This window comes from Capnocytophaga sp. oral taxon 878, from assembly GCF_002999135.1.
Taxonomy (GTDB): domain Bacteria; phylum Bacteroidota; class Bacteroidia; order Flavobacteriales; family Flavobacteriaceae; genus Capnocytophaga.
Genome location: NZ_CP027229.1, coordinates 2,438,186 through 2,899,558, shown reverse-complemented (window position 1 = coordinate 2,899,558; position 461,373 = coordinate 2,438,186). Strand labels below are relative to the sequence as shown.

Annotated in this window: 410 protein-coding genes, 9 tRNA genes, 1 other RNA gene and 12 pseudogenes (2 of these 432 only partly in view); 192 read left to right on the top strand and 240 right to left on the bottom strand. The window is 39.7% G+C overall.

Features of this window, described 5'->3' with window-relative positions; genetic code table 11:
* The 11 genes from C4H12_RS13265 to C4H12_RS13215 all read right to left on the bottom strand — a co-directional run.
* Nucleotide 1: a 1-nt sliver of a GatB/YqeY domain-containing protein gene (locus tag C4H12_RS13265; protein WP_106099333.1), read on the bottom strand. The gene continues 449 nt to the left of window position 1, outside the view; only 1 of the gene's 450 nt is visible here; its start codon straddles the left edge of the window (only 1 of its three bases is visible, at nucleotide 1); the stop codon falls past the left edge of the window.
* Nucleotides 2-70: 69 nt separating this feature from the next.
* Nucleotides 71-634, bottom strand: a complete 564-nt coding sequence (gene gldD / locus C4H12_RS13260) for a gliding motility lipoprotein GldD (protein ID WP_106099332.1) — start codon at nucleotides 632-634, stop codon at nucleotides 71-73.
* A 130-nt stretch (nucleotides 635-764) separates the two neighbouring features.
* Nucleotides 765-1,076 carry a hypothetical protein gene (locus C4H12_RS13255; RefSeq protein WP_106099331.1) on the bottom strand — a complete coding sequence of 104 codons (312 nt, stop codon included), beginning with the start codon at nucleotides 1,074-1,076 and terminating at the stop codon, nucleotides 765-767.
* Between the two features lie 35 nt (nucleotides 1,077-1,111).
* Nucleotides 1,112-1,801, bottom strand: a complete 690-nt coding sequence (locus C4H12_RS13250; RefSeq protein WP_254424780.1) for a ComF family protein — start codon at nucleotides 1,799-1,801, stop codon at nucleotides 1,112-1,114.
* Between the two features lie 98 nt (nucleotides 1,802-1,899).
* Nucleotides 1,900-2,589 (bottom strand): cytochrome c3 family protein, encoded by a 690-nt coding sequence (locus C4H12_RS13245; protein WP_106099330.1) that lies wholly within the window; start codon nucleotides 2,587-2,589, stop codon nucleotides 1,900-1,902.
* Between the two features lie 463 nt (nucleotides 2,590-3,052).
* On the bottom strand, nucleotides 3,053-3,667 hold the full coding sequence (locus C4H12_RS13240) for a porin family protein (protein ID WP_106099329.1): 615 nt from the start codon (nucleotides 3,665-3,667) through the stop codon (nucleotides 3,053-3,055).
* A 216-nt stretch (nucleotides 3,668-3,883) separates the two neighbouring features.
* Nucleotides 3,884-4,210 (bottom strand): DUF3467 domain-containing protein, encoded by a 327-nt coding sequence (locus C4H12_RS13235; protein ID WP_106099328.1) that lies wholly within the window; start codon nucleotides 4,208-4,210, stop codon nucleotides 3,884-3,886.
* Nucleotides 4,211-8,500, bottom strand: a complete 4,290-nt coding sequence (rpoC, locus tag C4H12_RS13230; protein WP_106099501.1) for a DNA-directed RNA polymerase subunit beta' — start codon at nucleotides 8,498-8,500, stop codon at nucleotides 4,211-4,213. It lies immediately after the preceding gene.
* 295 nt (nucleotides 8,501-8,795) lie between these two features.
* Nucleotides 8,796-9,719 carry a DUF3829 domain-containing protein gene (locus tag C4H12_RS13225; protein WP_106099327.1) on the bottom strand — a complete coding sequence of 308 codons (924 nt, stop codon included), beginning with the start codon at nucleotides 9,717-9,719 and terminating at the stop codon, nucleotides 8,796-8,798.
* Nucleotides 9,720-9,820: 101 nt separating this feature from the next.
* Nucleotides 9,821-10,837, bottom strand: coding sequence for a hypothetical protein (locus C4H12_RS13220; RefSeq protein ID WP_106099326.1), 1,017 nt, complete (start codon nucleotides 10,835-10,837; stop codon nucleotides 9,821-9,823).
* 4 nt (nucleotides 10,838-10,841) lie between these two features.
* On the bottom strand, nucleotides 10,842-11,780 hold the full coding sequence (locus tag C4H12_RS13215) for a glycosyltransferase (RefSeq protein ID WP_106099325.1): 939 nt from the start codon (nucleotides 11,778-11,780) through the stop codon (nucleotides 10,842-10,844).
* 491 nt (nucleotides 11,781-12,271) lie between these two features.
* Between C4H12_RS13215 and C4H12_RS13210 the strand changes: the two genes are divergently transcribed.
* Nucleotides 12,272-12,736, top strand: a complete 465-nt coding sequence (locus C4H12_RS13210) for a macro domain-containing protein (protein WP_106099324.1) — start codon at nucleotides 12,272-12,274, stop codon at nucleotides 12,734-12,736.
* A gap of 81 nt (nucleotides 12,737-12,817) precedes the next feature.
* Here the strand turns inward: C4H12_RS13210 and C4H12_RS13205 are convergent, their stop codons facing one another.
* The 16 genes from C4H12_RS13205 to C4H12_RS13130 form a co-directional block, all read right to left on the bottom strand.
* Nucleotides 12,818-13,555, bottom strand: coding sequence for a hypothetical protein (locus C4H12_RS13205; RefSeq protein WP_106099323.1), 738 nt, complete (start codon nucleotides 13,553-13,555; stop codon nucleotides 12,818-12,820).
* 6 nt (nucleotides 13,556-13,561) lie between these two features.
* Nucleotides 13,562-14,113: a cytochrome c gene (locus tag C4H12_RS13200; protein ID WP_106099322.1), complete on the bottom strand. Its 552-nt coding sequence runs from the start codon at nucleotides 14,111-14,113 to the stop codon at nucleotides 13,562-13,564.
* Nucleotides 14,103-15,890, bottom strand: a complete 1,788-nt coding sequence (locus C4H12_RS13195; RefSeq protein ID WP_106099321.1) for a quinol:electron acceptor oxidoreductase subunit ActD — start codon at nucleotides 15,888-15,890, stop codon at nucleotides 14,103-14,105. The genes C4H12_RS13200 and C4H12_RS13195 overlap by 11 nt, the downstream gene beginning before the upstream one ends.
* Entirely contained in the window at nucleotides 15,880-17,820 is a 1,941-nt protein-coding gene (locus C4H12_RS13190; protein WP_106099320.1) for a family 20 glycosylhydrolase, read from the bottom strand. Before C4H12_RS13190 ends, C4H12_RS13195 begins: the two co-directional genes overlap by 11 nt.
* A complete protein-coding gene (locus tag C4H12_RS13185; RefSeq protein WP_106099319.1) occupies nucleotides 17,817-20,579 on the bottom strand; it encodes a 4Fe-4S dicluster domain-containing protein in 2,763 nt (920 codons plus the stop codon). The genes C4H12_RS13190 and C4H12_RS13185 overlap by 4 nt, the downstream gene beginning before the upstream one ends.
* A 763-nt stretch (nucleotides 20,580-21,342) precedes the next feature.
* Nucleotides 21,343-21,745, bottom strand: a transfer-messenger RNA (tmRNA) gene (gene ssrA, locus C4H12_RS13180).
* A 137-nt stretch (nucleotides 21,746-21,882) separates the two neighbouring features.
* Nucleotides 21,883-22,461, bottom strand: a complete 579-nt coding sequence (locus C4H12_RS13175) for a LemA family protein (protein ID WP_106099318.1) — start codon at nucleotides 22,459-22,461, stop codon at nucleotides 21,883-21,885.
* 124 nt (nucleotides 22,462-22,585) lie between these two features.
* Entirely contained in the window at nucleotides 22,586-23,728 is a 1,143-nt protein-coding gene (locus C4H12_RS13170; protein WP_106099317.1) for a YgcG family protein, read from the bottom strand.
* Between the two features lie 705 nt (nucleotides 23,729-24,433).
* Nucleotides 24,434-26,485: a peptide MFS transporter gene (locus tag C4H12_RS13165; RefSeq protein WP_106099316.1), complete on the bottom strand. Its 2,052-nt coding sequence runs from the start codon at nucleotides 26,483-26,485 to the stop codon at nucleotides 24,434-24,436.
* Nucleotides 26,486-26,513: 28 nt separating this feature from the next.
* Entirely contained in the window at nucleotides 26,514-28,496 is a 1,983-nt protein-coding gene (locus C4H12_RS13160; RefSeq protein ID WP_106099315.1) for a putative porin, read from the bottom strand.
* A gap of 621 nt (nucleotides 28,497-29,117) precedes the next feature.
* Nucleotides 29,118-30,692, bottom strand: a complete 1,575-nt coding sequence (locus C4H12_RS13155) for a SusD/RagB family nutrient-binding outer membrane lipoprotein (RefSeq protein ID WP_106099314.1) — start codon at nucleotides 30,690-30,692, stop codon at nucleotides 29,118-29,120.
* 116 nt (nucleotides 30,693-30,808) lie between these two features.
* Complete coding sequence (locus C4H12_RS13150; RefSeq protein ID WP_106099313.1) at nucleotides 30,809-31,648, bottom strand: prephenate dehydrogenase; 840 nt, start codon at nucleotides 31,646-31,648, stop codon at nucleotides 30,809-30,811.
* Nucleotides 31,645-34,026 (bottom strand): hypothetical protein, encoded by a 2,382-nt coding sequence (locus C4H12_RS13145; protein WP_254424779.1) that lies wholly within the window; start codon nucleotides 34,024-34,026, stop codon nucleotides 31,645-31,647. Before C4H12_RS13145 ends, C4H12_RS13150 begins: the two co-directional genes overlap by 4 nt.
* Complete coding sequence (locus C4H12_RS13140; RefSeq protein ID WP_106099312.1) at nucleotides 34,027-34,476, bottom strand: 6-carboxytetrahydropterin synthase; 450 nt, start codon at nucleotides 34,474-34,476, stop codon at nucleotides 34,027-34,029. It abuts the gene before it with no gap.
* Nucleotides 34,457-35,638 carry a class I SAM-dependent RNA methyltransferase gene (locus tag C4H12_RS13135; protein WP_106099311.1) on the bottom strand — a complete coding sequence of 394 codons (1,182 nt, stop codon included), beginning with the start codon at nucleotides 35,636-35,638 and terminating at the stop codon, nucleotides 34,457-34,459. The genes C4H12_RS13140 and C4H12_RS13135 overlap by 20 nt, the downstream gene beginning before the upstream one ends.
* Before the next feature lie 18 nt (nucleotides 35,639-35,656).
* Nucleotides 35,657-36,928: an O-acetylhomoserine aminocarboxypropyltransferase/cysteine synthase family protein gene (locus C4H12_RS13130; RefSeq protein ID WP_106099310.1), complete on the bottom strand. Its 1,272-nt coding sequence runs from the start codon at nucleotides 36,926-36,928 to the stop codon at nucleotides 35,657-35,659.
* 131 nt (nucleotides 36,929-37,059) lie between these two features.
* Between C4H12_RS13130 and C4H12_RS13125 the strand changes: the two genes are divergently transcribed.
* Nucleotides 37,060-38,325: an MFS transporter gene (locus tag C4H12_RS13125; RefSeq protein WP_106099309.1), complete on the top strand. Its 1,266-nt coding sequence runs from the start codon at nucleotides 37,060-37,062 to the stop codon at nucleotides 38,323-38,325.
* Here C4H12_RS13125 and coaE read toward each other — a convergent pair.
* Both coaE and C4H12_RS13115 read right to left on the bottom strand, forming a co-directional pair.
* Nucleotides 38,300-38,893 (bottom strand): dephospho-CoA kinase, encoded by a 594-nt coding sequence (gene coaE, locus C4H12_RS13120; protein ID WP_106099308.1) that lies wholly within the window; start codon nucleotides 38,891-38,893, stop codon nucleotides 38,300-38,302. The genes C4H12_RS13125 and coaE overlap by 26 nt on opposite strands.
* A complete protein-coding gene (locus C4H12_RS13115) occupies nucleotides 38,890-39,822 on the bottom strand; it encodes a YbbR-like domain-containing protein (RefSeq protein WP_106099307.1) in 933 nt (310 codons plus the stop codon). Before C4H12_RS13115 ends, coaE begins: the two co-directional genes overlap by 4 nt.
* Nucleotides 39,823-40,348: 526 nt before the next feature.
* On the opposite strand from C4H12_RS13115, the gene C4H12_RS13745 reads away from it, so the two are divergent.
* The 8 genes from C4H12_RS13745 to C4H12_RS13075 all read left to right on the top strand — a co-directional run bounded on the left by C4H12_RS13745 (nucleotide 40,349) and on the right by C4H12_RS13075 (nucleotide 47,447).
* Complete coding sequence (locus tag C4H12_RS13745; RefSeq protein ID WP_164997604.1) at nucleotides 40,349-40,525, top strand: CAL67264 family membrane protein; 177 nt, start codon at nucleotides 40,349-40,351, stop codon at nucleotides 40,523-40,525.
* A gap of 58 nt (nucleotides 40,526-40,583) precedes the next feature.
* Complete coding sequence (locus tag C4H12_RS13105; RefSeq protein WP_106099305.1) at nucleotides 40,584-42,158, top strand: NADP-dependent glyceraldehyde-3-phosphate dehydrogenase; 1,575 nt, start codon at nucleotides 40,584-40,586, stop codon at nucleotides 42,156-42,158.
* A gap of 165 nt (nucleotides 42,159-42,323) precedes the next feature.
* The gene (gene sufC / locus C4H12_RS13100; protein ID WP_106099304.1) at nucleotides 42,324-43,064 is read left to right on the top strand and encodes a Fe-S cluster assembly ATPase SufC; all 741 of its coding nucleotides are present in this window, start codon (nucleotides 42,324-42,326) and stop codon (nucleotides 43,062-43,064) included.
* 29 nt (nucleotides 43,065-43,093) lie between these two features.
* Nucleotides 43,094-43,954: a hypothetical protein gene (locus tag C4H12_RS13095; protein ID WP_106099303.1), complete on the top strand. Its 861-nt coding sequence runs from the start codon at nucleotides 43,094-43,096 to the stop codon at nucleotides 43,952-43,954.
* Between the two features lie 9 nt (nucleotides 43,955-43,963).
* The gene (locus C4H12_RS13090) at nucleotides 43,964-45,133 is read left to right on the top strand and encodes an immunity 26/phosphotriesterase HocA family protein (RefSeq protein WP_106099302.1); all 1,170 of its coding nucleotides are present in this window, start codon (nucleotides 43,964-43,966) and stop codon (nucleotides 45,131-45,133) included.
* 4 nt (nucleotides 45,134-45,137) lie between these two features.
* Entirely contained in the window at nucleotides 45,138-46,439 is a 1,302-nt protein-coding gene (sufD, locus tag C4H12_RS13085; protein ID WP_106099301.1) for a Fe-S cluster assembly protein SufD, read from the top strand.
* Nucleotide 46,440: 1 nt separating this feature from the next.
* A complete protein-coding gene (locus C4H12_RS13080; protein WP_106099300.1) occupies nucleotides 46,441-46,971 on the top strand; it encodes a hypothetical protein in 531 nt (176 codons plus the stop codon).
* On the top strand, nucleotides 46,968-47,447 hold the full coding sequence (locus C4H12_RS13075) for a hypothetical protein (protein ID WP_106099299.1): 480 nt from the start codon (nucleotides 46,968-46,970) through the stop codon (nucleotides 47,445-47,447). Before C4H12_RS13080 ends, C4H12_RS13075 begins: the two co-directional genes overlap by 4 nt.
* A gap of 24 nt (nucleotides 47,448-47,471) precedes the next feature.
* Here C4H12_RS13075 and C4H12_RS13070 read toward each other — a convergent pair whose 3' ends face one another.
* The 15 genes from C4H12_RS13070 to C4H12_RS13000 all read right to left on the bottom strand — a co-directional run bounded on the left by C4H12_RS13070 (nucleotide 47,472) and on the right by C4H12_RS13000 (nucleotide 60,229).
* Nucleotides 47,472-48,488: an SMI1/KNR4 family protein gene (locus C4H12_RS13070; RefSeq protein ID WP_106099298.1), complete on the bottom strand. Its 1,017-nt coding sequence runs from the start codon at nucleotides 48,486-48,488 to the stop codon at nucleotides 47,472-47,474.
* The gene (locus C4H12_RS13065; protein WP_106099297.1) at nucleotides 48,481-49,473 is read right to left on the bottom strand and encodes an SMI1/KNR4 family protein; all 993 of its coding nucleotides are present in this window, start codon (nucleotides 49,471-49,473) and stop codon (nucleotides 48,481-48,483) included. Before C4H12_RS13065 ends, C4H12_RS13070 begins: the two co-directional genes overlap by 8 nt.
* Before the next feature lie 380 nt (nucleotides 49,474-49,853).
* Nucleotides 49,854-50,411 (bottom strand): RNA 2'-phosphotransferase, encoded by a 558-nt coding sequence (locus C4H12_RS13060; protein WP_217352117.1) that lies wholly within the window; start codon nucleotides 50,409-50,411, stop codon nucleotides 49,854-49,856.
* A 108-nt stretch (nucleotides 50,412-50,519) separates the two neighbouring features.
* The gene (locus tag C4H12_RS13055; protein ID WP_106099295.1) at nucleotides 50,520-51,224 is read right to left on the bottom strand and encodes a hypothetical protein; all 705 of its coding nucleotides are present in this window, start codon (nucleotides 51,222-51,224) and stop codon (nucleotides 50,520-50,522) included.
* A gap of 320 nt (nucleotides 51,225-51,544) precedes the next feature.
* The gene (locus tag C4H12_RS13050; protein ID WP_106099294.1) at nucleotides 51,545-51,865 is read right to left on the bottom strand and encodes a hypothetical protein; all 321 of its coding nucleotides are present in this window, start codon (nucleotides 51,863-51,865) and stop codon (nucleotides 51,545-51,547) included.
* Nucleotides 51,866-51,981: 116 nt separating this feature from the next.
* Nucleotides 51,982-52,794: an RNA methyltransferase gene (locus tag C4H12_RS13045; protein ID WP_106099293.1), complete on the bottom strand. Its 813-nt coding sequence runs from the start codon at nucleotides 52,792-52,794 to the stop codon at nucleotides 51,982-51,984.
* Nucleotides 52,795-52,809: 15 nt separating this feature from the next.
* Entirely contained in the window at nucleotides 52,810-53,754 is a 945-nt protein-coding gene (locus C4H12_RS13040; RefSeq protein ID WP_106099292.1) for an SIMPL domain-containing protein, read from the bottom strand.
* Between the two features lie 85 nt (nucleotides 53,755-53,839).
* Nucleotides 53,840-54,037, bottom strand: a complete 198-nt coding sequence (locus C4H12_RS13035; RefSeq protein ID WP_106099291.1) for a hypothetical protein — start codon at nucleotides 54,035-54,037, stop codon at nucleotides 53,840-53,842.
* Nucleotides 54,038-54,135: 98 nt separating this feature from the next.
* Nucleotides 54,136-55,908: a signal peptide peptidase SppA gene (sppA, locus tag C4H12_RS13030; RefSeq protein WP_106099290.1), complete on the bottom strand. Its 1,773-nt coding sequence runs from the start codon at nucleotides 55,906-55,908 to the stop codon at nucleotides 54,136-54,138.
* A 39-nt stretch (nucleotides 55,909-55,947) separates the two neighbouring features.
* Entirely contained in the window at nucleotides 55,948-56,568 is a 621-nt protein-coding gene (locus tag C4H12_RS13025; protein ID WP_106099289.1) for a hypothetical protein, read from the bottom strand.
* A gap of 53 nt (nucleotides 56,569-56,621) precedes the next feature.
* Nucleotides 56,622-57,326, bottom strand: coding sequence for a phosphoadenylyl-sulfate reductase (locus C4H12_RS13020; protein WP_106099288.1), 705 nt, complete (start codon nucleotides 57,324-57,326; stop codon nucleotides 56,622-56,624).
* Between the two features lie 11 nt (nucleotides 57,327-57,337).
* Nucleotides 57,338-58,117, bottom strand: coding sequence for a DUF3298 and DUF4163 domain-containing protein (locus C4H12_RS13015; protein ID WP_106099287.1), 780 nt, complete (start codon nucleotides 58,115-58,117; stop codon nucleotides 57,338-57,340).
* A gap of 3 nt (nucleotides 58,118-58,120) precedes the next feature.
* Nucleotides 58,121-58,771, bottom strand: a complete 651-nt coding sequence (locus tag C4H12_RS13010; RefSeq protein ID WP_106099286.1) for a metal-dependent transcriptional regulator — start codon at nucleotides 58,769-58,771, stop codon at nucleotides 58,121-58,123.
* An 81-nt stretch (nucleotides 58,772-58,852) separates the two neighbouring features.
* On the bottom strand, nucleotides 58,853-60,133 hold the full coding sequence (locus C4H12_RS13005; protein WP_106099285.1) for an SPOR domain-containing protein: 1,281 nt from the start codon (nucleotides 60,131-60,133) through the stop codon (nucleotides 58,853-58,855).
* A gap of 24 nt (nucleotides 60,134-60,157) precedes the next feature.
* Nucleotides 60,158-60,229 (bottom strand) — tRNA-Arg (locus C4H12_RS13000).
* A gap of 653 nt (nucleotides 60,230-60,882) precedes the next feature.
* Here C4H12_RS13000 and C4H12_RS12995 point away from each other — a divergent pair.
* From C4H12_RS12995 to C4H12_RS12945, 11 genes are all read left to right on the top strand, one after another.
* Nucleotides 60,883-61,317: a polymer-forming cytoskeletal protein gene (locus C4H12_RS12995; protein WP_106099284.1), complete on the top strand. Its 435-nt coding sequence runs from the start codon at nucleotides 60,883-60,885 to the stop codon at nucleotides 61,315-61,317.
* Nucleotides 61,318-61,348: 31 nt separating this feature from the next.
* Entirely contained in the window at nucleotides 61,349-61,513 is a 165-nt protein-coding gene (locus C4H12_RS12990; RefSeq protein ID WP_371514466.1) for an AtpZ/AtpI family protein, read from the top strand.
* Nucleotides 61,503-61,904 carry a hypothetical protein gene (locus C4H12_RS12985; protein ID WP_106099282.1) on the top strand — a complete coding sequence of 134 codons (402 nt, stop codon included), beginning with the start codon at nucleotides 61,503-61,505 and terminating at the stop codon, nucleotides 61,902-61,904. The genes C4H12_RS12990 and C4H12_RS12985 overlap by 11 nt, the downstream gene beginning before the upstream one ends.
* A 13-nt stretch (nucleotides 61,905-61,917) precedes the next feature.
* Nucleotides 61,918-62,256 (top strand): TM2 domain-containing protein, encoded by a 339-nt coding sequence (locus C4H12_RS12980; protein WP_106099281.1) that lies wholly within the window; start codon nucleotides 61,918-61,920, stop codon nucleotides 62,254-62,256.
* On the top strand, nucleotides 62,257-62,664 hold the full coding sequence (locus C4H12_RS12975; protein WP_106099280.1) for a DUF2752 domain-containing protein: 408 nt from the start codon (nucleotides 62,257-62,259) through the stop codon (nucleotides 62,662-62,664).
* A complete protein-coding gene (locus C4H12_RS12970) occupies nucleotides 62,661-63,092 on the top strand; it encodes a hypothetical protein (RefSeq protein WP_106099279.1) in 432 nt (143 codons plus the stop codon). The genes C4H12_RS12975 and C4H12_RS12970 overlap by 4 nt, the downstream gene beginning before the upstream one ends.
* Complete coding sequence (locus C4H12_RS12965) at nucleotides 63,089-63,883, top strand: M48 family metallopeptidase (RefSeq protein ID WP_106099278.1); 795 nt, start codon at nucleotides 63,089-63,091, stop codon at nucleotides 63,881-63,883. The genes C4H12_RS12970 and C4H12_RS12965 overlap by 4 nt, the downstream gene beginning before the upstream one ends.
* An 8-nt stretch (nucleotides 63,884-63,891) precedes the next feature.
* A complete protein-coding gene (locus tag C4H12_RS12960) occupies nucleotides 63,892-64,371 on the top strand; it encodes a hypothetical protein (protein WP_129588238.1) in 480 nt (159 codons plus the stop codon).
* 180 nt (nucleotides 64,372-64,551) lie between these two features.
* A complete protein-coding gene (ruvX, locus tag C4H12_RS12955; protein WP_106099276.1) occupies nucleotides 64,552-64,962 on the top strand; it encodes a Holliday junction resolvase RuvX in 411 nt (136 codons plus the stop codon).
* 39 nt (nucleotides 64,963-65,001) lie between these two features.
* Entirely contained in the window at nucleotides 65,002-67,107 is a 2,106-nt protein-coding gene (locus tag C4H12_RS12950) for a glycoside hydrolase family 97 protein (protein WP_106099275.1), read from the top strand.
* Between the two features lie 10 nt (nucleotides 67,108-67,117).
* The gene (locus C4H12_RS12945) at nucleotides 67,118-69,157 is read left to right on the top strand and encodes a S9 family peptidase (RefSeq protein ID WP_106099274.1); all 2,040 of its coding nucleotides are present in this window, start codon (nucleotides 67,118-67,120) and stop codon (nucleotides 69,155-69,157) included.
* Here the strand turns inward: C4H12_RS12945 and C4H12_RS12940 are convergent.
* The 7 genes from C4H12_RS12940 to C4H12_RS12910 all read right to left on the bottom strand — a co-directional run bounded on the left by C4H12_RS12940 (nucleotide 69,154) and on the right by C4H12_RS12910 (nucleotide 77,660).
* Complete coding sequence (locus C4H12_RS12940; protein ID WP_106099273.1) at nucleotides 69,154-70,374, bottom strand: exonuclease SbcCD subunit D C-terminal domain-containing protein; 1,221 nt, start codon at nucleotides 70,372-70,374, stop codon at nucleotides 69,154-69,156. The two genes, C4H12_RS12945 and C4H12_RS12940, sit on opposite strands and share 4 nt — an antisense overlap.
* 289 nt (nucleotides 70,375-70,663) lie before the next feature.
* Nucleotides 70,664-73,390, bottom strand: coding sequence for a calcium-translocating P-type ATPase, PMCA-type (locus C4H12_RS12935; RefSeq protein WP_106099272.1), 2,727 nt, complete (start codon nucleotides 73,388-73,390; stop codon nucleotides 70,664-70,666).
* A gap of 12 nt (nucleotides 73,391-73,402) precedes the next feature.
* Complete coding sequence (locus C4H12_RS12930; RefSeq protein ID WP_106099271.1) at nucleotides 73,403-74,617, bottom strand: FtsW/RodA/SpoVE family cell cycle protein; 1,215 nt, start codon at nucleotides 74,615-74,617, stop codon at nucleotides 73,403-73,405.
* 2 nt (nucleotides 74,618-74,619) lie between these two features.
* Nucleotides 74,620-75,963 carry a UDP-N-acetylmuramoyl-L-alanine--D-glutamate ligase gene (gene murD / locus C4H12_RS12925; protein ID WP_106099270.1) on the bottom strand — a complete coding sequence of 448 codons (1,344 nt, stop codon included), beginning with the start codon at nucleotides 75,961-75,963 and terminating at the stop codon, nucleotides 74,620-74,622.
* Between the two features lie 116 nt (nucleotides 75,964-76,079).
* On the bottom strand, nucleotides 76,080-76,544 hold the full coding sequence (locus C4H12_RS12920; protein ID WP_106099269.1) for a DUF302 domain-containing protein: 465 nt from the start codon (nucleotides 76,542-76,544) through the stop codon (nucleotides 76,080-76,082).
* 12 nt (nucleotides 76,545-76,556) lie between these two features.
* Complete coding sequence (locus C4H12_RS12915; protein WP_106099268.1) at nucleotides 76,557-77,042, bottom strand: SMI1/KNR4 family protein; 486 nt, start codon at nucleotides 77,040-77,042, stop codon at nucleotides 76,557-76,559.
* Nucleotides 77,043-77,168: 126 nt separating this feature from the next.
* Nucleotides 77,169-77,660, bottom strand: a complete 492-nt coding sequence (locus tag C4H12_RS12910; RefSeq protein ID WP_106099499.1) for a 3'-5' exonuclease — start codon at nucleotides 77,658-77,660, stop codon at nucleotides 77,169-77,171.
* 581 nt (nucleotides 77,661-78,241) lie between these two features.
* Between C4H12_RS12910 and miaB the strand changes: the two genes are divergently transcribed.
* Nucleotides 78,242-79,687 carry a tRNA (N6-isopentenyl adenosine(37)-C2)-methylthiotransferase MiaB gene (miaB, locus tag C4H12_RS12905; protein WP_106099267.1) on the top strand — a complete coding sequence of 482 codons (1,446 nt, stop codon included), beginning with the start codon at nucleotides 78,242-78,244 and terminating at the stop codon, nucleotides 79,685-79,687.
* 75 nt (nucleotides 79,688-79,762) lie between these two features.
* On the opposite strand, the gene C4H12_RS12900 is transcribed toward miaB, so the two are convergent.
* Nucleotides 79,763-80,737, bottom strand: a complete 975-nt coding sequence (locus C4H12_RS12900) for a glycosyltransferase family 2 protein (protein ID WP_106099266.1) — start codon at nucleotides 80,735-80,737, stop codon at nucleotides 79,763-79,765.
* Nucleotides 80,734-81,189 carry a type I restriction enzyme HsdR N-terminal domain-containing protein gene (locus C4H12_RS12895; protein WP_106099265.1) on the bottom strand — a complete coding sequence of 152 codons (456 nt, stop codon included), beginning with the start codon at nucleotides 81,187-81,189 and terminating at the stop codon, nucleotides 80,734-80,736. Before C4H12_RS12895 ends, C4H12_RS12900 begins: the two co-directional genes overlap by 4 nt.
* A gap of 36 nt (nucleotides 81,190-81,225) precedes the next feature.
* On the opposite strand from C4H12_RS12895, the gene holA reads away from it, so the two are divergent.
* Nucleotides 81,226-82,236, top strand: a complete 1,011-nt coding sequence (gene holA / locus C4H12_RS12890; protein WP_106099264.1) for a DNA polymerase III subunit delta — start codon at nucleotides 81,226-81,228, stop codon at nucleotides 82,234-82,236.
* An 83-nt stretch (nucleotides 82,237-82,319) separates the two neighbouring features.
* Here holA and C4H12_RS12885 read toward each other — a convergent pair whose 3' ends face one another.
* Genes C4H12_RS12885 through C4H12_RS12875 form a run of 3 tightly spaced genes read right to left on the bottom strand, consistent with a single transcriptional unit; the run spans nucleotide 82,320 to nucleotide 86,295 of the window.
* The gene (locus C4H12_RS12885; RefSeq protein ID WP_106099263.1) at nucleotides 82,320-83,135 is read right to left on the bottom strand and encodes a 2,3,4,5-tetrahydropyridine-2,6-dicarboxylate N-succinyltransferase; all 816 of its coding nucleotides are present in this window, start codon (nucleotides 83,133-83,135) and stop codon (nucleotides 82,320-82,322) included.
* 5 nt (nucleotides 83,136-83,140) lie between these two features.
* Entirely contained in the window at nucleotides 83,141-85,780 is a 2,640-nt protein-coding gene (locus tag C4H12_RS12880) for a valine--tRNA ligase (protein WP_106099262.1), read from the bottom strand.
* Between the two features lie 44 nt (nucleotides 85,781-85,824).
* Nucleotides 85,825-86,295, bottom strand: a complete 471-nt coding sequence (locus tag C4H12_RS12875; RefSeq protein WP_106099498.1) for a CYTH domain-containing protein — start codon at nucleotides 86,293-86,295, stop codon at nucleotides 85,825-85,827.
* Nucleotides 86,296-86,760: 465 nt separating this feature from the next.
* Here C4H12_RS12875 and ric point away from each other — a divergent pair, with 465 nt between their 5' ends.
* A complete protein-coding gene (ric, locus tag C4H12_RS12870; protein ID WP_106099261.1) occupies nucleotides 86,761-87,486 on the top strand; it encodes an iron-sulfur cluster repair di-iron protein in 726 nt (241 codons plus the stop codon).
* Between the two features lie 67 nt (nucleotides 87,487-87,553).
* Here ric and C4H12_RS12865 read toward each other — a convergent pair whose 3' ends face one another.
* The 5 genes from C4H12_RS12865 to C4H12_RS12845 all read right to left on the bottom strand — a co-directional run bounded on the left by C4H12_RS12865 (nucleotide 87,554) and on the right by C4H12_RS12845 (nucleotide 104,245).
* Nucleotides 87,554-88,057, bottom strand: a complete 504-nt coding sequence (locus C4H12_RS12865) for a hypothetical protein (RefSeq protein WP_106099260.1) — start codon at nucleotides 88,055-88,057, stop codon at nucleotides 87,554-87,556.
* Nucleotides 88,058-88,082: 25 nt separating this feature from the next.
* Nucleotides 88,083-89,120 carry a phosphatase PAP2 family protein gene (locus C4H12_RS12860; protein WP_106099259.1) on the bottom strand — a complete coding sequence of 346 codons (1,038 nt, stop codon included), beginning with the start codon at nucleotides 89,118-89,120 and terminating at the stop codon, nucleotides 88,083-88,085.
* Nucleotides 89,121-89,205: 85 nt separating this feature from the next.
* Nucleotides 89,206-89,808, bottom strand: a complete 603-nt coding sequence (locus C4H12_RS12855; RefSeq protein WP_106099258.1) for a PAS domain-containing protein — start codon at nucleotides 89,806-89,808, stop codon at nucleotides 89,206-89,208.
* A gap of 3 nt (nucleotides 89,809-89,811) precedes the next feature.
* Nucleotides 89,812-91,362, bottom strand: coding sequence for a glycine--tRNA ligase (locus C4H12_RS12850; RefSeq protein ID WP_106099257.1), 1,551 nt, complete (start codon nucleotides 91,360-91,362; stop codon nucleotides 89,812-89,814).
* Between the two features lie 577 nt (nucleotides 91,363-91,939).
* Nucleotides 91,940-104,245: a T9SS type B sorting domain-containing protein gene (locus C4H12_RS12845; protein ID WP_106099256.1), complete on the bottom strand. Its 12,306-nt coding sequence runs from the start codon at nucleotides 104,243-104,245 to the stop codon at nucleotides 91,940-91,942.
* 865 nt (nucleotides 104,246-105,110) lie between these two features.
* Here C4H12_RS12845 and C4H12_RS12835 point away from each other — a divergent pair.
* The 7 genes from C4H12_RS12835 (at nucleotide 105,111) to C4H12_RS12805 (ending at nucleotide 112,475) form a co-directional block, all read left to right on the top strand.
* Entirely contained in the window at nucleotides 105,111-105,893 is a 783-nt protein-coding gene (locus tag C4H12_RS12835) for a TerC family protein (protein WP_106099254.1), read from the top strand.
* 19 nt (nucleotides 105,894-105,912) lie between these two features.
* A complete protein-coding gene (locus C4H12_RS12830; protein WP_106099253.1) occupies nucleotides 105,913-106,158 on the top strand; it encodes a hypothetical protein in 246 nt (81 codons plus the stop codon).
* A 185-nt stretch (nucleotides 106,159-106,343) separates the two neighbouring features.
* On the top strand, nucleotides 106,344-107,462 hold the full coding sequence (locus tag C4H12_RS12825) for a DNA polymerase III subunit delta' (protein WP_106099252.1): 1,119 nt from the start codon (nucleotides 106,344-106,346) through the stop codon (nucleotides 107,460-107,462).
* 40 nt (nucleotides 107,463-107,502) lie between these two features.
* Nucleotides 107,503-108,834: an adenylosuccinate lyase gene (purB, locus tag C4H12_RS12820; RefSeq protein WP_106099251.1), complete on the top strand. Its 1,332-nt coding sequence runs from the start codon at nucleotides 107,503-107,505 to the stop codon at nucleotides 108,832-108,834.
* Between the two features lie 310 nt (nucleotides 108,835-109,144).
* Nucleotides 109,145-110,170, top strand: coding sequence for a ferrochelatase (gene hemH / locus C4H12_RS12815; protein ID WP_106099250.1), 1,026 nt, complete (start codon nucleotides 109,145-109,147; stop codon nucleotides 110,168-110,170).
* A gap of 25 nt (nucleotides 110,171-110,195) precedes the next feature.
* Nucleotides 110,196-110,735, top strand: a complete 540-nt coding sequence (locus C4H12_RS12810; protein ID WP_106099249.1) for a CopD family protein — start codon at nucleotides 110,196-110,198, stop codon at nucleotides 110,733-110,735.
* A gap of 39 nt (nucleotides 110,736-110,774) precedes the next feature.
* Nucleotides 110,775-112,475, top strand: coding sequence for a 1-deoxy-D-xylulose-5-phosphate synthase (locus C4H12_RS12805; protein WP_371514464.1), 1,701 nt, complete (start codon nucleotides 110,775-110,777; stop codon nucleotides 112,473-112,475).
* On the opposite strand, the gene C4H12_RS12800 is transcribed toward C4H12_RS12805, so the two are convergent.
* The 5 genes from C4H12_RS12800 to C4H12_RS12780 form a co-directional block, all read right to left on the bottom strand.
* Nucleotides 112,435-113,139 carry a LytTR family DNA-binding domain-containing protein gene (locus C4H12_RS12800; protein WP_106099248.1) on the bottom strand — a complete coding sequence of 235 codons (705 nt, stop codon included), beginning with the start codon at nucleotides 113,137-113,139 and terminating at the stop codon, nucleotides 112,435-112,437. The two genes, C4H12_RS12805 and C4H12_RS12800, sit on opposite strands and share 41 nt — an antisense overlap.
* The gene (locus C4H12_RS12795; protein WP_106099247.1) at nucleotides 113,136-113,726 is read right to left on the bottom strand and encodes a thymidine kinase; all 591 of its coding nucleotides are present in this window, start codon (nucleotides 113,724-113,726) and stop codon (nucleotides 113,136-113,138) included. Before C4H12_RS12795 ends, C4H12_RS12800 begins: the two co-directional genes overlap by 4 nt.
* Nucleotides 113,727-113,731: 5 nt before the next feature.
* Nucleotides 113,732-114,718: a DUF3078 domain-containing protein gene (locus tag C4H12_RS12790; protein ID WP_106099246.1), complete on the bottom strand. Its 987-nt coding sequence runs from the start codon at nucleotides 114,716-114,718 to the stop codon at nucleotides 113,732-113,734.
* A 156-nt stretch (nucleotides 114,719-114,874) separates the two neighbouring features.
* A complete protein-coding gene (locus C4H12_RS12785) occupies nucleotides 114,875-115,399 on the bottom strand; it encodes a hypothetical protein (protein WP_106099245.1) in 525 nt (174 codons plus the stop codon).
* Between the two features lie 42 nt (nucleotides 115,400-115,441).
* Nucleotides 115,442-115,966, bottom strand: coding sequence for a hypothetical protein (locus C4H12_RS12780; RefSeq protein WP_106099244.1), 525 nt, complete (start codon nucleotides 115,964-115,966; stop codon nucleotides 115,442-115,444).
* A gap of 143 nt (nucleotides 115,967-116,109) precedes the next feature.
* Here C4H12_RS12780 and C4H12_RS12775 point away from each other — a divergent pair, with 143 nt between their 5' ends.
* From C4H12_RS12775 to C4H12_RS12765, 3 genes are read left to right on the top strand one after another with little or no spacing between them, the layout of a single operon-like run.
* Entirely contained in the window at nucleotides 116,110-116,466 is a 357-nt protein-coding gene (locus C4H12_RS12775; RefSeq protein ID WP_106099243.1) for a hypothetical protein, read from the top strand.
* Nucleotides 116,467-116,494: 28 nt separating this feature from the next.
* A complete protein-coding gene (locus tag C4H12_RS12770) occupies nucleotides 116,495-117,079 on the top strand; it encodes a DUF4303 domain-containing protein (protein ID WP_106099242.1) in 585 nt (194 codons plus the stop codon).
* Between the two features lie 23 nt (nucleotides 117,080-117,102).
* On the top strand, nucleotides 117,103-117,558 hold the full coding sequence (locus C4H12_RS12765; RefSeq protein ID WP_106099241.1) for an isoprenylcysteine carboxylmethyltransferase family protein: 456 nt from the start codon (nucleotides 117,103-117,105) through the stop codon (nucleotides 117,556-117,558).
* 2 nt (nucleotides 117,559-117,560) lie between these two features.
* Here the strand turns inward: C4H12_RS12765 and C4H12_RS13740 are convergent, their stop codons facing one another.
* The 11 genes and pseudogenes from C4H12_RS13740 to C4H12_RS12710 all read right to left on the bottom strand — a co-directional run bounded on the left by C4H12_RS13740 (nucleotide 117,561) and on the right by C4H12_RS12710 (nucleotide 124,262).
* Entirely contained in the window at nucleotides 117,561-118,037 is a 477-nt protein-coding gene (locus tag C4H12_RS13740) for a DUF6678 family protein (RefSeq protein WP_106099240.1), read from the bottom strand.
* A gap of 25 nt (nucleotides 118,038-118,062) precedes the next feature.
* A complete protein-coding gene (locus C4H12_RS12755) occupies nucleotides 118,063-118,650 on the bottom strand; it encodes an SUKH-4 family immunity protein (RefSeq protein WP_106099239.1) in 588 nt (195 codons plus the stop codon).
* The gene (locus C4H12_RS12750; RefSeq protein ID WP_106099238.1) at nucleotides 118,643-119,305 is read right to left on the bottom strand and encodes a hypothetical protein; all 663 of its coding nucleotides are present in this window, start codon (nucleotides 119,303-119,305) and stop codon (nucleotides 118,643-118,645) included. Before C4H12_RS12750 ends, C4H12_RS12755 begins: the two co-directional genes overlap by 8 nt.
* 41 nt (nucleotides 119,306-119,346) lie before the next feature.
* Nucleotides 119,347-119,847 carry a hypothetical protein gene (locus tag C4H12_RS12745; RefSeq protein WP_106099237.1) on the bottom strand — a complete coding sequence of 167 codons (501 nt, stop codon included), beginning with the start codon at nucleotides 119,845-119,847 and terminating at the stop codon, nucleotides 119,347-119,349.
* A gap of 65 nt (nucleotides 119,848-119,912) precedes the next feature.
* Nucleotides 119,913-120,686 carry an SMI1/KNR4 family protein gene (locus C4H12_RS12740; protein ID WP_106099236.1) on the bottom strand — a complete coding sequence of 258 codons (774 nt, stop codon included), beginning with the start codon at nucleotides 120,684-120,686 and terminating at the stop codon, nucleotides 119,913-119,915.
* Between the two features lies 1 nt (nucleotide 120,687).
* Entirely contained in the window at nucleotides 120,688-120,939 is a 252-nt protein-coding gene (locus tag C4H12_RS12735; protein WP_106099235.1) for a hypothetical protein, read from the bottom strand.
* 44 nt (nucleotides 120,940-120,983) lie between these two features.
* Nucleotides 120,984-121,175, bottom strand: a complete 192-nt coding sequence (locus C4H12_RS12730; RefSeq protein ID WP_106099234.1) for a hypothetical protein — start codon at nucleotides 121,173-121,175, stop codon at nucleotides 120,984-120,986.
* Nucleotides 121,150-121,311, bottom strand: a pseudogene (locus tag C4H12_RS12725) (PAAR-like protein); the annotation flags it as partial. The gene C4H12_RS12730 and the pseudogene C4H12_RS12725, both read right to left, overlap by 26 nt.
* A gap of 20 nt (nucleotides 121,312-121,331) precedes the next feature.
* Complete coding sequence (locus tag C4H12_RS12720) at nucleotides 121,332-122,216, bottom strand: hypothetical protein (RefSeq protein WP_106099232.1); 885 nt, start codon at nucleotides 122,214-122,216, stop codon at nucleotides 121,332-121,334.
* A gap of 19 nt (nucleotides 122,217-122,235) precedes the next feature.
* Nucleotides 122,236-123,186, bottom strand: coding sequence for a hypothetical protein (locus C4H12_RS12715; protein ID WP_106099231.1), 951 nt, complete (start codon nucleotides 123,184-123,186; stop codon nucleotides 122,236-122,238).
* 248 nt (nucleotides 123,187-123,434) lie between these two features.
* Nucleotides 123,435-124,262: a universal stress protein gene (locus C4H12_RS12710; protein WP_106099230.1), complete on the bottom strand. Its 828-nt coding sequence runs from the start codon at nucleotides 124,260-124,262 to the stop codon at nucleotides 123,435-123,437.
* Between the two features lie 633 nt (nucleotides 124,263-124,895).
* Here C4H12_RS12710 and rimP point away from each other — a divergent pair.
* The 9 genes from rimP (at nucleotide 124,896) to C4H12_RS12655 (ending at nucleotide 136,250) form a co-directional block, all read left to right on the top strand.
* Nucleotides 124,896-125,363 carry a ribosome assembly cofactor RimP gene (gene rimP, locus C4H12_RS12705; protein ID WP_106099229.1) on the top strand — a complete coding sequence of 156 codons (468 nt, stop codon included), beginning with the start codon at nucleotides 124,896-124,898 and terminating at the stop codon, nucleotides 125,361-125,363.
* A gap of 10 nt (nucleotides 125,364-125,373) precedes the next feature.
* On the top strand, nucleotides 125,374-126,606 hold the full coding sequence (gene nusA, locus C4H12_RS12700) for a transcription termination factor NusA (RefSeq protein ID WP_106099228.1): 1,233 nt from the start codon (nucleotides 125,374-125,376) through the stop codon (nucleotides 126,604-126,606).
* A 178-nt stretch (nucleotides 126,607-126,784) separates the two neighbouring features.
* On the top strand, nucleotides 126,785-129,661 hold the full coding sequence (gene infB / locus C4H12_RS12695; RefSeq protein ID WP_106099227.1) for a translation initiation factor IF-2: 2,877 nt from the start codon (nucleotides 126,785-126,787) through the stop codon (nucleotides 129,659-129,661).
* Nucleotides 129,662-129,767: 106 nt separating this feature from the next.
* Complete coding sequence (locus C4H12_RS12690) at nucleotides 129,768-130,211, top strand: hypothetical protein (RefSeq protein ID WP_106099226.1); 444 nt, start codon at nucleotides 129,768-129,770, stop codon at nucleotides 130,209-130,211.
* Nucleotides 130,208-131,446 (top strand): helix-turn-helix domain-containing protein, encoded by a 1,239-nt coding sequence (locus tag C4H12_RS12685; protein WP_106099225.1) that lies wholly within the window; start codon nucleotides 130,208-130,210, stop codon nucleotides 131,444-131,446. The genes C4H12_RS12690 and C4H12_RS12685 overlap by 4 nt, the downstream gene beginning before the upstream one ends.
* Nucleotides 131,447-131,575: 129 nt before the next feature.
* Nucleotides 131,576-131,776: a helix-turn-helix transcriptional regulator gene (locus C4H12_RS12680; protein WP_174688427.1), complete on the top strand. Its 201-nt coding sequence runs from the start codon at nucleotides 131,576-131,578 to the stop codon at nucleotides 131,774-131,776.
* Between the two features lie 367 nt (nucleotides 131,777-132,143).
* A complete protein-coding gene (locus C4H12_RS12665; protein ID WP_106099224.1) occupies nucleotides 132,144-134,483 on the top strand; it encodes a TonB-dependent receptor in 2,340 nt (779 codons plus the stop codon).
* Between the two features lie 174 nt (nucleotides 134,484-134,657).
* Nucleotides 134,658-135,458 (top strand): CPBP family intramembrane glutamic endopeptidase, encoded by an 801-nt coding sequence (locus C4H12_RS12660; protein WP_106099223.1) that lies wholly within the window; start codon nucleotides 134,658-134,660, stop codon nucleotides 135,456-135,458.
* Nucleotides 135,459-135,779: 321 nt separating this feature from the next.
* A complete protein-coding gene (locus tag C4H12_RS12655; RefSeq protein WP_106099222.1) occupies nucleotides 135,780-136,250 on the top strand; it encodes a hypothetical protein in 471 nt (156 codons plus the stop codon).
* Between the two features lie 56 nt (nucleotides 136,251-136,306).
* Here C4H12_RS12655 and C4H12_RS12650 read toward each other — a convergent pair whose 3' ends face one another.
* Nucleotides 136,307-136,564 carry a hypothetical protein gene (locus C4H12_RS12650; protein ID WP_106099221.1) on the bottom strand — a complete coding sequence of 86 codons (258 nt, stop codon included), beginning with the start codon at nucleotides 136,562-136,564 and terminating at the stop codon, nucleotides 136,307-136,309.
* A 133-nt stretch (nucleotides 136,565-136,697) separates the two neighbouring features.
* Here C4H12_RS12650 and C4H12_RS12645 point away from each other — a divergent pair, with 133 nt between their 5' ends.
* From C4H12_RS12645 to C4H12_RS12580, 14 genes are all read left to right on the top strand, one after another.
* The gene (locus tag C4H12_RS12645) at nucleotides 136,698-137,315 is read left to right on the top strand and encodes a hypothetical protein (RefSeq protein ID WP_106099220.1); all 618 of its coding nucleotides are present in this window, start codon (nucleotides 136,698-136,700) and stop codon (nucleotides 137,313-137,315) included.
* An 87-nt stretch (nucleotides 137,316-137,402) separates the two neighbouring features.
* The gene (locus tag C4H12_RS12640; protein WP_106099219.1) at nucleotides 137,403-137,711 is read left to right on the top strand and encodes a hypothetical protein; all 309 of its coding nucleotides are present in this window, start codon (nucleotides 137,403-137,405) and stop codon (nucleotides 137,709-137,711) included.
* A gap of 80 nt (nucleotides 137,712-137,791) precedes the next feature.
* Nucleotides 137,792-138,406 carry a CDP-alcohol phosphatidyltransferase family protein gene (locus C4H12_RS12635; RefSeq protein WP_106099218.1) on the top strand — a complete coding sequence of 205 codons (615 nt, stop codon included), beginning with the start codon at nucleotides 137,792-137,794 and terminating at the stop codon, nucleotides 138,404-138,406.
* A 3-nt stretch (nucleotides 138,407-138,409) separates the two neighbouring features.
* The gene (locus C4H12_RS12630; RefSeq protein ID WP_106099217.1) at nucleotides 138,410-139,738 is read left to right on the top strand and encodes an NAD(P)H-binding protein; all 1,329 of its coding nucleotides are present in this window, start codon (nucleotides 138,410-138,412) and stop codon (nucleotides 139,736-139,738) included.
* Between the two features lie 4 nt (nucleotides 139,739-139,742).
* The gene (locus C4H12_RS12625; RefSeq protein WP_106099216.1) at nucleotides 139,743-140,618 is read left to right on the top strand and encodes an SDR family oxidoreductase; all 876 of its coding nucleotides are present in this window, start codon (nucleotides 139,743-139,745) and stop codon (nucleotides 140,616-140,618) included.
* 412 nt (nucleotides 140,619-141,030) lie between these two features.
* Nucleotides 141,031-142,899: a M1 family metallopeptidase gene (locus C4H12_RS12620; RefSeq protein ID WP_106099215.1), complete on the top strand. Its 1,869-nt coding sequence runs from the start codon at nucleotides 141,031-141,033 to the stop codon at nucleotides 142,897-142,899.
* A 206-nt stretch (nucleotides 142,900-143,105) separates the two neighbouring features.
* A complete protein-coding gene (locus C4H12_RS12615; RefSeq protein ID WP_106099214.1) occupies nucleotides 143,106-144,260 on the top strand; it encodes a leucine-rich repeat domain-containing protein in 1,155 nt (384 codons plus the stop codon).
* Nucleotides 144,261-144,278: 18 nt separating this feature from the next.
* Nucleotides 144,279-145,481, top strand: a complete 1,203-nt coding sequence (locus C4H12_RS12610) for a leucine-rich repeat domain-containing protein (protein ID WP_106099213.1) — start codon at nucleotides 144,279-144,281, stop codon at nucleotides 145,479-145,481.
* 7 nt (nucleotides 145,482-145,488) lie between these two features.
* Nucleotides 145,489-146,340 carry a lipocalin family protein gene (locus C4H12_RS12605; RefSeq protein WP_106099212.1) on the top strand — a complete coding sequence of 284 codons (852 nt, stop codon included), beginning with the start codon at nucleotides 145,489-145,491 and terminating at the stop codon, nucleotides 146,338-146,340.
* Nucleotides 146,337-148,448 carry a TonB-dependent siderophore receptor gene (locus tag C4H12_RS12600; RefSeq protein ID WP_106099211.1) on the top strand — a complete coding sequence of 704 codons (2,112 nt, stop codon included), beginning with the start codon at nucleotides 146,337-146,339 and terminating at the stop codon, nucleotides 148,446-148,448. Before C4H12_RS12605 ends, C4H12_RS12600 begins: the two co-directional genes overlap by 4 nt.
* A gap of 143 nt (nucleotides 148,449-148,591) precedes the next feature.
* The gene (locus tag C4H12_RS12595) at nucleotides 148,592-149,773 is read left to right on the top strand and encodes an HmuY family protein (RefSeq protein WP_106099210.1); all 1,182 of its coding nucleotides are present in this window, start codon (nucleotides 148,592-148,594) and stop codon (nucleotides 149,771-149,773) included.
* A 77-nt stretch (nucleotides 149,774-149,850) separates the two neighbouring features.
* Nucleotides 149,851-152,922, top strand: coding sequence for a thrombospondin type 3 repeat-containing protein (locus C4H12_RS12590; protein WP_106099209.1), 3,072 nt, complete (start codon nucleotides 149,851-149,853; stop codon nucleotides 152,920-152,922).
* Nucleotides 152,923-152,928: 6 nt separating this feature from the next.
* A complete protein-coding gene (locus tag C4H12_RS12585; RefSeq protein WP_106099208.1) occupies nucleotides 152,929-153,816 on the top strand; it encodes a PorP/SprF family type IX secretion system membrane protein in 888 nt (295 codons plus the stop codon).
* On the top strand, nucleotides 153,816-154,865 hold the full coding sequence (locus C4H12_RS12580) for a leucine-rich repeat domain-containing protein (RefSeq protein ID WP_106099207.1): 1,050 nt from the start codon (nucleotides 153,816-153,818) through the stop codon (nucleotides 154,863-154,865). Before C4H12_RS12585 ends, C4H12_RS12580 begins: the two co-directional genes overlap by 1 nt.
* Nucleotides 154,866-155,164: 299 nt before the next feature.
* On the opposite strand, the gene C4H12_RS12575 is transcribed toward C4H12_RS12580, so the two are convergent.
* From C4H12_RS12575 to C4H12_RS12540, 8 genes are all read right to left on the bottom strand, one after another.
* Nucleotides 155,165-156,622, bottom strand: coding sequence for a PAS domain-containing sensor histidine kinase (locus C4H12_RS12575; protein ID WP_106099206.1), 1,458 nt, complete (start codon nucleotides 156,620-156,622; stop codon nucleotides 155,165-155,167).
* Between the two features lie 20 nt (nucleotides 156,623-156,642).
* Nucleotides 156,643-156,996: an SPOR domain-containing protein gene (locus tag C4H12_RS12570; RefSeq protein WP_106099205.1), complete on the bottom strand. Its 354-nt coding sequence runs from the start codon at nucleotides 156,994-156,996 to the stop codon at nucleotides 156,643-156,645.
* Between the two features lie 24 nt (nucleotides 156,997-157,020).
* Nucleotides 157,021-157,701: a hypothetical protein gene (locus C4H12_RS12565; protein WP_106099204.1), complete on the bottom strand. Its 681-nt coding sequence runs from the start codon at nucleotides 157,699-157,701 to the stop codon at nucleotides 157,021-157,023.
* 21 nt (nucleotides 157,702-157,722) lie between these two features.
* Entirely contained in the window at nucleotides 157,723-158,268 is a 546-nt protein-coding gene (gene pyrR, locus C4H12_RS12560) for a bifunctional pyr operon transcriptional regulator/uracil phosphoribosyltransferase PyrR (RefSeq protein ID WP_106099203.1), read from the bottom strand.
* A gap of 3 nt (nucleotides 158,269-158,271) precedes the next feature.
* Nucleotides 158,272-160,776, bottom strand: coding sequence for an O-antigen ligase family protein (locus C4H12_RS12555; protein WP_254424777.1), 2,505 nt, complete (start codon nucleotides 160,774-160,776; stop codon nucleotides 158,272-158,274).
* Between the two features lie 25 nt (nucleotides 160,777-160,801).
* Nucleotides 160,802-161,881, bottom strand: a complete 1,080-nt coding sequence (locus C4H12_RS12550; protein WP_106099202.1) for a DNA replication/repair protein RecF — start codon at nucleotides 161,879-161,881, stop codon at nucleotides 160,802-160,804.
* Nucleotides 161,882-162,101: 220 nt separating this feature from the next.
* On the bottom strand, nucleotides 162,102-163,499 hold the full coding sequence (locus C4H12_RS12545; RefSeq protein WP_106099201.1) for a NupC/NupG family nucleoside CNT transporter: 1,398 nt from the start codon (nucleotides 163,497-163,499) through the stop codon (nucleotides 162,102-162,104).
* 11 nt (nucleotides 163,500-163,510) lie between these two features.
* Nucleotides 163,511-164,125 (bottom strand): bifunctional nuclease family protein, encoded by a 615-nt coding sequence (locus C4H12_RS12540; RefSeq protein WP_106099494.1) that lies wholly within the window; start codon nucleotides 164,123-164,125, stop codon nucleotides 163,511-163,513.
* Between the two features lie 937 nt (nucleotides 164,126-165,062).
* Here C4H12_RS12540 and C4H12_RS12535 point away from each other — a divergent pair.
* Nucleotides 165,063-165,284 (top strand): hypothetical protein, encoded by a 222-nt coding sequence (locus tag C4H12_RS12535; protein ID WP_106099200.1) that lies wholly within the window; start codon nucleotides 165,063-165,065, stop codon nucleotides 165,282-165,284.
* Between the two features lie 65 nt (nucleotides 165,285-165,349).
* On the opposite strand, the gene rplQ is transcribed toward C4H12_RS12535, so the two are convergent.
* The 39 genes from rplQ to C4H12_RS12340 form a co-directional block, all read right to left on the bottom strand.
* Complete coding sequence (rplQ, locus tag C4H12_RS12530) at nucleotides 165,350-165,832, bottom strand: 50S ribosomal protein L17 (RefSeq protein WP_106099199.1); 483 nt, start codon at nucleotides 165,830-165,832, stop codon at nucleotides 165,350-165,352.
* 32 nt (nucleotides 165,833-165,864) lie between these two features.
* Nucleotides 165,865-166,857, bottom strand: coding sequence for a DNA-directed RNA polymerase subunit alpha (locus C4H12_RS12525; RefSeq protein ID WP_106099198.1), 993 nt, complete (start codon nucleotides 166,855-166,857; stop codon nucleotides 165,865-165,867).
* 24 nt (nucleotides 166,858-166,881) lie between these two features.
* Nucleotides 166,882-167,487 (bottom strand): 30S ribosomal protein S4, encoded by a 606-nt coding sequence (rpsD, locus tag C4H12_RS12520; protein ID WP_106099197.1) that lies wholly within the window; start codon nucleotides 167,485-167,487, stop codon nucleotides 166,882-166,884.
* Between the two features lie 80 nt (nucleotides 167,488-167,567).
* The gene (gene rpsK / locus C4H12_RS12515) at nucleotides 167,568-167,972 is read right to left on the bottom strand and encodes a 30S ribosomal protein S11 (RefSeq protein ID WP_106099196.1); all 405 of its coding nucleotides are present in this window, start codon (nucleotides 167,970-167,972) and stop codon (nucleotides 167,568-167,570) included.
* Between the two features lie 13 nt (nucleotides 167,973-167,985).
* Nucleotides 167,986-168,360, bottom strand: a complete 375-nt coding sequence (rpsM, locus tag C4H12_RS12510; protein ID WP_106099195.1) for a 30S ribosomal protein S13 — start codon at nucleotides 168,358-168,360, stop codon at nucleotides 167,986-167,988.
* 2 nt (nucleotides 168,361-168,362) lie between these two features.
* Complete coding sequence (gene ykgO / locus C4H12_RS12505; RefSeq protein WP_002676536.1) at nucleotides 168,363-168,479, bottom strand: type B 50S ribosomal protein L36; 117 nt, start codon at nucleotides 168,477-168,479, stop codon at nucleotides 168,363-168,365.
* A 282-nt stretch (nucleotides 168,480-168,761) separates the two neighbouring features.
* Nucleotides 168,762-168,977 (bottom strand): translation initiation factor IF-1, encoded by a 216-nt coding sequence (gene infA, locus C4H12_RS12500; RefSeq protein WP_106099194.1) that lies wholly within the window; start codon nucleotides 168,975-168,977, stop codon nucleotides 168,762-168,764.
* 7 nt (nucleotides 168,978-168,984) lie between these two features.
* The gene (gene secY, locus C4H12_RS12495; RefSeq protein WP_106099193.1) at nucleotides 168,985-170,334 is read right to left on the bottom strand and encodes a preprotein translocase subunit SecY; all 1,350 of its coding nucleotides are present in this window, start codon (nucleotides 170,332-170,334) and stop codon (nucleotides 168,985-168,987) included.
* Nucleotides 170,335-170,345: 11 nt separating this feature from the next.
* Entirely contained in the window at nucleotides 170,346-170,798 is a 453-nt protein-coding gene (rplO, locus tag C4H12_RS12490; RefSeq protein WP_106099192.1) for a 50S ribosomal protein L15, read from the bottom strand.
* Nucleotides 170,799-170,815: 17 nt separating this feature from the next.
* Nucleotides 170,816-170,998 carry a 50S ribosomal protein L30 gene (gene rpmD / locus C4H12_RS12485; RefSeq protein ID WP_106099191.1) on the bottom strand — a complete coding sequence of 61 codons (183 nt, stop codon included), beginning with the start codon at nucleotides 170,996-170,998 and terminating at the stop codon, nucleotides 170,816-170,818.
* 11 nt (nucleotides 170,999-171,009) lie between these two features.
* Nucleotides 171,010-171,534, bottom strand: coding sequence for a 30S ribosomal protein S5 (gene rpsE / locus C4H12_RS12480; protein ID WP_106099190.1), 525 nt, complete (start codon nucleotides 171,532-171,534; stop codon nucleotides 171,010-171,012).
* A gap of 5 nt (nucleotides 171,535-171,539) precedes the next feature.
* Complete coding sequence (gene rplR / locus C4H12_RS12475) at nucleotides 171,540-171,896, bottom strand: 50S ribosomal protein L18 (protein ID WP_106099189.1); 357 nt, start codon at nucleotides 171,894-171,896, stop codon at nucleotides 171,540-171,542.
* A gap of 11 nt (nucleotides 171,897-171,907) precedes the next feature.
* Entirely contained in the window at nucleotides 171,908-172,450 is a 543-nt protein-coding gene (gene rplF, locus C4H12_RS12470; RefSeq protein ID WP_106099188.1) for a 50S ribosomal protein L6, read from the bottom strand.
* 22 nt (nucleotides 172,451-172,472) lie between these two features.
* A complete protein-coding gene (rpsH, locus tag C4H12_RS12465) occupies nucleotides 172,473-172,871 on the bottom strand; it encodes a 30S ribosomal protein S8 (RefSeq protein WP_106099187.1) in 399 nt (132 codons plus the stop codon).
* 19 nt (nucleotides 172,872-172,890) lie between these two features.
* Nucleotides 172,891-173,160: a 30S ribosomal protein S14 gene (rpsN, locus tag C4H12_RS12460; protein WP_002675050.1), complete on the bottom strand. Its 270-nt coding sequence runs from the start codon at nucleotides 173,158-173,160 to the stop codon at nucleotides 172,891-172,893.
* 4 nt (nucleotides 173,161-173,164) lie between these two features.
* Entirely contained in the window at nucleotides 173,165-173,716 is a 552-nt protein-coding gene (gene rplE / locus C4H12_RS12455) for a 50S ribosomal protein L5 (RefSeq protein ID WP_106099186.1), read from the bottom strand.
* A 2-nt stretch (nucleotides 173,717-173,718) separates the two neighbouring features.
* Nucleotides 173,719-174,030, bottom strand: coding sequence for a 50S ribosomal protein L24 (gene rplX, locus C4H12_RS12450; RefSeq protein ID WP_106099185.1), 312 nt, complete (start codon nucleotides 174,028-174,030; stop codon nucleotides 173,719-173,721).
* A 19-nt stretch (nucleotides 174,031-174,049) separates the two neighbouring features.
* Nucleotides 174,050-174,418 carry a 50S ribosomal protein L14 gene (gene rplN, locus C4H12_RS12445; RefSeq protein ID WP_009391654.1) on the bottom strand — a complete coding sequence of 123 codons (369 nt, stop codon included), beginning with the start codon at nucleotides 174,416-174,418 and terminating at the stop codon, nucleotides 174,050-174,052.
* 2 nt (nucleotides 174,419-174,420) lie between these two features.
* Complete coding sequence (rpsQ, locus tag C4H12_RS12440; protein WP_002675041.1) at nucleotides 174,421-174,678, bottom strand: 30S ribosomal protein S17; 258 nt, start codon at nucleotides 174,676-174,678, stop codon at nucleotides 174,421-174,423.
* Nucleotides 174,679-174,692: 14 nt separating this feature from the next.
* On the bottom strand, nucleotides 174,693-174,884 hold the full coding sequence (gene rpmC, locus C4H12_RS12435; protein WP_106099184.1) for a 50S ribosomal protein L29: 192 nt from the start codon (nucleotides 174,882-174,884) through the stop codon (nucleotides 174,693-174,695).
* Nucleotides 174,885-174,894: 10 nt separating this feature from the next.
* Nucleotides 174,895-175,314, bottom strand: coding sequence for a 50S ribosomal protein L16 (gene rplP / locus C4H12_RS12430; RefSeq protein WP_106099183.1), 420 nt, complete (start codon nucleotides 175,312-175,314; stop codon nucleotides 174,895-174,897).
* A 20-nt stretch (nucleotides 175,315-175,334) separates the two neighbouring features.
* Nucleotides 175,335-176,081 carry a 30S ribosomal protein S3 gene (gene rpsC, locus C4H12_RS12425; RefSeq protein WP_106099182.1) on the bottom strand — a complete coding sequence of 249 codons (747 nt, stop codon included), beginning with the start codon at nucleotides 176,079-176,081 and terminating at the stop codon, nucleotides 175,335-175,337.
* 8 nt (nucleotides 176,082-176,089) lie between these two features.
* Entirely contained in the window at nucleotides 176,090-176,500 is a 411-nt protein-coding gene (rplV, locus tag C4H12_RS12420) for a 50S ribosomal protein L22 (RefSeq protein ID WP_106099181.1), read from the bottom strand.
* 8 nt (nucleotides 176,501-176,508) lie between these two features.
* Complete coding sequence (gene rpsS, locus C4H12_RS12415) at nucleotides 176,509-176,787, bottom strand: 30S ribosomal protein S19 (protein WP_002675018.1); 279 nt, start codon at nucleotides 176,785-176,787, stop codon at nucleotides 176,509-176,511.
* A gap of 11 nt (nucleotides 176,788-176,798) precedes the next feature.
* On the bottom strand, nucleotides 176,799-177,626 hold the full coding sequence (rplB, locus tag C4H12_RS12410; protein WP_106099180.1) for a 50S ribosomal protein L2: 828 nt from the start codon (nucleotides 177,624-177,626) through the stop codon (nucleotides 176,799-176,801).
* 19 nt (nucleotides 177,627-177,645) lie between these two features.
* Nucleotides 177,646-177,933 carry a 50S ribosomal protein L23 gene (gene rplW, locus C4H12_RS12405; protein ID WP_106099179.1) on the bottom strand — a complete coding sequence of 96 codons (288 nt, stop codon included), beginning with the start codon at nucleotides 177,931-177,933 and terminating at the stop codon, nucleotides 177,646-177,648.
* Between the two features lie 7 nt (nucleotides 177,934-177,940).
* Nucleotides 177,941-178,570, bottom strand: coding sequence for a 50S ribosomal protein L4 (gene rplD / locus C4H12_RS12400; RefSeq protein ID WP_106099178.1), 630 nt, complete (start codon nucleotides 178,568-178,570; stop codon nucleotides 177,941-177,943).
* Nucleotides 178,570-179,187: a 50S ribosomal protein L3 gene (gene rplC, locus C4H12_RS12395; RefSeq protein WP_106099177.1), complete on the bottom strand. Its 618-nt coding sequence runs from the start codon at nucleotides 179,185-179,187 to the stop codon at nucleotides 178,570-178,572. The genes rplD and rplC overlap by 1 nt, the downstream gene beginning before the upstream one ends.
* A 175-nt stretch (nucleotides 179,188-179,362) precedes the next feature.
* A complete protein-coding gene (rpsJ, locus tag C4H12_RS12390) occupies nucleotides 179,363-179,674 on the bottom strand; it encodes a 30S ribosomal protein S10 (RefSeq protein WP_002679460.1) in 312 nt (103 codons plus the stop codon).
* 12 nt (nucleotides 179,675-179,686) lie between these two features.
* Nucleotides 179,687-181,807, bottom strand: a complete 2,121-nt coding sequence (gene fusA / locus C4H12_RS12385) for an elongation factor G (protein WP_106099176.1) — start codon at nucleotides 181,805-181,807, stop codon at nucleotides 179,687-179,689.
* Between the two features lie 8 nt (nucleotides 181,808-181,815).
* On the bottom strand, nucleotides 181,816-182,292 hold the full coding sequence (gene rpsG, locus C4H12_RS12380) for a 30S ribosomal protein S7 (RefSeq protein WP_106099175.1): 477 nt from the start codon (nucleotides 182,290-182,292) through the stop codon (nucleotides 181,816-181,818).
* A gap of 32 nt (nucleotides 182,293-182,324) precedes the next feature.
* Entirely contained in the window at nucleotides 182,325-182,738 is a 414-nt protein-coding gene (rpsL, locus tag C4H12_RS12375; RefSeq protein WP_002679283.1) for a 30S ribosomal protein S12, read from the bottom strand.
* Between the two features lie 507 nt (nucleotides 182,739-183,245).
* Nucleotides 183,246-185,678 carry a phenylalanine--tRNA ligase subunit beta gene (pheT, locus tag C4H12_RS12370; protein WP_106099174.1) on the bottom strand — a complete coding sequence of 811 codons (2,433 nt, stop codon included), beginning with the start codon at nucleotides 185,676-185,678 and terminating at the stop codon, nucleotides 183,246-183,248.
* Nucleotides 185,679-185,810: 132 nt separating this feature from the next.
* Entirely contained in the window at nucleotides 185,811-186,728 is a 918-nt protein-coding gene (locus C4H12_RS12365) for an SPFH domain-containing protein (RefSeq protein ID WP_106099173.1), read from the bottom strand.
* A gap of 30 nt (nucleotides 186,729-186,758) precedes the next feature.
* The gene (locus tag C4H12_RS12360; RefSeq protein ID WP_106099172.1) at nucleotides 186,759-187,070 is read right to left on the bottom strand and encodes a HigA family addiction module antitoxin; all 312 of its coding nucleotides are present in this window, start codon (nucleotides 187,068-187,070) and stop codon (nucleotides 186,759-186,761) included.
* A 77-nt stretch (nucleotides 187,071-187,147) separates the two neighbouring features.
* Complete coding sequence (locus tag C4H12_RS12355; protein ID WP_106099171.1) at nucleotides 187,148-187,807, bottom strand: carbonic anhydrase; 660 nt, start codon at nucleotides 187,805-187,807, stop codon at nucleotides 187,148-187,150.
* A 26-nt stretch (nucleotides 187,808-187,833) separates the two neighbouring features.
* Nucleotides 187,834-188,769 carry a cation diffusion facilitator family transporter gene (locus C4H12_RS12350; protein WP_106099170.1) on the bottom strand — a complete coding sequence of 312 codons (936 nt, stop codon included), beginning with the start codon at nucleotides 188,767-188,769 and terminating at the stop codon, nucleotides 187,834-187,836.
* Between the two features lie 136 nt (nucleotides 188,770-188,905).
* Nucleotides 188,906-189,892, bottom strand: coding sequence for a glycoside hydrolase family 73 protein (locus tag C4H12_RS13990; protein WP_106099169.1), 987 nt, complete (start codon nucleotides 189,890-189,892; stop codon nucleotides 188,906-188,908).
* Nucleotides 189,892-190,161, bottom strand: a complete 270-nt coding sequence (locus C4H12_RS12340) for a cell wall anchor protein (RefSeq protein WP_106099168.1) — start codon at nucleotides 190,159-190,161, stop codon at nucleotides 189,892-189,894. Before C4H12_RS12340 ends, C4H12_RS13990 begins: the two co-directional genes overlap by 1 nt.
* Nucleotides 190,162-190,975: 814 nt before the next feature.
* On the opposite strand from C4H12_RS12340, the gene C4H12_RS12330 reads away from it, so the two are divergent.
* The 10 genes from C4H12_RS12330 (at nucleotide 190,976) to C4H12_RS12285 (ending at nucleotide 202,051) form a co-directional block, all read left to right on the top strand.
* A complete protein-coding gene (locus C4H12_RS12330; RefSeq protein ID WP_106099166.1) occupies nucleotides 190,976-191,290 on the top strand; it encodes a hypothetical protein in 315 nt (104 codons plus the stop codon).
* A complete protein-coding gene (locus C4H12_RS12325; RefSeq protein WP_106099165.1) occupies nucleotides 191,281-192,192 on the top strand; it encodes a ribonuclease Z in 912 nt (303 codons plus the stop codon). The genes C4H12_RS12330 and C4H12_RS12325 overlap by 10 nt, the downstream gene beginning before the upstream one ends.
* Before the next feature lie 137 nt (nucleotides 192,193-192,329).
* Nucleotides 192,330-193,538, top strand: a complete 1,209-nt coding sequence (locus C4H12_RS12320) for a Gfo/Idh/MocA family protein (protein WP_106099164.1) — start codon at nucleotides 192,330-192,332, stop codon at nucleotides 193,536-193,538.
* Nucleotides 193,539-193,590: 52 nt separating this feature from the next.
* Entirely contained in the window at nucleotides 193,591-196,998 is a 3,408-nt protein-coding gene (gene ileS, locus C4H12_RS12315; protein WP_106099163.1) for an isoleucine--tRNA ligase, read from the top strand.
* Nucleotides 196,999-197,080: 82 nt separating this feature from the next.
* Complete coding sequence (locus C4H12_RS12310) at nucleotides 197,081-197,860, top strand: hypothetical protein (protein WP_106099162.1); 780 nt, start codon at nucleotides 197,081-197,083, stop codon at nucleotides 197,858-197,860.
* A gap of 90 nt (nucleotides 197,861-197,950) precedes the next feature.
* Entirely contained in the window at nucleotides 197,951-198,730 is a 780-nt protein-coding gene (locus C4H12_RS12305; protein WP_106099161.1) for a hypothetical protein, read from the top strand.
* A gap of 91 nt (nucleotides 198,731-198,821) precedes the next feature.
* Complete coding sequence (locus C4H12_RS12300; RefSeq protein WP_106099160.1) at nucleotides 198,822-199,601, top strand: hypothetical protein; 780 nt, start codon at nucleotides 198,822-198,824, stop codon at nucleotides 199,599-199,601.
* A 224-nt stretch (nucleotides 199,602-199,825) separates the two neighbouring features.
* The gene (locus C4H12_RS12295; protein WP_106099159.1) at nucleotides 199,826-200,185 is read left to right on the top strand and encodes a transporter; all 360 of its coding nucleotides are present in this window, start codon (nucleotides 199,826-199,828) and stop codon (nucleotides 200,183-200,185) included.
* 205 nt (nucleotides 200,186-200,390) lie between these two features.
* Nucleotides 200,391-201,038, top strand: coding sequence for a hypothetical protein (locus tag C4H12_RS12290; protein ID WP_106099158.1), 648 nt, complete (start codon nucleotides 200,391-200,393; stop codon nucleotides 201,036-201,038).
* Between the two features lie 29 nt (nucleotides 201,039-201,067).
* The gene (locus tag C4H12_RS12285; RefSeq protein WP_106099157.1) at nucleotides 201,068-202,051 is read left to right on the top strand and encodes a hypothetical protein; all 984 of its coding nucleotides are present in this window, start codon (nucleotides 201,068-201,070) and stop codon (nucleotides 202,049-202,051) included.
* 66 nt (nucleotides 202,052-202,117) lie between these two features.
* Here the strand turns inward: C4H12_RS12285 and C4H12_RS12280 are convergent, their stop codons facing one another.
* From C4H12_RS12280 to C4H12_RS12270, 3 genes are all read right to left on the bottom strand, one after another.
* Complete coding sequence (locus C4H12_RS12280) at nucleotides 202,118-202,744, bottom strand: ATP-binding cassette domain-containing protein (protein ID WP_106099156.1); 627 nt, start codon at nucleotides 202,742-202,744, stop codon at nucleotides 202,118-202,120.
* Nucleotides 202,725-203,633, bottom strand: coding sequence for an ABC transporter permease (locus tag C4H12_RS12275; protein ID WP_106099155.1), 909 nt, complete (start codon nucleotides 203,631-203,633; stop codon nucleotides 202,725-202,727). Before C4H12_RS12275 ends, C4H12_RS12280 begins: the two co-directional genes overlap by 20 nt.
* Nucleotides 203,634-203,695: 62 nt before the next feature.
* Complete coding sequence (locus C4H12_RS12270) at nucleotides 203,696-204,526, bottom strand: carboxypeptidase-like regulatory domain-containing protein (protein WP_106099154.1); 831 nt, start codon at nucleotides 204,524-204,526, stop codon at nucleotides 203,696-203,698.
* An 877-nt stretch (nucleotides 204,527-205,403) separates the two neighbouring features.
* Between C4H12_RS12270 and C4H12_RS12260 the strand changes: the two genes are divergently transcribed.
* Nucleotides 205,404-205,781, top strand: coding sequence for a hypothetical protein (locus C4H12_RS12260; RefSeq protein WP_106099152.1), 378 nt, complete (start codon nucleotides 205,404-205,406; stop codon nucleotides 205,779-205,781).
* Between the two features lie 306 nt (nucleotides 205,782-206,087).
* On the top strand, nucleotides 206,088-207,053 hold the full coding sequence (locus tag C4H12_RS12255) for a CfxA family broad-spectrum class A beta-lactamase (RefSeq protein WP_004339683.1): 966 nt from the start codon (nucleotides 206,088-206,090) through the stop codon (nucleotides 207,051-207,053).
* A 92-nt stretch (nucleotides 207,054-207,145) separates the two neighbouring features.
* On the opposite strand, the pseudogene C4H12_RS12250 reads toward C4H12_RS12255, so the two are convergent.
* A pseudogene (locus tag C4H12_RS12250) lies at nucleotides 207,146-207,409 on the bottom strand (mobilization protein); the annotation flags it as partial.
* 24 nt (nucleotides 207,410-207,433) lie between these two features.
* Here C4H12_RS12250 and C4H12_RS13925 point away from each other — a divergent pair.
* The 10 genes and pseudogenes from C4H12_RS13925 to C4H12_RS12200 form a co-directional block, all read left to right on the top strand.
* Nucleotides 207,434-207,685 (top strand): annotated as a pseudogene (locus C4H12_RS13925) (hypothetical protein); the annotation flags it as partial.
* Nucleotides 207,686-207,916: 231 nt separating this feature from the next.
* The gene (locus C4H12_RS12240) at nucleotides 207,917-208,522 is read left to right on the top strand and encodes a superoxide dismutase (protein WP_106098554.1); all 606 of its coding nucleotides are present in this window, start codon (nucleotides 207,917-207,919) and stop codon (nucleotides 208,520-208,522) included.
* Entirely contained in the window at nucleotides 208,515-209,000 is a 486-nt protein-coding gene (locus C4H12_RS12235) for a tetratricopeptide repeat protein (protein WP_095900502.1), read from the top strand. Before C4H12_RS12240 ends, C4H12_RS12235 begins: the two co-directional genes overlap by 8 nt.
* Nucleotides 208,984-209,598, top strand: a complete 615-nt coding sequence (locus C4H12_RS12230; protein WP_106098553.1) for a peroxiredoxin — start codon at nucleotides 208,984-208,986, stop codon at nucleotides 209,596-209,598. Before C4H12_RS12235 ends, C4H12_RS12230 begins: the two co-directional genes overlap by 17 nt.
* Nucleotides 209,599-209,603: 5 nt before the next feature.
* Nucleotides 209,604-211,046 (top strand): M17 family metallopeptidase, encoded by a 1,443-nt coding sequence (locus C4H12_RS12225; RefSeq protein WP_095900504.1) that lies wholly within the window; start codon nucleotides 209,604-209,606, stop codon nucleotides 211,044-211,046.
* A complete protein-coding gene (locus tag C4H12_RS12220; RefSeq protein WP_254424738.1) occupies nucleotides 211,046-211,645 on the top strand; it encodes a YceI family protein in 600 nt (199 codons plus the stop codon). The genes C4H12_RS12225 and C4H12_RS12220 overlap by 1 nt, the downstream gene beginning before the upstream one ends.
* The gene (locus C4H12_RS12215) at nucleotides 211,642-212,616 is read left to right on the top strand and encodes a ribonucleoside-diphosphate reductase small subunit (protein WP_106098551.1); all 975 of its coding nucleotides are present in this window, start codon (nucleotides 211,642-211,644) and stop codon (nucleotides 212,614-212,616) included. The genes C4H12_RS12220 and C4H12_RS12215 overlap by 4 nt, the downstream gene beginning before the upstream one ends.
* 54 nt (nucleotides 212,617-212,670) lie before the next feature.
* A complete protein-coding gene (def, locus tag C4H12_RS12210; protein ID WP_106098550.1) occupies nucleotides 212,671-213,252 on the top strand; it encodes a peptide deformylase in 582 nt (193 codons plus the stop codon).
* An 8-nt stretch (nucleotides 213,253-213,260) separates the two neighbouring features.
* Nucleotides 213,261-215,594, top strand: a complete 2,334-nt coding sequence (locus tag C4H12_RS12205) for a ribonucleoside-diphosphate reductase subunit alpha (protein WP_106098549.1) — start codon at nucleotides 213,261-213,263, stop codon at nucleotides 215,592-215,594.
* A 35-nt stretch (nucleotides 215,595-215,629) separates the two neighbouring features.
* Nucleotides 215,630-215,977 (top strand): hypothetical protein, encoded by a 348-nt coding sequence (locus C4H12_RS12200; RefSeq protein ID WP_232748778.1) that lies wholly within the window; start codon nucleotides 215,630-215,632, stop codon nucleotides 215,975-215,977.
* A 385-nt stretch (nucleotides 215,978-216,362) separates the two neighbouring features.
* Here C4H12_RS12200 and C4H12_RS12195 read toward each other — a convergent pair whose 3' ends face one another.
* The 3 genes from C4H12_RS12195 to C4H12_RS12180 form a co-directional block, all read right to left on the bottom strand.
* On the bottom strand, nucleotides 216,363-216,578 hold the full coding sequence (locus tag C4H12_RS12195) for a hypothetical protein (RefSeq protein ID WP_095900566.1): 216 nt from the start codon (nucleotides 216,576-216,578) through the stop codon (nucleotides 216,363-216,365).
* 30 nt (nucleotides 216,579-216,608) lie between these two features.
* Nucleotides 216,609-217,058: a conjugal transfer protein MobA gene (mobA, locus tag C4H12_RS12190; RefSeq protein ID WP_095900567.1), complete on the bottom strand. Its 450-nt coding sequence runs from the start codon at nucleotides 217,056-217,058 to the stop codon at nucleotides 216,609-216,611.
* Between the two features lie 871 nt (nucleotides 217,059-217,929).
* Nucleotides 217,930-219,165, bottom strand: a complete 1,236-nt coding sequence (locus tag C4H12_RS12180; protein WP_106098548.1) for a site-specific integrase — start codon at nucleotides 219,163-219,165, stop codon at nucleotides 217,930-217,932.
* Between the two features lie 207 nt (nucleotides 219,166-219,372).
* On the opposite strand from C4H12_RS12180, the gene C4H12_RS12175 reads away from it, so the two are divergent.
* The 3 genes from C4H12_RS12175 (at nucleotide 219,373) to C4H12_RS12165 (ending at nucleotide 223,070) form a co-directional block, all read left to right on the top strand.
* Complete coding sequence (locus C4H12_RS12175; RefSeq protein ID WP_129588236.1) at nucleotides 219,373-220,068, top strand: hypothetical protein; 696 nt, start codon at nucleotides 219,373-219,375, stop codon at nucleotides 220,066-220,068.
* A 119-nt stretch (nucleotides 220,069-220,187) separates the two neighbouring features.
* Nucleotides 220,188-221,132 (top strand): mevalonate kinase, encoded by a 945-nt coding sequence (locus C4H12_RS12170; protein ID WP_106099150.1) that lies wholly within the window; start codon nucleotides 220,188-220,190, stop codon nucleotides 221,130-221,132.
* A gap of 51 nt (nucleotides 221,133-221,183) precedes the next feature.
* On the top strand, nucleotides 221,184-223,070 hold the full coding sequence (locus C4H12_RS12165; RefSeq protein WP_106099149.1) for an amidophosphoribosyltransferase: 1,887 nt from the start codon (nucleotides 221,184-221,186) through the stop codon (nucleotides 223,068-223,070).
* Between the two features lie 31 nt (nucleotides 223,071-223,101).
* On the opposite strand, the gene C4H12_RS12160 is transcribed toward C4H12_RS12165, so the two are convergent.
* The 12 genes from C4H12_RS12160 to C4H12_RS12105 all read right to left on the bottom strand — a co-directional run bounded on the left by C4H12_RS12160 (nucleotide 223,102) and on the right by C4H12_RS12105 (nucleotide 237,965).
* Nucleotides 223,102-224,415, bottom strand: coding sequence for a hydroxymethylglutaryl-CoA reductase, degradative (locus tag C4H12_RS12160; RefSeq protein WP_106099148.1), 1,314 nt, complete (start codon nucleotides 224,413-224,415; stop codon nucleotides 223,102-223,104).
* Between the two features lie 127 nt (nucleotides 224,416-224,542).
* Entirely contained in the window at nucleotides 224,543-225,091 is a 549-nt protein-coding gene (locus C4H12_RS12155) for an AAA family ATPase (RefSeq protein WP_106099147.1), read from the bottom strand.
* Nucleotides 225,046-225,723, bottom strand: coding sequence for a nicotinamide riboside transporter PnuC (gene pnuC / locus C4H12_RS12150; protein WP_106099146.1), 678 nt, complete (start codon nucleotides 225,721-225,723; stop codon nucleotides 225,046-225,048). Before pnuC ends, C4H12_RS12155 begins: the two co-directional genes overlap by 46 nt.
* A gap of 13 nt (nucleotides 225,724-225,736) precedes the next feature.
* The gene (locus C4H12_RS12145; RefSeq protein WP_106099145.1) at nucleotides 225,737-225,997 is read right to left on the bottom strand and encodes a thiamine-binding protein; all 261 of its coding nucleotides are present in this window, start codon (nucleotides 225,995-225,997) and stop codon (nucleotides 225,737-225,739) included.
* Between the two features lie 112 nt (nucleotides 225,998-226,109).
* Nucleotides 226,110-226,191 (bottom strand) — tRNA-Leu (locus C4H12_RS12140).
* A gap of 143 nt (nucleotides 226,192-226,334) precedes the next feature.
* Nucleotides 226,335-226,916, bottom strand: coding sequence for a DUF502 domain-containing protein (locus C4H12_RS12135; protein ID WP_106099144.1), 582 nt, complete (start codon nucleotides 226,914-226,916; stop codon nucleotides 226,335-226,337).
* A 490-nt stretch (nucleotides 226,917-227,406) separates the two neighbouring features.
* Complete coding sequence (locus tag C4H12_RS12130) at nucleotides 227,407-228,816, bottom strand: alpha-amylase (RefSeq protein WP_106099143.1); 1,410 nt, start codon at nucleotides 228,814-228,816, stop codon at nucleotides 227,407-227,409.
* A 70-nt stretch (nucleotides 228,817-228,886) separates the two neighbouring features.
* The gene (locus C4H12_RS12125) at nucleotides 228,887-229,912 is read right to left on the bottom strand and encodes a SusE domain-containing protein (RefSeq protein WP_106099493.1); all 1,026 of its coding nucleotides are present in this window, start codon (nucleotides 229,910-229,912) and stop codon (nucleotides 228,887-228,889) included.
* A 12-nt stretch (nucleotides 229,913-229,924) separates the two neighbouring features.
* A complete protein-coding gene (locus tag C4H12_RS12120) occupies nucleotides 229,925-231,550 on the bottom strand; it encodes a RagB/SusD family nutrient uptake outer membrane protein (RefSeq protein ID WP_106099142.1) in 1,626 nt (541 codons plus the stop codon).
* 12 nt (nucleotides 231,551-231,562) lie between these two features.
* Nucleotides 231,563-234,505 (bottom strand): TonB-dependent receptor, encoded by a 2,943-nt coding sequence (locus C4H12_RS12115; RefSeq protein WP_106099141.1) that lies wholly within the window; start codon nucleotides 234,503-234,505, stop codon nucleotides 231,563-231,565.
* 69 nt (nucleotides 234,506-234,574) lie between these two features.
* Nucleotides 234,575-236,704: a glycoside hydrolase family 97 protein gene (locus tag C4H12_RS12110; RefSeq protein ID WP_106099140.1), complete on the bottom strand. Its 2,130-nt coding sequence runs from the start codon at nucleotides 236,702-236,704 to the stop codon at nucleotides 234,575-234,577.
* A gap of 145 nt (nucleotides 236,705-236,849) precedes the next feature.
* The gene (locus tag C4H12_RS12105) at nucleotides 236,850-237,965 is read right to left on the bottom strand and encodes a glycosyltransferase family 1 protein (RefSeq protein ID WP_106099139.1); all 1,116 of its coding nucleotides are present in this window, start codon (nucleotides 237,963-237,965) and stop codon (nucleotides 236,850-236,852) included.
* Between the two features lie 505 nt (nucleotides 237,966-238,470).
* Here C4H12_RS12105 and C4H12_RS12100 point away from each other — a divergent pair.
* Nucleotides 238,471-239,292: a leucine-rich repeat domain-containing protein gene (locus tag C4H12_RS12100; protein ID WP_106099138.1), complete on the top strand. Its 822-nt coding sequence runs from the start codon at nucleotides 238,471-238,473 to the stop codon at nucleotides 239,290-239,292.
* A gap of 93 nt (nucleotides 239,293-239,385) precedes the next feature.
* Here C4H12_RS12100 and C4H12_RS12095 read toward each other — a convergent pair whose 3' ends face one another.
* From C4H12_RS12095 to C4H12_RS12010, 17 genes and pseudogenes are all read right to left on the bottom strand, one after another.
* The gene (locus tag C4H12_RS12095) at nucleotides 239,386-240,693 is read right to left on the bottom strand and encodes a Na+/H+ antiporter NhaC family protein (RefSeq protein WP_106099137.1); all 1,308 of its coding nucleotides are present in this window, start codon (nucleotides 240,691-240,693) and stop codon (nucleotides 239,386-239,388) included.
* A gap of 107 nt (nucleotides 240,694-240,800) precedes the next feature.
* Complete coding sequence (locus tag C4H12_RS12090) at nucleotides 240,801-243,281, bottom strand: DUF4982 domain-containing protein (RefSeq protein WP_106099136.1); 2,481 nt, start codon at nucleotides 243,279-243,281, stop codon at nucleotides 240,801-240,803.
* A 29-nt stretch (nucleotides 243,282-243,310) separates the two neighbouring features.
* On the bottom strand, nucleotides 243,311-243,754 hold the full coding sequence (locus tag C4H12_RS12085; protein WP_106099135.1) for a hypothetical protein: 444 nt from the start codon (nucleotides 243,752-243,754) through the stop codon (nucleotides 243,311-243,313).
* Nucleotides 243,755-243,801: 47 nt separating this feature from the next.
* Entirely contained in the window at nucleotides 243,802-244,800 is a 999-nt protein-coding gene (locus C4H12_RS12080) for a BtrH N-terminal domain-containing protein (RefSeq protein ID WP_106099134.1), read from the bottom strand.
* Nucleotides 244,801-244,804: 4 nt separating this feature from the next.
* On the bottom strand, nucleotides 244,805-246,457 hold the full coding sequence (locus tag C4H12_RS12075) for an Ig-like domain-containing protein (protein ID WP_106099133.1): 1,653 nt from the start codon (nucleotides 246,455-246,457) through the stop codon (nucleotides 244,805-244,807).
* Nucleotides 246,458-246,656: 199 nt separating this feature from the next.
* The gene (locus tag C4H12_RS12065) at nucleotides 246,657-247,649 is read right to left on the bottom strand and encodes a DUF2268 domain-containing putative Zn-dependent protease (RefSeq protein WP_106099131.1); all 993 of its coding nucleotides are present in this window, start codon (nucleotides 247,647-247,649) and stop codon (nucleotides 246,657-246,659) included.
* A gap of 20 nt (nucleotides 247,650-247,669) precedes the next feature.
* On the bottom strand, nucleotides 247,670-249,247 hold the full coding sequence (locus C4H12_RS12060; RefSeq protein WP_106099130.1) for a Na+/H+ antiporter: 1,578 nt from the start codon (nucleotides 249,245-249,247) through the stop codon (nucleotides 247,670-247,672).
* A 63-nt stretch (nucleotides 249,248-249,310) separates the two neighbouring features.
* The gene (locus C4H12_RS12055) at nucleotides 249,311-250,432 is read right to left on the bottom strand and encodes a BF3164 family lipoprotein (protein WP_106099129.1); all 1,122 of its coding nucleotides are present in this window, start codon (nucleotides 250,430-250,432) and stop codon (nucleotides 249,311-249,313) included.
* Nucleotides 250,433-250,553: 121 nt separating this feature from the next.
* A pseudogene (locus C4H12_RS12050) lies at nucleotides 250,554-250,781 on the bottom strand (IS1595 family transposase); the annotation flags it as partial.
* 115 nt (nucleotides 250,782-250,896) lie between these two features.
* On the bottom strand, nucleotides 250,897-251,436 hold the full coding sequence (locus tag C4H12_RS12045; protein WP_106099128.1) for a hypothetical protein: 540 nt from the start codon (nucleotides 251,434-251,436) through the stop codon (nucleotides 250,897-250,899).
* A gap of 4 nt (nucleotides 251,437-251,440) precedes the next feature.
* Nucleotides 251,441-251,929 (bottom strand): hypothetical protein, encoded by a 489-nt coding sequence (locus C4H12_RS12040; RefSeq protein ID WP_106099127.1) that lies wholly within the window; start codon nucleotides 251,927-251,929, stop codon nucleotides 251,441-251,443.
* 88 nt (nucleotides 251,930-252,017) lie between these two features.
* Complete coding sequence (locus C4H12_RS12035) at nucleotides 252,018-253,058, bottom strand: IS630 family transposase (RefSeq protein ID WP_106097921.1); 1,041 nt, start codon at nucleotides 253,056-253,058, stop codon at nucleotides 252,018-252,020.
* Between the two features lie 111 nt (nucleotides 253,059-253,169).
* Nucleotides 253,170-253,796, bottom strand: coding sequence for a Type 1 glutamine amidotransferase-like domain-containing protein (locus C4H12_RS12030; protein ID WP_106098660.1), 627 nt, complete (start codon nucleotides 253,794-253,796; stop codon nucleotides 253,170-253,172).
* Entirely contained in the window at nucleotides 253,793-253,969 is a 177-nt protein-coding gene (locus tag C4H12_RS12025; protein ID WP_254424848.1) for a winged helix-turn-helix domain-containing protein, read from the bottom strand. The genes C4H12_RS12030 and C4H12_RS12025 overlap by 4 nt, the downstream gene beginning before the upstream one ends.
* A gap of 99 nt (nucleotides 253,970-254,068) precedes the next feature.
* Nucleotides 254,069-254,296 (bottom strand): annotated as a pseudogene (locus C4H12_RS12020) (IS1595 family transposase); the annotation flags it as partial.
* A gap of 118 nt (nucleotides 254,297-254,414) precedes the next feature.
* Nucleotides 254,415-254,945 (bottom strand): hypothetical protein, encoded by a 531-nt coding sequence (locus tag C4H12_RS12015; RefSeq protein WP_106099126.1) that lies wholly within the window; start codon nucleotides 254,943-254,945, stop codon nucleotides 254,415-254,417.
* Between the two features lie 23 nt (nucleotides 254,946-254,968).
* Nucleotides 254,969-255,196: pseudogene (locus tag C4H12_RS12010) on the bottom strand (IS1595 family transposase); the annotation flags it as partial.
* Between the two features lie 393 nt (nucleotides 255,197-255,589).
* On the opposite strand from C4H12_RS12010, the gene C4H12_RS12005 reads away from it, so the two are divergent.
* The 26 genes from C4H12_RS12005 to serS all read left to right on the top strand — a co-directional run bounded on the left by C4H12_RS12005 (nucleotide 255,590) and on the right by serS (nucleotide 275,756).
* Nucleotides 255,590-257,089: an NAD(P)H-hydrate dehydratase gene (locus C4H12_RS12005; protein WP_106099125.1), complete on the top strand. Its 1,500-nt coding sequence runs from the start codon at nucleotides 255,590-255,592 to the stop codon at nucleotides 257,087-257,089.
* A gap of 160 nt (nucleotides 257,090-257,249) precedes the next feature.
* Nucleotides 257,250-257,729: an S-ribosylhomocysteine lyase gene (locus tag C4H12_RS12000; RefSeq protein ID WP_106099124.1), complete on the top strand. Its 480-nt coding sequence runs from the start codon at nucleotides 257,250-257,252 to the stop codon at nucleotides 257,727-257,729.
* A 58-nt stretch (nucleotides 257,730-257,787) separates the two neighbouring features.
* A complete protein-coding gene (locus C4H12_RS11995) occupies nucleotides 257,788-258,915 on the top strand; it encodes an Mrp/NBP35 family ATP-binding protein (RefSeq protein ID WP_106099123.1) in 1,128 nt (375 codons plus the stop codon).
* A 26-nt stretch (nucleotides 258,916-258,941) separates the two neighbouring features.
* Entirely contained in the window at nucleotides 258,942-259,178 is a 237-nt protein-coding gene (locus C4H12_RS11990) for a NifU family protein (protein WP_106099122.1), read from the top strand.
* Nucleotides 259,179-259,200: 22 nt separating this feature from the next.
* A complete protein-coding gene (locus tag C4H12_RS11985; protein WP_106099121.1) occupies nucleotides 259,201-259,698 on the top strand; it encodes a peptidase M23 in 498 nt (165 codons plus the stop codon).
* A gap of 20 nt (nucleotides 259,699-259,718) precedes the next feature.
* Entirely contained in the window at nucleotides 259,719-260,435 is a 717-nt protein-coding gene (locus C4H12_RS11980; protein WP_106099120.1) for a pyridoxine 5'-phosphate synthase, read from the top strand.
* A gap of 172 nt (nucleotides 260,436-260,607) precedes the next feature.
* Nucleotides 260,608-261,633 carry a class 1 fructose-bisphosphatase gene (gene fbp, locus C4H12_RS11975; RefSeq protein WP_106099119.1) on the top strand — a complete coding sequence of 342 codons (1,026 nt, stop codon included), beginning with the start codon at nucleotides 260,608-260,610 and terminating at the stop codon, nucleotides 261,631-261,633.
* A gap of 102 nt (nucleotides 261,634-261,735) precedes the next feature.
* Nucleotides 261,736-261,808 (top strand) — tRNA-Phe (locus C4H12_RS11970).
* A 469-nt stretch (nucleotides 261,809-262,277) separates the two neighbouring features.
* The gene (locus tag C4H12_RS11965) at nucleotides 262,278-262,490 is read left to right on the top strand and encodes a deoxynucleoside kinase (RefSeq protein WP_106099118.1); all 213 of its coding nucleotides are present in this window, start codon (nucleotides 262,278-262,280) and stop codon (nucleotides 262,488-262,490) included.
* 18 nt (nucleotides 262,491-262,508) lie between these two features.
* Nucleotides 262,509-263,351, top strand: coding sequence for a dTDP-4-dehydrorhamnose reductase (gene rfbD / locus C4H12_RS11960; RefSeq protein WP_106099117.1), 843 nt, complete (start codon nucleotides 262,509-262,511; stop codon nucleotides 263,349-263,351).
* Nucleotides 263,352-263,622: 271 nt separating this feature from the next.
* Nucleotides 263,623-264,555, top strand: coding sequence for a DUF3829 domain-containing protein (locus C4H12_RS11955; protein ID WP_106099116.1), 933 nt, complete (start codon nucleotides 263,623-263,625; stop codon nucleotides 264,553-264,555).
* A 1-nt stretch (nucleotide 264,556) separates the two neighbouring features.
* On the top strand, nucleotides 264,557-265,486 hold the full coding sequence (locus C4H12_RS11950) for a DUF3829 domain-containing protein (protein ID WP_106099115.1): 930 nt from the start codon (nucleotides 264,557-264,559) through the stop codon (nucleotides 265,484-265,486).
* A 178-nt stretch (nucleotides 265,487-265,664) separates the two neighbouring features.
* Nucleotides 265,665-265,738: transfer RNA gene (locus C4H12_RS11945), tRNA-Thr, on the top strand.
* 42 nt (nucleotides 265,739-265,780) lie between these two features.
* Nucleotides 265,781-265,862: transfer RNA gene (locus C4H12_RS11940), tRNA-Tyr, on the top strand.
* Between the two features lie 17 nt (nucleotides 265,863-265,879).
* A tRNA-Gly gene (locus tag C4H12_RS11935) sits at nucleotides 265,880-265,952 on the top strand.
* Nucleotides 265,953-265,985: 33 nt separating this feature from the next.
* Nucleotides 265,986-266,057, top strand: a tRNA-Thr gene (locus tag C4H12_RS11930).
* Between the two features lie 63 nt (nucleotides 266,058-266,120).
* On the top strand, nucleotides 266,121-267,308 hold the full coding sequence (gene tuf / locus C4H12_RS11925) for an elongation factor Tu (protein WP_106099114.1): 1,188 nt from the start codon (nucleotides 266,121-266,123) through the stop codon (nucleotides 267,306-267,308).
* Nucleotides 267,309-267,387: 79 nt separating this feature from the next.
* A tRNA-Trp gene (locus C4H12_RS11920) sits at nucleotides 267,388-267,458 on the top strand.
* A gap of 121 nt (nucleotides 267,459-267,579) precedes the next feature.
* The gene (locus C4H12_RS11915) at nucleotides 267,580-269,349 is read left to right on the top strand and encodes an aminopeptidase P family protein (protein WP_106099113.1); all 1,770 of its coding nucleotides are present in this window, start codon (nucleotides 267,580-267,582) and stop codon (nucleotides 269,347-269,349) included.
* A gap of 148 nt (nucleotides 269,350-269,497) precedes the next feature.
* Nucleotides 269,498-270,424, top strand: coding sequence for a hypothetical protein (locus tag C4H12_RS11910; RefSeq protein ID WP_106099112.1), 927 nt, complete (start codon nucleotides 269,498-269,500; stop codon nucleotides 270,422-270,424).
* Nucleotides 270,425-271,188: 764 nt separating this feature from the next.
* Entirely contained in the window at nucleotides 271,189-271,953 is a 765-nt protein-coding gene (rlmB, locus tag C4H12_RS11905) for a 23S rRNA (guanosine(2251)-2'-O)-methyltransferase RlmB (protein ID WP_106099111.1), read from the top strand.
* Nucleotides 271,954-272,092: 139 nt separating this feature from the next.
* Complete coding sequence (locus C4H12_RS11900) at nucleotides 272,093-273,238, top strand: acyl-CoA dehydrogenase family protein (RefSeq protein ID WP_106099110.1); 1,146 nt, start codon at nucleotides 272,093-272,095, stop codon at nucleotides 273,236-273,238.
* A 28-nt stretch (nucleotides 273,239-273,266) separates the two neighbouring features.
* The gene (locus C4H12_RS11895) at nucleotides 273,267-273,710 is read left to right on the top strand and encodes an Rrf2 family transcriptional regulator (protein ID WP_106099109.1); all 444 of its coding nucleotides are present in this window, start codon (nucleotides 273,267-273,269) and stop codon (nucleotides 273,708-273,710) included.
* A 42-nt stretch (nucleotides 273,711-273,752) separates the two neighbouring features.
* Nucleotides 273,753-274,016: a SemiSWEET family transporter gene (locus tag C4H12_RS11890; protein ID WP_106099108.1), complete on the top strand. Its 264-nt coding sequence runs from the start codon at nucleotides 273,753-273,755 to the stop codon at nucleotides 274,014-274,016.
* Nucleotides 274,017-274,056: 40 nt separating this feature from the next.
* On the top strand, nucleotides 274,057-274,398 hold the full coding sequence (locus C4H12_RS11885) for a hypothetical protein (RefSeq protein ID WP_106099107.1): 342 nt from the start codon (nucleotides 274,057-274,059) through the stop codon (nucleotides 274,396-274,398).
* Nucleotides 274,399-274,484: 86 nt separating this feature from the next.
* Nucleotides 274,485-275,756: a serine--tRNA ligase gene (serS, locus tag C4H12_RS11880; protein WP_106099106.1), complete on the top strand. Its 1,272-nt coding sequence runs from the start codon at nucleotides 274,485-274,487 to the stop codon at nucleotides 275,754-275,756.
* A 128-nt stretch (nucleotides 275,757-275,884) separates the two neighbouring features.
* Here serS and C4H12_RS11875 read toward each other — a convergent pair whose 3' ends face one another.
* The 9 genes from C4H12_RS11875 to C4H12_RS11835 all read right to left on the bottom strand — a co-directional run bounded on the left by C4H12_RS11875 (nucleotide 275,885) and on the right by C4H12_RS11835 (nucleotide 284,443).
* A complete protein-coding gene (locus C4H12_RS11875; RefSeq protein ID WP_106099105.1) occupies nucleotides 275,885-276,406 on the bottom strand; it encodes a methyltransferase in 522 nt (173 codons plus the stop codon).
* Nucleotides 276,407-276,418: 12 nt separating this feature from the next.
* Nucleotides 276,419-279,208 carry a DNA polymerase I gene (gene polA, locus C4H12_RS11870; protein ID WP_106099104.1) on the bottom strand — a complete coding sequence of 930 codons (2,790 nt, stop codon included), beginning with the start codon at nucleotides 279,206-279,208 and terminating at the stop codon, nucleotides 276,419-276,421.
* A 9-nt stretch (nucleotides 279,209-279,217) separates the two neighbouring features.
* Nucleotides 279,218-280,504, bottom strand: coding sequence for a gliding motility-associated protein GldE (gldE, locus tag C4H12_RS11865; protein WP_106099103.1), 1,287 nt, complete (start codon nucleotides 280,502-280,504; stop codon nucleotides 279,218-279,220).
* 51 nt (nucleotides 280,505-280,555) lie between these two features.
* Entirely contained in the window at nucleotides 280,556-280,963 is a 408-nt protein-coding gene (locus C4H12_RS11860; RefSeq protein WP_106099102.1) for a single-stranded DNA-binding protein, read from the bottom strand.
* A 49-nt stretch (nucleotides 280,964-281,012) separates the two neighbouring features.
* Nucleotides 281,013-282,050, bottom strand: a complete 1,038-nt coding sequence (gene mutY / locus C4H12_RS11855; protein ID WP_106099101.1) for an A/G-specific adenine glycosylase — start codon at nucleotides 282,048-282,050, stop codon at nucleotides 281,013-281,015.
* Nucleotides 282,051-282,092: 42 nt separating this feature from the next.
* Nucleotides 282,093-282,410, bottom strand: coding sequence for a YbjQ family protein (locus C4H12_RS11850; protein ID WP_106099100.1), 318 nt, complete (start codon nucleotides 282,408-282,410; stop codon nucleotides 282,093-282,095).
* A 25-nt stretch (nucleotides 282,411-282,435) separates the two neighbouring features.
* Entirely contained in the window at nucleotides 282,436-282,630 is a 195-nt protein-coding gene (locus C4H12_RS11845) for a twin-arginine translocase TatA/TatE family subunit (RefSeq protein WP_106099099.1), read from the bottom strand.
* Nucleotides 282,631-282,696: 66 nt separating this feature from the next.
* On the bottom strand, nucleotides 282,697-283,419 hold the full coding sequence (locus tag C4H12_RS11840) for a hypothetical protein (protein WP_129588235.1): 723 nt from the start codon (nucleotides 283,417-283,419) through the stop codon (nucleotides 282,697-282,699).
* 40 nt (nucleotides 283,420-283,459) lie between these two features.
* On the bottom strand, nucleotides 283,460-284,443 hold the full coding sequence (locus C4H12_RS11835) for a DUF4837 family protein (protein WP_106099492.1): 984 nt from the start codon (nucleotides 284,441-284,443) through the stop codon (nucleotides 283,460-283,462).
* Nucleotides 284,444-285,329: 886 nt separating this feature from the next.
* Between C4H12_RS11835 and C4H12_RS11830 the strand changes: the two genes are divergently transcribed.
* The gene (locus C4H12_RS11830) at nucleotides 285,330-286,493 is read left to right on the top strand and encodes a dicarboxylate/amino acid:cation symporter (protein ID WP_106099097.1); all 1,164 of its coding nucleotides are present in this window, start codon (nucleotides 285,330-285,332) and stop codon (nucleotides 286,491-286,493) included.
* A gap of 398 nt (nucleotides 286,494-286,891) precedes the next feature.
* On the opposite strand, the gene C4H12_RS11825 is transcribed toward C4H12_RS11830, so the two are convergent.
* From C4H12_RS11825 to C4H12_RS11810, 4 genes are all read right to left on the bottom strand, one after another.
* Complete coding sequence (locus C4H12_RS11825) at nucleotides 286,892-295,948, bottom strand: gliding motility-associated C-terminal domain-containing protein (RefSeq protein ID WP_106099096.1); 9,057 nt, start codon at nucleotides 295,946-295,948, stop codon at nucleotides 286,892-286,894.
* A gap of 279 nt (nucleotides 295,949-296,227) precedes the next feature.
* Nucleotides 296,228-300,220: a glycoside hydrolase family 2 TIM barrel-domain containing protein gene (locus C4H12_RS11820; protein ID WP_106099095.1), complete on the bottom strand. Its 3,993-nt coding sequence runs from the start codon at nucleotides 300,218-300,220 to the stop codon at nucleotides 296,228-296,230.
* A 224-nt stretch (nucleotides 300,221-300,444) separates the two neighbouring features.
* Nucleotides 300,445-301,017 (bottom strand): threonine/serine exporter family protein, encoded by a 573-nt coding sequence (locus C4H12_RS11815; RefSeq protein ID WP_106099094.1) that lies wholly within the window; start codon nucleotides 301,015-301,017, stop codon nucleotides 300,445-300,447.
* Nucleotides 301,004-301,774 (bottom strand): threonine/serine exporter ThrE family protein, encoded by a 771-nt coding sequence (locus C4H12_RS11810; protein ID WP_106099093.1) that lies wholly within the window; start codon nucleotides 301,772-301,774, stop codon nucleotides 301,004-301,006. Before C4H12_RS11810 ends, C4H12_RS11815 begins: the two co-directional genes overlap by 14 nt.
* Before the next feature lie 584 nt (nucleotides 301,775-302,358).
* Between C4H12_RS11810 and hutH the strand changes: the two genes are divergently transcribed.
* From hutH to C4H12_RS11785, 5 genes are all read left to right on the top strand, one after another.
* The gene (gene hutH, locus C4H12_RS11805; protein ID WP_371514463.1) at nucleotides 302,359-303,858 is read left to right on the top strand and encodes a histidine ammonia-lyase; all 1,500 of its coding nucleotides are present in this window, start codon (nucleotides 302,359-302,361) and stop codon (nucleotides 303,856-303,858) included.
* A gap of 141 nt (nucleotides 303,859-303,999) precedes the next feature.
* The gene (locus C4H12_RS11800) at nucleotides 304,000-304,824 is read left to right on the top strand and encodes a hypothetical protein (protein WP_254424776.1); all 825 of its coding nucleotides are present in this window, start codon (nucleotides 304,000-304,002) and stop codon (nucleotides 304,822-304,824) included.
* A 45-nt stretch (nucleotides 304,825-304,869) separates the two neighbouring features.
* A complete protein-coding gene (locus C4H12_RS11795; protein ID WP_254424775.1) occupies nucleotides 304,870-305,250 on the top strand; it encodes a hypothetical protein in 381 nt (126 codons plus the stop codon).
* On the top strand, nucleotides 305,247-305,714 hold the full coding sequence (locus C4H12_RS11790) for a hypothetical protein (RefSeq protein ID WP_106099091.1): 468 nt from the start codon (nucleotides 305,247-305,249) through the stop codon (nucleotides 305,712-305,714). The genes C4H12_RS11795 and C4H12_RS11790 overlap by 4 nt, the downstream gene beginning before the upstream one ends.
* Before the next feature lie 36 nt (nucleotides 305,715-305,750).
* On the top strand, nucleotides 305,751-306,170 hold the full coding sequence (locus C4H12_RS11785) for a hypothetical protein (protein ID WP_164997578.1): 420 nt from the start codon (nucleotides 305,751-305,753) through the stop codon (nucleotides 306,168-306,170).
* Between the two features lie 55 nt (nucleotides 306,171-306,225).
* Here the strand turns inward: C4H12_RS11785 and C4H12_RS13965 are convergent, their stop codons facing one another.
* Complete coding sequence (locus C4H12_RS13965) at nucleotides 306,226-306,360, bottom strand: hypothetical protein (protein ID WP_256387541.1); 135 nt, start codon at nucleotides 306,358-306,360, stop codon at nucleotides 306,226-306,228.
* Between the two features lie 33 nt (nucleotides 306,361-306,393).
* On the opposite strand from C4H12_RS13965, the gene C4H12_RS11780 reads away from it, so the two are divergent.
* From C4H12_RS11780 to C4H12_RS11715, 14 genes and pseudogenes are all read left to right on the top strand, one after another.
* Complete coding sequence (locus C4H12_RS11780; protein ID WP_254424774.1) at nucleotides 306,394-307,314, top strand: hypothetical protein; 921 nt, start codon at nucleotides 306,394-306,396, stop codon at nucleotides 307,312-307,314.
* 73 nt (nucleotides 307,315-307,387) lie between these two features.
* On the top strand, nucleotides 307,388-308,248 hold the full coding sequence (locus tag C4H12_RS11775; RefSeq protein WP_106099089.1) for a hypothetical protein: 861 nt from the start codon (nucleotides 307,388-307,390) through the stop codon (nucleotides 308,246-308,248).
* A gap of 17 nt (nucleotides 308,249-308,265) precedes the next feature.
* Nucleotides 308,266-308,568, top strand: a pseudogene (locus C4H12_RS11770) (transposase); the annotation flags it as partial.
* A gap of 114 nt (nucleotides 308,569-308,682) precedes the next feature.
* Nucleotides 308,683-309,264 (top strand): hypothetical protein, encoded by a 582-nt coding sequence (locus C4H12_RS11765; RefSeq protein WP_129588234.1) that lies wholly within the window; start codon nucleotides 308,683-308,685, stop codon nucleotides 309,262-309,264.
* 96 nt (nucleotides 309,265-309,360) lie between these two features.
* Nucleotides 309,361-309,615: pseudogene (locus C4H12_RS11760) on the top strand (IS1595 family transposase); the annotation flags it as partial.
* A 110-nt stretch (nucleotides 309,616-309,725) separates the two neighbouring features.
* Nucleotides 309,726-310,181: a hypothetical protein gene (locus C4H12_RS11755; RefSeq protein ID WP_129588233.1), complete on the top strand. Its 456-nt coding sequence runs from the start codon at nucleotides 309,726-309,728 to the stop codon at nucleotides 310,179-310,181.
* An 82-nt stretch (nucleotides 310,182-310,263) separates the two neighbouring features.
* Nucleotides 310,264-310,398, top strand: a complete 135-nt coding sequence (locus C4H12_RS13960) for a hypothetical protein (protein WP_256387540.1) — start codon at nucleotides 310,264-310,266, stop codon at nucleotides 310,396-310,398.
* A gap of 170 nt (nucleotides 310,399-310,568) precedes the next feature.
* Nucleotides 310,569-311,303, top strand: coding sequence for a 3-oxoacyl-ACP reductase FabG (fabG, locus tag C4H12_RS11745; RefSeq protein ID WP_106099086.1), 735 nt, complete (start codon nucleotides 310,569-310,571; stop codon nucleotides 311,301-311,303).
* A 309-nt stretch (nucleotides 311,304-311,612) separates the two neighbouring features.
* Nucleotides 311,613-313,577 carry an alpha-amylase family glycosyl hydrolase gene (locus C4H12_RS11740; protein WP_106099085.1) on the top strand — a complete coding sequence of 655 codons (1,965 nt, stop codon included), beginning with the start codon at nucleotides 311,613-311,615 and terminating at the stop codon, nucleotides 313,575-313,577.
* Nucleotides 313,578-313,611: 34 nt separating this feature from the next.
* Nucleotides 313,612-314,124: a hypothetical protein gene (locus C4H12_RS11735; RefSeq protein WP_106099084.1), complete on the top strand. Its 513-nt coding sequence runs from the start codon at nucleotides 313,612-313,614 to the stop codon at nucleotides 314,122-314,124.
* Nucleotides 314,125-314,189: 65 nt separating this feature from the next.
* Nucleotides 314,190-316,136, top strand: a complete 1,947-nt coding sequence (locus C4H12_RS11730) for a glycogen debranching enzyme N-terminal domain-containing protein (RefSeq protein WP_106099083.1) — start codon at nucleotides 314,190-314,192, stop codon at nucleotides 316,134-316,136.
* Between the two features lie 60 nt (nucleotides 316,137-316,196).
* On the top strand, nucleotides 316,197-317,489 hold the full coding sequence (locus C4H12_RS11725) for a glycosyltransferase family 4 protein (protein WP_106099082.1): 1,293 nt from the start codon (nucleotides 316,197-316,199) through the stop codon (nucleotides 317,487-317,489).
* Between the two features lie 9 nt (nucleotides 317,490-317,498).
* The gene (locus tag C4H12_RS11720; RefSeq protein ID WP_106099081.1) at nucleotides 317,499-318,686 is read left to right on the top strand and encodes a glycoside hydrolase family 57 protein; all 1,188 of its coding nucleotides are present in this window, start codon (nucleotides 317,499-317,501) and stop codon (nucleotides 318,684-318,686) included.
* A 64-nt stretch (nucleotides 318,687-318,750) separates the two neighbouring features.
* Nucleotides 318,751-318,987, top strand: a complete 237-nt coding sequence (locus C4H12_RS11715) for a hypothetical protein (protein ID WP_106099080.1) — start codon at nucleotides 318,751-318,753, stop codon at nucleotides 318,985-318,987.
* Nucleotides 318,988-319,075: 88 nt separating this feature from the next.
* On the opposite strand, the gene C4H12_RS11710 is transcribed toward C4H12_RS11715, so the two are convergent.
* On the bottom strand, nucleotides 319,076-319,789 hold the full coding sequence (locus C4H12_RS11710) for a hypothetical protein (protein WP_106099079.1): 714 nt from the start codon (nucleotides 319,787-319,789) through the stop codon (nucleotides 319,076-319,078).
* 17 nt (nucleotides 319,790-319,806) lie between these two features.
* A complete protein-coding gene (gene ilvA / locus C4H12_RS11705) occupies nucleotides 319,807-320,988 on the bottom strand; it encodes a threonine ammonia-lyase (protein WP_106099078.1) in 1,182 nt (393 codons plus the stop codon).
* A gap of 635 nt (nucleotides 320,989-321,623) precedes the next feature.
* Here ilvA and C4H12_RS11700 point away from each other — a divergent pair.
* From C4H12_RS11700 to C4H12_RS11650, 11 genes are all read left to right on the top strand, one after another.
* Nucleotides 321,624-321,881 carry a phosphopantetheine-binding protein gene (locus C4H12_RS11700; RefSeq protein ID WP_106099077.1) on the top strand — a complete coding sequence of 86 codons (258 nt, stop codon included), beginning with the start codon at nucleotides 321,624-321,626 and terminating at the stop codon, nucleotides 321,879-321,881.
* Nucleotides 321,881-323,083: a beta-ketoacyl synthase gene (locus C4H12_RS11695; RefSeq protein WP_106099076.1), complete on the top strand. Its 1,203-nt coding sequence runs from the start codon at nucleotides 321,881-321,883 to the stop codon at nucleotides 323,081-323,083. Before C4H12_RS11700 ends, C4H12_RS11695 begins: the two co-directional genes overlap by 1 nt.
* Before the next feature lie 85 nt (nucleotides 323,084-323,168).
* Nucleotides 323,169-323,915: a hypothetical protein gene (locus C4H12_RS11690; protein ID WP_106099075.1), complete on the top strand. Its 747-nt coding sequence runs from the start codon at nucleotides 323,169-323,171 to the stop codon at nucleotides 323,913-323,915.
* A gap of 21 nt (nucleotides 323,916-323,936) precedes the next feature.
* Nucleotides 323,937-324,533: a ribonuclease HII gene (locus C4H12_RS11685; RefSeq protein ID WP_106099074.1), complete on the top strand. Its 597-nt coding sequence runs from the start codon at nucleotides 323,937-323,939 to the stop codon at nucleotides 324,531-324,533.
* Nucleotides 324,534-324,552: 19 nt separating this feature from the next.
* Nucleotides 324,553-325,317, top strand: coding sequence for a hypothetical protein (locus C4H12_RS11680; protein ID WP_106099073.1), 765 nt, complete (start codon nucleotides 324,553-324,555; stop codon nucleotides 325,315-325,317).
* A gap of 213 nt (nucleotides 325,318-325,530) precedes the next feature.
* Nucleotides 325,531-326,490 (top strand): type IX secretion system membrane protein PorP/SprF, encoded by a 960-nt coding sequence (locus tag C4H12_RS11675; RefSeq protein WP_106099072.1) that lies wholly within the window; start codon nucleotides 325,531-325,533, stop codon nucleotides 326,488-326,490.
* Nucleotides 326,491-326,498: 8 nt separating this feature from the next.
* Entirely contained in the window at nucleotides 326,499-326,858 is a 360-nt protein-coding gene (folB, locus tag C4H12_RS11670; RefSeq protein WP_106099071.1) for a dihydroneopterin aldolase, read from the top strand.
* 44 nt (nucleotides 326,859-326,902) lie between these two features.
* Nucleotides 326,903-326,973, top strand: a tRNA-Cys gene (locus tag C4H12_RS11665).
* A gap of 45 nt (nucleotides 326,974-327,018) precedes the next feature.
* The gene (locus tag C4H12_RS11660; protein WP_106099070.1) at nucleotides 327,019-327,399 is read left to right on the top strand and encodes a hypothetical protein; all 381 of its coding nucleotides are present in this window, start codon (nucleotides 327,019-327,021) and stop codon (nucleotides 327,397-327,399) included.
* An 88-nt stretch (nucleotides 327,400-327,487) separates the two neighbouring features.
* Nucleotides 327,488-327,970 (top strand): regulatory protein RecX, encoded by a 483-nt coding sequence (locus C4H12_RS11655; RefSeq protein ID WP_106099069.1) that lies wholly within the window; start codon nucleotides 327,488-327,490, stop codon nucleotides 327,968-327,970.
* Nucleotides 327,960-329,621: a hypothetical protein gene (locus tag C4H12_RS11650; RefSeq protein WP_106099068.1), complete on the top strand. Its 1,662-nt coding sequence runs from the start codon at nucleotides 327,960-327,962 to the stop codon at nucleotides 329,619-329,621. The genes C4H12_RS11655 and C4H12_RS11650 overlap by 11 nt, the downstream gene beginning before the upstream one ends.
* Nucleotides 329,622-330,123: 502 nt before the next feature.
* Here C4H12_RS11650 and galE read toward each other — a convergent pair.
* From galE to C4H12_RS11600, 10 genes are all read right to left on the bottom strand, one after another.
* A complete protein-coding gene (galE, locus tag C4H12_RS11645; RefSeq protein WP_106099067.1) occupies nucleotides 330,124-331,146 on the bottom strand; it encodes a UDP-glucose 4-epimerase GalE in 1,023 nt (340 codons plus the stop codon).
* Complete coding sequence (locus C4H12_RS11640; protein ID WP_106099066.1) at nucleotides 331,143-331,859, bottom strand: DUF4328 domain-containing protein; 717 nt, start codon at nucleotides 331,857-331,859, stop codon at nucleotides 331,143-331,145. Before C4H12_RS11640 ends, galE begins: the two co-directional genes overlap by 4 nt.
* Nucleotides 331,859-333,244, bottom strand: a complete 1,386-nt coding sequence (aspA, locus tag C4H12_RS11635) for an aspartate ammonia-lyase (RefSeq protein ID WP_106099065.1) — start codon at nucleotides 333,242-333,244, stop codon at nucleotides 331,859-331,861. The genes C4H12_RS11640 and aspA overlap by 1 nt, the downstream gene beginning before the upstream one ends.
* A gap of 67 nt (nucleotides 333,245-333,311) precedes the next feature.
* Nucleotides 333,312-334,715 (bottom strand): peptide MFS transporter, encoded by a 1,404-nt coding sequence (locus C4H12_RS11630; RefSeq protein ID WP_106099064.1) that lies wholly within the window; start codon nucleotides 334,713-334,715, stop codon nucleotides 333,312-333,314.
* Between the two features lie 31 nt (nucleotides 334,716-334,746).
* Nucleotides 334,747-336,903, bottom strand: coding sequence for a S9 family peptidase (locus C4H12_RS11625; protein WP_106099063.1), 2,157 nt, complete (start codon nucleotides 336,901-336,903; stop codon nucleotides 334,747-334,749).
* Nucleotides 336,904-337,521: 618 nt separating this feature from the next.
* Nucleotides 337,522-338,067 carry a 3-oxoacyl-ACP synthase gene (locus tag C4H12_RS11620; protein ID WP_106099062.1) on the bottom strand — a complete coding sequence of 182 codons (546 nt, stop codon included), beginning with the start codon at nucleotides 338,065-338,067 and terminating at the stop codon, nucleotides 337,522-337,524.
* Complete coding sequence (locus C4H12_RS11615; protein ID WP_106099061.1) at nucleotides 338,057-339,172, bottom strand: beta-ketoacyl synthase; 1,116 nt, start codon at nucleotides 339,170-339,172, stop codon at nucleotides 338,057-338,059. The genes C4H12_RS11620 and C4H12_RS11615 overlap by 11 nt, the downstream gene beginning before the upstream one ends.
* 248 nt (nucleotides 339,173-339,420) lie before the next feature.
* Nucleotides 339,421-340,722, bottom strand: coding sequence for a BT_3987 domain-containing protein (locus C4H12_RS11610; protein WP_106099060.1), 1,302 nt, complete (start codon nucleotides 340,720-340,722; stop codon nucleotides 339,421-339,423).
* Between the two features lie 21 nt (nucleotides 340,723-340,743).
* Nucleotides 340,744-342,699, bottom strand: a complete 1,956-nt coding sequence (locus C4H12_RS11605) for a RagB/SusD family nutrient uptake outer membrane protein (protein WP_106099059.1) — start codon at nucleotides 342,697-342,699, stop codon at nucleotides 340,744-340,746.
* A 19-nt stretch (nucleotides 342,700-342,718) separates the two neighbouring features.
* Entirely contained in the window at nucleotides 342,719-345,778 is a 3,060-nt protein-coding gene (locus C4H12_RS11600; RefSeq protein ID WP_106099058.1) for a TonB-dependent receptor, read from the bottom strand.
* Between the two features lie 695 nt (nucleotides 345,779-346,473).
* Here C4H12_RS11600 and C4H12_RS11595 point away from each other — a divergent pair.
* Nucleotides 346,474-348,024 (top strand): thiol-activated cytolysin family protein, encoded by a 1,551-nt coding sequence (locus C4H12_RS11595; RefSeq protein WP_106099057.1) that lies wholly within the window; start codon nucleotides 346,474-346,476, stop codon nucleotides 348,022-348,024.
* An 85-nt stretch (nucleotides 348,025-348,109) separates the two neighbouring features.
* Here the strand turns inward: C4H12_RS11595 and C4H12_RS11590 are convergent, their stop codons facing one another.
* Nucleotides 348,110-358,375, bottom strand: coding sequence for a gliding motility-associated C-terminal domain-containing protein (locus tag C4H12_RS11590; RefSeq protein WP_106099056.1), 10,266 nt, complete (start codon nucleotides 358,373-358,375; stop codon nucleotides 348,110-348,112).
* Nucleotides 358,376-359,211: 836 nt separating this feature from the next.
* On the opposite strand from C4H12_RS11590, the gene C4H12_RS11585 reads away from it, so the two are divergent.
* The 7 genes from C4H12_RS11585 to C4H12_RS11555 all read left to right on the top strand — a co-directional run bounded on the left by C4H12_RS11585 (nucleotide 359,212) and on the right by C4H12_RS11555 (nucleotide 366,074).
* Complete coding sequence (locus C4H12_RS11585; protein WP_106099055.1) at nucleotides 359,212-360,042, top strand: 1,4-dihydroxy-2-naphthoyl-CoA synthase; 831 nt, start codon at nucleotides 359,212-359,214, stop codon at nucleotides 360,040-360,042.
* Nucleotides 360,043-360,126: 84 nt separating this feature from the next.
* Nucleotides 360,127-360,486, top strand: a complete 360-nt coding sequence (locus C4H12_RS11580) for a hypothetical protein (protein ID WP_106099054.1) — start codon at nucleotides 360,127-360,129, stop codon at nucleotides 360,484-360,486.
* An 86-nt stretch (nucleotides 360,487-360,572) separates the two neighbouring features.
* Nucleotides 360,573-361,349, top strand: a complete 777-nt coding sequence (locus tag C4H12_RS11575) for a (Fe-S)-binding protein (RefSeq protein WP_106099053.1) — start codon at nucleotides 360,573-360,575, stop codon at nucleotides 361,347-361,349.
* Between the two features lie 36 nt (nucleotides 361,350-361,385).
* On the top strand, nucleotides 361,386-363,857 hold the full coding sequence (locus tag C4H12_RS11570; protein ID WP_106099052.1) for a zinc-dependent metalloprotease: 2,472 nt from the start codon (nucleotides 361,386-361,388) through the stop codon (nucleotides 363,855-363,857).
* 155 nt (nucleotides 363,858-364,012) lie between these two features.
* Nucleotides 364,013-364,738: a GDSL-type esterase/lipase family protein gene (locus tag C4H12_RS11565; protein WP_106099051.1), complete on the top strand. Its 726-nt coding sequence runs from the start codon at nucleotides 364,013-364,015 to the stop codon at nucleotides 364,736-364,738.
* Between the two features lie 143 nt (nucleotides 364,739-364,881).
* Nucleotides 364,882-365,361 (top strand): DUF4878 domain-containing protein, encoded by a 480-nt coding sequence (locus C4H12_RS11560; RefSeq protein WP_106099050.1) that lies wholly within the window; start codon nucleotides 364,882-364,884, stop codon nucleotides 365,359-365,361.
* A gap of 32 nt (nucleotides 365,362-365,393) precedes the next feature.
* Nucleotides 365,394-366,074, top strand: a complete 681-nt coding sequence (locus C4H12_RS11555; protein ID WP_106099489.1) for a YiiX/YebB-like N1pC/P60 family cysteine hydrolase — start codon at nucleotides 365,394-365,396, stop codon at nucleotides 366,072-366,074.
* A 9-nt stretch (nucleotides 366,075-366,083) separates the two neighbouring features.
* On the opposite strand, the gene C4H12_RS11550 is transcribed toward C4H12_RS11555, so the two are convergent.
* From C4H12_RS11550 to C4H12_RS11485, 15 genes are all read right to left on the bottom strand, one after another.
* Entirely contained in the window at nucleotides 366,084-368,246 is a 2,163-nt protein-coding gene (locus C4H12_RS11550) for a family 65 glycosyl hydrolase domain-containing protein (protein WP_106099049.1), read from the bottom strand.
* Between the two features lie 145 nt (nucleotides 368,247-368,391).
* Nucleotides 368,392-368,736: a 50S ribosomal protein L20 gene (rplT, locus tag C4H12_RS11545; RefSeq protein ID WP_106099048.1), complete on the bottom strand. Its 345-nt coding sequence runs from the start codon at nucleotides 368,734-368,736 to the stop codon at nucleotides 368,392-368,394.
* A 98-nt stretch (nucleotides 368,737-368,834) separates the two neighbouring features.
* Complete coding sequence (gene rpmI, locus C4H12_RS11540) at nucleotides 368,835-369,032, bottom strand: 50S ribosomal protein L35 (protein WP_009389967.1); 198 nt, start codon at nucleotides 369,030-369,032, stop codon at nucleotides 368,835-368,837.
* A 122-nt stretch (nucleotides 369,033-369,154) separates the two neighbouring features.
* Nucleotides 369,155-369,634 (bottom strand): translation initiation factor IF-3, encoded by a 480-nt coding sequence (infC, locus tag C4H12_RS11535; RefSeq protein WP_254424773.1) that lies wholly within the window; start codon nucleotides 369,632-369,634, stop codon nucleotides 369,155-369,157.
* 90 nt (nucleotides 369,635-369,724) lie between these two features.
* Nucleotides 369,725-371,665 (bottom strand): threonine--tRNA ligase, encoded by a 1,941-nt coding sequence (gene thrS, locus C4H12_RS11530; protein WP_106099046.1) that lies wholly within the window; start codon nucleotides 371,663-371,665, stop codon nucleotides 369,725-369,727.
* A gap of 874 nt (nucleotides 371,666-372,539) precedes the next feature.
* Nucleotides 372,540-373,820, bottom strand: a complete 1,281-nt coding sequence (locus tag C4H12_RS11525; RefSeq protein WP_106099045.1) for a histidine-type phosphatase — start codon at nucleotides 373,818-373,820, stop codon at nucleotides 372,540-372,542.
* Nucleotides 373,821-373,844: 24 nt separating this feature from the next.
* Entirely contained in the window at nucleotides 373,845-374,864 is a 1,020-nt protein-coding gene (locus C4H12_RS11520) for a porin (RefSeq protein WP_254424772.1), read from the bottom strand.
* Nucleotides 374,770-375,051, bottom strand: a complete 282-nt coding sequence (locus tag C4H12_RS13920; RefSeq protein ID WP_254424771.1) for a hypothetical protein — start codon at nucleotides 375,049-375,051, stop codon at nucleotides 374,770-374,772. The genes C4H12_RS11520 and C4H12_RS13920 overlap by 95 nt, the downstream gene beginning before the upstream one ends.
* An 11-nt stretch (nucleotides 375,052-375,062) precedes the next feature.
* On the bottom strand, nucleotides 375,063-375,839 hold the full coding sequence (locus C4H12_RS11515) for a phosphatase PAP2 family protein (RefSeq protein ID WP_106099044.1): 777 nt from the start codon (nucleotides 375,837-375,839) through the stop codon (nucleotides 375,063-375,065).
* A 295-nt stretch (nucleotides 375,840-376,134) separates the two neighbouring features.
* On the bottom strand, nucleotides 376,135-377,100 hold the full coding sequence (gene ribD / locus C4H12_RS11510) for a bifunctional diaminohydroxyphosphoribosylaminopyrimidine deaminase/5-amino-6-(5-phosphoribosylamino)uracil reductase RibD (protein ID WP_106099043.1): 966 nt from the start codon (nucleotides 377,098-377,100) through the stop codon (nucleotides 376,135-376,137).
* A gap of 24 nt (nucleotides 377,101-377,124) precedes the next feature.
* Nucleotides 377,125-377,502, bottom strand: coding sequence for a hypothetical protein (locus C4H12_RS11505; RefSeq protein ID WP_106099042.1), 378 nt, complete (start codon nucleotides 377,500-377,502; stop codon nucleotides 377,125-377,127).
* Nucleotides 377,503-377,533: 31 nt separating this feature from the next.
* On the bottom strand, nucleotides 377,534-377,914 hold the full coding sequence (locus C4H12_RS11500) for a hypothetical protein (protein WP_106099041.1): 381 nt from the start codon (nucleotides 377,912-377,914) through the stop codon (nucleotides 377,534-377,536).
* A gap of 27 nt (nucleotides 377,915-377,941) precedes the next feature.
* The gene (locus C4H12_RS11495; protein ID WP_106099040.1) at nucleotides 377,942-378,901 is read right to left on the bottom strand and encodes a ribonucleotide-diphosphate reductase subunit beta; all 960 of its coding nucleotides are present in this window, start codon (nucleotides 378,899-378,901) and stop codon (nucleotides 377,942-377,944) included.
* Nucleotides 378,902-379,216: 315 nt separating this feature from the next.
* The gene (locus C4H12_RS11490) at nucleotides 379,217-380,272 is read right to left on the bottom strand and encodes an FAD-binding oxidoreductase (RefSeq protein ID WP_106099039.1); all 1,056 of its coding nucleotides are present in this window, start codon (nucleotides 380,270-380,272) and stop codon (nucleotides 379,217-379,219) included.
* Between the two features lie 149 nt (nucleotides 380,273-380,421).
* On the bottom strand, nucleotides 380,422-381,285 hold the full coding sequence (locus C4H12_RS11485) for a hypothetical protein (protein ID WP_106099038.1): 864 nt from the start codon (nucleotides 381,283-381,285) through the stop codon (nucleotides 380,422-380,424).
* 723 nt (nucleotides 381,286-382,008) lie between these two features.
* Here C4H12_RS11485 and C4H12_RS11480 point away from each other — a divergent pair.
* The 4 genes from C4H12_RS11480 to C4H12_RS11465 all read left to right on the top strand — a co-directional run bounded on the left by C4H12_RS11480 (nucleotide 382,009) and on the right by C4H12_RS11465 (nucleotide 387,735).
* Entirely contained in the window at nucleotides 382,009-385,296 is a 3,288-nt protein-coding gene (locus tag C4H12_RS11480; RefSeq protein WP_106099037.1) for a DUF2723 domain-containing protein, read from the top strand.
* Nucleotides 385,296-385,922, top strand: coding sequence for a hypothetical protein (locus C4H12_RS11475; RefSeq protein WP_106099036.1), 627 nt, complete (start codon nucleotides 385,296-385,298; stop codon nucleotides 385,920-385,922). The genes C4H12_RS11480 and C4H12_RS11475 overlap by 1 nt, the downstream gene beginning before the upstream one ends.
* A gap of 78 nt (nucleotides 385,923-386,000) precedes the next feature.
* Nucleotides 386,001-386,765 carry a glycosyltransferase family 2 protein gene (locus tag C4H12_RS11470; protein ID WP_106099035.1) on the top strand — a complete coding sequence of 255 codons (765 nt, stop codon included), beginning with the start codon at nucleotides 386,001-386,003 and terminating at the stop codon, nucleotides 386,763-386,765.
* Complete coding sequence (locus tag C4H12_RS11465) at nucleotides 386,725-387,735, top strand: hypothetical protein (protein WP_106099034.1); 1,011 nt, start codon at nucleotides 386,725-386,727, stop codon at nucleotides 387,733-387,735. The genes C4H12_RS11470 and C4H12_RS11465 overlap by 41 nt, the downstream gene beginning before the upstream one ends.
* On the opposite strand, the gene C4H12_RS11460 is transcribed toward C4H12_RS11465, so the two are convergent.
* From C4H12_RS11460 to C4H12_RS11450, 3 genes are read right to left on the bottom strand one after another with little or no spacing between them, the layout of a single operon-like run.
* Nucleotides 387,709-389,070, bottom strand: a complete 1,362-nt coding sequence (locus tag C4H12_RS11460; RefSeq protein WP_106099033.1) for an O-antigen ligase — start codon at nucleotides 389,068-389,070, stop codon at nucleotides 387,709-387,711. The genes C4H12_RS11465 and C4H12_RS11460 overlap by 27 nt on opposite strands.
* Nucleotides 389,067-390,236 (bottom strand): glycosyltransferase family 4 protein, encoded by a 1,170-nt coding sequence (locus C4H12_RS11455; RefSeq protein WP_106099032.1) that lies wholly within the window; start codon nucleotides 390,234-390,236, stop codon nucleotides 389,067-389,069. Before C4H12_RS11455 ends, C4H12_RS11460 begins: the two co-directional genes overlap by 4 nt.
* Entirely contained in the window at nucleotides 390,233-391,159 is a 927-nt protein-coding gene (locus tag C4H12_RS11450) for a beta-1,6-N-acetylglucosaminyltransferase (protein ID WP_106099488.1), read from the bottom strand. The genes C4H12_RS11455 and C4H12_RS11450 overlap by 4 nt, the downstream gene beginning before the upstream one ends.
* Before the next feature lie 293 nt (nucleotides 391,160-391,452).
* On the opposite strand from C4H12_RS11450, the gene C4H12_RS11445 reads away from it, so the two are divergent.
* The 4 genes from C4H12_RS11445 (at nucleotide 391,453) to C4H12_RS11430 (ending at nucleotide 395,421) form a co-directional block, all read left to right on the top strand.
* Nucleotides 391,453-391,863 (top strand): SufE family protein, encoded by a 411-nt coding sequence (locus C4H12_RS11445; protein ID WP_106099031.1) that lies wholly within the window; start codon nucleotides 391,453-391,455, stop codon nucleotides 391,861-391,863.
* Nucleotides 391,844-392,164 (top strand): iron-sulfur cluster assembly protein, encoded by a 321-nt coding sequence (locus C4H12_RS11440; protein ID WP_106099030.1) that lies wholly within the window; start codon nucleotides 391,844-391,846, stop codon nucleotides 392,162-392,164. The genes C4H12_RS11445 and C4H12_RS11440 overlap by 20 nt, the downstream gene beginning before the upstream one ends.
* 22 nt (nucleotides 392,165-392,186) lie before the next feature.
* Nucleotides 392,187-393,080, top strand: coding sequence for a DUF3078 domain-containing protein (locus C4H12_RS11435; protein WP_106099029.1), 894 nt, complete (start codon nucleotides 392,187-392,189; stop codon nucleotides 393,078-393,080).
* 145 nt (nucleotides 393,081-393,225) lie between these two features.
* Nucleotides 393,226-395,421, top strand: a complete 2,196-nt coding sequence (locus tag C4H12_RS11430) for a GH92 family glycosyl hydrolase (protein WP_106099028.1) — start codon at nucleotides 393,226-393,228, stop codon at nucleotides 395,419-395,421.
* 88 nt (nucleotides 395,422-395,509) lie between these two features.
* Here the strand turns inward: C4H12_RS11430 and C4H12_RS11425 are convergent, their stop codons facing one another.
* The 3 genes from C4H12_RS11425 to C4H12_RS11415 form a co-directional block, all read right to left on the bottom strand.
* Nucleotides 395,510-395,746: a F0F1 ATP synthase subunit epsilon gene (locus tag C4H12_RS11425; RefSeq protein WP_106099027.1), complete on the bottom strand. Its 237-nt coding sequence runs from the start codon at nucleotides 395,744-395,746 to the stop codon at nucleotides 395,510-395,512.
* Nucleotides 395,747-395,748: 2 nt separating this feature from the next.
* Nucleotides 395,749-397,257 carry a F0F1 ATP synthase subunit beta gene (gene atpD, locus C4H12_RS11420; protein ID WP_106099026.1) on the bottom strand — a complete coding sequence of 503 codons (1,509 nt, stop codon included), beginning with the start codon at nucleotides 397,255-397,257 and terminating at the stop codon, nucleotides 395,749-395,751.
* 267 nt (nucleotides 397,258-397,524) lie between these two features.
* Nucleotides 397,525-399,072, bottom strand: coding sequence for a DUF4301 family protein (locus C4H12_RS11415; RefSeq protein ID WP_106099025.1), 1,548 nt, complete (start codon nucleotides 399,070-399,072; stop codon nucleotides 397,525-397,527).
* Nucleotides 399,073-399,448: 376 nt separating this feature from the next.
* On the opposite strand from C4H12_RS11415, the gene C4H12_RS11410 reads away from it, so the two are divergent.
* From C4H12_RS11410 to C4H12_RS11395, 4 genes and pseudogenes are all read left to right on the top strand, one after another.
* Entirely contained in the window at nucleotides 399,449-402,451 is a 3,003-nt protein-coding gene (locus C4H12_RS11410; RefSeq protein WP_106099024.1) for a tetratricopeptide repeat protein, read from the top strand.
* A gap of 7 nt (nucleotides 402,452-402,458) precedes the next feature.
* Nucleotides 402,459-404,201, top strand: a complete 1,743-nt coding sequence (locus C4H12_RS11405) for a TonB-dependent receptor (protein ID WP_106099023.1) — start codon at nucleotides 402,459-402,461, stop codon at nucleotides 404,199-404,201.
* A 362-nt stretch (nucleotides 404,202-404,563) separates the two neighbouring features.
* Nucleotides 404,564-405,199, top strand: a pseudogene (locus C4H12_RS11400) (peptidoglycan-binding protein LysM); the annotation flags it as partial.
* Nucleotides 405,200-405,314: 115 nt separating this feature from the next.
* A complete protein-coding gene (locus C4H12_RS11395; protein WP_106099022.1) occupies nucleotides 405,315-405,647 on the top strand; it encodes a MerR family transcriptional regulator in 333 nt (110 codons plus the stop codon).
* Between the two features lie 64 nt (nucleotides 405,648-405,711).
* Here C4H12_RS11395 and C4H12_RS11390 read toward each other — a convergent pair whose 3' ends face one another.
* The 6 genes and pseudogenes from C4H12_RS11390 to C4H12_RS11365 all read right to left on the bottom strand — a co-directional run bounded on the left by C4H12_RS11390 (nucleotide 405,712) and on the right by C4H12_RS11365 (nucleotide 410,324).
* Nucleotides 405,712-406,626 carry a glutaminase gene (locus C4H12_RS11390; protein ID WP_106099021.1) on the bottom strand — a complete coding sequence of 305 codons (915 nt, stop codon included), beginning with the start codon at nucleotides 406,624-406,626 and terminating at the stop codon, nucleotides 405,712-405,714.
* A gap of 54 nt (nucleotides 406,627-406,680) precedes the next feature.
* A pseudogene (locus C4H12_RS11385) lies at nucleotides 406,681-406,809 on the bottom strand (ribonuclease E inhibitor RraB); the annotation flags it as partial.
* 25 nt (nucleotides 406,810-406,834) lie between these two features.
* Nucleotides 406,835-407,704, bottom strand: coding sequence for a hypothetical protein (locus C4H12_RS11380; protein WP_106099020.1), 870 nt, complete (start codon nucleotides 407,702-407,704; stop codon nucleotides 406,835-406,837).
* Nucleotides 407,705-407,718: 14 nt separating this feature from the next.
* A complete protein-coding gene (locus C4H12_RS11375; RefSeq protein WP_106099019.1) occupies nucleotides 407,719-408,810 on the bottom strand; it encodes a hypothetical protein in 1,092 nt (363 codons plus the stop codon).
* A 4-nt stretch (nucleotides 408,811-408,814) separates the two neighbouring features.
* Nucleotides 408,815-410,041 (bottom strand): YhcG family protein, encoded by a 1,227-nt coding sequence (locus C4H12_RS11370; RefSeq protein WP_106099018.1) that lies wholly within the window; start codon nucleotides 410,039-410,041, stop codon nucleotides 408,815-408,817.
* A 46-nt stretch (nucleotides 410,042-410,087) separates the two neighbouring features.
* Nucleotides 410,088-410,324 (bottom strand): twin-arginine translocase TatA/TatE family subunit, encoded by a 237-nt coding sequence (locus C4H12_RS11365; protein WP_106099017.1) that lies wholly within the window; start codon nucleotides 410,322-410,324, stop codon nucleotides 410,088-410,090.
* A 395-nt stretch (nucleotides 410,325-410,719) separates the two neighbouring features.
* Between C4H12_RS11365 and C4H12_RS11360 the strand changes: the two genes are divergently transcribed.
* Entirely contained in the window at nucleotides 410,720-411,694 is a 975-nt protein-coding gene (locus C4H12_RS11360; RefSeq protein WP_106099016.1) for a M23 family metallopeptidase, read from the top strand.
* Nucleotides 411,695-411,787: 93 nt separating this feature from the next.
* Here C4H12_RS11360 and C4H12_RS11355 read toward each other — a convergent pair whose 3' ends face one another.
* From C4H12_RS11355 to accD, 7 genes are read right to left on the bottom strand one after another with little or no spacing between them, the layout of a single operon-like run.
* On the bottom strand, nucleotides 411,788-412,723 hold the full coding sequence (locus C4H12_RS11355; protein WP_106099015.1) for an acyl transferase: 936 nt from the start codon (nucleotides 412,721-412,723) through the stop codon (nucleotides 411,788-411,790).
* A gap of 10 nt (nucleotides 412,724-412,733) precedes the next feature.
* On the bottom strand, nucleotides 412,734-413,210 hold the full coding sequence (locus tag C4H12_RS11350) for a J domain-containing protein (protein ID WP_106099014.1): 477 nt from the start codon (nucleotides 413,208-413,210) through the stop codon (nucleotides 412,734-412,736).
* The gene (locus C4H12_RS11345; RefSeq protein WP_106099013.1) at nucleotides 413,210-413,623 is read right to left on the bottom strand and encodes a hypothetical protein; all 414 of its coding nucleotides are present in this window, start codon (nucleotides 413,621-413,623) and stop codon (nucleotides 413,210-413,212) included. Before C4H12_RS11345 ends, C4H12_RS11350 begins: the two co-directional genes overlap by 1 nt.
* A gap of 52 nt (nucleotides 413,624-413,675) precedes the next feature.
* Entirely contained in the window at nucleotides 413,676-414,707 is a 1,032-nt protein-coding gene (locus tag C4H12_RS11340; protein WP_106099012.1) for a diphosphomevalonate/mevalonate 3,5-bisphosphate decarboxylase family protein, read from the bottom strand.
* Between the two features lie 4 nt (nucleotides 414,708-414,711).
* A complete protein-coding gene (locus C4H12_RS11335; protein WP_106099011.1) occupies nucleotides 414,712-414,900 on the bottom strand; it encodes a hypothetical protein in 189 nt (62 codons plus the stop codon).
* Nucleotides 414,901-414,903: 3 nt separating this feature from the next.
* A complete protein-coding gene (locus C4H12_RS11330; RefSeq protein WP_106099010.1) occupies nucleotides 414,904-415,347 on the bottom strand; it encodes a hypothetical protein in 444 nt (147 codons plus the stop codon).
* A gap of 26 nt (nucleotides 415,348-415,373) precedes the next feature.
* Nucleotides 415,374-416,228: an acetyl-CoA carboxylase, carboxyltransferase subunit beta gene (gene accD, locus C4H12_RS11325; protein ID WP_106099009.1), complete on the bottom strand. Its 855-nt coding sequence runs from the start codon at nucleotides 416,226-416,228 to the stop codon at nucleotides 415,374-415,376.
* 277 nt (nucleotides 416,229-416,505) lie between these two features.
* Between accD and C4H12_RS13735 the strand changes: the two genes are divergently transcribed.
* The 6 genes from C4H12_RS13735 to C4H12_RS11300 are packed head-to-tail and all read left to right on the top strand — an operon-like array spanning nucleotide 416,506 to nucleotide 420,085.
* The gene (locus C4H12_RS13735; RefSeq protein ID WP_164997603.1) at nucleotides 416,506-416,682 is read left to right on the top strand and encodes a hypothetical protein; all 177 of its coding nucleotides are present in this window, start codon (nucleotides 416,506-416,508) and stop codon (nucleotides 416,680-416,682) included.
* On the top strand, nucleotides 416,683-417,162 hold the full coding sequence (locus C4H12_RS11320; protein ID WP_106099008.1) for a hypothetical protein: 480 nt from the start codon (nucleotides 416,683-416,685) through the stop codon (nucleotides 417,160-417,162).
* 21 nt (nucleotides 417,163-417,183) lie between these two features.
* The gene (locus C4H12_RS11315) at nucleotides 417,184-417,858 is read left to right on the top strand and encodes a tetratricopeptide repeat protein (protein WP_106099007.1); all 675 of its coding nucleotides are present in this window, start codon (nucleotides 417,184-417,186) and stop codon (nucleotides 417,856-417,858) included.
* A 21-nt stretch (nucleotides 417,859-417,879) separates the two neighbouring features.
* Nucleotides 417,880-418,941 carry a hypothetical protein gene (locus tag C4H12_RS11310; RefSeq protein ID WP_106099006.1) on the top strand — a complete coding sequence of 354 codons (1,062 nt, stop codon included), beginning with the start codon at nucleotides 417,880-417,882 and terminating at the stop codon, nucleotides 418,939-418,941.
* A gap of 18 nt (nucleotides 418,942-418,959) precedes the next feature.
* Entirely contained in the window at nucleotides 418,960-419,535 is a 576-nt protein-coding gene (locus C4H12_RS11305) for a DUF4303 domain-containing protein (protein WP_106099005.1), read from the top strand.
* Nucleotides 419,536-419,548: 13 nt separating this feature from the next.
* Nucleotides 419,549-420,085, top strand: coding sequence for a DUF4303 domain-containing protein (locus C4H12_RS11300; RefSeq protein WP_106099004.1), 537 nt, complete (start codon nucleotides 419,549-419,551; stop codon nucleotides 420,083-420,085).
* Nucleotides 420,086-420,189: 104 nt separating this feature from the next.
* Here the strand turns inward: C4H12_RS11300 and C4H12_RS11295 are convergent, their stop codons facing one another.
* The 5 genes from C4H12_RS11295 to C4H12_RS11275 form a co-directional block, all read right to left on the bottom strand.
* The gene (locus C4H12_RS11295) at nucleotides 420,190-420,894 is read right to left on the bottom strand and encodes a LytTR family DNA-binding domain-containing protein (RefSeq protein WP_106099003.1); all 705 of its coding nucleotides are present in this window, start codon (nucleotides 420,892-420,894) and stop codon (nucleotides 420,190-420,192) included.
* Nucleotides 420,891-421,970, bottom strand: a complete 1,080-nt coding sequence (locus tag C4H12_RS11290; RefSeq protein ID WP_106099002.1) for a sensor histidine kinase — start codon at nucleotides 421,968-421,970, stop codon at nucleotides 420,891-420,893. Before C4H12_RS11290 ends, C4H12_RS11295 begins: the two co-directional genes overlap by 4 nt.
* Before the next feature lie 20 nt (nucleotides 421,971-421,990).
* Complete coding sequence (locus C4H12_RS11285) at nucleotides 421,991-422,578, bottom strand: outer membrane beta-barrel protein (RefSeq protein WP_106099001.1); 588 nt, start codon at nucleotides 422,576-422,578, stop codon at nucleotides 421,991-421,993.
* Between the two features lie 82 nt (nucleotides 422,579-422,660).
* The gene (locus C4H12_RS11280) at nucleotides 422,661-423,251 is read right to left on the bottom strand and encodes a porin family protein (RefSeq protein ID WP_106099000.1); all 591 of its coding nucleotides are present in this window, start codon (nucleotides 423,249-423,251) and stop codon (nucleotides 422,661-422,663) included.
* 96 nt (nucleotides 423,252-423,347) lie between these two features.
* Nucleotides 423,348-424,283 carry a DUF6268 family outer membrane beta-barrel protein gene (locus C4H12_RS11275; RefSeq protein ID WP_106098999.1) on the bottom strand — a complete coding sequence of 312 codons (936 nt, stop codon included), beginning with the start codon at nucleotides 424,281-424,283 and terminating at the stop codon, nucleotides 423,348-423,350.
* A gap of 193 nt (nucleotides 424,284-424,476) precedes the next feature.
* Here C4H12_RS11275 and C4H12_RS11270 point away from each other — a divergent pair, with 193 nt between their 5' ends.
* From C4H12_RS11270 to C4H12_RS11260, 3 genes are all read left to right on the top strand, one after another.
* Nucleotides 424,477-426,267 carry a chloride channel protein gene (locus tag C4H12_RS11270; RefSeq protein WP_106098998.1) on the top strand — a complete coding sequence of 597 codons (1,791 nt, stop codon included), beginning with the start codon at nucleotides 424,477-424,479 and terminating at the stop codon, nucleotides 426,265-426,267.
* 132 nt (nucleotides 426,268-426,399) lie between these two features.
* Complete coding sequence (radC, locus tag C4H12_RS11265) at nucleotides 426,400-427,068, top strand: DNA repair protein RadC (protein WP_106098997.1); 669 nt, start codon at nucleotides 426,400-426,402, stop codon at nucleotides 427,066-427,068.
* A gap of 924 nt (nucleotides 427,069-427,992) precedes the next feature.
* Nucleotides 427,993-428,958, top strand: a complete 966-nt coding sequence (locus C4H12_RS11260) for a CfxA family broad-spectrum class A beta-lactamase (RefSeq protein WP_004339683.1) — start codon at nucleotides 427,993-427,995, stop codon at nucleotides 428,956-428,958.
* Nucleotides 428,959-429,050: 92 nt separating this feature from the next.
* Here the strand turns inward: C4H12_RS11260 and C4H12_RS11255 are convergent.
* A pseudogene (locus C4H12_RS11255) lies at nucleotides 429,051-429,314 on the bottom strand (mobilization protein); the annotation flags it as partial.
* A gap of 24 nt (nucleotides 429,315-429,338) precedes the next feature.
* On the opposite strand from C4H12_RS11255, the pseudogene C4H12_RS13915 reads away from it, so the two are divergent.
* The 10 genes and pseudogenes from C4H12_RS13915 to C4H12_RS11205 form a co-directional block, all read left to right on the top strand.
* Nucleotides 429,339-429,590 (top strand): annotated as a pseudogene (locus C4H12_RS13915) (hypothetical protein); the annotation flags it as partial.
* 231 nt (nucleotides 429,591-429,821) lie between these two features.
* Nucleotides 429,822-430,427 carry a superoxide dismutase gene (locus tag C4H12_RS11245; protein ID WP_106098554.1) on the top strand — a complete coding sequence of 202 codons (606 nt, stop codon included), beginning with the start codon at nucleotides 429,822-429,824 and terminating at the stop codon, nucleotides 430,425-430,427.
* Nucleotides 430,420-430,905 (top strand): tetratricopeptide repeat protein, encoded by a 486-nt coding sequence (locus C4H12_RS11240; RefSeq protein WP_095900502.1) that lies wholly within the window; start codon nucleotides 430,420-430,422, stop codon nucleotides 430,903-430,905. The genes C4H12_RS11245 and C4H12_RS11240 overlap by 8 nt, the downstream gene beginning before the upstream one ends.
* Complete coding sequence (locus tag C4H12_RS11235) at nucleotides 430,889-431,503, top strand: peroxiredoxin (protein ID WP_106098553.1); 615 nt, start codon at nucleotides 430,889-430,891, stop codon at nucleotides 431,501-431,503. The genes C4H12_RS11240 and C4H12_RS11235 overlap by 17 nt, the downstream gene beginning before the upstream one ends.
* 5 nt (nucleotides 431,504-431,508) lie before the next feature.
* Nucleotides 431,509-432,951, top strand: a complete 1,443-nt coding sequence (locus C4H12_RS11230) for a M17 family metallopeptidase (protein WP_095900504.1) — start codon at nucleotides 431,509-431,511, stop codon at nucleotides 432,949-432,951.
* Nucleotides 432,951-433,550, top strand: coding sequence for a YceI family protein (locus C4H12_RS11225; RefSeq protein WP_254424738.1), 600 nt, complete (start codon nucleotides 432,951-432,953; stop codon nucleotides 433,548-433,550). Before C4H12_RS11230 ends, C4H12_RS11225 begins: the two co-directional genes overlap by 1 nt.
* Nucleotides 433,547-434,521: a ribonucleoside-diphosphate reductase small subunit gene (locus C4H12_RS11220; RefSeq protein WP_106098551.1), complete on the top strand. Its 975-nt coding sequence runs from the start codon at nucleotides 433,547-433,549 to the stop codon at nucleotides 434,519-434,521. Before C4H12_RS11225 ends, C4H12_RS11220 begins: the two co-directional genes overlap by 4 nt.
* Before the next feature lie 54 nt (nucleotides 434,522-434,575).
* A complete protein-coding gene (gene def, locus C4H12_RS11215) occupies nucleotides 434,576-435,157 on the top strand; it encodes a peptide deformylase (protein WP_106098550.1) in 582 nt (193 codons plus the stop codon).
* Nucleotides 435,158-435,165: 8 nt separating this feature from the next.
* Nucleotides 435,166-437,499: a ribonucleoside-diphosphate reductase subunit alpha gene (locus C4H12_RS11210; protein WP_106098549.1), complete on the top strand. Its 2,334-nt coding sequence runs from the start codon at nucleotides 435,166-435,168 to the stop codon at nucleotides 437,497-437,499.
* Between the two features lie 35 nt (nucleotides 437,500-437,534).
* Nucleotides 437,535-437,882: a hypothetical protein gene (locus C4H12_RS11205; protein ID WP_232748778.1), complete on the top strand. Its 348-nt coding sequence runs from the start codon at nucleotides 437,535-437,537 to the stop codon at nucleotides 437,880-437,882.
* A gap of 385 nt (nucleotides 437,883-438,267) precedes the next feature.
* On the opposite strand, the gene C4H12_RS11200 is transcribed toward C4H12_RS11205, so the two are convergent.
* The 3 genes from C4H12_RS11200 to C4H12_RS11185 form a co-directional block, all read right to left on the bottom strand.
* Complete coding sequence (locus tag C4H12_RS11200) at nucleotides 438,268-438,483, bottom strand: hypothetical protein (protein ID WP_095900566.1); 216 nt, start codon at nucleotides 438,481-438,483, stop codon at nucleotides 438,268-438,270.
* Between the two features lie 30 nt (nucleotides 438,484-438,513).
* Nucleotides 438,514-438,963, bottom strand: coding sequence for a conjugal transfer protein MobA (mobA, locus tag C4H12_RS11195; protein ID WP_095900567.1), 450 nt, complete (start codon nucleotides 438,961-438,963; stop codon nucleotides 438,514-438,516).
* Nucleotides 438,964-439,834: 871 nt separating this feature from the next.
* Nucleotides 439,835-441,070, bottom strand: a complete 1,236-nt coding sequence (locus C4H12_RS11185; RefSeq protein WP_106098548.1) for a site-specific integrase — start codon at nucleotides 441,068-441,070, stop codon at nucleotides 439,835-439,837.
* A gap of 284 nt (nucleotides 441,071-441,354) precedes the next feature.
* Between C4H12_RS11185 and nadE the strand changes: the two genes are divergently transcribed.
* From nadE to purD, 3 genes are read left to right on the top strand one after another with little or no spacing between them, the layout of a single operon-like run.
* Nucleotides 441,355-442,125 carry an NAD(+) synthase gene (nadE, locus tag C4H12_RS11180; RefSeq protein WP_106098996.1) on the top strand — a complete coding sequence of 257 codons (771 nt, stop codon included), beginning with the start codon at nucleotides 441,355-441,357 and terminating at the stop codon, nucleotides 442,123-442,125.
* 3 nt (nucleotides 442,126-442,128) lie between these two features.
* Nucleotides 442,129-443,373, top strand: coding sequence for a WG repeat-containing protein (locus tag C4H12_RS11175; protein ID WP_106098995.1), 1,245 nt, complete (start codon nucleotides 442,129-442,131; stop codon nucleotides 443,371-443,373).
* Between the two features lie 21 nt (nucleotides 443,374-443,394).
* Nucleotides 443,395-444,666, top strand: a complete 1,272-nt coding sequence (gene purD, locus C4H12_RS11170) for a phosphoribosylamine--glycine ligase (RefSeq protein WP_106098994.1) — start codon at nucleotides 443,395-443,397, stop codon at nucleotides 444,664-444,666.
* 83 nt (nucleotides 444,667-444,749) lie between these two features.
* Here the strand turns inward: purD and C4H12_RS11165 are convergent, their stop codons facing one another.
* From C4H12_RS11165 to C4H12_RS11135, 7 genes are all read right to left on the bottom strand, one after another.
* Nucleotides 444,750-445,961, bottom strand: a complete 1,212-nt coding sequence (locus C4H12_RS11165; RefSeq protein WP_106098993.1) for a beta-ketoacyl synthase — start codon at nucleotides 445,959-445,961, stop codon at nucleotides 444,750-444,752.
* A 19-nt stretch (nucleotides 445,962-445,980) separates the two neighbouring features.
* Nucleotides 445,981-447,240, bottom strand: coding sequence for a murein hydrolase activator EnvC (locus tag C4H12_RS11160; RefSeq protein WP_106098992.1), 1,260 nt, complete (start codon nucleotides 447,238-447,240; stop codon nucleotides 445,981-445,983).
* On the bottom strand, nucleotides 447,237-448,019 hold the full coding sequence (locus C4H12_RS11155; protein WP_106098991.1) for a DUF4292 domain-containing protein: 783 nt from the start codon (nucleotides 448,017-448,019) through the stop codon (nucleotides 447,237-447,239). The genes C4H12_RS11160 and C4H12_RS11155 overlap by 4 nt, the downstream gene beginning before the upstream one ends.
* A 5-nt stretch (nucleotides 448,020-448,024) precedes the next feature.
* Nucleotides 448,025-448,735 carry a hypothetical protein gene (locus tag C4H12_RS11150; protein WP_254424769.1) on the bottom strand — a complete coding sequence of 237 codons (711 nt, stop codon included), beginning with the start codon at nucleotides 448,733-448,735 and terminating at the stop codon, nucleotides 448,025-448,027.
* Complete coding sequence (dut, locus tag C4H12_RS11145) at nucleotides 448,653-449,087, bottom strand: dUTP diphosphatase (RefSeq protein ID WP_106098989.1); 435 nt, start codon at nucleotides 449,085-449,087, stop codon at nucleotides 448,653-448,655. Before dut ends, C4H12_RS11150 begins: the two co-directional genes overlap by 83 nt.
* A complete protein-coding gene (locus tag C4H12_RS11140; protein WP_106098988.1) occupies nucleotides 449,071-450,168 on the bottom strand; it encodes a WG repeat-containing protein in 1,098 nt (365 codons plus the stop codon). The genes dut and C4H12_RS11140 overlap by 17 nt, the downstream gene beginning before the upstream one ends.
* A gap of 504 nt (nucleotides 450,169-450,672) precedes the next feature.
* Nucleotides 450,673-451,635: a bile acid:sodium symporter family protein gene (locus C4H12_RS11135; RefSeq protein ID WP_106098987.1), complete on the bottom strand. Its 963-nt coding sequence runs from the start codon at nucleotides 451,633-451,635 to the stop codon at nucleotides 450,673-450,675.
* Between the two features lie 690 nt (nucleotides 451,636-452,325).
* On the opposite strand from C4H12_RS11135, the gene msrB reads away from it, so the two are divergent.
* From msrB to C4H12_RS11090, 8 genes are all read left to right on the top strand, one after another.
* Complete coding sequence (gene msrB, locus C4H12_RS11130; RefSeq protein ID WP_106098986.1) at nucleotides 452,326-453,420, top strand: peptide-methionine (R)-S-oxide reductase MsrB; 1,095 nt, start codon at nucleotides 452,326-452,328, stop codon at nucleotides 453,418-453,420.
* A gap of 285 nt (nucleotides 453,421-453,705) precedes the next feature.
* On the top strand, nucleotides 453,706-453,939 hold the full coding sequence (locus C4H12_RS11125) for a Fic family protein (protein WP_106098985.1): 234 nt from the start codon (nucleotides 453,706-453,708) through the stop codon (nucleotides 453,937-453,939).
* Nucleotides 453,940-453,960: 21 nt separating this feature from the next.
* Complete coding sequence (locus C4H12_RS11120) at nucleotides 453,961-454,689, top strand: YggS family pyridoxal phosphate-dependent enzyme (protein WP_106098984.1); 729 nt, start codon at nucleotides 453,961-453,963, stop codon at nucleotides 454,687-454,689.
* Between the two features lie 64 nt (nucleotides 454,690-454,753).
* Nucleotides 454,754-455,176, top strand: a complete 423-nt coding sequence (locus tag C4H12_RS13910; protein WP_254424768.1) for a hypothetical protein — start codon at nucleotides 454,754-454,756, stop codon at nucleotides 455,174-455,176.
* The gene (locus C4H12_RS11110) at nucleotides 455,173-456,135 is read left to right on the top strand and encodes a WG repeat-containing protein (RefSeq protein WP_106098983.1); all 963 of its coding nucleotides are present in this window, start codon (nucleotides 455,173-455,175) and stop codon (nucleotides 456,133-456,135) included. The genes C4H12_RS13910 and C4H12_RS11110 overlap by 4 nt, the downstream gene beginning before the upstream one ends.
* 4 nt (nucleotides 456,136-456,139) lie before the next feature.
* A complete protein-coding gene (locus C4H12_RS11105) occupies nucleotides 456,140-457,042 on the top strand; it encodes a histone deacetylase (protein ID WP_106098982.1) in 903 nt (300 codons plus the stop codon).
* A 645-nt stretch (nucleotides 457,043-457,687) separates the two neighbouring features.
* A complete protein-coding gene (locus tag C4H12_RS11095; protein ID WP_106098980.1) occupies nucleotides 457,688-458,980 on the top strand; it encodes a PDZ domain-containing protein in 1,293 nt (430 codons plus the stop codon).
* A 128-nt stretch (nucleotides 458,981-459,108) separates the two neighbouring features.
* The gene (locus C4H12_RS11090) at nucleotides 459,109-460,404 is read left to right on the top strand and encodes an MFS transporter (RefSeq protein WP_106098979.1); all 1,296 of its coding nucleotides are present in this window, start codon (nucleotides 459,109-459,111) and stop codon (nucleotides 460,402-460,404) included.
* An 83-nt stretch (nucleotides 460,405-460,487) separates the two neighbouring features.
* On the opposite strand, the gene C4H12_RS11085 is transcribed toward C4H12_RS11090, so the two are convergent.
* Nucleotides 460,488-461,195 (bottom strand): tRNA1(Val) (adenine(37)-N6)-methyltransferase, encoded by a 708-nt coding sequence (locus C4H12_RS11085; RefSeq protein ID WP_106098978.1) that lies wholly within the window; start codon nucleotides 461,193-461,195, stop codon nucleotides 460,488-460,490.
* Nucleotides 461,195-461,373: the 3' portion of a hypothetical protein gene (locus tag C4H12_RS11080; RefSeq protein ID WP_106098977.1), read on the bottom strand. 2,044 nt of this gene lie beyond the right edge of the window; only the last 179 of its 2,223 coding nucleotides appear in the window; its start codon lies off the right edge, out of view; the stop codon is at nucleotides 461,195-461,197. Before C4H12_RS11080 ends, C4H12_RS11085 begins: the two co-directional genes overlap by 1 nt.

Sequence of the window (461,373 nt, the reverse complement as noted above, 5' to 3'; positions counted from 1 at the left end):
TAATTCTTGGTTTTTATAATTGCAAAATTACAACAATATTTTAAAATAGCAATATTCCACCCTACTTTTTTTACTTCCAACGCAGACTCTCCATTAGTTTTTGTACATCTTTTTCAATATAACTACTTGCAGGTTGAATTGAGTCATAATTGGGTACTGCCCTAAAATAAACTGACCCAGATACAAAATGCCGCACACTATCGGTAACATAAAACTGAGATTGCGATGCGGCATCACCATAAACTTGGTAAAACATTCCGTACACACGAGTAGTATCATTGGCAAATACTGTAGAGGCAATATTATCAGCTTTGATTGTATGCTCATAAGTGAATTTTTGAGCGTCTTTTAAAAGTTTTGTAATATTTCCATCTATTTTTTTATACGTAAGATAAATAGTAGCCCGCATAGCTGGATATTCTATATTGATATCACATTTATTAGGCTCTTGTTGTAAGTGCGACAATTTATTTACCTCAAAAGTAAAGGGACAGTTAGCTTCAGTAGTAATTTTCTCATACTCTGCAGGCGCATAATCCAGTCGCAAGCCTCCTTTAGGCTTAGGTAGTGTTTCATCACTACAAGCCGTTAAGATTCCTACTATTGCAAAAAATATATAAAAATGTTTTTTCATTCCTAAAATGGGTATGAGTTCTTACTCCTTGAATTTTGCTACTTTATTTCATAGCAAAAAACCTCAGCAGCCAATGCTAAGGTCTTTTCCTCTGTTATCTACAGTTTTAAAAAGATGTATGAAAGAAAAATTATTCTGCTTTTTGTGAGGTTTCTTTTTTGTCTCCTCCTTTTTTGCAGCAAGATTTTTTATCTTTATTGCATTCTTTTTTGTCTTTGCTACAAGATTTTTTATCCTTACTGCATTCTTTTTTGTCTTTGCTGCATTCTTTTTTATCACCGTCTTTATCGCAGCTCTTTTTCACTTTTACGCCCCCATTACCATCTTGGTCAACAGAAACACACTTAGTTACGCCAGCTACACTTAAAGTAGCCGCACTTACATTACCAGCAAAAGCAAATAGTACAAATGCTACTGCCATCATTTTCAAAGCTTTCTTCATATATTTATTTTTTTATTATTTACTATCCTTATTTTTTAACTTATTATAGCACAAGCTATAGAAGCAACACTTACTTTCACATCTTCTGCATCCATTAATGCTTGATAACAACGTTCAATTGTTGATCCTGTAGTAATTACATCATCTACCAATAAAATGTGCTTAGTAGCTAATTTTTGAGGGTTTTGTATTGCAAAAATATGATCATTCTCATCATATCGCTTCCATACAAATTTGTGAGTTTGGGTAGTGCTCGCTGTCTTTTTCACCAATAAGTTATCATCAAAAACAACACCCATAGTCTCTGCAATGGCTTTACCAAGCTTAGTTACCTGATTATAACCACGTTTGTGCAGCTTTTTTGGGTGCAGAGGCACAGGTACTACCATTTCAACACCTTCAAATTGGCGACTTTGAGCAAGACGCCTGCCTAACCACAAGCCCAGCCAACGTCCTACTTGTTCCTGCCCTTCGTACTTTAACTTATGTATCAAAAGCTGTGCCAATTTATTCTTTTCAAAGAAGAATAAAGATGTAGCTGCATTTAACTCACACCTGTGTGAAAGAAGCTGCTCCAATGGGTTATGTGGCACTTGCTCAAATCCCGTTTCACAAAGCCGTTCTCTACACCCCAAGCACAGAACCTGTTCTTGCTTCTGCAATATTCTACCGCAGCCCAAACAGTATTTTACTAATAATATAGAGGTTAAATCATTCAGCATCATTTATATTCTCTTTCACTTCACCAACAACATTTACATTTAACTCAAACAACATTTTTAAGCCAATTCTATAACTCTTTTTGCAAGATACAGCCAAAAGCTTAATAATGACATTTTGCACACTCCAATCCTCCCAAATGCTCCACCGTAAGCGAATCAAGCTGCATTGTTTTGGCCAACTGGCGGTGCACCTGCTCATAGTTGGCATAATAAGGATGTTCCATATTCACCTTGCTTGTACGATGGCACTCCACACACCAACCCATTGTAAGTGGTGCTTCCTGGCGTACTACCTCCATTTTATCAACTGCCCCATGGCAAGCATCACATTTAAGTCCTGCTACTGTCACATGCTGGGAATGATTAAAATAAGTAAAATCAGGCAACTTATGAATACGTATCCATTCTACCGCCTGCTCTTTACCTGTGTACTTAAACTGCTGTTCATCCCAACCAACAGCCGTATATAACTTTTTAATTTCAGCCGTATAAAAATCTTTAGTATAGCCGTTAGCAAGATCTTCCTCACCCTCATATTCCGAAATCGTATTATGGCAACCCATACACACATTCAGCGAAGGCACCCCCGCCACAGCCGAGCTTCTTGCTGCCGAATGACAGTATTTACAATCTATTTGATTATCACCCGCATGTATTTTATGCGAAAAATGAATAGGCTGCACAGGCTCATACCCCTCATCTACACCTATTTGCATCAAATAAGAGTATAGCAGATATGTAGTAGCTAAAAAGCCAAAAACAATTATTATAGTAAGAATGATTTTCTTCAAAAGAGCTTATTTTTTCGGCAAATGTACAAAACAATTATCAATTAGCCAAGAATAATAAATAATTAACCCCTACTGCCCAATCCATCCTAAAATACTTTTTAAAGTTACCCTTCAATAGCACCAATTCCAAACTAACTTGTCCAACACTATCCAACTACCCCACCTAAAACAGACTGCCAAAATCCCCCCAACAAAAAAATAACCATTCAATCAGATGAACGAACGAATAACGAAGGATAAACGAACTATAAACGAAGGATAACTAAAATCCCCCAACATCTACCAAGCTACCAAAAAGCAATAAATCTTTTCTCCCAAAACCCAAGAAAAGTACTCCCACACCACTTCACCTTTTATCCACCAAAAAATCTTACACCCAATCCCATAAAAAAAAGGCTGTCCAAAAACTTTGTTTTCAGACAGCCTCCTTGTAAAGAGCTGTAAATAATTAGCAAGCTACTAATTAAAATTTATAACCTACACCTATTTGTACCACACGGTTTTTAAAACCTTTATTAGCCCCTTTACTAGTTATTTCAGTAAAGCCGTGAGTATACGCTGCCTCTACAAATAAGCCCATAGGGAAGTTATATTCAGCACCAAGCGCAGCACCAAAATCAAATGTTTTGTCTAAATCAATAGTAGTGCTATTGCTTCCTACTGTACCTTTAGCATTAGCAGCAAAACCTAAGTTAACACCTACTTTAGGGCGGAATCCTGCAATGTCATATTTCAGCCAGATAGGCACATTTAGCTGGTTTATAGTTGTAGATGTATCACTAACATCTGTTTTTACACTAATCCCTCCCAAAGTTGTTTCAACAGATTTTGTTTTAGCTCCTTGTGAAGAATAAGCTATACCTACTTCTGCCCAAAGTTGTTCGTTAAAGCCATATTCAATAAAAGCTCCAAAATAATAACTAGGTTTAAAACCAAAACTAGTTTTAACTACACCAGTACTAATATCACCAAAAGTAGCAAGGTTCAAGCCTCCTTTAGCACCTACTTTAAACTCTTGAGCGTTAGCCACGCCCATCATTGCTATCACCATAGCAAAAGTTGCAATAATTTTCTTCATTTTCTAATTTGAATTAAACGTTATTTTTAAGTCATCCCTACTCGTAAGCTTTTCGGGTTCCGCTGTTTCCGGTACAAAGATAAACATAATTTGCTAAATATCAATATTTTCATAAAAAAACTTTGCCAAAGACCTTTTATAGTCCTTGGCAAAGTTATATTATTCACTGCCTTTTGGCTTAAATTTTAATAGCCTAATAAGCAATTATTAATCCCACTATGCTTCCCCAGTCATTCCAAATAACGGAATCGCATGGCGGTTGTTGTTATCAACAATTTTACCATAAGCATTCTCAAATTTTTGAATGTTATCGGCAAGAGCGTTAAGTAAGCGCTTGGCATGGTCAGGAGTTAGCACTATACGGCTACGCACCTTTCCTTTAGGCATACCTGGCATAACACTTACAAAGTCAACTACAAACTCAGTCGCCGAGTGGTTAATAACAGCCAAATTAGAGTAAATGCCTTCAGCTACTTTATCGTCCAACTCAAGACTTAGTCCTTCGTTTTCACGCCCTTCGTGTATTTCTTGTAAATCTTCCATTTATCGTGATTTTTTCTTTTCAACAACTGGTGGTTCTATATCAGCCTTAGAGCCTACTATCAGCTTCTCATAACGTTTCAGACCTGTACCAGCAGGTATACGATGTCCCACAATAACATTCTCCTTCAAGCCATCAAGGAAATCAACCTTACCACTTACCGCCGCTTCATTCAATACCTTAGTAGTTTCTTGGAAAGAAGCTGCCGAGATGAATGATTTTGTTTGTAACGAAGCCCTTGTAATACCTTGCAGTACTGGCATAGCTGTAGCAGGAATAATATCACGAGCTATCACCAAATTCTTATCAGCACGTTTCAGTAATGAGTTCTCATCGCGTAGTTCACGCAAGCTCACTATCTGTCCTGCTTTTAAGTTTTCAGAGTCCCCTGCATCTTCCACTACTTTCTTACCAAATAAGCGGTCGTTTTCTTCAATAAAGTCATCTTTATGTACTAATTGTCCTTCTAAGTAAAGAGTATCTCCTGGGTCTTGAATTTCAACTTTACGCATCATCTGGCGTACAATCACCTCAAAGTGCTTATCATTAATTTTCACCCCTTGTAAGCGGTATACCTCTTGTACCTCGTTCACCAAGTACTGTTGTACTGCCGACGGACCTTTAATACGCAGAATATCATCTGGCGTTACAGAACCATCCGACAGAGGTTTACCTGCACGTACATAGTCATTTTCTTGCACCAATATTTGGCTTGATAGTTTTACTAAGTACTTGCGCTCTTCACCCAAACGAGAGGTTACAATAACTTCTTTATTACCACGTTTAATCTTACCGAATGATACCACACCATCAATTTCAGATACAATAGCAGGGTTAGAAGGGTTACGTGCTTCAAATAACTCAGTTACACGAGGCAGACCTCCAGTAATATCCCCTGCCTTAGCAGAGCTACGCGGTATTTTCACCAATACTTTACCCTCTTCTATCTTACTGTTGTTATCCACCATTATGTGAGCGCCCACAGGCAAGTTGTAAGAACGAAGTGTTTCCCCATTCTTATCTACAATTAGTAGGGTTGGTATCAGCTTCTTATTACGTGATTCTACAATTACTTTTTCTTGGAAACCTGTTTGCTCATCTATTTCTACTTGGTAAGTAACACCTTGTTCAATATCTTCATAAGCTATTTTACCTGAGAATTCCGAAATAATTACAGCGTTATAAGGATCCCATTGGAATAATAAAGCTCCTTTTTTCACCTCATCTTTATCCTTCACAAAGATATGAGCACCATAAGGAATATCGTGTGTTTGTAACACCATACGAGTAGTAGGATCTAGCACTTTTAACTCAGAAGAACGGATTACTACATCTACAGCATTACCCTCATTATCCTTGCTATTTACCACACGCAAGTCTTCTATTTCAAGAATACCATTAAAGCGAGCTTCTGTCTTATTCTCTTCTGATACGTTACCAGCAACCCCTCCCGCGTGGAAAGTACGTAGTGTAAGCTGGGTTCCTGGCTCACCAATTGATTGGGCTGCCACTACCCCTACTGCTTCACCAAGCTGTACCATGCGTCCAGTTGATAGATTACGTCCATAACATTTAGCACAGATACCATGTTTAGCTTCACAAGTAAGTGCCGAACGTACTTCTACCATATCAATAGGCGCAGCGTCTATCTTATCTACTATTTTCTCAGTAATTTCTTCACCAGCAGCTACTAACAGTTCTTCTGTAAGCGGATTGTACACATCGTGTAATGATACACGTCCTAAGATACGTTCTCCAAGGCTTTCTACCACCTCTTCATTTTTCTTAAGAGCGCGTACTTCTACTCCACGCAAGGTTCCACAATCTTCAGTATTAATAATCACATCTTGTGACACATCCACCAAACGGCGAGTAAGATAACCCGCGTCAGCAGTTTTCAAAGCCGTATCTGCCAAACCTTTACGAGCACCGTGGGTCGAGATAAAGTACTCAAGGATTGATAGCCCTTCCTTAAAGTTTGAAAGGATCGGGTTTTCAATAATCTCACCACCACCAGCATTTGATTTTTTAGGCTTAGCCATCAAACCTCGCATACCAGTAAGCTGACGTATCTGCTCTTTTGATCCACGAGCTCCAGAGTCCAACATCATATACACTGAGTTAAACCCTTGTTGGTCAGCACTAATACGTTTCATTGCCAATTCAGTAAGCTGTGCATTGGTCGATGTCCACACATCAATTACTTGGTTATAACGCTCATTATTGGTAATAAGCCCCATATTATAGTTCATCATAATACCATCAACCAAGCCATTAGCTTCAGCAATCATATCAGTCTTTTCTTGCGGAATAATAATATCTCCTAAGCTGAATGACAAACCTCCTTTAAAGGCAAAGCGGTAACCCATATTCTTAATCTTATCCAAGAAATCACCAGTTACAGGTATACTAGTAGCTTTCAAAATTCTACCAATAATATCACGTAATGATTTTTTGGTAAGTACCTCATTCACATAACCTACTTCTAATGGCACCAATTCATTAAATAGAATACGCCCTGTTGTAGTTTCTACTACGTGATAGTATACTTCTCCATTTTCATCTACATCACGCACACGTACTTTAATAAAGGCATTTAAGCTTAATTTACCTTCATTGTAAGCAATATTCACCTCTTCAGGAGAGTAAAATATAAGTCCTTCTCCTTTTATAGGATATTCAGGAGTCGATTTACGTCCTTTAGTGATATAGTAAAGCCCCAAAACCATATCCTGTGAAGGTACAGTAATAGGCGAACCATTAGCAGGGTTCAAAATATTATGTGATGCCAACATCAAAAGCTGTGCTTCCAATATAGCTTCAGGCCCCAATGGCAAGTGTACCGCCATCTGGTCACCGTCAAAGTCAGCATTGAACGCCGTACATACTAACGGGTGCAATTGGATAGCTTTCCCCTCAATAAGTTTAGGTTGGAAAGCCTGAATACCCAAACGGTGCAATGTGGGGGCACGGTTCAGTAGCACAGGGTGACCTTTAATCACATTTTCCAAAATATCCCATACTACTGGCTCTTTTTTATCAATAATCTTCTTAGCCGATTTTACAGTTTTTACTATACCGCGCTCAATAAGCTTACGGATAATAAACGGCTTATATAGTTCGGCTGCCATATTCTTAGGCAAACCACATTCGTACATCTTTAATTCAGGACCTACCACAATTACCGAACGGGCAGAGTAGTCTACACGTTTACCTAGTAAGTTCTGACGGAAACGCCCTTGCTTACCTTTCAATGAATCTGAAAGTGATTTTAACGGACGGTTAGACTCTGTTTTTACTGCCGATGATTTACGAGTATTGTCAAACAATGAATCTACCGACTCTTGTAGCATACGTTTCTCATTACGCAAAATCACATCTGGCGCTTTAATCTCCATCAAGCGTTTCAAACGGTTATTACGAATAATCACACGCCGGTAAAGGTCATTAAGGTCTGATGTAGCAAAACGTCCTCCATCCAAAGGCACTAACGGACGCAATTCAGGCGGAATAACCGGAATCACTTTCATAATCATCCACTCTGGTTTATTCTCACGATTCCTTTGCGATTCACGAAAAGCCTCCACCACTTGCAAGCGTTTTAAAGCTTCTGTCTTGCGTTGTTTTGAGCTCTCATTATTAGCTTTATGCCTTAGTTCGTACGACAAAGCATCAAGATCCAAGCGTTCCAAAAGTTCAAGCAAACACTCAGCTCCCATCTTAGCTACAAACTTATTAGGGTCCGAATCCTCTAAATACTGGTTATCAGCAGGTAGTGATTCCATAATGGCAAGATATTCCTCTTCTGCAAGGAAATCCAAATACTGTAACTCTTCACCATCAGGCCCCTTCGCTATACCCGGTTGGATAACTACATAACGCTCGTAGTAAATAATCATATCCAACTTCTTGGAAGGAAGTCCCAACAAATAGCCTATCTTGTTAGGCAATGAACGGAAATACCAAATATGGGCAATAGGTACCACCAGGTTGATATGACCAACCCTCTCACGGCGTACTTTTTTCTCGGTAACTTCCACCCCGCAACGGTCGCACACTATACCCTTGTAGCGGATACGCTTGTACTTTCCGCAGGCACATTCATAGTCCTTTACGGGCCCGAAAATACGCTCACAAAATAGCCCGTCGCGTTCAGGCTTGTGAGTACGATAGTTGATAGTTTCTGGTTTAGTTACCTCACCGCGTGAAACCGCTAAAATCGATTCAGGCGATGCCAAACCTATTGAAATCTTATCAAATTTTGGAACAGCTGTATTTTTTTCTTTTGCCATATTGTTATGGTGAGTATAAATAAGTTTATTCAGGCGCATATTAGGAGCCCTCCCAATAACGCCCAATTACAAAATATCGTGCAAAAGTACAACTATTTTTTTAATTAACAACAATTTTTTTAGAAGAATTTTTTACTGTTTTTCTTACATCCTTGAATATTAATACTTTATAACACCCAGTATCCTCCCCTAATACAACCCCAACCCCGTCCTTCCCCTCTCATAACCAACAAAAAAGCTGCCGAACTTTCGCCCAGCAGCTCCTTTGTTAATAACAATTAAAAACAGTTTGTTTCTAATTCACAAAACTATTATAAGCACTTACTAATGATTGATAAGCGCGATCTACTTGGTTGAAGCCATTCTCTTCAAATTTTTTCTTTTCTTTAGTGTCACGGATAAATTTGCGCAAAGCCCCTAAATACTCATCTGCTTCTTTATTAAGATTTTCGTAGCTAGATTTAGCTGAAGCATCTTTTACTTCTATCTTTTGGTTATTAGCCAATTGCGCTTCTATTGTTTTGTAAGTAGCTTCCAATTTATCAGCATCTACCTTATTAGCTTCCGATTGCGCCACTACTTCATCAATAAAATCACCAGCTACGGCCAATAATTTCTTAGATGACAAAATATTCTCTTTCAATGGGTGATCTTCAAGAATGATACCCTCTGCATTCTCTACAATACCTTCCATTTCATCAAAAAGCTTAGTACGTGCTTGTCTAAAAGCCTCTATTTCAACAAATGCTTTTTGTTTTAACTCAGCAAATTTAGCGCCTTTATCATCTTTAAAGTCTTCACTGTCCAAGTGTGATTTCACTTCTTGCAAAAGCTTCCTCACTTCCTGAGCATGAGTTTTAAGCTCACTGAAGTCTTTAGCTATCGCTTCCTTCTTATCGCCAAAAGCATCTGTAGGAGTCGCCTTTGATTTATCACCAAAGTCATGATACGTGTCTACTAAAATTGGTTTGTTAGCCCAATCCTTTTTCAATGCTTTTTGCACATACTCATCAGCATCCTCAAGGTAGTCTTCCCCTCGTGATATAATACCACCATTGTAGTTTTTTGATGCTTCTAACGCATCGTTATAAAAACCAATAATTTCATTAGCTTGGTCTTTGCTGCCTACTTCGCCAGCTCCACCTGCTTTTGATCCGTTTGAATTACAGCCGGTAAGGAATGCCCCTACTACAGCCAAGGCAAGAATAATTTTTCTCATTTGTATTTAAGTTAATTTGTTAAATATGCCGCAAAATTACGCTTTAATTAGTTTATTCGCAAATTTTTCAAGCATTTATTTTCAATATTCTCAAAAAAACATTACTTATCCACCCTAAAAAAACGACAGTAACTAAACTCCTTAAGCCTTTCCTCCGCCTCTATTATTCCGTTATAAAAATCATTATCTTCCAAGGTTTCCCCTCTACCTAGCTCATCTAATACCGACGGAAAATAGTTCTCCACTTTCCATAGCCAAAGATCTACATACTGAAAAGCTTCTCTGTTCAAATATGCCTCATTATCCTCATCTATGCTCACTATAGTGTTATTATAATACTCGTTAAAATCATCATAAGCATTTTTCACTGCCATAATATCCCTTTCCTTGGGGTTTACTTGTTGTTTCAATACTTCTACAAAAGCACAAGCCTTCTCTATATACGTCTTGTATACCGAGTACACTGGGTTTATAGGCAATTTATTCTCCAAAACCAACAATGCTTCGTCTGTTTTAGGACTAAGTTTCTCTAATAATTGCGCTTTGCTGTCCTTATAATTGTTATAATTTTCTATAAGCTGAGGCAATACTTCCTCCAGCGCTTCTATTTTTTGGGCGTTAGTATACTTCCCATAAACCCCTACATATTCTCCCACATACCTGCTTATAGTTGCTTTCACTACCAAAAGTTGCTTCGCACTTTCTCCCATTAAGTTACTCAACTCCTTTATAGCACCTTGTTCATCGCCAAATACATCTGGCGGTGCAAGCGCTGCTTTATCTTGTTCTAATCCGTACACAGTCGCATCCATAGCCACCTTCACCAGCTGCTTATCTTCTTCCTTCTCAGCCTCTTTAAGGTACTTTATAGCCTCCTTCACCTGTTCTATCTCCTCAGGGGTATGTGCTATGAACTTATATTCAAATTCCTTGCTAATAGTATCACACATAAGGTAATACCTCACAATTTCCAAAGCCGTTTCTTTTTCCGAATCTGGCAGCAATTCTTCAGCCACCATTTCTATACCTGTTTGCCCCTTTACTCCTTTCCAGTAAGTATTTATTAGGTACACTCCCAAAGTAATGATAGCGGCTATAATAATATGTTTTAATTTCATAAGCCTATTTTGTTAAACTAAAATATTTCTCAAGCACCAATAAGTTGCATAACTCCTCTGCCTCTTCCTTCCAAAACTGCGCTACATACCTATGCGCATTCTCCAAAATCTCCATACATTCCTTAGGCCGAGCTATATAATAGCGCAATTGTTCCTCCAAGTCGCTATAGTCCGCAGCTATTTCTATGTAATGCACGCCTCCTTTCAAAGTCCCTTCCATAAACCACGTCTCTATCGTTGGCTTCGGCATCACAGCTACCGAATTTGAGCTCATCACCCACTTCAAGTTCGATGCCACATCATTCCCCTGCAAACTCAGGATAAACTTGTAATCCAAATGCTCCTTCATACTGGTCTTCTCAGTAAGCCACTCGGGTTTACTAAGCCCATTCTTATCCACACTCCCCAAATTACATAGCGGGTTACCAAAATGTTTATTGTAAAAATCAAACCTATGGTCTTGGTATATCGCCCCTCGCCCTATCATCATATCTTTTTTTTGGTCGAAAGGCTTATCCCCCTCTATCCTAATAAAATGACGCGGCTTATCCAGCTTCAGCAATACCGAATTCTCATTATCATCACTTATCGGTCTACTTTTCACTACCGACGGAGTTTCTGGCACGTGTATCACATCCCCAAAAACAAAATCTATAGCCTGTTCAGGGTTCCAAAACCTCGCATACTCGTATGTCTCAAAATAATACGTCTTTGGCGATTTTGGCGTCTTCAAATCCCCCACCCGTGTATTACCTGTAACCAATTTTTCAGCCCTCAGCTTGCAGTAATAATCCACTCGTTTTTGTAGTTCCTCCAGCTCACCAGCCGAGATTTTCGCCTTCAGCCTTTCTATTTCTCGCTCATAACCTCCCCTTTTGCCCAAAGCAATAAGAGCATAATTATAAAGGTAGAACCACAATTTATTTTGTTTGATAACTCTCATCTTTCTGTAATTTGCTGCAAATGTAACAATAATTCTCCAAACAGAAAAATTCTCTGCTCAAGTCTTTCTCCTCCCTCCCCTCCCACTCTTACCTCTTATCTCTTATCTTTTACCTAAAATGCATCTATTTCTCATTTTCATTGCCAATCTTTCAACAATATCTCTCCTCACTCTATTCCCTATCTCCTAACTCCTTTCCCCTAATAATCAACCTATTACACCCCCACCCTCTTACCTCTTATCTCTTATCTTTTACCTACTTTAAACGAACCTATAACGAACTATAAACGAACTATAAACGAAGGATAAACACTACACTACTGATTTACAGCCCTTTCAACCCCAACCCCCTACCTTTGCATAATCCGCAACAAAATCCCCAAAACATTGCATTTTTCTCATTCCCCCTACCCCCTATCTCCTACACCCTATCTCCTATTTATTAAAAATTTACTACCTTTGCCAAAAATAATAACTAATTATTCAAAACAATGATACACTACATAAAAGCAGATGCAACCCTACCTCAAGCCCAAGGTAATATCATTATCACTCACATTTGCAATGATATAGGAGCGTGGGGCAAAGGCTTCGTATTGGCAATCTCCAAACGCTGGAAAGACCCCGAAAAACAATACAAACAATGGTACAAACAAGGTGATAATTTCTCCCTCGGAGCCGTACAATTCGTTCAGGTCGAAGAAAACCTATGGGTCGCCAATATCATTGGCCAACACCGCATATATAAGGACGAAAACGGCAATCCCCCTATCCGCTATGATGCTGTCGAAAAAGCACTACTACAAATAGCCCAGTTCGCTCTCAGCACAAACGCCAAAGTACAAATGCCCCGCATAGGCTGCGGATTGGCAGGAGGCTCTTGGGATAAAATAGAAAGCATTATAGAGCGTACCCTCCTAAATAACAATATCGAAGTATTTGTCTGCGATTTGTAATACCCCCTCCCCTTACTTCAAAAAAAATAGCCAATGCACCCTCAAGTGCATTGGCTCTTCTTATAATGTTTTATTGTTACACTAACTAAAAGGTACTATCATCAAATAAAAATTCAAATACTGCCCCAGCAAGATAAATATTGCCGCCCCAAAAAGTACCAACTTATTGCGCTTTCCTCCCGATGATAGCAGCATAAAAAACGGCAACACAAAGCTCAATACCAACATCGTAATTACTACACTCCCATCTACTCTTGCCAACAGAAATTCGTAATACAACTTCTCTTCAGGAATATTAGCATACCATATCAGCATATATTGCGAAAACCATAAGTACGCCCAAAAAATAGAAAACCCAAAAAGGTATTTACCCAAATCGTGATAGTGTTGCCGCTTGCTAAAAAGCGTCACCAGTGCCACCCCCGATAGCAAGAAGCTACCAAGCACCTGCCACCCAAAAAGGGTGCTTTGCCAATCGTTAATACTCGGGAACCAATCCCACGCCATAGGGGTTTCTGTCAAAAAGAAAAGCACCAAAAAAAGCACATTATATTTAAACGACGAATAGCGGTACAAGCACCACACCGCCATATACCCTACCGACTGCAAGCCCAAATAAAGATTTGTATTCAAGGCATAAAAACAACATAACCCCAAAAGCACCACCCACAAAGGGGCTGTAATGCGCTGCATAGTAGGGTACAAATCGTTCACCCATTCAGCCTTAGTCACTTTGTTAATAGCGTAGAACACTAGCACCCCTACCAGCGTAAGGGCTACAAATAATACTACCGAATATATAATACTTAGTTCCTCCATTGCCTCCTACTTCCTATTTATTAGCTCCTTCACATACATTACCACCTCCCAGCGCTCTTTATCGCTCAACTGGTTCGCAAAAGAGCCCATTGTATTCCTACCGTAGTACAGCACGTGGTAAATACTACCTTCTGTAAGCTCTCTGCTTGCGTAATTAGGCACCCCCAGTATTTTCTCCCTTTGTACCAATATCCCTTTACCATCTCCTTTCTCCCCGTGGCACAAAGCGCAATACACATCATAGAGTTCCTTACCTTTGGCTATATACTGGGCTTGCTGTAAGCTATCCGTTACCAAGGGGTTATGTAACCCCATTTTAGCCTGCTCATACCCCTCTTGTGTGTTTTTATATTTATAAGGCAAAGCGCCACGCTTCACAGTGTTTTCTGGGGGGGTAAGTGGTGCCACCTCGTAGGTTCTATATGCCGCACTCTCATACATATCAGGGGCAAATACCACATTGCGCTCTTGCTTGTTACGGCAAGAGGTCAAAAGCAACAGTACACATACGGCCAAAAGCCTTAGCTTATTTTTTATATGAATATTCTTAACGCTCATTCTTCATCTCTATTACAAACTTATCATCACTACTGCTCTTCACAGGGTTCGAAGCCTTTTTAAAAGGATACAACCTACTGCGGAAGAAGAAAGTCAGCACCAACAAATGCGCTGCAAAATACACTACTAATTCAAATATCACAGGCACAAACGAGGGCAAATTATCCCAAAATGTAGCATTCGGTTTCCCTCCAAAGTTCTGAGGCCAGTCCTTAATCATTGTAAAGTAAGTAAGCCAGCAGCCAAAAGCAAAACCTATAAGCCCATATACAAAAGTAGCCCTGCCCAGTCTTGTGCGTTTCAGTCCCAATGCCTCATCTAATCCGTGTACCGCAAAGGGGGTATACACCTCCGCAATCGTTCTGTTCTCTGCTCTCAGTTCTTTTATTTTTTGCAGAAGAGCCTCAGCCGAGTTCACTACAATAGTGTCATTCTTTGCGCTGTTATCTATTACTTCGGGCGTATCATTAGCCGCTACTACCTGCCCTTTTACTTCTGCTTGTGCTATCATCGGGATACTCCTTGCGTATAACAAAAACAACACAAAAAAGAAGCCCAAAGTACCTACAAATATGCCTATATCTACCCACGTGGGGCTAAACATACTCCACGACGAGGCCAAGTAATCTCTATGTAACGAAGTAACTATAATCACAAACCGCTCAAACCACATCCCCACACACACCACCAAGGCTATAAATACCGAAAAGGATATACTCCGCCTTAGCTTCTTTATCCATAACAGTTGCGGGAACAGCACATTGCAAGCCATCATTATCCAAAATGCCCAAGCATAAGGCCCTGTAGCTCTATTTATAAAAACATATTTTTCATATTCCGAATGGGAGCGAAAAGCCATCACTATCTCTGTCAGATAAGCCACAGCCACTATACTACCCGCCACCAGCATTACCGTATTCATCAGGTCAATATGTTTCAGGGTAATATAGTCTTCCAGCCTACATACTTTACGCATAATAATCAGCAGTAAGCTCACCATAGCAAACCCCGAGAAGATAGCCCCAGCCACAAAATAAGGCGGGAAAATAGTGGTATGCCACCCAGCAATAACCGAAGTCGCAAAGTCAAATGAAACTATCGTATGCACCGATACTACCAAAGGAGTCGCTATACCTGCCAATAGGAGCATTGTCTCTTCCATACGTTGCCAGTCCTTAGCCTTACCACTCCAGCCAAAACTAAGTAATCCGTATATTTTCTTCTGAAAAGGCTTTATGGCTCGGTCTCTAAGCATTGCTAAGTCGGGCAGCAGTCCTACCCACCAAAACACCAGCGATACCGAAAAGTAGGTTGCTATAGCAAATACATCCCATAATAACGCCGAATTGAAGTTATCCCATAACGAGCCATATTGGTTAGGTATAGGTAGCGTAAAATGCAGTAGCCACGGTCTCCCCATATGAAGAATAGGAAAAAGCCCCGCCTGAATTACAGCAAAAATAGTCATTGCCTCAGCCGAGCGGTTAATAGCCACCCGCCACTGCTGCCTAAAAAGCAATAACACCGCCGATATAAGAGTGCCTGCGTGCCCTATACCTATCCACCACACAAAGTTGGTAATATCCCACGCCCAGCCTACTGTTTTATTTAATCCCCACGCTCCTATACCGTCACGCAAGGTTACCCATATAGCCCATCCGCCCCATAAGGCAGCAAGTAGGGCTACCGCAAAGGCTATCCACCACGCCTTATTAGCCCTTCCTTCTATAGGGCGTGCTATATCGTCACTAATAGTATGATAGTTCTTATTTACCATTTTTCTTCTTTTCAGCCGAAATGCTATACTTTATTCCTTTGGGGGTATCATTGCCCTCAGGGGTTACTACTACACAGGTAAACTGCCACTTCACCAAGCGTATTTCAGGGATGTTAAAAGCTCCTACAGGTAGCTTTAGCAGTAATTTATTCCAGCCCTTATTTAAGGTGATAGGCAAAGGTTTCCTAACTTCAAAATTCTCATTAGTAAGTGGTATCTCGTTAGATAGTTCTGTGTGTTGTGATTCCCATTGTGGGGGTGCAAGTTCCTGCCCATTCAGCCATAGCTTGCTTTCTTTATAGTCCCATTTGCCTTGTCTGGGTGGCAAGTCCCTCTCCGATCTACTATAGTTCTGAAAACTCACCCATAAGCCTGCCTTCTGTTTCTTCCTCGAGTATACGTAAGTATAAGCATAAGCCGTATGATTAGGCTCCGGATTGGTATAAAAGGCGGGCACTAGTTTACCCCACGTATGGCGTAAGTAAATGCCAGCTCCTATAGCTTTGCGTGTGCTATAGGTTTTCCCTTCATAGGTATATTCTTCTTTAAGTGCTTCTTCTGGCGGAAATACTTTCGCCAAATTGCCGTTATTAGGAAAAGCATCAGTAATATTCCACTCTACTGCAGTTTGGGGTACGTAAGCAAAAGGTTCACCTACAAAGTTATGTTCTTTATGCCAACACATACGGCGTTCAAAATCTGCAAAGTCTTTAAACACGGGGTCATTAGTATCTATAGGGAGCATTGTTCCTTTCCCATCAAAATATTCTGTACCTCCTCCCATCCAAGAGCGTTCTGCCAAAGCAAGCATAGCAGGATAGAAGTTATTCTGCAATATATTTTCTCTTTCATTGGGTATATAGCGGTCATTCCAAAGCGCCACAATAGCCCCCGCGTGGTCAGTATCTCCTTGGGCTACATTCAGTATCCTACTGTTGTAAAGGGCTACCAAGTCTGCAAAAGTATCAAAGTGGTTTATATAGTGGTAACGACTGTCTATAGCCGGAATGCCCTTTTGCGCTTTGCCTCTATAACTCCACAGTTGGGTCATATCTATCTCTCCTTCTTTGTAGTGCCAGCCTGGGTTCCATGAAATCACCTTTTTACCCTTAGCTCGTATATAGGCTACCATTTCAGGTACAAAAGCTGGGTTGGTAAATGCCACTTCATCTGTACCTATATGAATATAAGGCACTTCAAAAGTTTCCACTACCTCATCCAATATCTCTTTAAGTATCTTTATTCCTTGCGGGCTCTGCATATCAGTACCAAAAGCCTTTTCAAAAGCCCTACTGTGTCCTGGCATATCTATTTCAGGTATCAGCAGCATATTATGTGCTTTGCAATAAGCTACTAACTCTTTTGCTTCTTCCAAAGTATAGTACTTCTCTGGTAATCGCTCATAAGTATTACCGCTATTTAGCTGCGGGAAGCGTATGCTCTGCAATCGCCAACCTTGGTTTTCTGTAAGGTGCCAATGAAAAACATTTATTTTATACTGTGATAGCAGGGCTATTTCTTTCTTCAGTTCTTCTACCGAAATATAGCTACGTCCTGTATCGTGCATAAAGCCTCTTATCCTAAAAGCAGGATAATCTATAATAGTACACCCCTCATAATAGCTTTTCTTCCCTTTAGTTACTACCAGCTGTTTGAGAGTTTGTTTTGCCCAATAAACGCCTTTTTCAGTAGTTGCCTTAATAGAAACTCCTTTTTTGGTAACTTCCAGCGTATAGGCTTCCTCTTTATTGATAGGCACTTGTGGCAAGTCATCTACTATTTTTATACTCACCGATAAAGCTGCCTCATCCTGTGGTACTTCATAACGTTCACCATTAGGTTTTACTTGTTGGGGTTTAGGTAGCAAATCGCCTATACCAGCGTAAACACTAGTGGTTACAAAGCTTAAAAGGAATAATAGCTGTTTCATAATTCTTCTGTTTTATTCACTACTTTCGCCTGATACACCACATTAGGTTGCGTGCCCAACTGTTCCAAAAGGTGGTACATACGCTCACTTGCTGTAAGTTGCTCTATTTCACTGTTCTCCTCATTAGCATCTCCAAACCTAATAGCTCCTGTACTACACGCTGCTGCACAAGCCGTCACATTATTAAACTCTCCTGGTGCTACTGCCCGCCCTTCTTTCTTAGCTTTCAGTATCACTGCTTGGGTGTTTTGTATGCAGAGGGAACATTTCTCCATCACTCCTCGTGAGCGCACAGTAATATCAGGATTTAACACCATCCGGCCTAAATCATTATTCATATTGTAATTAAAAGCCTCGTTTTCACTATACTGAAACCAATTAAAACGCCGTACTTTATATGGGCAGTTATTGGCACAATACCTGGTACCTACACAGCGGTTGTAAGCCATCTGGTTCTGCCCCTGCGCTCCATGTACGGTAGCTCCTACAGGGCATACTGTCTCACAAGGGGCTTCCTCACAATGCTGACACATTACAGGCTGAAAGTTAGCCGTATTGCGCTTTGTTTCATAGCGATCTATCCTAATCCAATGCATATCACGCTGCCTGCGTACTTCTTCTTTCCCTACCACTGGCACATTGTTCTCCGCATGGCAAGCTATCACACAAGCAGCACAACCTATACATGCATTCAGGTCTATTGATAGTTTAAAGTGATGTAATCGTTTTGTATCTTTAGCTTTTATCACAGAAGGGGCAAGTTGCATATATTCACTCACCGAAAGCTCTTTAAGCACATTATCACGCCCTGCCAAGTTGTTTTGCAGCTGCACACACGCAAAGCTATGGTTGCCCGCAGCTTTTTCTATCGTTACTTCTTGTTCTTTTTCAAAATCGATATATAGTGGGTAAGCATTCACCCCTGTTTGCATCTCTACTTGTATACCTGCTTTTCTCCCATACCCTAAGGCTAGTGCCACACTGCCTTGTGCTTGCTGGGGCAGTATATATACAGGCACTATAAGCTCTTTATCTGCTACTTTTATTTTAGCCAAATCTCCCTCAAGTGCTCCTGCTGCTGTATGTTTGTTTTTAATACCCAAAGCCTCTGCATCTGCAGGGTGCATACACAGGTAGTTATCCCAAGTGGCTCGGGTCAGTGGGTCTGGCAGTTCTTGCAGCCAAGGGTTATTTGCCTGTTGCCCATCTCCCAAAGCTGTACTGGTATACAAAGTCAATTCAAAAGCAACTGATTTCATTTCCAAAAGATACGCCACCGATATTTCCACATCCTCTCTCTTACCCTCTCTATCCACAAACGGAGTTTTTTCTCTCACCAATGTTCCATCGTGCAAGGCTTGCTCCCAAGGGGTCTCTCCTAAAATATGCTGCTCCCAATGCGCCCTGATAAAATCATAGTAACTCTCACTACGTCCCAACCATTGCAAAAAGCAGTCCTGCCATTGCCGTGTGTTAAATAACGCTCGTATACAAGGTTGCATCAGCCCGTAATGCCCCCACCTGAACTCTACATCACCCCAAGCCTCCAAGTAATGGGGCTGAGGCGCCAAGTAAGTTACCTCTCCCGATGTCTCATCTGCTCTCATCGCAAACGATACCGAAAATGGCACTTTCTTAAGCCCTTCAGCAAAAACCCTTGCATTTGGCAAACTGTAAATAGGATTCAGATTATTGATAAAAAGCACCCCTACCCTACCCTCATTCATAGCAGCAAGCAACTGTAAGAAGTCTTTCACATTCCCTCTACGTGTCAATACAGGTGTTTCAGGATGAAAAGCAGCACTTTTAAGATATTCATTAAGGTCGAAAGCAATATATTGTGCTTCTTTTTTATCTATACCCGTTACTATCACGGTTTCACTACCTGCTTTCCGCACTTCTGCGGCTATTTTCTGTAGCTTTTCTGTCAATGTAACAGGTAATTTCTCTGTATTATCAGGCGTTTTCCCCTTCACATAGCTATAAAAATAAGCAAAAGCTACTTTTAGCTGTACAGGTGTAAGGGCTATGCGCTCATCAGCATTGGCTCCCGTAATACTTAAGTTGGCTTCTAGCTGTATATGCCTTGCCATTCCTGTTTCTTTACTCGGAATACGTCCTTTGGCATACCCTGCCTCATAGCCTCCTCCGTTCCAGTCTCCCAAAAAGTCCGCCCCAAATGATACTATAAGCCTTGCTCTACCAAAATCGTAATCAGGCATCCCCCACTTGCCATAACGCAATGAAAATGCTTCCAAAATCGCCCCTTCCGATACCGTATCGTATTCCACCAACCTAAAAGTAGGATACCGCTGTTTCAGCAGCTCCACCAATGCATACGCCGAGGGGCTTGCCAATGTCTGACTTAGCAACACTATCTCCTTCCCCTCTGCCGAAGCCTTTTCAAGGGCTGCTATTGTTTGTGTATCAATCGTATTCCAATCTGCTTCTTTAGCTCTATTATTGTCATAAAGACTCAGTACCGAAGCCAAAACCCTTGCATTTACCGCCGCTCCTGCTTGGGCTTCTGGGTTGCGTAATACCCCTATGGGCCTTCCCTCACGCGTCTTAACCAGCACACTAGCAAAGTCAAACCCATCTGCTATACAAGTAGCATAATAGTTCGCCTCACCTGGTACCACCTCTTCAGGCTGTACAAGGTACGGAATTGCCTTATGCACTGGCGCCTCACAACCTGCCAAGGCTGCCGCAGCAGTACTAAAACCTACATATTTTAAAAAATCACGCCTCGATACCATTTCACTTATTCTTATTATGTCCGAAAAATCTCACCCCAAATATCCTCCCATAACCCTACATCATCCCTCTTTTCTCAACAATTATATTGCCGGCAAAGATACAAATAATTTACCAATTAGCCAATTTGTCAAATAACTTCCCCTCCCTCCCCACACCCTCTTCTCCCTTCCTTCTTTTTTCTGTACTTTCTCCTCCTCCCCTCTTTTCCCTACTCTATCCCCTATCTCCTAACCCCTCCCCCCTTCATTGCGAATAATGCAAAAACCACCCACCCCCACACTATCCCCTATCTCCTAACTCCTCCCCCCTAATAATCAGCTCACTACCCCCCCACTCTCTTACCTCCTATCTCTTATCTTTTACCTACTTTAAACGAACGAATAACGAACTATAAACGAACTATAAACGAAGTATAAGCCTTACCTCATTGATTCTCAAGTATTTCAACCCCCAACCCTCCCTTTGCCAAATTCACAACAAAATCCCCAAAACCTCACATTATTCTCACCCTTTTCCCCTTTCCTCCCCATTTTTATCAATCACCAATTCTCAATCCCATCCCCTCTCTCTTACCTCTTATCTCCTTCACCTAATCTCCATTTTTCAGCTTAAACACCAAACCATCAGCCTCATAAGCACCACTCAGCCCACCCCAATAAGTAAGCAAATTACATTCCCAAATAAAAAAACAGGGACCAAAAATAGGAATCCCTATTTTTAGTCCCTGTTATAATAAAAAACACTGAAAAAAAACAATGCTATTTGTGGAGTCGGAGAGAATCGAACTCTCGTCCAAATAAGCCATTAAAAAGCTTTCTACATACTTAGTTCCTGTTTAGTTTTCATCATAAAGCTGACCAAGAACCGCCCACTTTATGCCTATCCTCTTAAAACTACGAGCTTTTAGCAGAGGCAAACCGCCAGCTCAATGTTGACTTTTATGGTGCCTCTTTACGAACCGCCGTCAACAAGGGCTTTTCAGAGACATCTCGCTTCCTTACCCTGTAAGGACTTAGCCAGAGTCGTACTAAAACTTCAGACTAGGCAGCAAGAGCGTAGTTATTCTCGCCATTTAAAATTTTGAAATAGATTTTAACGAGCATTCATTTCACAGCTCGGTATGCTTACTTCTCAATGCTACTTACTGTCAAAACCAGTCGACCCCAAATAGTATTTCTTTCAAAATTGCGGCAAAAATACAAATAATTTGTTATTTAACAACTAATTGCCAACAAATTTAACACTTTCACCTATTTTTATCAACTTTGCCAAAGCCTAAACTTTGGCAAAGCCAATTTTATTCTAAAACTCAAAGTCAGGAGCCTTTTGCGCACCAGCATCAGCTTGGTAATACGCTACCTCGGTAAATCCAAACGCCCCTGCAAATAAATTCTTCGGGAACGATAAGATACTAGCATTATAATCCTTAGCCGTATCATTATAGCGTTTGCGTTCTACCGCTATCCTGTTCTCACACCCCGAAATCTCTGTTTGTAACATCATAAAGTTCTCATTAGCCTTCAGGTCAGGATAAGCCTCAGTAATCATCATCAGTCTACCAAGGGCTTGTGATAGTTCTCCTTGTGCCTGTGCCATTTTAGCCATCGATTCCGCATCAAGTTTATTCGGGTCTACCGTAATTTGAGTAGCCTTAGCCCTTGCAGCCACTACCTTTTCCAAAGTTTCACTCTCGTGTTTAGCATACCCTTTTACAGTTTTCACAAGTGATAAGATAAGGTCTGTACGGCGTTGTAATTGCACTTCTATCTGCGACCATTTAGCCTTCACTTCTTGTTTTTGTTTTACCAAACCGTTGTACATCGTTACAAGGTAGAACCCAATAACCACAGCTATTCCAATGTAAATCCAACTCTTTTTCATAGTCCAATACTATATTCTAATTTATTAATAATTCTTTTATTTGTTCACAATTTGCTTATTTGTTTATTTGCTTATTTGCAATTCAGCAGTTCATTTATTTCACTCATCCAGTAATCTGCCTATCTTAAAACCTACTCGACGAGCCTCCTCCGCCGCTACTTCCGCCGCCCCATGAACCTCCTGAGATACCTCCACCCCATGAACTCCGTGAGCCCGAGAACAGAGCGCCCCCTATAGCACCTCCTCCATTGTTATAAGTTGTTTTTTCAGTCTCTTTATGCTCATGGCCACAGTTCTTACACTTAAAAAAGTAAGTAGTAAGCAAGTAATTCTTCTTAGTTTCTTTTTCTTCGCGTACTAATGTAGTAGTATTTACTGCACCACAATGTTCACAATTAATATCCTCCTCTATTTGCTTGCGCAAGCGCTTGCTTTGCTTTGCCCAACCTATAAACATTGGGGTAAAAAATATTGCTATAGGAGCAAATAGTACCATTAGGAGTAAGCATCCTGGCTTAAAACCAGCCTTATCTATCTCTACAAATTTAGCATAGCCATTTTTGCTACTATTAGTACGAATACGCTCTAAGCTCGCCCGCCATTGCTTTCCTCCCCACACATTCACAAATCCTGCAAATCCCAATAGCCCCAAAAATACCATCCAGCCCAATTGCTCACTCTCCTTTTGCTCTTGCTCGTATAAAGCTTTCACTTCCGAGCTATCGTTCATCACCCTTTGTATCTCCTCTACACCAGCAATAAGCCCCCCACCATAATCGCCCGTTTTCATTAGCGGAATCATAACTCGGGTTTGTATCATCTTACAAAGCCCATCAGGCAAACTCCCCTCTAAACCATACCCTACTTCAAAAGTAATCTCCCTTTGTCTCTTTTCAGTAATCAGTAATACCAATAGCCCATTATCCTTCCCTTTCTCACCCAATCCCCAATAGTTAAATAATTCGTGGGCAAACTCACGTGCATCTACATAATCATTAGTAATAAGAGGCAAAACCACCACAGCAAGCTCCACTCCAGTATCCGAGCGTATCCCTGCAGCAATAGCATTAAGCCGTGCCTTTGCCTCCCCCGATAGCACCCCTTCTGGGTCGGTAGTATAAGCTGTACCATCCTCTAACTGCACATTAGGCACAGTTTTAACAGTATAAGCAGTAGGCTGAAATAGCTCACCTTCATACTGTCCATAAGCTTGCAACCAGGTAAAACATAAAAATAGTAGTGTTGTTATAAAGTTTTTTATTGTCATAATAGCCTACTCCAATCATAATTTCGGGACAAAAATACAAAACAATTTTAAAATAGCAACTACCACCAAAGTTTTTTCGCCTCACCACCCCCGACAATTAAAAATTGATAACCAACACCTAAAAATCAGAAAGCCCCAACCCCAAAAAAACTATCTCAAAAACTCAGCCTATCTTGAACGAACGAATAACGAAGGATAAACGAACTATAAACGAAGGATAGTTACCCCTCCCCTCTCCCAATCCTACTCCTTACTTTTGCTTTTAACACAAAAAAAAGAGATCACCAAAATCCCTTCGGCAATCTCTCTGAATTTAATAATAAAAAAGAAAACTTAAAAATAAAAATTATGAAAAAAACTTTTTGTTTACGCTTTTGCTTTTTTACCCACAATTTATGGTTAGGTGGTCTATGAAAAAGTCGCTATCTTCTTTCTCTTTTTGACGCTGCAAAGGTACGTTAAAATTTTTAACTACCAAATTTTTTTTAAAAAATATGCAAAAAAATTATTGATATTCCTAAAAAATATGCTTTTTCTTATTGAAAATAATATATTTATCCGCTAATTATATCAATTTTTTATATTGAAAAAACCCGATTTTAATACATAAAATCTAAACAAAATGTTAAAATACAAATAAAACAAAAAAGTGTGTTAAAATTATTTTTAACCACACTTTTTTATCTCTGTTTCTTAAATTTTCTATTATTTTACTCCATGCATCAGCTTTCTCACAAACGGATTGATCAGAATAATCAGCACTCCTGCCACTCCTGGCACTACAGTAAATATCAAAAAGAAAGTCGTTAAGCTGTATTCTTTAGTAATATTTTCTATCTGTCCACCTACTACTGCAGCCAGCTTATGCCCTATGGCCACAGCCAAATACCACACCCCAAACATAAAGGCTATCATCCTACCTGGCACCAATTTCGATACGTATGAAAGCCCCACCGGCGACAAGCATAATTCTCCCATAGTGTTAAACATATAAGCAAAAACAAGCCATAACATACTTACTTTCACCCCTTCAACAGCTCCGTATGAGCCTAAAGCTAGCAAACCAAATCCTACCGATAACATCAGCAATCCTATACCATACTTAGCTGCAGCCGGCGGATTGTATTTACTATCCCACCACCTAGAAAACAAACTAGCCAATGCAATAATAAAAAACGAATTAAGTATCGAAAACCATGACACTGTTGCTTCTACCCAGTTAGCTCTCACTTCTTTCACTTGGGCAGGTATCAGCCCATTATCAGTTTGTAGTTCCTTACCTCGTGCTATTGCCCATTGCTCCTTTTCAGCATTAACATAACCAAAAGAGGTATGTTGTTTGTTTTTGCTCAACAGCTTAATAGCAGCACCTTCTTTTAAAGGCATATCCACTACTCCTATAATTGTAGTTTGAGGCACCACCTTTACCCCTTCAGGTAATTGTTGAGTTTCAGTAATAGGCACATATTCCACTTTGCCATTAGCATTAGTTACTTCATAAGCTTGATACGTTACCTCATAAGCTATAGTTTTAAAGTCTCTGTTTAACATCCAAAGAGCAATACCCCACACCAAGCTAAAACAAGTAAGTAACATCACTATAGCAGGCAATATTTTCTTATAAGTCCTCTTCACAAGAAGGAACAATACATAACTAATTAACAATAGCGGAATAATAGTAAGCAGCGCATTGAAGATATTATAAGCCACTGCCCAGCTTCCGTGCAGCTCACGGGTCACATTATCACGTGCAAATATAATAAGTGACGAAGCTCCTTGCTCAAATGAAAGCCAGAAGAATATCACAAAAAAAGCAAAAATAGCCACCGTTAGCATCCTATCACGTACCACACGAGTATAGCGCATAATTCGAGAACCTATAAGGTAGAAAAAAGCCAACAAACCTACTATCACAACCACATATTGTCCTTTTAGCATAGGTACAGAAGCCCACGCAAAAAGATCTATACCCCATATTTTAGAAAGAGGGTCATTCAGCGCATAGCCTATACCTATCACCGCCGATAGGGCTACAAGCACCTTATCTACCACAGTAAACGGATTTAGCTTCTCCTCTTCATTAGCAGCCTTTACTTCTTGCTTGCTTATCTCTACTTGTTTTTGTGGTCTAAGCCCAATATTCCCAAAAAGAGATTTAGCAAACCAGAACTGTATAGTCCCCAGCAGCATAAAAATACCTGCCAAACCAAAGCCCCAGCTCCAGCCAATACGTTCTGCCAAATAACCACAAAGCATCATACCAAAAAAAGCCCCCGAGTTCACTCCCATATAAAAAATAGTATAGGCAGCATCTTTCTTCTGTGGCAAATCCTTGTACATCTCAGATACAAACGACACCATATTAGGCTTGAAAAACCCCGTACCTATCACCAATAGCGCCAATCCTAAATACAATGAAAACTCCGTCTCAAATGCCATCGATACGTGCCCCAAAGTAATAATAACAGCTCCTATAATTACTGCCCAGCGGTAACCAGTATATTTATCAGCTATCATCCCTCCCAAAATAGGAGTTAGATATAATAACATCACATAAGTACCAAATAGGGCTGTAGCATTCTCTGCACTCCATTGCCATCCAGGGTTATACCCTATCAAGGTCATTGTTAAAAAGTTTATGAGCAGTACTCGCATCCCATAGAAAGAGAAGCGCTCCCACATCTCAGTAAAAAAGAGTACAAATAGTCCTGCTGGGTGCCCCAATACCTGAGCATTAAAAATAGATTTGTTTTCCATCAGTGTCTGTTATTAGTGTTTTAGATTATTAATTAAAGAGGTTCCAGCTTATCCCCAACCTAATGATAAAATCACGATATGGTTGTCGTGGCGCCGAATAATAATGATAAGGATTAGGCAGTGGCATCCATGAAATACCACTTAATGGCACATGCCATTGCTCCAATGAAAAGAAAATACGCATTGTCCTCACTTTCGCATTCAAAAAGAAATCAATAGTAGGAAAGTTCCCTATCTTTTCACTGTTCTGCACTGCAAACTCTCCCAACAAAGGATTATAGCTATTAGCATAATAGTTCGTGAAATAATTCACCCCTATACCCGTTTGCAGTATCATCGCTTTTTCAAACAACGGACTCTTAAAATAAAAACTATTTCGGGTGATAAAAGCCGGCACATTCAGTATATTATCTTGCTGTACTACCTGTTGGTACATCAGCGTATTATCTAGCCCCCACTTACCAAAGGTAAACTCTTTTTGCACTTTCAGCTGCAAATACTGTATATTACCACCATACTGCTCAGGGGTAGCTTTTCCTAAGGTTTGTTCCCGAAAATAGGTATAGTTATTCAAGTTGCTCACAGCCAAATAAGCATTACCCCATTGGGTTTGTAAGTCCGCATAAAGCGTCTGAGTATTCTCTTTGTCAAAAGCAGTGTAATTATCCCAATTAAACAGCAAGTAATCACTCTGGTATAGCAAATAGTTGAAGTTAGGCATTTGTGAGTATAAGGCAGCCCCCGCTGTAAGCCTATTGCGCTCATCCAAAGCATATTGCAGTTTCCCTTTTAGCTTAGTTCCTGTCATATTACCTATAAGTGTCTGCTCCCCTTCAGCCGTAATGGTAAGCCCTCCTATCTTTTTATGCCATTCTGCTCCTATACTAAAATCAGTGTTTTTAATCTGATGCCGCTGTAACACCCCCGATATGTAATAAGCATTCCTAAAATAATAATTGTAGAAATAAGCATTACCAAACAAAAAAGTACGCCCCAAGTAAGGCAATTCCAGCTCAGCACCTACCCTATTGGTCATCGTATGCAACCGCATTTTATCACTTATATTAGTACTCACATAAGGCCGTCCAAAATAAGATTCATTTGCAGTAGCTTGCGAAAATGAATACTGCTCACTTTCATACATAAATAAGTGCCTAAAACGTATCTGTTTGTAAGAAGCAAGTGAATCACGGTTACGCAAGAAAGCATAATCATGTTGCAAAAAATAACGCTTACTCTCACGCTTATTTTCAGCATCCAATAGCTGCATATCTACCAAAGCCCTATTTTTAAACTCACTCGCTCCACTTTCAAATTGCGCAGGGGTAACCATACCCCCATTCTCATCACTATCAATATCATGATTAGCAAAATGCGAAAATACAGTGTATTTCTTATTAGCCGACACGTATGAAAAACCCGCCCTAAAATTACCATTACTCACCAAAGCACGCTGGTACTTCCCCAACGAGCGCAACCCGCGGTAAGCTATAAATATATTCAAATTAGGCTGCAAGTTAGCCGAAAATAACACATCCAAATTCTGCCCCTGCTCCACCCCCGTTTTATATGTAAACTGAGTGATAGGAGTAGGCAAATAGTAATACTTCACCTCCTCAGCACTAAGGTACAACTGCCTCTTGGCCATAGCCCCCATCTGCGGCAAATAACTGCGCTGCGTAAAATCATAAGCCAACGAGTTATAAGGTTGCCCCATATTAGCAAAAGGCATCTTCCCAAACATATCCTTAAACCACTCATTATTGCGGTAATATTTCGCCATCGAAATAGTAGTGTCAATAGCCGTAGTATCCCGCATATAACTAATAATCTTATAATCATTAGCCGTAAAAGTAATCGAGTCCTTCTTCTTTTTAGGGCGAACAGATTTAAAAGAAACCCCCTCATTGTCTGTTTTACCTTCTTTACCGCTCGATGAATCATCAACTTGTCCCAACAAAGCAACAGGACATAACATCACCGCAATATATATAATGTGTCTGATTATCATTTTAATCTTTAAAAAGTATTCTGGGCGCAAAAGTATGAAATAATTAGCAAATTAGCAAACAAACCTACTCCCCCACACAGCACCCTCCTTCAATGTTCTCACCCCCTTTTACCCTCTCACCACTTCCCTCACCCACACCACCCAATATTTACCAAAAATTCATCTATTTTCCATTTTCATTGCAAATAATTCAAATACACCCTCCCCCACCCTATTCCCTATCTCCTAACTCCTTTCCCCTAATAATCACCCCATTACACCCCACCCTCTCACCTCTTATCTCTTATCTATCACCTACTTTAAACGAACCTATAACGAAGGATAAACGAACTATAAACGAAGGATAACCATTATCCCCCTGATTACCAGCCCTTCCTTCCCACACACCTCTCTTTGCACAATCCGCAACAAAATCCCCAAAACACTACATTTTTCTCATTCCCTCTTATTTCTTACCTATTATCTCTTACCCCTATAACAATAAAAAAAACTGCTTTCTTAACACCCAAACAGTGTCTCGAAAGCAGTTTCCTATTTTTAAAATCACACAGCCTAATAAGCAAATTAGCCAATGAACAAAGCGTCCATTGGCTAATCTACTCATCTATAAATAGTAATTTATTAATTTTGTTTTACCCACCAAAGGTCAGTAGCACCAGTATCAGCACCACCCAGCATTCTTACTGCAGCAGCTTTGTTATCGCCGTTATTGGTAGTCTCTTTTGATGAGAAAGGCAATCTGCGCATACCAGCTTTATCCTTTCCATTTTGCTGATTCACAGTAGTAATTACACCACCACTATTATTAACCATTGTAGGCAATAAGTTAGGATAACCAGTACGACGCCATTCAGCCCAAGCCTCGTGTGCATTATAAGGATACATTGATAGCCATTTTTGGGTAATAATCTTAGCCAACTTCTGCTCATTAGTATCAGTACTTGCCCATTTCACAGTAATATCCGATGTGAAAGTAGCACTATAAGCCGACTGATGAGGGTCTACAAAGTTACCACGTGTAGCAGTTACATTAAGGTAAGCATCAGCACCACCCACACCATGTTGGTCAAATGACAATTTCACACCTTGTTTGTAAAGGTCTTCAGCTGTTTCAGTTATAAAACTCCATCCTTTAAGCGCCATTTCAGCTTTAATAAAAGCTACTTCAGCAGCAGTAATCCAATAAATACCATCAGTTTTACTTACATTAGGACGAGAGTAAAGCAACCATTTACCATCATTTTTAAGTCCCGATTTCACACTTTCAATACGCCCTGCTCTAAGCCCTATATACTCTTGTGTTTGGCTAACGGTAGTAGCCACTTTAGTAAAGTATTTTTCACGACGAGGGTCAGAGAAAGCATTCATATACTCCACTATATCAGCACTAGTACATGAGTCACCCCAGTCAGCCATTTTGCGTACAGGGTTATCGTTATTAGCATATACAGGGTTGTCCGAATTAGCAGTAATAACACCACTATTAATTGCAAACTGAGCGTAAGTTTTAGCATCAGCCTCATCTACATCACTCATACGGATTGAAAGGCGTAACAATAGCGAACTAGCGTATTTAGCCCATTTTTGCAAATCACCTTTGTACACCGCATCAAATTCTTTATATTGGCGGTCATCAGCAGGAGCATTTTTCAAAGTAGTAATAGCCTGTTTTAGCTCCTCACACATTTTCAGGTACAAATCCTTTTGGCTATCATAAGCCACTTTAGTATTACCCACTTGCATTTGCGAGTAAGGTAGCGGTCCATAAGTATCAGTAAGCCAGTGAGTGATAGCCACACGCAATACACTACCCAAAGCAAAGTAAGTCTTGCTCATATCCCCATTTGCATAATTTTTAAGAGCAAAGTAAGGAGTATAAATCTTAGGATAAGTATCGTCAAACAAATAATCCATCCACCCTGTCGAAGCATTGTACATAGGGTATTTGTTATCAAAATTATCTTGAGTCGCAGCATATCCTGCATACGGAGTCGCAGCCAAGTCAAAACACATTTGGTATGAGTTCTCTTGTTGGGGCAATACTAAGTTTTGTAGTTGGAGTAACTCATTACCTCCAATAGGCGACCTTTGGTACTCCTCTTGGTTCACCCCATAAGGGTTAGTGTTGTACTCCTCAAAATTCTTTGTACAAGCTACACTTAGTAGCGCAAGTACCGGAATAATATATCTTTTCATTTCTGCCGAGTATACAACATAAAAAAACTGCTCCCTCAATACCTAAACAGTATCTCGGAAACAGTTTGTTTTATACTCCCCTTAAAAATAAAATATTTTACAAACTCAATAGTTTTTTACTTCAATATTTTTCTAATATAGTTAGCCTCGTGTATATTTTGAGTAAGAGCTTCAGCATCATTATTTTCAATAAGAGTCCGGAAAGCCTCAAGATTTTTGATATACTCATTAAGAGCCTTCAGTACATTATCTCTATTTTCTAAGAAGATAGGACACCACATTTGGGCATCACTCTTAGCCAAACGTACCGTCGATGCAAACCCCGTACTCGCCAAATCAAATATATGTGCCTCATCTTTCTCTATCTCAAGCACCGTTTTGCCCAGCATAAATGAACTCACGTGTGATAAGTGCGATACGTATGCCGTATGAAGGTCATGATCCGTAGGCGTCATCATTTTCACACGCATATTTAAGGCTTTTACAATACTAAAAGCACGGTCCAGCAGTTGCCAATTACTATCATCCACTTCGCACAAAGCCATTACCTTCCCATCAAAAAGGTCATATAGGGCAGCCTCTGGTCCCGAATGCTCTGTACCCGCCATAGGATGCGCAGCTACAAACAGTTCACGGCGCGGGTGCTTTGCTACCGACCTACATATATGCCCCTTTACCGAGCCAGCATCCATTACAAGAGTATTATCACCCGCTTTATCCAACACCTTTAATAATACCTCAACAATATGATTTACCGGCACAGCTATAAGCACTACTTCGGCATCAGTAAGGTGGTTATAATCCGTTTCTTCATCAATAATGCCCAATTCTAAAGCCTTTTGCACATTGGCAGCACTTACATCAATACCGGCAATATAATAACCCAAACGTTTCTTTAATTCCAAAGCCATCGAGCCTCCAATAAGCCCCAAGCCTATAATCACTGCTTTTTTCATTCCTGAGTTCTAATTCCTAATTCCTTTACCGTATATACGATAAGTTCATTGTTATTCTTTTCAGTAGCTATCCATATACTACCATCACTATCAGTACTTATAGCCACTGCCGATATACTTTCCACCGGAAAGTCTTTCACGAGCACCCCCTTATTATTATACAAATAAGTTCTTTGGGTAGCCATATCATTCACACTAAGGTAATTATTATTGCGTATGCGCCACAACTGCGGACGTGCGTAATTCCCCTCAAGCAGCTCAATAGGTTTAGCTCCAAAGGTAAGCACATTAGCCGAAAGCGCATACAAGGCATACCTACTACCTCCCCAATAAAAAGGAGTTATCAAGTGTTTCTTCTCACGTTTCATTCCCCCCTTCTCATCAATACTCACAGCATAACCATCGGTAGTGGTGAAGGTAAAGAGGTCATTCCACAGCACTATAGGGTTTTCCGAAAACTCAAATTTGCCATTTATTTTAATACGAGGTTCGCCATTACGATGAAGTATATTAATACTACCATTACCCGAAGGGTATATAAGATAATCCCGATCGGCAATGCGGTAATGTTTAGGTGTAGCCAGTGGCCTACCATTAGCACGAGTGTTAAAACCTTTCACCTGCTGCCCTTTGCGGTCAAGCAAATGTATTGTTTGGTCTTCGGTAGTTATAAAGCGATATTCTCGGTTGCTATCATAATCAAAAACCTCTAAAGGAGTGATGTTATTTTTATATTTTATAGGGAAGGGTTCCACCACATTACCATTTCTATCCAGCACCCATATAGCCCTCTCGGTAGAGAAGGCCATTTGCAGAAAGCCATTCTTAAACAAATCTACTTGGTAAATAGGGCTTTGTATTTTTCCATCCAAAGGTTTCTTCCATAACAAAGCGCCATTATTAGCTATTAGATGGAGGTTATTAGCAGCATCTTGCACAGCTACTTCCAGCCGCTTGGTACGGTGATTTGTAAGTAAGGTAGGTGGGGTAATTATAGTTTCATCAAAAGCAAAGCGGAAGTGCTCAGTCATCTCATCTTGAGCCGTATTATCGTTTTGGTATTCACACACAAAGTTCAATACATAGTAGTCGTTCTGTGGTGTTTGTTGGAATAATGCCCAGCGGTAGCGTTCGGCTATGGCAGTATTGGCAAAGTTAGGTTGCTGGTAAAGGTTTGCTACCCGCGCCACACTCACATTGGAGGCACTATTTTGTGCCAATAGCTGGTAGGCTTTATTGGCTTTCAGCACATTACCCCGTTGCATATCATTCACTACCGAGGTAAGGAGTTCTTTGGCTGGGGCAAATACCAATAACTTTTCATATACCCCTACATAGCGGGGCTTCATATTACTGCCAAACAGCCCCAAGAACTGTAAAGGGACCTCTGTATTCAAATCGTACAGAGGGAAGTTATACTGAAAATCTTCTGAAAGTACAGGTAGTTGTTGTAGTGCCTCATCTACATCATAGGCAGTAGCTACAGCAAAAGCCCCCTCTACTACCTCGGCAAAAGCAATCCCATTAACAGTGTTTAAGAAAGTATTTTGTACAGCAACACTATCGGGCTGGGTGAGCTTATCGGCATCATCAAAACTATAAGCCTTAAGTGCTAATACCCTTGCAGGCAGATACTCCAGCAGATTGTTTTGGTACGGCTGCGTAAGGCGCATAGGATCGGTAGAGGCAGCTTGCCCCATTAGGCTTATCCCGCTAAGGCGCACACTATTGGTTTCCAAAAACAAATCAAAAGCAGTCCAGTTATTAGTAGAGGGTAATACCCCTGCGCCAAAAAAGTAACTGAAATACTTATTGGCGTTATGCTCTGTTAAAAACAAACTCGCACTACACTCGGAGCTAGATAGCTGTTGTAGCACTTCTAAATCTTGTTGTTTAGCCGTTTTGGCTTTGGTAGGAGGTATTTTATAACTTTCTATTTTATCATTATCGCCTATAATGAGATAATCATTCCACTGGGTATAGTACCATTCTTTACCAAACTGAGCTTGTTTTTGGAGTGTTTCATTAGCATTTTTCCAAACACTTAAGGTATCGCGCTGGCTTATAACAGTCATATTACCTTCGGTAGAGAAAGCTACCCAAACATCAGTTTCAGCAGTAAGGCTATTGAGAAGTTTAACCTCATGCAGTTTTAGAGGCTGCGGGTTATGTGCTTTCCAGAGGGTGTTATTAGCAACCGACCCCAAGAAGTTACTCTTGTTATTAATGTGATAAATAACTTGGGTATTATCGGGAAATACAATAGGCGATACTGCTGCTTTCTTTTCGGCAAAATTACAAGCAACTAACAGCAGCGAAACGATATATACTATATTTTTCAGCAATGTTCTTATTTCAAAATCAAGTTTTCTTTCCACTTATTCATTATCATCGGCACACCACTCGGCATAGGAGCTTTCGGTTTCATGTAGGCGAACAGAATACAGACTTACCTCGGGAGGCAGTTGCTGCTTAATGCGCTTGGCAAAATCAGCTACAAGGTTCTCACTGGTAGGCTGATAGGGCAAGGCTATCACGTTATGCCCTTGCGCTTTGAGCTCCTCCAGAAGCTGAATGTGAGGAGTGTTACTATTGAGCATCATAGCGTGATCAAATTGTTGTATGATCTGTTCATTTACGATGCGCTTCAAATCGCCAAAATCTATTACCATACCCTGCTTTACGTGAGTAGGAGTAGTAATGGGTGAGCCTATAACTGTTACTACGAGCTTATAGCTGTGACCGTGCAAGTTTTTGCACTTACCATCATAGCCATAGAGTGCATGCCCAGCTTCGAAATCAAATTTTTTAGTTATCCTTATCTTCATTATTTTCTAATTTGTGAATCTTCTTGGTTCCTTCGTACATTTTGTACTGTACTAAGCGACTTTCCAGCTTACCATTGAAGAGTTTTATTTTACGAGTAGGGCGCAAGCCTACGTGTTTGAGTCCTTCTAAATTGGAGGTGATGAACCACGCCTCGGTATTGGGGTATTTGTGCTTAAGGGTAGAGCCTATTGCACTGTAGAGCTGCTCGGTATCTACCTGCAAACGCTCATTATAAGGCGGGTTAAAGACTATGTGTAGAGGTTCTTGCTTATTGTCTTTCTCGGTAGTGAAGAAGTCTTTTTGCGATACCTGTATATAGTCGGACAATTCGGCTTTTTTAAGGTTTTCTTTAGCCTTAGCCACTGCCGAGGGCGCCTTATCGTAACCTGTAATTTGGTAATTAAACTCGCGTATTTTCTTAATGCAACTACTAAAGATAACATTAAAGAGGTTGGCATCAAAATCATTCCAACGCTCAAAAGCGAACTCTTTGCGGTGTACATTGGCAGGGATATTACAAGCTATCATAGCAGCCTCGATAAGGAAAGTACCGCTACCACACATAGGATCGAGGAAGTTACATTGCCCTTGCCAACCGCTCATAAGCAAAATACCAGCTGCAAGCACCTCATTAATAGGAGCTATATTAGTAGCAAGGCGGTAGCCGCGCTGATGCAGAGACTCGCCTGAACTATCCAAGGATACTATAACCTCATTGCGCTGTATGTGTATATGGAAAGCAACATCGGGGTGGAGTACATCTACATTGGGGCGGTTACCCGTAGCGTTCCTAAAAGCATCGGCTATTGCGTCTTTGGCTTTTAGGGCTACATACTGAGAGTGGCTAAAAAGCTCGGTTTGGAGGGTGGCAGTAATGGCAAAGGTTTGGTTTGCCGATAAGTAGTCTTGCCAATTGAACTCATAGAGCTTTTGGTAGTAGTCCTTTTCACTACGCACATAAAAAGAGTGAATAGGTTTGAGTATTTTTAAGGCAGTACGCAAGCAAAGATTGGCTTTGTACATAAAGCCTTTATCACCTTCAAACTGTACGCTACGTACCCCTTTACTAATGCGCATAGCCCCGAGATTACGTAATTCATCGGCTAAAACATCTTCAAAGCCGAAGAATGTTTTAGCAATCATTTTATAATTTTTTTCCATATACGTTGTGTTAATTTGCTAATTTAAAAACGCTTGTTTGAGGTCGTTTTTCAAATCGTTGATATCTTCTATTCCTACTGAAAGGCGGATAAGATCGGGGGTAACGCCGGTAAGCCTTTGAGCCTCGTCACTAAGCTGCTGGTGTGTAGTACTTGCTGGGTGAATGATTAAAGACTTGGTATCGCCTATGTTTGCCAGTAGTGCAAATATTTTGACGTGATTCACGGTGTGCTTAGCCGCCTCATAGCCTCCTTTAAGACCGAAGGTTACCATACCGCTTTTGCCATTGGGCAGATAAGTATCGGCAAGGGCTTTGTACTTACTACTTTCAAGCCCAGGGTAATTAACCCAAGCTACTTCGGGCTGCTGCTGCAACCACTGAGCTAAAGCAAGGGCATTTTCACTATGCTTTTGCATACGTACAGAAAGAGTTTCTAAGCCTTGTAGTATTTGGAAAGCATTATAAGGGCTCATAGCGGTACCCAAATCACGTAGGCCTTCGGTGCGCATTTTGGCTATAAAAGCCATATTGCCAAAAGCCTGATGCAATACAAGACCGTGGTATCCTGCTGAAGGCTCGGTAAACTCGGGGAACTTACCGCTGCTCCAGTTAAAGTTGCCCCCATCAATAACAGCGCCACCCAGTGAGGTGCCATTGCCGCCAATATACTTGGTGAGTGAATGTACTACAATATTAGCCCCGTGTGCTATAGGGTTGAGTAAGGCAGGGCTTGCTACGGTATTATCTACAATGAGAGGAATGCGATGTTTTTGAGCTATTTGGGCTATAGCGGCAATATCAAGTACATCTAACTTAGGATTACCTAAGGACTCGATAAAAATAGCTTTGGTGTTATCCTGTACTGCTTTATCAAAGTTGGTTACATCGGTAGGATCGACAAAGGTAGTGGTGATGCCCAAGCGGGGTAGAGTTACTGCAAAGAGGTTATAAGTGCCCCCGTATAGGCTATTGGAAGATACGATATGCTCACCGGTGCGCAATAGGGTAAGGAAAGTAGTGGTAATGGCTGCTGCTCCTGAAGCGGTAACTACAGCGCCTACGCCCCCTTCGACAGCTGCCAAACGCTGTTCAAGCACATCGTTGGTAGGGTTATTAAGGCGGGTATAGATATACCCTGGGCGTGATAAACTAAAACGTTGGGCTGCATCATCGGCATTTTCAAACACATAAGAACTGGTTTGATAGATAGGAATAGCTTGTGCTCCTTGATGTGCAAGCGGCTCATAGCCAGCATGTAAAGCCTTTGTTGATGAATGTAATGTACTCATAACTCTTTTTTAACAGTTAATTTCAGCGGACAAAAGTACTAAATATTTATTAATTATCTATTGTTAATTGATATTATTTTTATACTTTTGCCTGATTTTTAAATAAATAACACTTTTTAATAACAACCATTATGAAGAAAAGAAACCCTATTACTTGGGTACCTACGGCTTATTTTGCTATGGGGCTGCCTATGATTATGCTTAGCTTGGTAGCTTCGGTTTTTTTTGAGGATTTGGGGATACCTAAAACGAAACATGCTTTTTGGACGAGTTTAATTACCTTACCTTGGTCGTTAAAACCAATTATTAGTATTATAATGGAGCTTTTGGGCACCAAGCGGCAGTATATTATTATTACTGAACTACTATCGGCGGCGGCTTTTGGAGCTATTGTATTCTCATTGCCTTTGCCAGATTTTTTCACTTTGGCGTTGGTATTTATGGGTATTATTGCTTTTAGTGGTTCGACACACGATATTGCTTTGGATGGTATGTATATGGAGAAACTGGATGTACCTACTCAAAGTGCCTACTCGGGGTGGCAAGGGGCTTTTTACAACATAGCTAAAGTGCTTGCTAATGGAGGTTTCATTTTCTTGGCTGGATGGCTGGTAAGAGAGCAAGGTTTTAGCCAAACGGCAGCGTGGCAAGTGGTAATGAGCTTTTGTGCTATTATTTTGGGAGTGGTGGGTATTTACCATTTTTATGCATTGCCGCGAGATATTAAGCCTGAAGTTACAGGTAGCTTTAAGGATAAAATGAAGGAGCTGTGGGGTATTATAGTTGATTTCTTCAATAAAAAACACATATTATACTACATTATTTTCATCTTTTCATACCGATTTGCGGAAGGGCTTGTAATGAGAATTTTCCCTTTATTTTTAAAAGCGAAAACTGTGGAAGGAGGTTTAGGCCTTAGCAATGAGGATATAGGCTTTATATACGGTACTGCTGGAGTGCTTGCTTTTATTACTGGTTCGATTTTGGCAGGACATTACGTATCAAAGATAGGGATTAAGAAGGCTTTGTTTAGGCTGGTTTGTGCTTATAACATTCAGTTTATAGTGTATTTGTTATTGGCGTATTTCTTACCTAACAGCCTTATTACGATAGCCATTGGGGTGATAGGTGAGAACTTGGGGTATGGTTTTGGGGCTGTAGGGCTTACGCTATTTATTATGCAGCAGGTAGCCCCTGGCAAAAACCAGATGACGCACAATGCTTTTGGGAATAGCTTTGCGATGCTTTCGCTAGTGCTATCGGGGATGATAAGTGGTTATTTAAGTGATGTATTAGGTTACCTATTATTTTTTGTATTGGCTGTTATACTGATGATTCCTTCGATACTGCTGGCTTGGCGTGTGCCTTTTACTAATGAGGAGCAAAAAGCTGGATAAGGTATTGGTGTAGGGCTTGCACTTGCTTTTGAGTGTCGGCTAAATCGGTATTGTGAATTACAGCCTGAGAGAGTGCTATACGGCGCGCATCGGTCCATTGGTGACTGATGCGCGCTTTTATTTGCTGGAGGGTGCTGCCATCGCGGCTCATAGCGCGGGCGATGCGCAGCTGCTGTGGGGCTGTAACGGTTATAATATAATCACAATCTTTATAGCTACCGCTTTCGAAAAGAATGGCAGCTTCTTTAAGCACATATACCCCCTGCTGCTGTAGTACCCACTGATGGAAGTGTTGTGCCAGTGCAGGGTGCACTATGGCATTGAGCTGGGCTAACTTATCGGGGTTATGGAATACGATTTGGGCTATATAGGAGCGGTTATAGCCATCGGAGGTATAGGATTGGGCGCCGAAGGTGGCGATGATTTGCTGTTTTACTTGCTTATTGGTAGCGATGAGGTTTTTGGCTTGCTCGTCGGAGTTAAAAACGGCTACGCCTAACTGTGCGAACATAGCGGCTACGGTGGTTTTGCCGCTGCCTATGCCCCCTGTAAGTCCTACAATTTTCATTTTTTACGTATTAAGAAATCGACGGTATTTTCTTGGAAGAAGGTTACCTTGATGCGCTTGCGGTGGGTGCTGAGCTGCAAGGGTATGACCCCTTGTTCTGCTTTGGCAAAATCGGCAATAAGGCTAATATCATTGGGGGTGAGGGTTTTGAGTATGGTTAAATCGCCCGTACAGAGGATATTGACCTCATCGGGGAATACTTTTATTTGGCTATCGGTAGGGGTGCCTACTACTTGTACTGGGACTTTGAGGAGCTGCTCACTTACCTTATCGACAAAGGCTTGCATAGTAATTTTATGGGTGTTGTAATGTATATTATTGGTGTTTTTGAGGGTATAGGTTTGGCTAAAATTATTACTTACTGCCTTTGTTTGGGTGTAATGGAAGACTACTTGTGAGAGGGTATCGATGTACTGAGCGCTACCGGAGACGGTTACCGAATCGGGAGAGATGAGCAGTTGTGTGAGCTGGTACTCTTTGGGATACTCGACATTGAGGCGTACTACTACGGGTATTTTTTTGGTTATCTGGGGGGCTAATAACAGGGAGAGGGTATCGGAGAGGACGGAGCGTATTTTTATATTGGAGAGGTAGGTATTGCTGAGCTTATCGCGGCTGTTTTTGTTGAGGCTATAGCGGTTTTCGCCTACTGGATGGAGGTCGGCAAAATCGAGGGTGAGGGTGGGGTTTTGGGTGTATGATTTGAGCAATGAGAAGCCGTTGGCTTCGACATAGAGGCGGAGGTAGTTATCGGCTTGTTGAACAATAACTTTATTGGCTGGGGGATTGGTAATGGTTACTGGGACGGATATTTCGCGCAGGAAGTTGCGGGAGAGTTTCATTGGTGTCCATAAAAAGATGGCTACCAAGAGGCAGACGATGAAGGTAAGGGTTCGGCTATCTTTAAAGAATGTGAGGATAGGTTTCAAAGCTATTGTTTTTAATAAGTGTAGTGCAAAAGTACGATTTTTTTTGGAATGGGCAAAATTAGGGGAGAGGAGTTAGGGGGGAGGAGATAGGAGATAGGAGGTAGATGGGTGGTGGGAAAAATAGGGAGAAATGGAAAAAAGAGTGAGAAAAATGTGAGGTTTGGGGGATTTTATTAAGAATTTGGCAAAAAGAGGGCTGGGAGGGAGAGGGATTGAGAATGAGGGGAGTAAGGTTTATCCTTCGTTTATAGTTCGTTTATCCTTCGTTATAGGTTCGTTTAAAGTAGGTAAAAGACAAGAGATAGGGGGTAAGAGGGTGGGGATGGAATGGGTTGATTATCAGGAGAGAGGGGTTAGGAGATAGGGGATAGTGTGGGGGGAGGTGATTTTTGCATTATTCGCAATTTAGGGGATAGGAGATAGGAGTTAGGGAGGAGGGGGTGGAAGGAGAAGACTGAAGGCTAATATTTGCTTATTGATAATTATTTTGTACTTTTGCATTTGTAATATGAAACTTTGAAAAGAAATGAACAAAAATAGTGTATTGGGCTGGGCTGCCCTTATTATGATTATTATTGGACTGGCACTAGTGGGTCTTGCTGCTTTTAAATACAACGAAGTAGCAGGCTGGGGCTTTGGTACTGTGGGTATTGGCTTCTTTGCGATAGCGTGGGTATTCAACGCATTAAAGGGAAGGGTGTAATGATAAATAATAGGCGACAGACAGATAAAAATTAACAAATAAATTAATTAAAAAAGATATGACGATACCAAAAGAATTTCAGATAAAGCCTTTTAGACAAGAGACTTACTTAATTGACGGTGAACTAAAAGAATGGAAAGGTGAGTATACGAATATTTACTCGACTATATCATCGACAGAGGTGTATGAGCGTACTTTGCTGGGAAGTGTTCCGGACTTGGGAGAAGCTGATGCGCTGGAGGCTCTTGACTCGGCTGTGAGTGCCTATAACAAAGGGAAAGGGTTATGGCCTACTATGAAAGTGAAAGACCGTATTGCGGCGATGCTTAAATTCGTGAAACAAATGGAGAAGCAGCGCGATGAGGTGGTGAAACTGATGATGTGGGAGATAGGCAAAAACCTTGAGGACTCACGTAAGGAGTTTGACCGTACAGTAGAATACATATACGATACTATTAACGCTTATAAGGAGCTGGATAACCAATCGTCTAAATTTGTACAACGCGATGGGGTGTATGCCTTGATAAGACGTGGGCCGCTGGGAGTAGTATTGTGCTTAGGGCCTTATAACTACCCTCTGAATGAAACCTTTGCGCTTATTATACCTGCGCTAATAATGGGAAACACGGTGGTATTTAAGCCGGCTAAACATGGCGTGCTGCTATTCACACCGCTATTGGAGGCGTTCCAAAACTCGTTCCCAAGAGGGGTAATTAACATTTTGTACGGACGCGGGAGAACAGTAGCCCCTCCTATTATGAAGAGCGGGAAGGTAGATGTGCTTGCCCTTATAGGAGGTAGTAAGACCGCCATTGCCTTACAAGACCAACACCCTAATAAGAACCGCTTGCGCTTAGTATTCGGCTTAGAAGCTAAGAACCCAGGTGTTATATTGCCTGATGCGAACCTTGACTTGGCAGTGAATGAGTGTGTGAAAGGCACCTTGTCATTTAATGGACAACGTTGTACAGCACTGAAAATACTGTATGTACACGCTAAGATAAAAGACGAGTTTATAAGGCGTTTTGCAGAGAAGGTAGATGCCTTGAAATTTGGCAATCCGTGGGAGGATAAGGTAACACTTACACCCCTGCCAGAGGTAGAAAAGCCAGCGTTTTTGGAAGAGCTTATTAATGATGCGCTTAGCAAAGGGGCTAGCATACAGAATAAGAAAGGAGGCGTAAGGACAGAGAACTTTATAACGCCTGCAATATTGTACCCTGTTACTAAAGAGATGCGAGTGTACAATGAGGAACAATTTGGGCCGCTGATTCCGATAAAGCCTTTTTCAAATATCAATGAGATTATAGACGAGATTTCGGATTCAAAATACGGACAACAGATAAGCTTATTTGGTGAAGACCCACACGAGCTATCGCCGCTGATAGATATGCTTGTAAATATGCTTTGTAGGGTGAACTTGAACAGCTTATGCCAGCGAGGTCCGGATGTATTTCCATTTACAGGAAGGAAAGACTCGGCAGTGGGGACGCTAAGTGTACACGATGCATTGCGTTCCTTCTCGATACGTACTTTTGTGTCATTCCAAAACAATGAGTACAACGATAAGATAGTAGAGAATTTATTACGTACAGGTGCTTCTAACTTTATAAATACAGATTTTATTTTATAATTTATTTAGAGGTTGGTAAAAAGTATTAGGTGTTAGGTAGGGTTTGACTGCTGCCTAACACCTAATGTGTATAGAAATAATTTATAATGTAATTTTGGTTAATTCAAAATAAAGTTGGAACTTTGCAGCCTTAAACTAAACGCTAAACGCTAAACACAATAAAAGATGTTAATAATAAAAAATCTCCACGCAGGTGTGGATGGGAAGGAAATCCTTAAGGGGATTAACTTAGAAATAAAAGCAGGTGAAGTACACGCCATAATGGGGCCTAATGGAGCTGGGAAATCGACTCTATCTTCAGTAATTGCAGGTAACGAAAACTTTGAGGTAACGGAAGGAGATATCCTGTTAGAAGGCGAGAGCTTATTGGAAGATGCGCCAGAGGAGCGTGCTCACAAAGGTATCTTTATGTCTTTCCAATACCCAGTGGAAATCCCTGGTATTTCGGTTACTAACTTTATTAAGACAGCGATAAATGAAAGCAGGAAAGCACAAGGATTGGCAGAAATGCCTGCTGCGGAGCTTTTGAAGAAGATACGAGAAAAAGCTGCTTTGCTGGAAATAAACCCTGACTTCTTATCACGTTCACTTAACCAAGGATTCTCTGGCGGTGAGAAGAAACGCAACGAAATCTTCCAAATGGCAATGCTCGAGCCCAAAGTCGCTATCCTCGACGAAACCGACTCTGGTCTCGATATCGATGCCCTCCGCATTGTTGCTAATGGGGTGAACAAACTCAAAAACGAAAACAATGCCGTGCTCGTTATCACCCACTATCAACGCCTCTTAGACTACATCGTCCCCGATTATGTACACGTGCTTTCCGATGGTAAAATCGTAAAAACAGGCGACAAAAACCTCGCCTTAGAATTGGAAGCTAAAGGTTATGATTGGCTGAAAGGATAATGGTTAATTATTAATGATTAATTACGGTTATGCTCATTGAAAAATACACAGAAACCTTAACAAACCCTTTGTTACCTGAGGCGTTTCAGTTCTTAAAAAGAAAAGACATCTTTGCTATCAACTATGAACATCAGCAAATAGGCGTATGCAATGAGTCAGAAGGATTTTCGCTCTACACTTTTGAAAAAGAACTGCTTTGGAAAATAAACAAACCTATTGTGGGGGCTTTATTAGCGATAGAACGCCAGCAAATTTGGCTTGCCCAGCGCCACGATGCCCAGCACATCACCGTATGGGTGTATGACCTGCAAGGGAAGGCTTTGGCGTCTATACCTATGGACGACGAAATCTACGATGCTAATATAGAGCTGAAAACATTGCCTAATAACAAAGTGGTTATCACTTTCTATGGCGGACAAGATGGTTGTATGAGCTATCTGCTATCTTTTGAAAACGAAAAACTAAAAGTAGCCAAACAATTGCCTAATGATGTAGATTTCTGCTGTATGCTCAGTGAAAAAGAAGCTGTATTCACCAATTTCTACGAGGCAGAGCTTTATGTAATGAGTTATCCATCGCTAAAAACACTCAAAAAACACCATTTCTCCAAGGATTGGGGAGCCATAGCACAACCTTTCAAAGGTGACAAAATACTGGTTACTGATATGTATTGCAATCGGCATTACATTTTTGATATCAGTACCCTCACAGTGGAAGACGAAATCATTTTCAAAGGTTTTGAACCTTATCAAGATGAAGTAGAAGAGTTTTTAGTAAGTGATATCGACGAACTCCACTATCACAACGGTCAGCTGATAGGAGGATATACCGAAGTAGATAGCGAGCGCAACGCCATATACCATTGGCTCATTGGCAAATCGACAAATTGACAAATCGGTATGTTTGAACTCAACAACGAACAACGCAAATACGTAGGCTTAGACCCTATATTACCTCATTGGGATAGGGTTTTATTGGCAGGCGACAAACACCGCCCTGAGAGCATATTGTATTTTGACGGCGATATCATCAAAAGGCAAATCATCTCCACAAAGGAAAATTATATTGAAAAACAGTACGAGGAAGCAACACGCAACCGCAAAACATTGTTACCTAAAACCTCAAAAGGTAAAGAAGTGCCTTTGCAAGCCAATCATTTTGAAAAACGCACCCCTATTGGCGTGTGGGTAGAAATCAAAAATGACCGGTTGGCAATAACGAGCTACACTTCCGAAATCACTTTTTACGACACTCTTTGGGAAAAGCCTTCCGATAGAAAGCAAACCTCTATCCCACAGCAAATAGCTGATTTTATCGCTCAATCACCAGCAAATCATTTAGAGGAAATAACCGAATTTAAACAACAGAAACGCAAGCACGTAAAATTCAAAAAAGGCGATATTTTCTGTTTTAAACTCAATCGCACCCAATACGGATTTGGCAGAGTGGTTTTAGATATCTATAAAATTCAAAAAGAAAATATGATTCCTAAAAACCATTTTTGGAGATTTCTTTTTGGTCGAGCTGTGATGATACAGTTCTTTGTATATGCTTCCGATACTAAAAATGTAGCTATAGAAGTATTGCAACAGCAGAAAACAATGCCCTCTAACGTGATGATGGACAACAATTTGTTCTATGGCGAATACGAAATTATAGGCAACATTCCTATCCCCGATGAAGAATACGACTTCCCTATCAACTTTGAAGACGATGGATTTATGTTATACGGCGGTCCTAAATATTTTTTGCAATGGGGATTGATACAATTAGGAATGAGTGAAGCCGCCTTTGATGAAAGAGCCGAAAAACTCAAAACCCTCACCGATAATTTGGATTATAACAATAGAGGAAATGGTATTTCACCACAGATGTATAGAAAACATCGTTTAGCGCAAATGCTCAGTGGCGAGGACTTATGCTGGTGTGATAGAGATTTGCGCGCTCCTTTCAACAAAGCTATCAAAGATGAAATCCTTACAATTTTCGATCTTGACCCTACAGCAAGCTATGCCGCAAATTGCAAGAAGTTATACACAATACCCTTACCAAGTGAATTAAAAAATTAAAAAGATGAATTTAAAAGAAAAATGGGTTACTGCCTTCGAGGCATTCCCTCATAAAGACGATATATTAAATGACATTCGCAAAGAAGCCCTTAGTTTCTTTGCCGAAAAAGGTTTCCCACATAAAAAAGTAGAAGCGTGGAAATACACCTCACTCTCTGACCTCCAAGCTACTGATTACAGTTTGTGGCAACCTATTCACAATAAAACAACCCTCTCACCCGAAGTATTACACAAGTACGCTATCGCGGATTGTTATCAGCTTGTGTTTGTAAACGGCTATTACTGCCCCGAAATGTCGAGCAAAGAGATTGCAGGCGCTACTATTAGCCCTCTATTAGAGGCGTTGCATAAGGGAGGAGAAGCCTTTATCAAAAAATACTTCAATACCAATACCGAAAAAGGTGATATATTCACAGCCCTCAACACAGCTTTTACCTCAGAAGGGCTCTATATAGAAGTACCTAAAGGGAAAGTAGTAGATAAACCTATACAATTGTTATATTTCAACGACAGAAAAGAAACCACTTGCTATCAGCCTCGCAATATTATTGCCGTGGGAGAGAATGCACAGCTCAAAGTCATTGAAGTACACCAAAACCTATCGGATACAGCTACAGCAATCCTTACCAATGCAGTAACCGAGGCATTTGTAGCCAAAGAAGCTTTCCTCGACTATTACAAATTGCAAAACGATAGTCTTACCGCTTCCCTTATTGATAACACCTATATTTCGCAAGAAGCAAATAGCCACGCCAGCGTGCATACCTTCTCATTTGGGGGCACACTCACTCGCAACAACCTCAATTTCTATCACCAAGGCGAGCATTTAGAATCTACCCTCAAAGGGTTGAGCATCCTCAAAGGCTCACAACACACCGATCATTATACGCTAGTAAACCACGCTTTTCCTAATTGCGAGAGTCATCAGGATTATAAGAGTATCGTAAGCGATGAAGCTACCAATGTGTTCAATGGTAAGATAATGGTAGAACAAATCGCCCAGAAAACGAATGCTTATCAGCAGAATGACAATATCCTCCTCTCCGATAAGGCAACAGTATACACTAAGCCCCAACTCGAAATCTTCGCCGATGATGTGAAGTGTTCCCACGGTTGTACCGTAGGCTCTCTCAGTGCAGACTCCTTATTCTATTTACAAACGCGAGGCATAGGCAAAAAAGAAGCCTCTGCCCTACTCACTTATGCTTTTGCTAATACTGTATTAGAAAGCGTGAAAATCCCTTCTCTTTCAGAGCATATCAACGGTATTATTGCTAAAAAATTAGGGGTAACCGTAGATTTTTAATATGTATAAAGAACTCTTAACTATAAAAGAAGGCTCACTTACAACAATAAAAAAGGAGGTAACTCACATCTGTAATGAATGGGAGTTACCTCCTTCGTATTTGGAGTTCACTACTGAATTAGGTTTTGGCAGACTCCTAGGGCTTTTCCTTACCTATATTCCTATGGGAGAACAAAGCCCTTACTGTGATGCTTTAGAGCATCAAAACACCTATTGGAAGGGCATTTTTAAGCAATATCTCCAGACACCTCTTTCTATTCTTAAAAAACAAGAAACACAAGAATTGGTAGCCAATGCCGAGCCCTTTCTGTACAGTGAAAATGGCGAAATAGTATTCTGGGATGTACGCAACCCTAAAAATGGTGAATTCCCTATTTATCTTGCTAATTTTCCCGTAGGAATATACTTCGCAGGCAATAACTTCCAAGAGTTTATTACCAATCTCACTTCTAAAGAAACTTTTAAAAGCATCCTCAAGTTCTATGAAGATCCGTTACCCGCTACCTTTGAGCCTTTAACTTTAAATATATGAACAGAATCAAACACTATGAAAAAATAGCCTCTGACAACTATCTTTTCAACCTATGTGAACTCTATTTTAAAGAACTGTTCCGAGAAGATGACAATCAACCTTTAAAAGCGTATGAATGCGAAATTTGGATGATAGGGTCAGAGCTCTTAGAAATATTTAAAGGATTAAAGAAAACCGCTTTTACCAATGAATTACTACAAGAGTTATTAAAGATTATCAATACCCAAAAGTTCGGACGAGGGCGCGAGAGCTTTGTAATGTTATTACATTACTTTAAGAACCAACAAGAAGTAGAAATTTGCCTAAGCTCTCTACTAAATGACCCTTTGCTTTACGCTTTCGCTATTAGCGAAATGACCCGTTTAAAGGTATTCAATTACACTGATAAAGTTGAAGAATTACTTGCTAATGAAACTATCGGATGGAGACGACAAACAGCAAAGAAATACTTAGAAAAAGCAAAGCTGCCTCAATAAAGAGACAGCTTTTTTTACACTCTCTCACAGTTGCTCCAAAAATGACTGAAAACTATCTGCTACCTTATCCAGTTCCCATTCTCCTGCACCGTGAGGCGCTTTATAGATGGGCGCTTCATTACCATCACTTTTTGAAAGATCAAGTATATAAGGGTCTGCATCTTCATCCCCTATTACTACCCAATCGGCATTCCACTCAGCAAAAAACTCTTCATCAGGACTATCAAAGGCATAACCACATTGGCGCTCTATAAGCACATTCGCACCATACAGATTGATGCCCTTAAGAAAAGTCTCTCTAGCAGGCGAGTAACATTCTAAAAAAGTTAAGTAAACAGCAGGTAACCTCCAGCGTTCTTTAATCTTCTCAATAACTTGCTTCTGGGGCACTTGTAGGACAGCATTGTTGTACTGATACGAATTTACCTTCCAAAACTCCCTTTCTTTCGCCAATACCTGCTCTATTTTTGCCATCACCTTCTCCAAGTCTGTCTGCGGATTGGTTATCAAAAACGGAAACTCATTTTGTGGTTCCTTCCTCCTATAGCCTTGCGCCTGCCATTCAAGCACTTTTTCCATAGGCAGCACTTGCCAATAAGCAGGGTCCGATGGGAGATTATCATTAAAAGCCTCTCCACTGTGTTCAGACAAGGCTATGATAGCACTACCTTTATTTTCTTTACTATCATCCCCATTTTGCAAATAATCTACCAAAAAAGCATAACACTTTTCCCCTTCTACTTTCAGCAGACCGCCAAAAGACCAATAAGCCAACCCTTGGGCTATCATTTCATAGAAAAAAGGCGCTATTTCAGCATCATCTTCATTCACAAGTTCCGAGATACGTGCTATCACAAAGCTACGGGCGTGCCTTACTTCGCTTTCTTTTACAGCTTGTATCAGTGTAAGCAAGGTCTCCTTACGCTTTTTCTCACCGTACTTCTTCACTATTTTTCTTACCAATTCGTGGTATTCACTCCCATCAGTAGTACTTATGAGCTTCGCCGAAAGCTCCTCAAAATCTCTCTCTTCTCTATTCATTACTTACTTCTTCAAAAGTTACTGTCACATTGGGGAATTTCTTCAGCGCCTCAATACGCTCCTTAAAAGCTCCTAAAATATACTCTTCCCACGGGATACCATATTGGTCATTGTAGTACAATTGCATCTTCTTGCTATACTCCAAGCCTTCGGTAACAGCTTTATTCTGCCTCCAATTCAAAGCTTTCAGCGCCTCATACACCCTATCATTTTTGGCAGGAATAGGGTTCACCCGTACATAAAGCGTCCCATCTATATAGCGCGGGGGCGTGCTTTCTATCTCTGTTTCTTGAGTGTACACAAAGCTTTTCTCTCCCTCCACCGGAATGTATTTTTGCAGAAGTTCCGCCAATTCCTCATCACTCAATAACCCTTGATAGGTTTGCGTAAAACGCGGCAACTCACGTGCAAACTCTCTCAGCTTTCTGCCGTAAATCTCTTCTATAATTTTGCGTTGCTCTTCTTTGGCAATATAAGGCAGATGTGTCCCAAGCAAGCTGGCTATATTCTCCCCAAAGTCCCCTTCAGTAACCACCAATGCCTCCTCGTATATATCGTTCACCGAGGTAAGCAATTCATAAAAAAAGAAATCTTCAAGGCTATTGGCTAGCACTTCTGCCTCGTCCGAGTCGTGTTGCAACAAAACTACCGGCACCTCTGCCCTTGGGCTGTTTTTATCGTACCAAAAACAATAATAATCCCCTCCCCCAGTTTGCCCAAACGGAATAAAAAGATAATCCGGACTGATGCCCAACCAGCTATCCTCTCCATTTAGCTCCTCAATTGTTTCTCCTATATTTTCGGGCGATATCAACTCAAATTCACCACTGTACAAAAATAACGGCGGACGCTCCTTCAAGTGCGGATACACCTCTTCCACCCATAACGAATTTACTTCCCCCATATCAAGCATACCATCAGCATAAAGCCTATGGTAAAGTGATGGGTAAGTAAAACCATATTGCTTCTCTAAAGTCTTTAACATAGTATAATAATTTGTAATTTAGTCATTGTTTAATTTTCAACCAAAACTCATTTTTATTGCCAATCTTTCAATTTTTCCTCATCATCTTCTCTCACTTCTCACCCCTTATCTCTTACCTGATAATCAGCCCTTTCCTCCTCAGGCATCTCCCAGCTATCTCCCAGATTCAATGAAGGATAAACGAACCAATAACGAACTATAAACGAACTATAAACGAAGGATAAGCATTATTTTGCTGATAATCAACTACTTTTCTCCTATCTCTTCCTTTTGCCAAATTCGCAACAAAACTCCCCAAACATTGCATTTTCTTCATCTCTTCCACTCCCATCTCCTAACTCCTATTCCCTAACTCCTCCCTATCTCCTATCTCCTCCCCCCTATCCCCTATCCTCTCCTACCACCTCCAAGAACTTCGGCGGCACTTTATCCGTAAGCCACACCCCATTAGCCGACAGGTAAAAGGTATACCCCTGCTCGTGCATTCTTGCCGTATCTACCTTTAAAATTACAGGCTTACCATGCCGGCTCCCCACTTTAATAGCCGTTTCTATAGCCGCACTAAGGTGTACATACTGGCGCGTTTGCTTCAGTATCCCCGTTTTAAGAATACTCTCTACAAACCTGTTAGCCGTCCCGTGATACAAACATTCAGGAGGCGTTTGAGGTAATAATTCCAATTCCACAGCAAGTGAATGCCCTTGGTTGGCGCGTATCTTTGCTCCATCCTCACCAAAAGCATACCGCTGTTTGCCATCAGTAGCCACTATTTCTTCCAACATTTTAAGGCTGAATACAGGAAATTTGCGCTTCATATTCTTAATAAGCGTACCCACCTCAGCCCAACCGTGCTTGTCGAGGGTAATACCTATAGCCTCAGGGTGGTGTCGCAACACCAAACTCAGGAACTTACTCTCTTTTTTATATTTCTCAATCATATTTATACGCCGTAAAAGTATTTTTTTTGATATATCATTTTCCTTACCTCAGCCAAAAAGCAGATGAGCCGTTCCTTTTCAGCCGATTTTTCTTGCAAAACACAATACCTACTTACAAAACAAGTTCCTCGCCGCCTTCTCACCACATTTTTGGTATTTAGCATAAGCCTTAGCCGCACGCGCACGTATTTGCTCAGCACTCTCCCCATTCACATAGCTCGTAAGCGCATCGTGAAGGGTATAAGCCTCTGCAGCCATTAGCCCCGAAGTCCAAACTAACGGATTCACCTTTGCGTGTTCCAAATAAGGCTCAAAAAAATGCTTGCTATAGCACGCCAATATAATCACATCACGCGTCTTGTCATCAGTGTTTTTATAAGCCGTATCAAGCCGAAAATCCATCAGCCCATCGTGTCCTACATAAGCCACCAAATCAGCATCACCAGCAGCAGCATTTTTCAAGAAGTTCTCTGTACAAGTCCTGATGTATTTGCCATCATAAGCATCAGCTATAAGCGTATAGTTCTTAGTAGCGTGCTTAAAAGTTATCCGCTCCAAAATAATATCACTATAAGGTTTTTCCGATTTTACAAACTTCCACTCCCCACTGCGTTTAAAGTAAGTCCGCACCCCATAACCACAACCCCAATAAAGGTTGCTATCAGCATCCTGTCCATTGCCTATCCCCTTAGGCACAGGCACTATGCCTTGATATTTATTATCGCAAAGGGCTACCAATACGTGTATGGTTTTCGTCTCCTGCGCCCATATAGGGGCTGTAACCAACCCCAGAAGTAATAAAAACTGTTTCATTTTGCTATTTATCTTGAATGTTTTTCAATCATTTTACACAATTTGCACATTATTCTTCAATATTTGCAGACTAAAAAAATACAAGTCCCACACATCAAATATTACTTTTTACATACAAAAAAAGGACAGATTTAGTAACTTTTCATCTTAAAAGTAAAAAGTTTAACTAAATATCTATCCCTATAGTATCAAGCCGCAAAGTTACAGAAAATTCTTTACAATAACCAATTTAATACAAATAAAACCAGTCTCCAACCAAGCAGCCCAAGAAATCAAACCCACACTATTAGTAAAAAAAAACACAGAAGTTTATAAAGTAGTTATTTCAGAAGTAAATATACCAAATAAATATTTATAGCAGTTATTACCACTATACTTATTTTAGGATTTTTATCCATCACCAAAAGAGTTAATAATGCAATTATAAATAAAGGAACAAGAACTATATTTACCAAAATACCCAATGCATTATGGCTGGCCAAAACATTAATTATTACTATCAGTATAACACATAGTAACATATTTACAAAAGCAATATTCTTTAATCTGCTATTCATAAATTCTATATGCCTATCATTAGCCCTATTATTCTTATACCCCGAACCTAACAGTAGTTTTATGCCTTTTAGAAAGTCTTTCATTAATAACTATATCACACCAAGCCAATCCCCTTTGCATTACATACTCTTTAAAATGTGCTTGTATATTACTAATTTGCCCAACTCATTTAGTAGCCTTTTTCATAGCAGAAGCATTATTAAATACACTTAGCCATTAATCTCATTCTTTTTGCCTCAAAAATAATTACAGCTGCCGCTACCGATACGTTCATTGAGTCAATTACACCCTCCATAGGGATAATAATATTCTGGGTACTATGGCGCAACCACTGCTCCGTTAGCCCTTCATCTTCCGTACCTACTACTATGGCGCTTGGCTGGTGAAAAGGCACCTCATAATAAGGTTTTGATGCCGTAAGAGCCGCACAATAAATATTAATATTTCTTTCTTTCAGAAACGACAACACCTCATCAGTAGTACCTGTAGCAATAGGCACCGTGAACACACACCCCACACTGGAGCGCACTATATTCGGATTATAGAGGTCTGTTTTTGGGTTGGCAATAATTACAGCATCAATATGGGCTGCATCAGCAGTACGAAGAAGAGCGCCTATATTACCTGGTTTCTCAGGAGCTTCAGCCACTAACACCAACGGACACTCATTTGCAAATGTAAGATCTTGCAGCGTGTGCGTTTTGGTTTGAACAAGAGCTATTACCCCTTCAGTTGAAGTCCGATAAGTCAGCTTCTCATACACTTCCTTTGATAGTGCTATTACTTCAGGAGTCTGATGTGTGTAGTTCAGAAGTTCTTTAAGTTGTTTCTCTGTAAATATATCAGGATAATATAACAGAGTTGTTACAGTATACCCCCCTTGTAGGGCAATGCGTATTTCACGTGCTCCTTCCACTACACCAAGAGATTGTTTTTTGCGTTCACGTGATTTTTCAGTAAGAAGAGCAATTTTTTTAATAAGAGGATTTTGTGTACTAGTAATTTCTTTCATTTATTAGCGGTAGCATTAGGGGGTAGGAAGATTAATTTTTTTAATATCACCCGAAGGGCTAAGCAGTAAGTACTCTTTATTTTTATTGGTATTATTAGTGCGATTAATGCTCATTTTAATTTCATAAACCACTTGTATTACAGGCTCTATAATAACAGGATGTAACACTACATCAAAATCTTTATCAGCTATAGGGCTAAAATACTGTGTAGTCGATTTGTTAGCTTGTATTACATTACCAGAGCGCTTGCCTTGCAACTGGCTGCTACTATAAGCTTCATAAGTAAGGTACTGATCCGCAGGAGCAGTTATTGTGAAACCATCAGCAAGTTTCTTTTCAGCAGAAGCAAAACTCTCAGCAAGAGTAGTCTCATAAAGTTTAACCTTTTCAGAAAAAGCAGCTCTCACTTTCTCTTTTAGTTCTTTCTTCACAGCCTCAAGGTTACTAGCATAGTAATCCATTCGCACAAGGTCGTAAATCTCATTATTGGATAGTAGCAGCACAATCTCATTAAGCTCTGATGCCTCTTTAATTTTGATATGCAAGTTCTGCTTTAGCTCAAAGCCTATGGGCAACTCATTATAAGTACGCTTGCTAAATAGCTTCTTTTCAGCCTCATATTCGTACATAGGCACAAAAGATATCATATCAGTAAAGGTTTCAAAGTTTTTAGCCTTAAGTGCTGCTATAGCTGGAGTAATCCGCTGATTCATTAACTGGGTAGCTTCTTCCGCAGTTTTACCTACTTGCACTATACTGAATATTGCCACAAAAGCATCAGCTTTTATATTAGCAAGCCCTTTAGCTCCTATAAGCATCTCATAGTTAATAGGAAAATCAACCGAACTATTGGTTAGGCCTTTCATAAGTTTTTTATCTTGATAATTAACATTCCCCGAAACTTGAGCAAAAGAGAACGTAGTTATAGCAAAAATAACAATTAAAAAGTTTTTTTTCATTTTGATATATAATTTGAAATTAGTTACTATTTAAAATAAAAAAACAAAAAAGGCCGCCTATGGTAATAGTAGGCGGCCTTGTTTCTTATTTATCCATAAGCACCAAACACTGGTTAAGTTCGGGCTTATTTTTGGTATAGGCATCAAGCCAAACTTTTAATTCTTCTACTTCGTAAGGCAAAAGGCGGTTAATACCTTTCTTTAGCTCTTTACAAAACAAGTTTGGGTCAAAGCTTACCTTTGATAAAATCATCTTAGTGTATTCAAACATTGCTCGTTTCATAATAAAATAGGTTTATGTTATTCTTTACGACACAAATGTACGTATTCAAAACAATATAAGCAAATATTTGGATGTTAATATTGTGTTAAAGTTCGTAGCTACTTGATTTTCAAATCGTATTCCAAACGAGCTTGCACACCACGTTGTTGGGCTATGTGTTGTATCTTTTGATAAAGACCATAAGCCTCTGTCCCTATCTGCTGGCGGAAAGCTTTTTGCTGCAAGTTCATACCAAATCGCTGAAATATCTCTTTAAAATCCATTTCAAACACAGGGTATGACACAGTACGATAATCGCTTAAACCGTTATCTTTGGCAGCATAAGCTATAGCATCATTAAGAGAGCCTAATTCATCCACCAAGCCAATGGCAAGAGCTTGTTTACCACTCCAAACCCTACCTTGCGCTACCGAATCAATTTGCGCTGGGGTTTTGCCGCGCCCTTCAGCTACTCGGTCTAAAAATACTTTATACACTTGCTCTACCGATTCGGTTACCTCTTTTTTAAACTGGTCAGTAGGTTTTTGGTATATGCTATACCATTGTGCTTTAGGGTGAGTACTTACTGTTTCTGCAGTAATTCCCCAGTTATTGGCAAGTGTGCTTACATTGGGCACTACACCAAATACACCTATAGAACCTGTAATAGTCCCTGCTTGTGCAAAAATACGGTCAGCATTGCAAGCCATATAATAACCTCCAGAAGCAGCATAGTTACCCATCGATACATACACTTTTTTCTTCCTTTTGGTTACCTCAATTTCACGGTGCATTAGTTCAGAAGCAAGAGCATCTCCTCCTGGTGAGTTTACCCTAAGAACAATAGCTTTTACATCATCATTATCTGCAGCTTTGCGCAAGGCTCTTATAATAGTTTCATTACCTATTACTTCTGCTCTACCTTCGCCTTGTACAATATCTCCTTCAGCATAGATAACTGCTATCTTATTTTTAGATTGCTTGCTGGTATATTTTTTCAATACTGCCTCAGCATAGTCTTCTATATTAATAAAATCAACCTCATCAACTGTACCTACACCTACCTTATCACAAATAATTTGTTCAAACTCATCACGGAATAGGATATCATCTATCAAGCCATTTTCCTTAGCTAGCTCAGCAGTACGTCCATTTAGGTTAGTAACAATTTCATTGAATTTATCAAGAGGTATATTACGACTTTGAGATATATCAGTCGCAATAATACTCCACATACTATTTAGCAGTTCCGTAGTTTGAAGGCGGTTGCTATCACTCATTTTATTGTCTAAGAAAGGCTCTACAGCGCTTTTGTATTTGCCGTGCCTAATAACCTCCATTTGCACACCTGTTTTTTCTTGTAAGCCTTTAAAGAAAAGTACTTCAGAAGACAGCCCTCGCAAGCTAAGGCTTCCAAGCGGACTCATATACACCTTGTCAGCTACACTTTGTAAGTAATAGTCTAACTGAGAAATATCGTCATTATAGGCTAAGACAAATTTACCCGAGGTCTTAAAATCATCTAAAGCATTACGAAGCTCTTGAGCAAAAGCCAAGCCTCCTATATTACCTGTACTTTTCAGGTAAATACCTTTTATATGGCTGTCAGTTTTAGCTTTTTCAATAGCTTTAAGAGTTGTATTCAAACCATTAAATGATTCTGATGTGTAATCAAAATCTTTAAAATTGATACGCTCACCATAATCAACAAGTGGTTCAGAAAAGGAGAGTTCCAATACCGAATTGTTATTCACCACTATCTCATCTCCTTTAGTCGAGGTCATTAATGAGCTCACCATTACAGAAATAAAGATAAGGAAGATGATGAAACATATCCCCATTGAGATAAAAAATCCAAGAATAGTTGCTAAAAGTGTCTTAGGAAAATTCATGTGTATTAAAATTAAGAGGTTAGCAAGGCAAACAAATGGTTATAATCTTTCCGAAAGAAAATCATTATCAAACCAAATACGAGTAGCTCCAACAGGCATCAGTTTTTCGTATGGATCATCCTTTTGCATCATATAGAACCCGTATTTAAAGTTCTTAATACCTTGAGGTGTTACTTCGCCCGAAAGAAGAGCCAAATTTTTATAAGTAGCTTCACCTATATGTTCCCCATCTACCTCCATAAAAACAGTAAACTTATTACCTGAGCCCGAAATAATAGTACCTTTACCAAGAGCTTTTTCTTGAGCAAAGATATCTTTATTTTCGTAATCAGTTTTTACATTTACACCTTTTTGATCATAAAAACGGTACTGATAACCTGTAATTACATAACCTGGCACATATACAGGATCTGGCACATCAGTAAATTCCAATTCAAAAGGTGCTACCGAATAACTCCCCTCAATATTAGGCGGAGTGGTTCCTAAATTAATTACCATACCACTAGCTTCCAACTTTTTCAGCACATCAAAAGATACAATAGATTTAACCTCATTAGGTAAGTTTTCATACTTAGAAGTATCATCATCAGATTTTGAGCAAGCTGTAAAAGCTAACAGAGCGAATACGCCCATAAGGGCTGTGTAAAGTGTTTTTTTCATGTTATTGTTATTTTAAAGTTTATTTTCTTTGTTATTATTTATCAATAGGCAGCCTATTTATGTTCGTGTAAGCCGCATTCTTTTTTGCTGTTGCTTTCCCACCACCAGCGTCCAGCCCGAAAGTCTTCCCCTTCTTTAATAGCACGGGTACAAGGAGCGCAACCTATACTCACAAAACCTTTATCATGAAGAACATTATAAGGAATGTTATGAGCTTTAATAAAGGCTTGAGTATCTGCAAGCGTCCAATGTAGCAGAGGGTTGTACTTAAATAGTTGGTAGGTATCGTCCCACTCTAGTATAGGAAGGTCTTTACGTGCATTACTTTGGTCTGCTCGCAAGCCTGTTATCCATACTTTTTTACCTTTAAGTGCCCTTGTTAGGGGCTCTACTTTGCGTATATGGCAACACTCCTTGCGCAGTTCTACCGAACGGTAAAAAGACAATGGCCCATTAGTTTCAACATATTTTTCTATACGCTTAGTTTCAGGGTAATAAGGAGTGATAAAGGTGTTATAACGCTCATTAGTACTCTCCCACACCGAGTAGGTTTCATTAAAAAGCCTACCAGTATCCAGTGTGAAAATACTAATAGGAAGTTTATTGTCCAAAATGAGGTGCGTAATAGCTTGGTCTTCTAATCCAAAACTGGTAGAGAACACTATTTCATTAGGAAACTGTTCTGCCAAAAAGGCTAAGCCTTCTACCTCATTTTTATGTATAAGCTCCTTATAAAGAGTATTTAATTGTTCTCTCATTCTAATACTGATTATTTTTTAAATGCCAAATAGGCACTTATTTCGTTCATTGGTATTTTTACCTCAAAAGGAGCATTCATATACGATGCTATCTCAAAAGGCTCGTAAAAGAGGATAAGCCCATCGGCAGCTACCCCTATGTTTTTAGGAAGGCAGAATTGGTTATCTTCAAACCAAAAGCCTTTATCATTAAGGGTCTCAATAGTCGATTGTTTTTGTGCTTCCCTAACGTATTTCTCAGCTATTTCAGCTACCTTTTTCTCGTCAGTAAAAAGGTTTTCATTCGTAATAACCGAACCATCGTTCAGTGCAAAGTGCGTAAATACTTTAGTTATTACAGGTTGTGCACCTCCGGTAAAAGAGTACCGATTAGATACAAGGGTAAGCATCTTCTCGTTTTTCCACATAATGCTATCACTAAGGGTGAGTTCATAAGCAGGAATATCAGGAAAATGCTCGTGTATTGTATTATAGTCAGTCATAAAAGTTTCCAACGCTTTTTCTATACTGATATCATCTACCTGTAAGGTATCTTCATTGCTTAACAAAAAGTTTGCTACTTGGCTTTCAATCTCGGCATTAAAATTTTTAGCAAAGTTACTACCTCCTTTGCAGCGCAAGTAATTTAAGTTAATATTCAAGCAGTTTTCTTCACAGCCTTCGGTAGTGAGTTCTATAGTTTTCTCTTCAAAACGCAACTCATAAAAATAACGGTAAATAAGCCATCCACTTATTACAAGAGAAACTATACCCAAGATAAGGGCTATTTTATTTTTAGTATTCTTTTTCATATTCTAACCATTTATATATATATTCCGGCATACCATAGCCGAGAGGTTCACTTCTTTACCACTAACCAATATTTGCATTGAGTTATCAAAAGGTTCTTTGCTTATAACCTCTATTTCATTGCCCAAGGCTATATGCATTTTATTCAGATACACCAAAAACTCCTTAGAGGTATTCTTTACAGCTGCACATACTCCTTTATCTCCTTCATTAAGATCACTAAGCAGGATCTTAATACTGTTCTCAATAACCCCTTCCTTATTAGGAATCGGATCCCCATGAGGGTCTTTCTCTGGGTAACCCAAAAACTTATCAAGGCGTTCTATAAGCTTGTCCGATTGTATGTGTTCTAATTCCTCCGCTATCTCATGCACTTCATCCCATGAAAAATGAAGCTTTTCTACCAAAAACACTTCCCACAGACGGTGTTTCCGCACTATAGCTATTGCTTTTTGTCTGCCTTTAGGGGTAAGGGTTACTCCTTGGTACTTCCTGTAGTTAATCAGCTTCTTATCAGCCAACTTTTTAAGCATATCAGTAACCGATGAGGCTTTAGTTGCCATAGCCTCAGCTATAGCATTGGTCGATACCTCTTCATTATTTTCATTAAAGAGGTGAAAGATAGCTTTTAAGTAATTTTCTTCCGATAGGGTCATTGTATTTTTAAGGATTTCTTAATATGAAAAACCGCCTTTTACAGCGGTTTATTCGTGGTTTAATGTTAATTTATTATCATATTAGTGTGTCAGTATCCAGCCTCCTTCAAGGTTCTTCTCTTCTTTGGATTCTTTAATCTCTTTCTGCAATAGTTTAGCCTCGTCCATACTGTCATAACCACCGTAACTTACTTGGTATAGTCCTTTGGCATTCGTTCCTAAAACAAAAGCGTTTTTATAACCTAATTTCTGAAGTTCCTGCACTCTTTTTTGTGCGTTTTTCTCTTCACGGAAGGCTCCTGCTATTACCTGATACTTTTTAGCTGCCAAGGCACTATTAGTCATTTTAGTACCAGTAGCCGATGAGGCTCCTGCACTAGCACTTGTAGCAGGCTTGCTGCTAGGCTGTGCTACTGTAGTACTTTGCCCTGTTGTAGCAGCGCTATTGGTAGTAGTTGCAGCAGTGCTATTAGTACTATTGGTAGCCTGATTGTTAGAAGGCTTCGCCCCTGGCTTAGGAGTTACCTTTTCTACAGGCATAGCTACTACCGGCATACTAATAGGCGGAGTAAATACAGCCGCTTCACTAAGCTTTTGGTTTAGCCTATCTTGCACAAGGCTATCAGTAACCGCAAACTGAGCGCCATTAGCATCTTCATTCACTACCTTTTCACTAAAGAAAAGATAAGCCCCATAAGCCAAAATAACCAAACCTACCGCAGCCACTGCCGAGTATTTAATATAAGGCTTCAAGCGTACTACTTTGCTTTCGCCCGATGGCTTTTCACTTTTCTTCTTCTTATTGCCATTAGGTGCCGTAACTGCAGGAGGCGCTATCTGTGTAATAGGACTCTCAATAGTAGTCACCAGCTCCTCTTCAGGCGGCAATACAGGTTCATTAAGGGTTGGTTTAATTTGGTTCTCTGCTATCTTAAGATCAGAACCTGGTACTTCGTGAGGGATAAAGGGTGTCATACCAAATGAATCAGTTAAGTAATTGACATCTTCTTCTGGGGCAAAGGTTATGCGCTTTTCAGGAGTCAGAGTGAAAGTCCCTACCCTTTCAAATGTCAGAGGCCTGTTCTGTTGCAGGATATTCTTCCACCCTTCTACCACAAGGTTTACATAATCTTCAACCAAGTTGTAAGTGATGCCTGTTTGTTCAGATACATATTTTATTAGCAAGCCATCATTTTGATTTAGGCTCGGGTTAAACGTAAGCTCCCGCTTAGGAGGCATAAACGTCTTGTCATCTCTCATTTTGGCTGATTTCCGGTTAGAAATAAATGCTCCAAACTTAGGTATAATAACACAAGGGTGCTTATAGAGCAAGTCTTCTATATAAACATTTAAATCTTTCATAAAATCTTTTCAATTAGTTAAGAGTGGTCCTGCCAAGAATCGAACTTGGATCTAAAGTTTAGGAAACTTCTATTCTATCCGTTGAACTACAAGACCGAAGTAAATTTTTGGCAAAGATACGACTTTTTTTGAAAGTAGCAAAATTTTTTTTAGGTTTTAGAAGCCACATTTTAAGGAACATCTATCAGTCAGCCTATTTCACCCATCGTAAAACAATCCTAAGGCAATACAAAAACCACCCCTCTACCCTCTTCCTCCTTTCAATTTTTCTCATCTTATTTTCCATTTCATTGCGAATAATGCAAAAATCACCTCCCCCCACACTATCCCCTATCTCCTAACCCCTTTCTCCTGATAATCAACCCATTCCATCCCCACCCTCTTACCCCCTATCTCTTATCTTTTACCTACTTCAAACGAACCTATAACGAAGGATAAACGAACTATAAACGAAGTATAAGCCTTAGCTACCTGATAATCAGCTACTAAATACCTAATCTTTCACTTTGCCAAATTCGCAACAAAATCCCCCAATTCTTACATTTTTCTCACTCTTTTCCCATTTTCTGCCTATTTTTCTCAACCCCCTATCTCCTATCCCCTAACTCCTACCCCCTACCCCCCTACTACACTCTGAAAAACAATGAGTTAAGAAATATTTTCCAAAAAAAAGAGCGAAAAACTTGTGGCAACAAAAAAAATATTGTACCTTTGGGGCAACAAAATTGCATTCATACCCCCTAAATTATATGTTTAACAACAAAGAAAGAGATAATAAAAAAACTATGGCAGTAGATAACACTTCAGGAAGTAGCAACCGCATCGTTGCTGAAACCAAATTTAAAGGCGATATTATTTCTAAATCCGATTTCCGTATCGATGGCGAAGTCGAAGGCACTTTCCAAACCACAGGTAAGCTCGTAGTAGGGCGCACCGGCGTAGTAAGCGGTACCATAACTTGTGAAAATGCCGATATCGAAGGTAAAGTAACAGGCACTATCAAAATCAACAGCATCCTTAGCCTGAAATCAACCGCCGTAATCGAAGGAGAGGTTTATGTTGATAAACTTTCTATCGAACCAGGTGCCGTGTTCAATGTTACCTGCTCTATGAAAGGAAACAAAAACTTTTTAAATGAAAAACAGCCTCAAGCACAACCAATCGACGAAAAAGCAATTAAATAATTGGATTTACTTTTCCCAAGCAGGACTGCAAATGGCTGCCACTATTGCCATCTGCACTTACTTGGGCGTATGGCTGGATCAGCAATATCCCAATAAGCACTCACTCTTTACCATAGGGTGTGCCCTTTTCGGGGTATTCGCCGCTTTGTACACTATCATCAGGAAAGCTTTGAAAATGAACAAAGATGAAGCATAACACACGTACTTATATCACCTTTTTGCTGTGGTGTGCTGTTATCGCTATGCTCATTTATATGGGTGCCTACTACTTTTTAGCTATCAAGGGCTTAGTCCTCTATTACAGTGCTACACAAATAGCACTCTATTACGGAAGCACCTCAGCCCTAATGCTCACCCTCATTTATATAGCCAACAGAAAGGCGTATCGCTATACCGCCTTCGCTTTTATGTGGGCTATATTCTTTAGATTCATCACAGTAATTATAGCCATACTCCCTCTAGCCAAAGCAAAAGTAGCCTTACCTTTTTACGAAGCCTTTTTCAATATAATACCCTCATTCTTGTACATCTGCTTAGAAGCTGTATTTGCTATACAATTACTCAAAAATAACAAATTAGAAGATTAATACATTTAATATAATGGACGCACAAAAAGTGGATATGTTTTTGGTAGTAAACGCTAAAAACTTCCGACCCGAATTAGTTCCTCAAATCCGTGAACGACTTCTATCTCTGGACGATAGCCGTTGGAATGCTCTCTTAGCAAGCCCGCTAAAAGACACCCTCACCACACAAGTATTTTCCTTCTTAGGAGGTTCTTTAGGCCTCGATCGCTTTTTCATTGGCGATGTAGGTTTAGGGGTAGCCAAACTCCTCACCTGCGGAGGGTTAGGCATCTGGATAATAATCGATTGGTTCATCATTACCGATGCCGCTCGCGATAAAAACGCCGAACTTTTAGCCCTCTCTATACAGTAGTTGAAAGCCAAACCTTTCTACCGTTTCATTACACTCTTCTGCCTTGCCGCTTGGGGCTGGTTACTAATGGATACCTACACCAATACTCAAGGCAGACAGATAACGGTATGCCCTATCAAAAACGTTACAGGCTACCCCTGCCCCTCCTGTGGCACAACACGCTCTGTAAGCGCCCTTTTAGCTGCCGACTGGCATACGGCTCTCCACACCAACCCCTTAGGGTTACTAGCCTTGGCTCTGCTGGTAGTGGTGCCCCTATGGCTCCTCTCCGATGTAATTTTCCGCAAAAACGGACTTCACAAGGCATACCTGCGCTTTGAAGAGATCTTCAAGCGCCCCTATGTATACATCCCCTTCTTCATCCTAATATTACTAAACTGGATTTGGAATATAGCTAAAGGATTATGATTGAAAATAAACAATTACCTCACCCCCTTACCGAAGGCGATAAGGAACGCGCCTCCAATAGCTACCTTATGTCCGTAGTGGCTATAATGGCTGGAATGCCCATCCCTCTTATCAATCTTCTGGCCACTCTATTCTTTCTCTTTGCCTACCGCAAAGCCTCCTACTTTGTCCGCTGGCACTGCCATCAGGCTTTTATATCCCAACTATTCTTGTTCTTCATTAATACTACCACTTTCTGGTGGACAATATCTATTGGCTTTGGTAGTAATATGCCCTCCAATAATTATTTCGCCTACCTCATAATGGCTATCAGTTTCAATATTATAGAATTTGCAGGCACCATCTATAGCGCTATGGCTACCCGCAAAGGCGTACACTTGTCGTGGTGGTTTTATGGTGATTTAACCGATTTAATAGTAAAAAGATGAGCAAAGTAATTACACGTGGTTTTTTATTAGTCGCCATCCTCTTTGGTAGCTGGTTCTCACTACGCCAAGTCAATTGGATGGAGATTTTAGGGGTCAACGCTCTTATGGATAGTGAGTTCATAAAAGAACTCGAAACCGAATGGGGCGAAATGATGCTCGATAACTTTTTAGCCAAAAACCAGCAGGTTACCGATAGCCTATCTGTAGCAGTAATCGATAGCTTAGCAGCCAAAGTATGCAAAGCCAATGGCATAGATAAAAACTCTTTAAATATCTATATTCTCGAAAATAGTGAAGTAAATGCCTTTGCCTTGCCCAATAGGCAACTCATTATCTACTCTGGCTTAATAGAACAAACCGATAGCCCCGAAGCCCTTTGCGGAGTAATGGCTCATGAGTTAGCTCATATCCAGAAAGGACACGTAATGCAGTCCCTAAAACGCGAAATAGGATTAGGAGTAACATTTAAAGTGCTTGTCGGTGGCTCTAATTTTAAAGTAATAGGCGAACTAGGCAGAATCCTATCATCATCAGCTTTTAGCAGGCAAATGGAACAAGAAGCCGACCTCATAGGGCTCCAATACTTACAAAAAGCTAAAATCGACCCTAAGCCCTTCGCCTCTTTTTTAGGCAATCTCGAAAACTCAACCTCCGAAACATTTAAGTGGATAAGTACCCACCCCTATTCTGAAGACAGAAAAGAATATATCCTAAAAAGCATTAACCAAAAAAGTAATTACGAACAAGTAATTTCAGATAAACTCTGGAAAGAGTTCAAAGAAGATTTCTAATACACCTTATGATGCCAATAAAAAGACTGCTTTTCTTAGTCATTTTGCTATCTCTATTCTCTTGCAAAACTACCAATTGTGTGGTAACAAATGAGCTTTTTATTACATCTTGGGAGGAAGAACCTACCCACAAAAAGAAGATACAACTATACACCATTGATAGCCTAAACCCCAACAGACCCAAGAAGGACAAAGTGCGTAAGGCTGCAGTGTTTAGCCGAGACGCTCATAGCGATCCCAATTCCTTATACATTGTCCTCCGAAAAGGGCTTTGCCCTAACCAAACCTACAAACTGGTAGTAAACAATACGCTGGAGTACTACATTTCAAACATTGAAGTAGAAACCAAAATTTGTTACACTATGCTATCAAAAATAGAACTTTATTTTATTAAAAGTTATGTGGTAAACGGAAAAAAGATAGATTTTGGCAATTCCAGACATTTCAGAATTTACATCGATAAAAGTTTAGACAAGCCTGCCAGATAAGGCATAAGTATAAAGTAAGAAATTTGCAAAACAGCAATATACCGTTCTTGATATGTTTTTAAATATATCAGGAACGTTTTTTATGAGATATTACCCAAGGCAAAAGATAAATATTTTTGGCAAAACATTAGGTAGCCTCAAAAAAATGCCGTAATATTGCACTGTTAAATTTGCTATTTTATGAGAATCATTGCTATCGATTATGGCACCAAGCGCACAGGCATAGCCGTTACCGACCCTCTCCAAATTATTGCATCAGGGCTCTGCACTGTGAACACTCCCGAGCTGCTCCCTTTTCTACAAAAATACACAGCTACCGAGCCCATCGAGGCTTTTGTAATAGGAGAACCCAAACGAATGAACAATGAGGCTTCCGATGTAGAAGTACAGATACAGAAGTTCATTCAAAAGCTCCAAGAAGCATTCCCTACTATTCCCATTCACCGCTATGACGAGCGTTTTACATCCAAACTGGCTTTCAAAGCAATGATTGATAGCGGACTCAAAAAGAAACAACGCCAAAACAAAGCCCTTATTGATGAAATAAGCGCTACTATCATACTACAAGAGTTTTTATCCGGTAGGAAGTAAGAGGCAAACAAGATGATTAGAAGAATAAAAACACAACCAATGAAAAGATTCATTACTACAATTATATCGATGTTATGCTGCGTGTATAGCCTCGCAGCACAAGAGGTTTTATCACCCAATGGCAAGTTGAAATTAGTTTTCAAAACCGATAGCAACGGCATCCCTACCTATGCCCTTACATACAAGGGCAAAACAGTAATAGCCGAAAGTGCTATGGGTTTTACAATTAACCAGAATGACTCATTTGGCAGTAATTTTGAAGTAACCAATGTACAATTTGCCCAAAACAACACAGTTTGGCAACCCGTATTGGGGCAGTATAAAGAAATACGTGACCATCATAACGAAATGCTAATACAACTCACCCAAAAAGGAAGCGGGAGGCAGTTGCATTTGCGCTTTCGGGTCTTTGATGATGGCTTAGGGTTTAGGTATGAATTCCCTCTACAACCCAACTTTAGGCATTTCAGGATTCAGGAAGAACTCACAGCTTTCCAGCTCCCCGCCGATCATAAAGCTTTTTGGATACCAGCCGATTATGATACCAATGAGTTCCCCATAACCACTTCGCCAATTAGTGAGATAGCTGGGCTTATAGATAAAGTACGTGAAGAGCCTTTAGCTGCCAAAGCACCTGCACCTGCCATTGCAGTACAAACACCCCTAATGCTAAAATCAACTGATGGCTTATACATCAATCTGCACGAGGCTGCCTTGGTCAATTTTGCAGCTCTAATGCTAAATGTCGATGGAAAGCAGCATAAGCTTACAGCCCATTTGGTACCCGATAAAAACGGAGTGAAGGGCTACATACAAACCGGTAGCGTAAGCCCTTGGCGCACTGTAGTGGTAAGTGATGATGCCCGTGATATATTGGCGTCTAACCTCATACTAAACCTTAACGAACCTTGCAAAATAGCCGATACTTCATTTATCCACCCTACCAAGTACATAGGCGTATGGTGGGAGTATTTTATCGGGGGCGGTAGTACTTGGGCATATACCGATGAGCGCGATATTACTATTGGCGTTACCGACTATAAAAAGCTGCAACCTAATGGGCACCACGGGGCAAACACCCAGCACGTGAAACATTATATCGATTTTGCCGCAAAACACGGTTTTGATGCCGTATTAGTTGAAGGCTGGAATGAAGGCTGGGAAGATAATTACGCTTATGACAAAGAACGTATTTACAGCTTCACAAAAGCCTACCCCGATTTCGATGTACAGGAACTACATCGGTATGCTGCTGGCAAAGGGATAAAGCTCATTATGCACCACGAAACTACCTCATCGGTAATAGATTATGAGCGACAGCTGTACGAGGCTTTTCGCTTTATGAACGCCAATGGTTATGACGCCGTGAAAACAGGCTATGTAGGGCCTATTATCCCGCGTAGTGAATACCATGATGGGCAATGGATGGTGAACCACTATAACTATGTAGCCAAAACTGCAGCAGACTATCGCATAATGGTAAATGCTCACGAAGCAGTACGCCCCACTGGTATGAGCAGAACCTACCCTAACTGGGTAGCACAAGAAAGTGCACGCGGAACTGAGTTTGAATCTTTCAACGGTAATAAACCCGAACATACTACCATACTCCCTTTCACCCGATTAATGGGAGGCGCTATGGATTACACCCCTGGCATATTTGAAGGCGACCTAAGCAAATACGGGAATAATAAAGCCAAACTAAGCACTACCCTTGTGAAGCAATTAGCTTTGTATGTAACTATGTACAGTCCGTTACAAATGGCTGCCGATTTGCCTGAGAATTATGAGAAGCACTTGGATGCTTTTCAGTTTATAAAAGATGTACCTGCCGACTGGGATGATACATACATTTTAGAAGCTGAACCCGGAGATTATATCAGTATTGCACGCAAAGCCAAAGGCAAGGATGAATGGTATGTAGGGGCTATTACCGATGAGAACGCCCGTGATGCTGTAATAGACTTTAGTTTTCTGCCAAAAGGAGAGACCTTCATAGCAACCCTTTACACCGATGGTAAAAATGCCGACTGGCGTACAAACCCTAAGAGTTACAACATTAAGAAGATAAAAGTAACTCACAATACGAAGCTCAAACAACGCCTTGCTTGTAGCGGAGGGCTAGCAATATCTATTAAAAAGTAAAACAAAAAAAATGAAGAAACCAAAAGCTAAACAAATACCCCATACATTTACTGAATTTGGTAACCAACGCACTGATAATTACTACTGGCTACGGGAGCGCAATAACCCCGAAGTAATAGCCTATCTGGAAGCCGAAAATGCATATTACAAAGCCGAAACTGCACACACTAAGGAATTACAAAACACTCTTTTTACAGAGATGAAAAGCCGTATTAAAGAAGATGATAGCTCGGTGCCTTATTTTTATAACAATTATTGGTATCAAACACGTTATGAAGAGGGTAAGGACTACCCCATCTATATACGTAGAAAAGAAAGAGTAGATGCCACCGAAGAAGTGCTTTTTAACTGTAATGAACTAGCTAAGGGAAAGGCGTACTTCCAGCTGGATAGCTTTGCCATAAGTGATGATAACCAGTGGGCTGTATTTGGAGTAGATACTGTATCGAGGAGGCAATATACACTGCAAATTAAGAACCTTATTACGGGCGAAGTACTTCCTTACAAAATTAAAAACACCAATGGGCAAGCAGTATGGGCTGCCGATAACAAGACTATCTTCTATGTAAAAAACAATGCTCAAACACTGCGCTCTTTTAAAGTATACCGGCATACTTTGGGTACCGACCCTAAAGATGATGTACTGATATTTCATGAAAAAGACACTACTTTTGATGTATTTGTGTATCGTGAAAAATCACGTAAATATATAGTTATAGGCAGTGAGAGCACCCTTACTTCTGAATACCAAATAATAGAAGCTACTACCCCACACGAGGCTTTTAAAGTATTCCAGCCACGCGTAAGAGGGCTAGAATATGATATCGCTCATTATGATACACACTTCTATATACTAACCAATAAAGATGGCGCTACAAACTTTAAGCTAATGCGTACCCCCGAACAAGCTACTACTACCGAGCACTGGGAAGAGGTTATAGCTCACAGAAGTGATGTACGCCTTAATGATATTGAAATATTTAAGGATTACTTGGTAGTAGAAGAAGTGTATAACGGATTGGAGCGCATACAAATACGACAATGGAATAGTGAAGAGGCATATTATCTGCCGTTTGGTAGTGAAACCTATACTGCCTACACTACCCAGAATGTGGCTTTTGACACACATTTATTGCGATATAACTACCAAACCCTAGCTACCCCTGCTTCGGTTATTGAGTTTGATATGCGCACACGCAAGCAACGGGTACTGAAAGAACAAGCTGTATTGGGAGGCAATTTCAACAAAGAAAATTACATAGAAGAACGCCTTTGGGCTACTGCCCCTGATGGGGTACAAGTACCTATCTCATTAGTATATAGGAAGGGGATAGAGAAAAATGGTAATAACCCATTGCTACTATACGGTTATGGCTCTTACGGGGTAACTATCAACCCTTATTTTTCAACTACAAGGCTGAGTTTGCTGGACAGAGGTTTTATCTATGCTATTGCTCATATTCGTGGGGGTGAATACTTAGGAAGGCAATGGTATGAAGATGGCAAACTACTAAAAAAGAAGAATACTTTTACCGACTTTATAGCTTGCTCTAAATATCTTATTGAACAGGGATATACCTCGGCAGCACATTTGTTTGCCGAAGGCGGTTCGGCGGGAGGATTATTAATGGGTGCTGTAGTGAATATGGCTCCTGAATTGTACAAAGGAATAATTGCTTCGGTTCCTTTTGTAGATGTAGTAACAACTATGCTAGATGAGAGTATCCCGCTTACTACTGGAGAATATGATGAATGGGGAAACCCTAATGATGAAGAATACTATGAGTATATGCTATCCTACTCACCTTATGACCAAGTAAAAGCACAGGCGTATCCTGCTATGTATGTGAGTACTGGTCTGCATGATTCACAGGTGCAGTACTGGGAACCTGCTAAATGGGTAGCCAAGTTGCGAGAACTGAAAACCGACAACAATCCGTTGTATTTGGATACTAATATGGAGGCAGGACACGGCGGAGCTTCGGGGAGGTTTGAGGCTTTAAAAGAAACTGCTAAGGAGTATAGTTTTCTTCTTTCACTCAACCATTAAGAATTGATTTTTAACATAGCTTCATTGAAGAGCTCTCGGTAATATTCTGGGAGCTCTTCTTTATATTTATTTTGGTATACCCGCTGTAGTACTTCATAGGGTTGTAAATCGTGCAGGGTAAGCTCTTTTTGGAAAGGGGCTTGCGCTGCACTTTTTTCTTGGCGGTAACGCACATCGATGCGGGCTAAGCGCAAATGCTTGTGAGCAAGGGCTTGTGTTATGCTGTACTTAAGTTCGGGGGTAGGCTCATTTAGCAATACTTTTACTTCGAGAAAGGGAGCTGGCTCAGTAGGATTATCGGGGTGGGAAGTAAGGGCATTTAGCACCTCTTGTGGCGATTGGTGAGTGGCTGGGATGCTTATCAAGGAAGTGTGCTGTGGTAAGGGCACCCCTTGTATGTGATTTATCTGCCCGTTTTCTAACGAAAAAGTAATTACTTGATGCTGGTATTGCTTTTCGGAAAAAGAGAGTGGCAAAGGGCTGCCTGCATAGCGGATGTGAGTGCTGCCTCCTACTGCTTGAGCTTTATGGATATGCCCCAAGGCTATGTATTGCAATTGGGAAGGAAAAGAGTTCATTTTAACGCTTTCTATTCCGCCAATAATAGGGCGTTCGGCGGTATCATCATCACTAATTTCGGCTCCGGAAGCGTGGAGGTGTCCCATTGCAATGAGAGGTTTGTTGGCTGCTATTTTGAGTGCTTCGGCAGTAATTTCGGCATAAAAAGCAGCAATGCCCTCGGTATAATCAAGAGGGAGGTGGGTAGGTTTGGGTGTATCGCCTAAGCGTAGAAATGGTACGGAAAGGCAATAGGCTGCTATTTCATTGTGCTGATAAAGAGGTATGATAAGCTCTTGGTAATCAATCTGTTTGTTGGTATTTCGCTTCACACATCCTATTAGGTGTACGCGGGTATTTTCGAGCAAGGGTTGGGGCATTTCAAGGCGTACAGGAGAGTCGTGATTACCTGCAATGGCTATGATTTGCAGGTGAGGGAACTGCTTGGTGGCTTGGTGTAGGAACTCATAAAACTGACGCACAGACGCCACAGGGGGGTTGGCTGTATCAAAAACATCGCCGCTGATAAGAAGCACATCGGTGTGTTGTGCCTCAAGAATATTGAGGAGATTATTAAGGAAGGCTTGGTGTTCGGCGTATCGGTCATACTGGTAAAAGGTTTGACCTAAGTGCCAATCGGCGGTATGAAGGAAATTCATAATAGGATTAATGTTTTTGACAATTAGCAAATATGGTGCAAAAGTAATAAATAATCGGGAATTAGCAAGTGAGGTGTTGGGTAGGAGGGTATGCTGACTATCCTTCGTTTATAGTTCGTTTATCCTTCGTTATTCGTTCGTTCATCTTAGGGGGTAGTTGGAAGGTGCTTTTAATAAGGGAAAGTTCTGTTTGGAATACAGCAGGATGTTTGTAAGGGGGAGGGTATAAATAAAATAGGCTGCTTATGAAGGGTCATAAGCAGCCTACTGATATAATATAAAATCTTTGTTATTTTTTGCTTTTTAGGATGCGTAAAGCTTCGCCTATCCATAGTACTAGGCTGGTAGCTCCTATAATGATTGTCCAATCGATAAGCTTTAAAGGAGTAACATTGAACATTTGTCCGCCTATACTGGTAATGATTACTTGTCCTATTACAATGACTGCGGCTATCATTAAGAAGCCTTGGCTTTGTTGTATATTACTAAAGGCACTCTTACCGGTGCGATAGGCTTTGGCGTTAAACATATTCCAAAATTGTAAGAATACAAATATTGAAAAGAATATTGACAGTTCATAAGCTGATAGGCTACCCTCGGGGGCAGAGAAGTGGAAGAAATGCTTGCAGTAATCAACTACTGAGAACTGAGTTAGGCTTGTTATATTTTCATTTTTGAAGTACTGTATAAAGCCAAAGAGCAGTAGGACAAAGAACCCGCCTACGCCAAAGATAGCTCTTGCCATTTCTTTGGTAATAATATTAGCCCCACGTGAGCGAGGTTTATCATTCATTACGCTTTTGCTTGGTGGCAATGAAGCTAAAGCTAAAGCTGCAAAGGTATCCATAATGAGGTTCACCCATAGCATTTGGGTAACTGTTAGCGGTGATTCGACACCTAAGAAAGCACCTATAAGGACGATGATACAAGCCGCCACATTAATAGTCATTTGGAAAAGTATAAAGCGCTGGATATTGAGGTAAAGAGAGCGCCCCCACATCACAGCTTTTCCTATGCTGCTAAATGAGTTATCAAGGATGGTTATATCACTTGCTTCTTTGGCTACGGAAGTGCCATCGCCCATTGAAAGCCCTACTTGGGCTGCTTTAAGTGCGGGGGCATCATTAGTACCATCGCCGGTAACTGCTACTACTTCACCTTTTTGTTGGAGTAGATTTACAAGACGAGCCTTATCAAGCGGGCGTGCACGAGAAATCACGCGCAGGTGAGTAATGCGCTCTAAAAGGTCGGTATCATTCATAGCGGCAAATTCCACCCCTGTAATATGATTATAATCGGTACAAGAGTCGTCCCATAGGTGTATTTGTCGTGCTATTTCTTTAGCTGTACCAGGAGTATCGCCTGTTACTATTTTAACCTGAATACCGGCACGCATACACTCTTCTATAGCTTGGGGAACATCGGTACGTACAGGATCACTAATAGCTGTAATACCTATGAATTGGAGTCCGTTAATTACTAACTTACCATTTTCGGAGATGATAGTATTTGTATCGGTAATCTCTTTGTAGGCAAAGCCTATGGTACGCATAGCTTGATTTTGGTATTGTAAGAGTTTCTTCTCAAAATCAGTTTGAGGAATTGTTGAGAGGAATTGCCCATTGTGATAGCAGAAGGTCATTACTATCTCGGGAGCTCCTTTTACATAGAGAATATTCTTTTTAAGTTCTGGCGAATATACCAAAGTAGCCATATACTTACGCTCGGTAGAGAAGGTAAGCTGCTGTAACACTTCACATTGCTCACGTATAGGCAGATAGTTAGTACCTTGTCCATTAAGCCATAACAATAAAGCTCCTTCGGTAGGATTACCTAGTACTGAAGGTTTTTCACCTTGTGTAAAATCTAAATAAGCCGTAGAGTTTACTGCCATTGACTGGGCTATGAGGTGCTTACCTAAAGATTCATCGGTAAAGTTATTGAAGTAAGTTTCATATATAGTCATCTGGTTTTGGGTAAGTGTACCTGTTTTATCAGTACAGATAACTGTTGCAGCACCCATAGTCTCACAAGCGTGCATTTTGCGCACTAAGTTATTAGTAGCCATCATACGGCGCATACTATAAGCCAAACTTAAAGTTACACTCATAGGTAACCCCTCAGGGACAGCTACTACTACTACTGTGATAGCAATCATAGCTGTATTAAGCAGGTAGCCAGCAAATAGTACCCAATCCAAATTAGCTAAAGAATGGACAGGATTAGTGAAGTATAAAATTACCCGCCCTACAATTACCAAGGCCGCAATGGTATAGCTTATTTTAGTAATAAGCCCAGCCAATTTGTGTAGTTGCTCATCTAAAGGAGTTTTTACCGAACTATCAATTTGAACTCCTTCAAACACTTTACCATATTCAGTAGCATCACCTACTTTTTTCACCTCAACAATACCATGTCCATCGGCTACAGCTGTACCACGGCATACGTAATTAGAAGGGTAAGTAGCTTCTGTTTCAAAGTCAGCAGGATTAGTTGTTTTATGTACCAAAGGCTCACCAGTAAGGGTCGATTCATTGATATGTAGTGATACAGCCTCTAATAGTTCTCCATCAGCAGGAACTTCTTCGCCTGTTTCAAGTATAACAATATCACCTACTACTATATCTTTTTTAAGCACTTGGCTCACTCGCTCATTGCGAATAACTTTATAAAAAATATCATCATTTACCTGATTCAGTATTTCAAACTGCTTATTTGCTTTATGTTCAAAATAGAAGGCTACTCCTGTAGCCAAGAATACAGCAAAAAAGATTCCTATAGGCTCTAAGAAAGCATTTAAGCCCTCATTATGCACAAAAAAATCATAAGCCGAGATACCAAATGAAAATACTAAGGCTACCAGCAATATAATAATAATAGGATCAGTAAATTTGGAGAGAAATTGTTTCCAAAGCGGTTCTCCTTGTACCGATGTAAGAGAGTTATCACCATGCTGCCTTCTACTTTCCAGCACTTGAGTATCGGTAAGCCCTTTGTAATGATGTTTGTCTGCCATTTATAAGTGTTGTTATTTCTTTGTTATTTTTATTATATCTTCTGCTAGTTCTTCTTCAACATCAGCTTCAGGCTGGTCGTTTTCCATTTTACCATCTTTGCGCTTCTGAGCACTTACCGATAGGATACAACCTAAGGCTAAGCAGGTAGTTAATATAGAAGTCCCCCCACTACTTATAAGTGGCAAATTCTGTCCTGTTACAGGAATAAGCTCAACCGCAACACCCATATTTATTAAAGCTTGTAGTATAATAGGAAAACCAAGCCCTAATACTAATAACTGTCCAAAAAGGGTTGGGGCTCGTTGTGATATTACTACTATACGTATTAGCAGTAAGATATATAGTAATATAACACCTATAGCTCCTATCAATCCATATTCTTCAGTAATAATAGCATAAATAAAATCCGATGAACTTTGGGGTAAGAAGTTTTTCATTGTACTTTTACCTGCCCCCTGTCCTATAAGTCCTCCTCTAGCTATTGCCATTTTAGAGCGTTCTATCTGGTAACCTTCTTTAGCATCTTCACCTCCCATAAAGCTTTCAACCCTACTTACCCACGTATTGAACCTACTGGGTATTTTATCAGGAAAAGCTTTAATAAAAAGAAAAGAAAGCAAAATCATTACTACTCCAATACCCATTACCGAAAATATATGCCTCATCGGGAAACGCCCTAAAAAGCAAAGCAGTAATACCGACATTACTATGAGTATTGCGGTCGATAGGTTAGAGAACACTACCAAACCAGTAATAACAGTTACAGGCAACCATAAAGGTACTATTGTTTCTTTAAAACTTACTTTTTTACCATAGTTCCTAGCCAAATATGAAGCCACATACACCATCAATACCACCAAGGCTAGGGCAGAAGGCTGGATACTAATACCCATAACTGTTAGCCACCTACTAGCTTCTACTCCCTCAATTGTAGTTCCTTTAAAGAAGACTATTGCCAATAAAAAAATAGCTAAAACTAAACCTATTTTAGATGAAGGTCTAAAGTATTTATACTTCACTCTATGTACTACATACAAGATTGTCCCCCCTATACCTACAAGTATAAAGTGCTTAATAAGATACCCTATTGTCGTACCTCTCCCCACTACATACACCAAGTTAGTACTAGTGCTGTACACCGCCAAGAACGATATAAAGGTAAAAAAGGCAATCAGAGCCCATAAGGCTCTGTCGCCCTTAATATATTTTAATAACCAGCCCAGCATAATTATAAGTTTGCTACGGCTGCTTTAAACTGGTCTCCACGATCTTCATAACTCTTGAAAAGGTCAAAACTAGCACAAGCTGGTGATAGTAATACTGTATCCCCAGCAGTCGCAAAACGCTGAGCCGCTTGCACTGCATCTGTCATAGACCGAGTCTCCACTATATTATCAATTACCGAATAGAATGTCTGTAGTATAGGAGTATTATCTACCCCTAAGCACACAATAGCCTTTACTTTTTCGTGTACATAAGGCAGAAGAGCGCTATAGTCATTACCCTTATCTTGCCCCCCTACTATCCATACTATAGGAGTTTTGATGGTATCTAAAGCGTAGTATACCGAATTAACATTCGTCGCTTTGGAGTCGTTTATATAAGTAACCTCATTTATTACTTTCACCTCTTCCAATCGGTGATCTGCTCCACGAAAGCCTTTCAAGCTTTCGCGTAATGAAGCATTGCGTATATTCACTAAGCGTGCTGCTACAGCAGCTGCCATAGTGTTTTTAACATTGTGCTTGCCTCGCAAGCTTAACTCTTCAACTTCAATTTCGGTAACTTCCGCTATTTGTTGTTCTAACATAATGTATATTTTATTGTCTTTTAAGAAAGCCCCATAAGGAAGCTCTTTTTCTATTGAAAAGGGTATCAAGGTCGATTTCACAGGATGCGATGCCAAGTACTCAGCTATCACAGGGTCATCAGCATCGTAAATAAGGTAATCATCCTCCGTTTGGTTCATTGCTATCCTAAATTTAGAGGCAATATAGTTCTCAAACTGGTAGTTATACCTATCAAGATGATCAGGCGTAATATTTAGCAATACAGCTATATGAGGTGCAAAATCTTTAATACCATCTAGCTGAAAGCTACTTATTTCCAACACGTAGTAAGGCGGATTGGTAGTTGCTACTAGTTCTGCAAAACTATAACCTATATTACCCCCAAGCCCTACTTCCAAGCCTGCTTCTTTAAAGATGTGATGGGTAAGCATCGTAGTAGTAGTCTTGCCGTTACTACCTGTAATCCCTACAATAAGGCTATTGGTATATTGGGCAGCAAACTCTATTTCCGAAATAATAGGAATCCCCAGTGCTGCTGCCTTTTGTACTAGCGCAACTTTATCAGGAATACCCGGACTCTTCATAATCACATCTGCAGAAAGTATTTTCTCCTCTGTATGCTGTCCTTCTTCATATTCTATCCCTTCTTTTTCAAGTACTTCCCGATACGCAGGCTTTAAGGCTCCTCTATCAGATAGGAACACTTCCCATCCCTTTTCTTTGCCCAAAATGGCGGTACCTACACCGCTTTCACCTCCTCCTAATATTACTAAACGTTTCATTATGAATACCTCAATTTTAACCCGAGGTTTATTTAACCGTGCAAAATTACAAAACAATTGCCAATTAGCAACAAACTATACATATTTTTTTATCAACATATAAGCTAACACTCTTATTACCTACTCAGTGCATTACTAATTAACTTTTCCATAGCCTGGTCTATCTTTTGGGCTGTGGCAGCCCCTTCCTTTAGCCTATATTTATCAGCAATAACTTGGACTCTCCTATAATGTACCCTTACCATATCATTTTCCTCATAAACCAATATTTTCAAAGGCAACTCAATGGCAAATAAAAGTCTTTCTTTCATCAGCGGGGTGCCTACTTTCGGATTTCCCACCACCAGCAAGGTTGCAGGAGGCATCGTCTCACCTACTTCTTCAGCTGCTTTCTGGTGGTCTATTGTAGCAAAAACAGTAACACCTGCTCGCTTAAAATAAGCTTCAAGAACGCTTACTGTTTCACTAACGGTCCCGCGTCCATCATATTCCTGATAAGGCTTTACCACCTCCATACTCGTAATAACGGGTTGCGCTACCCCCAAAAAAGGGAATAACATACATAGTAAAAAATATTTCATATAACTCTTTTTTTATTCATAAAGTGTAATTTCCTCATTAAGCCAATCGGCAAATGTCATTAGTTCAGTATCCTCTTCCCAATATTCTGGCGGAATATCAGCATAGAAAGTACCAAAAGCATCCCCCTTAGTAGTTATAAACCCTGCCTGATGCCCTCCATTAGGATAACACACCAACAGCACTTCTGGGAACAAATACTCTCCCGTACCTTCAAATACTTCCTGCGCAAAACCCTCCCACTGGTCTGGATGAAAAAACTGATAAGCAAACCCTCGTTCATCCTCAAAAAGGGTACAAGCTCCCAAACTCATAAGAAAGGTCTTAAAGGTCAAAGGCAGACTGATATGATGCCTTGCCTCAAATGCTTCTAGCTGCTCCGCAGTAACATCTGCCTGCTTAGTAAACCGATACATCTCTTGCCCAAAATGCACATATTCACCCTTACTCTCTGCTATAAGTGCCTTAAGCACATTTATATTTTTTGTAAAAGTATCCATAATTTTTTTCCTGATTATTCTTCTTTGTTTTTAGCTACATCTCCTGCTTTTCTCTCATCAGTATATGCTTCCAATAGGGCGATAAAAGCCTCTTTCAATCTCTACAGCCCTTAGGCTCTGTATAGGTCAAAACACCTCCAATGCAATAGCCGCACAAGCCTCTGCATCAGCAAGGGCATGATGGTGGTGCTCCAAGTCAAAGCCTATATGCCTAGCCACCGTAGCCAGTTTATGGTTTGGCAATCCTGTCAGCACCTTGCGCGCTTGCCTACAAGTACACAAAAACTTTCGCCCATAAGGGGGCAACCCATAATATGCCAATACTGCTCGAAGGCAACCCTCATCAAACGGACTATTATGCGCCACTATAGGCAGTTCCCCTATCTTAGGCAATAGTTCTGCCCAAATGTCAGGAAAAATCCGCGCCCCATCAGTATCCCTACGCGTAAGTCCGTGTATTTGTGTATTTATAGCGTTGTAATAGTTAGGCGCTGGCTTAATAAGCTCGTAATAAGTATCAGTTATTTGTTTATTTATTACAAACACCACCCCCACACTGCACACACTACTTTGGTTATAATTAGCCGTTTCAAAATCCAAGGCAACAAAATTATCCATAGTACATCTATCCAATACTGCAAAAGTAATAATAAAATATGAATTAGCAAGCATTACCCTCCCCAATCTCCCTACCCTCTCACTCCCCTTATCTTTCACCTCTCCCCTAATTGCGAATAATGCAAAAACCACTCCCTCCCACCCTATCCCCTATCTCCTAACTCCTCTTCCCTAATAATCAGACCATTCCATCTCCATCCTTCCCCCAGCCACCCCCCAGTTATCCCTTAGGTTGAACGAACCTATAACGAAGGATAAACGAACTATAAACGAAGGATAAACACTACACTACTGATTCTCAGCCCCTTCATCCCCAACCCCTCCCATTACATAATTCGCAACCAAATCCCCCAATCCTTACATTTTCCTCAATCCTTCTCCGCCTTCCCCCTTATTTTTCACAACTCCCCACCCATCCATCTCCTACCCCCTATCTCCTACCCCCTATCTCCTACCCCCTATCTCCTACCCCCTATCTCCTACCCCCTATCTCCTACCCCCTATCTCCTTTCCCCTAATTTTGCTAATTCCCCAATTATTCGTACCTTTGCCCCCCGAAAATAAGAAACTTAAAAACCTCTATGGCCAAAGAAATCGACGAAAGCAAACAAGGACAAAGTCTTGTACTTGAAAATAACAACCTCAACACTAAAAAACTATACATCGAAAGCTACGGATGCCAAATGAACTTTTCCGATAGTGAAATCGTAGCCTCCATCCTCTCCAAAGCAGGATATAACACCACCGATACCGTCGATGAAGCCGACCTGGTGCTCATCAACACCTGCTCCGTACGAGAAAAAGCCGAACAAACCATACGCAAACGCTTAGAGCAATTCAACGCCTACAAACGCAAAAAACCTGCTATGAAAGTAGGCGTACTCGGCTGTATGGCCGAAAGGGTCAAACACGCCTTCCTCGAAGAAGAAAAAATAGTCGATATGGTAGTAGGCCCCGATGCCTATAAAGACCTCCCCAACCTCCTCGAAGAAGTCGAAGAAGGTCGCGAAGCCGTCAATGTAATCCTCTCCAAAGACGAAACCTATGCCGATATCGCCCCCATACGCCTCAATAGCAATGGCGTAACAGCCTTTGTATCCATCACACGCGGTTGCGATAATATGTGCACCTTCTGCATCGTACCTTTCACACGCGGACGCGAACGAAGCCGAGACCCCTACTCCATTATGAACGAAATAGGCGACCTACAAGAGCGCGGATTTAAAGAAGTTACCCTACTCGGGCAAAACGTCGATAGCTACCTTTGGTATGGAGGCGGACTCAAAAAAGACTTCACCAAAGCTACCGAAATGCAACAAGCTACCGCCATTAACTTCGCCAAACTCCTCGATATGGTAGCCACAGCCTACCCCAAAATGCGCATACGCTTCTCCACCTCCAACCCTCAAGATATGACCTTGGATGTGATCGATACTATGGCACAGCACAACAACATCTGCAAATACATTCACCTACCCGTGCAAAGCGGCAGCAACCGCATCCTTAAAGCTATGAACCGCCTGCACACCCGCGAAGAGTATTTCACCCTAATCGATAACATACGCCAGCGCATCCCCGATTGCGCCATCTCTCAAGATATGATTACAGGCTTCCCTACCGAAACGGAGGAAGACCACCAAGATACTCTTTCCCTAATGGAATACGTTAAGTACGACTTCGGCTTTATGTTCGCATACTCCGAACGCCCCGGCACATTAGCAGCACGCAAAATAACCGACGATGTGCCCGAAGAAGTCAAAAAACGCCGCCTTACCGAAATCATCGACCTCCAACAAAAACACAGCCTATACCGCACCCAAGCTCAAGTAGGCAAAACAGTCGAAGTACTCATCGAAGGCACCTCCAAAAAATCACCCAATGAGTGGATGGGGCGCAATAGCCAAAACACCGTAGTAGTCTTCCCTAAAGAAAATTATAAAATCGGCGATTTTGTAATGGTCGAAGTCAATAACTGCACCTCTACCACCCTTATAGGAAAAGCCATCGGTCTAAGCGAAAATAATTAAAAACAAAAAACCTCTCCAAATCCATCGTCAGATTTGAAGAGGTTTTTTCTTGCCCTATACAAAGCATTAATACATCTACTTATTAGCTACAAAATGTCGCCACACCACCGATTTTGTTTGGTAATAATCAGCAAAAAAAGTAGTAGGGCGTTTCTTCTTAAATTTAAAAAAAGACCCATAAAAGCCAAAGTGCGCCTTCACCACAGCCCATAACAAGCGCGGCTTGCCCTGCAAAAGGAACCTAACCCCCGCCACACCATCTAGCACCATACGCACAAACAGAGTGCTGTACAGGCGCTCATCAGGAAGATTCTTAAGCAGCATAAAAAGGCTATTCCTAAAATTAAGATACGTCTTTCGTGGGTTAGCAGCCGTAAGGGTAGCCCCTCCCACGTGGTACACCTCACTCTCAGGGCAGCATAACACCTGCTTCCCCTTATGATGCACACGCCAGCAAAGGTCTATCTCCTCTTGGTGGGCAAAGAAGTCCTCATCAAAGCCTCCCAGCTCTCGGAACACCTCAGCACGCACAAAAAAACAAGCCCCCGATGCCCAAAAAATAGAACAAGGCGAAGGGCTGTTGTACTGTCCTTTATCTTCCTCAATAGTATCAAATACACGCCCCCTACAATAAGGAAAACCGTATTTATCAATATACCCACCTGCAGCCCCTGCATACTCAAAATAAGCAGGACATTTCTCATCTTTTATTTTAGGCTGTACTACAGCCACCTCAGGATTTTCAAACAGCGGTAGTATAGGTCTCAGCCAGCCCTCAGTAACTCTCACATCCGAGTTCAGTAAGCAATACACATCTGCCGATATATATTGCAAGGCACTGTTATACCCCCCTGCATACCCCAAATTAGCACTGTTTTGTATTACAGATACAGTAGGAAAGTTCTCCACCAAAAAAGCCACCGAATCATCTGTAGAAGCATTATCTACCACATACACCTGCGCCTCAGTAGTATGAGCAACTACCGAGGGCAGAAAATGTTGCAACAATCCCCTACCATTCCAGTTCAATATTACAATAGCACAAGTCATTCAGTAAGGTCGTTGTAATGTGGTAAATCATTAAGGAATAAATATTTCTGGTTACTGTAGTCCATTTGGCAATAATAATGATGTAAGCCATTAGTAACCATTAGGTATTTCGCATTTAGCACAAGGTTATAACGTGCTATCTGGTCAAACGTCTGTTGCGTAATAGTGCGCGTAGGAGCCTTGCACTCCACTGCTACAAGTATAACACCTCGCCTTGAAAATACTACTACATCATAACGCTTAGTAAGTCCGTTCACTACTAAAATCTTCTCTACATTAATAAGAGATTTAGGATAGCCTTTTTCTTCAATCAGAAAATTAATAACATGTTGGCGCACCCATTCTTCGGGTTGTAGCACTACATATTTGCGCCGCACTACATCGTAAATCCAAAGTTTGTTATCTACTTTTTTTATTCTGAAGGGATAATTTTTAAAATTTAGTTCTTTCATAGTGCAAAAGTAGTAATTTTTTCGTACCTTTGCCAAATGAAAGAATCAAAAAATATTATAGTCAACATAAAGAATGGCATCATAGCCCCTATCTACTTCCTGATGGGGCAAGAACCCTATTTCATCGATATAGTATCCAATTACATTGAAAATCATCTACTTAAAGAAGACCAAAAGGGCTTCGACCAAATAGTGTTATACGGGCAAGATGTAACCATCCCCACTGTTATTGATTATGCACGTCGTTTCCCAATGATGAGTGACTATCAGGTAATCATCATCAAGGAAGCGCAGAACCTAAAAAGCACCATCGAGCAGCTTGTACCTTATGCCGAGAACCCTACCCCTACCACCGTACTCGTATTCTGTTACAAATATGAAATACTTGATAAACGCAAGAAATTAGCAAAAGTGCTGGAAAAGAACAAAGCTTGTGTAGTGTTAGAAAGCAAGAAGCTCTATGAAAACGAAGTCCCCGATTGGCTTACCGATATACTGAAAAAGAAGAAGCTCAGCATTCAGGCAAAAGGTATCCAAATGCTAATCGATTTCTTAGGTACCGATCTTAGTCGCATTCAGAACGAAGTGAATAAGCTCGCCCTCATAGTACCCGAAAACACCGACGTAACCCCCGATATTATTGAAAAGAATATAGGCATCAGCAAAGAGTTTAATAACTTCGAGCTTAAGAGTGCCATAGCAGCCAAAGACACTTATAAGGCAACCCGCATTCTAAAACACTTTGCCGATAACCCCAAAGATAATCCTTTAGTAGTTACTCTTACTGTATTATACGGCTTTTTCCAACAGCTTTTAGCCTTTCACGGTCTCCCCGACCAAACCGATAGGAATGTAACTGCTACACTAAAAATATCTCCTTTTTTCATTAAAGATCTTCGCACAGCAGCCCAGCATTACCCTATGAAAAAGGTAAGTGCTATCATTGCAGCCCTTCGCCAAATAGATGTAAAAAGCAAAGGAGTAGGTGCTGCCAGCCTCTCCGAATCCGACCTTCGCAAAGAACTCATCATTGCTATTAACAATTAATAAGTAACAAGTAATAAAACACAAAAAAAGCTGTTTAACATTCCAACTTGTTAAACAGCCTTTTTGTTAATTATCAATTCTAATTATACTGATACTCCATATTCTCTAAGCACATCATTCAGTGATGTCTTCTTATCAGTAGAAGCCTTTCTTTGCCCAATAATAAGGGCGCAAGGCACTTGGTAATCACCCGCTGGGAAGTGTTTAGTATAACTACCTGGTATCACTACCGAGCGTTCAGGCACATAGCCTTTTAGTTCTTTAGGTTCACTACCTGTTACATCTATAATTTTGGTAGAAGCGGTAAGCACCACATTAGCACCTAGTACAGCTTCCTTACCTACGTGTACTCCTTCCACTACTATACAGCGTGAGCCTATAAAAGCACCATCTTCAATAATTACAGGGGCAGCTTGTAGGGGTTCCAACACACCACCTATACCTACACCTCCACTAAGGTGAACATTCTTACCTATTTGGGCACAACTGCCCACAGTAGCCCAAGTATCCACCATAGTACCTTCATCTACATAAGCTCCTATGTTCACATAGCTGGGCATTAATATAGCTCCTTTGGCTATAAAAGCACCCCTACGGGCTACAGCAGGTGGTACTACGCGTACTCCTTTCTCTTCATAATTGTGTTTTAGCGGAATCTTATCATGAAACTCAAAGATACCCACCTCTACAGGCTTCATACTCTGTATAGGGAAGTAAAGCACTACAGCTTTCTTCACCCATTCATTCACTTTCCAGCCGTTAGCGGTAGGCTCGGCTACCCTTAGCTGTCCTAAGTCCAACAAGTGAATTACCTCACGGATAGATTGCTGCACCAATTCTTCTTTGAGCATCGTACGGCTCTCCCAAGCTTGGTCTATTATTTGTTTTAAGTGTTCCATCTTTATTATTTATTAGCTGTTAGTTGTTTAATACTCTTTTCAATAGTAGCTATTTTAGCTAGTGCATCGGCTTCTTTCTTGCGCTCATTATCCACTACCGCTGCAGGTGCCGAATTCACAAACTTCTCATTAGAAAGTTTCTTCCGCACCGACTCCAAAAAGCCTTGTGTATAGGTAAGTTCCTCTTGTAGTTTCTTTAATTCTTCCTCTACATTCACAGCTCCTTCCATTGGTATAAAGTACTCATTAGCTTTTACACGGAAAGACATTGCACCGTCTATAGCAGCACTTACCTCAGTAATAGCCTCAAGTCCGCCCATTTTGGTAATTACCACATCAAAACGTGATGATACCTCTTCCTTATTCAATACCGATAAACTCAAAGGTGTTTTAAAAGGTATATTCTTCTCTTTGCGCACCGTACGGATACCTGCTATTACCTCTGCCGCAAAATCAAATTCAGCTAACAACTTTTCATCATAAGGTTGTACAGTAGGATAAGTAGCTACTATAAGAGCTTGTTCAGGAGTATGAGAGGCTAAGCTCTGCCATATCTCTTCTGTAAGGAAAGGCATAAAGGGGTGCAATAACTTCAATAGATTCTCAAAAGCTGCTACTACACCCTGATAAGTTGCTTTATCCATTGGCTTACCATATTCAGGTTTTACCATCTCCAAAAGCCAAGAGCAGAAATCGTCCCAAGCCAATTTATAAATAGCCATTAGTGCATCCGAAATACGATACTTCTCAAAATGGTCTTCCACCTCTGTAAGCACTGCATTAAATTTAGACTCAAACCATTCTATCGCAAGCTTAGCGGCTGCTGGCTGTGCTACTTCTGCCACTTGCCAGCCTTTTACTAACTGATAGGCATTCCACAGCTTGTTACCAAAGCCTTTCCCTTGCTGGCAAAGAGCCTCATCAAACAGCAAGTCGTTACCTGCCGCCGAAGATAGTAACAAACCTACCCTTACCCCATCAGCTCCATAATCAGCTATAAGTTTTAAAGCATCTGGCGAATTACCCAATGACTTCGACATCTTCCTCCGCTGCTTATCTCTTACCAATCCTGTAAGATACACATTACCAAACGGACGCTCGCCTTTGTATTCATACCCTGCTACTATCATCCTAATTACCCAAAAGAAAAGAATATCAGGACCCGTAACCAAATCATTCGTAGGGTAATAATACTTAATCTCACGATTTTCAGGCTCCAAAACCCCATTGAATACACTCATAGGCCACAACCATGATGAGAACCACGTATCAAGGGCATCCTCATCTTGGCGTAAGTCGGCTTCAGTAAGATTTGCATTACCACTCTTCTCTTTAGCCAATATTAGGGCTTCTACTTTGCTTTCTGCCACCACATATTGGTCTTTACCTTCACCGTAGTAATAAGCAGGTATCTGTTGCCCCCACCATAACTGTCGTGAGATATTCCAATCACGTACGTTTTCTACCCAATGCCTATAAGTATTTTCAAACTTCTTAGGGTATAATTTAATAGTTTCATCTTCCAGCACCGCTTTCATAGCAGGCTTAATAAGCGTATCCATTTTCAGGAACCATTGGTCAGAAAGGCGTGGTTCAATCACTGCCTTAGTACGTTCCGATGTTCCTACCTTATTCGTATAAGTCTCTTTTTTAAGTAATGATCCTATTTGTTCCAATTCAGCTACAATCTCTTTTCTAACCACAAAGCGGTCTTTGCCTTTGTAGTGTAAGCCATTGCTATTTAGAGTAGCATCATCGTTAAAAATATCGATTACTTCCAATTGGTGCTTGTCTCCCAATACCTTGTCATTAGGGTCGTGTGCAGGCGTTACTTTCAGGCAGCCTGTCCCAAATTCGGTATCTACATACTCATCTTCAATAATAGGAATAGCCCTATTACAGATAGGCACAATAGCCTTCTTGCCTTTCAAGTGCTGCCAGCGTTGATCATTAGGATTAATACATACCGCTGTATCACCAAATATAGTCTCTGGGCGTGTAGTAGCTATAACCAAATGATCATCACTACCCTCTATATGGTATTTTATATGATACAAAAAGCCTTGTCTTTCCTCATAAATCACCTCCTCATCCGATAGCGTAGTCTTAGCCTCTGGGTCCCAGTTCACCATACGGTAACCACGGTATATAAGCCCTTTGTTGTACAAATCCACAAATACTTTTATCACCGAAGCCGATAGCTCTTCATCCATAGTGAACTTAGTACGCTCCCAATCACAGGAGCATCCTAATTTTTTAAGCTGCTCCAAGATAACCCCACCGTATTGGTGAGTCCATTCCCAAGCGTGTTCTAAAAACTGCTCACGTGTAAGCTCCGATTTCTGTATCCCTTGTTCCTTCAGCTTAGCCACTACCTTCGCCTCGGTAGCTATCGAAGCGTGGTCAGTACCCGGCACCCAGCAAGCGTTGAAACCTTTTAGGCGCGCCCTGCGTATCAATACATCCTGTATCGTATTGTTCAGCATATGCCCCATATGCAATACCCCCGTAACATTAGGTGGCGGAATCACAATTGTATAAGGCGTACGCTCATCAGGTTCCGAGTGAAAATAATTATGGGTAAGCCAATAAGCATACCACTTCTCTTCTAATTCTGTAGGATTGTATTTTGTAGATTCTGTCATATTAATACCTATATTTCGCCGCAAAAGTACTAAAAAATTATCAATTACCAATTCTTAAACGGTTTTTTAACAAGCATCGCATTGTAATAACGCTCATCTCCCGTTACCTCCTCCCCCAGCCAATCTGGCTTATCAAATTCAGCCTCCTCATCAGGAAGCTCCACCTCCGCTATCACAAGCCCCTCATTATCACCTGCAAACTCATCTACTTCAAAACAATATCCCCCCACCACTACCTCATACCGCTTTTTATCTATCACCCCCTGCTCACAAATAGCAAGCAACTGTAATGCCTCCTCAGCGCCAATAGCCTTCTCCCATTCAAAGCGCGTCGTACCACTATCATTAGCAGCACCTTTCACCGTGATAAAACCCTCATCACCCTTCACCCGCACCCGCACCGTACGTTCAGGTACCGAACTCAAATACCCCTGCGTAATACGCCTCACCCGCACCGCTTGCTCCTTATAAGCATCACTCTTCACCTTAAATTTTCTTTCTATCTCCTGTAGCATAACCAAATATTTTATCCTTAAAACAACAAAATTACAAAAAATACCCCACCCTACCAAATATCCAAAAGCATTCACACCACCCCCCAACCTTCTCCCAGCACCCCCCTACAATGAACGAACGAATAACGAAGGATAAACGAACTATAAACGAAGGATAAAAGTCACTTCACTAAAAATCAAACACATAAACGCTAAAACCATTCTTTGCTTAAATCATAACAAAATTCCCCCTACCCTACATTTTCACCACTCCCCAACACATCACACCCCCTCCCCCTCCTGCCTAAAAAAAGACCTTCTCTTTTATTTTTAGGGCGAAAAACAAAAAGCCCCCCACCCCTCTCACCCCTATTATCTCAGCCCTTAAAAGACACCCCCCAACACCCAAAACATAAAAAAGATAAAAAACACTTTTATTATCCAATACCTTTTCGTACCTTTGCACCCAATTTAACAAAAATCACTATGAGTATAACAACAAACAAAACCATTGGCGAAATCGTAGCCGACGATTTCCGAACTGCCGCTATATTCAAAAAACACGGCATCGACTTCTGCTGCAAAGGCGGTCGTACCATCGATGAAGCCTGCGAAAATAAAGGCGTAGCCAAGGATAACCTTATCCACGAATTAGAAGCCCTCCCAAAAGGCAATACCAACGAAGTAGATGTACGCCACTGGCCTCTCGACCTTTTAACCAACTATATCGTACGCATACACCACCAATACGTAACCGATAAAACACCTACCCTCTTGCAGTTCCTCGACAAACTCTGCCGCGTACATGGCGAGCGCCACCCCGAACTACTTGAAATCAACCGCATCTTCAACGAAAGCGCACTTGATTTACAATCTCACTTCAAAAAAGAAGAAAACATCCTCTTCCCTTTTATTGAAAAATTAGTCAAAGCACAACAAACAGGGCAACCCCTGCCCGAAATACCTTTCGGCAGTGTTGAAAACCCCATAGCTATGATGATGGACGAACACAGCGCAGAAGGCGACCGTTTCGAAGAGATAGTAAAACTCACCAACGGCTACACCCCTCCTGCCGATGCTTGCAACACCTACCGAGTAACCTACCAAATGCTACAAGAGTTTGAAACCGATTTAAACCGCCACATCCACCTCGAAAACAACATCCTTTTCCCCAAAGCCATCGCTTTAGAAAAACAACTAAGAAATAGATAAGAGGTAAGAAATAAAAATAAGAAAGGCTGTCCAACTTTTCAAGGACAGCCTTTTGTGTTATAGAAGCCTAGAGAACTTCAGAATGAGTTTCAAAACGCCTTTTTAAAATATAGGTGTTGCCACAGTTCAAGCAAGTAAATTTATAGGTTTCATCTACAAAATGCTTTTCATTAAAAGCTCTATCTTTTTTGATGAGAGCAAGACAATTAGTTTGTTTACACTTTTCGCAGCGAGTTTCTACTATTAGTTTCTGAAGATATTGTTTAGATAAGTGATTAGTAAAAAAACAATAAGGTACAATTGATAAGAAAAAAGAGACTGTTAATGTAGAAGCCCAATGATCATCATCATAGATAACCATAAGTCCCCAAGTTACAATAATACTAATAGTATAAACAATCACTAAATGAAAATTATCTTTTGGTCTTTTGAAATCAACGTATTTGTTATAAAAAGAACTTTGGCTGTAGTAGATTTTTAAAACATTTTTTTTTGCCTTCCTAAAACCTATGTAACTACTTCCAGCTATAATAATTAGAAAAAATAGAAATTGGTAAACAATATCTTCCATAGTATTATCTCTTATCTCTTACCTCTTATCTAAATCTAATATTTACCCCTACTAACTGATAGCCGTCCCAAGTATTGGAAGTACTCAGTTCCCAATCATACTTTTTAGGGCTAAGCGCATTCACTTCTTCCGTTTTCACTTTAGTAATACGCCTATTAGCAATCGTTTTACCAGTAATATACCCCACAAATAAAGCAATAGGATAATCAGAAGCCCAATGCACCTTGCTTTGCATCATCTCATAGCACATCAAGCCCAAGGCAGTATAACCTACCGGCTTAATCCACTTGTAGTCGGGATAGTTTTCAGTAAGCACCGTAAGTGCCGACATCGCTGTGGTAAGATGCCCCGAGAACATAGCATCATAATAAGGCGTATGCTGCTGATAAGCCTTAAAGCTTGGGGCAAAAGTCCAACGGCTGTGCCAACGCCCTTCATTAGCAGTAATAAAAGGACTCTCACGCCCTGTAAGGCGCTTAAAAGGCTGTACAAATGCCCCCGAAACAATAATACTCTCCAGTAGCTGCATCGAGGTACTTTTAGCCCTATAATCATTCGTAATAAGCCCATAAGCAGCCAGCCCCCCACTAATAAAAATAAAAGTGGTACCATTACCCACAAAATAAAACGCCGAATTCACATCGGCAGGCACTATCTTTAAAAAGCCCAACTTCTTGTAAGTATGCGCCTCATTAAGTCCTAAATTCTCACCCAAGTTTCTACTTTCTCTTATCAGCCAAGGGTCGGCAGGAACAAGTGCCGCAGTAGCACCAATAGCTGCCAATCCGTAAGGATAATTAGGCTTAGAGACCATCTCCACCGTCGATTTACCTATGTTACGAGGTATCTTATTGAAGATATCTACAAAGCGCGGCTTTTGGTATATATAAGTGAGCTTATCATTAATTTTGTATTGCCTGCTCAATAAATCTGCATCAGAGGGGTGTGAGCCTTGTAAAGAGGTGGCAACACTATCCAGTGTAGTTTGCGGAACAGAATCATTCACCTGTGCTATAGCAGGAGAAAGGGTGAAAAGGAAGAGTGAAAGTAAAACGTATTTCATTTATATTCTTTTAGATAAAATTAAATCGCCAGAGGGGTCTGACGATTTAGAACTCATTTGTTTTTCAATATCTTCTGATACTTTTTTATTGAATTAAATCATTCAAAAAGCTATCGGTATCTTCGTTGTTATAGAAAGCTTTAATTTCTTGAGCATTTTCTTTAAGCAGCTGGCGGATGAAAGCATCATAGGTAGTTTTCCTATCTTCCAAGAAACCGTTAAAATAACGCTCACTTACTTCCAACCCATTGGCTTTTTCTATCTTTAAAAGGCGCTCATACAATGGGGCTATATGCTCACTTATAAGTGCTTTGGGCAGTGCCTTGCGATGTGATACAAAGGCTGTAATCTCATCTTGCTCATTGCGTATTATCTGGAAATTGGTAATTACCCAGTAGTATTTTCCGCTTTTTGATAAGTTCTTGATAATAGCGTGGAAGTTATTGCGCCCCTTAAGGTTTTCCCATAGTATTTTGAATACCACTTTGGGCATATCGGGGTGGCGGATAAGGCTATGAGGCTGGTTGTACAACTCAGCCTCGGTATAGCCTGATACTTCCTGAAATGCCTTATTGGTTTCCATTATATGCCCGTACTTATTGGTGCGGCTCATCAGGGTTGTGGTTTTGTTCCACAACACTTCCTCATCAATAGGGTCTGGGCGTTTTATTGTTGGATTTTCAGTCATTTCTTATTTCTTATCTAATTTTTGTAGCCAGTTGCGCATATCTACTTCTTTGGCGATAGCTGCACGCAACTCGGGGATTGCAATGCGTACTTGTTCCATTGTATCGCGATGACGTAGGGTTACGGTGTTATCTTCAAGTGATTGATGATCGACTGTTACGCAGAAAGGTGTACCTACGGCATCTTGACGACGGTAACGACGACCTACGGCATCTTTCTCGTCATAAGCTACATTGAAATCGTATTTTAGTTCATCTACTATTTGCTCGGCTAATTCTGGCAGTCCGTCTTTTTTGAGCAATGGCAATATGGCTACTTTGGTAGGTGCCAATACGAATGGCAAGCGCAATACGGTACGGGTATCTCCGCCTTCTAAGGCTTCTTCTTGCAATGAATTAGAGAATACGGCAAGGAACATACGATCAAGCCCGATAGAGGTTTCGAGTACGTAAGGGGTATAGCTTTTGTTTTCTTCAGGGTCAAAGTATTGCATTTTCTTACCTGAATATTTTTCGTGGTTACCAAGGTCAAAATCGGTACGTGAGTGGATACCTTCGAGCTCTTTAAAGCCGAATGGGAAGCGGAACTCTATATCGCAAGCTGCATCGGCATAGTGTGCGAGCTTTTCGTGTGGGTGGTAACGGTAATTTTCCTCACCCATACCTAATGACAGGTGCCATTGTAGGCGGGTTTGTTTCCAGTATTCATACCAATGCTGCTGGGTGCCTGGCTTGATGAAGAATTGCATTTCCATCTGTTCGAATTCGCGCATACGGAAGATGAACTGGCGTGCTACAATTTCATTACGGAATGCTTTACCTGTTTGGGCGATACCGAAAGGTATTTTCATACGTCCTGATTTTTGTACGTTCAAAAAGTTCACGAATATACCTTGAGCGGTTTCGGGACGTAGGTACAAATCGGTAGTTGCATCGGCAGAGGCGCCTATTTTGGTACCGAACATTAGGTTGAACTGTTTCACATCGGTCCAGTTACGTGAGCCTGTTTCGGGGTCGGCTATTTCGAGTTCTTCGATAAGGGCTTTTACATCGGCGAGGTCTTCTTTTTCAAGAGATTTACCTAAGCGGTGTAGTATTTCTTCGCCGCGCTGTTTGTACTCTAACACGCGGGGGTTGGTGGTTATGAATTGTTCACGATCAAAAGCACCGCCGAAGCGTTTTTGGGCTTTTGCTATTTCTTTTTCAATTTTATCGTCGAGTTTGGCTACGTAGTCTTCAACAAGTACGTCGGCACGGTAGCGTTTTTTAGAGTCTTTATTATCGATAAGTGGGTCGTTGAAAGCATCGACGTGTCCTGAAGCTTTCCAAGTGGTAGGGTGCATAAAGATAGCGGCATCGATGCCTACGATATTTTCATTCATTTGCACCATTGCGCGCCACCAGTACTCACGGATATTTTTTTTGAGTTCTACTCCGTTTTGTCCGTAGTCGTACACGGCTCCAAGTCCGTCATAAATTTCGCTCGATGGAAATATGTATCCGTATTCTTTAGCGTGAGCGATTACTTTCTTAAATTGATCGTCAGTATTTGCCATTTTCTTTTTGTTTTTAAATGATTGAATGGTTCATAGTTATTTGGGGTGCAAAGTTACATTGTTTTTATTGAAAAACAAAATTTATTTGTTGGCGCTCACGGTGGGGGTATTTAAGGCTTCGGTGGGGTTGGTTTTTTGCTTGGTAACGACCCTGAGGCTGTGATGAGGGTTAAGGGAGGGGATGTGCTTGAGGAAAATGTAGGGTTTTGGTGATTTTGTTGTGATTTATGCAAAGAAAGGTTTTAGCGTTTATACGTTTGATTTTCAGTGAAGTGACTTTTATCCTTCGTTTATAGTTCGTTTATCCTTCGTTATAGGTTCGTTCAGCCTAAGGGATAGCTAGTAGGTGCTTGGGGTATGCTGCAGATGTAATATATTGATTATCAGGCAGGAGGTAAGAGGTAAGCGATAAGAGGGTGGGTGGTGGTGATTTTGAAAAATTGGCAATGAAAATGATAAAAGGATGTAGTTTTTTTTATTTTTTTAGGAAAGGAGGTAGGAACTAAAGGTTTTTTGAGGGAAGAAAAAAAGCCAGCTTTCATTGTGAAAGCTGGCTTTTATTAATCAAAATCATTTTCTAACGATAAAGGGTAAAGTTGCCGTGGAAGGTACGTGAGTCGTTCTCATCACCGAGTTCGACAATGTACCAATAGTCTCCTGTTGGCATATCGCGTCCTTCGTATTTACCGTCCCATTCTTCTTTCTGGTTAAGTACTGCTAAGCGGCGTCCGTATCGGTCGAAGATAGTAGCTCGGATGAACGGATACTTCTCTACATTACGAGGTGCCCAAGTATCATAGGTGCCATCGCCGTTAGGGGTAAAGAAGTTAGGTATGAATACGTCGAAATATTCTTCATAGAAAATCTTTTCGAGTACGCAACCATTACCTGGGTTAGGGTTTTCACTAGCGCTATCAAAGACTCTTACTTTTACTATTTTATAGGTTTTTCCACTTACTGGATCGGTATAGTCGGGGTCGGTAAGCTTGAGTTCATAGATATTTTTATCGTCATAATACTCTCCGTTGAACTCATAGCGGTAAGGTTTTCGTCCTCCTACACCTTCTACTTGTAGGGTATTAACTACTGTAGTAGGTGTTTTTACTATATTTGTGATTTGATAAATCTCTTCAATACTTATTGGTTTGGTAAGTACTTGGTTACAAACCTTAAGCATTCCTGTTACAGAGTGTACGCTGGTATACTCTATTTCGAGGGTTTGGGTAGCGATGCTTCTGTCAAAACGAGTTTGGTCTATATAACCAATATTTACTCCGTTATTACGTGAGAAGGTTTGTGCTACACTGCTACCATTGAGCTTATAGGTCATATTATTAAAGTTAACTTCATCTTTAAAGCGTACTTCAATATAAGTAGTGAACTCATTATTATCACAATTATAACGCTGAACGGTTTCGGCATCAAGATCTGGTGATGAGTAAACAGTGAACTCATAAGATGGTGACATTGTACAACCTACACCTGCGCCTTGACCACTATCGGTGATAATTATCTTATAGGTACCTGCTGGATAACCTGCCCCTGTAGGTGGGGTATTAGGTGAATTTATCAGGGTAGTGCTATACACATTGGTTTCATAGTGATAAGTGATATTGGTATACTTATCAACTATTTCGACAGTATAAGGAGGACGGCCTCCTGCCACATGGAAATCAAACGAGCCATCATTACCTCCGTAACATACTAAGAGATTGGAAGTAGTTTCGGAAACTGTAATAGGTTTAGGTTCTACTACTTCAAGCTGTTCAACTTTTACATTACAGCCCCAAGTATCCATAATCTCGAAGGTATAAATACCTGGTAAGAGGTTATCGAAACGACCGTTATCACGTTGTGTTAGGGTATTATAATTGGCATCTATTAATGAATAGTAATAGTTACCAGAACCACCTGTGATAGTGCTTGGTATGGCCTCGATAATACCATCGGAACTACCAAAGCAAGTAGCATGCTGGGTTACAGTAATGGTACCAGTAATAGTATCGGGATGCAACAAGCCTACTTGGGTAGTACCTGAAGCAATTTGGCAACCCCAAGCATCGGTAATGGTTATCGTATAGGTAACCACACCTCCTGGTGTACCTGTTGATACTAAGTTCTTGAACAGAGTGCTATCACCATCGATACTAATATCCTTTTGACCTGTAATAGCACCGCCTTGGATATCGACCCTATAAGGAGCCCAACCACCTGAAACTGTTACAAGAATCTCACCACGGTTATTATCACAAGTTACACTAGCGGTTTCTTGTGCAAATACAGTTATTGGGCGCTCAGCTTCAATAAGCTCAAAGGTGGTGTTGGCGGCACAACCTGTAATAAGTGAGGAAGCCTCAACACGATACTTACCAGCATTAAGAGTTTGCTGTGTTTTACCTGGGGTAAGAGTACCATTGGTTGTACCACTTACTACAGCACTATTAGTAGCTATATCGTAAATTACATAGTTAAAGCCGTTAGCCACTTGGTCGCCATCAGTAAGGCGAGTATCAGTAAGTTCAAGGGTTACCTGACCTGTACCACCCTTACAAGTTACCCTTGTAATATCTTTAGCTTCTAGGAGCAAGGTACTAGGATCAAGAACAGTATAGTTAGTACTTACTTCACAACCTGTTGATAGATTACGAGCTGTAATTACATAGTTACCAGTCTCGGTAAGGGTAACATTATTATAAGTCATACTATTGAGTATCTGATTTGGTATTGCAGGATTTAAATAACCTGCTTTAGTAATGATATACTCAATACGCTCATTATTATATACCGTAGTACTACTAAGAGTTACATTAAATATCTCACCAGTATTCACACAAGTAAGGGCTTGTGTTTGGCTAGCAGTAAGACTGCTCATTGCAAGAGTTGATGAGATTGTTACTGCCCCTGTTGAAGCCTCACAACCATTAGCATCGTACACACGTGCATAGTAGTTGGTATTGGCAGTTAAATAGTTAGGTAGAGTGTAAGTGTATTTATTTACATTATCTTCTACTGTTTGCTGATTAATAACTACATTAGAACCTACTTCACGGAACTCAACACGTGAGTATGGTAAAGTACCACCCGTAACTCCTGAAAGATCTAGTTCAAGCTTTGGATAAGTAGTTTCTCCTGTGAGATAACCACTATCACGTTCACAACGGTAATCTTCCTTAGTTAAGGCGTTAGGATTAATAGTTATTGCATCAGGAGCGATTACTGCTATTTCTGTTGTAACTTCACAACCATAAGCTGATTTTGCCTTAACAATGTATTTAGCACCTCCTAATGAGATAGGTCCTGAAGGCACACCTTCAAAAGTAACGTAATTCAAGTTATCAGTTTTCACTACTGGAGAACCTATTACTGATGAGGTTGTTACTTTATCAACTAGATCAAATACATAAGGCGCATCGGATGCTGGAGTTACTTTCACCCTTACAGTAGCTGTTTGATTAGCACACGAAGGGGTTGTTATTGAAAGTACCTCAATAGTAGGCATCTGAGGTTGTGCAACAGTAAAGTTCATAGTTTGAGCACACTCTGCCGAAGTACCAAAGGTAGCTGCATCATACACATTAATACGGTAGTTACCTGCAGTAATGGTATAAGTAGCTCCATTTGCATTATATGAGTTACCTGTTACATTATCAGCAGTAATAATAGGAACAGAACGCTGTGTATTATCAGGCTGGCTAGACAAACGATATAAGCTTATACGATAAGCACCAGAACCACCAGTGATATTAGTAACATTAATATCGGCAGTACCATTACCACAAGGTACTATTGGAGTGTGAGAAGCTTTGAACTTAATCATTTCATTCACACGGAAAGTAGTACCAGTCTCGCAACCATTGGCATCACGTATTGACAAGGTATATGATGCTACGTTAGGAGCTAAACGGATTGGCAATAAAGCCTCATTATCAGTAGCTGAAGTAGGTACAGTAAAGTTTTGCCAGTTAGTAATACCATCTATTTTGTAAAGATGTTGTCCCACACCTTTAGTAGCGAATATTACACTTATAGGGTAATCAGCATTCTCACTACAAGCATCGTGTACAGCTACAGAGGCTATAGCAGGAGTACTATCCATACCTACAGTTACCTGATAGTTCTTATCACAACCATTAGCATCACGAACATATACACGATAAGTACCTGAAGGCAAATCACGTGAGGCTTGGTGATTATTAATATTAAATGCATTATCTAAGGCATTACCTGTAAGTACTACTGGAGTATAAACCTCATAGTAATACTGATAAGGAGCCGTACCTCCGGCAGCATCTACTACTACCTTACCTAACCCATTATTTGCTGGCTGCTGGCAGTTAGCATTTTTAGTTACTGTTACAGTAGCTGTAAGCAATGAAGAAGATTTACCTATAGTAAACTCTTCTGATCCCATTGTACAAAGAGTTACTGGATCTGTAAATAGTACAAAGTAACGACCTGCTGGTATATTTTGTATAGTAACATTTTCACCTACTGATGATGTCCCCGTAAGAGGCAATGCACCTCCTACAGGTAGATTATTTCCTGCTGCATCTACAGGATTGGTAAGCACAGGGTTAGAAGGTGGATATTTGTACACATTATAATTTATACTACCTGCTGTATTCCAGTTTTTAAGGAATAAATTCAATTTACCATCATTGTTATCAGCACAAGTAGTAGGTTTTGTTCCTGTAATAGTCACCTCTAAATTTGATGTAGTAGGCACCTTAATTTTAGCTTCTTTTGTAAAACTACAGCCAGTGTTAGTGTCGTATACTATGAAAGTATAACGTACTCCAGGAGCTAAGCCTGTAAAGGTATACGTAGAAGCTTGTGCTATAGTACCGTCAGAAAGGGTTGTAGTTGTTACGTCACCCATACGATACCAATTATGACCACCCACTGTATGTATAGGTAGTGTTGCTCCTACAGGCATTGTCATGCCTGCGTGGTACACTGCTATATACTGACCATTAGCTATTGTATTTCCTGAACTTGCAAATACTGATACTGCTACTTCACCATTAGTTCCTCCACAAGCTACAACTGTGGTTGAACGTACATCAAGATTGTCAGATTCTGAAGCTATGACAAAATCATTTATATACTTACAGCCTTTGCTATCTTCAACAAGCACTTGGTATCTACCAATATCTTTATTAGTAAACTGCTCAGCATCATTTGTTTGTACATTAGCACGGATTTCATCAACAAAACCATTCTTACGCAAGGTAATAGTAAACGGAGCTGTACCGCCAGCCGTTACTTGTGCTGTAATTGTTGATAATAAAGTACCTCCACTACTACCTGTACATTTCAAGTTAGTATGGGTTACTGTTGCTACCATAGCAGGTACTTGAGTAATAACTACAGGCATAGGTTCTGAAGTACAATGTTTAGAATCTTCTATTGTAAGAGTATAAGTTCCAGCTGGTAATCCCACTATATCGCCAACACCATATTGTGCTGTAGTAATTCCGTTAAAGAGCAATATAGAATAAGGAGGTATACCACCAGTAATACTACTACTATTAAGTAGTATTTTACCTGTATTAATACCTGCACAATTTACATTTTCAACTGTTGGGGTAGTTGTAAACGCAGGAGCTACTATCTTTACAGTTTGCTTATCCGATAATACTTCACAGTAATCACCATTATCCATACGATAACGTACTTTAAAATAGTAATCTCCTTCTATACTAGTTTTGAAAGTATACTCGTTACCTGATGTACTTAAGCTCATACCTGTAGGTATAGCTACACTAAAGCCCGATGTTGGATTATTACTCCACAAAAACTGACGTGTACCTACACGACCACCAGAGTGAGTTATCTTGAACTCTGCCTGACTATTAGGCGTACAATCTTTAGCTGTATGTAATACAGTTCTGATACGTAATGGGTTTTCAATAGTGTAAGTAGTTTGAGTTGTACAAGAACCACCATCACGTACATATATAGTATAAGAACCTGCAGTTAGGTTTTCAAAAGCAAACGATGTACTACTTGCAGTGGCTGCATTTTCATAAGTAATATTATCTTTACTAAACTGATACTCACCATTACCACTTAACACATTTACTTGAAGTCTACCACTAGTACCTCCTGCAAAGCAAGGTTCTAAATCAACTACTTCTATTTGCAGAGGTTTAACATTAGGAACTACAAAGGTAGCTGAAGCCACACAACCATTGGCATCTACAGCTTCTATACGATAAGTACCTTGTTCCAGATTGAAATCGGCTTCATTATTTACTGCTGCTTTAGAAGCTGGGGCTGTACCACCTCCTATAGGACTATAACGGAAAGTAGTATATGGACGCGCACCTCCTTCCGCAGTAAAGCGTACTGAAGCAAACGTATTTTGGCAATTTACAGGAGCCTGAATAGTAGCTGTAACTGTTAATGGCACTGGTTTCTTAATAGTGTAATTAAAGCTTGTTACACAATTAGCATTACCTGGTTTACGTATATAAATTGTAGCATTATTTATAGCTGATAAACCTGTTATAGTAGCTACCCCTTGGGTAATAGTAGTAGCTGACAGGGTTACTGCTGTCCAGCTATTAGTACCTGAAAGCTGATACTCAACACTATTACCTCCTGGATTATCTACTGTAAGGAAAATAGAACCATCGTTCTGTCCACATTTTTCATCAGCTGCAGTACCACGAGCTGCAAATTTACGATTATTTTCTATATTTACTGATACTCCCTCTGCTCGTACTTCACATACTTTAGTAGGTTGCCATATTTCAATATCATCTACAGCAAAGTCCGAACCTTCTTGAGAGTCATTAGCTATATTTCTAATTTCAAATACTACCGAGTTATAGTTTACTTGTGTAGCAGCAAAGGTTACTTTCTTATTCACCCAAGCACCAGCCTGTTGTAATTCCCCTAATGATTTTTCTACATACTGACTCATATTACCAGGGTTATAAAGTCGTACTACCAAGTTAGGATTTATTGCTCCTATATAGCTAGCAGGTATCAGATTGAATAAGTTTACTGATACACTCAGCTCTTGATTCACTACCACACCATTAATAGTGCGTTTATACACTACTCCACTATCATTAGCAGTAGCACCACCATTAATAGCCAAATAACGACCATCAGTAACACCTGAGGCATCAATAGGAGTTGGACTTACCCAGATAGGTAACGTAGGCACTTGGCGGGTAATCATATATTGATTATTAGTCAGTGCTGTACCATTGGAATTACAAGTTATAAATATAACATCAGAATCACAAGTATCTAAACCTGTGCCAAAATTTTCTTTAAACAATATATTAGGTGTAGTACCTGTCACATTGGCAGGAGTGTAGATAGCATAAATGCTATATACTCCTGGTGAAAGTGTAAACACATTTGAGGTACGTGTTTCATTAAGAGTACCATCAGCATTAGTAATTTGGAATTTATAGTTACCAGTAGGATTGGTAGTAACTGTAAAGGTACCTTTACCTTCACAATCATACTGTACTGCTGTAGTAGTTACAGTAGCTGGCACTATAGGTTTTATTTGGATAGGAATTTCTAATACACACTTATTACTATCACGCACATATACTACTGAAGCAGTAGAACCTACCATAAGCACCGGATTAGTACTATAGTTCACATTATTAGCACTGAACTCATAGCCCTTACCAGTACCTCCAGATACATTATTAATAATTACTTTGTACTGCTTGGTAGGGGTCGCTGTATCACATGAAATATCTTCAGCTACCCCAGCATAAGCACGAATGGTGCTATCCATACTCTTAACTTCAAGATTAGGATTACTATAAGTACAAACAGCACTAGCACTGCTACCCATAGTTACCCTTATTTCAAGCTCATACTTAGCAGCAATAAGGTTATTAAAGAAACCTGTTGTATTCTCATCTACATATACTTTATTGCCTAATGAATCAAAACGATAAAGTATAGACTTCACATTTTGCTGAGTGTTATAGGTAACTGATATTTGTCCAGAGTTAGGCAATGCCCCACAAACTACATCACGAATATTAATTTTATAACCTAAAAAGTCTTCAGGTAAAATATCAATCGCAGGAGTAAGAGCGTATGCATTTTGTGCATCTTTAGCTAAGAATACATAACTACCTGGCTGGGTTATTTGTACATCTCGATCTTGTCCTATAATACCAACAGGGATACCATTAACAATATAATCAGAAGGCTGTACATCACTATAATTGGTATAACCTTTTTGTATCACGCCATCTATACTCCAAATAGCAAAGCTAAAGGTAGGATCACCACCCGATGCTTGGAAATTAATAGTACGTAGATTACAATTTTTCCATGCTTTAGCTGTTGCTTTAGCTGTGAATTTTAGGGTTCTCTTAATTTCTTGAGAATATGTCCACTTACAGCTTTGTGGCAAAGAAGGTGAGGTTACCTCAATTACATAATTACCAGGATTAGTAATTGTGAATGAATGAATAGGCGAGTTTTTAGTGATTGAGAGCTGTCCGTTCTGTGGAATTACAGTACCGCTGTTATCTTTTATCACATATTTATAAGCTATACCCGAGGTAGCCATTTTAATAGAAATGTTACCTGCTCGATAGCTGTCAATATCATTATAATTAGTTACTTCGCCTGAAAGGGCATTGTTAAATACATCAAAATGGAATAGGCTTACACAATCTCCTCCAGCATTAGTCACACGCAAGCGGTAATGTGCTGTAGAGTTTACTGTGAAACTTGGATTTGTAGAAACAGTATGCCAGTCACTATCAGTAGTGTTAGGACAGTTTTGCCCTTTAGGACTTGCACCATTATTTAACTGTTGCCATTCTATTTTTGAGTTACGGAAGTTAACCTTCAACGTTCTAGACGACTCATTACACAAAATAATGTGGCTTACATAAATATCTTCCGAAGCACATTTATCTCCTCCATTAGCTTGTGAGCGGATAGGATCTGTAATATTCTCGCCATCTACTAGCTGTATTTGTTCAGTAGTAGTATAAGTAGTGCCATTGCACTCTTTTATTTTTTCTACACGATAAGTTCCTGTAGCTGTTGCATCAATATAGTTAAGATTCAATGGGTTTGCTTGTTGTAAGCCATCTTTGTACCATATATAACGATCAAAACCAGCAATAGCAGTAAGGCGTGTAGTAATAGCAGGATCACTTACACAATACAACTCCGAACGGTTGCACGAAGCAGTAGAAACTTGTATAGTAGTCGAGCTTGTTTTGGTTTGCTTAGGCACTATACAGTTAGGTCGCCCTCCTTCGTAAGAGAAAGTGTAAGATGCTTGTAGTATATTCATACAAGGCTTACCAAACTCATCACAATCACCGTTAAGCTGTAAAGGGATACGTATTTCACGTTCAGCTTGCCCTGGTCGCAAGGTTTGCGCAGGGATATGAATAGTAAAGGTGTTAGAAGTCTTTTCAGTTACTACAGGGCGGAAAGTCGTCTCAATAGCTCCAGAGAAATCAGGCTCACCTATCTTCACACCTGGGTGATTAGGCAAGGTTATTTGCATAGTAGCCGAAGTAACATTTTCCTGTCCTATGTTTTTATACTTAATGCGGTAGTAGAAACTTTCAGTAGTAGCCAAGTTATGCGTGATTACGCCATTGGTACCATCTACAAAGTCATCTTTCATTTGCATATCAATAGCATTGCTCTTCACCTCTACATTAAAGGTGCAAGTAGCCACATTGCCCGATGTATCTTCAAACACATAAGTAACTGTATGCAAGCCAACGTCAAAATGTTGTCCACTTTGGTGTGTTTGGCTCCAAGCCCCTACCCTACAATTATCAGTAGCAGTTACCACACCCCAACTAGCTACACCATAACACTGCCCTACAAGAGTATTTACAGTAATAGTGCCTGTAGGGCAACCTGTAATTACCGGCGGGGTAGTATCAGGAGTAAACTGAGGCGTTATAGATGCTACTCCCGAAGGGTTCACTACGCACAAACTAGTATCAGCAAGGTTATAGCGTACCAAGTAACGAGTAGCTCTTTTAACTGTATCAGTAATTGTTTGTGTTATACCTAAAGAAGTTTCAGTATTATCAGTCTCTACACGGAACCACTCAATATCAAACAGCTGAGTAGAGCCCCCAAAGGTAAGTTCAACCTCATCACCATTACAAGGGTTGGTAGATTTTGATATATAGGTAATACTAGGAGCAGTATAGTTATTAGAGTTTACAATTATATTATTATCAGGATAACTACCACAGCTATGAATAGTTTCAACTACATAGGTGCCATTAGGTACGTTTTTAAATACGTAACCAGTCTCTCCCGATGCAGCTTGAAACTGAGGACTAGAAGACACCTCTGTGCCATCAGGACGTTTCAGTACAAACTGAAGTGGATAGTTAATATATTCAGGGTTTTTCACACGTACAGCCACCAACCCTGTACCTCCAGCCGATGAGCAAGATGTCCCTACTACATCACGCTGCAAAGCTCCTGTAGGACTAATAGTCAGGTACACACGGCTTACGTGGTTAGTAATTCGGCTCCTGTTGGCAATATCATAAGATAGCTTATCTGCATCTTCTGATGGCACCATACTATAGCCCCCTAATGCAGCAAGAGGGTTGGTAATCATGGTAACCTTTTCAGTTGCCGACCCTGGATTATCAATTTCTTTAATACGAGCATGATAATAATAAGTAGATTCAAACTTATACTCACCATCCGAAAGGTTATTAAAGGTATGTGTTCTGTCACGAGAGCGCTCTACTTGTTGCCAAGTACCTGCATTTGTTTTTTTGAACAGAGTGAAAGCTGTATACTGTATAGTACCTACAGGGGTTGCTTCCAATGCGTATGATATTTTAGACGTACCTTGACAGCCTTGTACTACCTTCAGTTCATCTTTATCATATTGCATAGGTGTATCAAGGTTAATTCTCTTGGTAGCAGCATTGCCACAAGCATCAGTAATGGTAACATCATATTGCCCTGGCGGTATATCACCAAACTCAAAGCGGTATGCATCATTTGAAATATCAGGATTCCATACCTGTTTAACCATTGGGAAGGTATAAGTTACTTTGCGCAATGGTTCAAATGGCAAGGCTGTTTGGAAATCATAAGTACGGGTACCAGTACCTCCGTCATCCACATAGTCCAATTTTACAGTAATAGGATAATTAAAATGGTACCCTGCTACCCATTTGCGCAAGGTTACTGTACCTTTATAGGCACCTCTATCAACTTCAATACCGTTAAAGCGCTCTGCTATTTTGCTATGGGCTGTCTTAACTTCAGCAATACGTACAGGCTCATAACAGTTTGAATACCCTTTGGTTTTAAATTTTACTTTATAATATCCATCAGAACGCCCTGATAAATCAGCATAGAGCGTACCATTGTTATTTATCCAGTTATAATCAGAACCAGGTGTTAATAATTGCCATTTGGTGTTATCATTAATTTCACCACCTGTATATGAACCCGCTTCAAAACCTGGATATTGCTTCGTACCAGTATATTGGTACACCTCATAATAAAAACCGTGAGTACCAACAGAAGGGTTAGATAACCAATCGGCTATTGTAAAGCCTTGCCAATCATAATAACCAAAATTAAATGTATCCGAAGCATTATCAGGATTAGGCAATTTTACTTTCCTAAAATAAGTATTTACCAACAAATACCTTTTAGTATTCGGTGTCGGACAAGGATCAGCAGGGTTTACATTTAAGTCTGATCGGTTCGTAGCCTCAATAGCCGAAGAACCTCCCCTATGCAAAAATATGTAATGACCTTCATTAGCAGGTACATTAGTTTCTGTAGTCCTATTTTTAAGTACATCTACCTTGTTTTCATCAAGTTTGAATTTCTTTACTACAGTAGTTTTACCCAAATTTAACGTCAATTCTACTATATCATTTTCTTCAAACTGTACTACGCCTTTAGTAGAGAATGAATAAGCATTTGCTTCACCTGCTCGCTCTTGGTTCTGGTATTTATTGGTAATATCATAAGTACCTTGTAGCACTCCAGCACTGTTATAACGTCTCAGAACAGCTGTATTGGCACGTGCTTTTATCTGTGATTCTAAGCCATAGATATCTACATTGTCTTTGCGTTTTAGGCGAAACGACATAAAGAACTTGCAGTTCTTATCAACCCTTAATGTACTACGATCGCCTTCTATTTCAAACTCCATACAATCAATCGTAAGCTCAGGCTGATTTACAGAGAAAGCACGGTAGTTGGTATCACCACAAGAAGATACCCCTCCTGCTTTGTCGTGTACAGAAAGAGTATAATCATTACCTGCAGTAATAGGCTGTGCTGCCGTACCTTGTATAGTTACAGCAAAAGGCTGATTTACATTAGGATTAACAAGATTATTATTACTATACACAGTAGTACTTCCTTTCTTAAGTACTACCTCAAAAGGACCTTTAGCCCCTTTCTGAATAGTGAATTCCACTCGCCCGTCATCCCCCGCACCAGCACAAGATGGTGGGTATGACTTAAATACAGTGAAGATAGGTGGCACATAATTAGAAGTAACTGATACCGTACGGGCATTAGATCTTTTATTAGTCTCTACCTCAATAAGAGTAACAGTGTAAGTACCCACTTTCAGCCCTTGAAACTCATACACGTCTTTCCCCGAAACTCCTATTTCCATAGGCTCGGTACGCCCTACAGGGTCGTTAGGTATATCCAATTTCACTTGCACCTTGGTACCGGCACTACCCATCCCCGGAGGAAGAGTAATTTTCAGTTTACTATCGCCCATACACTGCCCTTTAGTAACCTGATGCTGGAAAGCATTGAGGTTCAGAGGCATTTGTGCCAAAGCGGTGAAGATTGTTGTTATTACTAAAAGAATTGTTAGAAAAAACTTTTTCATAATGATTATATGCTATTCTTGAAACAAATACTGTCTGTTATTAGATACTTTAATGCACAAAAGTACACATTTTTATCGAGGTGACAAAATATAAAAAAGTTAAATGTTAATTTTTTAAGGACACAGTAACCGAATATCACACCACAAAACACAACCCAAAATACTGATTTATAAATATATACAAATAAAAATAACCTCCCACCAAACCTCACAATTATTTATTTTTTTAACGTTTTATAGATGAAAATTTAACAGCTATATGCCGTGAAATTAGTCGCCAATAACCGGTAAATCACCCCAAAAAGAGTGTAAAAAGAGGTAAGCCTCAAGCCTACAAGTAACCAGTCCTCCCCCTCCCTTCACCCTCTTTTCCTCTCTCATTTATTATTCTTCATCAAAAATCCATTTTCTTTGCGAATAATGCAAAACCACTCCCTCCCTCCCTATCCCCTATCTCCTAACTCCTTCCCCCTTATAATCAGCCCTTCCCAACCCCACTCTCTCACCTCTTATCTCTTATCTATCACCTACCTTAAACGAACTTATAACGAAGGATAAACGAACTATAAACGAAGGATAAACATTACCTTGCTGATTATCAGTTGTATTCACCCCACACCTTCCATTGCATAATTCGCAACCAAATCGCCAAAACATTGCATTATTTTCATCTCCCCTCCCCTCCTCCCTATTACTGTCAATAGCCAATGCTCCTCCCCGCAACTCTCTTCTTTCCCCTTGTCCAATAGCCTCCCCCAAAAAGAATTAGCCCTCCCAATACAACCTCCACAAAAACTAAGTAAAAAATCTTGCTAATTGATATTTATTTTGTACTTTTGCACTCTAAAAACTAAAGATTTAATAAATGGAATTCCTTTTTTCAGCCGATGCCCTTGTGGCGCTCATTACCCTAACCTTTTTAGAAATAGTTTTAGGGATTGATAATGTGATATTTATATCAATAGTTACCGGTAAGCTGCCCGAGCATCAGCGCAAAGGCGCCACCCGCTTAGGGCTCTTTTTAGCTATGTTTATGCGCATAGGGTTGCTCTTAGGCGTATCCTACCTTATAAAGTTAAAAGACCCCCTCATCAGTTTCGATTGGGGCTGGTTCTCAGCTCATTTTAACGGACAGGCTCTCATATTGCTCGCCGGTGGTATTTTCTTGCTGTACAAATCTACCAAAGAAATCCACGCCAAAGTAAACCATATCGAACACGTTACCCAGTCCGATGAGCCTCAAGCTCGCCAGCACGCCTCATTTGGCGGTACAATTATACAAATACTACTCATCGATATCATCTTCTCAGTCGATAGTATCCTCACCGCCGTAGGTATGACCAATGGAATTAACGGCGCTCTGTACCTAATGATTACAGCAGTCGTGCTTTCAGTAGCCATAATGATGCTCTTTGCCAACCCCGTAGGCAACTTCGTGAACCGCAATCCTTCAATACAAATATTAGCCCTTTCATTCCTGATACTCATCGGCTTTATGCTCATCACCGAGAGTATGCACCTTTCCGAAGCCGTACTCGCTGGGCAAACCGTAGGGGCGGTACCTAAGGGCTACTTGTACTTTGCCATCGCCTTCTCATTAGGAGTTGAGTTCCTCAATATGAGAATGCGAAAAAAAAACAATAACTAATACTTAAAAGTTTAATACAATGGACACAACAACACTTAAAATAATTTTCAACAATGCCGATTTATTGTTGTTCCAACCTTTGTTTGATAGGTTTAAAATAAAAACAACAGTTCTAGAAAACGATGATTTCTACTACAATTTGTCGGCAGAAGATATAGAAAATATAGAGAAATCTAAAGAGCAAAAAAGATTAGGACTTTACAAGCATACTTCAGAAGTTCACAAATTAATACAAGAAAAACATGGAATTATTTTGGACAGATAATGCTATTGATAATCTTGATGAAACACTCACCTATTGGATAAGAAGAAATAAATCAAATGCCTATTCTGAAAAAATAGTTTTGTAATTCACTTTTTAGCAATACTATTCTTGTTAGGGGCAGTACTATTCTCCCTACCATTGCTTTACTAAAAACCTACTAACTCCTAACACCATACACCTTAACAATGGACAATATTTTAGGATACGATACCATAAAAAACTATTTACAAGCAAGTGTTAGCGCTGGCCGAATCCCCCACGCACAGCTGTTTGTAGCTGCCGAAGGGCAAGGCGCCCTCCCTATGGCGATTGCCTATGCTGGGCTTATCCTATCACAAGCCAACCCCAAGGCAGCCGCACAGTGCGCACAACTCGCCCACCCCGACCTCCACTTCGCCTTCCCCACCTCCACCAACGATAAGGTAAAGAAAGACCCCGTAAGCTCATTGTTTATGGACGAGTGGCGCACCTTTGTAAAGGAACAGCCCTACGGCTCCCTCTTCGATTGGTTCACATTCTTAGGAATCGAAAAAAAACAAGCCAATATAGGCGTCAACGAAGCCAAAGAAATCACCAATAAGCTCGCCCTCAAATCCTTTGAAGGTGGCTATAAAGTGATGATTATTTGGATGGCCGAAAAAATGAACCTCGAAGCTGCCAATAAGCTGCTAAAACTACTCGAAGAACCAGCCGAGAAAACAGTTTTCATATTAGTAGTCGAAGATGAAAACGCCCTGCTCGATACCATCAAATCCCGATGCCAAATACTGCGCTTCCCTCCCCTAAGTGAGAACGCCATCCGAGGCGCTCTTATCTCTCGTGGCGTACCCGAAACCGAAGCTACCAAAATAGCCCTACGCGCACAAGGCAACTATAACAAAGCACTCCAACTAATGGACAATAAAGAAGGAGAAGACGCCCTTTTTGAGCGTTGGTTCATAGCTTGGGTACGCAGCGCCTACCGCGCCAAAGGGAACAAAGCCGCCATACAAGGACTACTAGCGTGGAGTGATGAGATTAACACCGTAGGGCGCGAAGCTCAAAAACAGTTTTTGCAGTATTGTGCCGAAGTTTTCAGGCAGGCATTATTGCTAAACTACAAGGCAAGCAATTTGGTATACATCCAGTTCACCGACCCTAGCTTTCAGTTAGAGCGCTTTGCCCCTTTCATTCACGGCAATAACATCGAAGCCATATACCAACTTATTGAAGAAGCACAACTGCACGTCGAGCGTAATGGTAACGGCAAAGTCATCTTTACCGATTTAGCCATCAAGCTCACCCGCTTGCTACACTCCAAATAGGTAACAAAATAATTTGCTAATTTGCTAATTTTCAGAGTTTATGTTAAACGCAATTTCCCCCATCGATGGGCGTTATGCCAGCAAAACGGCTGCCCTTGTGCCTTTCTTTTCAGAAATGGCACTGATTCGTTATCGTGTAAAAGTAGAAGTAGAGTACTTTATAGCCCTCTGCGAACTGCCTTTGCCCCAATTAGCATCTTTCCCCAAAGAAAGATATGCCGAGCTGAGAAAACTATACCAAAACTTTGGTGAAGAAGAGGCCTTACAAGTAAAAGAAATAGAACAAACCACCAACCACGATGTAAAAGCTGTCGAGTACTTCATAAAAGAAGCCTTTGACTATTTACACTTAGAGCCCTTTAAAGAATTCATTCACTTTGGGCTCACCTCACAGGACATCAATAACACAGCCATACCTCTTAGCATAAAAGAAGCCGTGGCACAAGTATATTTACCCGCTACCGAGCAGCTTCTCAATAAGCTATACAGCTTAGTAGCCGAGTGGCAAAACGTTCCGCTACTAGCACGCACCCACGGTCAGCCTGCATCTCCTACTCGCTTGGGTAAGGAGTTTCAGGTGTTTATAACCCGCTTGGAAGAGCAGCTCAAAACCCTATTAGCAGTACCTTATGCCGCTAAGTTTGGAGGGGCTACCGGTAACTATAACGCTCATAAAGTAGCCTACCCTACTACCGACTGGAAAGCCTTTGGCACCCATTTTGTCGAAAGTATATTAGGACTACACCACTCATTCCCCACTACACAGATAGAGCATTATGACCATTTAGCAGCTCTTTTTGATGCCCTTAAGCGCATCAACACAATCCTTATAGATCTCAATCGTGATATATGGACGTACATTTCAATGGATTACTTCAAACAGCAAATAAAAGCAGGCGAAGTAGGTTCTTCAGCTATGCCTCACAAAGTAAACCCTATTGATTTTGAAAACTCCGAAGGTAACTTAGGCATCGCCAATGCTTTATTAGAGCATTTAGCTGCCAAATTGCCCGTATCAAGATTACAACGTGACCTTACCGATAGCACTGTATTACGCAATGTAGGAGTGCCTTTCGGGCATATCCTTATCAGCCTGCAATCTACCCTAAAAGGACTGAATAAGTTACTACTCAATGAGGATAAAATACGGGAAGACCTTCACAACCATTGGGCTGTAGTAGCCGAGGCTATTCAAACTATCTTGCGCCGTGAGGGCTACCCCAATCCGTATGAAGCTCTTAAAGCGCTCACCCGTACCAATACAGCTATCACTGCCGAAACCATTGCCCAATTTATTGATACCCTGAAAGTAAGTGACGCAGTAAAAGCTGAACTTAAAGCTATTACCCCCGAAAACTACACAGGAATTTAAACATATTTAGGCAATATTATTAACTTCTACAAAACTGTTTTCTTGGTGTTCTTTCAGCACCTCGAAAACAGTTTCTTATATAATATCCCCCTTGCCAAGCATTCTTCATTCAGGCTGTAAGGCTCTTTCCTCTATCCTTTGGCGCACATAAATCTTTTAATATAGGATTCAAATTGATAGCCTTATCAAAAAAAGTACAGAATAAAGCTAGGCTTTTTAGGCTTGTTTTTTAGCTATAAGATTTTTCTATATAAGAAACCCTATTTATACAAATTAAATTAGTACCTTTGCCTCGTTTTAACAAATTAGAATGCAAAAGGGAATTTTACTTGTGAATTTAGGGTCGCCTAATTCATTTGCTGTAAAGGATATTAAATCCTATTTAAAAGAATTTTTAATGGATGGGCGCGTTATCGACCTACCTTATTGGCTGCGCTATTTGCTAGTTAATGGCATCATCCTTAACGTGCGTCCGCCTAAAACTAGTAAAGCTTACCAAAAGATATGGTGGGAGGAAGGATCTCCTTTAATAGTCATTAGCCAAAGGCTTACCGATAAGGTACAGGCTGAAGTGTCAGCTCCAGTGGTAATGGCTATGCGATATGGGAATCCAAGTATTGAGAGCGGATTGGAGGCTTTGCACGCTAAAGGCGTTACCGAGGTGCTGCTTGTACCGCTGTACCCCCAATATGCTATGGCTACTACCGAAACTATTGAGGTACTAGCCGAAAAGCTGATAAAAGAACGCTTTACCTCAATGAAACTCCACAAGTTTCCAGCTTTCTTCCATCGCCCCGAATACATTGAGGCTTTAGCAGCTATAGTGAAAGAACACGCTGCTACCGCTCCGTTCGATCATTTGCTATTATCCTATCACGGTGTCCCCGAACGACACCTGCGCAAAACTACTCCTACCCCTGCCCACAAGCATATAAAAGAGGGGGTAAGTTGTTGCGATCCTTACAGTACCGAAGGAGCCCTCTGCTACCGCAGCCATTGCTTTGAAACCACACGCTTATTGGCAGAAAAGCTGGGCTTGGAAGAAGGCAGCTACTCACAGTCATTTCAGTCTCGCTTGGGTATAGATAAATGGCTTACACCTTTCACTACCGATAAGATTGCCGAATTGGCAAAAAAAGGAGTAAAGCGGCTCGCTATAATTACACCTGCCTTTGTTGCCGATTGTGTCGAAACGTTGGAAGAGATAGAGATAGCTGGCAGCGAGGTGTTTTATGAAAATGGAGGAGAAGAGTTTAAGATGATACCTTGTTTGAATGATTCACCTCTTTGGGTACAAGCCCTTTCAAAATGGATTAACACTTCTATTGATAATTAGAAAACAGTAATCAACAATTAATAAAATGGACTATTTTATTGCCAAAAGTATACATATTATTTTCGTCGTAAGCTACTTTGCTGGGATTTTTTATATGGTACGACTTTTTATCTACCACACCGAAGCGTTGGAAAAACCAGAACCCGAGCGTTCTATATTGCACAAGCAACTTAGCTTTATGGAAGAACGCTTATGGAATATCATTACCGTACCAGCCCTTATCCTAATGACCCTTGCAGGGGCATATATGTTGTGGGAACAATGGGGAAGTCTTATCAAGCAGGGTTGGATGCACGTAAAGCTGCTGTTTATTGTTTTTCTTTATGTATATCACTATTATTCTTGGCGAATAATGAAGCGCTTACAAAAAGAAGAAATCACTTTCACTTCAGTACAACTGCGTATGCTTAATGAGGTGGCTACTATCATTCTTTTTGTAGTGGTTTTTGCCGCTATATTAAAGGGATCGTTTATCAGCTTTTGGTACTATGCCTTAGTAGCTTTTGTAGCTATGGGTGCACTGATTATGTTAGTAGTAAAATTAGTAAATAAAGGAAAGAAATAATTAATAAGTTAGCATATTGGCTAATTTGTTAATGAAATTATGATTGAAGCATTAAGACATAAACCTGTAAGCGAACTACCTGCTTTAGCACAAACCTTGCGTAACCGAATTATTGAGGTAATTGCTACTCGGGGCGGACACTTAGGCGCAAGCCTTGGCGTGGTAGAGCTTACCATTGCCTTACATTATGTGTTTAACACCCCCGATGATATACTAGTATGGGATGTGGGGCACCAATGTTATGCTCATAAAATACTTACAGGCCGAAATGCCGAATTTGAACATATAAGACAGCAAGGTGGCATTAGCGGCTTTCCCAAACGGGAAGAAAGCGAGTTTGATGCCTTCGGCACAGGGCATTCTTCTACCTCATTGTCGGCTACATTGGGTATGGCTATGGCTTCAGCTTTAGAAGAGAATAGTAATAGACAACACATAGCTGTCATAGGCGATGCTTCAGTGGTAAGCGGAATGGCTTTTGAGGCCTTAAACCACGCAGGTACTACTAGTGCCAATATGCTTATCATTCTCAATGATAATGGTATGGCTATTGATCCTACTGTAGGGGCTTTCACTAAGGAACTAAAAAGATTACGTGAAACTCAAGCTACTGATAGTGCCTTTTTTAAGGCTTTAAATATAGCTTACAAAGGCGTAGTTAATGGGCATAATCTGGAAGAACTCATTACAGCCCTACAAACCGAAAAAGAAGAGCGTGGGGTGCGTCTACTACATGTAATAACTATGAAAGGCAAAGGCTTTGCCGAGGCCGAAACAAATCCTATATCTTTCCACTCACCAGCTAAGTTTAACAAAATAACAGGCGAACTAACCTCCTCTGCCACCCCTCTTAAATACCAAGATGTAGTAGGGCAAACACTTATTGAACTCTTCAAGCTAAATAATAAAACCATAGCTATCACTCCTGCTATGAGCAGTGGTAGCGGCCTATATGCCCTACAACACACCTTCACCAATCGTGTATTTGATGTAGGCATAGCCGAACAGCATGCTGTTACTTTCGCCGCAGGCTGGGCTGCAAGAGGTTTCATTCCTTTTTGTATTATCTATTCCACCTTTTTACAACGTGCTTATGACCAACTTATCCACGATGTAGCACTGCAAAATCTGCCTGTTGTTTTTTGTATTGATAGAGCTGGCTTAGTAGGTGCCGATGGGGCTACCCATCACGGTGTGTTTGATATGGCTTTTTTGCGTGCTATTCCCAATCTTATTATAGCAGCACCACGTAATGGTGCAGAGCTGCGCAATATGCTATACACAGCACAATTACCCCTCTCCCACCCTATTGTCATTCGTTACCCACGCGGGTACTGCTCTGCCTTTAATACGCAGGAACCTTTTAAAGAGCTTACTATAGGTAAAGGTGAGCTGCTTACAGAGGGTACCGAGGTAGCTATCATATCCATTGGGGCTATAGCTACCGAAGTAGAAAAAAAAATAGCGGCAAGCTCTACGCCTGCACGCTATGCTCATTATGATATGATTTTTCTAAAACCTTTAGATGAAAATCTACTACATCATATTTTTACTACTTATAAAGCTGTTATTACAGTGGAAGAAGGCAGTACTGGCGGCCTAGGAAGTGCAATAGCCGAGTTTTCTGCTGCCCATCAGTATAGTATTCCTCTCAAAACTATTCACCTCCCCGATACTTTCATCTCACAGGATATTAGTTTTAGTGAGGCAACTTCATTCTGTTTAGAAAGTCTTCTTTAACCCCATCGGCAATGGTAATGCGCTGCTTCCCAAATATTATTTGATTGCGCTCCATTATTTCTATCTTATTCAACGCTACTATAAATGACCTATGTACACGCATAAATTGATCTGGGGGCAGTAATTCTTCTATTTTTTTAAGGCTCATTAGTGTTTGAAGAGGCTCTGCAGTACTGGTAAGGTATATTCTAATATAATCCTTAACACTTTCTACATACAAAATATCACTAAAGAGTACTTTTACCTGTTTGTAATCTACTTTTACAAAGATATAATCATCAGTAGCCTGAAGAGGCTTGCTAGCTGATAAACTCTCCAACTGGATAGCTTTTTGTGCTGTTTCTAAAAACTCGGCATAATTAAAGGGCTTAAGTAGGTACCCTATAGCATTCACTTTATAGCCATCAAGGGCGTATTGGTTAAAGGCTGTGGTAAATACAATACGAGTATGAGGAGGCAGTTTTTTTGAAAGCTGTAAGCCTGTGAGTTCAGGCATTTGTATATCCATATAAATAAGCTCAGCATCGCCTCTATTATAAAAATAATCAAGTACATCAATGGCGTTAGAAAACTTACCTACAAGCTGCAAGAAAGGTGTTTTAAGCACATAACTTTCTAATAGTTGTAGTGCCATAGGTTCATCATCAACAATTATACAAATCATTGGTGTTCATTATTTTGTATTGCCTTGATAAAAGCCGCTCTACTAAGTGGCTCATAGCTATCGGCCTCACCCAACATACGCTGCTGTGTATTAGGTACTTTCCTAAAACTGTAGTTAGCCAAATTACCTGTACGTGTACAAACAGCATGTACTTTAGTAACATACTCGGCAGTAGCCATTAAGTAGGGCATAGGCCCAAAAGGATTACCTTTATAGTCCATATCCAAGCCAGCTACTATTACACGCACCCCATTATTGGCAAGTGTATTACACACATTTACTATTTCATCATCAAAAAACTGAGCCTCATCAATACCTACTACATCGCAGCCATCGGCAAGTAAAAGGATACTTGCAGCAGCCTCTACTGGTGTAGAAGGTATTTCATTAGCATTATGTGAGACGATATTAGTATCATCATAACGTGTGTCAAATGATGGTTTAAATATCTCCACTTTTTGCTTAGCGAATTGTGCCCTTCTCAGTCGGCGTATTAACTCTTCTGTCTTGCCTGAAAACATTGAGCCACAAATAACCTCTATCCAACCTGCTTTTTCAGTATTATTAAGAGTATTTTCTAAAAACATTTCTTTTAAAAAGTATACGACATTCCAATACCTAACAACTGCTTGAACTGAGTACGTGCCCCATAATTATGTGTAACGCCAGCACCATCTTTATATGAATAGAACTTCACATCATCATCATATTTGATATGAAACCCTATACGTGCCTGCACGTAATTATTGACTCTAAAATTCAAATTAGTTTCCCAGTCTACATCTATATTACCAAATTTCTTTAAGTAATCACCATAGAAATTGAAATTAGTACTAAGGTGCATATTCTCCATCATCTTTTTACGCCAATTCCCTGATACTGAAAAACCCACTTCGGAATTTGTCTTTTTTCCCTTTTCTACCCCAAAAGCACCTTTATCGGATAGTTTTTTATCCAGTACAGCTGTTGTTTTAAGAGTTACAGGAGATATAAACAAATTAAAATCTATCTTGGAAGGTGCATACTCGGCACCCAAACCAAAAGTAATATAAGCAGGTGCTAAGAACTTTGAAATAGGCTCTTCTGTATTAGGGTAACGATACCCATTATTCATCTGTGAGAGAAACTGGTAACGTGCTGTATAATACCAAAATGATTGTGAGTTACCTCTGTACCCAAATGACGAAATTAACGAGAGTTTATCATCCGTTTTTCGTGGTGCACGCCCACTTTGTGCATTCACCCCATAGTTAATTTCCAGCTCATTATCCCAGAAAAAAGTACGCTCATTATAGCGTCTTCTGAACTTTGCATTCATAATTGCAGAGATAGAATTTTCGCCTCCGGCACTCCAATTGGAGAAGGACATTTCGCTCATATTAAGGTTTACCTGGTTGAATTTATACCACTTTTCTTGCTCTCGTTTTACACGACTAAAAGTGAAGTTCAGCGCATTCTTATCCTCAATAATCTTAGCTGGTGATGATTTGATGGGTGCATAACGCGGTTTTGCTTTCCGTATTTGCCCCCAGCCTACCGCAGCTATCATAATAAATACAATTGTTACTATCTTTTTCATTGCTTAAGAGATGTTATTTTTCGGGTGCAAAGATACAAAATAAAGAACAATTAACAACTATAAACCTACTATGTTCTCATCATAATTTATATTTGCGTGATGCTTTAATGGCTTTTAGAAATTATAGAAATAAAGTATTATAACTGATAAACTCTTTTATCTCCATATTTTCTCCATTACCCCTTCCACAGTAGGTTGGAGATACTTACCATTTTTATACTCTGTGGTATTGAACACAGTAGGGTCGAAGTGTGGACAGTTGATTTTTAAGAACTTATAAAAGTACTGATGTGCGTAGAACATATAAGGCATAAACTCCTCTTGAAAGTCGTTTTCGCACTCAAATTCAATGTCTATGATGATACGCACAAAAGCAGCAATATCTTCACGAGTGAGGTCGTTGTGTTTTACAGGGTCGGGCATTGCCAAATCAAAGGCAAAAGCCTCAATACCATTGCCTTCCCACCATTCCCATAGCCAAGTATCGGAAAGGTCTTTACCCGTGAGTTTACTGAGGTATTGCTCCATCGTCTTGTATTCTTTATCAAATACTTCCTTAGGTGTGTCTTCACTTTGAGCCTCGCAAAAGGCTTTGAAGTCTTCCAAACGTTTTAGTACAAGTGGATACAGCTTTTCTGCTGTCGCAAAATCGGGGCGTAGTTCTTTTCTTAGTGTATTCATTAGTTTATTAATTTTATTTTGTATAGATATGTAAGGGTTAGGCTATTTCCATATTTTTTTCATTACCTCCTCCACAGTAGGCTCGTGATAATTGCCTTTTTTATCCTTGGTGGTATTGAATACAGAAGGGTCGAAATGCGGACAGTTGAGTTCTAAAAACTTATAAAAGTATTGATTTTCGTAGAACATATCCATCATAAACTCCTCCTGAAAATCGTTTTCGCACTCAAATTCACTATCTATGATGATACGCACAAAAGCAGCAATATCTTCACGAGTGAGGTCGTTGTGCTTTATAGGGTCGGGCATTGCCAAATCAAAGGCAAAAGCCTCAATACCATTGCCTTCCCACCATTCCCATAGCCAAGTATCGGAAAGGTCTTTACCCGTGAGTTTACTGAGGTACTGCTTCATTGCCTTGTATTCTTTGTCAAATACTTCCTCAGGAGTGTCTTCACTTTGGGCATCATGAAAGGCTTCGTAGTCTTCCAAACGTTTTAGTACAAGCGGATACAGCTTTTCTGCTGTTGCAAAATCGGGGCGTAGTTCTTTTCTTAGTGTATTCATTAGTTTATTAATTTTATAAGCTGAAAAGTGCAAATCGGGATAACTCACTGATGACACCTTTTCATTTTTTTAGGCTACAAAGATATAGATAATTTGCTAATTACCAAAATATCACTACTTTTGCTCTGTAAAGAAAGAAAATAATGACCCTACAAGATTTTATAAACCTCCTGCCCGATGCCAAAATCCAAACTATCTCTTTTGATTTTGATGCTAAAAATATACAACATTCGCAAGACTTAGTGATAACAGTGAGCAAATTGCAGGAACAAATAGAGCAGTATCAATTGGTTTTTTCCAATACCAGCAGCTTTAATGTAAGAGTAGCAGTAGGAGAACAATCGGTTTATCCTATTAATTATGAGGGAGATAGTATGTATATTGCTTCTGTTTTGTGCAAAGAAAAAGTAAAACAGCACCAGCATTGGCAAATACAACTTATCGGTAAAGTGGGTTGTATAGATATCTTTGCAGACGAATTAAATATTACCAAAATATAATTATCTTTGCCTTTAAAATAATAACGTTATGGATAAACAAAAAATAGAAGAACTCACCAGTACCTTGTGCAATAGTATTGTGAGCGATTTGAACCAAATGAAGGACACTCACAAACAACCTTATGCCTTGGCATTGGTTTGCAATGATGCTATGGAACATTTCTTTTTAGCATTAGCCAATACTGAAGACTTGGAGAGTATACTCTCAGAAAATGAGGTGACACCTACTAATACAGACGATTTTCTATATTTTAAATGGTCGCCTAATGAATGGTTGTGTATGAGTTATGATTTAGAAGATAGTCAGTTGAAAGCCTTTAATAAAAAACTTAGGGAAGAGGCGAGTGCTATCAAAAGCGATTGTGATAACTATAGGAAAACTATGCTTGAAGTGTGTATGGCAGCGCTTGTTAAAGCCAAACCTCAGGTAGAAAGCTTATTAAAACATAGCAACCTACCTATTTTTGTATCATTTACTGATATTTCAAAACTACAAGAAATTGAGAACTACACCGCTTTACAAATCAATTCCAAAGAAGTGTATGAGGCTTTTAGTACTCGTTTTGCCGAATTGGATTGGGGAAAAGACTTGGGGGTGTATGCTCCTTTCTAAAAAAAACATTAGTTGATTTATAAATGAAGAATTTAGAACTTAAAATCCCACCTGCTGCAGTATGGTTTATCTGTGCTTTGATAATGTGGGTGTTTGCTCGTTTATTGCCTTTTGGCGCATTGCCTCACTTGCCTGTAGTGGCTATGGTTGTTGCAGGGATAGGTATAGGAGTTGGATTAGCTAGTCTTTGGAGTTTTAGGAAAGCTCGCACTACTATCAATCCTCTTGAGCCATCGCAGGCTACTCATTTTGTTTCAAAAGGGGTATACCAGTTGAGTCGTAACCCAATGTACGTAGGCTTGGCTTGCTGTTTGCTCGCTTGGGCGATATGGCTCTCTTATCTTTTAACTTGGATAGGGATACCGCTATTCATAGCTTATATGACACGCTTCCAAATCATTCCAGAAGAGCGCGCTCTCAGACTGAAATTTGGCAAAGAATACGAAAACTATTGCTTGAAAGTACGCCGCTGGCTGTAATTTTAATTACCATACCCCAATACCCTCAAACTCTCTTCTGTTTTTAATAACTGAAACTGACCTATGCTATGGAGCAAGGTTTCGATAGTGTTGAGGTCTTGTGTCTCGTAAATAGGAGGGACTAACTTGCCAATATATGCCTTTTGCCAGCGCGCTTTGAACTCTATATATTCAATTTCGCGGTAATAAGTAGGGTATTCACCAGTGGTAATATTTTCCGAAATATAATCTTCTTGAATGTACAAATCGCTGTCATTGCCTACTTTGTGCCAAGCAATTTCGTTCACACAATAGCCAAAGAAATCATATATTTCGCACTGCTTGATAAGATTTTTATGAGCGATGATAGCCGTAAAGAGCTTGCGCCATTTGGCATTGCTCATATACGAAGTGGCAAAAGTGCTTATTTTCTTTTCCAATTGTTCTATATAGCGATGGTAGTCTTCTGTGGATGGAAATAGTTCCTTGTATTTTTCCATAGGAGTATTTTTAATTGACAAATTATTACAGATTTCTTCTTCCTTCTCTGATATAGAATATTTCGTGATAAGCGATGTTAAACCAGCCGTCTTCTATCATATAAATAAATTGACTCCAAAGGCTTCCTTCTTCTAATAATTCAGGATTAAGTTCGCGGAGAGCCTCGGTTACTTGCTGGGCAACTTTATCCAGTACTGCAAAAAGTTTTTCTTGGGTAGATGTATCACTACCTTTGAGCTGAAATACTCCCGCCATCAACAGGCTATAACTTTTGATAAATTCCTCCAGCGAATGATTCACCCATACCGCAGGGGCATCGGTATAATCGTTATTGGTAGAGAGTAAGTATACATTCCTCTTAGCATTCAGTGCAAAATAACCATAACAACATTTTCCAAAACACTGGAAATGTTGCCCTTGCTGTTGCATAGGTATAAGCTCATCGGGAAAGCGAATGAAGTAAAACCCCATTTGTGGATAGTCGTTCAGGAGGGCAAACTTGTTTTGCAGTACCTCGTCAAGGCTCATTAGGTGGGGTTGAGGAGGGTGCAACTCAGCAGTAATGCCGGCTTGGTGTAGGGCTTTTATATCGTCTTTTGTAAAACTAAGCATATTTCTTCTCTATTCTTTTGGCGATGGTTTTTCCTGTGTTTTTGTAATAGGCTTCTGTAAAGGAGAGTGCTTTGAGGTAGGGTATATCACTCTTGTCGCCAAAGGCTTGAAAGCATACAGTAGCACTACACATTAGGACTTCGTCTTTTTTAGACTGTGCAAAGCTGATAATTTGCTTTAAGATAGGCACAAAAGTGTCGTGATGGTCTTTACTAACGTTCTCGCCTTTGAGCTGGTGTGATATATTACAAAGTGAATAGGCATATTTTTGTACAAAATCCTGTTGCTCATCGGTGATTTTAGCAGAAAAATTTTGGGCAATTTCTAAAAAGGCAGGGAGCGCTTCCTCAGTAGGTAACCCTTTCAATACTCCAAAAACGATGCTAAAAAAGTCTTTTGTTTTGTGTATTGATTTTACCAAGCCTTGTACCCCTTCTTCTAAATAAATACAAATGGCATCTACCCACGAGGCGAAAGGCACAATAAGCTCATCGTTCAGTGGTTGCCAATGGTATTGCGCTACCATTTCTCGCAAGGGAGTAATATATTCCTTATTAGGTGTTTTGAGAATTTTTAGGAGGTGTTCTACCTCTAAATTGCCTTTTTTCTCCAACTGATGGAGCTTTTTGATGTGTTTTGCTACTGCTTCGGTCATATTTTTTTAATAATTTAAAATATTTAAAGGGACTTATAAAGCTATTTGGGTGGTAAAGACCACCATCTTTTAAACAGGTATCGGTGGAGTGCCCTGTTGAGGATAATTGTTGCCAAAAATGCAATTATCAGATTTCTATGATCACGCAAATATTCCTCTACTGGAAAAATAGTTTCTTCTTTTTTAGCTAAATAAGCATACTCCTGATTAGGCTTGTACCAAATGTATATATAGTTTTTATCATTTTCCTTTTGAACATAGTTATAAAAAGTACCTTTTTCGATATTCACAATTTCAATAATAGTTTTACCCTTATTCACTTGGTTTGAATAAGCCCTCTGAGGGTAGTGTGAGCCCCTTTTTGTAGTAGAATATATGACAGAATCAAGTGTTACAAACCTTTTGGTATAGGTATCGGGATTAAAGATCATATCACGATGCTGTACAAATGAAATGATCATTAATATCAAACCTCCAATAATCATAGCAAGTAAAGCTGCATAGGAAAAGATATAAATATATGTGAGTATTTTCTTTTTCATAAAAAATAGATTTCTCTAAAACTCTTCAAAATCGTTACCTTCTATCATTGGTAGTGCAAAAATAGCTAACTTAGTGTCCATAAGCCTTTGGCTTTTAGTTCATTTAATTCAGCTTCTGAGACTACTTGAAAATCATCGTCATCATCATCATCGTCGTAGGAAGTGTAATCCCATTGTAAGCCAAAGTTTTCCATAGCATCTAAAAGAGTATCAAATAACTTTTGTTGAGTGCTACCTGTAAAAATAGCAGTGGCTCGGTTTGTGACTTGGTGTATGGCAAGGGTAATGACTATTTGAAAATCGGTATCGGTAAAGGTGCGTTGTCCTTCCCAACTGAGAGAGGTAAGCTCGGTATATTGTTTTTCTATATGGGCAACTGCTTGCTCGGGTACTTCAAAGTTTTCCATACCCCAACCGCCCATTGCATTGGCATTGTAGGGCAAGCCTCCCATCACACCATTGTAAATGGCAAGGTAGAGCCAAAAGTCGGAGAGACTTTGAGTTTCTTGTGTCCAATTGGGGTCGGTTTCGGAGCCGTAATTACCCCAAACGGGCGGATTGGGGTTGGTTAAATCTTCTTTGCGGATAGCCCACATCACTACTCCTTGGTTTTCTTCACAAAAGCATAAGTAATCGCCTGCAAAATACAATTGCTGGGGTGTTGCCAACGAGTTATAGGATTGGTTTACACTTTTGGTTGCCCCTAATTGTAGGTAATACGCTCGGAACTCTTCAGGTAAGGTGATGTGTAAGCGTTTTTCAGCTTTTAATAACTGTGCTTCCGAGAAGCCTTTGCAGTCCTTGGGTGTGAGGTTGTATAGTTTTTTGATGTTTTCCATATCAATATTTCAATAAATAAAAGCCCCATATCATATTGCTAAATTCTCCTGCTACAAAGCTATGTGTATCGCCGTTTATCACTACTTTATAAAGGCAAAAAGACCTTTCGGCGTGATAGAGAGGGTCTGTTACTTTTATATATTCTCCCGTTTCTTGCCACTGGTAGTCAAAGATATTTACGCCAAAGAGTTTTACCTCGCCTTCTACTCCTGAGGTTTCAAACTGCCACGTTTTTTGCTTGAATAATTTCATACTAAAATAATTATTAGTGCTTGACTGTGGGTAATAAATTGTTACTATTGAAAGCTACGCCCTACCAATTTTTTATAATCACTATCAGCTTCTACACATAGTAAAAACTGCTGTTTTTCAAAGAAATGAATGAGCTTCTCGCCTCCTGAGATTACAGTTGTATCTGTTATTCTTTCTTCTTGCAAAGAGAACTTCCATAGATTGTGGTCATTGCTTAAAAGGCAGTATATTGGCATTAGCCTGTTTATCTTCCTCAGTAGCCATAGCTTTGCCCTCAATAGTTACAAAATCTTGACTTGTAACAGTGAGATTACTTGTTGCAGTACCTTGATTGCAACTGAGTTCTGCAGTATTAGTGATGATTTGTGGCATAACTTATACATTTTAAACATTTAACTCAACCACCAACGAACCAGCCAATTTTGTCTTTTAACATACGCAGCCCATTCTTCTCTGTTATAGGCTCTACCATCATATAAACGGTAAGTATCAGGAGGGTAATACCCCTCTTGTTTATAAGGAACTCCTAATTCTTTAGGTTCTTTTGTTTCTTCTATGAAGAGGGAAGTTGAATTATTATTTATATCATCTTTTTTAGGAAAGTCCGTTTTAGATTTAGGTAATAGATCACCTCCTTCTAAAAACAGAAAAGAATTTTCTTCATATAGTACTTTTCCCGTCTTACTGTCTATGTAGATTTCTTTTCTAGCATAGATTTCCCCTACTTGAGGCTTAGGGGTATAGAAATCTACTCTATAACAACTTTTTTTTAAGATTGGCTCATATATTTTTTTAACATCCCACTTAATATATCCATCAGAGATCCTTCTTATATTTACATTATACTCATCTTGAATAAAATCACATAATTCATCAATTGTAAATGCATATTCTTTATCATAATTAGTTTTTTTAATAGCTTTCCCTATCTCATTATATTCTATAACTATACCAATAATACAATTATAGAATGTTTTCTTAGAACTCCATAATAATTTATTTGATGAATAATAAATATTCTTAGTTTTAATAGGAGATTGATAATTACTTTTAACTTCAATAATATTTTCATTAGAAAAGTGTATACTAACCCTTTCATCTCCTTTTTTAAAAAATTTAGCTCCTGTAATGGGATAATAATCAGGGTCTATTTCCCAGTCTTTATATTTGTTTACATCAAAATATTCCATAACTTTATCTTTTTTTAAATTAATATTTAGATCTTGTCCCTGACTATATAAAGTGAATAAAACGAAAAGTATAAGAATTCTTATCATATTATATTTTTATTAAAAATTACAATGCTAAAACTCTTCTTCCTACCAATTTTTTATAATCACTATCAGCTTCTACACATAATAAAAACTGCTGTTTTTCAAAGAAATGAATGAGTTTCTCGCCTCCTGAAATTACAGTTGTATCTGTTATCCTTTCTTCTTGTAAAGAGAACTTCCATAGGTTGTGGTCATTGCTTAAAAAGAGTGATTGCTCATCGCCCGAAAGTTGTATACGTTTTTTAAAAGGTAGCCCCAGAGGATAGTGCTTTTGAGTTACATCTGTTTTCAGTACTCGTATGATGTACAAAGGCTTCTTAATCCCTGTAGTATTGCTCCTTGGCGGAATATACTGCCCCAAATGGAAATACCAATTGCCCTTACTATCTCGGCAAACAGAATGAAAGCTGTCTGTTTTAAAAAGGAGTTCTATTTTGTTAGTTGTGGTATCATAGCGTTGTATTACCCCATTTTGGTAAGAAGCTATGAGGTAAGTATCTGGTTTTTCTCGTGTTATCAAGGCACAGCCTTCTCCTTTGATTCTCTTTTTCCTTGTACTTCCTTCTAAATAGTTGTAAGCGGTAACAGTTATACTGTTGAAATTCATTAGTATAAGGGTGTCTTGGTCATTAGAGGCTACATAATCAGAAAACTTAGGTATGCCTTTTTCGTGTTTTTTGACTACTGCCAAAGTCTCTCTGCTGAGTTGAAATATCTTATTATCAGTAATAGCAAATATATATTGCCCATCTGCACTGAAATACATACAGCGCACACTGTTGCGTATCAACACATTGGCTACTTCTTTACCCGTAGAGAAGGAGAGCTTGTGCAATCGCATTGAGGCATACTTGGAACCCCAACCATCAGCTATATAGAAATGGTCGGGATTAAAAGGGTCGGCAAGTGGAGGGGTAAGACCTCCATAAATACCGTTTTTAAGTGTTGTTTTCCAAATGATTTCTGTTTGCATAGTGTTTTAATTGCTATAAGTAGGCTGTACTTTATAGTTTGAGTTATTGTGGCAGGGATTTTTTTGTTGTTTGGTTATGAGTTACTTTGGTTTTTAAATTTGTGGTATTGTGTATTGGCTACGATATATTTGGGGCTACAAAAATAGTATTTAATTTTTGAATTGCAAGTAAAAAAAGTTAGGTTTTAGGTATTGGCGTAATGCTATACCTAAAACCTAAAAGTAGAATAAGACCTAGGGTTGTGGGTTTATTTTTCTAACTTAATGGTTAGTACAGGAGTATTGGAGTGGTTCACTAAGTCGCTACTGATACTGCCGTTAAAGAAGTGGGCGATACCTTTGCGGCCGTTAGGGAACATACAGATGAGGTCTATTTTATTTTCTTTGACGTAGTTCAAGATACCTGTTTCGACCCTTATGTCGTTATATACATGAGTTTCAAAGCGTTGTTTGGAGTGTTCGGCTTCTTTGAGGAACTCTTGCATACGGTGGTTAATTTCGTGGGTGGTAAGGAACTGATAGGGTGTATTGACGTATACCAAATCGACCTTGGCGCCGAATAGCTTGGCGAGTTTAAGGGCTTTTTCAAAGGGTTTCAAGAAGCGTTTTGAGAAGTCGCAACCGAACATTATGTGTTTGATTTTGAGCTTTTCATTGGGATTTTTAATTACTAATACGGGTACTGTGGCGGAGCGTATTACTTTTTCGGCATTGGAACCGATGAATAGTTCTTTGGCTCCTGAGGCGCCGTTGGATCCCATAAATACGAGGTCGATATTGTGTTTTTTAACGACTTCGTCGACGGCTTCGGGCAGTGGTGCTGTTTCGATAAGCTCGGTAATTTCTACCGAAGTATCTAAATCTTTTTTAAGAGAGGTAAAGCGTTGCTTGGTGAGGTTAAGGAAGTACATTGCCTCGGGTATTGACACTTGGCTTTCGGTAATCATACGGACGGGCAATTCGATGGCGTGCAACAAGAATATTTTGGCTTTGTGTTGCTTGGCGAAACTCAATGCTACGTGTAGAGAAGCGATTGATTTTTCGGAAAAATCGGTGGTTACTAAGATGTTTTTCATAAGAGTAAAATGTTTAATTTTGTTATTGAATTACGGTTTTATTCTTTCACGTGGTAAAGGTACAACTTATTTTTGAAACTGCCAAATTTTTTTTGTTTTATTTTAGGCAAAAGATAAGGGGCAAGGGGGTGGTTGTGAAAAATGCAGTGTTGGGGGAGTTTTGTTGTATTTTTTGCAATGAGGAGATGGGGATAAAAAAGGGCTGATTACCAGCGTAGTAATGTTTATACTTCGTTTACAGTTCGTTTATAGTTCGTTCATCGTTCGTTTAAAGTAGGTAAGAGATAAGGGGTAAGAGGTAAAAGAGTGGGACGGAAAGGGCTGATTATTAGGGAAGAGATAAAAGGGAAGAGGCAGGAGAGAAGGGGGATGAAATTTTGAAAGATTGGCAATGAAAATGGGAAAAGGCTGCGAATTTGTTAATTTGGGGGTGTGAAGGTGTGGGTTGGGAAGAGGAGAAGAGGGGTGTATTATGGTGGTTTTGGTGGTTTTGGGGGTGGGTAAAAAGGGGTTGGGAGGGGGCATAGGCGTGTAAAAAAATATTTTTTTTCTTGCTATTTAAAAAAAAGTTTGTACCTTTGCACCGAAAAAGTAATTCTGAAGGGGACTGCAAGTCCCCTATTTTTATAACAAATGAACTTAAAAGACCAAGTTAAAGCACTTATAGACAAGCACTTAGAGGAGCACTCGAATTTATTTCTGACTGATCTTACAGTATCGGCAGCGAATGCCATTTGTGTTATTATTGATGGCGATGAGGGTGTTACTATAGATGATTGTATTGATTTGAGCCGTGCTATTGAAGGGAATTTGGATGGTGAGGCTATAGATTTTTCACTTGATGTGATGTCGTTCGGGGCTACGGAAGCCTTTGTAAATGAGCGTCAGTATAAGAAAAATGCAGGCAGGACAGTGCAAATTACGACCTTGGATGGGAAAGTGCAAGAAGGACTTTTGAAGGGGCTAAGTGATGGCAAAGTGGTGCTGGAGACTGAGACCCGTGAGCCTAAGCCTGTAGGTAAGGGCAAAATTACTGTTAAAAAGGAGCATCTTTTTGACTTGAATAATATTAAAGAAGCTAGAGTAATCATTAAATTTTAATTTTACGTATATGAATAGTCTTGAATTGATTGAATCATTTTCAGAATTTAAAGATGATAAATTGATTAACCGCGAAACCTTGATGGCTATTTTGGAGGAGGTTTTTCGCAATACCTTGAAAAAGAAGTACGGATCGGACGATAACTTTGATTTTATCATTAATCCTGACAAAGGTGACTTGCAGATATTTAGGAACCGTGTAGTGGTAGAGGATGGTGCTGTTACAGATGACAACCAAGAGATTGCCCTTTCGGTAGCTAGAAGGATAGAGCCTGACTTTGAGGTAGGGGAAGACGTTTCGGAAGAAATTAAAATTAATGATTTGGGTAGGCGTGCTATTTTGGCTCTTCGCCAGAACCTCATCTCGAAGATACACGAGTATGATAGCATGAATATTTACCAACGATTCAAGGACATTATTGGACAGATACACGTGGCTGAGATTCACCATATTCGCCATAAAGCTATTATTTTATTGGACGATGATGGGAATGAAATTATCCTACCGAAAGAGAAACAAATACCTTCGGACTTCTTTAAGAAGGGAGACCATGTACGTGGGGTAATAGAATCGGTAGAGCTGAAAAGCACTAAGCCAACGATTATAATGTCACGGACTTCGCCTTTGTTCTTGGAGCGCTTATTTGAGCAAGAAATACCTGAAATAGCTGATGGGCTTATTACTATTAATAAAGTAGTGCGCATACCTGGTGAAAAGGCTAAAGTAGCAGTGGATTCATTTGATGATAGAATTGATGCTGTGGGAGCTTGTGTAGGTGTACGTGGATCACGTATTCACGGTATAGTACGCGAACTAGGAAATGAAAATATTGATGTAATACCTTACACTAATAATACCCAACTGCTTATTTCACGCGCCTTGGCACCAGCACACGTAAGCTCGGTAACATTACACGAAGAGGAAAAACGTGCTGATGTGTTTTTGGCTAATGAAGAGGTATCAAAAGCGATAGGTAAATCGGGGTATAACATACGCCTAGCAAGCCAGCTATCGGGGTATGAAATAGATGTGTACCGCGAAGGCATAAGCGATGAGGATATAGAACTTACAGAGTTTGACGATGAGATAGAAGGCTGGGTATTGGAAGAGCTGCAAAAAGCAGGCTTGGATACAGCTAAGAGTGTATTAGAACTTAGCCCTGAAGAGCTTATGCAACGCACAGACCTTGAAGAGGAGACTGTAAAGGATGTGCTAAGGATATTGGCTGCTGAATTTGAATAATAGGCATTGCCCATAGGGGTTTGGGTGCTAGGTATAAGATACTGAGTATATACTTTGAAATAAGTATAAAAAATATAATTGGGGTGTATCTTTCATTTAACGAGGATATACTTGTAGAATGCTCCTTCCAAAAGGGGTTGATGTGAGCTTAAATAATAAGGGATTTTAAAAAACATATATGAGCGAGGGAAAAACAATAAGAATAAACAAAGTTTTAAAGGATTTGAATATATCTTTGGCAACTGCTGTGGACGAACTCAAGAAATACAAGAATATTGATATTGAAGCGAGTTTGAATACTAAGATTACCGAAGAGGCTTTTGAGTTCCTTTCAAACAAGTTCAAAGCTGATAAGAACAAGCGTGAAGCATCGAAGGAAATAGTTGCTGATAAGCGCAAAGAGCGCGAAGCGATACGCTTGGAACAAGAGAAAGAAAATCAAGAGAAACGCAAACAGCAAGAGCAAGAGGTGATAAAGGCCAAAGCGCAACTAGCTGGGCTTAAAACTGTGGGCAAAATAGACTTGGACGGAGGTAAAAAAGAAGCTGCTACAGCCCCTACTGCCCCCGCACAAGAAATAGCACCCGCAGCCACCACTACTACTGCCCCTGATGCTCAGAACAAAACAGTGGAACAAACAACCTCAGTGAAAAGTCATAAAGAAGAAGTGAAGAACGCTGCCCAACAGACAAGCAAACCCAACAAGGAGAACAAGGAAAAAGACAAGAAGAAAGACCGCCCTGCAGACGCTCAGCAGAAGAATAAAACGGTTTATCAAAATCCCCTTACACAAACCGCTACCCCTCCTAAGAAAAAGGAACTACAACTTCACAAAAAAGAAGAAGTTACCCCTGAAGCTCCTATTGGTGTGATTGAAACTCAGTACCAGAAACTTACTGGCCCTAAAGTGGTAGGTGAAAAGATTGACCTTAGCCAGTTTGAGAAAAAGAAAAAGAAGAAGAAACGCAACCGCAATAAGGATAAAGAAAAAGACTTGGCAACAGGCAATAGCGCTGCTGCTAATAATAACGACAGCGAAAAACGCAAACGCAAACGCATCAGTAAAAATGAAGCTAATAATGCAGGAGCTGCTAAAGCTGAAAACAATAGCAAGAAAGAGAAAAAAGCTAAGATTATACCTAAAATAGAACCTACTGAAGAGGAAGTACAAAAACAAGTACGCGAGACTTTGGAACGCTTACAAGGTAAAACTACCAAATCAAAAGGTGCTAAGTACCGTAAAGAAAAACGTGAAACACACCGCCAAAAGGCAGAACAAGAACTTGCAGAACAAGAACAACAAGAAAAGGTACTAAAACTTACTGAGTTCGTAACTGTAAATGAACTGGCTACGATGATGGATGTGCCTATTAATAAGGTAATAGGTGCGTGTATGTCATTAGGTATAATGGTTACTATGAACCAACGTCTTGATGCTGAAACCCTATCAATAGTAGCTGATGAGTTTGGTTTTGAAGTAGAATTTGCCACTGCAAATATTGAAGAGGCTATTCATATTGAGGAAGACAAACCTGAAGACTTAGTATCACGTGCGCCTATAGTAACTGTTATGGGACACGTAGACCATGGTAAGACTTCACTTTTGGACTACATCCGTAAAGAGAATGTAATAGCAGGAGAAAGTGGTGGTATTACGCAACACATTGGGGCTTATGGTGTGAAATTGGAGAGTGGAGAACGCATTACTTTCTTGGATACACCAGGACACGAGGCCTTTACAGCGATGCGTGCCCGTGGTACCAAAGTAACTGACATTGCTATTATTGTGGTAGCTGCTGATGATGATGTGATGCCACAAACCAAAGAAGCGATAAGCCACGCACAAGCAGCTGGTGTGCCTATTATTTTTGCAATTAACAAGATAGATAAACCAAATGCTAACCCTGATAAGATTAAAGAACGCCTAGCTGGTATGAACCTATTGGTGGAAGAATGGGGTGGTAAAATACAATCACAAGATATTTCGGCTAAACAAGGTATAGGTGTACAAGAACTACTTGAAAAAGTACTTTTGGAGGCTGAGATATTAGAATTAAAAGCTAACCCTCATAAACCAGCTATAGGTACAGTAGTAGAGGCTGCCTTGGATAAAGGTAGAGGATATGTATCGACAGTGCTAGTAGAAACAGGTACCTTACGCGTGGGTGACTACGTGCTAGCGGGTACTAACTCGGGTAAAATACGTGCTATGCACGATGAACGCGGTAAAAAAGTGAAAGAGGCTGGCCCTTCGACTCCTATTATTATCCTTGGGCTAGATGGTGCACCGCAAGCGGGTGATAAATTCTACGTATTTGAAGACGAGAAAGAAGCTAAACAGATAGTAGCTAAACGTGCACAACTACAACGCGAACAATCGGTACGTACACAACGCCATATTACACTGGATGAGATAGGAAGACGTATAGCCTTAGGCGACTTCAAGCAACTGAACATTATCCTTAAAGGAGATGTGGACGGATCGGTAGAAGCGCTTACTGACTCCTTCCAAAAACTATCAACTGAAGAAATTCAGGTATCAATCATTCACAAAGGAGTGGGTGCTATTACCGAATCGGATGTGTTATTGGCTTCGGCATCGGATGCTATTATTATAGGCTTTAATGTACGACCAATGACTAATGCGCGTGCTTTGGCTGAAAAAGAATCAATAGACATACGTACATACTCAATTATTTACGACGCTATTAACGACCTGAAAGATGCTATGGAAGGCATGCTTTCGCCAGTATTTAAAGAAGAAATAACTGGTACGGTAGAGATACGCGAATTGTTCAAAATATCAAAAGTAGGTACTATTGCAGGCTGTATGGTTACTGATGGTAAGATATTCCGCAACTCAAAAATACGCTTGTTGCGTGACAATGTGGTTATCTACACAGGTGAGCTTTCATCACTTAAACGCTTTAAAGATGACGTTAAAGAGGTGAGCAAAGGTTATGACTGTGGTTTGCAAGTTAAGAACTATAACGACATTCACGAAGGCGATGTACTTGAAGCCTTCCAAGAAGTGGCTGTGAAGAAGAAATTATAATGAATACGCTTTTAGGCTTATTATATGCTTCTTTTTAGCTGAAAAATAATACTAAAACTAAGGGTTGCTTGCGGCTGTAAGCAACCTTTTTTTAATTTTTCATCCTATGAAATTATTAGTACTCTTATTATCATTATTACCATTATGGGCAAAGGCACAGCTAATGGAGCCACTTGATAGATGGGGTGTCCGTACTGCCTACACTCGTACCAATGGGAGCTATAGCTTTGGTTTTGTGGGTGTCTCGCTGAACAGTACCGAGGTAGACCCCAGCGGCTTGGCTGCGGCGGGAGCTAAAGTATATGCTGGTGCACAGATAGGGAAACCTGATAATTGGAAAATAATACCGGAAGTAGGAGCAGATGCTTTTTTTATCTTACCGGCGGGAGTAGGCGTTTCGGTAAACACTGAGGCGATAACGCCCCGCATAGGCATTACACTAATCAATGCTATTGAATTTTATTGGGGGTATTCTTTTGCTTTTAAAGAGGGAAATAGCTTTCAAGGAAGAACATTTTCGGTGATTGTAAATTTGTATAAGGGGTTATGAGTAGTATTTTTGTCATTGGTATTTTTTTATGTTGTTTTCTCTCGGTATTGCTTTTTAGCAAAGCCCCTAAAAGGCTATCGGACAATATATTGGGGGTATGGCTACTATCTATTGCCATTTACCTACTGAACTATTATCTGCACTATTTGGGGTATTGGGAAAAATACCCGCATTTGGTAGGAGCTACACACCCCTTCCCGTTGCTATTTGCTCCTTTTGTGTACTTATATGTAGTGGCTAACCTGCGCCAACCACAGCGGATTTACTGGCGAGATGGGTTGCATTTTCTGCCTTTTGTAATTACTTATATAGCTATGTTCCCTTTCCTTTTTGGCTACTCGGCTGCTGAGAAGGCAATGATAGACCAAGCTGATTACCATAGCCCTTATCAATGGTTATTTACGATTTCGTTTGTAGCTTTTGTGGTGGTATGTGTGGTATATTCAATATTGGCATATCGGAAAATTAACCAATATGAGCGGGTGATAAGTGAACAGTTTGCTTATAATGAAGGAATCAGCTTGCAATGGCTGCGATTATTACTCATAGGGTTTGGTATTATTTTCGGGGTAATGATAGGGGGATATATACTGCAATTTCTGTTAGAAATAGAATTGGGGGTTAATATAGAACTTATTTTCTTAGCGCTATTTGTACTGCTTATAGGGATTATAGGCTTTTGGGGAATACGATACCAAGGTATATTTGAGCCAGTACGGTCTTTATCGGTAAAGAATGAGTTACAAGAGCCTACCGAGGCAGAGGCAGAAGAACTACAAGCCCCTAACAAAGAAAAGGAGATATGGAATGAGGGTGCATCTTTAATGGCTGTACGGGAAGAGGATACCCTTATGGCTAAAATGCCTGAATACCGAAAATCGGGATTGAAAGCTGAAGAAGCTACTGCCCTACACCAACAGCTTTTGACCCTTATGACTACTGAGAAACCTTACCTTGAGCCCAAGTTATCTTTAACCCAATTGGCAGAGAAACTAGGTGTACTACCTAATCATCTTTCGCAGATTATTAACCAATATGAGGAGAAGAATTTTTATGACTTTGTAAATGAGTACAGGGTAGAGGAATTTATTATTTTGGCTAAGAAAGATACTGATAAAAACTTCAACTTATTGGGGCTTGCCTATGAAGCAGGGTTCAACTCTAAATCATCATTTAACCAAGTATTTAAGAAGCTAAAAGGCAAAACCCCGAGCCAGTTTGTGAAAGAGAAATAAGGTATATTCAAGGAAAGTGAGAACTAAAACAACACTCGACAGGGTATACTTCTGCTAAAGAAATACATTTTTATACCCGAAAAGGTATAAACTAATTAGCAAATGTGTTAATTAGTCAGTTTGTTAATTATGAATATCGCTCCTTTTGTAAAGGAAAGGCGCAAACAGCTAAAACTCACACAAACCGAATTGGCAATGCGCGCAGGAGTAGGTTTGCGTTTTGTACGCGAATTAGAGCAAGGAAAAAGTACCTTGCGTTTAGATAAAGTAAATAAAGTATTAGCACTATTTGGTGCTGAAGTAGGGGTAACAACCCTTGTTGAGAAATAAAACAAGCCGTTGTATATTACAAAAATCAGTTGGCAGGACTCCTTACTGAAGACCAGGAGGGGTATCAGTTTGTGTATGATGAGCGTTACGCTACCCTTACAAGCGACACCCTACCACAGCCAAATCCTTACAAATAAACGAAAAAACAGTAGCTGCAACTTACCAGCGATTTGCCAAAACACTTCCTACTTGGCAGCAGTGGATTGAACATAGTTTTCTTTCTGCTGAAATGAAAAAACAATATTCTGATTTAATAATTGCTAAATTAGCACATTGGTAAAAAAAAAAACGTCCAAACCCTCACGCTTGGGCGATGCACCCCTTTTTGCGCTGTACTTTTGCCCCAGAATTTTAAAAGTATTACGCAATGAAAACCTTTTTATATGTTTTCCTATTTTTTGCCTTGCCGCTTATGGCAGAGGGGCAAGATTTTAAACAGACCCTAAGGGGTGCTATTTATGACCAAAGCACACACGAACCCTTAATGGGTGCTGCCGTAGTGGTGCAAAACACTACCCCTGCTATAGGGGCTATTACTGATGAAAATGGTCATTTTACCCTTCAAAATCTTCCTTTAGGAAGGGTAACTTTAGAAATCTCGTACATAGGCTATGAGAGCCGCATTATACCTGAGGTAATGATTACCTCGGGTAAAGAAGTAGTGCTTAGTATCGCCCTTAAAGAAGCTGCCACTGAGCTTGAAGGTGTGGAGATAGTAGCGAGTAGGCGCAAAGAAAAAGTCCTTAACACTATGGCTACAGTGAGTGCGCGTGCCTTTTCGGTAGAGGAGACACAACGCTATGCGGGGGGACTGAGTGACCCTGCACGCTTGGCATCGGCGTTTGCGGGGGTTACTACGGGTAACTTACAAGACAACTCGATCATAGTGCGTGGTAACGCACCGCAAGGGGTACAATGGCGATTGGAAGGGGTAGAGATACCCTCACCTCAGCACTTTTCGGGAGGTAATGTTATTGGAGGTGGATTGGTTACACTTTTTAGCAACCAAGTAATAGCTAATTCGGATTTTCTGACAGGGGCTTTTCCTGCTGAATATGGCAATGCTATGGCAGCTGTATTTGATGTGAAAATGCGTACGGGAAATACTTCACGTTATGAACATACGGCACAGGTGGGAGTATTGGGAGTAGACTTTGCTTCGGAAGGTCCGATTTCGCGCAGCAAAGGTTCTTCTTACCTCTTCAACTATCGCTATTCTACTTTGGGATTACTAAGCGATTTGAAAATCAACAAAACTGGGCAGCGTATTAAGTATCAAGATCTTTCCTTCAAATTAAACTTTCCTACGGAAAAGGCTGGTACGTTTGCATTATGGGGTATAGGAGGCATTGACAACACCCATAAAGAAGCCTTAGGCAATCCTGCTGACTGGAAGACTGATATAGACCGTGTGGACAACAACTGGGATACTTATGTGGGTACTGTGGGATTGCGCCACCAAGTGAATGCTGGTGAAGGTAGCTGGGTAGTATCGGATATTGCACTATCGGGGAGTGACAACCGTATTAGTACGGATTACCTTTGGGATGATGCTTCTAGATTCAGCCCTGATAGTAGGCTAAAAAAGCAAAACGGTACGCTTACTTTGGCGACCTCAGTAACTCATAAATTTTCTCGTTTGGCTACTTTGAAGGTGGGAGTTACCAGCAAACAGCTTTTTTATAAGTATAACCTAAGTGCTGCACAGGATTATGTGCCTTCGACTTATGCGCGTATTGCTAATTCGGCTGGCAATACACATCTTACCGAAGGCTATGCCCAACTGAAATACCAGTTATCGCCTGCCCTTTTGGCTAACGTAGGGTTGCGCACTCACTACTTTGGTTTGAATAAAGAACTCTCTGTTGAAAGCAGAGCAGGATTGGCTTGGAAACTTTCCGATAAACACAGTTTGAGTTTTGGCTATGGCAAACACTCTCAACCCGAAGATTTGAATGTGTATATGATAGAAGTAGGAGGTGTGGCAGTGAATAAGGATTTAAAACTTGGAAAAGCGCATCATTTTGTGTTGGGGTATGACTGGCTGCTTAGCGACAAGCTACGCTTAAAGGCTGAGGGGTATTACCAATACCTTTGGGATATAGCAGGAGAAGAAGGCACCAGCTATTCGCTTATAAACTTGCGACGTGCCTTGTTTCTGAACAAAAAGCTGGTGAGTAACACTAAGGGTAGGAACTATGGTGTTGATGTTACTTTGGAGCGCTTTTTGGGCGATAATTATTACTACCTGATTACTGGTTCGGTATTTAGTTCGGAATATAAGGCGGGGGATAATGTATGGCGCAATACGCGCTATAACAAAGGTTTTGTACTGAATGCCCTTTGGGGTAAAGAGTTCTATTTTGCTAATAACCGCAAGGTGCTGGATGTAAATGCAAAGGTAACTGTAACGGGAGGGGAGCGTTACAGCCCTATTTTGGAAAGCCAATCGGTAGCCCAAAAACGTGTGATATTTGATGAGAGTAGGGCTTATAGCGAACAAATGGGTACCCTTACCTACGCAGACATTACGGTAAATTACCGCATTAACCACAGAAAGAGCAGCAGTGTGCTATCCTTACAGATGAAGAATGTACTTGGCGCTCCTATCTACATTGACCATAATTACAATTACCAAACGGGGCAGATAGAGCTTAGCAAGGCTACTTTGGTGATTCCTAATATCAGTTATAAAATAGAATTTTAGTGCGAAAAGTCCTCACCCCCGTTCCCCCTCTCCCTTGGAGAGGGGGGGAAAGCTGTGAAGGCGATTATTGTGCGAGGCTAAACATTATCTTTATTTTAAAAATGCTCATTTTTGCAGATTGTTGCCTTTGGGGGACGGGGCTTTCTCATAAATTGAGTTTAACTCTTAAATAAAATGAAAAAATATAATCATCCTTTTTTGTTTTTTGGTTTATCCTTGGTGATTCCTTGGGTATTGTGGTTTGTGGTGGCTTATTGGAGTCACCAGCCAAAAGCGCCTAATGCTTTTTGGACAGGTTTATTTGAATTGGCGGGCTTGGTGGTGCCGATGGTAGTGGCGGGATGCCTTTTTGCACGTGATAGAGCCTTATGGGCAGACCTTAAAGGGCGTTTTATAGGGAGGAATCTACTCTACAACCGCTATTTCTGGATTACGCTCTTATTTCCGCCTATTTCGATTGTGATGGCACAGTTGCTTTCGCTGGATTTGGGGCATAGTCTTGACCAGTTTTACATTTCGGGGGATCCGAGTTTTAGTTCGGAGCCTTTGAATGCGTGGGTTGTGCTTTGCTTGGCGCCTGTATTTGAGGAGTTGGCTTGGCATACTTATGGTATTGATGCGTTGCGCAGTAGGTGGAGTTTGTTTGCCTCATCGGTTATTTTTACGGTGTATTGGGGGTTGTGGCATTTGCCTTTATTCTTCGTAAAAGATTATTACCAGAGCAATATACAAGCGGAAGGGTGGATTTATACGGCTAACTTTTTTGTGAGTTTGTTTGCTTTTGTGTTTATCATTAACTGGTTGTATTACAAATCGGGGCGGAATGTGCTGGTGGCGATATTGTTTCATTTGGTAGCGAATGTTTCTAACGAAATCTTTGCTACGCACCCTGATAGCAAGGTGATACAGAGTGGGCTGTTTGCCATACTAATGGGGTATATATTGGTGAGGGAGAGGAAGCTGTTTTTTAGGTAAGAGGTAAGAGGGAAAAGTGAAAAATTTGGTTATTAGTGAATAAATACCTACTTTTGTGGAGCAAAAACCCTCGCTGGCGCGAGTTACATACTCGCTTCAAGTTTGTGCTAAGAAAGTAGAGAGCTTCAAGCTCTGTTACTAATTAGGCAATGAATTAGGGGCAATAGAGACACGAGCGACACGCTCGCGCCAGCGTGGGGCGGGACACATTCATATAGCTAATCCAAAAGAGGATGCATATATTCCAGATTTATTAAAAATAACTATTAGATTATTTGACAGAGAAGAAATTATTGAAGAAATAAAAAAAATGTTAGAAAGATGTTTCACAAAATAAAATATTTATCATTATTCATACTAAACTATTATTGTTATTCACAAAATTGTGATGGTTCAATTACTTTTAAGATTGTAGAAGAAGGAAAGACTATTTTATTTAACAAAGAGCTTAAAGGAGATGTTATTTACGATAAGTCAAAAACTTATACATTAGAAACAATTCCTATTCCTATTCGAGAGATATATTTTACAGGAGACTTTAAAGAGGAAATGGAAAAAATGATAATAGATGGACTTTCTTGTGTATATTCAGAAGAAATAATCATAAGAAATATAAAAACAAATGAGTTAATGCACATTTTTTTTGAAAATGTGCAGTATTTATTGGGAAGTATAGACTTTGAGATTAGTTTTAGAAAAGGTTTTTATTTTATTGATGTTATGAAGTATAATAATGAAATAGAGTCTATAAAAATATTGTGGAAGTACAAAAAAGACAATACAACAAACTAATCATATTGCTTAAAGAGCAAAAAATCATAGTAGTAATTTAAGTTTCGCAAGTTGTTCTAAGCTGCTTCAGATAAGGGATTCAAATTAATCCATTTCATAAGTTGCTTATTTTCAGATATTATTTTTGTTATTAGTTCTTCAAAAGGTATCTCAAGAATCTCTGCTAAATCAAGAACTAATTCTTTGATAATAAGTAATATACATTCATCTAAGGTAGGCGTCTGAGTATCTTTCTGTATATCTTTGAATATTCCTCCAATAGTCTGATATTCAAGCTCTTTTTTATCTAACAAGAGTAAGCTGTATTCTAACATCCCCCGCTGGCGCGAGCTTGCAGCTCGTGCCCTATCATTCCAAGAGCTTGTAGCTCTATTACAAATTTACGATAATCAATTAGATGTATTACTAAAACTTCAATGCCTTATCAAACGGTACAATATAGAAACAATGAAAATATATAAAATAAGAGGTGGAAATAATCCTATTTATGCTAGTATTCACGCTCAAATGGGACAACCTTATGAAAAAGGAGAATATATAAAAGTGACTTGGAATGATTACCATTCTAAAGGGAATGTTATTCCTGATTTTTTATATGGTGGGTATATTGTATGTAAAAGAGAAATAGCAATAGAGCTAAATCAAATATTCAATAAAATAGAAATAGGGGAGCTAGAATGGCATAAAAATCCAAAAGAAATAGTAGCAAAAGATATTCGTAGATTAAAATGGCTACCTAAAGAAGAGGTGGATTTGGTACATATCTATTCTAAAATCAACATTCCTATATTACCTCAAAGTACTGTAATAATGAGTAAGGGAAATGATGGAAAAGATTGGATAAAAGACTATATTGGGGAAGAAACCCTATTTGGGACAAAACATACACCAAGAGAACTTGGAAAGGGTATATTTATTGACAAGAGAGAGCTTGGAGATTTTGATTTTTTTAGAATAGAAAAAAGTACTTTCCTTTTATGTACAGAAAATGTAAAAAAATATATAGAAAAAAGAGGATTTAGTAATGTTTTATTTTTAGAAGTAGGAGATGTTATTGAAAACTAAATTCCCCCCACAGGCGCAAGTCAGTGAGAGAAATCGTTAAGACTTTATGCCTAATATAACACACAGAAACAAAAAACTATTTTCAATATGACTATTATAGATCTTATAAAACTTATCAAGCCTATTCCTGAACTATATATTAGGAAACATAGCATATTTTGTTTTGAAGCCTTTGTTAATGGCTGGCATTATCGTGATACCAAGGAAGATGTAAAAGCTAGTGTCTTATACACAGAATTTTATGAATGGCTAAGAAAGAAATATAAGATTAATAATACTATGGGGTGGGCTAATATCCTTTATTATAAATTTGAAACTGAAGAGAAGGCTTTGGATGAGTTTTTCGTCTTATTCAATACTTTTTATAAAGAAAAATATAAAACAAGTTTATGGTAAAGGGTAATATTTTGGGTATGCTCTTAAAAATGCAATATACTAATACAAAAGATTTCTATTGGCAAAATCGTATTTGAATAATGAAAACACTATTAAAAAAATTACCCTATCTACTGATATTATTTCGGTTTTTATTAGCCCCTACTATTCTGTGGGTGGCGTATAAGGCAGAAGAACCCACCGCAAGGCTATGGATAGTAGTTTTTATCGTTTTAGGACTATTGTCGGATATCTTTGATGGGATTATTGCGCGCTATATGGGGGTCTGCACCGTGGCAATGCGGCGAATGGATAGCCAAACAGATTTGATATTCTGGCTGTGTGTGGGCGTGGCTTGTTATCACCTCAACCCCACCTTGATAGCAGCCTATCGGTATGAAATTATTGCCCTTTTTGTAATGGAAGGACTCTGTTATGGGGTGAGTTTTTGGCGATTTGGCAAAGAAACTTGTACACACGCTTTTCTTTCCAAACTGTGGGGCGTATGCTTATTAGTAGCTTTTATCTCGCTTATAGGCTTTGGTTACGGAGGTTTCCCCTTGCTCTTGGCGGTCTATTGGGGACTTTTCTCGCAATTGGACGTCATTCTTATCATTTTGTTGCTACCTAAATGGCAGAACGATATCCCGAGTAGCTACCACGCTTATCTGCTGAGAAAAGGAAAAGAGATTAAGAAACACAAACTGTTTAATTAACAAATGAAAACAGAAAAGATATTATTAGCAGGAGCGACCGGCTATTTAGGTCAGTTTATATTAGCTGAGCTCCTAAAAAAAGAATACCCTACCCGTATTGTGGTGCGCAATAAGTCAAAAATAGCACCCGCCCTACTCACGCACCCGCTATTGGAAGTCGTAGAAGCCGAAGTAACCCAACCCCAAACCTTACAAGGCGTATGCAAAGGGGTGCATAAGGTGATTTCAACTGTAGGGATTACCCGCCAAAAAGATGGACTTACCTATGAGCAGGTAGACTTCCAAGCCAACAAGAACCTACTTGATGAAGCCTTACGCGAAGGAGTACGTAAGTTCATATATGTATCCGTATTCAAAGGAGAAGCCATGCGACATATAGCCATTGGAGCCGCTAAAGAACGTTTTGTTGATGCTCTTAAGGCTAGTGGATTAGACTATTGTATCATACGCCCCAGCGTTTTCTATAGTTATATGACTCTATTTTTCAAAATGGATAAGAAGGACATAATACACCTATTTGGCAAAGGACAATATGCCACGAATCCCATTCATGGGGAAGACTTGGCTGAGGTCTGTGTCGCCCAATTGGAGCGTTACGAACGGGAAGTCAATGTAGGAGGAGCTGAGATTTTTACACAAACGGAGATGGCTCATTTGGCTTTTGAGGTACTCCATAAACCTGCCAATATAATTTATTTGCCTGACTGGGTACGGCGTTTGATCCTAAAAATGGGCAAATACTTCCTCCCTAAAAGTATCTATGGTGCTATGGAATTTGTCCTTACCATTATGGCCATGGATGTTGTAGCTCCTATGCAAGTAGGCAAACATCGGTTAAAGGCGTTTTTTGAATCTATAAATTCATCAGCTGATAGATATTATCTAAAACTATTAAAACAGAGTGGAGAATTTGAGTATTCTCTAGGGGCTAATGCTGAAGAAATTAAGCATATAGAAGAGGAATTGGGCATATTGCTTCCTGAAGTATATGTAAATTTTCTTTCAGAATGTGGTTCCTGCAACTATGGCGATGTGTATATCAATGGTATTTACAAAGAAAAAGACTCCATATCTTATCCTGTTGTGGAACTAACTAAACAACTAAGAGACGATTTACATCTCTCAGAGGATTTTATCGTACTAGATTACGAGGTGGACGAGTTCCTAACCTTATATAAAGTTTCTAATGGGGTACGCCTGAAAGATGCTGAGGTCTTCGAAGCAGAGGTATTTTGCAATGATAAAGGGGAATTTGAAATAGACAAACCTACGCCTATATTTGATTCCTTTGAGGAATATTTTGAAGACTTTTTAGACTTAGCAGAAGATTAACCCAATGAAAACAGAAAAGATATTATTAGCAGGAGCAACCGGCTATTTAGGTCAGTATATACTGGCTGAGCTCCTAAAAAAAGAATACCCTACCCGTATTGTGGTGCGCAATAAGTCAAAAATAGCACCCTCCCTACTCACGCATCCGCTATTGGAGGTAGTGGAGGCTGAGGTTACAAAAGCTGATACGCTGCAAGGGGTGTGTGAGGGGATAAGCGGAGTAATTTCGGCCGTAGGGATTACCCAACAAAAGGACGGACTTACCTACGAACAAGTGGATTATGGAGCTAACAAAAACCTCCTTGATGAGGCTATGCGCTGTGGGGTACGCAAAATGGTGTACATATCGGTACTGAATGGGGATGCTATACGACATATTGGTATTGGGGCTGCCAAAGAACGGTTTGTAGAGGCGCTTAAAGGCAGTGGAATGAGTTATTGTATAGTGAGACCTTCGGCTTTTTACAGTGATATGGGCAACTTTTTAAAGATGGCTAAAGAGGGTAAAGTACGGCTTTTTGGGAAAGGACAATGGGCTATGAACCCTATTCACGGGGAGGACTTGGCTGAAGTGTGTGTGGCGCAATTAGCAAGTGCTGAAAGAGAAATGAATGTAGGGGGGAGTGAGGTTTTGACACAAACGGAGATTGCGCGCTTGGCTTTTGAGGTATTGGGCAAGCCTGTAAAAATAAGCTACTTGCCGGACTGGGTACGACGTTTTATTTTGAAAATAGGCAAATATGTGATGCCAAGGAGTGCTTATGGGGTTGTGGAGTTTGTGCTGACGATAATGGGAATGGACTCGGTAGCGCCAATGCAGATAGGAAGGCATAGGCTAAAGGCGTTTTTTGAGGAGGTAGCCCAAGGGAAGAGCAGGTAAGAGGAAAAGAGAGATTGAGAAAAATGTGATGTTTTGAGGATTTTGTTGCGATTTTCGCAAAAAGTCCTTTTTGGAAAGAACTTACTGAGAGCCAGTAAAGTAGGGGTGTGTTTGCTTATAGTTCGTTTACAGTTCGTTTATCCTTCGTTATAGGTTCGTTCGTAGTTCGATGTTTTTGGGGTGAGGTTAATAGACAAATGTATTGATTATTAAGGTTTTGTATTTTCTGCCCAAAAGTGAAATAGGAGTTATCTTTTTTGAAAGATTGGCAATGAAAGGGGAAAAAAGATGAATTTTAGGCAAAAGGCAAGGGATAAGAAGGGGGAGAGTGGCGGTGGCTTTTTTTGGTAATTTGGTAATTATTATTACCTTTGCAGTCTGTAAGATAAGATAATTAATTTGCGAATATAGAATGAAAAAAACACTTTTAGCCTTTTGTGGCTTAGTATTGAGTTTGACAGCTATGGGACAAGATAACCCTTGGCAACAACAAGCGAATTACGAGATGGATGTGCAAATGGATGTGAATAACTTCCGGTATAAGGGCACGCAGCAACTCACGTATTTTAACAACTCGCCAGATACGTTACGTACGGTGTTTTACCACTTGTACTTCAACGCTTTTCAGCCCAATAGTGAGATGGACAGCAATCTGCAAACGTTACCAGACCCTGATGGGCGTATGGTGAATAACCTTGGGACGCGCCAAAACCCTATTTACGAGAGTAGGATAGCTAAACTATCGGAGAATGAAATAGGTTATTTGCGGATTACATCGCTTCGGCAAGATGGGAGTAATGTGAGGTATACTCACGAGAGTACTATACTAAAAGTAACGCTGGACAAGCCTTTGCTGCCTAAAGAAAAGACGGTGCTTACAATGACTTTTGAGGGACAAGTGCCTGTAATGATACGCCGCGCAGGGCGAAATAGCAGTGATGGGGTGGCCTTATCGATGGCACAATGGTACCCTAAAATGGTGGCTTATGACCATAAAGGGTGGCATACTACGGAATACTTGGGACGTGAGTTTTACGGTGTATGGGGAGATTTCGACGTAAAAATCACTCTTGATAAAAGGTATGTAGTAGCAGGCTCGGGGGTACTACAAAATGCGAATGAGATGGGCTGCGGTTATGAAGATGCGGGAGTGAAAGTACCTGTATTGCCTAAAAAAGTGAAGACCAAAACATGGCATTTTAAAGCCAATAGAGTACACGACTTTACTTGGGCTGCAGACCCTGAATATACGCACGATAAGCATATATTGGCTGATGGTAAGACTATACATTTCTTCTACAAAAAATATGCTGAGACGTGGAAAAAGATACAGCCTGGTATGCTTAAAGTGTTTGAGTACTTTAATAATCTTATAGGTAAATACCCTTGGGAGCAATACTCATTCATACAAGGAGGCGATGGTGGTATGGAATACGCTATGTGTACGCTGATGGTAGGTGGTGAGCGATATGAAGGACTTATAGGTACAGCTACTCACGAGCTGGCACACGCTTGGTTCCAGCATTTATTGGCTACTGATGAAGCGGCTTACCCTTGGATGGATGAGGGCTTTACTTCATACATAGAATACCTTGCAAGGCAAAAGGTTTTGGGGCTGATAGCGGCAGATAAAGATCCTTTTGAAGGTTCATACTTAGGACTGGAATACTTAGTATCATCGGGAATGAATGAGCCTACTATTACGCATTCGGATAGATATGCTACCAATAGAGCTTACAGTATAACGGCATACTACAAAGGATTGCTTTTCCTTACCCAATTAGATTATATTATGGGTAATGAGGCATTGATGAAGACTTTGAAACGCTATTACAACACCTATGCCTTTAAGAACCCTACTCCTAATGACTTTATACGTATAGCTGAGAAGGTATCGGGGATGCAATTACAATGGTTTTTGAATGAATTTATGGAGACAGACCATACGGCTGATTACGCTATAGAGAAAGTAGAGGCTAAAGGTAATAAAACAAGTGTTACCCTAAAACGCAAAGACCGCCTACCACTGCCTATAGACCTTTTTGTTACTGATGTGACAGGTAAAAAGCAGTATGTTTATATCCCATTACGTATGACTTATGGAGAGAAACCTAATACTTATCAGGCTTATACCCGCACGGTACTTCCTGCTTGGGGCTGGGGTAACACTACTTATACTTTTGAGCTTGATATTCCTTTGGAAAAGATTGAAAGTATTGAGATAGATGCTGAAAATAAGAGCGTGGATATGAATAAAGAGAATAATACATATAGAAAATAACTATTCCTGAATAGAGAAAAGAACTAAAAAATAATTGGCTAACTTGCTGAAAATGTGAGTTGGCCAATTTCTTTTTATGTTAAAAACGATATTTTATTTGGATCGAATATAAAATAGTTGTACTTTTGCGGCCGTAACACTATTTCAACTGAATTTAAATAGTAGGACAAATAAATAATTCTAAATTAAATAATCATCATCGAACAATGAAAAAGTTATTCATAGGGGCAGCAACTTTGCTGACCCTAAGTAGTATGGTATCTTGCCATAAGCAGATTATTGAAGAACGTATTGAAGAACAAAGCGGTAGCGAGATGCTACGAGCCAACCGTCCGCCTGAGGAGAGTGATGGTAAGATAGGCGATTACTACATCAACGCCCTTACAGCAGAGCTTTATGGTCCTAAGACAGAAACAGGCTGGGGTAGCCCAGTACAGTTTGGGAATAAAGGTGCTCAGGAAGCTAAAATATTATCGGGAGCAGGAGCACCAGCCCTAAATGTGGGTAATGAAGGGGATTGGTATATAGATCTTAATACTCGTACCCTTTACGGCCCTAAGACTAAAAACCAATGGGGCAATGGGATAGTATTAGGAGGTAATCCTAATAATGGCTCATCACAAGACCCAGATTCATCTTTACCAGACTACCATATCAATAGCATTGGACAGCCCACACTTCTTCTTTGGGCTAACCCTAAAACCATTGAAATTAATATGAATGCCGATCCTAAACTAAAATTAGTGGAGGTAATAGGCGAGGAAGCATTTGCGCAAAAGCGTTCGCTTGAGAAAATACTAATAGGCGATGAAGTACGTATAATTAGCGCTCAAGCCTTTGAGAATAACTTTGGGTTAAAAGAAGTTATCTTCACTAATGAAAGTAAGTTAGAACGCATAGGAAGGGAGGCTTTTACTAAATGTAACTCATTGAAAACGATAGCTTTTCCTGAAGGACTTGCAGAGATTAACCAAGGGGTATTTCTTAAATGTGAAAACTTAGAAAAGGTAGTGATCCCTGGTAGCTGTGAGCGTATTCTGCAAAATGCATTTCAAGAGTGTAGGCAATTAAAAGACGTAGTGCTGAATGAAGGAGTGCGCCTTGTAGACAATGAGGCTTTTCATAAATGTAGTTCTCTTACCAAAATTACCTTCCCTAAGAGTTTGGTAGGATTGGGTGAGGCACAATTCAATGAAACGAGTCAGAAAATAAGTGTTACCTTTTTAGGCGATGTTCCTACTATTGAGGGAGATCCTTTTGCGGGTGCTACAATAGAACATATTTATGTGCCATCACAATTTGTAGATAAATACAAAGAAAAATTCCCTGAATACACTGATATTATTGAAGCTATAAAATAACCCTTAACACCCTTAATAATGAAGAATATACTAATAGGCTTGTGTGGGTTACTAATAGCTTTAAGCACTTCCTGCACTAAGCAAACTATTGAACGTGTAACTGTTAAACGTGCTAGCATCATTCACCTAAAAGACTATCCTCCTAATATTGATACAGGTGAAATAGGTGATTATTATATCGATAGGAGTGCTGGGCTATTATATGGTCCTAAAACTAATGAACGAGGATGGGGTAACACTCCTATCCGTATTGTATCGGAAAAAGGGCTACACCCTAACACTATACGTATGGGAGAAGGCTATCCTAAAGCTGACATAGGTAATGAAGGTGACTTATACCTTGATAGCAAAGCTTCTAAACTATATGGCCCTAAAAGCGCTGCTGGGTGGGGTAATGGTTTTGCCTTGGGCAATAACAACCCTCTAAATCATACCGACCTGCCTAACTATAAATTATCGGATGATGGAAAGACCCTTCTTTCGTGGCTTAACCCTCAAACCTTGCATATAGATATGCGTACCGATTTGCGGCTTAATAACATTACCACCATCAAAGAGAATGCTTTTAGCTACACTTATGGTAATAGTGGGCACGAAGGGGTTTTCTATACCGATCGTTTTGCTATAAAATCAATTATCTTACCTAATGGTGTTACCAAGATAGGACACCACGCTTTTGAAGGACTTTCATTTTTGGAAAGCATTACCCTGCCTAAAGGCATAACTTCACTACCTAAAGGAGTGTTTGTAGGGTGTATACGCCTTAAAAGTATCAACTTAGAAGAAGGTATTGAAGAAATAGCCGACTTTGCCCTTGCTGGCTCAAAGATTGAAAGCATCACTATTCCACGTTCAGTAAAAAAGATTGGTGGTTATGCCTTTGCTAGTTGCGATGAGCTTAGTGAACTGAAACTTCAAGAAGGACTAAAACAGATAGGAGCTATTGCTTTTGTAGGTTGTACCAAACTTAAAGAACTAGAAATACCTGAAAGTGTAATCAAAATGGGAGACTTCCCCTTTAGTTATGCACCTGTTGAAACCTTAGTATTACACTCACGCACCATACCCGAATGGGCTTACTACAATGTGTCATTTGTAGGCTCTCTCAAAAAAGTATATGTACCTGATGAGAGTGTAAAACTCTACAAAGAGGCTACTTGGTGCCCCGATAGCTTCAAGGCTAAAATTAGACCATTATCTGAACGTCCTAAAAAAGATTAATCTTCTTATGAAACCTCTATATTTAATTATCCTATTTGCAGGCTTATTATTAGGTAGCTGCCAAAAAGGAGGTGATGAACCTACTCCTAAGCCTGCCCCTATTACTCCTACTCCTACCCCTACCCCACAACAACAGTTGGTAGGCAAGTGGCAATTAATTGGTTTGGAAGACCCAAATAATGAACCTTTATCTAACTGTAGCAGAAAAAGTTATATTACTTTTGCTGCTGATGGCACTGCTACTCGCACCCTATACAGATACACACCTTCTACCTCGGCCAATGAAGCAAAAGATGCTTGTAGTTTTACTACTGAGGCTAAAACCTATAGCTTTACTACCCAGCAGTTAGTATTAAATAATATTGGTGGTACTGCTACCGAGGTTTACTCCTATACCCTTGCAAGTAACACCCTTACAATGGTATACAAAGCCAATAATGGGGCTACCCAAACAATTACTTACCAAAAAAACTATGTGTATGACCCTGCTAAAGAAATTCTTGGCACTTGGTACATCAATGCTTTATGGCGGAATGACACTTATAACTATAGTGCCGATTTAGAAAAATTTAATGGATGCCGTGGCCAACAAAAGGTCATTATCACTAAAGATTCTATTATCTTTCACCAATACCGATACACTAAAAATGAATGCCGAGAATCTATCTACAAAGGCACCTATACCCTATCAGAAGGCTTAGGTATTATTGCTGTAAAAAACCGTTTTAAAGGTAAAACAAATATAGGATTACGCGAATTCCGTGTAGGTAATGGAACTTTAGAGTTCTGGGGATTTGTAGACGGACTAGCTGGTGATTACGAAAATGAATATTACAAACACGAACAAAAATATAAATGAAATCCTTACTCTTTTACACATATATATTTTGCTTAACTTTGTTCGTGCCTCTTACTATCTCCGCTCAAAATGAAAAAGAAATAAAACTAGATGAGGTAGTAGTATCTGGACAAATAGCTCCGCAGTCGGCCACAAAAGCAGTGAAAAACGTACAAGTAATAACTAAAGAGCAAATAAAAGCCGCAGGAGCCACTCATTTAGGCGATGTGCTTAATCAGTATGTAAACATCACTGTACTACCCGATGCCGCTACAGGCAAAGAAAAAGTATCTCTATACGGCTTAGGAGCTAACTATTTCAAAATATTTATTGATAACATCCCTTTAGTAAATGAAGATGGCTTAGGCGTCAATACCGATCTTTCTCAAATTAACATTGATGAGGTGGAGCGCATTGAGATTATTGAGGGTGCTATGGGTGTAACTCACGGTGCCAATGCTGTAACAGGCATAATGAATATTATCACCAAAAAATCAGCACGGAACAAGTGGGATATTACATACACTCTTCAAGAAGAATCTCTTACTAAAGAATATAACCTACTCAATAAAGGTAAACACTATCTAAGTTTCCGTGCTGCTACCAACCTCAGCAAGCGTTGGTTTACTTCTTTAGGTATGAACCGCACCAATTTTAACGGGTTTTGGGGTAAATACAAAGGCAAAAATCACGAAAAAATGGATGGACTACGTGGCTTTGAGCGTGCCCCTTACTTCCTATACCAAACCAATTTCCTCACCTATTATCAAACCCCTCAGTACAAACTGATGTACAAGTTTGATTATATGAAAGATCAGTACAATTCCTTTGATCGCACCACCGAAAAAAACTATAGCCCCCTCTATGGCGATTATACTTTTGGTGATGACCGTCGTGACTATTACCTCCGGAACTCTCACATCCTAAACCTCAATGGCAAAAACAACTTCATTAAGTATGATTTTTCTATTGCTTACCAGTACCAAGAGCGCTTTGAAGAAAAATTCCGCTACCTTATCGATTACCGTACCGAACTAAACAACGAAAAACAAAAAAACCAATCAATGGATGTATGGTACTCCACAGGTGCCATAAGCCATGCCTTTGGCGAGAAAAAACACCAAGTTGAAATAGGTTATGAAGCCGCCCATAACCAAGGATATGCCGTACTTAAAGACGAAGGCTCTACACTTAAAATAGTCGATAAAGCCATCGATAATTATGACGGATATATCTCTTCCGAAATCAACATCACCCCCAAGCTATCTATCCGCCCAGGAGTACGCTATTCCATACAAAAACTCTTCAATAACCAATACGCCTATTCTTTAGGCGCTCGCTACACCCTCCCTGCCAACATACAGCTTCGTGCCTCAGCAGGCCAAGCCTACCGCACCCCTTCCTTCCAAGAACTCTACGTCCGAAATATATTCGTCGGCCACGTATTCTTAGGAAATGAAAACCTCACCCCCGAACGAAGTTACTCCGCCGAACTAAACCTCAAAAAACTTACCTCTTGGGGCGATAAAGGGCACAGCCTGCTTAATAACCTTTCATTTAGCATCAACCGCATTAATGATAAGATCGAAAACCTACTATTATCTGTCGAAGGCGGAATGCCTCGCACCCAATATATGAATGTAAGCCGCTTCAAAAACAATAATATCATCAGCACCAATACACTCCACCTCAATAATATTGATTTCACCCTTAGTGGCGCTTTCGTATGGGTATCCCAAACCGATGATATGTCCGTAGTAAAACGTGACAACCGCTACCTACTGAACATCAATGCCGATGCCGGAATTACTTGGCGCATACCCAAAACTCAAAGCATTATCACCGCCAAATACAAGTTCACAGGAAAATCTCAAATGTGGATGGCCGCCAACGATGGCGCTGCTTTAGGCAACCTATCCCCTTACGGACACCTAAACTTCTCCTATCAACAATATTTCTGGAAAAAACGAATAGAATTTATTGCCGGAGCCCGCAACCTCCTCAATATAATCAATGTCAATCTCACCCAAACCTCACTCTCAGGCGTAGTAACAGAACGTGACTTCCCTGTAGGTAACGGGCGCGCATTCTATTTTAAGCTCGCTTATAATCTAAATATCAATTACTAACACACGCTCCCTTAGCACCCACCAACCTACACCTAACCACCCCCTACCCCAAACGAACGATGAACGAACTATAAACGAACTATAAACGAAGGATAGTTACTCACATATCACAAACAATAATAAATTAAATAATCTATTTTACAATGAAAAAAATAATTCTAACATTAAGCATCTTAGCAAGCCTATTTACAGCTTGCCAAAAAGAAGAAAACGGAGGCAAACAGCTCCCCGATAACCCCCAAAATAATCAAACCACCCAAAGTGGTACCACCACCATCCAAGCAGGCAAAGAATACATCATTAGCCCCGAAGTAGGTGGCCCCAACCAGCCCAACCAAGTATACCTCGATTTATCTACCGGAAAAACTACCCTCATTAAGCGCGACAGCTGGGATATCGCCCTCTACTGCGGCGATGAGTTCTACGCAATCCTGAACCCCACCATAGGTATGGCAGTAAGCGCTACCAGCCTAACCTCTATGACCACCAGCATCCCTAAGGACGATTTCCTTCTCCTCAATACCAGTGTCGGACAACAAAATCAAGCCAAGTTCGCCGCATCCCATATCATCGACGACCCTCGTGGGCACCTCGCTCCCACCAAAGCCGAACCCGGCTCAGGCACCGCCATTGCCGAAATCTCAGCCAATCCCGAGGATAACAAAATATACCTAATGAGTATGGGCTTTGAAATCAGCAATGTAACCCCCGTAAAAGGCAGCGTCAATCTACTTGGCAACCATCGCGGTTGGGCTAAAATACGCGTCTTGCGCAACGGCAATGGCTACAAAGTACTATACGCCAAAAACACCACCACACATGAGGCAAGTGTCAAAACCTACACTGTCGATAAAGACCCTCAATACAACTTCATATTCCTAAAACTCGAAACAGGCGACAAAGTACAAGTACAACCTCGCAAACGCGATTGGGATTTGTGCTTCTCTACCTTTACCGGTTGGTTTAGCCAAAAATACAGCGTTCAAAACGCCATAAACTTCTACCCCGATTTCATCATAAATAACCTTTTAGGAGGCACACGCGCTACCTTCTTCACCCCAGCCTCTTCCATTGAAGAACGCGACAATCTATACAACCAATACACTATCGAAAATACCAAAAAACTAAACCTTTCTACCGAAAAATACAACTCCCAAATCATCATAGGCAAAAACTGGCGCGACCTCCAAAACGGACTACTACGCAACGTTTACTTTGTCATTCAAGATGGCGACGGAAACTTCTTTAAACTAAAAATAAAAGCCTACAAAAACGATGCAGGCGAACGTGGTTACCCCACCCTTGAATACCAACTCCTCAAGTAAAAACTACAACACCCTTTGCCCCTTATCCTCCCTTTAAGGGTAGGGGGCAATTAACCATTAAATCATTAACATAAAAGATGTTCAGAAATTATATCCTACTAATAGCCGCCTGCCTAATAACTATTACCTCTCAGGCTCAAAGCTACTGGAAGCAAACCCAATTCACCAATCGCAGCACAACTACCAACACCCCAACCACTACTCACTTCGAGTATAATTTAAACCGAAAAGCCTTTGCCAAAGCACTCCATAACCCCGCAGCACGTCCTACTGCCCAAGGGGTCGAAATACTACTCCCCAATGCCGATGGGCAGCTCGAAACTTTTATAGTGAAACCTCAGCCTGTCCTCTCCCCTGCCCTACAAGCTCGCTACCCTCAAATCCAAACTTATGCAGGGTACTCCACCCAAAACCCCAACAAAGAAGTTTCCTTTACTTGGGGCGAAAACGGACTCTCCGTAATAATCAGCCTTAATAACTCTTACTCCTTTGTACAGCCTTCAAGCAAAAACGGAGTAAAACACATAGCCTACCACCGTGCCAATGCTATCGATAAGATGACCTTTAGCTGCCAAACAGCAGCACGCATAAGCCACTTAAGCCATACAGCACGCCCTACCCAAGCCTCTAATGCTACCCTACGCAACACCTTCGAAACCGAAAACAGCTTGCGTACCCTACGCATCGCTATAGCTACTACTAGTGATTATACCGCTCAGTTCGGTAGCCGTCCCGAAAAAGCTCTGGAACAAGTAGTCTCTACCGTCCAAAGAGCCAACCAAGTATACCGCACCCAAATGTCTATACAGTTCCAGCTCGTTTCTGGCGAAGAAACTATCATCCGCAACCGTAAAGACGACCCCTTCCGCAATAACCTCAATATGAGCTGGACTGGCGAGCCTCTCCAAAAATTCTTAGATGAAAAAGTAGGCAATGATAAATACGATGTAGGACACGTATTCCACCACACCAACCAGCCCAATGGTAACGCAGGCTGTATAGGCTGCGTATGCGATAAAAATGATAAAGGAAGAGCCTTCTCTGCCGGAAACCTCAAAAACACCGAAAAAGACATCTTCGATATCGATTTCTTCTGTCACGAGTTAGGCCACCAAATGGGAGCAAACCACGTACATAACCTCCAAAACGAAAGCTCTGGCGCCCAAGTCGAACCTGGTAGTGGCTCCACCATTATGGGCTACGCAGGTATCTCTGGCTCCAATGATGTACAAGCCCGTACCGACCCTTATTTTAACCACATAAGCGTATGGCAAATAATGAAATACATCAGCAGCACCAGCTGTGCTACCAAAACACCTATTACCAATACACCTCCTGTAATTAATGATTTGCAGGACTACACCATTCCTCAAAGCACCGCCTATCATTTAGTAGGCTCCGCTACCGATGCCGATAATGATCAGCTATACTACACTTGGGAGCAACACAATAGCCCACAACCTGGGCGCCCTACCGTTACTGCCGATGTGTTTGGCGATAACCTTTCCGAAGGGCCTATAGCACGCTCCCTACCTCCCAGCCAATCAACCGAACGTTACATCCCTCGCCTTAGCAGCATTTTAGAAGGGAAGCTAAGTGAGCGCAACCCCAACCGCCGTAGTAATTGGGAAACCGTTACTAGCGTAAAGCGTTCCCTCACTTGGGCTTTCGTAGTTACCGATAAAACCTTAGGCAAACGTGCCGACCGTGAAACCGACCAAAGTACAGGTAACACAAGTTTTAGCACTATCAAAGTCAATGTAGTGAATACTGCTGGCCCCTTTGAAGTCACCTCTCAGCTCCAAAAAAGCTATTGGTTCATAGGCAAAACTCACACCATCACGTGGGCAGTGGCCAATACCGATAAAGAAGAAATTAATGCACAAAAAGTAAATATCCTATTTGCTGCCGATGGCAAAACATTTACCAAAACTCTCGCAGCCAATATCCCTAATAACGGTACTTACACTTTTACCGTAACTACCGATTTTACTACCACCAATGGCCGCTTTATGATTCGCCCTACCAATAACATATTCTTGGCAGTGAATTTAGGTAAAATTATTGTGAAAGACGATGCCGATGTCGATGGCGATGGCATCCCCGATAGTCAAGATAACTGTATCGAAACTGCCAACCCCGACCAAGCCGACCTTGATGGCGATGGCATAGGCGATGTCTGTGACGACGATCGCGATGGCGATGGCGTTCGTAACTCTTATGATAACTGCCCCGATATTAAAAACACCAACCAACGCGATACCGATAAAGACGGCATAGGCGATGCTTGCGACCCCGATGCCGATGGCGATGGCATCCCCAACCAGCAAGATAACTGCCCTTACCACGCCAACCCCGACCAAAAAGATTCTGACAATGATGGCATTGGCGATATATGTAGCGGCGACCGTGATTTGGACAAAGTTCCCGATGAAAAAGACAACTGTCCTGATCTTATTAACCCCGACCAAAAAGACCTCGATAAAGACGGCATAGGCGACGCTTGTGACGACGATCGCGATGGCGATGGCGTGAAAAATAACCTTGATAACTGCCCCGACACCCATAACCCCGACCAAGCCGACACCGATAAAGACGGCATCGGCGATGTCTGTGATGATGATATCGATGGCGATGGCATACCCAATGCACAAGATAATTGCCCTTACATCCCCAATCCTTCACAAACAGACACCGATGGCGATGGCATAGGCGATGCTTGTGATAACGACCTTGATGGCGATGGCAGAGAAAATAGTAAAGATAACTGCCCTTATCACTATAACCCCAACCAAGAAGATACCGACCGCGATGGCATTGGCGATACCTGTGATGATGATGCCGACGGTGATGGCACTCCTAATGATAAGGATAAAGATTTCGACACTGTTCTCATCCCTAATGCTTTTTCTCCTAATGAGGATGGCATTAATGATAGTTTTGTAATCCAGCGCATAAGCCTCTATAAGCAAAACACCCTGCAAATTTACTCACGTACAGGGCTATTAGTCTATGAAGCTCGTGGGTACCACAATCAGTGGAAAGGTATCGGTATCGATGGCAAAAAAGTACCTCAAGGCTATTATTTCTATAAATTCACCATTAAAGACAAAGCTACTCAAGAAGGTTGGCTTTACATTAATTACTAAACCCCAATGAAAAAACTAATTATATCAAGCATTATAGCACTCTGTGCCACCTATGTAGCAGCACAAACGCCTAGCTATATATTCTTTAATAACTTCCAAAACGTTATGAATCCCGCCGCAGTAGGCACTACCGAAAAGCACAACATTACCCTTAACCTGCGTAACCAATGGGGGCAATCATCCCATTCCGATAACCCCCAACAGCAAACACTTAATACTACCCACCGCCTCAGCCCTCGCATAGGGCTGGGGGCTTCGGTAGTAAGTGAAAAAGTGTTTATACAAAGGCAAACAGCCTTCTTTGCCGATTTTTCCTACCAGCTACCTCTTAGCCCAAGCTCTGAACTCTATTTAGGACTAAAAGCTGGCGGAAATCTCTTCAATATCGATAGCAGCAAGCTAAAAACCTATAACCCCTCTTTCGATCCCTACCTACAAGGCGTATCAGGGCGTTTCCAGCCCAATATGGGGGTAGGGGTATATTACGTACGGAATAACTTCTTTGCTGGCTTGGCAGCGCCTAACCTTTTCGCTTCCGATAAAACAAAAATTAGCAATGAAGTAGTAACATCAGTTTCCGAGCGTATCAACTTTTATCTCCAAGCTGGGTACTCTTGGGGCATAACCCCCGATATTACACTGCGTCCTAGCCTCCAAGCTTATATAAATCAGGATAGTAACTACCAAGTAGATGCTACAGCCACAGTCCTATACGCCAACTGTCTCGAAGGTGGTTTAGGCTATCACAGCCAGCAGAATATCAATGCTTATGCACTCTTCAAAATTCCCGATTGGCATTTTGCAATAGGCTATGGCTTTGAAACTACCTTCAATAGCAATATAAGCTCCAGCTTGCGTAATATACACGAAGTTTTAATCAAATTCTATTGGTAATGAAACGAATATTCCTATTAATACCCCTTACCCTCATTGCCTTTGCGCTCAGCTGCAGCAAAGGCAGTGATACCCCTACCCCTACTCCACTACCTACCCCTACCCCACCAGCACCTACCTTCACTTATACCCTTAGTAATAGCGGTCGGGAATTAGTCAAGTTCACAAGTACCAGCACCACTGTGGTTAACTTCACTACCGATTCTCAGCTAAAAAAAGTAGAATCCATTGCCGATGAGGCTTTTAAAGACAATACTACTATCACAAAAATAATATTGCCCAACACTGTTGAAAGTATTGGGCAAGGAGCCTTTAAAGGTTGTACTTCTCTTAGTCACATAACACTACCCGAAAATGCAGCCTTTAAAAAGATTAATGTCAGAACGTTTGAAGAGTGTCGCAGCCTACAAAAAATCAGCATACCCAATTCCGTAGCCGAAATCGATATGTACGCCTTTGCCGATGCAGCTCTTAGCGAAGTAAAACTCCCCGATAACCTTATCTATATCAAAGAGCAAGCTTTTGCTGGCAATAAAAATCTAAAAGAAATAACAATCCCCAAATCAGTAGGACAAATAGGTACAGGAGCTTTTATTGATACAGAGCTTGCCACAGTAAAAGTGCTTGCTACTTATCCTCCGCGTCTTAATATCGTGAACACAGCTCAAGGCAGTGTAGGTCCTTTCCCTATTAAAACTCTCAAAGAAATTACTGTACCCAAAATAGCAACCGATGATTATCGTTATGAAGATGCTTTCTGGAGTCTTTACGGCTATTATATCAACCGAAATGTTCCCTTCAAACCCTTAGTTATTGATAAAACTACTTTCACAATAAAAGTAGGCGAGCAGGAAGCTGCCAGCATATCTGGTAGTAACAAGTACGGATTAAAGCGTGACAAAGCCACCGAAGAAATTGCTTACATAGCCATCACCCCCGATAATAAAATCTTAGGAGTAAGAGGTTTAAAAGCAGGCAGCTTTCAAGCTACTTTTTATGATCGTATTAGTCGAGAAGAAAAAATACTAACAATCACTATCACCCCCTAACCTGCAGCCTCTCTCCCAACAGAAATAGTTCACACCATCACACAATTTTGTGTGTTTCTCACAGGTTAATGATTAGCTTCTTGCAATCATTAACCTTTTTATTTCTGTTTCTCGAATGTTGTTTTCACTTAAAATTTAAGAAGATTTCTATTTTTAAAAGAAGATAAAGCATCGCTTCTGTGAAGTCATTATCAGCTAATTAGTAACACTTTAGTTTACAAGTCCGTTTCATCGCGAAACAGTTATTTGTGCACCTTAGCCAAACATCCGAACTTTGCAGCGTTAAAGTTTTAAAACTCTCAGTTCGTTCTTTGAAATACTGGTATTTGAACCACAAACTCACTTCCTTTCCCTAGTTCCGAAGTAAAGCTAATGTTACCATTATATGATAAGATAATATTCTTCACCATTGCCAAGCCTAAGCCACTACCACTCGTTTTGGTAGTAAATTTAGGTTCAAAAATCTTATGATGGTCTGCTTCTGCAATACCTATACCGTTATCAGTAACTTTCAGGGTAATATATTGTTCATCTTTAGTAAGGGCTACTTCTATTTGTGGTGCAGACTCATTCTCTGTTGCTTGAATAGCATTTTTCACAAGATTAGTAACCACACGCCCCAACTGGTCTTTATCAAAAACAGCTATAATTTCAGGTTGTGAATAGTTAAATTGAATTGTATTATCATTAAAAATATCCAGCGTACGCTTAATAACTGCTACAAAGTTAAGCTCTTCATCATTCTTTGCTGGCATATTAGTAAGAGCTGAAAAAGCGGTCGATATATTGCTAAGAATATCTATTTGCTGTATTAGTGATTCGCAAAATTCATTTGTATCCTCAGTTGTTTGTGCCTCCCTATTAGCTTTACGCTGATAGCTTTGCACCGAAAGGCGCATAGGGGTCAGCGGGTTTTTAATTTCGTGAGCTACTTGTTTAGCCATATCGCGCCAAGCTTGTTCCCTTTCCGATTTTGCAAGAAGAGCTTTACTATTCTCTATCTCATCAATCATCGCATTATAAGCAGTCACAAGCTCCGTAATTTCAGTAGGTGCCGATTTAAGTGTTATCTTCTCATTTCTTGATAGCAAACGCGTTTTCTGTAATCTACTCTCAATAGTTTTAAGTGATTTGGTAATATACTTTGAAATGAAGTAAGCTACTGTTAAAGATATTACCAAAAGAGTGAAGTATACAATACTAAGGCGGTAAAGTGATCCTTCAAGCGCACGCTCATTGAAGGTGTCATTTTCAAAATAAGGAATATTGAGAATAGCAATAGGTTTAAACTGTAAGTCTGTAATATAGGTATATGATGTTTGATAACCTCTCCCTACAAGTTCATGATGTTCCACTATGCGTTTATCAAGAGTAGACGAAAGTTCACTTAGTACACTTTGGGGTATAAAAAAAGCATCTTGGTCAGGCGACAATGATGCTTTAGAGCTTTTAAGCAGTACTCCGTCAAGGTCATACAAGGCGAAGTTTAAGTTTTGAATATTAGCTATAGAATAAATATCCTCACGAAAGATAAGAGGAATATAAATAGTTTCAACAGGAAAAGTAGTTTGAGAAAATACATATTGTATTTGCATTTTAATTTGGTTTTCCTTATCTATAAGGCGTTCATCGTGGTATTCTAAAGCTTGTTTCCTGTACTGCCCCACCATTACAAAGGCTAAGATAGCAAAAGCTACGAGTACAAGCAGAGTCATACTCAAAAAAATCTGGAAGCGTAATGAGTTTTTCTTAAACATAAGATGAGGCAATATAAAGGTTATTTTAAACCAACAACAAAAGCCGCTACATAGTTTTTCTTAATCTCAGCTAAGTTCTTTTCAGCTTCTAAACGAGTGCGAAAACTTCCAACACGTACTTTGTAGTTCGGCGACTCAAAGCTAAGTATTACTGGATATTGTTTGAAAAGATTTTTTGCCTCTAATAAAGTTTTATTAGCTTCAGTAATATTGCCATTATATATCTGCACTTGAAAAGCACTTTCCGATCTAGCAACTTCCTTTTTAACTTCCATAGCTTCAGCAATATTGCTATCGTTATTAAAGGTTACTTGTGCAGAACTAACTGTTACTGCCGAAATGATAAGCCCTGCGGCTATTATTAGTTTTTTCATAGTCTAAATGTTATAAATCAAGGATTATATTCTATTTCTTCTAAATTTCCAATACAATTTACTCAACACAAATCCTACAGTAAATAGGAGTATAAAAAACAAAAAAGTAGTTCCTAAAACTTGTATGTTTAGCGGCTCACTTTGGGGCATATATAGTATTTGGCCATTAGCAGTACTTATAAGCCCTAATAGCGTAATAAGTAGGCTTACCAAAAAATGGAGCTCTAAACGAAGATCTTTCTCTGGTAATAGCTTCTTTATACCCAAAGCTCCTCCTACTATACACAGAAAAATAACTGTACCTACTCCTAAAGCTATATAAGCAAACGAAACTCCTGTAAAATAAAAAATACTCTGGGTAAGTAGGTAAAAAAGTGCAGGAAAAAGCAACAGGTTAGGATACCATTGCAATATTTTATTCCATTTACTTTGAGTGCCTTTAAAAAGAGTGCGTAATGAACTAAAACAAAAAGCGATACACAAAGCAGTTTCAACAGTAAGTAACACCGTGATATTGCTCAATACCGTAGGGTTGTTCAGCATAGCATCTAAAGCCACTTGTGATTGTTCTGAAGCAAAATCAGTAGCTAAGTATACAAATAAAAAAGCTACTCCTCCCCATACAGCTGTATGCCAGAACTTCCAAAAGCTAAGTTTTAGTACTACATTTATAGCTATAAAAGCTGTAAGTATTGCTATTACCATCTCTATATTACTTATTAGCTATTATTTATCAATCACATACACTGCGTCTTCACCATCATTCTCTTTCCAATGTACTACCACACGCTCTTCATTAATCGCATCTACTTGCTTACCGCTATAGTCTGGCTGTATAGGCAAATGACGACTAAATCGACGGTCAATAAGCACTAAAAGTTCAATTTCTGCAGGGCGCCCAAATGATTGTATAGCCGAAAGAGCTGCTCGAATGCTACGCCCCGTATAGAGTACATCATCAATAAATACTACTTTTTTATCCTCTACAATAAAATCAATAGAAGTAGAGTTCGCTGCCAAAGGACGTGAAGTACGCCTAAAATCATCCCGAAAAAAAGTAATATCTAACATCCCATAAGGAATAGAAGGTACTTTATACTCAGTTGTAAGTAGTTGCAATAAGCGATAGGCTAAAAAAGTACCTCGTGGCTGTATGCCTATGAAAACCGTATTACTAAAATCTGTATGATTTTCAATCAGTTCACAAGCCAAGCGGTGTAACATTACTTGAAGTTCTTTTTCACCGAGTATTTGTTTTTTATAGGTGTTCATTGTTTAAAAAGTAAGGGTATTTAGGTTCTTTTTAGCATCAGTATTCCCTTGATTAGCTGCTTGCTGAAAGAACACTTTAGCATTCATGCGGTCACCAAGCATATAGTAACAAGACCCACGATAGTTATTAAGTACTGCATCAATGGGGTTACCTAAAGCTTCCATTGCATTAATATCATTTATCACATTACGATACTGTTGCAAGTTATAATAGCTATAAGCACGCAAACGGTAAGCCTCTATATGAGCAGGCACCTTGCTTAAAAAGTTAGTAAAAGCAGTTACTGCCTCAGTATAACGTCCAGTGTTATACAAATTTACAGCCTCAATATATAAAGGAGAATATTGTTCCACTTGCAATCGTGAAGTAATTTTATTACGATTGCTTATAATATCAGGATTAGTAGGCAAATATACAAAAGCACTATCAAGGGTAGCTTTGGCTTCAGCTATAAGATTATTTTTTTCTTGCAGATATGCCAAAGAATTCCATGCTTGTACCTCATTACGTTTAGCTAATAAGGCATCTCGATCAACATCTACATGAAAACGATTCTTTAAAATAGCCTTCCAATGAGGTATAGTTTTTTGCACTGTATCTTTTTCTAATCCTAAAAACTGTTTTAATAGGAGCATAGACTCTTGCTCTTTCCCCATATTATTAAGTGCAAAAGTTTCTAAGTTCAAACTTCCAAAGAAGTTAGGCTTAATCATACGGGCTTTGCGAGCATATTTATAGATACTATCATTATTTTTCTCTGGTTGCATAAAGTAAGAAACCGCCATAAAATACTCAGGTCGTGCATCATACGGGTGATAATGAATAGATCCCAATATCTTACGTGCATCATCAAATTTTTGTTCATCAATAAGGTAACGTGCTTTTTCCACATCCACAGGCTCAGCTACTGCAGTGAGGTTTGGTATACGTGGATAATTATGAATAAGAAAATCAGATGATGATTTAGGACTACGTGCCCCTTGTTGTTCTTCTTTCACCATACGTTGTATTTTTGATGAATCAAAATACATACGTTCTACCACTACATTCATTACTGCTACAACTACAGCTACCAAACCTATAAAACTCACTATAGTAATAGGTAATTTGCGGTTTTCTTCTTTCTTACTTAAGAAGAGTACTGCCAATCCAACTGCTATTCCTACATAAATAGCAAAAAGAGCTTGTATTTCAGGACGATCTTGAGGAAAGTTAAAAAAGGCATCAAATGAGTAAGCAAATAAACCAAATAGAGGTAAGAAAAACCACTGTTCACGTTCTATATTTTTGCGCTTATAGGTATTCCACAAAAAGTAATAAGCAGCTAAAATAAATATGGCTAAAAATGCCAGTCCCCCTACAATTCCTATCTCAGCAGGTACTTCAAGAAAATCATTATGATTTTTATACATGTAAATGTAGTGAGGACTATATGAGTTTTCATACTGCAAAAATCGTACTTTCCAGTTCCCTATACCTACCCCTAACAAAGGGTCATTAGGTATCATATCAGTAGCTGTAATCACCCAAGCTGTCTTACGTAAATTGTTACTACTATTTTCTTGGTTAGCTACTTCAGCCAACCGTGCTCCAAAGCTAGTGCTTTGACGCACTTGCTGTGGATACATAAAGTTCTGTACAAATGAGAATATTCCAAAAGCTAAGAAAACTAATACTACATGCATTAGCACTTTTTGCCCTGTTTCACGGCGTTTGAGTACGAAAAAATCAAGCAAACCATACACTATAAGTATAAGTGTTGTAAGAATAGTAGCCAAATAGAAAGCACGAGTACTCATAAAGAAGATAGCTAAAGTACCTAACAGAATACCTGCTCCACCAATGATACGCCATACAGCTTTCTTCTGAAAATAAAACAACCAAATAGCAAAAGGTATCTTAATAAACATAGCCGATGCCAAGATATTCTTATTAGAATATGACCCCTTAATGTTATAATCACTACTAAGTCCTCTTACTATGCTCTTCACCCCATCTAAAGTAACTATAAAATCATAGAATAACAATAGTGTCATTGCTACTGATAAGGGCACCAAACTCTTCTTATTATAAATTACCAATGCCGATACCATCCATGCTGCAGTAAAGGCTATAAATACTTTTGAATAATGTAAAATCGCTTCTTCTATATCAATAGCTTTAGTGAATGAAAGTAAAGCAAACACCATCACTATACTATAAGCAATTCCTATTTTATTAGTAAAAAAACCTAAGAGCACCTTAGTTCGCTCTCTAAAATCTTTAACAAGGAATATCAAGGCTACAACTACTAAGTTTAAAATAGCAAAGGTATAGAATTTTGATGCGTTAGAGTCAAACGCCATCCAATTAGGAGTAAGTACAGTTAGATAACCATAGGCAATAAGCAATACTGTACACAAAAAGTTCATTACCACATTGCTTTCAGTTTTAACTGTAGCAAGAGGCTTTGAGGGCGCCTTAGTTTGCGCCTGATTAGTGCTAGGAACTTTCTTTTTTTTGTTCATTAGTATATAGTAAAAAGTAAATATATTAAAATTCTATCAACTGATAAGTTAAACCTGTTTGTTTCACTACTTGTTCAGTACGTTCTGAGTGTGTATCTGTAACAAACAACTGTCCAAAATGATTTTGAGTAACTAACTGTATCAGCTGTGCCACCCTATTATCATCCAACTTATCAAAAATATCATCTAAAAGCACTATAGGTGTTACCCCTAATTGTCGCTTTAGTATCTCAAATTGTGAGAGTTTCAGGGCTATTAAAAATGATTTCTGTTGCCCTTGACTACCATATTTCTTCATTGGGTATCCTTCAATCTCAAATAGCAAATCATCTTTATGAATTCCTACAGTAGTGTATTGTGTCACTCGATCACGTGGAAGATTTTCAACAAGTAGTTCTTCTAACGATTTTTCATGTAATGTACTATCATACTGTAAACCTACTTGCTCTTTCCCGCCCGAAATATAAGCATACTGATAACTAAATATAGGCAGAAAAACTTCCATAAAGTCTTTTCGTTTCTGATAAATAAACTGTCCTAAGGGAGCTAACTGCTCATCATAAACACTTAGAGTTTCTACTGAAAAAGTATTATTCTCAGCCATTTGTTTCAGTAGGGTATTACGCTGCAGTAGGATACGATTATATCGCAACAATAGTTCCAAATACTCTCTATCAGTCTGAGAAATCACACTATCTAAAAACTTTCTGCGAGTTTCACTACCTTCTACAATCAAGTCACGGTCAGAAGGTGAAATAAGCACCATAGGGTATTTCCCTATATGGTCAGCAAGACGTTCGTACGCTTTACCATTATGCTTTATCACTTTTTTCTGCCCTTTTTTTAGGCTGCATACTATCTGCTCTTCTCGTTCTTGGTGTTGAAAAGCTCCATCAATAAGATAAAACTCTTCTCCATGTCGTACATTGTGCAATGCCGAGGGCGTAAAGTAGCTCTTCCCCATTCCCAAATGATATATAGCATCCAGCAAATTAGTTTTCCCTACGCCGTTATTCCCCACAAAACAATTAATCGTTGGACTAAAATTATATGTCTGTGAGGGAATATTCTTATAATTAACTATGGATATTTTTTTTAAAAACATAATTAGTTGCTGCAAAAGTACAAATATTTTTTGAAATAACAACTGTAATGATCATTTGTTCCTTATTTCTTTTACCCTATTTTCACATAAGCAGAGAAAAACAAAATTGCTTTTCATACCATCTAATTCAACTCCCTCTATCCACTCCCCCATATTATCAGAATGTGGTATGTCAGATTACTCCAACATACCACCCGTTTTCTGTATAAGTTCTATATTTTTAACCTATAATTGCTCCCGCTATAGTTGCTGATAACAATGATGCTAATGACCCCCCTAAAACCGCTTTTAAACCAAACTCCGATAAAGTTTTTCGCTGATTAGGCGCCAATGCTCCTATACCCCCTATCTGGATACCTATTGAAGCAAAATTAGCAAAACCACAAAGCATATAAGTAGCAATTATAATCGATTTATTATAAAGCAAATGCGGCGCACTAGCTACATCTTTCAATACTCCCAACTGTCCGTATGCCACAAATTCCGATGAAGCCAACTTAATACCCAATAACTGCCCCATCAGCATCATATCTTCCTTAGCTACCCCTATCAGCCACATCACAGGCGAAAAGATAGTCCCTAATATCATTTCCAGCGAAAGCCCTTTTTTATAAGGCGTATTAGCAGCAATAACATCATTCAAATGTTCAAAATCTCCTGCCCAATGAAAAATATGGTTCACCATAGCTATAAAAGCCACAAATACCAACAGCATTGCACCCACATTCAAAGCCAATTTTAACCCATCAGTAGTACCATTAGCAATAGCATCTAGCATGTTCGAACCTACATTCTCCATCGATACACTCGAGTCATTTGAAAACTCCTCCGTCTGCGGACATAATATCTTTGAAATCACTATAGCCCCCGGCGCAGCCATTACCGATGCCGCAAGCAAGTGCCTTGCAAACATCAAGCGCATCTCAGTGTCATTACCTCCCAAATACTCAATATAAGAAGCCATCACACCACCAGCCACCGTAGCCATACCACCAATCATCACAAGCAATATTTCCGAGCGCGTCATCTTGCCCAAATAAGCCTTAATCATTAGCGGAGCCTCCGTCTGTCCAAGAAATATATTCCCCGTAACCGATAAACTCTCAGCCCCCGATATATTCAACAGCTTAGAAAGCGCCCAAGCCATCCACTTAACCACAACCTGTATAATCCCTAAATAAAACAGTAAAGACGTAAGTGCCGAAAAGAAAATAATAGTAGGTAATACCTGGAAAGCAAAAATATAACCAAAACTCTCCGTATTCAGCAAATTGCCAAGCAAAAACTTACTGCCCGCTTTAGTAAAATCAAGTATCAGTACAAACACACTACCCATAGTATCAAAAGCCTGCTGTACAAAGCCCACTTTCAAAATACCCACAGCAATAGTAAGCTGTATCGCCAAACCAATACCCACCGTCCTCCAGTTAATAGCCTTCCTATTACTACTAAACAAGATAGCAATCAACAAAACAGCCATCATACCAATAGCCCCACGTAATATCCCCTCAAAAGTGATACCCGCACTAGGCACAACCTTTGCCACCTCAGTAGCACTCTGTGCAAAGGCCGAAAATGTAAGGAAGAAAGCCCCTCCCAAAGCAAATGTTTTTTTCATATAATTCCGTTTTAAAAAGTACCGTCACGTTTTAAAATCTCGTCTCTTAGCAGAGCCGCCATTTCATAATCCTCATTTTCAATACATTCATTTAGCATCTTTTTAAGTTCTGAAAGCGAAAATTTTGAGTAAGCGTCACGCATCGCATCTTCTTCTTCACTAACCCCATCCAATGACGGACTCACAGCCTGATGCCGCTCATCCCCTACCAGCGGAATATAAATACCCGCCTTCTCTATTATCTGCTTATAAGTATAAATAGGAGCGTTAAACCTCAAAGCCAACGCAATAGCATCACTCGTCCTAGCATCAATAAGGCGCTCTTCACCATACTGCACACACAACATATTCGAGTAGAAAATCCCCTCCTCCAGCCGGTGAATCACCACCCGTAACACCTGTATATTGAACGCATTAGCCATTATCTTAAAAAGATCATGCGTCAAAGGTCTAGGCGGCACAATATTCTTCTCCAGCTCCAAAGCTATCGACTGAGCCTCAAAAGCACCAATCACAATAGGCAATTTCAAATCCGACTCCAATTCGTGCATAATCAGCACAAAAGCATCATTTTGCGACTGATTATATGAGATTCTTTTAACAAATAAGTGTACTAAATCATCCATTGGTAGGTAGTGGTTATTGATTTTTTTATGAGGGCGTAAAAGTACGACACTTTTTTGAACTACACAAATTTTATTAAAAATATTAATATCCTCACCCCCCATCTACCAATCCTCCACCCCTACCCTACCCCCCAGCCTACTCACCTACCACCCCGTTAGCCCACCAATTCACCAACAAGTCAAATACACCAAAATCCCACCCATACCCCAAACGAATATTTCTCTACTGATAGGCTGAACGAACGATAAACGAAGGATAAACGAACTATAAACGAAGGATAAACATAAAACCCCCAACCCCCTCACAACTACCAAAGCACCTAAAAATAGTACATATTTCTATTTTTCACGTCAAAAACAGAAAAATAAACCAATCAGAAAAACAGCTTTTTTACGTTAAAGCACCCCTTTTAAAACCTTTAAACACTCTATTCTTTTAGCAAGCATAATTACTTTTTTTGAATACACGAAGAAAAAGACCAACACCAAAGTCAGCTTACAAAGACAGTCAGATAAACATGAAAAAATCCACAGCCTATTTCATCCACCTCTCACCCATATTGTATTATGATAAGCCAATCTCAGAAGGCACAAATACACAAAAAACATTACGATTACAAGCACCGCAAGCAATCAATTTCCACACCATTAAGAAAGCAACTTATAGGTGAATATAGACACTCCCACCCTAAATCAATCACCCAAACACCCCAAAAGCCGTAACAGCCTTGAAAAATATTGAAGATTTTCATTCGTTACGTGGTGATATGACGACTATGATAAACAATAGCAAAAAAAATAAAGAAAGTCAATAAAAAAAGCCGCTAAAAAAGAAGAAAATCCAACAAGAAAATCACCAAAGAAGAAAAAGAACATAAGAGCAAAGGCAAAAAAACACAAAAACGCCTGCACAAACCTGTCACACCCCCCTTACTTTATGTACCACACCGATTATAGAGAGGAAACTTTTTATGATGTAGTACGCCGTTTAGAGCCCGAGCCGTTTAAAAGTGTAACAGGACTCACCCAAGAACAGTTTGAGTTACTGGCTAACTTAGGAGTCTTCAACAAAGCACTAATGAACGATGCTGTGTATAAGTTCAAACGTTATGAGGATAGTAGTTTCACTTACACCAAAAAGCAAATAACTACTTCTTAATAAGCCACAAAAAAGAGGCTTGCCCTAATGGGCAAGCCTCAATTATTAGAAACCTTAATTTGTATTTATTCAGCAGCAGTTGTTTCAGTTGCTTGAGCTGTTTCAGTAGCAGCACCTTCAGCAGCAGTTGCTTTTTTTCTACCACGGCGGGTATTTTTCTTTTTAGCTACTTTAGCTGTATTATAAGTAGTGTTGTAATCAACAAACTCAATCATAGCCATTTCAGCGTTATCTCCCAAACGGTTACCAAGCTTAATAATACGAGTATATCCACCTGGGCGATCACCTACTTTAGTAGCTACTTCTTTAAATAGTTCAGTAACAGCTTGTTTACTACGTAACTTACTAAAAGCAATCCTACGATTATGAGTAGTATCCTCTTTTGATTTAGTTACTAAAGGCTCAACAAATTGCTTTAGTACTTTAGCTTTAGCCAAAGTTGTATTGATACGTTTGTGCTCAATCAGAGATGATGCCATATTAGCAAGCATTGAATTTCTGTGAGCAGTCTTTCTTCCTAAATGATTAATTTTATTTCCGTGTCTCATTTTTCCTTAGTTAAAATATCGCAAAGAGCGCGTTAATCCTTATCTAATTTGTACTTTGATATATCCATACCAAACACTAAGCCTCTGTTAGCTACCAATTCATCAAGCTCAATCAATGATTTCTTACCAAAATTTCTGAACTTCATTAAGTCAGCTTTATTGAATGAAACCAAGTCTCCTAATGTTTCCACTTCAGCAGCTTTTAAGCAGTTTAAAGCTCTTACTGATAAGTCCATATCAGCTAACTTAGTTTTTAGTAACTGACGCATATGTAATGATTCTTCATCATAAGCATCTGTTTGAGCTACTTCATCTGCTTCAAGAGTTATTCTTTCGTCAGAGAATAACATAAAGTGATGAATAAGAGTCTTAGCAGCCTCAGTAAGGGCAAATTTAGGATCTATTGACCCATCTGTTTTGATTTCAAAGACTAATTTTTCATAGTCAGTTTTTTGTTCAACTCGATAATTTTCAATAGAATATTTCACGTTTTTAATAGGAGTAAAAATAGCATCTGTAGCTATCACTCCTAAAGCAGCATTAGGTTTTGAATTTTCCTCAGCTGAAACATAACCTCGCCCTTTTTCAATAGTAATTGCTATTGTGAAAGAGGCTGTAGTCTCCATATTACAAATTACCAATTCTGGATTTAGTACTTGGAAACTTGAGAGTGCTTTTTGAAAATCACCGGCAGTCAATTGCTTTTTACCAGAGACGCTAATAGTAGCTGTTTCATCTTCTGCATCTTCAACCTGACGTTTGAAACGCACTTGTTTCAGATTGAGAATAATTTCAGTAACATCTTCTCTTACACCTGGTATAGTAGAAAATTCATGTTCTACTTTATCAAACTTCACAGAAGTAATAGCAAAGCCTTCCAAAGAGGAAAGCATCACCCTGCGTAATGCGTTACCTATAGTTAAACCATACCCTGGTTCCAAAGGGCGAAATTCAAATCGCCCTTCGAAATCAGATGATTCAATCATTATAACTTTATCTGGTTTTTGAAAGTTAAATAATGCCATAATTTGACTGCTGTCTTTTATTTATTATTTAGAGTACAACTCTACGATTAACTGTTCTTTAATATTTTCAGGAATCTGAATACGCTGAGGAATGGCGACAAAAGTACCTTCTAATTTCTCAGGATTCCAAGTTATCCACTCATACACGGCACTACTTGCTGCCAATGAGTTTTCGATAACACTTAAAGATTTTGATTTTTCACGAACACCCACTACATCACCTGGTTTAAGAGTATAAGATGGAATATTGACAATATTTCCATTTACAGTAATATGGCGGTGTGAAACCAATTGACGAGCAGCACTACGAGTAGGTGCAATGCCCATACGATAAACTACATTATCAAGGCGTGATTCGCAAAGTTGAAGAAGTACTTCACCTGTTATGTGTTTGCTCCTTTTTGCTTTTTCATATAGATTATGGAATTGTTTTTCCAAAATACCATATGTATATTTTGCTTTTTGTTTTTCTTGTAATTGAATAGCATATTCTGAGCGTTTTGCTCTACGACGTGCTAAACCATGTTGTCCGGGAGGATAATTTTTTTTCTCAAAAGATTTATCGTCGCCGAAGATAGCTTCACCAAATTTGCGAGCTATTTTAGTTTTTGGACCAGTATATCTTGCCATTTTTTAATGTTTATTTGAAAGGTATTATGAATTAAGGCATTCCTTCGATAATAAAAAACCTTTCGTATGTTAGTATTAAATTAAACTCTACGTCTCTTAGGAGGGCGACATCCATTGTGAGGCAGTGGAGTAACATCAATAATTTCAGTCACTTCAATACCTGCATTATGAATAGTACGGATAGCTGATTCTCTACCATTCCCAGGACCTTTTACGTATACTTTTACTTTCTTAAGCCCTGCATCAAAAGCTACTTTAGCAGCATCTTCTGCTGCTACTTGCGCTGCATAAGGGGTATTCTTTTTTGATCCACGGAAGCCCATTTTACCTGCTGATGACCAAGCGATAACATCTCCTTTTTTATTAGTAAGAGAAATGATCACGTTATTAAAAGTAGCTGAAACGTGAGCTTCACCAACTGACTCAATAACTACTTTTCTCTTTTTAGAGACTTTCGCATTTTGTTTTGCATTTTGTTTTGCCATACTTAACTACTTATTATTTAGTTGCTTTTTTCTTATTAGCAACTGTTTTTCTTTTACCTTTTCTTGTACGAGAATTATTTTTAGTTTTTTGTCCGCGCAAAGGTAGTCCGTTACGATGACGAATACCACGATAGCAACCTATATCCATCAAACGTTTGATGTTGAGTTGCACTTCAGAGCGCAATTCTCCTTCAATTTTGTAAGACGCAACTACTTCACGGATACGACTAATTTCATCATCGTTCCACTCACTTACTTTTGTGTCTTCATTTACTTGAGCCTTAGTTAAAATTTCTTTAGCTCTACTTCTTCCAATACCAAAAATATAGGTTAATCCAATAACCCCTCTTTTATTTTTTGGTAAGTCTATACCTGCAATTCGTGCCATAATTATCCTTGTCGTTGTTTAAATTTAGGATTCTTTTTATTGATTACGTACAAACGTCCTTTTCGGCGCACAATAATGCACTCTGAACTTCTTTTTTTAATGGATGCTCTAACTTTCATTTTATTTTGTTTATTTGAATAGAGTGCGCAAAACTACAATTTTTTTTATTAATAACAATATTTTTAAATCAAAAAAAATAAATTAAGATTTTACACACATATTGTTTTGGGCTCAAACAATTTATCAGAAACAACTGATTATCAATTAGTTTTCGCCTATTTTTTTTAACAAATAAAAATCTATTTTAAAATGATAATAAATTCTCACAGATTGATGTAAATAAACTAAAAATCTGTGAGAAAATACTATCAAATTATTGAAGATTTCTCTTAATTAACCTATCAGTAGCGGTAGGTAATACGTGCTTTTGTAAGATCATAAGGACTCATCTCAAGCTTTACTTTATCGCCTGGCAATAATTTTATATAGTGCATACGCATCTTCCCAGATATATGAGCTATGACTACATGTCCATTATCTAATTCAACACGAAACATTGCATTGGATAAGGCTTCAATTATAGTGCCATCTTGTTCAATTGCTGATTGCTTAGCCATAAATTAATTAAGATACTTTTCTGTTTTTACCTGTTTTCATCAAACCATCGTAATGACGATTAAGCAGATATGAATTTACTTGTTGCATAGTGTCGATAGCTACTCCTACAAGAATAAGTAGTGAGGTACCTCCATAAAATAATGCCCATTGGTCTTGCATACCAATAATTCGCAAAAGTGAAGGAAAAATAGCTACCAAAGCAATACAAATAGAACCTGGCAAAGTAATAAGTGACATTATTTTATCCAAATAGTCACCAGTCTCTTTACCTGGGCGTATCCCTGGTATAAAACCTCCACTACGTTTTAAATCATCAGCCATCTTATTGGTAGGAACTGTAATAGCAGTATAAAAATACGTAAATAGTATAATCATAGCCGCAAAAAGTAAGTTATACCAAAAACCAAAGATGTTAGAAAAAGCATTAGCAACATTTGTAGCAAACTCTGACTGCCATAAACCTGCTACTGCACTAGGAATAAACATCAAGGCCTGAGCAAAGATGATAGGCATTACACCAGCTGCATTCAGTTTTAAAGGTATATATTGGCGTGCACCAAATATATTTTTCTGAACAGCTGCTCCTCCTCCATCAGCGGTACGACGTGCATATTGCACTGGTATTTGGCGTACAGCTTTAATAAGGAAAATACAAAGGAGGATTATTACAAACCAAAGTATTATTTCAATTAAGATAAGCATTAGCCCTCCATTAGAAGCAGTTAATCTTGACGCTAATTCTGAAATAAATGCTTTTGGCAAGCGTGCTATGATACCCACCATAATAAGCAATGAAATACCATTTCCTATTCCTTTATCTGTAATTTTTTCACCTAACCACATTGCAAAAATAGTACCTGTTACTAGGATTGTTACTGCAGGAATTATAAAATCCAATCCTTTCCCGAGCATAAAAGCACTATCAGGCACTCCTAATCGGTTGATACCATACAAATAAACAGGTGCTTGAACAATACATATCGCAATAGTAAGCCATCGAGTGATTTGGTTTATCTTTCTACGTCCGCTTTCTCCTTCTTTTTGTAGTTTTTGAAGATAAGGGATAGCTATCCCCATCAACTGTACTACGATGGATGCTGAGATATAAGGCATTATACCCAAAGCAAATACTGAAGCGTTAGAGAACGCTCCTCCTGTAAATGCATTCAATATATCAAGCAGTCCACCTCCTGAGGTTCGGCTTGCAAGTTCGTGAAGCTGTGTAGGATTAATCCCTGGCAGCACCACATGAGCCCCGAAACGATAAACTAATAAAATACCAAGTGTTAAGATAATACGATTCTTAAGCTCTTCAATTTTCCAAATATTGGTCAGGTTCTCGATAAACTTCTTCATAAATTAGTGTATTACAAGGTTACAGCTTGTCCGCCTACTGCTTCAATAGCAGCTTTAGCTCCTGCGGTAAACTTATGAACAGATATATTTAGTTTGGCTTTTAATTCACCTCCACCTAAGATTTTAACCAAGTCGGTTTTCTTAACAATATGAAGCTGAACTAAGGTTTCAAGATCTACCTTATCTGTAATTTTACCAGCATCTACAAGTTCTTGTAACTTGCCAACATTAATACCGATATATTCTTTACGATTAAAGTTTTTGAAACCGAATTTTGGTACGCGTCTTTGTAAAGGCATCTGTCCTCCTTCAAAGCCAATCTTGTGAGAAAAGCCAGAACGAGATTTAGCACCTTTGTGTCCACGGGTTGAAGTTCCTCCTTTACCAGAACCTTGCCCACGTCCTACGCGCTTCCCTTCTCTGTGAATTGAACCCTCTGCGGGTTGTAAATTACTCAAGTTCATAACTTTGTACAAAAATATTATTTAACTTCTTCTATAGAAATTAAGTGTTTTACCTTATTTATCATACCAAGAATACTTGGTGTAGCATCGTGTTCAACTGTGATACCTATGCGAGTAAGCCCTAAAGCTTCCAAAGTAAGCTTTTGGTCTTTTGGGCGTTTTATGCTACTTTTGATTTGTGTTACTTTAAGTTTTGCCATTGCTACAAATATTAACCTTTAAACAATTTTTCTAAAGAGATACCACGTTGCTGTGCAATTGTTTTTGCACTACGTAGTTGCAACAAAGCATCGAAAGTAGCTTTCACCACATTGTGGGGGTTTGATGACCCTTGTGATTTTGAAAGCACGTTGTGGATACCTACTGATTCTAATACTGCACGAACAGCACCTCCTGCAATCACTCCAGTACCTTCAGTGGCAGGTTGTAAAAACACACGTGCACCACCATATTTACCTTTTTGTTCATGAGGAAGAGTAGTTCCATTAAGAGGAATACGGACAAGATTCTTTTTAGCATCTTCTACTGCTTTAGCAATAGCTTCAGATACTTCTTTTGATTTTCCAAGTCCGTGACCAACTACACCGTTCTCATCACCTACTACTACTATAGCAGAGAAACCGAAAGCACGACCACCTTTAGTTACCTTAGTAACACGTTGTACTCCGACCAAGCGATCTTTTAATTCAAGACCACTTGGTTTCACATATTCTACATTTTTATATTTCTGATACATAGTTATTAGAATTTAAGTCCGACTTCTCTGGCACCGTCTGCTAGTGATTTTACTCGTCCGTGGTAAAGATAACCTCCACGATCGAAGGATACTTTCTCAATACCTTGTTTCAAAGCTTTTTCAGCAATAGCTTTACCTACCAAAGCGGCTTTTTCAATTTTAGTACCTTTTACAGCACTAATTTCTTTATCGCGTGAAGATGCAGCCAACAGGGTTGTACCTTTGGTGTCGTCTATGATTTGCACATAGATTTCATTATTACTTCTAAATACTGATAGACGTGGTTGCTCCGCAGTACCTTTTACAATCTTCCTGATTCTGCTTTTAATACGTTGTCTTCTTTCTATTTTTGATAATGCCATTGTTATAACTATTAAGCTGATTTACCTGCTTTTCTTCTCAGTACCTCACCCACAAATTTAACACCTTTCCCTTTATAAGGCTCAGGTTTGCGGAAACTACGGATTTTAGCTGCTACTTGACCAAGTAACTGCTTATCATGAGAAGTCAATTTAATAATAGGGTTCTTACCTTTTTCATTCACTGTTTCAAGTTTAATTTCTTTTGGCAGTTCTAAAAGGATATTATGTGAGAAACCGAGAGCTAAATCAAGTTTTTGCCCTTGATTTGTAGCACGGTAACCTACCCCTACTAATTCTAATTCTTTAGTGAATCCTTCTGAAACACCAACTACCATATTATGAACTAAAGCACGGTATAAACCATGTTTAGCATTTTGTTCTTTGGTACTATTGGTAGTTTCAAACACTAAATGACCATCTTCTTGCTTTACAGCAATGTCTTTAACCTCTTGGGTTAATTCGCCTAATTTTCCTTTAACAGTTACCACATTATCTTTAATAGTAACGGTAACTCCTGCAGGAATATTGATGGGTGCTTTACCTATTCTTGACATTGTTTATTGTCTTTTTAAATGATTAGTAAACATAACATATTACCTCGCCCCCGATATTGAGTTCTCTGGCTTTTTTGCCTGTCATTACACCTTGAGAAGTTGAAATGATTGCAATACCAAGTCCATTCAATACACGAGGCAGGTTATCAGCTCCAGCATACTTTCTAAGTCCTGGACGGCTAGCGCGTTCAATATGCCTAATAACTGGCTCCTTAGTTTCTTTGTCGTATTTTAAAGCTATTTTGATAGTACCTTGTACAGTAGAATCATCAAATTGATAACTTAAAATAAACCCTTGGTCAAAAAGGATTTTAGTGATTTCCTTTTTAAGTTTAGAAGCGGGAATTTCTACGACTCTGTGCCTTGCATTATTAGCATTTCTAATTCTTGTTAAATAATCTGCGATAGGATCTGTATACATATTTTCGTCCTTTTAATTATTACCAACTTGCTTTTTTTACACCAGGAATTAATCCCTTATTTGCCATTTCGCGGAATAAAACACGTGAAATTCCAAAAGTTCGCATATACCCTTTAGGGCGTCCGGTAAGCTTACAACGATTGTGCAAACGTACTGGTGAAGCGTTTTTAGGGATTAACTGAAGTGCTTCGTAATCACCAGCTTCCTTTAATGCTTTGCGTTTTGCAGCATATTTAGCTACTAACTTTTGTCTTTTCACCTCGCGGGCTTTCATTGATTCTTTAGCCATATACTTAGTTCTTTTTAAAAGGTAATCCTAATTCGCTTAATAATGATTTAGCTTCTTTATCCGTGTGGGCTGAAGTTACAAAGGTAACATCCATACCTGCTATCTTATTGATTTTATCAATATCAATCTCAGGGAAGATAATTTGCTCGGTAATACCTAAATTGTAATTACCTCTACCATCAAAACCATCAGCTTTCACTCCTTGAAAGTCTCTCACTCGAGGTAGAGCTGTAGTAATGAGCCTATCAAGAAACTCATACATTCTTTCACCACGAAGTGTTACTTTAGCACCAATGGGCATACCTTTGCGGAGTTTAAATGATGCAACGTCCTTTTTAGAATAGGTAGCGATTGCTTTTTGCCCTGTAATTTTTGTAAGTTCATCAATAGCATAATCTATTTGTTTTTTATCAGATACTGCTGAACCTACGCCACGGCTCACAACTATTTTTTCAAGTTTAGGAACCTGCATTACATTTTTGTAGCTAAATTCTTCTTTAAGAGCAGCAATAATGCGCTCATTGTATTCCTGTTTTAGTCTAGGTACGTAAGCCATAACTATATTTCTACATTTGATTTTTTAGAAATTCGCACTTTTTTACCATCACGTAATTCATACCCTACACGAGTTACTTTTTTCGTTTTAGGATCAATAAGTGATAGGTTAGAAATGTGAATATAAGCCTCTTTTTCAACGATTCCTCCTTGTGGAGCTTGGGCATTAGGTTTAGTGTGTTTTTTCACTAAATTTACACCCTCTACAATCGCCTTATTCTTTTCGCGATCCACACGTAATACTTTGCCTTCTTCACCTTTGTGCTCACCAGCAATTACTCTTACGGTATCTCCAGTTTTAATTTTTAGTTTCATCAATTTACTTAATTAAAGATTAAAGCACTTCGGGTGCCAATGAAACGATTTTCATAAATTGCTTATCACGAAGTTCTCTTGCTACAGGACCGAATACACGAGTACCTCTCATTTCGCCTGCTGCATTGAGAAGGACACAAGCGTTTTCATCAAAACGAATATAAGAACCATCGGCACGGCGTACTTCTTTTTTAGTTCTTACCACCACCGCAGTAGACACTTGACCTTTTTTAACGTTTCCGTTAGGGGTAGCATCTTTCACGGTAACTACAATCTTATCGCCTACAGAAGCATAGCGGCGTTTTGTACCACCCAACACACGAATGGTTAACACTTCTTTAGCCCCTGTATTATCGGCTACTTTTAATCTTGATTCTTGTTGTACCATAATTACTTAGCTCTTTCAATGATTTCAACTAATCTCCAGCATTTGGTTTTACTAAGTGGGCGTGTTTCCATTATGCGCACTGTATCACCAATATTGCAATCATTCTTTTCGTCATGCGCAACATATTTTTTTGTGCGCAATACGAACTTACCATACATAGGGTGTTTTACACGTTTCACTTCTGAAACGACGATAGATTTATCCATTTTGTTGCTTGTAACAACCCCTATTCTTTCTTTTCTTAAATTTCTTTTTTCCATAAGGCAGGTTCGAATTATTGTAATTCACGTTTAGTTAGCTCACAAGCCAATCTCGCAATAGTTCTTCTTACATTACGTAACTGAATTGGTTTCTCTAATGACGAAATTGCGTGTGCCATTTTCAAATCTGCATACGATTTCTTATACTCACCAAGCTTTTCTTGTAGCTCAGTAATTGTCAATTTGTTAATTTCAGACTGTTTCATTGTTCTTTAATTAATTTTGATAATCTCTCGCTACAACGAATTTAGTTTTTACAGGTAGCTTTTGAGCAGCAAGACGCAAAGCTTCTTTTGCTACTTCCAAAGGCACTCCACCTACTTCAAACATTATTCTTCCTGGTTTCACTACGGCTGCCCAATATTCCACAGCACCTTTACCTTTACCCATACGTACTTCCAAAGGCTTCTTTGTAATTGGCTTATCAGGGAATATCTTTATCCAAAGTTGTCCTTCACGTTTCATATAACGTGTAGCAGCAACACGAGCAGATTCTATTTGGCGGGAAGTAATGAATGCTGAATCCAATGATTTAATCCCGAACATACCATTTGAAAGTAATGCACCACGATGTGATACTCCTTTCATTCTGCCTTTCTGCTGTTTGCGATATTTCGTTCTTTTAGGCTGTAACATTTTTTCTGTTGTTTAAAAAATTACTTTTTACGACGCGCTTTTTTAGGAGCTCCCGAAGGTTTGTCATTTTGTTTTCCTGAAAAACCACTACCTCCAGCAGCAGTTTTCTTAGTCATTCCTACAAGAGGTGATAAATCTCTTTTACCATAGATTTCGCCTTTCATAATCCACACTTTAATACCCATACGACCGTAGGTAGTGTGAGCTTCATCAATAGCGTAATCAATATCGGCGCGGAAAGTAGAAAGAGGGATACGACCTTCTTTAAAGCTTTCAGAGCGTGCCATTTCAGCTCCGTTCAAACGACCAGAAATCATCACTTTAATACCTTCAGCATTCATGCGCATTGCAGAAGCTATTGCCATTTTGATAGCGCGTTTGTACGATACACGTCCTTCAATTTGATGAGCAATACTTGCTGCTACAAGAGCTGCATCTAGCTCAGGGCGTTTAATTTCAAAGATGTTAATTTGAATATCCTTACCTGTGATTTTTTTCAGTTCCTCTTTAAGCTTATCTACTTCCTGTCCACCTTTACCAATAATTACACCTGGGCGAGCAGTAGTAATAGTAACTGTTACAAGCTTAAAAGTACGTTCTATTATCACGTGTGCAACACTAGCTTTTGATAAACGTGTTTGAACATACTTTCTAATTTTGTCGTCCTCAGCAAGTTTATCTCCGTAATCATTGCCACCATACCAGTTAGACTCCCATCCTCTGATAATTCCAAGGCGATTTCCGATTGGATTTGTTTTTTGTCCCATAGTTTATCTTAGCTTTCTGTGTTAAAATTTTTAGCTCCTAAAACCAAAGTTATATGGTTTGAGCGTTTTCTAATTCTGTGTGCTCTACCTTGAGGGGCTGGGCGCAAACGTTTAAGGATAGCTCCTCCGTCAACGCGTATTTCTTTAACAAATAATCCAGCTTCTTCTTCGTTAGCATTTTCATTTTTAGCTCTCCAGTTATGAATAGCTGATAAAAGTAATTTTTCTAAACGAGCAGCTGCCTCTTTTTGGTTGAACTTCAAAATAGCAAGGGCTTTATCTACCTCTACGCCTCGCACTAAGTCGGCTACCAAACGCATTTTACGTGGCGAGGTAGGGCAGTTATTCAACTTCGCAAATGCTAAGCTTTTCTTAGCTTCTTTTATTTCTGTTGCTTTTTCTCTTTTTCTAACTCCCATAGCCTTTATTATTTTTTACCTTTATTCTTTGCACCAGCGTGTCCACGGAATGAACGCGTAGGTGAAAATTCTCCTAATTTATGTCCCACCATATTTTCAGTAATATATACAGGAACAAACTGACGACCATTGTGCACTGCTATAGTCTGACCCACAAAATCTGGAGTAATCATTGAAGCGCGTGACCAAGTTTTGATAACATTCTTCTTACCTGATTGAATATTTTGTTGAATCTTTTTTTCTAAGCTATAGTGAACGTAAGGTCCTTTTTTTAATGAACGTGCCATTTCTTAGTCTCTTATTTTTTTCTGCGTTCTACAATATACTTATTACTTGCTTTGGTTTTAGAACGAGTTCTGTAACCTTTAGCAGGTATACCTTTACGTGAGCGTGGGTGTCCACCAGTAGCACGACCTTCACCACCACCCATTGGGTGATCAACAGGGTTCATTACTACAGCACGTGTACGAGGACGACGACCTAACCAGCGTGAACGTCCTGCTTTTCCTGAAAGCACCAATTGGTGGTCAGAGTTTGATACAGCTCCTATAGTAGCCAAGCAAGTAAGCAAAATCATACGAGTTTCACCTGAAGGCAATTTTACAGTTGCATATCTTCCATCTTTCGCCATTAATTGTGCAAAAGTTCCAGCAGAGCGTGCTATATTAGCTCCTTGTCCTGGACGCAATTCAATACAAGAAATTACAGTACCTAACGGAATTTGAGAAAGCGGCATTGCATTTCCAATTTCAGGAGCTACATTTTCTTGTCCTGAAACTACTACTTGGTCAACTTTTAAACCGGCAGGAGCGATGATATAACGTTTCTCACCGTCGGTATATTGTACCAAAGCAATGAATGCTGTTCTGTTAGGGTCGTATTCAATCGAAACTACTTTAGCTTCAACACCAAACTTGTTACGTTTGAAATCGACAATACGATACTTCTTCTTATGACCACCACCTATATAACGCATGGTCATTTTTCCTTGATTGTTTCTACCACCAGTCTTTTTCAACGGAACGAGTAAACTCTTTTCCGGCTTATCAGTAGTAATGGTGTCAAATTCGTTTACTACTCTAAAACGCTGACCAGGGGTAATCGGTTTTAATTTTCTAACTGACATTTTTGTCTATTTGTTAAACTTATATATTACTATAAAAATCTATAGTCCCGTCAATTACTTGCACTACTGCTTTTTTCACAGCATTGGTTTTACCCAATTGCAAGCCTGTTTTTGTATAACGCACTGTGCGTTTAGGTGCATAGTTAAGAGTACGAACCTCTCCAACTTTAACGCCATAAGTAGCTTCTACTTCATTTTTAATTTGAATTTTGTTAGCGTTTTTAGCTACTTCAAATGTATAGCAGTTTTTAAGCTCACTATTTGCGTTTGCTTTTTCTGTATTTACAGGCTTTATTAATACGCTCATTTTCTTCTTATTTTGTTAAAATTGACTCTAATACAGCCACTGAACTCTCGGTAAGAACTACATTAGTAGCATTTACTACTTGGTAAGTGTTTAGTTCTGAAGCAGTTACTACACTTGAAGTAGGAACATTACGAGACGACAAATATACGTTATTATTTGTATTTGGCAATACAAAAAGTGATTTTTTATTCTCCAAACCTAATGATTTCACTACAGCTGTAAAATCTTTAGTTTTTGGAGCCTCAAAATTCAAATCTTCAACCACTACTAAAGCTTGACCTTGAAGTTTAGCACTAAGAGCAGAGCGGCGTGCCAAACGTTTTACGTTTTTGGTAAGTGTTTGTGTGTAATCTTTAGGACGAGGACCAAATATACGACCACCTCCTACAAACACTGGTGATTTCACACTACCTGCACGAGCTGTACCTGTACCTTTTTGTTTTTTAATTTTACGAGTACTACCAGCTACTTCATTTCTTTCCTTAGACTTGTGAGTTCCTTGACGTTTGTTAGCTAAATAACGTTTTACATCTAAGTAAATCACGTGGTTGTTAGGCTCAATACCGAACACAGCGTCTGAAAGGGTTACCTTTCTACCTGTTTCTTTTCCTTGTATGTTTAATACTGCTACTTCCATTATTTGTGAATAGTTACGTAAGCATTTTTGTGACCTGGAATACAACCTTTTACTACTAAAAGATTTTTCTCAGCAACCACTTTCAATACTTTTAAGTTTTGTACTGTTACCTTTTCTGCGCCCATTCTGCCCGCCATACGCATTCCTTTAAACACGCGTGAAGGGTATGATGAAGCACCTACTGATCCTGGAGCTCTTAGGCGGTTGTGTTGCCCGTGAGTAGTTTGTCCTACACCACCAAATCCGTGGCGACGAACAACCCCTTGGAATCCTTTACCTTTTGAGATACCTGTAACATCTACAAACTCTCCTTCGGTAAAATAATCAACGGTGATAGTATCACCTAATTTGTAAGTGTCTTCAAATCCTTGGAACTCAACGACTCTTTTTTTAGGAGCAGTACCAGCTTTTTTAAAGTGACCAAGCTCTGCTTTGGTAGCTCGTTTTTCTGCTTTGTCATCGAAACCAAGTTGAAGCGCTTCATAGCCATCAACCTCTTTGGTTCTGACTTGGGTAACTACGCAAGGACCTGCTTCTATGATGGTGCAAGGAACATTTTTTCCATTCTCATCGAAAATGCTGGTCATGCCTACTTTTTTTCCAATTAACCCAGACATAAAATTAAATATTTGTTATTAAAGTTATTACTTATTTGAACTAATAATTACCAATTTTTTAATTGTTAATTATTAAAATGTTTCAGGGTCAAAAAATGCTTTGAGCTTTTTAACCCTGAACCATTTTTATCCGTTTTTCCCTAACCCACAGTTTCGGGACATTTTAGCAAAGTTATCACACTTTGATGTCTACATCTACACCACTTGGCAATTCCAATTTCATCAAAGCATCAATAGTTTTTGATGATGAGCTGTAAATATCAAGCAAACGCTTGTGTGAGCTCAGTTGGAACTGTTCACGTGCTTTTTTATTCACGTGAGGTGAGCGTAGAACAGTAAAGATTTTTTTATGTGTAGGTAGTGGAATAGGTCCTACTACTACTGCACCAGCTGCTTTCACTGTTTTAACAATCTTTTCAGCTGATTTATCTACTAAGTTATGGTCGTAAGACTTTAACTTGATTCTTATTTTTTGTTGATTACTCATTTGCTTACTAATTTAGTTGCCTCTGGCGTTTTTAATTACTTCCTCTGCGATATTCGATGGTGTTTCAGCATAGTGTGAAAACTCCATTACCGAAGTAGCTCGTCCTGATGAAAGGGTACGCAATGATGTTACATAACCAAACATTTCTGATAGCGGAACGAATGCTTTAATAACTTTAGCACCGTTACGGTCATCCATATTGTTTACTTGTCCACGACGGCGGTTCAAGTCACCTACTATATCACCCATATTTTCTTCTGGAGTGATAACTTCCAATTTCATAATTGGTTCCATCAATACTGCTTTTGCAGCACGAGCAGCTTCCTTGTAACCTAACTTAGCTGCTAACTCAAATGATAATGAGTCAGAGTCTACAGGGTGGAATGATCCATCAAGAAGAACTATCTTCATTGCATCCATTTCAAATCCTGCCAAAGGTCCGCTCTTCATTGCTTCTTTGAAACCTTTTTCTACTGATGGGATATATTCTTTAGGAATGTTACCACCTTTGATTTCATTCACAAATTCTAAGCCTACTTTACCTTCTTCTGCTGGTTCCATACGGAATACAATGTCAGCAAACTTACCACGTCCACCTGTTTGTTTTTTGTAGACTTCGCGGTGGTCGGCTTTACCAGTAATAGCCTCTTTGTACTCTACTTGTGGTTGACCTTGGTTCACTTCTACCTTGAACTCACGTTTCAAACGGTCTACAATGATATCCAAGTGTAACTCACCCATTCCTGAGATGATAGTTTGTCCAGAAGCTTGGTCTGTCTTCACTTGGAAGGTTGGGTCTTCTTCAGCTAATTTAGCCAATGCCATACCTAATTTATCAACGTCAGCTTTTGTTTTAGGTTCTACTGCAATACCAATCACAGGGTCAGGGAATACCATACTTTCAAGTACGATAGGATATTTCTCATCGCAAAGAGTATCACCTGTTTTGATATCTTTAAATCCTACTGCTGCCCCTATATCACCTGCTTCAATATATTCGATAGGGTTTTGCTTGTTAGCGTGCATTTGGTAGATACGAGAGATACGCTCTTTATTACCAGAACGTGTATTCAACACGTAAGAACCTGCATCTAAGTGACCTGAGTAAGCGCGGAAGAAAGCTAAACGTCCTACATAAGGGTCGGTAGCAATCTTAAATGCCAACGCTGAGAAAGGAGCATCAACTGATGGTTTGCGCAACGCTACTTCACCAGTATCGGGGTTAGTACCCTCAATAGCTTCTTTGTCAAGTGGTGAAGGTAAATAACGGCATACTGCATCAAGCATAAATTGCACCCCTTTATTTTTGAAAGAAGAACCGCATACCATTGGGATAATTGCCATATCCATTACAGCTGCACGTAATGCTTTGTGTATTTCATCCTCTGTAATAGAGTGTTCATCTTCCATAAATTTTTCAAGAAGACCTTCGTCATAACCTGCTACTTCTTCAATAAGTTGTGCGCGGTATTTAGTTACGTCTTCTTTCATTTCTTCAGGTATCTCTACTACGTCAAAAGTAGAACCTGAGTTTTCTTCGTGCCATACGATAGCACGGTTTTTAATCAAATCTACTACACCTTTAAAGTCAGCCTCATCACCGATAGGTAATACGATAGGCACAGCGTTTGATTTAAGCATTTCCTTTACTTGGTTACAAACATTAAGGAAGTTCGCACCTTGGCGGTCCATTTTGTTTACGAAACCAATACGTGGCACTTTGTAGTTATCAGCCAAACGCCAGTTAGTTTCTGACTGAGGCTCTACTCCGTCTACAGCCGAGAAAAGGAATACCAATCCGTCAAGCACGCGTAGAGAGCGGTTTACTTCGACTGTAAAGTCTACGTGACCGGGAGTATCGATAATGTTGAAGTGATACTCTTTAGCATCGGCAGTAGGTTTACCATTTTCGGTAGGGAAATTCCATTTACAAGTAGTAGCAGCTGATTGGATAGTGATACCGCGTTCAGCTTCTTGCTCCATCCAGTCCATTGTTGAAGCTCCATCGTGTACTTCACCAATTTTGTGGGTTTTACCTGTATAGAATAGAATACGTTCAGTAGTGGTGGTTTTGCCCGCATCAATGTGAGCGGCAATACCTATGTTTCTTGTATATTTTAAATCTCTACTCATCGGTTTAATTAAAATCTAAAGTGTGAGAACGCTTTGTTAGCTTCTGCCATACGGTGCGTATCCATTTTCTTTTTCACAGCTGCACCTTCTTCTTTTGAAGCGGCGATAATTTCAGCTGCTAATTTTTGAGCCATAGATTTCTCGTTGCGTTTACGTGCATAACCGATAAGCCATTTCATAGCCATTGACACTTTGCGGTCAGGACGGATTTGCATTGGGATTTGGAAAGTAGCACCTCCTACTCGGCGTGAGCGCACCTCCACGTGAGGCATTACATTAGTAAGAGCATCCTTCCAAACCTCTAACGAAGTCTTCTCGTCATTATTTTTCTTTTGTTCTACGATATCTAACGCATCATAAAACACTTTAAAAGCCACCGATTTTTTACCATCCCACATCAAGTTATTCACGAAACGTGTAACCAACTGGTCATTAAACTTTGGATCTGGTAACAGGGGGCGTTTTTTAGCCTGTCTTTTTCTCATTTCTTTTCAGTTAAAAGATTTTGTGTGTTAAATTACTTTTTCTTACCTTTAGCTGGTGCAGCAGCGGCTTGACCTGGTTTAGGGCGTTTAGCACCGTATTTAGAGCGGCGTTGTGTTCTACCAGCTACTCCGGCAGTATCCAAAGCACCACGCACAATGTGGTATCTAACACCTGGCAAATCTTTCACCCTTCCGCCTCGTACCAATACTATCGAGTGCTCTTGAAGGTTGTGTCCCTCACCTGGTATGTAGGCGTTCACCTCGTTGCCATTTGTTAAACGAACACGCGCTACTTTACGCATTGCTGAGTTCGGTTTTTTAGGCGTTGTGGTATACACACGTGTACATACACCTCGGCGTTGTGGGCACGAATCCAAAGCAACCGATTTACTCTTCTTGGTAATTCTGGTTCTTCCTTTTCGTACTAATTGTGAAATTGTTGGCATAATTTACAATACTATATATTTAATTTAATTTGTTTACTTGTTTAGCTCTCAAGCAGTGGAGTTTAAACGACAGAATTAAGTGCTACTTATTATTTTACACTATTTTCTACTATTAGCTCCAAACGCTTCTCATCTAAATCGGGTGCAAAAGTACAACTTTATTTTGAACTGACAAAGAAAAAAGAAATATTTTTTTATTGTTACTGACTGAAAGTTAGGCAATAATGCAACAATACAGACTGCTTTTATCCCTTGTTCATTTTTATAAAAACCACTGATTATCAGTAAAGTAAAATAAAACGCCTAATTACAATAAGGTTTCTTACTTTTGTTACAAATATAACAAAATAATTATTGAATGTTACATTACTTAATTACAAAGACACCTTCTGCTTGTGGAAAAGACAGTTTATGAATTACACAGATAGTATAAGAGCATTAAAAAAATGGTTAATAAACTGAATGAATGTCAGTCTATTAACCATTTTAGTTATCTGACTACGTTATTTAATCACGTAGTGCTGCTCCTAACTGGCTTTCAAAAGCTGTTTGTAGGCGCTGCATTGTTTTGTCTATTTGTTTATCGGTAAGGGTTTTCTTCTCGTCCTGCAGCACGAAGCTTACGGCATAGCTTTTCTTACCTTGTGGTAATTTATCACCCTGATATACATCAAATAGGTTGATGCTTTTTAGAATATCTTTTTCAGCACTTAGCGCTACTTTATACAAATCGGCAAAAGTTACCTTTTCATCTAACAAAAGAGCTAAATCACGGCGTACTTCGGGATATTTGGCAATCTCTTTATAAATCACCTTATGATCTTGTACCTGGTGTAGTATTACTTCCCAATTAAGATCGGCTACGAGGACTTCTTGCTTTATAGAAAAGTTTTTGAGTACTTTACCTTTAACCACCCCTATAGTACCTATAAGAGTATCGCCTAACTGCCAACGGAACCCTTCGGAAGCTATTGCATCATTCTCTTCAAGAGGTAGGGCTTTAATATCTTTAAGACCTAAACGTTCAAAGAGAGTTTCGACTACTCCTTTTAATTGGAAGAAAGTAGTTTTTTGAGCTGTTGCCCCCCAATGCTCTGACTGAGTATTACCTGTGAGGTAAATAGCTAAGTGCTTACTTTCGGTATATTTACCTTCGGTGAAGTGATAGTTCTTACCAAATTCAAACAACTTTAAATCGGTGCGCTTACGGTTGTTATTATAAGCTATTACTTCCAAACCAGAGAAGAGCAAGTTTTTGCGCATATACCCCAAATCGGCACTTAGAGGGTTAAGTAACTTCACTGCTGTTTCGGGCTGCTGTGTATAGGTAGTGATCTCTTTTTCGGAGACCAAACTATTGGTCATTATCTCGGTAAAGCCCTGCCCTATAAGCTGGGTAGCTACTACATTCTGCACATTATGATCATCATACTTGCTAGAGTGGGACATAGAAGCATTAATTTTTTCGGAAAAACTAATGTTATTATATCCGTAGATACGCAATATTTCCTCAATTACATCAGCCTCACGTTGTACATCGACCCTATAAGAAGGAATGACTAAGCCCAAACCGCGTTCGGTAAGTGAATTCACCTTAATATCAAGTGAGTGCAATATTGACTTAATAGTATCATGAGGTATTTTCTGCCCAATGAGTTTATCTACTTTATCAAAAGCAAGGAACACCTGAAAATCTTCTATCTTTTTAGGATAGAAATCAATCACATCAGAAGAGATGACACCCCCTGCTATATTTTCAATAAGTACTGCAGCATACATTAAGGCATACTTACAGTCTTCGATATTGATACCACGTTCAAAACGGTATGAAGCATCGGTACTGATGCTGTGACGTTTGGCCGTTTTGCGTACTGCTACAGGATCAAAGTAGGCACTTTCTAGAAACACATTGCGAGTAGAGTAGCTCACACCTGAATTTTCTCCGCCTAACACCCCTGCTATGCACAAAGGTTTTTCGGCATCGCAAATCATTATGTCCTCACTACTAAGGATGCGTTGTACCCCATCAAGAGTGGTGAACTTAGCTCCTTCTTCGGCTGTTTTTACTACTATTTTTCGTCCTATTATATGATCGGCATCAAAAGCGTGTAGTGGTTGTCCTAAAGCGTGTAGCACATAATTAGTAGCATCGACTACATTATTTTTGGGAGTGATACCTATAGCTTTCAAGCGGTTTTGCAGCCAAGCTGGAGATTCGGTTACGCGCAGGTTACTAATGGTTACCCCAGTGTAACGTGGAACAAGTTTTTTATCGGTTACTTCGATATCGACTTTACCAGAGCGGTTATCGACATGGAATTTGGTTACTGAAGGGGTGATAAGTTCCAGCTGAGTACCTCTTTGTATTAAGCCAGCACGGAGATCACGAGCTACCCCATAATGGCTCATAGCATCGGCACGGTTGGGGGTAAGACCTATTTCAAACACCTCATCGGTTTCGACCTCAAAGACCTTACAGCAAGGAGTACCCACAGGGTATTTATCATCAAGTACCATAATACCATCGTGACTTTCGCCCAAGCCGAGTTCGTCTTCAGCGCAAATCATACCGTAGCTTTCTTCGCCACGTATTTTTCCTTTTTTAATTTCAAAGGGGTTACCTTCTTTATCATATAGTACTGTGCCGATGGTAGCTACGGGTACTTTTTGTCCTTGTGCTACATTGGGAGCACCGCATACTATTTGCAAAGGTGCCTCGGCACCTACATCCACTTTGGTAATTTTGAGTTTATCGGCGTTGGGGTGTTTTTCACATTCTAACACGTGTCCTACTACTACGCCTTTGAGTCCTCCTTTAACACTTTCATAGGGTTCAATACCCTCTACTTCTAAGCCGAGATCGGTAAGGATAATGCCTGTTTCTTCGGCAGGGAGGTCTAACTTCAAATATTGTTTCAACCAGTTATAGGATATTTTCATAGTTGTTCTTTAGTTTTTTCACTTAATTTCGCGGTGCAAAAGTACAAATAATTTGCCAATTAGCAAATTTGCCAATTAGCAATTTCGCTAATTGGCAAATTCACTCATTGGGGAAATGCCTTCGCCCTTAGGTTATTGTTCGTTAGAATCTTTTATTTTTTCAACAATTTGAGCTGAAGCGGTGAATGAGGTAATCATATTTTTGAGCATATCACTACCTGCTTCGGGTGAGTTGGGGAGTAAAATAAGATTACTGTTAGTTTGTTGGCCTACTGCTTGGAGGGTATCATAGTGCTGAGTAATTACGATAAGGGCAGAAGCCTCTTGAGAGCTTACGCCAACCCTTTGTAATACATCGACACTTTCGACCAAACCGCGAGCTATTTCGCGGCGCTGATCGGCGATACCTTGCCCTTGTAGGCGTTTGCTTTCGGCTTCGGCTTTAGCTTTTTCTACTATTAAGATACGTTGTGCATCTCCTTCGTATTGAGCTGCTACTTTTTCGCGTTCGGCTGCATTGATACGGTTCATAGCGGCTTTTACTTGAGCATCGGGATCTATATCGGTTACTAGGGTTTTGATGATGTCATACCCATAAGTTTCCATAGACTCTTGCACTTCACGTTTTACGGCAATAGCGATATCGTCTTTTTTAACGAATACATCATCCAATTTCATTTTAGGTACTTCGGCACGAACAACGTCGAACACGTAGCTGGTAATTTGGTCGTGAGGGTATTCCAAACGATAGATAGCATCATAAACCTTATCCTTAATTACAACGAATTGCACTGATACTTTAATTTTCACAAATACATCGTCGAGTGTTTTGGTTTCGACAATTACATCGAGCTGTTGGATTTTGAGGCTGATACGAGCTGCTATTTTATCAATCACGGGGATTTTCATTTGCAAGCCTGAATGCCTAATGCTTTGGAATTTACCAAAACGCTCTACAGAAACGGCTGTTTGCTGGCGTACTGTAAAGAAAGTGGATAGCAAGAATACTACTGCTAAAAAAATGACGAAATAAAGAATAAAATCTTCCATTAGTTATAAAATTTTAAATTTGTTTAGTTTTTAGGTATGGGTTACAGTGTTATGTGTTAATTGATATGTTTTGGCTTCTATCTGCCGTGTATCTTCGTAATAGTTTTCTTGCATAGCGAGCCAAAACTGCACTGGAATACCCAATACTTTTTCCAAGCGAAAAGCAAACTCTTCAGTTACTTCATTTTGCCCTTTGAGTATAAGTTCTAAGTAAGCATCGGTAACTTTTAGCTGAGTTGCTAATTCTTTTTCTGTAAGTCCTCTTGCTTCTATTTCATCGGCAAGTATCTCACCAGGATGAGTTGCAACAAAAGGAACTATATTTTCATTTTGATTTTTCACATAATTCTTTTAAAGATTCCTCTTCAAATACGATTTTCATAGTTTAAATTACATTACATCAGTTAGTTTAGAAGGTTTTATTTTGATGGGCGGTACCATTCTTGACCTGTAAGGTCGTAAATATGTTGTATTTTGTGTAAGAGGGCTTTAAAGTCGATATGTAAATCAATAAGTTCGCCTGAATGGATATCAAAGACCCAGCCGTGTACCTCGGGGGTTTGGTATTTTAGGTAGCTTTCTTGCACTACTGCCATTTTGGTTACATTAAAGCACTGTTCAAAGACATTGAGCTCGACCAAGCGGCGGTGGCGGGCTTCTATATCGGGAATGGCATCGAGTTCTTCTTGGTATAGGCGATAGACATCACGAATGGTTCGGAGCCAAGGGTTGAGCAGCCCATAGTCTTTGGCTTGCATAGCGGCTTTGACCCCGCCACAATCATAATGGCCGCATACTATAATATGCTTTACATTGAGATGCTCGACAGCGTATTGTATTACGGCGGCAGAGCTCATATCGAGGGTATTGACTACGTTGGCAATATTGCGATGTACGAATATTTTACCAGGCCCGACGCCCATAAGCTCTTCGGCAGCTACGCGGCTATCGGAACAGCCTATGTAGAGGTAATCGGGGTTTTGGTCTTCGGCAAGTTTTTCAAAGAAATGAGGATCGGAGGCTTTGCGCATCTCGAGCCATTGCCGGTTATTTTCAAATATTTTTTTGTAAGAAGGCAAAACGATTACTAATTAACGATTAACAATTATATTTCGCAGTTTTTTTCTTTGCATTTGGCGGTATCGAGCTCAAGGGTTGCGTGGCTGATATGCTCATCTAAAAGGGTGTGCTTAAGTTCTGCTTTTATTTGTATAAAGGTTTCTAAGCTGACGCACTCTTTGAGGACTATATGAGCGGTAAGAGCATTTTGTGAGCTACTTAGCGCCCAAATATGCAGGTGGTGTACTTCGGCTACCATAGGGTGTGCTTCCATCAGGGTTTTGATGTGTGTGCCATCAATATCATGAGGGACACCATCTAAAATGAGCTTGACACTCTCTTTGAGCAGCCCCCAAGTGGAGAATAGTATGACTATAGCTACTACGAAGCTGCTAATAGGATCGGCAATGTTCCAGCCTGTGAAATAGACGATAGCGCCTGAAACTATTACCCCTACTGACACTAAAGCATCGAGCATTAGGTGGAGGAATGCGCCCTTGATATTGATATCGGTTTGCTGCCCCTTATAGAACAAGAAGGCTGAAACGGCATTGATAATAACCCCTATGAAGGCGGTAATCATAATGGCTGTGCCGACCATTTCGGGTGGATTGGCAAGGCGTTCGACCCCTTCGATAATAATCTTAACAACGATGTACATCAGTAGTACGGCGTTTATAAGAGAGGCTAAGATAGAGGCTTTTTTATAGCCATAGGTATAGAGCTTGGTAGCTGCTTTGTGGGCTAACTTCATACCGATGAGGGAGATTACCAAGCTGGCAACATCACTTAGGTTATGGGTGGCATCGGACATTAGGGCTAAAGAATTGACCTTATACCCTACCCCAAACTCGATTATAGTATATAACAGATTAAGGGCTATACCTATATAAAAAGCGCGGTTTAGGCTGCTAAGGTTGGCTACCTCATGGTGATGGTGGTGATGATGGTGATGGTCGTGGTTATGGTGGTGATCTTCCATAATAGTATTTTTTGACCCTTATCCGCCCGAAGGGTAGGCAAGTATAGGCCTGTGCTACTGCTTTTCGGGCGGATAGAGGGCTATTATTGATGAGGCAAAGGTACAAAATATTTTTAAATATTAGCATACTAGCAGATTATTTTTTTCTAACCAAAGCTACTATTAAGGCTGCGCCAAGTAGCCAGTAGAGCCAGCGAGGGTAGTGGGGAGTCTGTTTTTGAACATACTGCGAGCTGCTGTGCTGCTCTAAGGCACTGCTTTGGAGCTGGTGGTGAGCCTGCTGCTGCTGGAGGGTATCGGTAAGGTGGTGATGGTGGGTGGTGATGGTGTGCAGCTTCATATAGCTATGCCCTAAGGAATCTTTAAAGGTTTCGACCTGGGCAGAGAGCTGTTGTACGGTGGTGTGCAGCAGCCTTTGGGTGCGCCATAGTGCCTGCTGGTGGCTAAGGGTATCGGTAAGGAGGAGCTGCTGATGGTGGTGCTGCTGCACATCTTTTTTGGCACGGCACCCTCCTAACAAAAGTGCAAAGATGAGAAGTGGGGTGAGTGCCTTTATAGGCAGCGGGGTGGGCTTGGAGGCGGGGGTAGCAAGGACTGTTTCGGCCTCTTCTAAGAGAGTGATGAGCTGCTTAAGCTTTTGGGCGTAAAGAGGATCGGTAGCATAGCCAGCGCGGGCTATGGCATCGGCAAAGGCATAGGGGTTGGCTTTGACTTTGAGTGCCTGAGCGTAGCGTGTGTGGCGGAGGAATAGCTGGGCGTGGGCGGTAAAACTCTCGGCAGGAGAGGCGTACTTACAGAACCAGTCCTTCACGACACAGAGGTACTTACCATTGGGCAGGGGCTGTAGGCTGATGAGCTGAGGGAAGGCGCCTGCCTTGGGAGGCGCAGGGAGCACCTCGGTAGTTACTAACAGCTGGCGCTGATGGGCAGGGGTGCTGGGGGTAGCCTTTATGCCGAAGAACATATTGCCAGGGGCGTGGGCACCCCAGCCGCTTTCCAAGGCGGCTTGTGCTAAGATAAAAAGGTGAGAGATACCGGTATGCTGCTCGGTTTGGCGTGCATAGGGGGCGTACGTGGTGTAGAAGTTACGTACATTGGCGGGGATTTTTGTTTTGTTGTTCATTAGTTTACTGTTTTTTTTAAGAGTTTTTCTAAAGAGTTTTCGAGTTCGCGGATGCGTTGGTTAGCCTCATTAAGGTCGGCAATGGCTTTGGCGTATTTGGCGCCGAGATCGTCGATCATTTCGCGGTATATGCGTACTGCTTTATCGACATTATCGAGCTCGCTGCTTTGTAGTTCTAACCTTTGCTTGGGGCGGCCGAAGAGCCAGCCTACAAAGGCTGATAGGAGCATACTGATGAAGGTTACGATGGGTTGTGTAAGTAATTCCATTATGTGTTAGTTTGGGGTATCAGGGTTTAGGTGCGCGCTGCCTAAGGGTGATACTTTGTTATTGCGGTGCAAAGTTAGGGTAGGAATGAGCAGGTGGGCAAGAAGTTGTAACAGGGTGGAACAAGATTGTAAAGTGAGAAAAGGGGTAATAAGCTGGGAGGTAGGGGTTTTAGGGGAAGGAGTTTTAGGGGATAGGAGTTAGGAGAGAGGGGATAGGAGTTTTAGGGGATAGGAGTTAGGAGAGAGGGGGAAGGAGGGAGGGGATAGGAGTTAGGGGTGAATGAGGAAAAAGGGGGATTTGGGGGATTTTGTTGTGGATTTGACAAAAATAGAGGATGGAAATGAAGGGGTTGATAATCAGGGAGGTGGATGTGTTCTTCGTTTATAGTTCGTTTATAGTTCGTTTATAGTTCGTTCATCGTTCGATCAAGTTAGGGGATGGCTGTATGGTAGCTGGGGTGTGAGTGAGGATTGAAATAGGTTGATTATCAATGTGATAGACAAGAGATAAGAGGTAAGGTGTGGGGAATGTGGATTTTTGAGGATTCGGCAATAAAAATGGAAAAAAGATGCGAATTTGATAATTGGAGGTAAGAGGTAATAGACAGGAGACAAGAGATAGGAGACAGGGGATAGAAGGTAATAGGTAATAGGTAAAAGGTAGGAGGTAAGATGAGGGGGTAGGGAGGTAGAAAAATGTTTGGTTTTTGTTATTTCAAAATATATTTGTATTTTTGCGCCAATAAATAGACTATTACAGAAGATATACAGACCTTAAAAGAGAGGTTGGGGATAGCTTGCAAAAGATTTAAAGATGATAGAGCCTACAATAATTACCCTTAGCAAGAGAGAGATAGCAGACTGGATAACAGGGCTTAAGGAGATTCCTTTGCCGGATAACCACATAGTGATAGAGCTGGGAGAAACAGACAAATGGCAAAAGAAAGACCTCAAACCACTGATAAGCCTTGCTAAAGAACACGACAAAGCGCATAAAAAGACGATAGCTGTGGTGAATAAGCCCCTTGCGTTGGAGGCTTTGGAGGTGGAGATGCATATAGCCCCTACGCTGCAAGAGGCTATAGACCTGATTGAATTGGACGAAATAGAACGTGACTTATGGAAATAACAATTCTGGGCTGCCATAGTGCGAGTCCGCGTGCTAACGCCCGTCCTTCGGCGCAGCTGCTGGAGATGCGGGGGCACTTGTTTTTGATAGACTGTGGTGAGGCAACCCAGATAGCATTGCGCAATGCTAATGCTAAGTTTGCGCGTATAAAGCATATTTTTATTTCGCATCTGCACGGAGATCATTTTTATGGTCTTTTTGGGTTGATATCGACTTTCCAGCTGTTGGGACGTGAGGCAGAGATGCACATATATGGGCCTAAGGGGATAAAAGAGGCCGTGCTACTGGTGCTAAAACTTGGGGGTGCTTATACACCTTTTCCGTTGTATTTTCATGAATTAACGGGGAACACTTCTGAACTGCTGTACGAGGATGAGAAGGTGAGTGTGCGCACCATACCACTACAACACCGCGTGTATACAAATGGATTTTTGTTTGAAGAGAAAGTAGGCGAACGCCGGATAAACGCTGATGGTATTGCACAGTATCCGGAGATACAAGTGTGTGACTACCAGAATATTAAAAATGGGAAAGACATAGTACTGGAAGATGGTACCACTGTACCTAATGCAGAGCTTACTTTTGAACCACACCGCCCACAAAGCTATGCTTATTGCAGTGATACGCTGTACTTTGAGGCTTTGGCAGAGAGCATACGGGGCGCAAGAGTGGTGTACCACGAATCGACATTTTTGCAAGTGAATGAGGAGCTGGCAGCTAAGACAATGCACTCGACCGCACAGCAGGCAGGACTTACGGCACGGAATGCAGGGGCTGAAGCGCTTATCTTGGGGCATTACTCATCAAGATATGCTGATATGAATCTGTTTAAAAAAGAGGCTGAAGAGGTATTTAAGAATGTGTTTTTGGCCGAAGATGGTAAGAAATTTGTATTTAATTAGGCTGCTGATTTCATAAGAAAGGGAGGTAGAGAAACTATTTTGGGAGAGGGAAGAGGCTGATTATCTTATCAAGATATTGGAAGTAGAAACTTATACAAAGAAAACTTATTTTAACTACAAACAAAGGAAACTAAATAATGGATGTTTTTAACCTTTCTGTGGCTCCGATACCGCAACTACGTATTGCTTTTATAGGCGTGGGTGTGCGAGGTATTGAAGCTGTGAAACGCTATATACACTTAGATGCAGAGATAATAGCTATTGCTGAAGTAGACCTTGAAGCTATAGCTAAAGCTAAAGATATTACAGAGGGAATAGAACCGACTCCTGCTTTTTATACCAAAGCTGATGACTGGCGCAAATTATGTGAACGTGAGGATATAGACCTACTATACATTTCGACCCCTTGGGAACTACACGCCGAAATGGCTATCTACGGAATGGAATGCGGCAAACACGTAGCTATTGAAGTGCCACTAGCAATGACTGTTACTGATTGCCAGCGTATAGTGCGTACCGCCGAAGCTACTGGTAGGCATTGTATAATGCTTGAGAATGTGTGTTACGACCGCTTTGAACTGATGAGCATTGAGCTGGTAAAACAGGGGAAACTAGGAGAGATAGTACACGCTGAGGGAGCTTACATACACGACTTACGACACCTAAACTTCAGGCAGACAGAACGCGATGCTGAACGGGGTAAATGGCGCATAGCCTACAGCAAGACTTTTGAGGGTAACCCCTACCCTACTCACGGGCTTGCGCCTATATGTAGGGCATTGGATATATTGCGTAGTGACCGATTGGAGCGACTTGTATCGATGTCGTCATTGGCGGTGGGGATGCAGCAGTATGCTGAAAGTCATTTTGGAAAGACCTCGGAAGAGGCACAAGCTCAGTACACTGGTGATATGAATATTACCCTGCTACAAACGGCTAAAGGTAAGACTATCATACTACAACACGATGTAACTAATCCGCGGCCTTACTCACGTATCTTTATGCTTAGTGGGACTAAGGGATTTGTGCAGAAATACCCTACCCCTCAGTTATATTTTGACGATAGAGAGGAAAAACTGCTTACCCCTGAAGAGATTGAAGCCTATTTGGAAGAACACGAACACCCTTACTACCGCGAAACAGCACACTTGCGCAGCCTGTTGCCTGATCAAAAGCCAATGGACATAGTTATGGACTACCGATTGGTGTACTGCCTGAAAAACGGATTGCCTTTGGACTTAAACGTATATGATGGCGCTTTATGGTCGTGCATAGCAGAGCTTACACAACAATCAATAGCAGGGGGGAATTGTGTGGTAAAGGTACCCAACTTTATTACTGATTGAGATTTATTTTATACTTAAAAAACTAAACACGATACTTTTTAGATTAAATTATATGAAATTCAACGAGTACAAACACTTAGACCTTACTAAGATAGCAGAAGAAATATTGGCTTTTTGGAAAGCTGCTAACATCTTTGAGCAGAGTATCACCTCACGTGAGGGCGCTATTCCGTTCGTGTTTTTTGAAGGACCGCCATCCGCTAATGGAGTGCCTGGTATTCACCACGTGATGGCGCGCTCTATTAAGGATATTTTCTGCCGCTATAAAACTCAGAAAGGATTTCAAGTAAAACGCAAAGCAGGTTGGGATACCCACGGCTTGCCCGTAGAATTGGGAGTAGAGAAAGAACTCGGCATTACCAAAGAAGATATAGGCAAAAAAATAAGCGTAGAGGACTATAACAAGGCTTGTAAGGAAGCCGTAATGCGCTATACTGACATCTGGAACGACCTTACCGAGAAAATAGGCTACTGGGTGGATATGGAAGACCCTTATATCACCTATAAACCCAAATATATGGAAAGCGTGTGGTGGCTTTTGAAACAACTATATAACAAGCAGTTACTATACAAAGGATACACCATTCAGCCATACTCACCTAAGGCAGGTACAGGCTTGTCATCACACGAGCTGAACCAACCTGGTTGCTATCGCGATGTGAGCGATACTACGGTTGTGGCGCAGTTTAAAGTAAAAGCATTAGCAGCAGCGGCAAGTAAAGCATTGGGTAACCCTACAGCACCTATCCATATCCTCGCTTGGACAACTACCCCTTGGACGTTGCCTTCTAACACGGCATTGGCAGTAGGTAAAGAAATTGACTACGTACTCGTAAAAACATTCAATCAATATACTTTTGAGCCGATTACTATCATCATTGGCAAACCGCTTTTGGCAAAACAATTCGGCAAAAAGTTTGTAGAGGGCGATGCAGCTGCTTTGGCAGCTTATACGCCTGAAAGCAAGACTATCCCTTATCAAATTATAGGGGAATGCAAAGGCGCAGACCTCGTAGGCACTACTTACGAGCAACTCATTCCTTGGTGCACTCCTACCGAGAATTCCGACCAAGCTTTCCGCGTGATTGCAGGCGACTTTGTTACCACCGATGACGGTACTGGTATCGTGCATATTGCGCCTACTTTTGGTGCGGACGACGCCCGTGTAGCCAAAGAATACGGCGTGCCTCCAATGCTTGTAAAAGATGCGTACGGCAACCTCATTCCGCTGGTAGATTTGCAAGGAAAATTTATCACAGGGCACAATATTCCAGAGGCTTTTGCCGGTAAATACATCAAAAATGAGTATTACGATGCAGGGCAAGCGCCTGAAAAATCGTGGGATGTGAGCTTGGCAATTCTCCTCAAAGAAGAAAACAAAGCCTTTAAAGTAGAAAAATACGTACACAGCTATCCGCACTGCTGGCGTACTGATAAACCAGTGTTGTACTACCCGCTCGACTCGTGGTTTGTACGTGTAACCGATTTCAAAGAGCGTATGTTTGAGCTCAATGAAACTATCAACTGGAAACCTAAGGCTACTGGTGAGGGGCGTTTTGGCAACTGGCTAAAAAATGCTAACGACTGGAACCTTTCGCGTTCGCGCTATTGGGGTATCCCGTTACCTATTTGGCGTACTGACGATAAACAAGAGGAAATCTGCATCGGTTCGGTAGAAGAACTAAAAACCGAAATACAAAAAGCTATTGCAGCGGGCGTAATGACTGCCGATCCTTATAAAGATTTTGTAGTGGGCGACAACTCCGAAAGCAATTACAGCAAGGTAGATTTACACAAAAATATAGTAGATAACATAGTGCTCGTATCGCCATCAGGCAAGCCAATGCACCGCGAAACCGACCTTATCGACGTGTGGTTCGACTCTGGGTCTATGCCGTATGCACAATGGCACTATCCTTTTGAAAACAAGGACTATATAGAAAACCACACTGCCTATCCAGCCGACTTTATTGCTGAAGGGGTAGACCAAACACGCGGTTGGTTCTATACACTTCACGCCATTGCTACTTCGGTATTCAACAGTGTGGCATACAAAAATGTAGTGTCTAACGGACTAGTGCTTGACAAGAACGGACAAAAGATGTCCAAACGCTTGGGCAATGCGGTAGATCCATTCACTACCATAGCCGAGTATGGTGCCGATGCTACTCGCTGGTATATGATTTCCAACGCGAACCCTTGGGATAACCTCAAATTCGATTTGGAAGGGGTAGCCGAAGTGCGCCGTAAATTCTTCGGTACGCTCTACAACACCTATTCATTCTTTGCGCTCTATGCCAATACCGACAGCTTCACTTATGCAGAAGCCGATATACCATTGGCTGAACGCCCAGAAATAGACCGATGGATACTTTCGGAACTCAACACCCTTATCAAAGAAGTAGATGCCCTCTACGCCGATTATGAGCCTACCCGTGCTACGCGTGCTATCTCCGATTTTGTACAAGAAAACCTCAGTAACTGGTACGTACGCCTCTCACGTCGTCGTTTCTGGAAAGGAGAATACGAAGCCGATAAAATAGCCGCTTACCAAACGCTTTACACCTGTCTGGTAACCATCGCTAAACTGATGGCGCCTGTAGCACCTTTCTATGCCGATAGATTGTACAAAGACTTGGTGAGTGTTACCGGTAAAGAAAACAAAGAAAGTGTACACCTCACCGATTTCCCTGTAGCTAATGAAAGCTATATTGATAAATCATTGGAAAGCAAGATGCAGAAAGCGCAGACTATCTCGTCCTTAGTACTATCGTTGCGCAAGAAAGAAAGCATCAAGGTGCGTCTGCCATTGCAAAAGATAATGATACCGATAGCGAACGCCACTGAGCGTGCTGAAATAGAAGCCGTAGCAAACCTCATCAAGCACGAGGTGAATGTGAAGGAAATAGAACTCTTGGAAGATGCATCGGGTATATTGGTAAAACAAATAAAACCGAACTTCAAGACCTTAGGACCTAAGTTTGGCAAGGATATGAAAGCCATTGCCACAGCGGTACAAGAGTTTGGACAAGCAGAAATAGCACAGTTTGAAAAAGCACAAACGTACAGCTTGCAACTGCCCGACAAAACGGTTACTTTGAGTTTGGACGATGTAGAAATCAGCACCCAAGATATAGAAGGCTGGTTGGTAGCAACCGCCGGCAGTCTGTTGGTAGCCTTGGATATTCACATCACCCCTGAACTGCGTCAAGAGGGTATCGCTCGTGAGTTGGTGAACCGCATTCAGAATATCCGTAAGGACAATGATTACGACATTACCGACCGCATACAAATACGCCTCCAAGCGCACCCTGCCCTACAAGAGGCTGTAACTGCGAATGAGGCTTACATCAAGAATGAAACTCTTACTGATAGTATCACTTTTGTAGATAGCCTAACGGAGGGTGAAGAAATAGCCTTCGATGAAGTAACAACAAGAATAGTAGTTGCAAAATCATAAGCTAATGATACACTTTGCCAAAGGTGCAAGCCATATAGGCTGAAACCTTTGGCAAAGTTTTTTTAATATCTTATTATTAAGAATGAAAAAGATATTAGTAATACTTGCTTTTATAGGCTTATCAAGCTGCCAAGAACAGAGAACCCCTGAAAAGAGCGCTGAAGAACAAACAGAACAAACTAAAATTACTGGGGTAGAGAACCCTGAGGAAACAAGGCTGAAAAGGTATCTGACCTTTAAATCGTACTTTAAAAAAGAAATAAAACTTCCTGCAGATTTCACTAAAGAAATTTATGGAAGTAGAGAGGATACTTTGCCTAAAACGCTGTACAACCAAATTATTTTCTCTGACCAAGAAAGAAATAACATTCAAGAATATGCAAAGTTTTATACTCTTGATGGTGAGCTTATAGATAGGGTTAATACCTATGGTATTTTAGATACAACTTTTTTTAATGGAGGGTGTAATACACATAAAGAAAAATTTCAACCCAAACTATATCCTCTTGGGCATATAAATTTATCTGGAGAATATGATGTTTTTGTACTAAAAACAAGTCATATAGATTTGATATTCATTGATATTTTTGTTTTTAATAAAGAAGGAAATATCAAGTCGTTTGTAAGTGTATTTGAGATGGAACCTTCTAGAGATTGTGAAAAAACTTGGGAAGATTTTGTTTACAATTACAAAGTAGATACTTATTTTATACAATCACGAATACAAAAAAATCGGATTATTAAGTGGACTGAAAAAAGATTTGGTATGACTATTAAAGTAGAATGGCAGCTACAAAAAGATGGCTATTTTAAAGAAATCAAATTAAAAAAAGAAGGTAAAAATGAATGGCTTGAAGATTAGTACATTCAAAAAGAATAGTAGCTACAAAATTGTAGGTGTGAGTCGCACTTAGGTGTACCACAATAGAAAGTAAACATCTTATTATTAAGAATGAAAAAGATATTAGTAATACTTGCTTTTATAGGCTTATCAAGCTGCCAAGAACAGAGAACCCCTGAAAAGAGTGTTGAAGAACAAACAGAGCCATCTGAAGTTACTCGGGTAGAGAACCCTGAGGAAGCAAGACTTAAAAGGTATCAGACCTTTAAATCGTACTTTAAAAAAGAAATAAAACTTCCTGCAGATTTTACTAAAGAAATTCTTGGAAATAGAGAGGACACCTTGCCAAGAACATTGTACAATCAAATTATTTTCTCTGACCAAGAAAGAAACAACATTCAAGAATATGCAAAGTTTTACACTCCTGATGGTGAGCTTATAGATAGGGTTAATACCTATGGTATTTTAGATACAACTTTTATTGATGCAGGTTGTAATACACACAAAGAAAAGTTCGATGGAAAGCTATATCCTCTTGGATATATAAAATTATCTGAAGAATATGATACTTTTGTAACAAAGGTATGTGAGGTAGATATTATATATATTGATATTTTTGTTTTTAGTAAGGAAGGAAATATCAAGTCGTTTGTAAGTGTATTTGAGATGGAACCTTCTAGAGATTGTGAAAAAACTTGGGAAGATTTTGTTTACAATTACAAAGTAGATACTTACTTTATACAATCGCGAATACAAAAAAATCATATTATTAAGAGGACTGAAAAAAGATTTGGTATGACTATTAAAACAGAATTGCAGCTACAAAAAGATGGCTATTTTAAAGAAATCAAATTAAAAAAAGAAGGTAAAAATGAATGGCTTGAAGATTAGTACATTCAAAAAGAATAGTAGCTACAAAATTGTAGGTGTGAGTCGCACTTAGGTGTACCACAATAGAAAGTTAAACATCTTATTATTAAGAATGAAAAAGATATTAGTAATACTTGCTTTTATAGGCTTATCAAGCTGCCAAGAACAGAGAACCTCTCAAAAGAGTGTTGAAGAACAAACAGAGCCATCTGAAGTTACTCGGGTAGAGAACCCTGAGGAAGCAAGACTTAAAAGGTATCTGACTTTTAAATCGTACTTTAAAAAAGAAATAAAACTTCCTGCAGATTTTACTAAAGAAATTTATGGTAGTAGAGAGGATACTTTGCCTAAAGCGCTGTACAACCAAATTATTTTCTCTGACCAAGAAAGAAATAACATTCAAGAATATGGGAAGTTCTATAGTTCAGATGGAGATCTTATAGATTGGTCTGATACCTATGGCATTTTGGATACAATGCCTTCTAATGCTGGAAGTTATAGGCATAAAGAAAATTTTCAACCCAAACTATATCCTCTTGGGTATATAAATTTATCTGAAGAATATGATGCTTTTGTACTAAAAACAAGTCATATAGATTTGATATTTATTGATATTTTTGTTTTTAGTAAGGAAGGAAATATCAAATCATTTGTAAGTGTATTTGAGATGGATCCTTTGAGAGATTGTGAAAAAACTTGGGAAGATTTTGTTTACAATTATAAGGTAGATACCTTTTTCTTCCAATCGCGAATACAAAAAAATCAGATTATTAAGAGGACTGAAAAAAGATTTGGTATGACTATCAAGACAGAATGGCAGCTACAAAAAGATGGTTATTTTAAAGTAATAAAATTACAAAAAAAAGGTAAAAATGAATGGCTTGAAGATTAGTACATTCAAAAGTATAAATTTATAAATAAAAAGAATTATTACAAACATTTGAAAGAATGTCTAGAAATAACAACAAGAATAGTAGTTGTAAAATCGTAGGTGTGAACCGCACTGGCGTACTACGATAAAAAGTTAAACACTTTGCCAAATTTTAGCCCGTGCGGCTCGACTTTTGGTAAAGTGTTTTTTACTAGAGAGAAAGGAAATGATATAAAATAGTACTTATGTTTTTAAAATGCAATGATAAAAAAATTGAATTACATCCTACTGTGTGGGAATATCTATATCCCTATCTTTTAAGATTTTCGATAAAACACAATATTGACTGGACTATCTGGAAAGCAAAAGATGTAGTGTATATACCAGAAGATAAGAGAGAAGAGTTAATATTTATGTTAGAATATATTTTTGAAGAACTTATGGTAGAGTGTTATAAAGAACCTACACAAAGACAAAGAACAAAACATTCTACAAGGTTTGAAAATATGGTTTTTAAAGATAAAAAATATATCTTAAACTATGTAACAGATATTATTGGAATCATTGGTTATTGGCTTATATATATGATAAATGCTTTGTCTTAGAATTTAAATACTACAAAACATAAACTTTAAAAGCTAATGTAATGAAAATAAAATATTCTGATTATCAATTACTTTTGTAGTATTTTATGTATAGGCGTTTGGCAAACGCCCACACAAAACAAAACTTTTTCATTACCTTCTTTATATTTTTTCTTCAGTAGTACCTAAACCCCCTTTGTAAAATAACCAAATAAGAAATATTTCTATGAGTTTTGCTAATGATATTAAGAACCTAAACAGTTTTTTAAAAGAGCAAGGTTTTTTGGCTGTACCGATGAATTACAATAACCTTCGTTCGTGGGTAAAGGAATTGGATAGTGAACACTTAGTTTATATGTATGTTTACGTCGGTCAGTACAAACAACATAGCCAAGATGGTTTTCTTATCGTATCGCCTCCACGTGATAACGATGATGTTTGGGAACGTACCTCCTTAGCTTTTGGGATTCCTTTGGATGAAAACTTTGAGTTAGGTTCAGGGTTTTATGACAAATACATCAATAGACTTACCAATCTATTGCCAAGTGCAGTTTGCTTAAAAGAAGCTGTTATCAATGAGATGCACAACCCCAGTGAGATTGCAACAAAAGGTATTCATACTGCTAAAATATTAGCTACTCGTTATATGAGAGTTGTACAAGGGTTTCGCGATTTGCAGAAAGCACCTAATTTTACTGAGCTCTGCCAAATTAGCAAAGAAACGTGGTTAAAAAAGAAGAAAATCTATTGGTTAGAAGAAGATTTAGGCAAGAAATATCTTGACCCCTATGCTGATGATATTATAAAACAATATCCTGATACTTATACCGAAAGACTTAGTATTATTTTGGCTACTTATAGTGTTTTTAGGTAGTACCTTCTAAATTTTTAAAACCTAATGTGATGAAAATAAAATATTTTTTCTGTATTTTACTCTTAATTGTGAGTGTGTATGCTTATGCGCAAGGGGAAGCTACTGGCAATGATTGGACTAAAATGGGTTTAAAAGGTAAGGTAAAATCGGTGAAAACTTCTATTTATTTTGCTGAGGAAAAAGGCAATGATTTTGCCAAAGGGTCTACTCTCTCTCAAGGCATTTACCCTGTTAAAAAAATTAAACAGTACAGCGAAATGGAACGAATGGGGGTAAAAGCTTTCTTCATACAGTTTTTAGTAAACATTATCCCTTCGGTTATTACCTTTGATAAAAATGGTTTTATAACTGAAAAATGGCGCTATGATGATATATTTCCTAAAAAAATAGTATATACTTACGACAAAAAGCATCGCCTTATTGATAAATCGACGTTTGTAGATGAGGTTTTAGAAACAAAGGATACACTTGTCTATAACACCAAAGGACAATTGGAGAAAGAAATACTTGACCTAAAAACAAAAGATGAAACTATCTACACTTATACTTATAATGTTGATGGAGAGCTTATTCAAAGGAATTTAAAAAGAACTGAAGATCTCCCTTTGTTTAAAGAAATATACATTTATAACAATAAAAGACTTGTAAATAAGGAATTTTACCAATTCGACCGACTTATATGGCGAGGACTTTATGAATATGGAGCAGAAGGAGAGCTTATTAAAGCCATTTCGCAGAAAATAGACGACTTTATATGGCACTCTAAATATACTTATGACCAGAACAACCAGCTGAAAGAGGAATATCTTTTGATAAATGAGAGTGAAAATAATGGATTTTTAAACAAATTCGGTTCAGATAGGCGTCTCACCTATCATTTGACGTTTTCTACCGATTATCTTTGTGAGTACAAATATACGGATGACAAGCAGGGTAATTGGATAAAGATGATTACTTATGAAAATGGGGTTCCTATGCTTTATGTAGAGCGAAATATAGAGTATTTTAGGTAGGGGGCAGGAGTTAGGAGATAGGGGGTAGGGTGTTTCATTATAAATAATTTTTAGCCTAAAAAAGTTTTATAAACTTAAAAAATCTTCAATTTTATTGAGATTTGAGGGTAAAAAGATTTGTACATTCCCCTCGTGTAATAAGTATATTTCTTTGCAATCGGATAAGGTTTCTAAAATATGAGATGCGAACAGTACGATATGAGTCTCTGATAGTTTTTTTAGCATTTTTTTGATTTGAAGTACCGAGGTAATATCTAAACCGCTAAAAGGTTCATCAAATATGTAGAGGGTGTAGGGCTTTTGTAATACGGCATTGAAATACACTTTTTTTCGCATTCCTGTGGAAAGCTCTTTGATGAGTAGAGTTTTATTTACTTCAAAAGGCATTGTGTTTTGTGGTTTTATATCCAATAGCAAGCTGTAAAACTTATAAAACTCTTCTACGGTAAGGTGCTCGTATAAATAAGGTTCGGTAGGGAGAAACCCGATTTGTTGAGGCATTAAAGGTTGTTGCTGATAGCTTACTTCTCCTTTGAAAGGTGTTAAACTACACAAACATTTGAAAAAAGTAGTTTTTCCTGCACCATTTTTACCTACTACCCCATAGAGTCCGTTTTGAGGAATAGAAAGCTGTATATTTTTGAGAATTAGTTTATCGGAATAACTTTTTTCTTTAATGAAAATGTTGAGCATATTGCTGTCTTTTTATGGTTTGTAGAGCTAAATGACAAAAATAAGGGATTGCTATCACTGGAATGATATAAATAGCACCTATACTTACGGCTAACAAAGCAAAAGTTTGCCATAAAGAATTGTTCCAAAAGGCGTATTTGGTAAGAACTCCTAAGGTAGGAACACTGATATACAAAGGAAAGACTTCTGTATATTGCCAGTGAAAACAAATGATGTAAGTGATGAAAACAGGTGCAAAAAGAAAGGATATATTCAATATTCCTGCTTTGAGTTGGTGTAATAAATAGTCTTTACCTCGATAGGCTGAAACATTTATATGAGCTTTGAACTCTCTTTCAAAATAGGGAATACAACCTATGAAAGCGACAAGAGCTAAGGCAAAAAGAGCTAAGTTAGGGTTTTGATAAACAGCACCTATAATGATGAGTGCAATAGCTATAGGTAGCCCTAAGATAAGTTTATACTTGCGAAATGCAATATGCCAAAAAGGGTCGGCGAGAGAGAAAGGATATTTTAGGGTGAAGTTTTTCTGAGGTAAATAACCTATGAGCACAAAGGATAATGATATGGCAACCGCTGTTATAAAATCCTTTTTTAAGAGCATAAGAATGAGAAAAGGGAGGTTTTCGATTACATATTCAGTAATGATAATCGCTCTATAATGTGAATGTACTTTTAACAATGATAAATCTTTTCGATTATTATGATACATAAAACTTCCTAAGGGCAAACTCCAAAGTGCATATTGCCAACTTTCATAATGCAGATAAAGTGCATATAAGGCATAGCATAATACTCCTAACAGCAACCCAATGGTTAAGATATCTCCTTTTGGGAAAAGTTTTCGGTAATAGATATAGGTTAGATAGAGCGAAGTGCGTAGCCACATAGTGTTTATAATTTGGCTACAAAAGTAAAACTTTATTTTGAAAAAACAAGAAATAGAAAAGTTTACTCTACAACTTCGTATTCATATCCTTTTATGGCAAAAGAAAGTCCTGCACCCAAAGGAATTTTTTCAAAAGTAGTGTCATAGCGTGCATAGCCTAAAGAACGTGAAGCTGGGAAAACAATGCGAGCTTTTTCCTCTCCTTGTATGTCTATAGGTTGTAATTCTATCCATATTTTTCCTTTTGGGATAGGAACTCTGAATTTCTCCACTACGTCTATTTTACTTTCTGTTTTAGGAATAGTGATATAGATAGGTTTTTCAGTAAGAGGACTCATTTCTTGATTGTTCATCTGAAAAAAGTTTAGGCGAAAGACTGCTTTTTCAGTGTTATTTTTGATACAAGTAATATGAAATTCAGTAGCTACCCAATTGGTTTTAAGATTCACAAAATCACCAATGGTTTGAGGAATCTCCTTTTGCTCTTTCATTTCTTCTGGTGTGAAACATAGTGTAGCTCCTACAAAACGAATTCCTTTTCCCTTTAAAGTTTTTAGTTGCTTTGTTTTTGCTGAAACATCTATAGGTGCAAGCATTATTTCTTTTTCTGTAAGGACGATAGGTTTGTCATTCTGAAAGTCTTTTATACAAATAGCTCTTCTTTCATAACTAATATGTGAAAAGTAAATGCTATCAGTAGGCTTGGGCTGTAATTTTTCTAAGGAGAAATTGCCGTGTGCATCACTAATTGTACCTTTGTGAGTGCCTACAATACCGATGTTTACGTACTCAATAGGTTCTCCATTTTCATTTTTTACATTACATTTTAATGTTTTTTGGCTGTAACTAAAAAAGGAAAAGGAAAAAAATATTATCAAAGCTAATTTTGCCATATTATTACTGTGATTGTTATGTTATATTGAATTTGGTAAGAAAAGAAGGGAGGTAATCCTCCGTTTTTTTAATTAAGACCTCCCCATTGCCAACGGTCACCTTTAGGTCTGCTGTTGTCATAACTAAAAATATTAAAGAAGCTAAATCTAAATCTTCCTTCAATTTCTTGAAGTTTTTTAGCATTCAATTCTTAAAAACCTTTAAAGCTGTCAAGTTTCTTCGCTCCTTGAGCTTCTACTTGTTAGGTTCTTTTTAAATTCATCTTTCTTAAAAATTTAAAATTAAACATTTAGTTATTTGAGTATTTTAAGCTATGCGCACTTACTTTAAAAACTTGGGGCAAAGATATGGCTTTTTTGGTGAAGTTGTTATGGGTGAGACGCATATTATAATTTATTTACAATTTTTAACAATGTGCTTGGTACAAAATGAGGGAATTAGAGAATGAGAGAAGGGAAATGAGAATAATGAGGCGTTGGGGGGATTTTGTTGCGGATTTGGCAATGGGAGGGTGGGGTGTAAATACAGCTGATAATCAGTGGTGTAACGGCTATCCTTCGTTTATAGTTCGTTTATCCTTCGTTATAGGTTCGTTTAAAGTAGGTGAAAGGTAAGAGATAAGAGGTAAGAGGGTGGAAGTGTAATAGGCTGATTATAAGGGTGGAGGAGTTAGGAAATAGGGGGTAGTGTGGGAGGAGGTGATTTTGAGATATTGGCAAGGAAAATGGAAAAAGGATGAGAATTTGATAATTGGAGGGGGTTGGCGATAGGGAGCGAAAGGGATGAGATGGGGGGTGGTGGGGTGTTTTTTAATTTTGGAGTGTAAATTCTTTTTTGTACATTTGCCTTAATTTAATTGCTAATTGGAAAAACATTATGGGAAAAGTAACTAAAATCATTTGCTTATTAGTATGGGGCTGGTGCATAGGTGGTTATGCGCAAGGGGAAGTTATCAGTACTAATTGGGCTGCAATGGGGCTGAAGGGGAAGGTAAAATCGGTAGAGACATTGCTTTACTTTGCCGTAGAAAAAGACGGGGTTATTAGTAAAGGGGATCCTTTTTCAAGAGGGATTTATCCTCCGGAGAAGATAGAAATAAACAATATACTGAAAAAGATAGGGCGTAAGGCTTACTTTATTGATTTTTTGACTAAGATTACGCCATCGGTAGTGATATTTAACGAGAGGGGTTGGGTAATAGAGAAGCGGTTATTTGATACTGTTTTTCATCCAAAATTGAAACTACTTTTATAATCTATTTTAAATAAAGAAGATACAGGAATTACAAGAAGATTAGGTAATGGTTTAGTAATAGTTCTTATTTCATTTGATTATACCTATTTTCTCAATAACTTCTAGGTGCAAAGGTACAACATCTTGACAATATAACCAAAAAAAAAATACCTTTGCAACGCACGTTTGTGTGGGGCTGGTAATATGTCAATGTACTACCTATCTATGTAGTAGAATTACTACAAGAAATAAAAAACTTGCCTAAGCCTTTGTGAGAGTAAAAAAACTTTTGTAATTTTGCCCTATATTTAAATAAATAATATAAACATGGAAAAAAACAGAAAAAAACAAATCGTAGTTTTGAGTATAGCTTTAGTTTGCATTTTCATCTTGGTATTTTCATTGTTCCATAAATCAGCGACAAAAGATAGCGCAAATCCTCCTTTAACAAATGTTTTGACTGATAGCATTTCTCAAATTGTCTCAGCTTGTCCTGGCGAAATTGGTGTGGCGGTTATTGTTAATAACAGAGATACGGTTAAGGTCAATAATAAGAGTGTTTATCCTATGATGAGTGTGTTTAAGGTTCATCAGGCATTAGCTCTTTGTAATGACTTTGACAATAAAGGAATTTCACTTGATACCTTAGTAAATATAAATAGGGATAAACTTGACCCAAAGACTTGGAGTCCTATGCTGAAAGATTATTCAGGGCCAGTCATATCATTGACAGTGAGAGATTTGCTGCGTTATACTCTTACTCAGAGTGACAACAATGCAAGCAACCTTATGTTTAAGGATATGGTTAATGTCGCTCAAACAGATAGTTTTATAGCCACACTCATTCCTCGTTCAAGTTTTCAGATAGCTTATACGGAAGAGGAAATGTCGGCTGACCATAACAAGGCTTACTCTAACTATACATCTCCTCTTGGTGCTGCAATGTTGATGAATCGTTTGTTTACTGAAGGTCTTATCGATGATGAGAAACAAAGTTTCATTAAGAATACGTTAAAAGAATGCAAAACAGGTGTAGATAGGATAGCAGCTCCACTTCTTGATAAAGAAGGGGTTGTTATAGCGCATAAGACAGGTTCAGGTTATGTTAATGAAAATGGTGTTCTTGCAGCTCACAATGATGTTGCCTATATATGTCTGCCTAATAATATCAGTTATACCTTAGCGGTATTTGTTAAGGATTTCAAGGGAAATGAATCACAAGCGTCACAATATGTTGCGCATATATCAGCTGTAGTATATTCTTTATTAATGCAAACTTCAGTAAAATCTTAAACTGCACTTGCTTTGATAATTAATGATAAACAATCTAAAAGCACTCTAATCGTTATCGGAGTGCTTTTAGATTACTAATCAAATTGCTTCTATTATAATTTGAATCCTCTACTTTTTCTTTCTTCCTGTTGCGGCACTCTTGCTCCATATCTAAGCCTGTGCCATTGCTCCCTGAACCAGTCGGCAATCGGCTTCCTGTTTATTGTCAGGTTCAGCCTGCTTTCATCGTCAGGGTCATTTTCCACCCTTAAAATATCATCCTTTATATCAAAGTTCCGCCTGTGTTGCTCGGAATAGATTTTACCGCTACATTTCAGGGCTTCTTTTTTGACTATAAGACTTTCAGTCATTTCTTTAGGCATTTAAGATATATTTTTATTTCGGTATTATTTTCCAAAGAAATCAAAAGTGTAAAAATCGGTAAATTGGTAAAGGATTTTTATATCAAACTCACCGAACTCTATGGGTAATTTCGGGTAGTGGGAGTGAATTACAATCTGATTGTAAAGATTTTGTATCGCAATTTTTCCGAAAAGAAAGCCTCCACCTATCTGTTTAAACTTGAAAAACAAACCGCTCAAATAGTGGCTATCTGTAAAGAAATTATGACTCTTTCGCAAAGATTAGAATAGCATCTCACCGAAAAAAACAAAAAATAAATAACGTGTAAAACATCAAACTTTATTTTATATATTTGATTTACAAATTATTAAAAAACTATATTGAAAAGATAAATAAAAAAATCATCAATTTATTTTTTTAGATAAATCTAAATTATTATTTTTGCAAATCTAAAAATATTAAAAATAATAATATTAAACAATTGAAAATCAATTAAGCTAACTATTTAAACCTGAAAAATAATGAATATTAATCACACACTCCCAGAGCTTCCGTATGACAAAAATGCTCTAAATCCGATTATTACAGAGGAAACTTTTGATTATCACTACGAAAAGCATCACGCTGCCTATGTAAACAACCTTGCGGGATTGGTAAAAGATACCGAATGGGCGGAAAAAGACATCGTGGACATCATCCGAAAAAGCTACAACGAAAACCAAGTAGCCATTTTCAACAATGCAGCTCAACATTGGAATCATTCCTTTTTTTGGAATTGTCTCTCGCCCGATGGCGGAAAAAATCCTACTGGAAAAATCGCTGAACTCATCAACCGCGATTTCGGAAGTTTTAAAAATTTTAAAGAACAATTCTCTGCCACTGCCGTAAAATTATTCGGTGCTGGTTGGGCGTGGCTGGCTCAAAATCAGGAAGGAAAATTAGAAATTCTCCCAATGAAAGATGCTTTCACTCCACTGACTGAAAATAAAACTCCTATCCTTACCCTCGATGTGTGGGAGCACGCCTACTATATCGATTATCGAAATGCAAGACCCAAATTCGTGGAAGGTTTTTGGGAACTTGTAAACTGGAATTTTGCTAACCAAAACTTGAAATATAATGAGTGATACTTGTGTAAACCATATCGAAAATTATTGGAAGATTTTAACCGAAGAAGCCAATGAATCTTTTAACGAAGGAAATTATGAAGTTGCTTTGAGTGGCTATCTAAATGCCTTGTACAGAGCTGAAGTGCTTAATGGTAATTTTCTCGATTGCGTCCGACTGAAAGTTCCTTTTGTACAATTGTACGTTGTTTCGTGTAACAACTTGGCAAATTGCTATCAGGAAATAAAAGATTTGAAAAATGCAGAGGAAATGTTGCAAAAAGTGATATATTTTCTTTTATATCTCTATGAAAAGAATTATAAAAAAGAAGAAATTCAGGGAGAATTGAAAAAATCTGTCATTAGTTACATAAACTTTATTCAAAAAAATAATTTAGATACAATAAGTAAAACTATTTTTTTAACTTACTTGAAAAAACGATTGATAACAAACAATTTAGAAAATATAAAAACATTTGATTATGTGCAATTCAATTAAAAAATTGGTTCAGAAAGAGCAATTACAACTCATCCAAAAAGGAATACTAAGCATTGGAGATAAATTACCAGAATTTGTTAAAAAAGCCGTTATTTCTACAAAGAAAGGCATAGAAATCTCTGAAATCACACACAACTACGCAGCCGAACAAGGAAAGTGGATGGTGCTTTTTTGGTGGCCTAAAGATTTTACTTTCGTCTGTCCAACAGAAATTATAGAATTTAATAAAAATAATAAAAAATTTCTGGAAAGAAACGCTATGTTGATTGGTGCTTCTACCGACACCGAATATGTACATTTAGGGTGGAGAGAAAATCATCCACAATTAGCAGAACTTTCTATTCCAATGCTTGCCGATACTTCCAAATCTTTAGCCGAAGAAATGGGAATTTTAAATTGCGAAGAAAAAGTTGCTTATCGAGCTACTTTTATCATTGACCCACAAGGAATTATACAATGGGTGAGCGTTTATCCTATGAATGTGGGAAGAAATGTAGATGAAGTACTTCGCGTATTAGATGCTCTCCAAACAGAAGAATTAACCGCTTGTGGGTGGAAGGCGGGAGAACAAACACTTTCTCAACAATTAAAAAAATAAATAAAATGATCGATACTTACCTTTATACAGAGCTAAAACGCTATACTGCCGACAAATTATCGTTTGAGAAAGGCACAATAATTCGTTTTATTCGTAGCCAAAAAGATTTGCAAAATATTGATATTCAGGAAAATTTGAAAGAAGAAATTCATCAGTCGTTTGAGGATAAGGAGAATAAACATTGGCATCTTTGGCAAGAAGAAAAAAGTTTGCTGGTAGCCGTTTCCAAATACGAATTAGAGGATTTAAGACAAGTAGGGGCAACCATTGTGCAACAACTACAACCATCTTCTGTTTCATCTTCGGTGGAGGCGGTTCTTGAAAATCTGGAACTTTTCTCCGAAAAAGAAAAATACGCCCTCTTGGAAGGTGTGTTGCTTAGCAGTTATCATTTTGATAAATATCTATCCAAAAAAAAGACGGGTAAAATCACGCTATTTGTTTCGGAAACCGCTCTTTCTGAAAAGCAATACAATGAACTTAACACAGTTCTTGAAGCCATTTCCCTCACCAAAAACGCAGTAAATGAACCTGTTAATTATATGGATGCTCTCAAGTTTTCAGAATGGGTGCAGGAAGCAGGTGAAAAATTCGGTTTTGGAACGGAAATTCTTCATAAAAAACAAATCGAAACCCTAAAAATGGGAGGTTTGCTCGGCGTGAATAAAGGCTCGGAAACACCACCCACTTTTAATATTATGCACTACAAACCGAAAAATGCGGTCAATTCTCAACCTTTGGTTTTGGTAGGCAAAGGTGTAATGTTCGATACGGGCGGTTACTCACTCAAAGTGGGCGGCGTAATGAGTACAATGAAATGCGATATGGCAGGTGGTGCCGCTGTATTGGGTATCATTTCGGTAATTGCGGGGAATCAATTGCCTTACTATGTGATTGGTATTGTACCCGCCACGGATAACAAAATCAATTCCAATGCCTTAGTGGTAGATGATGTGATTACCATAATGGACGGCACTACGGTAGAAGTGCAAAATACCGATGCCGAAGGACGACTTGTTTTGGCAGATGCACTTTGCTATGCGAAAAAATTCAACCCTGAATTAGTGATTGATATGGCTACGCTCACGGGAGCTTCGGCGGCGATTACAGGGAGTTTCGGAATTGCAGGACTTTCCAACCACCAAGAAAGTATCGATGCTCTAAAATCCATTGGCGAGGAAGTCTATGAACGCATTGTGCAGCTCCCTCTTTGGAAAGAATACGGCGAACTCATAAAATCTGATATTGCCGACCTTAAAAACATTGGCGGACCCATCGGCGGAGTGAGTACAGCAGCCAAATTTTTGGAGCATTTTACCGATTACCCTTGGGTACATCTCGATATCGCAGGGGCTGCTTTCCTCAAAGACAAAAAAGGCTATAAACAAAGCGGAGCAACAGCAGTGCCTGTAAGACTGATTTATGAATTTGTAAAAAGTAAATGCTAATGAAAATCAAAAAATTATTCATCGTACTATTAGGTATAGGAGGTACATTGTTGTATTCTTGTAAAAATGAAAAATCATCTTTTGAACCCGTTGAAAATTCAGCAAAAGTAGAATGGACGGCATATAAAACTACCGAGAAATTACCTGTAAAAGGAACTTTTCAATCGGTGGACTTAATCAACCTTTCAGAAGGAAAATCCATTGAAGATTTTTTAAACAATGCTGAGTTTTCTATTCGTGCTTTGGAGTTATCAACAGGAGATCCTTCCAGAGATGAAAAAATTAAAAATTCCTTTTTCGGATTGATGAACGAAGCAGGAAAAATATCAGGAAAATTCATTTTTGAAAACCATCAATGGACTATTAAGCTAAGAATGAATGGAGTTAGTGTGAATAATATTCCAGCAGAAATTCAATTCAAAGATAATTTATTGAGTGTCAAATCTTCTATCGATTTGAAAGATTTTAAAGCTTTGAAAGCCTTAGAAGTACTTAACTCAGTTTGTTTTGATTTGCATAAAGGTGTTGATGGTATAAGTAAAGTATGGGAAAATGTTGATATTCAGGCGTCTGTAAAATTAAAAGAAACTAAAAAATGATTACCGAACCCCTCTTACAAGACAACAAAGACCGCTTTGTCATTTTTCCTATACAGCACAATGATATTTGGCAATTCTACAAAAACGCCGAAGCCAGTTTTTGGACGGCAGAAGAAGTAGATTTGTCGCCCGATCTCCACGATTGGCAAAACAAACTCAACGACAACGAACGATTTTTCATCTCGCGAGTGTTGGCTTTTTTTGCTGCCAGTGATGGCATCGTGAATGAAAATCTTGCCATCAACTTCCTCCAAGAGGTGCAATATCCTGAGGCACGATGTTTCTACGGATTTCAAATTATGATTGAAAATATCCATTCCGAGATGTACTCGCTCCTCATCGATACTTATGTGAAAGACCCTGCCGAGAAGGATTATTTGCTTCGTGCCATCGAAACCATTCCGTGTGTTACCAAAAAAGCAAAATGGGCGTTGCGATGGATTACCAAAGGAAGTTTTGCCGAGCGACTCATCGCCTTTGCTGCGGTGGAGGGCATCTTCTTTTCAGGAAGTTTTTGCTCTATTTTTTGGCTCAAAAAACGCGGCTTGATGCCAGGGCTCACCTTTTCTAACGAACTCATCAGTCGGGACGAAGGCTTGCACTGCGATTTTGCTTGTTTGCTCTATGTCAATCATCTACAAAACAAACTTTCGGAAGAAACCATACGAGAAATCATCGTAGATGCCGTTGTTATCGAAAAGGAATTTGTTACCGATGCACTCCCTGTGAAACTCATCGGAATGAATGCCGAACTGATGTGCCAATACATCGAATTTGTAGCCGATAGATTGCTCGTTGCCTTGGGGTGCAATAAAGTGTGGAACGCTACCAATCCGTTTGATTTTATGGAACTTATTTCTCTGCAAGGAAAAACCAATTTCTTCGAACGGCGTGTAGGCGAATACCAAAAAACAGGCGTAGCACAAACCAACAGCGAACAAAACACCTTTTCACTCGATGAAGATTTTTAAAATAACTATTGGCTATCGGCCATTAGCTATTAGCCAAATAAAACCATTAAAAAAATGAAACTTCCCATATTTGCTTACGGAAATAATGTACTCAAAGTCAAGGCACAAGCCGTAGCCTCTGATTTTCCCAATTTGCACGAACTCATCGCCAATATGTGGGAAACGATGGAAAAGGCCAATGGCTGTGGGTTGGCAGCACCGCAGGTCGGAAAATCGTTGCGGTTGTTCGTTGCCGATTCTCAATTGCTTTACGAGGCGATGGACGAAAGGGATAAAATAGCCTATTTCGAAAAAGGCGACACGGGTATTCGGCGAGTGTTTATCAATCCGCAAATAAAAAATCTCTCCGAAGAACAATGGGAAGAAGTAGAGGGCTGTTTGAGTTTGCCTTTTTTATCAGGAAAAGTAGCCCGTTCGTGGTCGGTAGAATTGAGCTACCAAAACGAGCAATTTGAAACCATTACCGAGACTTTTAGCGGAATGACCGCACGCGTGATTCTCCACGAATACGACCATTTGGAAGGCATTCTCTATATTGACCGCGTGAAACCCTTGACGAAAAAATTGATGCAATCCAAACTTCAAAAATTATTGAAAGGGAAACTACAACCCAATTATTTTATGAAATTCAAATAAAGAAAGAAATGTTTGTAATAAAGAGAAACGGAAAAAAAGAAGCCGTTCATTTTGATAAAATCACGGCTCGTATTTATAAACTCATCTACGGATTATCGATTTCGGAAAAAGATGTCATCGAAATTGCTAAAAAGGTAATTCAAGGGATTTACGACAATGTTACCACTACCGAACTGGACAACCTCACTGCCGAAACCGCCGCTGCACAAACCACCATTCACCCCGATTTTTCGGTCTTGGCGGCACGCATCGCGGTGAGCAATTTGCATAAAAATACCCTCAAATCCTTTTCTAAAACCGCCAAATTGCTTTACGAATACACCGACCCTGTAACCCAAACCCACGCACCGCTCATCTCGGAAGAAATTTATAAAATCATTCGTAAAAACGCAGATGAACTCGACAGCAGTCTCATCTACGACCGTGATTATAATTTTGATTACTTCGGATTCAAAACCTTGGAGCGTTCGTACCTCATTCGCACCAACGGAAAGGTAACCGAACGACCGCAACATCTCTTTATGCGTGTCGCCTTGGGCATTCACAAAGAAGATATTCAGGCAGCGATTGAAACTTACAACCTGATGAGCGAAAAATGGTTTATCCACGCCACACCAACGCTCTTCAACGCAGGTACGCCCAAACCGCAAATGTCGTCTTGCTTCTTGCTGAGTATGACCGAAGACAGTATCGCAGGGATTTTCGATACCCTCAAACGCTGTGCTTTGATTTCGCAATCGGCAGGCGGAATTGGCGTGAGCATTCACAACATTCGTTCCACAGGCAGTTATATCAAAGGGACTGGCGGAATTTCCAACGGCATCATTCCGATGCTTCGCGTGTTCAACGATACGGCTCGTTATGTAGATCAAGGTGGAGGCAAACGCAAAGGTGCCATTGCCGTGTATATCGAACCGTGGCACTCGGATATTTTTGATTTTATTGATATTCGTAAAAATCACGGTAAGGAGGAGATGCGCGCAAGGGATTTATTTCCTGCCCTTTGGATTCCTGACCTCTTTATGCAACGCGTAGAAGCCGACCAAATGTGGTCGCTCTTTGACCCCAACGAAGCACAAGGGCTGTACGAGGTGTATGGCGAAAAATTCAACGAACTTTATACCACTTACGAAAACGAAGGAAAATTCCGCAAGCAAATCAAAGCACGCGAACTCTGGACAGCCATTCTCGAAGCTCAAATAGAAACCGGCACGCCTTATATGTGCTACAAAGATGCCGTGAATGAAAAATCAAACCAAAAGAACATTGGTACGATACGCAGTTCTAACCTCTGCACCGAAATTATGGAATATACCAACGCCGATGAGGTGTCGGTGTGCAATTTGGCTTCCTTGGCATTGCCTCGCTATGTTTCCAGTGGGGGATTTGATTTTCAAAAACTCTACGAAGTAACCAAAATCGTTACGCGAAATCTCAATAAAATCATCGATGGAAATTATTATCCCATTCCTGAGACCAAAACTTCCAACGACCGCCATCGTCCGATAGGCTTAGGCGTGCAGGGCTTGGCAGATGTGTTTTTACTCCTCCGTTTGCCCTTTGAAAGCCCAGAAGCTCGGAGGCTGAACAAGGATATTTTCGAGACGATTTATTTTGCCTCGATGGAAGCCTCGATGGACTTGGCAAAGGAGCAAGGGGCATACAGCTCGTTTGCAGGGTCGCCGCTTTCGGAAGGGAAATTTCAGTTTGATTTGTGGCAAGTTGTCCCTTCTGACCGTTGGGATTGGGAAAAACTTCGCCAAGAGGTGATGACCCACGGCGTACGCAATTCGCTTCTTTTAGCACCGATGCCTACCGCCTCTACTTCGCAGATTTTGGGCAACAATGAGTGCTTTGAACCCTACACCAGCAATATTTATAACCGCCGTGTGCTTTCGGGCGAATTTGTGGTGGTGAATAAATTCTTACTCAAAGACCTCATCGAGTTGGGACTTTGGAACCCTACGATGAAAAACAAACTCATCGCCGAAAATGGTTCGGTGCAAAACATTCCTGAAATCCCTACGGAGCTGAAAGAATTGTACAAAACCGTTTGGGAAATCAAGCAAAAAACCATCATTGATATGGCGGCAGAGCGAGGAGCGTTTATCTGTCAGTCGCAGTCGCTCAACCTCTTTATGGCAGAGCCGAATTTGGCAAAGCTCACCTCGATGCACTTCCACGCGTGGAAAAGCGGACTCAAAACGGGTATGTACTACCTCCGCACCAAAGCCGCCGTAGATGCCATCAAATTTACCGTAGATACGCAGCTGCTTTTAGGACAATCACAAGTAGCCTGCTCGCTAGACAACCCTGAGGAATGTTTGGCGTGTGGAAGTTAACTTTCTATTGAAACTATTCGTTTTTAAATAAAAAGATGGAAAATCAATCAAATAACGATTCTCTAATTTCTTTGGAAGAAAAGAAACTTGCTATTCGAGAAGTTTATTCTCAATTAAATAAAGAAGTAAGTATTGAAAAAAACATTTCTTTTGGAGAACAATTTGAGGTTTTAGTTGCGTATGTAGATTTTTTGATTCAGACGGATTTCAACAAGCTTATCAGCATACTTTATCGGGTAGATGTTTCGGAAGAAAAACTCAAAGTAGCCTTGCAAGAAAATAACAACACGCCCATCAGTAGGGTTATCGCTACGATGCTCCTGAAACGCGAACTTGAAAAACGGAAGTGGAGAACTTTGTATGAACAAAAACGTAAATGTTGATGACTCTGAAAAATTAATATAATAACGGAGATTAAGAACAAAGTAATTTCATTAAAATGGAGAGTAAACGGTGCATATATATTAAGAATTAGGATAAATGTTTTTCGTTTCAATACTCACATTTTGGTTCGATGACACTTGAGATTGTCTTACTATTAACCTTTTGAAAGAGGTAGAAGTTTTTTCGCCGATTTGTAAATAGTTCGTAACTCTGCGACATTGAGTTACGACACAAAACAAGTAAAATCAATGAAATTATTTCCGTTATTAAGTCGTTACCTTATATTATTCTAAATTAAACAAATTGTTTATAATCAATAATTTAAAGAACTGATTTTTTTCATTACATAGAAAATAAATCATATTCAACAAAATCAACTACTTATTACTTATATGATGTTTGGAAATGAGCCAAATTAGAATCGTTTTCGATGTGTTCAAGTTCGTTTTTGATAAGTTTGACAATATCTAACTTCACTTGCTTGTAATTGGTTTGTATTTGTTCTTGCATCTTATCTGTTCCCTCTTCATCTAAAAAGGATAGAATTTGCGGGATTTTCTGATAATTTTTCATCTCGGTATTTACCTTTTGGTTGTCCATACTTCCAAAAGATTACTTCCTCGATGTATTTTAGCGACCATTTTTCTTGTTTTTTTCAGTGATATGCTGTTCTAATTGTTGCGAAAGAGCCATAATTTCTTTACAGATAGCCACCATTTGAGCGGTTTGCTGTTCGAGTTTAAACAGATAGGCAGCGGCTTTCTTTTCGGAAAAATTGCGATACAAAATCTTTACTATCTGATTGTAATTCACGCCCACTGCCCGAAATTGTCCATAGAGTTCGGTGAGTTTGATATAAAAATCCATTACTGATTTATCGATTTTTACACTTTTGATTTCTTTGGAAAATAATACCGAAGTGATAAAATGAGCTTTGACTTTCATTCCTGATTGTTCGAAAAGAGATAAAAATCGAGTATGTTCTACCTGATTGAAACTGATAGTATACCGGTAAATAGCCTTATCTATTTTAGGAACTCTTCCTAATTTTCGTTTTTGAGGTTGTAATTTATTGTCCATATACAATTTCATTAGTAAGTAAAAACCACGACTTTGGAGAGGTTTTCGGCTCCCTGCAAGGGCAAGTGGTTTTGAGTGCCTAAACGCCTAATGCGTGCCTCAAAACACAACTTGCTCTGTTCGGGTGAACAGAAAATTCTCCCTAAAGGTCAAATTTTAATTAACCATAAGAAAAGAAGATAAACACTACAAGCTCATAAAGTGATTTAGGGCATATTAGCAATATATTTAATCAATCACTTACTTACAAAGTTATTTACAATTCTATGTAAAGCTATATGTATATTTGTACATTACTTTGCATTCACGTATCAAAGCAAGCAAGTATGTACGAAAGTAAAAACGTAATTAAGTAGCTACATAGTTTGAAATTTTTTATTCGACAATGGGAGGAAAAGCGGTATTCGTTTTAAAAAACAATCTGTAAGAAGCGGCATTTTTCTCATATTTGACATTTTTTTTATTCGCTTAAAGGTCGGAATGAGCTGGTTTCGTTTCGAGTGCCATAAAAGGTCTGTGTTTAGCTTCTGCAAGGTTTTTCAAAAAAATACTACCCGCAGGACAACGGACAAGGGCTGGAGATTTTTTTGAAAACCCATCGGGCTTGACCTTGCAAGAAGCGTTAATAACACAGAAATACCTTTGCACTCGAACAACGAACCGCCATTACGTGCCTTAAGTGTTTAAAACAGGGAAAATAGGTAAGTCTTAATGACGTATTTCTATTTGTGACAAACGAATATCCTTTTCCTTATTTGTTGAAGTCTTTTTCTCTTCTAATAGCTTTCTGTAAGGCAACAAAAAAATCCATTGACACATCTCTTTTTGAAATGTTATCAATGGATTTTAATTCTAAGAAGAAATTTGTTAGTTAGCCTATCTTTAAATTCTTTAATCGTTCGGCAGCAATTTCCATATCCTTGCTAATTTTCTCATTGGTGATTTTAGCATAAATCTGGGTGGTTTTGATATTCTTATGTCCCATCATCTTGCTAACGCTTTCCAAGGGAACCCCTTCTGTTAAGAACAGAGTACCAAAGGTATGGCGTGCCCAGTGAAAGGAGATAGGTTTTTCACGAATGATGTTACAATCTTTCATCATCTTTTTAATCAGGAGGTTGCAATTAGCATTGGAGGGTGTAGGAAATAGTGCCTCTGTACGAGTCGTACCCTCATATTTTTCAATAATTTTCTCGGCTATATCCAACAGACGAACATTACAAGGCACATCGGATTTCTGACGTCGTTTGATAAGCCATTTGTTGCCGTCAAAGAATGATTGTAAGTGACTTTTTTTGAGCTGCTTAATGTCAATATACGAAAAACCTGTAAAGCAACTAAAAACAAATAGGTCTCGTACTAATTCAGCAGAAGCACTCTTAGGGTGATATTGTAAAAGAGTTTCTACTTCCTCTCTAAGCAAATAGCCTCTGTCTTTCTCCTCCATAGAGCTTATGTAATTCTTAAAGGGATTACGATAGATGATACCCTTGTCTATAGCTATTTCTACCATTTTACAAAGGGGCATCATATAAACCCATATTGTGTTGTGAGTAAGACTTTTATTGACTCTAAGGTAAAAGTCAAAATCATTAATAAAGTCTTCTGTAAGCTCTTTGAAAGAAATATCACTTCTGCGGTATTTGTACTGGATAAACTCGCTCAAATGAGTGTATACATTCTCATATTTGTTAAGAGTGCTGTAACTTCTAACACCTTTTTCTACCATCAAGGCAAAGCCTTCTTTGAAATTCTCATAGACTTTTAGCAAGGAATCTTCCATTACTCCTATGCCTAGAAAAGTAGCTTTTAGCTTCTGAGCAGTAACCACTCCCTCGTACTTCATCAACACCTCATAATGAGTAATGATACGTGAGCGAATCTCTTCCAGCTTGCGATTAAGTTGGGTAGCTTCTTCTGTTTTACCTGTTACCCTTCCGTACTTCAAATCCCATTTCTGTGGAAGGATTTCAAGTTTGGTACTAAACTGAGCTACCTGATTGTCAATGGTAATACGCCCCATAATAGCAACTTTACCGTTCTTTTTTGGGGCGTTCTTTTTAAGGTAGAACAATACCTTAAAAGTTGAGCGTTTTACTTTTTTCATACTCTAATTTTTTAATTTGCGAAAGTACTTTTTATCAAGTTACTGTACAATATGAAAAAAGGTGTAAAACACTGAAATATAACCTATTAATAAAAAATATTTTTCAGTATAGTAGGTAACGATTTAGAAACCTATTTTTGAAAAAACCTATCTAAAATATCTAAGACTCTGTCTTCTCTTATCTTCCTGTCAAAAAATTAATCCTCTTTGTATGAGCTAATTACATTATTTTTTGTAGTTTTGCTTTTTATTCGTAATTTTCATCGAAAAATAGTACATACTTACAATGCGGAAAATAAGTTTAGCGGTGAATTGGTTTATGTGCGTGATTTGTTGGTTATTAAAGACTCGTACAAATACAATAAGAAGGGACAATTGGAGGAAGAGATACTGGGAGAGGAGAAGGAGGCAAGCGAAAGGGCTATCTGTAAGCACCTCTATACGGTAGATGGGCAACCTATAGAAAATATTACTACAAATGGCAATGGGATACCAAAGGCTAAGGAGATATTTACCTACAAAGACAAACGGCTTGTGGGGATAGACTTTTACCGAAGTGGGGAAGTTACCTCAAGAGCCTCGTACCAATACGGAGATGATGGGCAGCTTGTGGGGTGTGTTTTCCAAATGGTTCCTGAGGGGTGGATATGGGATTCTAAATTTACTTATGATGAGAAAGGACACCTGAAAGAAGAGTACTTGATTATAAACGACAATAAGAATAATGGATATTTTAACAAATTTGCGCCTGATGGGCGTATGCTGGAGCATTTGACTCTTTCGTTAAACTATCTGTGCAAATATGAATATACGGATGACAAACAGGGTAATTGGGTGAAAATGATTACCTACGAGCAAGGCGTACCGGTGCTGTATGTGGAGCGAAAAATAGAGTACTTTTAATTTTTCGGGAGAAAAGTATTTGAGATTAACGAAAAATATGTATTTTTGCAGCGGCAAAATAAGGGGTGCATTTGTATGTTGCAGACTGAAGAATCCCTGAAGATAACTAACACCTAAAAATGAAACTTTTCTATTCTAAGATACTCCTATTTGGTGAGTATGGTATTATTAAGAACTCAAAGGGGTTGGCGATTCCGTACAACTTTTATAAGGGAACGCTGAAGACTCTTGCTGAGGTGGAAGCTGGCAGGGAAGAGGCGGCAAGGCAATCGAATGAGGCTTTGCGGGCTTTTGCTGGGCATTTACAGGCACTTACGGAAGAAGAGGGAAGCAGTATTAAATTTGACCTTGAGAGATTACATACTGATATTGCTGGTGGTATGTACTTTGATAGTAGTATCCCGCAGGGTTATGGTGTGGGTAGTAGTGGTGCCTTGGTGGCGGCTATTTACAGTGAATATGCTATTAACCCTATTAGCGCAATGGAAGACCTTACGCGTGAGAAACTACTACAGCTGAAGGCTATTTTTGGGAAGATGGAATCATTTTTTCACGGGACATCATCGGGGTTAGACCCTCTGAATAGTTATCTTAGCTTGCCAATACTTATTAACTCACAAGATAATATAGAGCCGACGGGTATCCCTACACAGGCGCCTAATGGGAAGGGGGCTGTATTTTTGCTAGATAGTGGTATTATAGGAGAAACGGCTCCTATGGTGCGTATTTTTATGGAACAAATGAAAAACGAGGCGTTCCAGAAGATGCTGAAAGAGGAATTTATTAAATACACTGATGCTTGTATTGATGATTTTTTGAAGGGACGCTTTAAATCGTTATTTGGGAATATTAAGAACCTATCGGGGATAGTGTTGAACCACTTTAAGCCGATGATACCGAAGGAATTTCACGCTTTGTGGAAAGAGGGTATTGATACAGGGGATTATTTTCTTAAGCTATGTGGCTCGGGCGGTGGTGGTTATATTTTGGGTTTCACTGAGGACTTGGAGAAAGCCAAGCGCAGCCTGCATAACCATAAATTAGAAGTAGTATATCAATTTTAAAACCTATATAAAGGCGTTGCGAAAGTTACGCCTTTTGTTTGTTTAAGTACAATGAGTGACAGTATTAAACACGAGTGTGGGATTGCGTTAATCCGCTTGCTCAAACCTTTGGAGTATTACAAAGAGAAATATGGTTCTGGTTTTTATGGAATCAATAAGATGTATTTGATGCTGGAGAAGCAGCATAACCGTGGACAAGATGGAGCTGGAGTAGCGAGCATTAAACTGGATATGCAACCCGGTGAGCGCTACATCAGTAGGATACGCTCCAACGAGGCACAACCGGTACAAGATATTTTTACACGTATTAACGCTCGTATTAATGAGGGATTTAAAGCAAACCCTGCACTAAAAGACGATGTTGCTCTGCAAAAGAAAGAGTTGCCCTACATTGGTGAAGTACTGATGGGACATGTACGCTATGGCACTTTTGGCAAGAATAGCATTGAAAATGTGCATCCTTTTTTGCGTGAAAATAACTGGATGTACCGCAACCTGATTATGGCAGGTAACTTTAATATGACTAATGTGAATGAGCTGTTCCAAAACCTTGTAAGGCTGGGACAACACCCCAAAGACAAGACTGATACAGTAATTGTTATGGAGGGAATTGGTCATTTTTTGGATGATGAAGTAGAAGAACTGTACCGCAAGCTGAAAGAAGAAGGATATAGCAAGAAAGATGCTTCGCCTTTTATTGCAGAGCGATTGGATATTGAACGTATTTTAAAACGAGCTTCTAAATATTGGGATGGTGGTTACGCTATGGAAGGGATGATAGGCAATGGCGATGCCTTTGTACTGAGAGATCCAGCAGGGATACGCCCAGCGTTTTACTATCAGGATGAGGAAGTGGTGGTAGTGGCATCGGAAAGACCAGCTATACAGACTGTTTTCAATGTGAAATATGAAGCTGTACAAGAGTTGCCACCAGGTAATGCTATCATCATTAAAAAGAATGGAGAGATAGCTATTAAGGAAATACTGCCTGCTACAGTACGCAAAGCGTGTTCTTTTGAACGGATATACTTTTCGCGTGGTAGCGACCAAGATATTTATAAGGAACGCAAAACATTAGGCAAACTATTGTACCCACGAGTAGCTGAAGCTATAAACCACAACCTAAAAGATACTGTTTTTGCTTATATACCGAATACAGCTGAGACCTCGTATTTGGGATTGGTAGAAGAGGCTGAACACCAACTGAACTTACAGAAGGTAAAGCAGCTAGAGAAGGCTGATAAGAGTGATTTTCAAGCAATTCTATCACAGAAAGTACGTACTGAAAAGGTAGCTATTAAGGATGTGAAATTACGTACCTTTATTACAGAAGATAGTAGCCGTGATGATTTGGTGGCTCACGTTTATGACATTACTTATGGCTCGGTACAGAAAGGTGATAATTTAGTGATTATTGATGATAGTATAGTACGCGGGACTACCCTTAAGAAGAGTATCCTAAGCATATTAGGGCGATTAGAGCCTAAGAAGATAGTGATTGTATCATCGGCACCACAAATACGTTATCCTGACTGCTATGGCATTGATATGGCTCGGTTGGAGGATTTGGTGGCTTTTCAGGCGGCTTTGGCACTACATAAGGAGCGTGGCACTTATAATATTGTGGAAGAGGTATACCATAAGTGCTTGACTCAGGTATCCCTAAGTGACGATAAAGTGGTAAATTACGTGAAAGAGGTATATGCGCCTTTTAGTGATGAAGAGATTTCGGGCAAAATACGTGACTTGCTACTGCCTAAGGATTTTGCTTCGGAAGTGGTGGTTATTTTTCAAACAGTAGATAACTTACATAAGGCTTGCCCTGAAAATCTTGGTGATTGGTACTTTACTGGTGATTATCCTACTGCTGGTGGGAACCGTGTGGTAAATAGGGCGTTTATTAACTTTTATGAAGGAAATAAAGAAAGGGCGTATTAATATAATTTGACAAATAAAAAAAGAGCTGTTCCTATAAGGACAGCTCTTTTTTTATGCGTTGTAGTGCTTCGGCTACATCACTATGGGTTACTGTTTTATCTTTAAAATAAGTGGTTAGAAGTTGTTTTTCATGCTCGGTAGCACCGAGCTGGTTAAAGATGTTATTGAGGTGCATTTTCATGTGTCCTTTTTGAATACCCAAGCTAATAAGTGAGCTTACTGCAGAGAAGTTCTGTGCAAGACCTACACTAGCTACTATCTGCATTAGTTCACGAGCATTGGGATTTTCAAGGATCTGGAGGGCTGTTTTGGCTAATGGGTGTAATGATGTAAGTCCGCCGACAGTACCGAGTGCTAAGGGCAACTGAAGACTGAAATGGAAAGTGTTATTTTCGATTGAAGCTGTGGATAGGCTTCTGTATTGTCCTGAGCGTGCTGCATAGGCATGAGCTCCTGCCTCGATGGCGCGGAAATCATTACCTGTGGCAAGAATTACTGAGTCGATACCATTCATTATGCCTTTATTATGGGTAGTAGCGCGATATACATCGGCATTGGCGATAGAGAGAGCTTGCACAAACTTTTTAGCGGCTATTTCGCCTTGGAGGTTGCTTATTTGCAGATCGGCTATAGGGCATTGTACTTCGACCTTTACTAAGCAATTAGGTACGTAGTTGGAGAGGATGGACATTACAATTTCATATTGCCCTTGGATGGTTGCATCTTGTTCGGCTTGTTCCTTAAAGGTATTGGCAAAAGATTCTAAACAAGAGTTAATAAAGTTTGCTCCCATAGCATCTAATGTTTCAAAAGTAGCTGAGAGCTGGTAATAATGCTGTAAGGTATTGGTTTTATCAACTAAAGTGAGGGAGGCGATGCCTCCGCCTCGTTTTTGCATATTAGCAGTGATGGGTTGGGCTTGGGTGAGCATCAGTGGTTGGATACGGTTAAAAAAGGCTTCTAAATGGGTTTTATTGCCATAATAGAAGAAGTGCACGTGTCCTGTTTTTTCCGTAGAGAGTACTTGGGCCTTGAAGCCTCCTCTGCTTTGCCAGAATTTGGCTGCCCTACTGGCAGCTGCTACTACAGAACTTTCTTCAACAACCATAGGTACGGTGTAGGTATGCCCATTGATAAGAAAGTTGGGGGCTATGGCAAAAGGTAGGTAGTAGTTGGAGATAGTATTTTCTATAAACTCATCATGGAGTTTTTGGAGGGCTGTATCGGTGTTATGGTATTTTTCAAAGAATGTATGGGCATTTTGGTTATCTGGAAAATAGGTATTGCAAAGCCATTCTATTTTTTGGGCTTTGGTTAGTTTAGAAAAACCGTTGATTTGTTTCATAGATTTGTTATTTTTTAGCTCATCTATTTGTGATAGATAGTTTATAGAGGGCAAAGATACTAATTAATTTATTATACACAAAAAAAGACCTAAATCGTAATATCCTAATATATAAAAAAAATATAATTCAGCACCCCAGCACCCCTTTACACACCTTCATTCTTTCAGCTACATCGCCTTTTAAAATAGTGTAAGGTATCCCGTACAAATCAAGCTTATCCCGAAAAAAAATAAAAACAGACTCACGTTCAGTAGGCTTATCACGAAGATCATCAGCCTCCCAAGGAACATCAGTATAAGTAAGAAAAATATGATGATAATGATGTGAAAGAGCCGCTCGTTCAAGAAGTGGGTCGCAGCTCCCGTAATAAAGATAAGAATAAATAACCAATTCTATCAAGCAAGTATCACAAAACAGATAACGTTTAGCTCTCAAAGCCAACTCATTTTCCAATTCCACTTGCCCCATAGCTATAGGTAGCAGGTCATCAGGCGTACAAGTCAACCCCTGTTCATCCCACTTTTTTTGCAGATAAGTGCGCATATACTCCTCCACCCACAGCGTATTGTACTGTGCAGCAAGAGCCTTGCTAAGAGTCGTCTTCCCCGTACATTCGGGCCCCACAAAAGCTATGCGTAGGGCTCTGCTGGCGTATTGCGTAAGTTGCGCTTCCATTCTAAATAGCCCATAATGGCAATAATAGTAAATAATAAATACTGAAAAGAAGTAAAAAGCATCCCTTTCTTAAGGTACAAAGGCACCGAAACCAAGTCTCCTACAATCCAAAACAACCAGTTCTCTATCTTGCGCTTTGCCATCAGCCACATCCCCACAAGGAAGATAGCCGTTGTGAATATATCCACATATTCCGTAGCTAAGAAATTACCAAACCCCAAGCTCACTCCTTCCATCGAAAAGCCATTCCTAATATAAGGCTTCAAATAATACACCCCTGTAACAAAAAGCAGACTAAAAGCCCCCAGCCCCGCACTCACTTGCCAATCTCGTGTCGTAGTACGTGAAATAGTAATCACATTATTATGTGCACTCTTAGCCCACAGCACCCAGCCATAAACACTCATTATCGTGTAATAAGCATTAATAAGCATATCCCCCCATAACACATAGTGCCACAATAAATACACAAACAGCACCGTGCTTATAATCCCCGTAGGATACACCCATATATTACCTTTCTTGGCAAACCATACACTCAAAAAACCAAAAAGCACACCTATAATCTCAATAATTACCAAATGCGCCTCAACACCATCATACTGGGCAAAGAAAACTCTTAACAAATCCATCACCTACCCCTATCTAAAAAAATGGCACATAGTCATGTCGGTCCGATTTTACAATCTTCACATACATCAACCCTCGTTCCACCAGCTCCAACGCTTCCTCTATCTCGGTAGTAAGCACACCCATCACCTTAGCATAATCCCCATACACCTGCGTGCTAAGCGGATTTTCTTGCACTATAAGCCCCGATGCCCGCAGCTTCTGAATAAAACGAATTATAGGCTGCTCAAAATCATCCTGTAGCGGACTAAACGTAAGTTCTACTGATATTTTCATTATTCCAGTTGTTAATTATTATGTTCCAAAATCAAGCCAATTCACAGCTTTTTTTACCAATTATTACAAAAACAAAAAAGCCTTAATTCAGCAGTGAATTAAGGCCTTTCAGTGCGGGTGAAGGGACTCGAACCCCCACGCCGTGAAGCACTAGATCCTAAGTCTAGCGTGTCTACCAATTTCACCACACCCGCAAGATGATGAACTCTCTCTTGATTGACGGTGCAAAGGTACAACAAATTTTATAACCTGCAAATTTTTTAATAACTTTTTTACAAAATATTTCCTAAAACTCCCCTAAATAACTGATTTACTGATACCTCTTCTCACCCCTACCCTACTTCTTATCCAGCTTCAGTATACCACCACTAAGCGCAAACTCCATAGCCTTTTGCGCCGAAAATCCCTCCGCCTCCTTCACATTCACAGCAGAGGTAACTATCACCCACCCCGAAATAGCATACGAATGAGGTAAATACACACTTACCATATCCGGCAAATTAGCAAAGTCCATATCCCCCTGTGTCAAAAACCCAATACGCCACGTCTCTGGCGCCTCATTCACCTTTACCCACACCGGATTAGTAAACTTCCGCTTATCACCCACAAACGAAGCCATCATATCCCTAATCGACGAATACAAAGTCTTCACACCAGGAATATGCTCCAATAAGTAATCCATCAAATCAACCAACAGCTTCCCCAGTACCAGCCTGCTTCCCACAAAGCCAATAACCGTAGTCCCCACCAGCACCACCACAAACACCAATCCAGGATACCTGCCCGAAATATCAGGCACAAGATTATCAACACTCTTAAAAATAGACCATATAATCCACACAGTAGCACTCAGCGGCCCCACCATCAAGATACCTTGAAAAAAGTACTTTACAAAAGTACGCAAATAATTCCTTTTCATCCCTTAAGTATAATTCAAAGTGCAAAGATAAAAATAAATTGCATAACAGCCAACTCCCCACCCCACACCTACACCACCCCCACACCTACACCCAAAATTAAAAAATCCTCATCTATTTTCCATTTTCATTGCCAATATCTCAAAATCACCTCCCCCCACTCTATCCCCTATCCCCCAACTCCTCTCCCCTAATAATCAGTCCCTTCCACCCCACCCTCTTATTTCTTATTTCTTATCTTTTACCTACTTTAAACGAACCTATAACGAAGGATAAACGAACTCTAAACGAAGGATAACCGTTACACCACTGATAATCAACCACATTCACACCCCACCCTCCCATTGCCAAATCCGCAACAAAATCCCCCCAACCCCCCATTTTTCTCATTTCCCTCTCCCCTCCCCTATCTCCTATCCCCTATCTCCTACCTAAAAAAAGGGCTGCTAAGCCTTACGCCTAGCAGCCCTTCTCGTTAATTATTACCTATTCCTACTCCCCTACCGACCATATAGTATAGCTATTAGCCGGCACCTTCAAAGTAACCTGTCCATTCCCATCAGTAGCAAAACGCTCTACAGAGTTACCAGTATAATCTATTAAAGTTTTCCCTTTAAAATGCGTAGTAATAGTCCGCTCAGCAGCAGCATTGCTATTGTTCAAAAACAACACCAACCCAGGACTCTTAGCATCCCCCAATCTCGAAGCCACATATTCAGTGTTCGAAGCCAAATGAAATTTCTCTTCCCCCACAGCCAAACTACGGTTAATAAGCATTAACCTTTGTATTTTAGCCTTGTTAGCCGTATTTTCATAATCAGTGTAGAAAATACAAGGATAACCACTATGCGTAAGAATATAAGCATAAGCCATTAGCTTCTTATCCTTAGCAATTGTATTATTGGGGTGAACATCACTCCTGTCATCCAAATCATGACTACCCACAAAAGTAACAGCCTTTTCAGGGCGCAAAGTGCGCAACATAGGATACTGATTGCTCATCAAATGATGCATATCCTTTTGGCTATCCAAAGCCTTTTCTATAGCATAATAACAAGCAAAATCAAAAGCCGAAATACCAGCCGCATCTACCCATTTTTTAAGCGTCTCAGCATTGCCATCCCAAAGCTCACCTACCCCAAAACCACCTACAGATTGCATCCAGTCTCTAATCACCCAGCTACCAAAACCCTTTACATAGTCAAAACGCCAGCCGTCAAACTTCATAGTATTCTTGTAGTATTTAGCCACCGATTCTTCATTCTTCCACAGCCACCCTTGCACATAAGGCACTTTATGAGCAAGATCTAAAAAGAATTCTCCCCCCTCATCCGATGCCTCAGTAGCATTAGGGTGAAAATGCTCATAATTACGATTGAACTTCTCCGAAGCATTCCCATGTGTTTTATCAAATAAGGTTTTAGTTTTCTCATTATTTTTATAAGGATTTACCTCCTCACCACCTCCATTACAATGGTTGATAACAATATCAGCTATCACCTCCAGCCCCTCCTGATGAGCCTTAGCAATAAGAGCCTCAAGTTCAGCACGTGAGCCAAACCGAGTCTTCACAGTACCATGCTGGTCATACTCACCAAAATCAAAATAGTCCGAAGGGTCATACCCCATCGAGTATCCCCCCGAAGCTCCTTTGCTAGCAGGCGGTAGCCAAATACGGTCTACCCCATTCGCCTTCCAGTCACTAAGTTTAGGGGTAATAGTATTCCACCACTGTTGCCTCGGTTCCACATCCCAATAAAAGGTCTGCATCATTACCCTATTCCCATTGTCTATCTTTGTAAGATCCATAGGATTCACATTCTGAACCACAGGCTCATTATTTTCCTTCTTTGTGCAGGAAATAGCTAAAATCCCTGCCAATAGTATACTGTAATATTTCATATTTTTCAGTTTAAAAACAATAAAAAAAAGGCTGTCCAAGCTTTTACTTGAACAGCCTTTAAGTATAAGATTACAATTTCTCTATCTTGTAAGTCCCCTTGTTATTAGCATCAAATGAGAAAGACACATTGTAAGTTCCAGCAGGTAATTGAATGTTATTACCACCAGTTTTTACATCTCCTTCCAAAGCCTTAGCAGGATTATCAGTACTATCAGCACCAAAGTTAGTTCCCCAATCACTATTTAAGCGGAATTTAATACTACCCGCTTCTGTAAGAGTCACATTCTTCGCTACCCAAGAAGCAGTACTTCCCTCATAGCTCATCTTAGTATCAGGAGTTTTTCCCCAAGTATTCAAGTCACCCACTACACCCCATGAATAAGTCTCAATAGTATAAGTATTTTTACTTAGGTCGATAGTGATTTTGTAAGTACCTGCTGCTACAGCTATATTAGCTCCACCTGATGAGAGTTTACCGTTAGAACCACCAAGGTTTACACCCCAATCATTGTTCTTTCTAAACTTTATTTCCCCAGCAGACAAAGTAGCATAAGCTACTAAATTGCCATCAGCAGCATTCCACATTTTAATATCAGGACCATTCCAAGCATTAGGAGTAGCACTACCTACCACACCCCACTCACTTGGTTTAATTTCATCAAAGTAAGGAGTTACAGTAAGGCTTTTTTCCGATGATACAATACTACGTTGGTCACTAAGGGCTGCCTTTACAGCTACAGTAACATTAGTTGCCACTCCTGTTTTAAGACCTAACCCTACTAAATATTCATTTAACTCTTTATGAGTAAGCGTTAAAGGAGATTTATCAGCCGAAAGTAATTTCTTCTTCCCAGCTGCATTAGCTATCTCTACCGTATATTTAGGAGCTACATTTACCCCAAAATCCTTTTCTTCCCAATTTACAGTAAGGGCAGTAGTGTTTGTTTGGGTTTTATCAAGCACCAAGGCACTAGCCGATAGATTTGATTCTACACGGGCATTAGCATTCATCACCACCTTCTCTTCATCTTTTTCACAAGCTACAAGTAAGGCAACACCCGAACACAAAAGTATAGTTTTTAGTATATTTTTCATAGTCATCTTTTTTTAGTATCCTGTATTTTGTCTAAGGTTTTCATTCGCAGTAAGGGCATCACTTGGTATAGGATACAAATTCCTATAATCAGGAACCGCTACCCCCGATGCTGCACCCCCTTTAACAGACCACAGATAATCAGCAGTAGTGAATTTTTTGTAACGTACAAGGTCTGTACGGCGTAAGCCTTCCCAGTACAATTCACGAGCACGCTCATCCAAGATAAAGTCTAAAGTAAGGTCGCTTTCAGCTATATTGCCCGAAGCATTACCATAAGCACGAGCGCGTAACTGGTTAATATAACCTAAGGCAGTAGGTTTATCACCTCCTTGTCCACCACGTAACACAGCTTCAGCATAAGTAAGATACACCTCTGCCAAACGGATAAGAGGTAAGTCAGTATCAGGAAAATCTTTACCAGGATCTTTACCTACAACTCCAGCCGAAGTCACATTTCTGAACTTAGTAATAGCATAACCACCTTTTGTGAAGTCTTTTACATAATCAGTACTTTCAAAAGTTTGCCCATCAGTATGGAACATAGCACGCTTATCTTTCCAAGCAGTAGGCTCATTGTTTCCATTCCGTGCCGAAACTTCAAATTTATTAACAAATTCTTTAGTAGTAGTAATACCACCCCAGCCTCCATTAATACCTAGCTCCGATGCGTTCATCTTACCACCAGTACCTCCATGCATAATGAAAGCAGGACCTCCATAAGTCTTAGTATTAAGTCCATCAAAACTTGCTACAAAAATAAACTCGTTTTGCGCTCCGTTAGTATCATTATCAGCAAGGAACAAATCATCATAAGCAGTACCATTACTATTCTTATCAGTAGTATGTAAGCTGTACGATGAAGCTATTACCTTTTTAGCATAAGTAACACATTCGGTATACTTCTTAACTCCTATATATTGCTCAGCATTAAGGTATAAGCGGGCAAGTAATGCTTGGGCTGCTACTTGGTCTACACGTCCATATTCATTAGTACGTGCCGATTTTAATACCGTTTCAAGTTCTTTTAATTCTGTCTCTACAAAACTAAAAAGCTCTGCACGTGTATTTTGAGCAGGTTTCAAATCCGCTTTTGATGAGGTTACCAAAGGCGCATTACCAAAGGCATCTATTACATTGTAATAAGCATAAGCACGGATAAAACGAGCTTCAGCTATATAATACTTCACCTCCTCATCAGTAGCCAGTGCTTGCGCATTATCAATAAATGAGTTAGCAAAAGCTATTTGCTGTCCCAAGCGGTTGTAATAAGCATTAGTAAAAGTGTTAGAAGGTGTCCAGCTCATATTATGAAAGTCTGGCACTCCAGCATCACTCCAGCGTATAAGGGCTTCATCTGTACTGGCTTCTTGTAAGTAAAACTGTACCCGAGTAAATCCAGTAGAACCCTCATCTGCTCCTGCTATATCACCATCTCCCGCAGGCCCTTTTTGTCCCGTTAGTGACAAAGAAGCGTATATCTTAGCCAAGGCACTTCTTGCTTCAGTTGCATTTCTAAATACATCTTTCTCTGTAAAGCTATCTGGGTCTATAGGTTCTTGATCTAAGTCCTTCAAGCAAGCAGTAAGCGAGAGTGCTAAGGTAAGTCCTAAAATACTATGTTTTATATATTTTTTCATACTTTGCTACAATTAAAAGTTAATATTAAGCCCTACTAAGTAGGTTTGCGGACGTGGATAAAAGTTATTATCTATACCTCCAAATACTTCAGGGTCTAAACCACTGTATTTAGTAAGTGTCCATACATTTTGTACTGTAGCGTACAAACGGATATACCTTTTATCTGTATTAGGGAATGTATAACCTAAAGTAATGTTATCCAACTTAAAGAAAGAAGCATTTTCTACATAGTAGTCGCTATTCCACGCTTGGTCATTGTGGCGTATAAAGTTACTATCAGCGTGGTTAGCCTTAATATTGCGTAAGAAACCACTGTTAGAAGTAATTTCACTTAATTGGTCTAAACGTGACTGACTGTTGTTATACACATAATTACCTATATTAGCACGGGTAGTAATGTTCAAATCCCAGTTTTTATAAGTAAGGTCTGTACCAAAGCCCATAGTCACAGGTGCAAAAGGTGATTTGTACAAGTAGCGGTCTCCTTCATCAATTTTACCATTACCATTTCTATCTACGAATGTATTTTCAATAGGTTTGCCTTGTGTATCATACACTTGTTGGTATACAAAGAAAGAGTAAGGAGTTTCTCCTTGGCGGTGTAATTGTACACGGTTGTTAGTACCTCCTTCTATACCACCAGTAGGTTGGTCATCAGGCATACGGGTAATTTTATTATCGTTATAAGCTATATTGTAGTTCAAACTCCAACGGATATTCTTTTCCGTATCTCGTACAGGTATTACACTTAAGCCAAACTCTACCCCTTTGTTTTCCATATCACCCACATTCGCATTTACGCGGTTTTTAAAGTTGGTGAAAGGGTCAATAGTTGTTTCTGCTATAAGGTCTTTAGTAACTTTCCTGTACACATCAAGAGTACCAGTCAAACGATTTTGCCAGAAACCAAAGTCAATACCAGCATTCAAAGTATTACCTACCTCCCAACGAAGTTTTTTGTTAGTTACCCCTGGGCGATAAGTTTGATAAAATGCATTGCCAAATTGGTAAGAAGCTCCATCTTGGCTACGAGTGTAATTGGTAAGGAATAAGTAATCTCCCAATCCATTTACGTTACCTACTTCACCATAACCAAAACGCAATTTAAATTCGCTTATCTTCTCATTCTCTTTTAAGAATGATTCATTCTTCACATTCCAAGCCAACGCTACTGATGGGAAATAACCCCAACGGTCATCCGGATTTAATTTTGATGAAGCATCAGCACGAAGGGTAGCTGTAAACATATAACGCTCATCATAGCTATAGTTAGCACGTCCAAAGAATGACATTAGCACGTTTCTACTCTTATTAATAGTAGGAATAGTCTTGTTATCTCCTGGGTTCACAAAATAACTGTAATCAGTGGAGTTATCATCAAATTCAAATGATTGATATGAGTGTCCTACCATCAAGCCCACATTGTGCTTTTCTTTAATATCTTTAGTGTAGTTCACATAAGCATCAAATAATTTGTTGGTAGCTTTATTAGTGTAAGTAGTTCTTGCTCCGTCAAATCCTGGAGTAGGAGTAGGCATACGTCTATCTGTAATTTTATCTCCTTCTCCTTTACTGTGGTCAATACCAAAGTTCACACTTGCTGTAATATCTTTAAAGAAAGGCAAAGTGTAATCAACTTTAGCATTTCCTATAAAGCGATATACTTTTGAAGTGTCGTTGGTAAAAGCAAGCAATGCCATAGGGTTGTTAGGTGCTAAGTTATAACGATTTGTTGTAATAGGATCTACCCAAGTATGGTAGTTACCGTATTTAGCAGGACCTCCAAATACCGATTGGGTAGGGTCATAACCTACTGATGTACCTATAGCCTCTTTATTAGCAAAACGGTTTTGCATATAAGTACCATTAGCATTAAGTTCCAACTTCAATGAGTTATCAAAAAAGCGAGGAGTTAAGCTTATCTTAGCATTAGTACGTTTGAAGTTATCGGTACGTAACACCCCATCAGCGTATGAGTGCCCTACTGATACACGATAAGGCAAACTCTTATAAGCTCCCGAAAGCACCAAAGTACTATTGCTCATTGGGGCTGTTTGGTATATTTCTTTTTGCCAATTAGTATCAGCTGTACCCAAAAGAGCGGTAGCTTCAGCATTGTTAAGCCCTTTTACAGTTTCACGAAACTGCTCTGCGTTCATTACATTTACGTACTTATTCACATCTTGAATAGCCATACTAGTATTGAAACTGATTTTCAAAGGTTGGTTAGCTTTACCTTTTTTAGTAGTAATCATAACCACACCATTAGCAGCACGTGAACCAAAAATAGCGGTAGATGAAGCGTCTTTTAGTACAGTCATACTCTCAATATCTTCAGGGTTGATTGAGTTGAATATACTACGTGATCCTCCTACTCCTCCATCATTCATCGGGATTCCATCCACTACAATAAGAGGGTTAGAAGTCAATGACAATGATCCATTACCACGAATACGGATTGTTTGCCCTTCACCAGGAGCACCTCCAGCCGAACTCATTTGCACCCCAGCTACTTTACCTTGTAATAACTGGTCTGCATTTACAGCTGGCGCTTTATTAAACTCCTTATCAGTTACCATATTTACCGATCCAGTTAGGTCTTTCTTCCTAGCCGAACCATACCCAATAGCCACTACCTCTACAGCATCTAGCATCTGTACCTCTTCCTGTAAGGTAACGTTCAATGTATTACCTGTTACTTTCACCTCGTGGGTTTTGTAACCTATTGCCGAGAACACAAGGGTAGCTCCCTTATCAACATTTAGCTGATAGTTCCCATCTAAATCGGTAGCAGTACCGTGGTTAGTCCCTTTTACTAACACACTCACCTCCATAAGCGGCTGCCCTGCTCCATCCTTTACATTCCCTTTTAAAGGAATCTGTTGTGCATAGCCATAGCTCACGCACAAAAAGAATACTACTGCATAAAGTAGTTTGTGAATTTTTACTTTCATATATAATTAATTTGAAATTTTGAGAATTAGCAAAATCTTATATCTCTCATCTGCTCATTTGCTAATTTCCTAATTTGCTAATTTCCTAATTTTTATAGCGTACCCTCCACCATTAGCGGCTTTAAGTTTCAATTTAGTCTTAGCATTCACTTTTTGTTTAGTAATAGTATATGCTTTAGGATTCTTCTTCCAATCAGCATTCTTAGCATCAGCATAAATGGTAGCTTCATACTGCTTGCCTTTATCCAAGAAATCTAAGCTAAGTACCGAGTTGTGTCCTCCTTCATGAGCAGTACAACCTACATACCAGTCTTCACTATGTTTGTCTTTACGTGCAATAGTGATATAACGTCCTGGTTCTGCTTCTAAGTACACACTCTTTTGCCAGTCCACAGGTACATCTTTAATAAATTGGAAGGCATCCATAAACTTCTCATAGTTCTCTGGTAAGTCTGCTGCCATTTGTAGCGGACTGTACATTGTCACATACAAGGCTAATTGGCGTGCCAAAGTAGTGCGTATCTGGTTGTTGTTATTAGGGTTCACATACTTCATTTCTGTCTCAAAGATACCAGGAGTATAGTCCATAGGCCCTCCTTGCAAGCGTGTAAAAGGCAAAATAGTTGTATGGAACACCTTATTACCTCCAAAAGCCTCATACTCTGTTCCCCTTGCCGATTCATTTCCTATCATATTAGGATAAGTACGACAGATACCAGTAGGGCGTACAGCCTCGTGTGCATTTACCATAATCTTATGCTTAGCAGCTTCTTTTATCGCATATAAGTAGTGGTTAATAGTCGATTGGCTGTAGTGATGTTCTCCTACAGGCAATATATCTCCCACATACCCACTCTTAACCGAGTTATATCCATATTTGTTCATTAGCTCATAAGCCGCTGTCAAATGGCGCTCATAGTTACGTGTCGAGCCCGATGTTTCGTGGTGCATCATAAGTTTCACCCCTTTACTATGCGCATACTCATTAAGCGCTTTAATATCAAAATCAGGATAAGGAGTTACAAAGTCAAACACATAGTCTTTTTTATGACCAAACCAGTCTTCCCAACCTGTGTTCCATCCCTCTACTAGCACTTGGTCAAAACCGTGTTGCGCAGCAAAATCAATATACCTACGTACCTTCTCATTATTAGCTGCGTGGGTACCATTAGGTTTGGTTTTACTGTAATCCACAGTATTAAGGTCTATAGTAGGCAAGTCATTGGTATAGCTCCATGAGCTCTTTCCTGTAATCATTTCCCACCATACGCCTATGTACTTCACCGGTTTAATCCATGAAGTATCTGCTATAGCACAAGGGTCATTTAAGTTAAGTATAAGGCGTGAAGCAAGTATTTGGCGCGCATCATCACTTACCATCACAGTACGCCAAGGACTATGGCAAGGCGCCATTAAGTAACCTTTAGCCCCTTGCGCATCTGGAGTCAGATGTGACTGGAACACAAAGTTCTTATCATCCAAATCCAAGTTCATAAGTGAGTAGTCTATAAGCGCCGCCTCATGCAAATTGATATACAATCCATCTGCCGTTTTCATCATCAAAGAGGTCTGTACCCCTGTTGGCGAAAATGCGTATTGCGACACATTCTCCGTAACAGCTTCCTTCATCAGCCCTCTTATTTCCGATAGCTTGCTCTCCATATAGTCGTATTCCTGAGTGTCATAATCACCCGGAATCCACCAAGCCGTATGGTCTCCTGCCATCGCAAATTGCGTAAGCTCTTCTTCCACTACAAAATAAGTAAGTTCTTTTTGCGAAGGAAATTCATAACGAAAACCAACCCCCTCATCATATACCCTAAAACGTATATTCATCAGGCGGTTAGTACCTTCTTGTCTAAGCGAAACCAACAACTCATTATAGTGGTTCAAAATCTCCGATTCCTCTCCCCATACTGGTCTCCATGTTTCCTTGAAGGTCGATTTTTGTTCTCCTATTACTCTAAAGTTCTTGGTTAGTGGTTCGTTCACTGTGGTAGTAGGCTCTGCCTTTTTAAGGCTAAAGCCCAAAGTACTCTCTTTCACCACGGGCTTGTTTTTATAAGTAACCTTATAAGCAGGGGTTCCCTCTGCCGTCAGTGAAAACGTGAGTACTACATTGCCATTAGGCGAGCTCTGCTGTTGCGCCACAGCTACCGAAGCCGCCATTAAGCTCATTAACAAAATTATTCTTCTCATCGTTTTTAATTATTTTATTATCTATTAAGGGGGGTCAAAGATACAAAAAAAATTAATACTTCCAATTTTTTTAAAACATTTTTTTTAACATTTCCCCGTATTATTGTGATTTTCAACATAAATTTTATTTCTCTTTTTATCTTCCTTATCTCTTCATTACCTTTTCATACACCTTCATCAGCTCTCTATACACCACCTCATCTGTGAAGCGTTGTGCGTATACATACCCCTCTTCTATCATCGTCTCCCGTAGCTGCGCATCTCCTTCTATTCGCACTATAGCCTCCCGTATTTCTACCGCAGCATTATTTAAGTCCACATATACCGAGTGCTCCCCTCCAGCCTCTCCAAAACAACTCCCCTTAGAGGTTATCACAGGCGTCCTGCTAAACAGCGCCTCAATAATAGGAATCCCAAAACCCTCAAATACCGACGGATAGCAAAACACCCTTGCCAGTTGGTAAATCACCGCAAGGTCTTCCATCGGCACTCCCTTCAGCACCAGCACCCTATCTGCCATACCCTGCTGCTGGGCATAAGCCTCTATCTCCTTGTAATAAGCCGTCTGTTTTCCTACCAGCACTACCGATATATCCAGCGGTTCAACAGCCTTCACCACCTCCAAAGCGTTCTTGCGCGGTTCTATAGCCCCCACATTCAGCACAAAGCGTTCTGGCAAATTGTACTTCCTCCGTACCCTCTCTTTCTCTTCTGCTGGGTACTCTTCCTTAAAAGCCTTATGGCAACCTTGGTACACCACATCTATCTTTTCCTCTGGCACACCCAAATACGCTACTATATCACGCTTCGTCTGCTCACTAATCGCAATAATACGATGTGCCCTCTGCGCCGCATACTTAAACTTTCTATAATGTATCTTCCTATCAAAAAAAGAATACAACTCTGGGTACCTCATAAATATAAGATCGTGTATCGTAACCACCGTAGGCACATACTTACTAATACCCTTAGGTATCTCCCCCGATAGGCCGTGGTACACATCCAAAGGCAACTTCCTCGCAATAGCTGTAATCCTTACACTCCGCCACAAACTCTTCAGCCTACGCCAAAAAAAACTCCTCGGCGTAATCTCCCTCGTATGTGCATCAATCACCACCCCCCGAAACTTACGCTTCATAGGGTTGAACAGATAAATCTCCCCCACCCTTTTCCCCTGCAAAATCCTAATAAGGTCTCTACTGTAATTACCCAACCCCCTAAAATTATGAAAAGCACGTTTAGCGTCAAAACCTATATTCATATCTTATAAAATAACCGTTATAGTCAAAACAATAAAAGATACAACTCCTTTTATAGGGGGCAAAGATACAAAACTATTATCAATATACAACCCCCACTCCCCTACCCTCCTATCCATTAACCAAAATGCATCATTTTCTCATTTTCCTTACCAATATCTCAAAATCCCCTTCCCCCACCCTATTCCCTATCTCCCAACTACTTTCCCCTAATAATCAGCCCTTTCCACCCTACCCTCTTACTTCTTAACTCTTATCTATTACCTACTTTAAACGAACCTATAACGAACTATAAACGAACTATAAACGAAGGATAAACACTACACCCCTCATTCTCAACCCCTTCACTCCCCACCCCTCCCTTTGCATAATTCGCAACCAAATACCCCAAACACTGCAAATTTCGCAAACAGACAAACAAACAAAAATTTAACTTTAAATTAACTTGCACAGTAAAAAATAAATTGTACTTTTGTCCCAAATATCATTTCTAAAAAATAAATTCGTATGAAAAAAGTATTTTTTTTAGCAGCTTCTTTAGCTGCTCTTGCCTTTACAAGTTGCAGTAAAAATGACGACAATGAAAACAAAAACGATGTCCCTGCCACCGATTATCAATTAAACGCAGACGGACTTACTTTAGTAAAATGGACCAACACCAACACCACTACCCTTGATATGCAAGCCGATAGCAAGCTGCAAAGAGTAAACACCATAGGATTCGAAGCCTTCAAAAGCTTAAATCTTACCTCTATCGTATTCCCCAATAGCTTAAAAGAAATAGGCGAAAGTGCTTTTTCAGGCACAAAACTTAAAGGAGGGGTAAAGTTTAACACTACCTCTAATGTAGTTTTTGGCAAAGAGGCTTTCTATTTCTCAGATATAGAATCTGTGCAATTGCCTTATACTACCGAAATTTCTCGCAGTATGTTTTCTCATTGCTACTATCTAAAAGAAGTAACTTTCGGCAAAGTAGGAGTTATAAGTAATGGCGCATTCCACTCTTGCCACGCCCTTACACAGATAGACTTAAAAGGCTCAGGAGTTAGAGAAATAGGCGAAGCAGCTTTTGCTAGTTGTACAGGTCTTTCTAATGTATACCTACCTGCTTCTGTTGAAAAGATTGGCGACCTTACTTTCGGATACTGCAAATCATTGAAAAGCATCACTATTGAGGCGCTTAACCCTCCTACTTTAGCTGGCGATATCTTCTTTGGCTTGAATGCAACCCAAATCCCTAATATCTACGTACCTGCTATATCAGTAGACGATTACAAAAAAGCAGCCATTTGGAGTACTTACGCAGCTAAAATACACCCTAAACCATAAGAAGAGTTACTCCTTACAAGTTTAAAACACAAAAAAAAATCGAACAGCCACAACCTGTTCGATTTTTTTATATTTTACAGAGCAAATCAACTATCAGTAACTTACTCCTATCTCCTCTCTCCTACTCCCTTGCAGCCTAATAAACAAAAGAGTTCCCACCAGCAGCAAGTGCAAATAAACCGAATACATCACCAGCTCCAAATAATCCATATTATGAGCAAACTGATACAGCGCAATCACCTGCGCTCCATAAGGAATCAGCCCCTGCACATAACACGAAAAAATATCCAACACCGATGCCGCACTGCGCAAAGGCACCCCAAACTGCTCCGCTATCCTCTTGCTTATCTTCGATACAATAAGAATAGCCACCGTATTGTTAGCCACACACATATCAGCCACACTCACCAAAAAACCCATACCCAGTAAGCCAGAGCGCTCACTCTTCACTCGCTTAGCTATCAAGTTCATCAAAAACTGAATACCCCCAAAGTGCTCCACCAATAAGGCCAAACCACCAATGATGAAATACAAAAAGAAAATATCAGCCATATCCATAAAGCCCTTATAAGTATGCTGCGTAAAACTCAAAAAATCAAACTTGCCATACACCAGCCCTATAACCCCCGATAGCAGCACACCCAAAAAGAGCGAAACAAACACATTCACCCCAAACAAAGATATAACCACCACCACCACATAAGGCAATATCAGCACCACATTAAAATCGTGATACACCTCACTATGATTAAAAGCCTGCGCCCCTGGGTTACCAATAAAAAGCAATATCAACACCGTAAGCAGCGCCATAGGCAGCGCCACCCGCGCATTAGCCTTCATCTTCTCACTCATCTTGCACCCCAATGATTGCGTAGCAGCTATCGTCGTATCCGATATTAACGATAAGTTATCCCCAAACATAGCCCCCGATAATAACGAAGCCCCTATCAGCGCCACACCCGAGTGGCTCTCACTTGCCAAACCAAATACTATAGGCGAAAGCGTCATAATCGTACCCACCGAAGTACCCGTCGCAAACGATAAGAAAGCCGCAATCACAAATATACCCACCGGAAAGTACTCCGGCGAAATATAATACATCCCCATATTCACTATACTATCAATACTCCCCGATGCCTTCGCCACCGATGCAAAAGCACCTGCCAGCAACGCTATCACACACATCTGTAGTACGTTCTTATCACCAGCACCCTTAAAAAATAAGCCTATCTTCTTCTCCAACGGCGAGCGGTACAGTAGCAAGGCTACCACCACCGCAAATAAAGCTATAATAGGAGCCGGTAACGAGTAAAAGTTATCAAAATACAACCCACTGCCCAAAAAGAAAGCAACAAATATCAACAGCGGGATAATAGAGGTAAATGTAGGTCTGAAATTCATCTTTTATAGAAAATTTTACTATGAAGGCGCAAAATTACAAAAAAATAGCAGACTAACAAATGTAACCATTTGCTAATCTGCTATTTGTATAATTCACTAATTCTAATTTACTTCATTTCTTTTCTCACCATCACTTTGGTACTTCCCTTAAGGTTCTTACTCTTAGCCTCTAAGGTAATTACACCTTCCTTCTCACCAGCCTGTAAGATAACCAGTAATTTCCCATTAAAAAGGTGCATTTTAGGCAAGTGAAAAATATCAGTACAAGTAGGGTCACCATTAGCAGCTGCGCGGTAAGTACCAGCCCCTTTCACACTGAAGGTTACAAGGTCATTTACCGTAGGGCACAAATTGCCATCCTTATCCACTGCCTTCACTTCCACAAAAGCCAAGTCTTTACCATCAGGCTTAAGTTCCATCTTATACTCAGTACTCACACTCAAAGCATAAGGTTTGCCCGCTGTATGCATTTCTCTTTCAGCCACAGCTTTTCCTTGCTCATCATAAGCTACCACTTTCACAGTACCTGGCTCATACTTAGTATCCATCCACATCAGCCTATAGCGTTTTTGGCGTTCCAAATCATTAGGATTACCGTCTTTCTCAGGGTTTTCTATTTTAATCGAAAGGTCTTTAGTGCGCTTGCCTTGGCTCTTACCGTTAATAAACACCTCAGCAGTAGGATAGTTAGTATATACAAATATAGGGGTAACCTCTCCTTCACGTCCTTCCCAGTTCCAGTGAGGTAACACATGCAAGGTCTCGTGCTTTTTATCCCAATGTGATTGGTATAGGTAGAAACGGTCTTTAGGGAAACCAGCCAAATCTACAGCACCAAAATAAGAACTATGCGATGGCCATTCCACATAGTAAGGCGTAGGCTCGCCAAGGTAGTCAAAACCTGTCCATATAAACTCCCCTATGGTATACGGTAAGTCCTCTTGGTGTATCCAGTCATCTTCTGGCAGGTTAGACCATCCACAGTGTTCCACATCGTATGATGATGATTGCATATCAGTATACCTCGCCATTGATTTGCGTTGTACAGGGAATTTATACACCCCCCGTGAGCTCACTGTCGAAGCCGTTTCACTACCCAAAATAAGTTGTTGTGGTAATTTCCTATATGCCTCTTGGTACTTAAACGGACGGTAGTTAAAGCCCGCTACCTCCATAGTAGCAGCCATATTATTGCGCAACACATCATAAGGCCTGTCCATACCATTACTTACAGGGCGCGTAGTATCATACTTTTTAATAATATCTTGTAAGTAGCGAGCTACTTTAGCGCCGCTCTCCACACTTTGTTCTTCCACCTCATTACCTATAAACCACATCAGTACACTAGCATTATTTCTATAGTGTTTAACAAGGTTAGTAAGGTCTTTCTCCACCCAGTCTTTAAAGTACAAATGATAACCATTCTCTACTTTTGGTATAGCCCATTCATCAAAGCTCTCTACAGCTAGTAGCATCCCCATCTCATCGGCAGCGCGCACATATTCAGGGGCAGGCATATTATGTGATGTTCTAATAGCATTCACACCCATATCCTGCATAATGCGTATTTGTCGGCGTATAGCACTCTCATTCACTGCCCCTCCCAACGGACCTAAATCGTGGTGCATACATACCCCTTGTATTTTAATCTTCTTACCGTTTAGGTAAAGTCCATCATTAGGCTTCAGTTCTATAGAGCGAACCCCAAAGGTAGTAGTTACTTCATCTTTCAGAGTATCACCTTCATACAGTTTAGTAACTGCTTTGTACAGGTTAGGCTTCTTTATATCCCATAACAAAGGGTTATCTATATACATCTCCACCCCAATCTTATCACTGGTATAAGTAGTAGCTTTAGCCTTAGCTGTAGCTACCTTCTTACCTTCTTTGTCTATGATAATAGTTTCTACCGCAAGGTTTTCCTTTTTATTAGCTACAAATTCAGTATTTACTACTACTTTCGCAAAGTCTTTTGTTATCTCAGGCGTAGTGATATGCACTCCCCATATAGGTATATGGGTCTTATTCTTAGTAATAATATGCACATTGCGGTACAAGCCTGCCCCTGGGTACCAGCGCGACATCTGGGTAAGGTTATTAAGGCGTACCGCAAGGGTATTACCACTAGCTTTTACATAAGGCGTAATATCTAAGAAGAAGGTATTATAGCCATTATGCCATTCACCTGCTTTTTGCCCATTCACAAATACTTCCGGATTGCTCATTGCACCGTCAAACTGCACGAATACTTGCTTATCAGCAGTAAGTTCTGGCACGTTAAACTGGGTGCGGTACCAGCCTACACCCACAAAAGGCAACCCACCGGTACGCCCTGTGTGTTCAATAGCTGCTTTTTGCCCATCTTGTTTAATAGCAGTGCGCTGTATATCGTTCTCCATATCAAAAGGACCATAGATAGCCCAATCGTGAGGGATACGCACATTTTGCCATTTAGCATCATTGTAATTTGTTTGTGAGAATGCAGGGTTATCCTCTCGGGTAAAACGCCACCCCTTCTCAAGGGTTTGCTGCTGTGCCCAGCCCGTAGCAGTAAGGGCAAGAGCCACTAAAAGGTCGATTTTATTCATTAGTTTGTAAGTTATCAAAAAAAAGTTTCTTATTCTTTTATTTCCAGCTTAGAAATGGTTAAAGAGTTCGGTGCTATTTTTTTATTGTTAATAAGCCCGATTGAAAATTGAATTTTACATTCTTTTCCAATCCAATAATCACCAAATTCCCCACCTTGTCCATAAATACCATTTCTCCAAGCAAGTAAAACTTCTCCATCGGTAGTTCTTGCTTGCACATAAACTTTCCCTCTTGGCTTTGAGTTAAAATCGGGTTTTGTTAGTTCTACAGTTACATACAGCGTTGTATTACCTCCATCTCCTCCCCATCGCTCTTCAAATATTTTGGCAGTAATCCCATTTAGGGTAAGCTGTCTAGTTCCTTCTGGATACTCTTTACTGCTGCCATTAGTATCGTCTTTTCCACAAGAGACTAAGGTAACTGCTGAGCAGAGTAGTAATAATGCAAGCGTTACGTTAATCAGCTTTTTCATTTTTATGATGTTTTAATTATTAATTCCTATAAGTTTGTTTTAAGTGCCTACCGCGCTACTGCTTTCAGTTTTTTAAAAAAAGCTTCTTCTCTCTCGGCAATAGCGTATAGCTGTTGTGAGAGTGCATTATATACATCGGCTTGGGTGCTGCGGTTCTTATACACACGGGCTATAGCTACTGCAAAATCCCGCCACGCATCTCCTATGTCCGTAATTTCTTTAGAGAGTTCTATTAAGGCATCGTTTTTCAGGAGTTTGCCTGCTTCTTGCAAGAAAGCCCCATATATAAACCTAAAGCCACCACCGCCGGTACCTATCTCCTCTTGCATACGTATGAGCTGGGCAAGGTAATGATTCGTGGTTTTAGCACCTTTCTTGCGGTGCCATTTTAGTATATCCTTACTAAGTTTCTTAATACCTGCCACACCCACTATGGGCACTGGAGCAAGCATTGTGCTACACGTCTGCTTGATACCCTTCCATATAGCCTTTTCCAAATCCATCTCCTTAGGCAGGTGGGTAGGGTAATACAGATGCCCTTTAGGGGCAAGTACTCCACTGGCAAAGCGTACTTTGGTAAGCTCATCGGGGGTAAGGGTAGTAGTATAAGGAATTACAGGATCACTAATGAGGTATTTACCATCTTCCTTGCCGTATACCACAAGGTTATGTGCATTGAAGTGGAACCTATACTCATCGGGGAAATAAGGCAGATTGAACACCCCTACTTGTAAGCCTGTAGGAATCCCCTTTTCTAAATTATCATCCAGCACTTGTTGGGCTTCCTTTGCCGAGCTAAACTTCTGCCTCTTTACTTTGAAGCCAAGCCTTTTGGCTACCTTACTAAAAATATGCCCTGGCATTGTGCGGTAGCTAATAGCAGGAGCCTCATTTACTTTTAGCCAAGGGAAATAGAAAAACAATAAGCCTGAACCTATCCCAAATACCATAGGCTCGCTAAGGGCTACCCCATTAAAGTACAATAGGTTCGATGCTACTCCATTCTCACAGTGTGCGGATTGTGTATGTTTAAAATCAATAGTCATTAAGTTACTCTTTTACTTCCCACGTTTCTTCAACCTCCCAGTTGGCACGTAGTTCCAATGTAGCACTTAGGTACCACACCCGCTCGGGCTGTAGTTGTTGTAGGAAGCTACCTGTATCCCACTTACGGTTACCATTGCGGTCCTCTATTATACGCAACCTATATTTTGCAGGTTGTATGTTTTTAAGTATATAGGGGGCTTGGGCTTTGCTAATATAAAGTTCCTGTATTACCTCTGTAGCTTTCTCATTGGTAAGTTGTAGTATGATGGGGTATTGTACTCCGTCACTTAGGTTAAGATTCAGCTTTAGGGTAGCAAGGTCTTCTTCTTTTGGGGTATGTACTTTCACCTTCAGGGTATCGTTTGTATTCCCAAAAAAGTCGGTAAATGCCTTGGGTAGCGCTTCTATCTGGTAAGTCTCATCATATTTTTTATCAAAAAACAAACTGTAAACCAGCTTATCCTTATCAAGCTTTGTTTTAAATGGCAATGCCACTGCGGTACTATCCTTGCCGCGCAGCACTTTTATTTTGGTACTATCGACTTTGGCAAGCGGTATATTACTGCCAAAACCAAAGTCCTTATGCATTGGTAACTCACTACTAAAGATACTTGCCACGCGCAAGCTATCGGCTTTCATATCCTTACCCTCACGTAGGCGTACCCTAAAGGTATCAGTTTTCTGCTTATGGGTTACAGCAAAAACAAGTGAATCCTTCTGCTTAGGCGCATACCAAAGGTTCAATGTATCTTTGTTCGGTTCTTTTGAAATGGTATATTTAAAATCGGGAGTTGTAGGGGCTAAGGCTTTTATTGTAACATCCTCTGTCCCTCCTTCAAAACCAAAGCTTATGCGGTTTAAAGACACTTGGTTTGGGCGCTGTGCCTTATAGGGAAGTGCCTCTTTAAACAAACGCAATTTAGGGTACTTACCCTGCATTTTCCCTTTAAGGTTTTGCACTGTTATAGGCTCTTCCAAAAAGGCTATTTTATCTTCCCTCGGGTTAAATTGGTAATCATTCCCTTTATCCTTCAGTGCTACAAGTTTGTACTTACCTTCTTTAAGATACTCAAAAGTAAAGTTACTAAGGCTATCAAGGGTATTGGTAACGTACATAGGTCGGCCTTTATACACTACCGAATCTTTATACTGCTCATTAAAAGGGTATAACATTAGAGTTACAAACCTATCGGGCTGGGGCTGCAGTGCATCGGCTATATCCCCTTCATACCAAAGGGTATCGATAGTGCTACCGGTAGAAAATACATATTTAAAATCGACCAATGGGTTATTCTCATTGTAATCCTGAATACTATTACCAAAATTCAGTACATAGGTAGTATTATCTGCCAGAGTATCTAGAATATGAACCTCCAACCACTTCGATGCTGATGTAGGCGAAATAACAGGGAAAGTCTTCATAGGGGGTGAAATGATAAGCTGCTTGCGCAAATCCTTGGTAACTACATACTCATCAAAGCGCAAACGTATCTTCTTTCCCTTAAAATCAACCGTTTCTGTGGGCGGCTCTGCCTGCAAGAGCACCGGTGGGGTAATATCTTTTTCACCCCCCGTAGGCGAGCCTCGGCGCGCACATTGCCACTGGCTTACAGCAAGTACAATAAGAATAAAAAATAAAGGCAAACGGTATTTCATAAAATGTATAATCATAATGGAAGTGCAAAGATACAAAATAATTATCAATTAACAAGTTTTACCCCTCTGCCAGCCACTATACCCCCACCCCCTACTGCCAAGAACTACTATAGGGGCATAAAAAAACTGTTTTCAAAACATCTTTTGGGACGTGTTGAAAACAGCATTTTATATCTGCAGCCCTTAGGGGGCTTAACGGTTATTTTTTATTAGGCTTATAGCCCGAGCCCTTAAACAGCGCTTCGGGTTGCATACTAAGGATAGCTATGAGTCCTTCATCAGGGTGTTTTTCGGCATAAGCCTGTACTATTTTGTAGCCTATATAGCGTCCTATTTGTGGTGGTGACTCATTATCCAACTCCAAATAGAACTTTGAGAAAGGAGCAGGGTAGATAAACCTGCTTAGCAATTTTTTATCGGTGTTGTAGAGCAATTGTTTTTCAATGAAATAGCGCCATATTTCACCCTCATTAGCCTCTGCCCACTCATACTTTTCGGTAGGGTAGCGGAGCAAGTCGGCAGTGGGGCGTTTAGGCAGCAGTCGGCTTTCCAAATACAACTTCTTACCTTCATACACCATATTCTCCAAAAAAGTGAGATATACCCCCCCACGCGGTACCAGCTTTTCGGCAAAAGCATCGGCTACATCTATGGCTAAGTATTTTTTATCCAATTCGGCAGCAATGTACTGTTGCATTTCTTGGTAGTAGGGGTGCTTGGCGCCCAAGTAATTATCAGCGCCTATAAGCAGCAAACTATCGGCATAAATAACTCGTGATTCGTAATCGACCCTGCTGATGAGTGTTATTACTTTTGGAGGCTCGAACTTAGGGAAGTAATACTTTATATGCTGAAACAAGCTTTTAAGCTCTTGTTTTTCTTCTTTCAAGTTACCCAAGCTCTTGTTAATCTCGTTATAGAGATCGGTGTAGTGGAGCTGCACGGAAGGCTCTTCGGGGAAGATAAGCCCGTTGCGTATTTCGATCCACTCCTCATCAGTGATATTGGAAGTGAAGAAGTAGGGGTACTGCTTGCGCAAGTTACTTAATTGGGCATCGGGAGTTTTTACGAAAAGAGAGTCTAAACGCACTGTTTCAAAACTCATAGGGATAGCCGCTATTTCTTTTTCTTGCTTATCGGCACAGGCAACAAGCAAGAGGGCAGCTGCCAAAAAGATAGTTCTTTTAATCATTTTTGTTAAGTGTTAAGTATTTAGCTAATTCCCCATTTTTCTTCCTCCAAGCTGAGTTGTTTTAGGAAGTCACGTATTTGTGCTTCATCTATACGGGGGTCGCGGTTTAGCTTTTTTAGTACATTGCGCTGGTGCTGTAGTATAGCTATGTACTTGGCGCGCACCTCGGGGGTGGTGCTACAAGTGGGGCTATCCAGCTGGTATTGCCATATATTTTTTTGATTTTGGAGGAGGAAGGTATTGGTAATGCCCTCGCGGTAATGTTCTTGCATATAATCCAAGGCAGCTTGGGCTAATGTTTTGCGAATAAGGCTTTCGGCTTCTTCCTCGGGTATATGGTCGCCATAATCGGGGAATTTGACCCACTTAATGAGGGTAGGCAGTGTGAGGCCTTGTAGCAAAAGGGTTGTGAGTATTACAATAAACGTGATGTAGAGTATAAGGCTGCGGTGAGGGAAAGGCTCGCCACTCTCCAAAGTGTGAGGTATAGAGAGTGCTACTGCCAATGAGAGCACCCCACGCATTCCTGCCCAGCCCATTACCAAAGGCACACTGGCGCCTGGCATACGCCTATCGGCTACTGTAATGAAGTGTTTCATTATTTGGGTAATAACTATTGCGCCATAAGAGCATAGCATACGCACCCCTACAAGTACTGCTACAATAAGCAAGCCATAGCCGGTGGCTGTCCATAAATCAATACCTTCGGCCTGAACGCCACGGAGTACTTCATTTAAATCTAAGCCTATGAGTATAAAGGCAAAGCCGTTCAAGATGAATACTAAAATATCCCATACGGCTGCTCCTTTATTGCGGCTTTCGGCCTGTATGTTATTACCCATAAAGTAATAGGACATATACATACCCCCAGCTACTACGGCTAATACCCCTGAGGCTCCTACCTCATTGGCTGCAAGATACATAATGTAAGGGGCTATGAGGGTGAAAAGGATATCCATATTGCTATCGGTAGGGAGGTATTTCTGGAGCTTGCGCATTATAAAGGCTACTATCAAGCCTATTAATACCCCGCCTATAACTACCCACAGAAAGTTCAGTGCCATAGTGCTAAACACCAGCTGACCGGTAGTAACTACTAAGGCGGCAAACCTAAATACTATTAGTGAAGAGGCATCGTTAAGGAGGCTTTCACTCTCTATTATTGTACTGATGCGGTTGGGCACCTTTACGTACTTCATAATGGCGGCGGCACTGACGGCATCGGTAGAGCCTACTACCCCGCCTAATAGGAATCCTAAGGCTAAAGAGAAGCCAGGGAATACCATATTGGCTACCCACGCTACGGCTGCTGCTGTGATGAAGACTACTATAAAGGCAAAGCTAAAGATAATGCGCCTCCATCGCCACATTTCTTTCATAGAAAGTGAAAATGTATCGGCATAGAGGAGTGGGGGTAGGAATATGATGAGTACTAAATCGGGGTCGATAGTGATTACTGGTACATTGGGGATAAAGCTAATGGCTAAGCCGCCTAATACTAATGCGATAGGATAGGCTATCTTTAAGCGGTTGGCGAGCATTATAAGTAATATAATGGCAGCCAGCATTATGAGTAAGTAAGGGAATTGTTCAACCATTGGTGTGTGCTTAGGGCGCAAAAGTACAAATAATTTGGCAAATAGCAAATTAATGGTTTGGGGCTACGGTAGGTTGAACTCAAAGAAAGGGTCGTCATAATTATTGCTGACTAAATAGAGTTTGCCTTGTGCTTCATCGACAGTGATTTTACCAAATTGGTTTAGGCGGTAGCGTTTTATGGGGTTACCGTTCCAATCGTATTGTTCGACAAAAATGTAGTAATTTTCTTTGCCCCATTCTTTGATAACATCGAAGGGGGTACGGCCTATATAGAGGAAGTAGACGTACTTATCGCCAGCACAAGCACCGAAATAGTGAGATACGTTTTGGTCTAACCCATTTACAACGTAGGTGCTACCTTCGTTAAACTCTTCACGTTCAAAGTTGATGGTTTTGATGGTTTTGGCTTCTAAATCCATAAACTTAATGATTTTGAAGTACTTATAGGCGTATACCATTCGGTTTTTTTGGGGGTTTGCGGCAAAGCTACCTATGTAGGAGAAGGGAGATTTGCGAGCTGGATTAAGACCGAGGGTTGTTATTTCTTTAAGCTGGGTAGAGTCGGCAGTTTGGGTTATGCGGAAGATGCTTTTTCCTGTTTTGCTATCGGAGACGTACAAGAAATCATTAGTTCCTATATTGACTAACTGCATAGAGGAGCCGAAGGCGTCACGTTTTTTTTCTTTAAAGGGCTGTGTGAGAGGTTCGAGTTCGGCGTTTTTGTTGATTTTGTAGAGTTTGTGAAGGGAGATTTCATAGAGATAGCCGAGGGCATCGTTGGTGGCAGAGGGTACAAGGGTGGGGAACATAAACTCATCGGGACCTTGTCCGCGTTTTCCTATGCTTTTTTGGAGGCGTAGGGTAGGGAGGTTAAAGATGTGTAGCACTGGTGAGGTGAGGTTTTTCATTAGGAGTTGGTTGTTTTTAATGGTAAGTTCGGGTTCTTTGATTTGAATGAGAGCGGTATCGCCAGTGATGTTTCGTCCTTCCAAGGCGATATCTTCGCCGAAAGGATTTTTGTTTTTAAAGAAAACCTCTTGTGAGGTGAGAGGAGGGAGTGTGGAGGAGGTATCGGCACTTTGTGTAGTGGTGGTGGTATGGGTGCCTTGCGTGGTAGGGTTGGTGGTGTTGTTACATCCTACTAAGAGCAGTAGGGCTGTGGTAATAAAAAATGATGATTTCATAATGTAATTAATTTATAAATTAGCTGTTAGAATATGGCGAAAGCGCTCTTCACGCGCTTTGCCGTTGGTGTGTTATGTAATTTGTAGCAAAGGTACGAAATAATTTTTTTGAGGTGTCTATTTAGCTACATACTAATTGACTTTGGGAAACGGGAGAACGCTCTACAATTCTTTTCATTAATTTGTTAAAGATAGTATTTTTATTTTGTGAACGATTAATTCTAAAACTATACTCAGCTAAATAGCGGTCTATATTAAACTCTGAAAGCCAAGAATATATACCTCTTATCCAAGATTTTACTTGGTGTATTACTTTGTGTAATGTAGAAAAATTCTTCCCATTATTACTAAGTCTGTTTTAAAGCGTTCAGTAAACTCTAAGAGGCTTTGTCCCTTAAATAATTCCATAATACATTAATTTTCAGAGTGTAAATATATGAAATTATTTCGACACCTCAAAATAGTTATTTTGTGAAAGGATAAATAAATAAAATAAAAAATGATAATATAGACATAATAATTATTGTATAGAAAAAGATATTTATAAGTATTGGAAATAAATTATAAATAGTACTTCTATGAAATTTATTGTCTCTTACTATTTTTACGAAATTATTCATTTCCTCTCTATACTTTTTCCTTTTTTCAGCGTCTTTTTCAAAGTATAAATTATTTTCATTGTACACTATATAAGAGTTTTTATTGATAGTAAGCATTACGCTTAAAGAACGTTTAGGTATAAAAGGAATACAATATAGGTTATTTACAGTAATTTTATTTCCTTCGATATAAAATGCATTTATATTTGTATCATAATGTAAGGTTTTACCGAATTTTTTGTATATAAATATATATATAGACAAATATAAAGGAAGTAAAAATGCCGCATATACACCAGCACTAATATCAAAAGCTATTCCTGGTATTAGAATAGGAATCATTAATATGACCGGTAGCCATAAAGGTATTACTTTAAATCTTATTTCCTTTAATTCTTCTTCCATAATTTTATACTTCAACGGATTCTATTTTGTACTGAGTTATTAATTCAAAGTTGTTTTTCACTTTTTCTAAAATCACTACGGAGGCATCAATTGGTATATTGCTCTTTGTTTCAACTGTGTAGAGAATGCTGTATGTGAATTCAAATTCAGTGAAAGAATATCCAAGAAGAGGCTTATAATGTTTGTCATATAGGTTAATAAGTTCTTCATTAGATAGTTTTTCTTTATTGAGCTTTCCGACTAATTTATAGGTCTTAGTAGCACCTTCTTCTCCAATAGTAATTCTTTTAACCTCTACTTCAAGTACCATATTAGGAAATATCTGTGATGCTTGTTGTAATACAAAAGGTTCTTCTTTATTTGATAATGCTTTCCATAGAATATGAAAGAATAAATTTTGCTTTAATACACTTATAAGTTCCTTTTCATACATAAATTCTTCATCACCTTTATTAATGAAGTCTAATGCAGCATCATTATCTTTTTCTTTCATTAACTTAAAGAAAGGCAAATTTGGAATTATCTCACTTTTACAATGTTCCCAATTTGTAAGTATTTCATCAGTGTTATATATTTTATAGTCAAAAAGAAATGGTTTGCGAATTTATCAAACGGAAATTGAGAGTTAGAAGTGACTCTAACTCCTTTTTATAAGTATGTATATTATCAAAGAAATTCCTTATAGCATCTCGGAATTCTGTCTTGTTCCGATAGAAACCCGTATTGATTACTTTTTTTCGTAAGAATTTCCACAAGCGCTCTATTAAATTGAGGTTCGGAGAGTATGGAGGCAAGAAAATTTGCTTGATTCTATTATCTTCTACCCAGTTTTGAAGTTCTTTATTGTGATAGTAGCGAGCATTATCGGATATAATATAAATATTTTTAGCGTTTGGATGCTTTTTAAGAGCTAATTCGTAAAGTTCTTTTGTTGATTCTGCATTAACGCATTCACAATCAAGAGCTATTACATCTGTAACATCATAAGCATTAAGTAAACCATTAATATTCACTCTATCACGCCCACTAACTGTTGGTTGTTGAAACTCTTTACCTTTCTCTATCCAAGCATAAGTGGAACGGCTGTTGTGCGTAGGATGAACACCATCGGCAAAATACACCACATCCCCTTCTTCCTTTTCTTGAAGAATTTTAGAGAGTGCTTCAGCAAATAGTTTTTGTTTTAAAGGATCCGCTTCACAAGGCACTTCGGTTGTTTTCTTGTAGGAAAAACCAATTCTGTTAAGTAAATCAGCCATTCCTTGTGGAGTATAGGTAACTTCAAAAGTGTCTTTAACCCATTGAGATACTTGTTTTGCATCTGTATAAAGATGTGTGCGTAACTCTTGTTTTAAGGATTCTATTTGAAAAATATTAAGCAGACCTTGATAACCTCTATAACGATTCTCAAGGAGTTTATCTAGTCCTCCTTCAAGATATAAGGAACGATAACGATAAACAGTAGAAATGTCTATACCCAAGCAATCAGCAACAAAAATAGGAGTATTGCCCATAGAAAGCATCAAAATGCAGGTAACTCGGGCATAATCCGAGCGACCTTGCAAGTTGCGTTGGAGCTTTCTAAGTTCCTCTATTTCTGTTGGTGACACTGTTAGTTCCATAGACAATGCAAAGATAATAAATCTTTTATTTATTCGCAATCTAAATTTGTTTGACTATATATAGCTATTGCAATAGGTGTTAGCTGGGCATGGCGGCTTTTGCCAACGTGTTCAGCTGGTGGGTTTTTCAAGTGTTTTTATTTCATTACCTAAAACAGTAATTACTTGATTGTTGGAAATAGGTCTCAGATCTATTTTCGGTGAATATTCGTTTACTACTTTTTGACTAGATTCCTCATATGGAAAGTTCAGATAATGAGGCAATAAGTAAAAATCTACCAAATGTAAGCCTGAATAATCAGTAAGTTCAGGAGCTTTTTTGGTCTCGTCCATATCGCTAACAAATTCAATAGTAGGAGAGGCAATGACAGAACCCGCTGAAGTACCTATGTACAACTTTCCATTATTAATTTGTTCTATAAGTAGCTTGTCAGCCCCTTTCTTTTTTAGTTCTTGCATTAGGTAGAATGTATTCCCTCCAGAAATGAAAATATAATCATTTCGCTCTAATGCTGTAGCTATTTCTTCGGTAGTAGCGGTAGAAACTTCTAATTCTTCTATGATAAGACCTAATTTTTCAAAGGCTTTTCTATCATCATCTACATAAAAACGCACTTTTTCTACCAAACTTGCTGTTGGAATAAAAGCAAGTTTTTTCCCTTTTACGGGTTCACCTGCAAAATCTTCAAACAATTCTGCTACTGAACTGAATGATGAGGTTAAAAATAATCTTTTCATATGTGATAATTATTTAAGATTTCTAAATTTAGTTCGAATTGCCTCATTCTGTTAAGTAAATCAGCCATTCCTTGTGGAGTATAGGTAACTTCAAAAGTGTCTTTAACCCATTGAGATACTTGTTTTGCATCTGTATAAAGATGTGTGCGTAACTCTTGTTTTAAGGATTCTATTTGAAAAATATTAAGCAGACCTTGATAAGACAGTGCAAAGATAATAATTTTTTATTTATTCGCAATCTAAATTTGTTTGACTATAATTGAGGTGTCTATTTAGCTACATACTAATTGACTTTGGGAAACGGGAGAACGCTCTACAATTCTTTTTATTAAACTGTTAAAGATAGTATCTTTATTTTGTGAACGATGAATTCTAAAACTGTATTCCGCTAAATATCGGTCTATGTTAAATTCTGATACCCAAGAATATATACCTCTTATCCAAGATTTTACTTGGTGTATTACTTTGTGTAATGTAGAAAAATTCTTCCCATTATTACTAAGTCTGTTTTTAAAGCGTTCAGTAAACTCTAAGAGGCTTTGTCCCTTAAATAATTCCATAATACATTAATTTTCAGAGTGTAAATATATGAAAATACTTTGACACCTCAATTAATTTTTACTTATCATAGAATAACTTCCATTTATCAGCATTTACTGTGTCGTTTTTTATAATATAATCCTGTGTTAAATTAAGAATATGCCATTCCTTGCCGCTCTTGGGGAGAAAAGAATGATAAATTTGTTTATTATCTTTAAGAAGATAAAATGACATAGAAATATAGTCAGCATATATAATTTCATTTTCAGAGTAATTGTTTTTTATATTATTAATATCTATTGTCTTCAAAATAGAATCTATTTCTGAAAATAGATGCGCTGTATTTTTAGTCAATATACAATCTTTTAGAGCATCTTCTCTATTGAGAATATATTGATTATTGTTATTATGTAAGGATTTTCTATCATCTTTTATATTATGTAAAAATATGGATTGATCCTTAAAATTTAAAATAATAGAAAAAGGAGCAACTTTTCCATTAGCTACAAACATATTAAATACAATAATCCTATTATCAATGTGTTTTTGAGGTACTTCTCCTTTACAAGAAATAAGAAAGAGAAGAATTATAAAAATATATTTTCGCATAATTAATTATTTGAGGTGTCAAGTTAATGGCATATTAACAGAGGTTGGAAAATAGGTTCTCTTTCAAGCATTCTTTTTATTAAACTGTTAAAGATAGTATCTTTATTTTGTGAACGATTAATTCTAAAACTGTATTCCGCTAAATATCGGTCTATGTTAAATTCTGATACCCAAGAATATATACCTCGTATCCAAGACTTTATTTGATGTATTACCTTATGTAATGTAGGAAAACTCTTCCCATTATTACTAAGTCTGTTTTAAAGCGTTCAGTAAACTCTAAGAGGCTTTGTCCCTTAAATAATTCCATAACACATTAATTTTCAGAGTGCAAATATATGAAATTATTTTGATTCCTCAATAATTTTTAATTGGCAAGGGAAAAGTTTAGGGGATAGAGGTTAGGATTTAGGGGATAGAGGGTGGGATACTTAGCTGCTGCAGCTCGGTAACTATCCTTCGTTTATAGTTCGTTTATCCTTCGTTATTCGTTCGTTCGGAGCAGGTCTGTTTTGGGGGGTGGTGTGAAGGAGGCTGAGAGGTGTATGGGTTTTTATAAAATGATTTTTGCCATTTAAAAAAGATTTACTATTTTTGCGGCAAACTTTTGAGTTTTATTTCGATCATTTATCTTTGAATTAAAAATGAAGATATTAACGACTGAGCAGCTGAAAGAAGCTGACATGCGTACTATGAGTGCGCAATTAATTACCTCGTGGCAACTGATGGAACGTGCTGCAGGGAAACTTTTCACTTGGCTAAAAAACTATCTGGACAAAAAGAAAACAATTACTGTACTGGCTGGCGCTGGCAACAATGGTGGCGACGGACTGGCACTGGCACGGATGCTTTCGCAGGCAGGATGGCAAGTACATACTTTCATACTTTATTTTAGCGAAGAGCTATCGGGCGACTGCCAGAAGAATAAAGATTTACTTACTAAGAACAAGATACGCACTAAGCCTATTAATTGTCATAACCTATCGAGCATAGTGTATGGGGATGTAATTATAGATGCTATTTTTGGGATAGGTTTTAACAGGTCGGCCCCTAAATGGGTGCAAAGCATATTTAATGAGATAAACGCTGCAAAGGCTGAGGGGAAGGAGGTTATCAGTATTGATATGCCATCGGGATTGCCTACCGACCGTATGCCTAATGCTAATGAGGTATTTGTATGTGCGGACAAGGTGCTTACCTTCCAGAGTCCGAAACTGCCTTTCCTGTTGCCCAGCACAGGGCAATACATAGGGGATTGGGAGGTGCTGGACATAGGGCTGAACAAGCCTTTTATAGACCAGCTAAGCACAGAGTTTGAATATCTTACAGAGGCAGAAATAGATGCCTTGATAAAGCCCAGAGGGAAATTCACCCATAAGGGTACCTACGGGCATGCCCTACTGGTGGGAGGTAGTTATGGCAAAATGGGTGCGGTAGTGCTTGCCGGAAAGGCGGCTTTGCGCACGGGAGTAGGATTACTTACGGTGGCTATACCCCGATGCGGATACGGGGTATTGCAGACAGCATTGCCGGAAGCAATGGTGCTTACCTGTGATAGTGAAAAACACTATGAAAGCACACAAATACCTTTTCAGCCCTCGGCCATAGGAGTAGGCATAGGCTGGGGTAAGGAAGAGGAGACGGCAAAGGCTTTGGGGGCTTTGTTTAAAACATATAAGCAAACGCCCTTTGTAATAGACGCCGATGCTTTGAACCTTATAGCTGAAAACCCTAAGCTGCTAAAACAACTGCCTTATGAGGCTGTACTTACACCACACCCCAAAGAGCTGGAACGCCTAATAGGTGTGTGGAAAGATGATTATGACAAATTGGCAAAAGCAAAGGCTTTTGCCCAAAAACACAATATAGTGCTGGTAATAAAAGGAGCTTACACTATGATTACCGATGGGGCACGCTACTGGGTGAACTCTACCGGCAATGCGGGAATGGCTACTGCAGGTAGCGGCGATGTGCTTACTGGATGGATAACGAGCTTATTGGCACAAGGGTATCCGGCCTTGCAAGCGGCTTGTATAGGAGTATATCAGCACGGAGCAAAAGGTGATGAGGTGGCGAGTAACATAGGTGAAAATAGCCTTATAGCAAGCGACTTGTGCAACCCGAGTGTAATGAAGAAAAGATAAAAACTGGTGTTGGGGGAAAAGAAATTGGCAATATATAAAAGGCATAGAATTTGCAGAGCCTTATTTGGCAAAGCACAGAAATAAATATAAAGATTAGCAGCTTGTTTTGAAAATAGCTATTGGACAGGCAAGCGTTATATAGTAAGAAAAAGACAAACAGATGGAAAGAATTGCAAGTTTTTGTATAGACCACTTGAAACTAGAGCGTGGTATTTATGTATCACGCAAGGACTATGTAGGGAAAGAAGTACTTACTTCATTTGATATTAGGATGAAGTTACCGTATAGAGAACCTGTACTGGGGAGCCCTGAGATACACACTATTGAGCACCTTGCCGCTACGTGGTTACGCAATAATGCTGAGTGGAAAGATAAGATTATATACTGGGGCCCTATGGGGTGCATGACGGGTAACTACCTTATATTGGCGGGGGATTACACCTCTGGAGATATAGCGCCTCTTATCACTAAACTTTTTGAATACATAGCATCATTTGAGGGAGAGATACCAGGGGCATCGGCTTTGGAATGTGGTAATTATTACAATAACAACCTGCCAATGGCGAAGTATGAAGCAAAGAAGTATTTGGAAGAAACCCTTTACAAACTTACTGACAAAAACTTGAATTACCCTAAATAATAAAACGATTATGACTTACATAAAGGTTTTATTTATTTCTATTTATGATAACTAAAAGATGAATATTCAGAAAAAAGACATATTAGAAGCCTTGCGCAAAATAACCTCACCTGGTGAAGGGAAAAATATGGTTGATAGTGGGGCTGTACAAAACATAGTTGTATTTGGTGATGAAGTGGTGGTGGATGTGGTGATTAATAACCCCAGTATGCAAGCCAAGAAACGCACTGAAGTGGAAGTAATGAAAGCTATCCACGGAGAGGTGAATGAGAAAGCCAAAGTGGTAGTAAATGTAAAAGTAATAGTACCCGAAGTGCCAGAAATAAAAGGGAAACCTATACCTGGTATCCAACATATTATAGCAGTAGCCTCAGGAAAAGGTGGCGTAGGGAAAAGCACTGTTACAGCTAATTTGGCTGTTTCATTGGCTAAAATGGGCTTTAAAGTAGGGTTACTTGATGCCGATGTATATGGGCCTTCAATCCCTATGATGCTAGGAGTAGCAGAAGAGAGACCAAAATCGGTAGGGGTAGATGATAAATCATACATACAACCGGTAGAAAGCTATGGGGTAAAAACCTTATCAATAGGCTTCTTTACCAATGCAAACCAAGCTGTAATATGGCGAGGCCCTATGGCTGCCAAAGCACTGAATCAGCTTATTTTTGAATCATATTGGGGCGAATTAGATTTCTTACTTATTGACCTGCCTCCAGGAACAGGAGATATACACCTAAGCATTATGCAAGCACTTCCTATTACAGGGGCAGTAGTGGTAAGTACCCCACAGAAAATAGCCCTTGCTGATGCAAGAAGAGGGGTAGCTATGTTCCAACAAGAGAATATTAATGTACCTGTATTGGGTATTGTAGAGAATATGGCGTATTTTACACCTGCAGAATTGCCTAATAACAAATATTACATTTTTGGCAAAGAAGGAGCTAAGAGCTTGGCAGAAGAATTAAAGGTGCCTTTCTTAGGTGAAATACCTTTAGTACAAGGCATCTGTGAGGCAGGTGATAGTGGCAAGCCTATAGCCCTTGAAGAAGGTAGCATACAAGCTGCTGCTTTTACCCAATTGGCTAAAGAAGTAGTGAAAAGTGTAACAGCACGCAGTGAAACCCTCCCTCCTACTGAAGCAATTAAAATTACAAATACAACAGGCTGCAGCTCAGGTAACAAATAATAAGTAACAGACTATAAGTAACAACAATGAATTCAGAAGAAGTAAAAAATGAAGTAATAAAAGCCTTAGATAGGATACGCCCATATCTGCAGAATGATGGTGGCGATATTACTTTGGTGGATATAGAAGACGACAAAATAGTAAAAGTGCGATTGGAAGGCACTTGTACAAATTGTAGTGTAAACCAGCTTACCCTAAAAAGTGGGGTAGAAATGACCGTTAAAGAATTTGTGCCGCAAATAGAAAAGGTAATTAGCGTTTGATGATTCATAACAAATAGTGATTATGACAACAAATAAAGAAACAAGAAGAGAATACTGGAAACGCAAATGGCTGAGCAAATACCGCTTAGTAGTAATGGACGATGATACTTTTGAAGAGAAAAGTTCATTCCGGCTAAGCCGAATGAATATATTTGTATTTGGTTCTCTCTTTGCTTTCATACTAATAAGCCTCACTACTGTACTTATCATATATTCGCCCCTTAGGCAATATATTTTAGGTTATACAGCGGTAGAGAATAAACGCGAAACACTAAACTTACTATTTAAAGTAGATTCTCTTCAGCAGAAAATACAAGATAATGATGCTTACCTTGCCTCAATTAAAAAAGTATTGGTGGGCAATATCAAACCTCAAGATGATAAAGAACCTGCTGAGGGCTTTAATATCTCTAATCCGCAGTATGACCCTAAAGCTTATAGGGTAACCCCTAATGGAAGAGACTCTTTGCTTCGGCGAGAAGTAGAACAAGAAGAAGCTCACAGAGATAGCTTACATTAAAAAATATCTTTATTAGAACAATGACAAAATTAAGTGTAAATATTAATAAAATAGCTACCCTTCGCAATGCCCGCGGGGGTAATATGCCTAACCTGTTACAAGTAGCTGCTGATGCTCAACAATTTGGTGCCGAGGGAATTACTATTCACCCTCGTCCTGATGAGCGACACATACGCTACCAAGATGCCTTTGACTTACTAAAAGTAGTAACTACTGAATACAATATTGAAGGGAACCCCGTTCCTAAATTTATTGATTTGGTATTACAAGTAAAACCTACCCAAGTAACTCTTGTGCCTGATGCTGAAGATGCTATAACCTCTAACGCAGGCTGGAACACCATAAAACATAAAGACTTCCTTACCGAGGTAGTAACCGAATTCAAACGCAATGGTATTCGTACCTCCTTATTTGTTGATCCTACTGAGGAGATGGTGGCTGCTGCTGCCATTACTGGTACCGATCGTGTTGAACTATACACCGAAAGTTATGCAACCGAGTACGCTAAAGGCAATAAAGATGGTATAGCACCTTATGTAGCTGCTGCCCTTCAAGCCCAACGCGTAGGTTTGGGTCTAAATGCAGGGCATGATTTGAGTTTGGAGAATATAAAATACTTCAAAGATAACATACCCAATCTGTTAGAAGTATCGATAGGACACGCCCTCATCTGTGAAGCCCTCTATTTAGGGTTAGAGAATGTTATACAATTATACCTAAACAAATTAGCTAATTAGGCAAAATAGATCTGAAATCCTGTTTGAATTCAAATAGGATTTTCTTTTATCCTACTTATCGAAAGATAATTGATGAGCTGCACAGCTGGGTATGTTGGGAAGGATAGTAAAAACAGATTTTTACCAAAGTAAAAAATATCAGTACACAAATCTATTAGTAAATTAAATCCTTATGAAAACACATCAAACCTTAGGAGAGTTCATCATCCAAAACCAGCAGGACTTCCAACACTCTACCGGAGAACTCTCCCGATTATTAAGTGCTATTAAGTTAGCCTCTAAGCTGGTAAACCGTGAAGTAAATAAAGCCGGACTAGTAGAAGATATCCTAGGGGATATGGGACAAGAGAATGTACAGGGCGAAGTGCAAAAAAAATTAGATGTTTTTGCTAACGACCTTTTTATCCGCGCCCTTACCCAGCGCGATGTTGTTTGTGGGATAGCCTCAGAAGAAAATGAGTCCTTCATCCCAATCACTAATTCTGAAAAAAGCCCCAATAGCAAATATGTAGTACTTATTGATCCTTTAGATGGCTCTAGTAATGCCGATGTGAATGTTACTGTAGGCACTATCTTTTCTATTTACAAACGTATAACTCCTGTAGGCTCCCCTGTACAGTTAACCGATTTTTTACAACCTGGCCATAAGCAAGTAGCAGCAGGTTATGTAGTCTATGGACTCTCTACCATGCTTGTGTACACTACAGGACATGGTGTGAATGGTTTCACTCTTGACCCCTCAATAGGTACTTATTATCTATCTCATCCCAACATGCAATTCCCAAAGGACGGCTCTATTTATTCCATTAATGAAGGAAATTATGTGCACTTCCCTCAAGGGGTGAAAGATTACATTAAATATTGCCAAGCCTTGGAAGGTGATCGCCCTTACACCTCACGTTACATTGGCTCATTAGTCTCCGATTTTCATCGCAATATGCTAAAAGGAGGTATCTACATCTACCCACAAGGTACCCGTACCCCCCAAGGTAAGTTAAGATTACTATATGAATGCAACCCTATGGCTTTCTTAACAGAACAAGCCGGTGGCAAAGCCTCTGATGGTTATACTCGCATTATGGATATCCTACCCACAAAGCTACATCAGCGGGTTCCTTTCTTCTGCGGATCAGAAAATATGGTAAAAAAAGCAGAAGAATTTATGAAAAAATATCCTTATGAGAATCCTGAATATTAGATAGTTATAAAAAAAGTTATAAAAAACCTACAAAAAAGTTGTTATTTTTTTTGCAGGTTTCAAAAAAAGTAGTACTTTTGCACCCGTAATAATAAAACAACTGGTACCTTAGCTCAGTTGGTAGAGCAAAGGACTGAAAATCCTTGTGTCCCTGGTTCGATTCCTGGAGGTACCACGAGATCTTCTTCATAGAGGAAATTTTTCATATTTTTAAGGATTAGGAATTGCAAGAGCCTCAGTAAATACTGGGGTTTTTGTTTTTTCATGTTGCATCCAAATTATCTTCTACTACTTTCTTTAAAATAAGCAATGCACTTAGCCAATAACTTTAGAGGCAGTGGCTAGGCAATGTGTTATATACTTTAAGGGTAATAATTATAAAGTTATCTAATTTTTTAGCAACTCTTAGGTATAAGTCTTTTAAAACTTTTGAAACTCCTTATCAATGCAATAACACGAGGAATATTATAAAAAGTTATTTACGATGTAAATATAACTATAAGGCCAAAAACAACAAGTTGTTGATAACTCTGTTAATAGCGTGTTGATTTTTATTAATAACTATTACTTGCCGGTATTAATTTTATTCGTACTTTTGCAGCGGAAAAGTAAATAATATTTAATCATTTATAAAATAAGAAACTATGGAAGAATTTGTAAAACTAGTAGAACAAATCTTGTATATGGAGAACTTCAACACTGAAGTAACCCCTGATTTGAAACAAAAATTTGTACAGCTATACAATACTTATGGCAACGCTGTACCTGAAAAATACAGAGGTGATGTAGCTCGTATGTTCAATAAATTTGCGGTAGGGCAAACTGTAAATGCCAACGCTTTTAGTTTTAGTTACTAATTTTTTTAGTTACTAATAATGAACATATTAGTTACAGGAGCCAACGGACAATTAGGTTCTGAAATACAAGCGAATGCTTTGCGTAAGCAGCAGTATTTCTTTACCGATGCCGATGTATTAGACATTACCCAGAAAGCTGCTATTGCTGAATATGTGACTCAAAACAACATTGGGCTTATCGTTAATTGCGCCGCCTACACTAATGTAGATAAGGCAGAAGAAGACATTGCTCTTTGTGAGGCTATTAACCATACAGCAGTAGCACACTTGGCTGCAGTATGCAAGGAAGTTGCTATCCCGCTAATTCACATCTCCACCGACTATGTTTTTGGAGGCACTAATAATACGCCCTACACTGAAACCGATATTACAAAACCCTTAGGTGTGTATGGACGCACTAAGCGAGCTGGTGAAGAGGCTATACAGCAAACGGGCATTGAACACCTTATCATACGTACCGCTTGGTTATACTCATTGCGTTTTGGTCACAACTTTGTAAAAACTATTCAGCGCCTTAGCGCTGAGCGCACCGAGCTAAAGGTAGTTTTTGATCAAGTAGGCACTCCTACCAATGCAGCTACCTTAGCGAACTTTATAGTACAAGCAATAGAAAATAATTGGTATAAAGGCAAGCGTGAGACATACCACTTTTCTGAAGAAGGAGTATGTTCTTGGTTTGATTTTGCTACTGAAATAGTACGTTTATCAGGTAATAATTGTAAGGTTTTGCCATGTAGGTCAACTGAATTTCCTAGCAAAGTAACTCGCCCAGCATATTCAGTATTGGACAAAACCAAGCTCAAAAATGATTTTGGATATGTAATTCCATACTGGAAAGATAGCCTTCTTCCTAATATTTAAAAAGCTGATTTAATCTTAACAAAGACTAAACCCAACACAATTATTTTTCCAACCTCTTTACTAAAAAAATCTTTTTAGTTAGTAAACACAATATTATATTAAGAACAACACTCAATTCATAAGCAGTTTACAACTTTTAAACAAAACAACTTTATTACAAAAGCCTTTACTCTTTTTCAGAGTTAGGCTTTTATTGCTATATAATAAAGTAGCAAGTACTAAAAAATATATTATACTAGTTTTCATTAACACATTAATATGAAAGAATATTATGAAAAAAATATCTTTAATAATTATGGTTGTAACGACTCTCTTTACTAGTTGCAACACCAATAATGGAAAGAACCCTTTTAGCAAGTTAGGCAGCAATCTTGAAGAAAATAATGATATAATAACCTACTACAATAATGTCTTAGAAGCCTACAAAACTTATAATAACTCATACATCACCAAGGGCATTAATTACTTTGACAAAGCTGAAGAGTTTATCACAAAAAAGATAGCAGGTGTGCCTACTATCAAGCCTATCAAACCAATCCATGTAATAATAGCTCCTCATAAAAAAATAGATTCAGCTCCTAAAGGTTTCACTGATAAACAAGAATTAATACAAAACGCTTTTCAAGAAATAAGAAGAAGTGCAAATGTTATGTATGAACTAATTGACGAAATTACATTATATCTTGATGCTGAAGATTATTTTGATGATAAAGGCAAAAAATTACAAGACAACAAAGCTAAAGCAACTATACAAGTAGAACATTTTAACGCTAATGCCAAAATACTTTTTGAGGCAATGAGCCCTATTGTTCAGCAGGCAGAAGAGAACATCTTGGAAGATCATCCGCTAAAAGAACATATTATAAGTGCCAAAAAAATAATAGCACAAGTTGACAACTTTATAAGCGAAGTTGAGCTACAAGCTCAAAATGATATTATAAATCAAGAAAAATTACAATCTCTTTATAACGAATTAGAAAATCTATCATCTAAAAGTCAAAAACTTACTATAAAAGATGATAATTTTGCGAAGAAAAAAAGCAGCTTTAACTATTTCAACCAATCTATAGAGAGTTTTCTTGGGCCTGCTCGGAAACTAATGCGCAACTCCAGTAATACTAATGAGTTCTCTGAGAGAGATTACCAAGAAGTATCATCCTATTACAACCAAATAATTAACTCTTATAATACTTTTGTTGATTAAAATGAAAAAAATTATCCTTGTATTAGCAATTATGAGTACATTGCTCTTAGCTTGTAACTCTAATAGCAGTAAGAAAAAAAACACCAAAAATGAAAATGGACAGGAAGCTGCCAGTGAGCTTATCAACTTTCATAATAATACTTTAAGTTTATACAAAAATTATAACGAACACTATATTACTGAAGTAAGAGAATATCTTGATAAAGCTGAAGAGTTTGTTCTAAAAGTTAAAAACAATGAGATTGCTATAAAACCCTCTCACCCTACCTTTTTCTCTATAAGTAGTAACCAGACCTCTCTAAAAATACCATCAACATTTGGTGACAAGGTTAATGAGGTAGAAAAACAGCTCAATATTATAAAAAAAAGTGCCGAAAACACGCTTACATTTTGTGATGACCTCACAACTTATATTGACGCTGAAGATTACAAAGACGATAACGGGAGAAAACTACAAATATTGAAAAACAAAATATCAGAAGAAACTAAACTTTTCAAACTAAGCGGAGAAAATCTTTTTAGTATTATAACACCTATAGTAACTAAAGCTGAAGAAAAATTATTAGAAGAACACCCCCTTAAAGAAAATATTCTTTCAAGCAAAAAACTATTAACCCTCATTGATGATTTCACTACTGAAGTAGTTACTGAAGTTGAAAATAACATTTATGATGAAACTAAACTACAAACTCAATACAATGCTATTGAAAGCCAATTAAATATAAATAAGAATATACCTGTAAATAAAAAGGCTAATGATAAAAGAAGTAACTTTAACAATTTCAACAAAAGGGCTACCTCTTTTTTAGGTGCTGCTCGGAAACTCCTCCGTACTGCTAACAAAAACAGAGCTTTTAACAACCGTGACTATCTTGATCTGAAGAGTGAATATAGGCAACTCATCACTGCTTACAACAATTTTGTAAGATAATTAATACTAAAAATTCTCTTCACTGAAGAAGATAAATCAAAAGAATTTCTCTATAAAACACATTGATTTCCAGTCATTTAAAAAATAACCACTTTTAAAATGCAAAAAAAAATGCCAAAAATTTTGGAGATTAAAAAAAATGTTATACTTTTGCACCCTGAAAACAAAGGTACAAGCCGCCGGCATAGCTCAGTTGGCCAGAGCACGTGATTTGTAATCTCGGGGTCGTGGGTTCGAATCCCTCTGCCGGCTCAAATTAAAAGTTTATTATTTAATAGGTTTAAATGTTGATTTGGGAAGATACTCAAGCGGCCAACGAGGGCAGACTGTAAATCTGCTGGTTACACCTTCGCAGGTTCGAATCCTGCTCTTCCCACTATTATCTATTTTTTCGCGGGAGTAGCTCAGTTGGTAGAGCGTCAGCCTTCCAAGCTGAATGTCGCGAGTTCGAACCTCGTCTCCCGCTCTATATCCTAAAATAAAATTTTCTTTTTCAAAAGCTGATGTAGCTCAGGGGTAGAGCACTTCCTTGGTAAGGAAGAGGTCACGAGTTCAAATCTCGTCATCAGCTCTTTTTACCTTTGTACACACATCAAACACTCATTTATATAACTAAGATTAAAATTTATTTAAAATGGCAAAAGAAACATTTGATCGTTCAAAACCGCACTTGAATATTGGTACTATTGGACACGTGGATCACGGTAAAACAACCCTTACAGCTGCTATCACTAAAGTATTAGCAGATGCAGGTCTTTCAGAAGTTCGTAGCTTCGATTCAATCGATAACGCCCCAGAAGAAAAAGAACGTGGTATCACCATTAATACCTCACACGTAGAATATCAAACTGCAACCCGTCACTATGCACACGTTGACTGTCCTGGTCACGCTGACTATGTAAAGAATATGATTACTGGTGCTGCGCAAATGGATGGTGCTATCCTAGTTGTTGCTGCTACTGATGGTCCAATGCCTCAAACTCGTGAGCACATTCTTCTTGGTCGCCAAGTAGGTATTCCTCGTATCGTTGTTTTTATGAACAAAGTTGATATGGTAGACGACCCTGAATTGCTAGAGTTAGTTGAGCTTGAAATGCGTGAGTTATTAAGTTCTTACCAATATGATGGTGATAACACACCTATCATCCAAGGTTCAGCTCTTGGTGCTCTTAATGGAGAGAAAAAATGGGTTGATACTGTACTCGCCCTTATGGATGCAGTAGATAGCTATATAGAACTTCCTACTCGTGATGTTGATAAACCATTCCTAATGCCTATTGAGGATGTGTTCACTATCACTGGTCGTGGTACTGTAGCAACAGGTCGTATTGAGACAGGTGTAGCTAAAACAGGTGAAGCTGTTGAAATCATCGGTATGGGTGCTGAAAAATTGACTTCTACTATTACTGGGGTTGAAATGTTCCGCAAAATCCTTGACCGTGGTGAAGCTGGTGACAACGTAGGTCTACTACTTCGTGGTATTGATAAAAAAGATATTAAACGTGGTATGGTAATCTGCAAACCAGGATCTGTAACTCCACATGCTAAATTTAAAGCAGAGGTGTATATCCTTTCTAAAGAAGAAGGTGGACGTCACACTCCATTCCACAACAATTACCGTCCTCAATTCTATGTACGTACTACTGACGTTACAGGTACTATCCACCTACAAGCAGGTGTTGAAATGGTAATGCCAGGTGATAACGTAACTATCGAAGTAGAATTGTTACAACCTATCGCATTGAATGTAGGTCTTCGTTTCGCTATCCGCGAAGGTGGTCGTACTGTAGGTGCTGGTCAGGTAACTGAAATTCTTGACTAATACTAGTTCTCACACTGCAGAATTATAGTTAATTAATAGAAAAAGTTTTGAGGGGATCCTCTCAAAACTTTTTTAAAATACGGGTGTAGTTCAAGGGTAGAATAGCGGTCTCCAAAACCGTTGATGGGGGTTCGAATCCCTCCACCCGTGCATAACGAATGAAACTTTGCCAAAGTGTTACAGCTTTGGCAAAGTTTTTTTTGTTTAAAATATTTTGATTTGTATAAAAAAAGATTGTACTTTTGCGCTGTAGAATTCAAAACTGTAAACAATGAATACACCTGAAAAATTAACCCTTTTGCGCACTAAAATGCAAGAAAGCAATATTGATGCTTTTGTAGTATTCAGTGCTGACCCTCACCTTAGTGAGTATTTACCTAAAGAATGGTTAGAACGTGCTTGGCTTTCGGGCTTTACAGGCTCGGCGGGCTTTGTAGTAGTAACCAAAAACAAAGCTGGATTATGGACAGACTCTCGTTATTTTGTACAATCGGGAATAGAACTTAAAGGTTCTGGTATTGATCTTTTTAAAGATGGTGTAGAAGGCACCCCTGATTATGCCGACTGGTTAGTGTCTGAACTTTCTTCTGGAGCTACTGTAGCCCTAAACACTTTAGCTACTTCACACTTAGCTTGGGACAAACTACATACAACCCTTACAGCTCATAACATCAGCTTAGTACACAAACCTCTTATTGATAGTATCTGGACAAACCGTGAAAAAGACCCACTACATCAGATTTTTGTACACCCTGATAAATGGGCAGGGCAAACGGTGAGTGATAAACTAACTGCTATTCGTACTGCAATGGCTACTCATCACACTACACTACACCTTATTACTGCTTTGGATGATGTAGCTTGGACACTTAATCTTCGTGGTAGTGATGTGGCTTATAACCCTGTATTTTTAGGTTATATTGCACTTACTGATAAGGAAGCTACTCTTTTTGTTGATAAAGCTAAAGTAACTCCTGAAGTTGAAGCTCATCTGGCAAAAGCTAATGTAAACATCCGTCCTTATGATGATTTTTACACTTATTTAAGCTCTATAAAAGGAAACACAATACTTCTTGCCCCTAACACTAATCAGGCGATTTTTGAGGCTTTACAAAAAGAAAATAAGATTGTACAAGCACCAGCCCCTGGCAACCTAATGAAAGCTGTTAAAAACGCTACTGAATTAGAAGGTTTCCGCACTGTAATGGTACGTGATGGCGCTGCAATGGTAAAATTCCTTTATTGGCTTACTCATCAGGTGGGGAAAGAACCTATGACTGAGTATAGCATAGGCAGGAAGCTAAGAGACTTCCGTGCTAAAGGAAAGAACTTTGTAGGCGAAAGCTTTGGCAGTATTATAGGGTATGAAGGAAATGGAGCTATAGTACACTATTCGGCTCCTGAACATGGTAGCAAAGAGGTACGTGCTGAGGGTAGTATTTTGGTAGACTCGGGTGGACAATACTTGGAAGGTACTACTGATATTACTCGTACTATCCCATTAGGAAAAGTGTCGGAAGAATTTATAGATGACAGTACTTTGGTACTTAAAGGAATGATACAGCTGGCTATGGTACAATTCCCTAAAGGTACTAGAGGTGTACAACTGGATGCTTATGCCCGTATGGCTCTTTGGAAGAACCATAAGGACTATGGACATGGTACTGGACATGGAGTGGGTAGCTTTATGAATGTACATGAAGGCCCTCAGAATATTCGTAAGGACTTGAATCCGCAGGTGCTTTTGGCTGGTATGGTATGCTCGGATGAGCCTGGTGTGTACCTTGAAAATAAGTATGGTATTAGACACGAGAACCTTATTACTGTACGGGAAGTAACTACTAATGAGTTTGGTACTTTCTACGATTTTGAAACTCTTACCCTTTGTCCGTTTATGCCTTCGGGTATTAACGTATCATTATTAACAGATGAAGAACGTGAATGGCTTAATGCTTATCACAAAACTTGTGAAGAGAAAATAGGTCCGTTATTGGAAGGTGAAGTAAAAGAGTGGTTCTTGAGCTTAGTAAAACCTTTATAGTTATTTGTTTTGAGATATTGGAAACAGCCCTTAGCAAGCGCTAAGGGCTGTTTTTTTGTGCTTATTTGCAAGGGGAAAGGCTCTGTTGGCAAGATTTTTGATGCTAATTATTTATAATTCCCTTGAAAATATTCAAAATTAATATACAATGAGAAGAGTTTTTTTATTACTTACAGCAGGGGCTTTATTGGTGGCTTGTAACAAGGATGACAATCAGCCCCAGACGACTACTATTTATTTTGCTGATAAAATAGTAGAGACTACGCTGCCCGAAATGGGTACACAAACGCTAACCACTGAACATCTTTATGAGTATGCGAGCCTTCAGTATGGGCTTGTGAAAAAGCATACGGCTATTGTGAGAAGTGGAGTGATTACTGGTACTACTACTGTGGAAGAGACTTCGTACAATGGTACTTCGCCAAGTGAAACTGTTGTAACGGTGGATAATATTAAAAAAAGAGTGGTGAAGTATGACCAATATGATGGTAGGGGTAGGCTTCTGCAAAAAACAACTCTTAATGAAGGTGCGCCTAACTTGCCTATAATTGAGAAGTATGCTTACCGATATGACAATGGACTTACCTTGCAAGAACATAGTAGGGCTGAGAAAATGGCTACTGGTGAGACTGTATATAAGGTAGCGACTTACACTTATGGACAGAATGAGATTGAGGTGAAAGGTAGTGTATATACGGTTACTAATGGTAGTACAAGTAGTGCTACTGTTGTTTCGGTAGATAAATACTTGGTGGAGAGTGTGTATGGGACTTCTTTCATTCGTAAACATACGAGGACGGCTAATGGTGAGACTCGTGAATGTGTTTTTAGGTATGATGGTAGGACTAACCCTAAATTCTTGCTTTCATCGGATAGGCTGACTAAGCCTGAAGTGTTTTTGCAAAAGGATTATGCGAGGAGTAATGTGGTTAAAGAGGAGGTTACTTATCCTAATATAAGTGGTAGGGATTATACTGAGGAGACTTCGTATGAGTATTTTAAAATGGAATACCCTCTTAACGCTGTTACGAAAAGAGGTGGCAACACTGTGAAAACTAAGAGCTTTACTTATTAGAACATAATATTCTGTTTTAAAAGGCAGCTGTACGCATTAAGTGTACAGCTGCTTTTTTTTGTGGGTTACTTGGTGGGGGGAAAGTTACTATTGCCTTTGATGCTTAGCTTAGTGCTTGTTAGGTAAGAGAAAAGTGGTAAGAGGGGGAGAGAAGGAATAAGAGAGAAGGGGTAAGAGGGTGGGAGGAGAAGTGAGAATTAGTAATTGAGAAAAATAGGGAGAAAAGGGAGAAAGGGTGAGAAAAATGTAAGATTTGGAGGATTTGGTTGCGGATTTGATAAAGTAAAAGTTTGGGAATGGAAAGGCTGAAAATCAGGGAGGTAAAGTTTATCCTTCGTTTATAGTTCGTTTATCCTTCGTTATAGGTTCGTTTAAAGTAGGTAAAAGATAAGAGATAAGAGGTAAGAGGGTGGGGCGGAAAGGGCTGATTATTAGGGGAGAGGAGTTAGGAGATAGAGGATAGAGAGGGGGAAGGGAATTTTGCATTATTCGCAATTTAGGGGATAGGAGTTAGGAGATAGGGGGTAGGAGATGTGAGAGATGTTAGGAGATAGGGAGTAGGAGGTGTGAGAGGAGGCAGGAGATAGGGCGTAGGAGGTGTGAGAGGTGTTAGGAGATAGGGCGTAGGAGATATGAGAGGAGTTAGGAGATAGGGGGTAGGAAGTAGGAAAATAGGGGAAGAGGGGTGTGGGGGTGTGATTTTTTTGCTTTAATTTTGTTGTTTTGATAAAATGTATGTACCTTTGCGGCATTATAGACTGAATATGAGAGTAGAAGAATCAAAATTTAGAGAACAAGAATCACAAATATACGGAATTCGTGCCTTAATGGAGGCGCTAAGAGCGGGTAAGACTGTTGATAAGGTTTTTATACAAAAGGGCTTACGTGGGGATCTTTTTAGGGAGCTTTTGCCGCTATTGGAGGCGGGTGATGTGGCTGTATCGTACGTGCCTGTGGAGAAGCTCAATAGGCTTACGAAGAAGAACCATCAAGGGGTGGTGGCGAACTTATCGGCGGTGGATTACTACAACTTTGAGAACTTGGTTATGGAGGTTATAGAGAGTGGTAAGCGTCCGTTGTTTTTGGTTTTAGATCACTTATCGGATGTGCGGAACTTTGGTGCTATTGTGCGTACGGCTGAATGTACGGGTGTTTCGGGCATTATTATTCCGAAACGGGGGAGTGTGAGTGTTACGGCGGATGCTGTAAAGACATCGGCTGGGGCGGTATTTAGGGTTCCTATCTGCAGGGTGGAGAACCTTGTGGATGCTGTGTATTACTTGCAGGGTAGTGGCATTAGGGTAGTGGCTGCTACTGAGAAGACTAACCGCTTGGTATATGAGGAGGATTGTAGGGTGCCTATGGCTATTGTGATGGGTGCTGAAGATGTGGGGGTATCAGGCAGTGTGCTTAAAGTGGTGGATAGCAGGGCTAAGCTGCCTATGGTGGGGGATATTAGTTCATTGAATGTATCGGTGGCTTGTGGTGTATTTTTATACGAGGTATTGAGACAGAATTTGGAAGGATAGGGTGTTGTGAGATATTATAGGGAGGCTGCTGGGTGGTTATGCCGAGCAGCTTTTTTGTGTTATTTATGTATTGTTAATTGTTCATTGAAAAATTATTTGTACTTTTGCACCTTAGAATAATAGGAAAAGAAAATAACAGATGAATTTTAGTTTTTCTGAATCTCAGCTAATGGTAGCTGAAGCGGCTAGAGAGTTTGCCGAGAAATATATTCGTCCGCACGTGATGGAGTGGGATGAGGCGCAGAGGTTTCCGGTGGAGGTATTTAAGAAGGCTGGAGAGCTGGGCTTTATGGGTATTTTGGTGCCTGAGATGTATGGTGGTTCGGGGTTGAACTATCATGATTATATAGTAATTATTGATGAGATATCAAAGGTAGACCCTTCGATAGGGTTATCACTTGCTGCGCATAATTCACTTTGTACTAATCATATATTAAGTTTTGGTAATGAGGAGCAGAAGCAGCGATGGCTTCCTAAACTGGCTTCGGGAGAATGGATAGGCGCTTGGGGTATTACGGAGCATAATACGGGTTCGGACTCGGGCGGTATGGCGACTACTGCTGTGAAGGATGGAGATGAATGGGTGCTGAATGGTGCTAAGAACTTCATTACTCACGGGCTTAGCGGTGAGCTAGCTGTGGTGATTGCCAGAACAGGTGAAAAGGGCGACAAGCACGGTATTACGGCTTTTGCTGTGGAGCGTGGTGTGGCTGGTTTTAGTGCTGGAAAGAAGGAGAATAAACTTGGTATGCGTGCCAGTGAGACGGCTGAGATGATTTTTCAGGATTGTAGAATACCGGATGCTAATAGGCTTGGTGAGGTAGGAGAAGGCTTTATTCAGGCAATGAAGATATTGGATAGTGGACGTATCTCGATAGGGGCTTTGGCTTTGGGGATTGCAAGGGGGGCTTATGAGGCTTCGTTGAAATATGCTAAAGAGCGTATGCAGTTTGGCAAGCGCCTGATAGACTTGCAAGCGATAGGCTTTAAGCTGGCGGATATGGCTACGGAGATTGAGGCTTCGGAATTATTATTGCACAAGGCGGCTTACCAGAGAAACCAAGGATTACCGGTAACCCTTTCGGGGGCAATGGCTAAGATGTACAGCTCGGAAGTATGTGTGCGTGTGGCTACTGAAGCGATACAGATACACGGAGGATATGGACTTACGAAGGATTTCCCGGTGGAGAAGTTTTTCCGTGACTCTAAACTTTGCACTATAGGCGAGGGCACTACAGAGATACAAAAATTAGTGATTAGCAGACAGATAGATAGGCTGGGGTAATCATATTAAATAACTAAAGAGAGAAGAGATGTTATCAAACTCAAGCATATATGCCATTAACGCAGTGTTATATTTGGCTATCCACTCAAAAGAAAGCAGGAAGGTAGGAGTGAAAGAAGTGGCTGATGCATTGCAGATACCTTTGCCTTTTTTGGCTAAGATATTGCAATCATTGGCGCGGAAGGGTGTTATAAGCTCTAATAAGGGTCCGGGAGGAGGTTTTTGGCTTTCGGATGAAGAGAAGAAGGCGCCACTAATGACGGTGATAGAGCAGATAGGAGAGGGAGACAAATTTGTGAACTGTGCTATGGGTTTTGGAGAGTGCTCCAGTGAGAAGCCTTGCCCTATACATTCGGCAGCACAGCCTTTTAGAGACTCATTTAGAGAGGGGCTTAATAGCAAGAGTATTATGGAGTTTGCCAAATCGGTAATGGATAAAGAGGCTTTTTTGGTTAATGAAACAAGAGACTAAAGGCTAATATAGAAAGAAGAAACTTAAATAAAATAAATACAAATGGAAAATGGAAAATTCTTTACTATCTTAAGTTGGGTAGCTACTGCTACTGCTATAGGAATGTATGTATCATACATTCCGCAAATAGCTGATAACCTTGCAGGGCATAAGGGTAACCCTATACAACCGCTTGTAGCGGCGATTAACTGTGCTTTGTGGGTTACATACGGGCTGTTGAAGAAGCCAAAAAGAGATATCCCTGTGGCATTGGCGAATGCACCAGGTATTATATTTGGCCTTATAGCGTTTGCAACGGCGTTATAACGAGTTATTATATTGTACATATTACAAGAGGTTTTAAAATATGAAGAGAATAACAACTGAGGTATATGAAACTCCTGTGGTTTTGACCAATGAGGAGATAAAAACATTGATTGAGGAATTACCATTTGATGAGCATAGGTTTGTAGTATTTGCAGAAGATGGCAATGAAGGCAACTATGTGCAGACCATTTTAGAGAATGAGGAATTGGGAGAAGAGAGCCGTTATATGGTAGAAGCACGCATATATAAGACGCCTAATGACTTTACTCACTATCGTACATTTATGGAGACTGCCCAAGAGGTTATAAGTGTTTTTGAAGCCTTTGCCAAGGATATGCCTTATAACTATGCCGATTGGGAAGATGTTACAAAAGAATTTTAAAAGATTTGTTTATTAGCTATTAAGGAAAGAGAATTAATATTCGCCCCTTAAATATGCAGAACCTCTAACACCTAAAAAGAAAGAATATGTTACAGCTAAACACTATTAGAGAAGAAAAAGACCGTGTGCTTAGTGGTCTTAAGAAGCGTAACTTTAAAGAGCTAACACTGATAGACGACATTATAGCTATGGATGAAAAACGCCGTAGCACCCAGCTATCTTTAGATGAAACGCTAGCAAAACAAAACAATCTGTCAAAAGAGATAGGGAATCTTTTTAAAGCAGGTGAAACTGAAAAGGCAAATGCTTTGAAGGCAGAAACAGCTACCTTAAAAGAAGATATTAAAAACCTTACCGATACACTAAACGCTACTGTAGAAGAACTAAATGGGCTATTGTACCGAGTACCAAACATTCCTAATGAACAAGTGCCAGAAGGGATATCGGAAGCTGATAATGTAGTGGTGTTTGAGGCAGGAGAAATTCCTGATTTAGGAAAGGAAGCCCTACCCCACTGGGAGCTTGCTAAGAAATATGACCTTATTGACTTTGAATTAGGGGTAAAGCTAACGGGAGCTGGTTTCCCTGTATATAAAGGCAAAGGAGCTAAGTTACAAAGAGCTTTAATAACATACTTCCTTGACAAGAATACTGAGGCGGGATATAATGAGTTCCAAGTGCCTCACGTAGTGAATGAAGCATCGGGATATGGCACTGGACAGCTACCTGATAAAGAAGGGCAAATGTACCATATAGGCGTAGATAACTTGTATTTGATACCTACTGCTGAAGTACCTGTAACTAACATCTTTAGAGACACTTTGCTTAATGAGAGTGATTTGCCTATTTGTTGTACTGCTTATACTCCTTGCTTCCGCAGAGAGGCTGGTAGCTATGGGGCGCACGTACGTGGCTTGAACCGCTTGCACCAGTTTGACAAAGTAGAGATAGTGCGGATAGAACATCCTGACAACTCATACAAAGCTTTGGAAGGGATGATAGAACACGTAAAAGGGATATTAAACGAGCTGAAATTACCTTACCATATACTACGCTTATGCGGAGGAGATTTAGGATTTACCTCGGCAATTACATACGATTTTGAGGTATATTCAACAGCACAAGAGAAGTGGTTGGAGATAAGTTCGGTATCGAACTTTGAGACTTTCCAAGCTAACAGACTTAAACTGAGATTTAAAGATAACGAAGGAAAGAATCGGTTGGCACATACACTAAATGGAAGTTCATTGGCTTTACCACGTGTATTGGCAGGTATCTTGGAAAACTACCAAACTCCTGAGGGCATAGTAGTGCCTGAGGTATTGAGAAAATACACTGGATTTGATATTATTAATTAGCAGACTTGTTAATTAGCAAATAAAAAAATCTCACACAGTTTTCACTAATAACACGGATTGCATATTGCATAAACCGTAAAAGACGTGAAATTTGTGTGAGATTTTATATTTTAGTAAAAAACAGATTGTTAGGAAATCCTTTCGGCAACAACTGCATAATAACGTGGGGTAAAGAGGCGAAAAAATGGGCGTAAGCCAAATTTAGAGACTGGGTGTGTCCATTTTTTGCGATATAGGATACGAAAACCTGCTTTAGCAAGAAGGAAATCAAGTTGCCAGCTTTCAAACTCATGGTAATGGCAGTCACGCAGATCGGATGAATTGCGGTAGGCCTTGGCAAACCAAAGTCGTAGTGGGACTGTAATAAGCACCTTTTGAGTAGGTATATTTTGAAGAACAGCCAAAGGGTTTACCAAATGCTCAAGGATTTCAAGAGCTGTGGTAAAATCGGCTTGGAAGGCTTGAAGTGTAGGAGCTTCAAAATCTAAGTCCTGACCAGCTGTATTTAACACTGTATAACCTTCTTGTTTCATTATAGTAGAAAAAGGGTTTTCAACCCCTATATCAAGAATAGTAGCCCCTTGAGGGACAAACTCTCTTAGTATGTTTAAAGTATGTTTATAACGCTTTTTAGGAAGAGATTTATACATAATTATGCGTTTTTAGTGAGCATCAAGCCAGTTATCTCCTATACCCAAATCGGCAACAAGAGGTACAACAAGAGTGAAGGCGTTCTCCATTGCGTCTTTAATAAGAGGTTTCACAATATCAAGCTCATTTTTAGGCACATCAAACACTAACTCATCATGTACTTGAAGGAGCATACGGGTTTGGAGCTGCTGGGCTTGTAACTGTTCATAGATGTGTATCATTGCAATTTTGATAATATCTGCAGCCGAGCCTTGTATAGGGGCATTCACAGCATTGCGCTCAGCCCCTCCTCGCACTACTTGGTTATGCGAATGGATATCGGGCAAATAACGGCGGCGACCTAAGATAGTCTCTACATAGCCATATTCTCTAGCAAACTCTATCTGCTTGCTGATGTAGTTCCGTAAGTTAGGGTAAGAGGCGTAATAGGTATCTATCAGTTCTTTACTTTCTGAGCGAGAGAGATCGGTTTGAGCTGAAAGCCCAAAAGCCGACACTCCATAAATAATACCGAAGTTTACAGTTTTGGCGTGGCTGCGTTGCTCACGAGTTACCTCTTCCAAAGGAACATTGAATACCTTGGCAGCAGTGGCACGGTGAATATCCTCATTGCGGAGAAAAGATTCAATCATATTGTGTTCTTGACTTAAAGAAGCAATAATACGAAGTTCAATTTGTGAGTAGTCGGCAGAGAGGAGGACATAATCAGAATTACGAGCAATAAATACCTTACGTACTTGTTGCCCACGAGGGGTACGTATAGGTATATTCTGTAAATTAGGGTTATTACTACTTAACCTTCCAGTTGCTGCTACAGTTTGCATATAGGTAGTATGTACACGTCCAGTAATTGGATTTACTTCTAAAGGAAGGGCATCTACATAAGTAGATTTAAGTTTTTGTACTTGTCGCCATTCCAATATATCAGCTACAATTTTATGTTTAGAAGCAAAGGGTGCTAATACCTCTTCAGAAGTAGCATATTGTCCAGTTTTTGTTTTCTTAGGCTTATTATCTATTTTTAGCTTTTCAAAGAGGATATCTCCCAATTGTTTGGGTGAAGAAAGATTAAAAGTCTCACCAGCCTGTTGAGTAATAGCTGCTTCTAACTGTGCTATATCGGCATCTAAGGTCTTAGCATATTCTTTCAAGAAAGTTATATCAAGATTTATCCCCTCACGTTCCATAGCTGCTAAAACCTTAATAAGAGGTGCTTCTAAGTCAGTATAAACCTTCTGAGCATTTAGTTTAGGCAATTCTTCCTTAAAAACGTTTTTAAGTTGCCAAGTTATATCTGCATCTTCGACAGCATATTCTTTCACTTGCTCTAAAGGCACAGTGCGCATAGAGCGTTGTGCCTTACCTTTACCTATAAGGCTTTCAATAGCAATAGGAGTATAGTTTAAGTAAGTTTCACTAAGAATATCCATATTATGCCGCATATCAGGATTAAGCAGATAATGAGCAATCATAGTATCAAATAAAGCTCCTTGCACATTGATATTGTAGTTTTGTAATACTTTTATATCATATTTAAGGTTCTGCCCTACTTTAGCTATTTCTGCATTTTCAAAGAAAGGGCGAAAAGTATCTATAAGTGCTATAGCTTCTGTTTTATCTGTAGGAAATGGTACATAATATCCTTTATGGGCTGCCCAACAGAAAGATATTCCTACCAACTCTGCTTCAAGGTCATTTATACTGGTAGTTTCCGTATCAAAACACACTTCTGCCTGTTGTAATAATGCTTTTAACAACAATTGTTGTGCCATTGGGGTATCTGCTAGCTGATAAAAATGAAGGGTATTAGCACTATTATTTTTCTCTAATACCACTTGAGGTTGTGCAAAAAGGTCGCCTTGTACTGCAAACATATCTAATTGCCCATTCTTATTAACTGCTGGTATTGCCTGTATAGCTTCGGGCTTGTAAGTTTTCAGAAAGTTTTGTAATAACTGTCTAAACTCTAATTCATCAAAAATCTTAGTGACCAATTCAAAATCTGGTTCAGACATTGCAAAGGATTCTTCATCAAAGGTAACAGGCACATCAAGCATAATAGTCGCCAATTGCTTAGATAAAAGTCCTTTTTCTTTATTATTCTCAATATTTTCACGAAGCTTACCTTTAAGCTGATTGGTATTAGCAAGAAGATTTTCTATTGAACCAAAATCTGCAAGAAGCTTTTTAGCTGTCTTCTCTCCTACTCCTGGCAGCCCTGGTATGTTATCAACAGCATCTCCCATCATACCAAGAAAATCAATCACTTGTAAAGGATTTTGCACTTCAAACTTTTCTTGAACTTCTTTTACTCCCCAAATCTCCACATCATTTCCCGAACGAGCAGGCCGATACATAAAGATATTATCACTTACCAGCTGTGCATAGTCCTTATCAGGAGTTACCATATATACTTGGTAACCTTGTTGTTCAGCTTGTTTGGAAAGTGTTCCTATGATATCATCTGCTTCATATCCTTCTTTCTCAATAATAGGGATATGTAGTGCAGTAAGTATCTCGTGAATATATGGAATAGCCAAACGGATAGCTTCTGGGGTTTCTTCTCTGTTTGCCTTATAATCAGTAAAAATCTCTGTACGTGCTACACTACCTCCTTTATCAAAAGCTACTGCAAGATGATCTGGCTTTTCTTTCTTAATCACATCAAAAAGAGAGTTCACAAAGCCTAAAATAGCTGAAGTATTCATCCCTTTTGAATTAATACGAGGGTTCTTTATAAAAGCATAATAACCCCTAAAAATAAGGGCGTATGCATCAAGTAAAAAGAGTCGTTTTTTCATTTCTTGTGATTAAGTTGTTCTAATAATCTTAATTTGCTTAATACGTTTTTTATCAAATGCTTCAACAATAAACTGATAATTTCCAAAAACTATAGGTAAACCTTTTTGTGGGAAGTTGCCGGCTACCTCAAGAAGAAAACCAGCAAGTGTTTCTGCATCTCCCCTACATTCATCAAATTCTTGCTCCTCTTCATCTGTAAATTCCATAATACGGTAGAAGTCTTTCAACACTGTTTTCCCTTCAAAAAAATAAGTATGGTCATTAATTTTAGAGTATGTAACATCATCATCGTCAAACTCATCATTAATACTTCCTACTATTTCTTCTATAATATCTTCAAGGGTAATGATTCCGCAAGTACCGCCATATTCATCTACTACTACTGCCAAGTGTATCTTCTTTTCTTGAAACTCTCCCAGCAAGTCGTCCAACTTCTTATTCTCAGGCACAAAAAAAGCCTTGCGCATTACAGTTGTCCAATTAAAATCGGGTTTATCAATGTAAGGCAAAAGGTCTTTGATGTAGATAACCCCTATAATATTATCCAAATTATCATGGTACACTGGTATGCGTGAATAGCCTATACGCACTATTTCACTTAGCACTTGGGCAAAAGGTGTATCATCACTAAGGGCAAAAATATCTACACGAGGCATCATTACCTCACGGGTTTCGGTATTACCAAATGATACAATACTTTCCAAAAGCTTCTTCTCTTCATTAGTTGTATCTTCTTCCGATGCCAGTTCTAAGGCTTGCGACAGCTGTCCTACCGATATATTACTTTTCTTTTTACCCAAACGCTTCTGTATCCACACTGTAAAGCCTTTCATAGGCACACTAATAGGCGTAAAAAGCGTATCCAAGGTATAAATAGGGTAGGCTACTCTTTGGGCAAATTTCAGGTTATTCCTATTAGCGTATATTTTTGGCAATATTTCACCACATAGCAGTAGTACAAAAGTTACTACCCCTACATTCATTATCTCATAAATAATAGGATTTTCAATACCTCTGAAAAGAAATTCTCCTAAATCCACAAAAAGAAGAACTATTGAGATATTTACCAAGTTATTCGCTATAAGCACTGTAGCCAATAGCTTTTTAGGATTTTCAACCAACTTCACTAGTAGGTTGCTTGTCGCACTATTCTCTTCCTTAAGCTCGTCTATATCTGTAGGTGAAAGTGAAAAAAGAGCCACTTCAGCTCCCGATATGAGTGCCGAGCACAACAATAAAAAAAAGAAAATTGCAAATTGAATAATGATACCCGCATTTACTGCCAGAAATGACATAAATAGGGGCACCGAGACAGGTTCTGTTTCCAAAGTACAAATTGTTAGATATTAAAAAGGAAGCCCATCTTCTGGCTTATCTGCCACCAAAGGTTCTTCTCCTCCTTCTGTCTTAGCAGTTCGTGTATTAGGCAAAAGGTTAAAGTCAGTTATAAATACCTCTGTAATGTAGTGGGTATGACCATCATCTCCTTGCCAAGAGCGCGTTTTAAGCCTGCCTTCTAAGTAGATAAGGTCTCCTTTTTGTGTGTATTTTTCGATAATTTCTGCTTGTTTGTTACGCACTACAATGTTGTGCCATTCAGTAGTTACTACTTTCTCATTAGTACTTTTGTTTATGTACTCATCATTAGTAGCCAATGGAAACTGACCTACGCAATTCCCCTCGCTAAAGTAAGTGAGCTTAATAGCATCGCCCATTCTTCCCAATAGCGTTACTCTGTTCAAATTTCCGCTCATTGTTTTAAGTATTTAGAGGTTATAAAACACAACAAAAGTACAACATTTTTTATAACTGCCAAAAGTCTGTAATAAATTTTGCAGTAAGTGCCGATACTGGATAAGCCACCACATCACTTATAAGCACCGCATTATCAGGTAGTTCAGGAGTCATAATCACCCAAAAAGAAGTATAAATATGTTGGTGAGTGAGTTTGTGTATCACAGGACTTTGGTTGTACAAAACGGGTTCCCAATGGGAGCCCTCAGCAGCCAAAAAAGCACTAAGTTCTACCCCCGATAAAGGGCTCTCACTTTCTATCAATGGGAACTCATAAAGCCCATGCCATATATCTTTCCCTTCTCGCTTTTGCAGGAGCGTTTTTTTATCTGCACTAATCCACACAAGGTAGTTAAAATAGCGCTTCTTAACGCTTATTTTCTTAAGTTTTACAGGTAGAGTGCCTACTTCTTGGTGTTGGTACGCCCAGCAGTGAGACTGAAAAATACAATCACTACAACCAGCTGCCTGCGGAGTGCACACAAGCGCACCAAATTCCATCAAGGCTTGGTTGTAAGTTCCTGGTTCTTTTGTGTCAAGTAGTTGGTAAGCCAAGCTCCTAAAAGCCTTTGCTCCCTCAGTGCTGTTTATAGGCGTACTAATGCCAAATAACCGCGATAGCACACGGTACACATTCCCATCTACCACTGCACAAGGTTCATTATAGCAAAAAGAAGCAATGGCACTGGCTGTATAATCGCCAATGCCTTTCAGTTTGATAAGTTCTTTATATGTTTTAGGAAATTCTCCTCCCAGTTCTGTAGCTATATACTCGGCAGTTTTATGCAAGTTTTTAGCCCGTGAGTAGTAACCTAAGCCCTGCCATAGTTTCATCACCTGTTCTTCTGGCGCTTGGGCTAAGGCTATAACAGTAGGAAAGTGTGTTATGAATCGTTCATAGTAAGGCAATCCTTGTACTACCCGCGTTTGTTGCAAGATAATTTCAGAAAGCCATACCTTATAAGGGTCAGCAGTACCACGCCAAGGCAGTATCCGCTGTGCAGTACTGTACCAAGTTACTAATTTGTGAATAAGCCAATCTGCCAATGTGCTATATTTCGCTATTTTACCTACCTGCTTATTTAGTTGTTATACAACTACAGCAGTACCACTGGCGGTAACCATTAGCATCCCACCATTGCTCCCTAAGGTCTCGTAATCAAGGTCTATACCTACTATAGCGTTAGCTCCACGCTCCAAGGCGCGTTGCTGTAACTCCGCAAGTGCTGTTTCTTTTGCTTCAATAAGCACTCGCTCATAAGTTGTAGATCGTCCTCCAAAAAAGTCCGTTAGTCCCGCCATAAAATCTTTAATAGCATTCGCCCCAATGATAGTCTCACCAGTAACTATGCCTAAATATTGTTTTATAGGGTGCCCTTCCAGCGTAGGTGTTGTAGTCAATATCATAACTTCTTCTCTTTAATCAGTGCTTTTATTGTTTATCTTTTTCCCCTTCTTTCTTCTCTTCTTCTGGCTGCTTAGTAGCATCTTTAAACTCCCTAATGCCATTACCCAAACCTCGCATTAATTCAGGTATCTTCTTTCCTCCAAAAAGCAATAATATAAGGGCTACAATAATAACTGCTTGCCACGGACCTACTATGCCCAAAAATATACTTAAATTCATACCTACAATATTTTAATATTCATAATTAGGTTGCAAAGATACATTCTTTTTTCTTCCTACCCTAATTTATTTTACTTTTTCTAACTTAAGTTCTTTCATCGCCTCTCCAATAGCATCCTTATGCCCTCCTCCATATACTATCACTATCTTTTTATGCGGAGCCTTAATAAGAGTTTCTTTTATATAATTATCTCTATACGTATGTGATAAGGCATATCTGTATTCTATCCAATTCTTTGGCTTCTTGCATTTATATTTAGCATTCAGCGGGGTCGAGTAGTCACACTCATCTAGCTCTATTTTACCATCATTACCTCCTACGGTAGCTACCAAAGGCAAAAGCTTATCCAGTGTCATATCAAGATTTATATCCCGAATGGTATCAATCCCCGTATTGGCTTTATTCTGTCCCACATAACGCTTATATTTAGGTATCGAACGGTTTTTCCCATCCTTATCATAAGCTCCTTTTATATGAAATCCTAATATCTTTCTCGCTTTCCTATATACAGTATCTCGTTGCGCCGCAGTAAGTGAATCGCTCATCCCTACTCCTTCATAGTAAATAGTATATCCCTCTTGTCGCTTCTGCGTAACAAAATCCTTCACTTGGTCATAATACGCCTGCCTTGAGATATGTATCATCGGAATAAAAATCACTTCTCTATCCTCTCCCCTCCAAGTCACTTTCTTATCTATAATCGGTCTGGTATTGTATAGTTTCACAAAAAGCCTATTGCACGAACTCAGCGCAAAGGCCAAAAGTAATAAGGTCAGTACTCTTTTCATAGTCGTTTCTTCTGGTTATATTTTTTCTAAAAGTTACTTGTTACTTCGTAAATTCTATGGATTTTATAATCGCCTCAAGTTCAAAAAGCACATCGCGTTTAGCCACCCCTGGGGCAAACAAAAAGCCCTCCGCTACAAGTAATCGGTTATTCGGGATATCCTCAATAATATAGTTTATATAAGGACCTCCAAGGGCAAAGTTCTTCACCTCCCATAACCCCTTGCTCTCTATGGCATTTCTACCCTTCACCTTCACATTGCTGATGCTTGGCGCCAAATAAGTTTCTGTAAGCATATACATCCCTTTCTCAGGACCCGGGATATACTTCTCACCTATCGAGTCACGCATATGCACTATCGCCTTAGCACGCTCCTCCTCATTAGTCGGGATACTATTAAGAGGCATCTCGTACAGTATAACACTCGCCTTGCCCCCTTTTATAGGCCTCTCAATCCAAAAGAAATTATTCTCGTGCTTTACTATCTTATAAAAAGAAGGCATCTCAAGCCTTACCCCAAGGGTAGCAGGCACTTCCGTCTCTGTATTAAGTGATTTCTGAAATCTATTACGCGTCTCACTAAGTTCATTTTCCTTGAAAGCATTGATAAACTTATCATGAAATTCCTCCACTTTACAAGCAATATCTCTTACCTTCTCAGCCTGCACTATAGCCACCACCTGTGGTTTAGCATACATATTCTCTTTCACTACAGCACTCTTTTTATCCCCGCGTTGTACAATAAGCACATTCCTACTATTGCGAGTATTCCCCTCAAAAACTTGCGGCGGAACTTGGTGTAATGAAAAAGTAGGCTCTTCAGTAGGCAGCCCATCAATAGGAGCGGCAAAATACCTCCGAATTGTATCTCCTACAGCACCCTCCCACAAATCATTATCAATAACCACAGCAAGGCTATTAATTGGCCCTACCGAAGCAGGCATATACTGCTCGTTAGTTTTGTTATCAGTGCAAGCCGTCACTACCGAAATAAGAGTTAAACCTATGAATAATAAGCGTTTCATAAAAAAGAAAGTTAAAAAATACATTAAATACTTATACAAAAATCACTGCGAAAATCGTGCCAATATACCCCATTTCCCCCACCAACTCCACAAAAACCCCATTCCACCCCCATTCCCCTATCTTCTACACCCTATCTCCTACCCCTCTCACACCTCCTATCTCCTCTTCTCTCCCCTATCTCCTAACTCCTACCCCCTCTTCTCTCCCCTATCTCCTATCTCCTACCCCCTAAATTGCGAATAATGCAAAATTCCCTTCCCCCTATCTATCCCCTACCTCCCAACCCCTCTTCCCTAATAATCAGCCCTTTCTGCCCCACCCTCTTATCTCTTATCTCTTATCTTTTGCCTACTTTAAACGAACCTATAACGAAGGATAAACGAACTATAAACGAAGTATAAGCCTCACCACCCTGATTATCAACCCCTTCCCGACCCTACCCACTCTTTACATAATCCGCAACAAATTCCTCCAATCCTTACATTATTCTCATTATTCCCCACATTTCCCCTCATTTTCCTCAACCACCAATCCTCACTTCTCCTCCCCCCTATCTCCTATCCCCTCACTCCTATCCCCTAACTCCTATCCCCTAACTCCTACCCCCTAACTCCTACCCCCTAACTCCTACCCCCTAACTCCTACCCCCTAACTCCTTCCCCCTCACTCCTTCCCCCTCACTCCTTCCCCCTCACTCCTTCCCCCTCACTCCTTCCCCCTCACTCCTTCCCCCTCACTCCTTCCCCTCACTCCTATCCCCTCACTCCTACCCCCTAACTCCTACCCCCTAACTCCTACCCCCTAACTCCTACCCCCTATCCCCTACAAGACTTTGTTTTTTGCCAAATAATCATTACCTTTGTCCCCATATTAATTATTTTAATTATGGAAAAAATCTTTCGTTCTTTACTCTTTAAAGTCTGCTGCGGCATCGCTTTTGGTATAAGCATAGGCTTAGCAGCCCCCGAAAACATAATGCGCCTGCTTATCACCTTCAAAACATTATTCGCCAACTTCTTAGGCTTCTCCATACCCCTCATTATGATGGGACTCATTATGCCCTCCATTGCCGAACTGGGCAAAAGTGCTGGGAAACTACTGCTCATAACCGTGGGCATCGCCTATAGCTTCACCCTCTTTTCAGGCTTTTCTACCTACTTAGTAGGCGAAAGCCTCTTCCCTACCCTATTACAAGGCGAACAGCTCAGTAATATAGGCAAAGATGCCGAAGCCATACGCCCTTTCTTCACCATCGAAATGCCCCCCATTACCGATGTGATGACCTCACTAGTACTCTCCTTCATTATAGGTATAGGGCTATCAGTACGTGAAGAAAGCACCCTCAGCCAGATGATAAAAGAATTTGGCGAAATCGTAAAATGGCTCATCAGCAAAGCTATTATACCCCTGCTGCCTTATTATATCCTCACCATTTTTGCCGAAATTAGTTATAGCGGACAAGTAATGGCGATTATGACCGTTTTCTTCAAACTAATTATCATACTTTTTGCAATGCACATTGTCCTGTTACTAATTCAATATCTTATAGCAGGAAGCATTGCGGGCAAAAACCCTTTCCGCTCATTACTTACAATGTTACCTGCCTACGCTACAGCATTAGGCACCCAGTCATCAGCCGCCACCATTCCTGTAACACTACGCCAAGCCCAAAAATTAGGCATTTCAAGCAAAATAGCAGGCTTTGTAATACCTTTATGTGCTACCATTCATCTTTCAGGCAGTACGATGAAAATTACAGCCTGTGCGCTTGCCCTAATGATGTTAGAAGGTATGCCCTATGATTTTATGTTATTTGCAGGCTTTGTAATGATGCTTGGGGTAATTATGGTAGCTGCCCCTGGCGTACCTGGCGGAGCTATTATGGCTGCTTTAGGAGTCCTTAATTCTATGCTCGGTTTTGATGAGCGCACACAAGGTCTTATGGTAGCTCTTTACATTGCTATGGATAGCTTTGGTACCGCTTGCAATGTCACCGGCGATGGTGCAGTAGCACTTATAGTAAACAGAATTAGCAAAATAAAGGACTAAACAAAAGTATCTTAAATTAATTCAGAAAAATCACAATACAAAAAGCCCCTCGCATTCTGCGAGGGGCTTTTCTATTTTATTACAAGTGGTAGCATTTTATAACTGTTTTAAACATACTTATTTCCATATTTAGCTTTGATAAAGCTTAATTTTGAAGAAACTTAATTTTGATAAGTACACACCAAGTCTTACAGCACCCCATTATTACTATGAATAGCTTTGGCAGCACCTGCTATCTCACCAGCGATAGTGCTGTTGCTTTTATCGCAAACAGAATTACCAAATTAAAGAAGCAAACAAGTATCTCACCCCTATTCAACTAAAATTACAACACAAAAAAAGCCCCTCGCATTCTGCGAGGGGCTTTTCAGTTTTATTACAATAAGCGCCTGATAATACTAGTTCTTTTTAAGGTATAACCAGCCTACTTCATTTTGTCTTTCATTATTCTCATTTGTATACTCTATTACATAGTAATAAGTACCCTGAGGTAATGTTTCAGGAGCTTCTATAGTTACACGTCCGTTCGAGATACCTTTAAATACTGTACGAACGTTATCATAGTGTTCAGCCTCCCATACTTTCACTCCCCAACGGTTATAGATGCGTACCACATTGTTAGGGTAGTTCTCTATTCCCGCAATATGGAAGTGATCATTTTCAGGATTACCTCCCACCGATACTCCATTGTAGATTACAAGTTTCTTAATAACCTGAATAGTTACTGTAGCTGTAGCACAACCTCCTGCGGTACAAAGCTCATACGCAAAGGTATCTATTCCTGCAAAATTGTTATTAGGTCTGTATTCCACTGTACCATCTCCATTCACTACCGCTGTACCATTAGCTGGGGCTGTAGTAATGTTAGGCGTTGCTCCTTGAGGGGTATCATTACTTAGTACGTTAATAGTTACCGGTGTATTAAGCGGAGTTGTTACTCTATCATCAACTGCAATAGGTGCTGCCGCTGGTACTCCTACCACGGTTACTGTTACAGTTGTTGCGCTACTGCAGTTACTGCTGTTTGCCGTTTCACACAAGTAGTAAGTCATAGTATATGTACCACTTGGTGTACCTGTCGGAACTATCACATCTCCACTCACTGGGTCGATACGAGGGGTTGTAGCACTTGTTGGTGTGGCAGTGTGGATTGTTACACTAGCCACTGTAGCTGTCTGACTACCTATGGTATCATTAGTAAGTATATTACCTACGGTTACCGGTGTAGTAACAGTACCTGTTACAGTATATTCATCTCCTATTGTTGTAATAGTCGGTGTAGCTGTTGGGGTTGTCACTCCTACCACGGTTACTGTTACAGTTGTTGCACTACTGCAGTTACTGCTGTTTGCCGTTTCACACAAGTAGTAAGTCATAGTATACGTACCACTTGGCGTACCTGTCGGAACTATCACATCTCCACTCACTGGGTTGATGTATGGCTCAGTAGGGGTAGTAGGCGTAGCTGTATGAATAGCAACACTCGCTACGGTTGCACTTTGACTTCCTATGGTGTCATTGGTAAGTATATTACCTACAGTCACTGGCGTAGTAACAGTACCTGTTACAGTATATTCATCTCCTATTGTTGTAATAGTTGGGGTAGCAGTTGGTGTTGTCACTCCTACCACGGTTACTGTTACAGTTGTTGCGCTACTGCAGTTACTGCTATTTGCTGTTTCACACAAGTAGTAAGTCATAGTGTATGTACCACTTGGCGTACCTGTCGGAACTATCACATCTCCACTCACTGGGTCGATACGAGGGGTCGTAGTACTTGTTGGTGTCGCAGTGTGGATTGTTACACTAGCCACTGTAGCTGTCTGACTACCTATGGTATCATTAGTAAGTATATTACCTACGGTTACTGGCGTAGTAACAGTACCTGTTACAGTATATTCATCTCCTATTGTTGTAATAGTCGGTGTAGCTGTTGGGGTTGTCACTCCTACCACGGTTACTGTTACAGTTGTTGCGCTACTGCAGTTGCTACTGTTTGCAGTTTCACACAAGTAGTAAGTCATAGTGTATGTACCACTTGGTGTACCTGTCGGAACTATCACATCTCCACTCACTGGGTCGATACGAGGGGTCGTAGCACTTGTTGGTGTCGCAGTGTGGATTGTTACACTAGCCACTGTAGCTGTCTGACTACCTATGGTATCATTAGTAAGTATATTACCTACAGTCACTGGCGTAGTAACAGTACCTGTTACAGTATATTCATCTCCTATTGTTGTTATAGTTGGGGTTACTGTAGGTTGAGCTGGTACTACAATAGTAGCTGTACTTGTTGTACAGTTTCCGCTATTTAGCTTATCACAGATTTGATATACTATAGTGTAAGTACCTGCTGGTGTATTGTTAGGAACAGTTACTTTACCATCGCTATCCAAAGTAGGGGTACTAGTACCTGATTGTTTAGGGGTTGCTCCCGTAACTACCGATACATTTACGGTACTAGTAGTTGTAGTTGCTGTACCTAACTTATCATTATCAAGTACCGACTTGGTGCTGGTTCCTGTGGTAATAGTAAAGGTATCAGGATTAGCTGTAATAGATGGTGTTCCTACTACAATAGTTGCTGTACTTGTTGCACAGTTTCCTGTATTTAACTTATCACAGATTTGATATACTATAGTGTAAGTACCTGCTGGCGTATTGTTAGGAACGGTTACTTTACCATCGCTATCCAAAGTAGGTGTGTTAGTACCCGCTTGTTTAGGGGTTGCTCCCGTAACTACCGATACATTTACGGTACTAGTAGTTGTAGTTGCTGTACCTAACTTATCATTATCAAGTACCGATTTGGTGCTAGTTCCTGTGGTAATAGTAAAGGTATCTGGATTAGCTGTAATAGATGGCGTACCTACTACAATAGTAGCTGTACTTGTTGTACAGTTTCCTGTGTTTAGCTTATCACAGATTTGGTATACTATAGTATAAGTACCTGCTGGTGTATTGTTAGGAACGGTTACTTTACCATCACTATCCAAAGTAGGGGTACTAGTACCTGATTGTTTAGGGGTTGCACCTGTAACTACCGATACATTTACAGTACTAGTAGTTGTAGTTGCTGTACCTATCTTGTCATTATCAAGTACCGACTTGGTGCTTGTTCCTGTGGTAATAGTAAAGGTATCTGGATTAGCTGTAATAGATGGTGTTCCTACTACAATAGTTGCTGTACTTGTTGCACAGTTTCCTGTATTTAACTTATCACAGATTTGATATACTATAGTGTAAGTACCTGCTGGCGTATTGTTAGGAACGGTTACTTTACCATCGCTATCCAAAGTAGGTGTGTTAGTACCCGCTTGTTTAGGGGTTGCTCCCGTAACTACCGATACATTTACGGTACTAGTAGTTGTAGTTGCTGTACCTATCTTATCATTATCAAGTACCGACTTGGTGCTTGTTCCTGTGGTAATAGTAAAGGTATCTGGATTAGCTGTGATAGATAGTGTTCCTACTACAATAGTTGCTGTACTTGTTGTACAATTTCCGCTATTTAGCTTATCACAGATTTGGTATACTATAGTGTAAGTACCTGCTGGCGTATTGTTAGGAACGGTTACTTTACCATCACTATCCAATGTAGGAGTGCTAGTACCTGATTGTTTAGGGGTTGCGCCTGTAACTACCGATACATTTACGGTACTAGTAGTTGTAGTTGCTGTACCTAGCTTATCATTATCAAGTACCGATTTGGTGCTGGTTCCTGTGGTAATAGTAAAGGTGTCAGGATTAGCTGTGATAGATGGCGTACCTACTACAATAGTAGCTGTAGCTGTATCACAAACTGATACACTTACAACAGTGTTGCAAATTCTATATCCAATATAATAAGTACCCGATTTAGTTCCTGCTGGAACAGTAACAGTACCATCGGCATTTAGGGTAGGTGTTGCACTACCTGCTGCTCCTACAGCTGGGGTAGTTACTGTCATACTTACAGTAGCAGCAGTAGCTGTTTGGGTGCCTACTTTATCATTATTAAGAACACTGTCGGTAGTAGTGGTTGCTACTAATCCGTGAGTAACAGTAAATGTATCATTTACTGCATTTATATTTACCAAAGTAATGGTACGTGTTTGAGTTGCTGTGTTACCCAAAGCATCTTTTCCTACAAAGGTTACAGTTACAATACCACTGTTATTGCAAAGGTCAGCAGGTTTTACAGTATCATAATTATGAGTAACACTTGCAGCATTTCCACAAGTATCGGCAGCTGAAGCTGAAGCTAACCACTGAGTAATGCTTGCCGTAGCATTTTTGCAATTCACTACCAAAGGTGCTGGAGCTGTTAAGTTTATTCCTTGAGGACTTACTTGTACTGTTACTGTTTGTGATGATTCACATCCTCCTATACGTTTCACAGTTAGTTTATAAGTAACTATAAGAGGTGTAGTAACTGGAGCTCCCCTATAAGTAAATGTAGGTGTTGCTATATTATTTGCAGATAAATATCCTAAGGCATCAGCTGGACTTATAGCACTCCAAGTATAACCAGTATAGGTAGCAGCAGCAGCTGGATAAGCAAGGGTAATACTGCTAGTTGCACAAGTTGTAAAACTTTGAGTAAGTCCTTCAATAGTAGCAGGTGCAGGCAAAGCACTTACTACATCACCACAAAGGCATACATTATCTTCATTTTTAAGTGCTAATAACAATCTACATACTTTATCAGCATCTACTAAATGGGTAATACTTCTTTCCACTGAAGTAGCTCCTTTAGCTAAAGTCTCTGTACTAGTGTAAGTTGCAAGCTTAGTATCACTAACATCTATATCACCATTGTTATTAGCGTCATAGTACAAACTTGTTACTACAGGGCGAGCATTAAGTGTAGCTGATGCTGTAGCCCCATTAGTGATTTTGTATGTTACAGTAATTTTCTCTTTGTTGTTTTCAGCCTTAGAACTTACAGCTACATTGCTAAATGACAACGATGGACGCTCATTTTTAATTACAATAGAACGACGAGGTGATGAGTTCACTGTGAAAGTACCACATTTGCCTCCTTGTGCCGTTGCACAAGTAACTCCTGTAACTGTATCTGTTGTGAAGGCACTAAGTTCTTTAGGAGTAGCACAATCTATAGTTGCATTATCTTTTTGTCTGATAGTAACATTATACTCAAAAGTATGACCATTCTTCATTCCTTTAGGTACAGTTACTGAAATTTCTCTTTCATTGCGTACGTTTTTATCTTCTGAGGCAATATGAGTAGGATTAGCCCAAGAAGCACCTGGATTACGTGAATGCATCTCACCTGATACAAATTCATATCCTTTAGGGATACGGAAACGCAAGCGGGCATTGTCGCCAATTTCAAAGGCAGGATTACCAGCGTTTACTGTTACACGAGTGCGATAGGTAACACCTCCATCACAAGCAGATCCATTACCATTCACATAAGTTAGGTCATCAAGTTTTATGTCGTAATTATTAATAGTTACGCCATTAATACCTGCTATAATAGCACGTGTTTTATCACCTGCAGCTGGTTTGCCACAAAGGTTATTACCTTCAATGTCTATATCGAATGAAGAACCAGCTGTAAAATCACAATCAGGAGTTACTTTAAAAGTAAGTTTGAATTTACGATTTTCAGCGGTTGTAGGTTCTGATATTGATCCTGGCAAGCTACCTCCTGGCAATATACTACTAATATCAAAAGTATGAACATCACCTACAGTGGTATGTACTAAGCGTTTAGTTCCTGTATTTTCATAATATTTATGACCACTATTAAGAGGATACTCCACCTCTACTTCACTAAAGCTAATACCCGCACCTTGAGTTACTACCAACTTTGCATCGTAGATATCTCCCTCACTAGCACTGTTGATAATATAACTATAAGGAGTAGCTGTACACATCGCAATAGTACCTACCTTATCAGGTCTATTTTGACCTGGGTTACTTGCTGCAGGCTCTATTTCTTTTCTACTTTTAGCTACTGTAATATCATAAGTAAGACTCTTATCACTACAAGTACTTTGATAACCTGCTGTAGGGTTGCTATTACAGTTCCAACCTGCATACACTTTTAGTTGGTGTAAAGGTGCCTCACAGTTAGTAATCCTATAAATTACACGGAAATAACGACTAGTATTTTTAACAATCGTACCACTATTAGCTCCTTGATCACTTAAAAAGAACATTTGTTCACCCGAAATACTACTTTGAGCAGTATAGGTATATACATGTGCTTTAGTATTACTAATTTCAGATAAAGAAAGTATATCTACTCCTGCTATATTTGGAATAGAGATCCAAGAGTAAGGAGCATCGGAGAATGAATTATTAGATAGTCTAAACTCTAATATTTGCTCTCGCTTACTAGCTTTTACAGATAGAGCTGTTTCTGCTGCAATATCTATGCTTGGTACATTTCTAAAGTACAAAGGTGTTTGGTGGTCTGGAATCTCACCTGAAGTAATTCTTTGTCCGCCACGTGCTGCGTAATGGTAATAGAAATCTTCATAATCTACTTTTGATTTTACTACCATAGCTGCAGCCTTAGCACTTGCTAAGTTATTTACAACCTTTGTTTTGCAAGTAGCCTGCATATATAATCTGAAATGGCCATCATAAGCATTGTCTACAGAAATTTCACCAGGAGGCAAGTGTCCTGCTTGTCCTTTAGGTGGATTGGTATAACTATACACTTTATAAGTGCCATTATCACTTTCTAAGACAAGATTTGATATTGGTATATCTATCTGTTCTGTATCAGGATATTTTTTCCTATACATATAAGTAAATTTATTCACATAATTTACTGTACTAGGTATAGTGAATGTCGCTTTTTTAACAAGGCGAGCAGGACGGAATTCATCGGTAAAGTAGTTACCTGCCGGATTAAACCTACGTCCCGAATGCACCTGCCAATTACCAATATCTTTAATTTCACAACCAAACAACTCATAGTCATTAGTTGCTACGGCTGAATATAATCCTGCAAAATAGAAGGTAGCATATAAATTAGCCCCGCAGTGTAATTGTGCTGTATGATAGCCTTGCGGATTTTTAGTTGTATCAGTAGCAGGATTGTTTAAACGATAGTAAAAGCTCTCTCCTCCTGATTCAACATCTTGAGAAGCAGTATATCTATCTTCTCCATTAGTAAGCTGATAAGTAGCTACTGTGGTAAAAGTGCCATTGGCAGGAATACCTACTAGAGGCAAGGCAGAAGTAAGATTCCAAAGGAAGTAGTCTCTTTCACCTACAGTAGTTTTAGCAACCACTCCTGCAGCGTTTGCCTGTAGGGTAACCGAATGTGTACCTGTATTAAAAGTGATAAACTTAGGGGTTACCTTTGCGTTTTTGGCAAATGAAGCAAAGTAATACAAGTTGTTGGTAGTAACTCTTAGTTGCTTACCTGTAGAAATTACTTCAATATCATCTAAGTATAAAGCGCGTTGGCGTTGCAGTTCTGATATTTGAGAGCGTTGTGCACGTGCAGTCATAGTGTGATCAGTCCATCCATAAGAGTTATCAGCACGTTCAATCTTAGTGCTTAACATCTCTGGACCATCCACTCCACAAGGAGAAGGACAAACTGTAATAATTGGCTTATTTGTTACACAAACCAAAGGTATTTCAGAATAAGTATTAGTTGCCTCATTCTTATCTAAATATAAAACTGAGTAATCTAAGTTTATACTTGTGCCTGAACAGTTTTCTAATACTACATCAAAAGTAACATAACCATATTTATCATCGGTTGTAGTATAGTTAAAGGTACCTCCTGCTGCTACATTATTCAAACTAATTGGCGCTTCTTTAGAAGTTCCATAAGCATCAGCTTTATAGAATTTCACATTTCTTAGAGCTACTCCAGGAGGAAGTTTTATTTCATATTTATATCTCTTATCACTATTCTTATTAGCTTGCCCTTTCAAGCGCTGACTAGCATAAAAACCTGAAACGTTAAAAGTAGCCATAAGATACCCTGAAGTTTCAATATTAGGCAACAACTGGTTAGGCAATTTTGATCCATCACCTACACTACTTAACAAGCGTGTAAAAGTATATGAATGTATGAATGCATCTCTTCTAGGTGCTGCTGCTCCACACACACTCTTAGCGTTTATAAAAGTAACAGGAGAAATATTCAAGCCTTTAATAGAGCTATTCATCAAGCAGCTCAGAGGTTGGGTCTGTACATAATCAAAACGCAAAGTAAATGAGGCATCTTTCTTAAGTTCTCCTCTAAAACCATCACCATCGGCATCAGCAAAACCAAAATCCTTACTACCATAAGTAGCATCAGTAGCACTCAAAGCAGGAATTTTACTAAAGTCTATAACAATCTTACGATCCTGTCCATTTGGAGTGCTAAGTGCAGCTGCTGGAACAGGAAGCTCAGTAGCACCATCTGCTGATACCAATCTAATATTGGCCGGTTTATGAGTAATAAACCTCTGCTCATTCCAACGTTCTGCCACATCAAGAGTTATATTATAAGCAGTAGGGTTAGCTCCAGGTCCATTGTTTTTATATTTCAAGGTGAAAGTTCCCAAAGTATTACCAGTAAGCCCTTGTTTCCAAACAAAATAAGTGCTATTACTATCTGTATCTAACTCTATAGAAGGCGTACCTGTTTTAATATCTATATTTTTAGCGTTTGAAGTAGTTTCAAAAATTTCATTATCCTTACCCCAATGAGCATGATAAGTATTTTTTCTACCAGCAGTACACTTCTTTATGGTATAATTCTCAGTAATTGTAACAAATCCATTATTAGCTAAATGTACATTAGGCACCTTGTACACAGTCTTACCATTAATAGTCATTGATGTGAGTTTGGTGTTATTATACCAAAACCCATTTCCTGTTACATCAGCAGGGTAATCTACGGAAAAATACACATCTTTTACTGTACCATTACCTGTATTGCGAATGTCAAAAGTTCTGGTATGGGTTCCTACATCTTCGGAAATAGGACTTCCAGTAAATTGCACCGCAAGTGTTGGGCGTTGCAGTTGGTATTTTGTTTCATTTTGCTTAGCTGGCGTAGCTGTACCATCTATTTTTAAAACGGCTGTATCCAAAAAACCTTCGCCAAAGCTGGGGTTGGATAGAACAGCCTTAGTAACCTTACGCTTAAAACTTACAGTTACCACAGCTCCAGCTCCCGAGCTAATTGTAAATACTGGCTTATTAGGAGCCGAGCCCGCTTTCCACGTAACAGTACCTCCGGTAGCGGTTAGCCCTTGAGCATATTCAATGCCAGCGGGTAGTGTTACCTCCAGCTCACCACTTGTTTTGCCAGTAGGCATATCCAAAGTGATTGTTACTACTCCTGCCGAAAAATCGGCAGTGTTAGCAATGTGTACAGGGCTTTCAGTAAGAACACTTACTACCTGCCCCTTAGCCATTATTGTAAATAGCAAAAGAAAAAGTGTACAACACTTAACCCATTGTTCTTTTAATGATCGCATTTTTTTCAATTTTTATTTTTGTAAAAAGTAAAATATGTATATATATTTAGGCGGCAAAGTTAAGACTTTTTTCCCAATTAGCAAAAAAACATTTCTAATTTATACAGATTGAAAAACACACACTACCCAAAAAACTACTGGTAATCTATCTCTTTTATTACCTCATTCATCACCTATTGAGCTACCCCACACTCCTCACCTCCCGTCTGCTGATAGTTTCATACACAAAAAAGCCCCTCGCAGAAATGCGAGGGGCTTTTATTATCAGTACTATATATACTAATTAACAATTACTCTAAACTCTGCTCCGGTAGCAACGTCCTGACCATAGTGCTCACTAAGGGCAGTAAAACGTATGTAACGTACTTTTACAGGTTTATCAAATAATACTTGTTGCGGACTACTACTGTCATTGAGTGCACCTGCTTTAATAGGTTCACCCCAGTTCTTACCGTCTTCGCTTACGTGTATTTGGTAGTTCTTCACTTTACCACTCCAGCTATCATCACGTTGGGTAAAGCTAAAGCCTTTTATTTCGACCATTTTACCCATATCAAAATCGACCCAGTGAGGGTACTTAGCTACAGTTACTGAGTAGGCAGAGTGCCAAATAGTATTGGTATTACCATCGACTAAGTTCTTGGCCTCACCATCAGCAGTTTCTTCACTACTTGCAAATACTACTTGCATTACAAGACTCTCGGCCTTATCATAAGTAACAGTATACTTTTGGTTTTCTTTGCCAGTAAACCAAGCACTAATAGTACAAGCCTCGGTATGCTCAAAAGGAGCTTGGTATTTTTGTGGCTTACCATTATTGATGCTATAATAAATATCAGCATTAGTATAACCACTGCTAATACTTACTATCCCTACTTTGGTACGGCTGATAGCCAAAGGTTTTTCACCATTAGCCACTACATTGGCTACCTCAGCCAAGTTACTTTTGGCTGGGCGTATTACAAAACCAAAGTTATGAGCTCCTGCAAAGCAACGGTCACGCAATAGAGGGCGAGGGCCACAGCTGTTACCACCCAGACCGGTAGTACCTGTGTTAAGCTGCAAATATACTCCGTCGGATTCGGGCAACTGGTAAGGGTGTCCTGCCAAAGTCATATCAATGGCCTTATAAGGCAAGGCAGCTACTGATAGTGGCTCGGCACCAACAAACACAGCTCCTGCGCCACGCAAGTTAGTAAGGGCAGCCCAACGGGTTTCTTGGTGTTGTCCCATATCTTGGGGTTTAGGGAAAGGAGCTACCTCTGCCTGTACGCTATTATTGTAAAGCCCTACAAAAGCCCCAGTATAGCGGTCGGAATAGTTATCATGCTTACCACGTCCATAGTAAGTAAAGTTATTGTACTGTTTAGGCAGTTTTACCAAGTACCCTAATTGTGGTAATACCACATTAGGATCGTTGGAAACTACACTAGCTTGTAGCTCAACCGAGCCATCAGGGTATACTGTAAATATTTGGTTGGTAGTGAATTTAAAATCGTTCTCACCAAACTTCTTGTCGGTAAGTTCTTCAATTGTATTTCTGCCACTACTAGCACTACCGTGAATTTTAGCAGCATTAGGCGCTTGTGATTCTACGGTGAAATAGTATGAATAGCTACCATTACCATTGGCTTTCACATTATGAGCCAAAGCCTTGTGCTGTAGGTTATGCAATCCGTTTCTAAACCATTGTTCAAACACCCAGTTGTCATTATTGGTGAAGGCGCGGAAAGCGTTTAGGCTTAGGTTGCTATCATCAATAATAGTATTATTACCGTATTGCAATCTGCCTATAGTACCTTTCTCAAAATCAAACATTACTGAGAAGTCTTTACCTGTTACCATCTTCTTATCAGGGCTAAGCTGTAGTGCCTCACCTTTAGCTACTTCCGATAGTACAGGTATGTTATTAGCCTCTTGTATGCGAAACTGCTCACGTGCTTGTACAAAGCCCTTAGGGCACCAAGGGCGGTCGGCAGCTTGCCTAAACTCCATTTCAACATAATACTCGGCATTACTATCCAAGCGTTTTGGCTTGATAGTTACAGTACCTTTTAGCTGTGGTTTTAATGGCGAAAGATCAAAAGAGCGTTCTTCTACCAACTGACCATTGCGGAACAATTTCCATACACCTTCATAACCTTCAAGAGTTTCAAAGTATGCTTTGTTCTTAATCTCAAAAGTATCATAAGACAGCATTTTCACCCCTATGTTTTGATAGACTTTTTGTACTTCATAGTACTGTGGTTTTGGAGTTCTGTCGGCAAAGATGATACCGTTCATAACAAACTGACCATCATTAGGGAAATCGCCAAAATCACCACCATACGCCTCATAGCGTTTGCCATCGGGGGTATAGTTATAAATAGCTTGGTCTACCCAATCCCAGATAGCGCCACCGCATATAAAGTTAGAGCTTTCAATAGCTTTCCAATAATCGGCAAGGTTACCTACTGCATTCCCCATAGAGTGTGCATACTCGGAGATATGGAATGGATATTTAATTTTGTACTTACCCGTAGCAGCTCCTTGCACCCAAGCTACTGAAGGATATTGGTTAGACCCCATATCTACAATATCGTTATTGCGCTCATATTGTACAGGGCGGCTGGTATCAAGGGTTTTGAGGTGGTTATAGGCTGTTACAAAGTTCTGACCAGGACCTGCTTCGTTACCCAAAGACCATATTACAATAGCTGGTGAGTTATAAGTAGCCTCCACCATTTCAACCACGCGGGCTGTGTGTGCTTTTTCCCATTCTTTAGGGTGAGAAAGAGATTCTTTGCCGTAATAATACTGGTGAGATTCAATATTCGCCTCATTCTCTAAGTAAATACCATATTTATCACATAGGTAGAAGAAATAAGGATCGGGAGGGTAGTGTGAGTTACGCACGTGGTTGATATTACCGCGTTTCATCAGCATTACCTCATCTTCCATTTGCTGGTGGGTAAGTACGTGCCCTTGTGCAGGGTGGGTTTCGTGACGGTTTACGCCTTTAAACTTAATAGTTTTGCCATTCACATAAAAATAACGACCTGCCTTGCCGAAAACATCATCTTCGGCTTTGGTATCTTTAATCTCTACCTTGCGGAAGCCGAAGTATGTAGATACCGTTTCTACTGCCTTACCTTTCTTATCCTGTAACTGAGCTACCAACACATAGCGGTTAGGTATTTCGGCACTCCACAATTCAGGTGATTTTACGCTGAGCTGTGTTTTTATCTTTTCAATAGCATTGGGTCCTACTGCATTAACGGCTGCTTCGCCTCTAAGCAATGGCTCACGGCGCACCTCGTCCGAGTATAGTAAGTTTTCATACACACTATAAGCCAACTTATAATCCTTAGCTTCTTTCTTGTTCAAGTTGCGTACTTCGGCAGCTATATTTAATTCCCAATTCTTAAAATCCTGACTTTCGGTAAGTACATTCAGATTAAGTATCTGCAATTTGGGAGTAGAACGCAAAGCTACTGTGCGGAAGATACCTGGTAGGCGGAACATATCTTGCGACTCTAAGAATGACCCGTCAGAGTTTCGGTACACCTCTACTGCTATTTTGTTCTGTCCTTTTTTCAAGTATTTAGTAATATTGAATGACGCAGCATTACGTGAGTTCTTTGAAAAGCCCACATATTGCCCATTAATCCACAAGTAAAAGAAGGAATCTACCCCATTAAAATCGATAAATACCTCACGCCCTTTCCAAGAGGCAGGGACTTCGAAATAACGGATGTATGAACCTACTTCATTTCTGTACTTGTAGGTAGTCCAATTCTCAGGTGGGGTACGCATTACCCCCTTGCGCCAGTCATCTACCTTGCGTTCGTGATAAAATATCACAGGTTGGTTCACATAGATAGGCAAACCGTATTTTAGGGTGCCATCTTTTTGGATTCCTTGCACGTTCCAGCTAGAGGGTACGGGTATCATATCCCAGCCAGAAGCATCATAGTTGGTTTTGTAAAAGTTCACAGGGCGCTCTTCTGGAGTTTTGCACCAGTGAAAACGCCATTGGCCATCCAACGACTGCCAATAGGGTGACTTTTCAGGTAGTACTTGTGTAGCTTCTTTTTCGCCATTGAAGGAGAAAAAGTATGCGCGAGGGTACTCCTTATTAAGGGAAAGTTCTTCTACTGACTCCCATTCTTTCCCAGAGGGAGCGGCTTTATCGCCGTAGGCAAAGCCCCCTAAGGGTTTGTGCTGTGCCATCAGTAATGGCGACATAGCCAGAGCTGCTAAGGTGCCGCCAATTTTCAAATAATTTTTCATTGATACGTATAATTTAATTAGATAATTAGTCTGTTTTATTGGGCTGAGTGCCCTATACCATAAGCATTTTATGAGAATGCTACAAGCAAGGTATTTACTTTTAGTTTTTCAATATTTTGCTTTTAGGGGGCAAAGATAACAAACTATTTACAATAAACAATGATTTATGAATAAAAAAATCCTACTAAATCATAACACTTAGTAGGATTCTTTTTTTTCTTTACCTAAATAGGCTCATTTTCTTCAATTTTTCCACTATCATCCTTTTTGCGCAGGAGTCGGCGTTTGATAAGATCATTCAGGTCTTTTCCTTTTACCGAGTAGGTATTAAAGAGTAACATAGGAGCAATGACCCCAAAGGCCAAACACATTGTAATGAAGCCAGTTTGTAGTCCTAATTTTACGGTTTTAAACAATAAGGATAGGGTCTCTTCCTGTGGTGTTTCGATAGTTACTATCTTGATGATATTCATCATAAACTCATACCCGAGCTTACCAGGAATCATATTAATAACCGCCGGAATGGTAAATACTATTGGCGGGGTATGCACGCGGTGTGCGAAGTAAACGGCTAATAATCCTACGGCACAAGCCCCGAAGAAAGAGGTAATCACTATCTGGCCAGGCATAATAGTTTCCAAAAGCATAAACTTAATGCCCCAGCCTATACCGCCGAGTAGCCCTGTAATCCACAAGGCGCGGCGTGGTGTATTAAACAATAAGGCAAAACCTATGGATATCCACATCGACCAGAAGATGCGTACTCCTAACTCTAAAAATGCATCAAAGAAGTTCATAACCAAATAATAGTAACGCTAAATAAAAACCTAATGAAATCATAAACACTAATATAGCCGAGTGCGTAAGCTTAGCCACTCCTGCTACTACACAGCCCGAAAGCATATCAATAAACCCATTGATAAGCGGCACCCCTGGCACCAACCACAGTACACAAGCCGCAAGGGCATTATGGTAATCCTGTACCCCAAGCAAGCGGAAAATACTCATTACCGATACCGATACAAAAGCTGCCCAGCCCCAGCACATATATACGTTGAACTTGCGCAACTGCAACACGCGCCTACCTGCCAAGCCTATCAAGGTCGCCAAGAACGACATACCAAACTCGGCATAACTGGCGTGCTTCCCACCAAACACATACGCCAATGAACCTCCCGCTACGGCTACAAAAAACCACATAACATACATATTGTAATGTGGGCGAGACTTGATGGCAGCTACTTGCTCTTCAACCTCTTCTATCGTTAGCTTCTCTTGTACTGCCTCCCACGACAGAATACTAATATCCGAAATGGCATTAAAATTAACCCCGTGATGCGGAATGGTACGGGTAATGTTTTCTTTCTCACCCGTCTTCATATCGTGCACCGTAATTACTATGGCAGCGTGTGAGTAAAAGGTTTCGCAATGGTAGTTCAGTGCGTTTGAGATGCGCTCCACATTGCGTTCTACCCTGCGGGTGTTGGCACCGCTTGAAATCAGCAGTTCGTTAATGTCGGCAAAAAGCCTTGCCGCTCGTTCTATTGGTTTCATATATTAATTTAATGGAGAGTTTTTTGTGTTTAAAAACCTTTTTTCGAGCTGCAAAAGTACAAAATAATTATTGAAAAGCAAGTGTTATAAGGTAGGTTTTACAAGGCTCATTACAGCAAGCCTCTCCCAAAAAACACCTCAAAAATAAAGAAAACACAGCCTTTTACACTTTTTATTACCATTTCTTCAAAAATCACCCACCCCACTCATTCCCCTACCTCCCAATCCCTCTTCCCTAATAATCAACCTATTACATCTCCACCCTCTCACCTACTATCTCCTATCTCTTACCTACTTTAAACGAACCTATAACGAAGGATAAACGAACTATAAACGAAGGATAACCCTCACCCCCCTAATTCCCAAGCCATTAACCCCCAACCCCTCCCCTTGCATAATCCGTAACCAAAACCCAAAAATCTTACATTATTCTCACTCTTTTCCCCTTTTCACCCTATTTTTGCCAACACCCCCCTATACCCTATCTCCTGCCCCCTATCTCCTATCCCCTATCTCCCAACTCAAATTTTGTTTTTCAATAATTATTTCGTATCTTTGCGCCATATTTACTTTCAATAACATTTATGAAAATTTACGATGAATTTATAGATATTGTTTTTGGCGAAAAAGAAGTAACCATCTCACCCGAGAAAGCAAAAATTATCAATGAAAGCTATCTCTTTTTAAAAGAATTTGCCGAAAACAAAATCATCTACGGCGTAAATACAGGCTTCGGCCCTATGGCGCAATACCGCATTGATACTACCGATCAGCTACAACTCCAATATAACCTCATCCGCAGCCACGCCTCAGGCTGTGGCGATTATTTCGACGAGGAAACCGTACGCGCAGCTATATTATGCCGCCTCAATAGCCTATCACTGGGCAAATCAGGCGTGCATATAGAAGCTATCGAACTGATGCGCGACTTGCTAAACCACCGCATCACACCCCTTATATTCCAGCATGGAGGCGTAGGCGCCAGTGGCGACCTCGTGCAGTTGGCTCACCTCGCCTTAGTACTCATAGGCGAAGGAGAAGTATTCTACAAAGGCAGCCGTAGGCCTACTGCCGAAGTATTTGCCGAAGTAGGCATCAAACCGCTACAAATACACTTGCGCGAGGGGCTTTCCCTGATGAATGGCACCTCGGTAATGACAGGCTTGGCTGGGGTCAATGTGTATTACGCCGAAAAGCTATTGAGCTGGACAGTAAAATTCAGCTGTGCTATCAATGAACTGGTGCAGAGCTATGACGACCATTTTTCATTTGAACTAAACAGCGCCAAACAGCACATTGGTCAGCAGGATATAGCAGGACTGATGCGCGAGTTTCTAAAGGACAGCAAGCGCACCCGCAAACGTGCAGAACACCTTTACCAAGGGCAGCACAATGAGGCTGTTTTCAAAGAAAAAGTACAAGAATACTATTCCTTGCGGTGCGTACCACAGATATTGGGTCCAGTAGCAGATACTATATTGCGAACACTACGCATTGTCGAAGAGGAACTGAACTCAGCCAACGACAACCCTATTGTAGATGTGCCTACCAAGCAGGTATATCACGGGGGTAACTTCCACGGCGATTATATTTCCCTTGAAATGGACAAACTCAAGCTCGTAGTTACCCGTATGGCAATGTTAGCCGAACGACAGCTTAACTACCTCTTGAACCCTAAAATCAACGAGCTTTTACCGCCATTTGTCAATGCAGGTAAATTAGGCTTTAACTTCGGTATGCAAGGGGTGCAGTTCACCGCTACCTCCACCACTGCCGAGTGCCAAACCCTCTCTACCTCTATGTATGTGCATAGTATCCCGAACAATAACGACAATCAGGATATCGTGAGTATGGGTACCAATGCCGCAACCCTCACCCGCAAGGTGATAGAGAACGCTTTCCAAGTACTGGCCATTGAGGCTATCACCATTGCGCAGGCTATTGATATTTTGGGGTGCTATGAGGAGCTTTCGAGCACTACCAAAGAATGGTATAACGAAATAAGAACCATTATCCCATTCTTTAAAGAAGATATGGTGTTTTATCCTTATTTGAAGGATATGGTATCGTGGTTGAAAAAATAGAACAATGCGAATACTATTGTTATTATTCATACTTTTTATCTTAAAAAACTGAAAACCAGAGGTAAAAGACCCTACCGATGCCCAGATGATAAATCATTTTATTGAGGTGTCAAAATATTAAAATAACTAATGAAATCGAAGATGGAAACAACATTAAACAACAAATTAAGAAAAAAGATGGAGACAAAGAAAGAGCTAAAGAAGAAAAAAGAAAGAAGAAATAAAATTGCTATTATTAGCTTATTAATCTTTTTATGTTTCACTACATCTAATGCACAAGAACATTGTGATTTTGAAGATTTTATTAAGGAAGAGATGGGCTATACAAATGGCGTTTTTAATAGCAAAGGAAGACTTAATTTAGGGAACATTGATATAAGTTCAATGCTCTCTAAACCATCTTTTCCTTATGGGGTTATTCCTTATATTGGGTTTATTGATATAAAGATTAAAAGAAGATTAGAGATTAATTTTCTAAAAATAGAAAAATCAACAACAAATGATAGTCTTTATATAGCAAAAGGGAAAACAAAAGTTGGTAAAAATGTAAGATTGTTTGAAGGAGATATAAAAATCAAACATGTATATTTTTTTGCAGAGCATTCTAGAGGAGCAGACGATGAAATGGTGGGGAAAATAAAATCACAAGGAATTATCATTGCAGATTATCATTTTAGAGAAGATAAGAAATTATCAGCTACGGGTATCTTTGAAGGAAAGGTTTTATTAAGATGGTATGTTAATAATAAAGGAGTGTTTTTATTTGATGATATTGAAGAATATTCAGATGACTATAGAAACAACCAATTTGTAGGGACTTGGACAAGTTATAAGACAGGAGTTAAAAAAGTAGCTAATTGGGGCATTTGTCGCATCCCTTGCTCAGGAGACTTAGATTGGGGTGCAGCTGAATTTTCTCCTGCTCCTGAATATAGAAAATATGGTTGGGAAGACTATAAACCTTAAATAAAAAACCCTTACCTTTGCAAAACAAACAAACAAGATAGAACAATGAACAACCTACTCACCCATTATCCTGTGAATTGGATAGACGGAATGAAGCTAAGCAGCAGCCATTTTATTGCTGTGCAGGACTTTGTTACCGACAGCGTTAGAGATGCCATAGCCTTACAAACCATAGACCTTAACTATGGCTTACAACCTGTGGTAGGCGATTCGGTAAAGATGCACGTGCTGTTGGATCACTACAACCAGCTGCAACTAACCCTTGAAGAGTGCCACGCAGTTACTCCTAATGGAATACGTATACAAATCAGTGCCTCACAAGAAGGACAAACCTTAACGCTGAGCAAGGATATGACAGAGATGAAGGGTAATGCCATTTTTTCTGTTATTACTAAAGTTGAAAACTCTGAAAAAATATTGCTATGAATTATCTTGTATATTTTATTATTTCTTTTCTGTTTTTTTCTTGTAGTAAAAATATCAAAATATCCGAAATGGATAAATCTTACAATGCTAGAATTTTACAGATTATGAATGAAAACTCATCTTACAAGTTTAATTATTTCTACTATGAAATAAAAAACTATACCCATAAGGATTATAGCAAGGTAGCATATGAAATAGAAGATTTTGTTGATAATAGTTATATTTCATCTATTGCGAAAAATAAAAGAGCAGAGATATATTGCTTTTTTTATACTAAAAGATGGTGGTATAGGAGAATTAACTTGAATGATACCGAAGAAATTAGCGATAATGGCTTAATTTACGATAGAGATTTAATCGCATTAGTTGAGTTCATATTAGATGAGAATAAAAATTATATTAAGAAAATTATTGTATATAATAAAAAAGAGATAATGTATGAAAGAAAAGAGATTTTGGATTAAGTTATAACCAACAGTTGAGTAATTAGAAATAAAAATATGTATAAAGTCATTAAAATAGTTATTATTGTGGGTATATTAAGTAGTATTTTTTCTTGTAAAGTAGAAAAAGACATCTCTATATATAGAACAGAGGAATTCAAAAAAAAGGAAAAAACATTTAAACTTTCATTGGATGAAGCAGGGCAAAAATGTATAAAATATATTTTAAAAGAAGAAATAGCTAATGATGGTTTTTTTGAATTGGATATTATATATGGAGATTATTATATTTTTAAGCCGAAGTGGGAACCATATAGCTTGAAAACAGCAAACTATAACTTATCTGGTATTTGGATTAATGGGAACACTGGGGAAATAAAAGAAGTTAAAACAAATAAAAGTATTGAGGTCATACTAGAAAACACTAGTCATATATCTTATACGAGAAGAATTGAGAAAGATAAGGAGGAAAATTGATGAAAAAGTTTCATTTAGTTTTAGCTATAGGGTATTTATCCTTGAGAAGTGGTAATTACTCCTTCTCCACCAAATGCCTTAGCTCAGGGTCGTTAGCGATACGTTCTTTTTCGCGTTCAATGATTTCAACGACATCTAACTTTATTTGGCGGTAATTGGCTTCTACCTGTTCTTTGGTAGTGTCGTTCACGAAGGATTTTCGTATGAATTTAAATTATAACTTATGAAAAAAGTATATTTATTAGCTATAGCTATTTTAATGTTTAATTGTCATAATGCACAAAAAAAAATGGGGACACAACAAATACCCTTGGAAAAACAAATAACTTATATGATTGATTTAACATTAAAGACCCCTCACGAGCTTTATATCAATGATATATTGGCAGTGAGTCGCTCACGAGGTTCAAACGCCGCCATAGATATAAATCCTTATGTATTAAAAAATGGGAAATACAAGATAAAGTTAAGGCTATTGCCTTATTGGCATTTGAATGAAACTACAGTATCTAAATCAGATATAGAGAATGCAAGACTTTTTTTTGGCAGCTACATCAGAAATAAAGAGACCGATAAGATACTAAATTACAAAGCAGATGTAGCCCTTCCTATTGTAGCCCCTAAGGTAGATGTACCTTATTTTGAGCAAGAGTGGGAGGTAGAGCTTACAGAATTGCCTTATGAGTTAGAAGGTTGGAGCAAAGGTCAAGACCTTCGTAAATGGGATAAAAAAGAATTGGAGAAAAAAGTAGTAGCATACTATCAGAAGCTATGGAAAATGCTTAACGATGGAGATGGCGAAAGGTTTATGAAACTTTGGGAAAAAGCCGATGATGAAAATGCTATATATGATTATGATACAGAGATTGATGAAGCAAATAAATCTGAAATTGCCGATATAAAAAAGCATTGTGTAAATAGAATGATACCGTTGGAAGACTATGAGATGAAACTTTATGCAGAAGGAAGATTGGTTTGTTTAGAACGAAAAACACATACCCGAGAATTTAATAATTATTTCCCCTTAGATTTGAAAGGTTGGAGCCCATTAGTGCGAAAAGGTCAAGTAAGAGGCGGAGCAGAATTTCCCGTTAAATTATATTTACCTGAAGGTAGTAATGAATTTGTAATAATAAGACATTAAGGTTATGAGACAATTAGTGTTTTTGTGTTTTATTTTATTGTTTAATTGTCATAATGCACAAAATACAGGGGAAATGAAAATACAACAAATACCCTTGGAAAAACAAATAACTTATATGATTGATATAACAACCAATATTCCAGTAATTGTTTATGTTAATGATATAAAAGCTTCGGAACTTAATATGCCTTTGGGCACAGCCATAGATTTAAATCCTTATGTATTAAAAAATGGGAAATGTAAAATAAAATTACAGATATTTCCACTTTTTAGAAAAGGAGATACTTTGGTAACAGTAGAGAATATTATGAGATGTAATTTGTTTTTTGGCAGCTACATCAGAAATAAAGAGACCGATAAGATACTAAATTACAAAGCAGATGTAGCCCTTCCTATTGTAGCCCCTAAGGAGGATGTACCTTATTTTGAGCAGGAGTGGGAGGTAGAGCTTACAGAATTACCTTACGAATTAGAAGGTTGGAGCAAAGGTCAAGACCTTCGTAAATGGGATAAAAAAGAATTGGAGAAAAAAGTAGTAGCATACTATCAGAAGCTATGGAGTATTTTAAATAATGGAGAAGGGGAAAGATGGACAAAACTTACACAAAAAAGAATCAATGAAACTGCTATTTTTTATTATGAAAGTCAAGAGGAAAATCAGAAGGCAATAAAAAATAATCAACAAAATATTGTAAAGTATTGTACAAATATGATGATACCGTTAGAGGACTATGAGATGAAACTCTATGCAGAGGGGAAATTGGTCTGTTTAGAGCGAAAAACGCATACAAAGGAGTTTAATAATAAATCACCATTAGACATTAAGGGATGGAGTCCTTTAATCCTAAAAGGGAAAAAATCAGGAGCGGGCTATTATAATGTATTGCTTTATCTTCCCCAAGGTAGTAATGAGTTTGTGATAATAAGGAAATAATTTGATGAATTTTTAGTAAAACAGCACAAGTTACTACTGACCAATGGAAAGGATATAAACCTATAAAAGACTTTAATATAACTCAAATTCCTAGTAATAATGGGAAGAATTTTCCTACATTACACAAAGTAATACATCAAGTAAAGTCTTGGATACGAGGTATATATTCTTGGGTTTCAGAGTTTAATATAGACCGCTATTTAGCTGAGTATAGTTTTAGAATTAATCGTTCACAGAGCAAAGAGACTATCTTTAACAAATTAATGAAAAGAATTGTAGAACGTTCTCCCGTTTCCCAAAGTCAATTAGTATGTAGCTAAATAGACACCTCAAAAAGAATATATTAACCTTGATTCAAGTGGAGAAGAAACCCATAGAAAACAAGATGGGATAACCCCAAGTGGTGAATGGTAAAATTTAAAAGTAATAAAAAAATGAAAATACTATACATTTTATTAGCAGTAATATTCTTTTCCTGTAAAACAGAAAACAAGCAAAAAGTTGTTTATGCAGATGCTATTATAAAAACCAACGACACAGTTGTCATAGATTTTGAGGCATTTAACGAGGCAAAATTTATAGGAAAAACATATCAATATTTAGATGAGTTCAACGAATTTAAAGATTGTAGATATGGTGGCTTTGAGTTATTACCAGAATATGGAGAAAAGAAAATAGATATAGTAAAGATATACCCCAATGGGAGTGAAAATCCGCAGCTCCTCCTATTGATTGAGAATGAGGAAAACGGGAAAAACAAGATTACAGATATTTTAAATCTATCGAAAGAAAACTTATTAAAAACTGGAGAGAATTTCGTCCTCATTTCGGATAGATATATAAATAGTGGAAAGACAATCAATAAACCTATTGCAGCCATCACAAGAATAGAATCTGAAAAAGAATATTTTACAGCTATACACAAAGTTTGGAGCGTAGACTGTAAGTCAGGTAAATTTGTAGAAATTTCCACAAAAAACATAAAGGTTGAAAATGAAGAATATTATGGCATTTAAAATTCATAATAAATATAAATATTGAGGCGTCAAAATAATTTCATGTATTTGCACTGTGAAAATTAATGTATTATGGAATTATTTAAGGGACAAATAAAAGACTTTAATATAACTCAAATTCCTAGTAATAATGGGAAGAATTTTCCTACATTACATAAGATAATACATCAAGTAAAGTCTTGGATAAGAGGTACATATTCTTGGGTATCAGAATTTAACATAGACCGCTATTTAGCTGAGTATAGTTTTAGAATTAATCGTTCACAAAATAAAGAGACTATCTTTAACAAATTAATGAAAAGAATTGTAGAACGTTCTTCCGTTTCCCAAAGTCAATTAGTATGTAGCTAAATAGACACCTCAAAAATATATTGTAGGACAAGCAGAAGGGAGAGCTATACAAGTGGTTGTTGAGAAAAGAGATAAAGTAGAAAAATTAAGAACCTTAAAAAATCAATAAGATGAGGAAAATTATAAATTTAATAGCAATCACCTTGTTGTTTATTAGTTGTAACAACACTTCTAAGAAATTAGAGATGCTAAAAGAAGGCACATTTATTTATGAGAGAGAAAGAGTTCTTGAGAAAAAAAATATTACAGTTGAACAATCAAAAATAGAAATGATAAGAGAAACTAAATATGTTGTTGAAGAAAAAGTTATTTACGATAGTTTAGGTATTTTGCAAATATATGATGGTGCTTCAGAGGGTTTTATTATTCACACAAGAAATAAAAGTGATGGAAATATTATATTCAAAAATAGGGGGTATAGTAATAAAATATTAATAAATAGAAAACTGGATTGTCTTATAGATGGGAAAGATACAATTAGAAATTTTGAAGTATTTTTAAAAGATCAACTCATAATGGTCTATCCTAAAGAAGATAATAGAATTTATGTATACAAATTTAAATAATTAATTGAGGTGTCAAAATTATTATTCCTATGGCGGAATAGGTTGGGGTGTTGATAAAAATTTTCTTTATACCCAAAAGGCTTTGAATGATAGTTATACCGAAATCTGTCCACCAGAGGTAGATATGTCGGAAAAGCGTTATAATTTGATGAAGAATTGCCATTTATTGAAAGAATTAGGAGGTAATTGGTATATAGAGTTAAATTATGACAGATAATCTTTCTGACAAATACAGAATGAAATAAGACATAGAGTTATAAGAGCCACATAGGCTTCTTACCTCTTACCTAAACAAAATTAATAACAACAAAAAAACGAAGTAAGACCAAAAGCAGACAAGAGTCTCCACCCTCTTATCTCTTACCTCTTACCTCTTACCTAAATCAAATGAGAAAGTACGCTATTATTACAGGAGGATCTCGGGGTATAGGGCGCGCTATATGCGAAAAACTCGCTCAGGACACCGATTATCATTTACTTATTACTTACCAAAGTAATGAGATTGCCGCTCGCGAAACACTCGGCCACATTAAGAAATTAGGACGCGAAGGTGATATTATCCGCTTTGATGTTTCTAATCACGAAAGCACTACCAAAGCCCTTACCCAATGGCAGCACGACAATAAAGATGCCGTGGTAGAGGTGATAGTGAACAATGCCGGTATCAATCGCGACGGGCTCTTTATGTGGATGCCCGAAGAGGATTGGAATAAAGTTATCCAAACAACTCTCGGAGGCTTCTATAACGTAACCAACTTCTTTATCCAAAAGATGCTACGCCACCGCTATGGGCGTATTATTAATATCGCATCAGTATCAGGAGTGAAGGGTACAGCAGGGCAAACCAACTACTCTGCTGCCAAAGGGGCTATTATTGCAGCTACAAAAGCATTAGCGCAAGAGGTAGCCAAACGCAACATTACAGTAAATGCCATTGCCCCTGGGTTCATACGTACCGATATGACTTCGTCTTTAAATGAAGAAGACCTTGTAAAACTGATTCCTGTAGGTCGCTTTGGCGAGGCGGAAGAAGTAGCCGACCTTGTGTCGTTTTTAGTATCCAATAAGGCAAGTTACATTACCGGAGAGGTGATAAACATCAACGGAGGGGTATACAGTTAGCCTTTTACCTCAATTTTTAACGATTCACAGCGTGCTTAATATATTAGGTACGCTGTTTTTTTTCAGGTATTACTACCTCTCATTTCAAGTATTACAGGGGTATATAAGTAGTTTTTTTACAGTAGTACAATGATAGTTTTTATTTCTTTATTTGCCTTTGTTTAGAAAATTGTAAATAAAACAAAAAAAATATGAAAAAAATTTTGCCGTTTCAAAATAATATACTAATTTTACGCCGTGAAAGAACTTGACTTGTTCAAAAGCCAATAGTAATTGACTTTTCCATAAGCCAATAAATACCTATAAGTTATGAACGACCCACTTTTGCAACCATACCTCCCTATCATTAAGGGGAGGCATCAGCATTTTATACAAGTAGCACAACGTGTGCAAGGAGGGGCTTCGTCTCTATCCGATGCTTGTAACTCGCACCTCTATTACGGTTTGCACCGCAATAGCTCCGAATGGGTGCTGCGTGAGTGGGCTCCTAATGCAACTGCTATCTTTCTTCTATGCGATAGCAATGACTGGCAAAAAAATAATTATTACGCTTTTACTAAAATTAACGAACAAGATTGGGAGTTGCGGCTGCCCGCCTCGGCCTTACATCACCAAATGCTTTATAAGCTATTGGTAGAGTGGGAAGGGGGGTGTGGTGAGCGCATCCCTTCACATACTACCCGTGCCGTGCAGGACGACTACACCAAGGTATTCACCGCACAAGTCTGGTGTCCCGAGCATCCTTACCAATGGCAACACCCACGCCCTAAGGCTACAGCGCACCCACTCATTTACGAAGCACATATAGGTATGTGTACCGAGCACCAACGCGTAAGTACTTTTATAGAGTTCCGCCTCTATGTGCTACCTCGCATTGCTGCTTTGGGCTATAACACTATCCAACTGATGGCCATACAAGAGCACCCTTACTACGGCTCATTCGGCTATCAGGTAGCCAACTTTTTTGCGGTGAGCTCGCGTTTTGGCACCCCCGAAGAGTTAAAAGAGCTTATCGATGCTGCCCACGGTTTGGGCATATGCGTACTGCTGGATATTGTACATTCGCATTCGGTAAGTAATGAGGCTGAAGGGCTTAGCAAGTTTGATGGTACCGATTATCTCTATTTTCACAAAGGCGAGCGTGGCAAGCACCCTGCTTGGGACTCTCGTTGTTTTGATTATGGCAAACCTCAAGTACTAAATTTCCTGCTTTCCAACTGCAAGTATTGGCTGGAAGAATATCGTTTTGACGGGTTCCGTTTTGACGGGGTTACCAGTATGATTTACTATGATCACGGCTTAGGCAAAGCCTTTACCGATTATAGCTTCTATTACGATGGCAATGAAGACGATGACGCTTTGGTGTATCTCACTATGGCTAACCAACTTATACACGAGCTCTATCCCGGAGCGCTCACCATTGCCGAAGAAATGAGCGGACTACCTGGGCTTGCCTACCCTATTAACGAAGGGGGTATGGGGTTTGATTTTAAACTCAGTATGGGCATCCCCGATTATTGGATCAAGCTCCTCAAAGAAGTCCCCGATGAACAATGGCATGTAGGCGATATCTATTACGAACTGACCAACAAGCGTGCTGAAGAACGCACCATTAGCTATGCCGAAAGCCACGACCAAGCCTTAGTAGGCGATAAAACCATATTCTTCCGCCTTACCGATAAAGAGGTTTATACCGGTATGAGCATATTCGATCAGAATTTGGTAATAGACCGCGCTATGGCTTTGCACAAGATGATACGTCTTATTACATTGGCTACTTCGGGCGGAGGCTACCTCGCCTTTATGGGTAATGAATGGGGACACCCCGAGTGGATTGACTTTCCTCGTCAGGGTAATGGTTGGAGCTATGCACACGCTCGCAGGCTATGGAGCTTGGTTGATAACCCCGACTTGAAGTTTAAATACCTCAACGCCTTTGATAGTGCAATGATACATTTTGCCAGCAAGAGCAAGCTACTAAACCGTGAGCCTCGTGTGTTGGTGCGCGACATCAACCGACAATTACTTGTGTTTGAACGCAGTGGTTATTTATTTGTTTTCAGTTTCAACCCCACCACCTCCTACACCGATTACCAGTTTGATGTACCAGCAGGCAAATACATCACTGTACTCAGTACCGATAACCCCGCCTTTGGAGGCGATAACCGTATCGATGAAAGCGTAGAACATTTCACACAGTACACCGGCAAAGAGAATTTACTATCATTGTATATACCCGCGAGAATTGGAATGGTATTGAAATTAGCAGATTAGCAAATAAATACAACCTAATTTAATTAGTCATTCATTGTTACTTATCAATCACATATTACCCTTATTAGTTTTTCTGTGTTTCACTTGTCAATCAATAACAGCACAGAAAGCTCAGGAGTGTAATTTAAAGGTCTTTTTATCATTAAAAAGTAAAACTTTACAAGCCGATTTTTTCAAAAAGATTGATTCAGTAACAACAGTACAATACCCAAAAGGCAAAGCCCAAACAGTAAATATCACCCCAACAATACTCAATAGGTATTTAAATGATATTAAAAAAGACCTTTCACAGCAGTCTGTAGGCGAAATGATTGCTGAAAGAACATACCATTACAAGTTAGTACCCCCAGAGTTTGCCAAGCAAGCCAACAATGCGAAAAACAAAATCTATATAAGCTTTTACCCAAAAAGCTGTAATTTCACCCTGCACCTACTGTACTCCTACTACTTAAAAGAACACGATGTAGTAGTAGAGTCATCAGTAATTTATTACTTTACAATCATCAATGGGAAGATTGCAAATTTTGGGAGAAATGAAGCAGGATAAAGTCAATCAATTACATTGATATTGCTAATTGAAATAATTGTTAATTATTAATTGTCAATTGAAATATGAGTTATATATCATTTAAAAAAGATCAGCTAATTAATCTTGAATACTCACTTAATAGGGAGTTTCTTGGAACCAACCGCGGTGGAGGTTACTGCTCCTCTACCCTTGTATTTTGTAATACCCGTAAGTACCACGGGTTACTAGTTGTGCCTATCGAAAAGTTCAGAGGTAAAAACTATGTAATGCTTTCATCTTTAGACGAAACCATCCTACAACACGGGCGTGATTTTAATTTTGGAGTACATAAGTATGAAGGTACATACGAGCCTCGTGGGCATAAGTACATTGTTGATATATCGTATGAAAAAGCCTTTACAGTGACCTATCAAGTAGGTGGGGTAGTACTCAAAAAAGAAATATTAATGATGCACAATGCTCCGCAAGTACTAGTGCGCTACACATTGCTTGATGCTCATTCGGCTACTCACTTGCGCCTAAACCCACTATTAGCTTTTAGAGACATTCACTCACTTAGCAAAGAAAACCCTGTAGCCAATACACAAGCCGAAGCTGTAAAAGGTGGCGTAAAGGTAAAACTATATCCAGAGTTCCCTTACCTGTATATGCAGCTAAGCAAAGAGGCTAACTTTGGCGGAAAAGCGTATTGGAATAACAATATTTACTATACCAAAGAAAAAGAACGTGGTTATGACTACCAAGAAGACTTACTTAGCTTGGGTGCTTTTGAAGTAAGCCTTAAAAAAGGGGAAAGTATTGTATTTTCAGCCAGCTTGGAAGAAGCCGATAGCAAAGCCTTAGCTAAAAACTTTGACAAATACCTCAAAGAACGTGCAGAGCGCAATTCGTTTGAAGAGTGCTTACAGTATACCGCTTCACAGTTCCTAATTCAAAAAGCAGGTGAAACTCGTATTAAAGGAGGTTACCACTGGTTTGAAAGTAATACCCGCGACACTTTCATTGCGCTGCCAGGTATTGCCCTATCAGGGAAAGCAGATAAGATATTTGATGAAGTATTAAGCTCGGCTCTTAAATATTTCTATAACGGGCTTTTTGCACGTGATATAAGCACACACGTAGTGGACCCTGCCTTTGATGCCGACACCTCATTGTGGTTCTTCTGGACACTTCAGCAATATGAAAAAGAAACCAAGAAAACCAAGAAACAACTTTGGAAAGAATATGGAGAAACCCTTAAAGCCATATTAAACACCTACCGCAGCCGTAGCCGTAAGGATATGCGTATGGATGACAATGGGCTTATATGGAGTGATAATTTAAGTCGCCCACTTACTTGGTTTGATGCCGAAAGCAATTATGGGGCTATTGTACCGAGAAACGGCTATGTAGTAGAAGTGAATGCCCTTTGGTATAACGCCGTATGCTATGCCATAGCTTTGGCCGAAGAAAGTAAAGATAAAGAGTTCCTGGCACACTGGGCTACACTACCACAAACCATAGCAGAAAGTTTTAATGACACTTTTTGGTATGAAACCGAAAAATACCTTGCCGACTATGCCAACCACACCCACCAAAACACCGATGTGCGCCCTAACCAGCTTATAGCTTGTGCCTTGGATTACTCTCCTCTTACCGAGAAACGCCAACGCAAAGTCTTAGCAATTATCACTCAAGAGTTACTTACCCCACGAGGATTGCGCACCCTATCGCCTGAAAACCCACGTTATGAAGGTGAAAGTGTAGGAGCCGTATTTGTGCGTGATAAGGCTACTTTTAACGGCTCGGCACACCCTTGGTTATTAGGTTTATATATTGAAGCAAACCTCAAACTATACGGTGATACCTACATACCCGATGCCGAAGCTATCTTAGCCGACTTTGAAGAAGAGGTAAGAGATCACGGGGTGAGCTGTATATCGGCTATATATGATGGTAACCCACCATTCCAATCAAGGGGATGTATATCCAAAGCTAAAAACGTAGCCGAGATACTGCGCGCCCAATGGCTACTAAAAAATAAAAAATAAAAACACGAACCCTTCCCACCCCCTCGGGAAGAGGGAGATGAGAAGGACAAATAATAGCGTATGAAGAATGTAAGAGTATTAATGTTTGGTTGGGAATTTCCGCCACATATAAGTGGTGGATTAGGAACTGCCTGTTATGGTATAGCCGAAGGGCTTGCCAAGCATGGTGTAAAGGTGCTTTTTGTAATGCCCAAAGCCAGCGGTGATGAAGATGCTAGTGTAGCCAACATCATCAATGCTAGTGATGTGGAAATGTTACAAAATACCGAGAAGATTGAGGAGTTCTGGAAAAATATCAATTTTATGGAGATAGGCTCAAACCTTGTGCCTTACCTTGACCCCGAAACTTTCGCCCGTGAACGCGACCAGTACCTTAAAGAAGGAGAACGCCGTGAACGCATTTCGTACCACAACAAATTTCAGTTTTCAGGCAAGTATGGAGCAAACCTGATGGAAGAGGTATACCGTTATGCCTTAGTAGCTGGTACTGTAGCTAAAAACCATGATTTTGACGTAATTCACGCCCACGACTGGCTTACTTATAGTGCAGGTATTATTGCCAAAAAGATTTCGGGGAAGCCCCTTATTGTACACGTACACGCTACCGAGTATGACCGTGGGGGTGAGTACAACCGCAACACCCTTGTGTACGATATTGAAAAGCGCGGTATGGAAGCTGCTGATAAAGTAGTTACCGTAAGTAACTGGACACGTAACATAGTAATTGAAAAGTACGGTATACCTGCTGATAAAGTAGTTACTGTTCACAATGCTGTGGATTTCAAAACTGACCTTGAAAACCGTGAAGAGCGCGGTATTACCGATAAAATAGTTACCTTTTTGGGACGTATTACCCTGCAAAAAGGACCTGAATACTTTGTAGAAGCTGCTGCTAAGGTAATGAAACGCGTACCTAATGTGCGCTTTGTAATGGCTGGTAGTGGAGAGAAGATGAACCCCTTAGTGCGCCGTGTGGCACAATTAGGCTTGGGTACCCGCTTTCACTTTACAGGGTTCCTTAGGGGTAATGATGTGCAGCGTATGTTCCAATACAGTGATGTATATGTGATGCCTTCGGTATCGGAGCCTTTTGGTATTTCGCCGTTAGAGGCTATGCGCTCGGGAGTGCCTACTATCATATCAAAACAATCGGGGGTAGCGGAGGTATTAGATCACGCTATTAAGGTAGATTACTGGGATATTAACGCCCTTGCCGATGCTATTTACGGTATCATAACCTACCCTACCCTATCCAACTTTATGCAACGTGAAGGTTATAATGAGGTGAATAAGCTGAAATGGGAGAATGCCTCATTAAAACTAAAGAAAATATATCAAAACATTATTCAATAAGAGCCTACTATGAAAAAGTCAATTTGTATCTATTTCCAAATTCATCACCCTGAACGCCTAAGAAAATATCAGTTTTTTGATATAGGCAAAAAACACAACTATTTTGACAACTACGCCAACAGATCGGAATTAGAAGACTTGGCAGAACAGTGTTATCTGCCTGCTAATGCCTTATTATTAGACCTTATTAAGAAATACGAAGGCAAATTCAAAGTAGCGTTCTCTATTTCGGGCTCGGCTATTGACCAGCTTGAAATGCACACTCCTGAGGTAATTAGGAGCTTTCAAGAACTAGCTGAGACTGGTAATGTGGAGTTTTTGGCTGAGACTTATTCACATTCATTGGCCTCATTATCGGAAGATACTGATGAGTTTGAACAACAAGTAAAGCGCCATGCTACTACCATTAAACAACTGTTTGGCAAGAAGCCTGTAACTTTTAGGAATACTTCACTTATCTACTCGGATAAAATAGGGGAACGTGTGGCTAAATTGGGCTTTAAAACAATGCTTACTGATGGTGCTAAACACGTATTGGGCTGGAAGAGTCCGAACTTTGTGTACAAAAACGCTTTGGACGAGAATCTAACCCTTCTGCTTAAAAACAGCAAGCTGAGTGATGATATTGCGATTCGTTTTTCGGACAGAAACTGGAGTGAATACCCTCTTACCTCGGAGAAATATGCGCACTGGGTGGAAAGCAGCTTGCAAGACACTGATGTGCTAAACTTATTTATGAACTATGAAGTGATAGGTTATTACAACAATGCGCAAAGTGGTATTTTTGACTTTTTGCGCTACTTTATTGAATATATGATGGCTGAGCCTAACTATCAGTTTTTGTTACCTAAAGAAGTAGCTAAAAAGCACGCTGCTAAGGATATTTTGCCTGTGCCTTACCCTATTTCATGGACAGATGAGGAGCGTGACATTACCTCGTGGCTGGGTAATGAATTACAGAAAGAGGCTTTTAGTGAGTTATTTAAAATACAGCCGCTAGTGAGAAAGAAAAAGAATGCTGAACTTACTGAGGATTACAGTAGGTTACAGGCTAGTGAGCATTTTTACTTTATGCGCACTAAACTATTCTCAAATACCGATTACCACAAATACATCTTACCTTATGAATCACCTTATGAGGCATTCATAAACTATATGAATGTGCTGAGTGACTTTATTGAAAGGGTGAAAGATTAAGGTAGGCGGCAAGAGATAGGAACTAAAAATGGAAGTATAATAATAATTTTAAAACGCAGACAAAATGAAATCAGAAAGTGTGAAACTCAAAATCGAGAATTTCTATGAAGGGATTGTCGCTGATGATTCTGTAGAAATGTCTGTACGCAACGGATTGAACAAATCTGCTGATGCGGGGGCTACGGCAACTGCATTAGATTCTGAAGATTTCCTTTATGGGAATGTTCAAGATGAGAGGCGGAATAACACGGGGAAGCAACCTTATGAAGAGGCTGCTGATAGCTCGATGTATCTGCCGTAAAATGGTGCTACAAATTAGTACCCAAAATAAAGAACTGAGGCTACCTTCTTATAGGTAGCCTCAGTTTTTTTATGCTTTATTATTTGCATTATCTTTGGTTATCATCATCATAATAGGAGGGGAAGCGGTAGGAGTCGATGAGGTTTTTGAGCATCTGTCCTACTTGCTTGGGTAGGGTTACGCTTCCACTTCTTTGCTGCTTTATTACTCCGTCTTTTTCTTCGCCTTGAATTACACTTAGCTTGAAGAATAAACCTCGGTCTTCATCAAGTGATGCCCATATTATTTTGGAGAGCTCAAACTCTTTTAGGGAGTAGTTAAGGATGAAATAGAGCTTTTCCTGACAGACCATAACCTGTGGGAGATAGGAAGGTTGTTCTTTCACTATTTTGAGGTATAGGTTATAATCGGTATCGGACATTGTTTCTAAGAGCATTTGTTGTGCTTTGATATTGCGTTTGGTTATGCCTATAAAGAGGTAGCTCATTAAGAAGGTAAAACAGGCTGCAAAGATTACATTACTTATGAGAAGGGGGCTTAAAGTAAGTGTGCCTTCATCGGAGTAATGTAGGTATCCAAAATAGAGTATCATACCGATACCTATGAGAGGGAACATTAAGCGGTACTGCTTGAGTTGGCGCTTTTGTTGTTCGATATGAACTTGTCTTTTTTGGGGCAGCTTGTGCCTAGGTGTGTACTGAGCTACGCGTTTTTCAAAGCTGTTTTGGCGTATGAGAATAAAGTATATTAAGCTGGCAAAGAGTGTGAGTGGTATGAGATATACGATGATGTAGGGTTCCATAAATATTGTGTGGTGAATTAACTGATTTTATATCCTTTTTCCTCAAACAATTCGATGAGCTTTTGTATGTGTGCGGATCCGTTTGTTTCGACAGTTATTTGTACTTCTTTATCGCGGAAGCGAGAGAGGTTTTTGAACTGGTTATGAGCGAGCTTGACGATATTGGCACCTGCTTGTGCGATGATGTGTGTGATTTTGGCCAGTTCGCCGGGGCGGTCGGGGATATTAACGGAGAAGTTAAATATGCGATTGCGGCTGATGAGTCCTTTATTAATCATTGAGGAGATCATTAGCACGTCCATATTACCGCCGCTTACTACGGGGACTATGTTTTTTCCTTTATCTTCTAATTTTTTAAGTGCTGCGAGTGGTAGTATTCCGGAGTTTTCGGCTATGAGTTTGTGTTTTTCGGCCAGTAGTAGGAAAGCTTCGGTAAGTTCATAATCATCGACAGTAACGACTTCATCGACGTATTGCTTGATGTAATCGAAGTTAAGTTCGCCGATTCGTTTTACGGCTGTACCGTCGGCAATGGTATTGGCTTCGGGTAGAGTGATTACTTTGTTTTTTTTGAGGGCTTCGGTAGCTGAAGCTGCTCCGCTTGGTTCGACACCTACTATTTTGATAGAGGGTTTTATTTGTTTGGCTGCGCAGGCGATACCGGATATGAGTCCGCCCCCTCCTATGGGTACTACGATGACGTCGGTTTGTGGGAGTTCGTCGAGGATATCGAGGGCGATGGTTCCTTGTCCTTCGAGGACGTCTTGGTCGTTAAAGGGGTGTACGAATACGTATCCTTCTTGCGCTTCGAGTTCTTTGGCTTTTTGGTAGGCGTCGTCATAGACATCGCCGTGTAGTACTACTTCGGCTCCGTATTTTTTGGTGGATTCGACCTTAATAAGTGGTGTGGTGGTGGGCATTACGATGACTGCCTTGATGCCGAGTTCGCGTGCTGCGTAGGCTACGCCTTGTGCGTGGTTACCGGCTGAGGATGCTATTACGCCTCGTTTTTTTTCGTCGTCGGTAAGTTTGAGGATTTTGTTATAAGCCCCGCGTATTTTGAATGCGCCTGTTTTTTGTAGGTTTTCGGGCTTAATGTAGATTTGATTGCCTGATTCTTCGGAGAAGATGGGGCTGTAAATGAGGTGAGTGGGGAGGAGCACGTTTTTGAGGTGCTCACGAGCTTGGTTAAAGTTCATAAATTTTAATGATTAATTGTCCCAACGGATTGGCAATCATCGGTATAGCTACTGGTGGGGTGCTAAAAAGTTGGGGTTGTTAAATTAGTGCCGCAAAGGTACAAAATAATTATTGATATGCAAGTTTTTTTTAGGGGTGAGGAGTTAGGGGTGAGGAGAGAGGGGTGAGGAGAGAGGAGTGATGAGATAGGGGATAGGTGGGTGTTTGATAATTGAGAAAAATGGGGTGAATAGGAGGAAAGTGTGTGAATAATGTATGATTTGGGGGTTTTGGTTGTGGATTTGGCAAAGAGAATGTTTGGGGGTGGAAGGGCTGAGAATCAGGGTGGTGAGGTTTATCCTTCGTTTATAGTTCGTTTATCCTTCGTTATTGGTTCGTTTAAAGTAGGTAAAAGATAAGAGGGTGGAGGTAAGAGGGTGGAGGTGTAATGAGTTGATTATTAGGGAAGAGGGGTTGGGAGGCAGGGGATAGTGTGGGGGGAGGTGGGTTTTGCATTTTTCGCAATTTAGGGGTGTGGGGTGTGAGGGTGGGGGAATGATGGGGTGAAGTGGGGGAATGGGGGAATGGTGGGTGTGATTATTTGCTTGCTTCATATTTTTTTTGTACTTTTGTGCCCTAATTAAATTTCAATTATATGGATGCTCTTATTGCAGAACTGAAAAACAAAATTATTGAGGTGCTTAACCTTGAAGAGGTAACTCCTGAGGATATTAAAGAAGATGACCCTTTATTTGGGTCGGGATTGGGACTGGACTCTATCGATGCTTTGGAACTTATAGTGCTTTTGGATAAAACATACGGTATTAGGCTAGATGACCCTAAGAAGGGGAAGGATATTTTTAGTTCGGTAAGGACTATGGCTGAGTATATTACTGCTCATCGTACTAAATAATGCGAAGGAAGGTAGTTATTACGGGGGCTGGTATAATTTCATCGATAGGAAACTCGGTGGAAGCGAACTTTTATGCGTTGGCTCATAAGAAAGCGGGCTTGACGCGTATAAGCAATATAGATACGGCTCACGCTAACAATATAAAAGTGGGTGAGATAAAACTCACTAATGCTGAACTTAGCAAGCTGCTACACTTACGCTCATTAAATGCTTACTCACGGACAGCCCTACTGGGGATAATGGCGGCACAGGAGGCGATAGCTAATGCACGGCTTAGCAAAAAGCTGCTTACGAGTAATGTGGGGGTGGTGATGGCATCGAGTGTGGGGGGTATGGATATGACCGAGCGGTACTTTTATGAGTATGCGACTAATGAATCGGCAAGGAGGTATATTACTACCCATAACATAGGCGATGTGACGCACCAAATAGCGGACTACTTCCGGATAAAAGGACTGGTAACGAGCCTGAGCACGGCTTGCTCATCATCGGCAAATGCGATTATTACGGCGGCTGAACTGATAGCCAGTGGTAGGGCTGACTGCCTAATAGCGGGAGGTGCTGATGCGCTTTCGAAATTTACAATAAACGGCTTTAACTCACTTATGATACTGAGTGATAGCGACTGTGCGCCTTTTGACCAAAACCGAAAAGGGCTGAACTTGGGCGAAGCTGCGGCATTTATAGTACTAGAATCGGAAGAGAGTGCTAAAGCGAGAAAGGTACCTATAAAGGCGGTACTTAAAGGCTGGGGGAATGCTAATGATGCGTATCACCAAACTGCTTCATCGGCAGATGGTGAGGGGGCTTATCTGGCTATGCAAAAGGCACTGACTGTGGCTGGGCTGGAACCTAAAGATATAGATTATATAAACGCTCACGGGACGGCTACGCCTAACAATGACCTATCGGAAAGCCGTGCGCTAATACGCTTATTTGGGGAAGAGGTGCCTGATTTTAGTTCGACAAAGCCTTATACGGGGCATACACTGGCAGCGGCATCGGCAGTGGAGGCTGTATTCTCATTACTGTCATTACGCAATGGGGTGGTATTTGCGAACTTGAATTATCATACCCCGATGGAAGAGGTGAGTATACGACCTGAGACAAAACTAAAACATAAGAGTATAAACAATGTGCTTTCAAACTCATTTGGGTTTGGGGGGAATTGTAGTACGCTGGTATTCTCAAAGAACCGGTAGGAAGCTGGCGACTGAAAGAGGACAAGTGGTACCTTTGACGAGATTGGGAAGAAGAATAACATAAGAAGAAAAAAAGAATATTTCAATGAAAAAATTGGCTATTACACTGATAGGATTGGTAGCGCTTGTGAGCTGCAATAAAGAGAGCGGAGTGCTTAATGATGCTGAAAGCATACAACTAAACGGGAAGGTAAAAAGTGTGGTAGAGGTTACTACATACGAAAACTCGGAAGAGAGAAAGATTACAACTACGTTTCTGTTTAACGAAAAAGGTTATTTTACGGAAATAACACATACTTCGGCTGCTGCATACGGAACTGACACCATAAAAACCAGCACCAAACGTGTATTTGACTACAAAAATGATAATGTAGTAGAGATTACTGATGCTGATGATAACGGTAGAGAACAGAAATTCATAAAAAAAACAGATGATAAAGGGAGGATTTTGGAGCTAAAAACCGATAGCAGTGATGAGGGAGGGTATACTATTACCTACTCATACACCAATGGAGGTAAAGAGGCTACCATAACAGCTGTAACAGCCCTAAGAAAGGAAGAGCTAAAAGAAAAGGTAACTTTTGATGAAAAAGGACGAGTGCTTACGGAAATCTCACAAGGTAGAGACGGCAAAATTACTGATAAGACGACTTATAAATACAATGACAAAGGTTACTTGGAAGAGGTTATAAGAGAATTTGGCGGGGTGAACCAGAAAAGAGTAGAGCAATTTAAATATAAATACGATGCAAAGGGCAGTGCTGTGACTAGAGAGCTGTATACTAATGGAGAAAAAATTAATACTAGCCAACGCACTATAGAATATTACTAAGAAAATAGTATAGAAAGAGAGATGTTACAGCTTTTTTATCATTCGGCTTTGGAGGCTGGTACAGATGAAGCAGGAAGAGGCTGCCTTGCCGGCCCTGTAACGGCTGCGGCTGTGATATTGCCTGCTGACTTTAAGAATGAGCTACTAACGGACTCAAAACAACTAACAGAAAAGCAACGCTACTTACTTCGGCCTATTATAGAACAAGAAGCAGTGGCTTTTGCAGTATGCCACGTGCTACCGGCAGAGATAGATAAGCTGAACATTTTAAGGGCATCGATCACGGCAATGCATCGCGCGATAGATGGACTAAAAGTAATACCTGAATTTATAGCTGTAGACGGCAATAAGTTTGTACCCTATAAAGATATTCGGCACGCCTGTGTGGTAAAAGGTGATGGGAAAATACAGACAATAGCAGCGGCATCGGTACTAGCGAAAACGTATAGAGATGACTATATGACGGCTTTGGCAGAGAAGTTTCCTGAGTATCATTGGCAACAAAACAAAGGGTACCCTACCCCTGAACACCGCAAAGCTATAGCTGAATACGGGGCTACAGAGCACCACCGCAAGACATTCCGCCTATTAGAAGAGCAACAACTAAAATTATTTTGATAAACAACAATTTACACTTATGAAAAAAATAGGTTTTATAATCATTGCGGTTGCGACATTAGCAAGCTGTAGTAAGGGAATTCCTGCTATTAACGATGTGGAGAAGAATAACCTGAGAGGAAAGGTGAAGCGGATGGTAGAGGTTATAAACAATGAAAAGGCGTTTCCCTTACACTTAAAAGATTCGGTAATTTACTCTTTTAACGAGAAAGGTTATCTTACTGAGGTAGTACAACATTCTAAAATAGGAATAGAGGGAGAAGGGCCTAGTTACAGTTCGATAACGACCTACTACACTTATAATCCTGAAGGAATGAGCAGCATAACATACAATAATAATACTGGCGATGTTATGGAGCAAGTTACTGAAAAATATACTCCTGAAGGATTAGTACTTACGAAAGTGATTAATGATAAGGATAATGGTAGAACTACCACCCTACAACACACTTATAACCATGACAAGCGAGAAGTAGAAGCAATAAGCAAAACAAGTGGCATTGATAGAACAGAAAGGGGGGTGCTAGAATACAATAAACAAGGACGTATTATAAAGGGGACATATTACATTCCACCTTCAAAAGAGCCTACAGTAAAAAGCAACACTTTTTATAATAGCAAAGACTATATAGAACGTAGAGAGTATTACTATGCTTTAACTGAAAACAAACAGGTAGATACTTATGAATATAAATACGATAGCCAAGGTAGTGCTACTGAAATAAAGGAATATATAGATGGTGTGCTTAAAAGTACTACTAAGAGGGTTATAGAGTATTATTAAGAGGGTTATTTTTTGGCTTCTAAAACTGTTAATAAAGATATAAAAATGTTAAATGTTATACTTTATTAGCTAAAAAAGTATGGTGGTATAAAAAAAAGAAGTATATTTGCTGCAAATTTATAAGTTTTATCCTTTCACTATATAGGTGTAAAGGAAGCTTATAACAACTAACAATATAGCAAGCAAAATAGTTAAAGTTAATTTTTATCGACAATGAAAAAAATAGTATTTTTACTTTTGGCAGTATGTGCTTTTGCTGGTAAGAGTGTTGCACAGGAGCTAAACCTCCCACAACAGAACCAGTATTTGGCAGACAGCGAGTTTTTAATAGCCCCTACTTATGCAGGTATTGGGGACTTTGTACGAATTCGTTTATCGGGTATTACGCAATGGGTAGGAGTAAAAGGAGCTCCTGATTACCAATCACTTGCAGGAGATATGCGACTTGGAGAACGCAGTGGTGCAGGTTTAATGCTTTACAATGACCGCAATGGGCATACCTATCAGCGTGGTGGTAAAGCTACTTTTGCACACCACTTGACACTTGACCGTTATGACAATCACTTTGTGTCTTTTGGTATTTCATACGCTTTTAATACTTTTAAAATTGATATTAACAAGTTCAATAAAACTATTTCGGGTAATGACCAAGCAGTAACTAATGACCGCTTTACTGTAAACCACAACTTTGATGTTGGGGTATTATACCGTTACAAAAACTGGTATGTAAACCTTACTGCACTAAATATTTTGAATAAAGATATTGAGCGTTTTTACCAAGAAGAACCAAAAGCACTTCGTAACTATATGGTTTATGCTGGTTATAGATACAAAGCAGACAAGAAAGCTACTTTTGAGATAGAACCTTCTTTGTTATACCAGTTTTATGAGAGTGATGGACGTTCTACCACGGATGTGAATCTTAAATTCCGCTGGATGGATTTGGAAGATTACTATTGGGTAGGAGTAAATTACCGCTCACTAAATGACCAGATTTTAAAACCACTGAACATAGGTCCTATGGGAGGTATTAAGAGAGGTATGTTATATTTTGCTTATTCATACCAGCTTACTTTGAATGAGATAATAGGATACAACTCGGGAACTCACGTGATCACTTTGGGTCTTGACCTATTCCAAGGAGTTAGTAACTGTAAGTGTGCGCAACGATAACAGGCAAAATGGAACAGATTATCTTAAAGAACATACGAGTGTATGCTTATCATGGATGTTTGGCTGAAGAAGGAATGATAGGCAGTGATTATAGGGTAGACCTAAAAGTAAGTGCTGACCTACAAAAAGCAATGCAAACGGATGCTCTTAGCGATACGGTAGATTACGTACATCTGAACAAAATAGTAAAAGAAGAAATGGCTATTCGTTCTAAATTATTAGAAAATGTAGCAAAGCGAATAGCAGACCGCATACTGGATGAACTCACTGATATTCAGAAAATAACACTAAAGATTGCGAAGATTAACCCACCCATAGCTGGCGATGTGGCAAATGTAAGTGTAAAAATAAAAGTGAAAAAAGTTTGACAGTTTAAAAAATTGTTATATCTTTGCACCCAGAATGAAAAAAAGGCATCGTGGCCGAGGGGTTAGGCGGAGGTCTGCAAAACCTTATACAGCGGTTCAAATCCGCTCGATGCCTCACATTTTAAATAAATATTCCATCAATTAGTAAAACCTCACAGCAATGACAAATGTTTTAGACAAATTTATTCAGGACATGAAAACAAACGTTCCTGGATTTATAGCTGTTTCAGTTACCGAAGTACGCTCAGGTGTATCTTATGGTTCTGATACTGTAGACCCTAGTTTTGATCCTAACCTTGCTTCTGCTTACAACCTCGAAGTAGTAAAAGCTAAACAAAACGCTTTGCAAGTATTGGGGTTAGCATCAAGAGAAAAGATAGCTGATATTCTTGTTACCCTTACTGATCAAATTCATATTATTGATATAGCAGCAAGTGGTGGCTACTTTATCTACTTAGCGGTTGACTCAACTAAGGCTAACCTTGGTTTGACACGTGCGCTACTTTCTAAATACAAAAAAGATTTAGCTGCTATTTTCTAAAAATAGCCTAATATATTTGTTTGCATAGTATAAAGTGTTATAAAAGGGGTTACTCAATACATCTTGAGTAGCCCCTTTTTATTATTTTATGGAAGAGAAAGCTATAAAAACCTATACAGTAGCTGAAGCAAAACAGAAGCTGGAAGCCTATTGCGCGTATCAAGAGCGTTGCCATCGTGAAGTGCGACAGAAACTGTACTCTATGGGAATGATACCGCTGGCTATTGATGACATAATAGTCCATCTTATTAAAAATGACTTTTTAAATGAAGAACGTTTTGCCCGTAGCTATGCTAGAGGGAAGTTCCGGATAAAAAAATGGGGTAAAGTGCGTATAGAACGCGAACTGAAAGCCCGTGGACTATCGGGGTATGTAATTGAAGCGGGACTGGAAGAAATAGACGAAAATGAGTATATAGATACTTTTGAAATGATAGCTGAAAAGAAATTTGCAACTATCAAAGAGAGTAATCATTATAAAGCTAAAGCTAAACTGGCTAATTACTTACTATATAGAGGATGGGAGCCAGACCTTGTTTACGAAAAAATTAATGAATTGTATGAAGAGTAGAGCACAAGAATCGACTAACGCGATAGAGCGTATGTATGTAACAATGAGGCACTTGTTCACAAGGGGCTTTTATAAGCCTATGGGGGTATCGGGGGAGGCTTTGCGCGAATCACTATTAGTACTGCGCCCTGAGATATACGGCTCAATAGCTGAAAGTAAAACAGAACTAAACGGGCTTATTTATGTTCTTGACCGTTTGCCAGAGGGTATTGAACAATGTAAGTACATCAACCTTATTGCAGATGAAGGGTATCGGAAATCGCATTTTAAGCCTATTATTCCGCCCAAAAGACGTAGAAACTGCTATCGTATTGATGAGCAGCAAATGAACATTGAAATTACCCGTGGGAGATCGGATATATATGATGTGCTTACACATCTTACATTCCTTTTTGTTGAATCGCACAAAATAGCAAATCGTACCCTTTTGGAAGATAATAAAATATCACACGACTGGGAAAAATTGGAAGCTGCTGTAGCTAAAAACAAACTGACTTTGGCTGAACGTGAAGCTTCATTCATACATATAGGTAACTTATTAGGGCGTACTTTTGAGGAGGTATTGGAAGCTCATAAAGCGCTTGCTACCTCTACCCTACCCGACCGCTTTATTCATATTGTGTATTGGTTAGGCAAATTAGCCTTAAACGAGCGCCTGAATGATGACAAACGTACTATTACTTTTAGCACTGTGCTACGCGAGCGTTTGGGTCATCACCTACATGGTGAGATATGGGCAGAGCATTTAAAGCATATTCTGTTAAAAAATGGATTGCTACATCGCCCATTACATATTATTAGTGCGAATATGCACAGTGTAATGAATACTTTTTTTGCACGTAAAGCGCTTGCTAATGAAGTGACAGCTGAGACTGATATTGAGCTTTATGAGTTGCTAAGTATGCACGAAAGTGAGGGATTGCGCAAAAAGATTAAAGAGTATGCACACGAACACGGAATGATTTCGGTAGATGATACTTCGGGGACTAATATAGATGTACAGCTGTTTGACACTGCTAAAATGGACTTTAGTGGTACTCCTTACTCGTTGGAGGGACTGGAAGATGAACAGAAGCCTGTGCTTTTTGTGATGGATTACGCTTTTGGGGAGCAGGCTTATGAGACGATTGATGAATTATTAAAACCTTATCACAAAGGAGGTGAAACGTACTTTATGAATGTGTTTTCATTATCTATAATGGGTAAGGCGGGCATATTGGAAGGTGATAAGGGTGATTTAATGATTCCTACTGCGCATATCTTTGAGGGTACGGCAGATAACTATCCGTTTCATAATGAATTTGCTAAGGCTGACTTTGAGGGGAATGGATTAAAGGTGTTTGAGGGCTCGATGATTACGGTATTGGGTACTTCATTGCAGAATAAGGATATTTTAAAATTCTTCCTGCACTCGACTTGGAATGCTGTGGGATTGGAGATGGAGGGTGCTCATTACCAAAAAGCTATTCAATCGGCATCGAAAATACGGAAGAGCATTCGGGAGGATGTGAAGGTGCGTTATGCTTATTATGCATCGGACAATCCTTTGGAAACGGGTAGTACGCTTGCTTCGGGGGGATTGGGTACCACTGGGGTAAAACCTACTTACTTGATTACAAAGAAGATTTTGGAGCAGGTGTTTGAAAAATAAAAAGAAGTATTTGCTTAAAACTTACTGCAAAGTATATTTTTAGGGCTGAGTCCGTTGGTGGACTTAGCCTTATTTTTTTGGAATAATGTAGGAGATAAGAAGGAAAGAGGATGATTTGTTTATTTTTTGGGATATAGTGAGTTGTGAGAGTGTTCCAACTATCCTTCGTTTATAGTTCGTTTATCCTTCGTTATTCGTTCGTTCAAACTTATGGTGGAGTAAGCTACTATAAGGAGATAACTATCTTTCGTTTATAATTTGCGATATACTTAGTTATGGCTGTCGTTTGTTAAGAGTTTTCTGTTGTTGGGGGGTGCTTAGATGTGGGTGCTGACAGGGTGGGCTGATGCTTTGGAGTAAATAAAAGGGTGGTGAATGGTGCGGGGTGGTAGGTGAGGATTTTGGTAGAAAAATGGTTATTAAAAAGAAAAAATCTCCTTGCGGTAGTGTGCAAGGAGATTTTTGTTTTGCAAAATTAATTAGGTTATTTGTTTTTATTTTGCTATTTGTTTCGTACTTTTTGTTCCCATTTCCAAGCTGAGAGCATTGCTTCATCCAAAGAACTTTGGGCTTTCCATCCAAGTACATTATTGGCTTTATCGGTATTGGCATAAGCGGCTATAATATCACCTGCACGGCGGCCTACTATTTGGTAGTTAAGCATTTTGCCAGAGACACGTTCAAAGCTTTGAATTACTTCTAACACGGTGCTTCCTTTGCCGGTACCTACATTGAATACCTCGTAGTTTTGGGTGTCCTTACCATCTAAGAGGCGTTGTAGGGCTATTACGTGTGCTTTTGCTAAATCGACTACGTGGATATAGTCGCGGATACAAGTGCCATCGGGGGTAGGGTAGTCGTCGCCAAAAACAGAGAGCTTTTCACGTAGGCCGATGGCTGTTTGGGTGATAAAAGGCACTAAGTTTTGGGGTACTCCTAAAGGTAATTCACCTATTTCGGCTGATGGATGCGCTCCTATTGGATTGAAGTAGCGCAAGGCAATGGCGTGTAGGTGAGGGGTTACTTTGCAGGTATCGCTAATAATTTCTTCGCAAATTTGCTTGGTATTACCGTAAGGAGACTCGGCTTTTTTCACTGGAGCGTTTTCGGTAATAGGCAACTCATCGGCTTGCCCATATACGGTACAGGAAGAACTGAAGATAAAGTGAGCTTTGGGGAGCTTACTGAGCTCTTGTAGGAGGTATACTAAGCTTGTGAGGTTATTTTCATAATAGAGCAAGGGTTTTTCGACGCTTTCGCCTACTGCTTTGGAGGCGGCGAAGTGAATTACGCCTTGCACATCGTGATGGCGTTTGAAGAAGTCTTGTACATCGGCTTTATCACGAAGGTCGAACTTCTCAAACGCGGGTGCTTTACCTGTGATTTTAGCGATATGTTCTTTTACATTTTCTTGGGCATTGGAAAGGTTATCAATAATAACCACATCAAAGCCTGCATTTTGTAATTCAACAACGGTGTGTGAGCCAATAAAGCCTAAGCCACCGGTTACTACTATTTTTTTCATTGGGTTATAACTTTTGATGTTTCAAAAATGTTTTTTGAATCAGTTATTGGGAGGGTTATCTCATACAAGACTCTCTCGGCATCGGCGTATTTTTTAACGATTAAAATAGCAAAATAGGCGGCAAATATCTTGATAGCTTCAGCAATTACACTTGCGATACCTATGTTGTAAAAATCGTCTATATCATTAGCCGAAAGGGAGATTCTAAATGCGATATAGTGGATAACACTCCCTAAAATAAAGAGTGACCACCATATAGGTAGTATATTATCAGAAAGATTATCAATCTTTCTGTTCTTAAGAATAAAAAAAAGGCGTGTTTCGGTAAAGAGTTCTTTCATTATGCTAAATGGGATAAAAAAACTCATAATAGGTATAAACCAACCTCCTGCTGCCCACCCTTCAGTATAATTGAGAGGATTTTTTATCAAGTGCAGGTTATAATATGCCCTGCGGAACCACCTGATAAACAGAATACCTGTAATAATGGCAATTACGGCATTGATAATAGCAACAATTGTGTTTATAGTATCAGAGGTATCTGCTTTTTCTTGGAGTTCATATACATTACCTCCCGCTTGTGCTACAGCTTCTATTTCACTAATAATAGAAAGCTGATATATATCACCAAAGATAAGTATAAATTGAAAAGCAAAGGTAACCCAAAGGGCATTAATTGCTTCTTTAGCTCTGATAGAATTAACTCTTAACATTATAGCATATTTTTAGGGTCTAAAATAGTGTCTAACTGCTCTTTAGATAATAATTGATGCTCTAATACTAAATCATATACTGACTTACCGGTTTGCAAAGCTTCTTTAGCTATTTTAGTACTGTTCTTGTATCCGATATGCGGGTTAAGGGCTGTTACAATACCTATACTATTTTTCACCATATTAAGCATTACCTCACGATTGGCTGTGATGCCTTCTACACACTTGGTACGGAGGGTATCAATAGCGCGTTCTAAGAATACAATAGATTCAATAATACATTGGCATAACACAGGTTCCATTACATTTAGCTGTAACTGACCTGCTTCGGCAGCAAAAGTAACAGTAAGATCATTACCAAATACTTTAAAGCACACTTGGTTTACTACCTCAGGAATAACAGGATTTACCTTACCTGGCATAATAGATGAACCTGGTTGCATTGCGGGCAAATTAATTTCATTAAGCCCTGCACGAGGCCCTGATGATAACAAGCGTAAATCATTACAGATTTTAGAAAGTTTCACTGCCATACGTTTTAGGGCTGATGAATAAATTACGTATGAACCTGTATCAGGAGTAGCTTCTACTAGATTAGCAGCAGTTACAAATGCCTCACCTGTAATCTTAGCTAAATTCTCAGCACATAGCTTTGCATAGCCTTTAGGAGCGTTTAAGCCTGTACCAATAGCAGTGCCTCCCATATTAATCTCTAAAAAGAGATTAGCATTGTTTTGTAGGCGTGCTATTTCTTCTTCTAAGTTGGCAGCAAACGCTTCAAACTCTTGTCCTAAGGTCATAGGAACAGCATCTTGTAACTGAGTGCGTCCCATTTTTATAGCATCAGCAAACTCTTTGCCTTTATTGCGGAAAGCCTCAATAAGAAGACGTAGTTTCTCAATTAGGCTTTGGTTCATCTTAATCACAGCGAGCTTTACTGTTGTAGGATAAGCATCGTTGGTTGATTGTGATTGGTTCACATGATCATTAGGTGAGCAGTATTGGTATTCCCCTTTTTGATGTCCCATAAGCTCTAAAGCGCGGTTAGCAATCACCTCATTGGCATTCATATTTACTGAAGTTCCTGCACCTCCTTGAATCATATCCACTGGAAACTGATTATCATACTTCCCGCTAATCACCTCGTGGCAAGCCTCCGAGATGGGTTTTAGCAACTCATTAGGTAACAACCCCAAAGCATTGTTTGTTTGTGCCGCAGCTAGTTTCACATAAGCTATGGCTTTTACAAACTCAGGATAATCACCCATCTTAGTGCCTGTAATACGAAAATTATCTATAGCGCGTTGTGTTTGTACGCCATAATAAGTATCGGCGGGCACTTGTAATTCACCGATAAGGTCTGATTCTGTTCTAAACTTTGTCATATTTTTTATTTTTAATTAATATGTAATTAGCCAATTTGCAAACTCTACAAATTGGCTAATTTACTAATTATTTAACTCCGTGCATCATTTGTTGTAGTTTCTTATTAAGTAGTATCATACCTAAACCACAAAGGATGACAAAAACAGATATTGAAGTGAATATAACACTTGCTCCGTGTTCTTTTACAAATGAAGCAATAACTCCTCCAGCTGCATTAGCAAAGAAAGCTGCCATCATCCAAACTCCCATTAAGATACCTGCCAAACGTGGAGGCGATAATTTAGTCACAATTGATAATCCTACTGGCGACAAACATAGCTCTCCCACTGTATGTGTTAAGTAAGTAAGCACCAACCATGCCAAACTCGCTTTTATAGCCACATCTTCAGGATCTGATCCTATGGCTCCTCCTCGTTCATACACAGCTCCTATCATAAAGAAGAAACCTATACCCAAAAGCACCATACCTGCTCCCATCTTGAAAGGTGTTGTCAGGCGTTGTCCAAACTTTGTATTCCATAATGAAGCAAATACTGGTGCCAAAAGTACAATAAACAATGGGTTTACCGATTGGAACCAAGCTGTTGGAATTTCAAAGCCCATAACATTTCTATCAATGTACCTATCTGTATACAAGGTTAGCGATGATCCTGCTTGCTCAAAACCTGCAAAGAAGAAGATAGCAAAGAAGAAGTAAATAAAGATAACTGCTATACGTTCTTTCTCTTCTTTAGTAAGTGGCTTGTTTGCTTCTGCCTCATTTAATTCTACAGCATTTTTCTTACCTCCTTGAGGTTTTTTGCCAAGGTCTCCTAAGTATTTCTGAGCAAAGAAAATAAATATCAACTCACTCACAAGCATCCCTATAGCTGCTGCTCCAAAACCAAATTTGTAACCAAATGACATTGCCACCTCACCAGTGTTCATATCAATAGCCGTTTTAGCAAAAATATTATCTGTAAGCAATCCTGTTAGTAATGGCGCTAAAAACGCCCCAAGGTTGATACCCATATAGAAGATAGAAAAAGCCGAGTCCAAGCGCTTATCGCCTGTCTCATACAGCCCCCCTACAAGTGCCGAAATATTAGGTTTGAAAAAGCCATTACCAATAATCAGTAGGAAAAGTCCTAAATAAAGCCCTGCGTGGGTTGTCCATGCAAATAGCACTGCCTCTCCTAAAAACATAATAAAACCACCTAATAACACCGCTTTACGCTGCCCTAAGAAGTTGTCTGCTATCCAACCTCCAATAAGAGGGGTGAAGTAAGTAAGCCCTGTCGCAAAACCATAAATAAGCGACGCTGTTTTTTCATCAAAAGCCAACCCGCCTTCTAACCACGTCTTGGTAAGGTATAACATCAAAATACCACGCATACCATAGTAGCTAAAACGCTCCCACATCCCTGTTAAAAACACAAGATAAAGCCCCTTAGGGTGCTTCTTTTTCACATTTTCTACGTTTGTATCCATTTGTTCGTAATATAATAATTTAAAAGTTTGTTTACAAATTCTGTTCTATAAATTCCGTCATCTTTAAGTATAACTGCCAGCGTGTACTACCTGTATTGTCATAAATACCATGGTCTTTATCCGGATAAATAAGCCAATTAAAATCCTTACGATAGCTCACCAAGGCATCTATAAGTACCATAGCATTCTGTACGTGTACATTATCATCTGCCGTACCGTGAATAAGCAAATACTTACCTTTCAGTTTCGCAGCGTGTGTTATAGGGGAGTTATCATCATACCCCTGCGAATTCTCTTGCGGAGTGCGCATAAACCGTTCCGTATATACAGTGTCATAAAAACGCCAATTCGTAACAGGTGCTACTGCTATGGCCATTTTAAATACATCCGATTGTTGGAACAAGCAGTTGCTCGCCATAAATCCTCCAAAACTCCATCCCCATATCCCTATCCTATTCTTATCCACATAAGGATAATTGCCTATTATTTTTGCAGCTTCAGCTTGGTCTTGCACTTCTTTCTTGCCAAGTTCCAAATAAGTACATTTCTTAAACTCCGCTCCTTTAAAGCCCGTACCTCTGCCATCTACACACACCACTATATAGCCTTTTTCAGTAAGCATACTATGCCAAAAATCATTCATATCCCACCAATGATTGGCTACTTGTTGTGAACCAGGACCCGAATACTGATACATAAGTACAGGGTATTTCTTAGTAGCATCAAAATCCTTCGGCTTCAGCATATAAGCATTTAAAGTCCCTTGCCCTGTCTTTATCTCAAAAAACTCCTTGTTAGCCAACTTATAATACTGCAAATACTCCAAATACTGCTTGTTATTTAGTATTTCTTTCACCTCACTACCTGTCTTAGTTTGGTACAAAGCATAACGCGGAGGGGTCGTAATACTAGAATATGCCAAAATATAATAACTAAAATCCCCACTAAAAGTAGCGTTATTAGTCCCTATCTCTGCCGATAGTAACCGCTTATTCTTCCCATTAAGCCCTATCGCATAAATAGCCCTATTAATACTCCCCTTCTCTGTCGATTGGTAAAACAGTTGCTTCGTCTTAACATCATAACCATAAAAGTTTGTCACCTCCCAAGCTCCTCGGGTCAAAGGCTGCACCTTCCCCTGAGCCGTATAGTGGTACAAATGATTATAACCATCCTTTTCCGACTGATACACAAAACTATTATCTGCCAAAAAATGTAAGTTATCATTAATTTCCACATACGTATCACTCTTCTCAGTCACAAGTGGCTTCACTTCCAAGTTATCTACATTCACTTGTACCACCTCCCAATGGTTTTGGTGCCTATTCAAAGTCTGCACCATCAGCAAATTCGCCTTCTTGCTAAACTGCACACGCGGAATATAATAAGCCTCCAAAGGCACCTCCTTCGTCTTCCCTGTCTTCAAATCATACAAGTGCAATGACACTTCCGAGTTGTTCTCACCCGCCTTCGGATACTTAAATGTATTATAAGTAGGATACAAACCATTCCCGTAAATACTCATCGAAAACTCAGGCACCTTGCGCTCATCAAGCCGCACAAATGCCAAACAGCTCCCATCCGCATTCCAATCAAACAGTCGCACCACACTTGCTTCCTCTTCATATACCCAGTCCGAGGTACCATTTATAATCTCATTCTTTTTACCATCAGTGGTAATCGCACTTTCCTTGCCAGTAGCAAGGTCATAAAGATAGAGATTGTTTTCCCTTGAAAAAACCAGTCTTTTCCCATCTGGCGATAGCGTCGGGATACTTATTTTCTTATCCGAAATACGTTGTATCTTCTTACTCTCTATATCGTACAAATAATAATCCGCCAAAAATGAATGCCTGTAAATACTCTCCCTGTTAGTAGCTATAAGCAATTGCTTTTCATCAGGACTGAAACTATAGTCACTAATCCTTCCTATCCCGAAGTCTTTAGCCACAAATAGGTCTTTCACCTTGCTCAAAGTAGCAAAATCGTATAATGTGATTTGGTATGAACCCTTCTCGCTATTGTATTCCAACACAGTATACTCTGCCGAGTGCTGCAAAGCACGCAGGTTATACATACGCTGCGGGTAAAAAGCCCCTTGCCCCCAAATAGCATCAAGCGTAATAGGCGCATTTTGGGCTTGTCCCAAAGCCATCCAAAAGCCCATCAAAAACAATAATAATCTCATTTTTTTAACACATTTAATGGTTATACAAGCTCATTTGAGCCGTCAATATTATGAATAATTTTTGATATAGACACTATCTTTTAACAAGTTTTTTTTTATCAATTTCTTACTTGTTTGATTATTAGATAAATATAAAAACCTATTTTCTATTAATTTAAACTCTCCCTTTCTTTTCCCTTTGCCTTTTTATGAAGAAACACCTAAAAACACCCCCTCTTAGGCACTCTTCTACTCCTCCCTCCCGCCCCTCATCTCCCACCCGCTCCTCTTATAATTTTCCCCCACCATCCCAACAATTTCCGCCCACTCTCCACCCTCTTTCTAACTACCTTTCTCTCACCCTCCACCCTCCTTTCTCTCTCCCTCCATCCCTCCCCTACCCCGAACGAACGAATAACGAAGGATAAACGAACTATAAACGAAGGATAGTTAGCGAGCTGGAACAGCTAAGTATGTCGCGAAGGATAGTCAGCAAGCATACACAGCCAAGTATCTCACCAAAAATAGTTGCAGCACACACTTCCTCCCCCCATCCCTTCTTACCTCTTATCTCTTACCTAAAAAAAAGGCCAGTATACAACTAAGTACACCGGCCTATTATATAGTTAGTTTATTTCTCTACTGCACCAATTTGCTCACAAACACATACTCCTCCCCAAGCAACTCTACCCAAGCCGTAAGCACCTGTGGGGCAACACCCTGTGCAATAAGCTGCTGGGCATACCCCTCCAAAAAAGGAGCCGCCTGCTCATAACTCCCCAACACAAAAAAGCTCTGCTCCGTATGCAGCCCGTGGCGTATACTTATCTCCCCCATACAAATATTAGGCAATGTATATACAAACACCGCCGGACTCGGGTAATACCCCTCACTCCCCTCTATACTCTCTCTGTGCCTCAAGTCAGTGTCCAAACTCGCACTTCGGTTTGCAAACACCAACGCAGTATCACCTCTTGCCTCAGCACCTACACCTCCCAGCAACACCTCAGCCCCCAAAAAAGCAAGCTTACTCAAATTATCCATTTTAAAGAATTTAGGATACTCTATCTCCAAGGCTTTAAAAGCATTTTTAGCAAAAACAGCAAAAGACTCCTCCTTGTCCATTTCAGCAAAAACAACCTTATCATTTAGCCAAATCGTATGATGTTCTATTCTACAAGTCATTGTCCAACATTTTAATTACCAAAGCCGTATTACTACCCCCAAATCCCGAAGCCGTTTTCAGCAAATACCTTACCCGCTGCCTAAGCGTCTCCTTCAATACATTTATAGGCTGCGATACCCCCAAGCTGCTAAAATTTAAGCTTTTTAGCAGAATATCACGCCTGCTAAAGTCTATGCTTAATAAAGTTTCTACCAAGCCCGCAGCTCCTAAGGTATGCCCAAAATAACCCTTATAACTATTCAGAGGCACATCCAGCAATCCTGCCCTACCAAAGGCAATACTCTCCATCTCATCATTGTACAAAGTCCCCGTACCATGAGCGTTAATAAGTTGTATCTTATCAGCACCCAGCTGCGCTTGGGCAAGAGCGCACTGCACACTGCGCCACAGTCCCTCACCAGTACGCGAAGGCCCCGATATATGATTAGCATCGTTGATGCTACTACTGCCCAACAGCTCTGCCACAGCCCCTTCACGCCTACAACTCACAACCACAGCAGCAGCAGCCTCACCTAAGTTAATACCATCTCTTTGGGCATCATAAGGCCTGCAAGGGGTAGCACTCATTGCCTGAAACGATTGGAACCCCGATAGCACAAACTCACTCACCTCATCCACAGCCAGCACAAGAGCGTTTTCATACACACCCCCTTGCAGTAATCTCCCCGCTACCGACAGTGCCATCGCCCCCGATACACACGCATTACTCACCACTATTGGGGTAGTAGTAATCCCTAGTACTTTGGCTATCTTCTCTGCCAGTAGGTTCAAATAAGGCAACTCCTCACCCATTCCCAAAGCACTAATATTACCTTTCGTGGTTGAAAGAATAAGTGCCGTATGCGGCCCTATAGCACACCTATCCAGCACCGGAACTGCCGAAAGCAGTAAGAGCTTCTCAAGATGTGAAAACACACCCTTTACACCCAGCTTAGCAAAAGCCTCTTCAGTAGCCTCCGCATCACATACCGAGAGTTGCACATCTTTTATCTGCCCGAAGGCAGAGTGCAGTGCAATCCCCGTCTTCCCAGCAAGCATCTCTTCAGTAGTGCTTGCCGTATCAAATCCCAAAGGGGTTACTATATTATAATCGTGAAAATACATTATATTCAAACAAATCAAGCTTCTCAAACCACAAAATTATAAAACATTTCCGAATTAACAATAAAATCACAACAAACCCCCTCTAAATACTACCAAATATCAAACCCCAACCAAAAACCACCCCATCCCTACAAGTTTCCTCATTAGTTGTTATCTTTTTAACTCCAAAAAAAAACTGCTAAGTAAATTTACTTAGCAGTTTTTTGCAATGGAAAAGTGAATGTATAGAATTTGTTTACTTTTTTTTCCTATTTAGCGTACAATGCAAATTCTGATAAACAGAAATACTTACTTCCCGCTTGAGTCTCTGTCACGTCAAAACGCAATTTTTTGAAAGGTTTAGGGCTTTCTATCTGTGGCGAGATATACAAGCCAGCATTAGCTGTTGGCATACCTTGATTTAAAGTTGTAATATCAAACCAAGTAGCACCATTATCATCAGAGCCTAACACTTTAATAACCTTAGGTTTACCATTAGCATGGTTACGGTTATTGAAACTAAGAGCAAAAATGCTTTTCTCTGCACTAAGGGTTACCACCAAGTTGTGAGCCACACCCGAAGCTGTAGGGTCATTACTCCAAGCCGAGTGGAAGTAGCTGTTAGTATCTCCATCCAATAAGTTGGCTATAGAACCTTCTCCTATTTGCGGAGCGTTAGAGCTTATCATACTTGCAGTAAGAGCCAATTTATTCTTAGCCTCTATATTTATCACAGCTGTAAGTCTAAAGTCTTTAGCTGGCAAGGTAATACCTGCTTTAGTAATATTGCTTATTTTAAGCGGTAAGGTATATTTACCTATTAGTTCACCTTTTACATTTATTTTCAAAGCTTTACTACGGCGTTCTCCTTTTGCAAAAGTAACCTTACCTTCATTCTCAATAGTATAAGCATCAGCAGGAAGATTAGCACCTGTACTGCTCACCACTGTACATTCAAAATCCCAAGGACTTGCAAAAGGCAATTCCAAGAAGAAATCATACTCTGTACCAGTAGCACCTACAGTTACTTCTTTAGCAGCTACTTCATAGTTAATAGAAGGTTTTAACAAGCGTGGACGTAATAAAAAGTAACTCTTTTCTTCATTTACAGTAGCATTACTACTTTTTATGCGCAAAGGCACTTTATAGTTATCACGGTCATTAACTTCAATGGTTTTAAGAAAAGCGTCTAACTCATCATTTTTAAAGGTAATAGTACCTTTAGCATAACGATTATTACCATCAAGGTTAAATGATGTTTGGTCTACTGTATATAAGTTTTCAGGGAAAAGTTTAATACTAGTAAAACCAATCTCTTTTAGCTGTTCTAAGGTTAATATTTCTGTTTGAACTGTTGCAACAGCATCGGGCTCACTCCCCGATTTAATTATGGTATACTCAAATTTTCCTTGCTCACCCACTTCGGTATAAAGAGTTACATCTTGGTTACCGTTTTCTTTTATCAGTGTTACGCTGTGGTATTCAGCAGGCACAAGGTCGCCATACTTTTCGCACCCTACCAATAAGATAGCACACGAAGCTGCCAAAGCAATATGTTTTAATATATTCATAGTGGTATAATATTAAGGTTATTAATAGCCTGGGGCTTGTATTAACTGAGGGTTTTTGTACACCTCATTAACGTAGATAGGCAATAAATACATACGGTTGTTCCATTCAAAAGGTTGTTTAATAGGTGTTACTGTATTAAACTGTTCAAATGTAGGATTCACTATACCATAAGCATTAAGTCCTAAGCGTTTGTTTGTACCCATAGTTTCAGGAGCAATCATCCAGCGGCGTATATCGTAATAGCGTTGTCCTTCACCCCATAGTTCTATAAAGCGTTCATTGCGCACCCATTCTGTCATAGTCATGTTACCTGTAATATCAGCTGCAGTAAGGGCAGGTACCCCAGCACGTTCGCGTATTACATTAAGGTGGGTAATAGCATTAGCATTTTCTCCTAAGGCTGCCTCACATTCAGCTAAGTTTAAGTACAATTCAGCCAAGCGGATAAGTGAACGTGGTTTGCTCTCATAGTTCCAGCCACCATTAGCATCAAATGTAAGTTTAGGCATTATCCCTTTTTGGCTGAAATAACCAGTTACGTTGTTATCACGTTGGTATTTCACAGGGTTATAACCTTGTTTATCTCCATTACGTAGTTCAATATGTAATGGTTTTCCTTGATTTAGTTTACTTGCAAAGTCTCCACCATCAAAAGCAAACCAAGCATAGAAACGTGGCTCACGGTTTACGTTAAGTTTGATAATATCCTTACGGTTAGTAACATCTCTTGATTCATTAGCTATACCAGCCGATTTGTACCATTCTGATTCTGGCGCAAAAGTAGGGTCATTCGCAGGGCGTTTACCATTTTTGGTATAAAAATAATGTATAGAAGTATTTAACACTGGCGATACACCACTATAATAACCTACGTTTTGTTTATTTGTACGAGTAAATACGTGGTGAGGCACTTGTCCGTATATAAAGTTACCTTGGTCAGCCGATGGCCATACTATTTCGTGATTACCTTCAGAGTAACGACTCACAGTAAGATAACGCATTAGCATTACTTTTTTCAAGAAAGCTTTTCCTTCAGGAGTGTTTTTATCTACACCAGGCACATAAGGTAAGTCTATGTTTCCACGTGTGTACATTTCTTCATCTGTAAATAATGAGCAACCTCCTTCTCCCATAGCATAGTCAAGAGCCTCTTGGCAAGCTACTTTAGCACGTTGCCATTTGCTTGCATCATAAGTTTTGCTCACTAATTCATATCCATAACCAGGAGTTTCAAAATTAGTGTTCTTCCAGTTAGGATAAGGGAAACTACCATTCCATAATGGCGAAGCAGCATATACTAATAAACGTGCTTTTAAAGCCTTAGCTATAGTAGAGGTAGCACGTCCCCAGTTTTCATTTTCTTGTTTAGCTGGAAGGTCTGCTGCTACTTCATCAAATTTGTTTACTACCCAATTCACTACATAGTCAAAGTGATAACGTCCTTTATACTCTTTAGCATCGGTATTCATTGGGGTAAAAGAATCTTGTATAGGGCAAGGACCATAAGTACATAATAGCATCATATGGTAGTAAGCTATCATAAAGTTAGCTTCTGCTTTCCATTGCTTCTTTTGTGCATCTGTTACCTCACGTGCATTATCTATTTGGCTTAAGAACAAATAGCATTGTCCAATGAATTTGTAATAGTTATTACCCCAACGCCAGCCATCAGCAACCGAGCCTGGAGCGTTAGTATTTTGAAGAATACGGTGCATACCCTCATTCCATAACGGAGGCAATACATATTCATCCGAAGCTCCTTCCAAAGTACTATAGTAGTAAGGGCTAGCTATCCCTGCATAACAAGAATACAAAAACTTCAAAGTACTATCATAATCTTTAGTAGCATCAGGAAGCCCCGCTTGTTCAGGTGGCACTACATCCAAATAATCAGAACATCTTACGTTAGCCAACGCTATCATTGCCACAAGCAACAAGCGTAAGAAATTGCCTTGTATATATTTAAAAACTTTCATATTAATTCTGTTTTAAGGGTTAAAAAGTAAATTGGAAACCTAAGCTGTAAATACGTTGCAATGGATAAATGTTCCAAGCCAATTCAGGATCCCACAGTTTAAACTTGCTAAATACTGCCAAGTTATTACCTGCAAAATATACACGTCCATATTTAAAGTTATATCCTACTGATAACTGTTTGAAACGTAAGAAATCACCATCACGTAACCAATAAGTACTATTTTGATCATTGTTAGCCACATCTCCTTCTTGTAATCCCAAACGTGGGTATACAGCATTAGGATTAGGATTAGCTTCTGTCCAACGGGTATCAGCTATATGTTGGAATACGTGGCGGTCATTACGTCCAAACGGAGTAGTAAGACCTGTCATTATATTGCGTTTGGCGGCTCCGTTAAAGAAGGCTCCAAAGTCAAACTTCTTGTAAGTAACAGTAAATCCAAAACCGTATTGAATACGAGGCACTCCTCCATATTCCGAAATCATAGTTTGGTCATTGCTATCTATCACACCATCACCATTAAGGTCACGGTATTTAATATCTCCTGGCATAGGCTTGCTACCTAAGTTTTGTTGCGGACTGTTATCTATCTCTTCTTGTGATTTGAACAAACCTTCTGCTATATAACCTACTCGGTGAGACATAGGTCTTCCAGTACGTATTTGCCAAGGATATTTGAAGTATAAGTCATCTATATCCACATATTTGTTCTGAGTGTAAGTAAAGTTACCTTTTAAAGATAGGTGAAGGTTTTCATTCAGCTTCTTGTTGTAGTTAGCACTAAACTCAAATCCCCAGTTATCTACCTTACCTTTGTTCACCCAAGGCTTAGCTTCATCATATCCCAATTGTTGAGGAAAAGCTTCACGTTTTAACAAAATATCGTAACGTTTGTCATAGAAGTAGTCTGCAGTAAAGGCTACACCAAACAAGTTAAAGTCAGCACCAATATTTAGCTTTTTAACTTTTTCCCAAGTAGCATTTTCTACAGCATAGTTTTTAACTTTAGGACCTTTTTTCAAGGTATTCAAATCAATACCTGTAGTATAGCCATAACCATTTTGATCAAACAATACAGTATTAAGATATAAGAAGTGTTCAGCTCCTGCTCCAAGTCCTGTTCCATCTTCACCAATCAAACCATAAGAAGCACGGAATTTTAAGAAGTTCATATATTTCTTAACTGGCTCATAGAATTTCTCTTCACTTACTACCCAACCAGCAGAAACTGCAGGGAAAAACTCAAAACGAGCTCCTTTTTTCAAACGCTCAGTACCAGTATAACCAAAGTTACCTTCTAATAAGTATTTAGAAGCATAGTTATAAGTAAGACGTCCTGAATACCCTTGGTTACGGTGAGGTAACACATCCGATTTATATTCACGTTGAGTGTAAAGTGCCATAGCATCAAAAGAATGATCTCCTACTTTACGGCTATAGTTCAAATTACCTTGCAAATAAAAAGTTTCATCTCCACCTTTTGCAATAGCTGATTGTGCAATATACTCAGTACCTTGATTTAACCTCTCTAAGTCATAAGTTCCAGTAGCAGGGTCATACGAGCCAGATTTTACCATATAAGTATATGGGTTAATAGTACGAGTATAATAGTTCTGACTCCAGTTCTTAAAGTTAACAAGTACAGAACCTGTTAGCCCTTTAGTAATAAAATCAAAATCTTGGTTTACTTTCAATGATGTATTCAAAGTATTTTGGCGTTCTTCTCTAAATGAAGTATTCATTGTAGCAAAAACGTTCTCTCTGTATGATGTACCTGTAATTACCGAACTACCATAACGAATGTGAGTATCACCAGGTTGTGCAGGGAACATAACAGGGAAGTTCACTGGGTTTGAATCTAATAATTTTCCAAATAATCCACTGTTATTATAGTTACCTCCTAAATGTTTACGTATTTGTGCATTCATACGTAACTCAATCTTAGTACTAGGAGTAAGTTTGTAAGTAATGTTATTCTGGAAGTTGTATGACCAGCGACTAATTGAGTTATCCCAAGAATACAATTTCTTAGTTTTTACCAATCCTTCATCATGGTTAGCTTGTACACTCATATAGTAAGTAGTTTTATCACCACCCCCTTGTACGTTAAGGTTAGCACGGTGGGTAAGAGCCATATCACGGAAAAGCACTTTTTTCCAATCTACATCTGGATACACATACTCATTTACATGATTACGAGTATTATCAATCATCTCTTGAGTATATTTGGTCGAACCTTGAGGGTTACGAGTAAGTAGCGCCTCATTATAAAGTTCCATCCAAGTAGCACCATCCACAAATTTAGGGAAGTTCATCGGTGTATTGAAAGATTGCTCATAAGTTACACCAATACGAGTTTTCTCATTGTTCTTACCATCTTTAGTCTTTACAATAAGCACACCATTAGCACCACGTGATCCATACACTGCTGTTGCTGATGCATCTTTAAGCAAAGAAAAACTTTCAATAGTTTCAGCAGGAATATTGTTAAGGTCGCTAGCCGAAATCTCAATATCATCCAAGATAATAAGCGGAGTAGCACGCCCACCAAAGGTACTGATACCTCTGATATAGAAGTTAGATACACTACCAGGCTCCCCACTTCCTGTGATAGAAATAAGACCTGCCAACTGACCTGCTAATGAGGTAGTAAGTGATGATGTAGGCATCTTAAGGTCTCCACCTTTAATACTCGTAATAGCCCCACTCACACTAATCTTGCGTTGGGTAACACCTCCTGCTGAGACTACTACTTCTTCCAACTGCTCGTTTTCCGATTTCAGTTTTACATCCACTACCCCTAGCTTCCCTACAATTACCTCTTCAGGCTTAAAGCCTATGTAAGAAAACACAAGTACATCTTTAGCACCGCTTACTTCAATAGAGTAGTGCCCATCAAGATCTGTGATAACCCCTTTCTTAGGCTGCCCTTTGATAAAGACGTTAACGTCAGACAAAGGACCTCCTTCATCCGAAACGGTACCAGTAATAATTCGTTTGGTTTTGGTTTGCCCATAACTATCTGTCGGAGCAAAACTAATCAAAACCAACAAGCATAACAATAATCTTTGAATCATACATTCATTGGTTTGTGATAACGGGTAAGTTATCGGTTAATACTCTGTTTTTTGGTTTTTAACATATTTCGTTTTTACGTAATTTTTATTTCACTACGAAATAACGCCGCAAAAATATGTAAGTTTTTTAATATAAAAAAATATTTTGACAAGTTTTTTGTGAAATATTTAACAACCATTTATGAAATAGCTGAATATTAAGCTATTATAAAAAGCAACCTAAAAAAAGATGTTAAGAAAAACGTTAAGAAATAAACAAAAACCACAAAAAACACCTTCTTTACCTTCCTTTTTACAACCAAAAAAACCACAACCAAAAAACATTCCCACCAAAAACACCCCAAAAAATAACCAAAGGAAAGTTACCAACTCAACTCAATAAGCACCCTCCAACAAAAAACCATAACCATATCTTGAACGAACGAATAACGAAGGATAAACGAACTATAAACGAAGGATAGTTACCAAGCTCCCGCAGCCGAGTATTCACAAACAACAGCTGTAGCCTCCCAAAACCTACTATCCTAAATATCACCACTATCCCCCTTCCCCAACTATCCATAAGAACTCCATTTCCTCATAATTTCTTAATAAAATCTAAATTCTGGCACAGAATTTGTTACTTTTTGGCAAATATTGCATGAAAGAATGAATTGAAAACATTATTAACGTAACTAATTAATAATTTTTTCAATATGAAAGTACAAAGTATGTATTTGAAAAGCAGCCTGTTAATTTTAGCTGCTATCACCCTCTTTAGCTGTAAAAAAGAGGACAACAACACTCCCCAACAACCAAAATTAGATGCTAAAAGCCTAAACGCCTACGTAGCCAAACTACCATCAGTAAAACAAAGAGAACCCTTCAAAGAAAGAGTTGTTTCTTCCAATACAGCACGCACCGCTGCTCTACTCGATGATTATATGCCCATAGCCGCCACCAAGTACTATGAGCAAGCCAAAGAGTATGAAAACCAACTCCTATACGCCGATAACGAAGAAGCCTTCTTCCCAGGCGCTATGTTCAAGGCAAAATCAGTGGTTGATGGCACTTATAACACCATTTTTGCACCCCGCAAGCCCTACACCATCTCCGTATCACTTACCGGCGATAAAACAAGCACTACAATCAAAGAAGCCAAACTATCAGCCGCCCGCGATGCTATTAGCGAACTGCTAAACAAAAACTTCAATGCCCCTCCCGCCAACATCACCTACGATAGCTATGAGGTACACGACGAACAACACCTCAAAGTCGCCTTAGGAGCCAATTACGAAGGAGCTATCAATAAAGTAAAAGGAAGCGTAGGATTTAAATACGACACCGAAAAAACACGCTATATCGTCAAAATAGAACAAGTATTCTACACCATCGATGTCGATCAACCCGAAAAACCATCCGACTTCTTTAGCGATAATTTCGATTACCAAAATGCCTTAGGAAACGAAAAACCTATCTACATCTCATCTATTAAATACGGACGTGTATTGCTCTTAGGCATTGAGTCTTCTCTCTCTAAATTAGAAGTCGAATCAAAAATTAACGCATCTTTCTTAAGTGGCAAAGCTACCGTCGAAGCCGAAGCTGCCTATAATGAACTCAGAAAAAAATCTACCATTACAGGACGTGTATATGGCGGAAATGCCAAATTAGCAGGCGAAAGCATAGGCGATTTTGCCGCCATTAGGAAATTCCTACAAGAAGGTGCCACTCTGGGCAAAGATAACTTAGGAGTACCTCTTTCATACCGTATGCGCGAGTTGGGCAGCAACCAGATTTTTAAAACTGTTATCTACTCCAAATACCAAAAAAATAATGTAGGTGCTATCGATAATAAAAAACTTGATTTTGACATTCTCGCCAAAAGAGATAACTTAGTCGATAAATTCAACAATAAAAAAAGAACCCTACACTACGTCATTAACCGAACCGATGAAAAAGGAGTAACCACCAGATCTAGCAAACTCACTTACGACCATTATTACTACGCTATACGCCAAAGAATGGTCGATTTTAAGAAAGGAGAAAGCATCAACATCGATGTACTAATACAGCAAGATAAAGGCGGAAAAATAGAGCTTACTTTCCCCCTACCCTCATTTGATGATTTAGTACGCGCTGTTATGAAGAAAAACGAAGGTCATTTATACGACCTTGATAAAGGTGCCGATCACGGTTTACGCCTACGCGATACTTCCGGACAGTACTACCTTACCATAGGTATCCAAAACCAAAAAATAAGATAATTAAAAGCCCAAAAACAACACAAAAAAAGCCCCTCGCAGAATGCGAGGGGCTTTCCTGTTTTATTACAATAAGCGCCTGATAATACTAGTTCTTTTTAAGGTATAACCAGCCTACTTCATTTTGTCTTTCATTATTCTCATTAGTATACTCTATTACATAGTAATAAGTACCCTGAGGTAATGTTTCAGGAGCTTCTATAGTTACACGTCCGTTCGAGATACCTCTAAATACTGTACGAACGTTATCATAGTGTTCAGCCTCCCATACTTTCACTCCCCAACGGTTATAGATGCGTACCACGTTATTAGGGTAGTTCTCTATTCCCGCAATATGGAAGTGATCATTTTCAGGATTACCTCCCACCGATACTCCATTGTAGATTACAAGTTTCTTAATAACCTGAATAGTTACTGTAGCTGTAGCACAACCTCCTGCGGTACAAAGCTCATACACAAAGGTATCTATTCCTGCAAAATTGTTATTAGGTCTGTATTCCACTGTACCATCTCCATTCACTACCGCTGTACCATTAGCTGGGGCTGTAGTAATGTTAGGCGTTGCTCCTTGAGGGGTATCATTGCCAAGTACGTTAATAGTTACCGGTGTATTAAGCGGAGTTGTTACTCTATCATCAACTGCAATAGGTGCTGCCGCTGGTACTCCTACCACAGTTACTGTTACAGTTGTTGCACTACTGCAGTTGCTACTGTTAGCCGTTTCACACAAGTAGTAAGTCATAGTGTATGTACCACTTGGCGTACCTGTCGGAACTATCACATCTCCACTCACTGGGTCGATACGAGGGGTTGTAGTACTTGTTGGTGTCGCAGTATGAATAGTAACACTCGCTACGGTTGCACTTTGGCTTCCTATACTATCATTAGTAAGTATATTACCTACAGTCACTGGCGTAGTAACAGTACCTGTTACAGTATATTCATCTCCTACTGTTGTAATAGTTGGGGTAGCTGTTGGGGTTGTCACTCCTACCACAGTTACTGTTACAGTTGTTGCACTACTGCAGTTGCTACTGTTAGCCGTTTCACACAAGTAGTAAGTCATAGTATACGTACCACTTGGCGTACCTGTCGGAACTATCACATCTCCACTCACTGGGTCGATACGAGGGGTTGTAGCGCTTGTTGGTGTCGCAGTATGGATTGTTACACTAGCCACTGTAGCTGTCTGACTACCTATGGTATCATTAGTAAGTATATTACCTACGGTTATTGGCGTAGTAACAGTACCTGTTACAGTATACTCATCTCCTACTGTTGTAATAGTTGGAGTAGCTGTTGGGGTTGTCACTCCTACCACGGTTACTGTTACAGTTGTTGCACTACTGCAGTTACTGCTATTTGCCGTTTCACACAAGTAGTAAGTCATAGTATAAGTACCACTTGGCGTACCTGTAGGAACTATCACATCCCCACTCACTGGGTTGATACGAGGGGTTGTAGTACTTGTTGGTGTCGCAGTGTGGATTGTTACACTAGCCACTGTAGCTGTCTGACTACCTATGGTATCATTAGTAAGTATATTACCTACGGTTACTGGCGTAGTAACTGTACCTGTTACAGTATATTCATCTCCTATTGTTGTAATAGTTGGGGTAGCTGTTGGAGTTGTCACTCCTACCACGGTTACTGTTACAGTTGTTCCACTACTGCAGTTACTGCTGTTTGCCGTTTCACACAAGTAGTAAGTCATAGTGTATGTACCGCTTGGCGTACCTGTAGGAACTATCACATCCCCACTCACTGGGTTGATGTATGGCTCAGTAGGGGTAGTAGGCGTAGCTGTATGAATAGTAACACTCGCTACGGTTGCACTTTGGCTTCCTATGGTATCATTAGTAAGTATATTACCTACAGTCACTGGCGTAGTAACAGTACCTGTTACAGTATACTCATCTCCTACTGTTGTAATAGTCGGTGTAGCAGTTGGTGTTGTCACTCCTACCACGGTTACTGTTACAGTTGTTCCACTACTGCAGTTACTGCTGTTTGCCGTTTCACACAAGTAGTAAGTCATAGTGTATGTACCACTTGGCGTACCTGTCGGAACTATCACATCCCCACTCACTGGGTCGATACGAGGGGTTGTAGCACTTGTTGGTGTCGCAGTGTGGATTGTTACACTAGCCACTGTAGCTGTCTGACTACCTATGGTATCATTAGTAAGTATATTACCTACGGTCACTGGCGTAGTAACAGTACCTGTTACAGTGTACTCATCTCCTATTGTTGTTATAGTTGGGGTCACTGTAGGTTGAGCTGGTAATATTATTGTCGCTGTACTTGTTGTACAATTTCCGCTATTTAACTTATCACAGATTTGATATACTATAGTGTAAGTACCTGCTGGTGTATTGTTAGGAACGGTTACTTTACCATCACTATCCAATGTAGGGGTACTAGTGCCTGCTTGTTTAGGGGTTGCTCCTGTAACTACCGATACATTTACAGTACTAGTAGTTGTAGTTGCTGTACCTATCTTGTCATTATCAAGTACCGACTTGGTGCTTGTTCCTGTGGTAATAGTAAAGGTATCTGGATTAGCTGTGATAGATGGCGTACCTACTACAATAGTAGCTGTACTTGTTGTACAGTTTCCTGTATTTAACTTATCACAGATTTGGTATACTATAGTATAAGTACCTGCTGGTGTATTGTTAGGAACGGTTACTTTACCATCACTATCCAAAGTAGGGGTACTAGTACCTGCTTGTTTAGGGGTTGCGCCTGTAACTACCGATACATTTACGGTACTAGTAGTTGTAGTTGCTGTACCTAGCTTATCATTATCAAGTACCGACTTGGTGCTTGTTCCTGTGGTAATAGTAAAGGTATCAGGATTAGCTGTAATAGATGGTGTTCCTACTACAATAGTTGCTGTACTTGTTGCACAGTTTCCTGTATTTAACTTATCACAGATTTGATATACTATAGTGTAAGTACCTGCTGGCGTATTGTTAGGAACGGTTACTTTACCATCGCTATCCAAAGTAGGTGTGTTAGTACCCGCTTGTTTAGGGGTTGCTCCCGTAACTACCGATACATTTACGGTACTAGTAGTTGTAGTTGCTGTACCTATCTTATCATTATCAAGTACCGACTTGGTGCTTGTTCCTGTGGTAATAGTAAAGGTATCTGGATTAGCTGTGATAGATGGCGTACCTACTACAATAGTAGCTGTACTTGTTGCACAATTTCCGCTATTTAGCTTATCACAGATTTGATATACTATAGTGTAAGTACCTGCTGGTGTATTGTTAGGAACGGTTACTTTACCATCACTATCCAAAGTAGGGGTACTAGTACCTGATTGTTTAGGGGTTGCACCTGTAACTACCGATACATTTACAGTACTAGTAGTTGTAGTTGCTGTACCTATCTTGTCATTATCAAGTACCGACTTGGTGCTTGTTCCTGTGGTAATAGTAAAGGTATCTGGATTAGCTGTGATAGATGGCGTACCTACTACAATAGTAGCTGTACTTGTTGCACAATTTCCGCTATTTAGCTTATCACAGATTTGATATACTATAGTGTAAGTACCTGCTGGTGTATTGTTAGGAACGGTTACTTTACCATCACTATCCAATGTAGGAGTGCTAGTACCTGATTGTTTAGGGGTTGCGCCTGTAACTACCGATACATTTACGGTACTAGTAGTTGTAGTTGCTGTACCTAACTTATCATTATCAAGTACCGATTTGGTGCTGGTTCCTGTCGTAATAGTAAAGGTATCTGGATTAGCAGTGATAGATGGCGTACCTACTACAATAGTAGCTGTACTTGTTGTACAGTTTCCGCTATTTAGCTTATCACAGATTTGATATACTATAGTGTAAGTACCTGCTGGTGTATTGTTAGGAACGGTTACTTTACCATCACTATCCAAAGTAGGGGTACTAGTACCTGATTGTTTAGGGGTTGCGCCTGTAACTACCGATACATTTACAGTACTAGTAGTTGTAGTTGCTGTACCTATCTTGTCATTATCAAGTACCGACTTGGTGCTTGTTCCTGTGGTAATAGTAAAGGTATCAGGATTAGCTGTGATAGATGGTGTACCTACTACAATAGTAGCTGTACTTGTCGCACAATTACCAGCGTTTAGCTTATCACAGATTTGGTATACTATAGTATAAGTACCTGCTGGCGTATTGTTAGGAACGGTTACTTTACCATCGCTATCCAAAGTAGGGGTACTAGTACCTACTTGTTTAGGGGTTGCTCCCGTAACTACCGATACATTTACAGTACTAGTTGTTGTAGTTGCTATACCTATCTTATCATTATCAAGTACCGACTTGGTGCTAGTTCCTGTGGTAATAGTAAAGGTATCAGGATTAGCTGTGATAGATGGTGTACCTACTACAATAGTAGCTGTAGCTGTATCACAAGCAGTAATACCTGATATTACAGCACAAATCTTGTATCCTATTTGGTAAGTACCCGATTTAGTTCCTGCTGGAACAGTAACTGTACCATCAGCATTAAGGGTAGGTGTTGCACTACCTGTAGCTCCTACAGCTGGGGTAGTTACCGTCATACTTACAGTAGCAGCAGTAGCTGTTTGGTTGCCTACTTTATCATTTGCGAATACTGTCTTAGTTGAAGTAGTAACAACCGAACCATCTGTTACAGCAAAGTCATCATCTACTGCATCTATTTTTACTAAAACAATAGTGCTAGTTTTGGTAACAGTATTGCCAAATGGATCTTTTGCTACAAAAGTAACTGTTACCACTCCGTTACTATTACACAAATCAGCTGGTTTTACAGCGTTATAGTTGTTAGTAATACTTACCACACCACAACTATCGGTAGCAGTAGCTATACCTAGCCACTGAGTGATAGTTGCCGTAGCGTTTTGGCAATTAAGTACCAAAGGAGCCGGAGCTGTTAGGGTAGGTAAGGTTGTATCATCAACTATTAAGGTAACAGGTACGCGAGCACTTTCGCAACCTACAGCAGGTGCTTGTGCTACATATACTGTTTGTATGGTACGAGCCGTTACCTGAGTATTAATGGTAGGCACTGCAATAGTAGTTGTACTAGTAGCTGTAGCATACCAACGTAAGTTATGAGCAGGTGCTGCAGTAACATAGCCTGCAAACGATACCACATTAGGGGTAGCTGTAGGGCATAAAGTATTGTTACTTACAGTAGGGGTAGCTGCCGAAGGCTTCACTATTACTGTTACTGTTTGAGTAGCTTCACAACCATTGGTGCGTTTTATTTTTAACAAATAAGTAATGGTATGTGCAGCACTAAGGCTTGCTCCTGTATAAGTAAATACAGGCTCTTTGATATTAGAGTCAGATAGGTAAGCCAAAGTACCTGTAGCGGTAGCTTCCCAAGTATAGGTCTCATAAGTAGGTGCTCCCGAGATATGAGTAAGGGTAATAGGAGTACTGCTACAAGTAGTTACAGTACTTACCAAAGCTTCTACTACAGTAGGAGCAGGTACTGTTACAGCCACATCATTACACAAGCAATGGTTAGCTGTATTACGTATAGAAAGCAACAAACGGCATACTTTATTTTGAGCTATCTCAATAAGTGCTGTTTGGGTAAGAGTAGCTCCTGCAGGCACTGATAGACCTGTAAGAGTAAAGTCTTCCAGCTTTTCATCAGTAGCCTCTTCTATAAGTCCGTTGTTATTAAGGTCATTATATAAGCTCACTTTAAGAGTACCTGTAAAGGTAACTGTAGATGAAGCAGCATTGGTGAGCAAGTACTGCAAGGTAAGTTTTTCCTTACCGTTTTGGGCTACAGCTTTTACTACTTGTACGTTTTGAAGGCTTATTCCTGCTCTTTCCACAGGAATAACTACTTCTCCACGTTTGGTTGTAGTTTCAACAGTAATAGTAGGACAAGGATTCACAACACCACCAGGGCAGGTTACCCCTTGTACTTTATCCGTAGTGAAATACTGTATTTTAGAGTTTTCAGTACAGTTATCTATAGGTGTATTAGCTTTCTGCTTAATACGAATGGTGTATTCAAAGTAATCATTCCCCTTCATTTCAGCAGGGATTTTGATATGTAAGTCACTTCCTCCATCAGGGGTAGGAACTGTAGCAGGAGTAGCTAATGTAGGATCGGCGAAATAAGTACCTGTTTTACCTATAAAACTAAATGAATTGGCAATATACTCAAACTCTTTAGGGATGCGTATTACTACCATACCCTTATCTTCAGTTTTGAAGTGCTGCCCAGGAGAAAGATCAATAATTTGATGTTTCCCTTTAAACAGAGCGTACTCAGTACTACAAGCATTGGCATTACCACCAGCACTTACAATAGAGTTATTCACCTTATAAAGGTTGGCGTTCACCCCAGCAATACCAGCAATAATTACTTTTGTTTTATCTCCTTCAGCAGGATTACCACAAAGGTTGTTACCTTCAATATCAATGTCAAAAGATGAACCTGCAGTAAATTCACAGCCTGGCTGTACATTAAAGCTGAGTTTTAGGTTACGCCTATTCACATTATTCTGCTCGGTAATAGTACCAGGAAGGCTACCGTTAGGCAATATATCACTAAGATCATAAATAGTTTTATTACCTATGGTTTGTACACCTATAGGTTTAGCGCTAGTAGTGGTATAGTAGGTACCGCTATTAAGTGGATACTCTACTGTTACATCACTAATAGTAAGACCATCTTGTTTTACTACTACAAGTTTAGCATCAAAAATATCACCTTCGTCACCACTATTAATAGTATATTCATACTTAGTTTTTTGGCACATTGATATAGAGCCTATTTTATCAGGATTATTCTCTCCTGGGTTTGTAGGGCTAGGAGTAATCTGTTTTAAGCTCTTAGCAATTTTTACATTATAGGTGATTTGGTTTTCATGGCAGGTATGAGCATACCCTCGTGTAGGGTTCTCATTACAGTTCCAGCCTGCATACACTCCAAAGTTAATATTACCAGCTGTACAGTTTGTAATTTGGTACTCTAACCTAAAACGGCGTTCTTTATTTTTTTGAATAGTACCTGTACCAGTGGTAGTACCTTCACTTAAGAAGTACATCTTTTCACCAGAAATAGCTTGAGGGGTAAATGTATTTATCACATTGCCACTTGCATCAATTTCAGTAAGCTTACTGATATTAACCCCTTGTACATCAGGTATTGATACCCAACCGTAAGGAGCATCAGCCACACTGGTATTGGTAATCTTAAACTCTAAGGTTTGGGTACGCTGGTTAGCCGTAATAATTTGTGGGGTTTGAGTAAGAAGGTTAATAGCAGGTTTTTCAAAATATCTAATATCCTGACTAATAGCTGCTGGGACTACCATCTTATTAGCTTTATCAGCGTAATGGTAATAATAATCTTCATATTCTATCTCTAGCTTAGCCACTTGGTTATCAGCAATGGCTTGGTTGTAGTTTACAAATAATTTTGAATCACAGGTAGCTTGTAACCATGTTTTGATTTCACTATCATAACCATTTTCTACCGATATTTCACCTGGGTACAAGTAACCTGCACTACCTTCGGCAGGGTTAATATAGGTATAGGTTTTGAAGATACCATCGTTACTAACGGTAAAGCTAGACACTGGTATTTTTATAGCGCTACCCCCTTCGGCATAATCTCTATATTTCTTTCTAAAACCATATTCAACATCTTTGGCAAGGTTATAGGATACAGGCACTATTACTTTGAAATACTTAATACGCCTACCAGGACGAAACTCATCGGTAAAGTAAGCACCTATAGTAGCAAAACGACGTGCTAAATAACCTTGGTTAGAACCTATATTTGTTATGTTGCAGGCTTTTATGGTGTAAGCATTAGTACCCATAATAGTATAGGTCTCGGCTACATAAAATGCAGGTGTTTGTTTTGCCCCACAATAAAGAGCATTGGTATGGATACCTTTTGCATCTATACTATTATCTGAATAGTTAGCAAGCATATAAAAGAATGACTCGCCACCAGAAGGTATATCATAGGTATAGTCTTTAATATTAGTAGTATTAGGGTTGTTTACCTGATAGGTAGCTACTACACTAAAAGTTGCTCCCGCAGGTATACCTCCAGTAGGCAATACAGAAGTAAGATCCCAACGATAGTAGTTACCATTATTATCACTTACCTCTGCTACATTCGTAGCATTAGCTGGCAGGGTTGCCACAGGGTTATTACCTACTTTAATAGTAATCTTTTTAGGTACTAACTTCACGTGTTTCACTATAGTTGCGTGGTAAAACAAGTTGGTAGCAACATCTGCCCCTTGTTTACCTACAGCAGTAATCTCAATTTCGTCAAGATGTAAAGCACGTTGGCGTTGTATTTCCGATACATTATCACGTGTTTGGCGAGTGGTCATAGTATAGTCAGTCCAACCATAAGAGTTTTCAGCACGTTCGGCTTTAGTATTTAACAACTCTGGGGCTGCAATACCACAATGGCCAGGACATATAGCGTTTAGAGTGTGGCGCTCACATATTAACTGAAGCTCACAAGCAAGAGGTGTATTGGCATTATCAATGTGATAGATGCTATAATCTATATTTAGATTGCCTGAAGTACAAGGTGTTGTAAGTTCAACATCAAAGCTGATATAACCCTTTTCGGTATCAGCAGTAGTATATGAAAGGGTTCCTCCTGGCGGCACATCAGCAAGTGCAATAGGTGCCTTTTTCGAGGTACCATAGTCATCACCTATATAGAACTTCACATTTTTAAGCCCAATACCTTGAGGTAATTTTACTTCATAACGGAAGCGGCGTTCATTATGTTTTAAATACTGACCTTTAAGCACCTCATAGTTATAATAAGTATGCCCTCCAAAGATAACATAACCAGGTTTAGAGGTATTTTGAGCAAGCTCAGTAGGAAATTTAGAAGCATCGTTAATACCTAAGAAAAGGCGACGCATAGTGTTAGCACTAATGGCAAAGGCATCCGATTTTAATGAGGCTCCACAAGCATCTTTATAGAAAAACTGCACTTGAGGTGAAATAGCAAACTGCCCTCCTGCATCTTTCAAGCATACCAAAGGCTCATTCTTAACCATATCAAAACGGATAGTAAGCTGCGCGTTGGTAGCTAAATCATCTCGAAAACCATCACCATCAATATCGGTAAGACCTATATCTTTAGTACCCAAAGTAGTATGCAACAGCTCAGGTAGGTTATTGAAGTCTATATTCCTGTCTACAATAGTAGTGTTATCAGGAGTCATTGAGCTGATTGGCACCTCAGTATTATCAGTAGCTACCAAACGGAAGTTAGTAGGACGATGAAACTTAAACTTCTGGCTACTAAGATATGATTGTAGTAGCATACTCAAGTCATAAGCCGTACCGTTACCACTACCTGCATTGGTGAATTTTACTGTGAAAACACCCAGCTTATTCCCACAAATACCATCCGCCCACTGAAAATAACTTTCGGTGTTATTGGTATTCATTTCAATCTTCGGCGTACCAGTAAGCACATTAATAGCTCTTGCACGGTCACGCATTTCATACAATTGGGTAATGCTTTCGCCCCAATAGGCTTCATATTTTATATTGCGGTTAGAATCACAGCCTGTTACGGTATAATTCTCAGTAATGGTAATCTCGTCGTTTTTTCCAAAACCACCACTAGTACTTGTTACACGATATAGCTTTTCTCCCGTATTATTACCTACACCAGAAGGTACTGTACCAACCGGACTAAGCACAGCCCCATTATAACGGATGCTGTTACCAGTGATACCTGTAGGATATTTCACACTAAAATATATATCTTTTACTTTCCCGTCCCCCGAGTTACGCAACACAAAGGTCTTGTTGCTTGTCCCCGAAGCATTGTTATGAGTTTCCTCACTTATAGGAGAAAACTGCACCACTATCTTAGGTACAGGAAGCGAATAGTCATTGGAGTCCTTAGCATCAGTAGCGGAACCTGATGTTACGCTTATGCGGTCTTTGAGTGTTACCGAAGAAGCGTTAAGGGTAGCAAGGGCGGCTTTAGTTACCTTCCTCTTAATAGTAAAGGTAATGCCCCCTGATGCACCGGTGAAAGTAAACTTAGGCTTACCTGCAGGTGATCCTGCTACATAGTCCACCGTTGCTGCACCACTCGCTTTGGCAAGTGAACCCGCCACATACTCAATCCCTGTAGGGAAAGTAATTTCGGCAGAGGCAGTGTTTGCAGGTAAAGTAAGAGTTACCGTAAGCGTACCAGCGCTAAAATTTTCATTAGCGAAGTTCACTGGCGTTTGGGCTACTATATGTCCTACTATGGTTTGTGCCGAAATATTCCCGACACAGCAAAGGAACAATGTTAGTAACACATTCTTTAAAAAAAATTTCTGCATACTAAATTTAAGTTTTTTTTATTAAAAATCAGAATTAAGAATTAAAATTTCTATAGTGTAAAAAGCGCGCAAAAGTAAGGAATAGAACAATCCCTCGCATTTCTGCTGCATAAGTTTTATTGATAATCCTATTAATTAAAATGATATAATTTGATAATAAACAGTTTATTGGAGGTGCAAAGGTACAAATAATTAATGAATGAGCAAAATTTTCGATAGAAAGATACTAAATAAGAAGCAGCCTATAAGAGGCAATAACAAAAATGCAACATTTAACCCATTTCGTTGCTGATTATGCAAAAAGAAAAACAAACACCCTTTTCCCCTCCTCCCTCCTCTCCCCTAATTTCCTCCCATCTACCCCCCATCTCCTAACTCCTCTCCCCTTCATTGCGAATAATGCAAAACTCTCCTCCTCCCTCCCTATCCCCTACCTACTAACTCCTATACCTTTATAATCAGACCATTACACCTCCACCCTCTTACCTCTTACCTCTTATCTTTTACCTACTTTAAACGAACGAATAACGAACTATAAACGAACTATAAACGAAGGATAACCTTCCCTTCCCTGATTCTCAAGCCTTTCCCCTCTCCTCCCTCACTTTACCAAATCCGCAACCAAAACCCCCAATCCTTACATTTTTCTCATCCCTCCCCACATTTCCCCTCATTTTCCTCAGCCACTACCCCCTATCTCCTACCCCCTATCTCCTACCCCCTATCTCCTACCCCCTATCTCCTATCCCCTAATTCCACTCTCCAACTTGTGATTTCGAAATTATTTCATATCTTTGCAGCCCGAAAATAATAGGTTCAACTTATATACAAATCCTATGAACTGGATAACCGTAAAAGAATACGAAGATATTACTTATAAAAAATGCGAGGGCGTAGCACGTATCGCCTTTAATAGGCCTGAAGTGCGCAATGCCTTCCGCCCAAAAACAACTGCCGAACTGCTGGACGCCTTTAAAGATGCGTATGAAGATGTGAATATCGGCGCCGTACTCCTCTCTGCCGAAGGACCTTCCCCAAAAGATGGCGTATGGAGCTTCTGTAGCGGGGGCGACCAAAAAGCACGCGGACACCAAGGATACGTAGGCGAAGACGGATACCACCGCCTCAATATCTTAGAAGTTCAACGCCTCATCCGCTTTATGCCCAAAGTCGTAATTGCAGTAGTCCCTGGTTGGGCTGTTGGGGGCGGACACTCACTACACGTAGTCTGCGACCTTACCCTCGCCAGCAAAGAACACGCTATATTTAAACAAACCGATGCCGATGTCACCAGCTTCGATGCCGGTTACGGCTCTGCTTATCTCGCCAAGATGGTCGGACAGAAAAAAGCCCGCGAAATATTCTTCTTAGGGCGCAACTACTCCGCTCAAGAAGCCTTCGAGATGGGTATGGTCAATGCCGTAATCCCTCACGCCGAACTCGAAACTACCGCTTTTCAGTGGGCTCAAGAGATAATGGCTAAATCACCTACTTCTATCAAAATGCTAAAGTTCGCTATGAACCTTACCGACGATGGTATGGTAGGGCAACAGGTTTTTGCAGGGGAAGCTACCCGCCTTGCCTATATGACCGATGAAGCTAAAGAAGGACGAAACGCTTTCTTAGAAAAACGCAAACCAAACTTCGAGAAAAAGTGGATACCTTAATGCCCTGCACAAAGGCACTTAAGCACCCCCACAGTGCGAGTTGGTAGCTCGTGCTAAATTGATAAATCCACAAATTATTTTAAAATGAAAGAAATCGTTAAAAACAAGATTAAAAATTGGTTAGTTGCGATTGATTGTCAAGAAACCTTACCTAATGACATTGTTGCGCTGAATTTCAACATCTCCGAACCTTACGAATTGGAACTTATAGGCTCTTCTTGGTATGATGAGCAAGACCCCGATTGGGCTTGCGATGACGATTTTGTACCCAACGACTGCTTTTTACCTTTAGAAGAAATCTCTGAAGAGGTACATTGGGAACAAGTCCTCTCAATGATTACCGAGATTCTTAAAGAAATAGTAGCTGAAAACAGTATCAAACTTTTTAATGTACAACATATAGCCGTAGGTTTTGTAGACGGTGATTTAGTAATCGTAAAATAACCTACAGCATTTCGCTAGTGCGAGCTTGTAGCTCGTGCCAAAACACCAAATTACAGCCCGTGCGGCTCGCACCAAATTAGATTATTATGATTCCAACAATGGCAGAACTATCGGCGAAAGGAGAACGCCCCGAAGTGCTTTTTTGGGTAGGTTGTGCAGGCAGTTTCGACCAACGGGCACAGCGTATTGTTAAAGCTTTCGCTCACTTACTACAACAGGCAGGAGTGCGCTTCGCTGTACTCGGCACCGAAGAAAGCTGCACCGGCGACCCTGCTAAAAGGGCAGGAAATGAGTTCCTTTTCCAAATGCAGGCAATGATGAACATACAAGTGCTCAACGGTTATCAGGTAACCAAAATAGTAACCGCTTGCCCACACTGCTTTAATACCCTAAAAAACGAATATCCCGCACTCGGCGGCCATTACCAAGTAATGCATCACACCGAGCTGCTCAAAAGCCTTGTACAAGAAGGACGACTTACCATAGAAGATGGCGCCTTCAAAGGCAAACGAATCACCTTTCACGACCCTTGCTACCTCGGTAGGGCTAATAAAGTATATAACGCACCACGCGAACTTTTAGAAAAACTCGATGCCGATTTGGTCGAAATGAAAAGCTGCAAAGCACGAGCCCTATGTTGCGGGGCTGGTGGCGCACAGATGTTTAAAGAATCCGAAAAAGGAGACAAAGAAATAAACATACTGCGCACCGAACAAGCCTTACAAGTCAACCCCGATATCATCGCCACCGCTTGCCCCTTCTGCCATACGATGATGTCCGATGGGGTAAAAACCAAAGAAAAAGAAAAACAAGTAAAGGTATATGATATAGCCGAATTACTCGAATCACACACCAAAATATAAATTAAAAACGAATCAAAATAAAACGTTATTTAAAATATGAAGAGACACATCACATTACTGCTTTTGGCAGTTGGCACACTAGCTTATGCTCAAAAAGTGCCTGCTACTAAAGACACTATTGCTAAGGACACTACTAAAACTAAAACAGTTGAAAAAACTCCTGAGCAAAAACGAACTGAAGAATACAATAAGCTCATCAAAAAAGGAGGAACAGAACGCAATGGGGTTTTTACCGTCCGCAAGATTGAAGAGAAATGGTATTTTGAAGTACATGACACACTTATTAACCGCTACTTTTTGTGTGTAACAAGGCTTAAAACAGCTCCACAAAACCTCGGTTACTATGCCGGCGAAAAAATGAACCAACAAACAGTTTACTTTGAGCAAAAAGATGAGAAAACCCTCATAATGCGCTCATTTGTAAACCGTCAAGAAGCCGATAGCACTCATAACATCTACACAGCAGTAATGAACTCTAGCACCAACCCAATAGTAGCTTCGTTCAACGTAATAGGGCGCAACCCCAAAACCAAAGCCCAACTCATAGATGTTAGCTATTTCTTCCAGCAAGATAACAGCATTATCAGCCTGCCTAGCAGCTTTAAAACAGAAAAGAAATTAGGAGGCGTTGCCCCCGATCGCTCTTTTGTACACGATATCCGCACCTACCCTATCAATACCGAAGTGCATACTGTAAAAACCTTTTCAGCATCACCTAGCAATATCCCTTCGGCGAACTACACAGGGGCTGTAACCTTGGAGCTAAACACTTCAATGGTATTACTACCCAAAGTCCCTATGCAAAAACGCCTATTTGATAACAGAGTAGGATTCTTTGCTACAGGCTTCACCAAATTCAGTGATAAGCAACAGCGTACCGAAACCGAGTACTACATACACCGCTTCCGCTTAGAGCCTCGCAAGGAAGATATGAAAAAATACCTTGCAGGGCAGTTAGTTCGTCCCAAAAAGCAAATAGTTTTTTACATTGATCCTGCTACCCCTAAGCAATGGCAAAAATACCTTATCTTAGGTGTGAACGATTGGAATGTAGCTTTTGAACAAGCAGGCTTTAAGGATGCTATCGTAGCTAAAGAGTGGCCTAAGGACTCTACTATGAGCTTGGAAGATGCACGTTTCAATGTAATACGTTACCTACCTTCCGAAATTAGCAATGCCTATGGCCCCAACATAGCCGATCCGCGCAGTGGCGAAATTATTGAGTGCCACGTAGGTTGGTATCACAATGTAATGAAAATCCTACAACAGTGGTATATGCTGCAAGTAGGTGCTGTTGATAAGCGCGCACGTGCATTGCACTACTCCGAAGAGCTTATGGGCGATTTGATACGTTTTGTATCATCTCACGAAATAGGTCACTGCTTAGGCTTGCGCCACAATATGGGAGCTAGTAGCCAAACCCCTGTAGAGAAACTACGTGATAAAAAATGGGTTGAAGCCAATGGCCACACAGCATCTATTATGGATTACGCACGCTTTAACTACGTAGCACAACCCGAAGATAATATAGGCAGCAAAGGGCTTTACCCTCGCATCGGGGCTTATGACAAATGGGCTATTGAGTGGGGCTACCGCTATTACCCCAACAAGTACAAAGATGAGTACGCCGAGCAAGAAGCCCTTGCCGCTATGGTTACCGAAAAACTGAAAGCACATCCCAACTTATGGTTTGGTGGTGAAGGCAAAGGAGAAGACCCTCGCGCCCAAACCGAAGACCTATCCGATAATGTGATGAAGGCAAACACCTATGCCCTCAAGAACCTTCGTTATATAGTAAGCAATCTGCATCAGTGGCTTAAAGAGCCTAATGATACTTACACTTACTTTATTGATATGCAAAATGCTGCTGTACTACAATACCGCCGTTACACCAACCACGTGGTAAAGTTCATAGGAAGCAGATATACCAACTTAATCAATAACAATGAGGTATTCTATCAAGAAGTGCCTAAAGAAAAAATGAAAGAGGCTATTGCGTTCTTAGATAAAGAACTATTTGATGCGCCTCTTTGGCTGTACCCTCAGTCTATTATCAATATAACAGGTGTAGATGCCGATAAAGAGATAATGGAATGGCAAGCTGCAAACCTAACTGTTTTGCTTAGTGATAATCTGCTGTACCGCTTCAGCCATTTGGCTTTAAGTTCCAAAAATCCGTATCCAGCTGATGAGTATTTAAATGATTTATTTGCGGCTGTATGGAAACCTCTTAACAGTCCCGAAGCACGCAAAAATGCCATACGCCGTGGCACCGAGCGCTCTTACCTGCTCACCTTGGCTAAGGTTATCAATCCTGAAGAGAACAAAACAGCCAAACTCACCCTGCAACAAATGAGTGATGCACGCCTATTTGCCCTTCAGCATTTAGACAAAGTAGAAAGTTACTTAAAACAAGCGCTCCCTACCGAGCCTGCAAACTCTATCAACCACTTGCACTACCAACAATTATTAAAAGAGATAGACAATATCAAAAACCCTAAAAAATAGTGCAAGAATCTAAACCCGATTGCTTATTTATTACCATTTTATAAAAATAGCTAATGCTTGTGCGTATCACAAAAGATAACTCCTCAAGCATTAGCTTTTTTCTTTGTGGTAAATGAACCTATTCTTTTATCTTCCTATTATTAATAATTACACTTATGAAATACTTCTTCACTTTCACTTTGCTGATGAGCTGGTGGCTAACCTCAGCCCAAACGGCTACTCCTACTATTGTTATTAAGGCAGCTATCCCTTTTGAGCACGCCGATGAACTCCCTTGGCTTACCCGCTACCAAAAGGATATCAACTATTACCAAAAACAGAACAAGCGCCTACCAAACCTTCAGTGTGATGCCCTTTTCTTGGGCAGTTCCTCTATCAATATGTGGGACAGCATTTATGAGGATTTTGGGCCTCTACAGCTCATTCGTCGCTCATACGGAGGGGCTACCCTTCGTGATATGATTTACAACTACCCTACCATTGCCAAAGGTTACCAACCCAAAAACATAGTGCTATATGTCGAGAACGATTTGGGCACTCACAAAGAGGGTGTAAATGCGGTGCAGTGCTTTGATCTTTTCCGCATCCTTATAGGCAAGCTAAAAGCCGAATACCCCAACACACCCCTTTGGGTTCTCTCCCTAAAGCCTTCGCCTCATAAAGCCCACCAGCTGGCAGACCAACTCCTAGTAAATGCCTTCCTTCAACAAAATGCCGAACTACAAGGCTATACTTACATTGATATCACCTCGGTTATGTACGATGCCCAAGGACAGTTGCGCACCGATATTTTCAAAGAAGACGAGCTTCACCTAAACGCCGAAGGCTACAAACTATGGACTGCTATCTTAAAACCAATATTAACAGCACCCCACCATTAGCCCCCACACCCAGCCCCTCATCTCCTTATAAATTTCCAAAAACATTTGTTTATTTAAAATTAATTCGTACTTTTGCCCCATAATAGTAACAGCACACGCTGTCTCACCCCCGAAAATAACTTAATTTTAAATATTTATATACAATGAAAAAACTGTTTTTATCCCTCTTCCTATTAGGAAGCCTATTCTTAGTTTCTTGTTCAGGAAACTCACCTAAAGCCGTTGCCGAAAAATTTATGAAAGCCATTTATGACTACGACTTTAAAGAAGCTCAAAAATATTGCGACCAGCCTACCGCTCAAATGTTAAGTGCCCTTGAAGGCTTCTCCAAAGCAGTACCCGAAAAGGAGAAAAAAGCTAAAAAATTCACCATCACAAAAGAAGAAATTAACGGCGATACCGCTAAAGTATACTTCAAAACCGAAGGAGAAGAAAAAGAAGATACTGTTGATCTTAAAAAAATCGACGGCAAATGGCTCGTAACTGTAAATAAAGAAAATGGTAAAGAAGGCGGAAAAACCCCTTCTATGGACGTTCCTGATACACAAGAAGATGAAGAAGAAGGAGCCTCTGTAATCGAAGAAGCAGAAGACGCAACCTCTACTACTGAAGCTAATCAATAGTAGATATGCCTAAACAATTTAAAAATCCCAAGATGAAAAAAACTACCAAAGTAGTCCTTATCACTCTTGGGATTTTTTTTCTCCTATGGGCAGCCTTTAAACTTTTCTTCTACTTCGATGCCCAACAAGAAAAACGCCTCGTAGCAGCCAACCTCAAACAAACACGACTCACCCAACTACAACTCACCCAACTACAAGAAGGCGACATCATCCTACGCCGTGGCTACGGACTCTTCAGCGATATGATAGCCGATATGCTCAATAACAAAAAATACGACGTCACCCATTCAGGTATCCTACACAAAAAAGGGAACGAATGGTACGTAATTCATTCCCTTTCTTCCGATGTAAGTAATACCGACGGAGTACAAGAACAGCCTTTAAAAAACTTCCTACAGTACTCTATGCCCGAAAAACTATTAGTAGTACGCCCCAATAACATCACCCCTGCACAAGGCACCCAAGTAGTAAAAAGAGCCCAATACTACCTACAAGCAAAAATACCCTTTGATCACATAGGCACTATCGATGAGCCCTCACAACTCTATTGCACCGAGCTCATCTACCAAATCCTAGATAATGACCTCCATTACATAGCCTTCCCCACCGATAAAAAGGTGCGCAAAGACACCTTTTCCACTATGACTACCCTCTACAACCCTCAGTACTTCACCATCATTATCGATACCTATCCAGCCACCACAAGCCAATAAGTACGCCTGCTAATTTGTAAACGTATAACTCCTTATATCTCCTCTAAAATCCACCTTAAAGCTAAGACTCTTCCAGTGTTTAGGCAAATGCGGATTAAATACCAATTCACCATTCTTCACCCGCATACCAGCAAACCCCTCTACTATACTAAGCCAAGTACCAGCCATCGAGGTAATATGAAGCCCCTCGTGCACCTCCTTGTTATAGTCGTCCAAGTCAAGTCTAGCAGTGCGCAAATACAGCTGGTAAGCCTCCTCTCTTTTGCCCAATGCCGATGCCAGTACACTATGCACACACGGTGATAAGGATGATTCGTGTACCGTGAAAGGCTCATAGAACTCATAGTGCTTTTGCAGTTCTTCTTTGCTGAAATGATCTTCAAAAAAGTAAAACCCTTGCAGCGTATCCGCCTGCTTAATATACACCGAGCGTAGTATCCTATCCCACGACCAATGCTGGTTAATAGGGCGCTCAGCCGCATCAATACAGCCCACCGGTTTCAGTTCTTTATCCAAAAAACCATCTTGCTGCAAGAAAATGCCCCGCTCTTTATCATAAGGCAAATACATATTTTTAGCAATATCACCCCAGCTTTCTATCTCATCAGCACCTACCTCAAGCTCTTTAATTATACGCCCTGTAGCTTCCTCAGCCTCATATTTCAGCATTATTTCCGAAGCATACCGTAAGCACCATATAGCTATAAAGTTAGTATAAAAGTTATTATTCACGTTATTTTCGTACTCATTAGGCCCAGTTACTCCTAGTATAACATATTTCTTCTTATCTGCCGAAAAAGAAGCTCTTTGTGCCCAAAAACGAGCGATAGCTACAAGCACCTTCACCCCGTAATTCTTTACATACTCCTCATCACCCGTATAACGCGTATAATTGTAAATAGCAAAAGCTATAGCCCCATTGCGGTGTATCTCTTCAAAGGTAATCTCCCACTCATTATGGCATTCCTCACCATTCATTGTAACCATAGGGTAAAGAGCAGCCCCACCAGTAAAGCCCAATTTCTTAGCATTAGCTATAGCCTCAGGCAGCTGGTTATACCTGTACATTAGTAAGTTACGTGCTACATTAGCACCTTTGGTAGCCATATAAAAAGGTAAGCAGTACGCCTCAGTATCCCAATAAGTACTGCCGCCATACTTCTCACCTGTAAATCCTTTAGGCCCTATATTTAGGTTTGCATACTTGCCCGAGTATGTTTGGTTCAATTGGAAAATATTAAACCGGATACCCTGTTGGGCAGCTTCATCTCCTTCAATCACTATATCCGATGTCTCCCATATAGCCGCCCAGCACTTCTTTTGATAGTCTAAGAGTGTATTAAAAAGCCCTTCTTTCTCATCAAAAGCAGGAAATTCAGCACCTCCCGATTTTTTTGTAAGATACCCCCCATATTTCTCAATACAAAACCTCTGATGTTTCTTAACCCTCACCTCATATTGTAAGCCTATATAGTTCTCTTTCCTATGTTCCTTAGGTTTTATAGCCAATGCTTCTTTGCCTACAAACAAATCATTCCGCATAAAGGTTTGTACCCTAAAGCCTGTTTTTTTAGTTTCAGCTACTATTTGAGCGCTGTTTTCTGTACTTGCTACAGATAGGGTATCCCAAAAATGCTCATCCCAGTTAGCATCATTATTTTTGATACCGCTATCTAAATAGCTTTCTATTTCTATAGTAGCATCTGTAGTAAGCGGAGTAATTTGGTAGCGTAAGGCGCCAAGTTCATCGCAATACAACGACAGGAAGCGCAAGGCTTTCACTTCCACTTCTTGATAATTAGGTAGCACAGCCCTAAATGAACGCTCATACCATCCCTCTTTCATATTCAGCTGCCTCCTGAAGTCTTTCACCTCAATACAAGTATTCAAATCCAGTAACTCCCCATTTATTTTGATATGTAGTCCTATCCAGCTTGGCGCATTCAGTACTTTAGCAAAATACTCGGGGTAACCATTCTTCCACCATCCTACACGTGTTTTATCAGGGTAATACACCCCGCCTATGTAACTACCTTGCAAGGTATTACCACTGTAATCTTCCTCAAAATTAGCACGCATACCCATAGCCCCATTACCAAGACTAAAAATACTCTCGTGCTTTGTAACCTCAGCTTTATCAAAGCCTTCAACTATAATATTCCAAGTATTCATATTTATTTATCTAATTGCCGCAAATGTACAAAACAAATTCCAACTAACAAAAAGATTTTCAAGCCCTAACAAGTCTTCCCACAAAAAAAGCCGCCTCTTTAAGGCAGCTTTCTCTATATACGGAATTATATCGTGTGTTAAACGTTTATTTTACTTTTTCTACAATAGCTTTGAACGCTTCTGGGTGGCTCATTGCCAAATCGGCAAGAACCTTGCGGTTAAGCTCAATGTTAGCAGCTTTAAGTTTACCCATAAATTGTGAGTATGACAAGCCGTGCAAGCGAGCACCTGCGTTAATACGCACAATCCACAAAGCGCGGAAGGTTCTCTTCTTGTTACGACGGTCACGGTAAGCATACTGCATTGCTTTCTCAACAGCGTTTTTAGCTACCGTCCAAACGTTTTTTCTGCGGCCAAAGAAACCTTTGGCTTGCTTCATTATCTTTTTTCTACGAGCTCTACGAGCTACTGCATTTACTGATCTTGGCATAAATTCTTTTTTTTAATTTTTGTAGCAGGTGGTTCGTGCTTAAAACAAACTCTTAGGGGTACCTACTCCACGGTTATTAAATTCCTACTATAAAACAATTATTTTAAGCCTAATTGTTTCTTTACACTCGCTTCGTCATTAGTATGTACAAGGGTAGCGTGTGTAAGTGCTAACTTGCGTTTTTTAGCCTTCTTAGTTAAGATGTGGCTTTTGAACGCGTGTTTCCTTTTGATTTTGCCAGAGCCTGTTAGCTTAAAACGCTTCTTAGCTCCCGATTTAGTTTTAATTTTTGGCATTTGCTTAGATATTTATTGATATAATTCCGTTCTCCCCCTACCCCTCACAAGGAGGGGAGTTATGGGAGTTTATTCTTTACCCTCACTTTTATCCTCCCCTTGGGGGAGGGTTAGAGAGGGGATTATTTCTTCTTAGGTAAAGGGGCTAGGAACATTGTCATACGTTTCCCCTCAAGTTTAGGCATCTGCTCTACCTTACCATACTCTTCAAGGTCGGTAGCTAGGCGCAATAACAGTATTTCACCTTGGTCTTTGTAGATGATAGAACGCCCTTTGAAAAACACGTAGGCCTTCACTTTTGAGCCTTCTTTGAGAAACTTCTCACCGTGCTTCTTCTTAAAGTCGTAATCATGGTCATCAGTTTGAGGCCCAAAGCGAATTTCCTTAATCACTACCTTAGTAGCCTTAGCTTTCATTTCCTTCTCACGCTTTTTCTGCTCGTAAAGAAACTTCTTATAGTCTATTACTTTACAAACTGGTGGCGTGGCATTTGGTGATATTTCCACCAAATCAAGTTCTAATTCATTAGCAATTTCTAATGCTTTACGAGTGGGGTATACGCCGCTCTCAACGTTCTCCCCTACCAAACGTACCTCTGGCACCCTAATATCTCTATTAAGGCGATGTGGTTGTTTGTCATCTCTACCTGGTGTGTTACTTTTTTTAATGATGGCTATTTAAATTTTAAATTTTTATTCAAATTGTTTGATACTCTTTGCTATCTCCCCTTTTATAAGGTTAGCAAAAGCCTCAACGCTCATACTGCCTAAGTCTTCTCCTCCGCGTTTGCGTACCGATACTGTACCTTCTTTTTCTTCATTCTCACCTACAATAAGCATATAAGGCACTTTTTGCTTCTCAGCCTCACGTATCTTTTTACCCATTGTTTCTGCCCTATTATCTATAAGGGTACGTACATCTTGATTTTCTAAGTCTTTCAGTACCTTTTGGGCATATCCCTCATACTTCTCACTAAGTGATAGTACTATAGCTTGGTCAGGGGTAAGCCATAACGGGAAGTTACCTCCTGTATGTTCTAATAAGATAGCTACAAAGCGCTCCATACTACCAAAAGGCGCACGGTGTATCATCACTGGGCGGTGCATTTCATTATCTGCCCCTTTATACCAAAGATCAAAACGCTCAGGAAGATTATAATCCACTTGTATAGTACCTAATTGCCAACTCCTGCCCAAAGCATCTTTCACCATAAAGTCTAGCTTAGGTCCATAGAAAGCTGCTTCTCCTGTTTCTATCACATAGTTAAGCCCCTTTTCTTTAGCCGCATTAATAATCGCGTTTTCAGCCTTAGCCCAGTTCTCATCACTACCTATATACTTAGTAAGGTTCTCAGGATCACGTAATGATACCTGCGCAGTAAAATTCTCAAATCCTAACGATCCAAACACATAAAGCACCAAGTCTATTACGTGCTTGAACTCTGCATCTAACTGCTCTGGAGTACAGAAAATATGCGCATCATCTTGAGTAAAGCAACGCACACGAGTCAGCCCGTGTAATTCACCACTCTGCTCATAACGATATACAGTACCAAACTCCGCAAAACGCTTAGGCAAATCCTTATAACTCCAAGGATGTGAGTTATATATCTCACAGTGATGCGGACAGTTCATAGGTTTTAGTAAATATTCCTCACCTTCGTTAGGGGTTGCTATCGGTTGGAAACTATCCTTACCATATTTATCCCAGTGTCCCGAGGTAACATATAAATTCTTATGTCCTATATGTGGGGTTACTACTTGCTCATAACCCGCTTGTTTTTGGGCTTTACGCAAAAACGTCTCCAAGCGCTCACGTAAGGCGGCTCCTTTAGGCAACCAAAGCGGCAATCCCTGCCCCACCTTGTTCGAGAAGGTAAACAATTCCAACTCTTTACCCAATTTGCGGTGGTCACGTTTCTTAGCCTCTTCCAGTAGCTCAAGATATTCAGTAAGCTCCTTTTGTTTCGGGAACGAAATACCATACACACGCGTAAGTTGTGGTTTATGCTCATCACCACGCCAGTAAGCACCAGCAGCACTTAGCACCTTCACAGCCTTTACAAATCCAGTATTAGGAATATGCCCTCCCCTACAAAGGTCGGTAAAAGTACTATGATCACAGAAGGTAATACTACCATCCTCAAGCGCTTCAATAAGCTCCGTCTTATACTCGTTTTTACCCACGTAGTACGACAAAGCCTCTGCCTTGCTCACAGGGCGCATTTTAAATGGGTGCTTGCCTCTGGCTATCTCCAAAAACTTAGCCTCAATAGCCGCAAAATCTTTCTCCGAAATCGGTTTCCCATTGAAATCAACATCGTAATAAAAACCATTAGCTATCGCAGGTCCTATAGTAAGTTTTATCCCTGGGTATAACTCCTCAAGCGCTTGAGCCAAAATATGCGCCGATGAGTGCCAAAAAGCCTTCTTACCCTCAGGATTATCCCAAGTATAAAGCACCAAACTACCATCCGTCGTCAGCGGTGTAACCGTCTCTACTGTAACACCATTAAAACTGGCAGACAGTACGTTACGCGCCAACCCCTCACTAATAGAGGCAGCTATTTCAGCAGGTGTAATCCCACTTTGGTACTCTTTAACCGAGCCGTCGGGTAAGGTAATTTTAATCATCTTTATATTGTTGATTTTTTTAGTATACTTCTATTTGAAAGTGCAAAAGTACAAATAATTTTTTAATTAGCAAAAAATCTTTCTTACTCATATTCCCCTTTTTTCATCAAGCACTACAAATACTTTTATCTTTCCTCCCCAATTATTCCCCTTCCAACTACAAAAATACAAATAATTCCCCAATCCACCTAATCACACTCTCCCCCCCAATCTCACATCATTCATTAATCCCATTCATCCTCCCCTACTCTCTCCCCATCTATCTTTCGTCCCTCTTACCTCCTCCCCTCTAATTCCTAACTCCTTTCCCCTACTCCCTCCCCATCTATCTTTCGTCCCTCTTACCTCCTCCCCCTTAATTCCTAACTCCTTTCCCCTACTCCCTCACCATCTACCTCCTATCCCCTGCCTCCTATCCCCTAAATTGCGAATAATGCAAAAACCACCTATTCCCTATCTCCTAACTCCTTTCCCCTAATAATCAGCCCTTTCCGCCCCACCCTCTTGCCTCTTATCTCTTATCTATTACCTACCTTAAGCGAACCTATAACGAAGGATAAACGAACTATAAACGAAGGATAAATATTACTCCCTTGATTTCCAGCCCCTTCCCCACCCTCCCTCTCTTTACCAAATCCGCAACAAAATCCCTCAAAACCTACATTTTTCACACCCTTTCTCTAAATTTTCCCTATTTTTGTCAATTCCACTCCCCGCCTATTTCCTATCTCCTATGCCCTAACTCCTATGCCCTAACTCCTACCCCCTATCCCCTAAAAAAAGAACAGCCGTCAAGCACTACGCTTAACGACTGTCCTTCATCAATTCAATCCACCGAGATTTTTCTCATCTCGTATATCCTTAGCATATCATACTACTTAATAGCCTCATAAGCCCGAATAGCCTTATCAAAACGACCATTCACACTCTCCAAAGTGTACAACCCATCAGCATTAGCCGTAATACCTTTTAATTTCAAAGGAAACACCACCGGAGGGTTCTCCATATCCAGTAGTTGCACCTCACGTAGTTGCTCAGTAGTTTGATACACTATATTTACCGATACAAACTCCTTACCAGCCTTATCCACCCATTTCTCAAACACCAGCTTGCTACCTATAGGCGTCTTCTTCTCTATCGATTTCGGTAACGAATACTCCTCAATCTCCAAAGCAGCACCCACACTAGCTATGTTCGAGTCGTGCCCACACAAAAACGTGAACTTCCGGTTCTTAGCATTCAGCTCATCCTTCATATACACCAGCAAAGGGTGAGCCACATTCACCGCCACAATAGGAGCCGTGAACAGCACATCGCCATACACATCCTTCACCTTAGCTATCTTCTCCCATTCAGCAGCAGTAAGCTTATGCCCAAAACCCGCCTGTACAGGGTCTTTATCTTCGTAGAACTGCAAAATAAACGCATCCGAAGCCGAGTTAGCAAACTTTAACGACCCCTTCATATTAGGCTCATCACCCTTCTCAAGTATAAGTTTAGTATTATAATCGTCAAAGGCACACAGCTCACCCCCCTTACAAGCAGGCGAGTTCTTCAAGTCCAACACCTTTTCCAGTAGCTGATATGAATCCTTCAAGCCCTCATTAATACCCACTATACCTTTCTTGCCACCCATAGCAGCTATTTCCTTCATCGCCTGAGCCTTAAAAGCCTCACTGCTCTTAGTAAGGGCAGGGAAGAAAACAGGGTCCATCTTGCTGGGCGTAAACCTATGATGAATACGCAAATTAGCCAGCGGCATAAACCCCGATGAAAAGTACTGAGCCGTAGCCACCGTACGCTGCATACTATTAGCATAAAAATGCACCTCATCTACCGAAGGGGTAGCATTTTCAACAAACAGACCCTCATCTATAGTCCATTTCCTAAAAAACTGACCCATAATAGTCTCAAGGGCTCCACCCCGCAAGGTAAGCTCACTGGGCGCAGCACTCCATTTTATCCATTGGTGCGGCGTCATCTTTTGTAGCATACTACCATTCACCGATAACGACGAACGAATGTTATGCCTACTCAAAATAACCACCTCCTTAAGCTTATACTGATCCCGAAACGCCTGTGAGCGCTCCAACTGCGCCATTGCCAATAACGGACATAACAGCAGCAGCATCAAGTTCATTACTCTTATTCTCATTGTATAATCGTTTTAGTTTATGTATTAAAATTTAATTTGCAAGCGGGTTTCTATCAAGCTCAAATTAGTATCAGGCACTCCTGCTCTGTAGCGCACCCCAGTGTACGAAGTACGCACACGCCATATCATATACTTATTGATGTAATAGTTAAAAGTAAGCGAATAATCATTCAGCCTACCACCCCAAATACCCGCTTCTGCCTTCGATAGGTCGGTGTAGTTATAACCAAGTACCAATTCCAGCGCACCTGGTTTAGGAGTAGCAATACCACCATCTACATCAGTATAAGTATAAGGCGCGCCCTTCACTATAGTGCGGAACATACCATAAGCACCACTAGCATCAAAGTCCTTCACCCCATTATTGCGGTTCACATGTACATAATAGTACTGAGCTTCAATCCCAAAACGGTTGCGTGCAAACAGTAATTCTGGCGAGAATTTGTAAAGGAAAGTAGCGTTATCAATAGTAGCTTCCTGCGCATTTACCTTAGCAATACGAGTAGGGAAAGGAGTTTCCAATACATACGAGCTGTGGTTAAGTGCTGCCGTTTTGTTATACCGAGGGGTTTCCCAAGCCCCCGAAATACCTACGTGAAAAATCTTACCCTCTTCACGTTGTGGTCTATATAACAAGCGCGACATCATACCCACACCTTGATCGCCAGTAACAGTAGTGTTTTGCTTCATCGATTCGTTTTCGGCAAAAACACTCAGTGTACCCATAAAGTCATTTTTTTGGTGCAAAAGCATCAGCCCTATAAGCCTACCGTTAAAGAAGGCATTGTTACTTTGGGGTTCTTCCATTGATATTTTGAAAGAAGAGCTTGTAGCACTTTGCATCCCAAACTGATGCACGAAATAACCTCCGCGCAATAGCGTATGCTTGCTAAAAAGGTACTCTATCAATATATCCTTAGGCGATAGCTTATTAAAGGCATATCCTATATCAATCTTTGCCTTCCAATTGCCATAGCGCACTCCTAAGCCCATACGCACATCGGGTATGGCTACCCCACTTGCAAAACTTGTCCTTTTGTGCATCAGCCCCAAATACACCAGCATCCATCAAGATACGTCCCGAAGGTTTCACTTCTATCTTCTCTTCAGCAGGTGCAGCTGGTTGTATAGGTTGTGCAGGCACAAGTTCAGTAAGTGGTTGAGTATTATCTTGGGCAAAAGCATAGCCTGCCACCATTAAGGCAGCTATGCTAAATACTATTTTTTTCATAAAGAGGAGGTTTATTTGTTCACGCGTTCACTCTTTTTCACCTTTCCTTTTTTGTTAAGGGCGGCAAATTCTTTTTTAGCTTTTGCTAATTGAGCCATAAAAGCATCATTGGCATGCAAGCGTGCTACTACAGCACTTGCTACTAGCCTAGCAGCATCCACATCACTTTGGAAGTGATAACCACAAATCACACGGCTTTGTCCCATTTCGTACCCACGTTTAAGGATTTCATTTTGCCTATCAATGTTTATTTCGGCCAATACTAATGCAGTAGCCCATCCTATGGCAGTATGTCCTGAAGGGTATGAACCATTGGTTGAAAGTTCTTGCTGTTGCTCGGGGTTACAAGTGGTTTTTTCATAAAAAGCAAACGGACGTACTCGCATATAGTGCTCTTTTGCAGCACGTGTAGCAAGGTCGCCCGCATCTTCACGCATATTTACTACCAACTTGTAGATTTCAGGAGTTTCTTCCTTTGTAATCTTAATACCGAAAGCTTCGGAGAAGGCATTAGGCACGCCACTACCTCCTACACGCGCATCGCTTACAGCCTGATCGCCACGAGGGGTACGGCGTTGCATTAATCCCCATTGGTATTGAGCATCGTCATTAAGGAACAAGAGGCTACCAGGTTGAGGAGGAGGAGGAAGTAGTTCAAGACTATTGGCCACATCACCAATTTGTAAGAAGTAAAGGTCGGGGTTGGTTCTTACGTCTTTTATTTTTCCTTGGGCAAATGTAGCTGCCGAGATAGCCAGCAATGCTACAGACAAAAACATTTTTTTCATACAAAATAAAATTTAATTATTATTCTTCACTATAAAAAAAGAGCAATTAGTAATAAATAATCGCATTTTTTTATCTGACAAAGGTATAAAATTAAAATAACACTTCCGAGCTTTTTATGAAAGAATAACGTTAATTATGATTATATTAATTCACCAATACACACGTCCAAAGCGCGCTTTTTTCTGCCGTTCTCCTTTCTCTTGCTTTTCTACCTACTCCCAAAAGCTAAAACACCCGTAAAAGCACCAAAATAAGCGCTTTTACGGGTGTTAATTATAAATTGTAAATTAATAGTTATCTTCTTGGAGCTTTTACCCCACTGCCAAATTCTACATCGCTTCGGTAAATAAGTGTTTCGTCATAGAGGTTGGCATTTATGAACTGTTGCAAAGTATAGGCGCCTCCTTCTACTATGAGGCTTTGTATGTTACGCTGGTAAAGTATATCACATACCTGTTGGGGTACATCTTCTTGAAAGTTGATAGTTACAATTTCTGTTTGCTGTTTGTTTGTTACTTGTGTTGTCTTTTTATCAGTTATAAAAAGGGTAGGCACTTGGTCATTCCAGACCTTAAAATCATTAGGAGTACGCAGCTGCGGATCGATAATAACCCTTAAGGGGCTTTTGCCATACCAATTGCGTGTATCGAGTGAAGGGTTATCGGCTAGTACAGTACCTACACCTACTAATATAGCCTGTTCGGTACTGCGCAGCTGGTGTACCTCTTGGCGGGTATAGGCATTGGTAATCCATACAGGGGCAAGCTCTGTTTTGGTAGCAGGGGCTATATACCCATCGGCAGTTTCGGCCCATTTAAGGAAGATATAAGGGCGCTTTTTTAGGTGAAAGGTAAAGAATCGTTTGTTAAGCAATAAGCATTCATCTTTCATTACCCCCACAGTTACTTCACAGCCTGCTGCACGTAGTTTTTCGATACCTTGTCCGGCTACTTTGGCAAACGGGTCGGTACAGCCTACAACCACACGCGGTATACGGTGAGCTATAATCAAATCGGTACAAGGGGGCGTTTTGCCATAATGGCAACAAGGCTCTAAGCTCACATACAGGGTGCTTTCTGCCAGCAATGATTTATCTTTCACCGAGGCAATAGCACGCACCTCGGCGTGAGGCTCACCTGCTTTTTGGTGCCAACCCTCACCGATGATTTTCCCTTCGTGTACTATCACACACCCTACCATAGGGTTAGGGTAAGTGGTGCCAAGACCATTATATGCTAATTGAATACAACGTTTTATCATAGGGGTTAGGGAGATGCTAGTTTTTTACTTTTCGCTATCCTTTCCGATTCTATTTCTTATATATTTTACACATTTAGGCAAGTATGCTAGGGCTACAAATATCAAAAGGTAATACCAACCTTCTTTAAAAGCATTTACTAAATAAGAAAGAACAGTCTTTCCATAATAAATGCAATAGTAAATAAACAACACCAACAGAAATACAAATACGGCAAGTCCTAGAATAGGGAGGGCTGCTTCGGGATGGGAAATGCCTCTTAAAAGATACATCACCCCAATTGCAGCTGCTAAGCCCAATATCAGAGGGATAAAGAACCAGCGGTCGAGAATACAAATATACACAATACCTCCTATAAATGCTGATACTATAATTATAAAAATAATAATTGCTTTCCAGTTCATTTTTATTTAGGGGATAGGAGTTAGGAGACTTTTACTTTTTTTGGTTCCATCTATCTTTTATATAATCTATACATTGTGGAAAGTATGCTACTGCTAGAATGATCAAAGGATAATACCAACCTTCTTTAAAAGCATTTACTAAATAGGAAAACACAGCCTTTCTTACTTCTGTGTTAAAAATACAGTAGTAAATAAGCAATGTTAACAGAAACGTTAGCACCACGACTCCTATTATAGGCAAGCCAGCAGATGGAGAGCTAATACCTCTTAAAAGGTACATCACCCCTATTGCAGCTCCTAAAGCTATGAGCAGAGGGATAAAGAACCAGCGGTCGAGAATACAGATATATACAATACCTCCTATAAATGCTGATGCTATAATTATTAAAATAATAATTGCTTTCCAGTTCATCTCTCCTGTTTCCTAAATAATAGATCCTTAAAACAAATCGTTTTCGGTGATGCTCTTGTCGTGTTTGGTGTAGGCGGTAGGGCGTTTGGCAAAGAAATCATCAAGCTCATTGCTGAATACTTCTTCTTCAAACCACATCATAGGTTTTGCCTCATCGGCACTGATGTTAAAAGGCTTGGTGAGCCCGAGCTGTGTGAGGGAATCGTCAAGGCGATAACGCATATAGTTAGAAAGGTCTTTTTTGGTGAAAAACTCTAATTCGCCTTCTTCAAAGATCCAATCGAGCATCTTGTCTTCCAGAAGAATGTAGTTACGAATGAAATCGGTAGCTTCATTCTCGGCTATGGTTTTCATATCGGGACGTTCTTCAAAAATCTTTTTCAGGATATAGATACCTGCATTGGCGTGCAATTGCTCATCGATAGAGGTCCAAGCAATGATATTGGCTACGTTTTTTAAATATCCTTTGAAGCGTGTGAAGGATAAAATAGTAGCGAACTGACTGAACAGAGAGGCATTCTCGATGATAAGGGTAAAGAAGAGGATGCGCTCCATAGCGTTCTCACGGTTTTTAGCCAAATACTCTTTGAGGATGTTACTGCGCTCTTTAAAGATAGGCACTTCGAGTAGGTTTTCAAACTCGTTATTGTAGCCTAATACTTCGAGTAGGCGGGCGTAGGCTTCGCTATGGCGGAACTCACACTCGGCAAAGGTAGCGCCTAAGCCATTGAACTCTGGTTTGGGGAAGAGGTCGTACAAATCGCCCCAAAAGGTTTTTACCGATACTTCGACTTGTGCGATACCGAGCAAGGCACGTTTTACGGCTTCTTGTTCGTAAGGATCTAAGTTGGATTTAAAATCCTGAATATCGGCTGTAAATTCTACTTCGGAATGCACCCAAAAGGATTGGTGCATAGCGTTCACAAACTCCATAACCTCGGGATACTCAAAAGGTTTGTAGTTTTCGCGTTTATCAAATATTCCCATTTCTGTATGTGATTAATTTTTCTTAATATTTTATTGCCCTTGTGTGTATATGTGGGCGTGTTTATTTATTTCGGGTGCAAAAGTACAAAATAATTATCAATTAGCAAGTGATAGTTATCGGTAGTATTACGGCTTGGTTTTTGGCTTGGTATTCGCCTCTTTATCAGGTAGTTATTAAGCAAGCGCTCATAATAAAAAGCTTGCTATATGAACTGCAAGGGTTTTATTATCAAGGTTTTTTTATTATTTAAATAGAGTGGTTATTAGTGCAAATTATGGGGGTGCTAAAGAGAGAAAAAGTGCTTAGGTTGCTTTTTAGACAGAAGAGAGTCTTTTTTTGAATCGGGTAACGCACATTTCGGGGGGAATGGGTTTGCCTTCATACACTGCTTCATAAAGCACTTGGGCGCAATAAGGGGCATTGAGTACCCCGCGTGTGCCTAAGCCATTGAGTACCCAAAGTGTGGGGTGAAGGGGGTGTGCGCCTACCAGTGGACGCCTATCGGCTACGGTGGGGCGTAGTGCTGCCTGATGTGATATAATTTCGAAGGGGCAGGTAATCATCTGTTGTAGTTTTTCGATAAGGGTGAGTCGGGCTTGGTGGGTAATGGTTTCCTCAAGATCTTCGGGGTGGTAGATGCCTCCTACGGTATAGAGGTCGCCCCCAAGAGGTACTACACTGCCATCGCTTTTAAGTATGTGTTGCAGTTGGAGTGAGGGTGCGCTGAAAGTAAGGGTTTCGCCTTTGCAAGGGCGCATAGGCAGGGTACTAAAAAAAGGATTCTTACTGATGCCGCAACCTTCGCAGAAGACTATGTGGCGCGCCTCGACCCCCTGATATGCTACGTGGGTATTAAAGACTTGTAGGGATTGGTAATCAAAGGTTTTGGGATAGAAGAAGCCTTCGGCCTGCCAGCGTGTAAGGCAGGTGGTGAGGTAGGCATTGACGTCCATTCGGCCTGTATGTAGGACTTCGCCCAAAAGGTAGGGGGCAGGGACAGCGGGATTGGTAGGTGATACTAAGGCTGTACTGAGGTAGGGAGAAAGCAGGGGCTTATCGGAGGCGGTGAACCAGTTGTTTTGTTCTTCGACGGAAGTGAACTTGCGCAATACCGACATTGGGTAGGTAAAACTTGTGTGGGTATTGTTTTGGACTTGGGTGTAAAACTGCTGTGCGGCGAGCATAGTTTCGGCACTGCGCCATATAGGGGTGAAGCGTTTTAGTACAACGGGGTTATATACGCCATCGGCGATGTGGCTTGCCACTTGTGAGTTATCGGCAATGAGGCAGAAGGATTTTTGGTGCTGTTGTAATATATTGGCAAAAGTAACGCCAGATAGACCAGCGCCTACAATAATGAAATCAAACATCGGTAATTAAATTAATGAGGTGCAAAGGTAGTTATAATTTGGAGATTGAGCAATGGTGGAGAAGAAAAAAGCCTTATTGCGGTGTGCAATAGGGCTTTTTTGTAATAGTGGAAATGTGAGAATTTGTTTTAGTGTGAAAAAAAATAATGTTAGTATTTGTATTCAAGAGTTGATATAGGGGCGCCGGTAACATCGCGTTTTACAATTTTGGTAGGCTTATTACCATTTTTAGTAATTTCATAAGAATAGGGAGTGAATTTATTCACTATATTTTTAGACTGTTTTACGAAAAGGTCTTGATCTGTACCAAATTTAACATCTTGATGACCACGTATATTTAATCTTGCTAAATTGGCTAATAAGATGTATTGGTTATTAAGCTCATTAACAACGATAGTGTCATACTCAAAATTTTCTTCGAGGCGCTGGTAATTAATGGTTTCTATTTTTGTAACGTTGCCATTGTTATAAGTGTAAGTATAGGTGGCTGTACCGTCCTTAGTGTTCACTACTTTTAACGAGTTGGTATCGTACTGGAAGGTAACTGTCCAAGTATCGGCATTGAAATTATTACCTATACCTGTATTGATTTTTGAGGTAATGCGACCTTGGCTATCGGTAGTAACTATAAAAGTATCGGTTTGCCCATTGCTGGTAGAGGTTATTTTAGTGAGTTTGTTATCTTGATAGATAAATGTATATTCCTCATTAACAGCTCTGGCGCCATCTTGATAATTGTAAGTTTTGAGGTTTTTACCCTCGTAACTAAGTGAGTGAGTAACAGTACCATAGTTATTGGTTACTGTCCATCCTTTGAGCACATTATTCTCAACATTATAGGTAGTTGTTTCGGTTGAAACACCTGCTTGTGTAAAGATGGTTTGCTTAATAAAACCAGCGGGTACTTCAACAGGTTTTTCGGGTTGAGGAGGTGTAGGATTGTCTTCGTTTTTGTCTTTTTTGCAGGCTACCACAGTAAGGGCTGCTGCTGCTAGTAATACTAATTTTTTCATTGTTATAAGTAATTTGAATCATTAAACGGGGCAAATATAATGATTATTACTTACACAGGGTGTTAATTAAAAGTTAAACTTTTACGCATAAAACAGCTAAAACATAAAATCTGGAGGGTGATTGGGGAATAAAAGACTGATTGGTAGTTTATTAGCTGAGTTTAAACTTTAACAGAATTCATAAGGTAAGAGATAAGAGGGAAGAGGCAAGAGAAGGGGGTAGGAGATAGGGGATAGGGGGTAGGAGTGAGAAAAATGCAAAGATTAGGGGATTTTGTTGCGGATAATGCAAAGGGAAGGCGGGGAGGTGGAGGGGCTGAAAATCAAGGTAGTAATGTTTATCCTTCGTTTATAGTTCGTTTATCCTTCGTTATAGGTTCGTTTAAGGTAGGCAATAGATAAGAGGTAAGAGGTAAGAGGGTGAAGGTGTAATGGGGTGATTATTAGGAAAGAGGAGTTAGGAGATAGGGGATAGGGAGGGAGGAGGTGTTTTTTGCATTATTTGTAATTTAGGGGATAGGAGATAGAGGATAGGAGATAGATGGGGAGGGATTAGGAGATAGGAGTTAGAGATTAAGAGGAGAGGTAGAGGGATTGTAGGAGAATTATGGGGAGATGTGTGGGGATAAATGGATGATGTGAGAGAGGAAGTGAAAGAAGTTATTTGGTATTTGTAAATAATTTTGTACTTTTGCCGCTTGAAAAAACTATTATAAGTAGATAATGACTGAAAAGATTTTTGCTAAATACAATTTGATAGCTGGATGGGGCGTATTTGTTATTGCCCTAATTACTTATTGCCTTACTGTGGAACCTACGGTTAGCTTTTGGGATTGCGGTGAGTATATTGCTACTTCGGCAAAACTGGAAGTGGGACACCCTCCTGGGGCTCCGTTTTTCCAGATGATGGGAGCTGTACTCTCGGCTTTTGCTCCTAATGCTGATAAGGTGGCGCTGCTGGTGAACTTTATGTCGGTACTATCAAGTGCTTTCACGGTATTCTTTTTGTATTTTATTATCGTGAACTTTACTAAGAAGATTGCGATACGTGGGCAGAAGGAGCTTAGTGTGGCACAGACGATAGCTGTAATGGGCAGTGGTGCTGTGGGGGCGCTAGCATATACGTTTTCGGATAGTTTTTGGTTCAATGCTGTGGAAGCGGAGGTGTATGCTATGGCGATGCTATTTATGTCGGTAATGTTATGGTTGGGGATTAAATGGACGGACAGCCTTGATAAACCGCGTGGCAACCGCTGGTTGTTACTTATTGCTTTGGTAGTGGGACTTTCATTTGGGGTACACTTTATGGCATTGCTTACTATTCCGGCTATAGGGATGTTGTACTTCTTTAACAGTCATTACAAGAAGACTTTCTGGAATTTTATTATTGCTAACGTGGTATCGATAGCGATATTGCTACTTATATTTAAACTGATATTGCCTTATACGCTGGCTTATTTTGGGTATTTGGAGGTATTTTTTGTGAATAGTTTTGGGATGCCATTTAACTCGGGTACTATAATTGCGGGTATTACGGTGGTGGCGTTCTTCTATTTTAGTCTTCAGTATGCTAGTAAGAAGGGGTATGCGCGGTTGCAAACGGGGGTATTGTGCTTATTGTTTGTATTTATAGGTTTTTCGTCGTGGTTGATGGTTCCTATCCGCTCAAATGCTGATACGGTTATAAATGAGAACAGTCCGACTGATGCGCGCTTGCTTTTGGCGTATTACAATCTTGAACAATATCCTGAGACGCATTTGTTTTACGGTCCTATGTACTCGGACAAATATGCGGGGATGGATGAGAACAACCCTTATGAAGATGCTAAGCCTAAATATGAAAGGGATTACACTACGAGGCAGTATGTGATTGTGAACCAGTACAAGAATGCGCAGATGGCTGCCAATAGCAAGCACGAAGGGCTATTGCCGCGTATGTGGAGCTCACAGCATGCTGCTAACTATATGAAACTTACAGGGCCTTTGAGCTTTACTATTAAAGAAGAGGCTTATGAGGAGCCTAAGCTGGCGGCTTTCCTACAAGAGATACAAAAGCCTGCGAACTTAGAGAGAATGCCATTGGAGCGTTATGACCAGTTTTTGACAGACTACCGCGACTATATAGATGTGAAAAAGCCGAGCTTTTGGGAGAATATGGAGTATCTTTTTAAATATCAGTTTGGATATATGTATTTTAGATACTTTGCTTGGAACTTTATAGGTAGGCAAGACGATGTGCAAGGGAAGATGGATAATGACCACGGCAACTGGCTATCGGGGATAAACCTTATAGATGAGGCGCATTTGGGGTCGCAACAGTTTTTACCTTCGGATGTACTGAATAACAAGGCACGGAATACTTACTACTTTTTGCCATTGATATTGGGATTGGCAGGGCTGCTATTTATGTCGGCCAGAAGTGAGCAGCAAGCGTGGGTGGTGCTGGTATTATTTCTATTTACAGGATTGGCGCTGAAAATATACTTGAATGAGCGGCCGTTTGAACCACGAGAGCGAGATTATGCACTTGTAGGCTCCTTCTATGCTTTTGCTATATGGATAGGAATGGGAGTGTATGCTTTGTTCCACTGGGGCAGGAAGCTGATGCCTTCTAATACAATAGCTATTACTGCTGTAGCGCTATCGGCAAGTGTACCTGCTGTTATGGCATATCAAAACTGGGATGACCACGACCGCTCACAGAAATATTCGGCAGAGTTTATAGCTGATGCTTACTTAGACTCGGTAGCTAAGGATAAGGATGCTATGATATTCACGATAGGGGATAATGATACCTTCCTACTATGGTATGCCCAAGAGATAGAAGGCTACCGTACTGATGTGCGTGTGATAAACACAAGCTTATTACAAACAGACTGGTACATAGACCAAATGAAAAGACAAGCTTATGAGAGTTCGCCTATACCTGCACAAATAGTACATAAGCAATATGCACACGGAGTGCGTGAAGGTATCTATTACCAAAAGCGTACTGATAACCGTTGGAATATTAAGGATTTTGTGAACTGGGTAACATCGGACGACCCTGCAACACGTAGCGTACGTGGTAATGGTGAGGTGCAACAGACCTTCTACTACTACCCTACTAATAAAATACGTGTGCCTGTGAATAAAGAAAACGTACTGAAAAGCGGCATTGTAAAACCTGAAGATGCTGATAAGATAGTAGATTACATAGACATCAACCTACCAGGGGCTATTGATAAGGCGCGTATTGTAATGTTAGACATTTTGGCTAATAACGATTGGAAACGCCCTATATACTTTACCGGTGGTAGTATGGATGCAGCTGAATATATGTGGATGAAAGACTACTTACAGCTAGATGGACTTGTGTACAAACTTGTGCCTATTAAAACCGCTATAGATAAGAATCATCCTTACGATATGGGACGTATAGATACTGACCTGATGTACAACATTATAAAGAAATGGACGTGGGGTAATATGGGCAAAAAAGGTATCTATTTAGACCCAGAAACAAGGAAGAACAGTATTATATTCCGCGGTAATATAGCACGACTTACTGAACAGATGATAGCAGAAGGCAAGAAAGCTCAGGCTAAAGAAATGCTGGATATAGCAATGGCTAATATGCCAGTGGAGGGTTATGGTTATTACTTTACCCTTGACCCCTTTGTGCAAGGCTATTACCGCATAGGAGAGGTGGAGAAAGCCCGTGATATTGCCCGCCAAGTGATTAAGAAGTACAAAGAAGAACTGAATTACTATAACCACTTGCCTGTAACAGAAATGCGAGAAAGCTCATCTAAAATACAGTACTGTATAGACCGATATGGAGAGCTACTTGTGATAACTAAACCTTATGATAAGGAATTCTATGACCAAGAGTGGAAAACCTTTAAAGAGCAAGTGCGTCTATATATGGATGAGAAGGAGATAGATGTGTACTTTGAGGAAGCTGCTGCCGATACAACTAAAACAACACCAAAGGCAGAAGCTACCGCTGATACTTTGGCTGCTGAGTAATGCGTTACTTTAGTTATATTATATCATTTTTTACGCACCCTATATGGCTGCCTATATATGGGGCAATGTTGGTTTTTTCTTACATACCTTTTACATTGCCAATGGAGGCAGTGCGCTTTAGCTGGTTATTGCTACTGCTCATTACTGTGGCGCTACCTATATTGGTTTATCTGCTATTATTTGTTTTGAGGTGGATAGAACACCCTTTTGTGGTGAGTGCTGAAAAACAGAAATGGCTGCTGTATGGGTATATAGCGATGCTTTTGGCTGTAGCCTTTGGCATTACCCCTATGAATAATTACCCTATATTGTACTTTTATATACTGAATTTGCTTATAAGCTGCTTTATTATTGTATTTATGCAGTTTTTTAAAGTACGAGGTAATATATTTGTAATGGGAATAGCCGCCCTTACAACCTTCACTATACTGTTAAGCATCCTATACGAAAAAGAAATGACTTATCCTGTGGCTTTGTTCATCTTTTTGAGTGGAGGAAGCTTCACAGCACAAAGCTACTTTACCCACGAACCTATGCGATGGCTGTTTGTAAGCTATCTTGCCGGTATGCTACCACAACTATCACTGTTATTAGTATTTAAGAACTTACTGTTTGGAATGCAGTGAGTACTGAGATGTTTTTTAGCAGAGAAAAACAAAGTAGCTTATAAAGAGAATTGATGTTGTAATTTAAATAAAAAGCAAATGGAGATATCAGTAGTTATTAATACTTATAATGCAGAAAAACACTTAGCTACCGTGTTGGAGAGCACTAAGGACTTTGATGAGGTAGTTATCTGTGATATGCACAGCACTGATAACACTATTGCTATAGCTCAAAAATACGGCTGCAAAATAGTGTATTGTGAGCGCTATCCTTATGTAGAGCCTGCTCGGAATTTTGCTATTGCACAAGCTACTCATAATTGGGTACTTGTAATAGATGCTGATGAAACTGTACCTGAAAAACTAAAAAACTACCTCTACCAACTGGCAGAAAAGCCTGAACTTGGTGGAGTTTATATCTCATTTAAAAATTATTTTATTGATAAGTTTATGCGTTCTGCCTTCCCTGATTTCAAGCTGCGCTTTTTTAAGAAAGAAGGGGCGGACTGGTCGGCTGAGATACACTCGACTGTTAAAGTAAAGGGTGAAGTTATCAAGCTACCACGAGGGCGCAAAGACTTAGCTTCTGAGCATTTGGCTAATGACTCGGTAGCTACCATCCTTAACAAAAATAACAACTATAGTACCCAAGCAGCAGAACGACATAAAGGTAAGAAAATAGGGTGGATAAAGCTGCTATTTTCTCCTTTGTTTTGGTTTGTAAAATACTATTTTATTAAGAAAGGATGTTTAGATGGTAAACGAGGTTTTATATTTGCCGTACTAAAAGCTCAATACAAATTTTCTTGCTTAGCAAAAATTTATGAATATCAACAAACACATTATTCTGGTAATGCCTCCTGATTTTGGGGTATATAAAGTGATAGAAGAGAACTTAAAGTATATGGGCTTTAGTCGTGTAACTGTGCTTGCACCTACCTTTAGCTATAAACTAAAAGACAAGGTTATAAACTTCATTCAAAAAACTATTTTCCAGAATAAACAATACAAAAAACAGCTGATAGACTCCTATTATGCTACTACAGTACGCAAAGCTTTAAGTGGATTGGCAGCAGGCAGTGTGGACTATGCTATTATAATTAGGCCTGACAAGTTAGACCTAAAAACTATTAAGCTCATACAAACTGTTGCTAACAAAGTAGTTGCCTACCAATGGGACGGGTTAACGCGTTTTAATAAAGTATTTCAAACAATTCCTCTTTTTGAGCGCTTCTTTGTTTTTGACCCTAGTGACTATAATCATTACAAAGAACAATATCCAAATATACTACCTTGCACTAATTTCTATTTTAACATTCCAGAAGATAATAGCTCTCCTAATGAAGGTGAAGTTTTATATGTAGGGGTTTATTTAAAAGACAGAATAGATTCTCTTTTAAGAATAGTAAATGAATTGAGTAAGTATAATAATATTACATTTAACATAACCCTCTTCAATGGACGAAAAACTCCTCCGCTAACTCATCCTCATATTAATTTTTCATCTAAAGGAATTAGTTTCTCTCAATACTTAGATATTATGAAAAAAGCAGCTATTTTATTAGATGTAAAAACAACAGAACACAATGGCTTATCTTTCAGAATCTTTGAAGCTCTTAAGTATGAAAAAAAACTCATCACAGATAATAAAGATATAAAACAATACGATTTTTATCACCCAAATAATTTTTATGTAGTTGAAGATAATAATTTTGAGGGATTCAATGAGTTTTTGAGAAGTGAATACACTCCTTTAGCTAAAGAGATAAAAGAGAAGTACAGCTTCTCTAATTGGGTAAAACATGCATTAGGATTTGAATCGGGATGCAAATAAGATAAAAATAAGTAAAGGCATAAGTATATAAGTAGATTCAAATGTATGAAAAAGTATATCAGTATTCATAATAGGCAAAAAAACAAGTAATAAATATTGTTTGATTGTATCTTTAGATAACATTATTGCTCCTAACCAACTAATAAAGAGGCTTAAGCCTATAATACCTATATCTACTAATATGGCTACAAAATCATTATGTACATAACCTACAAACCCATCCATTATATACCGTTGGTATCCAGAGCCATTGCCTATCCATAAATTACCTTCTTTTATTGCCTGAAAGGCAGTGGCATATAATTGATTGCGAATAGGGTCAGAAAAATAAGCGGTATGTGTGATTAGATAGGCTACTATCCCTATAGCTACAAGCCCCACACCTACAAATAACCCATACTTCAGCCTTTTGCTAAATAGGTGTGCTATTGATAGATATACAAAGAAAGCTATTACTACAAAATAAGCAATAATATTTACCCTTGCCTGCATCATAAATATAAAGCAAAAAAGCAAAAGTGCATAGGCTACTATTTCAGAGGTAGTGATAATAGTGTGGTACTTCTTCCATAAGAAAAAACCTAATCCTCCTATTACTAAGATAATCCAAGATAGAAAGCTAGGGTGCTTAAACCTTGTCCAAAACAATATCTCATATAATGAAAATCCTTCATTGTCTGAAAGATATCCTTTATTCAAGGCTAAAAAGCTAAAAAAAGGTTTAGTTCCTTCAGCACTTATAGCAAAGCTATAAAACACTACATTGGCTACTAATAAAAGTAAAAATCCCTTGAAGCAAATAGCTATAAAGCTCAATTGTTGGCGTTGGCTTACCGAAAAACCTAACAGAATAATAGGAATGACCAAAAAGAAAACAATACTTTCTCCCTCAAATAGAGTTTTCACCCCATAATCAAAATATTTAGCCCATAAGAGACCTATAATTTTGAAGATAATAAAACTAAAAAATACTATAGTAAGAACCGTTGGTTTTATAAATTGCCGGTAAATAATACCATACAAAGCACACAAAAAAAGAAGTAAAACATCCAAGCGGAAAGTGATTTTGTGTTTGTATGTCCATAGTATAACTACTCCACAGGCTACTATAGTAATAACATTTCGCAGCCAATCTCCTTTTTCAAATAAAAAACGATGGTTTACATATAAAAATGATAAGATGATAGCAATATCATATAGAAATACGCTATAAAATAGTATATTTTGAGTGCTTTTATCCCATACTGGTATGTTTATTTGTAAATATATAAACGCAATAAGCAGAGGTAGTAGAGCAAGTAATAAAAAATAATTCTTTTTAAAAAAACGCATCATTTTGTATCTGTTATTTTTTGATAGTATAATAAACTACTTTCAATAGTCTTTTCAAAATTATATTGATTTTGAATTGTTTGCAACGCTTTCTCCGCAATAGTTTTATTCAAAGTTTCATCCTCAAATAGTTTCGTAATATACTCATAGTATTCATCATCATTCTTAGCTATAAAACCATTTTCTTTATGGGTTATAATATCTCTAAATGAAGGAATATCTGCAGCCACCACTGCCTTACCAATAGCCATTGCTTCACAAAGGGCTAACCCAAAGGTCTCTCCTCTAGAAGGAAAAATAAAAACATTTGCTTTTTGTAAAGTTTTTTTCAATTCATCACCTTCTAAAAAACCATAATCTACTACATTCTTTATTTCTCCTAAGTTATTTTTTCTTAAATAATCTTTATAACCTTTCCCTATTATATGTAAAGTTGTCTTTGGATTTTTTTTAAGTAGCTTATTGAAAACACTCAGTGCCGTATCAAAACCTTTTTTTAATGTAACAGTACCAAAAAAGAATACAGAAAAAGGAATCGTTTGAGAAAAGTCTTGCTCACCATAGCAAGCTACTCCATTGGTGATTATAGTTCCTTTTTTGCTAAATGTTTCTTCATACATTAACTGAGAACTTTTAGAAACACATATCAGATGGGAGGCTTTTTTCAAAGCTTCTCTCTCTATTAATGATACTCCTAAAGAAGTATTGTATCCAAAATATTTATTCAATATTGTATAACATCCGTGTGCTCTTACCACATAAGGAATATGCAATTCATCTAAAAACAAAGAAATACCATTCCAATCATGTGTCTCTATCACATCAGGATGAATATCTTCTTTCTTCAGAAACCTTTTAAGTTCATTAGTAAGGTGTCTAACCTCCTTCTTCAAGAAAAAAGCCTCTAAAGCAGCTATTTTAAGCCTCTTGCCTATCGACCTAAAAAGTTCTTGTACGAAATGTTTCTTAAAATAGTTCTTTTTCAAAAGGCAGATATGCAAATTACCTTGCTTCTCTTCTAGCGCCATACTACTATTCCCAAAAACCACCACTTTATATCCTTTTTCTAACAGAGAAGATACATATTTTGTATAGAAGGATCCCGTCCCGCCAGCAGCGGGCTGTTTATTATGTAAATATTCCTGAGTAAAAATTAAAATAGTTTTCATAAAATATTTTTATCCAATTCATCCAAAATCCCCTCATCTACATCCACATCAAATTTCCTAGCAAAAAACTTTCCTTTTTGTAACCTAAGCTCACCAAAATCTTCTCTCTTAAAAAGCACAGGCAAAGGCACCCCCTTGCGTTCCCAATTCACATAAGTAAGTGAAGGCTTTATCGCACTATGTTCAATATTAAGCAGTATCGTATGAAAAAAAACCTCATCCGATGAAGAAGTATATTCATAATATAACTCCAGCTCCCTACTATGCGCCCGTATGTAACCAAGCACCTCATAAAAAGTAGACTCACAAAAAGCCCAAAACTGGCTACCAGCATACTGCTGTGCAAACAGAGGCTCACGCTTAGGCAGCCTACATAATCTCTTAAAATTCCCTACCGAAAGCCTCCCTTTAAGCAGATGCCACAAAGTTCTACCCTTCTGGAATAAAGAACTATGATAAAAAGGCGCATAACAATTACTATCCCCCCTACGGGTAGAATGCAAAATATGATAATGCTCCACCTTATCCTTCACCATTTTAGCCCTCCACTTCTCTTCCAGCGGCAGGTAATCTATGAAATTAGTATCCTGATGTTCCTGCAAATAAACATTAAGGCTTTGTGCATCAACTATAGGGTAATCCTGCCCACTCATCAAAATAAAAAACCCCTTACTCCCCAGCTGCGCAGCCTCTTCCATAAGCCGAATAGTAGCCCGCACTATCGAGAAATCCCCCCATACACAACGCTCCCTTTCCCTCAATAGCACTATATCCCTCCCTTCCAGCAACGCCTCAAAAGGTTCAATAGCAGCATTAGCATCTATATGGATAAAGAACTTTGCCTGCCCATCATTCAGTGCATTCACCATCCGCGCAAGCTGCTGCGGGTTTTTATGGGCAAGTATTAAATAATTTTTCTGCATATATAAAGCCTTTAACCTTAAGGCGCAAAAGTACAAAATAATTTCTAAACCACAAATTCTCCACCCATCTCCTACCCCACCCCCACCAACCCCCAAAGCACCCCCTATCCCGAACGAACGAATAACGAAGGATAAACGAACTATAAACGAAGGATAGTTAGCAACCTGGCACAGCTGAGTATCTCGCGAAGGATAGTCACCTCCTTTCCCCACCTATCTCCTATCCCCTATCTCCTAAAATTTTGCTATTTCAGAAATTATTCATACTTTTGCGCCCTCAAATTACATCAGTAATGACTATACAAGAAACTCAAAATGAACTGATAGACACCTTCGCCCTGTTCGACGACTGGACCCAACGATATGAATACCTTATCGAACTCGGACGCGAATTGCCCATCATCAACCCACAATATAAAACCGACTCTCACCTAATCAAAGGATGCCAAAGCCAAGTATGGCTACACGCACAGCTCAATAACGGCAAACTAACACTCACCGCCGATAGCGACGCCATTATAACCAAAGGAATCGTAGCACTCCTTGTACGCGTCTTCAATAACCAAACCCCTACCGATATCCTACAAGCCGACCTTAGTTTTATCGATAAAATAGGACTAAAAGACCACCTTTCACCCACCCGCGCCAACGGGCTGGTTAGTATGATCCAAAAAATAAGAGAGTATGCAAGAACTCAATCCTGATGCCCTAGGCGAAAAAATCGTAGAAGTACTCAAAACCATCTACGACCCCGAAATACCCGTCGATATATACGAACTCGGACTCATTTACGACGTATTCGTGAACGAAGACCACGACGTGAAAATACTAATGACACTCACCTCTCCCAACTGCCCCGTAGCCGAAGTACTCCCTATGGAAGTAAAAGAAAAAGTACAAAGCATTGATGAGGTAAACCAAACCATTGTCGAAATCACCTTCGATCCCCCTTGGCATCAAGATATGATGAGCGAAGTCGCTAAACTCGAACTCGGATTTTTGTAACACTAAATAATAAATCACTTTTATGAAAAAACTTTTGCTATCAGCCCTTGCGCTGACCTCAATGACCCTCTTCGCTCAAGAAGAAGAAACACAACAAGTACAACCTCAAGAAACCGCTACTCCTCGTTGGACAAAAGGCGGGAACGCATCCCTTATGTTCTCCCAATCAGCCTTTAACCACGATTGGACTGGAGGAGGTACCAATAACGTTGCCGGTAACCTAGCCATCAGCTACGCCTTTAACTACAAAAAAGACAAATGGGCGTGGGATAACAACATCTACATCGATTACGGCTTAACCAAATTGCAAGACGATAAATTCACTCGCAAAACCAACGACCGTTTCGAGATCAACTCAGTACTCGGTAAGCAAGCTACTGAATTCTGGTACTATTCACTATTCTTAAACTTCAAAACCCAACTTACCGACGGCTACAAGTACACCGCTACCGATCGTACCCTTATCAACAAACTCCTTTCACCAGGATATCTACAATCAGGTATCGGTATGCTTTGGAAAAAAAGCGACAACCTAAAAGTAAACTTAGCACCTGTTACCGCCAAAATCGTAACAGCTCGCAAGCAGTTCACCTCACCTACCAGCGCCAATTACATCGCTAATTTCTACGGGGTTGAAGATAACAAAAACATCCGTTTTGAGCTCGGTTTCTCTGCCAACGCCTACGCCAAATTCAACATTATGGATAACGTATCGTTAGAGAACATCCTATCTCTTTACAGTAACTACCTCGATAAACCACAAAATATCGATATCGATTACACCCTTAACGCCGTACTTACCATTAACAAGTACCTATCAACCAACTTCACCTTCCAAGCCATTTATGACGACAATGCCGCACGCGCTGTCCAAATACGCGAAGTATTCGGCTTAGGCGTGAACTGCAAATTCTAAGCAGTAACATAACGCACAACAATACACTTTGCCAAAGGCAATAGCCCACAAAGCTATACCTTTGGCAAAGTTCTTTTTTACCCCCCACACCACTTGCCCAATTCTTTAATAATACTTATCTTTGCAGCCTATAAATTTAAAAATTATGAAACACTTCATCCTTATAACATTAGCATTTATCTCCGCTTGCACACAAAACACACAAGTAACCCAAAATGATAAAGCAGAAAGCATCCCATCACTTACCGATTATGTGAACCCCTTCATAGGCACCGATGGCACAGGCAATACCTACCCCGGCGCCACCACACCCTTTGGAATGGTACAACTAAGCCCCGATATAGGCATCCCCGGTTGGGACAGGATTTCAGGCTACTTCTACCAAGACAGCATCATAACAGGCTTTTCACACACCCACCTCACAGGCACCGGTGCCGGCGATTTGTACGACGTGCTCATTATGCCCACCAACAGCCGTTTTAACAAGCGAATCCCCGAAAACAATAACAAACCCTTCTCATACTTCTCACACAGTAAAGAACAAGCCACAGCAGGCTATTACACCGTCGATTTGCTTAGCTACGGCATCAAGGCCGAACTCACCGCCACACCACGCGTAGGCATACAGCAATACACCTTCCCCCAAGATACCAACTCCAAAATCACTATCGATTTAGCATACCATATCAATTGGGACAAACCCACCGAAACCCACCTCAAAGTAGTTGATGATACCACTATTGAGGGCTACCGCTTCTCCACCGGCTGGACACGTAACCAAAAAGTATACTTCGTAATAAAACTGTCCAAACCCTTCACCAACCACCTAATTACCGAAGAAACCATAGAAGGAAAAAAACAACCAGCACAGCTCACCCTACAGTACCCCACCACCGAAGGAGAGCAAATAATAGTCAAAACAGCACTCTCTATGCACAGCATCAGCGGGGCTTATACCAATATGCAAGCCGAAGCCACACACTTCAGCTTTGCACAATACCGCGAGGCAGCCCGCCAGCTATGGCAAAAAGAACTACAAAAAATCATTATTGAAGAGGCTACCGAGAAAGACAAAACCATCTTCTACACTATGCTCTACCAAACAATGCTCGCCCCCAACCTCTACTCCGATGCCGGCGCACCCCCACGTTACGACACCTTCTCACTCTGGGATACTTTTAGGGCAGCACACCCCCTATACACCATACTACACCGCGAAAGATCAGCCGATTTTATTAGCAGCTTTTTACAGCATTATAAAGAAAACGGCGAGCTACCCGTATGGAGTATGCAAGGCGGCGAAACCAATATGATGATAGGCTATCACGCCATCCCCGTCATAGTCGATGCCTACCTAAAAGGCATCCCTATGGATGTGAATACAGCCTATCAGGCGTGCAAAGCCAGCGCTATGAGTAACAAGCGCCAGATTGATTTGTACAAAAAATACGGCTACGTACCCTATGACCTTGATACTTCCGACGAAAACTGGTCAGTATCCAAAACCCTTGAATATGCCTATGACGACTATTGTATGGCACAATTTGCCTACGCACGCCTTAATGAAGATATAAATTACCTTACCGATGCCAACTACTTTGAAGCACGCTCCGAGAACTGGAAAAACCTCTTTGATGAGCGCACCCAGTTCTTCCGCCCCAAAAACTCCAAAGGCAAGTTCCTCACCCCTTTTAACCCTAAGGATTACAGCAAATACTTCTGTGAGAGCAACGCTTGGCACTACCGTTTCTTTGTACCTCATAAATTAGACATCTCCGATGATTTTATACGCAAAATGGGCGGATGGGTAGCCTTTGAGCAAAAGCTGGACTCACTGTTCACCTTGCCTGTTACCCCCGATGAGAAGCTGCCTATTTTCAGTACCGGTATGATAGGGCAATACGTACACGGCAATGAGCCTTGCCACCACGTAGCATACCTTTATAACTTTACACCCCACCCTTTAAAAGCAGGCGAGCGTGTACAGCAGATATTAAAAACACAATACCACAACACCCCTGCTGGGCATTGTGGTAATGAAGATTGTGGGCAAATGAGTAGCTGGTATGTACTATCGGCATTGGGCTTTTACCCTATAGATCCTGCCAATGGTAAGTACTATTTGGGCAAGCCTTTATTTAAAAAAGCTACTATACACTTAGAAAATGGCAAGAAATTCAGTGTTCTTAGGAATACTATTTCCGAAGAGTATTTTACCATATCCCCCGACCCCGATATAGATGATAAGCTTATCATAAACCAACCTGCTGATTACAATAAAGCTCCTGTGCGTTACCTTACCTACAAGGAGATTATGAAAGGCGGTAAAGTTGCCTTTTAAGCACTAAAGTACTTTTATAAAATAAATGCGGTAGGCACCTTGTAAGGTGCCTACCGCATTTATTTTTGTGTTGTTTTTTTAAGAGGGTTTAATCGGCTAGTATTACTGTTTTGTTATGGTTGCACTCCAGGGTGCCTCCTTTGATAGTAATACTTTGCAGTTCTTTTTTGCCTTGAAAAAGTTTTACCTCGCCGGCTGTAAGCATTGAGATTATAGGGGCGTGGTGCTCTAATATTACAAAGGGGCCTTTGGCACCTGGTACACTTACCGAGGTTACTTCGCCTTTGTACAATAGGGCTTCAGGAGTAAGGATTTCTACTATCATAATTAACTTGCTTCTGCTAACATTTTTTCGCCAGCTTCTATTACTTCTTCGATAGTGCCTTTAAGGTTAAAGGCGGCTTCGGGTAGGTGATCAAGTTCACCATCTAATATCATATTAAATCCTTTGATGGTATCTTTGATATCGACGTAGGCGCCTGGAAGGCCTGTAAACTGCTCGGCTACGTGGAAAGGTTGTGAAAGGAACCTTTGTACGCGGCGTGCGCGTGCTACGGCTATTTTATCGGCTTCGGAGAGTTCTTCCATACCTAAGATAGCGATGATATCTTGTAATTGTTTATAGTGTTGTAATAGCTCTTTTACGCGTTGGGCGCACTCATAGTGTTCTTTACCGAGGATTTCGGGGGTAAGGATACGTGAGGTAGAGTCGAGCGGATCAACGGCGGGGTAGATACCGAGTTCGGCTATTTTGCGTGATAGTACGGTGGTGGCGTCGAGGTGGGCGAAGGTAGTAGCTGGAGCGGGGTCGGTAAGGTCGTCGGCAGGTACGTATACTGCTTGTACTGATGTGATAGACCCGTGCTTGGTAGAGGTGATACGCTCTTGCATTGCGCCCATTTCGGTAGCTAAGGTAGGCTGGTAACCTACGGCTGATGGCATACGCCCTAATAGGGCTGATACTTCGGATCCTGCTTGTGTGAAGCGGAATATGTTATCGACGAAGAAGAGTACATCTTTCCCTTGCCCGTCGCCGGCTCCGTCGCGGAAGTATTCGGCTATTGTAAGTCCTGATAGGGCTACGCGTGCGCGTGCTCCTGGTGGTTCGTTCATTTGGCCGAATACGAATGTAGCTTTGGATTCTTTAAGGGCGTTTTTATCTACTTTGCTTAGGTCCCAACCTCCGGCTTCCATTGATTCCATAAATTGGTCGCCGTATTTGATAATTCCGGACTCTAGCATTTCGCGCAATAGGTCGTTTCCTTCGCGGGTGCGTTCGCCTACTCCGGCGAATACTGATAGCCCTCCGTGGCCTTTGGCGATGTTATTGATGAGTTCTTGGATAAGTACTGTTTTACCTACTCCGGCGCCTCCGAATAGACCGATTTTACCTCCTTTGGCGTATGGTTCGATAAGGTCGATTACTTTAATGCCTGTGAAGAGTACTTCGGTGGTGGTGGATAGGTCTTCAAATTTAGGAGCTGGGCGGTGTATAGGGAGCCCGTTATCGCCTTCTTTGGGTAGGTTACCTAGTCCATCTACTCCGTCGCCAATTACGTTAAAGAGGCGGCCGTATATATCTTGGCCTACGGGCATTTTGATGGGGCTACCGGTAGCGATTACTTCTGTATCTCGGCTTAGCCCTTCGGTTGAATCCATTGAGATGGCGCGTACTACGTCTTCACCTATGTGTGATTGTACTTCTAAGATGAGCTTGGTGCCATCGGGGCGCGTAATTTCGAGTGAATCGTAAATACGAGGCAGTTCTTTATCCGATGCGAATTCGACATCGACCACCGGACCTATTACTTGTGCTACTTTACCTTTTTGAAACATTCTTTTTATTTTTAGGGGTTAGGGGTTGGGGTTAGGGGTTAGGTGTGCTTTGTGCTGAAAACCTAATGCTTAACTCGTTTCCCTAAGATTTCGGGCAAAGGTACGTTATTTTTCAGAAACGGCAAATAAAAAGAGTTATTTTTTTACTCTTAGAAATGTAATATTTTGTTTTTCAGTGTTTTATTTGGGGTCTTTACCTTTGCTTTTGCTTCATAGTAAAAATGCTCAGGGGGTTGGCCTGAGCATTTTTAAGGGGGGATAGGGTGTTTATCCTTGGTGTGTTTTTTTCAGTAGATCGTTCACTACTTTAACGGGGTTAAAGGTGATGATGGGTACTTCGACAAAGAGGGTTATCCAGCGTGCCATTGAGCCGTTCCAGAGGCCTGGTAGTTCAAGTGCTTTTAGGGGTTTGCCCATATAGGTTTTGCTGGTTATGAATGCTTGGTTGGCATCGATGTATTGTGGGAGGTTGAATTTTTCTCCTTTGTAGTTTTTGGTTCCGCAGACTAAATCGACGGGGTTAAAGTGTGTGGATTGTTGGAATATTTCTTGTTGCTTGGGGTCGGTCATATTGACTTGTGCTGACTCGATTATTTGTAGGCTGTATCCGTCGGGTTCTTTGACCCAGAATGGTCCGCCTCCGGGTTCGCCTTCGTTTTTGACCATACCGCATACTCGTATGGGGCGGTTGAGTTGTTCTTTGATGAATTCGAGGGCGTATTGCCTGCGGAATTTGTAGAGGTAATCGGGGACGGAGATGTTGATTTTTTTTAGGAAATCGAGTATGTGTTTTACTTCTTTTTTCTTTATTTTGTTGTTATCGATGCGGCGTAGGATGGTGAATATTTCGTCTTGTACTTCGCATAGTTTGCCGGCGAGTGCTTCTTTGTAGAAGACGGTTTCGTCGGTGTATTTTTTTACGACTACGTTATCGATGTTTTTGATGAATATGATATCGGCGTCGATGTCGTTAAGGTTACTGAGGAGTGCTCCGTGGCCTGCGGGGCGGAAGAGGAGTTTTCCTTCTTCGTCTCGGAAGTACTCGTTATCTTCGGTTACGGAGATGGTATCGGTGCTGGGTTTTTGGTATGAGAAATCGACGTCGAAGGTTACTCCGTATCGTTGTTCGAGTTGTGGTTGTATGAGGGTGAGTTCTTTGTAGAAGGCTTCGGTGTGCTGCTCGGTGATGGTGAAGTGTAGGTGTGCTTGTTCGTGGTCGGAGGCGTATAGTACGGCTTCGCGGAAGTGTTCTTCAAAGGGTGTTGCTATTTTTTCGGAATGGCGGTGGAATGGCAGTAGTCCTTTGGGCATATTGCCGTAATTGAGTCCGTCGTCATTTAGGAGTGTGCTGACGATTAGGTGTTTTTGTGCGTCGTCATTAAGGGTGTTGAATTGTGGGTGGTGTTTGTTAATAAAATCGGTTAGGAGGGGGTAGAAGGCGAATCGTTCGAGGCCTTCGAAGAATATTTTTATTTCTTTGTTACTGGTTCGGTTGACGAATGCGATGAATGATTCGCGTTCGGGTTCAAAGGCGTCGCGGAAGGCGAATAGGGCTTTGAACATGCGTGTGGCTGCGCCTGATGCGGGGACGAATTTGACTATTTTGTTTCCTTTTTTGCGTTTTTGGTATATGGCGGCGTATTTGGCGGCTTCTTCTTTGGGTAGTGGTATTATACCGTCGCCTATTATGGCTGCTTTTTGCAGTTGTATGGGGGGTACGCCTTGTTTGAATTGTGCTACTTGTGCTTGTAGCATTGCTTCGGTAATGCCTTTTTTACCGAGTAGTGAGCGGTCTTTTTCTGTTAATTCCATCATAATACGTTGGTTTTAAATTCTTTTGTTTTTGTATTAATGTGTTGCGGTTAATAGTGGGGCAAAGGTACAAACAAAAAAAATAAAAAGCAAATTTTTTGTGGAGAAAAATAGGGGGGTTGGGGGATAGGGGGTAGGAGGAAGGGGGTAGGGGTGGTAGCTGGTGAACTATCCTTCGTTTATAGTTCGTTTATAGTTCGTTATTCGTTCGTTCATCCTAAGGGGTGTTTTTGGGGGTGTTGGGGTGTGGGTGGGGTGGGTGTGGGGTGATGGGGGAGGGTGGGTGATTTTGTGTTTTGGATTTTATTTTGTAACTTTGCCGCCTCATTCATTGGCGAATTGGCGTGGTGTGCCTTTTTGCTCATTAATCATTATTTGTATGAAAAAAACATTTCTTCCTGTGGCTTTGCTATTGGCGTGGGGGCAGGGGCTTGTAGCGCAAGAGACTACTGTTGTTACTGACCCTAATGCGGAGTACCAAAAAGCGGTGGCTTTGTATAATCGCAAGCTGTATCAGCCTGCTCAAAATTTGTTTAGAAACCAACAGAATACGCATCCTGATAAATCTATCCGGACGCATAGTGAATATTATGTGGCTACGATAGCGGCGCTTCTGAACCAAGATGGGGCTGATGCGCTGGTGAATAATTTTATTGTGAATCATCCTGAATCGGCGCTGGCTTCGGAGGCTTATGTGCAAATGGCTAATTTGTATTTTGAGCAGGGTAATTATGCGCAGGCTCTTGAGTGGTATGAGGCTATTGACCCTTTGAGCCTTAGTGGTGAGGAGCGGGAGCGTTATAATTTCCAGAAGGGTTATGCGCTTTTTCATACGGGGAACCAAGGGGCTTCTAAACCTCATTTTGAGGCGGTGCAGAATCATCCTAAATATGCTAATGATGCTAAATATTACTTGGGTTATATTGCTTATGATGCTAATGATTATGCGAAGGCTGAGAGTTATTTCAGACAGGTGGATAATAGCCAACAGGTGAATAACAATGTGTCATACTTCCAGGCTAATATGTACTTTAGTCAGGCTTTGTATGAGGAGGCTATTGAGGAGGGTGTGAAGCAGCTTGGGAAGACTAAAAACGCTCAAGAGGTATCGGAACTGAACAAGATTATAGGGGAGAGTTATTTCAACCTTAAAAAATATAAGGAGGCTATCCCTTACTTGCAAAACTATAAAGGCAAGAAGGGCAAGTTTAGCAATACTGACTATTACTACATAGGCTATGCTTTGTACAAGAATAATGACTATGCGGGGGCTATTGGACAGTTCAATAAAATAGTGGATGGTAATGATAATGTGGCGCAAAATGCGTATTACCACTTGGCTGAATGTTATTTGAAAACAGGGCAGAAGACGCAAGCGTTGAATGCTTTTAGAAATGCGTCGCAAATGGACTTTGATGCGCAGATAAAGAAAGATGCGATGCTTAATTACGCTAGGCTGGGCTATGAAATAGGGAACCCTTACGAGAGTGTGCCGAGTGTGCTGCAAGCTTATGCAAAGGCTTACCCTGGTGACCATAAGGATGAGATACAATCGCTTTTGGTAGATTCATATATCTCATCGGGGAATTACCAAGCGGCTATCGGCTTGTTGGAAAAATCAAACGACCCTAAGGATAAAGAGCTTTATAAGAAGGTGGCTTTTTATAGGGGGATAGAGCTGTTTAATGAGTTACAATACTCTGAGGCTATTATTTACTTAGACAAGGCTATAGCGGATAATAGTGCTATTGCGGCTCGTGCTGCTTATTGGGCAGGCGAATCGGCTTATCAGCTTAAAGAATACAGCAAAGCGGAGACGTACTTTAAACAGTTCTTCGCCAATAGTGTTGCTCCTAAAACGGAGGAATATAACAAGGCTTATTACGGATTGGCTTACGCTAACTTTAACCAGCATGATTATAGTGAGGCTATTAGTAACTTTGAGAGTTACTTGAAGCAAAATCCTAAAGATGAGGTGTGGAAACATGATGCTATGCTACGCCTTGCCGACTCATACTTTGTTACCGGTAAATACTGGCAAGCAATGGAGGGTTATAATAAGCTGATAGAAAACAAATCGGCAGATCAAGATTATGCGGCTTACCAAAAGGCTATAAGCTATGGCTTTGTGGAGAGACTCAATAACAAGATTGAAGATTTAGAACGCTTTATTAAGAATTACCCTAAATCAAACTTGAGACCTAATGCTTTGTATGAATTGGGTAACTCATACATTTCAAAAGGCGATACAGATAAGGGGGTAACTTATTACCAACAGCTTAGCAATGGCTACAAAGGTAATGCCCTTGTGCCTCGTGCTATGTTGCGAGAAGGACTTGTGTACTACAATAGAGGGGAAAACCAAAAAGCTCTTACCTTATTCAAATCAATAGCGAAAGATTACCCTAATACCAATGAGGCTTCACAGGCTGTTTCATCGGCAAAGCTGGTGTATGTAGATTTGGGTAAAGTAAGTGAATATGCTGCTTGGGCTAAGAGCTTGGGCTATGTGGAGGTTACTAACTTAGAGCTAGAAGCTGCTTCCTTTGAAGCTGCTGAACGCCAATACCTACAAGGTAATAACAAGGAGGCTATGACTGCCTTAGATAACTACTTGAAGGAATTCCCTAATGGTATGCGTAGGACTAATGCAGAGTTCTACAAAGCTCAGTTATACTTTAATGAAGGTAAAAAAGCGGAGGCTCTTGCTAATTATGAAAAAGTATGGAAAAGTGGCTCGACCGAATATGGAGAACAATCACTTACCCGTGTGTGCCAAATACTATTGGATGCTGGTAGCTACCTTAAAGCTAAACCTTATTTGGAAGAACTAGAAAACAAAGCTACTATAGCACAGAACAAAACTTATGCACAGAGCAACTTAATGCGTGTGTGCTATAATGAAAAGCTATATGATAAAGCTATTGAGTATGCTAATAAGGTTCTAGAAGAAAAATCTATTGATACTCGCATTAAAAATGATGCTTATATAGTACTTGCTCGTGCCTATGCCCAAGCAGGAAACGAGGCTCAAGCACGTAAGTATTACACTGAAGTGCAGAAAACAGCTACTGGTAGCCTTGCAGCAGAAGCCTTGTACTACGATGCTTACTTCAAAAATAAAGATAAAGACTATAAAGGCTCTAACGAAGTAGTTCAAAAACTAGCTAAAGATTATGGCGGACATAAAGAGTTTGCTGCTAAGAGTCTTATAGTAATGGCTAAAAACTTTAACGGACTAAAAGATGCTTACCAAGCTACTTATGTACTAGAAAGCGTAATTAAGAACTTTAAAGAATATCCAGAAGTAGTAGCCGAAGCTAAAAAAGAACTAACCGCTATTAAAGCCGAAGCCGCTAAAAGTAATTCATCAGTAAAATAGACACAAAATGAACAAATACATTATAATAACCTTATTGCTGGCTGCTTGCACTACCTCTGTTATAGCGCAAAGCCGCAAAGATAGCCTCTCTACCAAAGTTGTAGAAGTGGTAAAATCATACGCCCCTACTATAGCCGACGCCTATAAAAAACGGGAAGATGCTAAAATTAAAGACTCGCTTACTGTGAAAAAGAAAAAAGTAAGCTATCCTATCAACTCGGTACCTGTAGCTTCTACTTTTGTACCCGAAAAAGGAAAAGCAGCTCCCGTAAAACCAAAAATCATACGTGATGAATATCATGATTCATATATAGGAGCAGGTTTTGGTATGTTAAACACTCTATATGCCGATGCTAATATAACCTATCCAGTAAATGATAATAGCAAGCTTTCTCTGCTGGCTAATCACCTATCAAGCAACGGTGATGTAGATGACGTTATACCCGAAAGTAACTACGCCCTAAGCAAAGCCAAACTACACTATGACTACCAAGGCCAAGAGCTGATATGGGGCTTAAATGGCTATCTAGGAAGAAGAATGCACAACTGGTACGGCATACGCCCCAATGTATACACCCGTAATGAACTACGCGGCAAAGTAGATGATGTACAGCAAATATACCTCGACTATGGCGTAGGAGGTTACCTACAGTGGGAAAACCCTTACTTTAAAGGACTTGATTTTAACGTCGATGCCCTATCCGACCATTTCAAAAGCAAAGAACTAAACCTCAAAGCCCTTCCTACCTTCGAGGTTCCCCTTACCGAAGACCAATTTATACGCGCACGCGTACTATTAGATTACTATGAAGGTAGCTTTAACAGAGAAAACAACCTCATTAATGAAATCAACAACCGCTGGATGCTATTCGGCATTAACCCTTCATACGTATTAAATGTAGATGCCCTTTCACTAAAATTAGGACTATCATTAGTATATGCCGACGCAAACCAGTCCAACCAAAACAAATTCCGCCCCTATCCAGATGTAGAAGCCACCTACAGCTTCTCCCCAAATGCCATCTTAGCAGCAGGAATACGCGGCAAACTACAACAAAACACCCTTGCCAAGTTAAGCAATGAAAACCCCTTCATAGCCCCTATGCAAGAAATCAAACCCACCAACGTACAAGTCGATGCCTTTGTAGGACTAAATGGCAAAGTAACTACCGATTTGCAATACCGCGTACAAGGTAGCTATCGCCAAAGCAAAGAACACCCCTTGTTCACCACCCTTACCGAAAGCCCCCTCACCACCCAAATACTACCCTACCAATACTATAACTCCTTCAAAGTAATATATGATGAATTGGCCGACTTTGAATTCTTAGCCAGTATTGAAGGCAAACTCAAAGATATAGTCTATTTTAATTTCGAAGGCAAATATAACAATTACCAAGCACGCACCCAGCGCGACAAAACAGCCTGGAACCTACCCAACATACGCGTGTCACTCAATACCGATTTTAAAATACTACCCAACCTATTTGCTGGGCTCGACCTATTCTACACCGGCGAACGCTATGATTTAGACTACGAACTACCCCTAATAGCCACCCCTGCCAAAGTAAATCTCAGCGGATATATAGACGTAAACCTACACGCCGACTATACCTTTAACAAGCACTGGCAAGTATTCGCAAAAGCCAACAACCTAAGCTCCCAAAACCACAAACTATGGGCCTACTACCCCTCACACGGAGTACAAATATTCGCAGGAATAAGATACCTGTTCTCATTTAAAGACTAATACATAACAACACACCCAAAGCCCCTTGCCCCAATACGCAAGGGGCTTTTTTTTACCCCACCCCTCCCCCACCCTCCTACCTCTTACCTCTCACCCCTCACCTACTTTAAACGAACGAATAACGAAGGATAAACGAACTATAAACGAAGGATAGTTAGCGAGCTGGCACAGCTAAGTATGTCGCGAAGGACAGCCAGCCCCTATCTCCTCTCCCCTACCCCCTCTCTTACCTCTTACCTCCCCAAAAAACCACCCCAATTTTGTCAATTCAAAAAAAAGTCGTACTTTTGCCCCCGAATTAATTTTAAGCAGGCACTTTCGGGACCCCCAAAGTGCTATAAGTCTTAAAGAAAACAAGTTTTATGAAATATTTAAAAAAGAGGTATTTTTTTGTGATTATGGTGTTCTCTTTCCTAGGTTTCACCATCAAAGATGAAGAAGTTAAAGTAATGACAGTCCCTGCCAACTTTACAACCGATATACCTCAACTGGCTACCGCTATACCAGCCGAAAACAATAGCGAAGCAAAACTAATTACTTACAGTGCCCTACACGCTGGCAAAACATTTGTAGGTTTTAAAGAAGCCCTCGCATACCGCGAATCACGCGGAAGCTACACAGTAGTAAACCGATTCGGTTATATGGGCAAATACCAGTTTGGCAAACGAATATTACGCTTCTTCGGCGTAACCAACACAGAGGCATTCCTCAATTCACCCCAACAACAAGAAGAAGTATTCGTTATGAGCCTTCAGCACAGCAAATGGTTCCTGCGCAAAGAAATCGCAAAATTCGCAGGCAAAAAAATCAATGGCATCGAAATTACCGAGTCCGGCATATTAGCCGCAGCACACCTGGCAGGCGCCACCTCAGTGCGTAAGTTCTTCAAACACAAAGGTAACTATAACTTTGCCGATGGTAACGGCATCACCTTGCAGAACTATCTAAAACACTTCGCAGGCTACGATACCTCACATATCACAGCCGAAGAACACCCCACAATCAACTCCGTTAAAACCGAACAATTACCAATTGATAATACAGATACACCGCAGCCTGATAACAACACCATACCACAGCTCGCGCTAATTAATTATCAATTATAATTACATTATGGTAGTTTCTCTCCCACACAAATTATACTACAGTATAGGCGAAGTAGCCAAAGCCTTTGGCGTAAACCAATCGCTCATACGCTTCTGGGAAAAAGAATTCAAAATCATCAGCCCCAAAAAAGACGGGTCTGCAGGCAGAAAATTCACCCCCGATGATGTGAAGAAACTACAACTCATCTACCACCTTGTTAAAGAACAAGGCTTTACCCTTGAAGGCGCCCGCCAACGCCTGAAAGAAGATACACAAAAAACGCTCTCCAACTACGAAATAATCGCAAAGTTAGAAAGCGTAAAACAAGAGCTTTTAAACATAAAAAAAGCCCTAAATTAACTATAAGATAAAAGTAAGAGGTAAGAAATGCTATATTTCTTACCTCTCACTCTTATACCCTATTTTAAAAAATAGAAGTATGCGTTTGCGCCGTGAACTCCTCCAAAAACTTCATCCCCCTGTATGAATTACCCTTCTCATTCAGCTTAGGGCTCCATACCGCTATACTGTAATGATTAGGCAATAAGGCAACAATACCCCCACCTACACCACTCTTGCCAGGCAAACCCACTTTAAAAGCAAACTCCCCCGATTCATCATAAAAACCACAAGTCTGCATCAGCGCATTCACACGCTTAGTGCAAGTCTCCGTTAGTATCTGTACACGGTCATGCATACGGATACCATCATTAGCAAGAAAAGAGAATATATACGCCAATGATTTGCAAGTAAGCTCCAATGAGCAAAGTTTAAAGTAGAAGTTAAGCACCTCAATAGGATCATTCTCAATATTCCCCAATGATTTGATATAGTAACACAAAGCAAAGTTCCTATACCCCACCGATTTTTCCGACTCGGCTACTAATACCGAGTAGTTAATACTATCGTCATTAGCCAATTCACGCACAAAGGTAAGAAAATCCGAAGGAGCATCTTCCAAGATAGAAAGCAAGATATCACACACCACTATTGCCCCAGAATTAATAAGCGGGTTACGCGGTATGCCATTATCAGCCTCAAGCTGTATCAGCGAGTTAAACGAAGTGCCCGAAGGCTCCACATCTACACGGCGCCACAGCTGGTCGCCAATAATACTATAAGCAAGTGATAGCGCAAGCACCTTAGCAATACTTTGTGCCGAAAACTTCTCATCACAATCACCAATACCATAGGATTGCTTGTTAAGGCTATAAAAATACACCCCAAACTTCTCAGGGTTTACTTGTGCCAATTCGGGAATATAAGTAGGCATTTTACCACCATTTTCTCCCTTTAATACTTGCTCATAAATAGAGTCAATTATTTTAGAATACTTCATTTTCAATTTTTCAATTTATTATTAATACTTTACCAAGTAAAGTGTGATTCATATTTATTGTACATTTACACAGCCCCAGCCGTCGTAATTGCCTTCAAAAGGAGAGGCAAGTTCTAACAAATCCCATACGATATCATCAATATCTAGCGGACTGTCTTCACGGGTAGCTTCCACCATATAGGGATATTCTTCGTTGGGGGAAATTTTATTATTCATAATACTCGTATTTTATTGTTTTTATGTTATGTAAATCGCGACTGCCTGTTAAGGTTCTTTTCTTTATGGGGTTGTGTTGCTTATCGTATTCGTACTCGTAGATTTCTTCACTTTGTTGTTCCCCTTCTGAAAAATATTTATTTGAGATTTCATCCTTGTTTTCATTGTAAGTAGAAAGAACTTTAATAAACTTTTTATAAATCTTATATTCCATTTCTATCAGATTATTTTGGTTGTCATATTTATATCTAAATACTTTAGCTGTGGACTTTCCTTTTGGATACGTAATTGTCGTTACAGTATCGTAATACTTGTCATTATAAGAATAAGTTGTTTGTGAGGTTAAAGAATCTTTTTCGCTAATAGGAATGGTGTTCTTTTTGGAGAATCTTCCTTTTTCATCATAAGAATAAAGATTTTTGAAAGCGTATTGGTCGTTTATATATTCATCTTTTTGAATTACTTTACCTACTTGGTTATATCTATAATGAATAGTTTTTCTATCTAAAGGAGCGCCTTGATCAGAGAGGGTTACTACTGTTTCAGTAATGAGGTTATGCTGAGTGTCGTAAACATAATTTGCTGTTGTAACCTCCTTTTGAATATCATCATACGTTTTTATTTGCTGAACATACCCAGCTGTATTAAAGGAAATAGTTGAGGAGATAGTTCCAGAACCCTCATATCTGTGTGGTAGGTAATTAGGCATCATTTGCTTGACAGTTTCTAGCTTTTTAACTTTGCCGTGAAGGTTTAACCATTCCCAGTTTTTTTTGGGTAGGGTAGTGAATCTTTCTTGTGCGTTGCAAGCCAATAGGCAAAGAGCAAAGGCTAATAATGTAGTAAGCGTTTTGTAATTCATATAAGTTTGATTTATTATTTAAGGCTGATACAGATATACTGACCTCGTGGGTTATAGTGACCTTTTTGATCCCAACGAACAGAGACATTAATTACTTTGGCATAGAGATTCCCGTCACTTCCCATAAAGACTTGTTCTCTATCCTTTTCATCTAATACTAATGCCCACTGAGTAAAAGTGGTTGAAAATACTTGCTTTATTTTATTTGTTCCTTCAATACTATAAAGTGAAAATTCAGTAATACTTTCCCAAACATTGTCGAAAAGGATGATGAGATGCTGCTTATCGGGGGTGATGTAAGGGGAAGCGGGTAAATAAACCTTTTTACCTGTAGTTTTGTCAATCAAGGTATAATCCCAATCTTCATAGTATGTAGTACTGATAAGATATTGATTTAGAAAGGGTATTTCCCCTATATAGGTATGTTCTATTCTATTGTCATCGTACTTAGGCGCAAGGCTATCAATATAAGTAATATATTTGTTTTTACACTCCTGACAAGGAAGGCGCAGTTTCCCTTTTACTTTTTTGATGGTGGTGGTAGTGTCTATAAAATTAACGGCATTGGCTTTTTGAGCGAGATATTCGTCTTTAGTCACAAAACGAATGTTTATCTTCTTGAGCGGTTTCTTGTCTTCAGTAGTAATCAGGTCTTTATAGTTGAGTTTTATTTGGCTAATATCACCTGTTTGTTCTTTTTTAATAAAGAGTTTTTCCCATTGCCACAAGATAATGTCTTCGCCATTGCGCTTGTACTTTCTTTGGGTGCGCTGTTTTATGCCATACCAAGAGTTAAGTTCTTGAACTACCTCTACTTCTTCGGCATAGGGTAATTTGCCAAGACGTGCGCTTTTGTCGTCGGCTTCCTCATAAAAATCAATACTATCGCGGGTGGTTACATAAACTTCTTTGATGGTAGGCTCTTTGTTATAATCAATAGGGTTGCCTATTTTTCCTGTTTTAGGGTGTTTACTGGCTGCTGAATCCTTCTGTTGTGTATAAACCACAGTGGTTGTTTTGGCTGCCTCTTCTTGGGCAGGAGAGGATGAGATATATTGGTGGCAGCTGCAACAGAGTAGCAATATGGCGCTTAAGAGGGGTTTCATTTTGTTAAGTCGTTTTTGAGTTTGTCGATTTCTTTTTGGGTATCGGCGATGAATTTGGTATCGATATCGGTGGCTGATTTGCTAATACTTTGCGCAACTCTTCTATATTGGGTAATACACGCTGAAATTGTTCAGGCATTTCGGCAGTAGTGGTATAACGAGCTACTCCCATTGGCTTGTGATAGTCTTGAATGACATATTGTACAAAATCTTTATTAAAGTCTTTACAAAGAATGATACCAATGGTAGGATTTTCGTGTGGTTTCTTTACTGTGTCATCTAAAATTCGCAAATAGGTGGTGAGTTGTCCTAAATAAGAGGGTTTGAAATCTCCTTTTTTGAGTTCTACACACACCAAACAGTTAAGTTCGCGGTTAAAGAAGAGCAAATCGGGGTATTGTTCTATATCAAACACTTCCAAATGGTATTGATTACCTACAAAAGTAAAATCTTTGCCGAAAGTCATAATAAAATTCTTTACATTGTGGATAATCTGTTGTTCTACTACTCGTTCGTCTATATCAGCGAGGTCTCGTTCTCCTATCTCTTCTACATTGATAAAATCGAGCAAGTACTCATCTTTGAACATTTCAACTGCTTTACGGGCTAAATTCTTGGAAGGGAGCGTTTGGGAGAAATTATTAGGGATAGGTTCCTTTGGGAAGATACCTTCATCTATAAACTTCATCAAAGTATACTTACTAAGATGTTCTTTGGCACATTTGCGAATGTAAAACAAACGCTCTTCTATATCCTTCACTTTTGCTATGATAATACTATGATGAGTAAATGGTACCTCAAGAAAAGCATTGTCATAAAGCATATCAAAGCGCGGTAACAATATGGGTGCTTCTGTTGTTTCTAATTCGGCAGCTACGGCTGCCGAATTAATAAGACCTTTGTTATCAGACCTTTGCAGTTTAGAAAATGTAGTTTCCAAATTAGTATCTAACTCCTGCCACGCCTCATAAAAGGCACGCATATTTTTGATATTGCGTTCGCTAAAACCTCTAAGTCCTGGTAGCTCTTTATGGAGTTGTTCGGAAATAGCTTTTATAGCTCCTGTTCCCCATACCCCTTTGCGGGTATTTTGAGAGACATAGCGCCCTACGCCGTAATACAAGGAGAGTTGCAAGGCATTTACTTGCTTAGCAGCCGTATATTGACTGCTGAGAATAGCTTCTTTTATCTGCTGGGTAGCAGTGGTATAGGAGGTTTTTGGAGTACTCATCTCTAATTTGCTTGTTTGTTGATTGTGAAATATTAAGAATGGGGTTTCATTTTGTTAGGTCGTTTTTGAGTTTGTCGATTTCTTTTTGGGTATCGGTGATGAATTTGGTATCGATATCGGTGGCTTGGTGGGTGGATTGTTCGATTTCGGTTTTGATTTCGTTGGTGGCGTCACGTATTTGGCGTATGGTTTTGCCTAAGGTGCGTGCCATTTCGGGGAGCTTATCGGCTCCGAAGAGTAGGAGTACTACGAAGAGTATTAAGATGATTTCTGAGAGTCCCATAGTGTGTTTTTTAGGTATTTGGTATTAAGTGCTGTATAATTTATTTTTGATATGTGTGGTGTGGCTTGCTATAGGGCAAAGGCACGGTATTTGTGGTGGTAAGGGGTGGTTAGTGTTGTGATAGATAGCTGAGCAACTATCCTTCGCGACATACTCAGCTGTGCCAGCTCGCTGACTATCCTTCGTTTATAGTTCGTTTATCCTTCGTTATTCGTTCGTTCGGGATAGGGGTAGGCTGGGGGCTGACTATGCTTTGGTACATACTGAGCTGTAGCAAGGCTGTGGGTATTATTGATTCCTTACTGGGTAAGGACAATAGTAAAGGGTGAGTGCAAAAATACATTTTTTTTGTGATAAATGAACAACATTGAACTTTTTTTTATACTTTTGCCTCTATGAAGAAGATAAAATATTATTATGACCCAGAAACGTTGTCGTACAAACGCATCAGGAATAAGAAGCGGACGAAGGTGCGTAATGCGCTGATTTTCTTGTTGGCTGCGGCTTTGTTTGGCAGTATTTTGTCGCTTATCATTATTAACTCGCGTATGTTTTTTACGCCGAGAGAAGTTATGCTGGCGCGTGAAATAAAGAATTATGAGAATAACTACCAGATTTTGAACAAGAAGATGGAGCTTGTGGAGGATGTGTTGGCAGACTTACAGGAGCGAGATAATAATATGTACCGCCTTTACTTTAATGCGCCTATCATACCCGATAGTGTGCGCAAGAGGGGTATTGATGCTAATAAATATAAGGACTTGGAGAATGAGGGTAGCTCTAAACTGGTTGCCAATACTATGAAGCGGCTTGATGTGCTGCGGAAGCAGCTGGTGGTGCAGTCAAAATCATTGGATGAGATATCAAAGCTATCAAAAGAGAAGGAGAAGTTTTTGGCTTCGATACCTGCTATACAGCCTGTAAATAACAAAGACCTGAAGCGTATGGCTTCGGGGTATGGCTGGCGGAGTGACCCCTTTACTAAGGCGCGTAAGTTTCATTACGGTATGGACTTTTCGGCGCCACAAGGAACGCCTGTATATGCCTCGGGTGATGGGGTGGTTATTAGGGCTGATGATGGAGCATCGGGGTATGGGAACCATATTAGGATAGATCACGGGTATGGTTATGTAACACTGTACGGACACCTATCGGCTTATAATGTGCGAGCGGGACAACACGTGAAGCGAGGAGATTTGATAGGTAAAGTGGGTAGTACAGGGCGCTCGGAAGCACCTCACTTGCACTATGAGGTGATGAAGAACGGAGAGCATATTAACCCTATTCACTTTTACTACGGTAACTTAACCCCTAGTGAATATGCTGAGATGTTACACGTATCAAGCCAAGAGAACCAATCATTAGACTAATGAGGATTTAAAGACTAAACTATTTACAAAAAAAGCTGTAGAATACAAATGTAGTTCTACAGCTTTTTTGTTGTTATTTGGCTATTAAAAGGCTTAACTTACCATTAAATTGCAACCTCTGATATCGGCGTTATCAAAGCGGCCAAGTACTTGAAAAGAGCCATCGGGGAGGAGCTTACCTAAATCTTGAGTGGCTATGAAGCTGCAAGAGTATTTATTAGCCAAATCAATAATATTAAGTCCTCCAGTTTTACCATTGGGCAGGTAAGAGAGGGCATCATTGGTATCGCGGATAAGGATTTTCATCCAAGGGACGGTATGATAAATACCGTTGCCATTGGAGTATGCTTGAGAAAGGAGTTCGGTCATTCCGTACTCGGAATGGATGGTTGGGACGCCAAAACCTTGGCATAGGATGGCGTGGAGTTCCTCACGGACTAACTCACGGCGGCGACCTTTCATACCGCCGGTTTCCATTACAATAGTGTTTTTGAGTGAGAATGAATGTTGTTCTACCAAATCTAAAAGGGCAAAGGAAACACCTATGAGGAGAACTTTTTGTCCGCTACTATCCAATGTTTGGAGGTGCTGGGCTAGGAGGTCATACTCATTAAGATAAAAGCCACTATAGGGGTTTTGGGAGCGCTCAATAAGATCGGCTACCATAGTGATGAGGGAAGAGCCTGTACGCTCCAAATATGAGGGTAAGAGCGCTAATACGGCATACTGTTGTATATCGCCGTAGAATAGTTCAAAGCCTTGGCGGAAGCTTTGGGTATATAGAGGGAGTTCCTTTACAAAGTGTTGTGAGGTTTGGGCACCGGTGGTGCCACTGCTGGTGAATACAGCCTCGGGGGGAGTAGTACCGCAGTATACTTTTTCGGTTTTGAAGAATTGGATAGGAAGGAATGGAATATCGGTAAGGGAGTGTACCTTATCGGGGGTACGCCCCAGCAGTGAGCAAAAGCGGTGGTAGACCTTGTTATGCTCATATTGAAAGCGAAAAATCTGTAAAGCAGTTTCGTTCAATGATGGATTATTAAGAGATTGTAAATAATAGGGCTATGCCAGTGGCAATGATGGATAGGGCTATGCCCACTTTGAGCCAGCTGATATAGTATTCTTTTTTAGTAGCTAAGAAGCCATCGTAGAATTTGCGGGCTTGTATGGTAGCTGTGTGTCGTTCAAAGTACATATCGACTAGGGTAGGCAAATCGACTACGGAGTAGGATTGTGTAGTGTTTGGGGAGGTGGATTGGGAGGTGGATTGCTTTTTGGTAGGATTTGCTTGAGCGTTAAGCTGCTCGGCAAATTGTGTGTCGTATTCTTTGCGCTTATCGGCATCGGAAAGTACGTTGTAGGCCTCTTGTAGGCTTTTAAATTTTTCGGAAAAGAAAGCATCACCCTGATGCTTATCGGGGTGGAAGGCTTTGGCGAGTTTTTTATAAGCCTCACGTATTTCATCGGGGGAGGCTTTGGGTGTTACGCCTAATATTTCGTAGTAATCTTTCAACATTATATTCCTGCTTTTGTAGTAGAATTATCATTGCTTTCCCATCCTATGAGTCGGCCGTTTTGAAAGGTGAGGATAAGTGTTTTGTAGTGCCAACGCTCGGTAGAGGCGCCGCGGAAGGCGGCGCTTTGTACTTCGCGGGGCTTACCTACGGCCATTTTGACAAGGAAATCGGGCATACCTTCACTATACACGCCTTTTTCGATAGCGTTAAGGGTGTTTTCGCCATAGGAAGTTTTAATGGTATCCATTATTACCTCGTGGGTTTGTTTTTCATCTAACAGGGCGTTTTGCCATTTTTCGCGAAGATCCTCAATGGTACGTTCGCGTTTTACATTGGCGATACCTTGCCTTATAAGCATATAAAGCAGGTATGTGGTGCCTATTGTTATTAGTATAACAGCTATATACAGCATAAGGGGTTAGGGGTTAGGAGTTAGGGTTTAGAGTTAGGATGTAAAGTTAGAGTTAGGGGTTAGTATTTAGGCAATCGTGAATATAGTGTTTGCCCTCACAATAGGGGGCTAATACGTCTTGGATATATTTTTGTACTTCTTCTTTATACTTTTTGGGATATAAGAGGTGTACATTGGCGCCGGCATCGAGGGTGAAACACAGTGGTATGCTTGTGCTTTTGCGGTATTGCCATACGTGTTGTATAACCTCTAAGGTGTTGGGGCGCATAAGGATAAAGTAGGGGATGCTGGTTTGCATCATAGCGTGTAGGGTAAGGGCTTCGCTCTCGACTACTTGGATAAATGTTTCGAGATCGCCGGTGGCGAAGCACTGGATAAGCTTATCGGTATTTTGGTGAGCTTGTGCGAAACGTGCCTGGGCAAAGGGGTGCCCGTGCATTAGGTTATGCCCTAAGGTGCTACTTACTTGTTTTTGTCCTTTATCTATAAGCAAGATGGTATCTTGGTATTGATCAAAAATGGGGTGTACGGGCAAGGGGTATGGTATGCCGTACTGATCGGTGCTGTGGGGTATAGAGGCGTGTTGCCCCCATACTACTATGCTGCCGTGTGTACTGCGGCAGGCGCTACCGGATCCTAAACGAGCTAAGAGTGAGGCTTGCTGCCAAAACTGATCTTGGGTGAAGTTCATTCCGAGCTCTTGAGCTACTTGCATTAGGCATAGTGAGAGTGCTGCCATTGCGCTGGCTGAAGAGGCTATGCCGCTGCTGTGAGGGAATGAGTTATGTGAGTTTATGGTAAAATGATAATCGGTAAGGAAAGGCAGGTAGGGTAATATGCGCTGAAAGAAGGTATTGATTTTGGGGTGAAAAGAGGGTTTGGCTTCTCCTTCGAAGTTGAAGGTAAAAGAGAACTTTTCGGTAGGGGGTATAGCGAGGCTACTGCGTTGCTGGTAGGCAACGGAGGTCTCGGTATAACAGTGGGTAAGGGTAAAGCTTACTGAAGGGTTGGCTGGGAGTTGTTCTCCTTTTTTACCCCAATACTTTACGAGTGCAATATTACTGGGTGCTTTAAATGATATCATTTTTTTAGCGTGTAAAACTCTTAGGCATTCCTACTTTTTTGAGTGTTTCGTTGGCACGTGCTAACTTTTCAATTAGAGCGGGCTGATTTGTATAGGCGGTGTCGTCTACTTTCCAAAAAGTATAAGGAACTATAGCTTCAGCTATTTTTTTTGCAAAAGGTTGTTTTATTTTTTTCTTTTCTTTTGTACTCATAATTCAATACTTTTTGCGTTTTATTACAAATGCTTGATAATTAACATTTGGGCGAAATTCTTCCCATTTGTTTTCTAAAAGAGCTTGTAGTTCAAAATCCCTTTTTACTATATGAAAAAACTTGACAATACTTATTTGATATAGTCTTGTTCTTGCTGGTGTACTTCCTTCTGCATATATCCATACATCGGGGAACTGATCAGTAAAAAGATAAATAATTTCTACTACAGTAGAAAGTACTTTATCTCTATCTCCATTATTAGAAACAACTTTGTCATCTACTTGACCTGTAATAGGATTTTTATCAACTAAACCTAAATTGTATACTCCTTCAATATTTGTTTCTTGAAAAGATACTGATTTGTAAATCTTACCATTTTTGCCCTCACTGATAAACTCATAAGTGTGAGAGGTATTACTTACTACATCATACTTTGGTAAATTCATTGTTTTGTTGGTTTTGAGGTGAAATGTTACCTTACGGGTCGGTTCATTACCAAATCGATGTATAGGTTTACCTTGTCTTTTAGCTGTTTGCGGTTCACGATGAAATCTAGGAATCCGTGTTCGAGGACGAATTCGGCGGTTTGGAATCCTTCGGGTAGGTCTTGCCCTGTGGTATCTTTCACGACGCGTGGGCCTGCGAATCCTATTAGGGCGCCTGGTTCGGCAATATTGATATCGCCTAACATTGCGAAAGATGCGCTAATACCTCCTGTGGTAGGATCGGTACAGAGGGATATGTATGGTAGTTTTGCCTGATCTAACTGTGCGAGTTTGATAGAGGTTTTTGCCATTTGCATAAGGGAAAGAGCTGCTTCCATCATACGGGCGCCTCCTGATTTTGAGATCATCAAGAAGGGGAGTTTGTGCTTGATGGCGTAATCGATAGCGCGGCATATTTTTTCGCCTACTACGCTACCCATTGAGCCTCCGATGAAGGCGAAATCCATACAACCTATTACGATGGGAGCTCCTTTGGAGTTACCTACGGCGGTGCGTACAGCATCTTTTAGGTTTGTTTTTTGGGTGGCTTCTTCCAATCGTTTGGTGTAGCTTTTGGTATCGACGAACTCAAGGGGGTCTTTAGAGGTCATATTGGCGTCGAGTTCCTTAAATTCGTTGTTATCAAACAATATTTGGAAATATTCTTTACTACCGATACGCACGTGGTAATCGTCGTCTGGACTTATATAGAAGTTGGTTACCAGCTCATCTTGTTCTACAATATTTCCGCTAGGTGATTTAAACCATAGCCCTTTAGGGATGTCTTTTTTTTCCTCGGTTGAGGTTTGTATTCCTTTTGCTGTTCTTTTAAACCAAGACATAATTAATCATTATTAGTAAAGTGCAAAATTACGAATATTTTTTGAATTAGCAAATAATTAAGAATTTTCGTGGGGGGAGTTAGGGGGTAGTGTGGTGTGGGCTGTAGTTGGGGAGATTCTTAGTTGTGCGTGTTGGCTAACTATCCTTCGTTTATAGTTCGTTTATCCTTCGTTATTCGTTCGTTCGGGATAGGGGGTGGCTGGGGGGAGGTTGGGGGATGAGTGATTTGTGTATTGTGAAATTATTTTTATCTTTGCGCCATTAATAAGTGTTATTTTGAATATAAAAGTGTTTATGACGTTGCGCTTGTTGGGAAGGCGTAGTGATACCTTGGGCAGTAGGGTGAGAACGGCTGTTTTGCTTCCGGTGGCGATAGTGGGTGATATGTGCCTGTGTGTAGCTTTTTTGGAGGCTTGGATAATAAAATATGTACTTGAAAAATACGAGAATTAAATGAAAAAACTTTTTTTACTTTTATGTATGTGGGCGGGCACTGGTGCTGTGGCTCAAACTGCGGAAAAGCCTGTTTTTTTGGTGGATGTGGGCTATGTTAAACAGGGCTCGACCTATGGGCAATTGGGGTTGCATTGTGCGTTTTTGGATCGTGATAAGACGGTGCTACTTGGGGGGCTTGCGGCTAATATGCGCTCGGAAAATAAGAGGCTTGTTCTTATTCCTGAGGGGCAAGTTTCGGCCTTGCTAAGGGTGGATAAGCACCAGAGTGGTTTTGTTGATGTTCCTATGCTTATGTTGCGCCCTCAGTTGAATTTTTCGCCTTATTACTTTGCTCCGGAGGCGGGGATACAAATTCTTGTTTTGCATTTGAAGGCGGGCTATGGCTTTCCTTGGGGTAAGAGTAGTGATGACTATCCTTTTGAGGGGGGTAGGTTTCGGTTTTCGATAGGGGTGAGTTTCCCGATAAGTGGATATTAAAAGAGGTAAAAATTATATAAAATGAATCCAATAATCAAACAATGGGACACAGCTAAATCTCTAAAAAGATGCCAATATAAGGAGGCTTTGGCTATCTATGAAACGCTCTGCCCAAAGGTAGAGACAGAACTCTCGGATACTTTTGATAGGGCTATGTTTTTTGGGGATTACTTTGGCTTATTGGCAGATGTTGCCCTGTATGACAAAGCGGAAGCAATGGCTGCTAAAGCCTTAAAATACATAACTGAAAATGGGTATACTACTTTAAACTATATCTTCTATAATTATGGGAATATGTATCTTCATCAAGCTAAATGGGAAGAAGCTATTCCTTGGCTAGAAAAAGCACTAAACAGAAATAGTAAAGGGTGGATTGACGAAAAACAAAGAGCTTACTATGGTACTGCTTTAGGGGACGCTCTATTCCATTTGGGGCGTATAGACGAAGCCGAAGAAGAGTTGCTTAAGGCGGTAGAGGCAGGCAAATATACTGTGGCTAATAAGGATTGGGAACCTTTTTTCTACCTCAAAGAAATATACAAGCAAAAGGGTGACGAGAAACTAATGGCAAAATATGAAAAAATGTACCTTACCCGACTTAAAAAGCTAAAGGAAGAAGATCTTATCTATCCTCTATCAGAACATCGGGCAAACAAACAAGCCCTTGAAGACTGGAAAGAACTTAATAACCCTTAATCATTTTACAAATAAAACTCTATGAACGAACAAGCAAGAAAACTCTATGACCAAGCCCAAGCGGATTACCCAGCGTTGAAAACCCAAATAGAGGCGCAAGTAGTGCGTTGGTTTTGGGCAGCAGGAGGCGTAAGACTCTTCTCCTTAGAGCCTTTTTATTTCGAACACAATCGCTTTCCCAAGAGTAAAATTTTAAAAGAAGCTCCTAAAGATACTGACAATAAGCATCAATATGGAGTAAATGAGAAAGATGAGATTATCGTGGAACGCAGTTATACTCAGTTTAAAGAACAGTGTTATGAAACTTTCTACTTCCGAGAAGATAGCCAAATTATCAGTTATCATTTTGATTATTCTAAGGAAAAAAAATGTATCAACACAAAGATATTTGTCTATAACAATGGGCTATTGCAGGCTATCTATGCAGCTTTTAAAGGCAATAAATGGTCACAAAAGACAATGTTTTATGAAAATGATAAACTTATAAGCTGTGATTGGATAGGTAAAGATGATTATTCGGCTGAAAAAGGGTTTGAACGTGGTTTTGTCTATACTTATGATATGCTGGGCGAGCTCAACAGTATTATAGGGGAAGATGGGGGAGTATGGTATCAGAAGAAAGATAAGAAAGTGAGTTATAAAAAGCTCTCGGAGCGTGTAGCCGAGCGCTTCTATGCGCTGTTAATTCCTGCAATCAAAGCTTATCCTATCCCAGAGTCTTTGTATTGTCTGAATATAGCCTTTGATTACCAATATATAATGCCCCCAACAATAGGTTTTGGCACTGAAAGCGAGAGGCTCGAATGGAAGGAAAGCTACGGAAAAAGAGCCGATGGCTTACTTTGGAACACTGCCGACTATGCCCATACCGTAGAGATTGAAACAGACAATGAAGACGCTGCCCTCTTTGAGCTCTTTAACCAAGAGACTGAAATGCAAGAAAGGGAGAGCGCTGCCACGAAGCTATTGGTCGCTTGTGCCAAACGCCTGAAAGAAGAATGGGCATCACTGGGCATTCCCTCCACCGATGACTTTGTAGTAGTGGTAAGTGATGAAGAAGAATCTTTTTTGAAGAAAATATAATTATAACTAAAAAATAAAATGACTCAAGAACAAAAAAACTACATTCAACAGTTGGCGAAAGAACATTTTCGCTACTCATTTTCTCACATCAAAGCCAAAGCCGATAGTAAAGGAGCTCATTTAGAGGCTTATTATCTATTCTTAGTAGACGATTTCTTTGCTGTTAGTGATGCCGCTATCAGTCGGGAAGCTATCAAGGCTTATGACCCCAATGCTACTATATTAGACGCTATATGGAGTGGCGAATGTGAAGAGGACTACAATGGTTCTTATGTGCCTGTACAAAAAAACACTGGTGACTGGCTTGACAACCAAAGTCATTTGTACAAAGAGACTTATCTGTTGGTACAGGCTTTAGATGGTGACGATGAAGAAGAACAATATGATGCTTTGCGCAAGGACTTTGAGGATTGTCTGCTCAATGCACTTGCCGAGTGTGATAAAGAAGGACTTTTTGGCAATCGCGAGGAAAACGGCTTACTTCTTTTTGCCTTCTATATAGATGATTACGACGAAAATGACGAAGGCTCACTCTTGTACCGCTCTACCGAACTTCTTAACCCTAAAAAAGATTGGGACAAATTGAAAGGATAAAATTAAAAACAAAATGACCCCCAAACTACAACCATTAGGCGAAGCTATTTTTGAGGCTACTCAAAAAGCATTTTTAAAACTCTTTGAAAACGGAGAGCATTATTACTATTGTGTGTTACTCACTACGGGGGAGGCGCTTCCCCCTTGTATTGCGGCGTGGTCGGTGGAAGCTTTAGAGCGATTCGTAAATGAAAATGCTATCTCCCAAGAGGAAATACCATACTACAAATACTCATTTGCCGATAGCCCTTATTACACTTTTGGTTATGAGGAATATTTTCAGCAGGTAGTTCAGTTGTTTGAGCAGCGCGACTCTCTTATAGATTACAACAATGAGGCGCAATGGGATAAGGAATACAACCTCCGACTTGCTGCTATGGTATATGCGATGAAAAAACTCGACGAGATAGGTATTTTTGCCCTCAACCAACCACGAGAACAAGTGTATATCAACGTAGAACTAATGCCCCCCGACGATACCGATATAGAAAGAGCGTTATACTTTAATAAGGCTGAAAATATTGAGGAATGGCTTGGTATATTTGGGTAAATTATATGTTAGTTTGGAAGTTTTTCAAAATAAGAAGTTGTTAGTAAATACTAAAACTTAACAACAGCCGTTAAGCAAGGTGCTTAACGGCTGTTGTTGTATTGTTATGGCTGTTTTTTCAAATGTAATAAGAAGTCTTCTTGATAGGCTCTGCCAATGGGGATTTCTGTATCACTTAGATAAACAAACTGGTGGGTGTAGGAAGTAATGTGCTGTATATTCACTACATAACTCTTATTGATGCGTACAAAAAGTGACTCGGGGAGCTGGTTATGTATGTTTTTGAGATTGATCCAAGTGATGTACTTATCGGTAAAGGTGTGAATGATTACATAGTCTTTCAGTGCTTCTATATACAATATATCGCTATGAGGAATGCGATAATTGCGCCTATTGGCACGAATGCTGATATATTGGGCATCGGTCGCTTCTAAGTCGGTTTTTTGCTCAGAGAGCAACTGGTGATAACTTTCGGCTTTGGCAATAGCCTTTTTGAAACGCTCAGGGGTGATGGGCTTTACTAAATAATCAAGGGCATCTACCTCATAACTCTCTAAAGCATACTGACTGTAGGCTGTAGTGAAGATAACGAGTGTTTGCTCGGGTAGGGTTTTAGCCAGTTCCAAACCGTTGATTCCTGGCATCTCGATATCTAAGAACAGCAAGTGCACTTCGTTCTTTTTTAAGAAGTCGGTAACGCCTACCGCATTCTTAAAAGTGCCTACTACCTTCAAGTTGCTGTATTGCCTGATGAGGCGCTCCATCCCGATACGCGCCAAAGGTTCGTCGTCTATAATCAAACAATTCATAAGGGCAAAGTTAAGGTTACTATATATTCTTGTGGCAAACGCTCTTGCGACAAGCTAAAACGCTCGCCATAGAGCAATTCCAATCGCCGATTTAGGTTGGGTAAGCCTATGCCACTACACTTGTGTTTGCGATGAGGCTCTAAAGGTACCGAATTGCGTACTGAAAAGTGTAGAAGCCCTTCTTTTTCCTCACATTTCATATAAATATAAGTAGGGGAGAGGGTGTCAACACTGTGTTTTACAGCATTTTCAGCTAAGATAAGCAGAATATTAGGGGGAATTTGTATGCCTTGTAGGTTTTTTTCGCTGTAAGTAATTTCATAAGTAAAATCATCACGACGCATTGCTTCCAAAGAGAGATAATCGTTTAAAAAACGTAGTTCCGAACTGAGAAAAACCTGTTCTTCGTGCGTTTGATACAGCAAATGTCGCAAGAAATCGGATAGTTTTGTGATGGTATAAGAGGCTTTTTCAGGGTCGATATACAACAAGGTGTTGATGCTGTTGAGCATATTGAACAAAAAGTGCGGTTGTATTTGGCTTCTTAGGGCTTGCAGTTCACTCTCGTTGGCTTGGCGCTCCAATTCTTGCATCCTCTCGCTATCTTTTACCCATACTTGCAGGGTTTTGATAAGCGTAGAAGTCATTATAAAGGGTACTACATATACCAAAGTAGAAAAAAGTGCTATAGAAATGGGGGTTTCTGATGCTATTTTGATTTCTTTCCCAATCATATAGTCTTTCCATAGTACAAAATTGAGATAATAGGTAGAACCCAACATAAAAAGTACCCATAGCGTAAGGAGGATAATATAGGTAGCGAGCTTCCCTTTGAAGAAAAAACGTGGAATAAGCACATACATATTCAAGTAAAAAGTAGCGGTAATCCCCAACCATTTCTCTATCCAATCCCAATAGTCTATCATTCCTTCGTAATCATTCCATTGTCTGCCAAGTGTGTAAAATAATAACAACGAACTACAAGCCACAATATGCCGATAGATACGATATCTATCGGCAATAAGGAATTGTAAGAAGAAATTGTTCTTCAAAAATATGTAGGGATTTTCATTCATTAACCATTAATCATTATTCATTAAAATCTGAATCCTACTCCTATAAGGATAGAGCGTGTGCGCAAATAGTCGCTACTGTGGCGAGGATCTTTGGTGAGGAGATTGGCTAATCCTAAATAGAAATTGGTTTCTATAAAGTACTTTTCATTGAAGTTATATTCCAAACCGAAGAGCGCCCCATAGTCAAATTTTTCAATATCCTTTCTGGTTAATGAACGGTGTTTGTCTTCAAAAGAAGTAACCCCAGGTATATAACTCACATAGCCTCCTACTTTAGGACGTAACCCACTGATATCGTATTTGATAGCCAGAGGCACATCAATCCTGTGAAGCATTGTTTTTCCCTTTCCTATAGTGGAATAATTGGTATACATTGCCCCAAGGTCTAACAATAATTTCTCGGAAGCAGGGATTTCAACAAAGAAACCACCATAAGAAGAGGTGCTAAAAGGCTCTTTGTCCGTTTTGTTTTGTCCTTCATATCGGTCGTCGTGAACATCTTTGCTCATCAATCCAATTCCAGCACCCGCATGGACGCCAAATTTTACTTGTGCTGTAGCCGTAGCGGTGAGTGCTATTAAGGCTATAATTGTAATAATTTTTTTCATTTTTTATATGTGTTTATTAGTGATGAGAAACTCCGAGAAGCTCAGGGCTTTCAGGGAATCTCCAATTGTTAATTATTCATTGTTAATTGAATCTGTATCCTACTCCTATAAGGATAGAGCGTGTGCGCAAATAGTCGCTACTGTGGCGAGGGTCTTCGGTAAGGAGATTGACTATTCCTAAGTTGAAATTGGCGTCTATAAAAAATCTATCAAAGAAGTTGTATTCCAAACCAAAAGTAGCCCCACAGTCGAATTTTTTAAGGTCGTTTTTAGTAAGTGAACGATGCTCATCTTCAAAAGAAGTAACCCCAGGGATATAGCTGGCGTAGATTCCTACTTTAGGACGGAAACCACTGATATCGTATTTCACTGCAATAGGCAAATTGATATTGTGCAACATAGTACTTCCTTCGCCTATGGTTACTTGATTGATATAGATAAGTCCTATATCTAAGAACCATTTTTCAGAGGCTGACACTTCAGCGGTAAGTCCTGCATAAGCCGAGCCACAACTACTCGCTGATTCGCTATGAGCTTGGTTTTCATAACGGTCGGTGTGAATACTTTTACTCACGGGGCTCAAAGTATAGCCTCCACGCACTCCAAATTTCACTTGTGCTGTAGCTGTAGCAGTGAATGCTATTAAGGCTGTTAAGATAATAATTTTTTTCATTCTTTTTATATATTTATTAGTTATGAGAAACTCCGATAAGCTCAGGGCTTTCCGAAAAATCTCCAGTTCACTTACTTAATAATTGTTCATTGTTAATTATTTTATTGTGACTCCAGCAGCAAAATACAATGCAGGATTGAACTGACTGGAGCGAGAAGTGCCGTCTTCATTTTTAGCTTCTGAGGCAAACATAGCACTGAGTTTGCGCTCTCTATAACGCCCTGAGCGGATAAAACTTCCCCCTACAGTAAGTGGAATACTCACGTGTTTACCTATCTTGAACTCAGGTTGCAAACCTACAACAAAAGTTTGCTGACTGAACATTTCCTTTTCTCCATTACGCCTGAGGTAAGCTGAATAACCTCCCATATTAGCTATTAATTTAAGGCTGAGGTTTTCGCGGTAGTTATACCCTAAGGCAACTTTTAGCCCATCAATACTCCCTACTTCAATAGTAAATTTATCGCTAAAAGCACCATTGTATTTAAAATAAAAAGCAGGGAACACCATAGGATAACCGAAACTGTTATTAAGAGCCACACCACCACCTATTTCTAAGTTGTGCCGCCAATGCCATACAAATACCAAAGCCCCATTTGCTACTACATTTTCACCTATGTGAATAGACGAAAGACGATTTTCGGGGGTATAGCTTCCTGCTCCGAGCGCCATAAGCATAGACCAGCGTGTTTTTAAGGGACGGAGATGGATAGCACTTACGCCGAGGTTCATTACTTGTGAGGGGAGTTCTTTGCCGATAGGGAAGTTGTGGTTATCCATCTTGACAAAAGTGCCGTTAAGCCCTACACCCCATACCGTAGGGCGCTGGTAGGGGTCGTCTTCCTTAGGGGCTTGCATAGAGAGAGGTACCAACGCCCCTACAGAGTAAATCATAGCCGAGCCATCGCCTGTATTGGCGTCGGCGACGGCATCATAGAACTTGGAGCTGCTGATATACTCTGTTTTGACACTGATTTGAGCCGAAGTAGCTACTGCAGCCAGTAGGGTTATGAGTGTTATTAGTTTATTCATTGTAATAAAAATTAACCTTTTGATGCTGCAAAGGTAGGGCATAAAAGATTAAAAAAAAGGGAAAAGGGAAGTTTTCTATACCAAAAGCAGGATTGGTTAGAGGAAAAGAAGGAAATACTAAGAACTAATGATTAAAAATTGTTAATTGTTAATTAATTCGTACTTTTGCGGCTCAAAAAACCTTCGTATTATAATGAATACACCTCAACCTTTGCTAAAACGCTTGCTTATATGGCGGGTGAAGCATATACCTGAACGGAATTTTATTCTTATACTGAGCGGCTTGATTGGTATCGCTACGGGATTGGCGGCTTTGGCTATGCGCTCATTTACTCACTTTATCCAGTGGTTGCTGGATGGGCAGCTGGCACAGACTATTACTTATGGTTTCTACTTTATCTTGCCTACTTTGGGATTTGCTATTGTGTATGTGGTAAAGAAATACGTGATAAGGCACGATGTGAACCACGGTATCCCTTCTATACTGCACGCTGTGGCACACCAAAAGGGGGTGATGAAGCGGTATCAGGCGTATGGTAGTTTACTTACTGCTCCTATAACGATAGGCTTTGGGGGCTCGGTAGGATTGGAAGGGCCTATGGTGGTTACAGGGGCTGGTATCAGCTCGAATATTTGTAGGTTTTTTCACATCAACCAATCGAACCGTATGCTGCTGCTGGCTTGCGCGTGTGCGGCTGCGCTGGCTGCTATCTTTAAAGTGCCTATAGCTGCCATATTATTTGCTATTGAGGTTTTTGGGTTAGACCTTACCTTATCATCACTGATCCCACTATTTATAGCTTCGTTATGTGGGGTGTTTACCTCTTACTTCTTCTTTGGTAGTGAAGTGCTGATACCTATGACTATTACACAGGCTTTTTCATTAAAAGGAATTCCTTTTTACATACTATTGGGGGTTATAGGCGGACTGATGTCGGCTTACTTTACCTTTGTGTATGAAAAGATTAATGCTTCGTTCAAGAAGATTAGTTCGCCGTACTTAAAACTTGTAATAGGGGGTGCGCTATTGGGGCTGCTGATATATATTATGCCTCCGCTATATGGTGAGGGGCACGAGATTATCAATCACCTGAAAGAGGGGCACCCTGAGTTATCACTTAGTTCTAACATCTTTGGTTGGGACTTGAGCAATGCGTGGGTGGTGATAGTGCTGCTGGCGGCGCTTACTTTTGCCAAAGTAGTGGCGACCTCACTTACCTTTGGTGCTGGGGGTGTGGGGGGTATCTTTTCGCCTATGCTATTTATGGGAGGTGTGATGGGTAACTGCTTGGCGCGCATCATCAATGAGTTCCCGATACTGGGTTATAAGGCTGCTTTGCCTAACTTTACCTTGGTGGGGATGACGGCACTGATGACGGGGGTACTACACGCACCGCTTACGGCGGTATTCTTGATAGCGGAGGTAACGGGAGGGTACTCATTACTGGTGCCTGCTATGCTTACGGCTGCGGTATCGTTTTTGGTGGCTAAATATTTTAACAAATATTCGGTTTATACTATGGAGTTGGGGCGTAAGGGTGAGCTTATTTCGCAGAATAAAGACCAATCGATACTGACGCTTATGGACTTTGAGCAGGTGGTGGAACACAACTTTACCCCTGTGTACACTGATATGAAGCTGCGGGAGGTGGTGTATGAGGTGGTGCGCACTTCGAACCGCAATATTTACCCTGTAGTGCATAGAGAAACGGGTGCCTTACAGGGGGTGATTCTTCTGGACGATATACGTCATCTTATTTTTGAGTCTGATTTTTATGATAAGATTTCTGCCGTAGAGCTGATGCAGCAGCCTACTGCTGTTATAGAAGTGGGCAAGGACAAAATGAGTACGGTAATGGATAAGTTCCAACAAACGGGGTCTTGGAACCTGCCTGTGGTGAAAGAGGGTAAGTATTATGGTTTTATATCTAAATCGAAATTACTAAGTATATACCGAAGGAAGCTAATATATTTTACACAGTAGGAGATTAGGAGGTAGGAGATAGGGGATAGGAGATAGGGGGAGGGTATTCCTTATTCATTGTTGCTGATTGTTAAATACTCATTACTAAATACTGATTGCTGACTACTGAAAACTAACTGATAAGAACTGATTATGACTATAAAAGATTGGGCGGATAATGATAAGCCGCGTGAGAAGATGATAGCGCAAGGGAAAGCGGCATTGAGCAATGCTGAACTGCTGGCTATACTACTAGGCTCGGGATGGGCAAGGGAGAGTGCTGTGGAACTGAGTAGGCGTATTTTAGCTTCGGTGGATAATAGCTTAACGGCTTTGGGCAGGCAGAGTTTGCAACAGTTACAAGCCTTTAAGGGTATAGGGGAGGCGAAAGCTATTACTATACTTGCCGCTACTGAATTGGGGAGGAGACGTGCTGGGGAAACGCCTGAACCTTTGACCAAAATAGAATGTGCTAAGGACGTTTTCAAGCTAATGCAACCGCTGATAGGGGACTTGCCTTATGAGGAGTTTTGGGTGTTGTACCTGAATAGCGCTGGGAGGGTGATACATAAAACGCGTCTTTCGGCTGGGGGAATTACTCATACTACGGTGGATGTGCGGCTGGTGTTTAAAACTGCCTTGGAACAGGGTGCTGTGGGGGTGATATTGGCGCACAATCACCCATCGGGGAATGATACCCCAAGTGCTGAGGATATAGATGTGACCCTGCGGATAAAGAAAGCTGGGGAGATGCTGGATATAAAACTTTTAGACCACGTAATTATTACTGAAAAAACTTTTCATAGTGTTGGATTGGGATAGGTAGGGAGGAGTTAGGAGATAGGAGATAGGGGATAGGGGTTAGGCAGGGAGAAGAGGTGATGATTAGTGGTTGATAAAAATAGGGGGAAAATAGGAGTTAGAGGATAGGAGATAAGGGATAGGGGGTGAGAAAAAAGGGGAGAAAAGGGGAAAAGAGTGAGAATAATGTAAGGATTGGGGGATTTGGTTGCGGATTTGGCAAAAGGAAAGTTTAGGGAAGTGAGGGCTGATTATCAGGGGTGTAACGCTTATAGTTCGTTTACAGTTCGTTTATCCTTCGTTATTCGTTCGTTTAAAGTAGGTAAGTGATAAGAGATAATAGGCAGGAGGGTGGGGGTGGAAAGGGCTGATTATTAGGGGAGAGGAGTTAGGAGATAGGGGATAGTGTGGGGGTAGGTGATTTTTGCATTATTCGCAATGAAGGGGGAGAGGTGAGAAGATAGAGGTTAGGGATTAGGAGATAGATGGGAGGGTGAGGTGTGAGTGAGAAGATTTGCTAATTTGGGAATAAAGCCGTACCTTTGTGCCTGAAAAAAGATTCTGCGTTGGGGAGAGTTTGCCATAGCAGAGGAGAATGTTAATCATATTTTTCATCCAAAATTGAAACTACTTTTATAATCTATTTTAAATAAAGAAGATACAGGAATTACAAGAAGATTAGGTAATGGTTTAGTAATAGTTCTTATTTCATTTGATTATACCTATTTTCTCAATAACTTCTAGGTGCAAAGGTACAACATCTTGACAATATAACCAAAAAAAAAATACCTTTGCAACGCACGTTTGTGTGGGGCTGGTAATATGTCAATGTACTACCTATCTATGTAGTAGAATTACTACAAGAAATAAAAAACTTGCCTAAGCCTTTGTGAGAGTAAAAAAACTTTTGTAATTTTGCCCTATATTTAAATAAATAATATAAACATGGAAAAAAACAGAAAAAAACAAATCGTAGTTTTGAGTATAGCTTTAGTTTGCATTTTCATCTTGGTATTTTCATTGTTCCATAAATCAGCGACAAAAGATAGCGCAAATCCTCCTTTAACAAATGTTTTGACTGATAGCATTTCTCAAATTGTCTCAGCTTGTCCTGGCGAAATTGGTGTGGCGGTTATTGTTAATAACAGAGATACGGTTAAGGTCAATAATAAGAGTGTTTATCCTATGATGAGTGTGTTTAAGGTTCATCAGGCATTAGCTCTTTGTAATGACTTTGACAATAAAGGAATTTCACTTGATACCTTAGTAAATATAAATAGGGATAAACTTGACCCAAAGACTTGGAGTCCTATGCTGAAAGATTATTCAGGGCCAGTCATATCATTGACAGTGAGAGATTTGCTGCGTTATACTCTTACTCAGAGTGACAACAATGCAAGCAACCTTATGTTTAAGGATATGGTTAATGTCGCTCAAACAGATAGTTTTATAGCCACACTCATTCCTCGTTCAAGTTTTCAGATAGCTTATACGGAAGAGGAAATGTCGGCTGACCATAACAAGGCTTACTCTAACTATACATCTCCTCTTGGTGCTGCAATGTTGATGAATCGTTTGTTTACTGAAGGTCTTATCGATGATGAGAAACAAAGTTTCATTAAGAATACGTTAAAAGAATGCAAAACAGGTGTAGATAGGATAGCAGCTCCACTTCTTGATAAAGAAGGGGTTGTTATAGCGCATAAGACAGGTTCAGGTTATGTTAATGAAAATGGTGTTCTTGCAGCTCACAATGATGTTGCCTATATATGTCTGCCTAATAATATCAGTTATACCTTAGCGGTATTTGTTAAGGATTTCAAGGGAAATGAATCACAAGCGTCACAATATGTTGCGCATATATCAGCTGTAGTATATTCTTTATTAATGCAAACTTCAGTAAAATCTTAAACTGCACTTGCTTTGATAATTAATGATAAACAATCTAAAAGCACTCTAATCGTTATCGGAGTGCTTTTAGATTACTAATCAAATTGCTTCTATTATAATTTGAATCCTCTACTTTTTCTTTCTTCCTGTTGCGGCACTCTTGCTCCATATCTAAGCCTGTGCCATTGCTCCCTGAACCAGTCGGCAATCGGCTTCCTGTTTATTGTCAGGTTCAGCCTGCTTTCATCGTCAGGGTCATTTTCCACCCTTAAAATATCATCCTTTATATCAAAGTTCCGCCTGTGTTGCTCGGAATAGATTTTACCGCTACATTTCAGGGCTTCTTTTTTGACTATAAGACTTTCAGTCATTTCTTTAGGCATTTAAGATATATTTTTATTTCGGTATTATTTTCCAAAGAAATCAAAAGTGTAAAAATCGGTAAATTGGTAAAGGATTTTTATATCAAACTCACCGAACTCTATGGGTAATTTCGGGTAGTGGGAGTGAATTACAATCTGATTGTAAAGATTTTGTATCGCAATTTTTCCGAAAAGAAAGCCTCCACCTATCTGTTTAAACTTGAAAAACAAACCGCTCAAATAGTGGCTATCTGTAAAGAAATTATGACTCTTTCGCAAAGATTAGAATAGCATCTCACCGAAAAAAACAAAAAATAAATAACGTGTAAAACATCAAACTTTATTTTATATATTTGATTTACAAATTATTAAAAAACTATATTGAAAAGATAAATAAAAAAATCATCAATTTATTTTTTTAGATAAATCTAAATTATTATTTTTGCAAATCTAAAAATATTAAAAATAATAATATTAAACAATTGAAAATCAATTAAGCTAACTATTTAAACCTGAAAAATAATGAATATTAATCACACACTCCCAGAGCTTCCGTATGACAAAAATGCTCTAAATCCGATTATTACAGAGGAAACTTTTGATTATCACTACGAAAAGCATCACGCTGCCTATGTAAACAACCTTGCGGGATTGGTAAAAGATACCGAATGGGCGGAAAAAGACATCGTGGACATCATCCGAAAAAGCTACAACGAAAACCAAGTAGCCATTTTCAACAATGCAGCTCAACATTGGAATCATTCCTTTTTTTGGAATTGTCTCTCGCCCGATGGCGGAAAAAATCCTACTGGAAAAATCGCTGAACTCATCAACCGCGATTTCGGAAGTTTTAAAAATTTTAAAGAACAATTCTCTGCCACTGCCGTAAAATTATTCGGTGCTGGTTGGGCGTGGCTGGCTCAAAATCAGGAAGGAAAATTAGAAATTCTCCCAATGAAAGATGCTTTCACTCCACTGACTGAAAATAAAACTCCTATCCTTACCCTCGATGTGTGGGAGCACGCCTACTATATCGATTATCGAAATGCAAGACCCAAATTCGTGGAAGGTTTTTGGGAACTTGTAAACTGGAATTTTGCTAACCAAAACTTGAAATATAATGAGTGATACTTGTGTAAACCATATCGAAAATTATTGGAAGATTTTAACCGAAGAAGCCAATGAATCTTTTAACGAAGGAAATTATGAAGTTGCTTTGAGTGGCTATCTAAATGCCTTGTACAGAGCTGAAGTGCTTAATGGTAATTTTCTCGATTGCGTCCGACTGAAAGTTCCTTTTGTACAATTGTACGTTGTTTCGTGTAACAACTTGGCAAATTGCTATCAGGAAATAAAAGATTTGAAAAATGCAGAGGAAATGTTGCAAAAAGTGATATATTTTCTTTTATATCTCTATGAAAAGAATTATAAAAAAGAAGAAATTCAGGGAGAATTGAAAAAATCTGTCATTAGTTACATAAACTTTATTCAAAAAAATAATTTAGATACAATAAGTAAAACTATTTTTTTAACTTACTTGAAAAAACGATTGATAACAAACAATTTAGAAAATATAAAAACATTTGATTATGTGCAATTCAATTAAAAAATTGGTTCAGAAAGAGCAATTACAACTCATCCAAAAAGGAATACTAAGCATTGGAGATAAATTACCAGAATTTGTTAAAAAAGCCGTTATTTCTACAAAGAAAGGCATAGAAATCTCTGAAATCACACACAACTACGCAGCCGAACAAGGAAAGTGGATGGTGCTTTTTTGGTGGCCTAAAGATTTTACTTTCGTCTGTCCAACAGAAATTATAGAATTTAATAAAAATAATAAAAAATTTCTGGAAAGAAACGCTATGTTGATTGGTGCTTCTACCGACACCGAATATGTACATTTAGGGTGGAGAGAAAATCATCCACAATTAGCAGAACTTTCTATTCCAATGCTTGCCGATACTTCCAAATCTTTAGCCGAAGAAATGGGAATTTTAAATTGCGAAGAAAAAGTTGCTTATCGAGCTACTTTTATCATTGACCCACAAGGAATTATACAATGGGTGAGCGTTTATCCTATGAATGTGGGAAGAAATGTAGATGAAGTACTTCGCGTATTAGATGCTCTCCAAACAGAAGAATTAACCGCTTGTGGGTGGAAGGCGGGAGAACAAACACTTTCTCAACAATTAAAAAAATAAATAAAATGATCGATACTTACCTTTATACAGAGCTAAAACGCTATACTGCCGACAAATTATCGTTTGAGAAAGGCACAATAATTCGTTTTATTCGTAGCCAAAAAGATTTGCAAAATATTGATATTCAGGAAAATTTGAAAGAAGAAATTCATCAGTCGTTTGAGGATAAGGAGAATAAACATTGGCATCTTTGGCAAGAAGAAAAAAGTTTGCTGGTAGCCGTTTCCAAATACGAATTAGAGGATTTAAGACAAGTAGGGGCAACCATTGTGCAACAACTACAACCATCTTCTGTTTCATCTTCGGTGGAGGCGGTTCTTGAAAATCTGGAACTTTTCTCCGAAAAAGAAAAATACGCCCTCTTGGAAGGTGTGTTGCTTAGCAGTTATCATTTTGATAAATATCTATCCAAAAAAAAGACGGGTAAAATCACGCTATTTGTTTCGGAAACCGCTCTTTCTGAAAAGCAATACAATGAACTTAACACAGTTCTTGAAGCCATTTCCCTCACCAAAAACGCAGTAAATGAACCTGTTAATTATATGGATGCTCTCAAGTTTTCAGAATGGGTGCAGGAAGCAGGTGAAAAATTCGGTTTTGGAACGGAAATTCTTCATAAAAAACAAATCGAAACCCTAAAAATGGGAGGTTTGCTCGGCGTGAATAAAGGCTCGGAAACACCACCCACTTTTAATATTATGCACTACAAACCGAAAAATGCGGTCAATTCTCAACCTTTGGTTTTGGTAGGCAAAGGTGTAATGTTCGATACGGGCGGTTACTCACTCAAAGTGGGCGGCGTAATGAGTACAATGAAATGCGATATGGCAGGTGGTGCCGCTGTATTGGGTATCATTTCGGTAATTGCGGGGAATCAATTGCCTTACTATGTGATTGGTATTGTACCCGCCACGGATAACAAAATCAATTCCAATGCCTTAGTGGTAGATGATGTGATTACCATAATGGACGGCACTACGGTAGAAGTGCAAAATACCGATGCCGAAGGACGACTTGTTTTGGCAGATGCACTTTGCTATGCGAAAAAATTCAACCCTGAATTAGTGATTGATATGGCTACGCTCACGGGAGCTTCGGCGGCGATTACAGGGAGTTTCGGAATTGCAGGACTTTCCAACCACCAAGAAAGTATCGATGCTCTAAAATCCATTGGCGAGGAAGTCTATGAACGCATTGTGCAGCTCCCTCTTTGGAAAGAATACGGCGAACTCATAAAATCTGATATTGCCGACCTTAAAAACATTGGCGGACCCATCGGCGGAGTGAGTACAGCAGCCAAATTTTTGGAGCATTTTACCGATTACCCTTGGGTACATCTCGATATCGCAGGGGCTGCTTTCCTCAAAGACAAAAAAGGCTATAAACAAAGCGGAGCAACAGCAGTGCCTGTAAGACTGATTTATGAATTTGTAAAAAGTAAATGCTAATGAAAATCAAAAAATTATTCATCGTACTATTAGGTATAGGAGGTACATTGTTGTATTCTTGTAAAAATGAAAAATCATCTTTTGAACCCGTTGAAAATTCAGCAAAAGTAGAATGGACGGCATATAAAACTACCGAGAAATTACCTGTAAAAGGAACTTTTCAATCGGTGGACTTAATCAACCTTTCAGAAGGAAAATCCATTGAAGATTTTTTAAACAATGCTGAGTTTTCTATTCGTGCTTTGGAGTTATCAACAGGAGATCCTTCCAGAGATGAAAAAATTAAAAATTCCTTTTTCGGATTGATGAACGAAGCAGGAAAAATATCAGGAAAATTCATTTTTGAAAACCATCAATGGACTATTAAGCTAAGAATGAATGGAGTTAGTGTGAATAATATTCCAGCAGAAATTCAATTCAAAGATAATTTATTGAGTGTCAAATCTTCTATCGATTTGAAAGATTTTAAAGCTTTGAAAGCCTTAGAAGTACTTAACTCAGTTTGTTTTGATTTGCATAAAGGTGTTGATGGTATAAGTAAAGTATGGGAAAATGTTGATATTCAGGCGTCTGTAAAATTAAAAGAAACTAAAAAATGATTACCGAACCCCTCTTACAAGACAACAAAGACCGCTTTGTCATTTTTCCTATACAGCACAATGATATTTGGCAATTCTACAAAAACGCCGAAGCCAGTTTTTGGACGGCAGAAGAAGTAGATTTGTCGCCCGATCTCCACGATTGGCAAAACAAACTCAACGACAACGAACGATTTTTCATCTCGCGAGTGTTGGCTTTTTTTGCTGCCAGTGATGGCATCGTGAATGAAAATCTTGCCATCAACTTCCTCCAAGAGGTGCAATATCCTGAGGCACGATGTTTCTACGGATTTCAAATTATGATTGAAAATATCCATTCCGAGATGTACTCGCTCCTCATCGATACTTATGTGAAAGACCCTGCCGAGAAGGATTATTTGCTTCGTGCCATCGAAACCATTCCGTGTGTTACCAAAAAAGCAAAATGGGCGTTGCGATGGATTACCAAAGGAAGTTTTGCCGAGCGACTCATCGCCTTTGCTGCGGTGGAGGGCATCTTCTTTTCAGGAAGTTTTTGCTCTATTTTTTGGCTCAAAAAACGCGGCTTGATGCCAGGGCTCACCTTTTCTAACGAACTCATCAGTCGGGACGAAGGCTTGCACTGCGATTTTGCTTGTTTGCTCTATGTCAATCATCTACAAAACAAACTTTCGGAAGAAACCATACGAGAAATCATCGTAGATGCCGTTGTTATCGAAAAGGAATTTGTTACCGATGCACTCCCTGTGAAACTCATCGGAATGAATGCCGAACTGATGTGCCAATACATCGAATTTGTAGCCGATAGATTGCTCGTTGCCTTGGGGTGCAATAAAGTGTGGAACGCTACCAATCCGTTTGATTTTATGGAACTTATTTCTCTGCAAGGAAAAACCAATTTCTTCGAACGGCGTGTAGGCGAATACCAAAAAACAGGCGTAGCACAAACCAACAGCGAACAAAACACCTTTTCACTCGATGAAGATTTTTAAAATAACTATTGGCTATCGGCCATTAGCTATTAGCCAAATAAAACCATTAAAAAAATGAAACTTCCCATATTTGCTTACGGAAATAATGTACTCAAAGTCAAGGCACAAGCCGTAGCCTCTGATTTTCCCAATTTGCACGAACTCATCGCCAATATGTGGGAAACGATGGAAAAGGCCAATGGCTGTGGGTTGGCAGCACCGCAGGTCGGAAAATCGTTGCGGTTGTTCGTTGCCGATTCTCAATTGCTTTACGAGGCGATGGACGAAAGGGATAAAATAGCCTATTTCGAAAAAGGCGACACGGGTATTCGGCGAGTGTTTATCAATCCGCAAATAAAAAATCTCTCCGAAGAACAATGGGAAGAAGTAGAGGGCTGTTTGAGTTTGCCTTTTTTATCAGGAAAAGTAGCCCGTTCGTGGTCGGTAGAATTGAGCTACCAAAACGAGCAATTTGAAACCATTACCGAGACTTTTAGCGGAATGACCGCACGCGTGATTCTCCACGAATACGACCATTTGGAAGGCATTCTCTATATTGACCGCGTGAAACCCTTGACGAAAAAATTGATGCAATCCAAACTTCAAAAATTATTGAAAGGGAAACTACAACCCAATTATTTTATGAAATTCAAATAAAGAAAGAAATGTTTGTAATAAAGAGAAACGGAAAAAAAGAAGCCGTTCATTTTGATAAAATCACGGCTCGTATTTATAAACTCATCTACGGATTATCGATTTCGGAAAAAGATGTCATCGAAATTGCTAAAAAGGTAATTCAAGGGATTTACGACAATGTTACCACTACCGAACTGGACAACCTCACTGCCGAAACCGCCGCTGCACAAACCACCATTCACCCCGATTTTTCGGTCTTGGCGGCACGCATCGCGGTGAGCAATTTGCATAAAAATACCCTCAAATCCTTTTCTAAAACCGCCAAATTGCTTTACGAATACACCGACCCTGTAACCCAAACCCACGCACCGCTCATCTCGGAAGAAATTTATAAAATCATTCGTAAAAACGCAGATGAACTCGACAGCAGTCTCATCTACGACCGTGATTATAATTTTGATTACTTCGGATTCAAAACCTTGGAGCGTTCGTACCTCATTCGCACCAACGGAAAGGTAACCGAACGACCGCAACATCTCTTTATGCGTGTCGCCTTGGGCATTCACAAAGAAGATATTCAGGCAGCGATTGAAACTTACAACCTGATGAGCGAAAAATGGTTTATCCACGCCACACCAACGCTCTTCAACGCAGGTACGCCCAAACCGCAAATGTCGTCTTGCTTCTTGCTGAGTATGACCGAAGACAGTATCGCAGGGATTTTCGATACCCTCAAACGCTGTGCTTTGATTTCGCAATCGGCAGGCGGAATTGGCGTGAGCATTCACAACATTCGTTCCACAGGCAGTTATATCAAAGGGACTGGCGGAATTTCCAACGGCATCATTCCGATGCTTCGCGTGTTCAACGATACGGCTCGTTATGTAGATCAAGGTGGAGGCAAACGCAAAGGTGCCATTGCCGTGTATATCGAACCGTGGCACTCGGATATTTTTGATTTTATTGATATTCGTAAAAATCACGGTAAGGAGGAGATGCGCGCAAGGGATTTATTTCCTGCCCTTTGGATTCCTGACCTCTTTATGCAACGCGTAGAAGCCGACCAAATGTGGTCGCTCTTTGACCCCAACGAAGCACAAGGGCTGTACGAGGTGTATGGCGAAAAATTCAACGAACTTTATACCACTTACGAAAACGAAGGAAAATTCCGCAAGCAAATCAAAGCACGCGAACTCTGGACAGCCATTCTCGAAGCTCAAATAGAAACCGGCACGCCTTATATGTGCTACAAAGATGCCGTGAATGAAAAATCAAACCAAAAGAACATTGGTACGATACGCAGTTCTAACCTCTGCACCGAAATTATGGAATATACCAACGCCGATGAGGTGTCGGTGTGCAATTTGGCTTCCTTGGCATTGCCTCGCTATGTTTCCAGTGGGGGATTTGATTTTCAAAAACTCTACGAAGTAACCAAAATCGTTACGCGAAATCTCAATAAAATCATCGATGGAAATTATTATCCCATTCCTGAGACCAAAACTTCCAACGACCGCCATCGTCCGATAGGCTTAGGCGTGCAGGGCTTGGCAGATGTGTTTTTACTCCTCCGTTTGCCCTTTGAAAGCCCAGAAGCTCGGAGGCTGAACAAGGATATTTTCGAGACGATTTATTTTGCCTCGATGGAAGCCTCGATGGACTTGGCAAAGGAGCAAGGGGCATACAGCTCGTTTGCAGGGTCGCCGCTTTCGGAAGGGAAATTTCAGTTTGATTTGTGGCAAGTTGTCCCTTCTGACCGTTGGGATTGGGAAAAACTTCGCCAAGAGGTGATGACCCACGGCGTACGCAATTCGCTTCTTTTAGCACCGATGCCTACCGCCTCTACTTCGCAGATTTTGGGCAACAATGAGTGCTTTGAACCCTACACCAGCAATATTTATAACCGCCGTGTGCTTTCGGGCGAATTTGTGGTGGTGAATAAATTCTTACTCAAAGACCTCATCGAGTTGGGACTTTGGAACCCTACGATGAAAAACAAACTCATCGCCGAAAATGGTTCGGTGCAAAACATTCCTGAAATCCCTACGGAGCTGAAAGAATTGTACAAAACCGTTTGGGAAATCAAGCAAAAAACCATCATTGATATGGCGGCAGAGCGAGGAGCGTTTATCTGTCAGTCGCAGTCGCTCAACCTCTTTATGGCAGAGCCGAATTTGGCAAAGCTCACCTCGATGCACTTCCACGCGTGGAAAAGCGGACTCAAAACGGGTATGTACTACCTCCGCACCAAAGCCGCCGTAGATGCCATCAAATTTACCGTAGATACGCAGCTGCTTTTAGGACAATCACAAGTAGCCTGCTCGCTAGACAACCCTGAGGAATGTTTGGCGTGTGGAAGTTAACTTTCTATTGAAACTATTCGTTTTTAAATAAAAAGATGGAAAATCAATCAAATAACGATTCTCTAATTTCTTTGGAAGAAAAGAAACTTGCTATTCGAGAAGTTTATTCTCAATTAAATAAAGAAGTAAGTATTGAAAAAAACATTTCTTTTGGAGAACAATTTGAGGTTTTAGTTGCGTATGTAGATTTTTTGATTCAGACGGATTTCAACAAGCTTATCAGCATACTTTATCGGGTAGATGTTTCGGAAGAAAAACTCAAAGTAGCCTTGCAAGAAAATAACAACACGCCCATCAGTAGGGTTATCGCTACGATGCTCCTGAAACGCGAACTTGAAAAACGGAAGTGGAGAACTTTGTATGAACAAAAACGTAAATGTTGATGACTCTGAAAAATTAATATAATAACGGAGATTAAGAACAAAGTAATTTCATTAAAATGGAGAGTAAACGGTGCATATATATTAAGAATTAGGATAAATGTTTTTCGTTTCAATACTCACATTTTGGTTCGATGACACTTGAGATTGTCTTACTATTAACCTTTTGAAAGAGGTAGAAGTTTTTTCGCCGATTTGTAAATAGTTCGTAACTCTGCGACATTGAGTTACGACACAAAACAAGTAAAATCAATGAAATTATTTCCGTTATTAAGTCGTTACCTTATATTATTCTAAATTAAACAAATTGTTTATAATCAATAATTTAAAGAACTGATTTTTTTCATTACATAGAAAATAAATCATATTCAACAAAATCAACTACTTATTACTTATATGATGTTTGGAAATGAGCCAAATTAGAATCGTTTTCGATGTGTTCAAGTTCGTTTTTGATAAGTTTGACAATATCTAACTTCACTTGCTTGTAATTGGTTTGTATTTGTTCTTGCATCTTATCTGTTCCCTCTTCATCTAAAAAGGATAGAATTTGCGGGATTTTCTGATAATTTTTCATCTCGGTATTTACCTTTTGGTTGTCCATACTTCCAAAAGATTACTTCCTCGATGTATTTTAGCGACCATTTTTCTTGTTTTTTTCAGTGATATGCTGTTCTAATTGTTGCGAAAGAGCCATAATTTCTTTACAGATAGCCACCATTTGAGCGGTTTGCTGTTCGAGTTTAAACAGATAGGCAGCGGCTTTCTTTTCGGAAAAATTGCGATACAAAATCTTTACTATCTGATTGTAATTCACGCCCACTGCCCGAAATTGTCCATAGAGTTCGGTGAGTTTGATATAAAAATCCATTACTGATTTATCGATTTTTACACTTTTGATTTCTTTGGAAAATAATACCGAAGTGATAAAATGAGCTTTGACTTTCATTCCTGATTGTTCGAAAAGAGATAAAAATCGAGTATGTTCTACCTGATTGAAACTGATAGTATACCGGTAAATAGCCTTATCTATTTTAGGAACTCTTCCTAATTTTCGTTTTTGAGGTTGTAATTTATTGTCCATATACAATTTCATTAGTAAGTAAAAACCACGACTTTGGAGAGGTTTTCGGCTCCCTGCAAGGGCAAGTGGTTTTGAGTGCCTAAACGCCTAATGCGTGCCTCAAAACACAACTTGCTCTGTTCGGGTGAACAGAAAATTCTCCCTAAAGGTCAAATTTTAATTAACCATAAGAAAAGAAGATAAACACTACAAGCTCATAAAGTGATTTAGGGCATATTAGCAATATATTTAATCAATCACTTACTTACAAAGTTATTTACAATTCTATGTAAAGCTATATGTATATTTGTACATTACTTTGCATTCACGTATCAAAGCAAGCAAGTATGTACGAAAGTAAAAACGTAATTAAGTAGCTACATAGTTTGAAATTTTTTATTCGACAATGGGAGGAAAAGCGGTATTCGTTTTAAAAAACAATCTGTAAGAAGCGGCATTTTTCTCATATTTGACATTTTTTTTATTCGCTTAAAGGTCGGAATGAGCTGGTTTCGTTTCGAGTGCCATAAAAGGTCTGTGTTTAGCTTCTGCAAGGTTTTTCAAAAAAATACTACCCGCAGGACAACGGACAAGGGCTGGAGATTTTTTTGAAAACCCATCGGGCTTGACCTTGCAAGAAGCGTTAATAACACAGAAATACCTTTGCACTCGAACAACGAACCGCCATTACGTGCCTTAAGTGTTTAAAACAGGGAAAATAGGTAAGTCTTAATGACGTATTTCTATTTGTGACAAACGAATATCCTTTTCCTTATTTGTTGAAGTCTTTTTCTCTTCTAATAGCTTTCTGTAAGGCAACAAAAAAATCCATTGACACATCTCTTTTTGAAATGTTATCAATGGATTTTAATTCTAAGAAGAAATTTGTTAGTTAGCCTATCTTTAAATTCTTTAATCGTTCGGCAGCAATTTCCATATCCTTGCTAATTTTCTCATTGGTGATTTTAGCATAAATCTGGGTGGTTTTGATATTCTTATGTCCCATCATCTTGCTAACGCTTTCCAAGGGAACCCCTTCTGTTAAGAACAGAGTACCAAAGGTATGGCGTGCCCAGTGAAAGGAGATAGGTTTTTCACGAATGATGTTACAATCTTTCATCATCTTTTTAATCAGGAGGTTGCAATTAGCATTGGAGGGTGTAGGAAATAGTGCCTCTGTACGAGTCGTACCCTCATATTTTTCAATAATTTTCTCGGCTATATCCAACAGACGAACATTACAAGGCACATCGGATTTCTGACGTCGTTTGATAAGCCATTTGTTGCCGTCAAAGAATGATTGTAAGTGACTTTTTTTGAGCTGCTTAATGTCAATATACGAAAAACCTGTAAAGCAACTAAAAACAAATAGGTCTCGTACTAATTCAGCAGAAGCACTCTTAGGGTGATATTGTAAAAGAGTTTCTACTTCCTCTCTAAGCAAATAGCCTCTGTCTTTCTCCTCCATAGAGCTTATGTAATTCTTAAAGGGATTACGATAGATGATACCCTTGTCTATAGCTATTTCTACCATTTTACAAAGGGGCATCATATAAACCCATATTGTGTTGTGAGTAAGACTTTTATTGACTCTAAGGTAAAAGTCAAAATCATTAATAAAGTCTTCTGTAAGCTCTTTGAAAGAAATATCACTTCTGCGGTATTTGTACTGGATAAACTCGCTCAAATGAGTGTATACATTCTCATATTTGTTAAGAGTGCTGTAACTTCTAACACCTTTTTCTACCATCAAGGCAAAGCCTTCTTTGAAATTCTCATAGACTTTTAGCAAGGAATCTTCCATTACTCCTATGCCTAGAAAAGTAGCTTTTAGCTTCTGAGCAGTAACCACTCCCTCGTACTTCATCAACACCTCATAATGAGTAATGATACGTGAGCGAATCTCTTCCAGCTTGCGATTAAGTTGGGTAGCTTCTTCTGTTTTACCTGTTACCCTTCCGTACTTCAAATCCCATTTCTGTGGAAGGATTTCAAGTTTGGTACTAAACTGAGCTACCTGATTGTCAATGGTAATACGCCCCATAATAGCAACTTTACCGTTCTTTTTTGGGGCGTTCTTTTTAAGGTAGAACAATACCTTAAAAGTTGAGCGTTTTACTTTTTTCATACTCTAATTTTTTAATTTGCGAAAGTACTTTTTATCAAGTTACTGTACAATATGAAAAAAGGTGTAAAACACTGAAATATAACCTATTAATAAAAAATATTTTTCAGTATAGTAGGTAACGATTTAGAAACCTATTTTTGAAAAAACCTATCTAAAATATCTAAGACTCTGTCTTCTCTTATCTTCCTGTCAAAAAATTAATCCTCTTTGTATGAGCTAATTACATTATTTTTTGTAGTTTTGCTTTTTATTCGTAATTTTCTAACAGAAATAACAAAAGATATATGGAAAATACAGCTAATATTATTACAGAATGGTTAAAGAATTACGCCGAGAAAGCAGGCGTTAAGGGCTTAGTGATAGGGATATCGGGCGGGGTGGACTCGGCAGTAGTTTCGACCTTATGCGCGCGCACTGGACTGCCTACATTATGCTTGGAGATGCCTATTCATCAGGCAGAAAGCCACGTGAGTAGGGCTGAAGAACACATTGCTTTTTTAAAAGATAGATACACAAATGTGAGTAATATGAGGGTAGACCTAACCCCTGTGTTTGATCAATTTGTGGTGCAAGTGCCTTTGACGGATAAAAATACTTATGAAATGGCGCTTGCCAATACAAGAGCGAGATTACGTATGACTACTTTGTACTATTTTGCTGGACTGGAAGGCTATATAGTAGTGGGCACGGGTAATAAGATTGAAGATTTTGGGGTAGGTTTTTTCACTAAATACGGCGATGGTGGTGTGGATGTGAGTCCGATAGCCGACCTGATGAAGAGTGAGGTATATAAATTGGGAGAGTATTTGGGAATCCCGAAAAGTATTTTGAAGGCGAAACCTTCGGACGGTCTTTTTGGCGATGACCGCAGTGATGAAGACCAGCTAAAGGCTACATACGACGAGCTGGAATGGGCAATGCTACAAACTGAACAAGGGAAAAAGGCTGATGATTTTAGCGGTAGGGAGCGTGAAGTATTTGAGATATACACGCGCCTGAATAGGGCTAACCAGCACAAGATGCAACCGATACCGATTTGCAAAATAAAGAAGTAAAGAATGAAACAACTCATAATATATCTTGCAATATTGATAAGTAATATTATGATGGGACAGGACTTTTTGGGAAGAAGTAATTACAGTTGCAGAGGTTGGATATATAAAAGTAGCGGTATAAACATTGCTGCGATGGAAATAAGACAACTTAAGTGGATAGAAGAATACAAATCGGTATATGTAAGTTTTTTAGAAGGGATTTATATTGTACAGAGTATTAAGACATCTAAATACGGTATGGTAGACCGTAAGAACAAGGTTGTTATCCCTTTGATATATGAAGACTTAGGTACATTTGAATGTCCGTCGAACATTGCTTTTGCAAAGATGAATGGCAAGTGGGGGGCTATTAATGAGAAAGGAGAAATAGCAATTCCTTTTGAGTATGACAAATTTAAAATCAGTTATGCTGATGGGAATCCTTTTTGTGTGCAAAAAAACAACAAGTGGGGACGTGTAAATGAAAAAGGTGAAGTTGTAACTCCTTTTGAGTATGATGAGGTAATGCTTACGGGGTATACTAGTACTTTCCTGAAAAAAGATAATAAATGGGGAGGTATTAATGCCAAAGGAGAAATGATACTCCCCTTTGTTTATGACCAAGTGAAGGTAGAATATATGGTTGGTGTGTTTTTAAGCAAAGACAATAAATGGGGGATGATGGATAAGAATAACGAGCTTATCATTCCTGCTGTATATGACTACATCAGCCTGCTAAGTAAATATTGGGAACGTACTATTTACTGTTTGGTTACCAAAGAAGGGAAAAAAGGAGTGGTAAATAATAACCATAAAGTAATTGTTCCTTTTGATACTTATAATAGTATTTCGGGTCCTTGTTATGATACTTTTTTGACAAGCTTGAAGAATAAGAAAGGTTTCTTTGATAATGAAGGGAAAGTTATTACGCCTGCCATATACGAAGAAGCTAAAGATTTTGATAGAGGTATTGCACAAGTAAAGCACAATGGCAAATGGGGTTGTATTGACAAAGAAGGAAAAGAAGTAACCTCTTGCCAATATGATGAGATGAAAACTTGTTTTGATATTATAGCAGTACGCCTTAATGGGTATTGGGGGTTTATCAACCTGCAAGGAGAATTAATTGTACCCTGCCAATATGAAGAGATACAAAAGTTTAATGGCGATGCAATAGGGGTAAAATATAACGGGAAATGGGGCGTAATAAACAAACAAGGGACGTTAGTAACTCCTCACAAATACAATAAATCATACGAAATAAGATGACAAATCATAAATATTGATTAAATGAATATACTGATATTAGGCTCTGGCGGACGCGAACACGCTTTTGCCGTAAAACTGCACGAAAGTCCGCTATGCGAGGCACTTTACATTGCTCCTGGTAACGGGGGTACTCATACAGTGGCTACTAATGTAGCTATTGCACCTACTGACTTTGCAGCACTAAAAGCCTTTGTGCTTGAGAAAAAAATAAGTATGGTAGTGGTAGGGCCAGAAGACCCCTTAGTGCAAGGAGTGTATGATTTCTTTGCAAACGATAAAGAACTTAGTCACGTGCAAGTGATAGGACCTTCAAAACAAGGGGCTACCCTAGAAGGTAGTAAAGAGTTTGCTAAAGAGTTTATGGTAAGGCATAATATCCCTACGGCTAAATACGCAAGTTTCACTAAAGAAACGGTAGAAAAGGGGTGCGCTTTCCTCAGCACAATGAAAGCGCCTTATGTACTGAAAGCCGATGGATTGGCAGCGGGTAAAGGGGTGGTAATTCTTGAAGATTTGACCCAAGCCCAAGATGAATTACGCCGGATGCTTATTGAAGAGAAATTTGGGCAAGCAAGCACTAAGGTGGTAATAGAAGAGTTTCTAAAAGGTATTGAACTAAGCTGCTTTGTGCTTACCGATGGGCAGCAATACAAAATATTACCTACGGCTAAAGACTACAAACGCATAGGAGAAGGAGATACCGGACTGAATACCGGCGGTATGGGAGCAGTATCACCAGTTCCTTTTGCTGATGAAGCTTTTATGCAGAAGATAGAAGAACGCATCGTAAAACCTACTATTGAGGGATTACATAAGGAAGGTATTATATATAAGGGTTTTGTATTTATTGGGCTTATAAAAGTAGAAGGAGAGCCTTATGTGATAGAATATAATGTGCGTATGGGAGACCCTGAAACAGAAGCTGTATTACCACGTATAGAAAGTGACCTGATACCACTATTCCAATCACTATATAATGGTACATTGGCTTCGCAAGAGCTGAAAGTAACCCCACAGAGTGCTACTACTGTAGTAATGGTATCGGGGGGATATCCTGAGGAGTATGAGAAAGGGAAGGTTATTACAGGTACTGAAAGGGCTATAGGAAGTACTGTATATCATGCTGGTACTACCCTAAAAGATGGCAAGTTACTAACTGCTGGAGGTAGGGTACTTGCTGTAACTTCTTTAGGTAAGGATTTTAAAGCTGCTTTAAAACACTCATACGAGAATATTGAGAAGATAAAATTTGAAGGGGCTTACTACAGAAGGGATATAGGAAAAGACCTTTAGTTTTGGGCAAAGGAGCTAAACTTATTATAGCTGGTATATGATTAAAAAAGTAAGAGGTAAGAAATCACAAGATTTCTTACCTCTTACTTTTTAACTATAATTGCCGAATTGGTGCCTCCGAAGCCAAAAGAATTGCTTAAAAAAGCACGGATAGAGATTTGGGTAGTCTCGGCTATAATGCGCAGTTTTTGACTATCTGCATCAGGATTTTCAAAGTTGATATTAGGGGCTATGAAGTTGTGTTGCATCATAAGGGTAGCATATACTATTTCACTTGCTCCTGCCATCCAGCACTCATGCCCTGTGAGGGCTTTGGTAGAACTTACAGGAGTTTGGCTACCAAATATTTGGTGGATAGCTTTTGCCTCATTGGCATCACCTATAGGGGTGGAGGTAGCATGGGCATTGATATAATCAATATCGGAAGCTTGCATGCGGGCATTTTGAAGTGCACGTGCCATAGCTTGGGCAGGACCATCTACATTAGGAGTAGAAATATGCCCCCCATTGGAAGAAAAACCATAACCTACTACCTCGGCTATGGGAGTAACCCCCCGGCGCATTGCCGACTCATAGCTTTCTAAGACCAAGGCTGCTGCGCCTCCGCTAGGGACTAAGCCATCACGAGCGGCATCAAAAGGGCGAGAAGCTTGGGTAGGAGCTTCTTCACGCATAGAGAAAACCCCTAAGCCATCAAAGCTACCCATACTATACTTATTCACCTCTTGAGCACCTCCACAAATAATACAGTCTTGCATACCACTTTGTATGAGTAAATATGCTAATCCCACAGCATGTGAGCCACTAGCACAAGCTGCACTGATGCTCATATTCACACCTCTAAGTCCAAAGAGAGTTGAGAGGTTCATTGTTACTGTAGAATTCATTGTGCGAAATACTGCTCCTGAGCCTACTAAAGTAGTATCTTTCTTCTCACGTATTTTATCATTAGTAAGTATTACTGATTCGGCTACACTATCATTGCCAAAAAGTATTCCTACTTCATTTTTTTGCAGATAATGAGTATCAATAGAGGCATTGGCAAGAGCTTCACGGGTAGCCATATAAGCAAATTCACTTTCTTGACCCATCGAGATACGCTCACGCCTACCTAATAGGCTTTTCAAATCAGGAGTAGGCACATAGCCTGTAAGAGCCGAGCGGTAACCATATTCTTTTCTTTCAGGAGAAAAAATTATCCCTGATTTCCCTTCATATAGTGATGTGCGTACTTCGGCAAGTGTGGTGCCTATGCACGAATATATTCCCATTCCGGTAATAACAACTCTGTTCATTTGTAATTGTATTTATGGCCTACATTTTATGTATCCAAAATTCAGGGTTTAGCCTTGTGGTATTCTTATATAAAAAGAACTTCATTTCAGTTTTACCATGACTATCCGTAAATATCCTTCCTAAAGCCTCTTTAGCTTTCACTTTATCGCCTTTTTTCACATATACATCAGTAAGGTTGTAGTAGATAGTAATATAGTTACCATGCCGTACCTGTACTACTTTGTTACTTCCTGGTATTGATTGTATAGCCGATACTTCTCCTTCAAACACACAACGGGCTTCAGCTCCCTTTTCAGTAGCTATAGTCACTCCATTGTTATAATGTTGAAGTTCAGGATATACAGGGTCATAATACACACCAAAACCTTGTGATTTATACCCTTTCACTACAGGCCATATTAGGTTGCCTTTATTAGCTTCAAAACTATCAGCTACTCGGCGTGATTCAGGGGTTAGCACAAAAGTAATCTCAGTATTACTATCAGTAGTAATAGTAGTTGAAGGTTGTGCTGCTGTACTAGTATTTGCTTTACTATTACGTTTATTTGCTTCAATAATAGCCAAGCGTATCAAGCGTTGTATTTCTCGGTCTATAGCATTAGCCTGTTTTTGTTTCTCTCTAATTTGGCTTTCATAACTGCGCTCTACTGTACGTATATTAGTTGCCAGTTGTTCCAGTTCACGTTTTTCTTGCTGCAAGGTTGCTTGCTCTTGCCTTTGCTCGGCAAGCACTTTGTTCTTCTCATCTCGCTGAACTAGTAAAGTATCATTTAGGCTCTTTATCTTCTCAGTTTTCGTTTGTATAAGGGCTACCTGCTCTTTCCGATAGTTCACATATTGTTTCATATACGCCAATCGTTTATAAGCTTGTGTAAAACTCTCCGATGACAGCAAAAACAATAACCTATTCTCTGCCGATCTACTTTTGTATGACTGCCTTATAATCTTGGCATACTCTTCCTTATGAAACTCCAACTCTTTCTTAAGAGTACGCAACTGCTTTTCATTATCATCTATTTCTTTTGTCAGAAGATTTGCCTGTTGCTGGTTTATCTGTATCAGTCGCGTGCGCATCAATATTTTCTCATTAGCAGCTTCTATCTGCTGTACTGTCGAGCGGTGCTGCTGACTCTGTTGTTGCCGCAGTGCCGACATCTGCTTTATCTGTTCCAGCAATGCCCGCTTGCGCTGTTCCAACTCTTTCTGCTTTGTTTGTGCCGTTAGCAAACAAGGAAACAACAACAATGATATAAATACTATTTTTAATAAAACCCTCATTCTTGCTTCTTAACGGTTATCTCTTTCATCCCTGATGGAATTTTAAACGGAAAACTCAACTCTTTATCCAAACTTAAGTTTTTAAACTCTAAAGTAATCTCACTCTTATGTTCACCTTCTGTAGTGTTTATTTTAACTGTTAAGGGAAAAAGCAACTTATCCACCTGCTGATAGGTATAAGTAACCATTGCTTGTTGTGTCGTACCTAAGTGTCGTACCTCTGTTGCTTGCACACGGTAGGAGTCTGGCAAAAACCGATAAATAGTCCGTATTGGCGATTCATCTTCTACCTGTATATTGTACAAGTTATTATCTTCTTTAAGCAAGGTAATTATCCCCTCGTTTTCAAATGAAAAAGGATAAAAAGTATTCCCCAACAGAAGATTTTGTAATTCATTAAAACCTACTTCTATATCCAGCATACTACTGATGTAACTAAAATCACCACTAAAAAAAGAATTATCTAAGCGGTTATAGTATTCTGCTTTCTCAGGGGTTGCCATCACTTTAGCCACTCCCAATGGCGCCGATAGCCATATAACCCTATCCTTTTCCATTCGGAATGTCAGAGGGATACTCTGCTCCTTATCTCCATTGGTATAACTTACCTGCACACTCCCGCTAAGGGTTTTAAATGTAGGTGATGATTCCAAATGATGAATAATAATCTCTTTAGCATGCTTATCAATGCTTGCCTTGCCCGCAGGCTCTACCACTGCTTGCTTGGTCTTACAGCTTGCCAACAGCAATACTACAAATAACAAAATGATTCTCTTCATATCTCTTAATTCCAAAAAGAAGGTTCTATATAAAATACTGTATCTATAAAGAATAAAGCTCCTTTCCTTGTAAGAACCTTCTCTTCGTGAAGGTCTTCCAAGATAATACCTAATTCAGGATTATGATAGTCATTATTTCTAATATTCTCAAACCCATTAAGCTCCATAAATGCCCTTACCTCTTCTAATGAAGTAGGTGCATCTTCCTTTATAAAATCTTGCTTCACCACCGCATATAGGGTGTCTTTATCTTTATAAAAGCCTTTTAACTCATACGCTGTATCAGGAAAAAAATAGTTATTCAGCAATAAATTATAAAAATAATCTAACCATGAAGTATAGTAAATTGCATCATTTAGCTTTAATACTTCTTTCTCTCCATTTAAATAGACTTTTTGTTCTGCTCCTTCCGATACAAACAATGAAAAATCTACAGGGTACCAAAGCCCTTCTGCTTCTACCCATTCGCTAAGGCGCGCTGTTTCTTCACTTTTGAAGTGCTTCGCTCCTTTACTCGGCGTGCTTGTTCTCTCGCTTCCTCTAAGGTAACTGGCGGCTGCTTGGATAGTATCTCCATAGCCAACTTTGCCCGTTCCGCAAATGATAGTTTGTAACTCATATTTCATTCCTTTATTACTTCCCTGTACTCCCAAAGCCTCCTGCTCCTCTCTCTGTTTCCGATAACTCTTCCACTTGTTCAAAGGTCGCTTTCTCATACTTGGCAAATACCATTTGCGCGATGCGTTCCCCGTGCGATATAGTAAATGGCTCTACCGATAGGTTCACTATTGGCACCTTCACCTCTCCCCTATAATCACTGTCAATAGTACCAGGACTGTTTATCACTGTAATCCCGTATTTTATTGCCATACCACTACGTGGCCTCACTTGTGCTTCATAGCCTTCCTCAATCTCCATATATAATCCTGTAGGTATCAAACACCGTTCCAAAGGCTCTAAAGTAATCGCCTCTTCTAGCAAATTCGCTCTAAGGTCTACTCCTGCCGCTCCTTGTGTTTGGTATTCAGGCAGCGGGTTTCCCGATAAGTTTTTAATTTTCACTCTCATAGTTATTCTCTTGTATTTCTTTATAAGGCACTACCCTGCCATCGCTAAACAGCACAAATACTTCTTCATCTTTAGCTGCCAAGGCAAATTTTTCATCTTGAAAATCCTCTACCTCATCATATTCTAAGGCAAATACTACTTTACCTTCTCTATTCACAAACCCCCAAAGGTCATTCTTGCACACAGCGGCAAAGCCATTCACAAACTCCCCTACTTCATCGTATTCTGTTGGTATTACCTCAGCTCCTTCTGTGTTAATATACCCCCATTTATCATCTCTACATACTGCTGCCAAAATGCCTTTTTTATCAAATTGATATATATCATCATATATGGCTTCACAAATGGGCGTTCCTTGCGCATTCACCATCCCCCATTTACCATTCTTCTCTACAGGAGCATAACCACTTTCAAAAGGAAGTACATCGTCGTATAAGGGCGGCACCACTTCTTTGCCTTCATTAGTGATTATCCCCCAAAAACCTTGGCTCTTCACCTTGGCTACCCCATCAAAATTCCAATCCACTCCCTCGTATTGATAAGGTATTACAAGCTCGTTTTTCTTGTTTATAAAACCCCACAGGTCATCCCTTTTCACCGCAGCTATACCCCCACTAAACGAGGCTGCCTCATCATATTCAAACGGAATTATAACCTTCCCTTTGGTATTAATTATCCCTGCTTTCCCCCCAAGGGTAACACTTGCTGTAAGTGATGAAAAGTTCTCCCCATTCTCATACATCAGTGGTATGGCCAGCGCTCCTTTGCGGTTCACATAACCAAACTTTCCATCCTTCTTCACCTTTGCCAATCCATCGTGAAAGTAGAAAATTTCATCATAGTACACAGGCACTATTTCCTTGCCCGATGTACTCATCGCGCCCCAAAACTTACCAACTTGCACAAGCGCCTCCCCTCCTATAAAAGGCAACACACTATCATATTTAAACTGACATATTTCTTTCCCATTCCTATTTACAAAACCCCATTTGCCATTGCGCTTAGCCGCAGCAAGGCCATCAGTAGTGAACATTTGCGACTCTTCATATCTACTGCGCCATGTTTCTTGCATTGTATCCATAAGTTTTCTTCTTTTTTATTATCGGGTGCAAAAGTACAAAAATTTAACAAATTAGCAACATACACTACCCTGTCTTTACCCCAAATCCACCATCCCTTCAGCCTCACCATCTATTTCCTATCCCCTACCTCCTATTCCCCTAAATTGCGAATAATGCAAAAATCACCTACCCCTACACTATCCCCTATCTCCTAACCCCTCTTCCCTAATAATCAGCCTTTTCCGCCCCCACCCTCCTACCTCTTATCTTTTATCTCTTACCTACTTTAAACGAACGAATAACGAAGGATAAACGAACTGTAAACGAACTATAAGCGTTACACCCCTGATAATCAACCCTTCCGTACCTAAACTTTCCTTTTGCCAAATCCGCAACCAAATCCCCCAATCCTTACATTATTCTCACTCTTTCCCCATTTTCCCCCTATTTTTCTCAACTACTAATTCTCACCTCTTCTATCTCCTATCTCCTAACTCCTACCCCCTATCTCCTACCCCTATCTCCTATCTCCTACTCCCAGCAAGCCTATTAGCAAGCCAACTCACATAAAACAACTGAAAACTATGGTACAACATAATCGGCAACAAGAACATCACCTTATTCTCACTCGGTATCCCTAGCACCATCATAAACAAACTACCATGCACCAATGATTTTTTCGAACCACAAAAAGTAGCCGTTATCGTATCGTTCCTGTTAAAACCAAGCCTCCCCGATGCCCACCGCAGCACCTCATACACCACAAAAAACAATCCCACCACAGCCCCCGCAATAATCACAAAAGTAATAAGCGGCACACTGCCAAAAACCTTATTCACAAAAGCCGCCGAAAAACTTTCATACACTATAAGCAAAATAATAAGCCTGTCAAACTTCCCTATCAGCTTGCCATAACGCTCAATAAACCCTCTACAAAACCTATTCAGCGCCAAGCCTAGCACTATAGGCAACAGCACCTTCAGCAACAGCTGCTGTATAACAGTCCCTTGACTCGCCCCTCCAGCAGCATTACCCTCCAAAAAAGGCTGCATCAGCATAGGCGTAGCCAAAATACCTATAAGCCCCGAAATCGAAGCATTAAATATAGCCGAAGGCACATTCCCCTTCGCTATCGATACCATCACCACCGATGAGGATACCGTCGAAGGCAAACACGCCAAAAAATAAACCGAAAGCCATAATACCCCAAAGGCAGTACCCCGTGCAAGAGGGTAGAACAAAAGCACTAGCAAAGGAAATAACACAAAGGTCGCAAGCTGTACCAAGAGGTGCAACTTCCAGTTCTTAATATCATTCACCACCTCACGCAAGTTCAGCTTCAGCCCATACAGAAGAAAAATAAGCACTATCCCCCAGTCTATAAACGTCCCCAAGTTAAAATAAGCATTGTACTCCTCCCTATAAGGCAACACATACCCCAGCAGCACCATCCCCACCAGCAGTATCAAAAAAGCATTCTTTTTCATAAGTAAATTCAAAAGTTTATTCTCAAAGCGCAAAGATAACAACTTTTTCGGTAAAAAAGCCCCTCCCCCAGCATAATCATCTTGTAGCCACCTACATACAGCCCACAGCCTACCCCTAAAACAAAAAAATGGCTAATGCATTACGCTATGCATTAGCCATTCTTATCTCTTATCTCTTACCTAAAAAAAAGAGAAATCAGCAGAGGGGGGAGCATTTGTGTGCGATGGTAAGCCCCTCTGCCATTTCTCATAATTGCCCAACTTTTCGATGAGATTAGAATAGATGAAAGAGTTGAAAAGTTAGGACTTTATAAAAAGCAAATATTTCTGTACTATCAAGCCAAATACCCAAAGATATATCACCATATCTCCCTTTCGTTTATAACAACGTATTTAGCTTATTTTATCGAGCCGTTTCTTCGGTCTCTTCTTTTTAGGGCGCAAAAATAAGCATTTTACACGCTACTTATGTTAAATTTAAGTTAAAGTTTTATCTTGTGTGTTAAAAAACGTTTTTGCCCTAATTTTCTTTATCTGCAAAACTCAGCGCATATCTTTTCACAGCCTCTTTTTACTACCTCACCCCTTCTAACATTCTACACAAAAAATCCTCTTAATAAATCAGTACAATTGGCACGAATTTTGCACCTTTTGTTAAAAAACTAATCGCTAAAAACAATCACACAAACAATGAAAACCTTTTTATTCACCCTTTTCGCCAGCAGCCTATTTACTGCTTGCGCACAACGGCCTGCCTCTCAAAATAACGAGGCTACTAGTGAACAAACTATTCAAACAATGACACAAACAAACAACCAAAAAAACTCCAACATCTATTTTGCTGGCGGATGCTTCTGGGGCACCGAACACTTCTTCAAACAAATACACGGCGTAATAGCCACCGAAGTAGGCTACGCCAACGGCAAAACCTCCAACCCCACTTATGATGAGGTCAAAACCGGCGAAACAGGCTTTGCCGAAACCGTCAAAGTAACCTACTCCCCCCAGCTTATCGATCTTACCAAGCTCCTCAGCCTATACTTCAAAACCATTGATCCCACCTCTGTGAACAAACAAGGTAACGATCGTGGCTCACAGTACCGCACAGGCATCTACTATACCAACACCTCCGAAAAACCTCTTATCGAAAAAGCCATTGCACAGCTCGCCACCCAATACACCCGCCCCATAGTAGTCGAGGTACTCCCCTTGCATAATTTCTATAAAGCAGAAGAATACCACCAAGCCTACTTAGACAAAAACCCAGGTGGTTACTGTCACATTTCATCTGCCTTGTTCGAAATGGCTCGTCAGGCCAATACACCCAAAGTAGCCAAAGGCAACTACCAAAAACCCTCACAAGCCGAACTCCGCAAGCAGCTCACCCCCGAGCAGTATGCCGTAACCCAAGAAAGCGCTACCGAGCGCCCTTTCGCCAATGAGTATTGGAATGAGTTTCGCGAGGGCATCTATGTCGATATTACAACAGGCGAGCCCCTGTTCATATCTACCGATAAATTTGAATCAGGCTGCGGATGGCCTAGCTTCTCCAAGCCTATCGATAAGAAACTCATCACCGAAAAAACCGATCGCTCTCATAATATGACCCGTACCGAAGTACGCAGCAAGGTAGGTAACGCCCACCTCGGCCACGTCTTCACCGACGGACCCAAGGACAAAGGCGGTCTGCGCTACTGTATTAACAGCGCCTCACTTAGGTTCATACCCAAAGAAAATATGGAAAAAGAAGGCTACGGAACCTACCTAAAACTCTTAGATAAATAAAAGGTTCACACCCACAAATTAGCAATGAACAATTAGCAATCGTGTAAGCACAACAAAATTGCTAATTGTTCATTGTTATTTAATAATAGTTTACTACCTTTGCCCCCATAAACCCCTCTACAATCTGTATCAGATAACTATAAAACGAGGCGTTTAAGCTTATGCAGAATACCTTGAGGGTCATTCTCCCTATAGACGAAGATTTACAAGCCCTTATAGAGCAAGAAGAAGGAGCCACCGCGCAAGATACCGCGCAAGATACCATGCAAGTACCATGCAAGTACCATGCAAGTAAGAGATTTATTAAAAGTATTAGAAGGGGTACTTTATAGAGAAGAAATACAAGATAAATTAAACTTAAAAAATAGAGATTATTTCAGAAAAAATTATCTTGTCCCTGCTATAGAGCAAGGCTTGGTTGCCCTTACACTTCCTGATAAACTCACTAGTAAGCACCAAAAATACTACCTTACTGAAAAAGGAAAAGAGATATTAGCTTCTTTAAACAAAGAAAACTAACACTTTGGCAAATCATTTTATATGGAAAATATTTTAGAGAACATAGCGCATATTAAGGAACGCATCGCAGTTGCCTGTCAGCGCGTAGGTCGCAATCCCGAAGAGGTAAAACTCCTCTTAGCCACCAAAACTGTAACTCCCGAACGCATCAAAATAGCCCTTGAGGCAGGAAATACCCTCATTGCCGAAAATAAAGTACAAGAACTCAAAGAAAAGTATGAGGCTTTAAAGGATACTCCTCACACCAACCACTTTATAGGCCACTTGCAAACCAATAAAATTAAAGAAATATTACGCTATGAAGTAAGCTGTGTTGAGTCTGTCGATAGGTGGGATTTAGCCCAAAAACTCCACAATCGCCTCACTAGTGAGGGCAAAGAACTCGATATCTTTATCCAAGTAAACACCTCTAATGAGGAAAGTAAATTTGGTGCCGACCCTTCCGAAGTGCTTGAGCTTGTAAAGCAAGTGGCAACCCTGTCTACCCTCCATATCAAAGGACTGATGACTATCGGACTCTTTAGTGCTGAAACCGAAAAGGTACGTGCCTGCTTTCAGCTCCTCAAACGCATCCAGCAGGATATTATTGCCCTTAACCTACCTAATGTATACCCCCAAGAGCTTTCAATGGGAATGAGTGGCGATCTTGAAACTGCTATCGAGGAAGGTGCTACTATAGTGCGTGTAGGCACCGATATATTTGGAAAACGCATCTACCCCGATAGTTATTATTGGAATGAGAAGAGATAGTTTTTAGGTTTCAGGGGATACCGTCTGCCCCATCCATTTGATTTCTAATTCACATCCATTTACTATGAAATACTTACTCCTACTATTTATTTTATCACCCTGTGCTGTTGTAGCTCAAGATTTTGGCTATTGGGGCGCAAGGATGGGCTATACCCATACCAATCGCTCTCATAACCTAATTTTTGCCGGAGCTTCTCTAAATACCAAACCCGATTTAGGAGGGATATCCTTGTATGGGGGTACGCATATAGGCTTTCACAACGATATGCCTTCAAAAGTGCAAATCATCCCCGAAGTAGGTGCTGAATTTTGTGCGCTCCTTTTAGGTGGAGGTTTATCTATCAACACCCACGCTATAGAACCTCATATAGGACTTTCGGTTTTCAATTTTGTTGATGCTAAAATAGGTTATGCTGTTGCTTTTAAAGAAAATCCCGTTTTCAAAGGATTTACACTTAGACTCGCAATTAATTGTTTTGGCAAATGAAACATATAGTCTTGTTTTCCTTATTTTTATCTCTAACTTTTCTCGGATGTCAGTCCCCCACAACTGATAAGAAAACCAATGGTGTACCACCAATATCCTCTGAAAGTTGGAAAGCTAATTATGATTGGGTAGAACCCATCTACGGAAATAGCGCTGTAAAAGTAAGAAAAAACCATAAATTTGGCTTGGCAGACCACAATGGCAAAGTGCTTATTCCCGTTGAATATGAAGATATAGAAAGTGACATGCCCCTTTATGAAGATACAGAAAATAAGGTGTCATACCTTGGTTCCAGCTGGCTTTGGGCTAAAAAAGACGGTAAATACGGCTATTTAGACGAATACGGAGCTGTTGCTATTCCTTTTATCTACGATGGCGCCAAAATATTCTCAGGCTCAATGGCAGCCGTGAAAAAAGGTGATAAGTGGGGATTTATCAACATAAATGCAGAAGAAGAACTTCCCTTTATCTATGATGAAGCCGAAGTTTTTTATCAAGGAAAATGGCTTTCTCCAACTTTGTGTTTGGTAAAGAAAGGCGGCAAATGGGGCTATATCAACACCAAAGGTACCGTAATAATTCCCTTTGCGTATGATGAATTAGATGATTTTGGTACCGACGACTATTGTGCCGCAAAGAAAAATGGTAAATGGGGCTATATCGATAAAAATAACAAAGTTATCATACCTTTTATCTATGATGAAGTGGAAGATTCCGACCTTAAATACATCCGTGTAGTAAAAGAAGGTAAAGAGGGCGTTATCGACTTCAACAGAAAAACCGTTATCCCTATTGATTTTTACGTCATCAACCTATTAGGAGATGATGCAATGCGTATTTTTCCTACCAAAGAAACCACTATCGATACCTGCTTCCTGTTAGATTCCTTAGGCAATTGCATAGAAGGCTGTAAATACATCCCCGAATACTACAAAACGCACAAATTATTTTATCCTTAATCTAATGTACATTGCCTATCATCCATTATACAATCATCCAGTACCCGAAAACCATCGCTTCCCTATGGAAAAGTATGCCCTCTTGCCTCAGCAACTCCTCTATGAAGGCATTGCAACCGCCTCCAACTTTCATACCCCAAAAAAAGCTACCCAAGCTACAGCGGCTTTGGTGCATACGCAACCTTACTTACACAATTTCTTACACTTAACACTTTCACATAAAGAAGCACTACCCATTGGCTTTGTACAATGTCAGCAGTTAGTAGATCGCGAACTTACCTTAGTACAAGGTACTGTAGAAGGGGCTTTGTGGGCATTGCGTACGGGAGAAGTCGCCTTTAATATAGCAGGAGGTACACATCACGCTTTTTCAAACCGCGGCGAGGGCTTTTGTATGCTTAACGATCAAGCTATTGCTGCCGCTTATTTGCTACACCACACAGCAGTAAAAAAGGTGCTTATTGTAGATTTAGATGTACACCAAGGCAATGGTACTGCCGAAATTTTTAGAAATACCCCCGAAGTTTTCACCTTTTCAATGCACGCACAAACTAATTACCCTTTTGAGAAGGAACAATCGGATAAAGATATAGCCCTACCCAATGGCACAGATGATAAAACCTATTTAGATATATTGCGCAACGTTTTACCACAGCTAATAGAAGCCCATCAACCTGATTTTGTGTTTTATCAAGCAGGAGTAGATGTGCTGGCAACCGATAAGTTAGGTAAGTTATCCCTTACGGTAGAAGGTTGCGCCGAACGCGATCGCCTTGTTTTTGAAACGTGTTATCGGTATAACCTGCCTGTACAATGTTCTATGGGAGGAGGTTATTCGCCGCTACTCACCTCTATTTTACGAGCTCATACCCAAACCTTTGCCATAGCAAGTGGTATTTATGAGTGATTAGATTTCTGATATAGAGTTTGCCTCACCTAATTATCAAAATTCTAATATCAAGTATGTTATTTTAGCAGAAATAAACAATGAAAAGATTGGGCTTGTTTTTAAGTTTTTGGTGCTTAATTTGTGTACTTATAAATCCATTTATATTTTGGGAGATGTTATTCAAAAATCTCTTCCATATAAATAGAGAGTTCATTTTTAATCCAATTGTAAGGATAGTGGGTTTTTGTGTTTTCTTTACAGCTTTTATTGTTTATCCTATCTTTTATATTTATCAGATGGTTTTAAAAATGAAGAAAAGGGCAATTCCATTAATTTTGAAAATATCTACTATAACCTTTGTGTTTTGGCTTATGAATATAGTTTTTTATGCATTTATATATTACGCCCTGAGTAATACCACTAAATAAACATCTGTAAAAAAGAATATTTTTAATACTTATCCTTTTGCTGAATAGCTTTTTTGTATTTACATAAAGGTAATTCCTTTTAAAATATCATCTATAATATAAAAATTTGACGTATTTTTGTAATTGCAAAGCGTTGATTTCTTTTTCCAATTACAAATATACAAACCTTTTCCTTTACTTTTTGATTTTATTAAACTTTTCAACTAGTAAGTTGAATTAAATAGAAAACAAAACTATGTACAGATTTATCATTCTATTATTTCTAATTAGCCCTTTTGTTAAGGCACAAAGTGGTGAAGTAAAAACCTACACCCTGCAATGTACCGATGGTAAAGAACGCCCTTATGTGGTTTATACTCCTAAAACAAACACCAACAAAGCAAAGCCTCTTATCATTTTTTTACACGGGGCTATTGCCAATCCCGAAATTAATGCTGCTCCCGAAAAGTACGCCCTACGCTCTCCTATGATAGCTTTAGCCGATGCTGCCGATGCCTACCTGCTCTTCCCCTTTGGGCAAAAAGGAGCTACTTGGTTTGATAGTGTAGGTACCGAAATGGTAATGAGTGAAATTGAAGCCGTGAAAAAACAGTATGCTATAAACGAGAATAAAATTTTCCTTTCGGGCTTTTCCGATGGGGGTTCGGGTACTTACTACTTCGCTATGACCAACCCCGAGCCTTTTGCCGGTTTCATTCCCCTAAATGGTAATATGAAAGTAGCCGATATGTTAGGCGAAGAAGAGCTTTTTATAGAGAATACGAACCAAAAACCTTTCTTCATTATCAATACCACTGCCGATATGCTTTATCCTCTGGAGCAAATAACTCCTGCCATTGAATTACTAAAAAGCATAAACCCCAATGTTGTTTTTCACTCTCCTCAAGGCAATCATACTATGGAGTATATGGATAAAGAACAAGAAGCCTTAGTTAATTTTATTAATAGCAATACAAAAAAAACCTTAACTCATATTGTATGGGAAACCTCTTCTACCAATCCCAAAACTATAAGCTGGCTTACTGTAGCTGGGATTGACACTCTTGCTCCTCGCCAACAGTGGCACTCTCCTGCCAAAAACACACGCATCTGGAATAACAAAGCCGATTTGGGTATTAAAAAACAAAATATGACTACTGGCGGAATAAAGGTCGAACTCTTTAAAAGCGATACAGCTACTGCTAAACGTTTAGGAATAAAAGAAGGCGATATTATTGTAGCTTTGGAGCAAGATACCATTAACTCACCCTTTGCTACAATGATGTACACTGCCAAAAAACGTGCTGGCGATAGTATCTCAGTCAGCCTATTACGTGACGGAAAGACTATTACCCTAAAAGGAAAATTTAACAAAGGTTATCCTTACTCTTTATTCAAGCGCAAACACCCTTCAGCTAAAACAGAAGCCCTTATTGAGGATAGGAAATTGTATATCCGCACTTCAAGAGTGAAATTTTACAATATTGAAAAGAAAGCCTTACCTTTGAAAATCAAAGGAAAAGTACTGCCATTCATAAATAAAACTTAAAAAAGTCTTCGTTTTTTTTGCATTTAATAATGGTTTTACATACCTTTGCCGCATCTTAGATAAAAGATAAGGCACAAACAGAAAAGGAAATAAATAAATAACTAACAATTAATATAATAATTAAAATAATGGAACACCAAAATCAAAACAAGAGTTACGTATTGCCTATTGCAATGATGTTCGCCCTATTCTTTATGATATCATTCGTAACAGGCTTACAAGCACCTTTAGGTAACATTACTAAAACCCAATTTGGACTAAGCAACTTCGCTTCACAATTAGGGTATTTTGCCAATTTTGCTGCGTATGCCTTTATGGGTATCCCTGCAGGATTAATGCTACAACGCATTGGCTACAAAAAAACAGCTTTAGCAGCTATTGTAGTAGGCTTTGTAGGGGTATGTATTACTTTCTTTTCAGGTATAGCAGATAGTTTTGCTGTATACCTTACAGGAGCTTTCGTTGCAGGCTTCTCAATGTGTATGCTTAATGCAGTTGTTAACCCAATGCTTAATACCCTTGGTGGTGGTGGTAAGCGCGGCAACCAGCTATTACAATTCGGTGGGGTTGTGAACTCTATCGGGGCTACCATTGTACCTGTATTAGTAGGTTACTTGATAGGGGCTGCTGCCAATGCTGGCGATAACTCTTCAGCACAAATAACCGATGCCAACCCTGCATTATACTTAGCTATGGGAATTTTTGCTTTAGCTTTTATTGTTCTAGCTTTAGTTCAAATCCCCGAACCTCAAACAGCTGTTCAGGTAAAAGAAGTAGGTGTTAAAGATAGTCATAGTGCTCTTTCTTTCCGCCACTTTAAATTAGGTGCTGTTGCTATTTTCTTATATGTAGGTATCGAAGTAGGAATACAAAGTATCGCTTTTAACTTTATGAAAGAAGGCTTAAATATGGATGCTTCTATTGTTGGTTCTGTAGTTGGTACTTATTGGTTCTTGATGCTTATAGGCCGTTTGGTAGGTGGTTCATTAGGTCACAAATTCTCTAGTAAAGGAATGCTTGCTTTCGTATCAGTATTAGGACTTATATTTGTTTTCACAGCTATGTTAATGCCTGAAGACCAAAAAGTTAATATGCTAGTATTCAAGAAAGATATTTCATTCGGTTTTGCCGAAGTGCCTATCGGTATTATGTTCCTTATCCTTTGCGGTTTATGTACTTCAGTAATGTGGGGTGGTATTTTCAACCTTGCTACCGAAGGCTTAGGTAAATATACAGCTGCTGCTTCTGGTATCTTTATGGTTATGGTATGCGGTGGTGGTATATTACCTGCTATACAAGGTGCTGTAGCCGATGTGGTAGGCTATATGCAAAGTTACTGGGTAATAGCTATTGCTCTTCTATTCTTATTATACTATGCTTTAGTAGGTAGTAAGAATGTGAACACCGATATCAAAGTCGATTAAAGTTTAGTTCATTCTATAACCTATTTTATAATTTAAAAGGCGATACTTCTCAGTATCGCCTTTATTTTTTTAATGTATGATAATTAAAAGTTAAGATAAAACTCTTTAGTAAGGGTTTTGTAGGCCAATGTATAGTTATGCCGAGTCATTTCAATAGTAAGCGTTTGCGGGACAAAGGGAGTTATTGTACGAGTATTACTAAATAATAATAGACTGCGTTTTAGTGGAGCATCAGGAGTGCCCTGCGTACGCAATCCTTGTACAGGATAAAGAGCGTACTGTGCTGCCAAATGAATAAAACTCTCTTCTTCAGCATAAGGAATAATTACTGAAAAATACCCTGTAGAGGCAAGCAGTCTACTCACACCACCAAGTAATATATCAAAAGGCAAAGCCTCAGCCGAGCGGGCTATATGGCGCGCTGCAGCTGGGGCTTTGTAATTTGCAGTATAAAAAGGCGGGTTACTAATGATAAGATCATATAACTTCCCAACCGAAAGAAATTCTTGAAATGAAGTGTGGTAAGCCTTTAGCCGCTCTGCCCAAGGACTATTTTGCAAATTCTCACAACACTCATTGTAAGCAGCTTCATCTATCTCTATAGCTTCAATAGTTGCATTAGTAGTCCGCTGTGCTAGCATTAGCGAAAGCAACCCTGTACCTGCTCCTACATCCAAAATACGAGACGGAGCATAAAGAGGTGTCCAAGCCCCTAATAGCACTCCATCGGTGCCTACTTTCATTGCGGCAGCTTCTTGCTTTATAACAAATTGTTTAAACCGGAATAACATTACAAATTTCCGCTTTTCATTTTCTCAAGGTTTGCCTTCACTTGGGCACGCTCCTCTTCATGACCATCATCAGTGGTTGATAATAGCTGCACTGCCTTCTCTTCAGTGCTGATAGCCCTTTGTTTATCTCCATTAGCATACATTAAGTGGGCAAGAGTATCAAGATAATAAGGATTCT

Coding starts and splice junctions, on each gene's coding strand:
- C4H12_RS11405 (WP_106099023.1), top strand. CDS start 402,459: ATGAACAAATACATTATAATAACCTTATTGCTGGCTGCTTGCACTACC.
- C4H12_RS13175 (WP_106099318.1), bottom strand. CDS start 22,461: ATGAAAAAGAGTTGGATTTACATTGGAATAGCTGTGGTTATTGGGTTC.
- C4H12_RS13255 (WP_106099331.1), bottom strand. CDS start 1,076: ATGAAGAAAGCTTTGAAAATGATGGCAGTAGCATTTGTACTATTTGCT.
- C4H12_RS11655 (WP_106099069.1), top strand. CDS start 327,488: ATGGAAGAGAAAGCTATAAAAACCTATACAGTAGCTGAAGCAAAACAG.
- C4H12_RS11895 (WP_106099109.1), top strand. CDS start 273,267: ATGTTATCAAACTCAAGCATATATGCCATTAACGCAGTGTTATATTTG.
- C4H12_RS12230 (WP_106098553.1), top strand. CDS start 208,984: ATGTGCAATTCAATTAAAAAATTGGTTCAGAAAGAGCAATTACAACTC.
- C4H12_RS12570 (WP_106099205.1), bottom strand. CDS start 156,996: ATGAAAAAACTAATAATAGCCGCAGGGCTTATCATTTCGGCAGTAACA.
- C4H12_RS12280 (WP_106099156.1), bottom strand. CDS start 202,744: ATGCTCAACATTTTCATTAAAGAAAAAAGTTATTCCGATAAACTAATT.
- C4H12_RS11135 (WP_106098987.1), bottom strand. CDS start 451,635: ATGAAAAAGAATGCTTTTTTGATACTGCTGGTGGGGATGGTGCTGCTG.
- C4H12_RS12165 (WP_106099149.1), top strand. CDS start 221,184: ATGAGTGACAGTATTAAACACGAGTGTGGGATTGCGTTAATCCGCTTG.
- C4H12_RS11680 (WP_106099073.1), top strand. CDS start 324,553: ATGAAAAAAATAGGTTTTATAATCATTGCGGTTGCGACATTAGCAAGC.
- C4H12_RS13745 (WP_164997604.1), top strand. CDS start 40,349: ATGAACAAAAATAGTGTATTGGGCTGGGCTGCCCTTATTATGATTATT.
- C4H12_RS11885 (WP_106099107.1), top strand. CDS start 274,057: ATGAAGAGAATAACAACTGAGGTATATGAAACTCCTGTGGTTTTGACC.
- C4H12_RS12585 (WP_106099208.1), top strand. CDS start 152,929: ATGAAAAAACTAATTATATCAAGCATTATAGCACTCTGTGCCACCTAT.
- C4H12_RS12800 (WP_106099248.1), bottom strand. CDS start 113,139: ATGATTTGTATAATTGTTGATGATGAACCTATGGCACTACAACTATTA.
- C4H12_RS12865 (WP_106099260.1), bottom strand. CDS start 88,057: ATGGAAGATATTGTTTACCAATTTCTATTTTTTCTAATTATTATAGCT.
- C4H12_RS12860 (WP_106099259.1), bottom strand. CDS start 89,120: ATGAAATACGTTTTACTTTCACTCTTCCTTTTCACCCTTTCTCCTGCT.
- C4H12_RS12630 (WP_106099217.1), top strand. CDS start 138,410: ATGAAAACAGAAAAGATATTATTAGCAGGAGCGACCGGCTATTTAGGT.
- C4H12_RS11700 (WP_106099077.1), top strand. CDS start 321,624: ATGGATGCTCTTATTGCAGAACTGAAAAACAAAATTATTGAGGTGCTT.
- C4H12_RS12540 (WP_106099494.1), bottom strand. CDS start 164,125: ATGGATGATTTAGTACACTTATTTGTTAAAAGAATCTCATATAATCAG.
- C4H12_RS11450 (WP_106099488.1), bottom strand. CDS start 391,159: ATGCAGAAAAATTATTTAATACTTGCCCATAAAAACCCGCAGCAGCTT.
- C4H12_RS12740 (WP_106099236.1), bottom strand. CDS start 120,686: ATGGAAAACATCAAAAAACTATACAACCTCACACCCAAGGACTGCAAA.
- msrB (WP_106098986.1), top strand. CDS start 452,326: ATGAAAACCTTTTTATTCACCCTTTTCGCCAGCAGCCTATTTACTGCT.
- C4H12_RS12040 (WP_106099127.1), bottom strand. CDS start 251,929: ATGAAAGAAAAAGATAATGATGCTGCATTAGACTTCATTAATAAAGGT.
- atpD (WP_106099026.1), bottom strand. CDS start 397,257: ATGTTTCAAAAAGGTAAAGTAGCACAAGTAATAGGTCCGGTGGTCGAT.
- C4H12_RS11290 (WP_106099002.1), bottom strand. CDS start 421,970: ATGAATGAAAATCCCTACATATTTTTGAAGAACAATTTCTTCTTACAA.
- C4H12_RS11465 (WP_106099034.1), top strand. CDS start 386,725: ATGAATATCAACAAACACATTATTCTGGTAATGCCTCCTGATTTTGGG.
- C4H12_RS11095 (WP_106098980.1), top strand. CDS start 457,688: ATGTACAGATTTATCATTCTATTATTTCTAATTAGCCCTTTTGTTAAG.
- C4H12_RS12950 (WP_106099275.1), top strand. CDS start 65,002: ATGAAAAGATTCATTACTACAATTATATCGATGTTATGCTGCGTGTAT.
- C4H12_RS12690 (WP_106099226.1), top strand. CDS start 129,768: ATGAAATTATTAGTACTCTTATTATCATTATTACCATTATGGGCAAAG.
- C4H12_RS12915 (WP_106099268.1), bottom strand. CDS start 77,042: ATGGATACTTTTACAAAAAATATAAATGTGCTTAAGGCACTTATAGCA.
- C4H12_RS13010 (WP_106099286.1), bottom strand. CDS start 58,771: ATGACCCTATCGGAAGAAAATTACTTAAAAGCTATCTTTCACCTCTTT.
- C4H12_RS11295 (WP_106099003.1), bottom strand. CDS start 420,894: ATGAATTGTTTGATTATAGACGACGAACCTTTGGCGCGTATCGGGATG.
- C4H12_RS13185 (WP_106099319.1), bottom strand. CDS start 20,579: ATGGTATCGAGGCGTGATTTTTTAAAATATGTAGGTTTTAGTACTGCT.
- C4H12_RS11270 (WP_106098998.1), top strand. CDS start 424,477: ATGAATACACCTCAACCTTTGCTAAAACGCTTGCTTATATGGCGGGTG.
- C4H12_RS12960 (WP_129588238.1), top strand. CDS start 63,892: ATGATGCCAATAAAAAGACTGCTTTTCTTAGTCATTTTGCTATCTCTA.
- C4H12_RS12980 (WP_106099281.1), top strand. CDS start 61,918: ATGGACGCACAAAAAGTGGATATGTTTTTGGTAGTAAACGCTAAAAAC.
- C4H12_RS12330 (WP_106099166.1), top strand. CDS start 190,976: ATGATAGAGCCTACAATAATTACCCTTAGCAAGAGAGAGATAGCAGAC.
- C4H12_RS13065 (WP_106099297.1), bottom strand. CDS start 49,473: ATGTTAAAGACTTTAGAGAAGCAATATGGTTTTACTTACCCATCACTT.
- C4H12_RS11795 (WP_254424775.1), top strand. CDS start 304,870: ATGAACAACCTACTCACCCATTATCCTGTGAATTGGATAGACGGAATG.
- C4H12_RS12940 (WP_106099273.1), bottom strand. CDS start 70,374: ATGAATTTCCTTCATACCGCCGATTGGCACTTAGGTCAAACCTTTTAC.
- C4H12_RS12295 (WP_106099159.1), top strand. CDS start 199,826: ATGTTTTTAAAATGCAATGATAAAAAAATTGAATTACATCCTACTGTG.
- C4H12_RS12680 (WP_174688427.1), top strand. CDS start 131,576: ATGAATATCGCTCCTTTTGTAAAGGAAAGGCGCAAACAGCTAAAACTC.
- C4H12_RS12985 (WP_106099282.1), top strand. CDS start 61,503: ATGAAGCATAACACACGTACTTATATCACCTTTTTGCTGTGGTGTGCT.
- fbp (WP_106099119.1), top strand. CDS start 260,608: ATGAAAACACATCAAACCTTAGGAGAGTTCATCATCCAAAACCAGCAG.
- C4H12_RS12145 (WP_106099145.1), bottom strand. CDS start 225,997: ATGAAAATATCAGTAGAACTTACGTTTAGTCCGCTACAGGATGATTTT.
- C4H12_RS13215 (WP_106099325.1), bottom strand. CDS start 11,780: ATGAGAGTTATCAAACAAAATAAATTGTGGTTCTACCTTTATAATTAT.
- C4H12_RS13075 (WP_106099299.1), top strand. CDS start 46,968: ATGAACAGAATCAAACACTATGAAAAAATAGCCTCTGACAACTATCTT.
- C4H12_RS12130 (WP_106099143.1), bottom strand. CDS start 228,816: ATGAAATATTACAGTATACTATTGGCAGGGATTTTAGCTATTTCCTGC.
- rpoC (WP_106099501.1), bottom strand. CDS start 8,500: ATGGCAAAAGAAAAAAATACAGCTGTTCCAAAATTTGATAAGATTTCA.
- holA (WP_106099264.1), top strand. CDS start 81,226: ATGAAAGAATCAAAAAATATTATAGTCAACATAAAGAATGGCATCATA.
- C4H12_RS11775 (WP_106099089.1), top strand. CDS start 307,388: ATGAAAATACAACAAATACCCTTGGAAAAACAAATAACTTATATGATT.
- C4H12_RS12095 (WP_106099137.1), bottom strand. CDS start 240,693: ATGAATTTCAGACCTACATTTACCTCTATTATCCCGCTGTTGATATTT.
- C4H12_RS13220 (WP_106099326.1), bottom strand. CDS start 10,837: ATGAAATTAAAACATATTATTATAGCCGCTATCATTACTTTGGGAGTG.
- C4H12_RS12155 (WP_106099147.1), bottom strand. CDS start 225,091: ATGGAAGCGCAACTTACGCAATACGCCAGCAGAGCCCTACGCATAGCT.
- C4H12_RS11485 (WP_106099038.1), bottom strand. CDS start 381,285: ATGAAAAAATTAGTATTACTAGCAGCAGCAGCCCTTACTGTGGTAGCC.
- C4H12_RS12080 (WP_106099134.1), bottom strand. CDS start 244,800: ATGACTATTGATTTTAAACATACACAATCCGCACACTGTGAGAATGGA.
- C4H12_RS11300 (WP_106099004.1), top strand. CDS start 419,549: ATGACCCCCAAACTACAACCATTAGGCGAAGCTATTTTTGAGGCTACT.
- C4H12_RS12195 (WP_095900566.1), bottom strand. CDS start 216,578: ATGGACAACCAAAAGGTAAATACCGAGATGAAAAATTATCAGAAAATC.
- C4H12_RS12790 (WP_106099246.1), bottom strand. CDS start 114,718: ATGAAAAAGATAGTAACAATTGTATTTATTATGATAGCTGCGGTAGGC.
- C4H12_RS12795 (WP_106099247.1), bottom strand. CDS start 113,726: ATGTTTTTAGAAAATACTCTTAATAATACTGAAAAAGCAGGTTGGATA.
- C4H12_RS11350 (WP_106099014.1), bottom strand. CDS start 413,210: ATGTTGAAAGATTACTACGAAATATTAGGCGTAACACCCAAAGCCTCC.
- C4H12_RS12910 (WP_106099499.1), bottom strand. CDS start 77,660: ATGGATAATTTTGTTGCCTTGGATTTTGAAACGGCTAATTATAACCAA.
- C4H12_RS11730 (WP_106099083.1), top strand. CDS start 314,190: ATGAGTTATATATCATTTAAAAAAGATCAGCTAATTAATCTTGAATAC.
- rpsJ (WP_002679460.1), bottom strand. CDS start 179,674: ATGAGTAATCAACAAAAAATAAGAATCAAGTTAAAGTCTTACGACCAT.
- pyrR (WP_106099203.1), bottom strand. CDS start 158,268: ATGAACACCTATAAAAAACAAATACTCGGTGAAAAAGAACTTCAAGTA.
- def (WP_106098550.1), top strand. CDS start 212,671: ATGAAACTTCCCATATTTGCTTACGGAAATAATGTACTCAAAGTCAAG.
- C4H12_RS12550 (WP_106099202.1), bottom strand. CDS start 161,881: ATGTTTTTAAAAAAAATATCCATAGTTAATTATAAGAATATTCCCTCA.
- C4H12_RS12225 (WP_095900504.1), top strand. CDS start 209,604: ATGATCGATACTTACCTTTATACAGAGCTAAAACGCTATACTGCCGAC.
- C4H12_RS11810 (WP_106099093.1), bottom strand. CDS start 301,774: ATGAAACCAATAGAACGAGCGGCAAGGCTTTTTGCCGACATTAACGAA.
- C4H12_RS12770 (WP_106099242.1), top strand. CDS start 116,495: ATGGATAAACAAAAAATAGAAGAACTCACCAGTACCTTGTGCAATAGT.
- C4H12_RS11715 (WP_106099080.1), top strand. CDS start 318,751: ATGAAATCAGAAAGTGTGAAACTCAAAATCGAGAATTTCTATGAAGGG.
- C4H12_RS12340 (WP_106099168.1), bottom strand. CDS start 190,161: ATGGAATTACTTACACAACCCATCGTAACCTTCATCAGTATGCTCCTA.
- C4H12_RS11570 (WP_106099052.1), top strand. CDS start 361,386: ATGAAGAGACACATCACATTACTGCTTTTGGCAGTTGGCACACTAGCT.
- hutH (WP_371514463.1), top strand. CDS start 302,359: ATGAAAATTTACGATGAATTTATAGATATTGTTTTTGGCGAAAAAGAA.
- rpsL (WP_002679283.1), bottom strand. CDS start 182,738: ATGCCAACAATTTCACAATTAGTACGAAAAGGAAGAACCAGAATTACC.
- C4H12_RS11175 (WP_106098995.1), top strand. CDS start 442,129: ATGAAACAACTCATAATATATCTTGCAATATTGATAAGTAATATTATG.
- C4H12_RS11220 (WP_106098551.1), top strand. CDS start 433,547: ATGATTACCGAACCCCTCTTACAAGACAACAAAGACCGCTTTGTCATT.
- C4H12_RS11205 (WP_232748778.1), top strand. CDS start 437,535: ATGGAAAATCAATCAAATAACGATTCTCTAATTTCTTTGGAAGAAAAG.
- C4H12_RS11720 (WP_106099081.1), top strand. CDS start 317,499: ATGAAAAAGTCAATTTGTATCTATTTCCAAATTCATCACCCTGAACGC.
- C4H12_RS12765 (WP_106099241.1), top strand. CDS start 117,103: ATGAAGAATTTAGAACTTAAAATCCCACCTGCTGCAGTATGGTTTATC.
- C4H12_RS12120 (WP_106099142.1), bottom strand. CDS start 231,550: ATGAAAAAATATATAAAACATAGTATTTTAGGACTTACCTTAGCACTC.
- polA (WP_106099104.1), bottom strand. CDS start 279,208: ATGAAAAAACGACTCTTTTTACTTGATGCATACGCCCTTATTTTTAGG.
- C4H12_RS13205 (WP_106099323.1), bottom strand. CDS start 13,555: ATGGAGGAACTAAGTATTATATATTCGGTAGTATTATTTGTAGCCCTT.
- C4H12_RS11695 (WP_106099076.1), top strand. CDS start 321,881: ATGCGAAGGAAGGTAGTTATTACGGGGGCTGGTATAATTTCATCGATA.
- C4H12_RS12625 (WP_106099216.1), top strand. CDS start 139,743: ATGAAAACAGAAAAGATATTATTAGCAGGAGCAACCGGCTATTTAGGT.
- C4H12_RS11375 (WP_106099019.1), bottom strand. CDS start 408,810: ATGAAACCCCTCTTAAGCGCCATATTGCTACTCTGTTGCAGCTGCCAC.
- C4H12_RS12720 (WP_106099232.1), bottom strand. CDS start 122,216: ATGATAAGAATTCTTATACTTTTCGTTTTATTCACTTTATATAGTCAG.
- rpmI (WP_009389967.1), bottom strand. CDS start 369,032: ATGCCAAAAATTAAAACTAAATCGGGAGCTAAGAAGCGTTTTAAGCTA.
- C4H12_RS11560 (WP_106099050.1), top strand. CDS start 364,882: ATGAAAAAACTGTTTTTATCCCTCTTCCTATTAGGAAGCCTATTCTTA.
- C4H12_RS13250 (WP_254424780.1), bottom strand. CDS start 1,801: ATGATGCTGAATGATTTAACCTCTATATTATTAGTAAAATACTGTTTG.
- thrS (WP_106099046.1), bottom strand. CDS start 371,665: ATGATTAAAATTACCTTACCCGACGGCTCGGTTAAAGAGTACCAAAGT.
- C4H12_RS12590 (WP_106099209.1), top strand. CDS start 149,851: ATGTTCAGAAATTATATCCTACTAATAGCCGCCTGCCTAATAACTATT.
- rplE (WP_106099186.1), bottom strand. CDS start 173,716: ATGGCTTACGTACCTAGACTAAAACAGGAATACAATGAGCGCATTATT.
- C4H12_RS12645 (WP_106099220.1), top strand. CDS start 136,698: ATGAAAATATATAAAATAAGAGGTGGAAATAATCCTATTTATGCTAGT.
- C4H12_RS11660 (WP_106099070.1), top strand. CDS start 327,019: ATGACAAATGTTTTAGACAAATTTATTCAGGACATGAAAACAAACGTT.
- C4H12_RS11500 (WP_106099041.1), bottom strand. CDS start 377,914: ATGAACTGGAAAGCAATTATTATTTTAATAATTATAGCATCAGCATTT.
- C4H12_RS11755 (WP_129588233.1), top strand. CDS start 309,726: ATGAGGAAAATTATAAATTTAATAGCAATCACCTTGTTGTTTATTAGT.
- C4H12_RS11780 (WP_254424774.1), top strand. CDS start 306,394: ATGAAAAAAGTATATTTATTAGCTATAGCTATTTTAATGTTTAATTGT.
- C4H12_RS11235 (WP_106098553.1), top strand. CDS start 430,889: ATGTGCAATTCAATTAAAAAATTGGTTCAGAAAGAGCAATTACAACTC.
- C4H12_RS11155 (WP_106098991.1), bottom strand. CDS start 448,019: ATGAAGAGAATCATTTTGTTATTTGTAGTATTGCTGTTGGCAAGCTGT.
- rplC (WP_106099177.1), bottom strand. CDS start 179,187: ATGTCTGGGTTAATTGGAAAAAAAGTAGGCATGACCAGCATTTTCGAT.
- C4H12_RS12215 (WP_106098551.1), top strand. CDS start 211,642: ATGATTACCGAACCCCTCTTACAAGACAACAAAGACCGCTTTGTCATT.
- C4H12_RS12180 (WP_106098548.1), bottom strand. CDS start 219,165: ATGAAAAAAGTAAAACGCTCAACTTTTAAGGTATTGTTCTACCTTAAA.
- rpsS (WP_002675018.1), bottom strand. CDS start 176,787: ATGGCACGTTCATTAAAAAAAGGACCTTACGTTCACTATAGCTTAGAA.
- C4H12_RS13090 (WP_106099302.1), top strand. CDS start 43,964: ATGTTTGAACTCAACAACGAACAACGCAAATACGTAGGCTTAGACCCT.
- C4H12_RS11305 (WP_106099005.1), top strand. CDS start 418,960: ATGACTCAAGAACAAAAAAACTACATTCAACAGTTGGCGAAAGAACAT.
- rpsE (WP_106099190.1), bottom strand. CDS start 171,534: ATGTATCAGAAATATAAAAATGTAGAATATGTGAAACCAAGTGGTCTT.
- C4H12_RS11850 (WP_106099100.1), bottom strand. CDS start 282,410: ATGATATTGACTACAACACCTACGCTGGAAGGGCACCCTATAAAACAA.
- C4H12_RS11800 (WP_254424776.1), top strand. CDS start 304,000: ATGGAAACAACATTAAACAACAAATTAAGAAAAAAGATGGAGACAAAG.
- purD (WP_106098994.1), top strand. CDS start 443,395: ATGAATATACTGATATTAGGCTCTGGCGGACGCGAACACGCTTTTGCC.
- C4H12_RS11845 (WP_106099099.1), bottom strand. CDS start 282,630: ATGAATTTAAGTATATTTTTGGGCATAGTAGGTCCGTGGCAAGCAGTT.
- C4H12_RS11675 (WP_106099072.1), top strand. CDS start 325,531: ATGAAAAAAATAGTATTTTTACTTTTGGCAGTATGTGCTTTTGCTGGT.
- rplB (WP_106099180.1), bottom strand. CDS start 177,626: ATGTCAGTTAGAAAATTAAAACCGATTACCCCTGGTCAGCGTTTTAGA.
- infB (WP_106099227.1), top strand. CDS start 126,785: ATGAGCGAGGGAAAAACAATAAGAATAAACAAAGTTTTAAAGGATTTG.
- C4H12_RS11980 (WP_106099120.1), top strand. CDS start 259,719: ATGACAAAATTAAGTGTAAATATTAATAAAATAGCTACCCTTCGCAAT.
- ileS (WP_106099163.1), top strand. CDS start 193,591: ATGAAATTCAACGAGTACAAACACTTAGACCTTACTAAGATAGCAGAA.
- C4H12_RS12750 (WP_106099238.1), bottom strand. CDS start 119,305: ATGACCGAAGCAGTAGCAAAACACATCAAAAAGCTCCATCAGTTGGAG.
- rfbD (WP_106099117.1), top strand. CDS start 262,509: ATGAACATATTAGTTACAGGAGCCAACGGACAATTAGGTTCTGAAATA.
- galE (WP_106099067.1), bottom strand. CDS start 331,146: ATGAAAAAAATAGTAGTAACCGGTGGCTTAGGCTTTATTGGCTCACAC.
- C4H12_RS13130 (WP_106099310.1), bottom strand. CDS start 36,928: ATGAGTACATTACATTCATCAACAAAGGCTTTACATGCTGGCTATGAG.
- gldD (WP_106099332.1), bottom strand. CDS start 634: ATGAAAAAACATTTTTATATATTTTTTGCAATAGTAGGAATCTTAACG.
- C4H12_RS11630 (WP_106099064.1), bottom strand. CDS start 334,715: ATGGATACAAACGTAGAAAATGTGAAAAAGAAGCACCCTAAGGGGCTT.
- C4H12_RS13135 (WP_106099311.1), bottom strand. CDS start 35,638: ATGGAAAAAAATTATAAAATGATTGCTAAAACATTCTTCGGCTTTGAA.
- C4H12_RS11900 (WP_106099110.1), top strand. CDS start 272,093: ATGAATTTTAGTTTTTCTGAATCTCAGCTAATGGTAGCTGAAGCGGCT.
- C4H12_RS11915 (WP_106099113.1), top strand. CDS start 267,580: ATGAATACACCTGAAAAATTAACCCTTTTGCGCACTAAAATGCAAGAA.
- rplN (WP_009391654.1), bottom strand. CDS start 174,418: ATGGTACAACAAGAATCAAGATTAAAAGTAGCCGATAATACAGGGGCT.
- C4H12_RS11240 (WP_095900502.1), top strand. CDS start 430,420: ATGAGTGATACTTGTGTAAACCATATCGAAAATTATTGGAAGATTTTA.
- rplW (WP_106099179.1), bottom strand. CDS start 177,933: ATGAGCGTATTAATAAAGCCTGTAAATACAGAAAAAGCAAACGCAAAT.
- rpsH (WP_106099187.1), bottom strand. CDS start 172,871: ATGTATACAGATCCTATCGCAGATTATTTAACAAGAATTAGAAATGCT.
- C4H12_RS13170 (WP_106099317.1), bottom strand. CDS start 23,728: ATGACAATAAAAAACTTTATAACAACACTACTATTTTTATGTTTTACC.
- rpsG (WP_106099175.1), bottom strand. CDS start 182,292: ATGAGAAAAAGACAGGCTAAAAAACGCCCCCTGTTACCAGATCCAAAG.
- C4H12_RS11515 (WP_106099044.1), bottom strand. CDS start 375,839: ATGAAAAAAATGTTTTTGTCTGTAGCATTGCTGGCTATCTCGGCAGCT.
- rplQ (WP_106099199.1), bottom strand. CDS start 165,832: ATGAGACACGGAAATAAAATTAATCATTTAGGAAGAAAGACTGCTCAC.
- mobA (WP_095900567.1), bottom strand. CDS start 217,058: ATGGACAATAAATTACAACCTCAAAAACGAAAATTAGGAAGAGTTCCT.
- C4H12_RS12240 (WP_106098554.1), top strand. CDS start 207,917: ATGAATATTAATCACACACTCCCAGAGCTTCCGTATGACAAAAATGCT.
- C4H12_RS11150 (WP_254424769.1), bottom strand. CDS start 448,735: ATGAGAAAGCGACCTTTGAACAAGTGGAAGAGTTATCGGAAACAGAGA.
- C4H12_RS11110 (WP_106098983.1), top strand. CDS start 455,173: ATGAAACATATAGTCTTGTTTTCCTTATTTTTATCTCTAACTTTTCTC.
- C4H12_RS12045 (WP_106099128.1), bottom strand. CDS start 251,436: ATGGAAGAAGAATTAAAGGAAATAAGATTTAAAGTAATACCTTTATGG.
- C4H12_RS12085 (WP_106099135.1), bottom strand. CDS start 243,754: ATGAAAAAGCTGATTAACGTAACGCTTGCATTATTACTACTCTGCTCA.
- C4H12_RS11640 (WP_106099066.1), bottom strand. CDS start 331,859: ATGTTAAGAGTTAATTCTATCAGAGCTAAAGAAGCAATTAATGCCCTT.
- aspA (WP_106099065.1), bottom strand. CDS start 333,244: ATGACAAAGTTTAGAACAGAATCAGACCTTATCGGTGAATTACAAGTG.
- C4H12_RS13195 (WP_106099321.1), bottom strand. CDS start 15,890: ATGGTAAATAAGAACTATCATACTATTAGTGACGATATAGCACGCCCT.
- C4H12_RS13095 (WP_106099303.1), top strand. CDS start 43,094: ATGCTCATTGAAAAATACACAGAAACCTTAACAAACCCTTTGTTACCT.
- C4H12_RS11725 (WP_106099082.1), top strand. CDS start 316,197: ATGAAGAATGTAAGAGTATTAATGTTTGGTTGGGAATTTCCGCCACAT.
- C4H12_RS13990 (WP_106099169.1), bottom strand. CDS start 189,892: ATGAACAACAAAACAAAAATCCCCGCCAATGTACGTAACTTCTACACC.
- C4H12_RS12785 (WP_106099245.1), bottom strand. CDS start 115,399: ATGAATACACTAAGAAAAGAACTACGCCCCGATTTTGCGACAGCAGAA.
- C4H12_RS11260 (WP_004339683.1), top strand. CDS start 427,993: ATGGAAAAAAACAGAAAAAAACAAATCGTAGTTTTGAGTATAGCTTTA.
- fusA (WP_106099176.1), bottom strand. CDS start 181,807: ATGAGTAGAGATTTAAAATATACAAGAAACATAGGTATTGCCGCTCAC.
- C4H12_RS11430 (WP_106099028.1), top strand. CDS start 393,226: ATGAAACACTTCATCCTTATAACATTAGCATTTATCTCCGCTTGCACA.
- C4H12_RS11835 (WP_106099492.1), bottom strand. CDS start 284,443: ATGAAACGCTTATTATTCATAGGTTTAACTCTTATTTCGGTAGTGACG.
- C4H12_RS13165 (WP_106099316.1), bottom strand. CDS start 26,485: ATGGAAAACAAATCTATTTTTAATGCTCAGGTATTGGGGCACCCAGCA.
- C4H12_RS11335 (WP_106099011.1), bottom strand. CDS start 414,900: ATGAGTACAAAAGAAAAGAAAAAAATAAAACAACCTTTTGCAAAAAAA.
- C4H12_RS12995 (WP_106099284.1), top strand. CDS start 60,883: ATGTTTAACAACAAAGAAAGAGATAATAAAAAAACTATGGCAGTAGAT.
- C4H12_RS11890 (WP_106099108.1), top strand. CDS start 273,753: ATGGAAAATGGAAAATTCTTTACTATCTTAAGTTGGGTAGCTACTGCT.
- C4H12_RS11245 (WP_106098554.1), top strand. CDS start 429,822: ATGAATATTAATCACACACTCCCAGAGCTTCCGTATGACAAAAATGCT.
- rplT (WP_106099048.1), bottom strand. CDS start 368,736: ATGCCAAGATCAGTAAATGCAGTAGCTCGTAGAGCTCGTAGAAAAAAG.
- C4H12_RS12525 (WP_106099198.1), bottom strand. CDS start 166,857: ATGGCATTATTTAACTTTCAAAAACCAGATAAAGTTATAATGATTGAA.
- C4H12_RS12030 (WP_106098660.1), bottom strand. CDS start 253,796: ATGAAAAGATTATTTTTAACCTCATCATTCAGTTCAGTAGCAGAATTG.
- C4H12_RS13045 (WP_106099293.1), bottom strand. CDS start 52,794: ATGAAAGAAATTACTAGTACACAAAATCCTCTTATTAAAAAAATTGCT.
- C4H12_RS11360 (WP_106099016.1), top strand. CDS start 410,720: ATGAAGAAGATAAAATATTATTATGACCCAGAAACGTTGTCGTACAAA.
- C4H12_RS11410 (WP_106099024.1), top strand. CDS start 399,449: ATGAAAAAAACATTTCTTCCTGTGGCTTTGCTATTGGCGTGGGGGCAG.
- coaE (WP_106099308.1), bottom strand. CDS start 38,893: ATGAAAATTGTAGGACTTACAGGGGGCATAGGCAGCGGCAAAACCACC.
- C4H12_RS12885 (WP_106099263.1), bottom strand. CDS start 83,135: ATGGAACACTTAAAACAAATAATAGACCAAGCTTGGGAGAGCCGTACG.
- C4H12_RS12805 (WP_371514464.1), top strand. CDS start 110,775: ATGATTGAAGCATTAAGACATAAACCTGTAAGCGAACTACCTGCTTTA.
- C4H12_RS11345 (WP_106099013.1), bottom strand. CDS start 413,623: ATGCTGTATATAGCTGTTATACTAATAACAATAGGCACCACATACCTG.
- rpsK (WP_106099196.1), bottom strand. CDS start 167,972: ATGGCAAAACAAAATGCAAAACAAAATGCGAAAGTCTCTAAAAAGAGA.
- C4H12_RS12015 (WP_106099126.1), bottom strand. CDS start 254,945: ATGCGAAAATATATTTTTATAATTCTTCTCTTTCTTATTTCTTGTAAA.
- C4H12_RS13225 (WP_106099327.1), bottom strand. CDS start 9,719: ATGAGAAAAATTATTCTTGCCTTGGCTGTAGTAGGGGCATTCCTTACC.
- rplF (WP_106099188.1), bottom strand. CDS start 172,450: ATGTCAAGAATAGGTAAAGCACCCATCAATATTCCTGCAGGAGTTACC.
- C4H12_RS12065 (WP_106099131.1), bottom strand. CDS start 247,649: ATGATTAAAAGAACTATCTTTTTGGCAGCTGCCCTCTTGCTTGTTGCC.
- rplO (WP_106099192.1), bottom strand. CDS start 170,798: ATGAACTTGAGTAATTTACAACCCGCAGAGGGTTCAATTCACAGAGAA.
- C4H12_RS13020 (WP_106099288.1), bottom strand. CDS start 57,326: ATGAGAGAACAATTAAATACTCTTTATAAGGAGCTTATACATAAAAAT.
- C4H12_RS11440 (WP_106099030.1), top strand. CDS start 391,844: ATGCAAGAACTCAATCCTGATGCCCTAGGCGAAAAAATCGTAGAAGTA.
- C4H12_RS12745 (WP_106099237.1), bottom strand. CDS start 119,847: ATGAAAAAGAAAATACTCACATATATTTATATCTTTTCCTATGCAGCT.
- ruvX (WP_106099276.1), top strand. CDS start 64,552: ATGAGAATCATTGCTATCGATTATGGCACCAAGCGCACAGGCATAGCC.
- C4H12_RS12640 (WP_106099219.1), top strand. CDS start 137,403: ATGACTATTATAGATCTTATAAAACTTATCAAGCCTATTCCTGAACTA.
- C4H12_RS11085 (WP_106098978.1), bottom strand. CDS start 461,195: ATGTTATTCCGGTTTAAACAATTTGTTATAAAGCAAGAAGCTGCCGCA.
- C4H12_RS11625 (WP_106099063.1), bottom strand. CDS start 336,903: ATGAGATTATTATTGTTTTTGATGGGCTTTTGGATGGCTTTGGGACAA.
- C4H12_RS13050 (WP_106099294.1), bottom strand. CDS start 51,865: ATGAAAGACTTTCTAAAAGGCATAAAACTACTGTTAGGTTCGGGGTAT.
- C4H12_RS12945 (WP_106099274.1), top strand. CDS start 67,118: ATGAAGAAACCAAAAGCTAAACAAATACCCCATACATTTACTGAATTT.
- C4H12_RS11550 (WP_106099049.1), bottom strand. CDS start 368,246: ATGAATACTTGGAATATTATAGTTGAAGGCTTTGATAAAGCTGAGGTT.
- rplD (WP_106099178.1), bottom strand. CDS start 178,570: ATGGAAGTAGCAGTATTAAACATACAAGGAAAAGAAACAGGTAGAAAG.
- rpmD (WP_106099191.1), bottom strand. CDS start 170,998: ATGGCAAAACTTAAAGTAACACAAATCAAAAGTAGCATAAAACGCCCA.
- C4H12_RS11395 (WP_106099022.1), top strand. CDS start 405,315: ATGGTAGTTTCTCTCCCACACAAATTATACTACAGTATAGGCGAAGTA.
- C4H12_RS11555 (WP_106099489.1), top strand. CDS start 365,394: ATGAAAAAAACTACCAAAGTAGTCCTTATCACTCTTGGGATTTTTTTT.
- C4H12_RS12075 (WP_106099133.1), bottom strand. CDS start 246,457: ATGAAATACCGTTTGCCTTTATTTTTTATTCTTATTGTACTTGCTGTA.
- C4H12_RS12005 (WP_106099125.1), top strand. CDS start 255,590: ATGAAGATATTAACGACTGAGCAGCTGAAAGAAGCTGACATGCGTACT.
- C4H12_RS11590 (WP_106099056.1), bottom strand. CDS start 358,375: ATGCAGAAATTTTTTTTAAAGAATGTGTTACTAACATTGTTCCTTTGC.
- radC (WP_106098997.1), top strand. CDS start 426,400: ATGACTATAAAAGATTGGGCGGATAATGATAAGCCGCGTGAGAAGATG.
- C4H12_RS12320 (WP_106099164.1), top strand. CDS start 192,330: ATGGATGTTTTTAACCTTTCTGTGGCTCCGATACCGCAACTACGTATT.
- C4H12_RS12365 (WP_106099173.1), bottom strand. CDS start 186,728: ATGGAAGATTTTATTCTTTATTTCGTCATTTTTTTAGCAGTAGTATTC.
- C4H12_RS12535 (WP_106099200.1), top strand. CDS start 165,063: ATGTACCACACCGATTATAGAGAGGAAACTTTTTATGATGTAGTACGC.
- C4H12_RS12285 (WP_106099157.1), top strand. CDS start 201,068: ATGAAAATAAAATATTTTTTCTGTATTTTACTCTTAATTGTGAGTGTG.
- C4H12_RS11200 (WP_095900566.1), bottom strand. CDS start 438,483: ATGGACAACCAAAAGGTAAATACCGAGATGAAAAATTATCAGAAAATC.
- C4H12_RS11620 (WP_106099062.1), bottom strand. CDS start 338,067: ATGACTTGTAGAATAGAACATCATACGATTTGGCTAAATGATAAGGTT.
- C4H12_RS11285 (WP_106099001.1), bottom strand. CDS start 422,578: ATGAAAAAAATTATTACAATTATAGCCTTAATAGCACTCACCGCTACG.
- rimP (WP_106099229.1), top strand. CDS start 124,896: ATGAACTTAAAAGACCAAGTTAAAGCACTTATAGACAAGCACTTAGAG.
- C4H12_RS12100 (WP_106099138.1), top strand. CDS start 238,471: ATGAAAAAAGTATTTTTTTTAGCAGCTTCTTTAGCTGCTCTTGCCTTT.
- C4H12_RS11090 (WP_106098979.1), top strand. CDS start 459,109: ATGGAACACCAAAATCAAAACAAGAGTTACGTATTGCCTATTGCAATG.
- C4H12_RS12895 (WP_106099265.1), bottom strand. CDS start 81,189: ATGAAAGAACTAAATTTTAAAAATTATCCCTTCAGAATAAAAAAAGTA.
- def (WP_106098550.1), top strand. CDS start 434,576: ATGAAACTTCCCATATTTGCTTACGGAAATAATGTACTCAAAGTCAAG.
- C4H12_RS12715 (WP_106099231.1), bottom strand. CDS start 123,186: ATGCAAACAGAAATCATTTGGAAAACAACACTTAAAAACGGTATTTAT.
- secY (WP_106099193.1), bottom strand. CDS start 170,334: ATGAAGAAGTTTATCGAGAACCTGACCAATATTTGGAAAATTGAAGAG.
- C4H12_RS12090 (WP_106099136.1), bottom strand. CDS start 243,281: ATGAATAAAATCGACCTTTTAGTGGCTCTTGCCCTTACTGCTACGGGC.
- C4H12_RS13060 (WP_217352117.1), bottom strand. CDS start 50,411: ATGATTGAGAAATATAAAAAAGAGAGTAAGTTCCTGAGTTTGGTGTTG.
- C4H12_RS11330 (WP_106099010.1), bottom strand. CDS start 415,347: ATGAATTTACCAAAGTATGATGTAGTAAGTAATACCTCTCACACTTAT.
- C4H12_RS11955 (WP_106099116.1), top strand. CDS start 263,623: ATGAAAAAAATATCTTTAATAATTATGGTTGTAACGACTCTCTTTACT.
- C4H12_RS11470 (WP_106099035.1), top strand. CDS start 386,001: ATGGAGATATCAGTAGTTATTAATACTTATAATGCAGAAAAACACTTA.
- C4H12_RS12990 (WP_371514466.1), top strand. CDS start 61,349: ATGGCTGCCACTATTGCCATCTGCACTTACTTGGGCGTATGGCTGGAT.
- accD (WP_106099009.1), bottom strand. CDS start 416,228: ATGTCTTGGTTTAAAAGAACAGCAAAAGGAATACAAACCTCAACCGAG.
- C4H12_RS12685 (WP_106099225.1), top strand. CDS start 130,208: ATGAGTAGTATTTTTGTCATTGGTATTTTTTTATGTTGTTTTCTCTCG.
- C4H12_RS12235 (WP_095900502.1), top strand. CDS start 208,515: ATGAGTGATACTTGTGTAAACCATATCGAAAATTATTGGAAGATTTTA.
- C4H12_RS12930 (WP_106099271.1), bottom strand. CDS start 74,617: ATGCTGGGCTGGTTATTAAAATATATTAAGGGCGACAGAGCCTTATGG.
- C4H12_RS12615 (WP_106099214.1), top strand. CDS start 143,106: ATGAAAAAGTTATTCATAGGGGCAGCAACTTTGCTGACCCTAAGTAGT.
- rpsM (WP_106099195.1), bottom strand. CDS start 168,360: ATGGCACGAATTGCAGGTATAGACTTACCAAAAAATAAAAGAGGGGTT.
- C4H12_RS12270 (WP_106099154.1), bottom strand. CDS start 204,526: ATGGCAAAATTAGCTTTGATAATATTTTTTTCCTTTTCCTTTTTTAGT.
- C4H12_RS12220 (WP_254424738.1), top strand. CDS start 211,046: ATGAAAATCAAAAAATTATTCATCGTACTATTAGGTATAGGAGGTACA.
- C4H12_RS12125 (WP_106099493.1), bottom strand. CDS start 229,912: ATGAAAAATATACTAAAAACTATACTTTTGTGTTCGGGTGTTGCCTTA.
- C4H12_RS11815 (WP_106099094.1), bottom strand. CDS start 301,017: ATGAACTTCTTTGATGCATTTTTAGAGTTAGGAGTACGCATCTTCTGG.
- C4H12_RS12555 (WP_254424777.1), bottom strand. CDS start 160,776: ATGAACAAAAAAAAGAAAGTTCCTAGCACTAATCAGGCGCAAACTAAG.
- rpsN (WP_002675050.1), bottom strand. CDS start 173,160: ATGGCTAAAGAATCAATGAAAGCCCGCGAGGTGAAAAGACAAAAGTTA.
- C4H12_RS12545 (WP_106099201.1), bottom strand. CDS start 163,499: ATGAAAAAAACATTTGCTTTGGGAGGGGCTTTCTTCCTTACATTTTCG.
- rplX (WP_106099185.1), bottom strand. CDS start 174,030: ATGAAACTAAAAATTAAAACTGGAGATACCGTAAGAGTAATTGCTGGT.
- C4H12_RS13155 (WP_106099314.1), bottom strand. CDS start 30,692: ATGAAAAGATATATTATTCCGGTACTTGCGCTACTAAGTGTAGCTTGT.
- C4H12_RS11160 (WP_106098992.1), bottom strand. CDS start 447,240: ATGAGGGTTTTATTAAAAATAGTATTTATATCATTGTTGTTGTTTCCT.
- C4H12_RS11280 (WP_106099000.1), bottom strand. CDS start 423,251: ATGAAAAAAATTATTATCTTAACAGCCTTAATAGCATTCACTGCTACA.
- C4H12_RS12000 (WP_106099124.1), top strand. CDS start 257,250: ATGGAAAGAATTGCAAGTTTTTGTATAGACCACTTGAAACTAGAGCGT.
- rplP (WP_106099183.1), bottom strand. CDS start 175,314: ATGTTACAGCCTAAAAGAACGAAATATCGCAAACAGCAGAAAGGCAGA.
- C4H12_RS12935 (WP_106099272.1), bottom strand. CDS start 73,390: ATGGCAGACAAACATCATTACAAAGGGCTTACCGATACTCAAGTGCTG.
- nusA (WP_106099228.1), top strand. CDS start 125,374: ATGAATAGTCTTGAATTGATTGAATCATTTTCAGAATTTAAAGATGAT.
- C4H12_RS13055 (WP_106099295.1), bottom strand. CDS start 51,224: ATGAAACAGTTTTTATTACTTCTGGGGTTGGTTACAGCCCCTATATGG.
- C4H12_RS12855 (WP_106099258.1), bottom strand. CDS start 89,808: ATGACTGAAAATCCAACAATAAAACGCCCAGACCCTATTGATGAGGAA.
- C4H12_RS12260 (WP_106099152.1), top strand. CDS start 205,404: ATGGGAAAAGTAACTAAAATCATTTGCTTATTAGTATGGGGCTGGTGC.
- C4H12_RS11315 (WP_106099007.1), top strand. CDS start 417,184: ATGAATCCAATAATCAAACAATGGGACACAGCTAAATCTCTAAAAAGA.
- C4H12_RS12135 (WP_106099144.1), bottom strand. CDS start 226,916: ATGAAAAGGAATTATTTGCGTACTTTTGTAAAGTACTTTTTTCAAGGT.
- C4H12_RS11490 (WP_106099039.1), bottom strand. CDS start 380,272: ATGTTTGATTTCATTATTGTAGGCGCTGGTCTATCTGGCGTTACTTTT.
- C4H12_RS11415 (WP_106099025.1), bottom strand. CDS start 399,072: ATGATGGAATTAACAGAAAAAGACCGCTCACTACTCGGTAAAAAAGGC.
- C4H12_RS12880 (WP_106099262.1), bottom strand. CDS start 85,780: ATGACAGAATCTACAAAATACAATCCTACAGAATTAGAAGAGAAGTGG.
- C4H12_RS13190 (WP_106099320.1), bottom strand. CDS start 17,820: ATGAAACAGCTATTATTCCTTTTAAGCTTTGTAACCACTAGTGTTTAC.
- C4H12_RS12600 (WP_106099211.1), top strand. CDS start 146,337: ATGAAATCCTTACTCTTTTACACATATATATTTTGCTTAACTTTGTTC.
- C4H12_RS13080 (WP_106099300.1), top strand. CDS start 46,441: ATGTATAAAGAACTCTTAACTATAAAAGAAGGCTCACTTACAACAATA.
- C4H12_RS13105 (WP_106099305.1), top strand. CDS start 40,584: ATGACGATACCAAAAGAATTTCAGATAAAGCCTTTTAGACAAGAGACT.
- C4H12_RS12835 (WP_106099254.1), top strand. CDS start 105,111: ATGGAATTCCTTTTTTCAGCCGATGCCCTTGTGGCGCTCATTACCCTA.
- C4H12_RS11475 (WP_106099036.1), top strand. CDS start 385,296: ATGCGTTACTTTAGTTATATTATATCATTTTTTACGCACCCTATATGG.
- rpsC (WP_106099182.1), bottom strand. CDS start 176,081: ATGGGACAAAAAACAAATCCAATCGGAAATCGCCTTGGAATTATCAGA.
- C4H12_RS11685 (WP_106099074.1), top strand. CDS start 323,937: ATGTTACAGCTTTTTTATCATTCGGCTTTGGAGGCTGGTACAGATGAA.
- C4H12_RS11140 (WP_106098988.1), bottom strand. CDS start 450,168: ATGGATACAATGCAAGAAACATGGCGCAGTAGATATGAAGAGTCGCAA.
- C4H12_RS13200 (WP_106099322.1), bottom strand. CDS start 14,113: ATGAGCGTTAAGAATATTCATATAAAAAATAAGCTAAGGCTTTTGGCC.
- C4H12_RS13210 (WP_106099324.1), top strand. CDS start 12,272: ATGATACACTACATAAAAGCAGATGCAACCCTACCTCAAGCCCAAGGT.
- C4H12_RS11840 (WP_129588235.1), bottom strand. CDS start 283,419: ATGAAAAGAGTACTGACCTTATTACTTTTGGCCTTTGCGCTGAGTTCG.
- C4H12_RS13040 (WP_106099292.1), bottom strand. CDS start 53,754: ATGAAAAAAAACTTTTTAATTGTTATTTTTGCTATAACTACGTTCTCT.
- C4H12_RS11605 (WP_106099059.1), bottom strand. CDS start 342,699: ATGAAAGTTTTTAAATATATACAAGGCAATTTCTTACGCTTGTTGCTT.
- dut (WP_106098989.1), bottom strand. CDS start 449,087: ATGAGAGTGAAAATTAAAAACTTATCGGGAAACCCGCTGCCTGAATAC.
- C4H12_RS11310 (WP_106099006.1), top strand. CDS start 417,880: ATGAACGAACAAGCAAGAAAACTCTATGACCAAGCCCAAGCGGATTAC.
- sufC (WP_106099304.1), top strand. CDS start 42,324: ATGTTAATAATAAAAAATCTCCACGCAGGTGTGGATGGGAAGGAAATC.
- C4H12_RS11650 (WP_106099068.1), top strand. CDS start 327,960: ATGAAGAGTAGAGCACAAGAATCGACTAACGCGATAGAGCGTATGTAT.
- C4H12_RS12810 (WP_106099249.1), top strand. CDS start 110,196: ATGGACTATTTTATTGCCAAAAGTATACATATTATTTTCGTCGTAAGC.
- C4H12_RS12055 (WP_106099129.1), bottom strand. CDS start 250,432: ATGAAATCATCATTTTTTATTACCACAGCCCTACTGCTCTTAGTAGGA.
- pnuC (WP_106099146.1), bottom strand. CDS start 225,723: ATGGATTTGTTAAGAGTTTTCTTTGCCCAGTATGATGGTGTTGAGGCG.
- C4H12_RS11765 (WP_129588234.1), top strand. CDS start 308,683: ATGAAAATACTATACATTTTATTAGCAGTAATATTCTTTTCCTGTAAA.
- C4H12_RS13005 (WP_106099285.1), bottom strand. CDS start 60,133: ATGAAAGATTTAAATGTTTATATAGAAGACTTGCTCTATAAGCACCCT.
- rplV (WP_106099181.1), bottom strand. CDS start 176,500: ATGGGAGTTAGAAAAAGAGAAAAAGCAACAGAAATAAAAGAAGCTAAG.
- C4H12_RS12780 (WP_106099244.1), bottom strand. CDS start 115,966: ATGAATACACTAAGAAAAGAACTACGCCCCGATTTTGCAACAGCAGAA.
- C4H12_RS11600 (WP_106099058.1), bottom strand. CDS start 345,778: ATGATTCAAAGATTATTGTTATGCTTGTTGGTTTTGATTAGTTTTGCT.
- purB (WP_106099251.1), top strand. CDS start 107,503: ATGTTAAACGCAATTTCCCCCATCGATGGGCGTTATGCCAGCAAAACG.
- C4H12_RS12580 (WP_106099207.1), top strand. CDS start 153,816: ATGAAACGAATATTCCTATTAATACCCCTTACCCTCATTGCCTTTGCG.
- C4H12_RS12310 (WP_106099162.1), top strand. CDS start 197,081: ATGAAAAAGATATTAGTAATACTTGCTTTTATAGGCTTATCAAGCTGC.
- C4H12_RS13235 (WP_106099328.1), bottom strand. CDS start 4,210: ATGGAAGATTTACAAGAAATACACGAAGGGCGTGAAAACGAAGGACTA.
- C4H12_RS11615 (WP_106099061.1), bottom strand. CDS start 339,172: ATGTATTTTCACGATTATAATATAGTAACCCCTTTGGGATTTGATACG.
- C4H12_RS13025 (WP_106099289.1), bottom strand. CDS start 56,568: ATGAAAAAAACACTTTACACAGCCCTTATGGGCGTATTCGCTCTGTTA.
- C4H12_RS12205 (WP_106098549.1), top strand. CDS start 213,261: ATGTTTGTAATAAAGAGAAACGGAAAAAAAGAAGCCGTTCATTTTGAT.
- C4H12_RS11585 (WP_106099055.1), top strand. CDS start 359,212: ATGAACTGGATAACCGTAAAAGAATACGAAGATATTACTTATAAAAAA.
- ykgO (WP_002676536.1), bottom strand. CDS start 168,479: ATGAAAGTTAGAGCATCCATTAAAAAAAGAAGTTCAGAGTGCATTATT.
- C4H12_RS11185 (WP_106098548.1), bottom strand. CDS start 441,070: ATGAAAAAAGTAAAACGCTCAACTTTTAAGGTATTGTTCTACCTTAAA.
- C4H12_RS11275 (WP_106098999.1), bottom strand. CDS start 424,283: ATGAATAAACTAATAACACTCATAACCCTACTGGCTGCAGTAGCTACT.
- C4H12_RS12160 (WP_106099148.1), bottom strand. CDS start 224,415: ATGAAACAAATCAACGGTTTTTCTAAACTAACCAAAGCCCAAAAAATA.
- C4H12_RS13140 (WP_106099312.1), bottom strand. CDS start 34,476: ATGAAGATAAGGATAACTAAAAAATTTGATTTCGAAGCTGGGCATGCA.
- C4H12_RS11565 (WP_106099051.1), top strand. CDS start 364,013: ATGAAATACTTCTTCACTTTCACTTTGCTGATGAGCTGGTGGCTAACC.
- C4H12_RS12875 (WP_106099498.1), bottom strand. CDS start 86,295: ATGCTACAGGAGATAGAAAGAAAATTTAAGGTGAAGAGTGATGCTTAT.
- C4H12_RS11455 (WP_106099032.1), bottom strand. CDS start 390,236: ATGAAAACTATTTTAATTTTTACTCAGGAATATTTACATAATAAACAG.
- C4H12_RS12775 (WP_106099243.1), top strand. CDS start 116,110: ATGACCCTACAAGATTTTATAAACCTCCTGCCCGATGCCAAAATCCAA.
- fabG (WP_106099086.1), top strand. CDS start 310,569: ATGAGAAAGTACGCTATTATTACAGGAGGATCTCGGGGTATAGGGCGC.
- C4H12_RS11390 (WP_106099021.1), bottom strand. CDS start 406,626: ATGAAGTATTCTAAAATAATTGACTCTATTTATGAGCAAGTATTAAAG.
- sppA (WP_106099290.1), bottom strand. CDS start 55,908: ATGAATTTTCCTAAGACACTTTTAGCAACTATTCTTGGATTTTTTATC.
- C4H12_RS13015 (WP_106099287.1), bottom strand. CDS start 58,117: ATGAAAAAGAATACTAAAAATAAAATAGCCCTTATCTTGGGTATAGTT.
- C4H12_RS12105 (WP_106099139.1), bottom strand. CDS start 237,965: ATGAATATAGGTTTTGACGCTAAACGTGCTTTTCATAATTTTAGGGGG.
- folB (WP_106099071.1), top strand. CDS start 326,499: ATGGAACAGATTATCTTAAAGAACATACGAGTGTATGCTTATCATGGA.
- C4H12_RS12655 (WP_106099222.1), top strand. CDS start 135,780: ATGTTTCACAAAATAAAATATTTATCATTATTCATACTAAACTATTAT.
- C4H12_RS12620 (WP_106099215.1), top strand. CDS start 141,031: ATGAAAAAAACACTTTTAGCCTTTTGTGGCTTAGTATTGAGTTTGACA.
- C4H12_RS12275 (WP_106099155.1), bottom strand. CDS start 203,633: ATGTGGCTACGCACTTCGCTCTATCTAACCTATATCTATTACCGAAAA.
- C4H12_RS13240 (WP_106099329.1), bottom strand. CDS start 3,667: ATGAAGAAAATTATTGCAACTTTTGCTATGGTGATAGCAATGATGGGC.
- C4H12_RS12350 (WP_106099170.1), bottom strand. CDS start 188,769: ATGGAAGATCACCACCATAACCACGACCATCACCATCATCACCACCAT.
- C4H12_RS11950 (WP_106099115.1), top strand. CDS start 264,557: ATGAAAAAAATTATCCTTGTATTAGCAATTATGAGTACATTGCTCTTA.
- rpmC (WP_106099184.1), bottom strand. CDS start 174,884: ATGAAACAGTCTGAAATTAACAAATTGACAATTACTGAGCTACAAGAA.
- C4H12_RS11165 (WP_106098993.1), bottom strand. CDS start 445,961: ATGAACAGAGTTGTTATTACCGGAATGGGAATATATTCGTGCATAGGC.
- C4H12_RS12300 (WP_106099160.1), top strand. CDS start 198,822: ATGAAAAAGATATTAGTAATACTTGCTTTTATAGGCTTATCAAGCTGC.
- C4H12_RS12920 (WP_106099269.1), bottom strand. CDS start 76,544: ATGAAATATTTTTTACTATGTATGTTATTCCCTTTTTTGGGGGTAGCG.
- C4H12_RS11525 (WP_106099045.1), bottom strand. CDS start 373,820: ATGAGAATAAGAGTAATGAACTTGATGCTGCTGCTGTTATGTCCGTTA.
- C4H12_RS12825 (WP_106099252.1), top strand. CDS start 106,344: ATGGACAATATTTTAGGATACGATACCATAAAAAACTATTTACAAGCA.
- C4H12_RS11480 (WP_106099037.1), top strand. CDS start 382,009: ATGACTGAAAAGATTTTTGCTAAATACAATTTGATAGCTGGATGGGGC.
- C4H12_RS11460 (WP_106099033.1), bottom strand. CDS start 389,070: ATGATGCGTTTTTTTAAAAAGAATTATTTTTTATTACTTGCTCTACTA.
- C4H12_RS13910 (WP_254424768.1), top strand. CDS start 454,754: ATGAAATACTTACTCCTACTATTTATTTTATCACCCTGTGCTGTTGTA.
- C4H12_RS13125 (WP_106099309.1), top strand. CDS start 37,060: ATGAAGAAAAGAAACCCTATTACTTGGGTACCTACGGCTTATTTTGCT.
- C4H12_RS11825 (WP_106099096.1), bottom strand. CDS start 295,948: ATGCGATCATTAAAAGAACAATGGGTTAAGTGTTGTACACTTTTTCTT.
- ric (WP_106099261.1), top strand. CDS start 86,761: ATGAGTATAACAACAAACAAAACCATTGGCGAAATCGTAGCCGACGAT.
- C4H12_RS12595 (WP_106099210.1), top strand. CDS start 148,592: ATGAAAAAAATAATTCTAACATTAAGCATCTTAGCAAGCCTATTTACA.
- C4H12_RS11875 (WP_106099105.1), bottom strand. CDS start 276,406: ATGTATAAATCTCTTCCTAAAAAGCGTTATAAACATACTTTAAACATA.
- murD (WP_106099270.1), bottom strand. CDS start 75,963: ATGAAACGTTTAGTAATATTAGGAGGAGGTGAAAGCGGTGTAGGTACC.
- C4H12_RS11610 (WP_106099060.1), bottom strand. CDS start 340,722: ATGAATATATTAAAACATATTGCTTTGGCAGCTTCGTGTGCTATCTTA.
- ilvA (WP_106099078.1), bottom strand. CDS start 320,988: ATGAACTTTAACCAAGCTCGTGAGCACCTCAAAAACGTGCTCCTCCCC.
- C4H12_RS11520 (WP_254424772.1), bottom strand. CDS start 374,864: ATGCACAAAAGGACAAGTTTTGCAAGTGGGGTAGCCATACCCGATGTG.
- C4H12_RS11105 (WP_106098982.1), top strand. CDS start 456,140: ATGTACATTGCCTATCATCCATTATACAATCATCCAGTACCCGAAAAC.
- C4H12_RS12665 (WP_106099224.1), top strand. CDS start 132,144: ATGAAAACCTTTTTATATGTTTTCCTATTTTTTGCCTTGCCGCTTATG.
- tuf (WP_106099114.1), top strand. CDS start 266,121: ATGGCAAAAGAAACATTTGATCGTTCAAAACCGCACTTGAATATTGGT.
- C4H12_RS13035 (WP_106099291.1), bottom strand. CDS start 54,037: ATGAAACGAGCAATGTTTGAATACACTAAGATGATTTTATCAAAGGTA.
- C4H12_RS13070 (WP_106099298.1), bottom strand. CDS start 48,488: ATGAATAGAGAAGAGAGAGATTTTGAGGAGCTTTCGGCGAAGCTCATA.
- C4H12_RS12325 (WP_106099165.1), top strand. CDS start 191,281: ATGGAAATAACAATTCTGGGCTGCCATAGTGCGAGTCCGCGTGCTAAC.
- C4H12_RS12200 (WP_232748778.1), top strand. CDS start 215,630: ATGGAAAATCAATCAAATAACGATTCTCTAATTTCTTTGGAAGAAAAG.
- serS (WP_106099106.1), top strand. CDS start 274,485: ATGTTACAGCTAAACACTATTAGAGAAGAAAAAGACCGTGTGCTTAGT.
- C4H12_RS11790 (WP_106099091.1), top strand. CDS start 305,247: ATGAATTATCTTGTATATTTTATTATTTCTTTTCTGTTTTTTTCTTGT.
- C4H12_RS13920 (WP_254424771.1), bottom strand. CDS start 375,051: ATGAAAAAAATAGTATTTAGCATAGCTGCCTTAATGGTGGCAGGCTAT.
- C4H12_RS12845 (WP_106099256.1), bottom strand. CDS start 104,245: ATGAAAAAGTTTTTTCTAACAATTCTTTTAGTAATAACAACAATCTTC.
- C4H12_RS11990 (WP_106099122.1), top strand. CDS start 258,942: ATGAATTCAGAAGAAGTAAAAAATGAAGTAATAAAAGCCTTAGATAGG.
- C4H12_RS12755 (WP_106099239.1), bottom strand. CDS start 118,650: ATGCTTAGTTTTACAAAAGACGATATAAAAGCCCTACACCAAGCCGGC.
- infA (WP_106099194.1), bottom strand. CDS start 168,977: ATGGCTAAGCAATCAGCAATTGAACAAGATGGCACTATAATTGAAGCC.
- C4H12_RS11120 (WP_106098984.1), top strand. CDS start 453,961: ATGGAAAATATTTTAGAGAACATAGCGCATATTAAGGAACGCATCGCA.
- C4H12_RS11370 (WP_106099018.1), bottom strand. CDS start 410,041: ATGAGTACTCCAAAAACCTCCTATACCACTGCTACCCAGCAGATAAAA.
- C4H12_RS12710 (WP_106099230.1), bottom strand. CDS start 124,262: ATGAAAAACATCTTAGTAACCACCGATTTTTCCGAAAAATCAATCGCT.
- C4H12_RS12830 (WP_106099253.1), top strand. CDS start 105,913: ATGGACACAACAACACTTAAAATAATTTTCAACAATGCCGATTTATTG.
- C4H12_RS12605 (WP_106099212.1), top strand. CDS start 145,489: ATGAAACCTCTATATTTAATTATCCTATTTGCAGGCTTATTATTAGGT.
- miaB (WP_106099267.1), top strand. CDS start 78,242: ATGGCCAAAGAAATCGACGAAAGCAAACAAGGACAAAGTCTTGTACTT.
- C4H12_RS11575 (WP_106099053.1), top strand. CDS start 360,573: ATGATTCCAACAATGGCAGAACTATCGGCGAAAGGAGAACGCCCCGAA.
- gldE (WP_106099103.1), bottom strand. CDS start 280,504: ATGTCATTTCTGGCAGTAAATGCGGGTATCATTATTCAATTTGCAATT.
- C4H12_RS11210 (WP_106098549.1), top strand. CDS start 435,166: ATGTTTGTAATAAAGAGAAACGGAAAAAAAGAAGCCGTTCATTTTGAT.
- C4H12_RS11995 (WP_106099123.1), top strand. CDS start 257,788: ATGAATATTCAGAAAAAAGACATATTAGAAGCCTTGCGCAAAATAACC.
- C4H12_RS11580 (WP_106099054.1), top strand. CDS start 360,127: ATGAAAGAAATCGTTAAAAACAAGATTAAAAATTGGTTAGTTGCGATT.
- nadE (WP_106098996.1), top strand. CDS start 441,355: ATGGAAAATACAGCTAATATTATTACAGAATGGTTAAAGAATTACGCC.
- rplR (WP_106099189.1), bottom strand. CDS start 171,896: ATGGCATTATCAAAAATAGAAAGAAGACAACGTATTAAAAGCAGAATC.
- C4H12_RS12060 (WP_106099130.1), bottom strand. CDS start 249,247: ATGGTTGAACAATTCCCTTACTTACTCATAATGCTGGCTGCCATTATA.
- rpsD (WP_106099197.1), bottom strand. CDS start 167,487: ATGGCAAGATATACTGGTCCAAAAACTAAAATAGCTCGCAAATTTGGT.
- C4H12_RS12730 (WP_106099234.1), bottom strand. CDS start 121,175: ATGCCAATATACTGCCTTTTAAGCAATGACCACAATCTATGGAAGTTC.
- C4H12_RS11495 (WP_106099040.1), bottom strand. CDS start 378,901: ATGGGAATATTTGATAAACGCGAAAACTACAAACCTTTTGAGTATCCC.
- C4H12_RS11435 (WP_106099029.1), top strand. CDS start 392,187: ATGAAAAAACTTTTGCTATCAGCCCTTGCGCTGACCTCAATGACCCTC.
- C4H12_RS12635 (WP_106099218.1), top strand. CDS start 137,792: ATGAAAACACTATTAAAAAAATTACCCTATCTACTGATATTATTTCGG.
- C4H12_RS13160 (WP_106099315.1), bottom strand. CDS start 28,496: ATGATAATCAGACACATTATATATATTGCGGTGATGTTATGTCCTGTT.
- C4H12_RS12900 (WP_106099266.1), bottom strand. CDS start 80,737: ATGACTTGTGCTATTGTAATATTGAACTGGAATGGTAGGGGATTGTTG.
- pheT (WP_106099174.1), bottom strand. CDS start 185,678: ATGAAAATATCCTATAACTGGTTGAAACAATATTTGAAGTTAGACCTC.
- C4H12_RS11965 (WP_106099118.1), top strand. CDS start 262,278: ATGGAAGAATTTGTAAAACTAGTAGAACAAATCTTGTATATGGAGAAC.
- C4H12_RS13150 (WP_106099313.1), bottom strand. CDS start 31,648: ATGAAAAAAGCAGTGATTATAGGCTTGGGGCTTATTGGAGGCTCGATG.
- C4H12_RS11910 (WP_106099112.1), top strand. CDS start 269,498: ATGAGAAGAGTTTTTTTATTACTTACAGCAGGGGCTTTATTGGTGGCT.
- C4H12_RS12035 (WP_106097921.1), bottom strand. CDS start 253,058: ATGGAACTAACAGTGTCACCAACAGAAATAGAGGAACTTAGAAAGCTC.
- C4H12_RS12115 (WP_106099141.1), bottom strand. CDS start 234,505: ATGAAAGTAAAAATTCACAAACTACTTTATGCAGTAGTATTCTTTTTG.
- C4H12_RS11740 (WP_106099085.1), top strand. CDS start 311,613: ATGAACGACCCACTTTTGCAACCATACCTCCCTATCATTAAGGGGAGG.
- C4H12_RS12850 (WP_106099257.1), bottom strand. CDS start 91,362: ATGGCAAATACTGACGATCAATTTAAGAAAGTAATCGCTCACGCTAAA.
- C4H12_RS11710 (WP_106099079.1), bottom strand. CDS start 319,789: ATGGAACCCTACATCATCGTATATCTCATACCACTCACACTCTTTGCC.
- C4H12_RS12110 (WP_106099140.1), bottom strand. CDS start 236,704: ATGAGAAGAATAATTTTGTTAATGAGCTTAATGGCGGCTTCGGTAGCT.
- C4H12_RS12255 (WP_004339683.1), top strand. CDS start 206,088: ATGGAAAAAAACAGAAAAAAACAAATCGTAGTTTTGAGTATAGCTTTA.
- hemH (WP_106099250.1), top strand. CDS start 109,145: ATGCAAAAGGGAATTTTACTTGTGAATTTAGGGTCGCCTAATTCATTT.
- C4H12_RS12735 (WP_106099235.1), bottom strand. CDS start 120,939: ATGAAATTATTCAAGCAAAAAACGTGGCAGTTTGAAACCTCAGGAGTA.
- C4H12_RS11820 (WP_106099095.1), bottom strand. CDS start 300,220: ATGAAAAATTATTTGAAAATTGGCGGCACCTTAGCAGCTCTGGCTATG.
- mobA (WP_095900567.1), bottom strand. CDS start 438,963: ATGGACAATAAATTACAACCTCAAAAACGAAAATTAGGAAGAGTTCCT.
- C4H12_RS11225 (WP_254424738.1), top strand. CDS start 432,951: ATGAAAATCAAAAAATTATTCATCGTACTATTAGGTATAGGAGGTACA.
- C4H12_RS11340 (WP_106099012.1), bottom strand. CDS start 414,707: ATGATATCATTTAAAGCACCCAGTAATATTGCACTCGTAAAGTATTGG.
- C4H12_RS11595 (WP_106099057.1), top strand. CDS start 346,474: ATGAAAGTACAAAGTATGTATTTGAAAAGCAGCCTGTTAATTTTAGCT.
- rlmB (WP_106099111.1), top strand. CDS start 271,189: ATGAGAGTAGAAGAATCAAAATTTAGAGAACAAGAATCACAAATATAC.
- C4H12_RS12170 (WP_106099150.1), top strand. CDS start 220,188: ATGAAACTTTTCTATTCTAAGATACTCCTATTTGGTGAGTATGGTATT.
- C4H12_RS11380 (WP_106099020.1), bottom strand. CDS start 407,704: ATGAATTACAAAACGCTTACTACATTATTAGCCTTTGCTCTTTGCCTA.
- C4H12_RS12965 (WP_106099278.1), top strand. CDS start 63,089: ATGAGCAAAGTAATTACACGTGGTTTTTTATTAGTCGCCATCCTCTTT.
- C4H12_RS11690 (WP_106099075.1), top strand. CDS start 323,169: ATGAAAAAATTGGCTATTACACTGATAGGATTGGTAGCGCTTGTGAGC.
- C4H12_RS11830 (WP_106099097.1), top strand. CDS start 285,330: ATGGAAAAAATCTTTCGTTCTTTACTCTTTAAAGTCTGCTGCGGCATC.
- C4H12_RS12305 (WP_106099161.1), top strand. CDS start 197,951: ATGAAAAAGATATTAGTAATACTTGCTTTTATAGGCTTATCAAGCTGC.
- C4H12_RS12660 (WP_106099223.1), top strand. CDS start 134,658: ATGAAAAAATATAATCATCCTTTTTTGTTTTTTGGTTTATCCTTGGTG.
- C4H12_RS11445 (WP_106099031.1), top strand. CDS start 391,453: ATGACTATACAAGAAACTCAAAATGAACTGATAGACACCTTCGCCCTG.
- C4H12_RS11365 (WP_106099017.1), bottom strand. CDS start 410,324: ATGGGACTCTCAGAAATCATCTTAATACTCTTCGTAGTACTCCTACTC.
- C4H12_RS12575 (WP_106099206.1), bottom strand. CDS start 156,622: ATGTTTAAGAAAAACTCATTACGCTTCCAGATTTTTTTGAGTATGACT.
- C4H12_RS12970 (WP_106099279.1), top strand. CDS start 62,661: ATGATTGAAAATAAACAATTACCTCACCCCCTTACCGAAGGCGATAAG.
- C4H12_RS12610 (WP_106099213.1), top strand. CDS start 144,279: ATGAAGAATATACTAATAGGCTTGTGTGGGTTACTAATAGCTTTAAGC.
- C4H12_RS13740 (WP_106099240.1), bottom strand. CDS start 118,037: ATGGAAAAATACAAGGAACTATTTCCATCCACAGAAGACTACCATCGC.
- C4H12_RS12650 (WP_106099221.1), bottom strand. CDS start 136,564: ATGTTAGAATACAGCTTACTCTTGTTAGATAAAAAAGAGCTTGAATAT.
- C4H12_RS11320 (WP_106099008.1), top strand. CDS start 416,683: ATGAAAAAACTTTTTTTACTTTTATGTATGTGGGCGGGCACTGGTGCT.
- C4H12_RS11125 (WP_106098985.1), top strand. CDS start 453,706: ATGCAAGTAAGAGATTTATTAAAAGTATTAGAAGGGGTACTTTATAGA.
- C4H12_RS11985 (WP_106099121.1), top strand. CDS start 259,201: ATGACAACAAATAAAGAAACAAGAAGAGAATACTGGAAACGCAAATGG.
- C4H12_RS11425 (WP_106099027.1), bottom strand. CDS start 395,746: ATGATAGTAGAAATCCTTACTCCTGAAGCCCTATTGTACAAAGGCGAA.
- C4H12_RS11505 (WP_106099042.1), bottom strand. CDS start 377,502: ATGAACTGGAAAGCAATTATTATTTTTATAATTATAGTATCAGCATTT.
- ribD (WP_106099043.1), bottom strand. CDS start 377,100: ATGATAAAACGTTGTATTCAATTAGCATATAATGGTCTTGGCACCACT.
- C4H12_RS11860 (WP_106099102.1), bottom strand. CDS start 280,963: ATGAGCGGAAATTTGAACAGAGTAACGCTATTGGGAAGAATGGGCGAT.
- rpsQ (WP_002675041.1), bottom strand. CDS start 174,678: ATGGAAAAAAGAAATTTAAGAAAAGAAAGAATAGGGGTTGTTACAAGC.
- C4H12_RS11785 (WP_164997578.1), top strand. CDS start 305,751: ATGTATAAAGTCATTAAAATAGTTATTATTGTGGGTATATTAAGTAGT.
- C4H12_RS11230 (WP_095900504.1), top strand. CDS start 431,509: ATGATCGATACTTACCTTTATACAGAGCTAAAACGCTATACTGCCGAC.
- sufD (WP_106099301.1), top strand. CDS start 45,138: ATGAATTTAAAAGAAAAATGGGTTACTGCCTTCGAGGCATTCCCTCAT.
- C4H12_RS12565 (WP_106099204.1), bottom strand. CDS start 157,701: ATGGTAATAGCAATACTTACAGCTTTTATAGCTATAAATGTAGTACTA.
- C4H12_RS12290 (WP_106099158.1), top strand. CDS start 200,391: ATGAGTTTTGCTAATGATATTAAGAACCTAAACAGTTTTTTAAAAGAG.